This is a genomic window from Pseudorhodoferax sp. Leaf274, from assembly GCF_001422445.1.
Lineage (GTDB): Bacteria > Pseudomonadota > Gammaproteobacteria > Burkholderiales > Burkholderiaceae_C > Pseudorhodoferax.
Window position 1 is genome coordinate 390750 of sequence record NZ_LMNA01000001.1, and the last position, 444842, is coordinate 835591.

General features: G+C 70.3%; 424 protein-coding genes, 1 tRNA gene, 1 pseudogene and 2 riboswitches (2 of these 428 cut by a window edge). Of the genes and pseudogenes, 236 read left to right on the top strand and 190 right to left on the bottom strand.

What is annotated here, in order from left to right; all coding sequences use genetic code 11:
• Positions 1-24, top strand: the final stretch of a protein-coding gene (locus tag ASF44_RS01720; protein ID WP_056897436.1) for a nitrate/nitrite transporter. The gene continues 1218 nt to the left of window position 1, outside the view; 24 of the gene's 1242 nt are visible here — the last part of the coding sequence; the start codon falls outside the window, past its left edge; its stop codon occupies positions 22-24.
• A gap of 11 nt (positions 25-35) precedes the next feature.
• Here the strand turns inward: ASF44_RS01720 and ASF44_RS01725 are convergent, their stop codons facing one another.
• Positions 36-692 (bottom strand): response regulator transcription factor, encoded by a 657-nt coding sequence (locus tag ASF44_RS01725; RefSeq protein WP_056897437.1) that lies wholly within the window; start codon positions 690-692, stop codon positions 36-38.
• The gene (locus ASF44_RS01730) at positions 689-2116 is read right to left on the bottom strand and encodes a cache domain-containing protein (RefSeq protein WP_056897438.1); all 1428 of its coding nucleotides are present in this window, start codon (positions 2114-2116) and stop codon (positions 689-691) included. The genes ASF44_RS01725 and ASF44_RS01730 overlap by 4 nt, the downstream gene beginning before the upstream one ends.
• A 344-nt stretch (positions 2117-2460) precedes the next feature.
• On the opposite strand from ASF44_RS01730, the gene ASF44_RS01735 reads away from it, so the two are divergent.
• A complete protein-coding gene (locus tag ASF44_RS01735) occupies positions 2461-2934 on the top strand; it encodes a Rid family detoxifying hydrolase (RefSeq protein WP_056897439.1) in 474 nt (157 codons plus the stop codon).
• A 23-nt stretch (positions 2935-2957) separates the two neighbouring features.
• A complete protein-coding gene (locus ASF44_RS01740; protein WP_056897440.1) occupies positions 2958-4427 on the top strand; it encodes an aminotransferase class V-fold PLP-dependent enzyme in 1470 nt (489 codons plus the stop codon).
• Between the two features lie 4 nt (positions 4428-4431).
• On the opposite strand, the gene ASF44_RS01745 is transcribed toward ASF44_RS01740, so the two are convergent.
• The 4 genes from ASF44_RS01745 to ASF44_RS01760 all read right to left on the bottom strand — a co-directional run bounded on the left by ASF44_RS01745 (position 4432) and on the right by ASF44_RS01760 (position 8914).
• A complete protein-coding gene (locus ASF44_RS01745; RefSeq protein ID WP_056897441.1) occupies positions 4432-5346 on the bottom strand; it encodes a DUF3883 domain-containing protein in 915 nt (304 codons plus the stop codon).
• Between the two features lie 88 nt (positions 5347-5434).
• On the bottom strand, positions 5435-5716 hold the full coding sequence (locus tag ASF44_RS01750; RefSeq protein ID WP_056897442.1) for a hypothetical protein: 282 nt from the start codon (positions 5714-5716) through the stop codon (positions 5435-5437).
• 87 nt (positions 5717-5803) lie between these two features.
• Entirely contained in the window at positions 5804-6802 is a 999-nt protein-coding gene (gene gap / locus ASF44_RS01755) for a type I glyceraldehyde-3-phosphate dehydrogenase (RefSeq protein ID WP_056897443.1), read from the bottom strand.
• Between the two features lie 24 nt (positions 6803-6826).
• The gene (locus tag ASF44_RS01760) at positions 6827-8914 is read right to left on the bottom strand and encodes a transketolase (RefSeq protein ID WP_056898152.1); all 2088 of its coding nucleotides are present in this window, start codon (positions 8912-8914) and stop codon (positions 6827-6829) included.
• A gap of 196 nt (positions 8915-9110) precedes the next feature.
• Between ASF44_RS01760 and ASF44_RS01765 the strand changes: the two genes are divergently transcribed.
• A complete protein-coding gene (locus ASF44_RS01765) occupies positions 9111-10037 on the top strand; it encodes an MBL fold metallo-hydrolase (RefSeq protein ID WP_056897444.1) in 927 nt (308 codons plus the stop codon).
• A gap of 28 nt (positions 10038-10065) precedes the next feature.
• Here ASF44_RS01765 and ASF44_RS01770 read toward each other — a convergent pair whose 3' ends face one another.
• On the bottom strand, positions 10066-10794 hold the full coding sequence (locus tag ASF44_RS01770) for an SDR family oxidoreductase (protein ID WP_056897445.1): 729 nt from the start codon (positions 10792-10794) through the stop codon (positions 10066-10068).
• Positions 10795-10897: 103 nt separating this feature from the next.
• Between ASF44_RS01770 and ASF44_RS01775 the strand changes: the two genes are divergently transcribed.
• The 6 genes from ASF44_RS01775 to ASF44_RS01800 all read left to right on the top strand — a co-directional run bounded on the left by ASF44_RS01775 (position 10898) and on the right by ASF44_RS01800 (position 16745).
• Complete coding sequence (locus ASF44_RS01775) at positions 10898-12259, top strand: esterase-like activity of phytase family protein (RefSeq protein ID WP_056897446.1); 1362 nt, start codon at positions 10898-10900, stop codon at positions 12257-12259.
• 189 nt (positions 12260-12448) lie between these two features.
• The gene (gene wrbA / locus ASF44_RS01780) at positions 12449-13048 is read left to right on the top strand and encodes an NAD(P)H:quinone oxidoreductase (protein WP_056898153.1); all 600 of its coding nucleotides are present in this window, start codon (positions 12449-12451) and stop codon (positions 13046-13048) included.
• A gap of 27 nt (positions 13049-13075) precedes the next feature.
• A complete protein-coding gene (locus ASF44_RS01785) occupies positions 13076-13807 on the top strand; it encodes a nucleotidyltransferase family protein (protein WP_056897447.1) in 732 nt (243 codons plus the stop codon).
• A complete protein-coding gene (locus ASF44_RS01790; RefSeq protein WP_056897448.1) occupies positions 13804-14445 on the top strand; it encodes an NAD(P)H-binding protein in 642 nt (213 codons plus the stop codon). Before ASF44_RS01785 ends, ASF44_RS01790 begins: the two co-directional genes overlap by 4 nt.
• Positions 14446-14483: 38 nt before the next feature.
• Positions 14484-15863: an aminopeptidase P N-terminal domain-containing protein gene (locus tag ASF44_RS01795; RefSeq protein WP_056897449.1), complete on the top strand. Its 1380-nt coding sequence runs from the start codon at positions 14484-14486 to the stop codon at positions 15861-15863.
• Between the two features lie 63 nt (positions 15864-15926).
• Complete coding sequence (locus ASF44_RS01800) at positions 15927-16745, top strand: SGNH/GDSL hydrolase family protein (RefSeq protein ID WP_056897450.1); 819 nt, start codon at positions 15927-15929, stop codon at positions 16743-16745.
• Here the strand turns inward: ASF44_RS01800 and opgC are convergent.
• The 4 genes from opgC to ASF44_RS01815 all read right to left on the bottom strand — a co-directional run bounded on the left by opgC (position 16684) and on the right by ASF44_RS01815 (position 19901).
• A complete protein-coding gene (opgC, locus tag ASF44_RS01805; protein WP_082524459.1) occupies positions 16684-17937 on the bottom strand; it encodes an OpgC domain-containing protein in 1254 nt (417 codons plus the stop codon). The two genes, ASF44_RS01800 and opgC, sit on opposite strands and share 62 nt — an antisense overlap.
• Entirely contained in the window at positions 17934-18878 is a 945-nt protein-coding gene (locus tag ASF44_RS01810; RefSeq protein WP_056897451.1) for a YihY/virulence factor BrkB family protein, read from the bottom strand. Before ASF44_RS01810 ends, opgC begins: the two co-directional genes overlap by 4 nt.
• Before the next feature lie 26 nt (positions 18879-18904).
• Entirely contained in the window at positions 18905-19054 is a 150-nt protein-coding gene (locus ASF44_RS31465) for a hypothetical protein (protein ID WP_156374321.1), read from the bottom strand.
• Positions 19055-19172: 118 nt separating this feature from the next.
• Positions 19173-19901, bottom strand: a complete 729-nt coding sequence (locus ASF44_RS01815; protein WP_056897452.1) for a GntR family transcriptional regulator — start codon at positions 19899-19901, stop codon at positions 19173-19175.
• 279 nt (positions 19902-20180) lie between these two features.
• Here ASF44_RS01815 and ASF44_RS01820 point away from each other — a divergent pair, with 279 nt between their 5' ends.
• The 13 genes from ASF44_RS01820 to ASF44_RS01880 all read left to right on the top strand — a co-directional run bounded on the left by ASF44_RS01820 (position 20181) and on the right by ASF44_RS01880 (position 34092).
• Positions 20181-21506, top strand: coding sequence for an aromatic ring-hydroxylating dioxygenase subunit alpha (locus ASF44_RS01820; protein WP_056897453.1), 1326 nt, complete (start codon positions 20181-20183; stop codon positions 21504-21506).
• Between the two features lie 11 nt (positions 21507-21517).
• Positions 21518-22957 (top strand): glutamine synthetase family protein, encoded by a 1440-nt coding sequence (locus ASF44_RS01825; protein WP_056897454.1) that lies wholly within the window; start codon positions 21518-21520, stop codon positions 22955-22957.
• A gap of 10 nt (positions 22958-22967) precedes the next feature.
• Positions 22968-23291 (top strand): 2Fe-2S iron-sulfur cluster-binding protein, encoded by a 324-nt coding sequence (locus tag ASF44_RS01830; RefSeq protein ID WP_056897455.1) that lies wholly within the window; start codon positions 22968-22970, stop codon positions 23289-23291.
• Entirely contained in the window at positions 23291-24520 is a 1230-nt protein-coding gene (locus tag ASF44_RS01835) for an NAD(P)/FAD-dependent oxidoreductase (protein ID WP_056897456.1), read from the top strand. Before ASF44_RS01830 ends, ASF44_RS01835 begins: the two co-directional genes overlap by 1 nt.
• Before the next feature lie 24 nt (positions 24521-24544).
• A complete protein-coding gene (locus ASF44_RS01840; RefSeq protein WP_056897457.1) occupies positions 24545-25723 on the top strand; it encodes an ABC transporter substrate-binding protein in 1179 nt (392 codons plus the stop codon).
• Positions 25724-25798: 75 nt separating this feature from the next.
• Positions 25799-26659: a branched-chain amino acid ABC transporter permease gene (locus ASF44_RS01845; protein ID WP_056897458.1), complete on the top strand. Its 861-nt coding sequence runs from the start codon at positions 25799-25801 to the stop codon at positions 26657-26659.
• A complete protein-coding gene (locus ASF44_RS01850; protein ID WP_056897459.1) occupies positions 26656-27621 on the top strand; it encodes a branched-chain amino acid ABC transporter permease in 966 nt (321 codons plus the stop codon). The genes ASF44_RS01845 and ASF44_RS01850 overlap by 4 nt, the downstream gene beginning before the upstream one ends.
• The gene (locus ASF44_RS01855) at positions 27618-28391 is read left to right on the top strand and encodes an ABC transporter ATP-binding protein (protein ID WP_056897460.1); all 774 of its coding nucleotides are present in this window, start codon (positions 27618-27620) and stop codon (positions 28389-28391) included. The genes ASF44_RS01850 and ASF44_RS01855 overlap by 4 nt, the downstream gene beginning before the upstream one ends.
• Positions 28384-29103: an ABC transporter ATP-binding protein gene (locus ASF44_RS01860; RefSeq protein WP_056897461.1), complete on the top strand. Its 720-nt coding sequence runs from the start codon at positions 28384-28386 to the stop codon at positions 29101-29103. The genes ASF44_RS01855 and ASF44_RS01860 overlap by 8 nt, the downstream gene beginning before the upstream one ends.
• 34 nt (positions 29104-29137) lie before the next feature.
• Positions 29138-30298: an ABC transporter substrate-binding protein gene (locus ASF44_RS01865; RefSeq protein WP_056897462.1), complete on the top strand. Its 1161-nt coding sequence runs from the start codon at positions 29138-29140 to the stop codon at positions 30296-30298.
• Complete coding sequence (locus ASF44_RS01870; protein WP_056897463.1) at positions 30295-31650, top strand: amidase family protein; 1356 nt, start codon at positions 30295-30297, stop codon at positions 31648-31650. The genes ASF44_RS01865 and ASF44_RS01870 overlap by 4 nt, the downstream gene beginning before the upstream one ends.
• Positions 31651-31688: 38 nt before the next feature.
• Positions 31689-32780, top strand: coding sequence for a YhcG family protein (locus ASF44_RS01875; RefSeq protein WP_056897464.1), 1092 nt, complete (start codon positions 31689-31691; stop codon positions 32778-32780).
• Between the two features lie 103 nt (positions 32781-32883).
• Positions 32884-34092, top strand: a complete 1209-nt coding sequence (locus tag ASF44_RS01880) for an MFS transporter (protein WP_056897465.1) — start codon at positions 32884-32886, stop codon at positions 34090-34092.
• A 3-nt stretch (positions 34093-34095) separates the two neighbouring features.
• Here the strand turns inward: ASF44_RS01880 and ASF44_RS01885 are convergent, their stop codons facing one another.
• Positions 34096-34998 carry a LysR family transcriptional regulator gene (locus ASF44_RS01885; protein WP_056897466.1) on the bottom strand — a complete coding sequence of 301 codons (903 nt, stop codon included), beginning with the start codon at positions 34996-34998 and terminating at the stop codon, positions 34096-34098.
• Positions 34999-35112: 114 nt separating this feature from the next.
• On the opposite strand from ASF44_RS01885, the gene ASF44_RS01890 reads away from it, so the two are divergent.
• The gene (locus tag ASF44_RS01890) at positions 35113-35946 is read left to right on the top strand and encodes an NAD(P)H-binding protein (RefSeq protein WP_056897467.1); all 834 of its coding nucleotides are present in this window, start codon (positions 35113-35115) and stop codon (positions 35944-35946) included.
• On the opposite strand, the gene ASF44_RS01895 is transcribed toward ASF44_RS01890, so the two are convergent.
• Both ASF44_RS01895 and ASF44_RS01900 read right to left on the bottom strand, forming a co-directional pair.
• The gene (locus ASF44_RS01895) at positions 35943-36533 is read right to left on the bottom strand and encodes a HutD family protein (RefSeq protein WP_056897468.1); all 591 of its coding nucleotides are present in this window, start codon (positions 36531-36533) and stop codon (positions 35943-35945) included. The genes ASF44_RS01890 and ASF44_RS01895 overlap by 4 nt on opposite strands.
• Positions 36534-36535: 2 nt before the next feature.
• Entirely contained in the window at positions 36536-37720 is a 1185-nt protein-coding gene (locus ASF44_RS01900; protein WP_056897469.1) for an FAD-binding oxidoreductase, read from the bottom strand.
• A gap of 173 nt (positions 37721-37893) precedes the next feature.
• Between ASF44_RS01900 and hutG the strand changes: the two genes are divergently transcribed.
• The 4 genes from hutG to ASF44_RS01920 all read left to right on the top strand — a co-directional run bounded on the left by hutG (position 37894) and on the right by ASF44_RS01920 (position 41672).
• The gene (hutG, locus tag ASF44_RS01905) at positions 37894-38715 is read left to right on the top strand and encodes an N-formylglutamate deformylase (RefSeq protein WP_056897470.1); all 822 of its coding nucleotides are present in this window, start codon (positions 37894-37896) and stop codon (positions 38713-38715) included.
• A 109-nt stretch (positions 38716-38824) separates the two neighbouring features.
• A complete protein-coding gene (locus tag ASF44_RS01910) occupies positions 38825-39826 on the top strand; it encodes a LysR family transcriptional regulator (RefSeq protein WP_056897471.1) in 1002 nt (333 codons plus the stop codon).
• A 146-nt stretch (positions 39827-39972) separates the two neighbouring features.
• Positions 39973-40731, top strand: coding sequence for an electron transfer flavoprotein subunit beta/FixA family protein (locus ASF44_RS01915; protein ID WP_056897472.1), 759 nt, complete (start codon positions 39973-39975; stop codon positions 40729-40731).
• Between the two features lie 8 nt (positions 40732-40739).
• Positions 40740-41672: an electron transfer flavoprotein subunit alpha/FixB family protein gene (locus tag ASF44_RS01920; RefSeq protein ID WP_056897473.1), complete on the top strand. Its 933-nt coding sequence runs from the start codon at positions 40740-40742 to the stop codon at positions 41670-41672.
• 33 nt (positions 41673-41705) lie between these two features.
• Here the strand turns inward: ASF44_RS01920 and yddG are convergent, their stop codons facing one another.
• The 5 genes from yddG to ASF44_RS01945 all read right to left on the bottom strand — a co-directional run bounded on the left by yddG (position 41706) and on the right by ASF44_RS01945 (position 46274).
• On the bottom strand, positions 41706-42605 hold the full coding sequence (yddG, locus tag ASF44_RS01925) for an aromatic amino acid DMT transporter YddG (protein ID WP_056897474.1): 900 nt from the start codon (positions 42603-42605) through the stop codon (positions 41706-41708).
• A gap of 10 nt (positions 42606-42615) precedes the next feature.
• Positions 42616-43383, bottom strand: a complete 768-nt coding sequence (locus ASF44_RS01930) for an ABC transporter ATP-binding protein (protein WP_056898154.1) — start codon at positions 43381-43383, stop codon at positions 42616-42618.
• Between the two features lie 8 nt (positions 43384-43391).
• Complete coding sequence (locus tag ASF44_RS01935) at positions 43392-44171, bottom strand: ABC transporter permease (RefSeq protein WP_056897475.1); 780 nt, start codon at positions 44169-44171, stop codon at positions 43392-43394.
• A gap of 1 nt (position 44172) precedes the next feature.
• Complete coding sequence (locus tag ASF44_RS01940) at positions 44173-45168, bottom strand: ABC transporter substrate-binding protein (RefSeq protein WP_056897476.1); 996 nt, start codon at positions 45166-45168, stop codon at positions 44173-44175.
• A gap of 212 nt (positions 45169-45380) precedes the next feature.
• Positions 45381-46274 carry a LysR family transcriptional regulator gene (locus ASF44_RS01945; RefSeq protein WP_056897477.1) on the bottom strand — a complete coding sequence of 298 codons (894 nt, stop codon included), beginning with the start codon at positions 46272-46274 and terminating at the stop codon, positions 45381-45383.
• A gap of 108 nt (positions 46275-46382) precedes the next feature.
• Here ASF44_RS01945 and ASF44_RS01950 point away from each other — a divergent pair, with 108 nt between their 5' ends.
• The 4 genes from ASF44_RS01950 to ASF44_RS01965 all read left to right on the top strand — a co-directional run bounded on the left by ASF44_RS01950 (position 46383) and on the right by ASF44_RS01965 (position 51091).
• Positions 46383-47618: an FAD-binding oxidoreductase gene (locus ASF44_RS01950; protein WP_056897478.1), complete on the top strand. Its 1236-nt coding sequence runs from the start codon at positions 46383-46385 to the stop codon at positions 47616-47618.
• A gap of 1 nt (position 47619) precedes the next feature.
• A complete protein-coding gene (locus tag ASF44_RS01955) occupies positions 47620-49623 on the top strand; it encodes a hydantoinase B/oxoprolinase family protein (RefSeq protein WP_162243774.1) in 2004 nt (667 codons plus the stop codon).
• A 65-nt stretch (positions 49624-49688) separates the two neighbouring features.
• Positions 49689-50696: a tripartite tricarboxylate transporter substrate binding protein gene (locus ASF44_RS01960; RefSeq protein WP_235579099.1), complete on the top strand. Its 1008-nt coding sequence runs from the start codon at positions 49689-49691 to the stop codon at positions 50694-50696.
• Complete coding sequence (locus ASF44_RS01965) at positions 50696-51091, top strand: RidA family protein (RefSeq protein WP_056897480.1); 396 nt, start codon at positions 50696-50698, stop codon at positions 51089-51091. The genes ASF44_RS01960 and ASF44_RS01965 overlap by 1 nt, the downstream gene beginning before the upstream one ends.
• Positions 51092-51093: 2 nt before the next feature.
• Here ASF44_RS01965 and ASF44_RS01970 read toward each other — a convergent pair whose 3' ends face one another.
• From ASF44_RS01970 to ASF44_RS01985, 4 genes are read right to left on the bottom strand one after another with little or no spacing between them, the layout of a single operon-like run.
• Positions 51094-52449: a glutamate carboxypeptidase gene (locus ASF44_RS01970; protein ID WP_056897481.1), complete on the bottom strand. Its 1356-nt coding sequence runs from the start codon at positions 52447-52449 to the stop codon at positions 51094-51096.
• A 41-nt stretch (positions 52450-52490) separates the two neighbouring features.
• A complete protein-coding gene (locus ASF44_RS01975; protein ID WP_056897482.1) occupies positions 52491-53738 on the bottom strand; it encodes an MFS transporter in 1248 nt (415 codons plus the stop codon).
• 54 nt (positions 53739-53792) lie between these two features.
• A complete protein-coding gene (locus ASF44_RS01980) occupies positions 53793-54653 on the bottom strand; it encodes an alpha/beta hydrolase (protein ID WP_056897483.1) in 861 nt (286 codons plus the stop codon).
• Positions 54654-54658: 5 nt separating this feature from the next.
• Entirely contained in the window at positions 54659-55327 is a 669-nt protein-coding gene (locus ASF44_RS01985; protein WP_056897484.1) for a TetR/AcrR family transcriptional regulator, read from the bottom strand.
• A 162-nt stretch (positions 55328-55489) separates the two neighbouring features.
• On the opposite strand from ASF44_RS01985, the gene ASF44_RS01990 reads away from it, so the two are divergent.
• The 19 genes and pseudogenes from ASF44_RS01990 (at position 55490) to ASF44_RS02075 (ending at position 76794) form a co-directional block, all read left to right on the top strand.
• Complete coding sequence (locus tag ASF44_RS01990; protein WP_056897485.1) at positions 55490-56356, top strand: fumarylacetoacetate hydrolase family protein; 867 nt, start codon at positions 55490-55492, stop codon at positions 56354-56356.
• Between the two features lie 10 nt (positions 56357-56366).
• A complete protein-coding gene (locus ASF44_RS01995) occupies positions 56367-57152 on the top strand; it encodes an alpha/beta fold hydrolase (protein WP_056897486.1) in 786 nt (261 codons plus the stop codon).
• 1 nt (position 57153) lies between these two features.
• The gene (locus ASF44_RS02000) at positions 57154-58470 is read left to right on the top strand and encodes an amidohydrolase family protein (protein WP_056897487.1); all 1317 of its coding nucleotides are present in this window, start codon (positions 57154-57156) and stop codon (positions 58468-58470) included.
• 10 nt (positions 58471-58480) lie between these two features.
• Positions 58481-59770 carry an amidohydrolase family protein gene (locus tag ASF44_RS02005; protein ID WP_056897488.1) on the top strand — a complete coding sequence of 430 codons (1290 nt, stop codon included), beginning with the start codon at positions 58481-58483 and terminating at the stop codon, positions 59768-59770.
• Complete coding sequence (locus ASF44_RS02010) at positions 59767-60714, top strand: branched-chain amino acid ABC transporter permease (protein WP_082524462.1); 948 nt, start codon at positions 59767-59769, stop codon at positions 60712-60714. The genes ASF44_RS02005 and ASF44_RS02010 overlap by 4 nt, the downstream gene beginning before the upstream one ends.
• A gap of 459 nt (positions 60715-61173) precedes the next feature.
• Entirely contained in the window at positions 61174-62289 is a 1116-nt protein-coding gene (locus ASF44_RS02015) for a branched-chain amino acid ABC transporter permease (RefSeq protein ID WP_200930542.1), read from the top strand.
• Entirely contained in the window at positions 62286-63521 is a 1236-nt protein-coding gene (locus tag ASF44_RS02020; protein WP_056897490.1) for an ABC transporter substrate-binding protein, read from the top strand. The genes ASF44_RS02015 and ASF44_RS02020 overlap by 4 nt, the downstream gene beginning before the upstream one ends.
• A gap of 14 nt (positions 63522-63535) precedes the next feature.
• The gene (locus ASF44_RS02025; protein WP_200930543.1) at positions 63536-64342 is read left to right on the top strand and encodes an ABC transporter ATP-binding protein; all 807 of its coding nucleotides are present in this window, start codon (positions 63536-63538) and stop codon (positions 64340-64342) included.
• Positions 64342-64812 (top strand): annotated as a pseudogene (locus ASF44_RS33055) (ABC transporter ATP-binding protein); the annotation flags it as partial. The gene ASF44_RS02025 and the pseudogene ASF44_RS33055, both read left to right, overlap by 1 nt.
• A gap of 483 nt (positions 64813-65295) precedes the next feature.
• Positions 65296-66555, top strand: coding sequence for a Tm-1-like ATP-binding domain-containing protein (locus ASF44_RS32710; RefSeq protein WP_235579133.1), 1260 nt, complete (start codon positions 65296-65298; stop codon positions 66553-66555).
• Positions 66533-67363 (top strand): phosphoenolpyruvate hydrolase family protein, encoded by an 831-nt coding sequence (locus tag ASF44_RS02035; protein ID WP_056897492.1) that lies wholly within the window; start codon positions 66533-66535, stop codon positions 67361-67363. Before ASF44_RS32710 ends, ASF44_RS02035 begins: the two co-directional genes overlap by 23 nt.
• Positions 67360-69051: a flotillin family protein gene (locus ASF44_RS02040; RefSeq protein WP_056897493.1), complete on the top strand. Its 1692-nt coding sequence runs from the start codon at positions 67360-67362 to the stop codon at positions 69049-69051. Before ASF44_RS02035 ends, ASF44_RS02040 begins: the two co-directional genes overlap by 4 nt.
• Complete coding sequence (locus ASF44_RS02045) at positions 69051-69485, top strand: SRPBCC family protein (RefSeq protein WP_056897494.1); 435 nt, start codon at positions 69051-69053, stop codon at positions 69483-69485. The genes ASF44_RS02040 and ASF44_RS02045 overlap by 1 nt, the downstream gene beginning before the upstream one ends.
• An 82-nt stretch (positions 69486-69567) precedes the next feature.
• The gene (locus ASF44_RS02050; protein WP_156374322.1) at positions 69568-71028 is read left to right on the top strand and encodes an SRPBCC family protein; all 1461 of its coding nucleotides are present in this window, start codon (positions 69568-69570) and stop codon (positions 71026-71028) included.
• 11 nt (positions 71029-71039) lie between these two features.
• Positions 71040-71417, top strand: coding sequence for a VOC family protein (locus ASF44_RS02055; protein WP_056897496.1), 378 nt, complete (start codon positions 71040-71042; stop codon positions 71415-71417).
• A 68-nt stretch (positions 71418-71485) separates the two neighbouring features.
• The gene (locus ASF44_RS02060) at positions 71486-72652 is read left to right on the top strand and encodes a Fic family protein (RefSeq protein ID WP_235579100.1); all 1167 of its coding nucleotides are present in this window, start codon (positions 71486-71488) and stop codon (positions 72650-72652) included.
• Positions 72653-72779: 127 nt separating this feature from the next.
• Positions 72780-73295 carry an RNA polymerase sigma factor gene (locus ASF44_RS02065; RefSeq protein WP_235579101.1) on the top strand — a complete coding sequence of 172 codons (516 nt, stop codon included), beginning with the start codon at positions 72780-72782 and terminating at the stop codon, positions 73293-73295.
• Positions 73285-74292, top strand: a complete 1008-nt coding sequence (locus ASF44_RS02070; RefSeq protein ID WP_235579102.1) for a FecR family protein — start codon at positions 73285-73287, stop codon at positions 74290-74292. The genes ASF44_RS02065 and ASF44_RS02070 overlap by 11 nt, the downstream gene beginning before the upstream one ends.
• Before the next feature lie 63 nt (positions 74293-74355).
• Positions 74356-76794 carry a TonB-dependent siderophore receptor gene (locus ASF44_RS02075; protein WP_056897497.1) on the top strand — a complete coding sequence of 813 codons (2439 nt, stop codon included), beginning with the start codon at positions 74356-74358 and terminating at the stop codon, positions 76792-76794.
• A 41-nt stretch (positions 76795-76835) separates the two neighbouring features.
• Here the strand turns inward: ASF44_RS02075 and katG are convergent, their stop codons facing one another.
• Positions 76836-79082 carry a catalase/peroxidase HPI gene (katG, locus tag ASF44_RS02080; RefSeq protein WP_056897498.1) on the bottom strand — a complete coding sequence of 749 codons (2247 nt, stop codon included), beginning with the start codon at positions 79080-79082 and terminating at the stop codon, positions 76836-76838.
• A 213-nt stretch (positions 79083-79295) separates the two neighbouring features.
• On the opposite strand from katG, the gene ASF44_RS02085 reads away from it, so the two are divergent.
• The 3 genes from ASF44_RS02085 (at position 79296) to ASF44_RS02095 (ending at position 83071) form a co-directional block, all read left to right on the top strand.
• A complete protein-coding gene (locus ASF44_RS02085) occupies positions 79296-80099 on the top strand; it encodes an alpha/beta fold hydrolase (RefSeq protein WP_056897499.1) in 804 nt (267 codons plus the stop codon).
• Between the two features lie 2 nt (positions 80100-80101).
• Positions 80102-81829, top strand: coding sequence for an ATP-binding protein (locus ASF44_RS33145; RefSeq protein ID WP_156374323.1), 1728 nt, complete (start codon positions 80102-80104; stop codon positions 81827-81829).
• A gap of 240 nt (positions 81830-82069) precedes the next feature.
• Positions 82070-83071: an SGNH/GDSL hydrolase family protein gene (locus ASF44_RS02095; protein WP_056897500.1), complete on the top strand. Its 1002-nt coding sequence runs from the start codon at positions 82070-82072 to the stop codon at positions 83069-83071.
• Between the two features lie 19 nt (positions 83072-83090).
• Here the strand turns inward: ASF44_RS02095 and ASF44_RS02100 are convergent, their stop codons facing one another.
• A complete protein-coding gene (locus tag ASF44_RS02100; RefSeq protein WP_056897501.1) occupies positions 83091-84737 on the bottom strand; it encodes a GMC family oxidoreductase in 1647 nt (548 codons plus the stop codon).
• Between the two features lie 174 nt (positions 84738-84911).
• On the opposite strand from ASF44_RS02100, the gene ASF44_RS02105 reads away from it, so the two are divergent.
• Entirely contained in the window at positions 84912-85625 is a 714-nt protein-coding gene (locus ASF44_RS02105; protein WP_056897502.1) for an alpha/beta fold hydrolase, read from the top strand.
• A 7-nt stretch (positions 85626-85632) separates the two neighbouring features.
• On the opposite strand, the gene ASF44_RS02110 is transcribed toward ASF44_RS02105, so the two are convergent.
• Positions 85633-86556, bottom strand: a complete 924-nt coding sequence (locus ASF44_RS02110) for a LysR family transcriptional regulator (RefSeq protein WP_056897503.1) — start codon at positions 86554-86556, stop codon at positions 85633-85635.
• A gap of 111 nt (positions 86557-86667) precedes the next feature.
• On the opposite strand from ASF44_RS02110, the gene ASF44_RS02115 reads away from it, so the two are divergent.
• Complete coding sequence (locus ASF44_RS02115) at positions 86668-88200, top strand: CoA-acylating methylmalonate-semialdehyde dehydrogenase (protein ID WP_056897504.1); 1533 nt, start codon at positions 86668-86670, stop codon at positions 88198-88200.
• A 7-nt stretch (positions 88201-88207) separates the two neighbouring features.
• Here ASF44_RS02115 and ASF44_RS02120 read toward each other — a convergent pair whose 3' ends face one another.
• Complete coding sequence (locus ASF44_RS02120; RefSeq protein ID WP_056897505.1) at positions 88208-88834, bottom strand: LysE family transporter; 627 nt, start codon at positions 88832-88834, stop codon at positions 88208-88210.
• A gap of 59 nt (positions 88835-88893) precedes the next feature.
• Between ASF44_RS02120 and ASF44_RS02125 the strand changes: the two genes are divergently transcribed.
• Positions 88894-89817, top strand: coding sequence for a LysR family transcriptional regulator (locus ASF44_RS02125; RefSeq protein WP_056897506.1), 924 nt, complete (start codon positions 88894-88896; stop codon positions 89815-89817).
• 163 nt (positions 89818-89980) lie between these two features.
• Entirely contained in the window at positions 89981-90973 is a 993-nt protein-coding gene (locus ASF44_RS02130) for a tripartite tricarboxylate transporter substrate binding protein (protein WP_082524464.1), read from the top strand.
• A gap of 2 nt (positions 90974-90975) precedes the next feature.
• Here the strand turns inward: ASF44_RS02130 and ASF44_RS02135 are convergent, their stop codons facing one another.
• The 8 genes from ASF44_RS02135 to ASF44_RS02165 all read right to left on the bottom strand — a co-directional run bounded on the left by ASF44_RS02135 (position 90976) and on the right by ASF44_RS02165 (position 98895).
• The gene (locus ASF44_RS02135; RefSeq protein ID WP_056897507.1) at positions 90976-92010 is read right to left on the bottom strand and encodes an AraC family transcriptional regulator; all 1035 of its coding nucleotides are present in this window, start codon (positions 92008-92010) and stop codon (positions 90976-90978) included.
• A 78-nt stretch (positions 92011-92088) separates the two neighbouring features.
• On the bottom strand, positions 92089-93258 hold the full coding sequence (locus ASF44_RS02140; protein ID WP_056897508.1) for a CaiB/BaiF CoA-transferase family protein: 1170 nt from the start codon (positions 93256-93258) through the stop codon (positions 92089-92091).
• Between the two features lie 71 nt (positions 93259-93329).
• Complete coding sequence (locus tag ASF44_RS02145; RefSeq protein ID WP_056898162.1) at positions 93330-94535, bottom strand: CaiB/BaiF CoA-transferase family protein; 1206 nt, start codon at positions 94533-94535, stop codon at positions 93330-93332.
• Positions 94535-95134 (bottom strand): 2-hydroxychromene-2-carboxylate isomerase, encoded by a 600-nt coding sequence (locus tag ASF44_RS02150; RefSeq protein WP_056897509.1) that lies wholly within the window; start codon positions 95132-95134, stop codon positions 94535-94537. Before ASF44_RS02150 ends, ASF44_RS02145 begins: the two co-directional genes overlap by 1 nt.
• Before the next feature lie 112 nt (positions 95135-95246).
• Complete coding sequence (locus ASF44_RS31470) at positions 95247-95768, bottom strand: hypothetical protein (protein ID WP_156374324.1); 522 nt, start codon at positions 95766-95768, stop codon at positions 95247-95249.
• 105 nt (positions 95769-95873) lie between these two features.
• Positions 95874-96905, bottom strand: a complete 1032-nt coding sequence (locus ASF44_RS02155; RefSeq protein ID WP_056897510.1) for an AraC family transcriptional regulator — start codon at positions 96903-96905, stop codon at positions 95874-95876.
• A 227-nt stretch (positions 96906-97132) separates the two neighbouring features.
• Positions 97133-97879, bottom strand: a complete 747-nt coding sequence (locus ASF44_RS02160; RefSeq protein ID WP_056897511.1) for an enoyl-CoA hydratase/isomerase family protein — start codon at positions 97877-97879, stop codon at positions 97133-97135.
• Between the two features lie 29 nt (positions 97880-97908).
• Positions 97909-98895 (bottom strand): tripartite tricarboxylate transporter substrate binding protein, encoded by a 987-nt coding sequence (locus ASF44_RS02165; protein WP_056898163.1) that lies wholly within the window; start codon positions 98893-98895, stop codon positions 97909-97911.
• Positions 98896-99029: 134 nt separating this feature from the next.
• On the opposite strand from ASF44_RS02165, the gene ASF44_RS02170 reads away from it, so the two are divergent.
• A complete protein-coding gene (locus ASF44_RS02170) occupies positions 99030-99320 on the top strand; it encodes a nucleotidyltransferase family protein (protein ID WP_056897512.1) in 291 nt (96 codons plus the stop codon).
• A complete protein-coding gene (locus tag ASF44_RS02175; RefSeq protein ID WP_056897513.1) occupies positions 99317-99679 on the top strand; it encodes a DUF86 domain-containing protein in 363 nt (120 codons plus the stop codon). The genes ASF44_RS02170 and ASF44_RS02175 overlap by 4 nt, the downstream gene beginning before the upstream one ends.
• Positions 99680-99770: 91 nt before the next feature.
• Here ASF44_RS02175 and ASF44_RS02180 read toward each other — a convergent pair whose 3' ends face one another.
• The 7 genes from ASF44_RS02180 to ASF44_RS02210 form a co-directional block, all read right to left on the bottom strand.
• On the bottom strand, positions 99771-101366 hold the full coding sequence (locus ASF44_RS02180) for a class I adenylate-forming enzyme family protein (protein ID WP_056897514.1): 1596 nt from the start codon (positions 101364-101366) through the stop codon (positions 99771-99773).
• The gene (locus ASF44_RS02185) at positions 101363-102022 is read right to left on the bottom strand and encodes an ABC transporter ATP-binding protein (protein WP_056897515.1); all 660 of its coding nucleotides are present in this window, start codon (positions 102020-102022) and stop codon (positions 101363-101365) included. The genes ASF44_RS02180 and ASF44_RS02185 overlap by 4 nt, the downstream gene beginning before the upstream one ends.
• A gap of 189 nt (positions 102023-102211) precedes the next feature.
• Positions 102212-102964 carry an ABC transporter ATP-binding protein gene (locus ASF44_RS02190; protein ID WP_056897516.1) on the bottom strand — a complete coding sequence of 251 codons (753 nt, stop codon included), beginning with the start codon at positions 102962-102964 and terminating at the stop codon, positions 102212-102214.
• Positions 102961-103941 carry a branched-chain amino acid ABC transporter permease gene (locus tag ASF44_RS02195; RefSeq protein WP_082524466.1) on the bottom strand — a complete coding sequence of 327 codons (981 nt, stop codon included), beginning with the start codon at positions 103939-103941 and terminating at the stop codon, positions 102961-102963. Before ASF44_RS02195 ends, ASF44_RS02190 begins: the two co-directional genes overlap by 4 nt.
• Positions 103941-104837 (bottom strand): branched-chain amino acid ABC transporter permease, encoded by an 897-nt coding sequence (locus ASF44_RS02200; RefSeq protein ID WP_056897517.1) that lies wholly within the window; start codon positions 104835-104837, stop codon positions 103941-103943. Before ASF44_RS02200 ends, ASF44_RS02195 begins: the two co-directional genes overlap by 1 nt.
• A gap of 94 nt (positions 104838-104931) precedes the next feature.
• Complete coding sequence (locus tag ASF44_RS02205) at positions 104932-106221, bottom strand: ABC transporter substrate-binding protein (protein ID WP_235579103.1); 1290 nt, start codon at positions 106219-106221, stop codon at positions 104932-104934.
• Between the two features lie 62 nt (positions 106222-106283).
• Positions 106284-107123 carry a FadR/GntR family transcriptional regulator gene (locus ASF44_RS02210; protein WP_056897519.1) on the bottom strand — a complete coding sequence of 280 codons (840 nt, stop codon included), beginning with the start codon at positions 107121-107123 and terminating at the stop codon, positions 106284-106286.
• 256 nt (positions 107124-107379) lie between these two features.
• On the opposite strand from ASF44_RS02210, the gene ASF44_RS02215 reads away from it, so the two are divergent.
• The 3 genes from ASF44_RS02215 (at position 107380) to ASF44_RS02225 (ending at position 110762) form a co-directional block, all read left to right on the top strand.
• Positions 107380-109716 carry an NADP-dependent malic enzyme gene (locus ASF44_RS02215; protein ID WP_056897520.1) on the top strand — a complete coding sequence of 779 codons (2337 nt, stop codon included), beginning with the start codon at positions 107380-107382 and terminating at the stop codon, positions 109714-109716.
• A gap of 234 nt (positions 109717-109950) precedes the next feature.
• The gene (locus ASF44_RS02220) at positions 109951-110298 is read left to right on the top strand and encodes a ribonuclease domain-containing protein (RefSeq protein WP_082524468.1); all 348 of its coding nucleotides are present in this window, start codon (positions 109951-109953) and stop codon (positions 110296-110298) included.
• A 41-nt stretch (positions 110299-110339) separates the two neighbouring features.
• On the top strand, positions 110340-110762 hold the full coding sequence (locus tag ASF44_RS02225) for a barstar family protein (protein ID WP_369802150.1): 423 nt from the start codon (positions 110340-110342) through the stop codon (positions 110760-110762).
• 263 nt (positions 110763-111025) lie between these two features.
• Here ASF44_RS02225 and rsmA read toward each other — a convergent pair whose 3' ends face one another.
• Genes rsmA through ASF44_RS02240 form a run of 3 tightly spaced genes read right to left on the bottom strand, consistent with a single transcriptional unit; the run spans position 111026 to position 115552 of the window.
• Positions 111026-111790, bottom strand: coding sequence for a 16S rRNA (adenine(1518)-N(6)/adenine(1519)-N(6))-dimethyltransferase RsmA (gene rsmA, locus ASF44_RS02230; protein WP_056897521.1), 765 nt, complete (start codon positions 111788-111790; stop codon positions 111026-111028).
• Between the two features lie 16 nt (positions 111791-111806).
• A complete protein-coding gene (locus ASF44_RS02235; RefSeq protein ID WP_056897522.1) occupies positions 111807-113144 on the bottom strand; it encodes a peptidylprolyl isomerase in 1338 nt (445 codons plus the stop codon).
• A complete protein-coding gene (locus ASF44_RS02240; protein WP_156374325.1) occupies positions 113144-115552 on the bottom strand; it encodes an LPS-assembly protein LptD in 2409 nt (802 codons plus the stop codon). Before ASF44_RS02240 ends, ASF44_RS02235 begins: the two co-directional genes overlap by 1 nt.
• Positions 115553-115672: 120 nt before the next feature.
• Here ASF44_RS02240 and ASF44_RS02245 point away from each other — a divergent pair, with 120 nt between their 5' ends.
• The 4 genes from ASF44_RS02245 to ASF44_RS02260 all read left to right on the top strand — a co-directional run bounded on the left by ASF44_RS02245 (position 115673) and on the right by ASF44_RS02260 (position 119301).
• On the top strand, positions 115673-116794 hold the full coding sequence (locus ASF44_RS02245) for an aminoglycoside phosphotransferase family protein (protein ID WP_056897523.1): 1122 nt from the start codon (positions 115673-115675) through the stop codon (positions 116792-116794).
• A gap of 6 nt (positions 116795-116800) precedes the next feature.
• Positions 116801-117514 carry a 16S rRNA (uracil(1498)-N(3))-methyltransferase gene (locus tag ASF44_RS02250; protein WP_056897524.1) on the top strand — a complete coding sequence of 238 codons (714 nt, stop codon included), beginning with the start codon at positions 116801-116803 and terminating at the stop codon, positions 117512-117514.
• A 13-nt stretch (positions 117515-117527) separates the two neighbouring features.
• Positions 117528-118694 (top strand): MFS transporter, encoded by a 1167-nt coding sequence (locus tag ASF44_RS02255; RefSeq protein WP_056897525.1) that lies wholly within the window; start codon positions 117528-117530, stop codon positions 118692-118694.
• 103 nt (positions 118695-118797) lie between these two features.
• Positions 118798-119301 (top strand): YidB family protein, encoded by a 504-nt coding sequence (locus tag ASF44_RS02260; RefSeq protein ID WP_056898167.1) that lies wholly within the window; start codon positions 118798-118800, stop codon positions 119299-119301.
• 7 nt (positions 119302-119308) lie between these two features.
• Here the strand turns inward: ASF44_RS02260 and ASF44_RS02265 are convergent, their stop codons facing one another.
• The 3 genes from ASF44_RS02265 to ASF44_RS02275 all read right to left on the bottom strand — a co-directional run bounded on the left by ASF44_RS02265 (position 119309) and on the right by ASF44_RS02275 (position 122759).
• Positions 119309-120775 carry a M20 family metallopeptidase gene (locus tag ASF44_RS02265; protein ID WP_056897526.1) on the bottom strand — a complete coding sequence of 489 codons (1467 nt, stop codon included), beginning with the start codon at positions 120773-120775 and terminating at the stop codon, positions 119309-119311.
• 66 nt (positions 120776-120841) lie between these two features.
• Positions 120842-121660, bottom strand: coding sequence for an amidohydrolase (locus ASF44_RS02270; RefSeq protein WP_056897527.1), 819 nt, complete (start codon positions 121658-121660; stop codon positions 120842-120844).
• An 82-nt stretch (positions 121661-121742) separates the two neighbouring features.
• Positions 121743-122759: an aldo/keto reductase gene (locus tag ASF44_RS02275; protein ID WP_056897528.1), complete on the bottom strand. Its 1017-nt coding sequence runs from the start codon at positions 122757-122759 to the stop codon at positions 121743-121745.
• Between the two features lie 115 nt (positions 122760-122874).
• Between ASF44_RS02275 and ASF44_RS02280 the strand changes: the two genes are divergently transcribed.
• The 8 genes from ASF44_RS02280 to ASF44_RS02315 all read left to right on the top strand — a co-directional run bounded on the left by ASF44_RS02280 (position 122875) and on the right by ASF44_RS02315 (position 130037).
• Complete coding sequence (locus ASF44_RS02280; RefSeq protein ID WP_056897529.1) at positions 122875-123297, top strand: RbsD/FucU family protein; 423 nt, start codon at positions 122875-122877, stop codon at positions 123295-123297.
• A gap of 88 nt (positions 123298-123385) precedes the next feature.
• Complete coding sequence (locus ASF44_RS02285) at positions 123386-124117, top strand: GntR family transcriptional regulator (RefSeq protein WP_056897530.1); 732 nt, start codon at positions 123386-123388, stop codon at positions 124115-124117.
• Positions 124117-125031 carry a dihydrodipicolinate synthase family protein gene (locus tag ASF44_RS02290; RefSeq protein WP_056897531.1) on the top strand — a complete coding sequence of 305 codons (915 nt, stop codon included), beginning with the start codon at positions 124117-124119 and terminating at the stop codon, positions 125029-125031. Before ASF44_RS02285 ends, ASF44_RS02290 begins: the two co-directional genes overlap by 1 nt.
• Positions 125032-125061: 30 nt before the next feature.
• Positions 125062-126381 (top strand): sugar ABC transporter substrate-binding protein, encoded by a 1320-nt coding sequence (locus ASF44_RS02295; RefSeq protein ID WP_056897532.1) that lies wholly within the window; start codon positions 125062-125064, stop codon positions 126379-126381.
• 10 nt (positions 126382-126391) lie between these two features.
• The gene (locus ASF44_RS02300) at positions 126392-127261 is read left to right on the top strand and encodes a carbohydrate ABC transporter permease (RefSeq protein ID WP_056897533.1); all 870 of its coding nucleotides are present in this window, start codon (positions 126392-126394) and stop codon (positions 127259-127261) included.
• Positions 127251-128072 carry a carbohydrate ABC transporter permease gene (locus tag ASF44_RS02305; protein ID WP_056897534.1) on the top strand — a complete coding sequence of 274 codons (822 nt, stop codon included), beginning with the start codon at positions 127251-127253 and terminating at the stop codon, positions 128070-128072. The genes ASF44_RS02300 and ASF44_RS02305 overlap by 11 nt, the downstream gene beginning before the upstream one ends.
• Positions 128073-128077: 5 nt before the next feature.
• Positions 128078-129139: an ABC transporter ATP-binding protein gene (locus tag ASF44_RS02310; protein WP_056897535.1), complete on the top strand. Its 1062-nt coding sequence runs from the start codon at positions 128078-128080 to the stop codon at positions 129137-129139.
• Between the two features lie 16 nt (positions 129140-129155).
• Complete coding sequence (locus tag ASF44_RS02315) at positions 129156-130037, top strand: DMT family transporter (protein ID WP_056897536.1); 882 nt, start codon at positions 129156-129158, stop codon at positions 130035-130037.
• Position 130038: 1 nt separating this feature from the next.
• Here the strand turns inward: ASF44_RS02315 and ASF44_RS02320 are convergent, their stop codons facing one another.
• From ASF44_RS02320 to ASF44_RS02345, 6 genes are all read right to left on the bottom strand, one after another.
• Positions 130039-131418, bottom strand: coding sequence for a heavy metal sensor histidine kinase (locus ASF44_RS02320; RefSeq protein ID WP_056897537.1), 1380 nt, complete (start codon positions 131416-131418; stop codon positions 130039-130041).
• Complete coding sequence (locus ASF44_RS02325; RefSeq protein ID WP_056898168.1) at positions 131415-132098, bottom strand: heavy metal response regulator transcription factor; 684 nt, start codon at positions 132096-132098, stop codon at positions 131415-131417. The genes ASF44_RS02320 and ASF44_RS02325 overlap by 4 nt, the downstream gene beginning before the upstream one ends.
• Positions 132099-132137: 39 nt before the next feature.
• Positions 132138-135299, bottom strand: a complete 3162-nt coding sequence (locus ASF44_RS02330; RefSeq protein ID WP_056897538.1) for an efflux RND transporter permease subunit — start codon at positions 135297-135299, stop codon at positions 132138-132140.
• Positions 135296-136471, bottom strand: a complete 1176-nt coding sequence (locus ASF44_RS02335) for an efflux RND transporter periplasmic adaptor subunit (protein WP_056897539.1) — start codon at positions 136469-136471, stop codon at positions 135296-135298. The genes ASF44_RS02330 and ASF44_RS02335 overlap by 4 nt, the downstream gene beginning before the upstream one ends.
• Positions 136468-137922, bottom strand: coding sequence for an efflux transporter outer membrane subunit (locus ASF44_RS02340; RefSeq protein WP_056897540.1), 1455 nt, complete (start codon positions 137920-137922; stop codon positions 136468-136470). Before ASF44_RS02340 ends, ASF44_RS02335 begins: the two co-directional genes overlap by 4 nt.
• A gap of 71 nt (positions 137923-137993) precedes the next feature.
• A complete protein-coding gene (locus ASF44_RS02345) occupies positions 137994-138209 on the bottom strand; it encodes a hypothetical protein (RefSeq protein ID WP_235579104.1) in 216 nt (71 codons plus the stop codon).
• Between the two features lie 205 nt (positions 138210-138414).
• On the opposite strand from ASF44_RS02345, the gene ASF44_RS02350 reads away from it, so the two are divergent.
• Positions 138415-139455: a PHB depolymerase family esterase gene (locus ASF44_RS02350; protein WP_056898170.1), complete on the top strand. Its 1041-nt coding sequence runs from the start codon at positions 138415-138417 to the stop codon at positions 139453-139455.
• Between the two features lie 9 nt (positions 139456-139464).
• On the opposite strand, the gene ASF44_RS02355 is transcribed toward ASF44_RS02350, so the two are convergent.
• The 7 genes from ASF44_RS02355 to ASF44_RS02385 form a co-directional block, all read right to left on the bottom strand.
• Complete coding sequence (locus tag ASF44_RS02355) at positions 139465-139863, bottom strand: response regulator (protein ID WP_082524470.1); 399 nt, start codon at positions 139861-139863, stop codon at positions 139465-139467.
• A 77-nt stretch (positions 139864-139940) separates the two neighbouring features.
• Complete coding sequence (locus ASF44_RS02360) at positions 139941-141878, bottom strand: PAS domain-containing sensor histidine kinase (RefSeq protein ID WP_056897541.1); 1938 nt, start codon at positions 141876-141878, stop codon at positions 139941-139943.
• 351 nt (positions 141879-142229) lie between these two features.
• On the bottom strand, positions 142230-143174 hold the full coding sequence (locus ASF44_RS02365; protein WP_056897542.1) for a glyoxylate/hydroxypyruvate reductase A: 945 nt from the start codon (positions 143172-143174) through the stop codon (positions 142230-142232).
• A gap of 2 nt (positions 143175-143176) precedes the next feature.
• Positions 143177-143650: a type II 3-dehydroquinate dehydratase gene (locus ASF44_RS02370; protein WP_056897543.1), complete on the bottom strand. Its 474-nt coding sequence runs from the start codon at positions 143648-143650 to the stop codon at positions 143177-143179.
• 8 nt (positions 143651-143658) lie between these two features.
• The gene (locus tag ASF44_RS02375) at positions 143659-144285 is read right to left on the bottom strand and encodes a glutathione S-transferase (RefSeq protein ID WP_056897544.1); all 627 of its coding nucleotides are present in this window, start codon (positions 144283-144285) and stop codon (positions 143659-143661) included.
• Between the two features lie 2 nt (positions 144286-144287).
• On the bottom strand, positions 144288-145265 hold the full coding sequence (locus ASF44_RS02380) for an NAD(P)H-quinone oxidoreductase (RefSeq protein WP_056898172.1): 978 nt from the start codon (positions 145263-145265) through the stop codon (positions 144288-144290).
• Between the two features lie 29 nt (positions 145266-145294).
• Positions 145295-146425: an ABC transporter ATP-binding protein gene (locus ASF44_RS02385; RefSeq protein WP_056897545.1), complete on the bottom strand. Its 1131-nt coding sequence runs from the start codon at positions 146423-146425 to the stop codon at positions 145295-145297.
• A gap of 266 nt (positions 146426-146691) precedes the next feature.
• Between ASF44_RS02385 and ASF44_RS02390 the strand changes: the two genes are divergently transcribed.
• Together ASF44_RS02390 and ASF44_RS02395 are read left to right on the top strand one after the other, a co-directional pair.
• Positions 146692-147942, top strand: coding sequence for an NAD(P)/FAD-dependent oxidoreductase (locus ASF44_RS02390; RefSeq protein WP_056897546.1), 1251 nt, complete (start codon positions 146692-146694; stop codon positions 147940-147942).
• Between the two features lie 80 nt (positions 147943-148022).
• Positions 148023-149165, top strand: a complete 1143-nt coding sequence (locus ASF44_RS02395) for an alpha-hydroxy acid oxidase (RefSeq protein ID WP_056897547.1) — start codon at positions 148023-148025, stop codon at positions 149163-149165.
• Here ASF44_RS02395 and argE read toward each other — a convergent pair whose 3' ends face one another.
• The 4 genes from argE to ASF44_RS02415 all read right to left on the bottom strand — a co-directional run bounded on the left by argE (position 149166) and on the right by ASF44_RS02415 (position 152463).
• Positions 149166-150338, bottom strand: coding sequence for an acetylornithine deacetylase (gene argE, locus ASF44_RS02400; RefSeq protein ID WP_056897548.1), 1173 nt, complete (start codon positions 150336-150338; stop codon positions 149166-149168).
• Entirely contained in the window at positions 150335-151309 is a 975-nt protein-coding gene (locus ASF44_RS02405; protein WP_056897549.1) for a LysR substrate-binding domain-containing protein, read from the bottom strand. The genes argE and ASF44_RS02405 overlap by 4 nt, the downstream gene beginning before the upstream one ends.
• 65 nt (positions 151310-151374) lie before the next feature.
• Complete coding sequence (locus tag ASF44_RS02410) at positions 151375-152046, bottom strand: DUF1028 domain-containing protein (protein WP_056897550.1); 672 nt, start codon at positions 152044-152046, stop codon at positions 151375-151377.
• Positions 152047-152049: 3 nt separating this feature from the next.
• Entirely contained in the window at positions 152050-152463 is a 414-nt protein-coding gene (locus tag ASF44_RS02415) for a RidA family protein (protein ID WP_056897551.1), read from the bottom strand.
• Positions 152464-152748: 285 nt separating this feature from the next.
• On the opposite strand from ASF44_RS02415, the gene ASF44_RS02420 reads away from it, so the two are divergent.
• From ASF44_RS02420 to ASF44_RS02440, 5 genes are all read left to right on the top strand, one after another.
• Positions 152749-153777, top strand: coding sequence for a PotD/PotF family extracellular solute-binding protein (locus ASF44_RS02420; RefSeq protein WP_056897552.1), 1029 nt, complete (start codon positions 152749-152751; stop codon positions 153775-153777).
• Between the two features lie 99 nt (positions 153778-153876).
• Positions 153877-154725, top strand: coding sequence for an ABC transporter permease (locus ASF44_RS02425; RefSeq protein ID WP_056897553.1), 849 nt, complete (start codon positions 153877-153879; stop codon positions 154723-154725).
• Between the two features lie 4 nt (positions 154726-154729).
• A complete protein-coding gene (locus tag ASF44_RS02430; protein ID WP_056897554.1) occupies positions 154730-155551 on the top strand; it encodes an ABC transporter permease in 822 nt (273 codons plus the stop codon).
• Positions 155552-155581: 30 nt separating this feature from the next.
• Complete coding sequence (locus tag ASF44_RS02435; RefSeq protein ID WP_235579106.1) at positions 155582-156424, top strand: Asp/Glu racemase; 843 nt, start codon at positions 155582-155584, stop codon at positions 156422-156424.
• Positions 156425-156467: 43 nt separating this feature from the next.
• Complete coding sequence (locus ASF44_RS02440; protein WP_056897555.1) at positions 156468-157253, top strand: transporter substrate-binding domain-containing protein; 786 nt, start codon at positions 156468-156470, stop codon at positions 157251-157253.
• 13 nt (positions 157254-157266) lie between these two features.
• On the opposite strand, the gene ASF44_RS02445 is transcribed toward ASF44_RS02440, so the two are convergent.
• The 3 genes from ASF44_RS02445 to ASF44_RS02455 form a co-directional block, all read right to left on the bottom strand.
• Positions 157267-157683 carry a hypothetical protein gene (locus ASF44_RS02445; protein ID WP_156374326.1) on the bottom strand — a complete coding sequence of 139 codons (417 nt, stop codon included), beginning with the start codon at positions 157681-157683 and terminating at the stop codon, positions 157267-157269.
• A gap of 5 nt (positions 157684-157688) precedes the next feature.
• The gene (locus tag ASF44_RS02450; RefSeq protein WP_056897557.1) at positions 157689-158705 is read right to left on the bottom strand and encodes a 1-aminocyclopropane-1-carboxylate deaminase; all 1017 of its coding nucleotides are present in this window, start codon (positions 158703-158705) and stop codon (positions 157689-157691) included.
• Between the two features lie 177 nt (positions 158706-158882).
• On the bottom strand, positions 158883-159848 hold the full coding sequence (locus tag ASF44_RS02455) for a LysR family transcriptional regulator (protein ID WP_056897558.1): 966 nt from the start codon (positions 159846-159848) through the stop codon (positions 158883-158885).
• A gap of 154 nt (positions 159849-160002) precedes the next feature.
• On the opposite strand from ASF44_RS02455, the gene ASF44_RS02460 reads away from it, so the two are divergent.
• The 4 genes from ASF44_RS02460 to ASF44_RS02475 all read left to right on the top strand — a co-directional run bounded on the left by ASF44_RS02460 (position 160003) and on the right by ASF44_RS02475 (position 164123).
• A complete protein-coding gene (locus tag ASF44_RS02460; RefSeq protein ID WP_056897559.1) occupies positions 160003-161436 on the top strand; it encodes a M20 family metallopeptidase in 1434 nt (477 codons plus the stop codon).
• Positions 161433-161945, top strand: a complete 513-nt coding sequence (locus ASF44_RS02465) for an Lrp/AsnC family transcriptional regulator (RefSeq protein WP_056897560.1) — start codon at positions 161433-161435, stop codon at positions 161943-161945. Before ASF44_RS02460 ends, ASF44_RS02465 begins: the two co-directional genes overlap by 4 nt.
• A 202-nt stretch (positions 161946-162147) precedes the next feature.
• Positions 162148-163122 carry a tripartite tricarboxylate transporter substrate binding protein gene (locus ASF44_RS02470; RefSeq protein WP_056897561.1) on the top strand — a complete coding sequence of 325 codons (975 nt, stop codon included), beginning with the start codon at positions 162148-162150 and terminating at the stop codon, positions 163120-163122.
• 206 nt (positions 163123-163328) lie between these two features.
• Positions 163329-164123, top strand: coding sequence for a THxN family PEP-CTERM protein (locus ASF44_RS02475; RefSeq protein WP_082524471.1), 795 nt, complete (start codon positions 163329-163331; stop codon positions 164121-164123).
• 63 nt (positions 164124-164186) lie between these two features.
• Here ASF44_RS02475 and ASF44_RS31475 read toward each other — a convergent pair whose 3' ends face one another.
• Positions 164187-164747 carry a hypothetical protein gene (locus ASF44_RS31475; RefSeq protein WP_156374327.1) on the bottom strand — a complete coding sequence of 187 codons (561 nt, stop codon included), beginning with the start codon at positions 164745-164747 and terminating at the stop codon, positions 164187-164189.
• A gap of 263 nt (positions 164748-165010) precedes the next feature.
• A tRNA-Ala gene (locus tag ASF44_RS02485) sits at positions 165011-165086 on the bottom strand.
• Positions 165087-165148: 62 nt separating this feature from the next.
• On the opposite strand from ASF44_RS02485, the gene ASF44_RS02490 reads away from it, so the two are divergent.
• A complete protein-coding gene (locus ASF44_RS02490; protein ID WP_056897564.1) occupies positions 165149-165367 on the top strand; it encodes a SlyX family protein in 219 nt (72 codons plus the stop codon).
• On the opposite strand, the gene ASF44_RS02495 is transcribed toward ASF44_RS02490, so the two are convergent.
• Complete coding sequence (locus tag ASF44_RS02495; protein ID WP_156374360.1) at positions 165361-166251, bottom strand: LysR family transcriptional regulator; 891 nt, start codon at positions 166249-166251, stop codon at positions 165361-165363. The two genes, ASF44_RS02490 and ASF44_RS02495, sit on opposite strands and share 7 nt — an antisense overlap.
• Before the next feature lie 134 nt (positions 166252-166385).
• Between ASF44_RS02495 and ASF44_RS02500 the strand changes: the two genes are divergently transcribed.
• Positions 166386-167735, top strand: a complete 1350-nt coding sequence (locus ASF44_RS02500) for an aspartate aminotransferase family protein (RefSeq protein ID WP_056897566.1) — start codon at positions 166386-166388, stop codon at positions 167733-167735.
• Between the two features lie 52 nt (positions 167736-167787).
• On the opposite strand, the gene metW is transcribed toward ASF44_RS02500, so the two are convergent.
• The 3 genes from metW to ASF44_RS02515 all read right to left on the bottom strand — a co-directional run bounded on the left by metW (position 167788) and on the right by ASF44_RS02515 (position 170254).
• Positions 167788-168372 carry a methionine biosynthesis protein MetW gene (gene metW, locus ASF44_RS02505; RefSeq protein WP_056897567.1) on the bottom strand — a complete coding sequence of 195 codons (585 nt, stop codon included), beginning with the start codon at positions 168370-168372 and terminating at the stop codon, positions 167788-167790.
• Positions 168369-169556 (bottom strand): homoserine O-acetyltransferase, encoded by a 1188-nt coding sequence (locus tag ASF44_RS02510; protein ID WP_056897568.1) that lies wholly within the window; start codon positions 169554-169556, stop codon positions 168369-168371. Before ASF44_RS02510 ends, metW begins: the two co-directional genes overlap by 4 nt.
• A gap of 134 nt (positions 169557-169690) precedes the next feature.
• Positions 169691-170254, bottom strand: coding sequence for a TMEM165/GDT1 family protein (locus ASF44_RS02515; protein ID WP_056897569.1), 564 nt, complete (start codon positions 170252-170254; stop codon positions 169691-169693).
• Positions 170255-170297: 43 nt separating this feature from the next.
• A riboswitch (yybP-ykoY riboswitch) is annotated at positions 170298-170492 on the bottom strand.
• A 204-nt stretch (positions 170493-170696) separates the two neighbouring features.
• Between ASF44_RS02515 and ASF44_RS02520 the strand changes: the two genes are divergently transcribed.
• Together ASF44_RS02520 and ASF44_RS02525 are read left to right on the top strand one after the other, a co-directional pair.
• Positions 170697-170996, top strand: a complete 300-nt coding sequence (locus tag ASF44_RS02520; RefSeq protein ID WP_056897570.1) for an RNA-binding protein — start codon at positions 170697-170699, stop codon at positions 170994-170996.
• 215 nt (positions 170997-171211) lie between these two features.
• Positions 171212-171724, top strand: coding sequence for an RNA-binding protein (locus tag ASF44_RS02525; protein ID WP_056897571.1), 513 nt, complete (start codon positions 171212-171214; stop codon positions 171722-171724).
• A 66-nt stretch (positions 171725-171790) separates the two neighbouring features.
• Here ASF44_RS02525 and ASF44_RS02530 read toward each other — a convergent pair whose 3' ends face one another.
• The 4 genes from ASF44_RS02530 to ASF44_RS02545 are packed head-to-tail and all read right to left on the bottom strand — an operon-like array spanning position 171791 to position 174766.
• The gene (locus tag ASF44_RS02530; RefSeq protein WP_056897572.1) at positions 171791-172573 is read right to left on the bottom strand and encodes an SDR family oxidoreductase; all 783 of its coding nucleotides are present in this window, start codon (positions 172571-172573) and stop codon (positions 171791-171793) included.
• A gap of 2 nt (positions 172574-172575) precedes the next feature.
• Positions 172576-173190: an LPS export ABC transporter periplasmic protein LptC gene (lptC, locus tag ASF44_RS02535; protein WP_056897573.1), complete on the bottom strand. Its 615-nt coding sequence runs from the start codon at positions 173188-173190 to the stop codon at positions 172576-172578.
• 2 nt (positions 173191-173192) lie between these two features.
• The gene (locus tag ASF44_RS02540; protein ID WP_056897574.1) at positions 173193-173768 is read right to left on the bottom strand and encodes an HAD family hydrolase; all 576 of its coding nucleotides are present in this window, start codon (positions 173766-173768) and stop codon (positions 173193-173195) included.
• The gene (locus tag ASF44_RS02545) at positions 173768-174766 is read right to left on the bottom strand and encodes an SIS domain-containing protein (RefSeq protein WP_056897575.1); all 999 of its coding nucleotides are present in this window, start codon (positions 174764-174766) and stop codon (positions 173768-173770) included. Before ASF44_RS02545 ends, ASF44_RS02540 begins: the two co-directional genes overlap by 1 nt.
• 85 nt (positions 174767-174851) lie before the next feature.
• Between ASF44_RS02545 and ASF44_RS02550 the strand changes: the two genes are divergently transcribed.
• Positions 174852-176837 carry a monovalent cation:proton antiporter family protein gene (locus tag ASF44_RS02550; protein ID WP_056897576.1) on the top strand — a complete coding sequence of 662 codons (1986 nt, stop codon included), beginning with the start codon at positions 174852-174854 and terminating at the stop codon, positions 176835-176837.
• Here the strand turns inward: ASF44_RS02550 and ASF44_RS02555 are convergent, their stop codons facing one another.
• The 7 genes from ASF44_RS02555 to rpmH form a co-directional block, all read right to left on the bottom strand.
• Positions 176838-177200: a hypothetical protein gene (locus ASF44_RS02555; protein ID WP_162243777.1), complete on the bottom strand. Its 363-nt coding sequence runs from the start codon at positions 177198-177200 to the stop codon at positions 176838-176840. It lies immediately after the preceding gene.
• A 7-nt stretch (positions 177201-177207) separates the two neighbouring features.
• The gene (locus ASF44_RS02560; protein WP_056897578.1) at positions 177208-177696 is read right to left on the bottom strand and encodes a Crp/Fnr family transcriptional regulator; all 489 of its coding nucleotides are present in this window, start codon (positions 177694-177696) and stop codon (positions 177208-177210) included.
• Between the two features lie 23 nt (positions 177697-177719).
• Positions 177720-179081, bottom strand: a complete 1362-nt coding sequence (gene mnmE, locus ASF44_RS02565) for a tRNA uridine-5-carboxymethylaminomethyl(34) synthesis GTPase MnmE (RefSeq protein WP_056897579.1) — start codon at positions 179079-179081, stop codon at positions 177720-177722.
• A 65-nt stretch (positions 179082-179146) separates the two neighbouring features.
• The gene (yidC, locus tag ASF44_RS02570) at positions 179147-180877 is read right to left on the bottom strand and encodes a membrane protein insertase YidC (protein WP_056897580.1); all 1731 of its coding nucleotides are present in this window, start codon (positions 180875-180877) and stop codon (positions 179147-179149) included.
• Between the two features lie 6 nt (positions 180878-180883).
• Positions 180884-181144 (bottom strand): membrane protein insertion efficiency factor YidD, encoded by a 261-nt coding sequence (gene yidD, locus ASF44_RS02575; RefSeq protein ID WP_369820888.1) that lies wholly within the window; start codon positions 181142-181144, stop codon positions 180884-180886.
• Positions 181144-181536, bottom strand: a complete 393-nt coding sequence (locus tag ASF44_RS02580) for a ribonuclease P protein component (RefSeq protein ID WP_056897582.1) — start codon at positions 181534-181536, stop codon at positions 181144-181146. Before ASF44_RS02580 ends, yidD begins: the two co-directional genes overlap by 1 nt.
• Before the next feature lie 67 nt (positions 181537-181603).
• Positions 181604-181738, bottom strand: a complete 135-nt coding sequence (gene rpmH, locus ASF44_RS02585; protein ID WP_056665202.1) for a 50S ribosomal protein L34 — start codon at positions 181736-181738, stop codon at positions 181604-181606.
• A gap of 353 nt (positions 181739-182091) precedes the next feature.
• Between rpmH and dnaA the strand changes: the two genes are divergently transcribed.
• The 3 genes from dnaA (at position 182092) to gyrB (ending at position 187388) form a co-directional block, all read left to right on the top strand.
• Positions 182092-183486, top strand: a complete 1395-nt coding sequence (gene dnaA / locus ASF44_RS02590) for a chromosomal replication initiator protein DnaA (RefSeq protein ID WP_056897583.1) — start codon at positions 182092-182094, stop codon at positions 183484-183486.
• Between the two features lie 123 nt (positions 183487-183609).
• Entirely contained in the window at positions 183610-184728 is a 1119-nt protein-coding gene (gene dnaN, locus ASF44_RS02595) for a DNA polymerase III subunit beta (RefSeq protein WP_056897584.1), read from the top strand.
• A gap of 71 nt (positions 184729-184799) precedes the next feature.
• Positions 184800-187388, top strand: coding sequence for a DNA topoisomerase (ATP-hydrolyzing) subunit B (gene gyrB / locus ASF44_RS02600; protein ID WP_056897585.1), 2589 nt, complete (start codon positions 184800-184802; stop codon positions 187386-187388).
• Between the two features lie 148 nt (positions 187389-187536).
• On the opposite strand, the gene ASF44_RS32720 is transcribed toward gyrB, so the two are convergent.
• Positions 187537-188694, bottom strand: coding sequence for a diguanylate cyclase (locus ASF44_RS32720; RefSeq protein WP_056897586.1), 1158 nt, complete (start codon positions 188692-188694; stop codon positions 187537-187539).
• Between the two features lie 182 nt (positions 188695-188876).
• On the opposite strand from ASF44_RS32720, the gene ASF44_RS02610 reads away from it, so the two are divergent.
• Both ASF44_RS02610 and ASF44_RS02615 read left to right on the top strand, forming a co-directional pair.
• Positions 188877-189167, top strand: coding sequence for a DUF1330 domain-containing protein (locus ASF44_RS02610; RefSeq protein WP_056897587.1), 291 nt, complete (start codon positions 188877-188879; stop codon positions 189165-189167).
• Positions 189168-189268: 101 nt separating this feature from the next.
• Entirely contained in the window at positions 189269-190735 is a 1467-nt protein-coding gene (locus ASF44_RS02615) for a sensor domain-containing diguanylate cyclase (protein WP_056897588.1), read from the top strand.
• Positions 190736-190772: 37 nt separating this feature from the next.
• On the opposite strand, the gene ASF44_RS02620 is transcribed toward ASF44_RS02615, so the two are convergent.
• Complete coding sequence (locus ASF44_RS02620) at positions 190773-192875, bottom strand: NAD(+) synthase (protein WP_235579107.1); 2103 nt, start codon at positions 192873-192875, stop codon at positions 190773-190775.
• 54 nt (positions 192876-192929) lie between these two features.
• Positions 192930-193238 carry a putative signal transducing protein gene (locus ASF44_RS02625; RefSeq protein WP_056898175.1) on the bottom strand — a complete coding sequence of 103 codons (309 nt, stop codon included), beginning with the start codon at positions 193236-193238 and terminating at the stop codon, positions 192930-192932.
• 778 nt (positions 193239-194016) lie between these two features.
• On the opposite strand from ASF44_RS02625, the gene ASF44_RS02630 reads away from it, so the two are divergent.
• On the top strand, positions 194017-194559 hold the full coding sequence (locus ASF44_RS02630) for an acyloxyacyl hydrolase (protein WP_056897589.1): 543 nt from the start codon (positions 194017-194019) through the stop codon (positions 194557-194559).
• A gap of 131 nt (positions 194560-194690) precedes the next feature.
• Positions 194691-195050 (top strand): hypothetical protein, encoded by a 360-nt coding sequence (locus ASF44_RS02635; RefSeq protein ID WP_056897590.1) that lies wholly within the window; start codon positions 194691-194693, stop codon positions 195048-195050.
• A 75-nt stretch (positions 195051-195125) separates the two neighbouring features.
• On the opposite strand, the gene ASF44_RS02640 is transcribed toward ASF44_RS02635, so the two are convergent.
• Both ASF44_RS02640 and ASF44_RS02645 read right to left on the bottom strand, forming a co-directional pair.
• Positions 195126-195899: an endonuclease/exonuclease/phosphatase family protein gene (locus ASF44_RS02640; RefSeq protein WP_056897591.1), complete on the bottom strand. Its 774-nt coding sequence runs from the start codon at positions 195897-195899 to the stop codon at positions 195126-195128.
• A 136-nt stretch (positions 195900-196035) separates the two neighbouring features.
• Positions 196036-196557: a Spy/CpxP family protein refolding chaperone gene (locus tag ASF44_RS02645; protein WP_056897592.1), complete on the bottom strand. Its 522-nt coding sequence runs from the start codon at positions 196555-196557 to the stop codon at positions 196036-196038.
• Positions 196558-196749: 192 nt separating this feature from the next.
• Between ASF44_RS02645 and ASF44_RS02650 the strand changes: the two genes are divergently transcribed.
• A complete protein-coding gene (locus ASF44_RS02650; RefSeq protein WP_056897593.1) occupies positions 196750-197718 on the top strand; it encodes a recombination-associated protein RdgC in 969 nt (322 codons plus the stop codon).
• 3 nt (positions 197719-197721) lie between these two features.
• On the opposite strand, the gene ASF44_RS02655 is transcribed toward ASF44_RS02650, so the two are convergent.
• The 7 genes from ASF44_RS02655 to ASF44_RS02685 all read right to left on the bottom strand — a co-directional run bounded on the left by ASF44_RS02655 (position 197722) and on the right by ASF44_RS02685 (position 204340).
• Positions 197722-198576, bottom strand: a complete 855-nt coding sequence (locus ASF44_RS02655; RefSeq protein ID WP_056897594.1) for an aldo/keto reductase — start codon at positions 198574-198576, stop codon at positions 197722-197724.
• A gap of 45 nt (positions 198577-198621) precedes the next feature.
• Positions 198622-199356 (bottom strand): aspartate/glutamate racemase family protein, encoded by a 735-nt coding sequence (locus tag ASF44_RS02660; protein WP_056897595.1) that lies wholly within the window; start codon positions 199354-199356, stop codon positions 198622-198624.
• 92 nt (positions 199357-199448) lie between these two features.
• On the bottom strand, positions 199449-200168 hold the full coding sequence (locus ASF44_RS02665; RefSeq protein ID WP_056897596.1) for a GntR family transcriptional regulator: 720 nt from the start codon (positions 200166-200168) through the stop codon (positions 199449-199451).
• Positions 200169-200177: 9 nt separating this feature from the next.
• A complete protein-coding gene (locus tag ASF44_RS02670) occupies positions 200178-201062 on the bottom strand; it encodes an ABC transporter permease (RefSeq protein WP_056897597.1) in 885 nt (294 codons plus the stop codon).
• Entirely contained in the window at positions 201062-201988 is a 927-nt protein-coding gene (locus ASF44_RS02675; RefSeq protein ID WP_056897598.1) for an ABC transporter permease, read from the bottom strand. The genes ASF44_RS02670 and ASF44_RS02675 overlap by 1 nt, the downstream gene beginning before the upstream one ends.
• Positions 201989-202003: 15 nt before the next feature.
• Positions 202004-203269, bottom strand: coding sequence for a PotD/PotF family extracellular solute-binding protein (locus ASF44_RS02680; RefSeq protein ID WP_056897599.1), 1266 nt, complete (start codon positions 203267-203269; stop codon positions 202004-202006).
• 42 nt (positions 203270-203311) lie between these two features.
• A complete protein-coding gene (locus ASF44_RS02685) occupies positions 203312-204340 on the bottom strand; it encodes an ABC transporter ATP-binding protein (protein ID WP_056897600.1) in 1029 nt (342 codons plus the stop codon).
• 232 nt (positions 204341-204572) lie between these two features.
• Between ASF44_RS02685 and ASF44_RS02690 the strand changes: the two genes are divergently transcribed.
• A complete protein-coding gene (locus tag ASF44_RS02690; protein ID WP_056897601.1) occupies positions 204573-205127 on the top strand; it encodes a polymer-forming cytoskeletal protein in 555 nt (184 codons plus the stop codon).
• A gap of 90 nt (positions 205128-205217) precedes the next feature.
• On the opposite strand, the gene ASF44_RS02695 is transcribed toward ASF44_RS02690, so the two are convergent.
• Both ASF44_RS02695 and gstA read right to left on the bottom strand, forming a co-directional pair.
• A complete protein-coding gene (locus ASF44_RS02695) occupies positions 205218-206321 on the bottom strand; it encodes an alkene reductase (RefSeq protein ID WP_056897602.1) in 1104 nt (367 codons plus the stop codon).
• A 112-nt stretch (positions 206322-206433) separates the two neighbouring features.
• A complete protein-coding gene (gstA, locus tag ASF44_RS02700) occupies positions 206434-207042 on the bottom strand; it encodes a glutathione transferase GstA (RefSeq protein WP_056897603.1) in 609 nt (202 codons plus the stop codon).
• 182 nt (positions 207043-207224) lie between these two features.
• Between gstA and ASF44_RS02705 the strand changes: the two genes are divergently transcribed.
• The 3 genes from ASF44_RS02705 to ASF44_RS02715 are packed head-to-tail and all read left to right on the top strand — an operon-like array spanning position 207225 to position 208489.
• Positions 207225-207410 (top strand): DUF1328 family protein, encoded by a 186-nt coding sequence (locus ASF44_RS02705; RefSeq protein ID WP_056897604.1) that lies wholly within the window; start codon positions 207225-207227, stop codon positions 207408-207410.
• Between the two features lie 3 nt (positions 207411-207413).
• Positions 207414-207635, top strand: coding sequence for a hypothetical protein (locus tag ASF44_RS02710; protein WP_056897605.1), 222 nt, complete (start codon positions 207414-207416; stop codon positions 207633-207635).
• A gap of 8 nt (positions 207636-207643) precedes the next feature.
• A complete protein-coding gene (locus ASF44_RS02715; RefSeq protein WP_056897606.1) occupies positions 207644-208489 on the top strand; it encodes a transglutaminase family protein in 846 nt (281 codons plus the stop codon).
• Here ASF44_RS02715 and ASF44_RS02720 read toward each other — a convergent pair whose 3' ends face one another.
• Complete coding sequence (locus ASF44_RS02720) at positions 208490-209452, bottom strand: helix-turn-helix domain-containing protein (RefSeq protein WP_056897607.1); 963 nt, start codon at positions 209450-209452, stop codon at positions 208490-208492.
• Between the two features lie 169 nt (positions 209453-209621).
• On the opposite strand from ASF44_RS02720, the gene acpA reads away from it, so the two are divergent.
• From acpA to ASF44_RS02760, 8 genes are all read left to right on the top strand, one after another.
• On the top strand, positions 209622-211319 hold the full coding sequence (gene acpA, locus ASF44_RS02725; protein ID WP_056897608.1) for an acid phosphatase: 1698 nt from the start codon (positions 209622-209624) through the stop codon (positions 211317-211319).
• Positions 211320-211480: 161 nt separating this feature from the next.
• Positions 211481-212680 (top strand): amino acid ABC transporter substrate-binding protein, encoded by a 1200-nt coding sequence (locus tag ASF44_RS02730; RefSeq protein WP_056897609.1) that lies wholly within the window; start codon positions 211481-211483, stop codon positions 212678-212680.
• Positions 212680-213558: a branched-chain amino acid ABC transporter permease gene (locus ASF44_RS02735; protein ID WP_056897610.1), complete on the top strand. Its 879-nt coding sequence runs from the start codon at positions 212680-212682 to the stop codon at positions 213556-213558. The genes ASF44_RS02730 and ASF44_RS02735 overlap by 1 nt, the downstream gene beginning before the upstream one ends.
• On the top strand, positions 213555-214481 hold the full coding sequence (locus tag ASF44_RS02740; RefSeq protein WP_056897611.1) for a branched-chain amino acid ABC transporter permease: 927 nt from the start codon (positions 213555-213557) through the stop codon (positions 214479-214481). The genes ASF44_RS02735 and ASF44_RS02740 overlap by 4 nt, the downstream gene beginning before the upstream one ends.
• Positions 214474-215211 (top strand): ABC transporter ATP-binding protein, encoded by a 738-nt coding sequence (locus ASF44_RS02745; RefSeq protein ID WP_056897612.1) that lies wholly within the window; start codon positions 214474-214476, stop codon positions 215209-215211. Before ASF44_RS02740 ends, ASF44_RS02745 begins: the two co-directional genes overlap by 8 nt.
• 313 nt (positions 215212-215524) lie before the next feature.
• A complete protein-coding gene (locus ASF44_RS02750; protein ID WP_056897613.1) occupies positions 215525-216238 on the top strand; it encodes an ABC transporter ATP-binding protein in 714 nt (237 codons plus the stop codon).
• Between the two features lie 12 nt (positions 216239-216250).
• Positions 216251-217705: an aldehyde dehydrogenase family protein gene (locus ASF44_RS02755; RefSeq protein ID WP_056897614.1), complete on the top strand. Its 1455-nt coding sequence runs from the start codon at positions 216251-216253 to the stop codon at positions 217703-217705.
• A gap of 93 nt (positions 217706-217798) precedes the next feature.
• On the top strand, positions 217799-220117 hold the full coding sequence (locus ASF44_RS02760) for an EAL domain-containing protein (protein WP_056897615.1): 2319 nt from the start codon (positions 217799-217801) through the stop codon (positions 220115-220117).
• Positions 220118-220161: 44 nt separating this feature from the next.
• On the opposite strand, the gene ASF44_RS02765 is transcribed toward ASF44_RS02760, so the two are convergent.
• Entirely contained in the window at positions 220162-220461 is a 300-nt protein-coding gene (locus ASF44_RS02765; RefSeq protein WP_056897616.1) for a YkgJ family cysteine cluster protein, read from the bottom strand.
• Between the two features lie 75 nt (positions 220462-220536).
• Between ASF44_RS02765 and ASF44_RS02770 the strand changes: the two genes are divergently transcribed.
• The 9 genes from ASF44_RS02770 (at position 220537) to ASF44_RS02810 (ending at position 227480) form a co-directional block, all read left to right on the top strand.
• Positions 220537-220785: a type II toxin-antitoxin system Phd/YefM family antitoxin gene (locus ASF44_RS02770; RefSeq protein ID WP_156374329.1), complete on the top strand. Its 249-nt coding sequence runs from the start codon at positions 220537-220539 to the stop codon at positions 220783-220785.
• Between the two features lie 91 nt (positions 220786-220876).
• Positions 220877-221296 (top strand): type II toxin-antitoxin system VapC family toxin, encoded by a 420-nt coding sequence (locus ASF44_RS02775; protein WP_056897618.1) that lies wholly within the window; start codon positions 220877-220879, stop codon positions 221294-221296.
• Entirely contained in the window at positions 221293-223221 is a 1929-nt protein-coding gene (mnmG, locus tag ASF44_RS02780; RefSeq protein WP_056897619.1) for a tRNA uridine-5-carboxymethylaminomethyl(34) synthesis enzyme MnmG, read from the top strand. The genes ASF44_RS02775 and mnmG overlap by 4 nt, the downstream gene beginning before the upstream one ends.
• The gene (rsmG, locus tag ASF44_RS02785) at positions 223218-223862 is read left to right on the top strand and encodes a 16S rRNA (guanine(527)-N(7))-methyltransferase RsmG (protein WP_056897620.1); all 645 of its coding nucleotides are present in this window, start codon (positions 223218-223220) and stop codon (positions 223860-223862) included. The genes mnmG and rsmG overlap by 4 nt, the downstream gene beginning before the upstream one ends.
• Positions 223863-223893: 31 nt before the next feature.
• The gene (locus tag ASF44_RS02790; protein ID WP_056897621.1) at positions 223894-224505 is read left to right on the top strand and encodes a LysE family translocator; all 612 of its coding nucleotides are present in this window, start codon (positions 223894-223896) and stop codon (positions 224503-224505) included.
• On the top strand, positions 224505-225269 hold the full coding sequence (locus ASF44_RS02795; protein ID WP_056897622.1) for a ParA family protein: 765 nt from the start codon (positions 224505-224507) through the stop codon (positions 225267-225269). Before ASF44_RS02790 ends, ASF44_RS02795 begins: the two co-directional genes overlap by 1 nt.
• Positions 225266-225808: an alpha/beta hydrolase gene (locus ASF44_RS02800; RefSeq protein WP_056897623.1), complete on the top strand. Its 543-nt coding sequence runs from the start codon at positions 225266-225268 to the stop codon at positions 225806-225808. Before ASF44_RS02795 ends, ASF44_RS02800 begins: the two co-directional genes overlap by 4 nt.
• Positions 225809-225813: 5 nt before the next feature.
• On the top strand, positions 225814-226746 hold the full coding sequence (locus ASF44_RS02805) for a ParB/RepB/Spo0J family partition protein (protein WP_056897624.1): 933 nt from the start codon (positions 225814-225816) through the stop codon (positions 226744-226746).
• On the top strand, positions 226746-227480 hold the full coding sequence (locus ASF44_RS02810) for a trans-aconitate 2-methyltransferase (protein ID WP_056897625.1): 735 nt from the start codon (positions 226746-226748) through the stop codon (positions 227478-227480). The genes ASF44_RS02805 and ASF44_RS02810 overlap by 1 nt, the downstream gene beginning before the upstream one ends.
• A gap of 41 nt (positions 227481-227521) precedes the next feature.
• Here the strand turns inward: ASF44_RS02810 and ASF44_RS02815 are convergent, their stop codons facing one another.
• From ASF44_RS02815 to ASF44_RS02825, 3 genes are all read right to left on the bottom strand, one after another.
• Entirely contained in the window at positions 227522-228352 is an 831-nt protein-coding gene (locus tag ASF44_RS02815; RefSeq protein WP_056897626.1) for a hypothetical protein, read from the bottom strand.
• 56 nt (positions 228353-228408) lie between these two features.
• The gene (locus ASF44_RS02820) at positions 228409-229014 is read right to left on the bottom strand and encodes a tetratricopeptide repeat protein (protein WP_056897627.1); all 606 of its coding nucleotides are present in this window, start codon (positions 229012-229014) and stop codon (positions 228409-228411) included.
• 152 nt (positions 229015-229166) lie between these two features.
• Entirely contained in the window at positions 229167-230591 is a 1425-nt protein-coding gene (locus tag ASF44_RS02825; RefSeq protein ID WP_056897628.1) for an FAD-binding oxidoreductase, read from the bottom strand.
• Between the two features lie 131 nt (positions 230592-230722).
• On the opposite strand from ASF44_RS02825, the gene ASF44_RS02830 reads away from it, so the two are divergent.
• Genes ASF44_RS02830 through ASF44_RS02850 form a run of 5 tightly spaced genes read left to right on the top strand, consistent with a single transcriptional unit; the run spans position 230723 to position 235798 of the window.
• Positions 230723-231121 (top strand): Zn-ribbon domain-containing OB-fold protein, encoded by a 399-nt coding sequence (locus ASF44_RS02830; RefSeq protein ID WP_056897629.1) that lies wholly within the window; start codon positions 230723-230725, stop codon positions 231119-231121.
• A 4-nt stretch (positions 231122-231125) separates the two neighbouring features.
• Positions 231126-232301, top strand: coding sequence for a thiolase (locus ASF44_RS02835; RefSeq protein ID WP_056897630.1), 1176 nt, complete (start codon positions 231126-231128; stop codon positions 232299-232301).
• A 19-nt stretch (positions 232302-232320) separates the two neighbouring features.
• Entirely contained in the window at positions 232321-233481 is a 1161-nt protein-coding gene (locus tag ASF44_RS02840) for an acyl-CoA dehydrogenase family protein (protein ID WP_056897631.1), read from the top strand.
• 10 nt (positions 233482-233491) lie between these two features.
• On the top strand, positions 233492-234844 hold the full coding sequence (locus ASF44_RS02845) for an MmgE/PrpD family protein (protein ID WP_056897632.1): 1353 nt from the start codon (positions 233492-233494) through the stop codon (positions 234842-234844).
• Between the two features lie 33 nt (positions 234845-234877).
• The gene (locus tag ASF44_RS02850) at positions 234878-235798 is read left to right on the top strand and encodes an SDR family NAD(P)-dependent oxidoreductase (protein WP_056897633.1); all 921 of its coding nucleotides are present in this window, start codon (positions 234878-234880) and stop codon (positions 235796-235798) included.
• 30 nt (positions 235799-235828) lie between these two features.
• On the opposite strand, the gene ASF44_RS02855 is transcribed toward ASF44_RS02850, so the two are convergent.
• Entirely contained in the window at positions 235829-236734 is a 906-nt protein-coding gene (locus tag ASF44_RS02855; protein ID WP_235579108.1) for a LysR family transcriptional regulator, read from the bottom strand.
• 141 nt (positions 236735-236875) lie between these two features.
• On the opposite strand from ASF44_RS02855, the gene ASF44_RS02860 reads away from it, so the two are divergent.
• From ASF44_RS02860 to ASF44_RS02870, 3 genes are all read left to right on the top strand, one after another.
• Positions 236876-238183, top strand: coding sequence for a gallate dioxygenase (locus tag ASF44_RS02860; RefSeq protein ID WP_056897634.1), 1308 nt, complete (start codon positions 236876-236878; stop codon positions 238181-238183).
• An 81-nt stretch (positions 238184-238264) separates the two neighbouring features.
• Entirely contained in the window at positions 238265-239614 is a 1350-nt protein-coding gene (locus ASF44_RS02865) for an MFS transporter (protein ID WP_056897635.1), read from the top strand.
• Between the two features lie 68 nt (positions 239615-239682).
• Complete coding sequence (locus tag ASF44_RS02870; protein ID WP_056897636.1) at positions 239683-241545, top strand: subtype B tannase; 1863 nt, start codon at positions 239683-239685, stop codon at positions 241543-241545.
• Between the two features lie 22 nt (positions 241546-241567).
• Here the strand turns inward: ASF44_RS02870 and ASF44_RS02875 are convergent, their stop codons facing one another.
• Positions 241568-242782: an ABC transporter substrate-binding protein gene (locus tag ASF44_RS02875; RefSeq protein ID WP_056897637.1), complete on the bottom strand. Its 1215-nt coding sequence runs from the start codon at positions 242780-242782 to the stop codon at positions 241568-241570.
• Between the two features lie 142 nt (positions 242783-242924).
• Positions 242925-243839: a LysR family transcriptional regulator gene (locus ASF44_RS02880; protein WP_056897638.1), complete on the bottom strand. Its 915-nt coding sequence runs from the start codon at positions 243837-243839 to the stop codon at positions 242925-242927.
• Positions 243840-243932: 93 nt separating this feature from the next.
• Between ASF44_RS02880 and ASF44_RS02885 the strand changes: the two genes are divergently transcribed.
• The 4 genes from ASF44_RS02885 to ASF44_RS02900 all read left to right on the top strand — a co-directional run bounded on the left by ASF44_RS02885 (position 243933) and on the right by ASF44_RS02900 (position 245977).
• On the top strand, positions 243933-244949 hold the full coding sequence (locus ASF44_RS02885; protein WP_056897639.1) for a bile acid:sodium symporter family protein: 1017 nt from the start codon (positions 243933-243935) through the stop codon (positions 244947-244949).
• A gap of 99 nt (positions 244950-245048) precedes the next feature.
• On the top strand, positions 245049-245303 hold the full coding sequence (locus ASF44_RS02890) for an N-acetyltransferase (RefSeq protein WP_056897640.1): 255 nt from the start codon (positions 245049-245051) through the stop codon (positions 245301-245303).
• Entirely contained in the window at positions 245300-245509 is a 210-nt protein-coding gene (locus tag ASF44_RS02895) for a hypothetical protein (protein ID WP_156374330.1), read from the top strand. The genes ASF44_RS02890 and ASF44_RS02895 overlap by 4 nt, the downstream gene beginning before the upstream one ends.
• Before the next feature lie 12 nt (positions 245510-245521).
• Positions 245522-245977, top strand: a complete 456-nt coding sequence (locus tag ASF44_RS02900) for a hypothetical protein (RefSeq protein ID WP_056897642.1) — start codon at positions 245522-245524, stop codon at positions 245975-245977.
• Between the two features lie 9 nt (positions 245978-245986).
• Here the strand turns inward: ASF44_RS02900 and ASF44_RS02905 are convergent, their stop codons facing one another.
• On the bottom strand, positions 245987-246892 hold the full coding sequence (locus ASF44_RS02905; protein WP_056897643.1) for a LysR family transcriptional regulator: 906 nt from the start codon (positions 246890-246892) through the stop codon (positions 245987-245989).
• Positions 246893-247021: 129 nt separating this feature from the next.
• Here ASF44_RS02905 and ASF44_RS02910 point away from each other — a divergent pair, with 129 nt between their 5' ends.
• From ASF44_RS02910 to ASF44_RS02945, 8 genes are all read left to right on the top strand, one after another.
• Positions 247022-247999: a tripartite tricarboxylate transporter substrate binding protein gene (locus ASF44_RS02910; RefSeq protein WP_056897644.1), complete on the top strand. Its 978-nt coding sequence runs from the start codon at positions 247022-247024 to the stop codon at positions 247997-247999.
• 8 nt (positions 248000-248007) lie between these two features.
• Positions 248008-248982, top strand: a complete 975-nt coding sequence (locus ASF44_RS02915; protein WP_056897645.1) for a tripartite tricarboxylate transporter substrate binding protein — start codon at positions 248008-248010, stop codon at positions 248980-248982.
• 28 nt (positions 248983-249010) lie between these two features.
• Entirely contained in the window at positions 249011-250174 is a 1164-nt protein-coding gene (locus ASF44_RS02920) for an acyl-CoA dehydrogenase family protein (protein WP_056897646.1), read from the top strand.
• 38 nt (positions 250175-250212) lie between these two features.
• Entirely contained in the window at positions 250213-251181 is a 969-nt protein-coding gene (locus ASF44_RS02925; RefSeq protein WP_056897647.1) for a nitronate monooxygenase family protein, read from the top strand.
• On the top strand, positions 251178-252734 hold the full coding sequence (locus tag ASF44_RS02930; RefSeq protein WP_056897648.1) for an AMP-binding protein: 1557 nt from the start codon (positions 251178-251180) through the stop codon (positions 252732-252734). The genes ASF44_RS02925 and ASF44_RS02930 overlap by 4 nt, the downstream gene beginning before the upstream one ends.
• 196 nt (positions 252735-252930) lie before the next feature.
• Positions 252931-253320: a RidA family protein gene (locus tag ASF44_RS02935; RefSeq protein ID WP_056898177.1), complete on the top strand. Its 390-nt coding sequence runs from the start codon at positions 252931-252933 to the stop codon at positions 253318-253320.
• A gap of 52 nt (positions 253321-253372) precedes the next feature.
• Positions 253373-254785 (top strand): S8 family serine peptidase, encoded by a 1413-nt coding sequence (locus ASF44_RS02940; protein ID WP_056897649.1) that lies wholly within the window; start codon positions 253373-253375, stop codon positions 254783-254785.
• Between the two features lie 41 nt (positions 254786-254826).
• The gene (locus tag ASF44_RS02945; RefSeq protein ID WP_056897650.1) at positions 254827-255318 is read left to right on the top strand and encodes a hypothetical protein; all 492 of its coding nucleotides are present in this window, start codon (positions 254827-254829) and stop codon (positions 255316-255318) included.
• A 64-nt stretch (positions 255319-255382) separates the two neighbouring features.
• Here ASF44_RS02945 and ASF44_RS02950 read toward each other — a convergent pair whose 3' ends face one another.
• Entirely contained in the window at positions 255383-255715 is a 333-nt protein-coding gene (locus ASF44_RS02950; protein ID WP_056897651.1) for an EF-hand domain-containing protein, read from the bottom strand.
• Positions 255716-255937: 222 nt separating this feature from the next.
• On the opposite strand from ASF44_RS02950, the gene ASF44_RS02955 reads away from it, so the two are divergent.
• Positions 255938-256498: a cob(I)yrinic acid a,c-diamide adenosyltransferase gene (locus tag ASF44_RS02955; protein WP_056897652.1), complete on the top strand. Its 561-nt coding sequence runs from the start codon at positions 255938-255940 to the stop codon at positions 256496-256498.
• 3 nt (positions 256499-256501) lie between these two features.
• Here ASF44_RS02955 and ASF44_RS02960 read toward each other — a convergent pair whose 3' ends face one another.
• Positions 256502-256924 (bottom strand): hotdog fold thioesterase, encoded by a 423-nt coding sequence (locus tag ASF44_RS02960; RefSeq protein ID WP_056897653.1) that lies wholly within the window; start codon positions 256922-256924, stop codon positions 256502-256504.
• Between the two features lie 143 nt (positions 256925-257067).
• On the opposite strand from ASF44_RS02960, the gene ASF44_RS02965 reads away from it, so the two are divergent.
• From ASF44_RS02965 to ASF44_RS02975, 3 genes are read left to right on the top strand one after another with little or no spacing between them, the layout of a single operon-like run.
• Entirely contained in the window at positions 257068-258339 is a 1272-nt protein-coding gene (locus ASF44_RS02965; protein WP_056897654.1) for an AsmA-like C-terminal region-containing protein, read from the top strand.
• Between the two features lie 57 nt (positions 258340-258396).
• Entirely contained in the window at positions 258397-260421 is a 2025-nt protein-coding gene (locus ASF44_RS02970; RefSeq protein ID WP_056897655.1) for an acetoacetate--CoA ligase, read from the top strand.
• Positions 260422-260424: 3 nt separating this feature from the next.
• Positions 260425-261504 carry a DUF72 domain-containing protein gene (locus ASF44_RS02975; RefSeq protein WP_056897656.1) on the top strand — a complete coding sequence of 360 codons (1080 nt, stop codon included), beginning with the start codon at positions 260425-260427 and terminating at the stop codon, positions 261502-261504.
• Here the strand turns inward: ASF44_RS02975 and ASF44_RS02980 are convergent, their stop codons facing one another.
• The 3 genes from ASF44_RS02980 to ASF44_RS02990 are packed head-to-tail and all read right to left on the bottom strand — an operon-like array spanning position 261505 to position 263536.
• Entirely contained in the window at positions 261505-262083 is a 579-nt protein-coding gene (locus ASF44_RS02980; protein ID WP_056897657.1) for an amino acid synthesis family protein, read from the bottom strand. It lies immediately after the preceding gene.
• Positions 262084-262114: 31 nt separating this feature from the next.
• Positions 262115-263014, bottom strand: coding sequence for a DMT family transporter (locus tag ASF44_RS02985; RefSeq protein ID WP_056897658.1), 900 nt, complete (start codon positions 263012-263014; stop codon positions 262115-262117).
• 3 nt (positions 263015-263017) lie between these two features.
• Entirely contained in the window at positions 263018-263536 is a 519-nt protein-coding gene (locus ASF44_RS02990; protein ID WP_056897659.1) for a flavin reductase family protein, read from the bottom strand.
• 211 nt (positions 263537-263747) lie between these two features.
• Between ASF44_RS02990 and ASF44_RS02995 the strand changes: the two genes are divergently transcribed.
• The 4 genes from ASF44_RS02995 (at position 263748) to map (ending at position 267632) form a co-directional block, all read left to right on the top strand.
• On the top strand, positions 263748-263999 hold the full coding sequence (locus tag ASF44_RS02995) for a hypothetical protein (protein ID WP_056897660.1): 252 nt from the start codon (positions 263748-263750) through the stop codon (positions 263997-263999).
• A 155-nt stretch (positions 264000-264154) separates the two neighbouring features.
• A complete protein-coding gene (locus ASF44_RS03000) occupies positions 264155-266488 on the top strand; it encodes a xanthine dehydrogenase family protein molybdopterin-binding subunit (RefSeq protein WP_056897661.1) in 2334 nt (777 codons plus the stop codon).
• 84 nt (positions 266489-266572) lie between these two features.
• Positions 266573-266830, top strand: a complete 258-nt coding sequence (locus tag ASF44_RS03005; protein WP_056897662.1) for a ParD-like family protein — start codon at positions 266573-266575, stop codon at positions 266828-266830.
• A 10-nt stretch (positions 266831-266840) separates the two neighbouring features.
• Positions 266841-267632, top strand: coding sequence for a type I methionyl aminopeptidase (map, locus tag ASF44_RS03010; RefSeq protein WP_056898178.1), 792 nt, complete (start codon positions 266841-266843; stop codon positions 267630-267632).
• A 3-nt stretch (positions 267633-267635) separates the two neighbouring features.
• Here the strand turns inward: map and ASF44_RS03015 are convergent, their stop codons facing one another.
• The 3 genes from ASF44_RS03015 to ASF44_RS03025 form a co-directional block, all read right to left on the bottom strand.
• Positions 267636-268286: a DsbA family oxidoreductase gene (locus ASF44_RS03015; RefSeq protein WP_056897663.1), complete on the bottom strand. Its 651-nt coding sequence runs from the start codon at positions 268284-268286 to the stop codon at positions 267636-267638.
• A 1-nt stretch (position 268287) separates the two neighbouring features.
• Complete coding sequence (locus ASF44_RS03020) at positions 268288-268863, bottom strand: DUF2889 domain-containing protein (protein ID WP_056897664.1); 576 nt, start codon at positions 268861-268863, stop codon at positions 268288-268290.
• Positions 268864-268954: 91 nt separating this feature from the next.
• Positions 268955-270184 (bottom strand): MFS transporter, encoded by a 1230-nt coding sequence (locus ASF44_RS03025; RefSeq protein WP_056897665.1) that lies wholly within the window; start codon positions 270182-270184, stop codon positions 268955-268957.
• A gap of 102 nt (positions 270185-270286) precedes the next feature.
• On the opposite strand from ASF44_RS03025, the gene ASF44_RS03030 reads away from it, so the two are divergent.
• Positions 270287-271192 (top strand): LysR family transcriptional regulator ArgP, encoded by a 906-nt coding sequence (locus tag ASF44_RS03030; protein WP_056897666.1) that lies wholly within the window; start codon positions 270287-270289, stop codon positions 271190-271192.
• 1 nt (position 271193) lies between these two features.
• Here the strand turns inward: ASF44_RS03030 and ASF44_RS03035 are convergent, their stop codons facing one another.
• Positions 271194-271730, bottom strand: coding sequence for a hypothetical protein (locus ASF44_RS03035; RefSeq protein WP_056897667.1), 537 nt, complete (start codon positions 271728-271730; stop codon positions 271194-271196).
• A gap of 121 nt (positions 271731-271851) precedes the next feature.
• Positions 271852-272679 carry a metallophosphoesterase gene (locus ASF44_RS03040; protein WP_056897668.1) on the bottom strand — a complete coding sequence of 276 codons (828 nt, stop codon included), beginning with the start codon at positions 272677-272679 and terminating at the stop codon, positions 271852-271854.
• A gap of 128 nt (positions 272680-272807) precedes the next feature.
• Here ASF44_RS03040 and ASF44_RS03045 point away from each other — a divergent pair, with 128 nt between their 5' ends.
• Positions 272808-273014, top strand: a complete 207-nt coding sequence (locus tag ASF44_RS03045) for a hypothetical protein (RefSeq protein WP_056897669.1) — start codon at positions 272808-272810, stop codon at positions 273012-273014.
• Positions 273015-273024: 10 nt separating this feature from the next.
• Here the strand turns inward: ASF44_RS03045 and ASF44_RS03050 are convergent, their stop codons facing one another.
• Complete coding sequence (locus ASF44_RS03050; protein ID WP_056897670.1) at positions 273025-273981, bottom strand: LysR family transcriptional regulator; 957 nt, start codon at positions 273979-273981, stop codon at positions 273025-273027.
• 155 nt (positions 273982-274136) lie between these two features.
• On the opposite strand from ASF44_RS03050, the gene ASF44_RS33215 reads away from it, so the two are divergent.
• Positions 274137-274844, top strand: coding sequence for a hypothetical protein (locus tag ASF44_RS33215; RefSeq protein WP_369820889.1), 708 nt, complete (start codon positions 274137-274139; stop codon positions 274842-274844).
• A gap of 142 nt (positions 274845-274986) precedes the next feature.
• Entirely contained in the window at positions 274987-276213 is a 1227-nt protein-coding gene (locus ASF44_RS03060; RefSeq protein ID WP_082524477.1) for an MFS transporter, read from the top strand.
• Between the two features lie 55 nt (positions 276214-276268).
• Here the strand turns inward: ASF44_RS03060 and ASF44_RS03065 are convergent, their stop codons facing one another.
• From ASF44_RS03065 to ASF44_RS03070, 3 genes are all read right to left on the bottom strand, one after another.
• Positions 276269-278152, bottom strand: a complete 1884-nt coding sequence (locus tag ASF44_RS03065) for a phosphoenolpyruvate carboxykinase (GTP) (protein ID WP_056897672.1) — start codon at positions 278150-278152, stop codon at positions 276269-276271.
• Between the two features lie 367 nt (positions 278153-278519).
• Entirely contained in the window at positions 278520-278675 is a 156-nt protein-coding gene (locus ASF44_RS32500; protein WP_200930544.1) for a hypothetical protein, read from the bottom strand.
• 45 nt (positions 278676-278720) lie between these two features.
• Complete coding sequence (locus ASF44_RS03070; protein ID WP_056897673.1) at positions 278721-279926, bottom strand: threonine ammonia-lyase; 1206 nt, start codon at positions 279924-279926, stop codon at positions 278721-278723.
• A 117-nt stretch (positions 279927-280043) separates the two neighbouring features.
• Here ASF44_RS03070 and ASF44_RS03075 point away from each other — a divergent pair, with 117 nt between their 5' ends.
• Complete coding sequence (locus tag ASF44_RS03075; protein WP_056897674.1) at positions 280044-282356, top strand: ATP-binding protein; 2313 nt, start codon at positions 280044-280046, stop codon at positions 282354-282356.
• Positions 282357-282382: 26 nt separating this feature from the next.
• On the opposite strand, the gene ASF44_RS03080 is transcribed toward ASF44_RS03075, so the two are convergent.
• The 8 genes from ASF44_RS03080 to recC form a co-directional block, all read right to left on the bottom strand.
• Complete coding sequence (locus ASF44_RS03080) at positions 282383-282799, bottom strand: DUF1810 domain-containing protein (RefSeq protein WP_056897675.1); 417 nt, start codon at positions 282797-282799, stop codon at positions 282383-282385.
• 14 nt (positions 282800-282813) lie between these two features.
• Positions 282814-284670, bottom strand: a complete 1857-nt coding sequence (recQ, locus tag ASF44_RS03085) for a DNA helicase RecQ (RefSeq protein WP_056897676.1) — start codon at positions 284668-284670, stop codon at positions 282814-282816.
• A 14-nt stretch (positions 284671-284684) separates the two neighbouring features.
• On the bottom strand, positions 284685-285104 hold the full coding sequence (locus ASF44_RS03090; RefSeq protein WP_056897677.1) for a rhodanese-like domain-containing protein: 420 nt from the start codon (positions 285102-285104) through the stop codon (positions 284685-284687).
• Positions 285105-285264: 160 nt separating this feature from the next.
• Positions 285265-285861 carry a DUF4276 family protein gene (locus ASF44_RS30785; protein WP_082524478.1) on the bottom strand — a complete coding sequence of 199 codons (597 nt, stop codon included), beginning with the start codon at positions 285859-285861 and terminating at the stop codon, positions 285265-285267.
• On the bottom strand, positions 285858-287060 hold the full coding sequence (locus tag ASF44_RS03100; RefSeq protein WP_056897679.1) for an AAA family ATPase: 1203 nt from the start codon (positions 287058-287060) through the stop codon (positions 285858-285860). Before ASF44_RS03100 ends, ASF44_RS30785 begins: the two co-directional genes overlap by 4 nt.
• Before the next feature lie 85 nt (positions 287061-287145).
• Positions 287146-289188: an exodeoxyribonuclease V subunit alpha gene (gene recD, locus ASF44_RS03105; RefSeq protein WP_082524479.1), complete on the bottom strand. Its 2043-nt coding sequence runs from the start codon at positions 289186-289188 to the stop codon at positions 287146-287148.
• Entirely contained in the window at positions 289175-292882 is a 3708-nt protein-coding gene (gene recB / locus ASF44_RS03110) for an exodeoxyribonuclease V subunit beta (protein ID WP_056897680.1), read from the bottom strand. Before recB ends, recD begins: the two co-directional genes overlap by 14 nt.
• 85 nt (positions 292883-292967) lie before the next feature.
• Positions 292968-296510: an exodeoxyribonuclease V subunit gamma gene (gene recC / locus ASF44_RS03115; protein ID WP_200930545.1), complete on the bottom strand. Its 3543-nt coding sequence runs from the start codon at positions 296508-296510 to the stop codon at positions 292968-292970.
• A gap of 57 nt (positions 296511-296567) precedes the next feature.
• On the opposite strand from recC, the gene ASF44_RS03120 reads away from it, so the two are divergent.
• From ASF44_RS03120 to ASF44_RS03210, 19 genes are all read left to right on the top strand, one after another.
• On the top strand, positions 296568-297617 hold the full coding sequence (locus tag ASF44_RS03120) for a homocysteine S-methyltransferase family protein (RefSeq protein WP_056897682.1): 1050 nt from the start codon (positions 296568-296570) through the stop codon (positions 297615-297617).
• A gap of 10 nt (positions 297618-297627) precedes the next feature.
• A complete protein-coding gene (locus ASF44_RS03125) occupies positions 297628-298548 on the top strand; it encodes a LysR family transcriptional regulator (RefSeq protein ID WP_056897683.1) in 921 nt (306 codons plus the stop codon).
• A 168-nt stretch (positions 298549-298716) separates the two neighbouring features.
• A complete protein-coding gene (locus ASF44_RS03130; RefSeq protein ID WP_056897684.1) occupies positions 298717-300915 on the top strand; it encodes an alpha/beta hydrolase domain-containing protein in 2199 nt (732 codons plus the stop codon).
• A gap of 175 nt (positions 300916-301090) precedes the next feature.
• Positions 301091-302485: an SLC13 family permease gene (locus ASF44_RS03135; protein WP_056897685.1), complete on the top strand. Its 1395-nt coding sequence runs from the start codon at positions 301091-301093 to the stop codon at positions 302483-302485.
• A 16-nt stretch (positions 302486-302501) separates the two neighbouring features.
• Positions 302502-304184, top strand: coding sequence for a malonate decarboxylase subunit alpha (mdcA, locus tag ASF44_RS03140; RefSeq protein WP_056897686.1), 1683 nt, complete (start codon positions 302502-302504; stop codon positions 304182-304184).
• A gap of 13 nt (positions 304185-304197) precedes the next feature.
• Positions 304198-304530, top strand: a complete 333-nt coding sequence (mdcC, locus tag ASF44_RS03145) for a malonate decarboxylase acyl carrier protein (RefSeq protein ID WP_056897687.1) — start codon at positions 304198-304200, stop codon at positions 304528-304530.
• On the top strand, positions 304527-305435 hold the full coding sequence (locus tag ASF44_RS03150) for a biotin-independent malonate decarboxylase subunit beta (protein WP_056897688.1): 909 nt from the start codon (positions 304527-304529) through the stop codon (positions 305433-305435). The genes mdcC and ASF44_RS03150 overlap by 4 nt, the downstream gene beginning before the upstream one ends.
• 47 nt (positions 305436-305482) lie before the next feature.
• The gene (locus ASF44_RS03155) at positions 305483-306469 is read left to right on the top strand and encodes a tripartite tricarboxylate transporter substrate binding protein (protein WP_056897689.1); all 987 of its coding nucleotides are present in this window, start codon (positions 305483-305485) and stop codon (positions 306467-306469) included.
• 25 nt (positions 306470-306494) lie between these two features.
• Complete coding sequence (locus ASF44_RS03160) at positions 306495-307202, top strand: biotin-independent malonate decarboxylase subunit gamma (RefSeq protein ID WP_056897690.1); 708 nt, start codon at positions 306495-306497, stop codon at positions 307200-307202.
• Positions 307203-307326: 124 nt separating this feature from the next.
• The gene (gene mdcG, locus ASF44_RS03165) at positions 307327-308052 is read left to right on the top strand and encodes a malonate decarboxylase holo-[acyl-carrier-protein] synthase (RefSeq protein WP_056897691.1); all 726 of its coding nucleotides are present in this window, start codon (positions 307327-307329) and stop codon (positions 308050-308052) included.
• Complete coding sequence (locus ASF44_RS03170) at positions 308052-308909, top strand: triphosphoribosyl-dephospho-CoA synthase (protein ID WP_056897692.1); 858 nt, start codon at positions 308052-308054, stop codon at positions 308907-308909. Before mdcG ends, ASF44_RS03170 begins: the two co-directional genes overlap by 1 nt.
• A 17-nt stretch (positions 308910-308926) precedes the next feature.
• Entirely contained in the window at positions 308927-309841 is a 915-nt protein-coding gene (locus tag ASF44_RS03175) for an acyltransferase domain-containing protein (RefSeq protein ID WP_056897693.1), read from the top strand.
• 60 nt (positions 309842-309901) lie between these two features.
• Positions 309902-310768 carry an alpha/beta hydrolase gene (locus ASF44_RS03180; RefSeq protein ID WP_056897694.1) on the top strand — a complete coding sequence of 289 codons (867 nt, stop codon included), beginning with the start codon at positions 309902-309904 and terminating at the stop codon, positions 310766-310768.
• Positions 310769-310833: 65 nt separating this feature from the next.
• Positions 310834-311541 carry a phosphoribosyltransferase gene (locus ASF44_RS03185; RefSeq protein WP_056897695.1) on the top strand — a complete coding sequence of 236 codons (708 nt, stop codon included), beginning with the start codon at positions 310834-310836 and terminating at the stop codon, positions 311539-311541.
• A gap of 137 nt (positions 311542-311678) precedes the next feature.
• On the top strand, positions 311679-312785 hold the full coding sequence (locus ASF44_RS03190; protein WP_056897696.1) for an ABC transporter substrate-binding protein: 1107 nt from the start codon (positions 311679-311681) through the stop codon (positions 312783-312785).
• Positions 312785-313462, top strand: coding sequence for an isochorismatase family protein (locus tag ASF44_RS03195; RefSeq protein WP_056897697.1), 678 nt, complete (start codon positions 312785-312787; stop codon positions 313460-313462). Before ASF44_RS03190 ends, ASF44_RS03195 begins: the two co-directional genes overlap by 1 nt.
• Positions 313459-314217 (top strand): ABC transporter permease, encoded by a 759-nt coding sequence (locus ASF44_RS03200; RefSeq protein ID WP_056897698.1) that lies wholly within the window; start codon positions 313459-313461, stop codon positions 314215-314217. The genes ASF44_RS03195 and ASF44_RS03200 overlap by 4 nt, the downstream gene beginning before the upstream one ends.
• The gene (locus ASF44_RS03205; RefSeq protein WP_056897699.1) at positions 314217-315047 is read left to right on the top strand and encodes an ABC transporter ATP-binding protein; all 831 of its coding nucleotides are present in this window, start codon (positions 314217-314219) and stop codon (positions 315045-315047) included. The genes ASF44_RS03200 and ASF44_RS03205 overlap by 1 nt, the downstream gene beginning before the upstream one ends.
• Entirely contained in the window at positions 315019-315741 is a 723-nt protein-coding gene (locus tag ASF44_RS03210; RefSeq protein WP_082524482.1) for a GntR family transcriptional regulator, read from the top strand. The genes ASF44_RS03205 and ASF44_RS03210 overlap by 29 nt, the downstream gene beginning before the upstream one ends.
• 96 nt (positions 315742-315837) lie before the next feature.
• Here the strand turns inward: ASF44_RS03210 and ASF44_RS03215 are convergent, their stop codons facing one another.
• The gene (locus ASF44_RS03215; RefSeq protein WP_082524483.1) at positions 315838-316746 is read right to left on the bottom strand and encodes an AraC family transcriptional regulator; all 909 of its coding nucleotides are present in this window, start codon (positions 316744-316746) and stop codon (positions 315838-315840) included.
• A 223-nt stretch (positions 316747-316969) separates the two neighbouring features.
• Here ASF44_RS03215 and ASF44_RS03220 point away from each other — a divergent pair, with 223 nt between their 5' ends.
• Positions 316970-317536, top strand: coding sequence for a hypothetical protein (locus tag ASF44_RS03220; RefSeq protein ID WP_056897701.1), 567 nt, complete (start codon positions 316970-316972; stop codon positions 317534-317536).
• Between the two features lie 344 nt (positions 317537-317880).
• Here the strand turns inward: ASF44_RS03220 and ASF44_RS03225 are convergent, their stop codons facing one another.
• The 4 genes from ASF44_RS03225 to ASF44_RS03240 are packed head-to-tail and all read right to left on the bottom strand — an operon-like array spanning position 317881 to position 322320.
• Positions 317881-318840 (bottom strand): tripartite tricarboxylate transporter substrate binding protein, encoded by a 960-nt coding sequence (locus ASF44_RS03225; protein ID WP_056897702.1) that lies wholly within the window; start codon positions 318838-318840, stop codon positions 317881-317883.
• 27 nt (positions 318841-318867) lie between these two features.
• On the bottom strand, positions 318868-319578 hold the full coding sequence (locus ASF44_RS03230; RefSeq protein ID WP_056897703.1) for a ribonuclease activity regulator RraA: 711 nt from the start codon (positions 319576-319578) through the stop codon (positions 318868-318870).
• Between the two features lie 14 nt (positions 319579-319592).
• Complete coding sequence (gene araD, locus ASF44_RS03235) at positions 319593-321323, bottom strand: L-arabinonate dehydratase (protein WP_056897704.1); 1731 nt, start codon at positions 321321-321323, stop codon at positions 319593-319595.
• A 19-nt stretch (positions 321324-321342) separates the two neighbouring features.
• Positions 321343-322320 carry a tripartite tricarboxylate transporter substrate binding protein gene (locus ASF44_RS03240; protein ID WP_056898181.1) on the bottom strand — a complete coding sequence of 326 codons (978 nt, stop codon included), beginning with the start codon at positions 322318-322320 and terminating at the stop codon, positions 321343-321345.
• Between the two features lie 89 nt (positions 322321-322409).
• Between ASF44_RS03240 and ASF44_RS03245 the strand changes: the two genes are divergently transcribed.
• The 4 genes from ASF44_RS03245 (at position 322410) to ASF44_RS03260 (ending at position 328038) form a co-directional block, all read left to right on the top strand.
• Positions 322410-323102, top strand: a complete 693-nt coding sequence (locus tag ASF44_RS03245; protein ID WP_056897705.1) for a GntR family transcriptional regulator — start codon at positions 322410-322412, stop codon at positions 323100-323102.
• A 128-nt stretch (positions 323103-323230) separates the two neighbouring features.
• Positions 323231-323311: riboswitch (S-adenosyl-L-homocysteine riboswitch) on the top strand.
• A 34-nt stretch (positions 323312-323345) separates the two neighbouring features.
• On the top strand, positions 323346-326120 hold the full coding sequence (metH, locus tag ASF44_RS03250) for a methionine synthase (RefSeq protein WP_255358184.1): 2775 nt from the start codon (positions 323346-323348) through the stop codon (positions 326118-326120).
• A gap of 124 nt (positions 326121-326244) precedes the next feature.
• Positions 326245-326910, top strand: a complete 666-nt coding sequence (locus tag ASF44_RS03255) for a glycine zipper 2TM domain-containing protein (protein WP_056897706.1) — start codon at positions 326245-326247, stop codon at positions 326908-326910.
• 318 nt (positions 326911-327228) lie between these two features.
• Positions 327229-328038, top strand: a complete 810-nt coding sequence (locus ASF44_RS03260; RefSeq protein WP_056897707.1) for a PEP-CTERM/exosortase system-associated acyltransferase — start codon at positions 327229-327231, stop codon at positions 328036-328038.
• 4 nt (positions 328039-328042) lie between these two features.
• Here the strand turns inward: ASF44_RS03260 and ASF44_RS03265 are convergent, their stop codons facing one another.
• Positions 328043-329581, bottom strand: a complete 1539-nt coding sequence (locus ASF44_RS03265) for a YifB family Mg chelatase-like AAA ATPase (RefSeq protein ID WP_056897708.1) — start codon at positions 329579-329581, stop codon at positions 328043-328045.
• Positions 329582-329790: 209 nt separating this feature from the next.
• Here ASF44_RS03265 and ASF44_RS03270 point away from each other — a divergent pair, with 209 nt between their 5' ends.
• The 5 genes from ASF44_RS03270 (at position 329791) to glcF (ending at position 334959) form a co-directional block, all read left to right on the top strand.
• The gene (locus tag ASF44_RS03270) at positions 329791-330537 is read left to right on the top strand and encodes a TorF family putative porin (RefSeq protein ID WP_056897709.1); all 747 of its coding nucleotides are present in this window, start codon (positions 329791-329793) and stop codon (positions 330535-330537) included.
• 24 nt (positions 330538-330561) lie between these two features.
• Positions 330562-330900 carry a P-II family nitrogen regulator gene (gene glnK, locus ASF44_RS03275; protein ID WP_056671108.1) on the top strand — a complete coding sequence of 113 codons (339 nt, stop codon included), beginning with the start codon at positions 330562-330564 and terminating at the stop codon, positions 330898-330900.
• Between the two features lie 31 nt (positions 330901-330931).
• Complete coding sequence (locus ASF44_RS03280) at positions 330932-332347, top strand: ammonium transporter (protein WP_056897710.1); 1416 nt, start codon at positions 330932-330934, stop codon at positions 332345-332347.
• A gap of 160 nt (positions 332348-332507) precedes the next feature.
• Positions 332508-333635 (top strand): glycolate oxidase subunit GlcE, encoded by a 1128-nt coding sequence (gene glcE / locus ASF44_RS03285; RefSeq protein WP_056897711.1) that lies wholly within the window; start codon positions 332508-332510, stop codon positions 333633-333635.
• Positions 333636-333717: 82 nt separating this feature from the next.
• Entirely contained in the window at positions 333718-334959 is a 1242-nt protein-coding gene (glcF, locus tag ASF44_RS03290) for a glycolate oxidase subunit GlcF (RefSeq protein ID WP_056898182.1), read from the top strand.
• A gap of 6 nt (positions 334960-334965) precedes the next feature.
• On the opposite strand, the gene ASF44_RS03295 is transcribed toward glcF, so the two are convergent.
• Both ASF44_RS03295 and lplT read right to left on the bottom strand, forming a co-directional pair.
• Positions 334966-335451, bottom strand: coding sequence for a glutathione peroxidase (locus tag ASF44_RS03295; RefSeq protein ID WP_056897712.1), 486 nt, complete (start codon positions 335449-335451; stop codon positions 334966-334968).
• Positions 335452-335461: 10 nt separating this feature from the next.
• On the bottom strand, positions 335462-336742 hold the full coding sequence (gene lplT, locus ASF44_RS03300) for a lysophospholipid transporter LplT (protein ID WP_056897713.1): 1281 nt from the start codon (positions 336740-336742) through the stop codon (positions 335462-335464).
• Between the two features lie 149 nt (positions 336743-336891).
• Between lplT and alr the strand changes: the two genes are divergently transcribed.
• Positions 336892-337992 carry an alanine racemase gene (gene alr, locus ASF44_RS03305; RefSeq protein WP_056898183.1) on the top strand — a complete coding sequence of 367 codons (1101 nt, stop codon included), beginning with the start codon at positions 336892-336894 and terminating at the stop codon, positions 337990-337992.
• Between the two features lie 7 nt (positions 337993-337999).
• Here alr and ASF44_RS03310 read toward each other — a convergent pair whose 3' ends face one another.
• Positions 338000-338917 (bottom strand): LysR family transcriptional regulator, encoded by a 918-nt coding sequence (locus ASF44_RS03310; protein WP_056897714.1) that lies wholly within the window; start codon positions 338915-338917, stop codon positions 338000-338002.
• A gap of 90 nt (positions 338918-339007) precedes the next feature.
• Here ASF44_RS03310 and ASF44_RS03315 point away from each other — a divergent pair, with 90 nt between their 5' ends.
• The 5 genes from ASF44_RS03315 (at position 339008) to ASF44_RS03335 (ending at position 345622) form a co-directional block, all read left to right on the top strand.
• Entirely contained in the window at positions 339008-340366 is a 1359-nt protein-coding gene (locus ASF44_RS03315; RefSeq protein WP_056897715.1) for an acyclic terpene utilization AtuA family protein, read from the top strand.
• Positions 340363-340734, top strand: coding sequence for a hypothetical protein (locus tag ASF44_RS03320; protein WP_056897716.1), 372 nt, complete (start codon positions 340363-340365; stop codon positions 340732-340734). Before ASF44_RS03315 ends, ASF44_RS03320 begins: the two co-directional genes overlap by 4 nt.
• A 26-nt stretch (positions 340735-340760) precedes the next feature.
• The gene (locus ASF44_RS03325; RefSeq protein WP_056897717.1) at positions 340761-341747 is read left to right on the top strand and encodes a tripartite tricarboxylate transporter substrate binding protein; all 987 of its coding nucleotides are present in this window, start codon (positions 340761-340763) and stop codon (positions 341745-341747) included.
• Positions 341748-341879: 132 nt separating this feature from the next.
• Positions 341880-343487 (top strand): tannase/feruloyl esterase family alpha/beta hydrolase, encoded by a 1608-nt coding sequence (locus ASF44_RS03330; RefSeq protein ID WP_056897718.1) that lies wholly within the window; start codon positions 341880-341882, stop codon positions 343485-343487.
• 23 nt (positions 343488-343510) lie between these two features.
• The gene (locus ASF44_RS03335; RefSeq protein WP_056897719.1) at positions 343511-345622 is read left to right on the top strand and encodes an alpha/beta hydrolase domain-containing protein; all 2112 of its coding nucleotides are present in this window, start codon (positions 343511-343513) and stop codon (positions 345620-345622) included.
• 6 nt (positions 345623-345628) lie between these two features.
• Here the strand turns inward: ASF44_RS03335 and ASF44_RS03340 are convergent, their stop codons facing one another.
• The 3 genes from ASF44_RS03340 to ASF44_RS03350 all read right to left on the bottom strand — a co-directional run bounded on the left by ASF44_RS03340 (position 345629) and on the right by ASF44_RS03350 (position 348151).
• The gene (locus ASF44_RS03340; protein ID WP_056897720.1) at positions 345629-346618 is read right to left on the bottom strand and encodes a 2-dehydropantoate 2-reductase; all 990 of its coding nucleotides are present in this window, start codon (positions 346616-346618) and stop codon (positions 345629-345631) included.
• Positions 346618-347607 carry a Bug family tripartite tricarboxylate transporter substrate binding protein gene (locus ASF44_RS03345; protein ID WP_056897721.1) on the bottom strand — a complete coding sequence of 330 codons (990 nt, stop codon included), beginning with the start codon at positions 347605-347607 and terminating at the stop codon, positions 346618-346620. Before ASF44_RS03345 ends, ASF44_RS03340 begins: the two co-directional genes overlap by 1 nt.
• 136 nt (positions 347608-347743) lie before the next feature.
• Entirely contained in the window at positions 347744-348151 is a 408-nt protein-coding gene (locus ASF44_RS03350; protein ID WP_056897722.1) for a 5-carboxymethyl-2-hydroxymuconate Delta-isomerase, read from the bottom strand.
• A gap of 149 nt (positions 348152-348300) precedes the next feature.
• Here ASF44_RS03350 and ASF44_RS03355 point away from each other — a divergent pair, with 149 nt between their 5' ends.
• From ASF44_RS03355 to ASF44_RS03365, 3 genes are all read left to right on the top strand, one after another.
• On the top strand, positions 348301-348495 hold the full coding sequence (locus ASF44_RS03355; RefSeq protein WP_056897723.1) for a hypothetical protein: 195 nt from the start codon (positions 348301-348303) through the stop codon (positions 348493-348495).
• A 118-nt stretch (positions 348496-348613) separates the two neighbouring features.
• Positions 348614-350050, top strand: coding sequence for an NAD-dependent succinate-semialdehyde dehydrogenase (locus ASF44_RS03360; protein WP_056897724.1), 1437 nt, complete (start codon positions 348614-348616; stop codon positions 350048-350050).
• Between the two features lie 38 nt (positions 350051-350088).
• Positions 350089-351057 carry a tripartite tricarboxylate transporter substrate binding protein gene (locus ASF44_RS03365; protein ID WP_056897725.1) on the top strand — a complete coding sequence of 323 codons (969 nt, stop codon included), beginning with the start codon at positions 350089-350091 and terminating at the stop codon, positions 351055-351057.
• Positions 351058-351066: 9 nt separating this feature from the next.
• Here ASF44_RS03365 and ASF44_RS03370 read toward each other — a convergent pair whose 3' ends face one another.
• Positions 351067-352530, bottom strand: coding sequence for a PLP-dependent aminotransferase family protein (locus tag ASF44_RS03370; RefSeq protein WP_056897726.1), 1464 nt, complete (start codon positions 352528-352530; stop codon positions 351067-351069).
• A gap of 195 nt (positions 352531-352725) precedes the next feature.
• Between ASF44_RS03370 and ASF44_RS03375 the strand changes: the two genes are divergently transcribed.
• Positions 352726-353064 (top strand): hypothetical protein, encoded by a 339-nt coding sequence (locus tag ASF44_RS03375; RefSeq protein WP_056897727.1) that lies wholly within the window; start codon positions 352726-352728, stop codon positions 353062-353064.
• A 51-nt stretch (positions 353065-353115) separates the two neighbouring features.
• On the top strand, positions 353116-354264 hold the full coding sequence (locus ASF44_RS03380; protein ID WP_056897728.1) for a PAS domain-containing sensor histidine kinase: 1149 nt from the start codon (positions 353116-353118) through the stop codon (positions 354262-354264).
• Between the two features lie 19 nt (positions 354265-354283).
• Here the strand turns inward: ASF44_RS03380 and ASF44_RS31480 are convergent, their stop codons facing one another.
• From ASF44_RS31480 to ASF44_RS31490, 4 genes are all read right to left on the bottom strand, one after another.
• Positions 354284-354640, bottom strand: a complete 357-nt coding sequence (locus ASF44_RS31480) for a hypothetical protein (protein ID WP_235579110.1) — start codon at positions 354638-354640, stop codon at positions 354284-354286.
• A gap of 85 nt (positions 354641-354725) precedes the next feature.
• Complete coding sequence (locus tag ASF44_RS03390) at positions 354726-356171, bottom strand: MFS transporter (RefSeq protein ID WP_056898184.1); 1446 nt, start codon at positions 356169-356171, stop codon at positions 354726-354728.
• A gap of 455 nt (positions 356172-356626) precedes the next feature.
• A complete protein-coding gene (locus tag ASF44_RS31485; protein WP_056897730.1) occupies positions 356627-357205 on the bottom strand; it encodes a DUF1566 domain-containing protein in 579 nt (192 codons plus the stop codon).
• A complete protein-coding gene (locus ASF44_RS31490) occupies positions 357202-357774 on the bottom strand; it encodes a PEP-CTERM sorting domain-containing protein (RefSeq protein ID WP_162243778.1) in 573 nt (190 codons plus the stop codon). The genes ASF44_RS31485 and ASF44_RS31490 overlap by 4 nt, the downstream gene beginning before the upstream one ends.
• Positions 357775-358071: 297 nt before the next feature.
• Between ASF44_RS31490 and ASF44_RS30800 the strand changes: the two genes are divergently transcribed.
• Positions 358072-359085 (top strand): asparaginase, encoded by a 1014-nt coding sequence (locus tag ASF44_RS30800; RefSeq protein ID WP_082524547.1) that lies wholly within the window; start codon positions 358072-358074, stop codon positions 359083-359085.
• 143 nt (positions 359086-359228) lie between these two features.
• Here the strand turns inward: ASF44_RS30800 and ASF44_RS03410 are convergent, their stop codons facing one another.
• The 7 genes from ASF44_RS03410 to ASF44_RS03440 all read right to left on the bottom strand — a co-directional run bounded on the left by ASF44_RS03410 (position 359229) and on the right by ASF44_RS03440 (position 366248).
• A complete protein-coding gene (locus ASF44_RS03410) occupies positions 359229-359423 on the bottom strand; it encodes a hypothetical protein (RefSeq protein WP_235579111.1) in 195 nt (64 codons plus the stop codon).
• Between the two features lie 65 nt (positions 359424-359488).
• Complete coding sequence (locus tag ASF44_RS03415; RefSeq protein WP_056897733.1) at positions 359489-361312, bottom strand: long-chain fatty acid--CoA ligase; 1824 nt, start codon at positions 361310-361312, stop codon at positions 359489-359491.
• Positions 361309-362121, bottom strand: coding sequence for an ABC transporter ATP-binding protein (locus ASF44_RS03420; RefSeq protein ID WP_056897734.1), 813 nt, complete (start codon positions 362119-362121; stop codon positions 361309-361311). Before ASF44_RS03420 ends, ASF44_RS03415 begins: the two co-directional genes overlap by 4 nt.
• Before the next feature lie 174 nt (positions 362122-362295).
• Positions 362296-363483 carry an ABC transporter substrate-binding protein gene (locus ASF44_RS03425; protein WP_056897735.1) on the bottom strand — a complete coding sequence of 396 codons (1188 nt, stop codon included), beginning with the start codon at positions 363481-363483 and terminating at the stop codon, positions 362296-362298.
• Positions 363484-363496: 13 nt separating this feature from the next.
• Positions 363497-364534 carry a branched-chain amino acid ABC transporter permease gene (locus tag ASF44_RS03430; RefSeq protein ID WP_056897736.1) on the bottom strand — a complete coding sequence of 346 codons (1038 nt, stop codon included), beginning with the start codon at positions 364532-364534 and terminating at the stop codon, positions 363497-363499.
• Positions 364534-365415: a branched-chain amino acid ABC transporter permease gene (locus ASF44_RS03435; protein WP_056897737.1), complete on the bottom strand. Its 882-nt coding sequence runs from the start codon at positions 365413-365415 to the stop codon at positions 364534-364536. Before ASF44_RS03435 ends, ASF44_RS03430 begins: the two co-directional genes overlap by 1 nt.
• Complete coding sequence (locus ASF44_RS03440; protein WP_056897738.1) at positions 365412-366248, bottom strand: ABC transporter ATP-binding protein; 837 nt, start codon at positions 366246-366248, stop codon at positions 365412-365414. The genes ASF44_RS03435 and ASF44_RS03440 overlap by 4 nt, the downstream gene beginning before the upstream one ends.
• A gap of 157 nt (positions 366249-366405) precedes the next feature.
• On the opposite strand from ASF44_RS03440, the gene ASF44_RS03445 reads away from it, so the two are divergent.
• Both ASF44_RS03445 and ASF44_RS03450 read left to right on the top strand, forming a co-directional pair.
• Entirely contained in the window at positions 366406-367101 is a 696-nt protein-coding gene (locus ASF44_RS03445; protein ID WP_056897739.1) for a TetR/AcrR family transcriptional regulator, read from the top strand.
• On the top strand, positions 367098-367883 hold the full coding sequence (locus ASF44_RS03450) for an enoyl-CoA hydratase/isomerase family protein (RefSeq protein WP_056897740.1): 786 nt from the start codon (positions 367098-367100) through the stop codon (positions 367881-367883). The genes ASF44_RS03445 and ASF44_RS03450 overlap by 4 nt, the downstream gene beginning before the upstream one ends.
• 33 nt (positions 367884-367916) lie before the next feature.
• Here ASF44_RS03450 and ASF44_RS03455 read toward each other — a convergent pair whose 3' ends face one another.
• A complete protein-coding gene (locus ASF44_RS03455) occupies positions 367917-368831 on the bottom strand; it encodes a LysR family transcriptional regulator (protein ID WP_056897741.1) in 915 nt (304 codons plus the stop codon).
• An 82-nt stretch (positions 368832-368913) separates the two neighbouring features.
• On the opposite strand from ASF44_RS03455, the gene ASF44_RS03460 reads away from it, so the two are divergent.
• The 5 genes from ASF44_RS03460 to radA are packed head-to-tail and all read left to right on the top strand — an operon-like array spanning position 368914 to position 373274.
• On the top strand, positions 368914-369237 hold the full coding sequence (locus ASF44_RS03460) for a Dabb family protein (protein ID WP_056897742.1): 324 nt from the start codon (positions 368914-368916) through the stop codon (positions 369235-369237).
• A 59-nt stretch (positions 369238-369296) separates the two neighbouring features.
• Positions 369297-370274, top strand: a complete 978-nt coding sequence (locus tag ASF44_RS03465) for a tripartite tricarboxylate transporter substrate binding protein (RefSeq protein WP_056897743.1) — start codon at positions 369297-369299, stop codon at positions 370272-370274.
• A gap of 26 nt (positions 370275-370300) precedes the next feature.
• Positions 370301-370873 carry an NADPH-dependent FMN reductase gene (locus ASF44_RS03470; RefSeq protein ID WP_156374334.1) on the top strand — a complete coding sequence of 191 codons (573 nt, stop codon included), beginning with the start codon at positions 370301-370303 and terminating at the stop codon, positions 370871-370873.
• 49 nt (positions 370874-370922) lie between these two features.
• Positions 370923-371870, top strand: a complete 948-nt coding sequence (locus ASF44_RS03475) for an intradiol ring-cleavage dioxygenase (RefSeq protein ID WP_056897744.1) — start codon at positions 370923-370925, stop codon at positions 371868-371870.
• A 42-nt stretch (positions 371871-371912) separates the two neighbouring features.
• Positions 371913-373274, top strand: a complete 1362-nt coding sequence (gene radA, locus ASF44_RS03480; protein WP_056897745.1) for a DNA repair protein RadA — start codon at positions 371913-371915, stop codon at positions 373272-373274.
• 19 nt (positions 373275-373293) lie between these two features.
• On the opposite strand, the gene ASF44_RS03485 is transcribed toward radA, so the two are convergent.
• Genes ASF44_RS03485 through ASF44_RS03495 form a run of 3 tightly spaced genes read right to left on the bottom strand, consistent with a single transcriptional unit; the run spans position 373294 to position 375200 of the window.
• Positions 373294-373563 (bottom strand): hypothetical protein, encoded by a 270-nt coding sequence (locus ASF44_RS03485; protein ID WP_156374335.1) that lies wholly within the window; start codon positions 373561-373563, stop codon positions 373294-373296.
• 1 nt (position 373564) lies between these two features.
• Entirely contained in the window at positions 373565-374254 is a 690-nt protein-coding gene (locus ASF44_RS03490) for a glutathione S-transferase family protein (RefSeq protein WP_056897747.1), read from the bottom strand.
• A 10-nt stretch (positions 374255-374264) separates the two neighbouring features.
• A complete protein-coding gene (locus ASF44_RS03495) occupies positions 374265-375200 on the bottom strand; it encodes a LysR family transcriptional regulator (protein ID WP_056897748.1) in 936 nt (311 codons plus the stop codon).
• 122 nt (positions 375201-375322) lie between these two features.
• Between ASF44_RS03495 and ASF44_RS03500 the strand changes: the two genes are divergently transcribed.
• The 12 genes from ASF44_RS03500 to ASF44_RS03555 all read left to right on the top strand — a co-directional run bounded on the left by ASF44_RS03500 (position 375323) and on the right by ASF44_RS03555 (position 383919).
• A complete protein-coding gene (locus ASF44_RS03500) occupies positions 375323-376675 on the top strand; it encodes an MFS transporter (RefSeq protein ID WP_082524485.1) in 1353 nt (450 codons plus the stop codon).
• Between the two features lie 35 nt (positions 376676-376710).
• The gene (gene uraD / locus ASF44_RS03505) at positions 376711-377241 is read left to right on the top strand and encodes a 2-oxo-4-hydroxy-4-carboxy-5-ureidoimidazoline decarboxylase (RefSeq protein ID WP_056897749.1); all 531 of its coding nucleotides are present in this window, start codon (positions 376711-376713) and stop codon (positions 377239-377241) included.
• Positions 377242-377271: 30 nt separating this feature from the next.
• A complete protein-coding gene (locus ASF44_RS03510) occupies positions 377272-377808 on the top strand; it encodes a hydroxyisourate hydrolase (RefSeq protein WP_056897750.1) in 537 nt (178 codons plus the stop codon).
• Between the two features lie 50 nt (positions 377809-377858).
• The gene (gene uraH / locus ASF44_RS03515; RefSeq protein ID WP_056897751.1) at positions 377859-378194 is read left to right on the top strand and encodes a hydroxyisourate hydrolase; all 336 of its coding nucleotides are present in this window, start codon (positions 377859-377861) and stop codon (positions 378192-378194) included.
• Between the two features lie 19 nt (positions 378195-378213).
• Entirely contained in the window at positions 378214-378696 is a 483-nt protein-coding gene (locus ASF44_RS03520; protein WP_056897752.1) for a nucleoside deaminase, read from the top strand.
• Positions 378697-378745: 49 nt separating this feature from the next.
• On the top strand, positions 378746-379174 hold the full coding sequence (locus tag ASF44_RS03525) for a hypothetical protein (RefSeq protein ID WP_056897753.1): 429 nt from the start codon (positions 378746-378748) through the stop codon (positions 379172-379174).
• Between the two features lie 57 nt (positions 379175-379231).
• Positions 379232-380176 carry a branched-chain amino acid transaminase gene (locus ASF44_RS03530; protein ID WP_056897754.1) on the top strand — a complete coding sequence of 315 codons (945 nt, stop codon included), beginning with the start codon at positions 379232-379234 and terminating at the stop codon, positions 380174-380176.
• Between the two features lie 8 nt (positions 380177-380184).
• A complete protein-coding gene (locus ASF44_RS03535) occupies positions 380185-380394 on the top strand; it encodes a zinc-finger domain-containing protein (RefSeq protein WP_056897755.1) in 210 nt (69 codons plus the stop codon).
• On the top strand, positions 380378-381406 hold the full coding sequence (gene waaF / locus ASF44_RS03540; RefSeq protein WP_255358185.1) for a lipopolysaccharide heptosyltransferase II: 1029 nt from the start codon (positions 380378-380380) through the stop codon (positions 381404-381406). The genes ASF44_RS03535 and waaF overlap by 17 nt, the downstream gene beginning before the upstream one ends.
• A 16-nt stretch (positions 381407-381422) precedes the next feature.
• Entirely contained in the window at positions 381423-382454 is a 1032-nt protein-coding gene (locus ASF44_RS03545; RefSeq protein ID WP_056897756.1) for a nitronate monooxygenase family protein, read from the top strand.
• A 16-nt stretch (positions 382455-382470) separates the two neighbouring features.
• Complete coding sequence (locus ASF44_RS03550; RefSeq protein ID WP_056897757.1) at positions 382471-383352, top strand: LysR family transcriptional regulator; 882 nt, start codon at positions 382471-382473, stop codon at positions 383350-383352.
• Positions 383353-383436: 84 nt separating this feature from the next.
• Positions 383437-383919 carry a VOC family protein gene (locus tag ASF44_RS03555; RefSeq protein ID WP_056897758.1) on the top strand — a complete coding sequence of 161 codons (483 nt, stop codon included), beginning with the start codon at positions 383437-383439 and terminating at the stop codon, positions 383917-383919.
• Between the two features lie 24 nt (positions 383920-383943).
• On the opposite strand, the gene ASF44_RS03560 is transcribed toward ASF44_RS03555, so the two are convergent.
• The 3 genes from ASF44_RS03560 to ASF44_RS03570 are packed head-to-tail and all read right to left on the bottom strand — an operon-like array spanning position 383944 to position 386702.
• Positions 383944-384918 (bottom strand): tripartite tricarboxylate transporter substrate binding protein, encoded by a 975-nt coding sequence (locus tag ASF44_RS03560; protein ID WP_056897759.1) that lies wholly within the window; start codon positions 384916-384918, stop codon positions 383944-383946.
• A complete protein-coding gene (locus tag ASF44_RS03565) occupies positions 384908-385726 on the bottom strand; it encodes an amidohydrolase (protein ID WP_056897760.1) in 819 nt (272 codons plus the stop codon). Before ASF44_RS03565 ends, ASF44_RS03560 begins: the two co-directional genes overlap by 11 nt.
• Position 385727: 1 nt before the next feature.
• Positions 385728-386702 carry a tripartite tricarboxylate transporter substrate binding protein gene (locus tag ASF44_RS03570; RefSeq protein ID WP_056897761.1) on the bottom strand — a complete coding sequence of 325 codons (975 nt, stop codon included), beginning with the start codon at positions 386700-386702 and terminating at the stop codon, positions 385728-385730.
• A 160-nt stretch (positions 386703-386862) separates the two neighbouring features.
• On the opposite strand from ASF44_RS03570, the gene ASF44_RS03575 reads away from it, so the two are divergent.
• Positions 386863-387180 carry a hypothetical protein gene (locus ASF44_RS03575; RefSeq protein ID WP_056897762.1) on the top strand — a complete coding sequence of 106 codons (318 nt, stop codon included), beginning with the start codon at positions 386863-386865 and terminating at the stop codon, positions 387178-387180.
• Positions 387181-387195: 15 nt separating this feature from the next.
• On the opposite strand, the gene ASF44_RS03580 is transcribed toward ASF44_RS03575, so the two are convergent.
• The 3 genes from ASF44_RS03580 to ASF44_RS03590 form a co-directional block, all read right to left on the bottom strand.
• On the bottom strand, positions 387196-388362 hold the full coding sequence (locus ASF44_RS03580) for a HAMP domain-containing sensor histidine kinase (RefSeq protein ID WP_235579134.1): 1167 nt from the start codon (positions 388360-388362) through the stop codon (positions 387196-387198).
• Between the two features lie 118 nt (positions 388363-388480).
• A complete protein-coding gene (locus ASF44_RS03585) occupies positions 388481-389191 on the bottom strand; it encodes a response regulator transcription factor (protein ID WP_056897764.1) in 711 nt (236 codons plus the stop codon).
• Between the two features lie 79 nt (positions 389192-389270).
• A complete protein-coding gene (locus tag ASF44_RS03590) occupies positions 389271-390647 on the bottom strand; it encodes an MFS transporter (protein ID WP_056897765.1) in 1377 nt (458 codons plus the stop codon).
• Between the two features lie 50 nt (positions 390648-390697).
• Between ASF44_RS03590 and ASF44_RS03595 the strand changes: the two genes are divergently transcribed.
• From ASF44_RS03595 to ASF44_RS33150, 5 genes are all read left to right on the top strand, one after another.
• Positions 390698-391513: a M48 family metallopeptidase gene (locus tag ASF44_RS03595; RefSeq protein WP_056897766.1), complete on the top strand. Its 816-nt coding sequence runs from the start codon at positions 390698-390700 to the stop codon at positions 391511-391513.
• A 111-nt stretch (positions 391514-391624) separates the two neighbouring features.
• Complete coding sequence (locus tag ASF44_RS03600) at positions 391625-393616, top strand: bifunctional 2',3'-cyclic-nucleotide 2'-phosphodiesterase/3'-nucleotidase (RefSeq protein ID WP_056898188.1); 1992 nt, start codon at positions 391625-391627, stop codon at positions 393614-393616.
• 219 nt (positions 393617-393835) lie between these two features.
• Entirely contained in the window at positions 393836-394237 is a 402-nt protein-coding gene (locus tag ASF44_RS03605) for a PAS domain-containing protein (RefSeq protein WP_056897767.1), read from the top strand.
• Positions 394234-396018: a bifunctional diguanylate cyclase/phosphodiesterase gene (locus ASF44_RS03610; RefSeq protein WP_235579112.1), complete on the top strand. Its 1785-nt coding sequence runs from the start codon at positions 394234-394236 to the stop codon at positions 396016-396018. The genes ASF44_RS03605 and ASF44_RS03610 overlap by 4 nt, the downstream gene beginning before the upstream one ends.
• Before the next feature lie 372 nt (positions 396019-396390).
• Positions 396391-398082 carry a methyl-accepting chemotaxis protein gene (locus tag ASF44_RS33150; RefSeq protein WP_056897768.1) on the top strand — a complete coding sequence of 564 codons (1692 nt, stop codon included), beginning with the start codon at positions 396391-396393 and terminating at the stop codon, positions 398080-398082.
• 53 nt (positions 398083-398135) lie between these two features.
• Here the strand turns inward: ASF44_RS33150 and ASF44_RS03620 are convergent, their stop codons facing one another.
• A complete protein-coding gene (locus tag ASF44_RS03620; RefSeq protein WP_056897769.1) occupies positions 398136-398522 on the bottom strand; it encodes a DUF4440 domain-containing protein in 387 nt (128 codons plus the stop codon).
• A 15-nt stretch (positions 398523-398537) separates the two neighbouring features.
• Positions 398538-399833 (bottom strand): hypothetical protein, encoded by a 1296-nt coding sequence (locus ASF44_RS03625; protein ID WP_056897770.1) that lies wholly within the window; start codon positions 399831-399833, stop codon positions 398538-398540.
• A gap of 107 nt (positions 399834-399940) precedes the next feature.
• Between ASF44_RS03625 and ASF44_RS03630 the strand changes: the two genes are divergently transcribed.
• Entirely contained in the window at positions 399941-401617 is a 1677-nt protein-coding gene (locus tag ASF44_RS03630) for an FMN-binding glutamate synthase family protein (protein ID WP_056897771.1), read from the top strand.
• A 24-nt stretch (positions 401618-401641) separates the two neighbouring features.
• On the opposite strand, the gene ASF44_RS31495 is transcribed toward ASF44_RS03630, so the two are convergent.
• Positions 401642-401815: a hypothetical protein gene (locus ASF44_RS31495; RefSeq protein ID WP_156374336.1), complete on the bottom strand. Its 174-nt coding sequence runs from the start codon at positions 401813-401815 to the stop codon at positions 401642-401644.
• Positions 401816-401974: 159 nt separating this feature from the next.
• On the opposite strand from ASF44_RS31495, the gene ASF44_RS03635 reads away from it, so the two are divergent.
• On the top strand, positions 401975-402460 hold the full coding sequence (locus ASF44_RS03635) for an acyl-CoA thioesterase (RefSeq protein ID WP_056897772.1): 486 nt from the start codon (positions 401975-401977) through the stop codon (positions 402458-402460).
• Between the two features lie 48 nt (positions 402461-402508).
• Here the strand turns inward: ASF44_RS03635 and ASF44_RS03640 are convergent, their stop codons facing one another.
• Positions 402509-403087 carry a hypothetical protein gene (locus ASF44_RS03640; RefSeq protein ID WP_056897773.1) on the bottom strand — a complete coding sequence of 193 codons (579 nt, stop codon included), beginning with the start codon at positions 403085-403087 and terminating at the stop codon, positions 402509-402511.
• A gap of 116 nt (positions 403088-403203) precedes the next feature.
• Positions 403204-404136 (bottom strand): LysR family transcriptional regulator, encoded by a 933-nt coding sequence (locus ASF44_RS03645; RefSeq protein WP_056897774.1) that lies wholly within the window; start codon positions 404134-404136, stop codon positions 403204-403206.
• A gap of 93 nt (positions 404137-404229) precedes the next feature.
• On the opposite strand from ASF44_RS03645, the gene ASF44_RS03650 reads away from it, so the two are divergent.
• The 4 genes from ASF44_RS03650 to ASF44_RS03665 all read left to right on the top strand — a co-directional run bounded on the left by ASF44_RS03650 (position 404230) and on the right by ASF44_RS03665 (position 408625).
• On the top strand, positions 404230-405924 hold the full coding sequence (locus ASF44_RS03650) for an acyl-CoA dehydrogenase family protein (RefSeq protein WP_056897775.1): 1695 nt from the start codon (positions 404230-404232) through the stop codon (positions 405922-405924).
• Between the two features lie 68 nt (positions 405925-405992).
• A complete protein-coding gene (locus tag ASF44_RS03655; protein ID WP_056897776.1) occupies positions 405993-406961 on the top strand; it encodes a tripartite tricarboxylate transporter substrate binding protein in 969 nt (322 codons plus the stop codon).
• 52 nt (positions 406962-407013) lie between these two features.
• Positions 407014-407430: a PaaI family thioesterase gene (locus ASF44_RS03660; RefSeq protein ID WP_056897777.1), complete on the top strand. Its 417-nt coding sequence runs from the start codon at positions 407014-407016 to the stop codon at positions 407428-407430.
• Between the two features lie 64 nt (positions 407431-407494).
• Complete coding sequence (locus ASF44_RS03665; RefSeq protein ID WP_056897778.1) at positions 407495-408625, top strand: CaiB/BaiF CoA-transferase family protein; 1131 nt, start codon at positions 407495-407497, stop codon at positions 408623-408625.
• Between the two features lie 52 nt (positions 408626-408677).
• Here ASF44_RS03665 and ASF44_RS03670 read toward each other — a convergent pair whose 3' ends face one another.
• From ASF44_RS03670 to ASF44_RS03685, 4 genes are all read right to left on the bottom strand, one after another.
• Positions 408678-410807, bottom strand: a complete 2130-nt coding sequence (locus ASF44_RS03670; protein ID WP_056898190.1) for a catalase — start codon at positions 410805-410807, stop codon at positions 408678-408680.
• 429 nt (positions 410808-411236) lie between these two features.
• Entirely contained in the window at positions 411237-411665 is a 429-nt protein-coding gene (locus ASF44_RS03675) for a surface-adhesin E family protein (protein ID WP_056897779.1), read from the bottom strand.
• 94 nt (positions 411666-411759) lie between these two features.
• Positions 411760-413730: a pectate lyase gene (locus ASF44_RS03680; RefSeq protein ID WP_056897780.1), complete on the bottom strand. Its 1971-nt coding sequence runs from the start codon at positions 413728-413730 to the stop codon at positions 411760-411762.
• A gap of 333 nt (positions 413731-414063) precedes the next feature.
• A complete protein-coding gene (locus tag ASF44_RS03685) occupies positions 414064-414624 on the bottom strand; it encodes a pyridoxamine 5'-phosphate oxidase family protein (RefSeq protein WP_056897781.1) in 561 nt (186 codons plus the stop codon).
• Between the two features lie 110 nt (positions 414625-414734).
• Here ASF44_RS03685 and ASF44_RS03690 point away from each other — a divergent pair, with 110 nt between their 5' ends.
• A complete protein-coding gene (locus ASF44_RS03690; protein WP_056897782.1) occupies positions 414735-415658 on the top strand; it encodes a LysR family transcriptional regulator in 924 nt (307 codons plus the stop codon).
• 87 nt (positions 415659-415745) lie between these two features.
• Here ASF44_RS03690 and ASF44_RS03695 read toward each other — a convergent pair whose 3' ends face one another.
• On the bottom strand, positions 415746-416759 hold the full coding sequence (locus ASF44_RS03695) for a GGDEF domain-containing protein (RefSeq protein ID WP_056897783.1): 1014 nt from the start codon (positions 416757-416759) through the stop codon (positions 415746-415748).
• 176 nt (positions 416760-416935) lie between these two features.
• On the opposite strand from ASF44_RS03695, the gene ASF44_RS03700 reads away from it, so the two are divergent.
• Positions 416936-417466, top strand: a complete 531-nt coding sequence (locus ASF44_RS03700; RefSeq protein ID WP_200930547.1) for an MOSC domain-containing protein — start codon at positions 416936-416938, stop codon at positions 417464-417466.
• A gap of 22 nt (positions 417467-417488) precedes the next feature.
• On the opposite strand, the gene ASF44_RS03705 is transcribed toward ASF44_RS03700, so the two are convergent.
• The 7 genes from ASF44_RS03705 to ASF44_RS03735 form a co-directional block, all read right to left on the bottom strand.
• Positions 417489-418790: a biosynthetic peptidoglycan transglycosylase gene (locus tag ASF44_RS03705; protein WP_235579114.1), complete on the bottom strand. Its 1302-nt coding sequence runs from the start codon at positions 418788-418790 to the stop codon at positions 417489-417491.
• Entirely contained in the window at positions 418787-419380 is a 594-nt protein-coding gene (locus tag ASF44_RS03710; protein WP_056897785.1) for a hypothetical protein, read from the bottom strand. The genes ASF44_RS03705 and ASF44_RS03710 overlap by 4 nt, the downstream gene beginning before the upstream one ends.
• The gene (gene xrtQ / locus ASF44_RS03715) at positions 419364-420236 is read right to left on the bottom strand and encodes an exosortase Q (RefSeq protein ID WP_056897786.1); all 873 of its coding nucleotides are present in this window, start codon (positions 420234-420236) and stop codon (positions 419364-419366) included. The genes ASF44_RS03710 and xrtQ overlap by 17 nt, the downstream gene beginning before the upstream one ends.
• Positions 420233-422317, bottom strand: a complete 2085-nt coding sequence (locus ASF44_RS03720) for a VIT domain-containing protein (RefSeq protein WP_200930548.1) — start codon at positions 422315-422317, stop codon at positions 420233-420235. The genes xrtQ and ASF44_RS03720 overlap by 4 nt, the downstream gene beginning before the upstream one ends.
• Before the next feature lie 165 nt (positions 422318-422482).
• Entirely contained in the window at positions 422483-423934 is a 1452-nt protein-coding gene (gene creC, locus ASF44_RS03725; protein WP_056897787.1) for a two-component system sensor histidine kinase CreC, read from the bottom strand.
• Positions 423931-424665, bottom strand: coding sequence for a two-component system response regulator CreB (gene creB / locus ASF44_RS03730; protein ID WP_056897788.1), 735 nt, complete (start codon positions 424663-424665; stop codon positions 423931-423933). The genes creC and creB overlap by 4 nt, the downstream gene beginning before the upstream one ends.
• Before the next feature lie 124 nt (positions 424666-424789).
• On the bottom strand, positions 424790-427696 hold the full coding sequence (locus ASF44_RS03735) for a C1 family peptidase (RefSeq protein ID WP_056897789.1): 2907 nt from the start codon (positions 427694-427696) through the stop codon (positions 424790-424792).
• A 94-nt stretch (positions 427697-427790) separates the two neighbouring features.
• On the opposite strand from ASF44_RS03735, the gene ASF44_RS03740 reads away from it, so the two are divergent.
• On the top strand, positions 427791-428180 hold the full coding sequence (locus ASF44_RS03740; protein ID WP_056897790.1) for a RidA family protein: 390 nt from the start codon (positions 427791-427793) through the stop codon (positions 428178-428180).
• Positions 428181-428216: 36 nt separating this feature from the next.
• On the opposite strand, the gene ASF44_RS03745 is transcribed toward ASF44_RS03740, so the two are convergent.
• Complete coding sequence (locus ASF44_RS03745) at positions 428217-428675, bottom strand: Lrp/AsnC family transcriptional regulator (RefSeq protein ID WP_056898192.1); 459 nt, start codon at positions 428673-428675, stop codon at positions 428217-428219.
• 130 nt (positions 428676-428805) lie between these two features.
• On the opposite strand from ASF44_RS03745, the gene ASF44_RS03750 reads away from it, so the two are divergent.
• The 5 genes from ASF44_RS03750 (at position 428806) to gcvH (ending at position 434627) form a co-directional block, all read left to right on the top strand.
• Complete coding sequence (locus ASF44_RS03750) at positions 428806-430308, top strand: aminotransferase class V-fold PLP-dependent enzyme (protein ID WP_056898193.1); 1503 nt, start codon at positions 428806-428808, stop codon at positions 430306-430308.
• Positions 430309-430575: 267 nt separating this feature from the next.
• Positions 430576-431577 carry a tripartite tricarboxylate transporter substrate binding protein gene (locus ASF44_RS03755; protein WP_056897791.1) on the top strand — a complete coding sequence of 334 codons (1002 nt, stop codon included), beginning with the start codon at positions 430576-430578 and terminating at the stop codon, positions 431575-431577.
• Between the two features lie 17 nt (positions 431578-431594).
• The gene (locus ASF44_RS03760; RefSeq protein WP_056897792.1) at positions 431595-433064 is read left to right on the top strand and encodes an NAD(P)/FAD-dependent oxidoreductase; all 1470 of its coding nucleotides are present in this window, start codon (positions 431595-431597) and stop codon (positions 433062-433064) included.
• A gap of 34 nt (positions 433065-433098) precedes the next feature.
• Entirely contained in the window at positions 433099-434265 is a 1167-nt protein-coding gene (locus ASF44_RS30805; RefSeq protein WP_082524492.1) for a peroxidase-related enzyme, read from the top strand.
• On the top strand, positions 434262-434627 hold the full coding sequence (gene gcvH / locus ASF44_RS03770) for a glycine cleavage system protein GcvH (RefSeq protein ID WP_056897793.1): 366 nt from the start codon (positions 434262-434264) through the stop codon (positions 434625-434627). The genes ASF44_RS30805 and gcvH overlap by 4 nt, the downstream gene beginning before the upstream one ends.
• On the opposite strand, the gene ASF44_RS03775 is transcribed toward gcvH, so the two are convergent.
• The 8 genes from ASF44_RS03775 to ASF44_RS03810 all read right to left on the bottom strand — a co-directional run bounded on the left by ASF44_RS03775 (position 434628) and on the right by ASF44_RS03810 (position 442071).
• Complete coding sequence (locus ASF44_RS03775; RefSeq protein WP_304437990.1) at positions 434628-435962, bottom strand: amidase; 1335 nt, start codon at positions 435960-435962, stop codon at positions 434628-434630.
• Entirely contained in the window at positions 435959-436675 is a 717-nt protein-coding gene (locus tag ASF44_RS03780) for a DUF2848 domain-containing protein (protein ID WP_082524493.1), read from the bottom strand. The genes ASF44_RS03775 and ASF44_RS03780 overlap by 4 nt, the downstream gene beginning before the upstream one ends.
• A gap of 17 nt (positions 436676-436692) precedes the next feature.
• Complete coding sequence (locus ASF44_RS03785; RefSeq protein WP_056897794.1) at positions 436693-438087, bottom strand: TRAP transporter large permease; 1395 nt, start codon at positions 438085-438087, stop codon at positions 436693-436695.
• On the bottom strand, positions 438084-438707 hold the full coding sequence (locus ASF44_RS03790; protein WP_056897795.1) for a TRAP transporter small permease subunit: 624 nt from the start codon (positions 438705-438707) through the stop codon (positions 438084-438086). The genes ASF44_RS03785 and ASF44_RS03790 overlap by 4 nt, the downstream gene beginning before the upstream one ends.
• Before the next feature lie 4 nt (positions 438708-438711).
• Complete coding sequence (locus tag ASF44_RS03795; protein WP_056897796.1) at positions 438712-439770, bottom strand: TRAP transporter substrate-binding protein; 1059 nt, start codon at positions 439768-439770, stop codon at positions 438712-438714.
• A 40-nt stretch (positions 439771-439810) separates the two neighbouring features.
• A complete protein-coding gene (locus tag ASF44_RS03800) occupies positions 439811-440620 on the bottom strand; it encodes a putative hydro-lyase (RefSeq protein ID WP_082524494.1) in 810 nt (269 codons plus the stop codon).
• 1 nt (position 440621) lies between these two features.
• Positions 440622-441002 (bottom strand): hypothetical protein, encoded by a 381-nt coding sequence (locus tag ASF44_RS03805; protein WP_056897797.1) that lies wholly within the window; start codon positions 441000-441002, stop codon positions 440622-440624.
• A 151-nt stretch (positions 441003-441153) separates the two neighbouring features.
• A complete protein-coding gene (locus ASF44_RS03810; RefSeq protein WP_056897798.1) occupies positions 441154-442071 on the bottom strand; it encodes a LysR family transcriptional regulator in 918 nt (305 codons plus the stop codon).
• Between the two features lie 127 nt (positions 442072-442198).
• On the opposite strand from ASF44_RS03810, the gene atzF reads away from it, so the two are divergent.
• Positions 442199-443941 (top strand): allophanate hydrolase, encoded by a 1743-nt coding sequence (gene atzF, locus ASF44_RS03815; protein ID WP_082524495.1) that lies wholly within the window; start codon positions 442199-442201, stop codon positions 443939-443941.
• Between the two features lie 32 nt (positions 443942-443973).
• On the top strand, positions 443974-444842 hold the 5' portion of the coding sequence (locus ASF44_RS03820; protein ID WP_056898199.1) for an ABC transporter substrate-binding protein. The gene runs 139 nt beyond the window's last position; the window shows 869 of its 1008 coding nt (coding positions 1-869); its start codon is at positions 443974-443976; its stop codon lies off the right edge, out of view.

Sequence of the window (444842 nt, forward strand, 5' to 3'; positions counted from 1 at the left end):
CCACAGCCGGCCGGGGCCGCGTGAGGGCCTGACGCTCAGGCGTGGCCGACCTGCAGGTCGGCATAGGAAACGGCGTACTTGACGAGCGCCGCCTGGCCCTCGATGCGCAGCTTGCGGCGCAGGTGCAGGCGGTGCGTCTCCACCGTGCGCACCGAGGCGCCCAGCGCGTCGGCGATCTCCTTGTTGGAGCAGCCATCGGCCAGCAGCGACAGCACGGCCGATTCCTTGGGCGTGAGATGGCCCCAGGCGCGCGTGACGGGCGGCGGCGCCGGCTCGGCCGGCAGCGGCAGGCCGGGGCTGAAGTAGCGCTCGCCCGCATGCACGGCGTCGATGGCCTCGACCAGCTGGTGGCCCGGGCCATCCTTGAGCACATAGCCGCGCACATCCAGCGCCACGGCCCGGCGCACGTACTCGGCGTCCTGGTGCATGGACAGCACCAGCACGCGCAGGCCCGGGAAGCGGTCGCGGAACACGGTGGCCAGCTGGATGCCGCTGGCGTCCGGCATGCGGATGTCGGTGACCACCAGGTCGGGCTGCAGCGCGGCGGCCAGCGCCTCGGCCTCGCGCACGCTGCCGGCCTCGCCGACCACGCGGATGTGCGGCGTGGCGTGCAGGCGCATGCGCACGCCGTCGCGCAGCAGCGGATGGTCGTCGACGAGCAGCACGCGGATCGTGGCGGAGGCTTGGGTCATGGTGCGGGTTGGGCAATGGCGATGGGGTGGAGTTCGCGCGCCGGCGCCGGTGCCAGGCCGGTGGCCTGCGGCAACGGCAGCCAGGCAGCCAGGCGCGTGCCATGGCGGCCAGAATCGATGGACAGCGTGCCGCCCAGGCTCTCGGCGCGTTCGCGCATGTTGCGCAGGCCGATGCCGCGCGTGCCGTCCCCGGACACGCCACGCATGTCGAAGCCCTGGCCGTCGTCGATGACCTGCAGGCCCACGCCCCGGCGCGTGCCGTGCAGCACGAGCTCGACGCGCGAGGCCTGGGCATGGTTGCGGCAGTTCTGCAAGGCTTCCTGCGCGATGCGGAACAGCACGGTGCCGTGCTCGGCCGGCAGCTCGCCGGGCACGCCCTGGCGCACCAGGCCGACGCTGAAGGCGCCGCTCTCCTGCACCTGCTGCGCCAGCAGCGCCAGCGCGGGCTCCAGCCCGAGATCGTCCAGCAGCGCCGGGCGCAGGCCGTGCGACACGCGCCGGATCTCCACCAGCGCACTGCCCAGCCGTGCCAGCCCCTGGTCCAGCGCCTGGCGCGGGGCGGCCGGCGTCGCCGCGACCGGGTCGGCCAGCTGCAGCTGCGCCGTCTCCAGCAGGAACTTGGACGAGGCCAGCACCTGCACCACGCCGTCGTGCAGCTCGCGCGCCACGCGCACCCGTTCGTCTTCCTGCGAGCGCACCACGCGGCGTGCCAGCCGGCGCAGCTTGTCGCTGGAGACACGGTGGTCCTTCAGGTTGAGCACCACGCCGCCCAGGCCGATCAGCACCACGCAGACCGCGGCGATGGCGTACAGCCGCTGGCGCGTGGCCTCGATGTTGGTGCGCGCGCCGGTCTCGATGGCCTGCAGCGCACCCTGCACGTCGTCCAGGTAGATGCCGGTGCCGATGACCCAGTTCCAGCCCGGGACCGTCATCACATAGGCCAGCTTGGGCACCACCGACTGCGAGCTCGGCTTGCTCCAGCTGTAGCGCACCACGCCGCCGCCGCGGCGCGCCGTGGCCAGGATGCGCTGCGCCGAATCGGCGCTGGCCGGATCGTTGGGATCGCAGAAGTCCACGCCCTGCATGGGCAGCATCTTGGGGTCGATCAACAGCTGGCCATGCTGGTCGTAGACGAAGAAGTAGCCGTTGTCGCCGAACTGCATGCGCGTGAGCGTGGCCAGCGCCGCCTCCTTGCGCACGCCGACCTCCCCAGGCCCTTCGGCGATGCGCATCAGCGTGTTGCGCGCAAGCTCGACGTAGTGCTTGAGCTCGGCCTCCTTGCTGTGCAGGAAGGCCTGCTGCACCAGCGCCTGTTCCTCGCGCACGAGCTTGTAGGTCTGCTGCTGCATGGTGGCGCCCATGAGCAGCAGCGCGACCACGATGGGCACGCCCGAGAGCAGCACCAGCTTGAGGCGCAGCTGCATCTCAGCGCCCCACTCCGGGGACGGGATGCACCAAAGTTTCGGCGTGGATCGGCGTGTGCATGGCGAGCGTGAATGTGCAGAGCAAACCCGGTGCCAGCCAGTGCCGTTTCATTTGGAAACACTGCTGCGGCGCAGCGAAAACGGCACCGCACGACCTGGCTGCGTACTACCACGTAGGGGAAATGAAACCGTCACATACCGTGATGCCGTTCCTAGAATTCGGCGCAAGTTAGACCGCATTGCGCTGCAGCAAAAACATCCCGGGAGGGTCTGGCTTCTCGTCCCGTCGCATGGCCTCGATGCCCTGCGTCGTTCTTGATTCCAGAAGAAGGAAAGGTAGCTCCATGCCCAACAACATCCGTGCCGGCCGCTTCACCAAGGTGGTGGCCGGCTGCGCCGCAGCCCTGCTCATGACGGCCTGCGCCATGCCGGCCAAGCGCACCGTGCTGTCGACCACCGGCGTGCCGCCGGCGATCGGCCCGTACTCGCAGATGGTCTCGCACGGCAACACGCTGTACCTCTCGGGCGTGATCCCGCTCAACGAGGCCGGCAACGCCGTCGTCGGCACCACCATCGAGGAGCAGACGCATGCGGTGCTGCGCTACATCGGCACCATGCTCAAGTCGCAGGGGCTGGACTACGCCGACGTGCTGTCGTCCTCGGTCTACATGAAGGACCTCAACGAGTTCGCGGCGATGAACAAGGTCTACGGCGAGTACTTCAAGCCGGGCAACGCGCCGGTGCGCGCCACCGTCGAAGTGGCACGTTTGCCGCGTGACGTGAAGGTCGAGATCGCCGTCATCGTCGGCCGCCGTTGAACCCGTCCAGGAGCACACACACCATGCAAGAACAACACATCGCCGCCGCCCGCACGCCGGACCTGAACGCACTGGCCGCGGCCGACACCACGCGCTGGCCGTCCAAGCGGCGCGACTTCCTGCGCATGCTGGGCTACGGCGCCGGCGCCGCCACGATGGGCCCCATGCTGATGGCCTGCGGCAGCAGCAACTCGGCCACGCCGGCCGCCGAACTGCGCGCGCAGCTGGTGGCCAACGAGGCCTTCTGGACCAACGTGCAGAACATGTTCACGCTGGACCCGGCCCGCACCTTCCTGAACATCGGCACGGCCGGCTCCATGCCCAAGGTGGCGCTGGACCTGTTCGACACCGAGAACCGCAAGAAGGCCAGGGAGTCGGGCAACGGCTACTCGGACCACAACGCGCTGCGCGCGCTGGTGGCGCCCGCCTTCGGCGTGGACACCGACGAGCTGGCCTTCTCGGCCAACACCTCCTCGGGCATGTGCCACGCGATCCTGGGCATCCCCTGGCAGCGCGGCGACGTGGTGGTGACGACCAACCACGAGCATGGCGGCGGCAACACGCCGCTCAACATCGCGGTGGACCGCTACGGCATCGAGGTCTCGCGCATCGAGATGCCGGTGGGCAACAACCAGACCGCCGCGACCTACCAGAACCTGTTCGACGAGCGCATCCGCACGCTCAAGGCGGCCGGCAAGAACGTGCGCGCCGTGATGTGGTCGTCGCCCACCTACGTGACGGGCACGCTGCTGCCGATCGCCGAGATCATGGAAGTGGTCAAGACGCACGGGCTGATCAGCATCGTCGACGGCGCCCACCTGCCGGGCATGATGCACTACGACTACGGCGCGCTCGGCATGGACTTCATGTCCGGCGCCGGCCACAAGTGGCAGTGCGGCCCGGGCTCCACCGGCATCCTGATCATCCGCAACAAGATCCGCGCCTCCAACCCGCTGCCGCTGCCCAAGTGGTACCCGGTGCACACCAGCACCTATTCCACGCGCGAGCGCACGACCAATGGCACGGCGACCTACGACATCGCCGCCAGCGTGACCAGCTGCGGCAGCACGCACACGCCGCTGTTCCAGTCGCTGGTCAGCGCCTGCCAGCTGTGGGACGAGATCGGCCGCAAGAACATCGAGACCTACGACCTCACGCTGTCGGCCTACCTCAAGGAGAAGATCGTCGAGCGCTGGGGCGTGGACGCGCTGTACTCGCCCAAGGACGACCCCAAGCTGGTGTGCGCACTGACCTCGTTCAACGTGTTCCGCAACAAGGACGACGCGATGAACTCGGCCAAGGCCACGCAGTTCGTCTCGCGCCTGCAGGCCGAGTACCCGCAGGGCCTGGTGATCCGCAACGCCAGCTTCCCGGTGATCGGCGCGGCGTCGAACCACTACGCGATGCGCATCTCCACCCACCTGTGGCACGACGCGAACGACATCGATGCGCTGGTCGATGCGATGTGGGACCTGTCGGGCAAGATGGCCTGAGCCGTCAGCCCAGCTCGGGCGCCAGGCCCGGCGCCTTGTCCATGTCGGCCCCGTTGTACAGCTTGTGCTGCGCAGCGGGGCTGCCCACATCGGACACCACGGCCAGACGCCACTGCGGGTCGCGGCGCGCGAAGGCGCGCTGCTCGGCCGTCAGCGCAAAGCCGGTCGCACCCGTGGCCGTGCCCTTCACGACGAGCTTGAGCAGCGTCTTGCCCTTCTTGTCGCGCACTTCCACCTCGTAGCCCGGATGGGGGGTCTCGGTGGCCTCGGTCTTGTAGCCGTAGCCGGCGAAATGGCGCGCCAGGTGGTCGAGCGCGGCCGATTGCAGGTCGCCGCCGCCCACCTCGATGGCCGCGGCATCCGGCGCGGGCTCGGCGATGCCGGCGCGCTGGCGCGCGGCCTGGATCTCGGCCTCGCTGGGCACCCAGCCGCGCGGGCCGCGCACCAGCACCACATGGCGCTGCTCGGGGCTCCAGACGGCCACATGCCATTCCTGCTCGTCGGGCACGCGCACCGACATGCGCGCCGCCTTGTCGGTCTCCAGGTCGGCGATCGCCACGCGGTTGGTCTGCAGCACGGCGCGCAGGCCCTGGCCCGCATCGAGCGCGCGCTTGATCAGCTGGATGCGGTCCTTGGTGCGCTGGATGCGCAGGTCGGTGCGCTCGCCGCCGCCGATGCGGTGCAGCGGGTCGAGCGACTCCAGCAGGAACCAGCGCCCGCCCTCGCCGACGCTGACCAGCTCGGCCCAGACGGTGACGATGATGTTGTCGCCACTGGCCAGCCAGGCCATGTCGGAGGCCTTGTCGCGCGCGTCGAACACGCCCATCTTGGTGATGATCTCGACCGGCGTGCGCTTGTCGCCCGACAGGCGCTTCTCGTTGATGACCGCCAGCACGGCGGGGGCGACTTCTTTGTCCATGGAAAGCAGGCGGGCCGGATCGGAACCGGCCCTGCGTCGTGGTGTGTGGGAAAGAGGGTGGGTGCAGCCTGCGCCGGCTGCCTGCGGATCAGCGGCGCGCGCCCGGTGCCGGCACGCTGTCCAGGACCTCGTTGACCTCGTCCAGCGTCTCTGCGGACTGGGTCAGCGTCTTCTCGACCGCGCCGGTGTGGCCCAGCGCCTGGTCGATCTCGCGCGTGCGCGCTTCCTCGCTCAGGTGGGTGTCGAGCACGGTGTTGGCCACGGCCAGGTCATCGGCGGCCTGGCGGATGTCTGCGGCGACACCCTTGGCCTTCTCGATGGCCTGCTCCAGGGCAGCGGCGGCTTCGGCGTCGTTGGTTGGCTGCGGCATGGCAAATCTCTGGCGGACAAGGTGGACGCACATCGTAGCGCGCCCACCGCAGGCCGGACAACTGCCGGCCCCATTGCCGTCAAAGGATCATTTCGCGATGACGCGGACCATCTCGAGCACCTTGTTCGAGTAGCCCCATTCGTTGTCGTACCAGGAAACGAGCTTGACGAAGGTGCCGTCGAGCGCGATGCCGGCTTCGGCGTCGAAGATCGAGGTGCGTGCGTCGCCGCGGAAGTCGGTGGCGACCACCTTGTCTTCCGTGTAGCCCAGCACGCCCTTGAGCGCGCCCTCGGACTGGGCCTTGAACTCGGCGCAGATCTCCTTGTAGCTGGCTTCCTTGACCAGTTCCACCGTCAGGTCGACCACCGACACGTCGGAGGTCGGCACGCGGAAGGACATGCCGGTCAGCTTCTTGTTCAGCTCGGGGATCACCACGCCCACGGCCTTGGCTGCGCCCGTGCTGGAGGGGATGATGTTCTCCAGGATGCCGCGGCCGCCGCGCCAGTCCTTGTTGGACGGGCCGTCCACGGTCTTCTGCGTGGCGGTGGCGGCGTGCACGGTGGTCATCAGGCCGCGCTTGATGCCCCACTTGTCGTTGAGCACCTTGGCCAGCGGAGCCAGGCAGTTGGTGGTGCACGAGGCGTTGGAGATGATGGCCTCGCCCTTGTAGGTCTTGTCGTTCACGCCGTAGACGAACATGGGCGTGTCGTCCTTGGACGGCGCCGACAGAATGACCTTCTTGGCGCCGGCATCGATGTGCTTCTGCGCGGTTTCCTTGGTCAGGAACAGGCCGGTGGACTCGATGACGATGTCGGCGCCGACTTCGTTCCACTTCAGCGCAGCGGGATCACGCTCCTGCGTCAGGCGGATCTTCTTGCCGTTGACGATCAGCGTGTTGCCGTCCACGGCGATGTCGCCCTTGAAGCGGCCATGCACCGAGTCGTACTGCAGCATGTAGGCCAGGTAGTCCGGCTCGAGCAGGTCGTTGATGCCCACGACTTCGATGTCGGAGAAGTTCTGCACCGCCGAACGCAGCACGTTGCGGCCGATGCGCCCGAAGCCGTTGATACCGATCTTGATCGCCATGGGTTACTCCTGAGGTTGAAAAAATTACTTGGACAAAACCTTGCGCACGGTCGCCGCCACGTTCTCGGGCGTGAAACCGAAGTGCTTGAACAGCACGGGCGCGGGGGCCGACTCGCCATAGGTGTCGATGCCGACCACGGCCGCGCAGCCGTACTTCCACCAGCCGTCGGTCACGCCCATCTCGACCGCGACGCGCGGCAGGTTGGCAGGCAGCACGGCCTTCTTGTAGGCCAGGCTCTGGCGGTCGAAGGTGGTGGTGCTGGGCATGGAGACCACGCGCACGGCGATCTTCGATGCGGCCAGCAGCTTCTGTGCGGCGAGCGCCAGCTGCACTTCGGAGCCGGTGGCGATGATCACGGCCCGGGCCTTGCCCTTCAGGCCCACGTCGGCGGGCTCGCTCAGCACGTAGGCGCCGCTGGCGATGTCGTCCAGCGCGTCTTCGCCCTTGGGCGCGTAGGGCAGGTTCTGGCGCGACAGCAGCAGCGCGGTCGGGCGGTTCTTCTGGGCCAGGGCCACGGCCCACGCGATGGCCGTCTCGGCCGTGTCGGCCGGGCGCCAGACATCCAGGCCGGGGATCAGGCGCAGGCTGGCGGCATGCTCGATGGACTGGTGCGTGGGGCCGTCCTCGCCCAGGCCGATGGAGTCGTGCGTGAACACGTGCACGATGCGCTGCTTCATCAGCGCGGCCATGCGGATGGCATTGCGGCTGTAGTCGCTGAAGGTCAGGAAGGTGCCGCCGTAGGGGATGTAGCCGCCGTGCAGCGCAATGCCGTTCATGATGGCGGCCATGCCGAACTCGCGCACGCCGTAGTTGATGTGGCGGCCGATCACGCCATGCGGCGGTTCGCCGACCGGCGTGCTCTTCTCGTCCTCGGCCCCGGCCTTGCGGTCGGGCGCGGCGCCCAGCACCACGGCGCCGGTCTCGGCGTCGAAGCGCAGCGCCGGCGTGTGGCTGGTGTTGGTCAGGTTGGAGCCGGTCAGGTCGGCCGAGCCGCCCAGCAGCTCGGGCAGGGCGGCCGTGAAGCCCTCCAGCGCCAGCTGGCTGGCCTTGCGGCTGGCCACGGTGGCGGCCTGGTCGTGCGCCTCGGAGGCGATGCGCGCGGCGGTCTCGCCGAAATTGGCGGGCAGCTCGCCCTGCATGCGGCGCGTCAGTTCGGCGGCCAGAGCGGGGTGGGCGGCCTTGTAACCGGCGAACAGCACGTCCCAGTCGGCCTCGGCGGCCAGGCCCTTGGCCTTGGCATCCCAGCCGGCGTAGACGTCTGCAGGGATCTCGAACGGCGCCGCGTCCCAGCCCAGCGCCTCGCGGGTGAGCTTGATTTCCTCGGCGCCCAGTGGCTCGCCGTGGGCCTTGGCGGTGCCGGCGCGGTTGGGCGAACCCTGGCCGATGGCGGTCTTGCAGATGATCAGCGTGGGCTTGCCCTTGCCGGTCGAGGCCTTGGCCTCGGCGATGGCCTTGGAGACCGCCTCGGCGTCCTGGCCGTCGACCGGGCCCAGCACCTGCCAGCCGCTGGCCACGAAGCGCAGGGCGGTGTTGTCGACGAACCAGGGCGCGACCTTGCCGTCGATGGAGATGCCGTTGTCGTCGTACAGCGCAACGAGCTTGTCCAGCTTCCAGGCGCCGGCCAGGGCCACGGCCTCGTGGCTGATGCCCTCCATGAGGCAGCCATCGCCCAGGAACACGTAGGTGCGGTGGTCGACGACGGGGAAGTTCGGGCGGTTGAACTCGGCCGCCAGCAGCTTCTCGGCCAGCGCCATGCCGACCGCGTTGGTGATGCCCTGGCCCAGCGGGCCGGTGGTGGTTTCCACGCCGGGGGTGATGCCGTGCTCGGGGTGGCCGGCCGTCTTGCTGTGCAGCTGGCGGAAGTTCTTGAGTTCGCCGATGGGCAGGTCGTAGCCCGTGAGGTGCAGCAGCGCGTACAGCAGCATGGAGCCGTGGCCGTTGGACAGCACGAAGCGGTCGCGGTCGAACCAGGCCGGGTTGCGCGGGTTGTGCTTGAGGTGCTGCGCCCACAGCGCGACAGCCATGTCGGCCATGCCCATCGGGGCACCAGGGTGGCCGGAATTGGCCTGCTGCACGGCGTCCATGGCCAGGGCGCGGATGGCGTTGGCCATGCGGCTGGCGGGCGCGGTGGCCTCGGGCACCTGAGCGAGGGTGGGGGTGGAAGAGGCCAGCGTGTCAGTGTTCGCCATGGATGGGCAGCTCCGGTCGAAATCGGGGGAAACCCGGGATTTTAGCGAGGCGGCCATTGCACGGCCCTGCGCGCCCCTGCCCTACAGTCGCCCAGGCTCCACCAACCCGCCCCTGAACATGCCCTCCCTTCCTGCCGGCGTCACCCTGTTCGAGCGCGGCTGGCTCTCGTCCAACAACCTGCTGCTGCACGATCCCCTGGGCCGGGGCCCGCGCGCGCTGGTCGATTCGGGCTATTGCACGCACGCCGGGCAGACGCTGGCACTGGTGCAGCAGGCCCTGCAGGACGCGCCGCTCGACCTGTTGCTCAACACCCACCTGCACAGCGACCACTGCGGCGGCAACGCCGCCCTGCAGCGGCAGCACCCGCAGCTGCGCACGGCCATTCCGCCCGGGCAGGCGCAGGCCGTGCGCGACTGGGATGCCGACGCGCTGAGCTACGCGCCCACCGGCCAGCAGTGCCCGCCATTCCGCTTCGATGCGCTGCTGCAACCGGGCCAGGAGATCGCGCTGGGCGCGGGCCGCTGGCAGGTGCACGCGGCCCCGGGCCACGACCCGCATGCGGTGCTGCTGTTCGAGCCATCGTGGCGGCTGCTGGTGGCCGGCGACGCGCTGTGGCAAAACGGGTTCGGCGTGGTGTTTCCCGAGCTCGAGGGCGCGTCGGCCTTCGCCGAGGTGGGCGCCTCGCTGGACCTGATCGAACGGCTGGCCCCGGCCACCGTCGTGCCCGGCCACGGCGGCGCGTTCGACGACGTGGCCCCGGCGCTCGAGCGCGCCCGGCGCCGGCTCGACGGCTTCGTCGCCGCGCCGCGCAAGCACGCGCTGTACGCGGCCAAGGTGCTGCTGAAGTTCAAGCTGCTGGAACTGCAGCGCATCGCCGAGGCCGAACTGCTGGCCTGGGCGCAGCGCACGCCCTACTTCCAGACGCTGCACGCCCGCCATTTCGCCGATGCCGGCCCGATGGACGCCTGGGGCCTGCTGCTGGTGGAAGACCTGCTGCGCTCGGGTGCCGCGGCGCGCGAAGGCCCCGAACTGGTCAACCGCTGACCCGCCGCGCCCCCCCCGGCGGCAGCCGTCAAAGGTCGAACTGCGTCGGCATCAGCACCACGTCGCGGATGGTCATGCCGCGCGGGCGGGTGAGCATGAACAGCACCACCTCGGCGACCTCGGCCGGGTCGAGCAGGCTGCCCGCTGCCTTGGCCTCGGCCAGCTTCTCGGCCGGCCAGTCGGCCAGCAGGGCGCTGGCGACCGGCCCCGGCGAGATCGACCCCACGCGGATGCCGTGCTTGAAGACCTGCCGGCGCACCGTCTGCACGAAGCAGTGGATCGCCCACTTGGACGAGGCATAGACCGGCTCCCACGGCGTGGGGAAGTGCGCGGCCAGCGAGCTCGTGACCAGGATGTCGCCGCTGCCGCGCGCGATCATGTGCGGCAGCACGTCGTGCACGTTCTTCATGACCACGTTGATGTTGAGCTGCAGCATGCGGTCGATCGCCGTGCTGTCGGCATCCACCAGGTCGCCGCCGACATAGCTGCCGGCGTTGGCGTGGAAGATGTCCAGCACGCCCGTCAGCGCCAGCACGCGCGGCACCATGGCCGCGCACTGCGCGGCATCCAGCAGGTCCACCACCAGCGGCAGCGCCGCCGGGCCCAGCCCTGCGCACTGCGCCGCCAGCGCATCGGCGTCGCGGTCGATCAGCACCACCCGCGCACCGGCCGCCAGCAGCGCCTGTGTGCACGCCAAACCGATGCCGGATGCCGCGCCGGTCACGGCCGCCGTCTTTCCTTCCAATGCCAAGGCCATCGTCGTCTCCTGTGATGGCCGCATTGTGGCGCGGCCGGTCACGCCGCTGTCATGCCGCGCGGGCAGTCTCGCGGCCTTGTCTCTTCCACGGATCCACACCCGCATGTTCCGCATGACCCTGGGCGCAGCCTGCGCCGCGCTGGCCTGCTGCGCCGCCTTGTCGACCCCCGCCCACGCACAGCAGGCCTACCCGGCCACCCTGGCCGGCCACGCCGTGCTGCCGGCCCTCTCGCTGATCGCGCCGCCCGCCGATGCGCCGGCCGACCTGCGCATGGCCGGCAAGTTCACGACGGCGCAGCGCACCGACAAGCCGGGCGCCGTGATGGGCCTGTCCGGCGGCCGGCCCACGGGCATCGGCCTGCCGTTCGAGGGCCAGCCCGCGCAAGGCCATTCGGGCATCAAGCGCATGGCCGACGGCAGCTTCTGGATCCTCACGGACAACGGCGCCGGCAGCAAGGCGAACTCGCCGGACTTCATGCTCTACCTGAACCACTATGCGGTGGACTTCAAGAGCGGCCGGTTCGAGCGCAAGAAGACCGTGTTCCTGCACGACCCCGACCGCAAGGTGCCGTTCCGCATCGTCCAGGAAGGCACGGACAAGCGCTACCTGACCGGCTCGGACTTCGACCCCGAGAGCTTCCAGTTCGCGGGCGGCTCCCTGTGGATCGGCGAGGAGTTCGGCCCCTACCTGGTCCAGGCCGACCTGGACGGCAAGGTGCTGGCCGTGTTCGAGACCCAGGTGGACGGCAAGACCGTGCGTTCGCCCGACCACCCCGCCATCCAGATGCCCGGCGCGCCCGACGCCGCATTGCCGGCCTTCGAGGTGCGCCGCTCCAAGGGCTTCGAGGGCATGGCGGCGTCGCCCGACGGCAGCAAGCTCTACGCGCTGCTGGAAGGCCCGCTGTGGAACGCCGCGGCCAAGGCCAACGAGCAGGTGGACGGCAAGACCGCTTTGCGCGTGCTGGAGTTCGACGTGCAGAAGAAGGCCTGGACCGGCCGCCACTGGAAGTACCCGCTGGAAGCCGGCCACCACGCCATCGGCGACTTCAACATGGTCGATGCCACCACCGGCCTCGTCATCGAGCGCGACAACGGCGAAGGCACGCTTGGGAAGGCCTGCCCCGCCGGCGAGAAGCGCAACGACTGCTTCCACGACCTGGCCAAATTCAAGCGCGTCTACAAGATCGAGATGGGCGAGGCCAACGTGGGCCAGGCCGTGCGCAAGGTCGGCTACATCGACCTCATGGCCATCCAGGACCCGAACAAGCTGTCGAAGAAACCTTTGACGAATGGCGTGCTGGCCTTCCCGTTCTTCACCATCGAGAACGTGGACATCGTGGACGCCACGCACATCGTGGTCGGCAACGACAACAACCTGCCGTTCAGCAGCAGCCGCGTGCCCGACCAGGCCGATGACAACGAGCTGGTGCTGCTGGAAGTGGGCGAGCTGCTGCGCGCGAAATGAGTGCCCCCAGGGCCGGGCTGCGCCCGGCCCGCCCCCCAGGGGGGACAAGGAAACTTGGGGCGGCCCGGCGTTTCCTTGACGGCGCGTCCGTTCAAAACGCTTGAACGCTGCCTTCACCCCAGGCGGATGTGCAGCGGCGATGGCCGTGCCAACAATGCAGCCATCCCCTCCATCCACCAGGAAGCAAGCATGGCCAAAGTCCTCGTCCTCTACTACTCCACCTACGGTCACGTCGAGACCATGGCCGGCGCCATCGCCGAGGGCGCGCGCGCGGCCGGCGCCCAGGTGGACATCAAGCGCGTGCCCGAGACGGTGCCCGAAGAGATCGCCAGGAAGGGCCACTTCAAGCTGGACCAGGCCGCGCCCGTGGCCACGGTCGAGGAGCTGGCCAACTACGACGCCATCGTCGTCGGCACCGGCACGCGCTTTGGCCGCATGTCCTCGCAGATGGCGGCCTTCCTGGACCAGGCCGGCGGCCTGTGGGCGCGCGGGGCGCTGAACGGCAAGGTCGGCGCGGCCTTCACGTCCACCGCCACCCAGCACGGCGGCCAGGAGACCACGCTGTTCTCCATCATCACCAACCTGCTGCACTTCGGCCTCGTGATCGTGGGCCTGCCCTACAGCCATGGCGGCCAGATGACCCTGGACGAGATCGTCGGCGGCGCGCCCTATGGCGCCACGACGATCGCCGGCGGCGACGGTTCGCGCCAGCCCAGCGCCATCGAGCTGGCCGGCGCACGCCACCAGGGCGAGCTGGTGGCCAAGACGGCCGCCAAGCTGTTCGGCTGAGGGCGCGCCGGTCCCGATAATCGGGACATGGCCTCCTCCAACCCTTCCGCGCAGCCCGTGCGCTGCGCGATGGTGCTCGCCGCTGGCCGCGGCGAGCGCATGCGTCCGCTGTCCGACCGCACCCCCAAGCCGCTGCTGCCCGTGCACGGCAAGCCCATGATCGTGTGGCACCTGGAGGCGCTGGCGCGCGCGGGCGTGGAGCGCGTCGTCGTCAACACCGCCTGGCTGGAAGAGCAGATCCCGGCCGCGCTGGGCGACGGCAGCCGCTGGGGCCTGGCGCTGCACTACTCCATGGAAGGGCGCGACCACGGCGGCGCGCTGGAGACCGCCGGCGGCATCGCCAAGGCGCTGCCGCTGCTGGACGACTGCTTCTGGCTGGTGTCGGGCGACATCTACGCGCCCGGCTTTGACTACGACGCCGCAAGCGCCGCGGCCTTCGCGGCACAGCCCGGGCTGCTGGCGCAGCTGTGGCTGGTGCCCAACCCCGATTTCCATCCCGCTGGCGACTTCGGCATCGGCGCCGATGGCCTGGCCCTGGCCGACGCCGGCCCGGACGGCCGGCGCTGGACCTACGGCAATTTCGCGCTCATGCGCAGGGCGCTGTGCGCGGGCGTGCCCGTGGGCCACAAGGCCGCGCTGGGGCCCTTGCTCAAGGCCGCCATCGGCGAGCGCCGGATCGGCGCCGAGGTCTACGCCGGCGCCTGGCACAACATCGGCACGCCGGCCCAGCTGGCCGCGCTCGAGCGGAGCGCCGCATGAACGTGCTGCTGGCGGGCGCCACGGGCCTGGTGGGCCGCGAGATCCTCGCGCTGCTGCTGGCCGACCGCGGCGTGGCGGCGGTCCACACGCTGGGCCGGCGCGCGCCGCCCACGCCGCACGCCAAGCTGCACCACCATGCCTGCGACCTGCGCAGCATCCCCGCGCTGCCGAAACTGGACACCGCCTTCATCGCGCTGGGCACCACGATCAAGGTGGCCGGCAGCCAGGAGGCCTTCCGCGCCATCGACCACGACGCGGTGCTGGCCGTGGCCCGCGCCGCGCGCGCGGCGGGCGCACGGCGGCTGGGCCTGGTCAGCGCCATGGGTGCGGACGCCGGCGCGCGGGTGTTCTACAGCCGGGTCAAGGGCGAGGTCGAGCAGGCCATCGCGCAGGTCGGGTTCGAGACCCTCGTGATCGCGCGGCCCTCCCTGCTGGTGGGCGACCGCGGCCCGCTCGGCCAGCCCGAACGCCGCGGCGAAGTCATCGGCGAGGCCCTCAGCCGCTGGCTGCGACCCCTGATCCCGGCCAACTACCGCGCGATCCGCGCGGGCGACGTGGCCCATGCGCTGGTGTCCACCGTGGCGCGCGGCGCGCCGGGCCGCAGCCTGCTGCTGTCGGGCCAGATGCAGCGCGGGTGATGCAGCGCGGGTGATCTGGCCGGCGGTAGGATCGTGGCATGACCACGCCCTACGCCCAACGCCGCGCCGAAGTCGCCCGCCAGATCGGGCGCGACGGCATCGCCATCGTGCCCACCGCACCGGAACGCCAGCGCAACCGCGACAGCGACTTCCTGTACCGGCACGACAGCTACTTCTACTACCTGACCGGTTTCACCGAGCCCAACGCCTGGCTGGTCGTCACCGGCGACGGCAGGAGCACGCTGTTCTGCGCCCCCAAGGACCTGGAGCGCGAGATCTGGGACGGCCTGCGCCTGGGCCCCGAGGCCGCGCCCGAGGCGCTGGGCGTGGACGCCGCACATTCCGTCGCCACGCTGGACGCACAGCTGCCCAGGCTGCTGGAGAACCGCGGCACGGTGTGGTTTCCCTTCGCGATCCACAAGGGGCTGGAGTCGCGCATCGATGGCTGGCTGTCTTCGGTGCGCGCGCGCGTGCGCTACGGCGCGCTGTGCCCCGAATCGCAGCGCGACCTGTGCGGCGTGCTGGACGAGATGCGCCTGGTCAAGGATGCGCACGAGCAGGACACCATGCGCCGCGCCGCGCAGATCAGCGCGCAGGCCCACGTCCGCGCCATGCAGACCAGCGCGCGCATGCTGCGCGCAGGCCAGGAGGTGCGCGAATACCACCTGGACGCCGAACTGCTGCACGCCTTCCGCATGGGCGGTTCGCAGTACCCGGCCTACGGTTCCATCGTCGCAGCGGGCGCCAACGCCTGTGTGCTGCACTACCGCGCCGATGCCGCCCCCGTGCGCGACGGCGAACTCGTGCTGATCGATGCCGGCTGCGAGCTCGACGGCTACGCCAGCGACATCACGCGCACTTTCCCGGCCAACGGCAGGTTCACCGGCCCGCAGCGCGCGCTGTACGACCTGGTGCTGGCCAGCCAGGACGCCGCCGTCGAGGCCACGCGGGCGGGCAAGCGCTTCAACGACCCGCACGAGGCCACCGTCAAGGTGCTGGCCCAGGGCATGCTGGACTTGAAGCTGCTGGACCGCAACAAGGTCGGCGGCCTCGACGACGTGATCGACAAGCGCGCCTATTTCGCCTACTACATGCACCGCACCGGCCACTGGCTGGGCATGGACGTGCACGACTGCGGCAGCTACGTGGAGCCCAGCGAGATCGGCAACGGCAGCGAGCGCAAGGACGCACTGTCGGGCGAAACCATCACCGACCGCCCCAGCCGCATCCTGCGCCCCGGCATGGTGCTGACCATCGAGCCGGGCATCTACGTGCGCGCCGGCTCGGACGCGCCCGCGGCCTTCCACGACATCGGCATCCGCATCGAGGACGACGCCATCGTGACCGCGTCCGGTTGCGAGCTCATCACGCGCGGCGTGCCCGTCAAGGCCGACGAGATCGAGGCGCTGATGCGTTGAGTCCGTCAGGCCGCGTAGGCATGCGCTGACACACACCAGCCCTGCAAGGAGCAAGATGACGCCATGCGTAAAACCAAACGCCGCCTGACCAAGCTCGCCTTCGCGCTGTACAGCCTGGGCCTCGGCGCCTCGGCGGGGGCGCAACTCATGCCATTGCAAGGCGGGCGCGGGGCGCCGCAGCAGCGCCCCACCTCCGCTTCCACGGCCGTGGACACCCGCTGGAAGGAAAGCTTCGACGCCTTCGCCGCGGCCGACCTGAAGCAGTCGCCGCAGACCGGCGGCGTGCTGTTCGTGGGCAGCTCTTCCATCCGGCTCTGGGACGACCTGGAAACCCAGTTTGACAAGATGCCCGTGATCAAGCGCGGCTTCGGCGGCTCGCGCATGCTGGACGTGGCCGCCCATGTGGACCACCTCGTGCTGCCGTACAAGCCACGCCTGATCGTGGTCTACGCGGGCGACAACGACCTGGCCGAGGGCCGCACGCCGCAGCAGGTGCTCGACAGCTTCGTCGAGTTCGTCGAGCGCGTGCGCGAGGAATTGCCCGACACGCGCATCGCCTACCTGTCGATCAAGCCCAGCCCATCGCGCGCCGCGCTGATGCCGCAGGCCATGCAGGCCAATGCGCTGATCGCGGGCTACAGCGCCAGCACGCCCAACCTGGACTTCATCGACGTCTACTCCCGCATGCTCGACGAGGCCGGCAAGCCGCGCACCGACCTCTACTCGGCCGATGCGCTGCACATGAACCCGGCAGGCTACGCGATCTGGAAGAGCACGATCACGCCGCACCTGGTGCCGCAGCAGCCGCAGTCGGCCGCGCTCAGTGCCGCAGCGCTGCAGAAGACCGCGGTGTCGGCGCGCTCGGGACCTTCTGGCCCTTGACGCCGCGCGTTGCGCGTGCCTTGCGCCGCGCAGCAGCCTGCCGGTCCAGCTCCTGGCTCAGCAGCGCCACGCCGTAGAGCACGGCGAACGACACCACCACGATCCCGGCGTCGATCCACAGGCTGCGCGTGGCCACCGGCGCACCGAACAGCGCAAGTGCCAGCAGCGCCAGCACCAGGTGCGTGCAGAACACCGGCAGCGAGGCCGCGCCCATGGTCTCCAGCGCGCGCACGCGCGGCAGGTGCGTGGCCAGCCAGGGCGCGTAGTGCATGGCCAGCACCAGCAGCGCGAACAGGTTGAACAGCCGCAGCGGCGCCAGCTGCCACTTGTCGAACAGCATGTTGAGCCCGGCGTCCTGCGGGATCGGCACCTGCCCCACCACGTGGCGCCAGACGAAGCAGACCGCCGCATAGACGATGGCCGTGTACAGCAGCCAACGCGGGAACACGGTGGGCGGGCGCTGCGCGGTGCGCTCGGCCCCCATCCACAGCCCCATGATCCACAGGAACTGCCAGGCCAGCACCTCGAACGCGCCGGTCTGCACCACCGGCACGCGGATGCCGGCGGCCGGCGCCAGCGCCTCGTACACCCAGATGCCGAGCTTGAACTGCGCGCCCAGCCACAGCGCCACGCTGAGGGCCATGATGCCCACCCAGCCGTGGCGCAGGCCATGGATCAGCACCATGGGACTGATCAGCATGAACAGCACGTACAGCGGCAGGATGTCCAGCAGCGGCGGGCTGTAGATCAACAGCAGGCTGCCCACCAGCGCGTGCAGCGGCTCGTGCAGGTAGTAGCGCATGAGGCCGGTGATGGCGTCCTGCTGCAGCAGCACCGCCACCACCGCCACCACGCTGAACAGGAATGCCAGCAGCGCCGCCTGGCACAGGTAGATCTTGAGCACGCGCCGGTAGAAGGCCGACCGCATCTGCGCCTCGCCCTCGCGCCGCTCGCGCCCGGCGTACACCATGCCGGCCATGAAGCCGGACAGCAGCACGAAGCCCTCGGCCGCCGACACGAAGCCGAACGGCTGGCCCGCGGGCGATGCCACGCGCGTGGGCAGGTGGGTCAGCGTCATCAGCACCAGCATCAGGCCGCGCAAGGCGTCGATCTGCCACAGGCGCCCGCCGGATGCGGCCGGTGCGCCGGCAGGTGCAGCAGCGGGTGCGGCCGCGGTGACGGCTGCATTCATCGCCCGGCGCCCTCCGTCGTGAACGCCTGCACCGGGCAGGGGCCTGTCCCGGCGCCGTTCTCCGAGCAATAGCGTTCGTATTCGGCGATCACCTGGGCGCCCAGCAGCAGCAGGATGGCCGCCACCTCCAGGCTCAGCAGCACGGCGATGGCGGTCGTCAGCGAGCCGTAGACGATGCCGATCTGCGACAGCGTCACGAAATACCACACCAGCAGCCGGCGCGAGATCTCCCACAGCACGGCAGCGGCCACGGCGCCGATCAAGGCATGGCGCAGCAGCGGCCGGCCAACCGGCATGACCAGGTAGATCGACGCCAGCACGAACACCTCGCCCACGAAGCCGAGCAGATACAGCAGCGCGGCCGACACACCGGTCAGGGAGATGTCGAGCCACAGCACATGCAGCTCTTCGTCGCCGAGTGCCTGCAGCATGCCCGCCACCACGGTGACGACCAGCAGGCCCACGCCGAGGAACAGGATGTAGGCATAGGGCAGCACGGCGGACACCAGCGCACGCCGGCGCCGGACCTTCACGCGGTGGTGGAAGATGACCGAGAACGCGTTCTCCAGCACCGTGAACGCCAGCGAGCTGAAGAACAGCATGCTGGCCAACAGCACCCACCCCAGCACCTCGCGGTGCGCCAGGAAGTTGCCCAGTTCCGCCACCACGGCGCGCGACTGGCCGGGCAACAGCCATTCGAGGTAGCGGCGCAGCGTCAGCAGCAGGGCCTGCTGGTCCACGAAGTGCGACAGCGCGATCACCGTGAGGATCAGCAGTGGCACGATGGACAGCAGCGCGTAGTAGGCCACCGCGCCCGCCAGCAGCAAGCCCTGGTTGGCCTTGAATGCGTGGAGCACGCGCCACACGAACTGGGCGGGGTGGCGCAGGATCTGCCCGGCCTGCGGCCCCAACAGCGCCAGACCGCCTTGCACCGACCACATGGCAGCAGCGCTCCCGCCGGCCGCGCTCAGGCCGCAGGCACGGGCGCTTCGCCCGGCTCGGGTTCGTTCGGCACACCGGGCATGGGCAGGCCGTCGGGCTCCACGGGCATGCCGCCGGGCTCGGTCTCCCCTTCGTCTTCGCCGTGGCGGTGCGGGGGTCGATGGGCGGTGTTCATGGTGCGGGCGGCTCGTGAAAAGGCATGCGCGGGACCGCGATGGTCGCGCGTGATGGCCTGCGCGGCCTGCGGCCGATGGCGCTTTCGCCTGTCGGCGCAGGCCGACAGGTGGGCCGCCTCAGCGTCGGCTGGCCACCAGCTTCATGCCCGGCATGAGTTCGGCCGCGAGTTCCGGCCGCTCGAGCGCGTAATCCAGATTCATGCGCGCGATCTCCACATGTTCCTCGCCCAGCGCCTGGGCGCGGTAGCCCTGGCCTTTCTCGATGGCCTGCACCATGGCATGGTGCGTCCGGTGGGCCTGCTGCATCCACTGCTGGCCTTCCTGCATGGACGACTGCATGGGCAGCATGGCGCTCGGCGCGGCAAAGGGCTGGCTGTCCAGCATGTCCATGATGCGCTTGACGGCCGCGTTGCCGCAGCCCTCCACCACCAGCCGGTGGAAGCGGTCGTTCATCTCCACGTAGCCGGCGTAGTCGTCCAGCTCCATGGTGGGCTTGCCCACCACCTTGTCGCCCTCGTCCAGGCAGTCGTGCAGCTCGCGCAGCAGTTGGCGCGGCGCGCCGTCCTCGGCCAGCAGGCGCAGGGCCAGGCCCTCGATCACGCCGCGCACGCGGATCGCGTCGGCGATCTCCTGCGAGGTGAAGCGCCGCATCTGGTAGCCACCGGCCGGCGAGGGCTCGATCAGCCCCTCGTGCTCCAGACTCGCCAGCGCCAGCCGCACGGGCGTGCGAGAGGCGCCCAGCTTCTCGGCCAGCGGGATCTCGGCCAGGCGCTCGCCGGGGCCGAATTCGCCCTTCAGGATCATGTCGCGCAGCTGCACGAGCACGCGGGATTGTTGGGAGTCCATGGAGGGCCTCGTTGCATGCAGGGATTGGGCTGGAATTGTAGGAGCCCCGCCCGATGCACGCACCACTGTCTGCGTTGGCCTGATTTCTGCATGCACATGTATCGAAACGCAATGAAAATACGAGAGTCGCACCGTTTTGATGCAGCGCAACCCTCCGAAACTCGACCTAAACCCGAGCAATCCAGTGTGACAAGGCTTTGACGCAGATCAGATGATGCAGACAATGAATCCCATTGCATGCAACGGCGTGCAGACCCGAACCATCTCTGGAGCTCCTCGATGATCAGCGCCGAACAGAACGACTTCATCACCCTTGTGGGCCGCGGCACGCCGGCCGGCACGCTGCTGCGCAAGTACTGGCAGCCCGTGGCCCTGTCCGAAGAACTGCATGGCCCGCGCCCGCTCAAGCCCGTGCAGCTCATGGGCCAGCATTTCGTGCTGTTCCGCGACGAGAGCGGCCGCATCGGCCTGCTCGACCGCGACTGCCCGCACCGCGGCGCCGACCTGGCCTACGGCCGGCTGGAGAACGGCGGCCTGCGCTGCGCCTTCCACGGCTGGCTGTTCGACGCCAGCGGCCAATGCCTGGAAACGCCCGCCGAGCCCGCGGGCAGCAAGCTGTGCACGCGCATCCGGCAGGGCGCCTACCCGGTGGTGGAAAAGAGCGGCATCGTGTTTGCCTACATCGGCGAGGGCGAGCCCCCTGCCTTCCCCGACTTCGACTGCTTCGTGGCGCCCGACAGCCACACCTTCGCGTTCAAGGGCCTGTGGGAATGCAACTGGCTGCAGGCGCTGGAGGTGGGCATGGACCCGGCCCACGCCTCCTTCCTGCACCGCTTCTACGAGGACGAGGACACCTCGGAGAGCTACGGCAAGCAGTTCCGCGGCGCCTCGGCGGATTCCGACCTGGCCATCACCCAGGTGCTGCGCGAGTACGACCGGCCCGAGATCCGCGCCGAGGCCGCGCCTTACGGCATGCGACTGACCACGCTGCGCACCCTGTCGCCCGAGCAGACCCATGTGCGCGTGACCAACGTGGTGTTCCCGCAGGCCTTCGTGATCCCCATGAGCACCGAGATGACGATCTCGCAGTGGCATGTGCCCATCGACGACCACCGCTGCTACTGGTACGCCATCTTCACGAGCTTCACCGGCCCGGTGGACAAAGAGCAGATGCGCGAGCAGCGCCTGAAGACCATCGACCTGCCCGACTACACCTCGCGCAAGAACAAGCGCAACCAGTACGGCTACAGCGCCGAGGAACAGCGCAACAAGACCTACACCGGCATGGGCGAGGACATCAATGTGCACGACCAATGGGCCTGCGAATCCATGGGCAGCATCCAGGACCGCACGCGCGAGCACCTGGGCACGACGGACAAAGGGATCATGTTGTACCGCCGCCAGCTCGTGAAGGCCATCGAGGCCGCGCAGGCCGGCGAGCCCGTGCCGATGCAGCCCACCAACGAGGAGGCCGGCGCCTTCACCGGCCCGCCTTCCATCGACGGCGTGACCGCTGCGGACAAGACCGACAGCTACTGCCTCGATGCCGACCTGGCGCGCCGCCAGGGATCCGACTGGGCCAGCGCCCGTCTGGCCGCAGCCTGAGGCACCACGCGATGAGCACCTTTGCCGAACGCTTCGACCTCTGGAGCGCCGACCAACAGGCCCAGGCCGCGGACATCGTCGGCCGCATCGACGCGGGCGAGCTCGACGTGCTGCGCTTCGCCTGGCCCGACCAGCACGGGGTGCTGCGCGGCAAGACCCTGGTGGCCGAGGCCGCGCGCGGCGCGCTCGCACGCGGCGTCAACCTCACGAGCACGCTGCTGGCCAAGGACACCTCGCACCGCTCAGTGTTCCCGGTGTTCTCGGCCGGCGGCGGCTTCGCGCTCGAAGGCTTGCAGGGCGGCGCCGACTTCACGGTGCTGCCCGACCCGTCCACCTTCCGCATGCTGCCCTGGGCGCCGCGCACGGGCTGGGTGCTGTGCGATGCCTACATGAAGGACGGCCAGGCCTGCCCGTTCGCCACGCGCCGCATCCTGCAGCGCGCGCTGGACCAGTTGGGCGCGCGCGGCCTGGAGTTCGTGGCCGGCCTCGAGGTCGAGTTCCACGTGTTCAAGCTCGACGAGGCGCACATGGCCCTGGCAGATGCAGGCCAGCCCGGCACGCCGCCGGCCGTCTCGCTGCTCACGCACGGCCACCAGTACCTGACGGAGCTGCGCTACGACCGCGTGGACGGTCTCATGGACCTGCTGCGCACGCAGTTGCAGGCGCTCGGCCTGCCGCTGCATTCGCTGGAGATCGAGTTCGGCCCCAGCCAGTTCGAACTCGTGTTCGGCCCCACGGTCGGCATGGCGCCGGCCGACACCATGGTGCTGCTGCGCAGCGCCATCAAGCAGATCTGCCAGCGCAACGGGTACCACGCCACCTTCATGTGCCGGCCGAAGATCCCCAACGTGATGTCCAGCGGCTGGCACCTGCACCAGTCGCTGCGGCACACCGGCGACGGCCGCAACGCTTTCATGCCCGAGGCCGGCGCAGACGTGCTGAGCCCGCTCGGCATGCAGTACCTGGCCGGCCTCAAGGCCCATGCCTGCGGCGCCGCCGCGCTGGCCAGCCCCACGCTGAACGGCTACCGGCGCTACCGGCCGTTCTCGCTGGCGCCCGACCGCGCCATCTGGGCCCAGGACAACCGCGGCGCCATGCTGCGCGTGCTGGGTGCGCCGGGCGACACGGCCTCGCGCATCGAGAACCGCGTCGGCGAGCCCACGGCCAACCCCTACCTGTACCTGGCCTCGCAGCTGTTCTCTGGCCTGCACGGCATCGCCGGGCGGCTGGACCCGGGGCCCTCGGCCGACGCACCGTACGAGACACCGGCCGAGCAGCTGCCACGCTCGCTCGACGCCGCGCTGGCCGCGCTGCAGGCCGATGCCGTGCTGGTCGAAGGCCTGGGCAAGCCCTTCGTCGACTACTACTGCCACATCAAGCAGGCCGAAATCGCACGCTTCAACCTCGAGGTGACCGAGTGGGAGCACCGCGAATACTTCGACATGTTCTAAGACCTACGCCATGCCCACGATCCACTACATCCTGCAGGACGGCAGCACGCGCAGCGTCCAGGCCAAGCCCGGCGCCAGCGTGATGGAGACCGCCATCCGCCACAACATCCGGGGCATCGACGCCGAATGCGGCGGCAGCTGCTCGTGCGCGACCTGCCATGTCTATGTCGCCGAAGACTTCCTCGGCAAGCTGCCCGCGCCCGACGAGATGGAAGACGAACTGCTGGACGCCACGGCCAGCGAACGGGCGCCGAACAGCCGGCTGAGTTGCCAGATCACGGTGACGGCAGAGCTCGACGGCCTCACGGTGCGCGTGCCCGAGACACACGTCTGATGGCCACCGCCCTCGTCATCGTCGGCGCCTCGTACGCAGGCGTGCAGCTCGCGGCGGCGGCGCGCGAGCAGGGCTTCGACGCGCCCATCGTGCTGCTGGGCGACGAGGCGCACGCGCCCTACCAGCGCCCGCCGCTCTCCAAGGGCCTGCTGAGCGGCAAGACGGCGGTGGACCAGCTCGCGCTGCGCGGGCCCGACTTCTACACCGAGCAGAACATCGACCTGCGCCTGGGCGCGCGCGCCACCGCGCTCGACCTCGCCGCGCAGCGCGTGCAGCTGGCCGACGGCAGCCACCTGGACTACGGCTGGCTGGCGCTCGCCACGGGCGCGCGCTGCAGGCCATTGCCGGTGCCGGGCGCCACGCTGCAGGGCGTGCACCAGTTGCGCACGCTGGACGATGCGCTGGCGGTTCAACAAGCCTTGGGACGCAGCACGCGTGCCTGCGTCGTCGGCGGCGGCTTCATCGGCCTGGAGGTCGCGGCCGCACTCACAGCGGCCGGCGCGCAGGTCACGGTGATCGAGGGCCAGACCCGGCTGCTCGCGCGCAGCTTTCCGGAATCGATGTCCGACTACGTGGCCGCAGCGCACCGCCAGCGCGGCGTCACGCTGGAGCTCGGCCGCGGCGTCGAGGCATTGCTCGGCACCGCGGGCCATGTCGAATCCGTGCTGCTGGACGATGGCCGCCAGCTCGGCTGCGACCTCGTGGTGCTCGGCATCGGCGTTCTACCCAACGTGGCGCTGGCCGAGGCCGCCGGCATCGCCTGCGCGGGCGGCATCCTCGTCGACGCCTGTGGCCGCACCAGCGAGCCGAACGTGCTGGCCGCCGGCGACTGCGCCAACATGGCGCTGCCGCAAGGCCGCCTGCGACTCGAATCCATCCAGGCCGCCAACGACGGCGCGCGCGCCGCGGCCTCCGTGCTGGTGGGCCAGCCGCAGCCGCTCACGGCCGTGCCCTGGTTCTGGAGCGAGCAGCACGACCTCAAGCTGCAGATGGCCGGCCTGCCCGCCCATGGCGACCAGACCGTGCTGCGCGGCGACATGGCCAGCGACCGCTTCACGCTGTTCTACCTGCGCGACGGCGCGGTGGCGGCGGCGCATTCGGTCAACCGGCCGGCCGAGCACATGCTGGCGCGCAAGCTGATCGCGCTGCGCGCGCAGGTCCCCTCCGAGGTGCTGGCCGACCCCGCGGCCGACCTCAAACCGTTTTCCATCCCCCAGCCTCGCGGCTGATCCTTTCCCACGGAGTTCCCCACGATGAAGATGTCCAAACGCTCCCTCCTGGCCGCCGCCGCGCTGGCCGTCCTGGGCACGGCCGCGCACGCCCAGGACGCGCTCAAGATCGGCCTGATCGGCACCTACTCCGGCCCCTACGCCGACTACGGCCGCCAGTTCGACGCGGGCGTGGCGCTCTACCTCAAGGAGCACGGCGGCAAGATCGCGGGCCGCTCGGTGGAAGTCGTCAAGAAGGACACGGGAGGCGCCAACCCCGACGCCTCCAAGCGCATCGCCCAGGAACTGATCGTGCGCGACAAGGTGCAGATCCTCACGGGCCTGGACTTCAGCCCCAACGCCTACGCCGTGGCAGCCGTCGCCACGCAGGCCAAGATCCCCACGGTGGTCATGAACGCCTCGTCCTCGGGCATCACCACCGCCTCGCCCTACGTGGCGCGGCTGTCGTTCACGGTGCAGCAGGTGTCCGACCCGATGGCACGCTGGATGCTCAAGAACGGCACCAAGGAAGCCTATGTGGTGGTGGCCGACTACGCGCCAGGCACCGACGCACTGACCGCGTTCAAGAAGGCCTTCGAGGAAGGCGGCGGCAAGGTCGTGGGCGAGCTGCGCACGCCCATGAACAACCCCGACTTCTCGGCCTACGTGCAGCGCATCAAGGACGCCAAGCCGCAATCGGTGTTCTTCTTCTTCCCCTCGGGCGTGATGCCGCCGGCCTTCCTCAAGGTCTGGAAGGAACGCGGCATGGACGAGGCCGGCATCAAGCTCTACGCCACGGGCGAGGCCACCGACGACAGCTACCTCGATGCGACAGGCGACGTGGCGCTGGGCCTGGTCACCAGCCACCACTATTCCTACGCCCACCCCTCGGCCAAGAACCAGAAGTTCGTGAAGGACTTCGAGGCCCAGTTCGGCACCAGCATGCGGCCGAGCTACTTCGCCGTGACGGCCTACGACGCGATGTCGGCCATCGACCTGGCGCTCAAGAAGACCGGCGGCGACGCCAACGGCGACAAAGTGATGGAAGCGCTCAAGGGCCTGCAGTTCGAAAGCCCGCGCGGCCCCATCGAGATCGACGCCGCCACGCGCGACATCGTGCAGACCGTCTACATCCGCAAGACCGAGAAGGCGGGCGGCAAGCTCGTGAACGCGGAGTTCGACAAGTTCGACCGCGTGAAGGACCCGGCGAAGGAAGCCAAGTAAGCCTGCGTCCGCCAAGGCGCTGACCTCGGCACGCGGCGCCTATCCAGGCGTCGCGTGCCCCGCATCGGGAATCCAATGGGTATCGTCCTCTTCGACGGAGTGGCCTACGGCATGCTCCTGTTCCTCATGGCGGTGGGCCTGTCCATCACCATGGGCTTGATGAACTTCGTCAACCTCGCGCACGGCAGCTTCGCGGTGGTGGGCGGCTACACGGCCGCGGTGCTCATGAACCAGATGGGCCTGCCCTACTGGGGTGCGCTGGCCGCGGCCTTCGTGGCCGCGGCGCTGCTGGGCGCCGTGCTGGAGTTCGCGTTCTACAGACGGCTGTACCGCGCGCACCCGCTGGACCAGGTGCTGCTGTCCATCGGCGTGGTGTTCGTGTCCATCGCGGCGCTGACGTACGCCTTCGGTCCCACGATGCTGCCCTTCCACCTGCCGGCCGCACTGCAAGGCCAGTTCTCGGTGGCGGGCCTGGAACTGAGCCGCTACCGCATGTTCCTGATCGTCTGCGGCGTGGTGGTGCTGGCCCTGCTGCTGCTGGCCATGGGCCGCACGCGCTACGGCGCCATGGTGCGCGCCGCGGTGGACAACCAGCGCGTGGCCGCTGGCACGGGCATCCACGTGCAGCGGCTGTTCTTCCTGACCTTCTCGCTGGGCTGCGGCCTGGCGGGCCTGGGCGGTGCGCTGAGCCTGGGCATGCTGGGCCTGGAGCCCTCGTTCCCGCTCAAGTACATGGTGTACTTCTTGATCGTGGTCTGCGTGGGCGGCGCGGGCACCATCACCGGCCCGTTCATCGCCGCGCTGCTGGTCGGCATCGTCGACGTGGCCGGCAAGTACTACCTGCCCGAGGCCGGCGCCTTCCTGGTCTACGTGTTCATGATCGGCATGCTGCTGCTGCGGCCCAACGGCATCGTGCCCAAGAAGGGGATTGCATGAAACCCATCACCTTGTCGCCGGGCCAATTGCGCGCGGCCGAGATCGCGTTCTGGCTGCTGCTTGCGTCCAGCTTCTTCCTCGCGCCCAACCACCTCACGCTGCTGAGCCAGATCCTGATCTTCGGCCTGTTCGCGGTGGCGCTGGACATGGCGCTGGGCTACGCCGGCATCCTGACCGTGGGCCATGCGGCCTTCTTCGGCGCCGGCGCCTACACCGCGGGCCTGCTGGCCAAGCACGGCTGGGGCGAGCCCTTCAGCGGCCTGCTGGCCGCGCTGCTGGTGGCCGGTGCGCTGGGCTATGCGCTGAGCTACCTGATCGTGCGCGGCGCCGACCTCACGCGGCTCATGATCACCATCGGCGTGTGCATGCTGTTGGCCGAATTGGCCAACCGGCTCTCGGGCATCACGGGCGGCAGCGACGGGCTGCAGGGCATGAACGTGTCGCCCGTGCTCGGCGTGTTCGAGTTCGACCTGTTCGGCAAGACCGCCTTCCTCTACGCCTTCGGCGTGGTGCTGGCCATGTTCCTGTTGGTGCGGCTGATCCTTCGTTCGCCGTTCGGGCTGGCGCTGCGCGGCATCCACGACAACCGCAGGCGCATGCTGGCCATCGGCTCGCCCGTGGAGGCACGGTTGCGCATGGCCTACGGCTTCTCGGCCGCGGTGGCCGGCGTGGCCGGCGCGTTGCTGGCGCAGACCACGCAGTTCGTGGGCATCGAGTCCATCGGCTTCAACCGCTCGGCCGAGATCCTGATCATCCTGGTGCTGGGCGGCACGGGCCGGCTGTATGGCGGCCTGGTCGGCGCCATCGTCTACATGCTGGTGCACGACTGGTTCGCCGACCTGAACCCCGAGTACTGGATGTTCTGGCTCGGCATCTTCCTGATCGCGGCCGTCATGCTGGGCCGCGGCGGCATCATGGGCGCGCTGTCGCGTCGCATCCGGACCAAGGAGCACTCCGCATGAGCGCGCTCGTGACCCAAGGGCTGGGCATCAGCTTCGGCGCCTTCCATGCCGTGGCCGATGTGAACCTCTCGCTGGAGCCCGGCGCGCGCCAGGCGCTGATCGGCCCCAACGGCGCCGGCAAGACCACGCTGATCAACCTGCTGACCGGCATCTACAAGCCGAGCGCCGGCAGCATCCGCGTGAACGGCGAGGACATCACAGCCTGGCCGGCCGACCGGCGCGCGCGCAGCGGGCTGGCGCGCACCTTCCAGATCAACACGCTGTTCCCCAGCCTCACGCCGCTGCTGTCGGTGGTGCTGGCCATCCACGAGCGCGAAGGCCAGGGCGCGACCTGGTGGCGCCCCTTCGGCCGCAGCAAGGCGGCCTTCGACGAGGCCCATGCGCTGCTGGCCCGGCTGCGGCTGGACGCGCTGGCCGACGTGCCGGTGGCCGAACTGGCCTACGGCAAGCAGCGGCTGCTGGAGATCGCGCTGGCGCTGGCCGCGCGGCCGCGCATCCTGCTGCTGGACGAACCGGCCGCCGGCGTGCCAGAGGACGAGAGCGGCGAGCTGTTCGACGTGATCGCCGAGCTGCCCGACGACATCAGCGTGCTGTTCATCGAGCACGACATGAAGCTCGTGTTCCGCTTCGCGCGCCGCATCTCGGTGCTCGTGGCCGGCCGCATCCTGACCGAGGGCACGCCGGCCGAGATCGGCCACGACCCGCGCGTGCGCGAGGTGTATCTGGGCAAGACCCACGTGAACATCCGCAAGGAGTCCACCCATGTCTGAACTGCTGGCCTTCGACGGCGTGACCGCCGGCTACGGCAACGCCGTGGTGCTGGACCGCCTGGGCTTTTCACTGCGTGCCGGAGAGAGCCTGGCCATCCTCGGGCGCAACGGCGTGGGCAAGACCACCACGCTCGAGACGCTGATGGGCAACACCCGCGTGACGGGCGGCGCGATCCGCTGGCGCGGCCAGGACATCACGCGCACGCCTGCCCACCAGCGCGTGCGCGCCGGCCTGGGCTGGGTGCCGCAGGAGCGCGAGGTCTTCCCCTCGTTGACCGTGGAAGAGAACCTGACCGTGGTCTCCCGCCCCGGCGCCTGGAACCTCACGCGCGTCTACGGCCTGTTCCCGCGCCTGCGCGAGCGCTGCGGCAACTACGGCAACCAGCTTTCGGGCGGCGAGCAGCAGATGCTGGCCATCGCCCGCGCGCTGATGACCAACCCCTTGCTGCTGCTGCTCGACGAGCCCATGGAGGGCCTGGCGCCCATCATCGTGGAGGAACTCGCGGAGGCCATCCGCCGGCTGTGCGAGAGCGAAGGCCTGGCCTCCATCGTGGTCGAGCAACACCCGGTGCTGGCGCTGGAAATGACGCACCAGGCCATCGTGCTGGAGCGCGGCACCGTGGTGCACGCCGGACCCAGCAAGGCTCTGGCCGCAGACCAGGCCCTGCTCGACAAGTTCCTCGGCGTCGGCATCGAAGAAGAGCCCGCCTGACCCGCCCCTTTTCAAAGAGTCCAAGGAGTCCTCCATGTTCCACCGTCGCCACCTGCTCGCCGCCAGCGCCCTCGGCCTGGCCCTGCCACGCGCCTTCGCCGCGCAGGACCCCCTCCGCATCGGCCTCATCGCCGAGATGTCGGGCCCCTTCGCCGAGTTCGGCCGCCAGATGCAGGCCGGCATCGCGGTCTACCAGAAGCAGTTCGGCGACAGCGTCGCCGGCCGCAAGGTGGAGGTCGTCGTCAAGGACGTGGCCGGCCCCAACCCCGAACTGGCCAAGCGGCTCGCGCAGGAGCTCATCGTGCGCGACAAGGTCGGCGTGCTGGCCGGCTTCGGCTTCACGCCCAATGCGCTGTCGGTCGCGCCGATTGCCACGCAGGCCAAGGTGCCCATGGTGGTCATGAACGCCGCCGCGGCCAAGTTGACCGAGAAGTCGCCCTTCATGGTGCGCACCTCGTTCGACTACCCCAACACCGTGCCGCCGATTGCGGAGTGGGCCGCGCAGAAGGGCTCGAAGAAGGCCTACGTGATCGTGGCCGACTACGCGCCCGGCCACGACGCCGAGGCCGCGTTCCTGGCTGCCTACAAGGCCACGGGCGGCGAGATCGTGGGCAGCGTGCGCACGCCGCTGGTCACGCTGGACTTTTCGCCCTACATGCAGCGCGTGAAGGATGCGAAGCCCGACCTGCTGTTCGCCTTCGTCAACGGCGGCGACGTGGCGCCGGCCTTCATCCGCGAGTACCGCGAGAAGGGCCTGGAGCAGGCCGGCATCCAGCTGGTCGGCACGGGCGACATCGTGGACGAGGCCATCATCGAGACCATCGGCGAGCGCGCGCTGGGGCTGACCACGGTCTACCCCTATTCCATGCACCACAAGTCGGAGCTGAACGCGCGCTTCGTGCGCGACTTCAAGGCCCAGCGCGACGCCAAGGCCCGGCCCACCATCATGGCCGTGGCCGCCTACGACGGCATGGCCGCCATCTACGCGGCCCTGCACAAGGCGGGCGGCAACGCCGACGGTGCAGCACTGCTGCAGGCCATGCAGGGCCTGCAGCTGGACAGCCCGCGCGGGCGCATCGCCATCGACGCGAAGACGCGCGACATCGTGCAGGACCAGTACATCCGCCGCGTCGAGAAGGTCGGCGAAGTGCTGGCCAACGTGGAGATCGAGACGTACCCCGCGACGAAAGGATGAGCGCGCTGAAGCTGGACATCGGCGCGCTGACCGCCGCCTATGCGCGCGGCGTGCACGATCCGGTCGCCGTGCTGCAGGCCCTGCTGGCCGAGGCCGGCGCCGACACGCCAGGCCTCAACGCCTTGTGCCACCTGGATGCCGAAGGCGCGCTGGCCCAGGCGCAGGCTTCGGCTGCGCGCTGGCAGGCCGGCCGTGCGCTGGGGCCGCTGGACGGCGTGCCGGTCTCCATCAAGGACCTGCTGCCCGTGGCCGGCTGGCCCACGCGGCGCGGCTCGCTGGCCACCGCCGGCGACCCACCCGCCGCGCAGGACGCACCGCTCGTGGCCCAGCTGCGCGCGGCCGGTGCCGTGCTGTTCGGCAAGACCACGACCACCGAGTTCGGCTGGACCATCGACAGCCACAACCCGCATGCCGGCACCACGCGCAACCCGCGCGACGTGACGCGCAGCGCGGGCGGCTCCAGCAGCGGCGCGGCCGCGCAGGTGGCGGCCGGCTGGGGGCCGCTGGCCGTGGGCAGCGACGCAGGCGGCTCGGTGCGCATCCCGGCCGCCTGGTGCGGTGTGGTCGGCTTCAAGCCCACGTACGGCGCGATCCCGGCCGCGCCGCAGAGCGCCTTCGCCGAGTTCGCGCACTTCGGCCCGCTCACGCGCAGCGTGGCCGACTGCGCCCGCGCCATGGCCGTGCTGGGCCAGAGCGACCCGCGCGACCCGGCCTCGCTGTACCCGCGCACGCCCGCACAGCGGCCTGCCCAGCTGCGCATCGGCTGGAGCCTGGCGCTGGGCGCGCCCACCGCACTGGACCCGGCCATCGCGCAGGCCATGCGGGCGCTGCTGGAGCGCCTGGCCGCGGCCGGCCACCAGCTCGTGGCGCTGCCACCGCTGGGCCTGGACGCCGACCAGGCCATGTGGACCGTCTGGCAGTCGCGCGTGCACGAGTCCTTCGTCGACTGGAGCGGGGCCCAGCGCGCTGCGCTGGACCCGGCGCTGCAGCGCCTGTGGGAGCAGGGCGCCGATCTCTCGCCCACGCGCCTGGCGCGCGCCCGCGCCCAGCTGCGCGGCCTGGCCGGCGCGCTGGCCCAGCAGTTCGCAAGCATCGACGTGCTGCTGACGCCGGCCGCGCCGACGGTGGCGCCCCTGCTGCCCGAGGCGCCCGACGCCCAGCCGCGCAACTGGTTCGCCGGCAACGGCTACTGCTACCCGTTCAACCTCACGCAGCAACCGGCGCTGAGCCTGCCGCTGGGCCGCGACGCGCAGGGCCTGCCGTTCGGGCTGCAGGTGGTGGCGCGGCGGTATGCGGACGAGCTGGTGCTGCACGCGGGGCGGGTGGTCGAGGGGATGCTGGCGGCGGGGTGAGGCGGACTGGCGGGAGGCCGGTGGATGACAATCCAGCGATGCGTCCCCGCCAACCGGCCTCCAAGAATCCTGGTGCAGTCACGGCTCCACCGGTGGAGTCGGCCTTCGCCGAAGTGGTGCGGCTGATCGAGCAGGCGCGCCAACGCGCCTACCAGGCTGTCAACACCGAGTTGGTGCGCTTGTATTGGCAGATCGGCGAGTACATCAGCGGCAAGCTGGCGGCAGCCGAATGGGGCGAAGGCGTGGTGGACAAGCTGGCGGCCCACCTGGCACGCACGCTGCCCGGGCAGCGCGGTTTCACGCGCCGCAACCTGTTTCGCATGCGCCAGTTCTTCGAGACCTACCGCGGCGATGAAGTGGTGACACCACTGCTGACACAACTTCCATGGACGCACAACCTCCTCATCCTGAGCCAGGCCAAGCGCGCGGAAGAGCGCACGTTCTACCTGCGCATGGCGATCCAGCAACGCTGGGGCAGCCGCGAGCTGGAGCGGCAGCTGCGCCTGCATGCCTTCGAACAGGTGGTGCTCGCTTCACCAAAAGTGTCAGCAGCGCTGACACAAATGCATGGAGATACCGCAGCCGGTGCCTTCAAGGACACCTATGCCGTCGAATTCCTGAATCTCCCCACCGGCCACACCGAAGCCGACCTGCACCGCGGCCTGCTGGCCGAGTTGCGCAGCTTCCTGATCGAACTGGGCCGCGACTTCTGTTTCGTCGGATCGGAATTTCCCCTGCAGGTGGGTGGGCGCGACTTCGCACTGGACCTGCTGTTCTTCCACCGCGGCCTGAACTGCCTGGTGGCCATCGAGTTGAAGGTCGACCGCTTCGAACCCGAACACCTCGGCAAGCTCAACTTCTACCTCGAAGCGCTGGACCGCGACGTGAAGAAGCCGCACGAGAACCCGGCCATCGGCCTGCTGCTGTGCGCCAGCAAGGACAGCGAGGTGGTCGAGTACGCCCTGAGCCGCACGCTGTCGCCTGCGCTGGTGGCGCAGTACCAGACACAGCTGCCGGACCGGCAGATGCTGGCGGCCAAGCTGCACGAGTTCTATGCGCTGAGCGCGCCCGAGACGGCGCCGCCGGCCGATCCGCCTGCAAAGCGTCCGAGGAAGCGGCGCGCGCCTTGACCGCCGCACCCCGCAGAGCCTGAGCGCAACGCAAGACGATTCGAGCAGCGCCACAATCGCGGCCCGCACCTCGTCCCTGCTGGCCCGCCCAGCCGCCTCCCGCATGTCCGCCCCGCCCGCCGCGCCCGCCCCCTCCCCCGAGTTCTCCTTCCGCCGCATCGCCATCCCCGCCTTCGGCCCCTCGCTGCTGTTCGGCCTGGGCGAGGGTGCGATCCTGCCCATCATCCCGCTCATGGCGCGCGAACTCGGCGGCTCCGTGCCCATGGCCGCGCTGATCGTCACGCTGATCGGCCTGGGCTCGCTGCTCTCCAACATCCCGGCCTCGCTGATCACCATGCGCTGGGGCGAGCGCGGCGCCATCGTCGCCGCGGGCCTGTGGAGCGCGCTGGGCATGGCGATGTGCGTGTTCACGGGCCACCTCGCGCTGTTCGCGCTGGGCTGCTTCATGGTGGGCATGTCGCAGGCGGTCTACAACCTGGCGCGCCAGAGCTACATGACCGAGGCCGTGCCCATGCAGTACCGGGCGCGCGCGCTGTCCACGCTGGGCGGGGTCATGCGCATCGGCATGTTCATCGGGCCCTTCCTCGGTGCGGCGGCCGTGCACGCCTTCGGCCTGTCGGGCGCCTTCGGTGTCGGCATCGCGGGCGTGCTGGCCGCAGCGGCGCTGGGCTCGCGCGTGCCCGACCTGGCCGTGCCTGCGCCCGCGCCCGGCCAGGCGGCACCGGCGGCCACCAGCATCGCCTCCATGCTGCGCGACCACCGCCGCACCTTCCTCACGCTGGGCCTGGGCGTCACGCTGCTGAGCGCCGTGCGCGCCTCGCGCCAGGTCGTGATCCCGCTGTGGGCCGACCACCTGATGCTGGCACCGGCCGTGGCCTCGCTCGTCTACGGCCTGGCCGGCGGCATCGACATGCTGGTGTTCTACCCGGCCGGCAAGCTCATGGACCTCAAGGGCCGGCGCTGGGTGGCCGTGCCGTCCATGGTCATCATGGGCCTTGGCCTGCTGGCGATGCCCTTCACCACGGGCTTCAACACGCTGCTGGTCGCGGCGCTGGCCATCGGTTTTGGCAACGGCATCGGCTCGGGCCTGATCATGACGCTGGGCGCCGACCACTCGCCACGCCACGGCCGCGCGCACTTCCTGGGCGTGTGGCGGCTGATGGCCGACATCGGCTCGTCCAGCGGGCCGGCGCTGCTGTCCTTCCTGGCAGGCGCGCTGTCGCTGGGCTGGGGCATAGCCGCCATCGGCCTGGTGGCCTTCGCGGCGGCCGGCGTGCTGGCGCACTTCATCCCGGCGCGCGTGCCGCACTGACGCTCAGTCGGAGGTGCCGGGAAAGCCGCGCAGATAAGCCTGCAGCGCCGCGATCGCGTGGCGCACCTTGGCCGGCTTGGCATCGCGCTGCGGCGTCACGGCCCACAGCGGCATGGGCGGCACACGCCATTCGGGCAGCACCTGCACGAGCCGCTGCGCCCGCAGGTCCTCGTCGGCCTCGGTGCCGACCACGAAGGCCAGGCCCAGGCCCGACACGCACAGCTGCTGCAGCGAGATCTGGCTGTTGCTCGTGATGCGCGGCGCAACCTCGATGGCCTCGACCGCGCCGTCGGGCCCGGTCATCTGCACGGGCAAGGCGCGGCCACCACGCGGCGGCGCAATCCACTGGTGCGCCGGCAGTTCGCGCGGCGATTGCGGCTGGCCTGTGCGCGCCAGGTAGGCCGGCGCGGCGCACAGCAGCAGCGCGACGCCGCACAGGCGCCTGGCGCTCCAGCCCGAATCCGCCATCTCGCCGACGCGGATGGCCAGGTCGATGCGCGCATCGACGAGATCGATCATGCGGTCGTCGATCTCCAGGTGCAGGCGCAGCGCGGCATGGTCGGCCAGCAGCGGCGCCAGGGCCGGTGCCACGCAGCGCGCGAAACCCACCGGCGCCGACATGCGCAGCTCGCCCTCGGGCGCGTCGCGCGCCAGCGCGAGCTGCTGGCGCGCCCGCGTGGCCGTGGCCGCCAGTGCCGCGCAATGCTCGGCCAGGTTGCGCCCGGCCTCGGTCAGACCGAGCTTGCGCGTGGAGCGGTGCAACAGCGTGACGCCGTGGCGCTGCTCGAGCGCGCGCAGCTGCTGGCTCACGGCCGAGGTGCTGATGCCCAGGTGCCGCGCGGCCGCGCTCAGCGAACCCGCGCGCACCACCTCGGCGAACAGCGCGAACTGCTTGAGGTCGTCCATCGTGAAGCTGAGCTTAACGCAGCTTGTGCGCTGCACCGACTTCCGTGAGGAAGAGGTGCTGCGTACCGTTGGGCCCTCGTTAATTTGCACTTCACCATTGGAAAGGACCATGCCATGCAGAAAGTTCTCGTACTGGGTGCCAGCGGCACCGTGGGCGCCCTGCTCGTGCCGGCGCTGGTTGCGGCCGGCCAGCGCGTGCGCGCCGCGTCGCGCCACGCCACGGCCTTCGCGGGCGCCGAAGCGGTGCGCTTCGACTTCGCCAACCCGGCCACGCTGGGCCCGGCGCTGGACGGCGTCGACCGGCTCTACCTGCTGATGCCGGCCGACAACCCGCAGGTCGCGCAGTTCCTGCTGCCCGTCGTCGCCGCGGCAGCGGCGCGCGGCGTGAAGACCGTGCTGCAGTCCGTCATGGGCGTGGAGCACACGCCGCAGAACCCCTACCGCCAGGTGGAGCTGGCGCTGCAGCGCGCGCAGCCGTCCGCGGTGATCCTGCGCCCCAACTGGTTCGCGGACAACTTCCATGGCATGTGGGCACCCGCCGTGGCGCAAGGCGTGATCGCGCTGCCGGCCGGCACCGGCGCGTCGAGCTTCATCGACGCGCGCGACATCGCGGCCTGCGCGCTGGCCGCGCTGACCAGCACGAACTTTGACGGCCAGGCCTTCACGCTGACCGGGCCGCAGGCCCTGAACTACGGCTCGGCGGCCACGCTGCTGTCGCAAGCCGCCGGCCGGCCCATCGTCTACCGCGCGATCGACGTCGACAGCTTCGTGGCCCAGCTGCAGGCCGCCGGCGTGCCGCAGGACCATGGCCGCATGCTGGCCGGGCTGTTCGCGGCCGTGCGCGCGGGCGATACAGCCCCTGTCAGCGACGCGGTCGAACGCATGACGGGCCGGCCGGCCCGCACGCTGGCGCAGTACGCGGCGGACCACGCCGGCGCGTTCCGCTAAGCCGCGCCGTCGGTCTGCGCCGGAGCGGAAAGCCGCACCTCGACCAGGCAGCCGGTCGGCGTGTCCAGCGTGGCCCGCAGCGCCGGCCGCGCGCCCGCCCACAGCAGGCCGTCCTCCGCCTCCAGCCGTTCGGTGCCGGCAGGCGTCTCGACCGCGAAGCGGCCGTGCAGCACCAGCAGGCCGTGCTGCACATCCTGCGCGGGCGCCAGAACCCCCGATGTGCGGTGCGCCACGACCGTGGCCACCAGGCGCCCGCGCCGGACCATCACGTTGAAGAACCGGGCGCCGCCGCCATCGAGCCGCGCCGTGAACGCCGTCTCGCCGGCGAAGCCATGGGCCTCGCCCGGCGTCGTCCAGGCCTGGGTCTGCGTGGCCGATTCCAGCCGCACCGCGCCGTCCACCAGCGTGGCCACACGGTCGACACCGGAGAAGGTCGAAAACGGGCCGTCGTGCGCGATGCGGGCCACACTCAGCCGCCAGTCCCAGTCCGTCGCACCGTCCAGAGCACCGCGCGCGATCTCCCGCGTCACGCCGCCGCCGTTGCGCCACGGCGCGGGCGCCAGGTCGGCCAGCCGGAAACGCTGCACGCTCAGGAGACCGCGCCCAGGCCGTACTTGCCGGTCAGCAGGCCGCCGGTGCGGAAACGCTCCAGCGCATAGGGCGCGATGTCGACCTCGGTCGCCAGGCCCAGCGCGGACTGCGCCAGCACCAGGCCCACGGCCGGCGACAGCTTGAAGCCGTGGCCCGAGAAGCCGTAGCCGACCACCAGACCCGGCACGTCGGGCAGGCGGCCCAACACCGGGTTCCAGTCCGGCGTCACGTCGTAGACGCCGGTCCAGGACGAGGCCACGCCCGCGGTCTCGAAGCTCGGGAAGCGCTCGGCCACCTGCTCGCCGACCTCGACCATGTAGTCCATGCTGATGTCGCCCTGCTCGTTGTCGGGCAGCGCCAGCGTCTCGCCCACGATGCCTTCGCTGACCAGCATCTGGTTGCCGCCGTAGCTGCGGCAGTACAGCATGCCGGGCGAGCCCAGGTCCTTGTAGACGGGCATCTTGAAGGTGTAGGCCTCGGGGCCCTCCAGCGCCAGCACGGCATGGCGTTCGGCCTTGACGGGCGATGCGATGCCGGTCCAGCGTTCGATGTCGGTGGCCCAGATGTTCTGGGCACTGACCACCACGGGCGCGTGGAAGCGGCCCTCGGAGGTCTCCACGCCTGTGACCTTGCCGTCTTCGCGCAGCAGGCTCAGCACCTCCACGTTCTCCATGATCTTCACGCCGAGCCGGCGCGCGGCGCGGGCGAAGCTGGTGGCCACGAGGTAGGCGTCGGCAAAACCGGCCTCGGGCTCGTAGCCGATCAGCGCCGCGTCGTCGAAGCGCGCGATCGGCAGCAGGGCGCCGGCCTGCTCCGCGTCCAGGTAATCCACCTGGATGCCCTGGGCACGCTGCGCCTCCAGCGCGGCGCGCAACGGCGCGAGCTTGTCGCCCTCGGGCGCGGCGATCAGGTAGCCCGACTTGACCAGGCCGGCCGAGGCCTCGGCGTCGCCCAGGTAGTTGGCGAAGTCGTTGAACACACGCCAGGACGACTGCGCCAGGCGCACGTTCTCGATCACCGAGTAGTGCGTGCGCAGGATGCCGCTGGACTGCGAGGTGGTGCCGGCACCGACCTGGGTGCGGTCCAGCACCAGCACCTTGGTGCAGCCGAGCCGGGCCAGGTGGTAGGCGACCGAGCTGCCGATCACGCCGGCGCCCACAACGATCGCGTCAAAGGTACGCATCTCAGAGTCCTGATGGGAAGTAATGGATGGCGGCGAGCGTAGGGGCCGGGTGTGCAAAGCCGCGCAGCCCCTGCGCCCGCTGATCTTCAGCATCAGCGCCGCTGAAGTTGCGCTGCCGGCAGACGCGCGCATCCACCATGCGCGCTGCCCTGTAGCCACCCGAGCCGACCGCCATGCAAGAACCCGTGTTCCATCTCCAGCAAGGCCGCATTCCGCTGCTGGTCTCCATCCCGCACCTGGGCACGGCGCTGCCGGACGAGGTCGGTGCCAGCCTGGCCCCCGTCGCGGCCAGCCTGCGCGACACCGACTGGCACCTGGACCGGCTCTACGCCTTCGCGCAGGACATGGGCGCCTCCGTGCTCGGCGCGCGCGTGTCGCGCTACGTGATCGACCTGAACCGCCCACCCGGCGGCGAGAGCCTGTATCCGGGCCAGACCACCACCGGCCTGTGCCCGACCGAGACCTTCCGCGGCGAGCCGCTGTATCTGCCGGGCCAGGCGCCCGACGCGGCCGAGATCGCACGCCGCCGCACCACCTACTGGCAGCCCTACCACGACGCGCTGCGCGCCGAGCTCGACCGCCTGCGCGCCCTGCACGGCCAGGTGTTGCTCTGGGAGGCCCACTCCATCGCCACCGTGCTGCCCCGGCTGTTCGAGGGCGTGCTGCCGGACCTCAACTTCGGCACCAACGACGGCCAGACCTGCGCACCCGAGATCGCCGGCGCCGCGCTGGACGCCGTGCGCGATAGCGCCACGCCGTTCAGCCATGTGCTGAACGGCCGCTTCAAGGGCGGCTACATCACGCGCCACTACGGCCAGCCGCAGGCCGGCGTGCACGCCATCCAGCTGGAGATGTGCCAGCACCTCTACATGGACGAGGAGCCGCCCTTCGCCTACCTGCCCGACACCGCGGCACGCGTGCAGCCCGTGCTGGCAGCCATGCTGTCCAACGCGCTCGCGCAGCTGGCCGCCTGCGCGCCGCCGCCGCGCGGCTGAGCGCTGGCAGCGGGGCACCGGGCCGGCGTGCGCTAAGCTGCGCGCCCGGCCCCGCCCCCGCCCTGCTTCTCCTGGGTACGGCATGGCCTTTTCTCTGGGGGCCAACGCCATGAATTCAAGCAGCGCACCGGGCCAGCCGGACTGGGACTTGCTCGTCAGCTGGATCGCCGTGGTCGAGAGCGGCAGCGTCTCGGAAGCCGCCCTGCGCCTTCGGATCTCGCAGGCCGCCGTGTCCCAGCGCATCAAGCAGCTGGAAACCTTCTTCGAGACCCCGCTGCTGGACCGCAGCACCCGGCCCGCGCAGCCGACTGCCGCGGGCCAGCGCCTGTACGAGCAGGCCAAGAACCTGCTGACCCAGGCCGACCAGATGGTGGAGAGCGTGCGCAGCGTGAGCCGCGCCAAGCGCATGACGGTGCGCATCGGCTGCGTGGACTCGTTCGCGGCCACGGTCGGGCCGCTCCTGATCAAGGGGCTGTCGGGCTCCTCGCACCAGATCCGGCTGTGGTCGGGCATCACGCCCACGCTGGACGCGTCCATCGTCGGCCGGCAGCTGGACCTGGCCGTCACGACCAACGGCCAGCCCTCGCCCGGCATCACGCGCACCATGCTGTTCTCGGAGAGCTACTACGTGGTGGTGCCCAGCGACTTCGACCTCTCACAGGGCGGCTCCCTGGGCGACATCGCCCGGCAGCTGCAGTTCATCCGCTACAGCGCGCGCTCGGTGATCGGCCAGCAGGTCGACGACTACCTGCAGCGCTGCGGCGAGGTGCTGGAGCGCACCTACGAGTTCGACACCACCGACCCGCTGCTGAGCCTGGTGGCCAACGGCATGGGCTTTGCGCTCAGCACGCCGCTGTGCATCTGGCAGTCGCGCCACTTCCTGCCCGACATCCGCATCGTGCGGCTGTCCTCGCTGCTGCGCGGGGGCAAGCCCTATGCCGACCTCAGCCGCAGCTTCTACCTGGCCTACCGGCAGGGCGAACTGGGCAACCTTCCCAACGAGGTGCGCGACCTGGTCCGCATCGCGGCCAAGCGGCAGATCGCGCGGGACATCGCCGCCACGCTGCGGCTGGACGGCGACGTGCTGCGCCTGGACGACGACGAGCGCTGAAGCTCAGCATCACGGCCACTGATCCAGGGCCGAAGTCCGCCGCGCGCCACCACACTCGTTCCATCGTCGGCGGTGCGCTGCCGCGATGCCATGCCCGGTGCCGCAGCGCACACGGGTTCCACTGAACACTTTTGGAACTGACAGACATGAAGGTCCTGGTCCCCGTCAAGCGCGTGGTCGACTACAACGTGAAGGTTCGCGTGAAGTCCGACGGCAGCGGCGTCGACATCGCCAACGTCAAGATGAGCATGAACCCGTTCGACGAGATCGCCGTCGAAGAGGCCGTGCGCCTGAAGGAAAAGGGCGTGGTCACCGAGGTGATCGCCGTCTCCTGCGGCGTTGCGCCCTGCCAGGAAACCCTGCGCACCGCCATGGCCATCGGCGCCGACCGCGCCATCCTGGTCCAGACCCCTGCCGATGGTCTCGAACTGCAGCCCCTGGCCGTCGCCAAGCTGCTCAAGGCCCTGGTCGACAAGGAACAGCCCGGCCTCATCATCCTGGGCAAGCAGGCCATCGATGACGATGCCAACCAGACCGGCCAGATGCTGGCGGCCCTGGCCGATTTGCCGCAGGCCACCTTCGCCAGCAAGGTCGAAGTTGCTGGCGACAAGGTCAACGTGACGCGCGAAGTGGACGGCGGCCTGGAAACCCTGAGCCTGTCGATCCCGGCCGTGGTCACCACCGACCTGCGGCTGAACGAGCCGCGCTACGTCACGCTGCCCAACATCATGAAGGCCAAGAAGAAGCAGCTGGACACCGTGACCCCGGCCGACCTGGGCGTGGACGTGACCAGCAAGCTCAAGACCGTGAAGGTCAGCGAGCCGCCCAAGCGCAGCGCCGGCATCAAGGTGCCCGATGTGGCCGCGCTGGTCGCCAAGCTCCAAACCGAAGCCAAAGTGATCTGAGGAACAGCATGCCCATTCTTGTCATTGCCGAACACGACAACGCCTCGCTCAAGAGCGCAACCCTGAACACCGTGACCGCCGCACTCGCCTGCGGTGGCGACGTGCATGTGCTGGTGGCCGGCCACAACGCCGCGGCAGCTACCAAGGCCGCCGCTGAGGTGGCTGGCGTCGCCAAGGTGCTGCACGCCGACGCCGAAGGCCTGGCCCATGGCCTGGCCGAGAACGTGGCCGCCCAGGTGCTGGCCATTGCATCGGGCTACAGCCACATCCTGTTCCCCGCCACCGCCAGCGGCAAGAACGTGGCCCCGCGCGTGGCCGCCAAGCTGGACGTGAGCCAGATCAGCGACATCACCAAGGTCGACAGCGCGGACACCTTCGAGCGCCCGATCTACGCCGGCAACGCGATCGCCACCGTGCAGAGCGGCGACAGCGTGAAGGTCATCACCGTGCGCGGCACCGGCTTCGACGCCGCCGCCGCCACGGGTGGCTCCGCTGCCGTGGAAAGCCTGTCGGCTGTCGCCGCCAGCGACAAGAGCAGCTTCGTCGGTTCGGAGATCGCCAAGAGCGAGCGCCCGGAACTGACGGCCGCCAAGATCATCGTCTCCGGTGGTCGTGCCCTGGGCAGCGCCGAGAAGTTCACCGAAGTCATGACCCCGCTGGCCGACAAGCTGGGCGCGGCCATCGGCGCCAGCCGCGCGGCCGTGGACGCGGGCTACGCCCCGAACGACCTGCAGGTCGGCCAGACCGGCAAGATCGTGGCGCCGCAGCTGTACATCGCGGCCGGCATCTCGGGTGCGATCCAGCATCTGGCCGGCATGAAGGACAGCAAGGTCATCGTGGCCATCAACAAGGACCCCGAGGCGCCGATCTTCTCGGTGGCCGACTACGGTCTGGAGGCGGACCTGTTCACCGCCGTGCCGGAACTGGTCGCGTCCCTGTAAGGCCCGCCTGGCACGGGCGCGCCCCGTGCCAGGCTAGCGCCGCGTGCCCCACCAGCACAGCAGCGAGCCGGCGCAGACCAGCACCACGCCCTGCCAGAACGCCACGGAGGGCACCACGCCCAGCCAGGCGCTGCCCAGCAGCACCGACAGCACGGGCGTGAGGTACGAGGCCGCGGCCAGCAGCGTCATGTTGCCGCGCTGGATGCCGAGGTTCCAGCACGAGAACGAGGCCGCGGCAAAGCAGCCCTGCACCAGCACCTGCGCGATGCTGGCGAACGACAGCAGCATCGGCGGCTGCGGGCTCGTGGCATAGCGCCCCCACAGCAGCACGCCGGTGGCCAGCAGGAACAGCGGCACGGCGCTCTGGCCATTGCCGTACAGCCGCGTGAGCAGCGAGTAGCAGGCCCACAGCACCGCCGCCGACGCGGCCATGGCGTAGGCCAGCGGGTTGCCCAGCACGTTGTGCCAGAGCTGCGCGGCCGACCAATGGCCGTTGCCCATGACCAGCACCACACCGACCAGCGACAGCGCCACGCCCGGCAGCAGCAGCGGCGAGCCGCGCTGCTGGCGGCACAGCACGGCCAGCAGGATGGTCAGGCTGGGCCACAGGTAGTTGAGCATGCCGAGTTCCAGCGCCTGGGCCCGGTCGTGCGCCAGGCCCAGTGACAGCGCGAAGCAGATCTCGTAGACCACGAACAGTGCACCGGCCAGCCACAGGTAGACCGGGTGCAGGGCGCGCAGCGGCGGCACGCCGACCACGCGCCAGGCCAGCAGGCCGCTCAGCGTGAAGACCGCGGCGCCGCCGGCCACGGGCCCCAGGGCCTCGGTGATGCTGCGCATCATGCCGACCGAGGCGCTCCAGACCAGGATGGCCACGAGGCCTGTCCACGTCGCGCGCGGCGACGAGGACGCAGGGGCGACAGCCGCGTGCATGGCGCGGGCCTCAGCCCCGCGACATGGCCAGCGTGCGGCCGACTTCCTGCTGCACCGTCTCCCAGATCGCGCGCTTGAGTTCGATGAAGGCGCTGGACAGCTGCACCTCGGCCGTGCGCGGGTGCGGCAACTCGTTGCGCACGTCCTGCACGATGCGGCCCGGCCGCGCGCCCATGATGGCCATGCGCGTGGACAGCATGAGGGCCTCGTCGATCGAGTGCGTGATGAACACAATGGTCTTGCCGCTCTGCTCGTAGATCGACAGCAGCTGGTCCTGCAGCACCTGGCGCGTCATCGCGTCGAGCGCCGCGAAGGGCTCGTCGAACAGCATCACATCGGGGTCGTTGGCCAGCACGCGCGCGATCGACACGCGCTGCTTCATGCCGCCCGACAGCGCGCCCGGGTACTTGTTCTCGCTGCCCTTGAGGCCCACCATCTCGATGAACCGCATGGCGACTTCCGCGCGCTCCTTCTTGGGCATGCCCTTCATCTTCAGGCCGAACTCGACGTTCTGCTGCACGGTCTGCCAGGGCAGCAGCGCGTACTGCTGGAACACCATGCCGCAGGCCGCCGTGATGTCCTCGATCACCTTGCCGTTGACCGACACGCGGCCCGCGGTCGGTTTCTCGAAGCCCGCGATCAGGTTGAGCAGCGTGGACTTGCCGCAGCCCGAGGCGCCCAGCAGCACCAGGAACTCGCCCTTCTTGACCTCCAGGTCGAGGTTGGTCAGGACATGGTTGTCGCCGAAGCTCTTGGAGACGCCTTGAATGCTGATCATGCTGTCGTTCATTGCTGTTGCCAGTCGAGGAGCCAGCGCTCCATTGCGCGCACCACGAGGTCGGTCGCCAGGACGGTGAAGCTGATCAGCACCATGCCCAGCACCACGGTGTCGGTCTGGAAGAACTCCTTGCCGTTCATGATCATGAAGCCCAGGCCTTCCTTGGCGGCCACGAGTTCGGCCGAGATCACACAGGTCCACGACAGGCCCAGGATGATCTTCATGCCCGAGATGATCTGCGGCAGGCAGCCCGGCAGCAGCACCTCGCGCATGACCTGCCAGCGGTTGGCGCCCAGATTCCGCGCGGCACGCACCAAGATCGGATCGATGCTGCGCGTGGCCTCCATCACGTAGAGCAGGGCCGGCACGAAGGAGCCCATGAACACGATGGAGTACTTCTGCGTCTCGGTGATGCCGAACCACAGCAGCGACAGCGGGATCCAGCTCATCGAGGGCAGCGGCCGCAGGAACGAGACGACCGGGTCGAACACGGCACGCGCGATGCGCGAGGTGCCCAGCCAGATGCCCAGCGGAATCGCCACGACCACGGCGGCCAGGAAGCCGACCATCACGCGCCGCGCCGAAGCGAGCACGTGCCAGGCCAGCGTGCCCTGCTCGGTCATGCTGGCGGCGCGCGCGAACACCTGCGAAGGCGGTGGCAGGAAGATCGGTTCCACGAAGCCGAGCCGGCAGACCAGCTCCCAGATGGCCAGGAAGCCCAGCAGCGACAGCACGCTCAGCCAGGCGAGCGAACCGACCCCCTTGCGGGAATTGCCCACAGCTGCCATGTCAGACGAAGCTCCCGTCCAGCCAGTTGCGCACCGTGGGCGCCTTGTCGATCTGCTTGAGCGCCACCAGCATCTCGGCCAGCTTCTGCATGCCGGTCACGAAGCTGCCCGGCTGCACCAGCAGCTCGCGCTGCTGCGCGGCGTCGTACCAGCCGGTCTGGCGGATGGTGTTGACCTGTTCCTCCTGCGAGAGGCCGGTCAGCTCCAGCAGCAGGCGGGCGGCTTCCTCGGGCTTGTCGCGCAGCATGGCGTTGGCCTCGAAGATGCCCTGCATGAAGGCCTTGATCGCGGCCGGGTCGTTCTTGACCAGGCGTGCGCTGGCCAGCAGCACGTCCGGGCCGGGCGTGATGCTGAAGTCCTTGTACAGCGAGAAGGCCGTGTCGTCGGCCAGCACGCGCGTGCCGGGCAGGGCCTTGATGCGGTCAAAGGCCGGCGTCCAGGCCACGGCGGCGTCGATCTGGTTGCCCTGGTAGGCCGACAGGATGTTGGGCGCGGGCAGGTTGATGAGCGCCACGTCGGCGTCCGGGCGCAGGCCGGCCTGCTTGAGCAGGTCCAGGATCAGCACATGGGCGCTGGACGCGAAGGTCACGCCGATCTTCTTGCCCTTGAGCTGGGCGATGCTGCTCACGTCCTGGCGCACCAGCAGGCCTTCGGCGCGGCCGAAGTTGTTCGGCGTGGCGATCAGCTTGAACTGCGTCGCGCCGGCGGCCATCAGCGCCAGCGAAGAGACCACGCCGGTGCCGGCCAGGTCGATGCTGCCGGCCATCACCGCGCCCATGCGGTCCGACGAGGTCGGGAAGGCCTGCCACTTGACGTCCAGGCCCTTGCTGGCGAACAGCCCGGCCTTGATCGCGATGTAGGCCGAGTAGTGGCCCAGCCAGGCCGAGCCGCCGTAGGTGTAGGACTTCGCGGCCTGCGCGACGAGCGGGAAACCGGCGATGACGGGAGCCGCCACGGCGGCAGCGGAACGGAGAAGGGTGCGTCGATGGAGGGTCATGGCCGGTGCTGGGGTTGAAGGTGCCGCATGTTGTTCGGCCTTCACACACCACGTCCGTTGCATAAGCAACTGCAATGCTTTGTTTCAGCGAATGCGGCTGCTGTCGACCTCACGCCCCAAAACAGGTCGCCGTAAGCACAAATGAAGTGCAATGACCAGAGGGGGAACGCCAATCTACCACCGAAATGGTGCTCCCCCGCGGCTGAGCCTGTTCAGCGCGTGCGGGCCTGGCGCCGCAGCAGGCCCGTGAAGGCCTCGGCCGCGGGCGACAGCGCCAGCCCGCGGCGCTGGTAGACGAAGAACTCGCGGTTCAGGGCCGGCGCGCGCAGCGCGATGAAGCGGATGCCGAAGTTCTGCGCGAAGCCGCGCGCGTAATCGGGCACGGTGGCCACGCCCACGCCGGCACCGACCAGCGCGAGCGCCGTGGTCAGGTAGCCGACCTCGGTGGCGGTCTGCATCGACAGCGAGGCATCGTGCTCGCGCAGGCGCTGCTCCACATAGCGGTTGAAGTCGCCCGAGTAGACGACCCAGCGCTCGTGCCGCAGCTCCTGCCAGGACACGGTCTGGCGCTCGGCCAGCGGGTGCGCGGCGGCGCAGACCAGCCGCATCGGCACGTTCATGAGGAAGCTGCGCGTCACGTCCTCGCCGACCGTGCGCTCGGGGCCGATGCCGAGCTCGGCGTCGCCGCGGCGCACCGTGCCGACGATGTCGTCGGCCGTGGCGTCCACCAGGCGCAGGCCGATCGCCGGGTGCAGCTGCGCGAAGTTCGCCATCGCGCCCGCCACCCAGGTGCAGGCCATGAGCTGCGGCGCCACCACGCGCAGCACGCCGCTCTTGAGGCCGCGCAGGTCGCCCGCACCCTCCTCGATCTGGCGCAGGTCGTCGAGCATGCGGCGCGCCAGCGGCAGCAGCTGCTGGCCGGCCTCGGTCAGCGTGACGGCGTTGCGCGCGCGGTCGAACAGCCTGACGCCGAGTTCTTCCTCCAGCTGCTGCACCAGCATGCTCACCGCCGACTGCGTGAGGTTCAGCTGCCGCGCGGCCAGCGTGAAGCTCGCGCTGCGCGCCACGACCGAGAACGCACGCATCTGGCGAAGGGTGAGGTTCATGTGCGCACCATTGTGGCGCCGCCGTGCGGCATGGATCAGAAAGCCTGATGCGCCGATCAAATGAATGCGTTGGCCTGATGCGCCCGCGCCCCGCACAATCCGCGCCCTATGCATGTCGCCGTCATCGGGACCGGCATCGTCGGAGTCTGCACGGCCGCCTGGCTGCAGCGCGACGGTCACCAGGTCACCTTCTTCGATCCGCTGGAGCCAGGCGAGGCCTGCTCCTTCGGCAACGCGGGCTCGCTCTCGCCCAGCGCCTGCCTGCCCGTGGGCATGCCGGGCATGTGGAAGCGCGTGCCGAACTGGCTGCTCGACCCGCTGGGCCCGCTCACCGTGCGCTGGCGCCATGCGCCCGTGGTGCTGCCCTGGCTGGTGCGCATGCTGCAGCACTCCACGCGCGAGGAGGTCACGCGCATCGCCACGTCGCTGCGCAGCCTGCTGGTGCCGATCTTCGACTGCTACGGCCCGCTGCTGCAGGACGCCCAGGCGGACGCGCTGGTGCGCCGCAGCGGCTGCCTCTACGTCTACTCCTCGCGCGAGAAGGCCGCGCAATGGGCCTGGGGCATGAACCTGCGCCGCTCGCTGGGCGTGCAGATGCGCGACGTGGAGCAGGACGAACTGGAACAGCTGGAGCCCGACCTCAAGGGCCGCTTTCGCTTCGGCATCCTGGCGCCGGAGAACGGCTCGACGACCGACCCCTCGGCCCTGGTCAAGGCGCTGCACGCGCACTGCATGGCAGGCGGCGCGGTGCACCTGCGCAAGCGCGTGGCCGGCTTCGAGCGCGAAGGCCGCCGCGTGACCGGCGTGCGCACCGACGAAGGCGCCAGCCTGCCCGTGGACGGCGTGGTGGTGGCGGCCGGTGCCTGGTCGGCCCCGCTGGCCGCGCAGCTGGGTTCGCGCGTGCCGCTGGAGACGCAGCGCGGCTACCACGTCACGGTGCGCAGTTCCAACCTGCAGCTGCGCCACACCGTGATGGCGGTGGAGAACAACCTCATGGTCAACCCCATGGCCATGGGCCTGCGGCTGGCCGGCACGGTGGAGTTCGCCGGCCTGAAGGCGCCGCCGCGCTACGCGCGCGCGCAAGCCCTGCTGCGCCTGGGCCAGCAGCTGTTTCCACACCTGGACACCAGCGAGACCACGCAGTGGATGGGCCACCGGCCCTGCCTGCCCGACAGCCTGCCCGTGGTGGGCCGCGCGCGCAGCGCCGACAACGCCTGGCTGGCTTTCGGCCATGGCCACATGGGCATGTGCATGGGCGCGAGCACGGGGCGCGAGGTGGCCCACCTGGTGGCCGGCCGGGCCACGCAGGTCGATCTCGCGCCGTTCCGGCCGGACCGCTTCTGACATGCCGGACATCGCGCTCATCTGTACGGAAGGCTTCGCCGACGTGCTGACCCTGGCGCGGCAGAGCCGCGCCGACCCCTACGCACTGCACGTGCCGGCTTCGCCCTGGCCGCAGCTGCTGCCGGCGCCCTGGCGCATCCAGGCGCGCGGCCGCATCGACGCCGCCGGTGCCGAGGTCGCGCCGCTGGACCTGGCCGGCGTGCTCAACGCGCTGGCCGCGCTGCCGCGCCCGCCCGCCGGCATCGCCATCTGCCTGCTGTTCGCGCAGCGCAACCCCGCGCACGAACAGGCGTTGGCGCAGCGCATCGCGCAGCTGTGGCCCGGTCTGCCGGTGGCCTGCTCGCACGCGGTGCTGGCGCAGGACGGCGAATACGAGCGCACGCTGGCAACCGTGCAGGCACTGGGCCTGCAGGCGCCAGCGCCGGCCGCAGAGCCTGCGCGCGGCGACGGCCTGCCGCAGCAGCTGGAGGCCCTGGCCGACCGCATGCAGCAGCGCCTGGTGCGCGACGCCGTCTCCAGCGTGGTGCGCGAGGCCATGGACTGCGCGGCCGCCGTGTTCCTGCCCGACGGCCGGCTCGTGGCCCAGGCGCGCACGCTGCCGCTGCTGCTGGGCAGCCTGTCGCCGGCCGTGGCCGGGCTGCTGGCCCTCTACCCGGCCGACACCATGGCCGAGGGCGACGGCTACCTGCTCAACGACCCCTGGCACGGCGGCACGCACCTGCCCGACCTCACGCTGGTGCGCCCGGTGCGCGTGCACGGCCGCACGGTGGCGCTCGTGGCCTGCGTGCTGCACCACCAGGACGTGGGCGGCATCGCGCCGGGCTCGGTGCCCACGCACGCGTCCAGCATCCAGCAGGAAGGCCTGCGCATCCCGCCCATGCCGCTGTTCCGCGCCGGCCAGCCCGACGCGGCACTGCTGCGCCTGTTGTGTGCCAACAGCCGCATGCCCGACAACCTGCAGGGCGACCTGGCCGCGCAATGGGCCTGCCTCGCGCAGGGCGCGCAGGAACTCGCCGCGCTGTGGCTGCGCACGCCCGACGCGCCGGCGCGCTGCCAGGCCGCGCTGGCGGACTCGGATGCGGCTGCGCGCGCAGCACTGGCGGCCGCACCCGATGGCGACTACGCCTTCGAGGACGCGCTGGACGGCGACGGCATCGGCACCGACCCGGTGCGCGTGGCGGTCTGCATCCGCAAGCGCGGCGACAGCGCCGAACTGGACCTCACCGGCTGTGCCGACCAGACGCCCGGGCCCGTGAACGCCGCGCGCGGCGCAGTGCAGGCGGCCGTGGCCTACTTCGCGCGCATGCTGTCGCCGCAGGCTGCGCCCAACGACGGCAGCCTCGCGCCACTGACGCTGCGCACGCGCCCGGGCAGCATCGTCGACCCGGCCTTCCCCGCCGCGGTGAACGCGCGCACCAACCTCGTCAAGCTGCTGGCCAACGCGCTGCTGGGCGCCTGGGCCCAGGCCCTGCCGGCGCGCATGCCGGCGCCTAATGCGGGCGAGGCCGTGGTGCTCTCGCTGGGCGGCACGCGGCCCGACGGCAGCGCCTGGCTGCTGACCGAGATCATCGCCTCGGCGGCCGGCGGCGCCCCCACCGGGCCGGGCGGCGCGGGCGTGTCCACCGACGTGGGCAACGCGCGCAGCACGCCGGCCGAGGCCATCGAGGCCCAGGCCCCGCTGCGCGTGGAGCGCGTGGCCGTGCGCGCCGGCTCCGGCGGCGCCGGCCGCCACCGCGGTGGCGACGGCGTGGTGCGCGTCTACCGCCTGCTGCATGGCAGTGGCAGCATCTCCTACCGCGGCGAGCGCCACGGCATCGCGCCCCAGGGCGCCGCCGGCGGCCAGCCGGGCGCCTGCGCGTGCGCCCGCATCGAGCGTGCGGACGGCCGCGTCGAGCCCCTGCCCGCCAAGGCACGCGCGCAGTGGCAGGCCGGCGACCGGCTCGTGGTCGAGACCGCGGGCGGCGGCGGCTGGGGAGCACCGGACGCCACGCCGGCAGGCCCATGACCGCGCCCGCCCCGCACGGTTCCTGCATGGCCGCCATGACCCCTTCCCTAGCTCCGGAGTGCCCCATGACCCATCCCATGACCCACCCCACGCCCCATCCCATCTCCCGCCGCCAGTCCCTGCGCCGCCTCGCCGCCGGCACCGCGCTGGCCGCCGCGCCGCTGCTGGCCCAGGCCCAGGGCGGCAAGACCACGCGCATCGTCGTGCCCTTCCCGCCCGGCGGCAGCACCGACCTGCTGGCGCGCCGCATCGGCGAGAAGCTGTCGGTGGCGCTGGGCCAGCCCGTCATCGTCGAGAACCGGGCCGGTGCCGGCGGCACCGTGGGTGCCGACTACGTGGCCAAGTCCACGCCCGACGGCACGACGCTGCTGATGGGCGTGACCGGCAGCAACGCCATCGCGCAGGCGCTCTACCCCAAGCTGCCCTACGACGTGGTGAAGGACTTCGCGCCCGTGTCCATGGTCGTGAGCTCGCCGCTGGTGGTGACCGTGAACCCCTCGGTGAAGGCCGGCACCATCGCCGAGTTCATCGCGCTGGCCAAGGCCAGGCCCGGATCGATCAGCTACGGCTCGGCCGGCAACGGCACCTCGATGCACCTGACGGGCGAGATGTTCAAGCAGGCCACGAAGACCTCGATGGTGCACATCCCCTACCGCGGCAGCGCGGGCATGCTGCAAGACCTCATGGGCGGGCAAATCGAGGCCACCTTCGGCGACCTGCTGGTGGTGATGCCGCAACTGGAAGCCGGCAAGCTGCGCGCGCTGGCCGTCACGTCGCGACAGCGCCACCCCATGCTGCCCAACGTGCCGACCCTGGCCGAGAGCGGCTATCCGGGCTTCGAGGCGCTGTCGTGGCAAGGCCTGTTCGCCCCGGCCGCCACGCCGCCCGATGTGGTCGCCAGGATCAGCGCCGAGGTCAACAAGGCCATCAAGACGCCGGAGATCGCCGACTTCTTCGCCGCGCGCGGCTTCCTGATCGAGGGCACGGCGCCGGCCGCGTTCAAGGGCCTGATCGAGTCCGAGGTGAAGAAGTGGTCGGCCATCGTCAAGGTCTCGGGCGCCAAGGCGGACTGATGGACGCCCCCATCGAACGCATCGGCACCGTGGTGCGGGCCGGCCAGCGCCAGCCGATCTCCGCCGCCGTGGCCTGGGACCGGCTGGTGTTCGTCTCGGGCCAGGTGCCGATGACGCCGGCCGGCCCGGCCGCGCCCGACATCGCGGGCCAGACCCATGCCACGCTGGACCACATCGCCCGCATCCTGCGCAATGCGGGCTGCACCCTGGAAGACGTGGTCAAGACCACCGTGTGGCTGACCGATGCGGCGGACTACCCGGCCTTCAACGCGGCCTATGCCGAGCGCTTCCCGGCCGAACAGGCGCCCGCGCGCTCCACCGTGATCGCGGGGCTCATCGCGCCCGTGAAGGTGGAGATCGAGGCCGTGGCGGTGCGGCCGGCCCGCGCGACCTGACGCTACCAGCCCACCTGGCCGCGGCCGGTGTCCATCACCATGCGTGCGGCCAGGTACAGCCGCGGCCCCACGTTGGACACCAGCACGTACTCGTCGTCGTTGGAGTGGGCGCCGAAACCGCGCAGGCCGAAGCTTTCCAGCACGCCGCCGCGCGGGCGCAGGCCGGCGAAGGCGGCGTCGGTGCCGCCGCCGGTGGCGCGCTCGCGGATCTCCATCGGCATGTCCAGCCCGCCGTACAGGCCGCGGGCATGCTGGGCCAGCGCGCGCGAGGCCGCGTTGGAGACGAAGGCCGGGCGGCTGCGGTAGAAGGTCAGGTCGATCTTCGTGTCCGGGATCAGCTTGTCCTCGATGGACTTCTTCAGCGATGCCTCCATGAGGTCCAGGTCGGCATTGGTCAGCGAGCGCACGTCGGCCACGGCCGTGGCCTCGGCCGGGATCACGTTGCGCGAATTGCCGGCGTTGGCCACGGTCCAGTTGATCTGCAGGCCCTTGGCCGGGTCGCCGAACTGGCGCGACTTGAGCATCTGGTGCGCGAGTTCGTACAGCGCATTGCGGCCCTGCTCGGGCGCCGCGCCCGCATGGCTGGCCTTGCCGGTCACCTTCATCTCGACGATGGCGATGCTGCTCGTGGCCAGGCGCACCATGTCGCCGCCCTGGGCCGTGGCGCTGCCGCCGCCTTCGAACGAGAACACCGCGTCGTAGGCACCGCCCAGCTCGGTGAGGAACGGGCCGGAGCCGGGCGACCCCACCTCCTCGTCGCCGTTGATCAGCACGCCCAGCTCCGCGTAGTCGGTGAAGCCGTTGCGCGCCAGCAGCTCGACCACGTGCAGGATCAGCGCCACGCCCTGCTTGTCGTCGGCGATGCCCAGGCCGTAGGCGCGGTCGCCGTCGATGCGGAAGGGCTGCTTGGCGCCCATGCCGCGCTGGTAGACCGTGTCCATGTGGGCGATCAGCAGCACCTTCTTGACGCCCGTGCCCTTGCGCGTCGCATACACCATGCTGCCCAGTTCCGCGCCCTTGAGCTGCGGATGGAAGCCGGGCGCGCGCGTGGGCTTGACCTCCACCTGCATGCCGGCCTTGCGCAGCCGCTCGGCCACGGTGCCGCTGAGCTGGCGCAGGCCCTCCAGGTCGCGGCTGCCGGACTCGATGCCGACCAGCGTCTCCAGCGTCTTGAGGTAGGGGCCGACCTCGGCCTGCGTCTGCGCGCGCAGGGCGGCGTCCACGGGCAGGGCCGCCTGTGCGGGCGGGGTGGCGGGGACCGTCGCCTTCGGCGCCATCGGCGCACAGGCACCGAGCAGCAGCGCCGAAGCCAGCGCGCCGGCCAGGAGGGAGGGGCGGCGCAGAGATGCGAGAGACATGAAAAACTCCAGAGAACCGGGAAAGGCGCGCAGTGTAGAACTCAGGCCCGCGCGTGCTGCAGCCGCCGCACGCGCCACAGCAGCGTGGCCGCGATGCTGAGGTTGAGCAGGTTGAACGCGATGCCGTTCAGGAAGGCCGCGTGGTAGCTGCCGGTGAGGTCGAACACCTTGCCCGACATCCAGCCGCCCAGCGCCATGCCGAACAGCGTGGCCATGATGACCGTGCCCACGCGCGCGCCGGCCTCCTGCGGCGGGAAGTGCTCGCGCACGATGATGGCGTAGGACGGCACGATGCCGCCCTGGAACAACCCGAACAGCGCCGAGATCACGTACAGCGGCACCAGGCCGTCGAAGGGCAGGAACAGCAGCAGCGCCACGCCCTGCAGCGCCGAGCCCAGCAGCAGCGTGCGCAGGCCGCCGATGCGGTCGCAGACCCAGCCCGAGACGAGTCGGCTGACCACGCCGAAGCCCAGCATCAGCGCCAGCATCTCGGCGCCGCGCGCCGCGCCATAGCCCAGGTCGCCGCAGTAGGCCACGATGTGCACCTGCGGCATGGCCATCGCCACGCAGCAGGCCAGGCCCGCCACGCACAGCAGGCCCTGGGCCGTGCCCAGCGACAGGCCGAAAGGCCGCCCGGCCGCCAGCGCGGCGGCCGAGGCCGCGGCCGCGCCCTGCGGCGCAGCGGCCACGACCGGCGGCCGCTGGCGCATGCACAGCGCCAGCGCGCCCACCGCGAGGCTGCAGAACACCGCCATGCCCAGGTAGGTCTGGCGCCAGCCCACGGTCTCGATGAAATGCTGGGCGACCGGCGGCCACACCGTGCCGGCCAGGTAGTTGCCGCTGGCGCACACGCCCACCGCCATGCCGCGCCGGCGCTCGAACCACAGGGCGGTGTCGGCGATCAAGGGCGCGAAGCTGGCCGAGCAACCCAGCAGGCCGACCAGCAGGCCCTGCGCGAGCGCAAAGCCGAGCAGGCTGTCGGCCGTGGCGCTGGCCCAGTAGCCCAGGCCCAGGCACATCGCGCCGAGCAGCAACGGCCAGCCGATGCCGAAGCGGTCGGCCAGCCTGCCCATGAGCACGCCGCCGGCGCCGAAGCCCAGCATCAGCAGCGTGTAGGGCAGCGAGGCGTCGGAGCGGGCGACACCGAACTCGGCCTGCACCGCGGGCAGCGCCACCGAGACCACGTACATGCCGCCGTTGCCCACCGCCATGAGCAGCAATGCAACGCCGAGCCGGAACATGGCATAGGGGGAATCGACGCCGGGCGCCGGCGGCTGGCTTGTCTCCATGGCTTGTTCTGTGTGTGCGGACGAAGCGCGGACCCTACACCACGCCGGCAGGGATCACAGGCCGAGCAGCCCCAGCGCCAGGCGGTGTGCGCGCGCAGCCGGATCGGCCAGGTCGTGCAGCACGTTCATGTGGTTGCGGCCCGGCACGGTCTCGCAGACCGGCACCGCGGCCTCGCCCCAGCGCGCGCGGATCAGCGCGTTCTGCCGCTGGAACTCGGCACTCTCCTCGCCGCCCACGAGGGCCAGCAGCGGCCCGGCGGGTGCCGGCATCCAGGCCGGGCTCAGCTGCAGGGCCGAGGCCTCGGTCAGCTTCAGGTCGCGCGCGAGGAAGGGCGCGTGGCGCAGCGGCTCCAGCTCGTACAGGCCCGACAGCGCCAGCGCGCCGCGCAGCGGCTGTGCCGGCATGCGCCGCTCGATGTCGCGCCAGTTGCAGGCCATCAGCATGGCCGCCAGGTGGCCCCCCGCGCTGTGGCCGCTCAGCGCGATGCGTTGCCGGTCCACGCCCAGGGTGTCGGCCTCGCGCCAGATCCAGGCGATGGCCTTGACCATCTGTTGCACGATCTGCGCGATGCTGGCGTACGGCGCCAGCGCGTAGTTGGGCAGGATCACCGAGACGCCGGCGGCCACGAAGGGCTCGGCCACGAAGCTGTGGTCGCGCTTGTCCAGCGCGCGCCAGAAGCCGCCATGGATGTGGACCAGCACCGGCGCGCCTGCTGGCGCGTGCGGCTGCGCGGCGGGGAACAGGTCCAGCGTCTCCTTGGTCCCGTCGCCATAGCGCAGGTCGAGCTTGCTGCGCAGCTTGCCGCGCGCGGCCTTGGACGCGTCGGTCCAGTGCTGCAGGATCTGCGGGTGCTCGGGGATGGCGGCGCGGGCGTTGTACTGGGCGTCGTACCAGGCGGGATCGTGTTCGGGCATGGGCCTCATTGTCCTGGCTTCTTCCTGGCCGCGCGCGGCGGGTTGGCCTCGCGCAGTGCGGCGTCGACCATGGCATCGGCCATCCACAGCGCGGTGCGCTCGACCTCGCGGTCGCTCACGCCCCAGATGTCCTTGAGGATCACATAGGGCTCGATGCCGTAGATCACCGACAGCGCGCGGTGCAGCCGGTCGTACACCGCCTTGGGCAGCTGGGGCGCCAGCGGCTCGAGCGCGTGCTCGAGGATGCGCACGCGGTGGCCGCGGCGGAACGGCTCCTCCTCCAGCAGGCCGGCGCGCTCCTGCGCCCATTGCTCCAGCGAGAGCAGGGCGGCGGCGCGCAGCTGCGGCTCGAACTCCTTGAAGCGCGGGAAGGTCTTCTTGAACAGCTCGTGCAGCCGCGCATGCCCGTCCGGCAGGTCGGACGCGTGGCTGCGCACCGGCCCCAGCGAGGCCTCGATCACGGCGGTCAGCAGCGCACTGCGGCTCTTGAAGTAGCGGTAGGCCGTGGCGCGCGACACCTTGGCGCGCACCGCGGTCTCGGCCACGGAAGGAATGTGGCCACCGTCCTGGATGATGGCCATGGCCGTCTCCAGCAGCAGCTTGAAGGTGGCCGCCTTGATGCCGCGCTCGGGCGGCTGCGGAGGGGGGCTGTGCGAGAACTTGGGGCGCGCCATGCGGGTTTGTCCGGGTCTGGGTATGTCGTTTGTGTCTTGCGCGGCGAGACCCGCTCATTATGATGCGCCCATCCCGTTGTGAGACACCCGTCTTAAAACGGACATTCGATCTCACGGCCAGGGCCATGCCCTGCGACACGTGCGGCACCAGGAGACAACACGATGCGGCTTGCCAGCTGGCGTTGGGGTGGTATGGACCACGTGGGGCTGATCTCGCCCGACGGACGCGAGGCCACGCCGCTCGCGTGCAACGACGCCAGCCGTGGCGTGCAGCCGCTGGTCGAGGCGCTGGCCGAAGGCCGGCCGCTGCCGCGCGAGGCCGGCACCAGGCTCCCGGTCTCGGCCATCACCTTGCGCGCGCCGCTGCCGCGCCCGCACCGCAACCTGTTCTGCGTCGGCCGCAACTACCGCGCACACGCGGCGGAACTCGCCGGCACCGTGTTCCGCGACAGCCTGCCCAAGGAGGACGAGTGGCCCATCGTCTTCACCAAGACGCCGCAGACCGTGATCGGCCCCTTCGACACCGTGCGCCTGCCGGGCCGCGCCGTCACCGAGCAGATCGACTACGAGAGCGAGCTGGCCATCGTCATCGGCAAGCAGGGCCGCGACATCCCCAAGGGCCGCGCGATGGAGCATGTGCTGGGCTACACCGTGGTCAACGACGTGAGTGCGCGCGACGTGCAGACGCGCCACCAGCAGTGGGACCTGGGCAAGAGCTTCGACACCTTCTGCCCCATGGGCCCGTGGATCGTGACAGCCGACGAACTGGAAGGGCGCAGCACCCGCGTGCGTGGCTGGGTGAACGGCGAGTTGCGCCAGGACGGGCGGACCGAGGACATGATCTTCGACATCCCCACGCTCATCGAGACCTGCTCGCGCGGCATCACGCTGCTGCCCGGCGACATCATCGCCACGGGCACGCCCTCGGGTGTGGGCATGGGCTTCAAGCCGCCACGCTGGCTCCAGTCCGGCGACGTGTTCAAGGTGGAGATCGATGGCATCGGCGCCATCGAGAACCGCTTCCAGTGAGGCCCGCGCGATGCCGTTGCACCTGATCGAACGCATGGTGGCCGAGGACGAAGGCGAGGGCGACGCCGTCGTCTGCATCCACGGCCTGGGCGGCAGCGCCAACACCTTCGGGCCCTTGCTGCCGGCGCTGCAGCGCTGCCGCGTGCTGCGGCCCGATCTGCCGGGCAGCGGGCGTTCGCAGCGTGCGGAAGGGCCCTTGACCATCCAGCGCTACGTGGACGCGGTTCAAGCGTTCTGCGACCGCGCCGGCATCCCCCGCGCGCATGTCGTCGGCCATTCCATGGGCACCATCGTGGCCCAGCACCTGGCCGTGCAGAACCCGAGGCTCGTGCGCAGCCTCGCGCTGTTCGGCCCGTTGATCACGCCGCCCGACCCGGCCCGCAACGCCATGCGCGCCCGCGCCACCAAGGCCCGTGAAGGCGTGGCCGGCCTGCACGAGATTGTGAACCAGCTGACCCAGGTGGCCGTGTCGTCGGAGACGCGCCAGAACCATCCCCTGGCGGTGGCCTTCGTCCGTGAGAGCCTGATGCGCCAGGAGCCCGAGGCCTACGCGCGCAGCTGCGAGGCGCTGGCCGGCGCCGAGCCGGCGGCCGTGGACCGCATCGCCTGCCCGGTGCTGCTGGTCACCGGTGACGAAGACGGCGTGGCGCCGCCGCAGGCCGTGCGCGCCATGGCCGAGAAGATCGCCGGCGCCCGTGTGCAGGTGCTGTCGCGCTGCGGCCACTGGACGCCGGTGGAGCGGCCCGAGGATTGCCAGCGCGCGCTGCGCGAGTTCCTGTCCAGCGTGAGGGGCTGACATGGCCGACATCCACTTCACCAACGTGCGCATCTTCGACGGCGGCGGCGAGCAGCCCTTCATGGGCGAGCTGCTGGTGTCGGGCAACCGCATCCACCGCGTCGCCAAGACGGCTTTCGGCCAGCGCAGCCAGCCGGTGGCCGGTGCCACGGTCATCGATGGCGGCGGCGCCTTCCTGATGCCGGGCATGGTGGAGGCGCACACGCACTTCAGCTGGAACGACCAGCCCAGCCTGGACGCCATCCAGCGCATGCCGCCCGAGGAGCACATCCTGTGGTGCGCCGAAGTCGCCAAGCGTTACCTGGACATGGGATGGACGAGTTGCGTGGGCGCGGCCGCCGCCAAGCCGCGGCTCGACGTGGTGATCCGCAACGCCATCAACGACGGCACCATCATTGGCCCGCGCTACCTGGCGGCCAGCCAGGAGATCACGGTGCCCGGCGGCCTGGGCGACACCACGCAGCCGCACCTGCCACAGCCGGAATTCGCGTTCGGCGCCGTCGTCAGCGGCGCCGAGGAGATGCGCCGCTGCGTGCGCATGTTCGCCAAGTACGGCGTGGACACGCTGAAGATCAACCTGTCGGGCGAATCCATCACGGGCATGTCGTCCGAGCGCAGCCAGTTCACGTCCGAGGAGGTGCGCGTCTGCGTCGAGGAGGCCAAGGCCTGGGGCAAGCGCGTGGCCGCGCATGCGCGCAGCACCTGGGCCATCAAGCAGTGCGTGCAGCTGGGCATCGAGGTGATCTACCACGCGAGCTTCTGCGACGAGGAGGCGCTGGACCTGCTGGAGGCGCACAAGATGCAGCACTTCGTGGCGCCCGGGCTGGCCTGGCTGATCCGCACCGTGCACAACGCCAGCGAGTACGGGCTGACGCCCGAGGTCACGCGCAAGATGGGCTACCACCGCGAGCTGGAGGCGGCCATCGCGAGCATGCAGGCGCTGCGCCGGCGCGGCGTGCGCATCCTGCCCGGCGGCGACTACGGCTTTGCCTGGACGCCGCACGGCACCAATGCGCGCGACCTGGAGTACTTCGTCAAGGTGGTGGGCATGAGCACCATGGAGGCGCTGCTGTCGGCCACGGCCTGGGGCGGGCCGATGATGAAGCAGGGCAAGGAGATCGGCTACCTGCGCGAGGGCTGCCTGGCCGATGTGCTGCTGATCGACGGCGACCCGCTGGCCGACATCACGATCCTGCAGGACAAGGCGCGCATCCTGGCCGTGATGAAGGATGGCGAATTCCACCGCGCGCCGCCGGTGCGCGAGGGCAGCGGTTCCCCGTATCTGCGCGAGGTGCGCCCCAACCGCTGGGCGGCTTGAGGAGACGACGATGGCCGAAGTCCTGTTCACCAACGTGCGCATCCTCGAAGGCGGCACGCAACAGCCCTACCAGGGCAGCGTGCGCGTGGCGGGCAACCGCATCCGCGAGGTCGGCCGCAGCCTGGCGCCCGTAGGCGGTTTCCACAGCGGCGTGCAGGTCATCGACGCGGCCGGCGCCACGCTGATGCCGGGCATGTGCGAGGCGCACACGCACTTCAGCTGGAACGACGCGGCCACGTTGGCTGCCATCCAGGCGATGCCGCTGGAAGAACACGTGCTGTGGTGCGCCAAGGTGGCAGGCCGCTATCTGCAAGCGGGCTTCACCTCCTGCGTGGGTGCGGCCTGCGCCAAGCCGCGGCTGGACGTGGTCACGCGCAACGCCATCAACAAGGGCCAGATCCCCGGCCCGCGCTACCTGGCCGCCAGCCAGGAGATCACGGTGCCCGGCGGCCTGGGCGACGAGACGCTGCCGCACCTGCCCTTTCCCGAGTTCAGCTTCGGCGTGAACGTGAACGGCGCCGACGACATGCGCAAGGCCGTGCGCCGCTTCCTGGCCTACGGCGTGGACTCGATCAAGCTCAACCTGTCGGGCGACAACTTCACGCCGCAGTCGCCGGCCGGCACCACCTGGATGACCGACGCCGAGGTGGCCGCCGCCATGCAGGAGGTCAAGATGCGCGGCAAGCGGGGTGTGGCCCATGCGCGGTCGGCCGACAGCGTCAAGCAGGCGCTGCGCCACGGCATCGAGCTGATCTACCACGCCAGCTACACCGACACCGAGACGCTGGACCTGCTGGAGGCGGCCAAGGACCAGGTGTTCGTCGCGCCCGGCATCGCCATCCTCTACGCCATGCTGCACGAGGCCGAGCCGTTCGGCATCACGCACCAGATGGCGGTGGACATGGGCTACCAGGACGAATGGGACAACGCCATCGCCTCGCTGCGCGCCATGCACCGGCGCGGCATCCGCGTGCTGCCGGGCGGCGACTATGGCTTCGCGTTCACGCCGCACACGCAGAACGCGCGCGACCTGGAGTTCTTCGTGAAGTACCTGGGCATGACGCCGCTGGAGGCGATCCGCTCCACGGCCGAGTTCGGCGGGCACGTCATGAAGCAGCCGCACGACCTGGGGCTCATCAAGCCTGGGTACCTGGCCGACCTGCTGCTGGTCGATGGCGACCCGCTGGCCAACCTGTCCATCCTGCGCGACCCCAAGCGCATCCTGGCGGTGATGAAGGACGGCGTGTTCGCGAAGCTGCCGCCGGTGGCCAGCGAGCGGCGTTGGGAAAGGGCGGCATGACGCGCACCGCGCGCATCCTGCTCTGGCTGCTCATCGGCGGCCCCATCGGGGTGTTCTCGCTCTGGGCGCTGTTCGACAACGCGCGCCTGTACGTGGTCACCATGCTGAACGGGCTGACGCTGGCTTCGCTGTACTTCATCGTCGCGAGCGGCTTCACGCTGGTGTTCGGCCTCATGCGCAACGTGAACCTGGCGCACGGCTCGCTCTACCTGCTGGGCGGCTACGTGGGCTATGTGGTGGCCGACAAGACCGGCTGGTGGCTGCTGGCGCTGGCGGCGGGCTTCGCGGCGGCGGCCGTGGCGGGCCTGCTGATCCAGGTGCTGATCCTGCGCCGCATGCAGGGCCAGGACCTGCGCCAGACGCTGGTGACCATCGGCCTGTCCATCGTGATCGCCGATGTGCTGCTGTGGATCTTCACGGGCCAGGTGCACCAGATGGAAGCGCCATCGTTCCTGCAGGGCCCCATCCGCGGCCTGCCGCTGATCAATGCCTACGGCGCCTTCCGGCTGAGCCTGCTGGGCTTCGGCCTGGCCATCGGCTTCGGACTGTGGTGGCTGCTGAACAGGACCCGCGTGGGCGCCATGATCCGCGCCGGCGTGGACGACCGCGGCATGCTGGCCGCATCCGGGGTGAACGTGAACCTCGTGTTCGCCATCACCTTCATGCTGGGTGCCGGGCTTGCGGGCTTCGGCGGCGTGATCGGTGCGGTGGAGCTGTCGATGGTGCCGGGCGAGGACATCCGGCTGCTGCTGGCCTCGCTGGTCGTGGTGATCGTGGGCGGCATGGGCAGTGTGGTGGGGGCCGCCATCGGTGCGGTGATCCTGGGGCTGGCGGAGACCTATGGGCTGGCTTATGCGCCGACCTACAGCGTGGTGTTCACGTTCGTGATCCTGATCCTGGTGCTGGCGTTCCGGCCGCGCGGGATCATGGGGAAGGCAGCATGAGCGCACTCGGCGAGGGGCCCCGCGCAGCGGGGATCGACGGCAGCGCGAAGGCTGCAAGCCGCCGACCGGCATGTCCGTTCGGCCCGCACAACGGTTCGGAGGCGGCAGCATGAGATGCAAGCTTGTGCACTCGGTCTTTGCGGTGGCGCCCGACCACGCCGACGGTGTGCTCCACTCCGCGAATGTCCCCCGCCCAGGGCCGCAGGCGGCCCAGGGCTCCTCCTTTATTTCGCTGCGTGGAGCACACCATCGTCGTGGTCCGGAACCGTCGCGTCGCACGAGCCAGCACGACGCGACGTGCCCAGGGTCGAGGGTACCGGGTGGCCTCTGCAGCGAAATAAAGGAGGAGCCTGGGCCGCCTGCGGCCCAGGCGGGGGACATTCGCGGAAGAGGCCACCCGGTGCCCTCGGCCCCCGCGCCACGCCTCCTGCGCAAACCGCAGCGAGGGGAGCTCCTGCGATGAGTGCCTCCCAATGGCGCCGCGCCATGAACCGCCAGCCCACGGCGCCGGTCACCCGACCCCGCCCCAGCGCTGCGCCGACGGCCGCCAACACACCGCAGCCCCGCACAGCCGCCTGGCGGACCCTGCGCCCCCGCCACGGCATCGTGCTGATCGGGGCCCTGCTGTTCCCCTTCGTCGCCACGCCCTTCTTCACCTACCAGGTGGCAGCCCAATCCTTGGTGTTGGGCCTGATCGCCCTGTCGCTGACCTTCCTGGGCGGCTACGGGGGCATGGTCTCGCTGGCGCAGATGACCGTGGCCGGCATCGCGGGCTACGCCATGGCCGTGCTGGGCACCAGCAGCAGCGCGGCCATCAGCCTGGGCTGGCCCTGGTGGGTGGCGGTGCCGTTCGCGCTGCTGATCGCGGTGGCCTGCGCCGCGCTGATCGGCTGGCTGTCGGTGCGCACCGAGGGCATCTACACCATCATGATCACGCTGGCCATCGGCGTGGCGTTCTACTACCTGGTGCTGCAGAACTACAGCATCTTCAACGGCTTCCAGGGCCTGCGCGAACTGCACCCGCCCGATGTGTTCGGCGTGGACTTGCGCAAGCCGGTGCCGTTCTATTTTCTTGCGCTGGTGTGCGCACTCGCGGGCTACGGCCTCGTCAAGTGGATCGTGCGCGCACCCTTCGGCATCGCGCTGCAGGGCGTGCGCGACAACCCGCGCCGCATGGCCGCGCTGGGCTACGACGTGGTGGCGCACCGCGTGGCGGCCTACGCCTTCGCCGGCCTGCTGGCGGCCGTGGGCGGCATCCTGCTGGCCTGGTACAACGGACTGATGACCCCCGGATCGGTCGGCACCAGCTGGCTCATCAACATCCTGGTCGTCGCGGTGCTGGGCGGCATGCGCCACCCCATCGGCGCGTTCGTCGGCGCGGTGCTGTTCGTGCTGCTGCAGACCTTCGCCATCGACCTGGTCGACCGCGAACGCTTCAACCTCGTCATCGGCGGCGTGTTCCTCGCCATCGTGCTGTGTTCCCCCGACGGCCTGCTCGGACTGTGGGCGCGTGCGCGTGCGCGCTTCGCACCCCGGCAGACCATGACAACGCCAACCCCAAGGAGACAAGCGTGAACCTCAAGCAAACCCTGCTGGCCGCTGCGGCCACCTGCGTCGTGACCGGTGCCTGGGCCCAGGGCGGCCCCATCAAGATCGGCCTGCTGGCCACGCTGGAAGGACCGTTCGCGGCCGGTGGCGCCGACGGCATGCGCGGCGCGGAGCTGGCCGTCAAGGAGCGTGGCGGCATGGTGGCGGGGCGCAAGATCGAACTCATCAAGGCCAGCTCGGACGCCAAGCCCGACGTGGCCGTCAACGCCACGCGCAAGCTGGTGGAGCAGGACAAGGTCGACATCATGGTCGGCCCGCTGTCGGGCGGCGAAGGCATCGCGGTGAAGGACTACTCCAAGACCCAGCCGCAGGTGACCTTCATCAACGGTGCCTCGGGCGCGCAGGGCACCACGCTGGACAGCCCCAGCCCCAATTTCTACCGCTTCAACACCGAGGGCGCGCAGTGGATGGTGGGCCTGGGCCAGGCCGCGCTGGACAAGGGCTACAAGCGCGTGATGGTCATCGCCGAGGACTACGCCTTCCCCTATTCGCAGGTGCAGGGCTTCATGGCCGAGTACTGCGCCAAGGGCGGCAAGGTGCCGGTCAAGGCCTGGGTGCCGCTGGGCGGCAAGGACTACAGCTCGGTGATCGCGCGCATCCCCAAGGACGTGGACGCGCTGCTGGTGGTGCTGGGCGGCGCCGACGCGGTGAACTTCCTCACGCAGTACGAGAACGCCGGCGGCGACAAGCCGATGCTGGGCGGCTCCATCACGGTGAGCCAGGACGTGCTGAACTACCGCGGCAAGCGGCGCGATTCGCTGGTGGGCACGCTGTCGGCCGGCCCGGTGGCCGACAGCTACGACGGCGCCGGCTGGAAGTCCTTCGTGGCCGACTACCAGAAGACCTACCCGGTGTCCTCCGGCGCGTTCCCCAGCCCCAGCCTGTTCGCCTACGTGTACTACACCAACATGAAGGCCGCGCTGGACGGGCTCGACGCCGTGAAGGGAGATCTCTCGGGCGGCCAGGCCAAGTACCGCGAGGCACTGCAGAAGCTGGTGCTCAAGACGCCCACGGGCGACGTGCGGCTGGACGGCAACCGCCAGGCCATCGGCACCACCTTCGTGACCGAGGTGGTCAAGGACGCGCAGGGCAACCTCACGACCAAGGTGAGCAAGAAGGTCGACAACATCGACCAGCTGCTGGGCATGAAGAAGGAAGACTTCAAGATGGGCACGCGGGATGTCCCCGCCTGCCCCTGAGCAAGGCTGAACGCGTGGCCACCGTCACTCCGCTGCGCCCCGCCGCCCGTTCCAGCGCCGCCCCGCGCGCGCTGGCCTCGGGCGATGCGCTCGCGCTCGAAGGCGTCACGCGCGCCTTCGGGGCGCTGCGCGCCGTGGACGACGTGAGCTTCTCGGTGGCCGCCGGCCAGCGCTATGCCGTGCTGGGCAGCAACGGCGCGGGCAAGACCACGCTGTTCAACGCCATCACGGGCGACTTTCCGCCGACCAGCGGGCGCATCCGCTTCTTCGGCGAGGACATCACGGCGCTGCCGCCGCACGAACGCATCCGCAAGGGGCTGCGGCGCACCTACCAGTCCTCGTTGCTGTTCCGCGAGCTCAGCGTGCGCGACAACCTGTTCCTGGCCGTGCGCGGCGTGGCCAACGGCCGCTTCAGCCTGCGGCGCGCCGGGCCGGGCCACGGCTCCACGCAGGCGACCGAGGAACTGCTGGAGCGCGCCCGCCTGGCCCACATCGCCGACGAGCTGGTGGCCAACCTCGCGCATGGCCAGCAGCGCCAGCTGGAGATCGGCATGGCGCTGGCCGGCGCGCCGCGGCTGATCCTGTTCGACGAGCCGGCCGCCGGGCTGTCGCCGGCGGAACGGCGCGAGCTGGTGGCGCTGCTGAACGCACTGCCCGCGCACATGGGCTTCGTGATCATCGAGCACGACCTGGACATCGCGCTGCGCGTGACCGAGAAGGTGACCGTGATGCACAACGGCCGCGTGCTCAAGACCGGCACGCCGGCCGAGATGGAGAACGACGGCCAGGTGCAGGCCATCTACATGGGCGGGAGGCATTGATGGACGCACCGCTGCTGGCCATCGACGGCCTGGATGTCTACTACGGCCGTGCCCACGCGCTGCAGGGCATCGGCCTGGTGCTGGACAAGGGCGTGCTCGGCATCGTCGGACGCAACGGCATGGGCAAGACCACGCTGTGCAACGCCATCTGCGGCCTGCTGCCGCCCGTGGGCCGCGCCACCGGCAGCGTGCGGCTGGCCGGCGAGGAGATCCTGGGCCTGCCGCCCGAGCGCCGCACCCGGCGCGGCGTCGCCTACGTGCCGCAGGGCCGGCGCGTGTGGCCCTCGCTGACGGTGGACGAGACGCTGCGCCTGGTCGCGCCCAAGCGGCGCGACGTGGACAAGGTCTACGCCATGTTCCCGCGGCTGGCCGAGCGCAAGGGCAACGGCGGCGCGCAGCTCTCCGGCGGCGAGCAGCAAATGCTGGCCATCGGCCGCGCGCTGCTGCTGGAGCCGCGCCTGTTGGTCATGGACGAACCCACCGAGGGGCTGGCCCCCGTCATCGTCGAGCAGGTCGCCCAGGCACTGCGGGCGCTGGCGGCCGACGGCAAGATCGGCGTGCTGCTGATCGAGCAGAACCTGGGCGTGGCCATCGGGGTGGCCGACCGCATCGGCGTGATGGTGAACGGCCGCATCGCGCAGCTGATGCCCGCGGCGGAACTGGGCGCCGACCGCGCGCTGCAGGAGCGGCTGCTGGGCGTGCGCACCGGGCCGGACGAAGAGGCTGATGCTGTGCCCATGCCGCAGGCCGACAGGCCGGCCACCGTGATCACGGTGGCGCGCATGCATGGCGACGGCGCCCCGTCTCTGGACGCGCTGCTGCCGCGCACGGTGCGCGGCTTCAACCGCTGGAACAGCGGCGACACCGCCGCGCCCGTGACCGACATCCCGCGCATGGCGCCACCGACGCCGGCCGCACCCGCGCCATCCCCCGTGCAGCGCGCGGCCCAGGTGCTGGAGTTCCCCGTCGCGGCCAGCAGCGAGCGTGCCGCCTACGTGGCGGGCACCTTCGACACCAAGGGCCGCGAGCTCGCCTACCTGCGCCAGTGCCTGGAGAAACTGGGCCTGCGCGTGGTGACGGTGGACCTGGCCACCAGCGGCAAGCCCTCCCCCGCCAGCGTGCACCCGCGCGAGGTGGCGCGCCACCATCCGCAGGGCGAGGCGGCCGTGTTCAGCGGCGACCGCGGCAGCGCCGTGACGGCGATGGCGCTGGCCTTCGAGCGCTACGTGCTCACGCGGCGCGACCTCGGCGGCCTGGTCTCGGCCGGCGGCTCGGGCGGCACGGCGCTGGCCACGCCGGCCATGCGCGCGCTGCCGGTCGGCGTGCCCAAGATGATGGTCAGCACGGTGGCCAGCGGCGACGTGCGGCCCTACGTGGGCCCCAGCGACATCTGCATGATGTATTCGGTCACCGACGTGCAGGGCATCAACCGCATCAGCGAGCGTGTGCTGGCCAACGCCGCCCACGCGCTGGCCGGCATGGTGACCCACCCGATGCCGGAGAGCGAGGCACGCAAGCCCGCGCTGGGCCTGACCATGTTCGGCGTGACCACGCCCTGCGTGCAGGCCGTGACCAGGCAGTTGGAGGAGGCCTACGACTGCCTGGTGTTCCACGCCACCGGCACGGGTGGCCAGAGCATGGAGAAGCTGGCGGACTCGGGCCTGTTGGCCGGCTGCATCGACGTCTCCACCACCGAGATCGCCGACGAGATCGTGGGCGGCACCATGTCGGCCGGGCCCACGCGGCTGGACGTGTTCGCGCGCCATTCGCTGCCCTGGGTCGGCTCGGTCGGCGCGCTCGACATGGTGAACTTCGGCGCGCGCGACACGGTGCCCGAGCGCTTCCGCGCGCGGCGCTTCTACCAGCACAACGCCAGCGTGACGCTGATGCGCACCACGGCCGAGGATTGCCGCGCCATCGGCGCCTTCCTGGCCGCCAAGTGCAACGCCATGCGCGGGCCGGTGCGGCTGCTGGTCCCCGAGGGCGGCGTCTCGGCCATCGACCGGCCCGGCCAGCCCTTCCACGATCCGCAGGCCAACCAGGCGCTGTTCGACACGCTGGCCCAGCACTTCCGCAGCAGCAGCGACCACCAGCTGGTCCGCCTGCCGCACCACATCAACGACGAGGCCTTCGCCGACGCGCTGGTTGCCGCCTGGCGCCAGCTGGCGGCCCGCAACGAGGAACGCACCCATGCCACGCATCGCCAGGGATGAACTGCTGCGGCGCTTCCGCGCCAAGATCGCTGCGGGCCGGCCACTGATCGGCGGCGGCGCCGGCACCGGACTGTCGGCCAAGTGCGAGGAGGCCGGCGGCATCGACCTGATCGTCATCTACAACTCGGGCCGCTACCGCATGGCCGGCCGCGGCTCGTTGGCGGGGCTGCTGGCCTACGGCAACGCCAACGAGATCGTCTGCGAGATGGCGCGCGAGGTGCTGCCCGTCGTCAAGCACACCCCGGTGCTGGCCGGCGTGAACGGCACCGACCCCTTCATGATCCCCGAGCAGTTCTTGCGCCGGCTGGTGGACCTCGGCTTCTCGGGCATCCAGAATTTCCCGACGGTGGGCCTGATCGACGGGAGCTTTCGCGCCAACCTGGAGGAGACCGGCATGGGCTATGGGCTGGAGGTGGAGCTGGTGGCCCGCGCGCGCGCCATGGACCTGCTGACCACGCCCTACGTGTTCTGCGAGGCCGATGCGCGCGCCATGGCGAAGGCCGGCGCCGACATCGTCGTCTGCCACCTGGGCCTGACGACGGGCGGCAGCATCGGTGCCGAGACCGCGCTGCAGCTCTCGGACTGCGTGGCACCCATCAAGGCCTGGGCCGCCGCCGCCAAGGCCGTCAACCCCGAGCAGCTGGTGCTGTGCCATGGCGGCCCCATCGCCACGCCGGAGGACGCCCGCTGGATCCTCGGCCAATGCCCTGAACTGCATGGCTTCTATGGCGCCAGCTCGATGGAGCGGCTGCCCACCGAGATCGCATTGACTGAAACCACCCGACGCTTCACGGAGATTGCACTATGACCGGCGCTGAATTCGGCAGCTTCCTTCTCGGCCTGATCGTGGTGGTCATCGCCGTGGCCATCGTGGTCTGGCTGTTCCACTGGCTGTACCTGCGCAGCAGCAAGGAGCGCGCGTTCGTGCGCACCGGCATGGGCGGGCAGAAGGTGGTGCTGGGCGGCGGCGCCTTCGTGCTGCCCATCGTGCACGACGTGATCCCGGTGAACATGAACACGCTGCGGCTGGAGGTCAGCCGCGGCCGCGACAAGGCCTTGATCACCAAGGACCGCATGCGCGTGGACGTGATCGCCGAGTTCTACGTGCGCGTGGCCGCCGAGCCCGAGGCCGTGGCGGCCGCCGCCCAGACCCTGGGCCTGCGCACCATGGAGCCCGAGCAGCTCAAGGAGCTGGTGGAAGGCAAGTTCGTCGACGCGCTGCGCACCGCCGCGGCCGAGATGAGCATGGAGGAACTGCACGAGAAGCGCGGGGCCTACGTCAAGCGCGTGCGCGAGGCCGTGGCCGGCGACCTGACCATGAACGGCCTGGAGCTGGAGGCCGCCTCGCTGACGCAGCTGGACCAGACGGCGATGGAGTACTTCAACCCCAGCAATGCCTTCGACGCCGAGGGTTTGACGCGGCTGACCGAGCAGATCGAACGCCGCAAGAAGCAGCGCAACGACGTGGAGCAGGACACGCTGATCGCCATCCGCAACAAGAACCTGGAGGCCGAGAAGCTGAGCCTGGACATCGACCGCGAGGCCGAGCATGCGCGCCTGCACCAGCAGCGCGAGGTGGAGATCGCGCGGGCCCGCCAGCGCGCCGAGCTGACCAGCGAGCGCGCCCAGAGCGAGCAGAACGCCGAGGGCGCGCAGATCACGGCCAAGCAGGCCATCGACCTGGCCCGCATCCGCAGCGAGCAGAGCCTGGAGCAGGAGCGCATCACCAAGGAACGCACGCTGCAGGCCGCAGAGATCGCGCGCCGCCAGTCGCTGGAACTGGCCGAGCAGCAGCGCGCCATCGCCGTGGCGCGCGAGAGCGAGGCGCTGTCGAACGCGCAGGCCGGTGCCGAGGCTGCCCGCGCGCTGGCCGTTGCGGCCGAAGAAAAGGTGTTCACCGCGCGCGAGGTGGAGATGGCCGAGCGCAAGAAGGCCATCGAGCTGATCGGCGCCGCGCAGGCGGCCGAGCGCGAGGCGCTGCAGCTGACCACCGCGGCCCAGGCAGAGAAGGCCGCCAGCGCCGACCGCGGGGCCGCCATCCGCGCGCAGGCCGAGGCCGATGCCGACGCGGACCGCATCAAGGCCCTGGCCGTGCGCGTGCGCGCCGAGATCGAGGCGGAGGCACAGCGCTGGATGAACGAGGCGCAGAACGTGCTCTCGCCCGAGGCCCGCACCTCGGCGCTGCGCATGCGCCTGGTGGAGAAGGCCGAGGGCATCATCCGCGAATCGGTGCGGCCGATGGAGCGCATCGAGGGCATCAAGATCCTGCACGTGGACGGGCTGGGCGGCGGCGGGGGCGGTGGGGGCGATGGCGGTGGCGGCGGCTTCGCCGATGGCGTCGTCAACTCCGCGCTGCGCTTCCGTGCGCAGGCACCGCTGGTGGACCAGCTGCTGCGCGAGATCGGCCTGGACGCGGGCGACATCCAGCGGCTGGCCGGCGCCAGCTCGGGCGCGAACGCGGCCTTGCCACCGGCCCAGCAGAAGGCTGAAACCTGATGGTCCGCCTGTACGTCTCCACCGTGGTCGAGGCCGGCGCCGACAACGTCTGGGCACGCATCCGCGACTTCAACGGGCTGCCGCAGTGGCATCCGGGCATCGCGGACAGCCGCATCGAGAACGGCGAACCGAGCGACCGCGTGGGCTGCATCCGCCACTTCCACACGCGCGACGGCGGCACCATCCGTGAGCGGCTGCTGGCCCTGTCCGACTTCGACTACGCGCAGACCTACGAGATCCTGGAGAGCCCCATGGGCGTGGAGCACTACGTGGCCACGCTCAAGCTCACGCCCGTGACCGACGGCAACCGCTGCTTCGCCGAATGGAGCGCCGAGTTCGACTGCGACGAGGGGCGCGAGCAGGAGCTGACGCGGACGATTGCCGATGGCGTGTTCCAGACCGGCTTCGACGCGCTCAAGCGTCTGTACAGATGAGCCCCCACGCTCGTCACTTCGTGTACTCGCTGCCCCCCAAGGGGGCGCAGGCCCGCCTTGGGGCGGCCCGGCGGTGGGCCTGATGCTGCAGAAGGTGGTCCGCTCGACGGTGATCGACGCGCCCATCGAGCGCGTCTGGGCCGTGCTGCGCGATTTCAACAGCCACGACCAGTGGCACGACGTGGTGGAACAGAGCCGCATCGAGGGCGGCGAACGCAGCGACCAGGTCGGCTGCGTGCGCAGCTTCTCGCTGAAGGACGGCAACCGCATCCGCGAGCAGCTGCTGACGCTGGACGACCGCCAGTACAAGAGCACCTACTGCATCGTCGAGGCCACGGTGCCGCTGCTGCGCTACGCGGCCACCGTCACGCTCAAGCCCGTGACCGATGGCAACCGCACCTTCTGGCACTGGGAATCGACCTTCGCCACGCCCCCCGGGCGCGAGCGCGAACTGCGCGACATGGTGGCGCAGGGCGTGTACGAGGCCGGCTTCGCCAACCTGCGCCGGCACCTGCAGCGCGCAAACGACCTGCGCGCGCCGGGGCGGGCCGCGATGCCGGTGGCCATCGCGCTGCCCACGCGGCGCGTGCGGCTGCACGCCTATGGCGACGCGGCGCAGCTGCGCGCCGAGGACGCCGAGGCCCCGCCGCCCGCGCCCGGCGAGGTGCGCATCCGCCAGCGGGCCATCGGCCTGAACTACATCGACGTGTACCAGCGCCGCGGGCAGATCCCTTCGATGCTCGCGCCCGGCGGCACGCCCGGCATGGAGGCGGCCGGCAGCGTGCTGGACTGCGGCGAGGGCGTGCACGGATTCCTGGCCGACGAACGCGTGGCCTACCTGTGCCCGCAACCCGGCGCCTACACCGGCGTGCGCAACGTGCCGGCCCAGTGGCTGGTGCGGCTGCCTCCCGCGGTGGACGACGACGTGGCCGCCGCACTGCTGCTCAAGGGCCTGACCGCCGACGCGCTGTTGCACGACGTGGCGCCCGTGAAGCCCGGCGCGCGCTGGCTTGTGCATGCCGCCGCCGGCGCGCTGGGCCAGGTGCTGTGCCAATGGGCCGCCCGCCTGGGCGCGCAGGTCATCGGCACCGTCTCGAACGAGGCCAAGGCCCGCATCGCGCGCGCCCACGGCTGCACGCAGGTGATCGTCACATCCGACTACCGCTTCGCCGATGCGGTGCAGGCCATGGGCGGCGCCGATGTCATCGTCGACGGCCTGGGCCAGCAGGCGCAGCAGCAGAACCTGGCCGCACTGGCCCCGTGCGGCCACTGGATCAGCCTGGGCCAGGCCAGCGGCCCGCTGGCGCCGCTGGACCCGGACGCGCTGCTGATGAAGTCCGCCACGTTCTCGCGCCCCATCGTGTTCGTCTACGTGGCGCAGCCGCAGACCCTGGCGCGCCGCGCAGCCCGCGTGTGGGCGGCGCTGGCCGACGGCAGCATCACGATGCCCACCATCGAGCGCTTCACGCTGGAGAGCGCGGCCCAGGCGCACGAGCGCCTGGAGTCGCGCGAGCGCAGCGGCGCCCTCATCCTGATCCCCTGAGGGAGCGCCCCATGATCCTCGGCATGAACCACTTCACCGTGATCGCGGAGAACCCGCAGGCCACGATGGATTTCTACACCGGCATGCTGGGCCTGAAGGAAGGCTTCCGGCCCGACCTGGGGTTCCCCGGAGCGTGGCTCTACGGCGAAGACACCAGGCACGCCATCCTGCACGTCTACTTCGACCGGCCCGTGCCGGCGCAGCGCGCGGGCGTGATCGACCACATGGCATTCACAGCCAAGGGGCTCCGGGAGGTCAAGGCGCGCTTCGACGCGGCGGGCTGGAAGTACGACCTGCGGCGGCAGGCCGGGGCGCTGTGGCAGCTGTTCTGCCACGACCCGAACGGGGCGAAAGTGGAGCTGGATTTCGACAAGGCGGAGGAGCCGTAAGCCCCGATGCAAGTTTTCTTTCATCAACTTCTCGCAAATTAAAGAATGTTTTAATGTGTGTCGCGGTCATGCAAGACCGCTTTCACACCATGCGCACCACCGGCAGCTACACCACGACAACCACGCTGGGCGAGGCCGTCCGTGCGTTCGTGCCGCATCCGCTGCCACCGGCTGAACCGGCGCTCTCGCCCGATGTCTATGCCGTGGCCACGCAGCGGGCGGAGATGGCGCTGGGGCGCTTGGCTGGCGTCGCTGGGCTCGTCCCCTCGGTTGATTGGCTGCTGTACAGCGCTATCCGCAAGGAAGCTCTGCTGACCTCGCAGATCGAGGGTACGCAGGCGACGCTGACGGACCTGTTCGACGACGAGGCCGGTTTGCCTGTGGCCAACGTGGACGACGTGGAGGAGGTCACCAACTACCTGCGCGCCTTCCGACTGGTGCGCGACAACCTGCGCAGCCCCGATGGCCTGCCGTTGTCCGTGCGCCTGCTGTGCGACGCGCACCGCCTGCTGCTGGATGGTGCGCGCGGCACGGGCAAACAGCCGGGCGAACTGCGACGCTCGCAGAACTGGATCGGCGGCACCCGACCCGGTCGCGCCGTGTTCGTTCCCCCGCCGCCGGACCGCGTTCCGGCCCTGCTGACCGATCTGGAGCGCTTCATCCACGATCCGGAACCGAGCTTGCCACCGCTGGTGCGCGTCGCGCTGGTGCACGTGCAGTTCGAGACCATCCACCCGTTCCTGGATGGCAATGGCCGCATCGGCCGCCTGCTGATCGCGGCCTTGCTGGAGCAGTGGCAGCTGCTGCCCGAGCCGTTGGTCTATCTGAGCGGCTACCTCAAGCAGCACCAGGCTGCGTACTACCAACGCCTGTCGGCGGTCCGGACCGGAGGCGACTGGGAGGGCTGGATCGCGTTCTTCCTCGACGGCGTGGAGGCAGCGGCCGCCGAGGCGGAGCGCGGCATCGTGGCCGTCGCCAGCCTGATCAACACGGACCGGCGCCGGCTGCTGGCAGCTCCCCGCGTGGGCGCCGTGGCGCTGCGGCTGTTCGAGCTGCTGCCGCTGATGCCGCGCTTCACCATCGAGCAGGTGCGCCAGCGGCTGGAAACCACATTTCCCACGGCGACCGCGGCCGTCAAGCTGCTGGAGGAGCAGGGCATCTTGGCGGAATTGACCGGGCAGAAGAAGAACCGCAGCTTCGGCTACGCCGCCTACGTGGCCCTGCTCTCGGCATGACGCGCACCGGCGACACCCCCGTTGCCAGCCCGCCGGGTTCTCCCGGACAATTGCGAGCAATTCCTATTCATCCAGGCCGCCATGTCTTTCCCGCTCCCGCGTCTCCGCCAGCCGACCGGCCTGCACCGTGTCGCCGCCTGAAGCGGGCGCGCTGGCGGTGCCGCTGGCCCGCGCAGCGGCGCGCACCTATGCCGAGCTCGTCAACTTCTTCTCGCGTTCGCTGAACGACCGCGATGCCGCGCGCGACCTGGTGCAGGAGGCCTTCACGCGCCTGCTGGCCATGCAGGCCGGCGGCGCCCCGGTGGCCGACGACCGTGCCCTGCTCTACCGCGTGGGCAAGAACCTGGTGGTCAGCGATGCGCGCCGGCGCGCCGCCGAAGAACGCATGCTGCAGACGCTGGCGCTGGTCGGCCCCGACAGCGCACCGTCGGTCGAGCAACAGGTCGATGCGCGCCAGCGGCTGGAGCGGCTCATGGCGCGCCTGGCCGTCATGCCACGCAAGCGGCGCGAGGCCTTCATCCTGGTGCGCATCTACGGCTACAGCTATGCCGAGGCGGGCCACGCCATGGGCCTGAACGCGAGCGCCGTGGACCGCCACGTGGTGCGCGCCGTGTTCGACTGCATGCGCCACCGTGGCAGCTGAACACCTGGCATCGCCCGGCACGCGCCGGCCGCCGGCACGCCGGCTGGTGGAGCACGCGCTCTCGCTGATCGGCCGGCAGCAGCACGGCACGCCCGAACAGGCCGCCGCCGCGCGCGACGAACTGGCGCGCTGGCGCCAGGCCCACCCCGCGCATGCCGCCGCGGCGGACACGGCCCGCCACTACTGGCAGGCCACCGAAGCCAGCGCGCTGCGCGGCGATGTGGCCCTGCCGCCCGACCGGGCCGCGCACCGCGCCCAGGCCCGGCGCCGCGCACTCACGCTGCTGGGCGTGGGCGGACTGGCCGCAGCGCTGGCGGCCGGCGGCCGCTGGGCCTGGCTGCAGCCCACCGCGCAGTTCGCGCTGCGCGCCGGCCAGGGCCAGCGGCAGGGCCTGGACCTGCCCGACGGCTCGCGCATCGACCTGGCCGCCAACAGCGCGGCCCAGGTGCGCTACCACCGCGACCGGCGCGTCTGCGTGCTGCAGTCCGGCGAGATCCGCGTGGACGTGCGGCACGATCCGGCGCGGCCCTTCGTGGTGGAGACCGCCTTCGGCCGCGTCGAGGTGCTGGGCACGCTGTTCAGCGTGTCGGTGCGGGGCGACCGCCTGCGCGTGGCGGTGGCGCGCGGCCGCGTGGCCGTCGCCCCGGGCCAGGCACCGCCGGCCGTGCTGGAGCCAGGCGAGGCCTTCGAGGTCGACCGCGACGGCCTGGCACAGCGCACGCAGGTGCGCGCCGAGAGCGTGGGCGCCTGGCGCGACGGCTGGCTTGTGTTCCAGGCCACGCCGCTGGCCGAGGTCGTCGCGCGCTGGAACGACTACCTGGCGCAGCCGCTGCGCCTGGCCGACGACGCGGCGCTGCGCAGCCTGCGGCTGACGGGCAGCTTCCCGCTGCGCGACCCGGCGGCCTTCGTCGACAACCTGCCGCAGATGCTGCCGCTGCACGCCGAACGGCAGGCCGGCGGCGTGCTGCTGCGCGCCCGGGCGGCTGTTACAAATTAGTTGTCGGTGATCGGCCGGCGAGAGCGTCTTCCACGGGAAACCACCTTCCCGAGGACGCAAGAGATGCCAACGACAGCCGCCACCCTGAAACCCACCGCGCTCGCGCTGGCCTGCGCCGCCGCCATGGCGATGCCGAGCCCGCCTGCCGCGGCGCAAGCCTCCACCGCGGGCGCCGCCGATCCCTCGCCGGCGGCTGCGGCGCGCGCGCCGTCGGGCGGCCAGCCGGCGCCCATGGCGCGCCCGCTGCAACTGGCGCTGCCGGCACAGCCGCTGGCGCTGACCATCGACGCGCTGGCGCGCCAATCCGGCGTGGGCATCGGCTTCGACGCCGCGCTGGCCGGCCAGCGCAGCGCACCCGCCCTGCAGGGCACGATGACGCTGGGCCAGGCGCTGGAGCGCGCGTTGAGCGGCTCCGGGCTGGCGGCCACCGCCCAGGGCGCGGGCGTGGCCATCCGCCGCCAGGCCGACACCGGCAGCGCGACCACCTTGCCGGCCGTCACCGTGACCGCCGAGGCGGACCGGGAAACCGCCACCGGCCCGGTGAGCGGCTACGTGGCCCGGCGCAGCAGCACCGCCACCAAGACCGACACGCCGCTGCTGGAGGTGCCGCAATCCATCTCGGTGGTCGGCCGCGAGGAAATGCAGGACCGCGGCGTGCAGGACCTGTCGCAGGCCATCGGCACCACGCCCGGCGTGATGACCGGCATCTACGGCCCGGACAACCGCGGCTGGGAATACATCACCGTGCGCGGCTTCAGCGCCCGCAGCAACGGCTACCGCGACGGCCTGGCGCGCACGCCCGCCGGCGTCACCTACTACCAGACCGAGCTGTACGGGCTGGAGCGCGTCGAGGTGCTGCGCGGCCCGTCGTCGATGGTGTTCGGCCAGGGCGATGCGGGCGGCGTGGTCCACCAGGTCAGCAAGCAGCCCACGGGCGAGCGCATCCGCGAGCTCGAGGCGCAGGTGGGCAGCTTCCAGCGCCGGCAGCTGGCCTTCGACCTGGGCGACCGCGTGGCCACGGATTCGCCGCTCAGCTACCGGCTGGTCGGCGTGGGCCTGGACAGCAACGACCAGGACATCTACCCCGACGGCCACAAGCTCAACCGCACGCGCACCTACCTGGCGCCGTCGCTGCGCTGGGAGCCCGATGCCGCCACCTCGCTCACGCTGCAGGCCGAGTACCTGAAGGACCGCTCGGCCGAAGACCCCTACTACATCGCCCCCGCCGACCACGTGCTGACCAACGTGAAGATGGGCGACTACAGCTTCGGCAAGCTTGCGCAGGAGCAGACCTCGGTGGGCTACCGCTTCGCGCACCGTTTGAACAACGACTGGACGCTGCGCCAGAACGTCCGCGTGAGCCACCTGACGCTGGACCGCCGCGTGGTCTGGCTCGACTCCATCGGCGACGACGGCCGCACCGTCTCGCGCATCGCCCGCACCTGGAACGACCCGATGCGCCAGACCGGCGTGGACACGCATCTGCAAGGCAGCCTGCGCGCGGGCGGGCTGGAGCACCAGCTGCTGCTGGGCATCGACTGGAACAACCAGAAGGCCCAGGCGCTGCGCCTGCGGGGCCCGGCACCCGACCTGGACCTGCTCGCCCCCGTCTACGGCCTGCCGATCGCGCAGCCGACCACCCTGCTGGCCAACTACACGCAGACCCTGCGGCAGGTGGGCGTGTATGTGCAGGACCAGGTCCAGCTCGGCGAGCGCTGGCTGGCCACTGTGGGTGGCCGGCAGGACCATGTGAAGTCCGTCACCGACGACCACCGGGCCGCCACCCGCACCGCGCAGAGCGACAGCGCCTTCAGCGGCCGCGCCGGCCTGACCTACCTGGTGGGCAACGGCCTGGCGCCCTACCTCGGCTATGCCGAGTCCTTCCTGCCCAACAGCGGCACCGGTGCCGACGGCCAGCCCTTCCAGCCCAGCCGCGGCCGGCAATGGGAGGCGGGCGTGAAGTACCAGCCCGAGGGCACGCGCACATTGCTGACCGCCGCCGTGTTCGACCTGCGCAAGACCAACGTGGTGACCTACGACAACCTGACGTTCGACGCGCGCCAAGTCGGCCAGCAGCGCTCACGCGGGCTGGAGCTGGAGGCCAAGGCGGAGCCGCTGCCCGGGCTCAAGGCGAGCGCGGCCTACACCTGGCTGGACACCAAGACGGTGCAGAGCGCCGACCGCACCGAGGTCGGCAAGGCGCCGCCCGGTGTGCCCAGACAGTCGGCCTCGCTGTGGCTGGACTACCTGGTGGGCGGCGGCCTGGGCATCGGCGGCGGCATCACGCACGTGGGCCGGCGCCAGAACGACGAGGCCAACACCTCGTCGGAGCCCAGCGTCACGCTGTTCGACGCCGCCCTGCACTACGAGATCGACGCCTGGCGCTTCGCGCTCAACGTGCGCAACCTGTTCGACCGCAGGTACTACGGCATCTGCTACCACGGCGAGTGCTACAACGGGCTGGAGCGGGCCATGACGCTGACGGCGAGGGTCAGGTTCTAAAGGCCGCCGTCCCGGCGCCAGGCGCCGGGACGGTTGCGGGCTCAGGCCAGGTCGAACCGGTCCAGCTCCATCACCTTGGCCCAGGCCTGCACGAAGTCCTCCACGAACTTGGGCTGCGCGTCCGCGCTGGCGTAGACCTCGGCCGTGGCACGCAGCTGCGCGTTCGAGCCGAACACCAGGTCGGCGCGCGTCGCCGTCCACCTGGCCGCGCCCGTCTTGCGGTCCCGGCCTTCGTACAGCGCCTGCGCGTCGCCGCCCACCTCGGTCCACGCCGTGCCCATGTCGAGCAGGTTGACGAAGAAGTCGTTGGTCAGCGTGCCCGGCTTGTCGGTGAACACGCCGTGCTGGGCATCGCCCACGTTCGCGCCCAGCACGCGCAGGCCACCGACCAGCACCGTCAGCTCGGGCGCCGTCAGCGTCAGCAGCTGGGCCCGGTCGACCAGGAACACCTCGGCCGGCACGCTGTAGCGGCCCTTCACGTAGTTGCGGAAGCCATCGGCCACCGGCTCCAGCGGCTCGAAGCTGGCCACGTCGGTCTGCTCCTGCGATGCGTCCGTGCGGCCCGGGGTGAACGGCACCTGCACCGCGTGGCCCGCGTCGCGTGCGGCCTTCTCGACACCGGCCGCGCCGGCCAGCACGATCAGGTCGGCCAGCGAGATCTTCTTGCCGGCGGCCTGGAAGTCGGTGCGGATGCTCTCCAGCTTGGCCAGCACCTGCGCCAGTTGCGCCGGCTGGTTGACGGCCCAGTCCTTCTGCGGGGCCAGGCGGATGCGGGCGCCGTTGGCACCGCCGCGCATGTCCGAGCCGCGGTAGGTGGACGCCGAGGCCCAGGCCGTGGACACCAGCTGCGCCACCGTGAGGCCCGAGGCCAGCAGCTTGGACTTGAGGCCCTCGATGTCCTGTTCGTCCACCAGCGGGTGGTCCACCGCCGGCACCGGGTCTTGCCAGACCAGCACCTCGGCCGGCACTTCCGGGCCGAGGTAGCGTGCACGTGGTCCCATGTCGCGGTGCGTCAGCTTGAACCAGGCGCGGGCGAAGGCATCGGCGAACTGCTCGGGATGGGCCAGGAAGCGGCGCGAGATCGCCTCGTACGCCGGGTCGAAGCGCAGCGACAGGTCGGTCGTCAGCATGGTGGGCCGCTGCTTCCTGGTCTTGTCGAAGGCGTGCGGAATGATCTCGCCGGCGTTCTTGGCCACCCACTGGTGGGCGCCGGCCGGGCTCTTCGTGAGCTCCCATTCGAAGCCGAACAGGTTCTCGAAGAAGTTGTTGCTCCATTGCGTGGGCGTGGTGGTCCAGGTGACTTCCAGGCCGCTGGTGATGGCGTCGGCGCCGGCACCGCTGCCGTGGCTGTTCTTCCAGCCGAAGCCCTGGGACTCGATGCCAGCCGCCTCGGGCTCGTCGGCCACGTTGGAGGCCGCCGCCGCACCGTGGGTCTTGCCGAAGGTGTGGCCACCGGCGATCAGCGCCACGGTCTCCTCGTCGCCCATGGCCATGCGGGCGAAGGTGTCGCGGATGTCGCGCGCGGCGGCCACAGGGTCGGGGTTGCCATCCGGGCCTTCGGGGTTCACGTAGATCAGGCCCATCTGCACGGCGGCCAGCGGGTTCTCCAGGTCGCGGGTGTGCGGCGCCTTGCTGTCGTCGTCCTTCACGAGCACGCCGCGGTCCTTGTCGACGCCGGGCGAGCCCTGTGCGTAGCGCACGTCGCCGCCCAGCCACTTGTCCTCGCGGCCCCAGTACACGTCCTGGTCCGGCTCCCACACGTCGGGCCGGCCGCCGGCGAAGCCAAAGGTCTTGAAGCCCATGGTCTCCAGCGCCACGTTGCCGGTCAGGATCATGAGGTCGGCCCACGAGATCTTGCGGCCGTACTTCTGCTTGATCGGCCACAGCAGGCGGCGCGCCTTGTCCAGGCTCACGTTGTCGGGCCAGCTGTTCAGCGGTGCGAAGCGCTGCTGGCCGCGGCCGGCGCCGCCGCGCCCGTCGCCGATGCGGTAGGTGCCGGCGCTGTGCCAGGCCATGCGGATGAACAGGCCGCCGTAATGGCCGAAGTCGGCCGGCCACCAGTCCTGCGAATCGGTCATCAGGGCGGCCAGGTCGGCCTTGACGGCGGCCAGGTCCAGCGTCTTGAACTCGGCGGCGTAATCGAAACCCGCGCCCATGGGGTCGGACTTGGACGAGTGCTGGTGCAGCAGGTCCACGCGCAGCTGCTTGGGCCACCAGTCACGGTTGGTGCGGCCGGCGCTGCTGGCCTGGCTGAACGGGCACTTGGCGGGAGTTTGTTCGCTGCTCATGGGTGGCTCCTTTTTCTGCTGCAGAGTGGGAATGGCCGGCCATTCTGTCGCTGAAATGCGGGGGCCGCGATATCCGTTTTCGATGGGCGCGATAGGCAGCGCACGGCCACGCGCGCCGGCCCGCACGTACCTTGGAAAAGGCCATCCACGCCGGAACACCCGCCGACTAGAATTCCCGCCGCGCAGCCACCCTGGCCGCGGAAGGTTTTCAACGTGGATGTGATCAAGAGGAACAACGTCCACGTCAGTGGCGACGGGCCGGCGACCCTGGTGTTCGCCCATGGGTTCGGGTGCGACCAGAGCATGTGGCGCCTGATGGCGCCGCATTTCGTCGACCGCTGGCGCATCGTCACCTTCGACCTGGTCGGCAGCGGTGCCTCCGACCTGGCGGCCTACGACAAGGCCAAGTACGCCTCGCTCGGCGGCTATGCGCAGGACGTGCTGGACATCGTGGCGGAAACGGCCACGGGGCCGGTCGTCTTCGTCGGGCATTCCGTCAGCGCCATGATCGGCATGCTGGCCGACCTGCAGGCGCCCGGCACGTTCGCCGCGCAGGTCATGATCGGCCCCTCGCCCTGCTACATCAACGACGGCGACTACGTCGGCGGCTTCGAGCGCGGGGACATCGACGGGCTGCTGGACACGCTGGAATCCAACTACCTGGGCTGGTCGAGCAGCATGGCGCCCGCGATCATGGGTGCGCCCGGCCAGCCGGAGCTGGCCGACGAGCTGACCAACAGCTTCTGCCGGACCGACCCCGAGATCGCCAAGCATTTCGCGCGCGTCACGTTCCTGTCCGACAACCGCGCGGACCTGGCGCGCCTGCACACGCCGACGCTGATCCTGCAGTGCACGGACGACCTGATCGCCCCGCAGGCGGTCGGCGAGTACATGCGCGGCGCGATGCCCAACGCCACGCTGCAGCTGATCGAGAACACCGGCCACTGCCCCCACCTGAGCGCGCCCGGCGCGAGCCGCAGCGCCATGGAGGCATTCCTGCGCCAATGGGTCCGCTGACCATGGCACAGGGCACGGCCGCCGGAGCGCCGTTCGACGCGGCATCCCTGTACGACGACGCGCCCTGCGGGCTGATCGTCACCGCGCCCGACGGCCTGATCCAGCGGGTGAACCGCACGTTCTGCGGCTGGGTGGGGCGCCCCGCCGAAGCGCTGGTCGGCCGCGTGAAGCTGCAGGACCTGCTGACGATGGGCGGGCGCATCTTCCACCACACCCACTGGGGGCCGCTGATGCAGATCCAGGGCTCGGTGGCCGAGATCAAGCTGGAGGTCCTGCACCCGAGCGGGCGCAGGTTGCCGATGGTCTGGCATGCCGTGCGGCGTTCGCACGGGGATGTGACCGTGCACGAGGTGGCCGCGTTCGTCGCCGAAGACCGCAACAAGTACGAGCACGAACTGGTGCTGGCGCGCCGCCGGGCCGAGGAGCTGCTGGCCAAGGAACAGGAGATGCAGCTGGCGCTGCGCGAGGCCCAGGCCGAGCGTGACCGCCAGCAGGCGCTGGCGGTCGACCGCGCACTGTTCGCCGAGCAGATGATGGCCATCGTGAGCCACGACCTGCGCAACCCGCTGTCGGTGATCAAGATGAGCGCCCACATCCTGGGGATGGGCGAGCTGTCGCCCAAGCAGAAGGCGGCGCTGGCCCGCCTGGGCAACTCCAACAACCGCGCGACGCGGCTGATCTCCGACCTGCTGGACTTCAGCCGCGGCCGCATGGGCACGGGCCTGCAGATCAAGGTGGAGAGCCTGGACCTGCATGCCGTGGTGGCCGAGGCGCTGGAAGACCTGCGCATGGCCCATCCCGGCCGTTCGATCGAGCACCGCATCGAGGGCACGGGCACCTGCCTGGCCAGCACCGACCGCCTGCTGCAGCTGATCGGCAACCTGGTGACCAATGCCGCGACCTACGGGGCGCCGGACCGGCCCATCGAGGTGCGCTCGGCCATCGGCCAGCAGACGTTCTCGGTGGCGGTGCACAACGAAGGCACGCCCATCCCCGCGGACCTGGTGCCGCGGCTCTTCGATCCCATGTCGCGCGGCAGCCAGGTGGCCGGCTACGCGAGCAGCGTGGGGCTGGGCCTGTTCATCGTGCGCGAGATCGCGCACGCGCACGGCGGCGAGGTGGGGGTCGTCTCCTCGGAGGCGGACGGCACGACCTTCCTGGCCACGTTTCCGCGCGCCGAGGGCCCCTGCCTGCCGGCCGAGGTGCCCGAACGCGCGGCGCCGACGCCGCAGGCCAGGGAGCACGCACGCCAGGCCGCCCTGGACCGCCTGGCCATCGACACGCTGCAGGAAGCCGCCTACGACGACATCACGCGGCTGGCGGCGGAGACCTGCGACGCGCCCATCGCGCTCATCAGCCTGGTGGACCGCGAGCGCCAGTGGTTCAAGTCGCGCGTGGGGCTGCAGGCCACCGAGACACCGCGCGAGTACGCCTTCTGCGCGCACGCGATCCAGACGCCGGGCGAGGTGTTCGTGGTCCAGGATGCCGCGCTGGACCCGCGCTTCGCCACCAACCCGCTGGTGACGGGCGACCCGTGCATCCGCTTCTACGCGGGTGCGCCGCTGGTCACGAGCACGGGCGAGGCGCTGGGCACGGTGTGCGTGATCGACCGCAAACCGCGCAGCCTCGAACCCACCCAGCTGGAGCTGCTGCGGTTCCTGGCCCAGCAGGTGGTGGAAACGCTGGAGAAGCGCGAGCGCGATCGCAACGGCCCGGCCACGGCCGGTTGAGGCCTGCGGCAGGCCGGCCCTGCCCGCGTCCCGCGCGCCGTGTGGGGTGCCCGCCACAGCGTGGGCGCCTCACCGCGGTGCCCTGCGCACTTCAACCTGCAGCGAAACGCCAGCGATTGGTCGCAATTCGTTTCAAATATCGCGCGCCAGTTGTTACACATTTGCATTGGTTTCGTACCGAATTTGGCATCTCGTTACGTAAGATGCCTTTCTCGATACCACCTTCCCTGGGAGGGAAACATGTTTGCAAACCCCCTGCGCGCGTTCTGGCGCGTTCTCTGCGTCGCGCTGTGCCTGGCCGTGCTGCCGGCGGCCTGGGCCGGCCAGGTCAAGTACCCCGGCCTGTACGTCTTCGGCGACAGCCTGTCGGACACCGGCAACGACTACATCGTCAGCGGCAGCATGGGCATGACGCCCGCGATCCCGCCTTCGGCCACGCCCTACGCCACCTACTGGCAGGGCCGCTTCAGCAACGGCCCGGTGGCGGCCGAGTACCTGTGGCGCCTGATCGCGCGCAAGAACAACGCCGAGTTGTCGCCCTCGGTGACCGACCCCACGCTGGGTACCAAAGCGGCGCTGAGCTTTGCGTTCGGCGGCTCGGCCTCGGGCGTCTCCACCCCCACGCCGATGGGCTTCACGGTGCCGGGCCTGCTGGGCCAGGTCGGCCAGTTCACCACCGCGCTGAACGGCCGCAAGGCGCCCGCCAACGCGCTGTACATGGTCTGGAGCGGCTCCAACGACTACCTGCAGATGATCACGGACAGCCCCTACACCGTGGTGGCCAACGTGACCACAGCGATCCGCGGCCTGTACGTGGCCGGCGCGCGCGACTTCATCGTGCCCAACCTGGCCGACCTGGGCCTCACGCCGTTCGCCGTGTCGCAGAACCTGGGCCCGCAGTTCACGGCGCTCAGCAAGCAGCACAACACGCAGCTCAAGGCGGCACTGGCCAGCCTGGAGCGCGAGCTGCGCGGCGTGCGCATCGTGACGGTGGACGTCTACAAGCTGGGTGCGACGCTGCTGTCCACCGGGCTCATCATCGACGACGTGCCGGCCGCCGAGTTCCTGGCCCCGGGCAAGGGCGCGGCCACATGCCTGTTCACCAACCCGGCCACCTGCGTGGACGTGACGCAGCCGGCCTTCATGCCGCCCTTCCTGTTCTGGGACGCGATGCACCCGACCACGCAGGTGCACGGCGTGATCGGCACGGCCATGTTCGCGGCGCTGCTGACGCAGCGCTGATGCCCCCCGCGGGCGGCGCTCAGCCGCCCGCCTCGCGCACCCAGCCCGCGGCCTTCTCGGCCATCATGAGCGTGGGGCTGTTGGTGTTGCCGCTGGTGATGGTGGGCATGGCGCCGGCGTCCACCACGCGCAGCCCGGCGATGAGGCCGCCGCGCCCGTCGCGCACGCGCATGCGGCTGTCGAGCACGGCACGCGGGTCGCCATCGCGGCCCATGGCCGTGGTGCCCACCGGGTGGAAGATGGTGGTGGCGATGTCGCCGGCCAGGCGCGCCAGGTCTTCGTCGCTCTGGTACTGCGGGCCGGGCTTGTACTCCTCGGGCTTGAAGGGCGCCAGCGCCGGCTGGGCCGCGATGCGGCGCGTCACGCGCAGCGAATCGGCCGCCACCTGGCGGTCGATGTCGGTGCTCAGGTAGTTGGGCGCGATGGCCGGCGCATCGCCGAAGCGCGGGCTCTTGATGCGCACGCTGCCGCGGCTCGTCGGGTTGAGGTTGCACACGCTGGCGGTGAACGCCGGGAAGCTGTGCAGCGGCTCGCCGAAGGCGTCGAGCGAGAGCGGCTGCACGTGGTACTCGAGGTTGGCGTAGGGCTGGCCCGGGTCGCTGCGTGTGAACGCCCCCAGCTGCGACGGCGCCATGCTCATGGGCCCGCTGCGCGACAGCAGGTACTGCAGGCCAATGCGCGCCTTGCCCGCGAGCGAGGAGGCCAGCACGTTGAGCGTGGGCGCACCGCTGATCTTGTAGACGGCGCGGATCTGCAGGTGGTCCTGCAGGTTCTCGCCCACGCCGGGCAGGTCGGCCTGCACGTCGATGCCGTGCTGCTGCAGCAAGCTGCCCGGACCGATGCCCGACAGCTGCAGGATCTGCGGCGAGCCGATGGCGCCGGCGCACAGCAGCACCTCGCCGGTGGCACGCACGGTGACGCGCTCGCCGCCGGTCCAGACCTCGGCGCCGGTGCAGCGCAGGCCGCCGTCGGCCTGGCGCTCCAGCAGCAGCCGCGCCACCTGGCCGCCGGTCCACAACTCGAAGTTGGGGCGGCCGTAGCAGGTGGGCCGCAGGAAGGCCTTGGCCGTGTTCCAGCGCCAGCCGTTCTTCTGGTTGACCTGGAAATAGCCCACGCCCTCGTTGTCGCCGCGGTTGAAGTCGGTGCTGTGCGGCACGCCGGCCTGCTGCGCGGCCTGGGCGAAGGCGTCGAGGATGTCCCAGCGCAGGCGCTGCTTCTCCACGCGCCACTCGCCGCCGGCCCCGTGCATCTCGTCGGCGCCCAGGTAGTGGTCCTCGTGCTGCTTGAAGGCGGGCAGCACGTTCTCCCAGCGCCAGGCGTCGTCGCCCGTGGCCTGCGCCCAGCCGGCGTAGTCGCGCGCCTGGCCGCGCATGTAGATCATGCCGTTGATGGACGAGCAGCCGCCCAGCGTCTTGCCGCGCGGGTAGCGCAGCGTGCGGCCGTTCAGCCCGGCATCGGGCTCGGTCTGGTAGAGCCAGTCGGTGCGCGGGTTGCCGATGCAGTAGAGGTAGCCCACGGGGATGTGGATCCAGTGGTAGTCGTCCCTGCCGCCGGCCTCGATCAGCAGCACGCGCTTGCGCGGGTCTTGGCTGAGCCGGTTGGCCATCAGGCTGCCGGCCGTGCCGGCGCCGATGACGATGTGGTCGAAGGTATTGCTGCCGCTCATGCGTGTGTCTCCCTGGGGGCGCGAGTGTCGCCTGCATGCACCGGCCGGGCCAATGCGTTCTGACCCCTACGGGGCGCCGACGCCGCGCCCAAGCGCTTCGCGGCCTTCGCCGAGGCCACGGCCGAAGAGCCGGACTTCGGCCCCGGTGCCGTGCTGGGCGACCATACTGCGTCCATGAACGCCACCGCACCCCAACCCCTGGTCCTCGTCCCCGGCCTGCTCTGCGACGCCCTGCTCTGGGCGCCGCAGGTCGAGGCGCTTGCCGACATCGCCGATGCCTGGGTGCCCGCGCCCACGCAGCACGACAGCATCGAGGCGCTGGCGCGTGCCGTGCTCGCCGACTGCCCGTTCGAGCGCTTCGCGTTGGCCGGGCTGTCCATGGGCGGCTACATCGCCATGGCCATGCAGCGCCAGGCACCGCAGCGCGTCACGCGCCTGGCCCTGCTGGACACCAACGCCGTGGCCGATACGCCCGCCGCCAGCGCCGCGCGCCGCGAACTCGTGGCGCGCAGCCAGGCCAAAGGCATGGGCGCGGTGGCCGACGCGCTGCTGCCGCGGCTGGTGTGGCCGCAGGCACCGCGCCACGCGGCCTTGCGTGCGGTGGTGCGCAGCATGGCCCGCAACGTGGGTGCCAGGGCGTTCGCGCGGCAGCAGGAGGCCATCATCGGGCGGCCCGACGCACGCGCGGCGCTAGCGGCCGTGGCCTGCCCCACGCTGGTGGCGTGCGGCGCACAGGACCTCTTGACGCCGCCGGCGCTGCACGACGACATCGCCGCGCTGGTGCCGGGCGCGCGGCTCGAGGTCTTTGCCGATTGCGGCCACCTGAGCACGCTGGAACAGCCCGGGCGCGTGAACCGCGCGCTGCGGGACTGGCTGCTGTGGCGCTGAAGCGGCCTCAAGCCCCGAAGCCGCCCGCGAACGCCTGCCGCAGATGCGCCACAAACGCCTCGACCGCGCGCGGCACGTAGGGTGCGTACGGACGGATGGCGTACAGCGTCTCGCTGAACTGGCCCTCCACCTTCCAGTCGGGCAGCACCTGCTGTAGCAGCCCGGCACGCAAGGCGGCCTGGGCGCTGAAGTCGGGCACCAGCGCGATGCCCAGGCCGGCCAGCGCGGCATCGCGCAGCGCCTCGCTGTTGTTGGCGGCGAAGGCGCCGGCCACGGGCACCACCACGCGCTCCTCGCCGCGCAGCAGCGTCCAGCCGGCGACCTGGCCGGCGCGCGGGTAGTGCAGGCAGTCGTGCGTGCGCAGCGCGTCCGGCCCGGCCGGCGCGCCACGCCGGCGCAGGTAGGCGCGGCTGGCCACCAGCAGCGAACGCGTGGGCGCCAGCAGCCAGGCCACGTGCGTTTCGGGCGGCGCCGCGGTGTGGCGCACGGCCAGGTCGAAGCCTTCCACCGCCAGCGGGCGCAGACCGTCGGACAGGTCCAGTTCCAGCCGCACCTGCGGGTGCGCGCGCAGGAACTCGGGCAGGCGCGGCAGGAGCTGCTGGCGCGCGAAGGCCACGGGCGCGGTCACGCGCAGCAGGCCCTGCGGCGCATCGGCCAGGTCGCGCACGGCGGCAAAGCTTTGCTGGATCTGCGCGAAGGCGCTGCGTGTGCCGTCGGCCAGGCGCTGGCCGGCCTCGGTCAGCCGCACGCTGCGCGTGGTGCGTTGCACCAGCGGCACGCCGGCGGCGCGTTCCAGCTCGGCGATGCGCTGGCTCATGGCCGCCTTGCTGATGGAAAGGCGTGCCGCCGCGGCCGTGAAGCTGCCGTGCTCGCCGAGCACGGCCAGCGCGTGCAGCGTGCTCCATAGCGTGTCGGTTTTTTCGGAAGACATGGCTTGCATTGTTCACCATGGCGAACAATCAGTTCAGCGGGCGAGCCTGTACAAGGCCGGCAGCGCTTCCTAGACTTGCGGCCTTCCCCTCTTTCCAGCGAGACATCTGCCATGAAGCGCGACCTGCCCGCCACCCCCGCCTACACCGACAGCGCCGAAGTGGCGCACTTCATCGCCGGCCAGCCCGTCCAGGGCGTGGGCGAGCGCACGCAGGCCGTGTTCAACCCGGCCCTGGGCACCGAGGCACGCCGCCTGCGCCTGGCCGCCAAGCCCGATGTCGATGCGGCCGTCGCCGCCGCGCAGGCCGCCTTCCCGGCCTGGGCCGACACGCCGCCGATCCGCCGCGCGCGCGTGCTGCTGAAGTTCCTGGAACTCGTGAACCAGCGCAAGGACGAGCTGGCCGCCATGATCACGGCCGAGCACGGCAAGGTGTTCACCGATGCGCAGGGCGAGGTCTCGCGCGGCATCGACATCATCGAGTTTGCCTGCGGTGTGCCGCAGCTGCTCAAGGGCGACTTCACCGACCAGGTCTCCACCGGCATCGACAACTGGACGCTGCGCCAGCCGCTGGGCGTGGTGGCCGGCATCACGCCGTTCAACTTCCCGGTGATGGTGCCGATGTGGATGTTCCCGGTCGCCATCGCGGCCGGCAACACCTTCATCCTCAAGCCCAGCGAGCGCGATCCCTCGCCCTCGCTGTTCATCGCCCGGCTGCTCAAGGAAGCCGGGCTGCCGGACGGCGTGTTCAACGTGGTGCAGGGCGACAAGCTGGCCGTCGACGCGCTGCTGGAGCACCCGGATGTGAAGGCCATCAGCTTCGTCGGCTCCACGCCCATCGCGCAGTACATCTACGAGACCGGCGCGCGCCAGGGCAAGCGCGTGCAGGCCCTGGGCGGTGCCAAGAACCACATGGTGGTGATGCCCGACGCCGACATCGACCAGGCCGTGGATGCGCTGGTCGGCGCCGGCTACGGCTCGGCCGGCGAGCGCTGCATGGCGATCTCGGTGGCGGTGCTGGTGGGCGACGCGGCCGACAGGCTGATCCCCCAACTGGCCGAGCGCGCCAAGACCCTGGTGGTCAAGAACGGCATGGAACTCGACGCCGAGATGGGCCCCATCGTCACGAAGCAGGCGCTGGAGCGCATCGAGGGCTACATCGACATCGGCGTGCAGGAAGGCGCCGAGCTGCTGGTGGACGGCCGCAACTTCCAGGTGCCGGGCCACGAGCAGGGCTTCTTCACGGGCGGCACGCTGTTCGACAAGGTGACGCCCGAGATGCGCATCTACAAGGAAGAGATCTTCGGCCCGGTGCTGGCCTGCGTGCGCGTGCCCGACCTGGCCGCCGCGGTGGAGCTGATCAACAAGCACGAGTTCGGCAACGGGACGGCCTGCTTCACGCGCGACGGCAACGTGGCGCGCGAGTTCGCGCGGCGCATCCAGGTCGGCATGGTCGGCATCAACGTGCCGATCCCGGTGCCCATGGCCTGGCACGGCTTCGGCGGCTGGAAGAAGAGCCTGTTCGGCGACATGCACGCCTACGGCGAAGAAGGCGTGCGCTTCTACACCAAGCAGAAGTCGGTGATGCAGCGCTGGCCCGAGAGCATCGGCAAGGGCGCCGAGTTCGTGATGCCGACGGCGAAGTAAAGCCGCCTCAGCGCGTCCCGCGGGCCAAGGCCAGCAGCAGCCCCAGCCCGACCAGCACGCCGCCGAACGCGCGGTCGATCCAGTGCCGCACCGCCAGCAGGCGGCTGCGCACGGCACTGGCCGAGAAGCACATCGCCACCAGCGCGAACCACGCGAGGTGTGCGCCGGCGATGAACAGGCCATAGCCCCACTGCACCGCCGCAGGCGTGCCGGGCTGCACCACCTGCATGAACAGGCTGACGATGAAGACCATGGTCTTGGGGTTCAGCACGTTGGTGAGGAAACCCACGCGCAGTGCGGCGGCGTCCGACAGCGCCGGCATGGCCGCCGCCCCGGTGGCGGCGCTGCCGCCGCCCGCGCGTGCGCGCAGCATGCCCAGGCCCAGCCAGACCAGGTAGGCGGCGCCGGCCAGCTGCAGCGCCCGGTACAGCGCGGGCGACTGCTGCACCAGCAAGGCCACGCCCAGCATGGTGTAGCCCACGTGGACCAGCACGCCGAGCGCGATGCCCAGGGCGGTCAGCACGCCGGCGCGGCGCGACAGCAGCAGGCTGTTGCGCGTGACCATCGCGAAGTCGGGGCCGGGGCTGACCACCGCGAGCACGGTGATGGTGATGACAGCTAACAATTCGGTCATGATGCGTCCTCTCGATCGAAGGCCTGCATGCTAGGCAGGATGGACCGCCATGACGAACGATGATTGCTGACGGTATCGGTGAGCCTGGCTCACCAACAGACAGTGCACGCCTGCCCTCGCTGGTGGCCTTGCGCTGCTTCGAAGCGGCGGCGCGGCTCGAGAACTTCAGCCGCGCGGCCGACGCGCTGCACCTGACGCATGGCGCCGTGAGCCGGGCCGTGCGGCTGCTGGAGGACGACCTGGGCGTGGCGCTGTTCGAGCGCCGCAACCGGCGCGTCCACCTGACCGAGGCGGGCCGCACATTGGCGCATGCGGTGCGGGAGGGGCTGACCCTGATGCGCCAGGCCGCGCACACCTTGCGCCAGCAGGCACGCCAGCCACGCACCCCCGTGCTGTCGTGCGAACCGACCCTGCTGATGCGCTGGCTCATTCCGCGCTGGCCGGACTTCCAGGCGCGCCACCCCGGCATGGACATGCACCTGGTGGCCGGTGGCGGGCCGTTCGCGTTCGAGGCCGGCATCGACCTGGCGATCCGCCGCGACGACTTCGCCTGGCCGGCCGGCGCGCATGCCGACGCCTTGTTCGCCGAGCGCGTCGGCCCCGTCTGCCGCCCCGACCGCGTGGCCAGCTGGTTCGGCAACGCCCGCCAGGGGGCCCGCCTGCGCGCGGCCGCGCCGCGGCTGCACACGCGCACCCGGCCGGACGCCTGGACCGCCTGGAGCGCCGCCGCGGGGCAGGCGCTGCCGGCCGCGCGCGAGCAGACCTTCGAGCACTTCTACTTCAGCCTGCAGGCCGCCGTGGCCGGACTGGGCGTGGCCGTCGGCCCATGGCAACTGGTGCGCGACGACGTGGCCGCCGGGGTGCTTGCGGCACCGGCCGGCTTCGTCGAGGACGGATCGCGCTACTGCCTGCTGTCGCCAGCGGCTCCGGCCGACGGCAGCCCGCAGCGCGCCCTGCTCGACTGGCTGCGCGCCAACGGCTGATACGGCGCCCGGCGCCCGGTGCCACCTCGGTGCTTTCCCTGGCTTTGCCCACGCTGTCACTTTCTGCCAATGCCCGCGCGACATGCGGCCATTGGGCTCTGGCCTCGCCTGGCCCAGACTGCCGGCTCCGGGGCGCCAGCCCCATCGAGAAGGAGACAAGCGCATGGGCCACGGTCCGAAGATTTCCCGCCGCCAGGTTCTGGGCGGCCTTGCCGCCACCGGCTTCGGCCTGACCGCCCCGCAGGCCTTCGCCCAGGGCGCCGGCAGCTACCCCAACCAGATCATCCGCATCGTGGTGCCCTACCCTGCCGGCGGCGCCACCGACACGCTGGCGCGCATGATGGCCAGCCACCTGCAGACGGCCTGGAGCCAGACCGTGATCGTGGAGAACAAGCCCGGCGCATCGGGCGCCATCGGCAACGACATGGTGGCCAAGGCGGCGCCGGACGGCTACACCGTGCTGATGGCGATCACGGCCATCGTGCAGATCCCGCCGCTGATGCCCAACCTGCCCTACGACGTGATGCGCGACCTGCAGCCGCTGGCGCAGGTGGCCAACACCCAGTCGCTGCTGGCCGTGCCCAAGGCGGCGCCGTTCAAGGAACTCAAGGACTTCGTGGCGCAGGTCAAGGCCAATCCGCGCAAGTTCAACTACGGCAGCTACGGCGTGGGCACCTCCTCGCACATCCAGGGCTCGCTGCTGAACATGCAGGCCGGGCTGGACCTCGTGCACGTGCCCTACAAGGGCGCGGCGCCGCTGCTGCAGGACCTGCGCGGCAACCAGCTGACCGCCGCCTTCATCGACATGGCCACGGCGCGCCCGCACCTGGATGCCATGCACGTGCTGGCCGTGACCGGCAGCAAGCGCAACCCCACGCTGCCCGATGTGCCGACGTTCGCCGAGCTGGGCTACCACTCCTTCGAGCCGGTCGGGTGGTTCGGCCTGTTCATGCCGGCCAAGGTGCCGGCCCCGATCGCCGCCAAGTTCGCCGCGGAAAGCAACCGCATCCTGCGCCTGCCCGACGTGGTGCAGCGCATCGAGGCGCTGGGCATGGTGCCGGGCGGCATGCCGACCGCCGAGTTCGCCAAGGTGGTGCGCGACGACGCCGGCATCTACGCCAGGATCATCAAGGACGCGAACATCCGGCTGGAGTGAGTTCAGGCCGCGCGCTGCTGCGCCTGCCGGTAGGCCCCCGGCGCCACGCCGGTCCAGTGCTTGAACGCGCGGTGGAAGGTGCTGGCTTCGGAGAAGCCGAGCAGTCCGGCGATCTCGGGCAGCGCCATCTCGCTGCGCGCGAGGTATTCCACGGCCACGTCGCGGCGCAGGTCGTCCTTGATCGCGCGAAAACCGGCCTGGCCCTCCTCGCGCAGCCGGCGGCGCAGCGTCTGCGGCGTCAGGTCCAGCTGGCGGGCCACCTGCACCAGCGAAGGCAGCTCGGCCGCTAGCTGGTGGCGCAGCAGCCGGCGGATGCGCTCTGTCACGCTGGCGTGGTCGCGGTACTTCACCAGCAGGCTGGCCGGCGCCTGGCGCATGAACGCGGTCAGGCTCTGCGCGTCCTGCACCACGGGCATCTCCAGGCAGCCCGCGCCGAAGGTCCAGGCCATGCGCTCGCCGCCATACTGGATCGGCGCCTGGAACACCAGCGCCGCCTCGCTGACGGGGCCGGGCGTGGAGGCCGGATAGTTCACGCTGAGCAGCGGGATGCGCCGGCCGGCCAGCCACGAGGCCAGGCCGTAGGCAAGGAAACAGAAGACGCGCTGCGCATAGGCCAGCAGCGGGTCGAACGGGTCGCGCGGCGCCACGCTGACGCTGGCCAGCGCGCCCTGGCGCTGCAGCCGCGGCGTGAAGTCGTCGATCAGCAGGCGGTACTGGCGCAGGCCGATGTCCAGCGCCTCGCCCAGCGTGCGGCAGCCCACCAGCAGCCGGCAGGTCTGGCCGAACGCACCCGGTGGCACCGGGCGGCTGCACAGGCCCCAGAGCTCGTCGCGCAGGCGGTGGCGCAGCCGGTGCGTGAGGCGCGCGTACTGCGCCTGCGTGACCCGCGAGAGCGGCGAGGCCAGCAGCGCCGGGGCAATGCCGGCGCTCTCCAGCAGCGCGTCCACATCGATGCCGCGGCGGCGTGCGCCGAGCAGGATGCGCTCGACCTGGCCGATGGCGATGGTGTGTCTGGCACGCGGCGCGGTGGCGGTCAAAGGGGCGGGGCGATCGGCAGTCCGGGAGGGCCGCCTTTTTACCCCAGGGCCCTGCGGCGCCTGCGGCGCTCCTGGCGCTCAGGCGACAACGCCGCTGGCGCGCAGCGCCGCCAGCTGTTCGGCCGTGTAGCCGGCCTCGGCCAGCAGCTCGTCGCTGTGCTCGCCGGGCCGGGGGGCGGGCCGCCGCACCTCGAAAGCGTGGCCGCTCATCTGCACGGGGCTGGCCAGCTGGGCGCCGCCGGGCGCGTCCAGCACCATGCGGCGCGCGCGGAATTGCGGCGTGTCGAGCGATTCGTCCAGGCGCAGCACGGGCGTCACGCAGCAGTCGTTGTCGGCGAAGACCTCCTGCCAGTGCGCCAGCGGCTTGGACGCGATGAGTTCGGCCACGTCGGCGCGCACGGCGTCGGCCTCGGCGGGGCTGGCTGGCAGGTGGCGGGCCTTGAGGTCGGGCCGGGCGATGGTCTCGCAAAAGCCATCCCAGAACTTGCGCTCCAGCGCGCCCACGGCCAGGTGGCGGCCGTCTTGCGTTCGGTACAGCCCGTAGCAGGGCAGCGCGCCCGAGAGCTTGTCGGCCCCGGCCGGCCGGGTCGCGCCGTGGCCGTTCAGCGTGACCATGGCCACGAGGTTGTGGGCCAGCGCGGCATCGGCCATGGCGATGTCCACGTGCCGGCCGCGGCCCGTGCGGCCGGCGTCGAACAGCGCGGCCAACAGGCCCATTGCCGAGGTCAGGGCGCCGCCCATGAGGTCGGCGATCGGCAGGTTGGACAGCGCGGGCTGCCCGCCCTGGCCGATCTGCTCGGTGACGCCGGCCAGCGCGCAGTAGTTGAGGTCGTGTCCCGGCGCGTCGCGCATGGGGCCGTTCTGGCCATAGCCCGTGATGCTGCAGAACACCAGCCTGGGGTTGATCCCGGCCAGCGCGGCATAGCCCGCGCCCAGCCTGTCCATCACGCCGGGGCGAAAGCCCTCCACCAGCACGTCGGCCGTGCGCGCGAGCGCCTTGAGCGCCTCCACGCCCGCGGGCTGCTTGAGGTCCAGCCGCAGCGCGCGCTTGTTGCGGTGGACCAGCGCGCGCAGGGGCGGCGCGGCGTAGTCGCCCGCGCCCGTGTCCTCGATCTTGACGACATCGGCGCCGAGGTCGGCCAGGTGCAGCGTGCAGACCGGGCCCGGCAGCAGCCGCGTGAGGTCGAGCACGCGCACGCCGGCCAGCGGCGCGCGGGAGGGGGCGGGGATGGCGGTGTCGTTCGTCATGGCGGCGCAGTCTAGGCAGCGCCGCGCGCACTGGCGATGGCCGATTGGATGCTTTGGATTGGCCCGAACGATCAACGCACGGCGCCGGCAGCCGCCAGCGCGTCGATGGCCGCGGCGCCGTAGCCCAGTTCGGCCAGCAGCTCGCGCGTGTGCTGGCCGCGGTGCGCGCCGGGGCCGGGCGGCTGCGGCGCGCCACCGCCGAAGCGGGCCGCGCCAGCCGGCAGGCGCACGCGGCCCGCATCGCCATTGGCAACGATGCACAGGCTGGCGTTGTGCACCACCTGCGGGTCGCGCAGCACCTCTGCGCGGCCGTTCACGCGGCCCACCGGCACGCCGTGCGCCATGAGCCGGCGCACGGCCTCGTCCGTGTCCAGGTCGGCCAGCACGGGGCCGAGTTCCTCGCGCAGCGCCTGGCCGTGGCGCTGCAGCGCCGGCACGCTGGAAAAACGCGGGTCGTCGGCCAGCTCGGGCCGGCCCAGCGCCGTGCACAGGCCGACCAGCTCGCTGCGCTGCGGCGTGTTGGTGGTCAGCGCGCCGTCGCGGGTCTTCCACGGCCGGTGGCTGATGCCGAACTCGGGCGCGGGCGGCGGCGCCTCGTCGAGGAACACGTGGTTGTACATGGCGTCGGGCCACTGGAAGGCCACGGCCGCGTCGAGCATGGAGACCTGGACATGCTGGCCGCCGGCACCGCGCTCGCGCGCCAGCAGCGCCGCCGAGATGGCCTGCGCCGCGGTCAGCGCGGTGAGCTTGTCGCACAGTGTGGTGGTGACGAGCAGCGGATCGCCGCCGGCCGGCTGGGCGTGCACCGAACACATGCCCGACAGGGCCTGGATCACGGCGTCGTAGGCCCGGCCTTCGGCATAGGGGCCGTCGGGGCCGAAGCCCGTGATGGAAGCGTGCACCAGCCCCGGGTTCAGTTCCTCGAGCGCCGCGCGGCCGAAGCCCAGCCGGGCCAGCGCCTGCGGCCGCATGTTGTCCACCAGCACGTCCGCGCCGCGCAGCAGCGTGCGCAACACCTCGCGGCCGGCCTCGGCCTTCAGGTCGAGCGTGATGCAGCGCTTGCCGCGGTTGGCCGCGATGAACATGGCCGACAGATCGCCCTTGGCCGGACCGATGCGCCGGCTCGTGTCGCCCTCGGGTGCCTCGACCTTGACCACGTCGGCCCCCTGGTCGGCCAGCATGCTGACGGCCAGCGGGCCGGCCAGCATGGTGGACAGATCCACCACGCGGATGCCGCGCAGCGGCGCCTTCGGATCGGCCTTGCCATTCGCCTCCATCACCATCCTCCTCGTTCGAGCCAGTTGTCGAGCATGGGCATGCGGTCCACGCCCCAGAACACTTCGCCGTCGGCCACGAACGTCGGCGCGCCCCACACGCCGGCCGCCATGGCCGCCTCGGTGGCGGCGCGCAGCCGGTCCTTGCAGGCCTGGCCCTGCAACAGCGTGGGCAGGTCGACCACGTCGGCCTGCGTGGCCACGGCGATGTCCATCAACGCCTGCGCGTCGCGCGGCGAATCGCCCAGCGCATGGTGGCGGCGGAACACCTCCACCGCAAAGCGCTTGGCGGCCTCGGCGTCGACATCGTGGATGAGCCAGAACGCGCGGTCGGCGGCCACATTCGCGAAGGCGGCGGTGTCGCCCGGCGCATAGGGCACGTCCAGCCAGCGCGCGACGCGGCGGATGTCCTTGCGGATGTAGTCCCCCTTGAGCGGCAGCGCCGTGAGCGCCTGCGTCATGCCCAGCACGTCCTTCATGACGCTGCGCATGTGGAAGGCGTGCCAGCGCACCTGGCGGCCGTGGCGCGCGGCCAGCGCCTCGATGCGCGTGGAGCCGAAGTAGCCGTAGGGCGAGAAGAAGTCGAAGTAGAAATCCAGCATGGGGGCCGGAGCATGCGGCGCAGGGGCGGGTGCGCTCAATGGCAGCTTCGGCCAGCGGCGATGGCACGATCGACCAAAGCGAGCACGCCAACGCTACATTCGGCGCAACGGCTTACAGAGGGGCATTGAGAGCGATGGAGAAGACCCCGGCCACAAACCCCAGCAAGGACTTCGCCAGGCCCGTCACTGCTGGTTCGGTTGCGTCCTTCGACTTCCAATAGAAGGCGACTGCGACGAGTAACGAGATGACGTACATCGCGGCGCTGCCAACCTGGAGGTTGCTGACTGTTGGAATGCTTGCAGATACCGCAGAGGCAGCGGCCTGGGCGGCCGAAGCTGCATTGGCGGCAGGTGCAGCCGCCACGGCCGCGCCGGCAATCTTGTTCACGTTGTCCGTGACGGTCTGGATCGAAGGTAGTCCGATCGCATACCCAACATAGGTGGCCAACGACACGCTGATGGTCGTGATCGACAGCGACTGAAACTGCCGAAAACCGGTTGCCGTTTGACCTTGAGGTGTTGGATGAAACCCCATGTCGCACAAACAAATGTAGTACCAGAACAACCCAATTGCACCTGCACTGACGATGAGCCCGCTTCTCAATTCCGAGTTGGTGATCGACGAAAGATCCATGGCTGCTCCTTGCAAGACATGGTCGTTTGTAGTGGTGCTTTGTCGTCGTCACATCCTCAGCCAAGATGAGGCGACGTGCGGGCGCTCCAACTGCCGCGCTGGTCGTCAGGCGCGGGTGATGTGCGCGAGCCGGTACTCGCCGGGCGCCACGCCCGTCCACTGCTTGAAGGCGCGCTGGAAGGTGCTGGACTCCGAGAAGCCCAGGCGCTCGGCGATCTCGGGCAGCGTGAGTTCGGGCCGCGCGAGGTATTCGATGGCGGTGTCGCGCCGCAGTTCTTCCTTGATGCCGCGGTAGCCCTGGCCTTCCTCGCGCAGCCGGCGCCGCAGGGTCTGCGGCGTCATGGCCAGTTCGCGGCCGATGTCTTCCAGCGAAGGCAGCTCGCCGGCCAGGTGGCCGCGCAGGATGCGGCGGATGCGCTCGGTGGTGCTGGACGATTCGCGGTAGCGCACCAGCAGGTTGGCCGGCGCGTGCTGCAGGAATTCCGCGAGGGCTTCCTCGGTCTGCACCACGGGCAGTTCCAGCCAGCGCGCGTCCACATACCAGCCGGCGCCGCCAGGCGTGCCGCGCACGGGCGCGCGCAGCACGGTGCCCGCGTCGGGGAACTCGGCGGCCACCACGGCCGGGTACTCCAGCCCCAGCAGCGGCAGGCGCCGCGCCACCAGCCAGGAGCCCAGGCCGTAGGTGAAGAAGATGAAGGTGCGCTGCGCATAGGCCAGCGCCAGGTCGACCGGCACGCGCGGCGCCACGGAAAGGTGCGCCACGCCGTCCTGCACGGTGAGCCGCGGCACCAGGTCGCGCAGCAGCAGCCGGTAGTGGCGCAACCCCAGCGCCAGCGCGGCCCCCAGCGTGCGGCCACCCAGCATCAAGCGACAACCCTGCGTGAAGCTGCCCAGCGGCAGCGGCGTGGGGCACAGGCCCCAGAGTTCGTCGCGCAGCGTGTGGCGCAGGCCGGCCAGCAGGCGCGCGTACTGGTCGCGTGTCACGCGCGACAGCGGCGAGCCCAGCAATGCGGGCGAGATGCCGGCGCGCGCGAGCAGCCGGTCCACATCGACGGCACGGCGCCGCGCGCCGAGCAGCACGCGGTGCACGTGCACGATGGAGATCGTGTGCTGGGTGAAGCCCGGCTGTGCGGCCATTGCGTCAGAGCTTGTGAAGGAATGGATGGGGCTCACGACGGGGTGCCCGCAGGTGTCGGGCAAGGCGCGTCGCGCAGTCCGTATCGAGATACGGACAAGCGGCGCAACGCCGCCCGGCGCCAGTGGGTGCCCCGGCCCGCAGGGCAAGACCCCGCGAACGGCGGTTGGATGTCGAAACGGTGCACATCGGGGTCTTGCGTGAGTTCAAGCCATTGCTTCACAAGCTCTCAGGCGCCGGTGAACTGCGGCGCGCGCTTGGCGGCCCAGGCGGCGCGGCCTTCCTGCAGGTCGGCCGAGTGCGCGGCGCGCGCGATGTCGTGCTGCAGCGCGTCCATGTCGAGCGCGCCGCGCGCGATGCGGTTCAGGTGCTTCTTCATGCCGAGCAGGGCCAGCGGCGCCATGGCGGCCAGGCGCTTGGCCAGCGCATCGGCCTCGGCGGCCAGGGCTTCGGGCGCGACCAGCTGCGTGAGGAAGCCGATGGCGCGCATCTCGTCGGCCCCGATGCGCTCGGCCGTCAGGAACAGGCGCTTGGCCTGGTCCAGGCCGAGGCGGCTGACGTAACGCTCCAGCCCGCGCGGGTAGAAGTGCAGGCCCAGCCGTGCGGCCGGCATGAACATGTCGATGCCCTGCGCGCCGAGCCGGAAATCGCAGGCCAGCGCGAGGTCGGTGGCACCGCCGTAGACGCCACCCTGCAGCACGGCCAGCGTGACGGGGCGCGCGTCTTCGAGCGCATTGGCCAGTTCTTCGAAGGCCTGGGGCTTCTCCGGGTCCATCTGGCCGATGTCGAAGCCGCTGCAGAAGTAGCGGCCGGTGGAGGCCAGGCGCAGCACCAGCACCTCGGGGCGCGCGTTGACGGCGGCGATGTGCGCGGCCAGCACATCGAGGTCCACAGGCTCCAGCCGGTTGGCCTGTTCGGGGCGGCGCAAGGTGATGGTGGCGCTGGCGCCGGTGATCTCCAGAAGGGGCGTGTCCATGGGGGGCGCATGTTCGCACAGCGTCCCGGCTACGCGCCCTCCGGCTCGATCTGTGCGCGCGCGATCACGGGCTTCCAGCGCGCCTGCTCGGTCTTGATGAAAGCACCGAATTCGGCCGCGCTGCTGCCCACGGCCAGCGCGGTGTCGGCCGAGAGCTTGTCCTTGACGACGCTGCCCTTGGCCGCGCGGATGGCCTCGGCCTCCAGCTTGGCGATGTGGGCACGCGGCCACTTGGCGGGGGCCAGCAGGCCGTACCACTGCGTCATCTCGAAGCCCGGGTAGCCCTGGGCGGCCACGGTGGGCACGTCGGGCAGCTGCGGCAGCCGCTCGGTGGTGCCGGTGGCGATGCAGCGCAGCCGGCCGGCCTTGATGAAGGGCAGCAGCGCCGGCGCGCCGACCGAGGCGGCCTGCAGCCGGCCCGACATCAGGTCGGTCAGCATCGGGCCGGTGCCGCGGTAGGGCACGTGCACCACGAACATGCCGCTGGCCATCTTGAGGTACTCGAAGGCCAGGTGGCCGGCGCTGCCGTTGCCGGCCGAGCCGTAGTTGAGCTGGCCAGGCTTGCTCTTGGCGTAGGCCACGAACTCCTTCAGGTCCTTGACCGGCAGGTCGGGGTGCACCACGTAGAGGCTGGGCACCTTGGACAGCAGCGTGACGGGCACGAAGTCGCGTTCGGCGTCGTAGGGCAGCTTGCTGAAGATGTAGGGGTTCACGGCCAGCGTGCCGATGTGGCCCAGGATCAGCGTGTGGCCGTCGTCCGCGGCGGCCACCTCCTGCATCGCGATGTTGCCGGCCGCGCCGGGCTTGTTGTCGACGAACACGTTCTGGCCGATGGTCTTGGCCATCTCGCCCGCCACGGAGCGGGCCACGATCTCCGAGCTGCCGCCGGGTGCGAACGGCACGACCAGGCGCAGTGGCTTGCTGGGCCAGACGGGCTGCGCGTGCGCGGCCCAGGGCAGGGCGGCGCCGAGCGCGAGGAGTTGGCGGCGGGAGGGGTGTACGGTGATGGAAGGCATGGTGGATGGCATCGGGACGGGGTTGCCATGGTCGTGCGACCGAACGTGCGCCGCCTCAGGGTTTTCCTCGCTCCGTGCGGTGTGGCAACATCTGCCGCTGTTGTCGTCTCCGTTGCACGAAGGCAAGCCAGACCATGAAACCGTCCGATGCGCTGCACACCCACCACTTGGCAATTCGCCGCGTGGTGGAGTCGCATCGCGCCCGCAATGCACGGGTGTTCGGTTCGGTACTCCATGGATCCGACACGGAAGACAGCGACCTGGATCTGCTCGTGGACCCGACGCCAGAAACGACGCTGTTCGACATCGGTGCCATCCGGCTGGAGCTGCGCGCACTTCTCGGTGTGCCGGTCGATGTGCTCACACCCCGGGCCTTGCCGGAGAAGTTCCGCGCGGCGGTGCTCGCAGAGGCACGCCCGGTATGAAGCGTGACCCGCAACGCTTGGTCGATTACCTCGGGCACATCATCGAAGCCATCGAGCGCATCCAGCGGTACACCGGCTCCATGGATGCTCCTGCGTTTCTGTGCGACGAACTGGTCCAGGACGGTGTGATCCGCAACCTCGAAGTCATCGGCGAAGCCAGCCGCAACATCTTGCGGGCACACCCGGAATTCGCGGCGGCCCACCCTGAACTGCCGCTGGCTGTTGCCAATGACATGCGCAATTCCCTGTCGCATGGCTACTTCAAGGTGGATCTGGAGATCGTCTGGGGCACGCTCCAGCGCGATCTGCCGCCGCTGCATGCGTTGACGACGCTGCTGCGCGACGGCATCACCGACTGACGATCTGTGATCGGTATGTCGCGATCGCGGGGCGGATGGCCGCGCTCGTCGATTTGAGGAACCTCCGAGAAGGCCTGGCAGCGCGTGGCACTCAGGCAAGTTGCTCGCGCAGCATCCGCTTGAGCAGCTTGCCGCCGGCATTGCGCGGCAAGGGCGTGTCGGACCAGGTGATGGTCTCGGGCACCTTGTAGTCGGTCAGGCGCGCGCGGCAGTGGGCGCGCACGGCCTCGTCGTCGCGGGCCAGGCCGGGCGCGTACAGGAAGGCGTGCACGCGCTCGCCCAGCACCGGGCAGGGCCGCCCGACGATGGCGGCCTCGACCACGCCGGGCAGCGCCACCAGGCAGTGCTCGACCTCGACCGAATAGATCTTGAAGCCGCCGCGGTTGAGCATGTCCTTCTTGCGGTCGAACAGACGCACGAAGCCTTGCGCATCGATGCTGCCCAGGTCGCCCGAATGCCAGTAGCCCTCGGTGAAGTTGGCGGCCGTGGCCTCGGGGTTGTCCCAGTAGCCGGGCACGACCATGGGGCCGCCGATCCACAGTTCGCCGCTCTCGCCGGGCGGCAGGTCGCGGCCCGCGTCGTCCACCACGCGCACCTGGGCGCAGGGCAGCGCGATGCCCACGCTGTCGGCATGCGCGCGCGTGAGGCCGGGCGGCATCATGGTGGTGGGCGAGGTGGTCTCGGTCGCGCCATAGGCGTTGATGAGCGTGAGGCCGGGCAGGCGCTCGGCCATGGCGTCGATGGCCGACACGGGCATGGGCGCGCCGCCATAGCCGCCGATGCGCCAGCTGGCCAGCCGCGCGGCATCGAAGGCCGGCTGCAGCAGGCACAGCTGGTACATGGCCGGCACCATGAGCGTGTGCGTGACGCGCTCGGTCTCCAGCAGCTGCAGGAAGGCCGGCGCCTTGAACTCGGACAGCATCACCACCGCGCCGCCGATGTGCACCATGGCCGCGATGATGGCGATGAGGCCCGTGACATGGCTGGCCGGCACCGCCAGCGCCGAGCGGTCGCCCGCGCGCAGGCCCATGCACAGTTCGTAGTGGCGCACCGAGTGCGCGACGTTGAGGTGCGTGAGCATGGCGCCCTTGGGGCGGCCCGTGGTGCCCGAGGTGTAGAGGATCAGCGCGGTGTCCTGCTCGCGGACGGGGGCAGCGTCCCGCACGTCTCCGCGCAGGCTGGACAGGGGCAGGGCGCCGGGCGCCTCGCCCACGACCAGGCGCAGCCGCAGCCGCAGGCCGGGCACCTCGTCGGGCGAGGGAATGCGTTCGGCGAGCCCTTCGTCGAACACGATGGCGCAAGCACCGCACTGCTGCAGCATGTAGGCCAGCCCCGGCCGCTGTTCGCGCTCGCCGATGGGCACGGCGATGGCGCCCAGGCGCTGCACCGCGAACAGCACGGCCATGAACTCTGGCCGGTTGCCCATGAACAGCACGACACGCTCGCCGGCCTGCACGCCCAGTGCGGCCAGGCCGCCTGCGATGCGTGCGACTTCGGCGTCGAGCGCGCGGTAGCTCCAGCGCTGGCCGTTGTGGACCACCGCGTCCTGGCCGGGGTACTGGGCCACGGCGCGCTCCAGCAGCGCGTGCATGCTGGGCGGACGCTCGGCGAAGCAGCGCACCACGCGGTCGCCGTAGACGGCCTCTTCGCGCATGGCCGGCAGTTCGGTGGTGTGCCAGCGCGTCATGCTGCGGCCTCCGTGGGAACGGCATTGGCGCCGCGCTCGATCACCACCTCGGCATCGACCAGCTTGCGCGAATGGTTGAGGTCGGATTGCGCGATCAGCACCGACAGCGCGCCGCCGCGCAGCCCGGCGATGACCTCGCCCAGCCGCATCGACAGGGCCGGCGCCACGCCCTCAAAGGGCTCGTCCAGCAGCAGCAGCCGCGTGCCCACGCCCAACGCGCGCGCCAGCGCCACCAGCTTCTGCTGGCCGCCCGAGAGCAGCAGCGCACGGCGGTCGCGCATCGGTGCCAGTTCGGGCAGCACGCCGTAGATGAAGTCGAGCCGCGCGCGCGTGCTGCGCATGCCGGTGGCCCACAGCGGGATCAGGATGTTCTCTTCCACACTGAGTTCGGGCACCAGGCCACGGTCTTCAGGCATGTAGCCGATGCCCAGCGCGGCGCGCGCATGGCGCGGCACGCTGGCCAGGTCCTGGCCCTCGAAGCTGATGCGGCCCTGCGAGGGCGTGAGGTGGCCCATCACGGTGCGCAGCAGCGTGGTCTTGCCCGCGCCGTTGCGGCCGATCAGGCCGACCATGGATTGCGCGGGCACGGCCAGGCGCAGGCCGCGCAGCACCTGCACCGAGCCGATGGCCACGTGGGCGGATTCGACGATCAGCATGTGTTCTCCTGTGCAATGGCTCGCGCGACACGTCGTTGGCACCACCAGCCGCGACCCAGCTCTGAAGGCCGCGGAGCAGGCCATGCCAGCGGACGCCGCGGAACGGGCTCCGCCCGGCCGCTGGCGGCGCCCCTTGAGGGGTATGGAATGTCTACACGAAGTGAGACATTCAAACGGGGTGGTCTCATGTCAGTGCAGGGTGCCGGTGACGTAGCGGCGCACGTCGTCGGCGGCCAGGGCCACGGCCGGCACGTCGTCGGCAATGATGCGGCCGGCGTAGAACGCCACCACGCGGTCGGCGTAGCGGTCGACGATGTCCATGTCGTGCTCGACGAACAGCACGGTCATGGCCTCCTGGCCCAGCGCGGTCATGATGATGTCCATCATGGGGAACTTCTCCTCGGCGGCCACGCCGCTCGTGGGTTCGTCCAGCAGCAAGAGGCGCGGCTGGCCGGTCAGCGCCATCGCGATGTCGAGCAGCTTGCGCACGCCGCCGGGCAGCTCGGCCACGCGGCGGTCGCGGTGCTCGGTCAGCTGGAAGCGCTGCAGCAGCGCGTCGGCGCGGTCCACCGCGTCGCCGCGGCGCGCCGGCTGCCAGAACGACAGCCGCTGGCCGTGGCATGCGTTGGCCACCAGCATGTTCTCGAGCACCGTGAGTTCGGCGAACAGCTGCGGGATCTGGAACGAGCGCGCCACGCCCAGGTGCGTGATGGCGCGCGGCGCAAGCCGCGTGATGTCGCGCCCGCCCAGCTCGATGCTGCCGGTGTCGGGCTTGAGGTAGCCCGTCACCATGTTCACGAAGGTGGTCTTGCCGGCGCCGTTGCTGCCGATCAGGCTCACGCGCTGGCCGGCCAGGATGTCGATGCTGAGGCTGCTGGCCGCGACCACGGCGCCGAAGCGCTTCTCGATGGCGCGGGCGCGCAGCAGGATGTCGTCGCTCATTTTTTCTTCATCCACAGGGAGCCGATGCCGCCCGGCAGGAAGCGGATCATCAGCAGCAGGAACAGGCCCAGCGACAGCTGCCAGGTGTTTGGAAAATACAGGCTGGAGAACGAGCGCACCACCTCCAGCAGCGTGGAGGCCACGAACACCGCCAGCACGCTCTGCGAGCCGGCCAGGATCGCGACGAACACGAACTCGCCCGACGTCGTCCAGTAGCTGAAGTTGGGGTCGATGTGGCCCAGCGACATGACGGTCAGCGCGCCGCCGCAGCCGCCTGCGAACGCCGCCATGCCGAAGTTCAGCGCCACGGCCTGGCGCACCGAGCCGCCCAGGTACTCCACGCGCAACTCGTTCTCGCGCACGGCCTGGGCGATCAGGCCGCGCGTGGAATCGAAATACACGCGCGCCAGCAGCGCCAGCACGCCCGCCACGAAGACGGTGACGCCGTACAGCACGTAGGCCACGCGCTCGTCCGACAGCGTCTGGCCCAGCAGCGTGGCCCGGCCCATGTTGAAGCCGTCGGAGCCGCCCAGGCTGGTGGTCTTGACCAGCACGCCGTAGCAGACCATGGACAGCGCCAGCGTCAGCATGGCGAAGAAGATGCCGCGGTAGCGCGCCAGCAGCGGTGCGAACGGCAGCGCGACCAGCACGGCCGCCAGCCCGCCGACCAGCGTGAGCAGCAGCGCGTCGGTGATGCCGAGCTGGTTGAAGCACAGCGCGCCGGCGTAGCCGCCGATGGCGAACACCAGCCCCTGGCCGAAGGACACGACGCCGCTGCGCATGAGCAGCACGATGCCCAGCGAGACCAGGCCGTGCGAGGCAGCCATGGTCAGCAGAAACACCAGCCAGCGCGGCAGGAACGCGCCGACGGCGATGAGCGCCACCAGCAGGCCGAGGCCGACCCAGAGCACGGTGCGCCCGCGCAGGCCGGTGGCCGGGCGTGTCACCGCAGGAATGGGAAGAGAAGCGGTCTTCATCAGATCTTCCTTGCCTGGATGCGCTGGAACAGGCCTTCGGGCCGGAACACCAGCACCAGCGCCATGACCACGTAGATGGCGAACAGCTCGACCTGCGGCGCCAGGTGCACGGCGCAGGAGCGGGCCAGGCCGACGATCAGCGCGCCGATGGCCGCACCCTCGATGCTGCCCAGGCCGCCGATGATGACGACGGCGAACGAGACGATGATCACGCCCACCGAGATGCCCGGCTGCACCGAGATCAGCGGCGCCGTGAAGGCCCCGCCGATGCAGGCCAGGAAGATGCCCACCGCGAAGGCCAGCATGTACACGCGCGACACGTTGACGCCCATGCTGGAGGCCACCTCCTCGCTGTGGATCACGGCCAGCACGATCTTGCCCTGGCGCGTGCGGTTCAGGCCCCACCAGACCGCCACGCCGACCACGGCCGCCAGCCCCATGAGCATGAAGTCGTAGCCCACGTAGATCTGCTCGCCGATCTCGATGTTCCCGAACATCGCGTAGGGCTCGGACACGTAGTACGGGTTGGCACCCCAGATCAGCTTGGTGATGTCTTCCAGCATCAGGAACAGCGCGTAGGTGACGAGCACCAGCAGCACCTCGTCGCGGCCGTAGAAGAAGCGCAGCAGGCCGCGCTCGGTCAGCGGCGCGACCAGCGCGGCGACCGCCACGGCGGCCAGCAGCATGGCCACCAGCGACCATTCGGGCGCCAGCTTGAGCGTGGCGAACCAGCCCACGAAGCTGGCGGCCGCATAGGCGCCCAGCGCGTAGAAGCTGCCGTGCGCGATGTTGAGGATCTTCAGCACGCCGAACACGAGCGTGAGCCCGAGCGCGACGATGAACAGCCAGGAGGCATAGCTCAGGCCGTCGACGAGGATGGTGATGGCGGTGGTCATGGCCGGATCGGTGAAGGAGGAGCAGGCCCCGGCCGGGCCGGCATGCCGGCCGGCCGGGGATGGCAGCGGCTAGGCGCCGCTGGTCATGCGCACGTCACTCGCACTTGGCACCGGCCATGCCGCCCTTGATCCAGTCCTCGGACTTCATGCCAGCCGGCGGATTCACGCACTCGGCCGGGAAGCGCTGGATGTCGTCCAGCACCACCATCTTCTTGGCCGCATCGAAGCGCGTCTTGCCGATGGCCGTGGGCTGCGTGGCCTGCTGGCCATCGCCCAGCGTCATGCGGATGCGGCCGCCGGGCGCGTCCCACTCGCTGCCCTTGAGCGCGGCGGCCAGCTGCTCGGACGTGGGCTTCTTGCCGCCATTGGCGGCCATGGCCTTCTCGGCCGCGAGCTTCAGGCCCAGCAGTGCCTGCGCCATGCGGTACGGGGCCTGGGCCGGGTAGGTGCTGTAGCCGGTCTCGTAGAGCTTCCACCACCAGTCGTTCAGCGGGCTCTTGGGCGCCAGCAGGCCGTAGGCGCCGCGGGCGCCGAGGATGGTGCCGTCAGGCATCTTGTCGCCCAGCGGCGTCAGCACGTGGTCGGCCGCCGACAGCACGACCTGCGAGCGCTTGAACAGGCCGCGCGGGCCGGACTGCAGCACGAAGGCCTGCAGGTCGCCGCCCCACAGGCTGGAGTGCGTGATGTCGGCACGCTTGGAGGTCAGGGCCGAGATCTCGGTGCCGTACTGGCCGGCGCCGAACTTGGGCAGCAGGTCTTCGCCGACCTTGGCCTGCGGGTAGAGCTGCGCCATCGCGGCCTTGAAGTCGGCGCGCGAGTCGTGGCCCCAGGCGTAGTCCTGGTTGATGAGGTTGTAGCTCTCGGCCTTGATGTTGCGCGCCTTGAGGTAGCGCGCCAGCGCCACGTTGTCCATGGTGCCGTGCGAGGCGGTGCGGAACACGTAGCTGTACTTGGCGTCCTCGAACACGCGCGGCGTGCCGCAGTCGTACAGGATCAGGAACTTCTTGAGCTCCTCGGCCACGGGCGCCACGGCCAGGCAGTCGCCCGAACTCACGTAGCCGACCACGGCGTCGACCTTCTCGCGGTCGTACAGGTTCCGCAGCTCCTGCACCTGCTTGGTGGCGCCGCCGTTCTCGTCGACGTAGACGGCCTCGATCTTCATGCCGCCAAAGCCGGCCTTGTTGTAGGGCGCCGGTGCCTCGCCCTTGTTGAAGGCCTCGACCAGCACCTTGGCGCCGTTGACGGCCGGGATGCCGAAGCTCTCGGCCGCCTGGCCCGAGAGGAAGCTGACGATGCCGATCTTGAACGTCTCCTGCGCCTGCACCGAGGCGGCCAGTGCCGTCAGGACGAAGGCGCCGGCCAGGCGGGCGGTGCGCGAAACCATCTCATGTCTTTGCATTGCTTGTCTCCTGCTTGTGGTGATGGAACGGGAACGGTCGGGAACGGCTAGGGCGGCGGGGCGATGGGCGCGGCCATGTCCAGGCCGGTCATCTCGAAGCCCTTCTTGAAATCGACCATGTGCTTGCGCGTCCACTCGGCGGCGGCGGCACCGTCGCGGCGCTGCAGCGCGTCCAGGATGCCGCGGTGCGCGGCCAGGTTGCGCGCCTTCGACTGCGGCAGGCGCTGGTGGATCTGCAGCAGCGTGGGGTTGTAGAGCAGGCTGATGGGTTCGCGCGCCAGCATCAGCGGGCGGTTGCGGCTGGCCCGGCCGACCAGGGCGTGGAACTCCACGTCCAGCTCCACCAGGCGCTGGTCCTGCGCCAGCGTGCCAGTGCCTTCGGCCTGCAGCGCGGCCGTCAGTTCGGTGTTGCGCGCGAGTTCTTCGAAGTCGGCCGGCTCGGCGTGCTCGGCCGCCAGCTGCGAGGCCAGCGGCTCCAGCGTCACGGCCACCTGCCAGAGTTCGGCAAAGGTGGTCTGCTGCAGCATCAACAGGCGCGCGGTGCGCGGCGCCAGGTCGTACAGGCCGGGCAATGCGACGAACAGCCGGCGGCCTTCGCGGCGCTGCACCAGGCCCTCCTGCTCGACCTGGCGGATCGCCTCGCGCACGGTGGAGCGGTGCACGCCGAAGCGCTCGGCCAGGCTTTGCTCGGTGGGCAGCGGCATGCCGGGGCGCAGCTGGCCCGACAGGATGGAGCGCTCGATCTCGGTCGATACCTGCTTGTAGGCAGGCGCCAGCTGCAGGCGGCTGAACATGGAGGCGTCCTCGCGCGGCCGGGCCGGCGCGCTGCCCTGGATGTCGGACGCTTCGTCGGCCTCGCGGCGCGGCGCACGGGTGCTGCCAGTCAAGCCAGGTCTCCTCGTCCCCGCCAAGGCGGTTTTTGTTTGTCGGACAATCGGATTGTTGGCATTCGCAACGGTGTCAACCAGCGGGTTTTCCCGCGACGCGCCGCACGCGATTCGCTCTCGAAAAGTCACAACTGCGTGACCTTTGCATGCCATTCGGGGGGCCATTTGCGAGGTCTACAATCGCGCTCCCCTTGAACACGTCAGGCGGGTGTGCCGGGCGAAGAGGTCCGCAAGCTCGCCTTGAGGAGACGCCAACATGGCAAGCCCTTCGACCCCGGTGAGCACCGAAGACAAACGCGCCGAGCTGCGCCGCGCAGCGCTCGAATACCACGAGTTCCCGACGCCCGGCAAGATCTCGGTCACGGCGACCAAGCAGCTCGTGAACCAGCGCGACCTGGCGCTGGCCTACTCGCCCGGCGTGGCCGCGCCTTGCGAGGAAATCGTCAAGGACCCGAACGCCGCCTTCAAGTACACCGCCCGCGGCAACCTGGTGGCCGTCATCTCCAACGGCACGGCCGTGCTGGGCCTGGGCGACATCGGCCCGCTGGCCTCCAAGCCGGTCATGGAAGGCAAGGGCGTGCTGTTCAAGAAGTTCGCCGGCGTCGATGTGTTCGACATCGAGATCGACGAGAAGGATCCGCAGAAGCTGGTCGACGTGATCGCCGCGCTGGAGCCCACCTTCGGCGCCATCAACCTGGAAGACATCAAGGCACCGGACTGCTTCTTCGTCGAGCGCGAGCTGCGCAAGCGCATGAAGATCCCGGTGTTCCACGACGACCAGCACGGCACGGCCATCACGGTGGCCGCCGCCATGCTCAACGGCCTGAAGGTGGTGGGCAAGGACATCGCCGAGGTCAAGCTCGTGACCTCGGGCGCCGGCGCCGCAGCACTGGCCTGCCTGAACCTGCTGCTCAAGGTGGGCCTGCAGCGCAAGAACGTCTGGGTGACCGACCTGGCCGGCGTGGTCTACCACGGCCGCACCGAGCTCATGGACGAGGACAAGGCGCAGTACGCACAGCCCACCGAACTGCGCAAGCTGGGCGAGGTGATCGAGGGTGCCGACGTGTTCCTGGGCCTGTCGGCCGGCGGCGTGCTCAAGCCCGCCATGGTTGCCAAGATGGCGCCCCGGCCGGTGATCTTCGCGCTGGCCAACCCGAACCCGGAAATCACGCCGGAAGACGCGCGCTCGGTGCGCGACGACGTGGTCATGGCCACCGGCCGCACGGACTACCCGAACCAGGTCAACAACGTCCTGTGCTTCCCGTACATCTTCCGCGGCGCGCTGGACTGCGGCGCCACCACGATCACCGACGAGATGGAGATCGCGGCGGTGCACGCCATCGCCGACCTGGCGCAGGCCGAGCAGAGCGAAGTGGTGGCCGCCGCCTACGTGGGCGAGAAACTGAGCTTCGGCCCCGAATACCTGATCCCCAAGCCGTTCGACCCGCGGCTCATGATGAAGATCGCCCCGGCCGTGGCCCAGGCCGCGGCCGCCTGCGGCGTGGCGCTGCGCCCGATCCAGGACATGGACGCCTACCGCGACCGGCTGCAGAGCTTCGTCTACGCGTCCGGCAACATCATGAAGCCGATCTTCACGGCCGCGAAGAACGCCAGCAAGAAGCGCGTGGCCTACTCCGAAGGCGAGGAAGAGCGCGTGCTGCGCGCTGCCCAGATCGTGGTGGACGAAGGCATCGCCCGGCCCACGCTGATCGGGCGGCCGAGCATCATCGCCCAGCGCATCGCCAAGTTCGGCCTGCGCCTGCGCGAGGAGCTGGACTACGACATCGTCAACGTCGAGCAGGACCACCGCTACCGCGACTTTTGGCAGACCTACCACCGCATGACGGAGCGCCAGGGCATCACGCAGCAGGTCGCCAAGATCGAGATGCGCCGGCGCCTGACGCTGATCGGCGCCATGCTGCTGCACAAGGGCGAGGTGGACGGCCTGATCTGCGGCACCTGGGGCACCACGCACAACCACCTGCACTACATCGACCAGGTGATCGGCAAGCGCCCCGGCGGCTGTGACAGCACAGCGCAGGACGTGCCGATCTACGCCTGCATGAACGGGCTGATGCTGCCGGGCCGCCAGGTGTTCCTGGTCGACACGCACGTCAACTACGACCCGAGCGCCGAGGAACTCGCCGAGATCACGACCATGGCGGCCGAGGAGATGATGCGCTTCGGCATCAAGCCCAAGGCAGCGCTGTTGTCGCATTCCAACTTCGGCACCAGCAACCACCCCAGCGCGGTCAAGATGCGCCGCACGCTGGACCTGCTGCGCACGCAGGCGCCCTGGCTCGAAGTGGACGGCGAGATGCACGGCGACGTGGCCCTGGATGGCAAGCAGCGCGCGGGCATCATGCCGCACTCCACGCTGGCGGGCGACGCCAACCTGTTGGTCCTGCCCAACATCGACGCGGCCAACATTTCCTACAACCTGCTCAAGACAGCGGCCGGCGGCAACATCGCCATCGGCCCGGTCCTGCTGGGTGCCGCCAAGCCGGTGCACATCCTGACCGCCAGCGCCACCGTGCGCCGCATCGTCAACATGACGGCCCTGACCGTCGCCGACGCCAACGCGCAGCGCTGACCTCCGCCGGCCAAGCAAGCACTAACTTGGTGCGATGCGAAGCCCTTGCGGCCCATGCCTGTTTTTTGGGCATGGGCCTTGCGTTTGCGGAGCCCTTGGGGCACACTAGCGCGCTTCGATCCGGGGGTTAACCCGGAGCCCGCGCACGAAGCCGTGCGGTCTGTGCGCCAGTTCTTCTTTCCCATGTTGTCCACGATTTGCCACCCCTTCAGCCGTCCGCTTTGGCGCGGTTTGATGGCGGTGGTGCTGACGGTTTGCACTGTTTCGGTGCAGGCCCGGACTTCGGCCGATGGCGCCACGGTGGCGTTGGACGCCCTGCCAAGGGAAGGTCAGGCGACCTACCAACGCATCCTGCAAGGCGGGCCGTTCCCGTACGAGAAAGACGGCACCGTGTTCTTCAACCGCGAGCGCCTGCTGCCGGAACACAAGCGGGGCTACTACCGCGAGTACACGGTGGCCGGAGAAGGTGCACGCAGCCGCGGTGCGCGGCGCATCGTCTGCGGCGGCCAGCGGCCGACGGTGCCGGATGGTTGCTACTACACCAGCGACCACTATGCGAGTTTTCGCAAGATCGCGCCGTGAAGGTCGGGCGATTCTTGTTTTTGTGAGACCGAGGTATTTTGATGACCAACGTTAAAGCGGAGCTGGACCAGCCTCTGCGTACCGTGCGAACCAACATCGTCCAGTCGATCCGGGCGTTTCGCGTAGCCGATCTGCAGGAGGCTGCCCAGTCCATGGGCCACCATTTCCTGTACGCCAACCTGGCCAATGCTCAGAGCAAGCAGGACGTGCTCGACCTGATCGCGCAGCAATTCACGTTCCCGACGCACTTCGGCAAGAACTTCGATGCGCTGTACGACTGCATGACCGACCCGCTGCACAAGTCGGGCCCGCAGCCCGGCTTCATCGTCGTGCTGGAGCAGATCCCCGCGAACGCCAAGTTCGACAAGGAAGCGCGCGAGCAGCTGCTGGACATCTTCCGCGACGCTGCAGACTACTGGGGCGACCGCAAGATCCCGTTCCGCTGTTTCTATTCTTTTCTGTAGCCCGTTCCGCACACACCAGCCAAGCGGAACGGGCGAACGAGGCCCAGCAGGACGACGCCGTTGCCGGCATCGCCCTCACCAGCACGACCACGGCAACCAGCACCACGGAATCGGGCGAGAAGATGCCCACCGACAAGCTGGTCGACGTCTCGCCCCTGGCGCTGCGCATGAGCAGCCCCTTCAACGCGGGTTACTGGTTGGCAGCAGCCTGAGGCGGCAGCCACCGGTTCCAGGATCGACGCCCGTCAGCCGACGGGCGTTTGTCATTGCGGGGCCTGCGCCTGTGCCAGGGCCACGTATTGGGCCACGGGCACTTCCTCGGCCCGGCGCTGCAGGTCGAAGCTGCCGCCGAACTGGCGCGCCTCCAGCCACCGGCCCAGGCTGTGGCGCAGCAGCTTGCGGCGCTGGCTGAAAGCCACCTGCACCAGCTCGCTGAGCAGCTTCACGTCGAGCTGCGGCGGCTCCGCCAACGGCTCCATGCGCACCACCGCGCTGTCGACCTTGGGCGGCGGATCGAAGCTCTCGGGCGGCACGAACAGCACGTCTTCCATCGTGTAGCGCCACTGCAGCATCACGCTGAGCCGGCCATAGGCCGCGGTCGCCGGCGTGGCCACCATGCGGTCGATGACCTCCTTTTGCAGCATGAAGTGCTGGTCGCGCACCACGTCCACGTGCTCCAGCAGGTGGAAGAGGATGGGCGTGGAGATGTTGTAGGGCAGGTTGCCCACCACGCGCACCTTCTGGCCTGCGCCAGCGGCCAGGGCGGTGAAGTCCACCTTGAGCACATCCGACTCGACCACCGTGAGCTGGGGATGGCGGCGCAACCGCTCGGCCAGGTCGCGGTCGAGTTCGATGACCGTGAGCCGGCCGACGCGCTCGACCAGCGGCTGGGTCAGCGCCGCCAGGCCCGGGCCGATCTCGACCATGGGATCGCCCGGCTGCGGCGCAATCGCCCGCACGATGGCGTCGATGACGCCCGCATCCGACAGGAAATGCTGGCCGAAGCGCTTGCGCGCGATGTGCTTCACGTCCGGCTCGCTCGGCTCACTGGGGCGCCTGGCGCAACTCGACGTAGGCGCGGCCGCGCAACTCCTGCAGCCAGCTTCGGTAGGCCTCGTCCATCTTGCGTTCGCGCACCAGGTTGCGGGCCACCTCGCGCTGCTCGCGCGGGTTCAGCTGGTACTGGCGCCGCTCCAGCAGCTGGATCAGGTGCACGCCGAAGCGCGAGACGATGGGTTCGGAGATCTCGCCCGGGCGCAGGGCATCGAGCACTTCCTCGAACTCGGGCACGAACTGGCCGGGGTTGGACCAGCCCAGGTCGCCGCCCTGCGCCGCGCTGCCGTCCTGCGAACTGGCTTGGGCCAACGCGGCGAAATCGGCCTGGCCAGCCACGATGCGACGGCGCATGCCGGCCAGGCGCTCGCGCGCGTTGGCCTCGGTCTGCTGGGCATCGACGCGCAGCAGGATGTGGCGGGCATGCTGCTGCGTGATGCTCTGCAGCGCACCGGCCTGGCGCTTGTCGACCACCTTGAGGATGTGGAAGCCCGCGCCGGAACGCACCGGCTCAGTGATCCCGCCGACGGGCAGCTGGGCCGTGGCCTGCAGGAAGAGCTCGGGGTAACGGTCGGGGCTGCGCAGCCCCATCTCGCCGCCGGCCGCCGCGTCCGTTCCGTCGGAGAAGCTGCGCGCCAGGGCCGCGAAGTCCTCGCCGGCACGGGCACGCTTCTCCACGTCCTGTGCACGCGCCTGGCGCTCGGCCACCTGCTGCGGCGTGGCGTTCTCGGGCACGGCCACCAGCACCTGGGCCAGGTTGATCTCGGTCGGCGCTGCGGGCGCGGTGTCCGTCTGCTCGCGCAGGAACTGCTCGACCTCGGCATCGCTCACGCGCACGCGCGCATCGAGCTCGCGGTCGCGCAGGCGCGACATCAGGATCTGGTCGCGCAGGTCGTTGCGGAATTGCGTCGTCGTCATGCCGTCCAGCACGATGCGGCGGCGCAGTTCGGCCACGTCGATCTGGTTCTGCCGCGCGACGTTCTGCTCGGCCAGGTTGATGGCGGCCTCGTCCACCTTCAGGCCCATTTCGCGCGCCTGCTGCAGCTGGGCGCGTTCCACGACCAGGCTCTCCAGCGCCTGCCGCGACAGCTCGGCCTGGGTCGGCATGCGGCCGCCCTGCTGGCGCAGCTGCTGCACCACGCGGGCGGTGCGGCGCTGCACCTCCAGGTTGGTGATGGGCTCGGAATTGACCACCGCCACGATGAAGTCGGACTGGCGCGCCGCGCCCTGTGCCAGGGCCACGGAGGGCACGGCGGTCCAGCAGGCCGCGGCCAACGCCAAGGCCGTCAGGAAGGAGGCGGGCGCCGTGCGGCGCTTGGACTGTTGCATCACTCGTAGGAGCCGAAACGGCTCGATGTGGTCACCTGCTCGCGCAGGAACTGGTAGCGGGGAATGTTGTCGCGCAGCGTCTTGAGCGGGCTGGAGCCCAGGCGCGCCAGGCCGACGAACTCGATCTGGAACATGATCTTGTTGTTGGCAGCGGCATTGGAACGCTGGATGCGCTCGACCACGATGCGGCCGATCCAGCAATCGCCGTCGTACTCCAGCCCCATGATCGAGTCCACGAACTGGCGGTCCTGCAGGCTGTAGGCCAGCCGGCCCACGCTGTACCAGCGGCCCGAGCCCAGGCCACGGCCTGGCCCCATGTCCTGGCCGCGGTCGCCCCACAGGTCGTTGAGCGGCCATTGCCAGCCGACATCGACCTGCTCGCTCTCCGGCAGTCCGCTGCTGGCGCGTTGCATGCGGTAGGCGGTGCTGACCACGCGGTAGTTGCCCGGGCTGTACTTTCCGGTCACGGTGAAGCGTTCCGAACGCCGCGTATCGGGGTTGTATTGCACGGTGGCGTCGGTGGACCACAGCGGGTCCCAGTTCACCGAGGCGCCGGCCAGGAAGTCGCTCACGCGGTCGTCGACCACCGAGCCGCCCGGCAGGAACACGCGCTGGTCCTTGAAGCGCAGGCGCTGCGCGACGCCGAAGCGCGCCACCTGGGCGCCCGTGTCCGGCTGCAGGAAACGCGTGTCCAGGCCCAGCGTGAGCACGTTGCTGTCGGAGATGCGGTCGTTGCCGGTGAAGGCGTTCTCGCTGTAGATGGTGCCGAAGTTGAAGTCGGTGGCGGTGGTGTCGTACACCGGCAGGCTGTTCTGCTCGCGGTACGGCGTGTTCACGTAGAAGGCGCGCGGCTCCAGGGTCTGGCGCCACGCGCGGCCGAAGAAGTTGGCGTCGCGCTCGAACACCAGGCCGCTGTCGATGCTGAAGGTGGGCACGCTGCGGCTGGCGCTGGTCGCGCCGTTGGCCAGCGGCGCGTCGAAGGTGTAGCGCGCGGCATGCAACTGCAGCTTGGGCGTGAAGAACCAGCCCGGCCGTACCCAGGGGTGGCTGATCTGGCCCAGCAGGAAGCTGCGCTTGGCGTCGGGCTGCAGCGTGTAGGTGCGGTCGGCCGAGAACTGGGTGTAGTCGGCATCGACCGAGAAGTCGAAGCCGGCGACGTCGTAGCGGGCATAGCGGCCCGTGACCTGGGGCAGCCGGTCGTAGGGCGGCGTGATGGGCGCGCTGGCGTCCTGCAGCGTCTGGTACTTGAGCGCCCGCAGCCCGGCGGAGAAATCGCCCTGCGCCCAGCGCAGGTTGGCGTCGGTGGTGCGCAGGCGGTCGGTCAGCGAGGTGGTGGTGCTGGGGAAGTCGCGCCAGTAGTCGTTGTCGCTGACGCGGTTGGCATCCAGCGAGAAGGCCAGGTTGCCGATGCCTTTCACGCCGGTCTGGATCACGCCCGTGTGCTTGGCCTCGTAGGACCAGCGCTCGCGGTCGCGCAGCTTGTCGGTGGGCATGTAGTCCAGCCGCAACTGCCCCTGGTAGGTCGGCTCCATGTAGCGGAACTCGCCGCCCATCATCACGCCGCGCTTGCTCATGACCGAGGGGTAGAACGTGGCGTCGCGGTTGGGTGCGATGTTCCAGTAGTAGGGCACCAGCAGCTCGACGCCGTTGAGGTTGTCCAGCGCCACCGTGGGCGGCAGGAAACCGGACTTGCGCGCGTCGCTGAGCGGGAAGGTGAAGGTCGGCAGCGCCAGCACCGGCACATCCATGAAGCGCAGCACGCCGCCCTTGGCCTCGCCCACGTCCTGCTCGGTGTCCAGGTTCATCGTGGTGGCCGTCAGCACCCAGTCGGGCAACCAGCTCGGGCCGGGCTGGCGCCGGCAGGTGGTGTAGGTGGCGTCGTGCAGCACCGAGCGCTTGTCGTCGATGAAATCGGCGCGGCTGGCCTGGCCGTGCGCACCGGCGCGCAGCAGCTGGTAGCGCGGGCTCTGGAAGAAGCCCTCGAAGGCATCGACCTTGAGCTCCAGCGCCGGGCCTTCGTAGACATCGCCCGCGCGGTTGATGCGCACGTGGCCCTGCGCCTTGGCCTGGTCGGTCGCCTGGTCGTATTCGAGCCGGTCGGCCTGGATCATGGTGTCGCCGCGCCGCATCATGGCGTCGCCTTCGATCACGGTCTCCAGGTCGGGCCGGCCCGAACTGCGCTGGCCGGAGAAGAAGGTCGGCAGCTGCCTGCGCAGTTCGGCCGGCACCTGCTCCGTCAGCTGCTCGCTGGGCTTGAGCCGCAGCGGCGCCGCATCCGTGGCAGCCTGCGCACGCGCGCCATCTGTGGCCAGCAGCAGCGCCAGCGCCGCGACCGCACCCGCCGCATGGCACAGGGCGAAACCGCCGACGGGAGAACGCTGTGGCAGGGCGAAGTGGACGGGAGGCATCGAAGAGATCAGGGACGGTCCGGGCATCCGGGGCAGTCTAGTGTTGGACGAAGGGGCGGGCCTGAAGCCGCCACCAGCCCCGGGGCTTGCCGGCAAGCCGGTTTGTAGAATCGATTATCCATGAGCCTGAAGACCGACCCCACCGGCGTGCCCGGCCCGCAAACGCCGCCAGCCGTGGCGTGGTCCGACCCGCAACGTGCGGCGGCGTTCCAGCGCTGGCTGGCCGGCATCGCGCCACGCCACCACCTCGTGCCCGCCACGCTGCAACCGGCCTCGGCCGACGCCAGCTTCCGCCGCTACCTGCGCATCGCCACCATGGATGGCGCCAGCCGCATCGTCATGGACGCGCCGCCCGACAAGGAGAACAGCGAGCCCTTCGTGCGCATCGCCGCGCTCATGCGCGAGGCCGGCCTCACGGTGCCCGAGGTGCTGGAATGGGACCAGGGCGGCGGCTTCCTGCTGCTGTCCGACCTCGGCACCCAGACCATGATGCAGGGCATGGACCGGGCCAGCGCCGCCGCCAACGCGGGCCGCTACCGCCAGGCCATCGATGCGCTGATCGCCTGGCAGCTGGCCTCGCGCCCCGGCGTGCTGCCGGCCTACGACGAGGCCGTGCTGCGGCGCGAACTGGCGCTGTTCCCCGACTGGTACCTCGCAAAGCACCGCGGCGTGGTGCTGGACGACGCCCAGCGCGCCACGCTGGAGCAGGCCTTCGGCGCCATCGTGGCCGAGAACCTGGCCGCGCCCAGCGTCTACGTGCACCGCGACTTCATGCCGCGCAACCTGATGCTGCTGCCCGGCGACGCCACGCGCCTGGGCGTGCTGGACTTCCAGGATGCGCTGTACGGCCCCATCACCTACGACATCGCCAGCCTGCTGCGCGATGCCTTCCTGAGCTGGGACGAGGACTTCGTCCTGGACGTCACGGTCCGCTACTGGCAGGAAGCCCGCAAGGCCGGCCTGCTGGGCGCGAACAGCGCCACGGGCTGGGGCGACGACTTCGGCGCCTTCTACCGCGCCGTCGAATGGATGGGCCTGCAACGCCACCTCAAGGTGGCCGGCATCTTCGCGCGGCTCACGCTGCGCGACGGCAAGCCGCAATACCTGGCCGACACGCCACGCTTCATCGGCTACATCCGCGCCACGGCCGGCCGCTACCGCGAGCTCAAGCCCCTGCTGCACCTGGTCGACCAGATCGAAGGCACCCAGGCTGTCACCGGCTTCGCCTACGGCCGGATCTAGCCTGCCGTGCCGCGCATCCACTGCCCATCGCCGCTGGCCACCGGCGCCGCGCTGGCATTGCCGGCCGGCGCTGCACGCCATGTGCAGGTGCTGCGCCTGCAACCCGGCGACGTGCTGACGCTGTTCAACGGCGCCGGCGGCGAGTTCGAGGCCACCGTGACGCAGATGGGCCGCAGCGATGTGCAGGTCAGCGTCGGCGCCCACCGCGCCATCGAGCGCGAGGCCGCGCAGGCCGTGCACCTGGCCGTGGTGATGCCGGCCAACGACCGCATGGACTGGCTGGTCGAGAAGGCGGCCGAACTCGGCGCGGCCAGCATCCAGCCCCTGGTGTCGGCGCGCAGCGTGCTGCGCCTGCATGGCGAGCGCGCGGCCAAGAAGACGGCCCACTGGCAGGCCGTGGCCGTGGCCGCCTGCGAGCAATGCGGCCGCAACCGCGTGCCGGCCGTGCACCCGGTGGCCGAACTGGCGCCCTGGCTGGCCCGGCCGGCCGCCGCCGATGCCGGCATGCGCCTGCTGCTGTCGCTGCGCGAGGGCGCGCGCACGCTGCGGCAGCTGGCACCGCCTGCCGCCGTCACGCTGCTGAACGGCCCCGAAGGCGGCCTCGCGCCTGATGAAGAAGACCTGGCCATCGCCGCCGGTTTCGCGCCGCTCACGCTCGGTCCGCGCGTGCTGCGCGCCGAGACCGCACCGCTGGCGGCGCTGGCGCTGCTGAACGGCTGAGACGCGGCACGCCATGAACCGCAACCTCTGGCTGCTCGCGCTGTGCCAGGCGCTGTTCCTGGTCAACAACGTGACCTTCATCGCCATCAACGGCCTGGTCGGCTGGTCGCTCGCACCGCTGGGCTGGATGGCGACGCTGCCGGTCATGGGCTATGTGGTCGGCGGTGCGCTGAGCACCGGCCTCGTGGCGCGCACGCAGCGGCGCTGGGGCCGCAAGCGTTCGTTCCTGCTGGGGCTGGCAGTGGCCTGCGGCTCGGCACTGCTGTGCATGGTGGCGGTGCTGGCCAAGGACTTCTGGCTGCTGTGCGGCGCCACCGTGGTCGCCGGCTACTACAACGCCAATGCCAGCCTGTACCGCTTCGCCGCGGCAGAGCTGGCCGCCGCGCCGCAGCGCGAGAAGGCGGTGTCGCTGGTCATGGCCGGCGGCCTGTTGGGCGGCGTCGTGGGGCCCAACCTGGCCAATGCCACGCGCGACTGGTTCGCGGTGCCGTTCGCCGGCGCCTATGTGGCGCTGGCCGTGGCCGCCGTGCTCTCGGCCGCGCTGCTGGCCGGCATCCGCTTTCCGCCCGCACCGGCCGCGCAACGGGGCGGCGGCGGCCGGCCGCTCGGCGCGATCGTGCGCCAGCCCGTGTTCATCGTCGCGGCACTGGCGGGCTCACTGGGCTTCGGCATCATGAACCTGCTGATGGCGGCCACGCCGCTGGCCATGCAGCAGTGCGGGCTGCCGTTCTCCGCCGCCGCGCTGGTGCTGGAGTGGCATGTGATCGGCATGTTCGCGCCGGGCTTCTTCACGGGCCACCTGATCAAGCGCTACGGCACGCTGCCCGTCATGGGCGCGGGCCTGTTGCTGAACCTGGCCTGCATCGCCGTGGCGCTGTCGGGGGTGGAGCTGCACCACTTCCTCGTCGCCCTGTTCGCGCTGGGCGTGGGCTGGAACTTCCTGTTCACGGGCGCGACCACGCTGTCGCTGCAGGCCTATACGCCCGACGAAAAGGACAAGGCCCAGGCCGTGCTGAACTTCTGCATGTTCGCCACGCTGGCGCTGACCTCGTTCGCCTCGGGCGTGCTGGTCACCACGCGCGGCTGGACCCTGCTGAACTACGGCTCGCTGGTGCCGGTGGCACTGACGGCGTCCGGCCTGCTCTGGCTGGCCCTGCGCCACCGCACGCAAGCCGGCTGAAGGCGGCACGGCCCGCGGCGGCGCCGGCCGTCAAATGGTTGCACATGCCCGCAGGCGCGCGCCGCACAATGCCACCCCTTTGTTCTACACACGCGAGGCAACCATGGGCCTTCTCGATTCCGTGCTCGGTTCCGTCCTGAATGGCGGCCAGTCTCCCCAGCAGCCTGGCGCCCACGCCAACGCCGAGGGCGGCCTGGGCGGCATCCTGGGTGCGCTGGCCAGCAACCCGCAGCTGCTGCAGGTGCTGATGGGCCTGCTGGCCGGTGGCCAGGGTCGCCCGGCCCAGGCGGGCGGCGGCCCGCTGGGCGGCTTGGTCGAGCAGTTCCAGCAGGCTGGCCTGGGCGACGTGCTGGGCTCGTGGATCGGCACGGGCCAGAACCGTCCCGTCTCGGCCGACCAGCTGGGCCAGGTGTTCGGCCAGGACAGGCTGTCGGAGCTCGGCGGGCAACTGGGCATCGGCGGCGGCGACCTGGCGAGCCAGCTGTCGCAGATCCTGCCCGGCCTGGTGAACCGGATGACGCCGCAGGGCCAGCTGCCGCAGCCCGGCGAGGGCGGCGGCAACGAGGGCCTGTTCGGAATGCTGGAAGCCTTCGGCCAGCGCCGCTGAAGAGGCCTTACGCAGCCGGGAAGGCCGCGATCACCTGCGCCACGGCGGCCGTGAGCTTCTTGGCGTAGGGCACGTGCAGGAACTCGTTGGGGCCGTGGGCGTTGCTTTTGGGACCCAGCACGCCGCAGACCATCATCTGTGCCGAGGGAAAACCTGCCGACAGCATGTTCATGAGCGGAATCGTGCCGCCCTGGCCGATGTAGCCGCAGGGTGCGCCGAAATGCGCCTGCGAGGCCGCGTTCAGCGCGTTCTCGAACCAGGGCGCCGTGGCGGGCGCATTCCAGCCGGTGGCGCCGCCTTCGCCCTGGAAGGTCACCCGGGCCTGGTAGGGCGCGTTGTCCTCGAGCAGGGCCTTGAGTTCCTGCACCGCCGCGCCCGCCTCGACCAGCGGCGGCAGGCGCAGCGAGAGCTTGAAGGCGGTGTAGGGTCGCAGCACGTTGCCGGCGTTGCGCAGCTCCGGGAAGCCCTCGGCGCCTGTCACCGACAGCGTGGGCAGCCAGGTGCGGTTGAGCAGCGCCTGCACCGGGTCGGTGGTGGTGGGCAGCGCGGTCTGCACGGCGCCACCGCAGTCGTAGTGTGCCCAGGGGAAGCGCTTGTAGATCTCCTCGCCCAGGATGGCAGCCGTGGCCTGGGCCTGGGCCAGCCGCTCGGCGGGCACCTCGCAATGGAAGCTGGCGGGCAGCAGGCGGCCGGTGGCGCTGTCCTCGAGCCGGTCCAGCACCTGGCGCATGATCCGGAAGCTCGACGGCACCAGGCCCGATGCATCGCCCGAGTGCACGCCCTCGGTCAGGATCTCCACCTTGAGCACGCCGCTGGCCATGCCGCGCAGGCTGGTGGTGAGCCAGAGCTGGTCGTAGTTGCCGGCGCCCGAATCCAGGCAGACCACCAGCGCCACGTCGCCCAGGCGCGGGCGCAATGCATCCACATAGGGCAGCAGGTCGTGCGAGCCGCTTTCCTCGCAGGTCTCGATGAGGCCGACGATGCGCGGGTGCGGCGCGTTCTGCGCCTTGAGCGCCTGCACGGCCGCGATGCTGGCGTAGACCGCGTAGCCGTCGTCGGCACCGCCACGGCCGTAGAGCTTGCCGTCCTCGTACTTGGGCGTCCAGGGGCCGAGGCCCGAGCGCCAGCCGTTGAACTCGGGCTGCTTGTCCAGGTGGCCGTACATCAGCACGGTCTGCGCGGTCTGGGTGCCGCTGGCCGCGACCTCGAAGAACAGCACGGGCGTGCGGCCTTCCAGGCGCACGATCTCCAGCTTCAGGCCGGGCACCTTCTGGGCCTCGACCCAGGCCGCGGCGTTGCGCAGCACGGTGTCCAGGTAGCCATGCTGGGCCCAGTCGGGGTCGAACGAAGGCGACTTGGCCGGGATGGCGATGTAGTCGGTCAGCTGGCGGACGATGTCCTCGTCCCAGGCCCGCGTGGCATGGGTCAGCGCGGCGGTGGCATCGAGCACGTTGGCGGGAACACGGGCGTTCATGGCGGGGCACTCCAGGGCGCAAAGAGGGCATTGCACCACAAGGGGCGGGCGCCGTCAGCCGGTGGATCAGAGCCCGTACGCCCGGCGTGCCGTCCCGCCAAAGACGGCGGCCTGGTCGGCTGGCGCCACCCACTGCCGCGCCGCCGCCAGCCACGCGCCGTAGCCGCCCGCCAGTTCCAGCACGGGCCAGTCGCTGCCCCACAGGCAGCGTTGCGGGCCGAAGGACGCCAGCAGCCAGCGCGCATGGCGTTCCAGCGTCTCCACGGGCGCGCCGGCGGTGGCCTCGGTCCACAGGCCGGAGAGCTTGCAGAAGGCCGGGGTCTCGTCCGCGAGCGCCTGCAGTCCGGCGGTCCAGGCGGCCCAGCCCGCGGCGTCGCCCGGGATGGCGGGCTTGGCGCCGTGGTCGATGACGATGCGCAAGTCCGGGTGGCGCTCGGCCAGGCGCAGGATGCGCGGCAGGTGCACGGGCAGCACCAGCGCGTCGAACACCAGGCCGCAGCGCGCCATGGCCGCCAGCGCGGGCCGCAGGGCACCGTCGAGGATCCAGTCCGGGTCGGCAATGTCCTGCAGCATGGGCCGCAGGCCCTTGAGCTTGGGCTGGCGTGCAAGCGCCTCGATGCGCGCGGGCGCGTCCGGCGCCAGCAGGTCGACCCAGCCGACCACGCCCAGCACCTCGGGCACGCGGGCCGCCTCGCGCAGCAGGAATTCCGTCTCGGCCCCGGTCGGCGCCGCCTGCACGAGCACGCCGCCCTGCACGCCGAAGGGTGCGCTCACGGCCTGCCAGTCGGCCAGGCCCATGTCGCGGTGGATCGGCCCCAGCGCCGGCGTGAGCCAGCCGTAATCGCCGCGGTCCAGCCGCCAGATGTGGAAGTGGGCGTCGATCATGCCGTTGGCTCCCCGGCCGGCCGAAGCGGCGGACCCGCCCGTCGGCTTGGCCGCGACACGCGCAGCGATGGGCGTGCGGCCTTCATGGCGTGGGCGCCTGCGCGGGCAGCAGGCCCTGGGCGCGCAGCGCCTGCCAGAACGCCGCCGGGATGGCGTGGGCCAGCATGGCGCGGCTGTCCTGCCACTGCGCCACGTCCTGCGCGCCGGCCACGACGATGTCCACGGCCGGGTGCGCAAGCGGAAACTGCAGCGCCGCCGCGCGCAAGGGCACACCGTGTGCAGCGCAGGTGCGCTCGACGGCGGCCGTGCGTTCGATCCACGCCTGCGGCGCGCGCGCATAGTTGAAGCGCGGCTCGCCGCCCCCCAGCACGCCCGTGGCCAGGATGCCGGAATTGAACACGCCGCCCAGCGCGATGCGCACGCCGCGCGCCACGCACAGCGGCAGCAGCGCGGCCAGCGCACCGTGGTCGATCAGGCTGTAGCGGCCGGCCAGCAGCAGGCAGTCGAGTTCGGCGCCGGCCAGCACGTCCAGGCAGACCTGCACGTCGTTCACGCCCAGGCCGACCGCGCCGACCAGGCCCTCGCGCTGCAGCGTGCGCAGCGTGGGCAGCGTCTCGCCAAGCACCTGGGCCCGCACCTGCGGATAGGCGGCGCCGTGGGTGGCGGCATCGCAGTCGTGCACGTAGGCCACGTCCAGCCGGGCCAGGCCCAGGCGCTGCAGGCTGTCCTCCACGCTGCGGCGCGTGCCGGCGGCCGAATAGTCCCAGCGCTGCGTGAACGGCAGCACGTCCACATAGCCGTTCTGCGCGCGCGCGGCCCGCGCATCCGGCGACAGCACGCGGCCGACCTTGCTGGACAGCACGAAGCCTTCGCGCGGCAGCGCGCGCAGCGCCTGGCCGAAGCGCTGCTCGGACAGCCCATTGCCATAGTGCGGCGCGGTGTCGAAGCTGCGGCAGCCATCGGCCAGCGCCGCGGCCAGCACGGCCTGGGCATGGTCCTCGGGCACGGCGCGGAACAGATTGCCCAGCGGCGCGCCGCCCAGGCCCAGGCGCTGGCCGTCGGCGCAGCCGGGAAAGCGCGTCGCAGGTGCGTGCGGCATCGGCAGGTCTCCTTCCACAGAAAAATGTTGCCGACCCTATGACTAACATGTCAGTTCGTCAACAGGGCATGTGCCGATGGGAGAAGGACGCCGCGCTGGGCACCATGCGCCGCCCATGCTCAAGAACCTCTCGCCCCTGCTCTCGCCCGACCTGCTGCACGCGCTGGCCTCGATGGGCCACGGCGACGAGATCGTGCTGGCCGACGCCTTCTTCCCTGCCGCCACGCACGCCCAGCGCCTGATCCGCCTGCCCGGCATTGCGGCCGACGCGGCGCTGGACGCCGTGCTCTCGCTGCTGCCGCTGGACGACTTCGTGCCGCAGCCGGCCTGCACCATGCAGGTGGTGGGCCGGGCCGACGAGGTGCCCCCGGCCGTCGCGCAGTTCACCGATGTGCTGGCCCGCCACGGCGCGCCCGCGCCCGGCGCCCTGGACCGCTACGCCTTCTACGAGCGCGCGGCCAAGGCCTTCGCCATCGTGGCCACGGGCGACACGCGCACCTACGCCAACATCCTGCTGAAGAAGGGCGTGTTGAAGTGAACAGGCACACCAGGCCCCCACGCTCGGCACTGCGTGTCCTTCGCTGCCCCCCGTGGGGGCGCTTCATGCCTTGGGGCGGCCCGGCGGCATGACCGCCGCTTCGCGTCGCCGCCTGGCCGTGGTCCCGCAAGAGCCGACCAGCCAGCGCGCGCGCGCCTACCAGGGCTTCACGCAGCAGATCCTGGCCGGCAGCATCAAGCCCGGCCAGTTCGTCTCGCAGCGCGAACTCATGACCTTGCTCGACATGCCGCTCGGTGCGGTGCGCGAGATGATCCCGCGGCTGGAGGCCGCCGGCCTGGTCAAGACCGTGCCGCAGCGCGGCCTGCAGATCGCGCACGTGGACCTGAAGCTCGTGCGCAATGCCTTCCAGCTGCGCGCCATGATCGAGCGCGAGGCCGTGCGGCACTTCGTGGCGGTGGTGAACGATGCGGAACTGGCCGCCATCGCCGCCGCGCACGAGGAGGTGCTGGCCCGCGCCCGTGCCGGCGAGGCCGATGCCGCGCTGCTGGACGACGCCCAGTCCGTCGACTGGGGCCTGCACGACCGCATGGTCGATGCGCTGGGCAACGAGATCGTGTCGGAGATCTACCGCGTCAACAGCCTGCGCATCCGCCTGATCCGGCTGGAGCAGGCCGTCATCACGCCGGCCGAACTCGTGCCGGCCATGCAGGAGCACCTGCAGTTCATCGCCGCGCTGCGGCAGCGCGATGCCGACACCGCCTGGCGGCTGCTGGAGGCGCACCTGAGCAGCGCCCGCGCCCGCGCGCTGGCCGGCCCCGGCGCGGCCGCGCTGACCCCCTTCGAGAGGAGACATTCCTGATGACACACGCGATCACCGGCCTGTGGCCGGCCCTGGCCACGGCCTTCACCGCCAGCGGCGCCGTCGACACCGCGCGCACGCTGGCGCAGGCGCGCCGCATGCTGGCGGCCGGCAGCGACGGCATCACGCCGTTCGGCACCACGGGCGAGGGCCCTGCCCTGACCGTGGCCGAACGCCAGGCCCTGCTGGAGGCCTTGCTGGCCGACGGCGTGCGGCCCGACCAGCTCATCGTGTGCACCACGGCCTGCGCGCTGGGCGACGCCATCACGCTGGGCCGCCACGCGCTGGCGCTGGGCTGCACGCGCCAGCTGTACATGCCGGCCTTCTACTTCAACCACCCGCGCGATGCCGGCGTGGTGGACGCCGTCACCCAGATGGTCCACGGCATCGGCAGCGACGCACTGCGCGTGCTGCTGTACCAGTTCCCCTCGCTCAGCAACGTGGGCTTCAGCCACGCCGCCATCGCCACGCTGGCCGACGCGCATCCGGGCGTGGTGGTCGGCATCAAGGACAGCACGGGCGACCGCGCCCACTCGCTGGCGCTGGTCAAGGCCTTCCCGCAGCTCGGCACGTTGGTGGGCGCCGAGCTGGACGTGGCGCCGGTGATGCTGCAAGGCGGCGCCGGCTCGGTCAACGGCCTGGCCAACCTGGCGCCGCACCTGATGCGCCGCGTGGTCTCGCGGCCCGGCGAGGTGGCGGCGGCCGACCAGGCCCTCATGCGGGGCCTGCTGGCCCTGCTCAGCGTGCGGCCCAACATGCCCTTCGTCAGCGCCTACAAGACCGCGCTGGCCGAGCAGCTGGGCGACGACGGCTGGCTGCATGTGCGCGCCCCGCTCTCGCCCCTGGAAAACACCGAGGCACAGGCCGTGCGCGCGGCCTACCGTGCGCTGGGCCAGGATGTCGCCACCCTGTAGCCCCCCACCAGACACCAACGGAGACAAGCCATGACCCATCCCGCCTTCAAGCGCCGTGAACTGCTGCAGGCCGCCGCCGGCGCCACTGCGATCGGCACCCTGCCCAACGTCTTCGCCCAGGGCAACTTCGACTGGAAGCGCTACGCCGGCCAGAGCATCGAGGTGCACCTGATCAAGAGCCCGCGCGGCGAGCTGCTGCAGCGCCACCAGAAGGAGTTCGAGGACCTGACCGGCATCAAGGTCGGCGCCGAGCAGATGCCCGAGCAGCAGTCGCGCCAGAAGACGGTGATCGAGTTCAACTCGGGCCGCACCAGCTTCGACGTGGTGCACCTCTCGTACCACGTGCAAAAGCGCCAGTTCGCCAAGGGCAAGTGGATGGAGGACCTGCGCCCCATGTTCGCCAGCGCCGCACCGCCGGACTTCGACCAGAAGGACTATTCGGCCGGCGGCATGTTCTACGCCACGCAGAGCGACGGCCGCATCGACAGCCTGCCGCTGAACCTGGACCCCTGGATCCTCTACTACAACAAGGAGCTGTTCGCGGCCAAGGGCGTGGCCTACCCCAAGACCTACGCCGAGATCCTGGAGGCTGCGAAGAAACTGCACGACCCGGCCAACGGCGTGGCGGGCTTCGTCGGCCGCGGCCTGAAGAACGCCAACGTGCCGCTGTGGACGGGCTTCTTCCTCGGCTGGGGCGGCCAGTTCTTCGATGCCAACGGCAAGCTCGCGACCGAGACGCCCGAGGCCATCGCCTCGGCCACGCTGTACCGCGACCTGCTCAAGACCACCGGCCCGGCCGGCATCGCGGGCTACAACTGGAACGAATCGCAGAGCCTCTTCCTGCAGGGCAAGGCCGCGATGTGGATCGACGGCTCGGGCTTCGCGCCGCCGCTGGAAGACGCCACCAAGTCCAAGGTGGTCGGCAAGGTCGGCTACGGCGTGATGCCGCCCGGCCCCAAGGCCCAGGTCTCGGCCACCTTCGGCGACGGCATCGGCGTCTCATCGTTCTCCAAGAAGAAGGAAGCGGCCTTCCTCTACATCGTCTGGGCCACCAACAAGGCCATGCAGGCGCGCATGCTGGCCACGGGCTCGGGCGCGCCGGTGCGGCTGTCGGCCTATGGCGACAAGGAGGCCATCGCCAACCTCAAGGTGCCGGCCGCCTGGCTCACGGCCGTGGCCGAGTCGCTGCGCATCGCCAAGCCGGGCCTGCCCATCATCGAGCCCGTGACCGAGTTCCGCGACGTCTACGGCATCGCGCTCAACAACATGCTGACGGGCGGCGACGTGGCGGCCGAACTCAAGAAGGCCACGGCCGAGTTCGCGCCCGTGCTGGCCAAGTCCGAGAGCTGATCGGCGGCCCATGCGCAAGCGCGGCGTCTCGCCCTTCCTGTGGTTCATCCTGCCGGCCGTGCTGGTGGTGGTGGCCGTGATCGTCTTCCCGTGGATGTTCACGCTGTGGATGAGCCTGTTCGACTGGAAGATCGGTTCGGCGTCCAGGTTCGTCGGCCTGGCCAACTATGCCGAGCTGGCCACGAACACGCGCTTCCTGGTGTCCATCCTGCACACGCTGGTGTTCACGGCGCTGGCCGTCATCGCGCCGCTGGTGCTGGGCACGGCGGCGGCGCTGGTGTTCAACCAGAAGTTCGCGGGCCGCGGCTTCTGGCGCGGCGCCTTCGTGCTGCCCATGATGGCCACGCCCGTGGCCATCGCGCTGGTGTGGGTCATGATGTTCCACCCGCAGCAGGGCGTGCTCAACTACCTGCTGTCGCTGGTCGGCATCCCGCCCAGCGAGTGGGTCTACTCGCCCATGCTGGCCATCCCCTGCCTGGTGCTGGTGGACATCTGGCAGTGGACGCCGCTGGTGATGCTGATCGTGCTGGGCGGCCTGGCCTCGCTGCCGACCGACCCGTTCGAGGCCGCGCACATGGAAGGCGCCACGCGCTGGCAGACGCTGCGCTACGTCACCCTGCCCTTGCTGATGCCCTTCATCATGGTGGCCGCCGTGGTGCGGCTCATCGACGCGCTCAAGACCTTCGACACCATCTACGTGATCACGCAGGGCGGGCCCGGCACCTCGTCGGAAACCATCAACCTGTACCTGTACCTGCAGGCGTTTTCGTTCTACCAGATCGGCAAGGCGTCCAGCGTGGTCGTGGTGTTCTTCGTGCTCGTGGTGAGCCTGAGCCTGCTGCTGTTCTGGCTGAAGGAACGGTCCCGCTATGACGCGTAAGCTCATCGACAAGGCGCTGCTGGCGCTGTGCGTGTTCCTGCTCGTCTCCCCGGCCATCGGCTTTTTCCTGTGGATGCTGTCGCTGGCGTTCAAGAACGAGGTCGACAACCTGGCCTATCCGCCGGTGTTCATCCCGAGCCCGCCCACGCTGGACAACTTCCGCAAGGTGTTCGACAGCGGGCCGTTCTTCCAGTACTTCCTGAACAGCATCACGGTCTCGGGCCTGGCCACGCTGGTGGCGCTGTTGATCGGCGTGCCGGCCGGCTACGGCATCGCGCGGCTCAAGGCCAAGAAGCTGCTGCTGACCATCCTGATCGCGCGCATGACGCCGGCCATCAGCTTCCTGATCCCGCTGTTCTCGCTGTTCCAGGCGCTGGGGCTCACGGGCACGCTGGCGCCCGTGGTCATCACGCACCTGGTGATCACCGTGCCCATCATGGTCTACATCGTGGCGGGCTACTTCGAGACGCTGCCGATGGAACTCGACGAGGCCGGCCTCATGGACGGCTGCTCGCCCTGGCAGCGCTTTCGGCACATCGCGCTGCCGCTGGCGCGGCCGGGCATCACGGTGGCGGCCATCCTGGCCTTCATCTTCTCGTGGAACAACTTCATCTTCGGCGCCGTGCTGGCCGGGCGCGAGACGCGCACGCTGCCCGTCGCCATCTACAACGTGCTGACCTTCGAGCAGATCGCCTGGGGGCCGCTGGCCGCCGCGGCACTTCTGGTCACGCTGCCGGTGCTGGTGCTCACGCTGGTGATTCAGAAAGAGATCGTCGGTGGCCTCACGGCCGGTGGCGTGAAAGGCGGATAAAAAGCATGGCATCGGTCACCCTGTCGGGCATCACCAAATCCTTCGCGGAGACGAAGGTCATCAAGGGCGTGGACATCGCCATCGGCGACGGCGAGTTCGCGGTCTTCGTCGGCCCCAGCGGCTGCGGCAAGTCCACGCTGTTGCGCATGATCGCGGGGCTGGACGCGCCCACGGCCGGCGAGATCCGCATCGCCGACACCGTGGTCAACGACCTGCCGCCCAAGCAGCGCGAGGTCTCCATGGTGTTCCAGACCTATGCGCTGTATCCGCACATGACGGTGCAGGACAACATGGGCTTCGGGCTCATGATCGCCGGCACCGCAGCCGACGCCATCCAGTCCAAGGTGGCCGGCGCCGCGCGCATGCTGGGGCTGGACGCCCTGCTCGACCGCTTGCCCAAGCAACTCTCCGGCGGCCAGCGCCAGCGCGTGGCCATGGGCCGCGCGATGGTGCGCGACCCCAAGGTGTTCCTGTTCGACGAGCCGCTGTCCAACCTGGACGCCAAGCTGCGCGTGCAGATGCGCACCGAGATCCGCGCGCTGCACCAGCGCCTGAAGACCACCTCGATCTACGTCACGCACGACCAGGTCGAGGCCATGACGATGGCCGACCGCATCGTGGTGCTGCGCGATGGACTGGTCGAGCAGATCGGCACCCCGGTGGAACTGTACGACCGGCCCGCCAATGCCTTCGTGGCGACCTTCATCGGCTCGCCGTCGATGAACCTGCTGCCGGCCACGGTGCAGGGCGGCAGCGCCGGCACGCCGGGCGGGGCCGTGCCCCTGCCCGCGCCCATGCAGAACCTGGAAGGCCGCAAGGTGCTGCTGGGCCTGCGGCCCGAGCATCTCAAGGTGCAGGCCGCCGGCACGCCCGGCATCGCCTGCGAGGTCAAGGTCGTGGAATTCAGCGGCGCCGACACGCTGCTGGCCTGCGAATCGCACGGCCAGCCTGTGCAGGCCCTCGTGCACGACCGGTTGCTGGTCAAGCCCGGCGACGCGATCAGCCTGGCGATCGCACCGGAGCTGGTGCATGTGTTCGATGCGGGCACGCAGCAGCGCATCGGCTGACCCGGACTGAATCCCCATGGGAGAGTTGTGGGGCGTCGGGGCCGCCATGCTGTCCAGCGCGCTGGGCGGGGCCGCCGTCGGCGCCACGCGCTATGTGGCCGGCGTGCTGGATCCGCTGGCGCTGGGCAGCTTCCGCTTCGGCGTCGGCGTGCTGCTGCTGGCTCCGCTGGCCTGGCGCGGCACGGCGCCCTGGCCGGCGCGGCGCGACTGGCCAGCCACGCTGGCCTTGGGCCTGCTGTTCTTCGCGCTGTTTCCGCTGCTCTTCAATGCGTCGCTGCGCCACACCAGTGCGGCGCGCGGCGCGCTGGCGCTGTCGGCCCTGCCGGTGCTGACCATGGCGGTGGCTGCGGCGCTGGGTGTGGAGCCGCTCACGCGGCGCAAGACGGCCGGCGTGCTGCTGGCCATGGGTGGCGTGGCGCTCGCCCTGTTGGCCGGGCTGGCGCAGGCGCCAGCCGGTGCCTGGCGCGGCGACCTGCTGATGCTGGGCGCGGCCCTGTGCATGGCCTTGTACAGCGTCTGGTCACGCCCGCTGATCCGGCGCTCCGGCGCGCTGACCTTCACCACGCTGGCGATGGCTGCAGGCGCACTGGTGCTGCTGCTGGGCGCCAGCGCCAATGGCAGCTTTGCCCCGGTGGCGCAGTTCGGCCGGCCGCAATGGCTGGCCATCGTCTACCTGGGCGTCTTCGGCGGTGCCATCGGCTTCTTCCTGTGGTCGTTCGCGCTGCAACACACCACACCGACGCTGGTGGCTCTGTCGGTCACGGTCAACCCCGTCACGGCCGGCCTGGTGGGCGCCTGGGTGTTGGACGAGCCGCTGACCTGGAACCTCGTGGCCGGCCTGCTGGCGGTGCTGGCCGGCATTGCGCTGGCCACCACAGGCGCCCGAGGGCGCGGCTGAGTCAGGCGCCCAAGGCCACGCTGAACGCGATCGTCGTGGTCCCGCCCTGGCTGTCGGCCGCCACGCTGCCCCCGTGCATGCGCGCCACTGCCTTGACGATGGCCAGCCCCAGCCCGTGCCCGTGGTGCCCGCCACTGTCGTGGCGCGCCGGGTCCACGCGGTAGAAGCGGTCGAACAGGCGCGGCAGGTGCTCGGGCGCGATCGGGGCGCCGGGGTTGCGCACGGCCACCCACAACGCGCCGTCGCGCGGCGTGATCGCCACCGCCAGCCGCGATCCCGGCGGCGCGTGCTGGATCGCGTTCTGCAGCAGGTTGGACAGTGCGCGCCGGAACAGCGCCGTGTCCAGCGGCGCCCGGGCTTCGCGGTCGCCCTCGGTGTCCACCGTGCCGCCACCCTCGTCGAGCACGAACTCGAAGAACTCGATGGTCTTGGCGACCTCGTCGGCCACGCAGGTGTCGACCAGGCCCGTCGCGGCCTCGCCCTGGTCGGCGCGGGCCAGGAACAGCATGTCGTTGACGATGGAGCGCAGCCGCTCCAGCTCCTCGAGGTTGGACTGCAGCGCCTCCTGGAACTCGGGCGCGCTGCGCTCGCGCGACAGCGCCACCTGGGTGCCGCCGATCAGGTTGGCCAGCGGCGTGCGCAGTTCGTGGGCCACGTCGGCGTTGAAGGCCTCGAGCTGCTGGTAGGCCTCTTCGAGCCGGCCCAGCGCACCGTTGAAGGCCTGCGCCAGGTCGGAGAGTTCGGCCGGCAGGTCTGCGGTCGGCAGCCGCTGCGACAGCAGCCTGGGCCGCAGGCCCTGCGCCTCGTTGGACAGCTGTACCAGCGGGCGCAAGCCCACGCGGGCGACCCAGTAGCCCAGCAGCGTGACCAGCACCGTCGCGCCCAGACCCACGACCACCAACGCGCTCAGGAACTTGCGCAGCGTGTGCGCGAACGGCGCGGTGGCGATGCCAGCGATCAGCCGCACGGCCGGCCGGTCGCCCAGCGGCGCGATGTGTTGCGACAGCGTGCGAAAGCCCTCGTGGTTCTCGGGCAGGACGATGCGACCGGCGCCGTCGCCCTCCTGGCTGAAGCGCTCGAAGGCGTCCAGGCCCTTGCCGTACTGGAAGCGCGGGTCGTCGCTGAGCACCCAGAAGCGCACGCGGCCGTCCGCCGGGGTCATCGCGTCCATGCGGGTCTGCACACGCGCCCAGCGCTCGGCGTCGGCCACGTGCGCGATGGAGTAGGCCGTGTTCTGCAGGTTGGCGCGCAGTTCGTCGTCCTGGTGCGCGGTGAGTTCGCGGTCCAGCACCTGGTAGAGCACGGCGCCGACCAGCGAGTACGCGGCGAGCGCCGCCAGCGCGAACATGCCGGCCAGCCGCCGCGTGATGGCCCGCTTCATGCAGGCCCTTCCTCGCGCACCTCCATCACATAACCCATGCCGCGGATGGTGTGCAGCAGCCGCGGCGCGAAGCCCGTGTCGATCTTGGACCGCAGCCGCTTGATCGCGACCTCGACGATGTTGGTGTTGCTGTCGAAGTGCATGTCCCACACCAGCTCGGCGATCGCGGTCTTGGACAGGATCTCGCCCTGGCGCCGCGCCAGCACCGCGAGCAGCGCGAACTCCTTGGCCGTGAGGTCGATGCGCGCGCCGCCGCGCCAGGCCTTGCGCGCGAGCAGGTCGACCTGCAGGTTGGCGATCTTCAGCTGCATCGGCTCCTGCGTGCGGCCGCGCCGCTGCAGCGCCTGCAGCCGCGCCAGCAGCTCGAGGAACGAGAAGGGCTTGACCAGGTAGTCGTCGGCGCCGTCGTGCAGGCCCTTGACGCGGTCTTCCACGCGGTCGCGCGCGGTCAGCATGATCACCGGCGTCTGCTTGACCTGGCGCAGCGCGCGCAGCAGTGTGAAACCGTCCACGCCCGGCAGCATGGCGTCGAGCACGATCACGTCGTAGTCGTGCACCAGCGCCAGGTGTTGGCCGTCGATGCCGTCGCGCGCCACGTCGACCGCGCAGCCCTGCTCGGTCAGGCCCTTGTACAGGTAGTCTGCCGTCTTGGGTTCGTCGTCGACGATCAGGATCTTCATGGGCTGCCCTTGCGACGTCAGCGAGTTCACGGCGCGCCCTCAGTGTGCGTCGGCTGCCGGCAGCATGGAGGGTGCCTTGCGGGCCCGACGCGCGGCCTTGCGCGCCTCGAACCAATAGTGTGCCCTGTCGAGGTACAGGTAGACCACCGGCGTGGTGAACAGCGTCAGCATCTGCGACAGCACCAGCCCGCCGACCATCGCATAGCCCAGCGGCCGGCGCAGTTCCGAGCCCGAGCCGTGGCCCAGCATCAGCGGCAGGCCCGACAGCAGCGCGCACATGGTCGTCATCATGATCGGGCGGAAGCGCAGCAGGCAGGCCTGGTAGATCGCCTCCTGGGGCGCCATGCCGTGCTGGCGCTCGGCCGTCAGCGCGAAGTCGATCATCATGATGCCGTTCTTCTTGACGATGCCGATGAGCAGGATGATGCCGATCAGCGCGATCACGGTCAGCTCGTAGCCGCCGGCCATCAGGATCAGCAGCGCGCCCACGCCGGCCGAGGGCAGGGTCGAGAGGATGGTCAGCGGGTGGATGTAGCTCTCGTACAAGAGGCCCAGCACGATGTAGACCGCCACCAGCGCAGCCGCGATCAGGTAGGGCTGGCTGGCCAGCGAATCCTGGAAGGCCTGGGCCGTGCCCTGGAACGAGCCGGTCAGCGCCTGCGGCAGGCCCATGTCGGCCTGCGCCTTGTGGATCGCATCGACCGCGTCGCCCAGCGCCGCGCCGCGCGCCAGGTTGAACGACAGCGTCACCGCCGGGAACTGGCCCTGGTGCGCGATCGACAGGTAGGCCGTCTTGTCGGTGTCGAGGCTGACGAAGGTCGACAGCGGCACCTGCTGGCCGGTGACGGGCGAGGTGAGGTAGAGCTTGCTGAACAGGGCCGGGTCCTGCTGCAGCGCGGGCGTGACCTCCAGCACCACGTGGTAGCTGTTGATCTGCGTGTAGTACTGCGCCACCTGGCGCTGGCCGATGGCGTCGTAGATCGTCGCGTCGATCAGCGCGGGCGAGATGCCCATGCTTGAGGCGCGGTCGCGGTCGATGCGCAAGGTGGCGGTGGCCGCCCCGTTCTGCAGGTCGCTGGCCACGTCGCGCAGCTGCGGGATCTGCTGGAAGCGCGCGAGCAGCTTGGGCGCCCAGGCGGTCAGCTCGTCGAGGTTGGCGTCGGTGATGGTGTACTGGTACTGCGTGCGCGAGGCGCGCCCGCCGACGCGGATGTCCTGCCCGGCCTGCAGGAACAGGTTGGCGCCCTCCACCTTGGCCAGCTGGGGCCGCAGCCGCGCGATGATCTCGTCGGCCGTGGCGGTGCGGCCTTCGTCCAGCGGCTTCAGGCTGATGAAGAAGTTGCCGGTGTTGTAGGTGGAGGCACTGCCGTTCATGCCGAAGCCGGTCACGTCCGGGTCCTGCCGCACGATGTCGGCCAGCTGCAGCATGCGGCGGTTCATGGCCGCGAACGACGAGTCCTGCGCCGACTCGGCAAAGCCCGAGATGAAGCCCGTGTCCTGCTGCGGAAAGAAGCCCTTGGGGATCATCACGAACAGCACGCCCGTCAGCACCAGCGTCGCGAAGAACACCATGAGCGTGATGAACTGGTGGTCCAGCACCACGTGCAGGCCGCGCTTGTAGCCGGCCAGCATCTTGTCGAAGCCGCGTTCGAACAGCTGGTACAGCCTGCCATGCCGCGTGGCGTGCTCGTTCTTCAGGAAGCGCGCGCACAGCATGGGCGTGAGCGTGAGCGAGATCACGACCGAGACGAAGATGGTCAGCGTGACCGTCACCGCGAACTCGCGGAACAGCCGGCCGACGATGCCGCCCATCAGCAGCAGCGGGATGAACACCGCCACCAGCGAGACGGAGATCGAGACGATGGTGAAGCCGATCTCGCCCGCGCCCTTGAGCGCGGCCTCCATCGGCGCCATGCCCTCCTCGATGTAGCGGTAGATGTTCTCCAGCATCACGATGGCGTCGTCCACGACGAAGCCGACCGCGATGGTCAGCGCCATCAGCGACAGGTTGTCCAGGCTGAAGCCCGCCAGGTACATCGCGCCCGCCGTGCCGCACAGCGCCAGCGGCACCGTCACGCTGGGGATCAGCGTGGCCGGGATGTTGCGCAGGAACACGAAGATCACCATCACCACCAGCGCGATGGTCAGCACCAGCGTGAACTCCACGTCGTGCACCGACGCGCGGATGGTCTGCGTGCGGTCGACCAGGGTGTTGACCTCCACCGTCGGCGGGATCGAAGCCTTGAGCCGCGGCAGCGCGGCCTTCACGCGGTCCACCGTGTCGATCACGTTGGCGCCGGGCTGCTTGCTGATCGCCAGGATGATGCCGCGGCCGTTCTGCAGCGTGCTGTCCTTCGGCGCGCCGGCGCCGGCGTAGGCCCAGCCGGCGATCTTGCTGTTTTCGGCCGCGTCCACGGCCACGCCGATGTCGCGCACGCGGATGGCCGCGCCGTTCTTGTAGGCCAGGATCACGTCGTTCCAGGGCGCGGCCTTGAGCAGCTGGTCGTTGGTGTAGACGGTGAAGCTCTGGTCGTGCCCGTCCAGCGTGCCCTTGGGCTGGTTCACGGTGGCGCTGGCGACCACGGTGCGCAGGTCTTCCAGGCTCATGCCCAGCGCGGCCATCTTGGCCGGGTCGACCTGGATGCGCACGGCCGGCTTTTGCTGCCCGCCCAGGTTGACCAGGCCCACGCCCGCGATCTGCGAGATCTGCTGCGCCAGGATGTTGTCGGCGTAGTCGTTGACCTCGATCAGCGGCAGCGTCCTGGACTGCACCGACATGATCAGGATGGGCGCATCGGCCGGATTGACCTTGCGGTAGCTCGGCGGGCTCGGCAGGTTGGCCGGCAGCTGGCCGGTGGCGGCGTTGATGGCCGACTGCACGTCGAGCGCGGCCGCGTCGATGCCGCGGTCCAGGTCGAACTGCAGCGTGATCTGCGTCGAGCCCAGACCGCTGACCGAGGTCATCTGCGACAGCCCCGCGATCAGCGAGAACTGGCGCTCCAGCGGCTGCGCCACGTTCGAGGCCATGGTCTCGGGGCTGCCGCCCGGCAGGTTGGCCGAGACCTGGATGGTCGGGAAGTCCACCTGCGGCAGCGGCGCCACCGGCAGCAGCGGGAACACTGCGATGCCGACCAGCAGGATGGCCAGCGCCAGCAGCGTGGTGCCGATGGGGCGCTTGATGAAGCCGGACGACACGCTCATTGGCGCGCTCCTGCCGCTGCCGCCGTGATCACCGCGCCGGGCTTGAGCTTGTACTGGCCATCGACGACGACCTGCTGCCCGGCAGACAGCCCCTGGTCGATCACCGCCACGCCGTCCTGGACATTGGCGACCGTCACCGGCTGCGCCTGCACCGTCTTGCCGTCGGGCTCGACGCGGTAGACGAAGGTGCCGTCCTGGCCGCGCTGCACGGCCTGGGCCGGGATGGTCAGCGCGTCGGGCCGCTGGCCGAGCTGCAGGCGCACGTTCACGTACTGCCCCGGCCACAGCGCGTGCGTGGGGTTGGGGAACCGGGCCTTGAGCTGCACCGTGCCGTTGGCGGTGTCGATCTGGTTGTTCAGCAGCGTGAGGCTGCCGGTGCCCAGCACTCCGGTGCCGGTGCGCGGCGTGGCCTGCACGGCCAGCGGCTGGTGGCTGGCGATGCTGGCGTTCAGCGCGCGGTTCACGTCCTGGAAGGCTTCCTCCGGCAGCGTGAAGACCACCGTGATCGGGTCGACCTGGTTGATCACCACCAGGCCGGTGGTGTCGCTGGCGTGCACGATGTTGCCCACGTCGACCAGGCGCGCGCCGACGCGCCCGCCGATCGGCGCCACGATCGTCGTGTAGCTGAGCTGCACCTGCGCGTAGGCGATCTGCGCGTCGTCGGTCTGCACGGCGGCCTCCAGCTGCGCGACCAGGGCCTTCTGCGTGTCCAGCTGCTGCTGCGTGGCCGCGTCGTCGCGGATCAGCTGGGTGGTGCGCGCGAGGTCGACGCGCGCATTGGCCAGGGTCGCCTGGTCCTTGGCCCGGGTGGCCCGGGCCTGGGCCAGCTGGGCCTGCAGCGCGCGTGCATCGAGGTGCGCGAGGATCTGGCCGGCCTTCACGTCCTGCCCTTCGGTGAAGCCGATCCTGTCGAGCTGGCCGTCGACGCGCGCCTTCACGGTCACGCTCTGCGTGGCCGCGACGGTGCCGATGCCGCTGCGGTAGACGGGCATGGGCTGCTGCTGCACGGTGGCCACCGTCGCCACGACGGGTGGCGCGGCCTTGGCCGCCGGCTGGTCGGCCGCGAGCGCGCGGCGGTCGATGCCGTGCCAGCCGGCCAGCGCCAGCAAGGCCAGCGTGCCGGCGGCGGCCCATGCGGTGCGCGGGCGGGGGATGGAACGGGGCGGGTTCATGGCGAGGTCTTGGGCATGGGTGCCGTCTGCGCGGCGGCGGGGGGAAGGGCTTCGGCGGCGGTCCAGCCGCCACCGGTGGCGGCCACCAGGCCGACGCTGGCGGCCAGCTGCCGGCCGCGCAGCTGCACGGCCGCGCGCTGGTTGGCCAGCGACAGCGTCTGGGCGGTCACCACCGCGAGGTAGTTGGCGGTGCCGCCGCGGTACTGCGCCAGCGCCATGCGCTCGGCCGCCTGGCCGGCGCGCACGGCCTGGTCCTGGTAGGCGGCTTCGCGGTCCAGCACGGCCAGCGTCGCCAGGTTGTCCTCGACCTGCTGGAAGCCGGCCAGCACGGTCTGCTTGTAGGTGGCGGCCGCGGCGTCGTAGGCCGCCACGGCCTGGGCATCGCGGGCGTCGCGCAGGCCGCCGTCGAACAGGGTCTGCGCCAGCGCTGCGCCGAGCGACCAGACACGGCTGGGCGTGTTGAACAGGCTGGCCAGGCCGGCCGCACTGAAACCGCCGCCGGCGCTGAGCACCAGGCTCGGGTAATGCGCGGCGCGCGCCACCCCGATGGCGGCATTGGCGGCGGCCACGCGGCGCTCGGCGGCGGCAATGTCGGGCCGGCGTTCGAGCAGTTGCGAGGGCAGGCCGGCCGGCGTGGCCGGCAGCGCGGCGCTGAACGCCGGCACCGGCGCCAGGCTGAACTGCGCCGGTGCGCGGCCGGTCAGCACCGCGATGGCGTGCTCCAGCAAGGCGCGCGTGGCGTCCAGGTCGGTGGCTGCGGCCTGGGCGCTGGCAAGCTGGCTTTCGGCCAGGGCCACGTCGGAAGCCAGTGCGACGCCAGCGGCGCGCTGCGCGCGCGTGAGCGTCAACGCGCGGGCATAGGCATCGGTGGTGGCGGCGTAGAGCGCACGCAGCCGGTCGGTGGTGCGCAGGCCCAGGTAGTCCTGCACCAGCGCGGCCTGGATGCTGAGGTGCGCGCCGGCCAGGTCGTCGGCACTGGCCTGGACATTGGCGTCGCCCGATGCGATGCCGCTGCGCACGCCGCCCCACAGGTCGGGCACCCAGCTGGCGGACAGGCCCAGCGTGTCGGTGTTGCCGGTGCGGACCGTGCCGCCGGTGTTGCTGCGCGCACGCGCCGCGCCGGCGTTGGCGCCGACCGTGGGATACAGCGCGGCGCGCGCCGCATCGGCGAGCGCCTGCGCCTGGCGGTACTGGGCTTCGGCCACGCGCAGGTTCTGGTTCGCGGCCTCGGCGTCCTGCACGAGGCCATCGAGCGTGGGGTCGCCGTAGGCGGTCCACCAGGGCTGCCGGCTGCCGGCCGGTTGCGGCTCCGCGGCCTTCCAGTCGCCGGCCTCCTTGAAAGCGGCCGGCAGGTCGAGCGTGGGCCGGGTGTAGTCGGGGCCGGCGGCGCAGGCCGCCAGCAGGGCGCAGGCGGCCAGCACAGCGGCGGTGGAGCGGGGCGGGCAGAACATGGTTTCACTCTAGGGCCCGCCCCGGGCCGCCACGCTGTCAGGAAACTGACGGTTCTGTCAGTTTCGCGGGATCAGCGTCCCGTGTTGCCTTGCCGGCTGCGCACCTGGTTGCCCGAGCCGATCTGCGACTCGCGGTCGCTGCGGCTGGCCGGCGAGCGCTGCGACTGGTGGATCTGCGTGGCGCCGCCGGGCGTGGGCTGGTTGCGGTCGTTGGCGACCTTGCCGTGGGCCTGGGCCTGCGGATCGCCGTCCATGTCGCTGCGGGTGGAAGAAGGCTTCTTGGACATCCGAACTCCTGTGTGCCGTTGAACAGGGCTCCATGGTCTGCCCGCCCCCGCGGCCTGCGGTGTAGGCGCAGGCCGATTCGGGGGCAGGGCCGCGGCCCGCACGACGTAGGCAACGCCCTGCGCGGGCCCTGCCACACCGGGCTGGCACACTGGGTGCAAGGCGTGTGTGGCTACCCGCCCTTCCATGGCCGCCATCCCACACACCATGCTCCGACGCAAGACCCTCAAGACCCTCACGCGGCTGTTCACCAGCAGCCTGACCCCGCTGATGTCGCCCAAGCCGCGCCGCCGCAAGGCGGCCCCGGCCAAGGCGGTCCAGCCTGCCAAGCCGCGGACCGTGCGCACGCTGGCCAAGGCGGCCGCCCCGGCCAAGCCCTCGGCCGGGCGTTGGCTGGTGGGTGTGGCCGTGGCGCCGGTGGGCAAGCGGCGCTACCGGCTGTTCCTGCCGGCCGGCCGCAAACCGGGCGAACGCATCCCGGTGGTGGTGATGCTGCACGGCTGCGACCAGAACGCCGCGCGCTTTGCCGACAGCACACGCATGCACCTGCTCGCCGCACGTGCCGGATTCGCCGTGCTCTACCCCGAGCAGGACCGCCTGGCCAATCCCAACGGCTGCTGGAACTGGTATGAAACGCGCACGCAGCGCGCCTATGCCGAGGCCGCCCTGATCCTGCAGGCGGTCGACCAGGTGTGCACGCTGTACGGCGGCGACCGCACGCGCGTGGCCATCGCCGGCCTGTCGGCCGGGGCGGGCATGGCGGCGCTGGTGGCCGCGCGCTACCCTGAGCGCTTCCAGGCCGTGGCCATGCACTCGGGCGTGGCGCCGGGCAGGGCGGACAGCACCGCCTCGGCACTGCGTGCGATGGCCGGCCACGGCGCCACCGACGCGCTGGCCGCGACACCCGAGGACATGCTGGCGCGCTGGCCTGCGCTGCTGGTGATCCAGGGCGGGCGCGACCGTGTGGTGGCGCCGGGCAACGGCGAGGCCGCGGCCCTGGCCTGGGCCCAGGCGGCTCAGGCCCTGCCGCGCGCAGTGCGCGCGGTGCAACGCGGCAAGCGCCACGCCATGCAGGTCACCGACTACCGCGTGCGCCAGCGCACCGTGGCGTCGCTGGTGGAGATTCCGGCCCTGGGCCACGCCTGGAGCGGCGGGGCGGCCGCGCAGTCCTACGGTGATCCGAAGGGGCCGGACGCCTCGCGGCTGGTCTGGGCGTTCGCGCAGCGCCAGTTCGCGCGCCGGCGCTGAGCGCGCGCCTCAGCGTTCGCAGAATTCGAGGAAGGCGTCGAGCTCGGTGGACTTGTCGAACACGGCATCGGCACCCATCGCCAGGCACTGGGCGCGGATGTCGACATCGGCGTAATTGGTCAGCACCACGGCGCGCTGACGGCTCTTGCGCTCGCGGCAGGCCTGCAGCACGCCCAGTCCCGAGCCATCGCGCAGGAACAGGTCGATCACGGCCAGTTGCCAGCCATCGGGATGCTCGCGCAGCCAGTCGGCGGCGGCGCCCTCCGATTCGGCCCAGGCCACGACGCGCATGTCCACGAGTTCTTCCAGCGCCACGATCAGGTTGTCGCGGATCAGGGCGTTGTCTTCGACCAGAAAGACGACCAGGGGAGAAGCAGCACGGTCCATCATCCGGATGTTGCGCGGCATCGTCTGCGCAGGCAGCCGCGCAGGGGCGCAGCTGCGCGTAGGACGTGGCCGGGCGATCGGGTCCCGGCGCGCCGCAGTCAGCCGGCCGCCAGCGCGCGGACGATGGCCTGCGCCAGCTCTGCCTGGTCGAAGGGCTTGGCCAGCCGCACGGCCGAGAACGGCAGGCTGGCCGGCAGCTCGGCGTAGCCCGTGGCCAGCACCACGGGCAACTGCGGCCGCACCTGCTGGGCGGCGGCCACCAGCTGCGCGCCGGTCATGCGCGGCATCACGTGGTCGCTGACCAGCAGGTCGATCCGCGGGTCGTCGCCCAGCATGCGCAGGGCCTCTTCGGCCGAGCCGGCCTGCAGCACGGTGTGGCCCAGCTCCTCGAGCAGGGCAGCGGTGTTGGCCAGCACCAGCGCATCGTCGTCCACGGCCAGCACGCGCAGCGGCCGCGTGGCGGCGGGCGCCGCGGCCTCGTGCGCCGGCCCCTGTGCCACATCGCCTTCGACGGCCACGGGCAGCCACAGCGTGGCCGTGGTGCCCTGGCCCGGCTGGCTTTGCAGCGTGAACCGGCCGCCCGACTGCGCTGCCAGGCCATGCACCATGGCCAGGCCCAGGCCGGTGCCCTTGCCCGCGCCCTTGGTGGTGAAGAAGGGCTCGGTCGCACGCGCCAGCGTGGCCGCGTCCATCCCGCTGCCGCTGTCGACCACCGCCAGGCGCACGTAGCGGCCGGGCGCGAGCAGGCCGTCGATGGCCACGTCCTCCTCGTGCGCCTGCAGCAGCAGCCGGCCGCCATCGGGCATGGCGTCGCGCGCGTTCACGGCCAGGTTCAGCAGCGCCAGCTCGAGCTGGTTGGCGTCCACGCGCACCGCGCGCAGCCCCGGCGGAAGTTCGGTCAGCACCTGCACCCCGCTGCCCAGGCTGCGGGCCAGCAGCTCGGCCATGCCGTCGACCAGCGTGGGCAGGTGCACGGCCGTGGGCTGCAGGTCCTGGCGGCGCGCAAAGGCCAGCATGCGCTGCGTCAGCGCCGCACCGCGCCGTGCGCCGTCGAGGGCGTTGTCGATCATTTGCACCAGCTTGGGATCGTCGGGCAGGCGCCGCTTGGCCAGGCTCAGGCTGGACATCACCACCATCAGCAGGTTGTTGAAGTCGTGCGCCACGCCGCCCGTGAGCTGGCCGATGGCGTCGAGCTTCTGCGACTGGAACAGCGCCTCGCGCGCCTGCTCCAGCGCGCGCTGGGCCGCGCGTTTCTCGGTCACGTCGCGCGTGACCTTGGCAAAGCCGATGGTGCGCCCCGCGTCGTCGCGGATCGGGTCGATCACCACGTGGGCGCGGAACTCGCTGCCATCCTTGCGCACGCGCCAGGCCTCGGCCTCGAAGCGGCCGTCGCGCACGGCCGTGGCCAGCGCGTTGGCCGGCTCGCCGCGCACACGGTCGTCGGGCCGGTAGAAGCGCGAGAAATGCGTGCCCACGACCTCCGCGGCGCTGTAGCCCTTGATGCGCTGCGCACCGGCGTTCCAGCTGGCGATCAGGCCCTCCGTGTCCAGCATGTAGATGGCGTAGTCGGTCACGCCCTGCACCAGCATGCGGAACTGCGCCTCGCTGCGGCGCAGGCTTTCCTCGGCAGCGCGGCGCTCGCTGAGGTCGCGCGTGACCTTGGCATAGCCGATGACCGACCCGTCCTCGCCGCGGATCGGCTCGATCACCACCAGGGCCCAGAAGCGGCTGCCATCCCTGCGCAGGCGCCAGCCCTCGGACTCGAAGCGGCCCTGCGTGGCGGCCGTCACCAGCGCGCGCGCCGGCAGGCCGGCCAGCCGGTCGGCCTCGGTGTAGAAGCGGGAGAAATCCTGGCCCAGCACCTGCGCCGGCGCGTAGCCCTTGAGCCGCTGTGCACCGGCGTTCCAGCTGACGACCCGGCCCTCGGTGTCCAGCATGTAGATCGCGTAGTCGGTGATGGCCTCCACCAGGAGCCGGTAGCGCGCCTCCTCCCCGAGCTGGGCCAGCGGCGTGGAGGGGATGGCCGGAGAAGTCATGGGGCGGGGTTGCGGGGCGACTATAGCCACCGCTCCGCAACAACAGCGTACCGGCACCTCCAAATGCGGCGTTGTCCGACAGACCGCCCCACCCGGGACCTCGTAGCAAACCGCAATGGCGGCCATGGCGCCGCGCTGTTGGGCCACGCCCGGCGCGTGGCTACAGTCCGCTCTACCCTGAAGAACGCCCCGATGCTCGTCACCGCCGCCCTTGTCGTGGCGGGCCTGCGCCACCCGCCCGTGCGCGGCCTGTTCCTGTCGCTGGCGGCCATGGGCACCCTCGTGACACTGCGCACCCGGTGACCGGCCACGCCGCGGGCGCTGGTACCTGCCCGTACCCGCCAGTACCCGCTAGTACCCGCGCGCCGGATCGATCCGGTTGTCCGGCTGCCCGCCAGCTGCGACGCGCAGGATGTTGGCCGCGATCTGCCGGGCCGACGAGGACGGGATGGCGACCGAGGCCAGGTGCGGGGTGATCAGCACGTTGGGCATGCGCCACAACGGGTCGCCGGCGGGCAGGGGTTCGCGTTCGAAAACGTCCAGCGTCGCGGCGCCGATGTGGCCGCTTGCCAGCAGGGCCGTCAGCGCGGCCTGGTCGACCAGCGCGCCCCGGGCCACGTTGACGAAGGCGGCCCCGGGCCGCAGGCGCCGCAGCCGCGCGCGGTCGAACAGGTTCTGCGTCTGCGGCGTGAGCGGCAGCATCAGCACCACGATGTCGGCCTGGCCGAGCACGGTGTCCAGCGTGTCCATGCCCGAGAAGCACTCCACGCCCTCGATCTGGCGCGGGGTGCGCGACCAGCCCAGCGTCCGGAAACCCTGGCGCTGCAGCTCGTGGGCGGCCGTGGCGCCCAGCTGGCCCAGGCCCAGCACCGCGACGCCGATCTCCCCGGGCGCGCGCGGATGGCGGTAGGCCCATTCGCCGCGCCGCTGCGCCTGCTCGAAGTGGGGAATGTCGCGCGCATGCCGCAGCACGGCGAACAGCACGTAGCCGGCCATCATGCGCGACATCTGCGGATCGGCGATCCGCGTGATGGGAATGTGGGATGGCAGGTCGCTGCGCGCGACCAGCGCGTCGACGCCGGCCCCCAGGTTGACGATCAGCCGCAGGTTGGGCATCTGCCGGAAGAAGCCCTCGGGCGGCTTCCAGGCCATCGCGTAATGCACCTCCTCGGGCCGCTCGATGGCGCTGGCGTCGACGACCTTCAACGCCGGCAGCTGCGCCTGCAGCGCGTCCTTCCAGGTGCCGAAGTCGTCGAAGTCGCTGTAGAACGCCAGGGTGCCGAGGCTTGCCGCCATCGTCACGCGCCCTGCCGGCTCTTGCGCACCAGGCGCGCCACGGCCTCGATGGCGAACTCGTAGCCGTCGCCGCCCAGGCCCGCGATCACGCCGTCGGCCGCCTTGGAGATGAAGGAGTGGTGGCGGAAGGGCTCGCGCTTCCAGATGTTGCTCATGTGGGCTTCGATGATCTTGCCCGGGAAGGCGAGCAGCGCGTCGAGGATGGCGATGGAGGTGTAGGTCAGGCCGGCGGCGTTGATGACGATGCCGTCGGCCACGCCGCGCGCTTCCTGCAGCCAGTCGATCAGCTGGCCTTCGTGGTTGGACTGCAGGAAGCGCAGCTGGACGCCGAGCGTGCCGGCCTTGTGCTCGCAGCGCGATTGCAGCACCGGGAAGCTGTCGCTGCCGTAGGTCTTGTTGGCGTCCAGGCCGTAGAGGTTGGCGTTGGGGCCGTTCAGGAACCAGACCGTGATGGGGGGCGTGTCGGTGTCGCGCATGGGTGCTCTCAAGCGTCGTGGGGAAGGGTGGCCTGCATGGCGGGCAGCTGCGCGAAGCCGGCGTACCAGCGCGCGCAGGCGGCGTGGCTGGCGCGCCAGTCCAGGTCGGGAAAGCGGAAGTCCAGGTAGCCCAGGCCGCAGCCGACGGCGATCTCGCCGATCGTCGGGGGGCTCGCGGGCGCGGCCGTGGCCAGTTCCGGCGCGATGGCGTCGATGGCCTCGACGCAGGCCCCCACCTTGGCCAGCAGCGCCTCGCGCCAGACCGGCCATTGCACCTCGGGTGGCCGCGCGGTCAGCTCGTAGCGTGCGAGCAGCGCGGCGTCGAGCAGGCCGTCGCCCAGGGCCTGGCGCGTCAGCGCCGTCCAGCGCGCAGGGCCGGCGGCCGGGAAGAGGCCGGCGCTGCCCAGGCTGTCGATGTACTCGCAGATCACGCGGCTGTCATAGAGCGACTGCCCGTCGCCCAGGACCAGCGTCGGTACCTTGGCCAGCGGGTTGTGCGCCGCGATGCGGGCGTCGCGGCGCACCGGGTGGGCGGCACTGTCCAGCCACTGGATGCGGTCGGCCTGGCCGCTGAGGTGGGCACAGACCATGACCTTGCGCACGAAGGGCGAGGTGGGGGCGTAGAGCAATTGCATGGTCATGGCACCAGGACGAGTTTTCCGAAGACCTGGCCGCTTTCCAGCAGCCCGTGGGCCTGCGCGGCCTGCGCCAGCGGCAGGCTGGCATGCAGGCGCGGGGCGATCCGCCCGCTCTCGAGCAGGGGCAGCACATGGCGCGCCAGCGCCTGGGCCATGCGGGCCTTCTCGAAGTGGGTTTGCGGGCGCATGGTGGACGAGTGCAGGCTCAGCTGGCGCTGCATCAGCGTGAGCAGCTCCACCGTGACGGCCGAGCCCTGCATGAAGGACAGGCTCACGTGGCGGCCGCCGAAGGCCATGGCCTGCAGGTTGCGGCGCACGTAGTCGCCACCGACGATGTCCAGCACCACGTCCACGCCGCGGCCGCCGGTGAAGTCGAGGCAGGCCTGCACGAAGTCGGTGGTGGGCCAGCAGACCGCCAGGTCGGCGCCCAGGGCTTCCAGCGCGGCGAAGCGGGCGGCGTCGCGGGCGGTCACGATGACGGTGCAGCCGGCCGCATGCGCCATCTGCACCGCCAGCGTGCCGATGCCGCCGGCCGCGCCATGGATGAGCACGGTCTCGCCCATGGCCAGGCGGCCCAGCTCGAACAGGTTGTGCCAGACCGTGAACAGCCCCTCGGGCAGGGCGGCGGCCTCGGCGTCGGTGCGCCGGGCCGGCACCGCGAACGAATGCGCGACCGCGGCCACGCACCAGGGCGCATAGCCGCCGCCAGGCACCAGCGCCATGCGCCGCTGGCCCAACAGCGCGCTGTCGACCCCCGGGCCGCAGGCGGCGACTTCGCCGCACACCTCCAGGCCCAGCACGTCGGTCACGCCAGGGGCCGGCCTGGCGATGCCCTGGCGCTGCATGATGTCGGGCCGGTTGATGCCGGCCGCCCGCACGCGCAGCAGCACCTCACCGGCGCCAGGCATGGGCACCGGGCGTTCGGCCAGCGCCAGCACACTGGCATCGCCGGGCTCGCGCGCGACGATGGCCTGCATGGACGCAGGAAAGGAGGCGGGCACGGTGCTCATGGCCGCGGGCTGAAGACGCTGACGCCTTCGCCGGCCAGCGCCAGCCCGGCGACCGCGCCCACGGGCCATTGCTGCAGGGCGCCCAGGCCCGGGCTGCGCACGGTGACGATCTGGCGGGCGGTCATCGGCAGGTCCACATCGACGAAGGTGTTGATGTGGTCGCCCTGGAACACGTGGTTGACCACGGTGCCGCTGAGCACCGAGGCAGGGTGCAGGCTCTCCATCCGCAGGTGCTCGGGCCGCACGTAGACGTCCAGCCGCTCGCCCTCGTGCGAGGCGTTCACGAGCCGGTCCTGCGACAGGCTGATCAGGCCAGAGCCCAGGCGCAGCTGCACGTCGCCCGCGCTCTGGCCGTGGTAGTGCGCCGGCAGGATGTTCACGTCGCCCAGGAACGACGCGACGAACGGGTCCTGTGGGCTCTGGTACAGCTCGGCCGGCGGCGCGATCTGGCGGATCACGCCGCCCGACATCACCGCGATGCGGTCGGACATGGCCAGCGCTTCGCCCTGGTCGTGCGTGACGAACACGGTGGTCAGGCCCAGGCGGCGCTGGATCTCGCGGATCTCCACCTGCATGGAGCCGCGCAGGCTCTTGTCCAGCGCGGAGAAGGGCTCGTCGAGCAGCAGCACCTTGGGCTGGATCACGAGCGCGCGGGCCAGCGCCACGCGCTGCTGCTGGCCGCCGGACAGCTCGCGCGGCTTGCGGTGCCCCAGGCCGTCGAGCTTGACCATGGCCATGGCATCGCGGATGCGCCGGGCCGCCTCGTCCCTGGGCACGCCCTGCATGCGCAGGCCATAGCCGATGTTGCGCTCCACGGTCATGTGCGGGAACAGCGCGTAGTTCTGGAACACCAGGCCGATCTGGCGCCGGTGCGGCGGCTCGCTGGTCACGGGCTGGCCATCGATGAAGACCTCGCCGCGGTCGGCCTCGGCGAAGCCGGCGATCAGGTTCAGCAGCGTGGTCTTGCCACAGCCCGACGGCCCCAGCAGGGTCAGGAATTCACCGCGCCGGATCTTCAGCGACACCGCGTGCAGCACGGTCTGGTCGTGGTACTTCTTGACCACGCCTTCGAGGCTGACGGCCGTGTCGGCCTGCGAAAAGCCGGGCTCGCAAGGAACTGGATTCATGCCTGAACCATAAGCCAATCGGCTGCCGGCAGGCATTTGCAGAAATTGAGGCTGCCCCTCGGAAAAAACGAAACAGGCCCGTCTTCCCAAGGCCGCGGGGTGGCCGGGGCGCCGCCGACAGCGCTTCGCTTTTTCCTAAGCCCTGCGTCTGAAAAACGTGATTCTCAAACGCTGCGCGCTTCATCAGACTCGGCCCCCATCGGTGCCTGGCATCGCCGGCTTGCACGGCCGAAACCACCAGCGGCGATTATCCTGAGGAATATCAAATGTCAGTGGAGAAAATCAATACCCTGGTGGTCGGCGCAGGCCAGGCCGGCATCGCGATGAGCGAGCATCTGGCCGCCATGGGTGTTCCGCACATCGTCCTGGAGCGCAAGCGCATCGCCGAGCGCTGGCGCTCGGAGCGCTGGGATTCGCTGGTGGCCAATGGCCCGGCCTGGCACGACCGCTTTCCGGGCCTGCCATTCGAGGGCGTGTCGCCCGAGGCCTTCCCGCCCAAGGAACGCATGGCCCAGTATTTCGAGGACTATGCGGCGATGCTGAAGGCACCCGTGCGCACGGGCGTGGAGGTGCACCAGGTCGAGCGCCACGCCGGCCGCCCGGGTTTCAAGGTGACGACGTCCGAGGGCGTCATCGAGGCCATGAACGTGGTCGCGGCCACCGGCCCGTTCCAGATTCCGGCCTATCCCGACATCGTTCCAGCCAGCGCGCCCGTGGCGCAGCTGCATTCGTCCGCCTACAAGAACCCGGGCCAGTTGGCCGACGGCGCGGTGCTGGTCGTGGGTGCCGGCGCCTCGGGCTCGCAGATCGCCGAGGAACTGCGCCAGGCCGGCCGCAAGGTGTACCTGTCGGTCGGCGAGCACTACCGCCCGCCGCGCGCGTACCGGGGCCGCGACTACTGCTGGTGGCTGGGCGCGCTGGGCCTGTGGGACGAAGTCCGCATCAAGCCCAAGAAGAAGCACGTGGCGTTCGCGGTGAGCGGCTACGACGGTGGCAGGACGGTGGATTTCCGGCGGCTGGCGCACGCGGGCATCGAGCTGGTGGGGCTGACCGAATCCTGCGAAGACGGCGTGATGCGCTTTGCCGAAGGCTTGGCCAGGAACGTGGCCGAGGGCGACCAGGCCTACTTCGACGTGCTGCGCGATGCCGATGCCTACATCGAACAGAATGGCCTGCCGTTCCCGCCCGAGCCCGAGGCCTGGAACCTGCTGCCCGACCCGCCCTGCCTGACGGCGCCCATCCTGAGCCTGGACCTGCAGCAGGCAGGCATCACCACGGTGCTGTGGGCCACAGGTTTCAAGTTCGATTACAGCTGGCTGAAAGTCAATGCTTTCCATGAGAATGGCGAGCCTTACCACAAGCGCGGTATTTCGGCAGAAAGCGGGATTTACTTCCTGGGCCTGCCCAATCTCGTCAACCGGGCATCCTCGTTTATCTACGGGGTATGGCATGACGCCAAATACATCGCCGACCATATTGTTCTGCAGCAGGGCTATATGTCGTACGAAAAGAGTTGACCGCGCCGCGTGCGCGCAGAAAGGGCTGCCGGATTTTCGCAATCCGGCGGCCTTTTCATTTCCCCGACTGAGAGATTGGCATGCCCGAGATCACCTGCATCGAAGACCTGCGCGTGCTGGCGCAAAAGCGCGTGCCGCGCATGTTCTACGACTATGTGGACACCGGTTCGTGGACGGAGTACACGTACCGCAAGAACGAGACTGACCTGCGCGCCATCGAGTTCCGCCAGCGCGTGGCGTTCGACATCACCGCGCGCAGCACGGCCAGCACCATGGTGGGCCAGCCGGTGCGCATGCCGGTGGCCATCGCGCCGACCGGGCTCACGGGCATGCAGCATGCCGACGGCGAGATCCTGGCCGCGCGCGCGGCGCAGCGATTCGGCATCCCGTTCACGCTGTCGACCATGAGCATCTGCCCGATCGAAGCCGTGGCCGAGGCCACCGGGCACCACCCGTTCTGGTTCCAGCTCTACGTGCTGCGCGACCGCAGCTTCGTCGAGGGCCTGATCGAACGCGCGCGCGCCGCCCACTGTTCGGCGCTGGTCGTGACCATGGACCTGCAGGTCTTCGGCCAGCGGCACAAGGACAAGAAGAACGGCCTGTCGACACCGCCCAAGCCGACGCTGCGCAACCTGGCGGACCTGGCCAGCAAGCCGCGCTGGTGCTGGAACATGCTGGGCACGCGGCACCGCCACTTCGGCAACATCGTCGGCCACGCCAAGGGGGTGGACAACATCGGCTCGCTCGTGGAGTGGACGCGCGAGCAGTTCGACCCGCGCCTGTCCTGGCAGGACGTGGAATGGATCAAGAAGCGCTGGGGCGGCAAGCTCATCGTCAAGGGCATCCAGGAGCCCGAGGACGCGCGGCTGGCCGTGGCCGCCGGTGCCGACGCCATCGTGGTCTCCAACCACGGCGGGCGCCAGCTCGACGGCGCGGCCTCGTCCATCGCGATGCTGCCGCACATCGTCGAGGCCGTCGGCGCGCAGGTGGAGGTGCACATGGACGGCGGCATCCGTTCGGGCCAGGACGTGCTCAAGGCCATCGCGCTCGGTGCGCGCGGCACCTACATCGGCCGCGCCATGCTGTACGGCCTGGGCGCGCTCGGCGAGCCCGGCGTCGCCAAGGCGCTGGAGATCATCCACACCGGGCTCGACCTCTCGATGGCCTTCTGCGGCCGCACCGACATCCGCGCCGTGGACCGCAGCATCCTGCGGCTGGGCTGATCAGCGGCAGAGGTGATCGACGAGGCCGGCCAGCATGCGGTCGCAGGCCTGCAGCTGCGACAGCTCCACGTACTCGTCGGCCTTGTGCGCCACCGTGATGCTGCCGGGGCCGCAGACCAGCACGGCCGTCTGCTGCCAGCTCTGCTGGAAGAGGCCGCCTTCGCTGCCGTAGTCGACCCGGGTGGTGGGCGTGCCCTCGGGCAGCAGCGTGCGCAGCAGGCCCACCGCCGGCGCGTCCTCGGGCGTGGCCAGGCTGGGGTAGCTGTTGCGCAGCGTGACCTCGGGCAGCGGGGCGTCCGCATGCTGGGCCTCGCGCTGCACGCGCGCGGCCAGGCGCTGCAGGATGCGTTCGAGGATCTGCGCGGGCTGGTCCTGCGCAACGTTGCGGATCTCGAAGTTGAGTTCGCACTCGCTGGGCACGATGTTGAGCGCGCGGCCGCCCTGGATGGTGCCGACGTGCACGGTGGAGTAGGGCACGCCGTAGCCCTCTTCGCGCGGGCCGCTCTCGGCCAGCTCGCGCTGCACCTCGCGCGCCGAGGCCACGAGGTCGGCGGCCATGTGGATGGCGTTGAAGAACTGCGGCGCCAGGCCCGAATGGCCGGCCTGGCCGCAGCAGACCGCGCGGTAGGCGGCCTTGCCCTTGTGGCCGGTGCCGATGCGCATCAGCGTGGGCTCGCCGACGATGCACAGGGTGGGCGCGGGCAGATGGCCTTCGAGCCGTCGCAGCAGGTGGCGCACGCCGACGCAGCCGATCTCCTCGTCGAAGGACAGGGCCAGCTGCAGCGGGCGCCGCAGCGGCCGGCCGGCCGCCGCCACCATGGCCGTGACCGCGCAGGCGACGAAGCCCTTCATGTCGGCCGTGCCGCGCCCGTAGATGCGGCCGTCCTTGTGCGTGGCCTCGAAGGGCGGCGAGGTCCAGGGCTGGCCTTCCACGGGCACCACGTCGGTGTGGCCCGACAGCAGCACGCCCGGCACGCCCTCGGGGCCGACCGAGGCGAACAGGTTGGTGCGGCGCGGGTCCTCGGGATCCGGCGCGCGCGTGGAGGCGATGCCGGCCTGCGCCAGGATGTCCTGCACCGTGGCGATGAGCCCGTCGTTGGGCTGCAGCGAGACCGAGGGGAAGGCGATCAGCGTCTCCAGCAGGGAGACGCTGGCGGAGCGGGCAGGGGTCATGGTTGTTGCGCCGGTGGCGCCACAAGATGGGGATCGAAGAAGCTGGCCGCGCTCATGCCCGGGATGTACTGGTCGGAGATGTAGGCGCGGCAGCGCTCCATGAAGGCCTGCGTGAGCCGGGACTGCTTCATGGGCTTGTAGGTCGCCAGGCCCAGCAGCATGGGCCGGTGCTTGCCGGCCAGGCGTACGCGCACCATGCGCTTGCCGTCCAGCGACAGGTTGGACTTGGGCCGCACGTTGAACAGCGCATAGCCGATGCCGTTGGCCGCCATCGAGCGCACCACCTCTTCCGAGCGCGAGCGCGCGACGATGTTGGGTGTCACGCCGGCGCTGGAGAACAGCGAGGTGAAGTACTCCCGGCTCATGGGCAGGTCCAGCAACACGAAGGGCTGGGGTGCGAGTTCCTCGAAGGTGACGGCCTTCTGCTGCGCCAGCGGATGCAGCTCGCTCACGAGCACGTAGGGCGGCAGCGTGGCCAGGCTCTCGAAGGCGATGTCGTCGTCCAGGCGCAGGTCGTAGGTCAGCGCCAGGTCGATCTCGAGCGAACGCAGCTTGTTCATGAGGACTTCCTGGTCGCCCTCCACCATCTGCATCTCCACCTTCTCGAAGGCGCGCGCGAAGCCGTAGATGACCTCCGGCGCGATCATGGCCGTCAGCGACTGGAAGCTGCCCACGCGCAGCGCGCCCTGCATCACGTCGCCGGAGTCCGAGGCGATCTCGTACAGGCGCGAGGAGCGTTCGAGCACGTCCTCGCACTGGTTCAGCACCAGGGTGCCGATGGCCGTCAGTCCCAGCCCCTTGGAGGGATGGCGCACGAACAGCTGCACGTTGAGTTCGCTCTCGATGTGGGCGATGGCCGCGGAGATCGACGGCGAGGAGATGTGGATCTGCGCCGAGGCTGCGGCGATGCTGCCGTGCTTGGCCGTGGCGACGAAGTACTCCATCTGGCGCAGGGAAACACGGTTGAGCATGTCGGTACAGGAAGGCGCGCGGGAGCGGCGATGAACAGCAGCGGGCCAGTGTAGCGACGTGCTTTTCAGAGGTTTCCCGGCACGCCGAAGCTGGGCGCGGCGCGCGGGTCCAGTGCGCGTGTGATGTAGGCCGGCATCTGCGGCTCGTAGAGCTTCCAGGTGGCGTACAGCGCCTGCACCGGGTCGGCCTCGACCCAGTCCAGCCGCAGGTCGACGACGGGCCAGTTCTGCGCGCCGTAGACCAGCAGCCCGGCCGAATGCACCGGGCCTTCCTCGCCGCCGGCGGCCTGGCCGGCCAGCATGGCCTGCATCAGGCGCTCGGCCAATGCACCCTCGGCCTGCTCGAAGGCTGAGAGCATGGCGGCCGGCACCGCGCGGCTGTGCAGCATGTTGCCGGCGCAGGCCGCGTGCGTGCCGACCACGCTTGCCAGCGTGCCGAGCGCATTGGCGCCCGTGAACACCACGGGCGGGTTGTGCGCGTCGATGGCCATGAGCTGGCGGTAGTCGATGAAGGGGCGCTGGCGCAGTTCGGCCACGGCCTGCTCGGGCGTCCTGCCGGCGGCCATCAGGTCGAGCAGCAGCGGGCCCAGGTCGGGGTCGGTGATGTTCTGGCTGGCGGCGGCGCCCACGCCCATGCGGCCGCGCACACAGCGCGCCGCCACGGCGGGCGAGGACGAGGCCACGGCCGCACCGAACTGCCCGGTGGCGGGGCAGCGCGCAACGATGGAGAAGGTCATGGCTCAGTCCGGGATGACGGCGGTGGCGTCGATCTCCACCAGCCACTCGGGCCTGGCCAGGGCCGAGACCACGATGCCGGTGGACACCGGGAACACGCCCTTGAGCCAGCGGCCGACCACAAGGTACACGGCCTCGCGGTAGCGCGGGTCGATGAGGTAGATGGTGATCTTGCAGATGTCCTGCAGCTCGCCGCCGGCCTCCTCGAGCAGCATGGCGATGTTGGCCATGGCCTGTTCGGCCTGCCCGGCGACATCGCCGATGCACACGCTCTCGGAGGTGTCCAGGTTCTGGCCGATCTGCCCGCGCAGGAACACGGTGCGGCCCCGCGCGACGACGGCCTGGCAGAGGTCGTTGTCCAGCTTCTGTTCCGGGTAGGTGACCTTGGTGTTGAAAGGGCGGATGCGGGTGTGCTTCATGGTCGCTGCAGGGCTGGTGGCGGAAGACGCCGGTGGCGTCGGGAGCGCCATGGTCATCTGCGCCGGCCATTGGCGCCATTTGTTTTTTCCGGGCGACCGTTTAGGAATTTCCGAGCGGCGCGCGCGCCGGCCCCCTCGGAAAATTTGAGGCACCTCTACGTAAAAGGCGACTTGGCCGCACCGGCCGGCGTTCCCATGATCCGGTCCGTGATGCGGGGTACCGCCGCGGTACCCGGGCATTTTCGGTATCGGCAGATGTTCAACTTTTTCGATCGAGGTCAATCAATGATTCGCAAGCTTCTGACACTGTGTGCGCTCTCGGCCACGCTGGGCGGCACCACGGCCTGGGCACAGGACAACGCGCTCGTGGTGAGCACCTGGGGCGGCAGCTTCCGCGACCTCATCGACGAGAACATCGGCAAGGAATTCACCAAGCAGACCGGCGTGCCCGTGAAGTACGTGACGGGCGGCACCATCGACCGCCTGAACAAGGCCAAGCTGGCCTCCAGGCCCGAGAGCGACATCACCTTCACGACCTCGCACGTGGGCTGGCTGTACGTGAGCAGCAACCTGTTCGAGCAGATCGACACCGCCAAGATCCCCAACTACACGAACCTGGTGGACCGCGCCAAGATCAGCCCGTACCACATCGGCAGCTGGGCCTACGTCTACTCCATCGGCTACCGACCGGACCTGGTGCCCGCGGGCATCAAGCTGGAGAGCTGGAACGACCTGTGGAACCCGGCACTCAAGGGCAAGATCAGCGCGCCCGACTTCGACCCCAGCCACATCATCGCGGTGTCGGCGATGCTGTCGGGCGGCGATGCCGCGAGCTGGGAGAAGGGCCAGGACAAGCTCAAGGCGCTCAAGCCGAACTTCAAGGCCTTCTACACCAACGACGCCAATGCGCAGCAGCTGATCGCGACGGGCGAGACGCCGGTGGAGGTGATCCTGTCGATGAACGCCTACCACATGGCCAGCCAGGGCGTGCCGATCAAGGTCGTGATGCCCAAGGAAGGCGCCGTGCTGGGCGTGGACACCATGGCCATCATGAAGGGCACGACCAAGGCCGACCTGGCCTACAAGTTCCTGAACATCGCGCTGTCGCCCGACGTGCAGTCCAGGATCGTCGCGTCGAAGAAGGCCAGCCCGGTCGTCAGCAACGCCAAGGTCTCGGCCGAGGACGCCAAGCTGCCCGGCGTGTTCACCACCAAGGAGCAGTGGGACACGCAGACCATCGTGATCGACAACAAGCTGCGCGCCGAGAAGACCGCCGAATGGCGCAAGTGGTTCACTGAAAACATCATGAACTGATCCCCTCGGGGGACCTTGCGGCGGGAAGACCGGTGCGGGCGCAGGGCCCCGCCGCCGCCCCGCGGCGCTAGAGCATCTGGAATCTTGGGAAGGGCAGGAATGCGTTCCGATCTACGGGCCTGGCTGGTGTCGCCGGCCGTCATTGTTGCGGTGGGCATTGCCGTGTCCTTGCTGGCTGTGCTGCAGTTCAGCTTTCGCGCCTTCGTGCCGGGCTCGCTGGACGTGGGCGGCTTCACGCTGGAGAACTTCAGCGGGCTGACCAAGTCGATCTACCTCACCGCGTTCGCCAACACCTTGCTGCTGAGCGTGGAGACGACGGTGTTCTCGCTGCTGGTGGCCTATCCGCTGGCCTACGCGCTGGTGCGCGTGCGCCACCGCGCGCTCAAGTCCTTCATCCTGGTGGTGTCCATCACACCGCTGTTCCTGGGCGAGATCGTGCGCACCTACTCCTGGATCGCGGTGTTGGGCAGCAACGGCTTCATCAACGGCGTGCTGCGCCAGCTCGGCGTGATCGAGTGGCCTTTGGCCCTCATGTTCACCCACCTGGGCGTGCTCGTGGCGCTGGTGCACGTGACCATCCCGGTGGTGGTGCTGATGCTGGCCACGGCCATCTCGCACATCGACCGCGACTACGAGAAGGCCGCGCAGAGCCTGGGCGCCGGCCCGGTCAAGACCTTCCTGACGGTGACGCTGCCGCTGTCCATGCCCGGCATCCTGGCCAGCATCACCACCGCCTTCGCCTGGACCTTCAGTGCCTTCGCCACGCCGCAGATGATCGGCGGCGGCCGGGTGCCCACCGTGTCCACGCTGGTCTACCAGCTGGGTTTCTCGTCCATGAACTTCCCGCTGGCCGCCAGCCTGAGCGTGGTGGGACTGCTGTTGACCGCCGCCGCGCTGCTGGCACTGGGCCAGCTGACCAAGCGCCTCAAGGCGATCGGGGGGCACTGACACCATGAAGATCCGAAGCGCCCTGCCGCTGCCGCTGCGCATCGCCGGTCCCGTGCTGATCGCCATCCTGCTGGCCTTCGTGCTGCTGCCGGTGGTGGTGGTCACCATCGCCGCCTTCAACGAGAAGGCCATCCTCACGTTCCCGCCCGAGTCGTACTCGCTCCAGTGGTTCGCGCGGGTGTTCAGCTACCCGGACTTCCAGCATGGCTTCCGCGCCAGCCTGGTCATCACCGGCTGGTCGTCGTTCCTGGCGCTGGTGATCGGCACCTGCTTGTCGATCGCGGTGAAGCGGCTGGACTTCAAGGGCAAGCAGACCCTGCTGGCGATCCTACATTCGCCGCTGGTCGTGCCCCACTTCACGCTGGGGCTGGGGCTGTTGATCCTGGTCTCGCAGGCCTCGGTGCAGCGCGGCTACGGCATCGCCATCCTGTGCCATGTGATGCTGGTGCTGCCCTTCGTGATGCGCAGCGTCTACGTGTCGATGGAGAACCTGGACGAGCGCCTGGAGCAGGCCGCGGCCAGCCTGGGCGCCTCGCCGCGCAAGGTGCTGCTGACCGTGACGGTGCCGCTGCTGGCGCCCGGGCTGTTCGGCGGCTGGCTGTTCGCGGCCATCATGTCGTTCAGCGAGTTCACGGCCTCGCTGTTCGTGACCACGCAGGACACGCAGACGCTGCCCGTGGCCATGTACAACTACGTGCGCGAGTTCGCCGACCCGACGCTGGCGGCGCTGTCGGTGGTCTATATCGCGGTGACGGCCGCCGTGCTGGCCTTCGCCAACTACTTCCTGGGGCTGGGCCGGATCCTGAACATCGAGGGCGAGCGCTGAGCCGACCGCGCAGCTTCGCCGGCGCGATCCATGCGCACCCATCCCACCGATCCAGAACCCTTCGACCTTCCGGAACCCATGCACCCCGACACCCATCCCCAACCGGTCTTCCGCTACGACGGCTCAGGCCGCCTCTGCAAGCTCGGCCTGATCTACATCGCCTCCAGCATCGTGATGGATGCCGAGTGGTCCGCGATGGCGGCGCCCGGCGTCTCCGTGCACACGACGCGGATCAAGCTGCCCAAGGTCACCGTGGAGGGCATCGAGGAGATGATGAACTCACCGGAGCTGGCCCAGTCGGCACGGCTGGTGGGCTCCGCACCGATCGACCTGATGTGCTTCGGTGGGACGAGTGCGTCGTTCCTGCATGGCACGGCCTACGACCATGCCCTCATCGCGAAGATGCAGCAGTGGGTGCCCGGCGTGCGCGTGAACACCGCGTCCACCGCGACGCTGGCGGCCCTGAAGGAGGTGCGGGCGGGCAAGGTGGCACTGGCCTCGCCCTACGTGGATGCGGTGCACGCCAAGGCCATCCGCTTCCTGGAAGAGAACGGGCACCAAGTCGTCAAGCATGCCAACTTGCGCATCGACGAAGACCGCGCCCTGGCGGAAGTGCCGCTCGAGAAGGTCTACGACCTGGTCCGCTCGGTGGACCACCCCGAGGCCAGCGCGGTCTTCATCAGCTGCACCAACTTCCGCTCGGTGGGCGCCATCGAGGCGCTCGAGCAGGCGTTGGGCAAGCCGGTCATCTCGGCCGTGCAGGCCTCGTTCTGGCACTGCCTGGAGACGCTGCAGGTCGCCGGCGCACGCCCTGGCTATGGCCAGCTGTTCGCCAAGCGCCTGGCACCGTCGGCCGACAGTTCTGGCCGCTGAACGCTTCCGCCTTTCGTTTCACCAACCGCACCGGAGTCCTGCCATGCCCCTTGTTCGCCGCACCATCGTCTGCGCCGCATGCCTTCTGACCAGCATGGGCGCCATCGCCCAGAACGCACTGGACGACATCGTCAAAGCCGGTGTGATCCGCGCCGCGGTGCCGACCGATTACCCGCCCTATGGTTTCGTCGGCGTCGACATGAAGCCCCAGGGCCTCGACGTGGACATGGCCAACTACATCGCCGCCAAGCTGGGGGTGCGCGCAGAGCTCGTGGCGGTGACCAGCACCAACCGCGTGCCCTACCTGCAGACCCGCAAGGTCGACATCGTCGTGTCCACCCTGGCGCGCAATGCAGAGCGCGAGAAGGTTGTGGACTTCACCACTGCGGCGTATTCGCCCTTCGTCAGCGGCATCTACGCGCCCAAGTCCGTCACGATCAAGAGTTTTGCCGACCTGGAGGGCAAGTCGGTCGGCGTGACCCGCGGGACCATCGAGGACCAGGAACTGACCAAGGTGGCGCCCAAGGGCACGAACCTGATGCGGTTCGAGGACCACGCGGCAACCATTGCAGCGCTGGGTTCCGGCCAGGTACCGGCCGTCGGCAGCAGCCAGCCCGCGGTTTCCCGGCTCATGCAGACGCAGCCGCAGCTCGGTCTCGAATACAAGCTCATGCTGAGCCAGAGCCCGAACTTCATCGGGATTCCCAAGGGCGAGGACAAGCTGCGGGCCAGGATCAACGACATCGTGACCGAGGCGCGCAAGTCCGGGGAAGCAGACCGCCTCTCCAACAAATGGCTCGGCCGGCCGACCGGCGACATTCCGCTCTGAAAGACCGACGGGCTCAGTCCACCGCCGGCGCGAGACAGCGCCCGGCGCCGGCCTGCACCAGCTGCCAGGCTGCCAGCGCGATGGCATCGGCTTGCAGCGCCTCCTCGCCCCACAGCCCCAGGTAGCCCCGGCCCGCGGGCACGAAGGCACGCAGCGCTTCGGCCTGCGCGCGCGCGCCTTCGGTGATGCACAGCACGGGGCCGGGCACGCGGGCGATCCAGCACTCCAGCGGGCTGTCCACGCGCGCGCGCAGGCCGCGCCGCCAGTGGGTCTCGCAGGCCACGCTGGCCTCCAGCTGTGCCGCGCCGTCGGCCAGGTCGCGCAACTCCACGGCAAGCCCGTGTTCGCGCTCGAAGGCCGCGGCGGCCGACTGCGCGGCGGCCAGGACGCCGCTTGCGCAGATCCATTGCATGGCGGGCGGGCGCCGCATGGGGCTCAGCCGTTGCGGAAGATGTAGCTGTAGGCGCTCAGCGCCGGCACGCCGCCCAGGTGGGCGTACAGCACGCGCGAGCCGGACGGGAACTCGCGCTGGCGCACCATCTCGACCATGCCGTGCATGGACTTGCCCTCGTACACCGGGTCGGTCAGCATGCCTTCCTGGCGCGCGCACAGGCGGATGGCCTCCAGCGTGCCCTCGCTCGGCAGGCCGTATTCCGGGCCGCCGAAGCGGGTGTCGAGCACGATGTCCTTGTCGGTGATGTCGCGGCCCAGTTCCACGAGCTGCGCCGTGTTCTTGGCGATGCGCAGCACCTGGTCGAAGGTCTGCTGCGGCTTGGCCGAGGCGTCGATGCCGATCACGCGGTCGGCGCGCCCGTCGGCCGCAAAGCCCACCACCATGCCGGCCTGCGTGCTGCCCGTGACCGAGCACACGACGATGTAGTCGAACTGGAAGCCCAGCTCCTTCTCCTGCTGGCGTACCTCTTCGGCGAAGCCGACGAAGCCCAGGCCGCCCTTGGGATGCTCGGAGCAGCCGGCCGGGATCGGGAAGGGCTTGCCACCGGCGCGGCGCACGCTCTCCATCGCCTCTTCCCAGCTCTTGCGGATGCCGATGTCGAAGCCCGAGGCGTCCAGCCGCACGTCAGCGCCCATGATGCGCGACAGCTCGATGTTGCCCACGCGGTCGTACACCGCGTCGGCGTAGTTGACCCAGTTCTCCTGCACCAGCACGCACTTCATGCCCAGGTGCGCGGCCACGGCGGCGACCTGGCGCGTCTGGTTCGACTGGATGCCGCCGATGGACACCAGCGTGTCGTAGCCGCCCTCGATGGCCTCGGGGATCAGGTACTCGAGCTTGCGCGTCTTGTTGCCGCCGAAGGCCAGGCCGCTGTTGCAGTCTTCGCGCTTGGCGTAGAGCTGCACCTCGCCGCCCAGGTGGGCGCTCAGGCGCTTGAGCGGCTGGATGGGCGTGGGGCCGAAGGTCAGCGGATGGCGGGCAAACTTCTGCAGGTTCATGCGGAACTCCTGTGTCTGGCGGGGTGGTCGATGGCCCAAAGCATAGGAGCCATGCCGCGAAACAGGGTTGCAAGTTCAGCGCACTCAAGGGGCCCCGTGTTTCCTGCCTTGCACGATATTCAACGCAGAAATGCGCGATGACGGCATTGGACGCAACGAAATTCCATTTGCAGGATGTCAGCCCTTGGCGGCCTTGCTCCGGGCCGCCGTCGCCCGGCCGGAGCCGCGTGGCGCAGCCAGTTGTGCGATCAGGAAATCGCGGAACACGCGCACGAGTTCCGGGTGGGAACGCTCGGGCCGCATCTGCACCTCGATGTCGCGCCCGCTCAGCGTGCGGTCGCGGATGGGCACGGCGCAAAGGCCTTCCTCGGCGAGCAGGCCGTGCACGGAAATCTCGCTGGCCAGCGTGATGGCATCGCGCAGCCGCACGAAGCGCAGCAGCGCGCCCACGTAGTTGCTCGTGAACACCGTGTCCACCGACACGCGCTGCTTGATGCAGGCGATGTCGAACAGCTGGCGCAGCGTGGTGTCGGTGCCTGGCAGCGCCATCGGGTGGCCCTGCAGCTGGGCCAGCGTCACGTGCGCGAGCCGGGCCAGCGGGTGGGTGTCGCGCATCACCGCCATGCCCGGCGCGGGCTGGCGGTGCGCGACCTTCACGTCGGTGTAGCCCACGCGGCTGTAGCTGAACACGATGCCGATGTCGCACGCCGCCTGCCGCACGCGCTGCGTGACCTCGGCCGGTGCGGCCACGCCCAGGTGCACGGAGACACCGCGGTGCCGGGCCAGGAACGCGTCGATCAGCGTGGGCAGGAACTGCAGCGCAAAGCCCTCCGAACTCGCGATGCGCACATGGCCGCTGCCCAGCCCCTGCAGCGCCTGCATGCTGGCGACGATGCGTTCGGCGTCGGCACCGGACTTGCGCGCGTGCTCGGCCAGCAGCTCGCCGGCCGGGCTCAGCGTCATGCCGCGCGGCCGGCGCTCGAACAGGGTCAGGCCCAGCGCTTCTTCCAGCCCGGCGATCTGCCGGCTCACGGCCGAGCCGGCGACGTTGACGCGCGCGGCGGCCTCGCTGATCGAGCCGCTGTGCACCACCTCCAGGAAGTAGCGCAGGGCGGTGCTCTGCAGTCGGTGGGACAGGGCCACGGCGCGCTCCTGAAAATGTGTCGGTTTGCCATTTTGGCAAATGGGGCATCTGAATTTTCTGCTTCTCGCAAGCCACTGCGGTGCCTACCATGCGAGCGTCCAAGCCCATCGCCCCCACCGCCCCAACACCCCAAACCGCAAGGGAGACATCCGAATGCGCAGAGAACACGCCCTCGCCGCCGCGGCGGCCCACTTCGACCAGGGGCACTTCTTCGACACGCTGGCACGCCGCGTGGCGCTGCGCACCGAGAGCCAGAACCCCGCGGGCGCGCCGGTGCTGCACGCCTATCTCGCGCAGGACATCGCGCCAGAGCTGCAGGCGATGGGTTTTGCATGCCGCATCCTCGACAACCCGGTGGCCGGCGGCGGCCCCTTCCTGATCGCCGAGCGCACCGAGCCTGGCGCCAGCTTCGGCGTGCTGAGCTATGGCCATGCCGACGTGGTGCGCGGCCAGGAGGCGCAGTGGCGCGAAGGGCTGGCGCCCTGGCGCGTGACGGTCGAGGGCGACCGCTGGTACGGCCGCGGCAGCGCCGACAACAAGGGGCAGCACAGCATCAACCTGGCGGCGCTGGCCCAGGTGCTGCAGGCGCGCGGCGGAAAGCTGGGCTACCACGTGAAGCTGGTGATGGAGACGGGCGAGGAGGTCGGCTCGCCCGGCCTGCGCGCGTTCTGCGCGCTGCACCGCGAGGCCCTGGCCGCCGACCTGTTCATCGCATCCGACGGGCCGCGCGTGGCCGCACCGCTGCCCACGCTGTTCCTGGGCTCGCGCGGCTTCTTCAACTTCAGCCTGCGGGTGCGCCTGCGCCCGGGCGGCCACCATTCGGGCAACTGGGGCGGCCTGCTGCGCAACGCCGGCACGCGGCTGGCCCATGCCATCGCCAGCCTGGTCGATGCCCGCGGCCGCGTGCTGGTGCGCAGCATGCTGCCCGATGCGCTGCCGGCCAATGTGCGCCAGGCGCTGGCCACCATCGAGGTCGGCGGCGGGCCGGCAGACCCGGCGATCGACCCCGACTGGGGCGAGCCGGACCTGACGCCCACCGAACGCGTCTACGGCTGGAACACCATCGAGGTGCTGGCCTTCAAGACCGGCAACCCCGAGGCACCCGTCGGTGCGATCCCCGGCGAGGCCTTCGCGCTGTGCCAGGTCCGCTTCGTGGTGGGCACCGACAGCGCCCACTTCATCGAACACCTGCGCACCCACCTGGACCAGCACGGCTTCGACGACGTGGCGGTGGAGCCCGATGGCGAAGCCATGGCCGCCACCCGGCTCGACCCCGACGACCCCTGGGTGCACTGGGCGCTCGACTCCATGCGCCGCAGCAGCGGCAAGGCGCCGGCGCTGCTGCCCAACTTCGGCGGCTCGCTGCCCAACGATGTGTTCGCCGAGTTGCTGGGGCTGCCCACGCTGTGGGTGCCGCACTCCTACCCGGCCTGCAGCCAGCACGCGCCGAACGAGCACCTGCTGGGCAGCGTGGCGCGCGAGGGGCTGCAGATCATGGCCGGTCTGCTGTGGGACCTGGCCGAGCAGGGCCCCGCCATCGCCCGGCAGCGGCGCATGGCCGCGCAGCAAGAGCCGGTGCGCGCATGAAGGCCGATCGGTCCCGCAGCCGCAGCGCAGCGCAGGCCGAGGCACCGCCGGCCGAACTCGACCGCATCGACCGCGCCATCCTGCGGGCCTTGCAGCGCGACGCCTCCGTGTCCAACGTGGCGCTGGCGGCCAAGGTCAACCTGAGCGCGCCGGCCTGCCTGCGCCGCGTGGAACGGCTCAAGGCCGAGGGCCTCATCAAGGGCATCGTGGCGCTGCTGGATCCGCGCCCGCTGAACGCCGGCATGCTGGTCATCATCGGCGTGGTGCTGGACCGCTCGACCCCCGAGTCGTTCACCGATTTCGAGAAGGCGGCGCAGAAGGTCTCGGGCTGCCTGGAATGCCATGTGGTGACCGGCGAGTTCGACTACATGATGATGCTGCGCACCAAGGACAACGACAGCTTCAACCGCCTGCACGCGGAGCAGCTGCTGTACCTGCCCGGGGTGCGCCAGGTGCGCACGTTCATGGTGCTCAAGCAGGTGCTGTCGACCACGCAGCTGCCCATCTGAGCGAGCGCCCCATGCACTGCACCGCCCAGCCCCCGCCGCCCACGCCACCGCCGGCCTAGGCACGCGCCCGCCCGGGCCACACCCACCCACCGTACCCACCCGCAGGCCACGCGCGGCCGGCGCTGGATGCGTGCGCCTGGCGCAAGGCCTGGCCCGCACCGCCACCGAGTTTTCGCCACCCCAAGCCCCCAAAGGAGAAAGCATGAAGAACGTGTTTGCAAGCATCGCCCGCATCGCCCTGGCCACGGCATGCGCGGCCCCAGCGCTCGGCTGGGCGCAGGCCTACCCGGCGCGGCCGATCCAGCTGGTGATTCCGTTCCCGCCCGGTGGCGCCGTGGACGTGGTGGGCCGGCTGGTCGCCAAGAGCCTGGGCGAGCGCCTCGGCCAGCCCGTGGTGGCCGACAACCGCGCCGGCGCCGGCACGGTGGTGGGCGCCGTGGTGGCCGCCAATGCCGCAGCCGACGGCTACACGCTGTTGATCAGCTCGGGCTCCACCTTCACGATCAACCCGGCGCTCAACCCGAAGCTGCCCTACGACGCCATCAAGAGCTTCGAGCCGTTGGGGATGACCGCGCGCGTGCCGCTGATCCTGCTGGCCCATCCCTCGGTGGCCGCCAACGACTTCGGGCAGTTGCTGGGCGCCGTGCGCGCCGCGCCGGACAAGTTCGTCTACGGCTCCTTCGGCAATGGCACCACGGGCCACTTCGCCGGCGAGATGCTGTGGGAGCGTGCAGGCGTCAAGCTCACGCACATCCCCTACAAGGGCAGCGCGCCGGCAATGACCGACCTGGTCGGCGGCCAGATCCCGCTGAGCGTGGACACCGTGGCCGCGGCACTGCCGCAGCTCAAGGCCGGCAAGGTGAAAGCCATCGCCGTGCTGGGCGAGAGCCGTGCCCCGCAGCTACCCCAGGTACCGACCATCGCGGAAAGCGGGTATGCCGGCTTTGCTGCGGACTCCTGGCTGGCCGTGGTGGCGCCACGCGGGCTGCCGGCCGAGGTGCGCACCGCGCTGCAGAAGGCGATCGCGGACACCGCGGCCGCGGCCGAATTGCAAAAGGGGCTCATCCACAACGGCCTGCAGCCGGCCTACGAGCCAGGCGAGGCCGTGGCCGCGCGCATCGAGGAGGAATTGCCGCGCATGCGCGCGACCGTGCGACGCGCGGGGATGCAGAACTGAAAACGAATGTCCGACGTGGGCGGGGAGGAAATTTTTACACGCAGTAACGGCCTCCTCTCCTACGTCGGAAACCCTTTCAAGATTTACGACGAACGGTTCGAATGAATTTGTAAGTCATTGAAAGGAAATGAATATTTCCGCTGGCATCGAAAGTGCATAGTGCTTACAAATGCGACAACGGTCGCAAATCCACATGGAGCAACGCGATGGCTTTTCGATTGGCGAGATTTGGTTTGGCAGCTGCGGCCGCCCTGGCTTTTTCCACGGTTTCTGCCGCACCCATCACGCAGTGGGATTACATCGTCGACAGCACGTTCGACGCCTCGAAGACGACCTTTGCCGCGGGACGCGCCAGCAGCAGCGGCACGGTGGCCCCGTCCAACTTGGAAATCAGCTGGGGGGTCACGGGCGGCACCGTGGGGCAAAACCGCAGTGGCCTGCGGATCTCGAACACGCCGAGTGCGGGCGTTCTGGCAACAGACGGTGCTTCGCAGCTGGCGAACACCTATACCCACATCAACAACGGCAACCTCGGAAACAACAGCGTTTCCCTGCTGAAGACGCAGATCAATGCGCAGCTGCAACTGCGGCCCAAGGATTCGGGCCTGCCATTCGCGTCGTTCGCCTCCGACTACACCATCAACTTTGCCGAGACGCCGAACACGCCTGGCAGTTGCGTGGTGGTCAGCGCGGTCGCCTGCGATGACATCTTCGTCCTGTCCGGCGCGTTGAATGAATCGTTTGTCTACGATGGCTTCGAGTACTTCGTCAGCTTCTTTGCCGCGCCCACCTTGACCAGCCTGGCCCCGGCCGTCTGTGCGGCGGCGGGCGCGGGCCCCAACTGCGTCGGCTTCACGACGGAAGAGTTCCGGAGCACGAGCGTGAACTTCAACCTGGCGATCACCAGCCGCGCAATCGAAATCCCGGAGCCGGGATCGGTCGCATTGCTGGGGCTTGGGTTGATCGGCGTTGCCGCGGTCCGCCGCCGCCCGCGCGGCTGACCGTTCACGCGCCCAAATGACAAACCCGGCCTTGGCCGGGTTTGTCGTTTGTCAGGGGTCTTGTTACTTCGATGGCGCCGGCTTCACGTCGCCCACCAGGCCGCCCTTCGGCGCGCTGCCGGACTTGTTGGCCGCGGCGGCCTCGCTCTTGACCTCGGACCGCGATTCCATGGATGTGGCGCCGGCCTTCGGCGCCGGCTTCACATCACCGACCTGGCCGCCTCGGGTGGCCTTGCCTTCGGCGTTGGCAGCGGCAGCATCGGCCTTGCGCTCGGCGCGCGCCTGGGCCTTGTCTTCCTTCGACATCGTGGATGGCGTCGGTGCCTTCTTCACAGGGCCGACTTCTCCCTGGGCGAACGCGCTGACCGTGGCCGCTTGTGCGAGGACGAGGCTCGCAGCCAATAGCACTTTTTTCATTTTGATCTCCTGGATGTTGGAGCGACGCAATGGCGCGCCGCCCGTGTCGTTGTTCGACCAAGTCAGGTTACGCAGCGCGATGCCCGCCGCCGTAGGACTGCAACCGATGAGGTGGACGGCATTGAGCCAGGGCAGCAGAAAACAGCACTCCTGGGTGGCACCGCTCTCGTCGGGCCTTGACCCGCCATCACGTGTCGAGCGAGCCACCACCGATGGATGCGGAACGGGACGTCGCAGGGGAAGCCATCACACCGCAGCCCATCTGGGCCGCATGCTGGACGGCCTGTTGCGCGGCCAGACGTCGGGAGAGGGAAGGTGCGCAACGGGCCAGCTGCCCTGCGCGGCGAATCTTGACCTGGAAGGTACTGCGCCCGGCTCGTCGGGTGCGCTCGCGGATGGCGGCGATGCGTGTGTATCCCATGTTGGTCCTGCGCTTGGCAGGACATGGATGCACAGGACACCCGATGCGGTGGTGGAGAGGATGAGGATCGAACTCACGACCTCCGCATTGCGAACGCGGCGCTCTCCCAGCTGAGCTACCCCCCCACGGCGGCCGGATTCTAGTACCGACGCGCAGCGCTGTGCAGGCATGGTGTCCAATCGCCGGCATGGATGCCCAAGACCCCCTCCTGCGGCGGCTCGACGCGCTGGAAATCAAGGCCTGCGAGGCCGAAGACCTGCTGGACGAGTTGAACCTGACCGTGTACCGCCAGCAGCGGCAGATCGATGCGCTGGCGCGCCAGCTCGAGGCGCTGCGCCTGCAGCAGCCCGACCCTGCCACCGCAGGCAGCCGCAACCTGCGCGACGAACTGCCGCCGCACTACTGACCGCGCGCATGGGCGGTGTTCAGGCAATCCTGGAACAGCAGCGCCGCCCGCGATGGCTGGGGTGAACGCCGCAGCAGGCTCACGAACTGGCAGGCATAGGAAAAGCGCTCGGGCGCCACGGCCTGCATCTGGCCCTTGGCCACGAAGCCGGCGGCGTAGTGGTCGGGCAGGAAGCCCAGGAAGCAACCGGACAGCACCAGCGTGGCGATGGCTTCCTGGTCGTAGCCGCTGGCGCGGCGCACCAGCCGCTCCTGGTGGCTCAACTCCATGTTGGGCGAGTGGTAGCCCAGGCCTGCGAACGGGTACTGGCGCAGCCGTGCCCAGGTCAGCCCGTTGTGCGCAGCGCCGAAGAGCGCGTGCGCGCGGCCGCAGTACAGCAGCATGGTCTCGCCGAACAGCTCGCTGTAGCGCAGGCTGCGCGAGGCCCGGTGCGCAGGAATGATGCCCAGCGCGAAGCGCCCGTCGATCACGCCGCGCTCGATCTCGTTGATGGAGGCCACGTGCAGGCTGGGCTGTACCTCGGGCGCCTGGGCGCGGAACAGCGCGATGGCCTCGGCGATGCGCGCCTGCGGGTTGGTGGCGGTCTTGTCGAACACCGCCAGTTCGAGCGTGCCGCCCATGCGGCCGTGGATGTCGTCGATGCCGCTGCGGAACGCGTCGACCGAAGCCAGCAGGCGCTGGGTCTCGTCGTAGACGCGCTGGCCTTCCTCGGTCAGCGCGAAGCCGGCCCGCCCGCGCCGGCACAGCACCATGGCAAGCCGCGTCTCCAGGTCCTTGATGTGGCGGCTGATGGTGGAGGTGCCGATGTTGAGCTCCAGCTCGGCCGCCGTCATGCCGCCGCACTGCACCACGCTGCGAAAGACCTTGAGCAGCCGCAGGTCCATGTCGTCGAGCTGGCCCAGCACGGCGCGGTTCTTCACTTTCACAGATCGTCAACTGAAGTTTGATACACCAACATTGTCCAAGAGATGGCGGTGCCGAACAATGCGCTCTTCTCCAACCATCCCCCGGAGCCGCCATGACCGTGCTGTCCGCCCCGCAGACCCAAGCCACCCAACGCGACGCCGCCTGGCTGGACGCGCACTGGATGCCGTTCACCGGCAACCGCAACTTCAAGGCCGACCCGCGCATGATCGTGGGTGCCAAGGGTGCCTACTTCACCGATGCCGACGGACGCAAGATCTTCGACGGCCTGTCGGGCCTGTGGTGCACGGGACTGGGCCATGGCCGGGCCGAGATCAGCGAGGCCGTGGCCCGCCAGATCGCCACGCTGGACTACGCACCGGCGTTCCAGTTCGGCCACCCCGGGTCTTTCGCACTGGCCAACAAGATCAAGGAGCTGACGCCCGCGGGCCTGGACTACGTGTTCTTCACGGGCTCTGGCTCGGAGGCGGCCGACACCTCGCTCAAGATGGCGCGTGCCTACTGGCGCACCAAGGGCCAGGCTGGCAAGACGCGGCTGATCGGCCGCGAGAAGGGTTACCACGGCGTCAACTTCGGCGGCATCTCGGTCGGCGGCATGGTGGGCAACCGCAAGGCCTTCGGCCAGACCATCGAGGCAGACCACCTGCCGCACACGCAGCTGGCAGCGAACGCCTTCACGCGCGGCATGCCCGAGACCGGTGCCGAACTGGCCGACCGGCTGCTGGACATCATCGCGCTGCACGATGCCTCGACCATCGCGGCCGTGATCGTGGAGCCGTTCTCGGGCTCGGCCGGCGTGGTGATCCCGCCCAAGGGCTATCTGCAGCGCCTGCGCGACATCTGCACGGCGAACAACATCCTGCTGATCTTCGACGAGGTGATCACCGGTTTCGGCCGCTGCGGCGCGATGACGGGCGCCGAGGCCTTCGGCGTGACGCCGGACATCATGAACATCGCCAAGCAGGTGACCAACGGCACGCAGCCGCTGGGCGCCGTGGTGGCCAGCAAGGAGATCTACGAGACCTTCATGGCGGCTGGCGGCCCCGAGTACATGGTGGAGTTTCCGCACGGTTACACCTATTCGGCGCACCCGGTGGCCTGCGCCGCCGGCCTGGCGGCGCTGGACCTGCTGCACGCCGAGGACGGCGTGGGCCGCGTGAAGGCGCTGGCGCCGCATTTCGAGCAGGCCGTGCACAGCCTGAAGGGCGCGAGGCACGTGACCGACATCCGCAACTACGGCCTGGCCGCGGGCCTGACGATCGCGCCGGTGCCGGGCGAGCCGGCCAAGCGGCCGTACGAGATCGCCATGGCGTGCTGGAAGAAGGGCTTCTACGTGCGCTATGGCGGCGACACCGTCCAGCTGGCGCCGCCCTTCATCAGCGAGAAGGCGGAGATCGACCGGCTCGTGAATGCGCTGTCGGACGCGCTGGGCGAAACCGCCTGAGCGGCGGGGTCCATCGACGAAGAAAGGGCCTGCGGGCCCTTTTCCTTTTTCCTCAGCCGCGCTCGAAGTGGAACAGCGCGGTGGACGCGCGCGCGTTCGGGAACGCGCGGATCTCCAAGCCGGCCTGCAGCCCGAAGGCGTCCACGATGTTCAGCCCGTTCTTGCGGGCCAGCGCCTCGAAATCCTTGAAGGTGCCGACCCGGATGTTGGGCGTGTCGTACCACTGGTAGGGCAGCCGGCGCGTGACCGGCATGCGCCCGCGCAGCACCGACAGCCGGTTCGGCCAGTGCGCGAAGTTCGGGAACGCCACGATGCCGCGGCGGCCCACGCGCGCGGTCTCGCGCAACATGGTCTCGGCGTTGCGCAGGTGCTGCAGCGTGTCGATCTGCAGCACCACGTCGAAGCTGGCGTCGTCGAACATCGCCAGGCCTTCTTCCAGGTTGAGCTGGATCACATCGACACCGCGCTGCACGCAGGCCAGCACGTTGGCATCGGCGATCTCGATGCCGTAGCCGGTGCATCCACGCGTGGCCTGCAGGTGCGCCAGCAGCGCGCCATCGCCGCAGCCCAGGTCGAGCACGCGGGCGCCCTGCGGCACGAGCCGCGCGATGGTCTCCATGGTGGAACGGTCGCTCATGCGGCGGCCCCTTCGGCGGCGATGCGCTCGAAATAGGCGCGCACCACGTTCAGGTAGCGCGCATCGTCGAGCAGGAAGGCGTCGTGGCCATGCGGCGCGTCGATCTCCGCGTAGCTGACGGCGCGCTTGTTGTCGAGCAGGGCCTGCACGATCTCGCGGCTGCGCGCCGGGGCGAAGCGCCAGTCGGTCGTGAAGCTGACCAGCAGGAACCTGGCCTGTGTCTGCGCCAGTGCCTTCTGCAGGCTGCCGCCATGGGCGCGCGCCGGGTCGAAATAGTCCAGTGCGCGCGTGATCAGCAGGTAGGTGTTGGCGTCGAAGTACTCGCTGAACTTGTCGCCCTGGTAGCGCAGGTAGCTCTCGATCTGGAACTCGATGTCCTGCGTGCTGTATCTGTAGGCCCCCACACTCGGCGCTGGCGTGTGCTCGCTGCCACCGGGCGCGCCCTTCAGGGCGATGCCCTCGCGCAGCTGGCGCCCGAACTTCTCGTTCATGACGTCGTCGCTGAGGTAGGTGATGTGGCCGATCATGCGCGCGATGCGCAGGCCGCGCTTGGGCACCACGCCCTGCGCGTAGAAGTGGCCGCCGTGGAAATCGGGATCGGTCACGATGGCGCGGCGCGCCACCTCATTGAAGGCGATGTTCTCGGCGTTCAGGTTGGGCGCGCTGGCCACCACCACGGCGTGGCGCACGCGCTCGGGGTAGCGCAGGCTCCAGCACAGGGCCTGCATGCCGCCCAGGCTGCCGCCCATGACGGCCGCCAGCTGGCGGATGCCCAGCGCGTCGAGCAGCCGGGCCTGGGCGTCGACCCAATCCTCCACCGTCACGACCGGGAAGTCGGCGCCGTAGACACGGCCGGTGTCCGGGTTGACGTGCATCGGGCCGGTGGAGCCGAAGCACGATCCCAGGTTGTTCACGCCGATCACGAAGAAGCGGTCGGTGTCCACCGGCTTGCCCGGGCCGATCATGTTGTCCCACCAGCCTTCGGACCGGGGCTGGCCTTCGTAGACGCCTGCCACATGGTGCGAGGCGTTCAGCGCGTGGCAGATCAGCACGGCGTTGCTTCTGTCGTCGTTGAGCGTGCCGTAGGTCTCGTAGCTGAGCGCGTAGTCGCGGATGGCCGTGCCGCTCTGCAGCGGCAGCGGCGCTTCGAACGGCATGGACTGGGAATGCGCGATGAGTGGCATGGACGCAAAAACAAAAAACCCGGCGCGCTAACAACGAAGCCGGGTTGGGGGCGTCCGTGTTTAGCAGTACTTCGGAACTCGGTGGTTCCGGCGCCCGCAATCTGGAACAAATCGGCGCAGGGTGGGCAGTATAGCTACGCGCTCACCAGCGCTGCGATGCCCAGCACCGCGAAGATCACCGCCGACACCAGGTGCACCGCGCGCACCGGCACGCGCCGCGTCAGCTTCTCACCCAGCCAGACGGCTGGCGCGTTGGCCAGCATCATGCCCAGCGTCGTGCCCGCGACCACCCAGGCCAGCGCAGCCTCGTAGCGCGCCGCCAGCATCACCGTGGCGATCTGCGTCTTATCGCCGATCTCGGCCAGGAAGAACAGGACCAGCGTGGTGCCGAAGACGCCCAGGCGCGGCGCCTTCTCGCCCGCGTCGTCGTCGATCTTGTCGGGAATCAGCATCCACACCGCCATGGCCAGGAAGGAGACGCCGAGCACGATGCGCAGCGTGCCCGGGCTGACCTGGGTCTGGATCCAGGCGCCCACCGCACCGGCCGCCGCATGGTTGGCCAGCGTGGCGACCAGGATGCCGGCGACGATGGGCCAGGGTTTGCGGAAACGTGCGGCCAGCAACAGGGCCAGCAACTGCGTCTTGTCGCCCATTTCGGCGAGCGCGACGATTCCGGTGGAGATGAGGAAGGCTTCCAAGAAACGAACTCCGGCCGGGATGCGAACACCATTGACTGCAGGCAGCCTTCCCGGCACGAGAAGCTGCGCAGTCAAAGGTCTCGCTTGAACCCCGGCAAGGCATCGCCCGTTGCAGGCTGCTGCTGGTGGTCCGTTTGCGCCATGTCGGACCGCACACCAAGGCACGGCACGAACAAGTCTGTTGACGCAAACCCCTCTCGCACAAAGCGAAGGCTGGCTACTCCCCCAAGACGGGCGGCATTGTAGCCCGGGGCAACCCGCACTCTCGTTTCAGTATCCGCGTTTATCCCTACTTCCACTCGTTCGCAAATCGAACGAGTCCTCGCATAATTGAAAGTTCTTGCGCTTTTGCGGCGCATGAGCTTGCGGTGTTCGGTCGGTTCGGTTTGCGGGCGGCTCCCCCATCGCGTCTATTTCGAGATCTGATTTCAAGGAGTCCTGCGTGGGCAACAGACTGTATGTGGGCAACCTGCCCTATTCCTTCCGCGACGACGACATGCACCAGGCCTTCAGTGCCTACGGCAACATCGCCAGCGCCAAGGTGATGATGGAGCGCGACACCGGCCGCTCCAAGGGTTTCGGCTTCGTCGAGATGTCCAGCGCTGCGGAAGCCCAGGCGGCCATCGAAGGCCTGCATGGCCAGAGCGTGGGCGGCCGTGCATTGGTGGTCAACGAAGCCCGTCCGCTGGAGCCGCGCCCCCCGCGCAGCGGTGGTTTCGGCGGCGAACGCAGCCGTTACTGAGCCCTTTCGGGGTTCTCGCCACGGATTGGTCCTTTTCACGGCGAAAATTTTCACGTGATTTGTGTTTCTTTCCGATCCGACGGCATATGATGTTAGAGCGTGGGCCTAGCGCTCATGTGGCTTGCGGTGTCGGCCAGTTCCGCGTCCTTGAGTTCTGCAGATTGCGTTTTCGGGACTCCATCGCTTTTTCTTTGTGTTTTTGAGGAGTCCCTTCAATGGGCAACAAACTGTACGTCGGCAACCTGCCGTATTCGGTTCGCGACAGCGATCTGGAGCAATCCTTCAGCCAGTTCGGCACCGTGACCAGCGCCAAGGTCATGATGGAGCGCGATACCGGCCGCTCCAAGGGTTTCGGCTTTGTCGAAATGGGTTCTGACGCTGAGGCGCAAGCCGCGATCAACGGCATGAACGGCCAATCGCTCGGCGGCCGCAGCTGCGTCGTCAACGAGGCACGTCCCATGGAAGCCCGTCCCCCGCGTAGCGGCGGCTACGGTGGTGGTGGCGGCGGCGGTTACGGCGGCGGCGGTGGTGGCGGCTACGGCGGTGGTGGTGGCGGCGGTTACGGCGGCGGCGGCGGTGGTGGCCGCAGCGGTGGCGGCGGCTACGGTGGTGGCGGCGGTGGCCGCAGCGGTGGCGGCGGCGGCGACGGCGGTTTCCGCAGCCCGTACGGCTCCGGCCCCCGTGGTGGCGGCGGCGGCGGCGGTGGCCGCGGCGGCAACAACTACTGATCGCTCAACCGCGATTCCAGAGAAAGGCTCCTGCGGGAGCCTTTTTGCTGCGCGGGTGTTTGTGCTTCAGCCGTCCGCGCCCTGGCGCGGCTTGCGGGCGCGACCGACCAGCAGCCGGTCGAACCAGGCGTTGGGCAGGCCCCGCAGGAGCTTGGCCACGATGCCCATCTGCCATGGGATCACGCGGTAGCTCACGCCGGCTTCGATGGCTGCATGGGCCTTGTCGGCAAAGCGCTCCGCCGACATCAGGAATGGCATGCCGTACCGGTTGCGGCGCGTCAGCGGGGTATCGATGTAGCCGGGGGTGATGGTCACCACCTTCACACCGTGAGGGCGCAGCTCGCCGCGCAGGCTCTCGCAGTAGGAAATGACGCCCGCCTTGCTGGCGCAATAGCCACCGTGGCCCGGCAGGCCGCGGATGCCGGCGACGCTGGCGATGCCGACCAGGGAGCCGCTGCGCCGCGCGCGCATGGGCTGCACGAACGGGTGGAAGGTGGCCGCCATGCCGAGGTTGTTGACGGCCAGGATGCGCGCGAACACGGCCAGGTCTTCACGCTCAGCCGTGTCCACGCCGATGCTGATGCCGGCGTTGGCAATCACCACGTCGGGCAGGCCCTGGCGCTCCAGGCAGAGGCGGGCGGCCGCGATGATGCTGTCGGGCTCGGCCACGTCGGCGCCATAGACCACGACGCGGGCCGGATCGAGGCCCTGCGCGGCACGCCAGCGCTCGATCTCGTCCGTGCGGCGCGCCACCAGCGCCAGCGCATGGCCCGCTTGGTGATAGCGCAAGGCCAGGGCCTGGCCAATGCCGCTGGACGCGCCCGTGATGAAGGCCAGCGGTGCCGCCATGGTCAGGGTGCGCGGCCTGCGACGGAACCGCGCACGCGGCCGTCCAACTGCAGCAGGCGGTCCAGGTTGTCGTAGTCCATGCGGTCGGCCGTGAAGCGGTCGCCGTTGCGCAGCAGTTCCACCGGCAGGTGCGAGCGCACGCGCTCCACGTTGGTGTACGCATGCAGGAACTCGCTGCGCAGTTCCAGGCGCGGCAGCATGCGGCCGTCGGCGCCCTTGACGGCCTCGCGCACCACCACGGCATCGCCGAACAGCTGCACCTCCGAGCCGTCGGCGTTGGACAGCGCACGCTTGGCGGTGGACACCGTCACGTGGCCCAACTCGTTCAGCGACCGGATGTGGGCCTGCTGGATCTCCAGCGTGTCGGTGTCCGGGTAGTGCCAGGCCTGTTCGCCACGGATGTCGCTGCGCAGACGGCCGTTGGCGTCGAAGGTCTTGACCGAGAAATTGCGCATGAAGTAATCGGGCTCGTGGTTGACCACGCGCGCCGCGACCGGCTGCGCCAGCGTGGGCGCGTTGCGCACCAGCCAGTACGTGCCCAGCGCCAGCAGGGCCATGAGCAGCAGCGGCAGGTAGATCGACATGCGCTCCCAGCCATCGCGCAGCACAGAGAGCATCTTCATGCCTGGTAGGGCGCCAGCAGCTCGGCGTAACGGCCGCGCGCCATCAGCAGCAGGTCGCAGAACTCGCGCGCCGCGCCCTGGCCGCCGGCCATGCGCGTCACGTAGTGGGCCGCGGCCAGCACCTCGGGATGCGCATGCGGCGGCGCGCAGGCCAGCGCGGCGCGGTTGAGCATGGGCAGGTCGGGCCAGTCGTCGCCGATGGCGGCGGCAGCGCTCCAGCCCAGGCCCAGCTCGGCCAGGATGGCCTCGGCGGCAGGGCGCTTGTCTTCGGTGCCGAAACGGGCATGCAGCACGCCCAGTGCCTTGAGGCGCGCGCGCAGCGGTGCGCCATCGCGCCCGGTCACCACGGCGGGGGTGATGCCGGCAGCCTGCAGCAGCTTGATGCCCATGCCGTCGAGCGTGTGGAAGCGCTTGACGGTCTCGGCCACGCCGCGCCCGTCGCCGGGTGGCAGCTCGGTGAAGTACAGGCTGCCGTCGGTCAGCACGCCGTCGACATCGAAGAAGGCCACGCGCACGTCCTGGCTGCGCAGCAGCAGTTCGGGGGCATGGCTCAGCACAGGGGCGCGCGCCATCAGATCACCTTGGCCCGCATGAGATCGCCGATGTGCACCACGCCGACCAGCGTGCCGGCCGCGTCGACCACGAGCACGGCGGTGATGCGGAACTGCTCCATGAGTTCGACGGCCTCGGCCGCCAGCGCATCGGCGCGGATGGTGCGCGGGCCGGCATGCATGACGTCGCCGGCGCGCACGGCGCGCAGGTCGCTGCCTTTCTCGACCAGGCGGCGCAGGTCGCCGTCGGTGAACACACCCTGCACGCGCAGCGCGCTGTCGACGATGGCAGCCAGGCCGCCCTTGGCGCTCATCTCGCGCATCATCTCGGCCAGCGGCGTGTCCACGGCCACGGTGGGCATCTCGGCGCCGGTGCGCATCACGTCGCTGACATGGGTCAACAGCCGGCGGCCCAGGGCACCGCCCGGGTGCGAGCGCGCGAAGTCTTCGGCCTTGAAGCCGCGCAGCTCCAGCAAGGCCACCGCCAGCGCATCGCCCATCACCAACTGCGCCGTGCTGCTGGCGGTGGGGGCCAGGTTGAGCGGGCAGGCTTCCTTCTCCACGCCGCTGTCGAGCACCTCGTCGGCATGGCGCGCCAATGTGGATTGGGCGCCACCGGTGATGGCCACCAGCGGCACGCCCTGGCGCTTGAGCACGGGCAGGATCAGGTTGAGCTCGGCGCTCTCGCCGCTGTTGGAGATCGCGACCACGAGGTCCTGCGGGGTCACCATGCCCAGGTCGCCGTGGCTGGCCTCGCCCGGGTGAACGAACAGCGCCGGCGTGCCGGTGGATGCGAGCGTGGCGGCGATCTTGCGGCCCACATGGCCGCTCTTGCCCATGCCCATCACGACCACGCGGCCGCTCAGGTGCAGGATGCGCTGAACGGCGCGCACGAAGCTCTCGCCCACGCGGGCCTTGAGCCCCAGCACGGCGGCGGCCTCGATGTCGAAGGTTTGGTGCGCCAGGCCAATGACCTGTGCCGTGTCCAGCGGCTGGACGCGTTCGCGCGGTGGTGTCATGGCGCGAATTCTATCGAGCGCCCCCCGTGCGGCCCCGGCCTGAACCCGGGGCCGGCCACGGGCAACACGCTAGCATGCGTGCACCATGTCCTCGCTCGAACTCACGCTGGTCTACCTGTTGGCGGCAGTGCTGGGCGTGGTGCTGTTCCGCATGCTCAAGCTGCCGCCCATGCTGGGCTACCTGACGGTGGGCGTGCTGATCGGCCCGAACGCGCTGGCATTGGCGCAGAACTCCGAAAGCGTGAAGCACCTGGGCGAGTTCGGCGTGGTGTTCCTGATGTTCGTGATCGGGCTGGAATTCAACCTGCCCAAGCTGCGCGCCATGCGCCGCCACGTGTTCGGGCTGGGCCTGTGGCAGGTGGTGCTGACCATCCTCGTCGCGACGGGCGCGTCGCTCGCGCTGGCGGCCTCGGCGCCGCGCTGGTGGGGCATGCCGTGGCAGACGGCCGTGGCGCTGTCGGGTGCACTGGCCATGAGCAGCACGGCCATCGTGGTCAAGCTCATGGCGGACCGCATCGAGCTGGAGTCCGAACACGGCAAGCGCGTGATGGGCGTGCTGCTGTTCCAGGATCTGGCCGTGGTGCCGCTGCTGGTGCTGATCCCGGCCCTGGGCGCATCGGCCGAGCAGATGCTGTTCGCGCTGGGCCTGGCCATGGTCAAGGCGGTGCTGCTGATCACCTTGCTGCTGACGGGCGGGCAGCGCGTGATGCGCTGGTGGCTCACGCTGGTGGCGCGGCGCAAGAGCGAAGACCTGTTCGTGCTGAACCTGCTGCTCATCACGCTGGGCCTGGCCTGGCTGACCGAGATGGCCGGGCTGTCGCTGGCGCTGGGCGCCTTCATCGCCGGCATGCTGATCTCCGAGACCGAGTTCAAGCACCAGGTGGAGACCGACATACGCCCCTTCCACGACGTGCTGCTGGGCCTGTTCTTCATCACCATCGGCATGATGCTGGACTGGCGCATCGTGCTGGAACGCTGGCCTCTGCTGTTGCTGCTGGTCTCGCTGCCGGTGCTGTTCAAGCTGGCGCTGATCACGGCGCTGGCCAAGGGCTTCGGTGCCTCGGCCGGCGTGTCGCTGCGCACGGGCCTGTACCTCGCGCAGGCGGGCGAGTTCGGCTTCGTGCTGCTGACCCTGGCCAACAACCGTGGCCTGGTGCCGCCCACGCTGCTCAACCCCATCCTGGCCAGCATGGTGCTGTCGATGCTGGCCACGCCCTTCATGGTGATGTACAGCAACACCATCGTCACGCGCTTCGTCAGCAGCGACTGGTTGCAGCAGTCGCTGCAGATGACCAGCATCGCGCGGCGCTCCATCAATGCCAACAAGCACGTGATCATCTGCGGCTACGGCCGCTGCGGCCAGAATCTGGCGCGCATGCTGGAGCGCGAATCCATTCCCTACATGGCGCTGGACCTCGACCCGGACCGGGTGCGCCTGGCCGCCGCGGCCGGCGATTCGGTGGTGTTCGGCGATGCCGCACGGCTGCAGGCGCTGATGGCTGCCGGCCTGGCCCGCGCCAGCGCCGTGGTGCTGACCTACCAGGACGTGCCCGGCGTGCTGAAGGTGCTGGCCCATGTGCGCGCGCACGCCCCGCAGGTGCCGGTGATCGTGCGCACGCAGGACGACCGCGACCTCGAACGCCTGCAGCAGGCCGGCGCCACCGAAGTCGTGCCCGAGGCGATCGAGGGTTCGCTGATGCTGGCCAGCCACGCGCTGGCGCTGGTCGGTGTGCCCATGCGCCGCGTGCTGCGGCTGGTGCAGGACCAGCGTGACGCGCGCTACCACCTGTTGCGCGGCTACTTCCACGGCGCCGACGACGACGGGCAGGACGAGCTCGACCACGAACGGCTGGCCACGGTCTCCCTCACGCTGGCCTCGCGTTCGCTCGGCAAGCCGCTGGGCCATCTGGCGCTGCATGCGCTGGGCGCACGCGTGGTGCAGTTGCGCCGCCTCGGCGGAGCCGCGGTGCCGATCAGCGATGAGGCCGTGCTGCAGGACGGCGACACCGTGGTGCTGTCCGGCCGGGCCGAAGCGCTGGCCCTGGCCGAGGCCCGGTTGCTGCGCGGCTGATCAGGCTGCGGCGTCCGGCGCGGCGGCGCCAGTTTCGGCCGCCGCGGGCCGCCAGTAGACGCCTTCGACGACGAGGTCGGCCCGCATCTTGGCCGCCACCGCCACCAGGCCCTGCACCGGCCCCGGATCGGCCTCGCTGGCCTCCAGAGCGGGTGCGAGATCGACCAGCACCAGGTAGCGCCAGCCATCGGCGTCGAGCGCCACCACCTTGAAGCGGTAGCCCTCGGCCGGAAAGCCGCACTGCGCCATGGCCTCGCGCACCACGGCGAACAGCTGCGCACGGCGGTCCGCGCGTTCCACCTTGCGCACGGCGGCAGGGTCCAGCCCGGCCGGCGCCACGGCGGGCGCATCTTTGTCCAACACGGTCATGTCAAGTCGTTGCGTCGCGGCGTCGGCGGTTCACCATGCGCTTGGAGACGACGGCACCCGCCGCCATGGCCACGGCCAATGCCAGCTCGGGCCGGCGGTGGGTCAGCTCGCCGAAGCGCAGCGGCGACAGGCTCCACAGCCGCGCCGGCATGCCGGCCTGCACCGTGGCGCTGCGCGGCGCGCGCGAGAAGAAGCTGCCTTCGCCCACGGCCGAACCGGCGCTCACGATCGCCAGCCGCACCTCGCCCTGCTCGTCCTCGTAGTGCACGCTGAGGTTGCCGCTCTCAACGAAGTACAGCGTGCGGTCGGCCGCGCCCTGCTTGAAGAGCACCTGCCCGGCCGCCAGCGCCAACGGCTGCAGATAGGGCGTGAGGACCTCCCATTGGGCCGGCGTCAGCTGCAGCAGCAACTGGTCGTCGACCTTCGAGGCGGAAATGGCCTGCACCAGATCCTGGATGTCGAAGCGGGCGGGGGGCGGCATGGCGTTCATGGCGGGGGTTCGGACTCCTGCGGCTACTTGCCGATGCAGAACCGGGAGAAGATGACGCCCAGCAGATCGTCCGATCCGAAGGCGCCGGTGATTTCGTTCAGGGCATTTTGCGCCAGCCGCAGTTCCTCGGCCATGAGGTCCAGCGTCCGCCCATCGGCCAGGTGCATCCCCACGGCGTCGAGGTGTTCCTGCACACGGCCCAGCGCCTGCACGTGACGCGCGCGTGCCAGGTAGACACCCTCCGGCAGCGACTGCCAGCCCGCGACCTGCAGCAGCGCAGCGCGCAGCGCGGCCAGGCCGTCGCCGGTCTTGGCGGACAGGTGCAGTCCCTCGGGCAAGGCGCCTTCGCCGGCGGCGTCGCGCTTGTTCCAGACCTGCAGCACGGGCACGCCGACGGGCAGGCGCCGCGCGATCTCGGCGTCGGCCTGCTGCGCGGCCGGATCATCCCGGCGCAGCAGGTCGTGCAGGAACAGAACGGCATCGGCTTTCTCGATGGCGCTCCAGGCGCGCTCGATGCCGATGCGCTCGACCGGGTCGTCGCTGTCGCGCAGGCCTGCGGTGTCCACCACATGCAGGGGCACGCCCTCGATCTGGATCGCCTGCTCGACCTTGTCGCGCGTGGTGCCGGCGATCGGCGTGACGATGGCCAGCTCGGCACCGGCCAGCGCGTTGAGCAGCGAGGACTTGCCGGCGTTCGGTTGGCCCGCGATCACCACCGTGATGCCCTCGCGCAGCAGCGCGCCCTGTCGCGTGCGCGCCAGCACGGCCTTGAGCTGCTGCTGCAGGCCAGCGAGCTGGCCCTGGGCATCGGCCTTGCGCAGGAAGTCGATGTCTTCCTCGGGAAAGTCCAGCGTCGCCTCGACCAGCATGCGCAGGTGGATCAGGCGCTCGCGCAGCGCGTCGATCTGCCCGGAGAACTCGCCCGCCAGCGAGCGGCTGGCGCTGCGCGCGGCGGCCTCGGTGCTGGCGTCGATGAGGTCGGCCACGGCCTCGGCCTGGGCCAGGTCGAGCTTGTCGTTGAGGAAGGCGCGCTGCGTGAACTCGCCGGGCTCGGCCGCGCGCAAACCGATGCCGGCACCGGCCTGCAGGCAGCGCGCCAGCAGCAGCTGCATGACCACCGGGCCGCCATGGGCCTGCAGTTCCAGTACCTCTTCGCCGGTGTAGCTGTGCGGCGCAGGGAAGTGCAGCGCCAGGCCCTGGTCGATGGCGCGGCCATCGGCGTCGCGGAACGGCAGGTACGTGGCCTCGCGCGCTTTCAGCACCCGGCCGCACACGGCGGCCACCAGCGGCGCCAGGTCGCGGCCCGAGGCACGCACGATGCCGACCGCGCCACGGCCGGGTGCGGTGGCGATGGCAACGATGGGGTCGCGGGGCGAGGCGGTCATGGGGTCTGGAATGTACAAAAGACAAGGGCCGCTTGCGCGGCCCTTGGCGGACTTCATCTGCCGGCTTACCGGAACTTCGGCAGGTTGAACTGCGGCGGCACGCCCATGCGGGTGTTGATGATCCACTGCTGCACGATGGACAGGATGTTGTTCGTGATCCAGTACAGCACCAGGCCGGACGGGAAGAAGAAGAACATCACCGAGAACGCCAGCGGCATGAACCACATCAGCTTGGCCTGCATCGGGTCCGGCGGGGCCGGGTTCAGCGCGGTCTGCAGCATGGTGGTCATGGTCATGATCACGGGCAGCAGGTACCACGGGTCGGGTGCCGAGAGGTCCTTGATCCAGCCCACCCAGGGCGCGCCGCGCATCTCCACGCTGGACAGCAGCACCCAGTACAGCGCGATGAACACGGGGATCTGGATCATGATGGGCAGGCAGCCACCCAGCGGATTGATCTTCTCCTCCTTGTACATCTTCATCATGGCCTGCTGCATTTCCTGCGGCTTGTCCTTCAGGCGCTCGCGCATCTCCTGGATGCGCGGGTTGACCGCCTTCATCTTGGCCATGCTCGCGTAGGCCTTGGCGTTGAGCCAATAGAACATGATCTTCAGCAGCACCACCAGGGCGACGATGGACCAGCCCCAGTTCTGGATCACGCTGTGCAGCTTGTCCAGCAACCAGTACAGCGGCTTGGCCAGGATGGTCAGCCAGCCGTAGTCCTTGACCAGCTCCAGCCCCGGCGCCAGCGCCTCCAGCATCTTCTCTTCCTGCGGGCCGACGAACAGGCGCGACTCGGCCGCTAGGCTGCTGCCCGGCGCCACGGCCGGCAGCGTGCTGATCATGCCCACCGCGTACAGGTTGTTGGAGACCTTGCGCGCGAAGATGTCGCGCTGGATGCCGTCGCCCAGCAGCCAGGCGCTCGCGAAGTAGTGCTGCACCATGGCCACGTAGCCGTTGGTGGCCTGCTTCTCGAACTTGGCGTCGTTCTTCTCGATGTCCTTGAACTCGACCTTCTGGTACTTCTTGGCCTCGGTGTAGACCGCAGGGCCCGTGAAGGTGGAATAGAAGCTCGATTCGCCGGCCAGCTTGTTGCCGTCGCGCACCAGCTGCAGGTACAGCTGCGGCGTGATGGGCGCGCTGCCCGCGTTGACGACCTCGTGCTTGACGCCGATGGCATACGAGCCGCGGGTCAACGTGTAGGTCTTGACCAGCTTCACGCCACCGCTCTCGGGCGACTCGAAGCGCACTTCCAGCGTGTTGCTGCCGTCGGCCAGCTGGCGCGGGCCGGGCACGGCCGTCATCACCGTGGTGTGGTTGGGCAGGCCGGCCGCGCCGATCAGGCCGGTCTGGGCCAGGTAGACACGCTCGGCACTCTCGTCCAGCAGCACGAAGTGGCGGCTGGGGTCGTGCAGGTCGACGTTCTTGAGCAACTCCGCGCGCACCAGCGAGCCGCCGGCCGTGTCGAAGCTGAGCTTGAGCACGTCGGTGCTGACCTCCACGCGTTCACGCGCGGCGGCCGGCGCGGCGGGCGTACCGGGCGTGGCCGGCACCTGGCCGGCGCCCGCCGGTGCCGCGGTGGCGACGGCCGTGGGCACCGCGCTGGCGGTTGCGGTCTCGGACGCAGCCGCCGTGGCCGAGGCCGCGCCGCCGGGTGCTGAGGCGGCCGGTGCGGTGGCCGTGGGCGTGGGGAAGAATGTGGCCTGGCGACCGTTGTGGATCTGCCACTTGTCCCACAGCATCACCAGGGAGAAACCAAGGATCACCCACAGGATGGTTCGGCGGATATCGTTCATGGAAGGCTAGTCGGAGGAAGACGGGAACAGCCGCCGGCCGAAAAGGCGGGGCCGCTGCGCGGGCACCGGGTCATGTCCGCCATCGCACCAGGGATGGCAGCGCGCGAGCCGGCGCAGTGTAAGGTAGCTGCCCATTCCCGCACCGTGCTGCTCCAGCGCGCCGATGGCGTACGTGGAGCAGGTGGGCTCGAACCGGCAGGACGAGCCCAGCCAGGGGCTCAGCAGCAGCTTGTAGCCGCGCACCAGCGCGATGAGCGCGCCGCGCATCACACGGCAGCCCTGCGCACTAGCTGCTCGAGCTCGCTGCGCACCGCCTGCTTGAGCTGCACGGAGGTGGCGCTGATGAACTGCTTGCGGTCGAAACCGCTGCGCAGCCGCACCACGTGCACGGCAGCGGGCAGGGCATCCGCATGCTCGCCGCAGACCGCATAGATCTGGCGGCGGATGGCGTTGCGCGTGACGGCGCGGCGCGCCCAGCGCTTGGGCAGCACGGCGCCGATCCAGCAGTCGTCGACGGGGAACAGCGGACGCGCGACAGCCTGCTCGTCCACGAGGGGAGCAGGCAGCGCGATGCGGTGCAGGGCGAAGTGGGCTGTCCGCGAGACGGTGGTGCCGGCCATCACGGCCTGGAACTGCGCGCGCGTCTTGAGTCGCTGCACAGAGGCACCGAGAAAGTGGAGACAGCCATGGGGCGGGCCGACGCGAGGAAGGCCGCCCGCAAGGAACTCAGACAGCCAGGCGCTTGCGGCCCTTGGCGCGGCGCGCGTTGATGACGGCGCGGCCACCGCGGGTCTTCATGCGGGCCAGGAAACCGTGGACGCGGGCGCGGCGGATCTTGGAGGGTTGGTAGGTGCGTTTCATGTCACTTCCTTGGAAATCAGTTTCGGCGGGCAACACCTCTGCATTGCCCGCATGCGGACCACAGGTTCGGTGCCGAAACCAGGCTGCCACCGACGCACACACGGCGATGACCGGCCCATCCGCACCCGCGGCACCATGCAGTTGGCGAAAATCGCCAGGCAGGGCCAAACCTCGGGGAACCCGCGATTATCGCCAAAATTCGCGCGGGGACAAGCTTTTCCGCATCCGGCGCTTGCCGGCGCCGTTCCGTCTCGGCCACGCGACATGCCCCCTCCAGCTTGTGGACAACTACCCGCACACCTAGAATGCCGGGTGCTTCAAAAAAACATTTATCCACAGGAGCTGGGCGGCGCATGATCGAGGGGAACCACGCCAGCGGTGCCGCCGGCGACAGCCTGTGGCAGGCCTGCATCGACCAGCTTGCCCAGGAACTTCCAGAGCAGCAGTTCAACACCTGGATCAAGCCCTTGACGGCCCAGGTGACGGGTGATTTCAGCAAGGTCACGGTGTTCGTGGCCAACCGCTTCAAGCTCGACTGGATCCGTGCGCAATACAGTGGCCGCATCACGCAGATGCTGGAGAACCTGTACGGCCAGCCCATCCAGCTCGAGTTAGCTCTCACTCCGCGGGAAGCCGTTGCCAGGCTTACGCCTTTGCAGTTGGCGCGCGAGATCAGCGCGCAGTCCGAACCGGTCGACCTGGGCGAGGAAATCTCGCCCGGCCCGCCCAAGAACCGCCTCAATTCGGCCCTCACGTTCTCCACCCTGGTGGAGGGCACGGCCAACCGCATGGCGCGCGCCGCAGCCATGCATGTGGCCGGCTCGCCGGGGCAGCTCTACAACCCGTTGTTCATCTACGGCGGCGTCGGCCTGGGCAAGACCCACCTGATGCACGCCGTGGGCAACCGGCTGCTCGAAGAAAAGCCCGGCGCCAAAGTTCTCTACATCCATGCGGAGCAATTCGTCTCGGATGTGGTCAAGTCCTACCAGCGCAAGACCTTCGACGAGTTCAAAGAGCGCTACCACTCGCTCGACCTGCTGCTGATCGACGACGTCCAGTTCTTCGCCAACAAGGACCGCACGCAGGAGGAGTTCTTCAACGCCTTCGAGGCCCTGTTGGCCAAGAAGAGCCACATCGTGATGACGTCCGACACCTACCCCAAGGGTCTGCCGGACATCCACGAGCGCCTGGTCTCGCGCTTCGACTCCGGCCTCACGGTGGCCATCGAGCCGCCCGAGCTGGAGATGCGCGTCGCCATCCTGATCAACAAGTCGATCTCCGAAGGCACCGAGATGCCCGAGGAAGTGGCCTTCTTCGTCGCCAAGAACGTGCGCTCCAACGTGCGCGAGCTCGAAGGCGCACTGCGCAAGATCCTGGCGTACTCGCGTTTCAACCAGAAGGAGATCTCGATCCAGCTGGCGCGCGAGGCGCTGCGCGACCTGCTGTCGATCCAGAACCGTCAGATCAGCGTCGAGAACATCCAGAAGACGGTGGCCGACTACTACAAGATCAAGGTCGCCGACATGTACAGCAAGAAGCGCCCGGCCAGCATCGCGCGGCCGCGGCAGATCGCGATGTACCTGGCCAAGGAACTCACGCAGAAGAGCCTGCCCGAGATCGGCGAGTTGTTCGGTGGCCGCGACCACACCACCGTGCTGCACGCCGTGCGCAAGATCGGCGGTGAACGCCAGCAACTGGCCGAGCTGAACCAGCAACTGCACGTGCTGGAACAGACGCTGAAGGGATGAGGCGGGCCCGCCCGTCCGCGGGGCCCGCATGCGTTACGGCCCGCGCGCAGATGTCACTGCGGATTCGGGCGAAAATGCGAAGCTTTTGCGCCAGCTCCACAAGAAATTCATCGAGAGGTTGACATGATCGTTCTGAAGACAGCCCAAAGCACCTTGCTTGCGGTGCTGCAATCGGTGTCGGGCATCGTGGAGCGGCGCCACACGCTGCCCATCCTGGCCAACGTGATGCTGCGCAAGAACGGCAACCAGGTCCAGCTGACCACCAGCGACCTGGAGATCCAGATCCGCACCACGGCCGAACTGGGTGGCGACGAAGGCGGCTTCACCACCACGGTGGGCGCCCGCAAGCTGATCGACATCCTGCGCACCATGCCGGCCGACCAGACCGTGTCGCTGGAATCCAGCCAGAGCAAGCTGCTGCTCAAGGGCGGCAAGAGCCGCTTCACGCTGCAGACGCTGCCGGCCGAAGACTTTCCGCTGGTGCAGGAATCGGCCGAATTCGGCCCTGCTTTCAGCGTGCCGCAGAAGACCCTCAAGGAGCTGCTGGGCCAGGTCGCTTTCGCGATGGCCGTGCACGACATCCGCTACTACCTCAACGGCATCCTGTTCGTGGCCGAAGGCAAGCAGCTGAGCCTGGTGGCCACCGACGGCCACCGTCTGGCCTTCGCCTCCGCCACGCTCGAGGTGGAAGTGCCCAAGCAGGAGGTGATCCTGCCGCGCAAGACCGTGCTGGAGCTGCAGCGCCTGCTGTCCGACGCGGGCGGCGACGAGGCCCCGCAGATCGAGCTGCAGTTCGCCAACAACCAGGCGCGCTTCCGCTTCGGCGGCATGGAGTTCGTCACCAAGCTGGTCGAGGGCAAGTTCCCCGACTACAACCGCGTGATCCCCAAGAACCACAAGAACGCGATCACGCTGGGCCGCCAGGCGCTGCTGGCCAGCCTGCAGCGCACCGCCATCCTGACCAGCGAGAAGTTCAAGGGCGTGCGCCTGAACCTGGACCCCGGCACGCTGCGCGTGGCCTCCAGCAACGCCGAGCAGGAAGAAGCCCAGGACGAGCTGGACATCGATTACGGCGGCGACAGCATCGAGATCGGCTTCAACGTCACCTACCTGATCGACGCGCTGGCCAACATGCAGCAGGACATGGTCAAGATCGAACTGTCCGACGGCAACAGCTCCGCGCTGCTCACCATCCCCGAGAACACCAGCTTCAAGTACGTCGTGATGCCGATGCGCATCTAGCAGCACCTGTTGCTGCCGCGGCCCGCGTCGTGACGCGGGTTCGCTTTTTCCGAGTTTGTAGAAAGTACGCCATGACCGACGAAAGCCTGCCCGTTCCGCCGCAATCCAACGCTCCGGAGCCGCAACGCATCGACGCCCACCAGGCCGGTGCCAGCGAGGGCTACGGCGAAGGTGCCATCCAGATCCTCGAAGGCCTGGAGGCCGTGCGCAAGCGCCCCGGCATGTACATCGGCGACACGTCCGATGGCACCGGCCTGCACCACCTGGTGTTCGAGGTGGTCGACAACTCCATCGACGAAGCCCTGGCTGGCCATTGCGACGAGATCCTCGTCACCATCCACAGCGACAACTCCATCAGCGTCGTCGACAACGGCCGCGGCATCCCCACGGGCGTGAAGATGGACGACAAGCACGAGCCCAAGCGCTCGGCCGCCGAGATCGCGCTGACCGAGCTGCACGCTGGCGGCAAGTTCAACCAGAACAGCTACAAGGTATCGGGTGGCCTGCACGGCGTGGGCGTCTCGTGCGTCAACGCGCTCAGCAAGATGCTGCGCCTCACGGTGCGCCGCGAAGGCAAGGTGCACGTGATGGAGTTCAGCAAGGGCTTCGTGCAGAACCGCATCGTCGAGACCGTGAACGGCGTCGAGATCTCGCCCATGCAGGTGCTGGGCGAGACCGAGAAGCGCGGCACCGAGGTGCACTTCCTGCCCGACACCGAGATCTTCAAGGAGAACAACGACTTCCACTACGAGATCCTCTCGAAGCGGCTGCGCGAGCTCTCCTTCCTGAACAACGGCGTCAACATCAAGCTCAAGGACGAGCGCAGCGGCAAGGAAGACGACTTCTCCGGCGCCGGCGGCGTGCGCGGCTTCGTCGACTTCATCAACAAGGGCAAGACTGTCCTGAACCCCAACGTGTTCCACGCCGAGGGCGAGCGCCCGGCCGAGACCTATGGCGGCATCCCTGGCACGCACATCGGCGTGGAAGTGGCCATGCAGTGGAACAGCGGCTACAACGAGCAGGTGCTCTGCTTCACCAACAACATCCCGCAGCGCGACGGCGGCACCCACCTGACCGGCCTGCGCGCCGCGATGACGCGCGTCATCAACAAGTACATCGAAGAGAACGAGCTGGCCAAGAAGGCCAAGGTCGAAGTCACCGGCGACGACATGCGCGAAGGCTTGTGCTGCGTGCTGAGTGTGAAGGTGCCCGAGCCCAAGTTCTCCAGCCAGACCAAGGACAAGCTCGTCAGCAGCGAAGTGCGTGCGCCGGTGGAAGACATCGTCGGCCGCCTGCTGACCGACTACCTGCAGGAACGCCCCAACGACGCCAAGATCATCTGCGGCAAGATCGTCGAGGCGGCCCGTGCGCGCGAGGCTGCCCGCAAGGCCCGCGAGATGACGCGCCGCAAGGGCGTGCTGGACGGCATGGGCCTGCCCGGCAAGCTGGCCGACTGCCAGGAGAAAGACCCCGCGCTGTGCGAGATCTACATCGTCGAGGGTGACTCCGCCGGCGGCTCCGCCAAGCAGGGCCGTGACCGCAAGTTCCAGGCGATCCTGCCGCTGCGCGGCAAGATCCTGAACGTGGAGAAGGCGCGCTACGAGAAGCTGCTGACCAGCAACGAAATCCTCACGCTGATCACCGCGCTGGGCACCGGCATCGGCAAGGCCGGCGGCACGACGGGCAACGACGACTTCAACGTCGCCAAGCTGCGCTACCACCGCATCATCATCATGACCGACGCCGACGTCGACGGCGCCCACATCCGCACCCTGCTGCTGACCTTCTTCTACCGCCAGATGCCCGAGCTGGTGGAGCGCGGCCACATCTACATCGCGCAGCCACCGCTGTACAAGGTCAAGGCCGGCAAGGAAGAGCTGTACCTGCAGGGCCAGACCGACCTGGACAGCTTCCTGCTGCGCATCGCGCTGGTCAACGCATCGGTGTTCACCGGCGGCGACGCCGGCACCACGCTGGCCGGCGACACGCTGAGCGAGCTGGCCCGCAAGCACCAGGTGGCCGAGGCCGTGATCGCGCGGCTGCGCAACTTCATGGACGCCGAGGCGCTGCGTTCCATCGCCGACGGCGTCGCGCTGAACCTGGACACCGTGGCCGATGCCGAGGCTTCGGCCATCGCGCTGCAGGCCAGCCTGCGCGCGCTGGGCAGCGGCGCCGAAGTGGCCGGCGAATTCGACGTGCGCACCGACAAGCCGGTGCTGCGCATCAGCCGCCGCCACCACGGCAACACCAAGAGCAGCGTGATCACGCAGGACTTCGTGCACGGCGCCGACTACGCCGCCCTGGCCGAAGCCGCCAACACCTTCCGCGGCCTGCTCAGCGAAGGCGCCAAGGTCATGCGCGGCGAAGGCGAACGGCAGAAGGAAGAAAAGGTCGGCGACTTCCGCCAGGCCATGCGCTGGCTGATCGGCGAGGCCGAGCGCGCCACCAGTCGCCAGCGCTACAAGGGTCTCGGCGAGATGAACCCCGAACAGCTGTGGGAGACCACGATGGACCCCGAAGTGCGGCGCCTGCTGAAGGTGCAGATCGACGATGCGATCGAGGCGGACCGGGTGTTCACGATGCTGATGGGCGATGAGGTGGAGCCGCGCAGGGATTTCATCGAAACGAATGCGCTGAGGGCGGGGAATATCGATGTTTAGATTTGTGCGGTCTCACGGCAGTCGCAGCGCTCGGGGGGTTACAAGACGCGACATCCATCCCCCGGTCGATCAGGCAGTCGACGAGTAATCCGAAAGCCACCATTCGGCAAACACGTGACGCCGTGGCCCGCGGGCAGCAGCCGCGCCCTCACGCGCGCCCCGTCTTGCCCCGCTTCTTCTCCTCATAAGACATCGCATCCGCGGCCGCAGCCAGCTGCTCGAACTGCAGCCCCCCTTCCGAACACGCGAACCCCACGGAGGCCCCGACTTTCAACGCCACGCCGTGGAAGTCGATCGGTTCGCCCACAGTGCTGCGCACGCGCGCCGCGATGCCCTCGAGCACCTTGGCGTCGGCCAGGCCGGGCAGCAGGATCACGAACTCGTCGCCACCTGTGCGTGCCACCACGTCACCGTGCCGGGACTGCTGCTGCAGCCGCGCGGCCACGGTGCGCAGCACCTGGTCGCCGGCTGCATGGCCATGGCGGTCGTTCACGGGCTTGAAGTCGTCGAGGTCGAAGCTGATCACCGCCATGGGCCGGCCCACCAGGGCGTGCGCCGCACGGTCCACGGTGCGGCGGTTGGCCAGGCCCGTGAGCGGATCTTTCTCGGCGTCGTCGTGCAGGGCCTTGAGCCGCGATTCGCCCAGGCCCACGAGCCGGCCGGCGTGCACGATGGCACCGACCGTGAACAGCACGAACACCAGGCCGATGGCCGCGCTCCAGCGCTTGACGGACTGGAAGCCCGCCTCCCTGGCCTCGCGCCGGGCGTCGAGCAGGGTGCGCTCTTCGGCGTCCATCGCATCGAGCAGCTTGCGCAGGCGCTGGCTCGCATCGATGTTCACGCGCGCGGCCAGCGAGGCCTGCAGCGCGGCGGCGCCGTCGCGCTGCGCGATCACGCCGGAACTGCGGTACCAGCCCACGATCTCGCGGGCTTCGGCGTGGACCTCGTGCGCGCGGGCGGCCTGGCCGGGGTTGTCTTCGACCAGGCCTTGCAGGCGCTCGGTGGCGTCCTGCGATTCGAACGACGACCAGGCCAGGCTTTCGAGGAACTCGGGCCGGGGCGAGATGGCGTAGTTGCGCAGCGCCAGCCCGCCCAGCATGACGGTGGTGCGCACGCGGTCGATCTCGCCCTGCACCTCGTGCGTGTGGTCCACCCAGGCATCGGCGTTGCGGAAGTCGGCGATGTTGTGCCACAGCAGCGCGCCCAGCCCGAGCAGCAGGGCCAGGGCCGCGGCCTGCGACACCTGCAGCACGCGGGCGATGCGGTGCAGGGTTCCGAAGTGCGGGGTGCCGGTGGCTGCGGTCATGGGTGGCGCTGTCTCCTTTCCTGGCCTGCACGCTCGGGGCGGCAGGGTGCCTGCTGTTTGTTGTCGGCCGCATGCTAAGCCACTGCGCGGGGCCGGGGCAACGAGGGCATGCCACGGGTCGCGCGCGGGCGGGTAGAGTAGCCGCGCTGCAGACATCCCCTCATCCACTTCAGGAGCCTTCCATGCCCAAAGCCTATTGGATCTCGACCTACCGTTCGGTCAACAACCCCGACAAGCTGGCCGCCTACGCCCAGTTGGCCGGCCCTGCCATCACCGCCGGCGGCGGGCGCTTTCTGGCGCGTGGCCTGCCCGCCAAGGTGTACGAGGCCGGCCTCGAGCAGCGCACGGTGCTGATCGAGTTCGACAGCGTGGCCCAGGCGGTTGCCACGCACGACAGCGCGGCCTACGGCGCGGCGCTGGATGCACTGGGCGACGGCGCCGAGCGCGAGATCCGCATCGTCGAAGGCGCTTGACGCGCACCTGACCTGCGTGGGCCTGGCCGGCCCGCGCACAGGGGGCCTGCACGGGCGGCGCTGACTGCCGCACAACACGCAAGTCCCCGACAATCCAGGGCATGACACCGACCGCCTCTGCCGACTTCGAACAGATGTTCGAGTGGGCCCCGATCTCGCTCTGGCTCGAAGACTTCAGCGCGCTCAAGGACTTGTTCGCCAGCTGGCGCGCCGAGGGTGTGACCGACCTGGAAGCGCACCTGCGCGCCGACCCCGCGCGCATGCAGCAGTGCGCGGCCGGCCTGCGCATCCTGCAGGTCAACCGGCAGACGCTGATGCTGTTCGGCGCGGCCAGCCTGGAGGAACTGCAGCAGCGCCTGCCCGACGTGTTCCGCGGCGACATGCTCACGACCATGCTGCCCGAGATGCTGTCGCTGTGGAACGGACGGCTCGACTACACGAACCAGACCGTCAACTACGCGCTGGACGGCCGGCGCATCGACGTGGCGATCCGCGTGCGCGTGCTGCAGGGCCACGAAGACCGCTGGGACCGCGTGCTGGTCTCGCTGGAAGACACCACGCAGGCCGTGCAGACGCGCCAGCAGCTGGCGGCCAGCGAAAGCCATGCGCGCGGCCTGTTCCACTACTCGCCCGTGTCGCTGTGGGTGGAAGACTTCAGCGGCGTGAAGCGGCTCATCGACGAGGTGCGCGCGCAGGGCATCCAGGACTTCCGCGTGTTCCTCTCCGTGCACCCGGAGTTCGTGAGCCGCTGCATGGAGGAGATCCGCGTGCTGGAGGTCAACCGCCAGACGCTGACCATGTTCGGCGCGGCCACGCAGGACGAGCTGCTGGGCAACCTGGGCGCGGTGTTCCGCGACGAGATGCACGACACCTTCGCCGAGCAGCTGATCGACCTGTGGAGCGGCAAGACCGAGCAGACGCGCGAGGTCATCAACTACGGCCTGGGTGGCGCGCTGATCAACATCCACATGCAGTTTGCGGTGCTGCCTGGCCATGAGGCCGACTGGAGCCTGGTGCTGGTCTCGCTGGTGGACATCACGGCGCGCAAGAAGGCCGAGGCCTACCTCGAGTACCTGGGCAAGCACGACTCGCTGACCCGGCTGCGCAACCGCGCCTTCTACGTCGAGGAGCTCAACCGCATCTCGCGCAAGGGGCCGTGGCCCCTGGGCATCCTGGCCATGGACCTGAACGGGCTCAAGCGCATCAACGACAGCGATGGCCATGTAGCCGGCGATGCCTTGCTGCGCCGCGCGGGCGAGGTACTGTCCAGCGCCACGGCGGGGCAGCCCTGGTGCATGGCGCGCATCGGCGGTGACGAGTTCGTGGCGCTGATGCCGGGCGCGGACGAGCGCGTGGCGCTGGAGCTCAAGGGCCGCATCGAATCGATGACCGAGCTGAACAACCAGTTCTACCCGGGCCATGCGCTGAGCCTGTCGATCGGCGTGTCCAGCGCGCAGCGGGCCTCGGAGGTCGAGGACGCGCTGCACACGGCCGACCAGGCCATGTTCGACGCCAAGGAGCGCTACTACAAGGAAGGCCGCCACGAGCGGCGCCGCACGGCGGGCTGAGCCGCGTACCACAGGGCCGGCCGATCGGCCCTGCGTCTCAGGCGCCTGCGTCGCCCAGATGGCCCGCGTCGTCCGGGATGGCCGCCACCTCGTCGATCCACACCCGCGCTTCCGAATCGCTGGGCGCGCGCCAGTCGCCGCGCGGCGACAGCGACCCGCCCGAACCGACCTTTGGGCCGTTGGGCACGCAGCTGCGCTTGAACTGGCTGGTCTGGAAGAAGCGCCAGACGAAGGTGCGCAGGTGCTTCTTGATGTCGGCCAGCGTGTACTGGTTGTGCGCGCCCTGCAGGGCGTCGGGCCAGGGCCCCTGTTCGCGGTCGTGCCAGGCCGCGTGCGCGAGGAAGGCCACCTTGGCCGGGCCGAAGCCGTGGCGCACGATGTGGTACAGGTGGAAGTCCTGCAACTCGTAGGGGCCCACGGTGTCCTCGGTGCGCTGGCCGGGCTGGTCCTTGCCATCGGCGTCGGCGCCGGCCGGCACGAGTTCGGGGCTGACCTCGGTGGCCAGGATCTCGCGCAGCACGCCGCTGCCTTCTTCGCCCAACAGGTTCTGCTCGGCCACCCAGTGGACCATGTGCTTGATCAGCGTCTTGGGCACGCTGGCGTTCACGTTGTAGTGCGACATGTGGTCGCCCACGCCGTAGGTGCACCAGCCCAGCGCCAGTTCGGAGAGGTCGCCGGTGCCCGCCACGATGCCGCCGTGGTGGTTGGCCAGGCGGAACAGGTGGCTGGTGCGCTCGCCGGCCTGCACGTTCTCGAAGGTGATGTCGTAGACCGGCTCGCCCTTGGCGAACGGGTGGTCCAGATCGGCCAGCATCTGGCGGCAGCTGGGCCGGATGTCGATCTCCCTGGCCGTGCAGCCCACGGTGGCCATGAGCCGGTGCGCCTGGTCCAGCGTGCGCGTGCTGGTGGCGAAGCCAGGCATGGTGTAGGCCAGGATGTGGCTGCGCGGGCGGTTGAGCCGGTCCATGGCCTGGGCCAGCACCAGCAGCGCGTGCGTGGAGTCCAGCCCGCCGGAGACGCCGATCACCACCTTCTCGATGCGGGCGGCCTCCAGCCGCTGCACCAGCGATTGCACCTGGATGTTGAACACTTCGCGGCAGCGCTCGTCGCGCGTGACCGCATCGGCCGGCACGTAGGGAAAGCGCTCCACCACGCGGCGCAGCGCGCCCGGGGCCTTGGGCGGCGCCAGGTCGAATTCCACCGTGCGCCAAGCGGCCAGCTGGGCCTTGTGCTGGGCGGCCGAGGTGCCGAAGCTGTTCTGCCGCATGCGTTCGTGCACCAGGCGCTCCAGGTCCACGTCCGCAAAGATGGTGTTCGAGACGTTCGAGAAGCGCTCGCTCTCGGCCTGCAGCTCGCCGCCCTCGTAGATCAGGGCCTGGCCGTCCCAGGCCAGGTCGGTGGTCGATTCGCCGATGCCGGCAGACGAATACAGGTAGGCCGCCAGGCAGCGGCCCGACTGCAGGCCGGCCAGCCGATGCCGGTAGGACGCCTTGCCGATGGTGATGTTGGAGGCCGAGAGGTTGACCAGCACGGTGGCGCCGGCCAGCGCCGCATAGCTCGAAGGCGGGATCGGCACCCACAGGTCCTCGCAGATCTCCGCGTGAAGGGCCAGCAGAGGCTGCTGGCGGGCCCGGAACACGAGGTCTGACCCGAAGGGCACGTCCTGGCCGAAAAGGCGCACAGAGGTCGACAGCGCGGCTTCGGCCGCCGCGAACTGCCGGCCTTCGTAGAACTCGGCGTAGTTCGGCAGGTAGGTCTTGGGCTGCACGCCCAGCACCACGCCGCCGGCGACGATGGCCGCGCAGTTGAACAGCCGGTGGTCCACGCGCAGCGGCAGGCCGACGATGGCCACGGCATCGCGCCCGCGCGTGGCCTGGACGACGGCGTGCAGCGCGTCCAGGCAGCGGTCGAGCAGGGTGGCCTGGTGGAACAGGTCGTCGCAGGTGTAGGCCGACAGGCCCAGTTCCGGGAAGGCCACGACCGAGGCGCCCTGGTCTGCCGCTTCCTCGTACAGACGCACGGTCTCTGCAGCGTTGAACACCGGATCGGCCACGCGGTTGCGCGGCACGGCCACGGCCAGGCGCACGAAACCATGGCGCCAGGGGTGCAGAAAGGGCAGGTGGCTCAGTCGGTTCGGCACGGCGCAGGGGTCCTTTGTTGACGACGCGGATCGCCCGCGATGCTAACTGGCTGGCTACCCGGCCTCGCGCAGCGTGCCGCAGTTCCAGCACTGCTCGAAGGGCCCCTCCAGGACCTCGGCACAGCCCGGGCAGCCCCAGCGCCGCTCCGGTGGGTGCTGCAGCTGCTCGAGCATGGCCAGGGCCCGGGCGAGGTGGCTGTCGTCCTCCACCCAGATCTCGGGCAACGCCTGGTCTGGCGGTATCTGGCCAGCGATGCCACTGGCGTAGGCCCGCTGCACCGTGGCGGAGATGCCGTCGCGCCGCAGCATGTCGGCCCACAGCGTGGCGACCATGAGGTTGGGGGCGGATGCGACGCGTTGCATGGTGGCAGCCATCCTATGCGGGGTGGGCGGGCCCGCTTGTCCTATCTCCTCTTCTATCTTGTCTATCTTTCAATAGTCGTAGTAGTAGAGGGCGGCCCATTCTGTGGACAACCGCGATTTGTCCAACCGGGCCACGGACTTGCATCTCGGCCACGGCTGTGGGCGCGTGCGCTTTCCTGCTGTCGCGCCGCAATGAACAACCCGCGCCAAAGGCGCGCCGCTGTGGACAAGTGCCAGCTTGTGCCGGAACTATCCACATGCTTGTTCGCCTGGGCGCTGAGAACGTGCAAAGGGTGGGCATCCCCGCTCCGACTCCAAGGCACGATCAATGGCACGCGACAAGCACCAGCCACCGCCCCGGCGAGCCCGGGTCGGCACTGCAGAAAACCGCGCTAGACCCTCTGCCTGGCACGGTTGCGCCAAGGCCTGTGTTGCCGGCGCAACAGGTGCAGCAGCAGAAAACGCGTGCCACTATCTTCTTTCTATCTTTCAATGAATCTAAATAGTCGTAGTAGTAGAGGTGGCCGTTTTTTGTGGGTAACCCGCTTTTCACCAGCGCACTCAAGGGCTTGCGCGATTCACAGCCATGTGGGCGGGCGCACTGCGATGGATTGCGCCAGAGCGAACAACTCCGGCATGACGCGCGCCGCTGTGGATAAGTGGGGACTTGTGCCGGAACTACCCACAGGCTTGTCCCGCGCACGAGATTCTTTCCTACAGCCAGGCTTGTGACGGCTTCGTAGCATCTGCAACAAATCTCACAACACCGTTGAACGTGATGAACGCAACCGCCAAAACCGCCCTGGCCGCCTTGTGCCTGGCGACCAGCGCCGCAGCCTCGGCGCAACAGGGCCAAGGCCCCGGCCTGTACCTGGAGGCCGGACAGGCCGACCACCATGGCGCCACCACCGAAGCCCTGACCCTGGGCGTGCGCATGCCGACCGGTGTGCGCTTCTTCAACGGCGGCCTGGCCCTGTCGGTCGATGGCTACGCCAGCCTCTGGCATGCCGATCCCGTCCCTGGCGGACGCGACCGCTTCACGCAACTGGGCCTGGTGCCCATGCTGCGCTGGCGCTTCGACGAGGGGCGGTCGCCCTGGTTCGTGGAGGGCGGCATCGGCGCGTCGTACCTGGTGGACGGCTACCGCACGCGCACCAAGACGTTCGGTTCGCGCTGGAACTTCAGCGACCACCTGGGCGTGGGCTACAGCTTCGGCCGGCACGAGATCGGGCTGTACGTCAAGCACGTCTCCAACGCCGGGCTGGACAAGCCGAACCCGGGCGAGACCTTTTATCTGCTGCGCTACGGCTACGCGCTTTGACCGGCAGGTCGGCGCCGCGGCTTCCTACAAAGGGGTCTGGGCGCCGACTACACCGCGGTGAAGGGCGGACTTCTACATTGGTGGCCAGGGACTCGCAAGAGCCCGCCCACCACCATTGAAGGAGTTTTCCGATGAACATGCACAAGACCCTGCGCACCGCCGCTTTGCTGGCAGCCGCCACTTTCGCCGGCGGTGCCGCCATGGCCCAGCAACAGCCACCCACCGTGATCGAGGGCGTGCCGAGCAAGCCCGCACCGTCGCGCCACATCAGCACCGAGCACACGCGTGCCGAAGTCCGCCAGGACGCACGCCGCGCCAACGCCGCCGGCGAAGCCGACAAGGGCGGCCTGGTGGGCGCCGATGTGGGCAAGCAGAACGACGCCTTGGGTGCCTACATGGCCAGCAACCTCACGCGTGCTGAAGTGCAGGCGCAGGTGCGCGGCCAGACCGACCGCATCGGCGGCGAAGCCGACGACCTGGGCCGCATGTAAGGCCATCGCGCGGCGATGGCCGCACGACAGGAAAGGGCCACAAGGCCCTTTTTTCATGGCCGCTTTGCGGCCCTTCTACAGATCGATCACCGCCGCGAGCGGCGCATGGTCGGACAGCTTGTTCCAGGGCGCGCCCGGCAGCACGATGGGCGAATGCGCGCTGGCATTGCGCACGTAGATGCGGTCCAGCGACAGCATCGGGAATTTCGCCGGGAAGGTCTTGGCCGACTGGCCCGTGGCATGCACGAACACCTCGCGCAGCCCGGCCAGTTCTTCCAAGATGTCGTGCGCCCGGCGGCGCCAGTCGTTGAAGTCGCCGGCCACCACCACGGGCGCGCCGGCAGGCACTTCCTTGTTGATCATCTCGGACAACAGGCGCAGCTGTTCGCGCCGGTGCGATTCGCGCAGGCCCAGGTGCACGCAGAACACATGCAGCTGGTGCTTCTGGCCCGGTATGGCCAGGGCGCAATGCAGCAGGCCGCGCCGCTCGGGGCCGGGCAGGGAGACGTCGCGGTTCTCCTGGTGCACGATGGGGAACTTGGACAGCACGGCGTTGCCATGGTGGCCGTGCGGGTAGGCCGCGTTCTTGCCGTAGGCAAATTGCGGCCAGATCGAATCGGCCAGGAATTCGTAGTGCGGCGCCTCGGGGTAATCGGCATGGCGCGCCGCGTGGCGCGCGTGCGTGCCCAACACCTCCTGCAGGAACACCACGTCGGCATGCACATGGCGCACGGCCTCGCGTAGTTCGTGCAGCATGAAGCGGCGGTTGAACGAGGTGAAGCCCTTGTGGATGTTGACCGTCAGGACCTTGAGCTTGGTGACGGTGCCGTCGGCGGTGTTGTTCGACATGGCTGCAGGGTTGGCGCGGATGCGGGTGTTGGTTGTACCGCAGCAGCCAGCGCGGGCGCTGTAGGACGCCTGCCGGATACCGGGTCTGCGAGACCCGATAGAGCCGGCCGGCACGCCCAGGTTCCTCAGCCCCGGTTCAACCCTTCTGCTCGGGCCGCGGCGGCGCGCCGCGGTGCTGCGGACCATGGCCAGGCCCGTGGCGCGGGCCCATGGCCATGCGCTGGTCGAACACCTGCTGCTGTTCGGGCGTCAGCGCCGCGTACAGGCGCAGCGTGGCTTCGGCGCGGCGTTCCATGTCGGCCGAGCGCGCCGCGTGCATGGCGCGCATGTGTTCGATGCGCTGGGGCGTCGTCATCTTGCGCAAGGCCTCGCGATCGGGGCGGTCGCCCTGGGGCGGGCCTGGCGGCAGCATGCTGGCCGTGAACACGTTCCAGGCGGGCTCCTGCTCGGCCGTGATCTTGAGATCCTGCTTGAGCCGGGACTCGCGGCGCTCCATGCGCTTGGCGGGGTCGGGACGGGCGTGTTCGCGGGCGTGCTGGGCAGGCGCGTCGGCAGCCGGCGGTGGCGCGGGCGGGGTTTGCGCCATGGCGGTGGCGCCCAGGACAGCCAGGCTGCTGGCCAGCACGATGCGTTGCAGGGAGAAGAGGGAGCGGGTCATGAAGACATCCTTTCTGTCGGAAAACCGCAGCAGGCGTATTGCCTTGCTGCAGGTCCAGTGTCTGGCGCGCATGTATCGGCGCCATGCAGCTTTGCCGCCTGTTTGTAAAGATCTCGCAAGGAAGTTTGCCTTGCCGTGCGGCCTGCGGGCTGCAACGACAATACGCGGCTTTCCGTGCAACGAGAGCGAACAGTGTTCAAGAACGTGATGGTTTACAAGCTCGGCGGCGCCTGGACGGCGACGTGGGAGCAGATCGAGGAGGCGCTCGGGACGCAGCGCTTCGCCGAATGCGGCGCAACGCAGGAACGTTCGGCCGGCTGGGTGCCGCCGCGTGGCGAGGAGCATGGTCCGCTGGTCGAGTCCGTGGGCGGCCAGTACCTGTTGCGCCTGATGGTCGAGAGCAAGGCCGTGCCGGCCTCCGTGGTCAAGCGCAAGGCCGACGAGCGCGCCCAGCAGATCGAGGCCACCACCGGCCGCAAGCCCGGCAAGAAGGAGATCCGCGACCTGCGCGAAGAGGCCAAGCAGGCCCTGCTGCCGGTGGCGTTCACCAAGCGCGGCGCCACCTGGGTGTGGATCGACCTGCAGGCCCGCCGCTTCGTGGTGGACGCCGGCAGCCAGAACCGTGTCGACGAGATCATCAGCCTGCTGGTGAAGGTGCTGGACGGCTTCATGGTGCAGGAAGTGCACACGGCCACCTCGGCCACGGCGGCGATGTCCGAATGGCTCAGCAGCCAGGAGCCGCCGGCCGGCTTCTCGATCGACCGCGAGTGCGAGCTCAAGGCCACCGACGCGTCCAAGGCCGCGATCCGCTACGCCCACCATCCGCTGGACATCGAGGAGATCCGCCAGCACATCGCCGAAGGCAAGCTGCCCACCAAGCTGGCCATGACCTGGGACGAGCGCGTCTCCTTCGTGCTGACCGAGAGCATGCAACTGCGCAAGCTGCAATTCCAGGACGGCGTGTTCGAGAAGACCTCGCAGGAGAAGGAAGACAGCTTCGACGCCGACGCGGCCATCTCCACCGGCGAGATCAGCCGCCTGCTGCCGGGCCTGCTGGAGGCGCTGGGCGGCGAGATCGAGCTGGTGGCCGCGGTGGAGACGCCGCTGCCCGCTTCGGCGGCGCCGGCCGCGCAGCCCGATACCGAAGACGCGCCGTTCTGAACGCTAGACCATCGCCAGCGGCGGCTTGCGCGCCGGTGGCGGGTAGCGCCGGGCCAGCTCGGCCCGCACGTCCTGCTGGAGCACGAGTGCGGCCGCTGCCAGGTTCTCACGCAGGTGCGTGTGGTTCACGGCCTTGGGCAGTGCGTTGACGCCCGGTTGCGCGAGCAGCCAGGCCAGCGCCAGTTGCGCGGGTGTGCAGCCCTGCCGTTCGGCCAGCGCCTGCAGCGCGGCATCGTCGGCCAGGGCGCCCTGGTCCAGCGGGCTGTAGGCCATCAGCGCCACGCCGTGCCCGCGCAGCCAGGGCAGCAGGCTGTGGGCCGGGCCGCGTTCGGTGATCGAGTAATAGACCTGGTTGGCCGCGCAGGCCGTGCCGCCGTCGACGGACCACAGCTCGGCCATGTCGTCCACGTCGAAGTTGCTGACGCCCCAGCGCGCGATGCGGCCGGCCGCAACCAGCGCTTCCATGGCCTGCACCGTCTCGGCCAGCGGCACGCTGCCGCGCCAGTGCAGCAGGTACAGGTCGAGCCGGTCCACGCCCAGGCGGCGCAGGCTGCGCTCGCAGGCGGCCACGGTGCCCTGGCGGCTGGCGTTGTGGGGATAGACCTTGCTGACGAGGAACAGCTCGTCGCGCCCCAGGCCCGCGCGCTGGGCCTCGGCCAGGGCCTGGCCGATGGCTTCTTCGGAGCCGCCGTCGCCATACATCTCGGCCGTGTCGATGAGGCGCCAGCCCATGTCGAGCGCGCTGCGCAAGGCCTGCACTTCCGCGCCGCGGCGTGCCTTGGATTCGCCGATGCGCCAGGTGCCCAGGCCCAGGGCGGGCAGGGCCGGGCCGGTGCCGGGCAGGGGGATGCTGTGCATGGAAGGCTCCTTTCGCCCGCATTGTGCGGGCGCGGGCGCGAGGCGCTACCGACCCAGCGCGGCGAGCTCGGCGCCCACCTGCTGCCAGGCCACGTCGAAGCCGGGCCGCGCACGTGCACCGGGGGCCGGCTGCAGCCGCAGCGCCATGCGCGTGCCTGCGCCCACGCTGTCGATGAGCGGCACGCCCACCCGCCCCTGGATGGCCGCCGCGACGCCGGCCAGGCCGGCACCGCCGACGATCACGGCCTGCGCATCCCAGCGCGCGGCCGCCTCCTGGCAGGCCCGGGCCAGCAGCGCGCGGGAGCCCTCGGGGTCGGCCATGAGTTGCGCGCCCGTGGGTGCCACCGTGTGGATGCCGGCCAGCGCCTGGTGGCCCAGCGCCAGGGCCAGCCGCTCGAGCATCGGCACCCAGCGCGCGCCGCCTGTCACGACGGCGAAGCGGCCATGCTGCGCCGCCTCGGCGAAGGCGGCTTCGGCCAGGCCGGTGACGGGCGCGGGGCTGGCCTCGCGCAGTGCGAACAGGCCGGGGTCGCCGAAGCAGCCGATCAGCACCGCGTCGGGCGTGGGCCTGCCGGGCTCGGCCAGTGCCGCGGCCCAGGCGTCGAGCGCGGCATGGGCCGCCACGGCGTAGCTGGCCTCGCAGGCGATGTAGGGGGCGCCCAGGCGCGCGGTGATGCTGTGCACCTGCACGCCGGCACCGGCTTCGCGCTGCACATGCTGCTGCAGCAGCGCAGTGACGGTGGCCGAGGTGTTGGGATTGACGACCAGCAGCTGGCGCATGTCAGTGCCGCCCGGCTGCCCGAAGGCATGGATGCATCTGTTGGGGGTACAGCGGGCCGTGCGCGGCCGGGGAGCTTGGGGGCAGCGTCATGTCAAGCCAGCAGCACGGCCGTCAGGTCGAGCACCTGGTCGGGCGGCGGCGTGAACTCCAGCCGTGCCTCCAGCAGGTCCAGGTGCTCGCGCATGCAGCGGCTGGCCTCGCGTGCATCGCGTAGGCGGATGGCATCGAGCAGCACCGCGTGCTCGCGGCAACCGCAGGCCGTGGCCTCCTCGCGCTCCTGCGCGTGGTTGCTGCTGAAGGTCATGAGCACGAGCGAGGTGCGCGAGATCAGTTCGCGCAGGATGCGGCCCAGCGTCTGGTGGCCGGCCGACTGCGCGATGTGCAGGTGGAAGTCGCCGGCCTGGCGGATCGCGCGGCGCATGTCGCCGGCCTGGCGCGCGGCTTCCTCGGCAGCGATGCAGTCGGCCAGGCGCGCGATGTCGGTCGGCTGCGCCACCTGGATGAAGCGCTGCACCAGCGTGGGTTCGATCAACCGGCGCACCTCGAACACCTCGCGCGCCTCCTGCTCGGTGGGCTGCGCCACCGAGGCGCCGCGGTTCGGCGTGAGCGTGACGATCTGCTCGTTGGCCAGCCGCACCAGCACCGGCCGCACGCGTGTGCGCGAGACGCCAAAGGCACTGGCGATCTTGTCCTCCACGAGCTTGGTGCCGGGCAGCAGCTTGTGGTCGAGGATGGCGGAGACCATGCGTTCGTAGATCTCGCTGTCCGAGACCGTGGGGGAGACCGTGGGCGCGGCATCGGGAGAAGGCATGGTGCGACTCTATCCCTTGCGCCGGCGCGCCAGCAGCATGGCCAGTCCGATGGCCAGGCCCATGACCAGGAAGGACACGACCGTGGTCACCGTGCCCAGCGCGTAGATGGAAGGCGTGGTGACCGTGGACGTCAGGCCCTGCAGCTCCAGCGGCAGCGTGTTGACGTCGCCGATCGCCTGCGAGGTGCGCGCGATCTCGTCCCACGACAGCGTGAAGCCGAACATGCCGATGCCCACCACCGATGGCGCCACCAGCGGCAGCACCACGTGGCTGAAGCCTTGCCAGGGCGTGGCGCCGAGGTCGCGCGCGGCCTCCTCGTAGCTCGGGTCGAAGCGGTTGAACACGGCGAACATGATGAGCAGGCCGAAGGGCAGCGTCCACGTGAGGTGCGCGCCCAGCGCCGAGGTGAACAGGCCCAGGGCCGTGCCGTAGTTCTCCAGCGCACTGTCCATGCCGAGCGTGCCCAGCAGCCACTTGATGCCGTTGTCCAGCAGCCGGAACTCCAGGCCGATGCCCAGCGACACGATGATGGACGGCATGATGAGGCTGGCCACGACGATGTAGAACAGCGCGTTGCCGCCTCGGAGCTTCTTGCGGAAGGCCAGGCCCGCCAGCACCGACAGGACCACGGTGAACACCATCACCGCCGCGCCCAGGCCCAGCGAGCGGCGCAGCGCGGCGCCGATGTCCACCACGCCCAGGCCTTCGGCCAGCTGGCGGAACCAGTGCAGCGAGAAGCCGCGCATCGGGAACGTGAGCCCCCCTTCGGGGCCCTGGAAGCTCAGCACCACGATGACGAGCATCGGGCCGTACATGAAGGCCACGAATAGCGCGAACACCAGGGCCAGCAGCCAGAAGCCGGCGGGGCGCGCGTCGGTCATGCGGGCGTGCATCAGAGCTCTTTCCGGATGTCGACAAGGCGCGTCAGCGCCCAGATGATCATGAGCACCACCGCCAGCAGGATCACCGCGTTGGCCGCGGCCAGCGGGAACTGCAGGTACGAGGTCTGCACCTGGATGATCTTGCCGATGGAGGCGATCTGCTGGCCGCCCATGACGCCGATGGTCACGAAGTCGCCCATCACGATGGTGATGACGAAGATCGAGCCGATGATGATGCCCGTCTTGCACAGCGGCACGATCACGTTCCACAGCGTCTGCCAGGCGCTGGCGCCGCTGTCGCTGGCGGCTTCCAGCAGGCTGCGGTCGATGCGCATCATGCTGTTGAAGATGGGCACGATCATGAACATCGTGTAGAGGTGCACGAAGGCCAGCGTGACCGAGAAGTCGGAGAACAGCAGCCACTCGATGGGCTGGTCCACCAGGCCCATGCCCTGCAGCGTCTGGTTCACGAGGCCGTTGCGGCCCAGGAGCGGCACCCACGAGATCATGCGGATCACGTTGCTGGTCCAGAACGGGATCGTGCACAGCACGAACAGCGCCGTCTGCATGCCCGCGCTGCGCACGTGGAAGGCCAGGAAGTACGAGACCGCGAAACCCAGCACCAGCGTGATGGCCCAGACCAGGAACGAGAACTTGAGCGTGGAGAGATAGGTCTTCAGCGTCACGCACAAATCATCGCCACCGGCCAGGCCCGCCGAGCAGCCCTCGAAGATCGAGACGTAGTTCTTGAACGTGAAGCCGGGCAGCAGCTCGTACTCGTTGAAGTCCCAGAAGCTGACCATCAGGACCAGCGCCAGGGGAATCAGGAAGAACAGCGCGAAGACCAGCGTGAACGGCGCGGCCTGCCACCAGGCCGCGATGCTGCGGCCCGGCGCCGCGGACGGGGCACCGTGGGAGGTGGTGGCAGGTGCGCTCATGGCTGGCTCACTGCGTCAGGCCGCCACGAACTGGTTCCACTTCTGGACCATGTAGTTGTTCTCGTCCATCAGCGCATTCCAGCAGGCGATGCCGCCCATGCGCTGCTCGTACGAGCCACCGTCGCGCACGGAACCGGCCTTGGCCAGCACGTCGCCGTTGGGGCTCTTGATGTCCTGCGCGGCGGGCTTGCCTTCCATCCAGTAGGCCCACTCGTAGGCTTCCATCTTCGACTTGGCGGTCTCGAGCACGGCGCTGTAGTAGCCCTGGCGGTTGAGGTAGGCGCCGGCCCAGCCATCGAGGAACCAGTTGATGAACTCGTAGGCGCCGTCGAGCTTCCTGCCCGACAGCGTGGCCGGCAGGCCGAAGCCGGCCGCCCAGGCGCGGTAGCCTTCCTTCAGCGGCTGGAAGTTGCAGGCGATGCCCTTGGTGCGCACGGCCGTGACGGCGGGCGACCACATCGACTGGATCACCACTTCGCCCGAGGACATCAGGTTCACCGACTCGTTGAAGTCCTTCCACAGCGCGCGGAACTGGCCAGCCTTCTTGGCCTCGATCAGGGTCTTGATCGTGAGGTCGATCTCGGCCTTGGTCATGTTGCCCTTGTCGGGGTACTTGTACAGGCCCTTGGCCTCCACCACCATGGCCGCGTCCATGATGCCGATGGAGGGGATGTTCAGGATGGCGGCCTTGCCCTTGAACTCGGGGTTCAGCAGCTCGGCCCAGGAGTCGATGGGGCGCTTGATCAGGTCGGGGCGGATGCCCAGCGTGTCGGCGTTGTAGACGGTCGGGATCAGCGACATGAACTGCGTCGGGCTCTTGGCGAACACCTTGCTCTTCTCGCCCTCCAGGAAGATCACCTTCTTGGGCGCCGTGCCCTGGTCGCCCACGGCCTTGCCGCCCACCTGGCCGGTGGTGAACAGCGTGGTGATCTTGTCGGCGTTCTTGATCTTCTTGGTGTCGATGCCCTTGAGGTTGCCCGTGGGCACGATCTTCTTGAGCGAGAAGTACTCGGTGTCGATCAGGTCGAAGCTGTTGGGCGCGGTGACGGCGCGCTTGGTCACGTCGTCGGTGGTGACGGCCACGTACTGGATGGTGATGCCCGTGTCGGCCTTGAACTTCTCGGCGATCGCCTTGTCCTGGTTCACGGCCGTGCCCAGGTAGCGCAGCACGATGGGTTCCTGCGCATGCACGAAGGGCGCGGTGCCCGTGGCCAGGATGCCGGCCGTGCCCTTGAGCAGCGTGCGGCGTTGCAGGCCGCTGGGAGTGGTGTTGTCGGTCATGCTTGTCTCTCCAATGGATGGCAGGGGTTGAAGGAAAGGGGTTCAGGCGGCCAGTGCGTGCGCGTGCGGCGCGGCCCAGGACAGGCGCACGTCCTCGCCCAGGGTGTAGGGTCGGTCGGCGAACGCCGCCTCGGGCAGCATCACGGACACGCCGGTGCGGCCATCCGCGTTCTCGGCGTCCAGGCCCAGCAGCACGTAGGTGCCCTGGTACTCGACATCGGTGACCTTGGCGCCGATGCCGGCGCTGCCGGTGGACGCCGGCGCAATCTGCATGTGGTCGTTGCGCACCGCGATCTTGCCGGCCGGTGTCTGCAGCACGTTGTGCCCGCCCATGAAGCGCGCGATGAATTCGGTGGCCGGCCGGTTGTAGACCTCGTGCGGCGGGCCGACCTGCTCGATCAGGCCGTGGTTCATCACGACCATGGTGTCGGCCAGCGCCATCGCTTCTTCCTGCGAGTGCGTGACGTGCACGAAGGTCAGCCCCAGCTCCTTCTGCCAGCGGCGCAGCTCGGCGCGCATCTGGATGCGCAGGAACGGGTCCAGCGCCGAGAGCGGTTCGTCGAGCAGCAGCACGCGCGGCTCGGTGATGAGTGCGCGTGCCAGCGCCACGCGCTGCTGCTGGCCGCCGGACAGCTCGCCGGGCTTGCGCTGCGCGAGGTGGCCCATGGCCACGCGCGCGAGCAGGTCCTGCGCCTTGGCATGGCGCTCGGCCTTGGCCACGCCCTTCATCTTCAGGCTGAAGGCCACGTTGTCGAGCGCCGAGAGATGCGGGAACAGCGCGAAGCTCTGGAACATCATCGCCGTGCCGCGCGCCGCGGCCGGCAGGTCGGTGATGTTGCGGCCCTCCAGCAGCACGTCGCCGCTGCTCACGGTCTCGTGGCCCGCGATCATGCGCAGCGTGGTGCTCTTGCCGCAGCCCGAAGGCCCCAGCAGGCAGCAGTAGCTGCCGCTGGCGATGCGCAGGTCGATCGCATCCACGGCGGGCTGCCCCTGCGCATAGCGCTTGGTCAGGGCCACGAGTTCCACGGCCACGGGCCGCGGGGCGCTGGGAGAGGGTGCGGCAGGGCTCATGGGCCACGTCGTACGCAAAGCCCATGCCATGTTTGTACGCAACCGCGCGGACGGAATGCGTACAAAGGGCACCAAGGACGTGCGTGTGGCGGCGCGGCCGCGGCCATCCTTGGTGCGCACGGCGCCGTGCTGGTGCCCAGCCACCGTTCTTAGGGTTACAGAAGTTGCATCCGACTTTTCGGCTTTTGCGGGGTGCTTCCCCTAGGATGGAGTTTTGATCGGAGAACGACCTGTGGCCCTGCAATCCCCCTTTTTCGGCAAGCGTGAGAACGAACCTCTGAACACCCGTCCGAGCACGTTCAACAACACCTCGTCCCCGCTGCAGCCAACCGTTTCCTCCAGCGCCATGTCCTCTTCTTCCTCGGCGTCCTCCGCCGCACCGACCAGCTCCGCCGCCGTTGCGCCGACCGCCAGCGCCGCCACCCAGGAACCCGGCAGCAAGCTCATCGTCGGCCCGAACATCAAGCTCAAGGGCGTGGAGATCACCGACTGCGACACGCTGGTGGTCGAGGGCACTGTGGAAGCCACGATGGATTCGCGCATGATGCAGATCGCCGAGCAGGGCGCCTTCAAGGGCTCGGCCGAGGTCGACCTGGCCGAGATCCGCGGCGCCTTCGACGGCGACCTCGTGGTGCGCGAGAAGCTCGTGGTCTACGCCACCGGCAAGGTCAGCGGCAAGATCCGCTATGGCAAGGTGGTGATCGAGGAGGGCGGCCAGATCTCGGGCGAGATCAGCTTCGGCGCAGCGCCCGCCAAGAGCGCCAAGCCCGCGCTGGCCGCGGCCTGACGGGTCCGGCCCACTTCGACCTTCACCCTTCTCCAACGGCAAACGCCGACCCTCGGGTCGGCGTTTTGCATGGGTTGGCGCGGCCGCGGATCAGGCAGGCAGTGCGGGGTAGTCGGTGTAGCCCTCGGCGCCGCCGCCGTACATGGTGGCGCGCTCGGGCTGCTGCAGCGGCGCATGCTCGCGCAGGCGGCGCACCAGGTCGGGGTTGGCGATGAAGGGGCGGCCGAAGGCGACGAGGTCGGCACCGTCGGCCACGGCCTGGTCGGCCAGCTGGCGGTCGTAGCCGTTGTTGACCATCCACGCGGCCTCGCCACCGGCAGCGCGGTAGGCCGCCTTGAGCTTGCGGTAGTCGAAGGGGCGGTCGTCGATCTCGCGCGGGCCGCCCGTGGCGCCCTCGATCACGTGGATGTAGGCCAGGCCCAGCGGCGCCAGTTCGGCCAGCAGGGCTTCGAACAGTGGCTGCGGGTCGGGATCGGAGATGCCGTTGGCCGGCGTGACCGGCGAGATGCGCAGGCCCACGCGGCCAGCGCCGATCTCGGCGGCCACGGCGCGCACCACCTCCAGCGAGAAGCGGATGCGGTTGGCGATGCTGCCGCCGTAGTGGTCGGTGCGGTGGTTGGCGCCGAGCTTGAGGAACTGGTCGAGCAGGTAGCCATTGGCGCCGTGGATCTCCACGCCGTCGAAGCCGCTGTCGAGCGCGGCACGGGCGGCCTTGCGGAAGTCGTCGACGACGCCGGCGATCTCTTCGGCGGCCAGCGCGCGCGGCGTGGAGGTCTGGTCGAAACCGCCCTTGCCATCGCGGATCAGGTAGGTCTTGGTCGCCGCCTGGATGGCGGAGGGCGCCACCGGCGCCTGGCCGCCGGCCTGCAGGTCGGTGTGCGAGACGCGGCCCACATGCCACAGCTGGGTGACGATCTTGCCGCCGGCCGCATGCACGGCCGCGGTGACCTTGCGCCAGCCCTCCAGCTGCTCGGGCGCGTACAGGCCCGGCACGTCGGCATAGCCCTGGCCCTGCTGGCTGATGGCCGTGCCTTCGCTGACGATCAGTCCGGCGCTGGCGCGCTGGCGGTAGTACTCCACGGCCAGCGGGCCGGGCACGGCGCGCGGCGAACGGTTGCGCGTGAGCGGGGCCATGACGATGCGGTTGGCCAGCGCCAGGCTTCCCGCATGGGTGGGCTCGAACAAGGAAGACATGCACTCTCCGTTGGAATTGTTCTTGGCCGCCCCGGAGCGCCGGGGCGGACGAAGCGTGCATTTATGGGCGGCCCGGCCATCTGCAAGACGGAGCCGCCCTTGTTACATCGGCTTACTTTGCCAGGCCTTCGGCCTTGAGCGCTTCCTGCACGGCCGGGCGGGCGGCCACGCGGGCCATGAAGGCGGCCACGTTGGCATAGGCCGACAGGTCCACGCCGGTGGGCTTGGCCCAGTTGGTCACGGTGAACAGGTAGGCGTCGACGACGCTGAAGTTCTCGCCCGCCAGGTAGTCCTTGCCGGCCAGTTGTTCGTCGACCCACTTGTAGCGGGCCACCAGCTTCTCGCGCACGGCGGTCTTGTACTCCTCGGGCGTGGCCGGGTTGAACAGCGGGCTGAAGCCCTTGTGCAGCTCGGTGCCGACGAAGTTCAGCAGCGACTGCAGCCGGTAGCGCGCCAGCGTGCCATTGGCCGGGGCCAGGTTCTTCAGCGGCGCCTGGTCGGCGAGGTACTGCACGATGGCCGGGCCTTCGGTCAGGCGGGTGCCGTCGTCCAGCTCCAGCAGCGGCACGTAGCCCAGCGGGTTGACGGTGTAGTAGTCGGTGCCGTCGTCAAGCTTGTGCGTCTTGGTCGGTGCCTTCAGGGCCTCGAACGCGAGGCCGGCCTCGCGCAGCACGATGTGCGGGGACAGCGAGCAGGCACCAGGGGAGTAATACAGCTTCATGGCGTGTTTCCGAAAGGGTTGGAATCGTTGTGCCGCCGGGTACTGAGCCCCGCATGGCGACGCCCGAAAAGGGCCGCGCGATTGTCCTACACCCCCCAGTGCCGGCGGCTGATGCCTGCCGAAAGCCCGCCTCCCTATAGTGCATGCAAGCGCGGCGCCGCCGCACGACAAGGAGAGTCGACATGTTGAAGTGGGCCATCATTTTTGCCTTGATTGCACTGGTTGCAGGGGGCCTGGGTTTCGGTGGTGTGGCTGCAGGCGCGGCTGGCATTGCCAAGGTGTTGTTCGGCCTGTTCCTGATCCTGGCCGTGGTGTTCATCGTGCTCGCCGCACTGGGTGTGGGCGCAGCCAAGAAGATCCTGGACTGAGCCGTGCAATCTGTTCTCCAAGGCCTGGGCAACCAGCGTTATGCGCAGCTGCGCGAATGGCTCGACCGCCCGGCACAGCGCGTGCAGCGCATCCTGCAGGTGACGGCCGCCGACTGGTGGCCCGATGGCGAGGTGCCGCAGACGCGCAAGGCCGCTGGCCGCGTGGCGCGCGCGCACCGCGAGCGCGAGCACGCACAGGCGGCGCGCGGCCGCCGCCACGCATGAGGCCCGCCATGCTGTCTTCCATCGACGTCAAGCTCGTGTACGGCGTGGCCGAGCCCACGCACTTCTGCCTGCACCTGCAGGTGGCGGACCATGCCGACCAGCATGTGCGCGAAGAGCGCCTGCAGGTGCAACCCCCGCTTCCGCTGCACGACTACCGTGACGCGGTGAAGGGCAACCGCTTCGTGCGCTTCGACGCGCCCAAGGGCCTGGTGCACGTGCAATACCAGGCCGAGGTCGAGGTGCATTACGAGATCCCGGCCCCGGGCCTGGGCGAAGCACCCGTGAACCAGATCCCGGACGAGGTGCTGCACTTCCTCTCGCCCACGCGCTACTGCGAATCCGACCTGCTGGGCAATGCCGCGCAGCAGCTGTTCTGCAAGGCTGCGCCGGGTCTGGAACGGGTGCAGGCCGTGTCGGACTGGATCCACGACAACATCGCCTACACGCCGGGTTCGAGCGACGCGACGACCACCGCGCAGCAGATCTTCGTGCAGCGCCAGGGCGTGTGCCGCGACTTTGCCCACCTGGGCGTGACCTTCTGCCGCGCGCTGAACATCCCGGCGCGGCTCGTGGCGGGCTATGTGTTCTTCGACGAGCCGCCGCAGGATTTCCATGCGGTGTTCGAGGCCTGGCTGGACGGGCGCTGGGTGCTGTTCGACCCGACCCGCATGGCGCCCGTGGAGCGCCTGGTGCGCGTGGGTACCGGCCGCGATGCCAAGGACGTGGCCTTCGCCACGCTGTTCGGCAAGGCCAGTCTGGTGAGCAAGGACATCACGGTGCGCGAGAGCGTCGGCCAGCCGGCCGCAGCTGCACAAGGCGCAGCCCGGCAACCCCAGCTGCGCGCCGTCGGCTGATCAGCCTGCGCCGTCGCGCGCGGCCTGGCGGAACTCGCTCGGGCTCATGCCCGTGTGCTCGCGGAACACGCGCGCGAAATGCGACATGTTCGAGAAGCCCCAGGCCAGCGCGATGTCGGTGATCGAGCGGCCCGCCAGCGGCGGTTGCCGCAATTCCTGGATGCAGGCCTGCAGCCGCTGCTGCTGGATGTAGCTGGCCAGCGTCTGGTCGCCCTGCGCGAACGCGTTGTGCAGGTGGCGCTTGCTGCAGTTCAGCGCGGTTGCAATCTGTTCGATGGAGAGCGCGGGGTCGCGCAGGTGCCTGGCCACGTGGTCGCGGATGCGGTCGTGCAGGGCTTCCTTGAGTGTCATGGCCGTGCCCTGGCCGGCCAGTTCGAGCAGCGACAGCTGCACCAGCTGCATGATCAGCTCGCCCGCGCCGCGCGCGGCCGTCTCGCTCATCGCCGGCAACTCGAGGTAGGTGTTGCGCATGGTCTCCAACGCCACGCGCGAGATGCCATTGGCGCCGCCCACGTGGCGGGCCATCAGCGGGTCGAGCCGCACGCCGCGCTCGGCCATCCGCGTCTTCGGCAGCATCACGATCAGGTGGTCGTTGTGCCGCGGGTTGTCGATCTCGTAGCCCTCGGTGGTGTCGTAGATGATCCATCCGCCGGCCTGCGCGCTGGCCGCGCGGCCGCGCTGCTGCACGGTGGCGCCGCCCTGCCAGGGTGCGACGATCTTCAGGTAGGCGGCCGCATCGCGCCGCGCCATGTCTGCGGAACGCAGCACGCGGTGGCGGCCGCTTTCGAGCCGTGTGAGCACCACGTCGCCCGCCTGCGAGGCCCACAGCCGGCCGTCGAAGCTGGTGTCGCCGTACAGGTCGGTCTCCAGGCCGCCGAACTGGCGCCAGATCCATTCGCGCCACTGCGGCGCCCGGTCGCGCGGGGCGACCGCATCGGTGTTCAGCGCCACGGACGGGGTCATCGGCTCTCCGGCAGGAAGGAACGGCGGCGATTATGGGTGGTGGCCCGTCCGCCGTGCGGCGCCTGCGGGTAAACCCGCGTGCCGGTGCGCAGGGGCCACCGCGGCGCTTGCGGCGCCTGTCGGACGGCGTAGGATGCCCGGGCCTTCCGCGACGACGAAGCGAGTGCCCATGACAGACGACCATCCTGCACCACGGCCCGACCAACCAGAACACGCCGGCGAGGCTGGCGCGCCTGCCCTGAACCGCCGCCGTTTCCTCGGCGGCATCGCCATGGTCGGTGCGGGTGCCGGCCTGGCCGGCTGCGCCACGGATGGCCCGCGTGCCGGCGCGGCCATGGCCTCGGGCCCGCTGGACGCGGCGCTGCGCAGGAACGTGAAGACCGTGGTGGTCATCTACGGCGAGAACCGCAGCTTCAACAACCTGTTCGCCGACTTCCCCGGCCTGCAGAGGCCGCTGTCGGCGCTCCAGCCCGGCGACTTCGCCCAGCGGGACCGCGACGGCACGCTGCTGGCGCAGTTGCCCCCCACCTGGGGCGGCGTGGTCCAGGTCGGCAACCAGAGCGTGGAAGGCGTGGCCTACGAGACCGGCAAGCAATACCAGGCCAACCTGCCCAACGCCCCCTACGCCCTGAAAGGCCCGCAGGGCGAGAACCTGCCGCTGGGCCTGGTGACGCGCGATCTGGTGCACGCCTTCTTCCACAACCAGATGCAGATCAACGGCGGCCGCAACGACGGCTTCTGCGCCTGGACGGACGCCGGCGGCATCGCCATGGGCCACTACGCCGACACGCGGTTCAACCTGCGGCTGTGGGACATCGCGCGCGAGTTCGTGCTGTGCGACAACTTCTTCCAGGGCGCGTTCGGCGGGTCCTTCCTGAACCACCAGTACCTCGTGACGGGCACGGTGCCCTTCTATCCCGACGTGATGCATTCGCCCGCCCGCACCCAGGTGGCCAAACTGCAGAGCGCCGATCCGACCGACTTCCGGCTGGCACCCGCCGAAGGCAGCCCCGCCAGCTGCATGGACGGCCCGCCCAAGTTCGCGCCCAATGCGCTCACGCCCGACGGCTACGCCGTCAACACCATGGCGCCGCCCTACTGGCCCACCTGGTCGCGCGACCCGGCCCGGCCGGACTACGCAGCGCCCAACCAGCCCCAGGTGCTGGTGCCGCAGGTGCACCACCACATCGGCGACAAGCTCGACCAGAAGGGGGTGGACTGGGCCTGGTACGGCGGCGCCTGGCAGGCCACGCTGGACCAGTTCAAGGACTCGGCCGGCATCCCCAAGATCCCCAATTTCCAGTACCACCACCAGCCTTTCAACTACTTCAGGAACCTCGGCCCGGAGAACCCTGCCGTGCGCGCCCGGCGCCTGCGCGACGGCGGCCTGGGCGACGAGAGCCGCACCAACCGCTTCTTCGCCCACGTCGAGGCCGGCCGGCTGCCGCCGGTGACCTTCTACAAGCCCCAGGGCAACCTGAACATGCACGCAGGCTATGCCGACGTGGCCTCGGGCGACCGCCACATCGCCCACGCGATCAAGCTGCTGCGCGCCAGCCCGCAGTGGGACAACATGGTGGTGGTCGTGACCGTGGACGAGAACGGCGGCTGGTGGGACCACGTGGCCCCGCCCCAGGGCGACCGCTGGGGACCGGGCACGCGCCTGCCGGCGCTGGTGGTCTCGCCGTTCGCGCGCAAGGGCACGGTGGACCACACGGTCTACGACACCGGGTCGATCCTGCGCCTGATCACGCGCGTGTTCGGCCTGGAAACGCTCGACGGGCTGAAGGCCCGCGACGACGCGATGCAGGCGCGCGGCCAGCAGCCGATGGGCGACCTCACGAACGCGCTGCAGTTCGCGGCATGAGGTAGGCGGCCACCGGGCCGGGCTGGCCGGTCCGGCCCCCCTCATCAGGGAAAACCCAGGGCCGCGTGCACGCGCAGGCCAGCACGGCGTGCACGCAGCGCACAGCACGCGTGCGGCCGTCTTCCTACGATCCGGGGCACCGACATCGAGGAGACATCGCCATGGTTCCATCCACCCGCCGCCGCGTGCTGCAGGGCGCCGCTGCCGCGCTCGGCAGCGCGGCCATCGCACCCGCCCTGCGCGCCCAATCCACGCCCGTGCGCATCGGCTATGCCATGGCCCGCACGGGCCCCTGGGCGCCCGGCGCGCAGGTCAGCCAGGAGCCCAACTACATCCTGTGGGCCGACCAGGTGAACGCCGCGGGCGGCCTGGACGTGAAGGGCACGAAGCGGCCCGTCGAACTCGTGAGCGTGGACGACCGCAGCGACATCGAGACCTGCGTGCGCAGCTACCAGAAGCTCATGGGCAGCGACAAGGTCGACCTGATCCTGCCGCCCTGGGGCAGCAACGCCAACTTCGCGATCGCGCCGCTGGCGCAGCGCTTCGGCTACCCCATGCTGGCGCCCACCGCGCTGTCGCGCAAGCTGATCGACATGAACCTGTCGTTCTTCTTCTCCATCCTGCAGCAGCCCGACCGCATGATGGGCGCGCTGGTGGACATGCTGGTGGCGAACAACGTGAAGACGATCGCCATCGTCTACATGGACGACCTGTTCGGGCTGGAGAATTTCGCGGCGATCAACAACGCGCTCAAGAAGACCTCCATCCAGGTGGTGGAGCGCAAGAGCTACCCGCTGGGCGTGAAGGATCTTTCGCCCGTGTTGCGCAGCATCAAGGAGCAGAACCCCGACGCCTTCATCGGCATCACCTACCCGCCCGACACCATCCTCGCGAGCAAGCAGGCCAAGGAGGTGGGCTTCAACCCGAAGTTCTTCTATGCCTCGGTGGGCACGGCCTTCCAGCTGTACCGCAACGTGATCACGGCGCCGGGCGCCGAGGGCGTGCTGGGCATGGGCTCGTGGAACAGCAAGACCAGCGCGGGCGCGAAGGCCTATTTCGACGCGCACACGCAGAAGTTCAGCGGCAAGGAGCCGGACCGCTGGGCCAGCGGCCATTGCTGGGCGGCGCTGGAGATCCTGCAGGCCGGCGTGGCCAAGGCCGGGCTGGACCGCAAGGCGCTGCGCGAGTACATCGCGGGCACCGCGCACAAGACCATCATCGGCGAGGTGAAGTTCACAGGCAGCGAGAACACCGCGACGCCGGGCAGCGTGGGCCAGTGGCAGAACGGCGAGTTCGAGGTGGTGTGGCCGGCGTCGATGGCGACCGCCAAGCTGAACCCCAGCAAGCCCGCCTGGAAGTGATGTCTGCAACGGCCTGGTTCGAACTGCTGGCCAGCGGCCTCATCACGGGCGGCATCTACGCGCTCGTGGGCCTGGGGCTGAACCTGCAGTACGGCCTCATGCGCATCCTGAACATCGCGCACGGCGAGTTCCTGATGCTGGGCGCCTACGCCACCTGGATGGCGCACACGCTGCTGGGGTGGTCGCCGCTGGCGGTGCTGCCGCTGGCCTTCGCGGGGCTCATGCTGATCGGCCTGGCGGTGCATGCGCTGACCTTCCGCAAGCTGGCGGCGCGGGCGCCCAGCGTGGACGTGTTCGAGGCGCGCGGCCTCATGGTGGCCTTCGGCCTGATGTTCCTGGTGCAGAACTTCGCGAGCTGGGCCTGGGGCGGCGACCTGCGCGGCTACGACTACCTGACGACACCCGTGGCGATCGGTGGCGCGCAGTTCGCGGCCAACAAGCTCGTGGTGTTCGGCCTGGCGCTGGTGTTCTCGCTCGCGCTGATGGCGCTGCTGCGCCTCACCATGCTGGGCAAGGGCGTTCGCGCGCTGATGCAGTCGCCCACGGGCGCGCAGCTGGTCGGCATCGACACGAAGCGGCTGCACCCGCTGATGTTCGGCGTGGGGCTGGGGCTGTCGGGCGTGGCGGGTTGCCTGCTGTCCATGGCCTACACGATCACGCCGTCCATGGGCGAGCCCTACACGGTGACGGCGCTGATCGTCATCACGCTGGGCGGCTTCGGCAGCATGGGCGGTGCGCTCGCGGGCGGGCTGCTGCTGGGCGTGATCGAGGCGCTGGGCATGCACTTCACCAACCCATCGCTCAAGTCGCTGCTGTCGTACGGCGTGTTCATCGCCGTGCTGCTCTGGAAACCCAACGGACTGTTTGCCAAAAGATGAAGCGCGACTGGATTGTTCTGGCGGTCCTCACCGCCTGCGCGGCGCTGCTGCCCGGCATCGCGAGCGAGTTCCTGCTCTCGCTGGCGCTGACCTGCCTCATGTACGTGGCGCTGGCGTCCAGCTGGAGCCTGTTCTGCGGCAGCACGCGCTACCTCTCGCTCGCGACGGCGGCGTTCTTCGGCATCGGTGCCTACACGGGTGCGCTGGTGCTGGAGAGCCTGCCCTGGCTGGCGGCCGTGGGGCTGGGGGCCCTCATCGCCGCGGCCATCGCGCTGGTGATGGGCCTGGCGGTGCTGCACCTGCGCGGCACCTACTTCGCGGTGCTGACCTTCGGCATGACCGAGTTGATCCGCCATGCCGTGACCTACTTCGAGAAGCAGGTCACGGGCACCGTGGGCCGCGTGCTGGTGGTGGTGCCCGAGGAGAGCACGGTCTACTACACGGTGCTGGGCATCGCCGCCACCGCGGTGGCCACGGCCATCGTGGTGCGGCGGCGGCGCTTCGGCCTGGCGCTGGTGGGCATCGGCTTCGACGAGCAGCGCGCGCAGACGCTGGGCGTGAACACGCGGCTGGTGAAGACGCTGGGCTTCGCGCTGACCGCGGCCTTCGCCGGTGCCATCGGCGCGGCCATGGCCGTGCGCTGGACCTACATCGACCCCGTCACGGTGTTCAACCCCTTCATCGGTTTCCAGACCGTCCTGATCGCGCTGATCGGCGGCGCGGCCACGCTGTGGGGCCCCCTGGTGGCGGCCGTGGTGTTCAGCGTGCTGGCCGAGACGCTGCGGCTCCAGCTGCCGCAGGCCTACATGGTGGCGCTGGGGTTGCTGCTGATCCTGTCGGTGATGTATTTGCCGGACGGCCTCGGAAGCCTGCGCTGGGCGCAGGTGCGCGGCTGGTTCCAACGGGAGCGTCTGAATGGCTGAACGGTTGCTGGAGGCCCGCGCGGTGACGGTGCGCTTCGGCGGCCTGACGGCCGTCGATGCGGTGGACGCGCAGTTCGATGCGGGCGAGCTGGTCGGCATCATCGGGCCGAACGGCGCGGGCAAGACCACCTTCTTCAACGCGATCTCGGGCGTGCAGGCGCCGACCAGCGGCGCGCTGCTGCTCGGTGGGCGCGACCTGGCGGGGCAGGGGCCGCACCGCTTCGCGGCCCAGGGCGTGGCGCGCACCTTCCAGACGCCGCGCGTGTTCGGCGGCCTGCGGGTGGTCGACAACGTGGACTTCGGCCTGCAGTTCGCGGGCAGGGGCCGCAGCGCCGGCCCCGCGCTGGCCGATGCGCAGGCGATCCTGGCGTTGATCGGCCTGTCGGCGCAAGCCGAGCTGCCGGCGTCTGCAGTCACGCCGGCCCAGCAGCGCCTGCTGGAGATCGGCATGGCGCTGGCGACGCGGCCACGCCTGCTGCTGCTCGACGAGGTGGCGGCCGGGCTGACCGAGGCCGAGGTGGAAGCCATGGCCCGCTTAATCGGCCGGCTGCGCGGCGAACTGGGCCTGGCTGTCGTCTGGATCGAGCACGCGGTGACCACCTTGCTGCGCCATGTGGAGCGCGTGCTGGTGCTGCACCAGGGGCGCAAGATCGCGGACGGCTCGCCGGCCGAGGTCACGCGCAACGCGGAGGTCATCGAGGCGTATTTGGGTGACGAGGTGGTGCAATGAAAGCGTGTGCATTTGCCGTGGTGCCAGACCACGCCGACGGTGTGCTCTCCTCCGCGAATGTCCCCCGGCCCGGGCCGCAAGCGGCCCGGGCCTCCTCCTTTATTTCGCTGCGAAGAACACACCATCGACGCGGTCCGCCAACGTCGCGTTGCACAACCGGGCACGACACGACGTGTCCAAGGTCGAGGACATCGGGTGGCCTTTGCAGCGAAATAAAGGAGGAGCCAGGGCCGCCTGCGGCCCTGGCGGGGGACATTCGCGGAAGAGGCTACCCGGTGGCCTCGACCCACGCGCCACGCCAAGGAACCTGGACATGACGGCGCACCTCAAGATCCAAGGCCTGGGCGCCGGCTACGGCGGCTTCAACGTCATCCGCTCCATCGACCTCGCCGTCGGCCCCGGCCTCACGGTGATCCTGGGCCCCAACGGCGCCGGCAAGACCACGCTGCTCAAGGCCCTGGCCGGCTTGATCCCGCGCACCGGCACCGTGCTGCTGGACGACACGCTCCTGCCCGTGCACCAGAGCGGCGTGGCCGTGCGCCGCGGCATGGCGCTGGTGGCCGAGGGTCGCCAGCTGTTCCCGCAGATGACGGTGACCGAGAACCTGGAACTGGGCGGCTGGCTCAGCACCAAGACACAACGCGCCCAGCGCCTGCGCCAGGCCTTCGCCGACTTTCCGCGGCTGGCCGAACGCGCGCAGCAGCTGGCCGGCACCATGAGCGGGGGCGAGCAGCAGATGGTGGCGGTGGCGCGCGCCATGATGAGTGCGCCGCGCCTGCTGATGCTGGACGAGCCCTCGCTGGGTCTGGCGCCGCGCATGGTGGACGAACTGCTGGGCATCGCGCGGCGCATCGCCGACGCCGGCACCACCGTGCTTTTGGTCGAGCAGAACGTGAAGAAGGCGCTGGCCGTGGCCGACCGCGCCCATGTGCTGGAGCGCGGCGCGCTCGTGGCCAGCGGCCCGGCCGCCGAGATCGCGCAATCCGACATCGTCCGCCACGCCTACCTGGGCGTCGCCACCACCTGAAAGGAGAAACCCATGTCCGACCTGTCCATGCTCATCAACGGCCTGGCCGCCACCGCCGAAGCCGGAGCCACCTTCGAGCGCCGCAACCCCCTGGATGGCAGCCTGGCCACGCGCGCGCCGGCCGCCACCCCGGCCGATGCGGTGCGTGCCGTCGAGGCCGCTGCCGTGGCCTTCCCCGCCTGGAGCCAGACCGGCCCCAACACGCGCCGTGCGCTGCTGCTCAAAGCCGCCGACGCGCTGGAGGCCAAGACCCCGGCATTCGTGGCCGCGCTGCCGCGCGAGACCGGCGCCACGGCCATGTGGGCCGGCTTCAACGTGATGCTCGCTGCCGGCATGCTGCGCGAGGCCGCCGCCCTGACCACGCAGATCGCGGGCGAGGTGATTCCCTCCGACGTGCCGGGCAGCCTGGCGCTGGCCCTGCGCCAGCCGGCCGGCGTGGTGCTGGGCATCGCACCCTGGAACGCGCCCGTGATCCTGGGCGTGCGTTCCATCGCCACGCCGCTGGCCTGCGGCAACACGGTGGTGTTCAAGGGCTCGGAGCTGTGTCCGCACACGCACCAGCTGATCGCCCAGGCCTTCGTGGACGCGGGCTTCCCGGCCGGGGTGGTGAACTACATCACCAACGCGCCGGCCGATGCCGCCGCCGTGGTCGACGCGATGGTCGCCCACCCGGCCGTGCGCCGCGTGAACTTCACCGGCTCCACGCGCGTGGGCAAGCTGATCGCCGTGCAGTGCGCGCAGCACTTGAAGCCCGTGGTGCTGGAGCTGGGCGGCAAGGCGCCCCTGGTGGTGCTGGACGATGCCGACCTCGATGCGGCGGTGGACGCCGCCGCCTTCGGCAGCTTTGCCAACTCGGGCCAGATCTGCATGAGCACCGAGCGCATCGTGGTCGATGCGTCCATCGCCGACGCCTTCGTTGCGAAGTTCGCCGCCAAGGCCAGCGCGCTGCCCCTGGGCGACCCGCGCGGGCCCGACCCCGTCGTACTGGGCAGCGTGGTGGGCATGAACACGGTGGAGCACTGCAACGCCCTGATCGACGATGCACTGGCCAAGGGGGCCAAGCTCCTGTGCGGCGGCAAGGCCGACAGCACGCTGATGCCGGCCACGTTGCTGGACCACGTGACGCCTGCCATGCGCATCTATGGCGAGGAGACCTTCGGCCCGGTCAAGGCCATCGTGCGCGTGGGCGGCGTGGAGGAGGCCGTCCGCGTGGCCAACGACAACGCCTACGGGCTGTCGTCTGCCGTGTTCGGCCGCGACACGGCGCGCGCGATCGCGGTGGCGCAGCGCATCGAGTCCGGCATCTGCCATGTGAACGGCCCCACGGTGCACGACGAGGCGCAGATGCCCTTCGGCGGCGTCAAGGGCAGTGGCTCGGGCCGTTTCGGTGGCAAGGCCGGCATTGCGGAGTTCACCGACCTGCGCTGGGTGACGGTGCAGACCGGGGAGCGGCACTACCCGTTCTGACCGCATCTACACCGATCGGCTGAAAACACGCCTTGCGCGTGGGCCCCATGCACGCCATGCTCCGCGCCCAGGACATGGCGAGGAGGGTGGGCGATGCCTTTTGGCTCCGACGGTGCGGGTCTGGTCTTGGTGACGGTGGCGGTGGTCGTCGCCGGGTTGGGGCTTGGCTGCGCGCTGGCGCTGCTGTGGTTGTACCGGCGCCTGGGCCTGCAGCGCGGGCAGTTGCGCCATGCGCTGAGCCAGCTGGCGCACTCCGAGCAGCAGACGCGCGACGCGAATGAGCTGCTGCTGGCCAAGCAGGGGGTGGAGCAGGCGTTTGCCGCGCTGTCCACCTACATGCAGGGCATCGACCAGCACGCGATGGTCTCGGTGACCGACACCGCGGGCCGCATCCTGCAGGTCAACGACAAGTTCGTGCAGATCAGCGGCCACAGCCGCGAGGCACTGGTGGGGCAGGACCACCGCTTGCTGAATTCGGGCTACCACGACCCCTCCTTCTTCGGCCGCATGTGGACCGCCATCAGCCATGGAGACATCTGGCGCGACGTGGTATGCAACCGCAACGAGGCAGGTGGTTTGTATTGGGTCGACATGGCCATCGTGCCGCAGAAGGACGCCGCGGGGCAGGTGGGGCGCTACATCGCCGTCTGCGTGGACATCACCGAGCAGCGCCGCCACGAGGAGGCGCTGCACTACCGAGCCACCCACGACATGCTGACCGAGCTGCCCAACCGCGTGCTGCTGCTCGAGCGCATGGCCCGCGCGATCGCGCGGGCACGCGGCCGCCAGCGGCTGGTGGCGGTGTACTTCGTCAACCTCAACCGCTTCAAGCAGATCAACGACAGCCTGGGGCGCGGCGCGGGCGACCAGGTGCTCTACGACATGGCGCGGCGGCTACAGGACGAGGCGCGCGGGGGCGACACCGTGGCGCGGCTGGCGGGCGACGAGTTCGTGGTGGTGTGCGAGGGCCTGGCCCGCAGCATGGTGGAGCCGTTCGGCGCGCGCATCCATACCGCGCTGCAGGCGCCTGTCCTTCTGTCCGGCGAGCCGCACGTGCTGGGCGGCAGCGTGGGGGTGGCGCTGTTTCCCGACCATGGCGACGACCCGGAGACGCTGGTCAAGCGGGCCGATCTCGCGATGGTGCAGTCCAAGGGCCAGGGCGACCGGGGCGTGTGCATCTTCTCCAGCGAGATGCAGGACGCTATCGACGTGCGGGTGCAGAAGGAGGCGCGCCTGCGCGATGCCATCGACCGCCGCGAACTGGTGCTGCACTACCAGCCGCAGGTGGACTTCGAGACCGGCGCGCTGGTGAGCCTGGAAGCGCTGGTGCGCTGGGACTCGCCCGACTATGGCTTCCTGATGCCGGGCAAGTTCATCGGCCTGGCCGAGGAGTCGGGCCTGATCGGACAGATCGACACCTACGTGGTGGATGCCGCCTGCCGCCAGATGCAGCGCTGGCACCAGCAGGGGCACGGCTGGATCCGCACGGCCGTGAACCTGGCGGCGACGAAGTTCTCCGACCCGCACTTCAAGACCGAGCTGCACGATGCCATGGTGCGCTACGGCATCCCGCCCGGTGTGCTGGAGCTGGAGGTGACCGAGAGCCTGGCCATGCGCGACCCGGATGCGGCGCTGGTGCTGATGCACGAGCTCAAGGAGCAGGGCATCCTGCTCTCGGTGGACGACTTCGGCACCGGCTATTCCAACCTGGGCTACCTCAAGCGCTTTCCGGCCGACCGGCTCAAGGTGGACCAGTCGTTCGTGCGCGGCCTGCTCAAGAGCCCGCAGGACCGGGCCATCGTCGCGGCCGTGGTGCGGCTCGCGCACAACCTGAACATGCGTGCCATCGCCGAGGGGGTGGAGACCGAGGACGAGGCCATCCTGCTGTACGCGCTGGACGTGGACGAGATCCAGGGCTACTGGATGGCGCGTCCGCAGCCGGCCGAGGCGGTCGAAAAGATGTTCGACCGGCCGATGCTGCTGGACCCGGCGGCCTTCCTGCAGCGCGAGGCCATGCCGGTGGTGCTGCTGGTGGAGGACGAGGAGATCACGCGCCAGCTGCTGGAGCATCTGCTGCAGTCCTTCGGCGTGCGGGTGGCCAGCGCGGCGAGCGCCGAGCAGGCCCTGCAGATGTTCCACCAGCACGACTACGCCGTCGCCATCGTCGACCACTGGCTGCCGGGCAGCAGCGGCATCGAGCTGCTGAGCCAGATCCGCAAGCGCATGCCGCACACCGCGCGGGTGCTGATGACGGTGAGCAACGATCCGCAGGTGCTGCGCGACGCCATCAACATCGGCGGGGTTGCGCACTTCCTGGCCAAGCCCGTCGATCCGGCGGTGCTGCGCAACGTGGTGCACGATGCCAGCTGGAACACGGTGGCGCAGCGGCGGCATGCACGCCCGCCGGGCTGAGCCGGTCAGGACGCTCTGCCGCCGTCCCCTGGCGCCGCCGGGGATCAGGGCGTTGGTGAAAACCTGGACGAGGGCGCCGTCGCGGCTTCGAGCCGCGTGAGCCAGGCCATCGCCGTGCCGGTGTCGTCGCCGCACATCTCGTGCGAAGGCTGCAGGCCGGCGCAGACCGCGGGCCGCTCGGGCGCGCCGAAGATGCGGCAGCGCCGGTCGGCGCCGAGCTGTACGCAGGGCACACCGGCCGGCTTGCCGCCGGGCATGCCCGGGATGGGCGAACTGATCGACGGCGCGGTGCAGCAGGCGCCGCAGCCGCTGCGGCAGGAGGGCGGGGAATCCGGGGGCGGCATGCGGGGGATTGTCGGCCACGGGGTGCAGGCGAGAGTTGGCCCGGTAAAATGTACAGATCTCTGGAAGTTGTACAAATGCAGATGCTGCCCCTCAGTGAATTCCGCGCCAACGCGTCGGCCATGCTCGATTTGGTCGAGCAGGGCGAGACCGTGCGCATCCTGCGCCATGGCAAGCCCGTGGCCGACCTGGTGCCGGTGCGCGAGAGCGCGGTCGAACGCGTGCCGAGCTGGAAGCGCAAGATCGAGCCCCTGCAGATCGCACGCCCCGATGGCAAGACGGGCGCGCAGCTGATCGTCGAAGAGCGCGAGAAGGCGCGGTACTGAGTGAAGCGGGCTCCACGCTCCCCCGCTGCGCGCGGTCCGTTGCCCCCCAAGGGTGTGCGTCAATGCCTTCAAGCGGCCGGGCGCCACTGACATGCGCCTGCTGCTCGACACATCCGCGCTCTACAAGCGCTATGCGGCGGAAGCCGGCACCGACGAAGTCGCCGCGCTGGGCGAGGCCGCACGGGAGATCTGCGTGGCGGCGCACTGCCTGACCGAAGTGGCCTCGGCCCTGAACCGGCAACGCCATGACGGCCTGGTCACCACGGATGCCTATGCGCGCATCATGGCCGACGTGCACCGCGACTTCGAGGACTTCTCTCTGGTACCGCTGGACCCGCGCGTCCAGGCCCTGGCCATCTCTGCCATGGAGCGCGCGCGGTTGCGCGCCATGGATGCCTTGCACATCGGCTCGGCGCAGCACGCCGCAGTTGACCTTTTCGTCACAGCCGACCGCCGCCAGGCGGACGCCGCCGAGGCCGCCGGCCTCAAGACCCGATTGATCACCGCATGAGCACCCCCTACACCCACCCCCAGGAATTCGACGTCATCGTCGTCGGCGGCGGCCATGCCGGCACCGAGGCCGCGTTGGCCGCGGCCCGCATGGGCTGCAAGACGCTGCTGCTCACCCACAACATCGAAACGCTGGGGCAGATGAGCTGCAACCCGTCCATCGGCGGCATCGGCAAAGGCCACCTCGTCAAGGAGGTGGACGCGCTGGGCGGCGCCATGGCCTTGGCCACCGACGAGGGCGGCATCCAGTTCCGCATCCTCAATTCGAGCAAGGGCCCGGCCGTGCGCGCCACGCGCGCCCAGGCCGACCGCGTGCTCTACAAGGCCGCGATCCGCCGCATGCTGGAGAACCAGCCCAATCTGTGGCTGTTCCAGCAGGCCGTGGACGACCTCATGGTGCAGGGTGACCGCGTGGTGGGCGCCGTGACCCAGGTCGGCATCGCCTTCCGCGGCCGCACCGTGGTGCTGACCGCAGGCACCTTCCTGGACGGCAAGATCCATGTGGGCCTGAACAACTACGCGGCCGGCCGCGCGGGTGATCCCCCGGCGCAGTCGCTGAGCGCGCGGCTCAAGGAGCTGCAGCTGCCGCAGGGGCGGCTCAAGACCGGCACGCCGCCACGGCTGGACGGGCGCAGCATCGACTTTTCCAAATGCGCCGAGCAGCCGGGCGACGGCATGCCCGGGGGCGAGCGTGAGACCGTGCCCGTGTTCAGCTTCATGGGCCGGGCCGACATGCACCCGCGCCAGATGCCATGCTGGGTGACGCACACCAACGCGCGCACGCACGACATCATCCGGTCGGGCTTCGACCGCAGCCCCATGTTCACCGGCAAGATCGAGGGGGTGGGGCCGCGCTACTGCCCCAGCGTGGAAGACAAGATCAACCGCTTTGCCGACAAGGACAGTCACCAGATCTTCCTGGAGCCGGAGGGGCTGACGACCCACGAGTTCTATCCCAACGGCATCTCGACCAGCCTGCCGTTCGACATCCAGTACGCGCTCGTGCGCTCGATGCCGGGCCTGGAGAACGCCCACATCCTGCGGCCGGGCTATGCCATCGAGTACGACTACTTCGACCCGCGCGCGCTCAAGAGCAGCTTCGAGACGCGTGCGATCCAGGGCCTGTTCTTTGCTGGCCAGATCAACGGCACGACGGGCTACGAGGAGGCGGCTGCCCAGGGCCTGTTCGCCGGCGCCAACGCCGCTCTGCAGTGCCTGGGCCGTGAGCCCTGGATGCCGGCGCGCGACCAGGCTTACCTGGGCGTGCTGGTGGACGACCTCATCACCAAGGGGGTGAGCGAGCCCTACCGCATGTTCACGAGCCGGGCCGAGTTCCGGCTGCAGCTGCGCGAGGACAACGCCGACATGCGGCTGACCGAGGTCGGTCGCCAGATGGGCCTGGTGGACGACGCGCGCTGGGATGCCTTCAGCCGCAAGCGCGATGCTGTTTCACGTGAAACAGAGCGGCTGCGTTCGCTGTGGGTGAGTCCGCGCAACCTGGCAGCGGCCGAATCCGAACGTGTGCTGGGCAAGGCCATCGAGCACGAATACAACCTGGCCGACCTGCTGCGCCGGCCGGGCGTGGACTATGCGGGACTGATGTCGCTGGATGGTGGGCGCTTCGTGCCCGAGAAGGCCCTGGACGAGCAGGAGGTCGAACAGATCGAGATTGCCGCCAAGTACGCCGGCTACATCGGCAAGCAGAAGGAGGAGGTCGAGCGCGCGGCACACCTGGAGACGCTGCGCGTGCCGGAAGACTTCGACTACATGGCGGTGCCCGCGCTGTCGATCGAGGTGCGGCAGAAGCTGCAGAAGCAGCGCCCCGAGACGCTGGGCCAGGCGTCGCGCGTTTCCGGCGTCACGCCGGCCGCGATCTCCTTGCTGCTGGTGCATCTGAAGAAGCGCGGCCGCGCCGTCAGCGCGTGAAGAGCCGCCTGCTGGATGCGGCGCATGCCTTGGGCCTGGCATTGTCAGACCAAGAGGCCGATGCATTGCTGGCTTACCAGGGCTTGATCGCCAAATGGAACAAGGTCTACAACCTGACGGCCGTGCGCGACCCCGGGCAGATGCTCACGCAGCACCTGGTGGATTGCCTGGCGGCCGTGCCGCCGCTGCGGCGCGCGCTGGCGGAGCAGGGCGGTGATGCGCCGGCGCTGCTGGATGTCGGCGCCGGCGCGGGCCTGCCCGGCGTGGTGTTCGCCATCCTGCATCCGCAGCTGCAGGTGCATTGCGTGGACACGGTTGCGAAGAAGGCGGCCTTCGTGCAGCAGGTGGCAGCGGAACTGAAGCTGCCCAACCTGCGCGGGCTGCATGCCCGTGTCGAGAGCCTCGGGCAGGGCTATGACGTGGTTTCCAGCCGGGCCTTCGCCTCGCTGGTCGACTTCACGGCCTGGTCGCGCGAAGCGCTCAAGCCGGGCGCAGTATGGCTGGCCATGAAGGGCAAGGAACCGCACGACGAGATCGCTGCACTGCCGGCCGATGTGCAGGTGTTTCACGTGGAACATCTGCAGGTTCCGGGGCTGGAGGCCGAGCGCTGCATCGTCTGGATGCGGCCCGCTGCCGCTTAAACTCGCGGCCTGCTTCCCCTAGGAGATCCCCGTGTTCGGCATTGCTGACTACGGCGCATTTGTCGCCGCCATCGTCGTCTTCTTGATGATTCCCGGACCGGGCAACCTCGCACTGATCACCTCGACCAGCAAGGGCGGCCTGCGTGGCGGCCTGGCCTGCGCCGCCGGCATCATCCTCGGAGACCAGATCCTGCTATGGCTGGCCCTGGCCGGCGTGGCGGCCGTGCTGGCCGCCTATCCCGCGGCGTTCCACGCCGTGCAATGGCTGGGTGCCGCCTACCTCGCCTGGATGGGCGTGCGCATGTTGCGCGCCAAGCCGGGCGACGCGCCGGTGCTGCAGATGCAGCCGCGCCATTACCTGCGCCAGGCGCTCATGATCACGCTGTTGAATCCCAAGGCCATCGTGTTCTACATGGCCTTCTTTCCGTTGTTCATTGCGCCCGCACAACACCAGGGCATGGTGACCTTCGGCGTGATGGCCGCCACCATCGCCGCGCTGGGCTTCACCTACAGCCTCATCGCCGTGCTGCTCACCCATACGCTGGCCGAGCGCCTGCGTGCCAACCGCCGGATCTCCGGCGCGCTGGAGAAGATCGCCGGGCTGTTCCTGGTCGGCTTCGGCATCAAGCTGGCGGTGCAGTGATGGCGCGTGTTTTCTGCATTGCCAACCAGAAGGGCGGCGTCGGCAAGACCACGACGACTGTCAACCTGGCGGCCGGATTGGTCCGTGCCGAGCAGCGTGTGCTGCTGATCGACCTGGACCCGCAGGGCAACGCCACCATGGGCTCGGGCGTCGACAAGCGGGCGCTGGAGCTGTCGGTGTACGACGTGCTGCTGGAGTCCGCCAGCATCGCCGAGGCACGCGTGAAGTCCGAGAAGTGCGGCTACGACGTGCTGGGCGCCAGCCGTGAATTGGCCGGTGCCGAGGTCGAGATGGTCAGCGTCGAACGGCGCGAGCGCCGCCTCAAGCAGGCGCTGGAGGCGGTGCAGGGCGACTACGACTTCGTGCTGATCGACTGCCCGCCGTCGCTCTCGATGCTGACCTTGAATGGCTTGTGCGCAGCGCACGGCGTGATCGTTCCCATGCAGTGCGAATATTTTGCGCTCGAAGGGCTGACGGACCTGGTCAACACCATCAAGCAGGTCCACGCCAATCTCAACAAGGAACTCAAGATCATCGGCCTGCTGCGTGTGATGTTCGACCCGCGCATCACGCTGCAGCAACAGGTCAGCGACCAGCTCAAGGGCCATTTCGGCGACAAGGTGTTCGACACCGTGATCCCGCGCAACGTGCGCCTGGCCGAGGCACCGAGCTATGGCCTGCCGGGCGTGGTGTTCGACCCCTCGGCGCGCGGCAGCCAGGCCTACCTGAGCTTCGCGCGCGAGATGGTGGTGCGCGCACGATGAGCGTCGGCGTGCTCACGCTGCCGGGGTGGCAGGGCTCTGGCCCCGGCCATTGGCAGACCTTGTGGGAGCAGCGCCACGGCGACCGCCGCGTCGAGCAGCACGACTGGACGCGGCCGCTGCGCGGCGACTGGCTCGCGCGGCTGGACGAGGTGCTGCTGGGCCTGCCGCAAGAGCAGGGCGTGGTGCTGGCCGCCCACAGCCTGGGCTGCATCCAGGTGGCCGCCTGGGCCGACCACAGCCGGCTGACGGCGCGCGTGCGCGGTGCCCTGCTGGTCGCGCCCGGCGATGTCGAGCGCGAAGACCTGCGCGTGCTGCTGCCGGGTTGGGCGCCCATCGTGCGCCGGCGCTTGCCATTCCGAAGCCTGCTCCTGGGCAGCCGCAACGACCCCTACTGCACCCAGGAGCGCGCCCAGGCCATGGCGCGGGACTGGGGTGCGACTTACCACGACATGGGCGCCGGCGGGCATCTGAACGCCGCATCGGGACTGGGCGACTGGCCCGCCGCGCGCGCCTTGCTTGAAGAACTCCGGAAAGAATAGATCCTATGGTCACCAAACGCCCCAAGGGCCTGGGCCGCGGGCTGGAAGCCCTGCTGGGCCCCACCGTCGCCGACACGCCGGTTGGCGAGGCCAGCGCCGCTGCCGACGGCAAGCCCAGCACGCTGAGCCTGGAGGCCATGGTGCCGGGCCAATACCAGCCGCGCACGCGCATGGACGAAGGCGCGCTCTACGAGTTGGCCGAGAGCATCAAGGCCCAGGGCATCATGCAGCCCATCCTCGTGCGCCAGCTGACGGCAGGCGAGCACGCGGGCAAGTACGAAATCATTGCCGGCGAGCGCCGCTTCCGCGCTGCGCGCCTGGCCGGCCTGGACCAGGTGCCGGTGCTGGTGCGCGACGTGCCCGACGAGTCCGCGGCCGCGATGTCGCTGATCGAGAACATCCAGCGCGAGGACCTGAACCCGCTGGAAGAGGCACAGGGCCTGCAGCGCCTGGTCAAGGAATTCGGCATGACGCACGAGCAGGCGGCCCAGGCCGTCGGCCGCTCGCGCAGCGCGGCCAGCAACCTGCTGCGCCTGCTGCAACTGGCCGATCCGGTGCAGACCATGCTCATGGCCGGCGACCTGGACATGGGCCATGCGCGCGCGCTGCTGTCGCTGGACCGGGCCACGCAGATCACGGCCGGCAACCAGATTTCGGCCAAGAAGCTGTCGGTGCGCGAGGCGGAGAGCCTGGCCAAGAAGCTGTCGGCCGAGTTCACGCTGACCTCGCCCAAGCCGAAGAAGGAGAAGTCGCGCGACTTGAAGCGGGTGGAGGAGGAGCTCTCCGACCTGTTCGCCGCCGACGTCGAGATCCGCATCAAGAAGCGCGTCAAGCGCGGCGGCCGCATGCAGGAGGCGGGCGAGCTGAGCATCCAGTTCGGTTCGCTCGAAGAGCTCAACGGGCTGATCGAGAAGCTGTCGCCCACGGTCGCGCGCTGATGCCGCGCCTGCCCTGGCCGCTGCCCGCCGTGCTGGCCTGGGCGCTGGCCTGGGGCTTGTTCAGGGTTCTGCTGGGTGTTGGCGCAACCCCGTGGCTGGCGTTGCTGCTGGCCAGCGCCGCGGGTGCCTTGGCCAGTGTGCTGGGCAGCACGCTGTGGCGCCGCCTGCTGATCGCGCTGGGCTTTCCGCTGGCCCTGCTGCTCAGCGGCGCGGCCCAGTGGCCGGCCTGGGCCTGGCTGCTGCCAATGGCCTTGCTGGCACTGGTCTATCCGCTCAATGCCTGGCGCGATGCGCCGCTATTCCCGACACCGGCCGGTGCACTGCAGGGCCTGGCTGCGCAGGCGCCGCTGCCGCCCGGCGCCCGGGTGCTGGATGCCGGCTGCGGCCTGGGCCACGGATTGCAAGCATTGCGCTGGACATATCCACAGGCCGAACTGCATGGGGTGGAATGGAGCTGGCCTTTGCGGCTCGCCTGCGCACTGCGCTGCCCCTGGGCCCGCGTGCGCCAGGGCAACATGTGGCGCGCCGACTGGCGTCCCTTTGCCATGGTCTACCTGTTCCAGCGGCCCGAGAGCATGGCGCGCGCCGTGGCCAAGGCCCAGGCGGAGCTGGCACCCGGCGCGTGGCTGGTCAGCCTGGAGTTCGAGGCCACCGCGCTGCGGCCCACGGCCCGCCTGCAAGGCGCCGATGGCCGCCCGGTCTGGCTGTACCAGGCTCCCTTCACGAAGGCATGAAAAAACCGCCCGAAGGCGGTTTTGATCGCAGCAGGGTCAGCTTATTGGCCGACCTTCAGCACGCCACCGCGGCCCAGGCCGCCCTTGACTTCCTGCGCCTTGTAGTTGCGCAGCGAGATGACCATGGAGTTCCAGGCGTCGACGAAGGCCGACACCGTGGCCTTGCCCTCGGGCGTGCGCGAGAAGCCGCCCAGGCCCGCCGCTGCACCGCCGCCGAAGGCGCCCAGCGCCGCACCGAAGTTGGTGGCCGTGGCGTTGCCTTCGGAGATGCCGATCTGCACGCCCGAACGGATGTCGAACAGCGTCATGGTCACGACCGAAGCCTTGCTTTCCATCGAGCCGGCCAGTGCGCCGAAGCCGCGCGGAAGGAAACCGCCCAGGCCGGCCGCCACTTTGCCGGTGGAGTCGTTGTCGATGATGATGGCCGGCTCCAGGAAGTAGTCGGCCGCCACGCGCTGGCCCTTCTCCTGCTTGGAGCCCGCGCGGAACTCGCCCGAGTTGCGCTGCTTGTCGGTGATGGCGGACAGCTTGCTCTCGGTGCGGTTGTTGCCGATGGAGGTGATCACGAAGCAGTTGGACTGCTGCACGGCCAGGCGCAGCAGCGGCTCGATCGAGGTCACCTTGGTGGCCGCGCCGAAGCTGGCGTACCAGTCCTTGCCGCGGCCGTCATCCACCGCCAGGGTGCCCATCGGTGCGTCGCAGCGCTCCAGCGCCGGATTGGCGCCCACGCTCGAACCCCCGGCTGCGCCGCCCGTCACGGCCGTGGGCGCGGTGCCGGTCGTGACCTTGCCGCCGCCAGGCGTTTCGCAGCCGGCCAGGGCCAGGACGGAGGCGACCAGCACGGCAGGACGCAGGAAGGAGGAGGTGTTCATGGCTTGGCTTTCAGCAAGAGGATGGGTGAAGGAAAGTGGTGCGGGCGGGGCGGCGGTCAGTAGCGGTAGTACCAGCCGGTCGGGCGCCAGGCCCAGTAATACGTGTAGCCGGTCTGCCAGTAGCCGTACCAGGCGGTGCGGTTCAGGTTGACCCAGGCCTTGTATTCGTCCTGGTTCTTCTTCTTGGCGGCGGAGGCCTCGGCCAGAAGCTTGCTGGCTTCCCTGTCGCCACGGGCGGCGGCCAGCGACAACCATTTCTCGGCTTCGGCCGGATCGGAGCCCATTTCTTCCAGGCCCATCAGATAGAAGCGGCCGAGTGCCAGCTGGGCCTGCGGATGGCCGCGCTCGCCGGCGCTGCGCATCCACTGCAGTGCCTGGTAGCTGTTCTGCGGCACGCCGTCGCCGCGGAAGTAGCGCAGGCCCAGGTCGTAGGCGGCGCGCGGGTCTTTCTTGCCCAGGTCGGACAGCGCGGCGATGCGGCGTGTCTGCTCGGGGTTGTCGTCGCGCGTGGCGTCGAAGGTAGCGCTGTTGCGCGGACGGTCAGAGCAGCCCCTGTCGTCGCAGATGCGGACCATGGCCGGCTGGTCCGGTGCGGCGGCCGGCGGCGCCTGCACGCAGGCCGCCAGGGCCAGTGCGGCGAGGGGCAGAAGCGGGCGGATCATGGAAATCCCATCAGAAAAGGGGCAACTGTATGTCTTGACTTGCAAAAGTTCCATGCATGTCAAGTCGGAGAGTAACCAATTTTGACGAAATCTCCGGGGCGGTGGCCGGGAATTTTGTGTGAACCATGCACGCCATCGGGCGCGCCAGCCACTCACATCACGAAAATCTTGCCCGGATTCATGATGTTCAGCGGGTCCAGCGCGCGCTTGATCGTGCGCATCATCTCGACCGCGCCGGCGCCGGTCTCGTCCACCAGGAACCCCATCTTGTGCAGGCCCACGCCGTGCTCGCCCGTGCAGGTGCCCTCCAGCCGCAGCGCGCGCGCCACCAGGTCGTGGTTGAGCTGCTCGGCCTTGGTGCGCTCCTCGGGCAGGTTCGGGTCCAGCAAGTAGCCGAAGTGGAAGTTGCCGTCGCCCACGTGGCCGACGAGGAAGTAGGGGATGCCGCTGGCATCGGCCTCGGCCACGGAATCGAGCAGGCAGTCCGCCAGCCGCGAGATCGGCACGCAGGTGTCCGTGGAGATCACCTTGCAGCCCGGGCGCGATTGCACGGCCGCGAAGTAGGCGTTGTGCCGCGCCGTCCACAGCCGCGTGCGCTCCTCGGGCGTGCTGGCCCATTCGAAGGCGTTGCCGCCGAATTCGGCCGCGATCTCCTGCACCGTCTCGGCCTGCTCCTGCACGCCGGCCGGCGAGCCGTGGAACTCCATGAGCAGCATGGGCTCCTCGCGCAGGGCGAGCTTGGCATAGGCGTTGACCATGCGCACGGTGTTCGCGTCGATCAGTTCGACACGCGCGATCGGCACGCCCAGCTGCACCGTCTGGATCACGGTGCGCACGGCCGCCTCGATGCTCGGGAACGAGCAGATCGCGGCCGAGACGGCCTCGGGCAGCGGGTAGATGCGCAGCGTGACCTCGGTGATCACGCCCAGCGTGCCCTCGCTGCCCACGAACAGCCGCGTGAGGTCGTAGCCGGCCGACGACTTCTTGGCCCGCGTGCCGGTGCGGATGGCCTCGCCCTGGGCCGTGACCACCTCGAGCGCCAGCACGTTCTCGCGCATGGTGCCGTAGCGCACGGCGTTGGTGCCGCTGGCGCGCGTGGCGGCCATGCCGCCGATGGACGCATCGGCGCCGGGGTCGATCGGGAAGAACAGGCCGGTGCTCTTGATCTCCTCGTTGAGCTGCTTGCGCGTGACGCCGGGCTGCACCGTCACCGTCAGGTCTTCGGCGTTCACGGCCAGCACCTTGTTCATGCGCGACACATCGATGCTGATGCCGCCCTGCACGGCCAGCAGATGGCCTTCGAGCGAAGAGCCCACGCCGAAAGGGATCACCGGCACCGCATGCGCGGCGGCCAGGCGCACGGCGTGTGCCACATCGTCGGTGCTCTCGGCGAACACCACGGCGGCCGGCGGCGGCACGGTGAATGAGGATTCGTCGCGCCCATGCTGCTCGCGCACCACGAGCGCGGTGGAACAACGCTCGCCGAAGTGGGCCTTGAGCGCCTCGACCAGCGCTGCGGGCACCTCGCGCGGATGGAATTCGGGGATCAACTGGGCGGTGCTGGCAGGAGCGTTCATGGCTTGTCTCCGGAAGGGAGCGCCATTCTAGAAGTCGCCTGAACACCCCGTTCACCAAATACGGATGGCGCCTGCCGGCCCCGGGCGGCATGCTTGCGTCCATTCGAAACCCGAAGAGACACGCTTCTCCCATGACCACCATCCTCCCACCCGATGCGGCGGGCGGCGTCCAGGCGCGCCACCAGGCCGCGCTGAAGGAAGGCCGCTTCCTGATCCAACGCTGCGGCGACTGCAGCCAGCACGTCTACTACCCACGCGCGCTGTGCCCGCACTGCGGCAGCGAAGCGCTCGAACTGGTCGCGCCCGCCGGCACCGGCACCGTCTACTCCGTGACCACGATGCGCCGCAAGCCCGAGGCCGGTGGCGACCTCAATGTGTCGCTGATCGACCTGGACGAAGGCGTGCGCCTGATGAGCCGCGTCGAAGGCGTGCCGGCCAGCGATGTGCGCATCGGCCTGCGCGTCGAGGCGCGCGTGCTGCAGCGCGAGGGCGCGGACGCGCTCGTGGTGTTCGATCCGGTGCAGGGGTGACGCGATGAGCGATTGGAAACAACTGCGCGGCCGTGCCGCGATTGCCGGCGTGGCCACCTTCGGCTGCGGCGAAGCCCCGGGCTACACCGACATGGAACTGCTGGCCATCTCGGCCCGCCAGGCCGTGGCCGATGCGGGCCTCAAGATGAGCGACATCGACGGCCTGTGCACCGCCAGTGCCGCCGCCACCATGTGGGCCATGCCCGTCGTCGAGCACCTGGGCATCCGCCCGGCGTACATCGACTCCACGATGATCGGCGGCTCTAGCTTCATCGCCCACCTGCTGCCGGCCATGCACGCGCTGGAGTCGGGCCAGTGCAATGCGGTGCTGGTCTGCTACGGCAGCACGCAGCGCACCGCCACCTTCGGCCGCAAGGAAGTCGTGGCCAGCCGCAAGTTCCTGGACCCGCAGCCCTACGAGACGCCCTACGAGCCCATGATGCCGCTGTCGGCCTACGCGCTCGCTGCCGCACGCCACATGCACCAGTACGGCACCACGCGGCGCCAACTGGCCGAGGTGGCCGTGGCCGCGCGCCAGTGGGCGCAGAAGAACCCCGAGGCCTTCATGCGCGACCCGCTCACGATCGAGGACGTGCTCAAGGCCCGCATGGTCAGCGACCCGCTGTCGGTGCGCGACTCTTGCCTGGTCACCGATGGCGGCGGCGCCTACGTGCTGGTGCGCGCCGACCGCGCGAAGGACCTGCCGAACAAGCCCGTCTACGTGCTGGGCAACGGCACGGCCTGCTGGAACCGCCAGATATCGTCCATGCACGACGTGACCGTGACGGCCGCCAAGGACTCCGGCGCCGCCGCGTTCGCGATGGCGGGCCTGGCGCCCAAGGACATCGACGTGCTCGCGCTGTACGACGCCTTCACCATCAACGTGCTGCTGTTCCTGGAAGACCTGGGCTTTTGCAAGAAGGGCGAGGGCGGCCCGTTCGTCGAGAACGGCGCCATCGCACCGGGCGGGCGCCTGGCCGTCAACACCAACGGCGGCGGCCTCTCCTGCGTGCACCCCGGCATGTACGGCATCTTCGCGCTGATCGAAGGCGTGCGGCAGCTGCGCGGCAACTGCGGCGAACGCCAGATCCTTGGCGCCAAGACCGCGCTGGCGCATGGCAACGGCGGCACGCTGTCCAGCCAGGCCACCGCCATCCTCGGCCTGGCCGAAACCCTTTGAGAACCTGAAGGACCTGACCATGGCCCACACCCAAGACAAGTACGAAGAAATCCGCGACGCCGTGCGCTCGCTGTGCGCCGAGTACCCCGACGAGTACTTCCGCAAGATCGACGAGCAGCGCATCTATCCCGAGGCCTTCGTCGACGCCCTGACCAAGGCCGGCTGGATGGCCGCGCTGATCCCGCAGGAGTACGGCGGCTCCGGCCTGGGCCTGACCGAGGCCTCCGTGATCATGGAAGAGGTCAACCGCGCCGGTGGCAACTCCGGCGCCTGCCACGGGCAGATGTACAACATGAACACGCTGCTGCGCCACGGCTCCAAGGCGCAGAAGGAGTTCTACCTGCCCAAGATCGCCACGGGCGAATGGCGGCTGCAGTCCATGGGCGTGACCGAGCCCACCACGGGCACCGACACCACCAAGATCAAGACCACGGCCGTGAAGAAGGGCGACCGTTACGTCATCAACGGCCAGAAGGTCTGGATCAGCCGCATCCAGCACTCCGACTTCATGATCCTGCTGGCGCGCACCACGCCACTCGCGGACGTGAAGAAGAAGAGCGAAGGCCTCTCGATCTTCATGGTCGACCTGCGCCAGGCCGAGAAGAGCGGCATGACCGTGCGGCCCATCCTGAACATGGTCAACCACGAGACCAACGAGCTGTTCTTCGAGAACCTGGAGATCCCGGCCGAGAACCTGATCGGCGAGGAAGGGCAGGGCTTCAAGTACATCCTCGATGGCCTGAACGCCGAGCGCACGCTGATCGCCGCCGAATGCATCGGCGACGGCTACTGGTTCATCGACCGCGTCTCCAAGTACGTGAAGGACCGCATCGTGTTCGGCCGCCCCATCGGCCAGAACCAGGGCGTGCAGTTCCCCATCGCCGAGGCCTACATCGAGGTTGAGGCCGCCAGCCTCATGCGCTGGAAGGCCTGCGAGCTGTTCGACGCGCACCAGCCCTGCGGCGCCCAGGCCAACATGGCCAAGTACCTCGCGGCCAAGGCCAGCTGGGAGGCGGCCAACGCCTGCATCCAGTTCCACGGCGGCTTCGGCTTCGCCTGCGAATACGACGTGGAACGCAAGTTCCGCGAGACGCGGCTGTACCAGGTCGCGCCGATCTCCACCAACCTGATCCTGAGCTTCGTGGCCGAGCACATCCTCGGGCTGCCGCGCTCGTTCTGAGGAGCTGGACATGAGTGAGCATCCCAGCCGAGACCTGGCCGCCTTTGCCGCCGGCCTGCGTTTCGAGGACATTCCCGCGCCCGTGCTGCGCCGCACCGAGGACCTGTTCCTCGACTGGTACGGCTCGGTGCTGGCCGGCAAGGGTTCGCGCGCGGTCGAGTCCATCGCCAGCTTGGCCCGCGCCATGGGTCCGGCCGATGGCGCGAGCGAGGTGCTGATCTCGCGCACACGCAGCAGCCCACTGTTCGCCGCCATGGTCAACGCCGCGGCCTCGCACGTGGCCGAGCAGGACGACGTGCACAACGGCTCGGTGTTCCACCCTGCGGCCGTGGTGTTCCCGCCCGCGCTGGCCGTGGCCCAGGCCATCGGCGCTTCGGGCAAGGATCTGCTCGTGGCCTCGGTGGTCGGCTACGAGGTTGGCATCCGCGTCGGCGAGTTCCTGGGCCGTTCGCACTACCGCATCTTCCACACCACGGCCACGGCCGGCACCGTGGCGGCCGCGGCCGCCGTGGGCCGCCTGCTGGGCCTGGACGCCGGCCAGATGCTGCACGCCTTCGGTTCCGCCGGCACCCAGGCGGCCGGCCTGTGGGAGTTCCTGCGCGACGCGGCCGACAGCAAGCAGCTGCACACGGCCAAGGCCGCCAGCGACGGCCTGCTGGCCGCCTACCTGGCCAAGGACGGTTTCACGGGCGCGCAGCGCATCCTGGAAGGCAAGCAGGGCATGGGCGCCGGCATGTCGACCGACGCCAACCCCGCCAAGCTGACCGACGGCCTGGGCACGCGCTGGACGCTGGCCGAGACCTCGTTCAAGTACCACGCCTCGTGCCGCCACACGCACCCGGCCGCCGACGCGCTGCAGCAGGTCGTGCGTACGCACGGCCTCAAGCTCGCCGACATCGCCCAGGTCACGACCCACGTGCACCAGGGCGCCATCGACGTGCTGGGCCCGGTGACAGACCCCAGCACGGTGCACCAGAGCAAGTTCTCCATGGGCACGGTGCTGGGCCTGATCGGCGCGTTCGACCGCGCGGGCCTGGCGGAATTCGACGCGCACTTCCGCAGCCCCGAGGTGGTCGCGCTGCGCGACAAAGTCACCATGGTGCTCGATGCCGAGGTCGATGGCGCCTATCCTCAGCGCTGGATCGGCAAGGTCACGGTGCTCACCACCGACGGCCGCACGCTGCATGGGCGCGTGGACGAACCCAAGGGCGACCCCGGCAACACGCTGAGTCGCGCCGAGATCGAAACCAAGGCGCTGCAACTGTCCGCGTATGCGAACGGCGCAACCCCCGACGAGACGCGCGGCGTGGCCGAACGCGTCTGGCGCATGGCCGAGTGGCCGCGCGTCACCAACCTGCTGTAAACACCCAATTCCCAAGACGAAGGAGCACACAACATGAGCGAACAAACATTGATGGCCGGCAAGGTCATCGTCGTCACCGGTGCCGGTGGCGGCATCGGCCGCGACATCGCGCTGGCGCTGGCCAAGTCCGGCGCGCGCGTGGTGGTCAACGACATCGGCGCGTCCGTCAGCGGCGAAGGCAATGACGCCGGCCCCGCGCAGAAGGTGGTCGACGAGATCAAGGCTCTGGGCGGCGAGGCCGTGGCCAACACCGACAGCGTGTCCGATGCGCGCAGCGGCGCCCGCATCGTCACCTCGGCGCTCGACACCTTCGGCCGCATCGACGGCGTGGTGAACAACGCCGGCATCCTGCGCGACCGCTTCTTCCACAAGATGAGCGACGACGAGTTCGACGCCGTCATCAAGGTCCACCTGTACGGCAGCTACTACGTGAGCCGCGCGGCCGCCACGCACTTCAAGGAGCAGAACTCCGGCGTGTTCGTGCACATGACCAGCACCTCGGGCCTGATCGGCAACTTCGGCCAGGCCAACTACTCGGCCGCCAAGCTGGGGCTGGCCGCGCTGTCCAAGTCCATCGCGCTGGACATGCAGAAGTTCAATGTGCGGAGCAACTGCATCGCGCCGTTCGCCTGGAGCCGCATGATCGGCTCGATCCCCACCGAGACCGACGCCGAGAAGGCCCGCGTGGAACGCATCAAGCAGATGACGCCGGCCAAGATCGCGCCGCTGGCCGTGGCGCTGTGCAGCGATGCGTCGCAGGACACCAACGGCCAGATCTTCGCCGTGCGCAACAACGAGATCTTCCTGATCAGCCAGCCGCGCCCGGTGCGCTCGGTGCACCGCTCCGAAGGCTGGACGCCCGAGTCCGTGCTGAGCCACGCGCTGCCGGCCATGAAGGCCAGCTACTTCGGCCTGGACCGCTCGGGCGACGTGTTCACCTGGGATCCGGTCTGAAGCGCCGGGCGCGCACCGCGCCCTGTCCCATCAGCGCTTGCCCACCTGCAGCGCCGCCCGGTGCAGGTGCGCCACGAAATGCCGCAGGGCGGGCTTGAGCAGCGCACCGCGCCGCACGATGGCGCCCAGCGTCAGCGGCAGGTGGCCTTCCTTGATCGGCACCACCGCCATGTACTGCGCGGCCAGCGGGTGCGTGGCGATGGGCATCGGCATCAGGCCCACGTAGTCGCCCTGTGTCAGCAGTGCCAGCAGCGCCAGCGTGCTGTTCACCACCGCCGCCGGCATGGGCGGCGTGAGGCCATGCAGGTCGAACAGCTGGCGCGCATAGCCTGACTTGCCCGTGAGGCTCGTGAACACCCAGCGTGCCGCGACCAGCTGGCCCAGCGAGCGCGCACGGGCCAGCGGGTTGCCCTTGCCCACCACCACGGCCATCTCGATCGGCATCAACGCCTCCACCTCGAACTCGCCGGGCGGCAGGTTGTCCGGGATGGGGCCGACCACCACGTCGACCTCGCCCTCGCGCAGCAGCGTGAGCTGGGCCATGTAGAGCTCTTCGCGCACACGCAGCTGGATGTCGGGGTAGTCGCGGCCGAAGGTGCGCATGGTCTCGGGGATCAGCAGCATCACCGCCAGCGGCACCGCGCCCACGCCCAGCTCGCCGACCATGCGGCCACCGAGCTGGTCGATCTGCTCCTGCGCATCGTCCAGCTCGCGCATCGCGCGCCGGCCGTGCTCGAGCAGCACCTTGCCCTGCGCCGTGGGGAACACGCCGGCCGTGGAGCGCTGCAGCACCGGCGCGCCCACCGCGCGCTCCAGCTCGCGCATGGCCTTGGTCACGGCCGGCTGCGACACCCCCAGGCGCCGCGCCGCGCCGCGCAGGCTGCCTTCCTCCACGGCAGCGATCAGCGTCTGCAGGGCGGTGAGCTTGATCCCCATGCGAACCATGATAACCATGGGCTATCGCGCCCCCCAACGCGGCATCTTCCGGCGCCCGCGACGCCTGCCTAAAGTCCACCCGTTCGTCGTTGATCCATCGCAAACCTGCGGATCGGCAACGCCTGGAGGAGACACCCACACATGGCCACGATCGTCGGCGGCATCGCCGCCTCGCACACCCCCACCATCGGCTTCGCGTTCGACCGCGACAAGCAGGACGACCCGGTGTGGAAGCCCATCTTCGACGCGTTCCGCCCGGTGCAGGAATGGATCGCAGCCAAGCGGCCCGACGTGCTGCTGATGGTCTACAACGACCATGCCACGTCGTTCTTCTTCGACCACTACTCGGCCTTCACGCTGGGCGTGGGCGCGCAGTGGCAGGTGGCCGACGAGGGCGGCGGCGCGCGCGACCTGCCGCCCATCGCCGGCCACCCGGCCCTGGCCGCCCACATCGGCCAGAGCCTGATGATGGAAGAGTTCGACATGTCCTTCTTCCAGGACCGGCCGCTGGACCACGGCATCTTCTCGCCGCTGTCGGTGATGTGCCCGCACGAGCCGGGTTGGCCGGTCAGGCTGCTGCCGCTGCAGATGGGCGTGCTGCAGTTCCCCGTGCCCAGCGCGCGCCGCTGCTGGAAGCTGGGCCAGGCACTGCGCCGCGCCGTCGAAAGCTACCCCGAAGACCTCAAGGTGGCCATCGTCGCGACGGGCGGCCTGTCGCACCAGGTGCATGGCGAACGCGCGGGCTTCAACAACCCGCAATGGGATGCGCAGTTCCTCGACCTGTTCGAGCGCGACCCCGAGGCGTTGACGGGCATCACGCAGGCCGAATACGCCGCGCTGGGCGGCATGGAGGGCGCCGAGGTCATCATGTGGCTGGTCATGCGCGGCGCGCTGGCCGCGCAGGTGGAGTGCAGGCACCGCGCCTACTACCTGCCTTCGATGACCGGCATCGCGACCGCCATCTACGAGCCCGTGCAGCAGGCGTCCATGCCAGGCGTGGTGGCGCGCCACCGCGAGCGCATCGCCACGCAGCTGGCCGGTGCCGAGGCCTTGCCGGGCACCTACCCTTACACGATCGCGCGCAGCGTCCAGGGCTACCGGCTCAACAAGTTCCTGCACGCGCTGATCGAGCCCGCGCAGCGGGCCCGCTTCCTGGCCGACGAGGCCGCCACCCTGCGCGATGCGGGACTGACCGACGAGGAGTGCCGCCTCGTGCGCGCGCGCGACTGGCGCGGGCTGATCCACCACGGCGTGATCTTCTTCATGCTGGAAAAGCTCGGCGCCGTGGTCGGCGTGTCCAACCTGCACATCTATGCCGCCATGCGTGGCGAGAGCCTGGAAGACTTCCAGAAGACGCGCAACACCCAGGCCGTGTACTCCGTGGCCAGCGGCGCCGCGCCCCGGCACGCCTGGGACGCACCCGCCGCGCCCGCCGCGGCCGCCAGCTGATCCCGCGGCCTCGCGTCCGCCACCCATCCCCCACCAACCCGAACAAGGCCGGCCCGCAGGGGCACGGCCCGGAGACAAGCCATGCCTGCAACAGCGCCCATCGACGTCAAGGCCTTCATCGACGACCGGCCCGTTTCCCGCTACCAGTGGCTGCTGGTGCTGCTGTGCTTCCTCGTCGTCGCGGCCGACGGCATGGACGTGGCCATCATGGGCTTCGTCGCGCCGACCATCCTGCAGGAATGGAACATCTCGCGGCCGGCCTTCGGCCTGGTCATGAGCGCGGCGCCGATCGGCCTCGTGGTCGGCGCGCTGGTGGCCGGCCCCTCGTCCGACCGCTTCGGCCGCAAGCCCGTGCTGATCCTGTCGGTGCTGCTGTTCGGCCTGTTGACGGTGGCCACCGCCTACACCCATTCGCCGACCGAGATGGCGCTGCTGCGCCTGCTGACCGGCATCGGCCTGGGCGCGGCCATGCCCAACACGACCACGCTGCTGTCCGAATACGCACCGGCCCGCCAGCGCGCGCTCATGGTCACCATCATGTTCACGGGCTTCAACCTGGGCTCGGCCCTGATCGGCTTCGCCGCAGGCTGGCTGATCCCGCTGCATGGCTGGCGCACGGTGCTGGTGTTCGGCGGCGTGCTGCCGCTGCTGGTGGTGCCCTTGCTGCTGTGGCTGCTGCCCGAATCGGCCCGCCTGATGGTGGTGCAGGGCAAGCCGGCCGAGCGCATCGCGGCCACGCTGGGCCGCGTGTGCGCGTTCCGCTTCGCACCTGGCACGCGCTTCATGTCGCCCGAGCCCGCGCTGGCCGGCCGCAGCTCCATCGGCGTGCTGTTCTCGCAGGGCTTCGGCGCGCTGACCATCGCACTGTGGGTCACCTACTTCATGGGCCTGCTCGTCATCTACCTGCTGACCGGCTGGCTGCCCACGCTCATGAAGGACGCCGGCCTGACCATCGCCACCGCCGCCAACGTGACGGCCATGTTCCAGATCGGCGGCACCATCGGCGCCGTGGTCGTGGGCTGGGCCATGGACCGCGTGCGGCCGGCCCGCGTGATCGGTGCGGCCTACCTGGCCGGCGGCCTGTGCGTGCTGGCGGTCGGTGCCATCGGCGTGCTGTCGCCGATGCTGACGCTGATGGTGTTCAGCACGGGCTTCTTCATGAGCGGCGCGCAGACCGGGCTCAACGCGTTCGCCCCCAACTGCTACCCCACCGCCGCACGCGCTACCGGCGTGAGCTGGATGCTGGGCATGGGCCGCTTCGGCAGCATCCTGGGCTCGGGCTTCGGCGGCGCCTTGCTCGGCATGGGCCTGGGCTTCGGCGCCATCCTGTCCTTGCTGGCCGTGCCGGCGGCCTGCGCGGCGGTCGCGATCCTCAGCACGCTGCGCCAGCGCGCCGCGCTGGGCGCCGTGGCCGCCGGGCCGGCCCACTGACCGTTCACCCGCCCCGACGGGGCCTTCATTTCCCACCACGATGCCCGCTGGGCCCAAGGAGACTGTGCATGCAACACCCTTTCAAACGCCGCGCGCTCGCGGCAGCCATTGCCGCGGTCTCGGCCGCCGGCCTGCTGGCGGCCTGCGGCGGCGGTGACGATGCGTCCGACGCCGGCCCCGGCGTCTACGACAGCGCGCTGGCCTTCGACAAGGCCAGGTACACGACGATCACCGTCACGCTCGACGGCGTGCGCACGCCGGTCCGCTGGTACCGGGAAGTCTGCTACGTCGGCAAGCCGATGGCGCTGGCGCCGACGCAATCCGCCGGCGCGGTGGACAACCAGGCCTGCGGCTACCAGAACATGAACATCTTCGTGCGCGAGGCCGACGCGGCCAGGCAGGACAACGCCATCCTGCTCAACGTCAACAACGCGGGCTGGCTGGCCAGCTACCAGGGCGGCAAGGGCGGCTGGAACGGCACGGACCCCATCACCAACGCCAACTACGCCGGCGCCGACATCGTCAACGGCGGCACCTACGTCAGCAACAGCGACACCGACAAGCGGGGCGCCGCGCTCGCCCGCGGCTTCGTCTACATCAACATGGCCTCGCGCAGCCGCGGCGCGACAGCGCCCGCCGGCGTCTTCGAGGACGGCATCTACCAGGGCAAGGCGCCCGCCGCCATCGTCGACGCCAAGGCCGCCGTGCGCTACCTGCGCCTGAACGACGGCGCCATGCCCGGCAACGCCAGCCGCATCGTGGTGAACGGCACCAGCGGCGGCGGTGCGCAGAGCACGCAGCTCGGCGCCACGGGCGACAGCGCCGACTACCTGCCCTACCTGAAAGCCGTGGGTGCCGCCGGCATCGACACCAACGGCAAGAGCGCGATCAGCGACAGCGTCTACGCCATCGTGGCCTACTGCCCGATCCAGGACATGGGCAGCGCCGACCTGGCCTACGAGTGGATGTTCAACGTGCTGGACACGCGCGCGCTGGTCTCCGCCGACCAGAAGGCCGGGCTGATCGTCGATGCGAGCGGCAACGAGCTCGTGCGCGCCTCCAACCCCGATCCTGCGGGCAGCACCGCATTGAAGACCAGGTTCGTGGCGTACCAGGCGGGGCTGGGCCTGAAGAACGAGGCCGGCGCGGCGCTGACCGCCGACAACATGCTGCCTGCACTGGAGGCCGAGATCAAGAAAGCGGCCAGCGCGTACGTCAAGGCCGGCAAGGCCTTCGTCGCCTACAACGCCTTCGGCAGCGCGGCCGCCAACGGCGTGGCCGGTGGCAGCGGCACGCTGTACTACAAGAACGACTTCATCGACGTGGACGCCAGCGGCACGGTGACGGACTTCAACATGTCCAACTACCTGAAGTTCGTCGCCAAGCAGGCGCGGCTCAAGGCCGTGCCGGCGTTCGACCAGGCCGGCCAGACCCCGGCACTCGCCGCGACCCCGACCGCCGACACCACCAAGGCCGGCGCTGCCATCAACGGCAACTACAGCGGCGGCGAGTCCAACCTGTTCGGCACGGCGGCGCAGGTCTATTCCAACTTCACCGAATACGCCTGGAACAACAACAACGGCGGCGACGCCGTCAATGCCCGGCAGGCCGATGTCGGTTTCAAGAACACCGGCATCGCCTGGGCGGCCAACCCGCAGCAGGCCTTCCTGCTGAACCAGTACAAGATGATCAACGCGCTGGCCTACATCGGCAGGACCGACGGCATCACCACGCACTGGCGCATCCGCGTCGGCGCGCGGGACCGCGACACGTCGTTCACCGTGGCCTACAACCTCAGCCGCGCGCTGAAGGGCGACGCCAAGGTCAAGGACGTCGACTACGCCCTGCACTGGGACCAGGGGCACGCCGGCAACTACGACGTGCAGGCCGCCTTCGCCTGGATCGACCAGCGGCTGGCCGCCGGCAACTGAGGGTGCCGCGCAGGGGAGGGCCCTACTTCAGGCTCTCCACCTTGCCGAACGGCTCCATGTCCACGCCGTTGTAGCGCACCGGCTGCATCGCGGCCACGGCGTGGAGATCGTCCGCGCTGTTGGCGATCGTCACGCCCGGCAGCAGCAGCTCGACCTTGGGGTTCTTGAGGTTGCTGGCGATGCGTCGGATGTTCTCGCGCGTGAGGTTGTCGCCGCACTCGCGCAGCACATGGGCCATCAGCTGCGCGGCCACGTAGCCCGTCACGCCCGAGCTGTTCAGCGGGTCCACGCCGGGCGCGTAGGTCTTGAGCAGCTCCTTGTAGGCCTTCATCTCCGGGTCGTTGTCCCATGCCTTGGAGCCCGGGTCCTTGTAGTAGGCCAGGGAGATCGCGCCCTTGGCCTTGTCGGCACCGGCCGGCTCCAGCGCCATCTTGACCGAGGCCCCGGCGATGTTCACGTAGCGCTCGGGCGTCCAGCCCAGCTCGGCCACCTTGCGCAGGGCCTGCGCCGTGGTGCGCGCGGTGGAGGCCAGCACCAGCACATCCGCCCCGGAGGCCTTGAGCTGCACGATCTGCGAATCGACGGTGGGGTCCGTCACCTCGAAGGTGGCCTGCGCCACCAGGCTGGCGTTCTTGCCGGCCAGGCCTTCCTGCAGGCCCTTGAGGATCTCGCGGCCCAGGTCGTCGTTCTGCATCAGGATCGCCACCTTGGCGCCGGGCTTGTTGGCCGCGATGTGGTGGGCGAACACCTTGCCCTCGCCGCGGTAGCTGCCGAGCATGGGCGTGGTCCAGGGGTACTGCCTGGCGTTGTCGAACTGGCTGGCGCCGCTTTGCAGGAACAGCTGCGGCACCTTCTTGGCGTTCATGTAGCGCTGGATGGCGGTGTTGCTGGCCGTGCCCAGGCTGCTGAACCAGGCCAGGATCTGGTCCTGCTCGACCATGCGGCGCGCCACCTCCACCGTCTTCGGCGGCGAGTACTGGTCGTCGTAGACCAGCAGCTTGACCTTGCGGCCGTTGATGCCGCCTTGCTCGTTGAGCTTCTTGAAGTAGGCCTCGGCCACCTTGCCGATGATGGCGTAGCCCGACACCGGGCCCGACAGCGGCATCGGCATGCCCAGCAGGATCTCTGTGTCGCTGGCGCCGGGGTCGTATTGCTTCTGGGCAAAGGCGGCGGGGGCCAGCAGGCTGGCGGCCAGGGCCGTGCTGGCGAGCGCGAGCGTGCGACGGGTGATGGGCATGGAGTCTCCGGTTGGCATGGTTTTGTGCGCCCACTTGTCGGCGCGAGTGGGCGGTGACTATGGCGCCGGCCTTGCCGCGGCACCATGGCCGAAGCGATCACGCGCATTGGCGCAATCGATCTGTGAGGCGCCCATGCGTCGCCTATGCGTCGCCTGTGCGCGCCGCGTCGCGCTCGCCCGCCACCTGGCGCACCAGATCCCACGTGAGCTGCGCCACGGGCGCCAATGCGCGGTGCTTGCGCCGCACGAGCACGACGCGGCGGTCCATGCGTGGCGCCAGCGGCCGCGCGACCAGGCCGGGCAGCCCGCCCGGCGGCAGCGCCAGCGTGGGCACGACCGAGATGCCCAGCCCGGCGTCGAGCATGCGGAAGATCGTCGTCGGGTGCCCCACCTCCTGCGCCACGGGCGCCTGCACGCCGTGCGTGCGCAGCGCCTCGTCGATCAGGCGGCGGCTGCCCGAGGCGTGGTCCAGCAGCACCAGCGGTTCGCCGGCCAGCGCGGTCCAGCGCACGCTGCGCTTGCGCGCCAGCGGGTGTGCGGCCGGGCAGACCAGGCAGAAGGGTTCGGTCAGGATGGTCTCGGCATGCAGGTCGGCGCTTTGCACGGGGTCGATCACCACGCCGAAGTCCACCTCGCCCGCGAGCACGCTGGCCAGCGCGTCGTGCTGGATGCGGTCCAGCAGCACCAGCTCCAGGCCCGGATGCGCCAGCCGGCAGCGCGCGATGCAGGCCGGCAGCAGATTGGCCGACAGCGTGGGGCTGCTGGCCACGCGCACGCGGCCCTGGCGCTGCGTGGCCAGGCCGCGCACGTCCAGCAGCATGGTGTCCAGCTCGTCCAGCACACGGTCCAGCCGCGCGGCCAGGCTGCGGCCGGCCTCGGTCAGCACCACCTCGCGCGTGGTGCGGTCCAGCAGCTTCAGGCCCAGCTGCTGCTCCAGCTCGGTCATGCAGCGGCTCACGGCCGGCTGCGTCAGGCCGATCTGGTCGCCAGCCCGCGTGAAGCTGGCGTGCGCAGCCACGGCCTGGAAGACACGCAATTGGCGCAGGCTCACATTCATGCGGCCGAATCATAAATTCATCAGATCAATCCATTTCTCTTTGGGCGCGCGGCGCGGTCCAATGGCGGCATTCCCGTTTCCTGGTTGCACCCCATGGCCCGTTCCCGCCTGCTGCCCGACAACTTCACGCTGTACCTCGTCACCACCGTCGTGCTGGCCAGCCTGCTGCCGGCCTCCGGCCGCTTGGCCCAGGTGCTGGAGGTGGCCACCACGGTGGCCGTGAGCCTGCTGTTCTTCCTGCACGGCGCCAAGCTGTCGCGCCAGGCCATCCTGGCCGGCATCGGCCACTGGCGGCTGCACCTGGTGGTGGTGGCCAGCACCTTCGTGCTGTTCCCGCTGCTGGGCTGGGCGCTCAAGCCGCTGCTGCAGCCGCTGGTCACGCGCGACCTGTACACCGGCATCCTTTACCTGTGCGCGCTGCCGGCCACGGTGCAGTCGGCCATCGCCTTCGTGTCGATGGCGCGCGGCAACATCCCGGCGGCGGTCTGCAGCGCCTCGGCCTCCACGCTGCTGGGCGTGGCGTTCACGCCGCTGGTGGTGGGCCTGCTGCTGACGCAGAACGCGGCCATGGGCGACCCGCTGGACGCGATCGGCCGCATCGGCATGCAGCTGCTGCTGCCCTTCATCGCCGGCCACCTGCTGCGGCCTTGGCTCGCCGGCTTCCTGCAGCGCCGCGCATCGGTCATGAAGGTGGTGGACCAGGGCTCCATCCTGCTGGTGGTCTACGCGGCCTTCAGCCACGCCGTGATCGACGGCCTGTGGTCGCAGGTGCCGCTCTCCGCGCTGGCCGGCCTGCTGGTGGTCTGCGCCGTGCTGCTCGGCCTGGTGCTGGTCATCACCACCTGGAGCGCGCGCCGCATGGGTTTCTCGAAGGAAGACGAGATCACCATCGTGTTCTGCGGCTCCAAGAAGAGCCTGGTCAGCGGCGTGCCCATGGCCAAGGTGCTGTTCGCCGCCAACGTGGCCGGTGCCATCGTGCTGCCGCTGATGCTGTTCCACCAGATGCAGCTGATGGTGTGCGGGGTGCTGGCGCAGCGCTATGCGCGGCGGGCGGCGGCGGAGCAGGTGGTGTCGGCGACGGCACCAACGGCATCTGAGGTGCCTCGCTGATGCCACGGAGGCGGCGACAGCAATGTGCCGCGATCTTCATGCAGGAAATGCGGCTCCCTCCAGCAGACCGCTTGAGCCAGCCGACCCGCTCGCAGCGCTTTGCCGTCGTACCGCGGCCACGGCATCGGGCGCGGCCTGGTCGACGCCGCGATCCAGCACGCGCGTGCACGCGACGGCCTGCGCACGCTGACGCTGACGATCACGGCCCGCAACGTGGCCGCCATCGCGCTGTACCGGGCGGCCGGCTTTGCGGCCTTTGGCAGCGAGCCCTTGGCAGTGAAGAAGGCGCTTGCCGGCGAGCACGGTGGACCGTGCCCCTTGCGCGCGCCTGGACTGCTACGATGGCCAGCATGACCCGCACCGTCGGCCGCCAGGACCGTTCCGAGCTGATCCTCGATCCCTCCGAGGCCTGGCGACGTGGCCGTCTGCTGGATGCGATGCTGGCGGGCCTGCGCGCGCCGCGGCCGCATGGCGTCACGCGTGCCACGCACCGCGAGATGAACCGGGCTGACGACGCACGCCAGCTCGAAATGGCGCGCCGGCTCAACGGGCCGCGCTGAGGCGCGACGCGCATGGACACGGACAGCCTGCTCAACCTGCTGCGGCGCTTTCAGCACGAGGGTGTGCAATACATCCTCGTGGGTGGGCATGCCGTGCGCATGAACGGCTTCCTGCGGGCCACCGAAGACATCGACATCCTGCTGCCTTCGTCCATCGACAACGGCCACCGTGTGATACGCGCACTGTCGTTCCTGCCATCGAGCCAGGACCTCGATCCAGAATGGTTCGCCGTGCCGGCGGACGAGCCCGAGAACATCCGCGTGGCCGACGCCCTGCTGATCGACCTGTTGTTCGCGGCCAACGGCCAGACTTACGGCAGCCTGCAGCCCCACGTGCGCACCGTGACGGTGGAGGGCGTGGACATCCGGACGCTGGACATCGAAGGTCTGCTCAAGACCAAGACCGACTACCGCGACAAGGACCGCATCGACCGGGACGTGCTGCAGCGGCTCAAGTCCCAGCTGTAGGTCTCCGGGCTACAGCAACCGATCCGCGAAGCTGAAATTCGCCAAATGCCGCACCAGCTCCGCCGCCAACCTGGGCAGCGGCTGGCCGGCGCGGTTGACGATCTTGGTCTCGCGCTGGGCCCAGGCGTCGGTGAGCGGCACCAGGGCCAGCTTCATGGTCCGCGCGTGGCGCGCCGCCGACGAGCGCGGCAGGATGCCGATGCCCACGCCGGCTTCCACCAGCAGGCAGATCGACTCGAAGCTGGAGACCTGGATGCGGAACTCCAGGTTGCGGCCGATCTGGCGCGCCAGCGGCGGCAGGAAGTTGGCCAGCGCGCTGCCTTCGGCCAGCGAGATGTGCGGCTCGTCCAGCGTCTGCACGAAGTCCATGCGCGGCAGCGCCGCCATGGCATGCCGTGCCGGCACCACCACCACCAGTTCATCGGCGACGAAATCGCGCACCTCCAGGCCCTGCGTGTCCACGTTGCCGGCCACCAGGCCGATGTCGGCATGCGCCTCGTGGATCGCCATCACGATCTCCTGGCTCAGCCGCTCGCGCAGGTCGATGCTCACGTCCTTGTGCTGCGCCAGGAAGCTGGCCAGCGCCGAGGGCAGGGCGCTGGTGATCGAGGTGGTGTTGGCCAGCACGCGCACATGGCCCTTGGCGCCCTGGGCGTAGTCGCGCAGGTCGATCTTCAGGTGGTCCACCTGCTGCAGCACCTTGCGCGCGTGGTGCAGCAGCGCCTCGCCGGCCGGATTCAGTTCCACGCCCTGGGGCTTGCGGTAGAACAGCTTGGCGCCGATGTTGTCTTCCAGCTGCTTGATGCGCGTGCTGGCCGCGGCCAGCGAGATGCAGGCGCGCTCGGCCCCGCGCCGCAGGTTGGATTCCTCGGCGACGAAGACGAACAGGCGGAGGTCGAACAGGTCGAAGTGCATGGCGTGGGGCCGCGAGCGTACCCCAGCTGAACACCCCCTTCGCCAAAAACTGATGGCCGCGGCTGCGGCGCGGTGCCATCCTCGCCGCTCGGGCACACGACCCGCGACAGGCCACCAGGAGACACCACCATGCCGTCAAACCTTCCCCGTTCCGCCCGCCGCACTGCGCTGGCGGGCTTGCTGTGCGCCGGTGCGCTGGCCGCCGCGCCTGCGTGGGCACAGCAGCAGCCCGTGCGCCTCATCGTCGGCTACGCGGCCGGCGGCCCGGTCGACACGGCCGCGCGCCAGTTCGCCCAGGTGTTCGGCCGCGAGCTGGGGCGCACGGTGATCGTGGAGAACAAGGCCGGCGTGGCCGGCGCGCTGGGCGGCGAGACCGTGGCCCGCGCGGCGCCCGACGGCAGCGTGCTGTACTTCGGCGCCAGCCCCACGCTGACGATCAGCCCGCACGTGCTCAAGAGCATGCCCTTCGATCCGGTGAAGGACCTGACGCCGCTGGCGCCGGTGCTGAGCTACGCCAATGCGCTGGTCATCAACAAGGACCTGCCGATCAAGAACCTCAAGGAGCTGATCGCGTATGCCAAGGCCAACCCCGGCAAGTTGTCCTACGGCTCGGCCGGCATGGGGGCATCGAACCACCTCTCCGGCGAACTGTTCGCCAAGCAGAGCGGCCTCTCGATGACGCACGTGCCCTACAAGGGCAACGCGCCGGCCATGACCGATGTGATCGGTGGCCAGCTGACGATGATGTTCGACATCGTCAGCACCGCGCGCAACTACATCCAGACAGGCCGCGTGCACCCGCTGGCCGTGACCTCGCGCGAGCGCAACGCCTCGCTGCCCGACGTGCCCACCATGCGCGAGGCCGGCCTGCCGGGCTACGAGGTGATCGGCTGGTATGGCGTCTACGGCCCGGCGCAGATGAAGACCGAGCAGGTGGCGCAGGTCAACACCGCCGTGAACCGCACGCTGGCCGACGAGGGCCTGCGCAAGATCTGGGCCGAGCAGGGCTACGACATGTGGAAGGGCGCGCCCGCGGTGCTGGCCGAGCAGCAGCGCAAGGACCTGGAGATGTGGCGCGGCGTGACCCAGGGCATCAAGTTCGAATGAGGACCGCCATGTTCAAGCACACCGCTCCCTGGATCGCTGCACTGGCCGTCACCACGTCGGCCGCACCCGCCCTGGCGCAGGACGCCTGGCCCACCAAGCCCGTCACCCTCATCGTGCCGGCCGCGCCCGGCGGCACCACCGACATCGTCGCGCGGCTGCTGGCCGATGGCCTGTCGCGCGCCTGGGGCCAGAGCGTGGTGGTCGACAACAAGGCTGGCGCGGCCGGCATCATCGGCTCGCAGCAGCTGGTGCGCTCCGCGCCCGATGGCTACACGCTGATCATGGGCAACATCGGCCCCAACGCGATCAACTACAGCCTGTACAAGAAGCTGCCGTACAAGGCCACGGACTTCGCGCCGGTGACGCTGGCCGTCTCGGTGCCCAACGTGCTCGTGGTCAACGCCGGCTCGGGCATCACGAGTGCCAAGGACCTCATCGCCAAGCTCAAGGCCGAGCCGGCCAAGCACGCGTTCGGCTCCTCCGGCAAGGGCCAGTCGCCGCACCTGTCGGGCGAGATGTTCCTGCAGCGCACCGGTACCAAGGCAGAGCACGTGGCCTACAAGGGCGCCGGCCCGGCCGTGGCGGCGCTGCTGGCCAACCAGTACACCTTCATGGTGGACAACCTGCCCAGCTCGATCGCGCAGATCCAGGGCGGCAAGTTCCGCGCGCTGGCGCTGACCGGCGCCACGCGCAGCCCGCAGCTGCCCGACGTGCCCACCATGGCCGAGGCCGGCGTGCCCGACATGGTGGTCACCGCCTGGTTCGGCCTGATGGCGCCGGCCGGCACGCCGCCGGCCATCGTCCACAAGATCCAGCAGAGCGCCCGCCAGGTGCTGCAGGCGCCCGAGAACGTGCAGCGCCTGCGCGGCATGGGCGCCGAACCCGGCGGCAACACGCCGGAGGAGTTCGCCCGCTTCATCGACGCCGAACGCGCGCGCTGGCACAAGACCGTCGAGGCCGCCGGGCTCTCGATGGACGAATGACCTTTTCTTGACCTTTGATGGACCCGACATGATCCGCGACCCCGAAATCACCCAGGCCTTCCTGGACAGCGTGCGCACCTTCGTCAACGAGCGGCTGGTGCCGGCCGAGCACACCGTCGCCGAGACCGACCAGATCCCCGAAGACATCGTCAACGAGATGAAGGCCATGGGCCTGTTCGGCCTGACCGTGCCCGAGGAGTACGGCGGCCTGGGCGTGACGATGGAAGAAGAGTCGCTGATCATGTTCGAGATGGGCCGCACCTCGCCGGCCTTCCGCTCGCTGTTCGGCACCACGGTGGGCATCGGCTCGCAGGGCATCCTGATCGACGGCACGCAGGCGCAGAAGGACCACTGGCTGCCCAAGCTTGCCAGCGGCGAGCTGACGGCCAGCTTCGCGCTGACCGAGCCCGAGGCCGGTTCCGACGCGGCCTCGCTGCGCACCACGGCGCGCAAGGCAACGGACGCGCAGGGCGAGCACTACATCGTCAACGGCAGCAAGCGCTTCATCACCAACGCGCCCACGGCCGGCATCTTCACGCTGATGGCGCGCACCGACCCCAACAACAAGGGCGCGGGCGGTGTCTCGTCCTTCATCGTCGACGCCAGGACGCCCGGCATCACGGTCGGCAAGCCCGACAAGAAGATGGGCCAGCGCGGCGCGCACACGGCCGATGTGACCTTCGACAACGTGCGCGTGCCGGCCGAGAACATCATCGGCGGCAAGGAAGGCCAGGGCTTCAAGACCGCGATGAAGGTGCTGGAGAAGGGCCGCATCCACATCGCCGCGATCTGCGTGGGCGCGGCCGAGCGCATGCTCGACGACGCGCTCAAGTACGCGATCGAGCGCCGCCAGTTCGGCCAGCCCATCGCCGAGTTCCAGCTCGTGCAGGCCATGCTGGCCGACAGCAAGATGGAGGCCTATGCCGCGCGCTGCATGGTGATCGACGCCGCGCGCCGGCGCGACAACGGCGAGAACGTCTCGACCGAGGCCTCGTGCTGCAAGCTGTTCGCCTCCGAGATCTGCGGCAAGGTGGCCGACCGCGCCGTGCAGATCTTCGGCGGCTCGGGCTACGTGGCCGACCACGGCATCGAGCGCTTCTACCGCGACGTGCGCCTGTTCCGCCTGTACGAGGGCACGAGCCAGATCCAGCAACTCGTGATCGCGCGCAACATGATCAAGGCCGCGAGCTGATTCCAGCTGCCGTACCACGACAACCACGGAGACAAGACATGCACCAGCCGCTGCGCGCGCTGTTCGCGGAGCGGCTGCGCCTGCCGCTGATCGCCGCCCCCATGTTCCGCGTGTCGGGGCTCGACCTCACGCTCGCGGCCTGCCGCGCCGGCGTGGTCGGCTCCTTCCCCACGGTCAACTGCCGCAGCGTGGCCGAACTGGACGACTGGCTCACACGCCTGGCGGCCGAACTCGGCCCGCAGGACGCACCGTTCTGCCCCAACCTGATCATGCGGCGCGAGAACCTGCGCGAGGAGTTGGCCTGCCTGCTGCGCCACCGCGTGGAACTGGTCATCACCAGCGTGGGCGCGCCCGATGCCGCCGTGGCGCCGCTGCACGACATCGGCTGCCGCGTGCTGGCCGACGTGGCCTCTGTGCGCCATGCCGAGAAGGCCATCGCCGCGGGCGTGGACGGCCTGGTGCTGCTGACGGCCGGCGCGGGCGGGCAGACCGGCTGGGCCAACGGCCTGGCCTTCGTGCGTGCCGTGCGGGCCTTCTACGATGGTCCCATCGTGCTGGCTGGCGGCGTGTCCGACGGCGCGGCGCTGCTGGCCGCGCAGGTGGCGGGTTGCGACCTGGGCTACATGGGCACCAAGTTCATCGCCACCGACGAGAGCATGGCCGAGGACGGCCACAAGCAGATGCTGGTGGACAGCCGGCTCGACGACGTGCTGCTCTCGCGCGCGTTCACGGGCCTGGAGACCAACACGCTGGTGCCGTCCATCGTGGCCGCGGGCCTGGACCCCAAGGCGCTGCCGACCGACATGAGCGAGGAACGCGCGGCCGCGCTGTACGGCAGCGGTGGCGAGACCAGCATCCGGCGCTGGCGCGACATCTGGAGCGCGGGCCACAGCGTCTCGGGCGTGGACCGGCGCGGCAGCGTGGCCGCGCTCGTGGCGCAGACAGCCGGCGAATACCGCGCCGCTGCGCAGGCGGCGATGGCGTGGTTGCCGGGCGTGGCGCGATGAGCGCCGCCCACCAGCACCCGACCTACTGCGGCCTCGTGCTGCGCGCGCTGGCACGCTACCCCGACCGCGTGGCCTTCCAGACCGCCGAACGCCAGGTGCGCTATGCCGAGGCCTTCGACTTCATCGGCCGCGCGCAGGCGGTGCTGCAGGCCGCCGGCCTGCAACGCGGCCAGCGCGTCGCGCTGCTCAGCGCCAACCGCTGGGACAGCTGGTGCGCCGGCGTGGCCGCCCAGGCCCTGGGTGCCATCGTCACCTCGCTGCACCCGCTCGGCGCGCTCGACGCCCACCTCTACCAGCTGGCCGATGCCGAGGTCAGCCTGCTCATCGTCGACGCCCAGGGCTTCGGCGAGCGCGGCGGCGAACTGGCCGCACGCTGCCCCGGCCTGCAGGTGCTCACGCTGGGTCCGGCCGGCTATGGCCAGGACCTGCTGCGCCTGGCCGATGCACACGGCACGGCCAACGCCTTGGACCTCTCGCTGCCCGGCGGCATCGCCACGCTGAACTACACGGGTGGCACCACCGGCCAGCCCAAGGGCGTGGTCAAGACCTCGGCCGCCAACGCGCTGATGTCGCTGACGGTGATGGCCGAGTTCGAGCTGCCGCGCCGCCCCAGCTTCCTGGCCGTGGCGCCCATCAGCCACGTGACCGGCACCAACGTGCTGCCCGTGCTGTGCAAGGGCGGCACCGTGCACCTGCTCGAGCGCTTCGACCCCGAGCGGCTGCTGGCCACCATCGCACGCGAACGCATCAACTTCGCGCTGATGGTGCCCACCATGGTCTACGTGCTGCTGGACCACCCGGGCCTCGGCCAGCACGACCTGTCGTCGCTGGAACTCGTGCTGTACGGCGCCTCGCCGATGTCGCCCGCGCGCCTGGGCGAGGCCTTGGAGCGCATCGGCCCGGTGTTCTCGCAGCTGTACGGCCAGTCCGAGTGCTACCCCATCGCCACGCTGCCCAAGGCCGACCATGACGTGGCCCGCCCGCACCTGCTGGCCGCCTGCGGCTTCGCCAGCGCGGCCTGCGAGGTCGCGCTGCTGGACGACCAGCTGCAGCCCGTGCCGCCCGGCGAGGCCGGCGAGATCTGCGTGCGCGGCGGCATGGTGATGAGCGAGTACTGGCGCCAGCCAGTAGCCACGGCCGAGGCCCTGGCCGGCGGCTGGCTGCACACCGGCGACGTGGCGCGCCGCGACGCCGAAGGGCGGCTGTACATCGTCGACCGCAAGAAGGACATGGTGGTCTCGGGCGGCTTCAACGTCTATCCGCGCGAGGTAGAGGACGTGCTGAGCAGCCACCCGGCCGTGGCCCAGGCGGCCGTGATCGGCGTGCCCGACGCCAAGTGGGGCGAATCGGTCAAGGCCGTGGTCGTGTTGCGGCCGGGCCAGCAGGTCGAGGCCGAGACGCTGATGGCGCTGGTGCGCGAGCGCAAGGGCGCGCTGCACGCGCCCAAGCAACTCGTGTTCGCCGACGCGCTGCCGCAGACCGCGCTGGGCAAGATCGACAAGAAGGCGCTGCGCGCGCAGGAGTGGTCGGGCAGCGGCCGCAACGTCGCCTGAAGCGGCGCACCACGACTGGAGACACGACAGGGCCGGGATGGGCCTGGTGCCTGCCGGCGATCCGTCCGGCAGGTTCGTCGCCGTGTGCGCAGCGATACGCCCGTCCGGGGCAAGGCGATCAAGGACGGCGGCATCACGCGCGGCCGGGCTGCGTGCGAACATGGCCGGCCTGTCCACGCCACTCCAGGGAGCCGCCATGTCCAGCACGATCGACCACTTCGCCCCGGCCCGCGCCAAGACGCCGCCGCTGTCCTCGGCCGCCCGCGTGGGCGAGCTGGTCTTCGTCTCCGGCACGCCGGGCTACCACGACGACGGCCGCATCGACGAGGACGACTTCGCCGCCCAGTTCGACCAGGCCCTGGTGAACCTGCGCGCCATCCTGGCCGAGGCCGGCAGCAGCCTGCGCGGCATCGCCAAGGCCAACGTGCTGCTCACGCGCGCGCAGGACGTGGCCGAGATGAACGTGCGCTACGCGCTGGCCTTCGGGCCGGCGCCGTTCCCCGCCCGCACCACCTGCGTGGTGGCGGCGCTGCCCGATCCGCGCATGCTGGTCGAGATCGAGTGCGTGGCGGTGGTGCAGCAGTAGACTGCCCGCCGCTGCGGCGCCGCCGGTGCCGGCACGCCGGGGGGATGCACCCATGCAGGACCAGGACGCGATGCAGGCCCCCGCCGACTGGGGCCAGGACGGCGGCGCCGACGCCGCGGCCTCGCTGCTGCAGCGCTACGACGCCGCGACGGGCCTCTGGAACCTGCCGCGCACGGGCGAGTTCTGGGATGCCGTGGCGCTGGCGCGCCAGCTGGGCCGTTTCGGCGCGGGCTGCACCATCGCCATCGTCGACGACGGCTTCGACATGGCCGTGCCGGCGCTCGCGCCCCACACGCTGGTGCCCCACATCGCCGACCCGCAGCCGTTCGCGCACGGCACCGCCGTCGCGCTGCTGATCCTGGCCGTGGCGCCACAGGCGCGGCTGCGGCTGTACCCCACGCGCACGGCCGCCGGCTGGGACGCGCAGGCCATCGCGCACGCGCTGCAGGCCATCGCACGGACCGATGCCGCCATCGTCAACCTGAGCCTGGGCCAGGCGCACGCGCACGCCACGCTGAACCGCTTCGGCGAGTTCCTGGCCGCCATGGCGCCCTGGCCCGGCATGGCCGAGGCCGAGGCGCCGTACTGGCTCAACAGCTGCCTGGGCGGGCTGGCCGCGCACGGCGGCTGGCGCAGCCTGCTGCGTGCGCCCGACAGCCCGCTGGCCGACCCCGTGGCCGCGCTGGTGCGCGGTGGCCGCACCGTGGTGGCCGCCACGGGCAACGCGCGCGGGCATGTCTACGACCCTGCGCTGCGTCCCGGCGTGCTGGCCGTGGGCTTTCAGCGCGTGGCCCGCGGCGGCGATGCCGGCATGGAGCGCGCCGCGCTCAAGGCGCCCACCTACAGCCAGTCGGAGTTCAACGACATCGGGCTGCCGCAGCCGCCCGGCGTGATCGGTTCGAGCTTCGCCGCGCCGCTGGCCGCGGGTTTCGTGGCGCTGATGGCCGAACGGGCCACGCTGCCGGCCTACGCCGAGCTGGCCTGGAGCGCGGGCCTGGCGGAGCAGCTCATGGCGCAGCTCGGGGCCGATGGCAGCGCGCCGTTGCCCCGGCAGGCGCAGGCCGTCGCCCTGTTGTTCGCGAACGCGGTGCAGGCCGCGCCCCATGCGCATGGCCGTGGCGATGGTCCCTGCCCGGAATGCGCGCTGTTCGGCACCAGCGCTTTCGTCAACGGCGGCCTGTATGCGTTGACCTGGGGCGACCTCGACCGGGCTGCTGCGTTGCTGGCGCCGGCCGTGGCCTTCGCCCCGAACAACCCGCATGCGGCCGCCAACCTGGCGATGGTCCACGCCCGGCGTGCCGAGGCCGCGGGCGAGGTGCAGGCCAGGGCGCGCGAACTCGCCGAGGCGGCGCGCCTCATGGGCCAGGCCTGCGCGCTGCGCCCGGAACACCAGCCCTACCGCAGGCGGCTGGAGCAATTCACCCACGCCGCGCAAGACTCCCGGGGTTGGACGCTGGACCCGTAAACTGGGTGCACCGCAACATCGACTCCCGAAAGGACAGTGCCATGGCGCAAGCGCAAGTGCAGCTGCGGCTGCGGACGGTGGACACCGCCGACCTGGACGCCGCGTACGGCCTCGCGGACGAGCGGCCCGAGGTCGACCTCGAAGCCAGTGCGGGCGAGCCGGGCGGCGGCATCGAGGGCCAGGTGGAGCCCATCACGGCCGTGCTGGTCGGTGCCGGCGTGGTGGCGGCGGCCAAGTTCGTGCTGGACTGGTGGGACAAGCGCCGTGGCGGCCTCGTGATCGACCAGCGCCCGGCGGCCCGGGACCAGCTCTACCGCGACGCGGACGTGCCCTACGGCGTGGTGGTCGTCTTTGCCGCCAAGGGCGGCCAGGTCAAGGTGCAGACGCACGACATGCCCAAGGACGGCATGCAGCAGCTGCTGGAAGCCGTGGTCAGCGGCGCCTACAAGAGCGTGGCCGACCTGGCCAAGCTGGCCAAGGACACGCTGCCCCAGGCTCAGGTCGAGCAGCAGCCGGACATCCGCTCGGCGTGACCTGCGTGTCGGCGGGCAGGCGCTTCAGTCCCGGCGCATTGGGGCCGGCGCTCCAGTGGCCCCTTCAGTCGGCCACGCCGCGCTGGAATTCCTCGCGCGACAGCATGCGGTCGCCGTTCGTGTCCATCTGCTCGAAGCGTTCGGCCACGGCGGGCAGCCGCTGCGCTTCGTCGTGGCTGAGTCGGCCGTCGCCATTGGCGTCGGCGCGGTCGAATGCGGCATTGGCGCGCTGGTAGGCGGCGTCCCGCATGGCGCGCGGAGCCGTTTGCAGCTGGGCCTGCAGCAGGCTGCCTTGCTCGCGCGCCTGGGCCACCGTGCCCGTGCTGCCCATGAGCAGGGCGGCGAACAGGGCCAGGCTGTGTTCTTCGAAGCGGGCGAGGGGGCGGGACTTGCGCATGCGGGAGAAGCGTCGCTGGAGTGGTCGGGCGCCCATTGCAGCAAACACGCGTGCGCCGCGCCAGCACTCTTGCGCCCTGTTGCCGGCCTCACATCCGCCCGCGGGACTTCACATTTGGAAGCGGCACAATGCCCGGCTTTGCACCGAGCCTGGACTGGCACACCGACCACGGTGCCCTCGGGCACATCCAACCACCGAATCCAGGCTGACGAGGACCACCGCATGGGCAAACGCCTCACACAGATCGCCACGCGCACCGGCGACGACGGCACCACCGGGCTGGGCGACAACACGCGCGTCGCCAAGGACAGCCTGCGCATCACCGCCATCGGCGAGGTCGACGAACTCAACTCGCACCTGGGCCTGCTGCTGTGCGAGCCGCTGCCGGCTGCGGTGCGCGAGCTGCTCGTCGATGTGCAGCACCAGCTGTTCAACCTGGGGGGCGAGCTGTCGATCCCCGGCTACGAGCTGCTCAAGCCCGACGCGCTGCTGCAGCTGGACCAGGCCCTGGCCGACCACAACGCGCAGCTGCCGCGCCTGGCCGAGTTCATCCTGCCGGCCGGCACGCGCGCCGCTGCGCAGGCCCACGTCTGCCGCACGGTGGCGCGCCGGGCCGAGCGCGCCGTGGTCGCGCTGGGCCGGGCCGAGGCCGTGCGCGACGCGCCGCGCCATTACCTGAACCGGCTGTCGGATCTGCTGTTCGTGCTGGCGCGCGTGGTCAACCGCATGGACGGCGGCGACGACGTGTACTGGAAGAGCGAGCGCCTGGCGCGCGAAGGCTGAGCCTCACCTCGGCGCGAGGATGGCCATGGTGATGCGCGACACGCAGGTCAGTTCGCCCGCCTCGTTGGCCAGGTCGATCTGCCAGACATGGGTGCTGCGTCCCATGTGCACCGGCCGCGCGGTGCCGATGACCCAGCCGCTGGTGGCGCCGCGCAAGTGGTTGGCGTTGATGTCCAGGCCCACGGCGCGCCAGTCCTGCGGCACGGCGAAGGCCGCACCGCACGAGCCCAGCGTTTCGGCCAGCACCACGCTCACGCCGCCGTGCAGCAGGCCGTAGGGCTGGCGCGTGCGCGCGTCCACCGGCACGCGGCCACGGATGAAATCGTCGCCAACCTCCAGGAACTCGATGCCCAGGTGCTCGACGGCGGTGCCAAGGCTGCCCGTGGTCAGCAGTTCGACGGAGATCGGTTTTTTCCAGATGGACATGGCGTGGCGCAGGCGGTGGACGGCGAGGGCGCCACTATAGGGGCCGCTGCCGGGGCCCCACTGTTCTGCTGGCGACATGGGCCTACGCGCACGCGCGGCGCGCGCGCTTGGCGCGTCCCTGGCCGCCCGCCACACTACCGGCGATGCGCGCCCTGAAAACCACCCTTGCCGCCGTGGCGGCCTTGCTTGTCGTTGGCGCCGCGCTGCTGTGGTGGTGGTTGCCTTCGGACGCCGCGCTGGCGCAGCGCGTGGCCGAGCAGGCCAGTCGCGCGCTGGGTGTGCAGGTGCGCGTCGGCGCGCTCGAGTGGCAGCTGCTGCCGCACGCGCAGGTCACCGTGCACGACGTAGCCACGGCGCAGGAGCAGCCCATCGTGCTGCGCCGCCTGCTGGTGCAGCCCCGGCTGTGGCCGCTGCTGCTCGGGCGGGTGGAGCTGCAGCGCGTGGCGCTCGACGGCGCCACCGTGGTGCAGCAGTCCCTGCGGGCCTTGGGCGGCGGCGGCGCGAAAGCCGGCGCCCCGGCCGTCGAGCTGGCGCGGCTGGAGTTCAGCGACGTGACCTGGGTGTCGTACAGCGGCGTGGCCGTGGCGTATTCGGGCGAGGCCGACATCGACCCCGGCCTGCGGCTGCGCGAGGCCCGGCTGTGGCGCCCGGGCCAGGAGCCGCCGGCCGACCTGCACATCGTGCGCGACACGGCCGACGCGCAGGACGCGACGCAGCGCTTCAGCCTGCAGGCGCGCGTCGGTGGCGGCGCCGCCCAGGGCCAGGCGCGCGTGCTGGTGCAGGACGGGGGGCGGCTGCGGCTGGAGGGCGAGCTCACGCCGCGCGGCGTGGAGGTGCAGGCCGCGCTGGCCGCCTTCCACCGCGACGCGCCCGTGGGCGGCCGCGCCGATGGCGAGACCCGTTTTGCCGCCGAGGGCGACAACCCGCTGGCCTTGGCGCAGACCCTGCGCACCGAGACGCGCTTCACCATGCAGCCCGCCACCGTGCTGCGTTTCGACCTGGACCGCGCCATCGAGACGCTGGGCCGCGAACACGCGGGGCAAACCCGGCTGGACCGGCTGACCGGCGGCGTGGAAACCCAGAACACGCCCGCGCAGGGCATGGTCATTCGCTTCATCGACATCAAGGCCGAGGCAGGGCGCCTGAGCGCCAGCGGCTCGGCCGTGCTGCAGCGGCGCCAGCTGCAAGCCACGGCGGCCATCGACCTGGTCGACGGCGTGGTCGGCGTGCCGATGCGCATCGAAGGGCCGCTGGGCCAGCTCAAGGTCACGGTGTCCAAGGCGCCGCTGGTCGGCGCGGCCGCCGGCACCGCCGTGCTGCCGGGCATCGGCACCGCCATCGGCGCGGCCATCGGGCGCCTGTTCGGCGGCGACGAGGCGCCCCCGCCCAAGGCAGCGCCGGCCCCACGCCACTGATTGCCGCGGGGCGCCGCGCCTATCATGCGCGGCACCCGGAAGACAGGAGACTCCGCCATGGCGCCGACAACGCCGACACCGCTCAAGCCGACCGCGCAGCACACTCCGCACATCGCGCGCTACCTGGACTGGCTCCAGTCCTCGCGCGGCCTGGCCTTTGCCGACTACGACGCGCTGTGGCGCTGGTCCACCTCCGACCTGGAGGGCTTCTGGCGGAGCATCTGGGACTACTTCGCCCTGCAGTCGCCGACGCCGCACCGGACCGTGCTGGCGAACGACGCGATGCCGGGCGCCGCATGGTTCCCCGGCGCGCAGACCAACTACGCGCGCCAGGTGCTGCGCCATGTGGGCGCCGCGCATGCGGCGGGCTGCCCGGCCATCGTCAGCGACAACGAGCGCGGCCAGCGCCGCGAACTGTCCTGGCCCAACCTGCAGCGCCAGGTGGCCGCGCTGGCCCTGCACCTGCGCGCGCAGGGCGTGCAGCGTGGCGACCGCGTGGCCGCCTACCTGCCCAACGTGCCCGAGACCATGGTCGCCTTCCTGGCCGTGGCCAGCATCGGCGCGGTGTGGAGCGTCTGCGCGCCCGACATGGGCCAGGCCGCCGTGCTCGACCGCTTCCGCCAGATCGAACCCGTGGTGCTGATCGCCTGCGACGGCGTGACCTACGGCGGCCGCGACCTGGACCGCACGCAGGCCGTGGCCGAGCTGCACGCGGCCCTGCCCAGCGTGCGCCACCTGCTGGTGCTGGAGAACCTGGGCGGCCTGCCCGGCGTGGCCGGCAGCCACCCGCTGGCGGCGGTGCTGGCGCGCGAGGATGCCGAGACGGCCGCGTTCGAGCCCGACTGGCTGCCGTTCGACCATCCGCTGTGGATCGTCTATTCCAGCGGCACCACCGGCCTGCCCAAGCCCATCGTGCACGGGCACGGCGGCATCGTCGTGGTGGCGCTGGCGCTGTCCACGCTGCACAACGACATCGGCAGCAGCTACCAGGGCCAGAGCGAGCGCTTCCTCTGGTACAGCACCACCGGCTGGATCATGTGGAACTGCCAGGTTGCCGGCCTCCTGGCCGGCACCACCTGCTGCATCTTCGACGGCAGCCCCGGCGGCAGCCGCGAGCAGCCCGACTGGGAGGTGCTGTGGCGCTTTGCGGAAAGCACGGGCGTGACCTTCTTCGGCGCCGGCGCCGCCTACTTCGCCAACTGCATGAAGGCCGGCGTGGACCTGTCGCGCTACCCGGGCCTGGCGCGCCTGCGCGCGCTGGGCACCACCGGTTCGCCGCTGGCCGAAGACGTGCAGCGCTGGGGCACGGCGCAGTTCCAGCGCATCGGCGTGCCCGACATCTGGTGGTGCAACGTCTCCGGCGGCACCGACTTCGCCGGAGGCTTCATCGGCGGCTTGCGCACGCTGCCGCTGGTGCCCGGCAAGATGCAGTGCCGCATGCTGGGCGCGGCCGTCGAGGCCTGGAGCGACGACGGCAGGCCGCTCGTCGGCGAGGTGGGTGAGCTGGTCTGCACGCGGCCCATCCCCTCGATGCCGCTGTACTTCTGGAACGACGCCGGCAACGCGCGCTACCTGGCCAGCTACTTCGACACCTTCCCCAGCGTCTGGCGCCACGGCGACTGGCTGCGCGTGGACGCCGACGGCAGCTGCGTGATCTTCGGCCGCAGCGACGCCACCATCAACCGCCACGGCCTGCGCATGGGCACGAGCGAGATCTACAGCGCCATCGAGTCGCTGCCCGAGGTGCTGGACGCGATGGTGGTCGACCTGGAGTACCTGGGCCGCCCGAGCTGGATGCCGCTGTTCGTGGTGCTGCGCGAAGGCGTGCTGCTGGACGATGCGCTGCGGGGCCGCCTGAACGACGCGGTGCGGCACGCGCTGTCGCCGCGCTTCGTGCCCGACGCCATCTTCCAGGTGCCCGAGATCCCGCGCACGCTGTCGGGCAAGAAGCAGGAGCTGCCGATCAAGAAGCTGCTGCTGGGCCAAAGCGCCGACAAGGTGCTCAACCGCGGCACCATGGCCAACCCGGCCTGCCTGGCCTGGTACGAGCAGTTCGCGCGCGAGCGCGCGGCACAGGGCTGAGACTTGCAGGACCGGTTGTTCCCCGAGGAAGCGCCGCCAGCAGCCGCGCCGCCTCCGCGGCCCGCGGCGCCGCCGGCCGCACCGCCCGTGCCCCCTGTGCCCACCGGGGCGCGCTCACGCCTGCGCCAGGTGGCGCCCGCGTCCTGGCCGGAGGACTTCAGCACGCTGGCCGCGCGCCTGCCCGAGCGGCTGCACCTGGGCACCTCGTCCTGGTCGTTCCCGGGCTGGGACGGGCTGGTCTGGGACGGCCAGTACACCGAATCCATGCTGGCCCGCCGCGGCCTGGCCACCTACGCCCGGCACCCGCTGATGCGCGCGGTCTCGCTCGACCGCGCCTTCTACCAGCCGCTGACCGTGGCGCAGTACGCGGCCTATGCCGAGCAGGTGCCGCCGGACTTCCGCTTCGTGGTCAAGGCGCCTGCGCTGGTGGCCGATGCGCTGGTGCGGCGCGAGGACGGGCAGGGCATGCGCACCAACGATGCCTTCCTCGACCCCGGCCTGGCCTGGTCGGCCTTCGTCGAGCCCGCGCTGCAAGGCCTGGGTGCCAAGGCCGGCGCGCTGGTGTTCCAGCTCAGCCCGCTGGCGCAGCCCATGCTGGCGCGCATGCCGCACTGCATCGCGCGGCTCGGCGCCATGCTGGCCGCGCTGCCGCCTGTGGCGCAGCTGCGGGCGCAGGCGCCGGACCTCGTGATCGCGGTCGAGGTGCGCAACGCCGAATGGCTGGTGCCGGCCTTTGCCGACGCCCTGCGCGCCAGCGGCGCCACCTACTGCCTGGGCGGCCACGCCAAGTTGCCGCCGATCACGGAGCAGCTGCCCGTGCTGCGCGCGCTGTGGCCGGGCCCGCTGGTGTGCCGCTGGAACCTGCACCGCGCCCATGGCGCCTACGGCTACGAGGACGCGAAGGCGCTGTATCTGCCGTTCGACAAGCTGGTCGATCCCGACCCCGAGACGCGCACGGCCCTGGCCCGCGTGGCACGCGCGACGACGGCCGCGGGCCACCACGCCTACCTCACCATCGGCAACAAGGCCGAAGGCTCGGCACCGCTGACGGTGGAGGCGATGGCGCGGCTGCTGGCAGGCTGATCAGCGCTGCCCGTCGTGGACGGACACGTTCTCCTTGAGCAGCCCGCCCAGCCGCGAATGCACGCGCCCGCCCGTGCCCATCACCAGCGCGAACAGGATCTCCTTGGGCCGCGGTGCGTCCTGGATGCCGACCTCGATGCTGTTGAAATGGCTGCGCACGTAGCAGGCATGGATGTAGTGCACCGGCACCATGAGTCGGTAGCCCGCGCCGGCCACGGCCTTGGCGGCCGGCACGATGGCCTTGGGCTCGCCGAGCACCGTGCGCATGGCCCAGCCGCCGGCCTCGTGCCAGACGGCGCCGTGCTCCATCTCGCCGTCCACGCCCACGATGGCGGCCTTGCTGTAGACCTCCACCTGGTCGCGGCCCAGCGTATCGACGAGTTCCTGCGCCAGCAGCGTTCCGAGGCTGCGCAGCTCGGCCATGAAGGGCATCAGGTCGGGCTCGTAGCGGCCGGCGTAGGGGTTGCGGATGACGGCACAGGACGCAGCCATCCGCAGAGGCACGTCCACGGGCGGGCCACCCTCGTGGTAGATGGTCTCGACGGTCAGGCTGCGCTTGCGGATCTCGATCAGGGACATGGGGCTTCCTTGCAAGGGAGGAGGAGGGCGATCATCGCCGAAGCGGCGCGCGGTTGACCAGCCAGATGCCGGCGGCCACCAGTGCCATCGCACCGAGCAGGCTGGGCGTCAGCGGCTCGTGCAGCGCGAGCGCGCCGAACCCCAGCGCGCACAGCGGCGTCAGGAAGATGAAGGCCGACAGCCGCGTGGCCGGGTAACGGCCCAGCAGCCACATCCAGGCCAGGTAGCTGACGAAGGCGCCGACCACGGTCTGCAGCGCGAGCGATCCCACGACGAAGGGCGTGAACTGCACGGCCCAGCGCTCGCCCAGCGCCAGCGACAGCGGCGGGAACAGCAGCGCGCACACACCCAGTTGGTAGAAGAGCAGCTTCTCGGGTGCCAGCCGCGTGAGCCCGGCGGCGCGGATCAGCACCGTGGTCAGCCCCCACAGCAGCGCCGCCAGCAGCGACAGCAGGTCGCCGCGCCAGGTGCCCAGGCCGGCACCGAAGCCCTCGCGCAGCGCGAAGGCCACCGCCACGAAGGCGCAGGCCAGGCCGGCCCATTGCGCCGGCCGCAGCCGCTCGCTGGGCACCCACCAGGGCAGCAGCAGCGCGACCCAGAACGGCGAGGTGTACAAGAACACCGTGGCGCGCGAGGCCGTGGTGTGCACCAGCCCCAGGTACAGACAGACGAACTCGCCGAAGAACAGCAGCCCCGCCGCCAGCCCGGCCGCGAGCGAGCCGTCGCGCCCGAACAGCGCGATGCCGCGCCAGCGGCACCACGCCATCAGCAGCAGCGTGGCCGCGACGAAGCGCAACGCCCCCTGGAGCACCGGCGGCATGTGCGCGATGGTGGCCTTGACCAGCACCTGCTGTGCCCCCCACACCAGGCAGCACGCCAGCAGGATGCCGACGGCCAGGCCGTCCAACTGGTCCTTGCGCAGGGCCTGCATGGCTCAGAGCGGATGCTCGGTGTATAACCGCCCGCCGTGGAACAGCAGCGGCGAGGCGCCGGCGCGGTGCGCGCAGTGCTCGACCTCGCCGACGAAGATCACATGGTCGCCTTCCTCGTAGCGGCTGCGGTTGAAGCACTCGAACACCGCGGCCGCGCCTTCCAGCAGCGGCGCCCCGGCCACGCCCTCGCGCCAGGCCACGCCGCTCCAGCGGTCGGCACCGCGCGCCGCGAAGCGCTCGGCCAGCGCCTTCTGGTCCGAGGCCAGGATGTTGATGGCGTAGTGCGAGCCGGCGCTCAGCGCGGCCATGGACGAGGCCGCCTGCGCCAGGCTCCACAGCACGAGCGGCGGATTGAGCGAGACGGAGTTGAAGGAGTTGGCGGTCAGGCCGACCAGCTGGCCGTCGGCGCGGCGAGCGGTCACGATGGTCACGCCGGTGGCGAACATCGACAGGCCCTGGCGGAATTCGGCGGCGGAGAAACTCGGTGCGCGCGCTTGCGGCGGCACGGCGGGAACAGGCATGGAGCGGGAATCTACCCGAACTGCCGCACCGCCCCGTCCGGCGGCCGAATTGGCGGGCCTTGCGCGAGGGTCAACGGCGGCGCGCGCGTCCTACGGTGGCTCTGCCTGCTCTCCGACAACACCCGCGTGCCAGCGGCAACAAAGTCGGCAACTTGCCCACACTTGCCTATTTGCTGCCCGGTATTGCCTGGCGGCCAGGAGAACAACCCCCATGGCCAACGACAAGTCCCCCGGCTCCTCCAAGCCCCGCGTCAACTACCTGCGCCGCCGTCCCCGGCCGGGCGCGTTGGTGCGCCAGCCCGATCTGGCCCTGCCGCACGAGCGCGACCAGACCGAAGAGGGCATGACCGACGGCAAGGTGACCCCCGAGGGCCGGCAGGCCCATGGCGACCTCGAGCGTGGGGTGCAGGACACCAGCAAGTCGACCGAGATGGATTCGACCTACCGCCGGCAGAAGCACTAGGGCGCATCAGGGGGTAGGGCCAGGGATGCAGTGGGGCGCCAGTCGCTTACGCGCCGCACCGGGGCGCGATTTCTGGTAATTTCCGCCGCTGCTTCGCTTCGCGGCCAAACCGGCGGCGGAGCGCCCGATGGACATGCATCCCGAAAGGCGCAGCTTTGGACACCCTCGCTTCCCCCACCCGTTTCGGCAGCGGCCAGGCCGTGCGCCGTCTTGAAGACGATGCCCTGCTGGCCGGTCGCGGCAAGTTCACCGACGACGTGGCGCCGCAGGCGCCCCACGCACAGCTGCGCGCCGTGTTCGTGCGTTCGCCCTATCCGCATGCCGGCATCTCCGCGGTGGATGCCGAGGCCGCACGCGGCATGGCCGGTGTGGTGGCCGTCTACACCGGTGCCGACCTGGTGGCCGCGGGCGTCAAGCCGCTGCCGCACACGGCCGGCTTCAAGCGGGCCGATGGCAGCCCGGGCGTGAGCCCGGCCATGCATGCGTTGGCGCACGAGCGCGTGCGCTTCGTCGGCGAGCCGGTGGCCCTCGTGGTGGCCGAGACGCTGCAGCAGGCGCGCGACGCGGCCGAGGCCGTGTTCGTGGACTACGCCGAACTGCCCGCCATCACCACGCTGGCACAAGCCCTCTCCGAGGGTGCGCCGGTGCTGACCGAGGCGGCGCCCGACAACATCGCCGCCGAGATGCGCCATGGCAGCATCCAGGCCACGGCCGAGGCCTTCGGCCGCGCACGCCACCATGTCACGCTGGATCTCACGCACCAGCGGCTGGCCGCGTTCACGCTGGAGCCGCGCAGCGTGCTGGCCGGGGTCGACGCCGACGACGGCCGGCTGACCATCCGCATGTCCACCCAGATGCCTTCAGGCGTGCGCAACACCGTGGCCGACGCGCTGGGCATCGGCCGCGACCAGGCCCGTGTGGTGGTGGGCGACGTGGGCGGCGGCTTCGGCATGAAGACCGGCGCCTACCTGGAGGACGTGGCTCTGGCGCATGCTGCGCACCAGCTGCGCCGCAGCGTGAAATGGGTGGCCGACCGCAGCGAGGAGTTCCTCTCCACGTACCACGGCCGCGACGTGCGCACGCGGGCCGAGCTGGCGCTGGACGAGAACGGACGCATCCTCGCGCTGCGCATCGCCTCGCAGGCCAACGTGGGCGCCTACGCCACAGGCACCGGCGTGGCCATCCAGCTGTTGATCGGCCCCTGGGTGCAGACCAGCGTCTACGACATCCAGACCATCGACTTCCACTTCCAGGCCGTGCTGACCAACCAGGCGCCCACCGGTGCCTACCGCGGCGCCGGCCGGCCCGAGGCCATCTTCAACATCGAGCGCCTGATGGACGAGGCCGCGCGCCAGACCGGCATCGACCGCATCGCCCTGCGCCGCGCCAACTTCATCCGTCCCGAGCAGATGCCCTACAAGAACCCGATGGCGCAGACCTACGACACGGGCGCCTTCGAGCAGCAGATGAACCAGGCGCTGGAACTGGCCGACTGGGGCGGCTTCGCTGCGCGCGCCCAGGCATCGGCCGCGAACGGGAAGTGGCGCGGCCAGGGCATCGCGACCTTCCTCGAATGGACCGGCGGCAACGTGTTCGAGGAGCGCGTGACCGTGGAGGTGCAGGCCGACGGCATGATCGAGGTGTTCTCGGCCGTCAACGCCATGGGCCAGGGCATCGCCACCTCGCTCGCGCAACTGGTGGTCGACGCCTTCGGCGTGCCGGCCGAGAAGGTGCGCGTGGTGCTGGGCGACACCGACCGTGGCGACGGCTTCGGCAGCGCGGGCTCGCGCTCCATCTTCACGGGCGGCTCGGCCGTGCGCATCGGCAGCGAGCGCACCATCGACAAGGCGCGCGAACTCGCGGCCAAGGAGCTCGAGGCCGCGGCCGAGGACATCCGCTACGAAGGCGGCGCCTTCACGGTGGCCGGCACCGACCTCTCGATCGGCCTGTTCGAGCTGGCCGCGCGCCAGCCCGATCGGCGCATCTTCATGGACTCCACGAGCAGCGTGGCCGGCCCGACCTGGCCCAACGGCTGCCACATCAGCGAGATCGAGCTGGACCCGCAGACCGGCGCCGTGGAGGTCGTGGCCTATGCCTCGATGAACGACGTGGGCCGCGTGATCAACCCGCTGATCGTCACCGGCCAGCTCGACGGCGGCGCCGTGCAGGGCATCGGCCAGGCGCTGTGCGAAGAGGTGGTCTACGACCGCGAGACCGGCCAGCCCGTGGCCGGCAGCCTGATGGACTACGCCGTGCCGCGCGCCAACATCCTGCAGGCCGACTTCGTCACGCGCATGGACCAGAGCGTGCCCTGCAAGAACAACCCGCTGGGCGTGAAGGGCGTGGGCGAGCTCGGCACCATCGGCGCCACGCCGACCATCGTCAACGCCGTGGCCGATGCGCTGGCGCGCAACGGTCTGGCGGGCAAGACGACGCAGCTGCAGATGCCGGTGACGGCGGCGCGGCTGTGGACCGTGATGCACGGCTGACAAGTGGAAGGGGTGCTGCCTGCGCGCGCAGGCAGCGTTGGCCAGGAATATATGGTTCATATACGTTCCATATAGAATCCGTGCATGGGCATCGTCAAGATTTCAGACCTCATGCACGAGAACCTGCGCGTGGCAGGCAACGCGCTCAGCCGCTCCATCAACGCGCAGGCCGAGCACTGGATGCGCATCGGCATGCTGAGCGAGATGTACCCCGAACTCGACCACCGCGACATCTGCCAGATGCTGGTGCGGGCCGAGCTGGCGGGTGGCTTCGACATCACGGCGGCCGTGGCGCCGCCGCCCAGCGGGAAGCCCCGGGTGGCAGCGAAGGCCAGGCACTGAACCGATGCTGATGCCGCGCACCATCGCCATCAAGTCGCCCGAGGAGATCGCCAAGGTGCGCCAGGCCGGCCGCCTGGCCGCCGAGGTGCTCAGCGTCGTCGCGCCGCATGTGGTGCCGGGCGTGAGCACCGAGGCGCTCGACCGCATCTGCCACGAACACATCGTGCAGGTGCAGCGCGTCACGCCCGCCAACATCGGCTACCAGGGCTATCCCAAGACCGTGCTGACCTCGGTGAACCAGGTCGTGTGCCACGGCATTCCATCGCCCGACAAGATCCTGAAGAAGGGCGACATCGTCAACATCGACGTGGCCATCGTCCACGACGGCTGGTTCGGCGACACCAGCCGCATGTTCTGCGTCGGCAGCCCGAGTGTGCTGGCGCGCCGCCTGGTCGACACCACCTACGAGGCCATGCGCGCTGGCATCCAGCAGGTGCGCCCCGGCGCCACGCTGGGCGACATCGGCCACGCCATCCAGACCGTCGCGCACCGCGCGCATTTCAGCGTGGTGCGTGAGTACTGCGGCCATGGCATCGGGCGCAACTACCACGAGGCGCCCGACGTGTTGCACTACGGCCATCGCGGCGAAGGGCTCCGGCTGGAAGCAGGCATGGTGTTCACGGTCGAGCCCATGCTCAACGCCGGCAGGGCCGGGACGCGGGAACTGGCCGATGGCTGGACCGTGGTGACCCAGGACCGTTCGCTGTCGGCCCAGTGGGAGCACATGGTGGCCGTTACGCCGGACGGCTACGAGGTGCTGACGGTGTGGCCGGATGGCACCGGCGACTACCCGCCGGTCTGAAGATCAGGCCTGCGCCAACGCCTGGCGCATCGCGCCGACCAGCGTGGCCGGCTCCTGCGCGCCCGACACCGCCACCTTGCGGTTGAAGATGAAGAAGGGGACGCCGCTGATGCCCATCTGGCGGGCTTCCTGGTCGGCCTGGTCGATGGCGGCCAGGGCCTGTGGGTCGTCGAGGTAGGCGCGCGCGGCCGTGGTGTCCAGGCCGGCCTCGGCGGCGATGGCGGCCAGCACCTCGGCATCGCCGATGAAGCGGTTCTCGATGAAGTAGGCGCGCAGCAGGCGCTCCTTCACGTCGGTGGCGTCGCCGCCATGGCGCTGCGCGAAATCGATCAGCGCATGCGCCAGGCGCGTGTTGGGCTGGCGGGTGATGCCGTCGATGTTGAGCTCCAGCCCGGCCGTGCGGCCGGCGGCGCGCACGCGCTCGTAGATGGTGGCGGCGCGCTCGGGCCCGCCGAACTTCTCCTCGAGGTAGGCCTTGCGGTCGATGCCTTCGGGCGGCAGCTCGGGGTTGAGCTGGAACGGGTGCCAGGCGATGCGCACGGGCGGCAGGCCGGCCGCCTCGGGGCTGGCCAGCGCGGCCTCCAACCGGCGCTTGCCGATGTAGCACCAGGGGCAGACGACGTCGGAGACGATGTCGATGCTGAGCGATTCCATGTCACTGTCCTTGCCGGCGGTGCCAGCCGATGAATTGGGGGGCGATGCGCGCGACCACGGGACCGTCGAAGTCCCAGGACATGCAGCCGCCCATGAAGAAGGGCGGCGTGGTGCGCTCGGGCTCGGGTTCGCCACGTTGCACGCGCAGGTGGTCGCGGTACGCGCCCAGGGTCTGGAAGGCGGCCGTGGCGGTGCCGAACAGCAGCTCGCGCAGGTGCGTGCATCCGCGCGTGCTGCCGATGGCTTCGTCCAGTGCACGGCGCCAGCCGCGGCCCAGGGTGGCGCCGATCAGCTGGCGCACGGGCGGCTCGGCGCGCGGGCATTCCTCGAACGGCGTGGTCAGCATGGCGGCGTGGATGTCGACGATGGTCATGGCATCGTCGATGGTCACGCGCACCTCCATGTCGTGCACGGCCGCGCCGGCAGGGCGCTCGCGCCCGCGCACGGTCTTGTCGTAGGGCTTGGTGTCGCGCAAATGGCCTTCGATGTCCCACAGCCCGTCCTCGCGGTGGTAGCCGCGGTAGGCGATGTGGCGCTCGTGCGCGTGGGCGCGGGGGGCAGGTGGGGGCAGGGGCATGGCGCGCTCGGTCGGGCAAAGCGAAATTCTAGGAGTCTGGCCAAGACCGCGTGCGCGCCGGCGCCATGCACCGGACGCCTGCGGGACAAGCTTAGGCGGGCTTGCGCGCGAACAGGAACAGCAACGAGCCGCTGGCCGCCAGCAGCGCCAGCACCGTGAACCCGGCGCGGTAGTTGCCCGTCAGGTCGACCAGCACGCCGGCCACCAGCGGCCCGGCCACCTGGCCGATGGCGATGATCAGCGTCGACAGGCCCAGGATCATGCCGATGGCGTTGCGGCCGAAGTAGTCGGCGCGGATGGCCTGCATCAGCGGCCCGCGCAGGCCCCAGGCCATGCCGTGCAGCACCGCGAAGGCGGCCACCATGGCGGTGGCGTGGTGGCCGTAGGTCAGCAGCAGCAGCGCCACGCCGTGCGCCAGCATGCAGCCGGCCGAGAGGTAGCGCTTGTCGTAGCGGTCGCCGATCAGCCAGCCCAGCAGCACCCCGCCGATCTGCGCGCCGGTCAGCAGCGTGATGACCAGCGCAGCCTGCGCCACGCTGTAGCCCAGGCCCTCCTTCATGTGGCTGATGGCGTGGACGTTGACGGCCGTGACCACCAGCAGTGCGAAACCGTGGCCCAGCCCCAGCAGCCAGAACGCGCGCGTGCGCAGCGCCTCGCGCGCGGTGAACTCGCGCTGCGGCGCAACGGCGGGCGCGGCGGCGGTGCCGGCGACGGGCGGTGGCGGGGCCGGATCGCCATCGACGGTGGCGCCATGGTCCTCGGGCCGGCTGCGGAACATCGAGGCCAGCGGCCAGCCGACCACGATGGACACCACGCCCGAGGCGAAGGCCGTGGCGCGCCAGCCGTAGGTCAGCATCGACCAGGCCACGATGGGCACGAACAGCCCGCCCATGGCCATGCCCAGGTTCATGGCCGACAGCGCGCGTGCGCGCTTGCGCGAGAACCAGCGGATCACCGCCACGTTGATCGGGAAGTAGCCCGACAGGCTGGTGCCCACGGCGATGACGGCCACCGCCATGTAGAAGCCGGCCACGCTGTCGATGCGGCTGAGCAGCATGAAGCCGATGCCGAAGGCCACCACGCCGGCGCGGATCATCGCGCGCGGGCCGATGCGGTCGACCAGCCAGCCCAGCACCGGGCCCAGCAGCGCCGATTCGGCCGATTGCATGGCGGCGGCGCCCGACAGCGTGGTCTTGCTCCAGCCGCGCTCCTCGGCCAGCACGGCCACGTAGGCGCCGAAGGCCTGTTGCAGCAGCATGGCCTGCAGGAACTGCAGGCCACCGCCCGCGCCAACCATGCGCCAGCCGTAGAAGATCTTCATGGGTGGCAGGCGCGGCAGGGCAGGTGCATGGCTGGTGAAGGCGCTGCCATGGGGCGCAGCGCCGGTCTCCTCTGGTGGTGGCGCTGACCATACCATCGCCCCATGCACATGTTCGATCCCGATGCGCTGGAATGCCTGGCCGCCATCGTCGAGGAGGGCGGCTTCGAGCGCGCCGCGCAGCGCCTGCACATCACGCAGTCGGCGGTGTCGCAGCGGTTGCAGGCGCTGGAGGCGCAGGCCGGCACCGTGCTGCTGGTGCGCAGGCCGCTGAAGGCCACGCCGGCCGGGCAGCTGCTGCTCAAGCACACGCGGCAGCTGCGCCTGCTGCGCGCCGACCTGGACCGCGACATGCGCGCGTTCGCGCCGCAGGCCGCTGGCCGGCTGCGCGAGCAGGAGCGCGTGGCCGTGGCGGTGAATGCCGACAGCATCGCCACCTGGGTACTGCCCGCGCTGCAGGAGCCCGTGGCGCAGGGCCTGCCGCTGGAGATCATCGCGGACGACCAGGACTTCACGCAGGAGTGGCTGCGCGAGGGCCAGGTGCTGGGCTGCGTGACGACGCTCGACCAGGCCCTGCGCGGCTGCCGCATGGTGCCGCTGGGCGCGATGCGCTATGTGGCCGTGGCGGCGCCGGGTTTCGCGCAGCAGCGCCTGGGCGGGGCGCTGACGCCGCACAACTTCCACCAGGTGCCGTTCGTGGCCTTCAACCGCAAGGACGACATGCAGCGCGAGTTCGTCTCCAGCCGGCTGGGGCTGCCGCGGCTGGCGCTGAACCAGCTGTTCGTGCCGAGTTCCGAAGGCCAGGTGCGGGCGGTTCTGGCCGGCTGGGGCGCAAGCGTGGTGCCCGAGCTGCTGGTGCGCGGGCTGCTGGCCGCCGGGCAGCTGGTGGACATCGCGCCCGGACACGCCGAGCGCGTGGCGCTGTACTGGCACTGCTGGAACCTGGAGTCCGAGGTGCTCGACGGACTCAGCGCGGCGCTGACGCAGGCCGCGCGCGCTGCGCTGCAATGAGCTATTCGTCCAGCGTGGCGCGCAGCGTGCGGGCCTTGTCGGGATTGAACGGGCCCTGGACGCGGGCCAGCACCTCGCCGCGGCGGTTCAGCACCACCACGTGCGGCTGCTCCACGCCCGACAGGCCGGTCGAGCGCGCGAATGCGGCACGGTCCGTGAACACCGGTACCACGGCGGCCTTCTCCTGGGCATAGCGCTCGCGCAGCCGGGTCTCGATCTCGCTGCGTCCGGCGTCGTCGCCCGGATCGTTGACGACCAGCATGCGCAGCCAGCGCACCGAGGCGTCGTGGCCCAGCTGCAGGCCCTGGATCCAGCTGTCGACGGCGGGGCGCTGGTCGCGGTGGAAACTGATCAGTGCCAGCGTGCGGTCGCCGGACAGGCCTTCGGGCAAGGCCAGCGGCTGCTGGTCCAGCTGCCGCGCATGCAGCTGCGGCAATCGCCCCATCACGCTCGATTCCGTGGGCGCGGCCACGGCGAGCAGTACCGCTGCCACGACGGCAAGAAACCATGCCAGGGTAGGTGACCAGACGCGTTTCATACGGTGGCTCCTGTGGGCGACGACGGGAAGGTGTGGGCCACAAGATAACGCGCGCTCGACAACCCTGGCGCCCCCGGGTGATTTCCAAACGTAAGAAGTGGCAACGGAATGCAGGCCGTGCTCAGATCTCGATCAGCAATCGGGATCGGAAACCCTGTTGTTCGCCGTTCTTGGCATAGCCCAGCGGGTTGGCCACCACGCGGCAGCCGCGGTGCACGTAGTCGCTGGGCGCATGCAGGTGGCCGTGCATCCAGAGCTTGGCGCAGGCAAGCAGATCGTCCAGCGCATTGCAGAAGCCGGCCGTGCCCGGCGTGAGGCCGTAGCGCGGGTCGGCGCTGTGCAGGCTGGGCGCGAAATGCGTGACGACCACCGTCGTGCCGTCGAAAGGTGTGGCCAGCGCCGAACGCAGCCATTGCTGGCAGGCCAGGCCTTCCTCGCGCATCTCGGCCGCCAGCCAGGGGGCGCCGTGGCGCGTGGTGCCGGTGCGGCGCAGGTAGTGGTCGGCCGCGCGGAAGGCCTTGTGCCGGGCCTTCAGCTGGTCGGCCAGGGAAAAGGCACCGCCACGCGCGGCCGGGCCGATGGCGTCGTAGTCGGTCCACAGCGTGGTGCCGACCAGGCGCAGCGCGCCGCCATCGGCGGCCGCGCCGGGCAGTTCGACGATGGCGCGGTCCAGCCAGCGCAGGCCCAGGCGTTCGCAGGTCTCGCGCAGGCGCACGGCCGCGGCATCCACGTCCAGCATGTCGTACTCGTGGTTGCCGGGCACGTAGTAGACCGGCACCGGCCAGTCGGCGAACAGGCGCAAGCCGAAGTCGGCATCGGCCATGCGCGAACCGGTCTGGTAGGAGCCGACATCGCCGGCCAGGATCAGCGCGTCCGCACCGGGCACGGGTTCGGGCACGAAGTCGGTGTGCACTTCCAGGTGCAGGTCGGAAAGGAGCTGAAATTTCATGGAATCGTGGCCTGCGGGCTGACATGCAGGGGTTATGCGTCAACTGCATGGGTCTGCACTTGCAACCCTAGGGATAACCCTTATTCTTCAATCACTCTGAACTTTGGACCGCCACAAGCGGTGTTTGTATGTTGATCGTTTCCTGGTTTGCCCGCGTTCACCAAGGGTGGACCGCTTCCGCCGCAGCTTCTGCCCACAAGGGCGCCCGCGATGGCGCCACCAGCGAAGTCGCCTTCGCGCTGCTGGAGAGTGCGGACAACCACGCCGGCCACGACCCGCACGAGGCGCGCCGCCTGCGCAGCGCCGCGCAGGCCTGGCTCAGCGTGGTGCGCTGACGCACCACCCTCACTGCGCGAACGCCTGTTCGGCTGCGCGCACGACGGCCTGGCGCAGCCACTGGTGGTGGCTCTGCAGATCCATCCGGCGATGCCACAGCGCGGCCACGTGCACGGCCGCCACGTCGAACGGCAGCTCCTGGTGCACCAACTGCTCGGCGATGCCCGTGGCCTCGACGAAATGGCGCGGCAGCACCGTCAGCAGGTTGGAATTGGCCACCACGCGGCCGGCCGTGAAGAACTGGTTGACCGTCAGCACCACGCGGCGCTCGCGCTTGAGCAGCGCCAGCGATTCGTCGATGAAGCCATAGGGCCGGCCGGAGAAGCTGACCAACAGGTGGCGCGCGTCGCAGAACTGGTTCAACGTCAGCGGGCCCCCGGCCAGCGGATGGTCGCGCCGCATCACGCACACGTATTCGCTGTCGTACAGCCGCTCGTGCTCGAAGGGCACGGCCTTGCCGACCTGCGCCCGCGCGGTCAGGTCGGCCAGCACGGCCGGGAAGAAGCCCACCGCCAGGTCGGCGGTCTCGTCGTCCAGCAGCCGGCGCGGGTCGCGCGTGGTCAGCGGCACCACGCGCAGCGAGATGCCGGGCGCCTCTTCTTCCAGGATGTCGACCAACCCCGGCACCAGCATGGCGGCGGTTGCGTCGGCCATGGCCAACACAAAAGTGTTGTCAGCCGACAACGGATCGAAATTGCTGGGTGCCAACGAAGCCTGCAGTTGCCGCAGGGCCTCGCGCACGGCCGGCCACAACGCCGTGGCACGCGGCGTGGGCTCGATGCCTTGCCCGCTGCGCTGCACCAGTTCGTCGCCCAGCGCATCGCGCAGGCGCTGGATGGCGTTGCTCACGGCGGGCTGCGTCAGGGACAGGTTGCGCGCCGCACGCGTGAGGCTGCGCTCGGCGAGCACCTCGTCGAAAACACGCAACAGGTTGAGGTCCAGTGTGCGGAAGTTCGGTGCTGCCATGGGCGGCCTTGGCGTGAAGAAGTGGGCAAACCACTTTATTCATCACCAAGGTGAATGTCCAGCATCATCAATATAAATTTGAATAGATATAGGGCAAACCCTAATATTCGTTCCATGCCGCTGCCAAGCCAGGTGGCGAAGAAAAGGAAAACACCATGACCAGCTTTGTTCACGTCGACTATCCCCAACAACACCCCGGCGTTGCCCGCGTCGAGGCGGCGATCGACGCCGCCGGCCGCCTGCGCCAGGGTTTCGACGGCACCCGTGGCATCGCCGCGCTGCTGCTGGCCGCGGTGGTCTCCGCGCTGCTGGTCCTCGCCGACCGCGTGGTCGACGGCTGGGCCGATGGCCGCCTGATGGCCGCCTGGGTCGTGCTGTGGCTCGTGGCCTTCGCTGCCCTGGCGGTGTTCGCCACCCCGGCCCGCCGCGTGGCCACGGCGCTGGTGCAGCGCCTGGACGGCTGGTCGCAACGCGTTGCCCGTGACCGCGCCGACGAACGCCTGTGGGCCACCGCCCAGACCGACGCCCGCGTGATGGCCGACTTGAAGGCCGCCATGTCGCGCAGCGAACTGGCTGCCCCGCGCATCGCGGCTGCCCTGGAAGCTGCCGAAGACTCGGCCCGCATCAGCCTGCGTGAAGTGGTGCAAGGCTGGTACCGCGACGTGCAGAAGGCCCGCGCCGACGTGGCCTACCTGGCTGCCGTGCAGCACGACCCGCGCATGCTGGCCGACCTGCAAGCTGCCGCGACCCGCGCCGAATCGGTGCCGGCCCAGACGCAGACCCTGCTGCGCGGCGACAGCGCCAGCCACGCACTGCGTGACGCCGCCCACGCCATGGGCGCACGCCGCAGCTACTACTTCTGAGCCCAGTGCTCTGCCCCGGCCGCGCCGGGAACCCTTCAAAGCCACCCTTCGCGGTGGCTTTTTTCATGGCGGTGTCTGCCGGGGGTGCTCGCGGGGTGCCGTCGACAATGCGGTTCCGCCACCAACCCGCGCTCTTGACCGCATGGAATCCACAACGCCGACGACACCAGCCGATGGCCCGGCCCCACCCCGCGGCGCGCGCGCCGTGCCCCGCAGCGTCTGGGCGCTGGGCTTCGTGTCCATGTTCATGGACATCTCGTCCGAGATGGTCCACGCGCTGCTGCCCATCTACATGGTCGCGGTGCTGGGCACCTCGGTGCTGGCGGTCGGGTTGATCGAGGGCATCGCCGAGGCGACGGCGTCCATCGTCAAGGTGTTCTCTGGCGCCATCAGCGACCGCTTCGGCAAGCGCAAGCTGCTGGCGGTTGTGGGCTATGGGCTGGGCGCGCTGACCAAGCCGGTGTTCCCTCTGGCCGGCACGCTGGACTGGCTGGTAGGCGCGCGCTTCGTCGACCGCATCGGCAAGGGCATCCGCGGCGCGCCGCGCGATGCGCTGGTGGCCGATGTGACGCCCCCTGCATTGCGCGGCACGGCCTACGGCCTGCGCCAGACGCTGGACACCATCGGCGCCTTCACCGGCCCGCTGCTGGCCATGGGCCTGATGTGGTGGACGGCCAACAACTACCGGCTGGTGTTCTGGCTGGCCGTCATCCCCGCCTTCATCGCCGTGGCCGTGCTGGTGGCCTTCGTGCGCGAACCCAGGCTGCCGGCCGCCACGCGGCCGCGCAAGCTGCCGCTGCGCAAGAGCGAACTCGTGCGGCTGGGCGCGCCGTATTGGTGGGTGGTCGGCATCGGCCTGGTCTTCACGCTGGCCCGCTTCAGCGAAGCCTTCCTGATCCTGCGTGCCCAGGCGGTCGGCCTGGCACCGATGTGGGCGCCGGCCGTGCTGGTGGTCATGGGCGTGGCGTATTCGCTCTCGGCCTACCCGGCGGGCGTGCTGTCCGACCGCCGGCCGCGCCAGGACGTGTTGCTCGCCGGGCTGGCGTTGCTCATCGCCGCCGACCTCGTGCTGGCCTTCGTTCCGGGACTCTGGGGGCTCGGGCTGGGCGTGGCGCTATGGGGCCTGCACATGGGATTCACGCAGGGCCTGTTCAACGCGCTGATCGCCGACAGCGCGCCGGACGACCTGCGCGGCACGGCCTTCGGCATGTTCAACCTGCTGACGGGCGTGGCCCTGCTGCTGGCCAGCGTGATCGCAGGCGCGCTGTGGGACCTGGTGGGCTTTCAGGGCACGTTTGCCTGCGGCGCCCTGTTCGCCGCGCTGACGGCGGCCGGCCTGTTGCTGCGGCGCCGACGGGCGGCGGCATAGCGCCCATTGAAAAAGCCACCTCGCGGTGGCTTCCTCTTCGGGGCGCGGCGCGGGCTCAGGCCGCCAGGCGCTTCTCGATCTGCTGCTTGATCTCGCCCATTTCCTTGGGCAGGTGGTAGGCCAGTTGCGTGAACAGGTCGTCGTGCAGCTTGAGTTCGGCCTGCCAGGCGGCCTGGTCGATGCTGGTCACGGTCTTGAACTGCTCGGCGCTGAAGTCCAGGCCGGTCCAGTTCAGCTGCTCGTAGGCCGGGCTCACGCCGAACACGTGTTCCTGGCCACCGTTGGCCTGGCCTTCCAGGCGGTCGATCATCCACTTCAGCACGCGCATGTTCTCACCGTAGCCGGGCCAGACGAACTTGCCGTCAGCGCCCTTGCGGAACCAGTTGGTGGTGTAGATGCGCGGCAGCGTGGCGCCGGACTGCTCCAGCTTGGCGCCCAGGTTCAGCCAGTGCTGGAAGTAGTCGCTCATGTTGTAGCCCATGAACGGCAGCATCGCGAACGGGTCGCGGCGCACCACGCCCTGCTGGCCGGCGGCCGCGGCGGTGGTTTCCGAGCCCATGGTGGCGGCCATGTAGACGCCTTCCTTCCAGTTGCGCGCCTCGGTCACCAGCGGCACCGTGGTCGAGCGGCGGCCGCCGAAGATGAAGGCGTCGATCTTCACGCCCTTGGGGTCGTCCCAGGCCTCGTCCAGCGCCGGGTTGTTGATGGCGGCCACCGTGAAACGCGCGTTGGGGTGGGCGGCCTTGGCGCCGGTTTCCTTGGCGATCTGCGGCGTCCAGTCCTTGCCCTGCCAGTCGATCAGGTGGGCAGGCAGCGCCTTGCCGGCCACGTCGTCTTCCATGCCTTCCCACCAGACGTCACCATCGTCGGTGAGCGCCACGTTCGTGAAGATCACGTTCTTGTCCAGGCTGCGCATGCAGTTGGGGTTGGTCCTGTAGTTCGTGCCCGGGGCCACGCCGAAGTAGCCGGCTTCCGGGTTGATCGCGCGCAGCGAGCCATCGGCCTGCGGCTTGATCCAGGCGATGTCGTCGCCGATGGTGGTCACCTTCCAGCCTTCGAAGCCGGTGGGCGGCACCAGCATCGAGAAGTTGGTCTTGCCGCAGGCGCTCGGGAAGGCCGCGGCAACGTGGTACTTCTTGCCGTCGGGCTTGGTCACGCCCAGGATCAGCATGTGTTCGGCCAGCCAGCCCTGGTCGCGGCCCATGGTGGAGGCGATGCGCAGCGCAAAGCACTTCTTGCCCAGCAACGCGTTGCCGCCGTAGCCCGAGCCGTACGACCAGATCTCACGCGTCTCGGGGTAGTGGACGATGTACTTGGTCTTGTTGCAGGGCCACTTCACGTCGGCCTGGCCGGCTTCGAGCGGCGCGCCCACGGTGTGCACGCAGGGCACGAAGTCGCCGTCCACACCCAGCACGTCGTACACGGCCTTGCCCATGCGCGTCATGGTCTTCATGTTCACGGCCACGTAGGGGCTGTCGGACAGCTCGATGCCGATGTGCGCGATCGGCGAGCCCAGCGGGCCCATGCTGAACGGCACCACGTACATGGTGCGGCCCTTCATGCTGCCCTTGAACAGTGCGTTGTCGCCGGTCTGCAGCAACTGGCGCATCTCGGCCGGGGCCGTCCAGTTGTTGGTCGGGCCCGCGTCTTCCTTCTTGGCCGAGCAGATGAAGGTGCGGTCTTCCACGCGGGCCACGTCCGACGGATCGGACAGCGCCAGGAACGAGTTCGGGCGCTTGGCCGGGTTCAGCTTCTGGAAGGTGCCTGCATCGACCAGTTGCTGGCACAGGCGCTGGTATTCCTCGTCGCTGCCGTCGCACCAGTAGATGTCGGCCGGCTGGGTCAGCGCGGCGATGTCGGAGATCCAGGCGATCAGCTTGGCGTTCTTCACGTGCGCCGGGGGATTGATGTTCAGTCCCTGCATCGTGGGTGCGTTCATGGGCTAGCTCCTAAGTTGAAAAATCGTCTTTCACAAAGCCGCTTGCAATGCAAGCGGGCCTCGGGCCTGGTGGAAGACGACAGGTGCAGCCCGGCGCAGGGGTCCGGCGCCGGTCGGGAGGCCAATTCTAGGGATGGGGCCTGCGCGCGGAGCCGCATTGGAGACAAAACCCATGCAAAACAAGCATAGGGTTATGTCTCACTGATGACGGCGATGACAAAGTTGTCGTGGCATGCACGCAACGGTTTCATGGCGTATCGTGTACACGGCGCCAAGGCGAGAAAGAGAAAGGGGGAGGGCGTCGGTCAGGTGGCCGACGCAAGAAGAAACCACAGGCCGCGTTGCACGGCCTGGAGAGCCGCGGGGCTCAGGCCATCGAGACGGCGATGAAGGCCAGCAGGAACATCATCACGCCGCCGACGATGGGCAGCACGATGGGAATCATGGGCAGCACGGCCTCGACCGGGTCCACGTCGTGCGCGGCGACTTCGTGCGGGTTGGGGCTGGCGTGGGAGTCGGACATGTCTCTATTCCTTCGCTCGAAAACGCGGCATTGTAGCGACGGGGCTCAGCGCAGCTCCTTGGTCTCGAAGCCGGCCTGGCCGAGTGCCTGCACCAGTTCGTCCAGGTGGCTGCGCCCGCGTGTCTGCACCACCAGTTCGATGTCCACGTTTTGCGCCGACAGCGCCGTGAACGCACGCTGGTGCTCCACCTGGTCGATGTTGGCGCCGGTGTCGGCGACCACGGTGGCGATGTGCGCCAGCGAACCCGGGTGGTCGGCGGCACTCACGCGCAACCGGCCCAGCCGGCCCGAGCGCACCATGCCGCGCTCGATGATGGCCGCCAGCAGCATGGGGTTGATGTTGCCGCCCGACAGCACCAGGCCCACCTTCTTGCCGCGGAAGCGCGCCGGCTCGCGCAGCAGCGCCGCCAGGCCCGCCGCACCCGCGCCTTCGACCACGGTCTTCTCGATCTCCAGCAGCATCAGGATGGCCTGCTCGATGTCGCCTTCCTGCACCAGCATCAGTGCGTCCACGCTCTCGCGCACGATGGCCTGCGTGATCTGCCCCGGCGAGCCCACGGCGATGCCCTCGGCGATGGTGCTGCTGCCCTGGGCATGCGCGGTGCCCTGCACGGCATTGACCATGGCCGGAAAGCGCGCCGTCTGCACGCCGACGATCTCGATGCCGGGCTTGAGCGCGCGTGCCGCCGTCGCGATGCCGGCGATCAGGCCACCGCCGCCGACCGACACCACCAGCGTGTCGAGCGTGGGCACCTGGGCCAGCATCTCCAGGCCCACCGTGCCTTGCCCGGTGACGATGTCCTCGTCGTCGTAGGGGTGCACGAATGCCAGGCCCTGGGCCTGGGCCAGTTCCTGCGCATGCGCGCGCGCCGCGTCCAGCGAATCGCCGTGCAGCACGATCTCGGCGCCGAAGCCGCGCGTGCGCTCCACCTTCACGGCCGGGGTGAAGCGCGGCATCACGATCACCGCGCGCAGCCCCAGCCGCTGCGCGTGGTAGGCCACGCCCTGGGCATGGTTGCCCGCGCTCATGGCGATCACGCCGTTCCGCGCGCCGCCGGACTCCACCAGCCGCACGAGCTTGTTGCAGGCGCCGCGCTCCTTGAACGACGCCGTGAACTGCAGGTTCTCGAACTTCAGGAACACCTGCGCGCCGGTGATGTCCGACAGGGTGCGCGATTCCACGCAGGGCGTTTCCAGCACCTGGCCTTGCAGCCGGATGGCGGCCTGGCGGATGTCGTCGAGTGTCGGCATGGCCGCATTGTCAGCCGCAAAGCCAGGCCCGGCGCGCGTTTTTGCGGCACTGTCTTCCAAAGGCCAGGAGCCTGCGTTATCGTGGCCCATCCCCCTTGCTCGAGTGGAGACCCGTCCATGGTGAAGCGCTTGGTCCGTGACCCCGCAGCCGCCCAGGTGATCGCCTCGCCGGGGCTGGAGGCTGCGCCGGTCCTGGACTTGATGTGTTCGCACTTCGTGCTGACGCTGGTCGCACGCCAAGGCCCCAAGTTCAACGTGCGACGCGACCTGAACAGCCTGCTGGCCATGGCAGGGCGCCATCTCGTGTGGCCGCAGCCCGTGCTGCTGCGCCTGCGCGAATTCCTGGCGCGGCGCTGCAAGGACAACGAGTTCTGGCGCGGCCACACCACGCTGTCCACCGCCGAGTTCATGGAGCGGCACGGCCTTTGGCGCGGCCCCTACGAGGAAGGCACGCTGTTCTTCTACCTCGACGAATACGCCAAGGACCAGCCCAAGGACCTGCTCGCCGCGCTCAAGGTCACCTGCGACTGGCTGACGCGCGCGCTCAAGAAGCAGTCCACGCTGGTCGAGAAGAACATCGATGCGTTGTCGGGCCTGCTGCAGCTCAACCGCGCCGAGCGCGCGCTGCTGCTGTACGGCACGCTGGCCCGCTACCAGCGCGACCTGCGCACCATCCTCGTGGAGGTCAAGGTCAACAACGCGCCCGAGGCCTACGCCGCCATCGCCGAGGTCGCCGGCGTGAGCGCCACCGAGGTCGGCGAGGCGCTGCGCGCGGGCTCGCGGCTGGAGCGCATCGGCCTCGTGGAGAACCTGATCTCCGAGCACAACATCACCGACCTGGCCGACCTCATGAAGGTCAGCGAGAAGCTGCCGCCCGTGCTCATGCGCGAGTACCGCGACCAGAGCGAGCTCATGGCCGTGTTCACGCGGCCGGCCACCAAGAGCGCGCTGGCCATGGGCGATTTCGGCTTCGTGTCGGACGATGCCGAGGTGCTGGTGGCGCTGCTGCGCAACGCGGTGGCGCGCAAGGAGCCTGGCGTCAACATCCTGCTGTACGGCCCGCCCGGCACCGGCAAGACCGAACTGGCGCGTGTGGTCGCGCAGGCCGCCGGACTCGATCTGTTCGAAGTGGAGTATGCCGACCGCGATGGCAATTCGCTGTCGGGCCGCGACCGCTACCGCTCGCTGCAGATCGCGCAGGTCTTCCTCAAGGGCAGCGTGCAGGCCGCCTTGCTGTTCGACGAGGTCGAAGACGTGTTCCCGCCCATCAGCACCGAGGCCGCGCAGCTCATGGCCCGCGCCGAGCAGGTGGCGGCGCCGCCCAGCGGCTCGGTCAGCGGCAAGGCCTGGGTCAACCAGATCCTGGAGAGCAACACCGTGCCCACGCTGTGGGTCACCAACCGGATCGAGCAGATCGACCCGGCATTCCGCCGCCGCTTCGCCTACCACCTGGAACTCAAGTCGCCGCCCCCGGGGGCGCGCGAAGGCCTGGTGCGCAAGACGCTGGAGGGCGTGGCCGTGTCCGACGCCTTCGTCGCCAAGCTGACCGAGCGCAAGGGCCTCACGCCCGCGCAGATCCGCACGGCGGTGCGCTTCGCCGGCCTGGCGCGTTCCGACGAAGCCGGCATGGAGCAGCTCATCGAGCGCCAGCTGCGCAACGCCGACAAGGCGCTGGGCCGGCACAGCGAGGAGCGCGCCAACATCCCCGCGGCCACCACCTACGACCTGGAGATGCTCAACGTCGAGAGCCGCTTCGAACTCGGCCGCATCGTGCAGGCCTTGCAGGCGCGCGGCCATGGCAGCCTGTGCTTCTACGGCGCACCCGGCACCGGCAAGACCGCGCTGGCCGAGCACATCGCGCGCGCGCTCGACAAGCCGCTCATCGTCAAGCGCGCCAGCGACCTCATGAGCAAGTTCGTCGGTGAGACCGAGCAGCAGATGGCGGCCATGTTCCGCGAGGCCGAGGCCGAAAAGGCCGTGCTGCTGCTCGACGAGGCCGACAGCTTCCTGCAGGACCGCCGCGGCGCCCAGCGCACCTATGAGGTCACCGAGGTCAACGAGATGCTGCAGGGCATGGAACGCCACCGCGGCGTGTTCATCTGCACCACCAACCTCATGGACCGCATCGACCAGGCGGCGCTGCGCCGCTTCACCTTCAAGATCCGCTTCAAGCCCCTGCTGCCGGCGCAGCGCGAGCGCATGTTCGTGGTCGAGGCGCTGGGCGGCGATGCCGGACAGCTCGACGACGGCCTGCGTTCCCGCCTGCAGCGGCTCGAGCACCTGTGCCCCGGCGACTTCGCGGCCGTGCGCCGCCAGGTCGACATCCTGGCCGCGGAGATGGCGCCGGCCGAGTTCCTCGAACAGCTCGAAGCCGAGCACCGCATCAAGCCCGAGGTGCGCGAGGCGCGCGGCATCGGCTTCGTGCAGTAGCCGCCCGCGTCGTCCAGCTGCCGAATCTAGGTGCGGAGCAGCGCCTGGGTCTGCGCGTCGGGCTCGCCGCCGTAGTAGCGCGCCAGCACCTCGCCGAATTCCGGCTGCTGCGGCACTGCCGCCTGGAACAGCGTCATGCACGAACGCAGCTTGAGGTCGTCGGGCGCGCCGAAGATGGCATTGGCGCTGCGGCCCTGCACCGCGAGCACGAGCCGGGTCGCTTGCAGCAGCCGCGGCCCCAGCACGGGATGCGCGGCATAGCCCACCGCCTCTGCCAGCGAGGCCAGGCCGAAGCGCCGCGCCATGCCGCTTCTGCCCAGCGCCACGTGCTGCGGAAACACGAACCACATCCAGTGGCTGGTCTTGCGCCCGGCCTGCAACTCGGCGCAGACCTGCGGCCAGACCGGTTCCTGGGCCGCGATGAAGTGGTCGAACTGCGGCATGGCTGGGTGCGGCTTCAGCCCTGCTGGCAGACGCGCAGCACGTCCTCGCCGTACTTCTCCAGCTTGGTCGCACCCATGCCGCTGATGCCCTGCAGGTCGTCCAGCGTGGCGGGCGCGCGCTGCGCGATGGCGGCCAGCGTGGCGTCGTGGAAGATCACGTAGGCCGGCAGGTTGTGGCTCTTGGCCACCTCGGCACGCCAGCCCTTGAGCGCCGCGAACAGCGCCTGGCCCGGTGCGTCCAGCGGTGCGGCGGCCGGGGCCACGCGGTCGCTGCGGGCCTTCGAGGTGCGCGGCCTGCGGCCGGCCGGCGCCGACGTCGATTCGCGCAGCCGCACCGGCACCTCGCCCTTGAGCACGGCGCGCGAGCCGTCGGTCAGCTGCAGCGTGTTGAACTTCTCGGCGTTGACGGCGATGGCACCGGTCGCCACCAGCTGGCGCAGCACGCTGCGCAGCTGCGGTTCCGACAGCTCCGCGCCAAGGCCGAAGGTGCTGATCTGCTCGTGGTTGAACTGCTTGACCTTCTCGGTCACCTTGCCGCGCAGGATGTCCATGATGTGGCCCGCGCCGAAGCCGATGCCGCTTTGCTGCTGCACGCGGTAGACCGTGGACAGCAGCTTGCGCGCGGCGTCCGTGCCGTCCCACACCTCGGGCGGCGTCAAACAGTTGTCGCAGTTGCCGCAGGCGCCGCTGGCCTCGCCGAAGTAGCGCAGCAGCCGCACGCGCCGGCAGTCGGTGGCTTCGGCCAGCGCCAGCAGCGCGTCGAGCTTGCCGCGCATGACCTGCTTGAACTCCTCGCCGGCGGGGCTCTCGTCGATCATGCGGCGCTGGTTCACCACATCCTGCAGGCCGTAGGCCATCCAGGCATCGGCCGCCTCGCCGTCGCGGCCGGCGCGGCCGGTTTCCTGGTAGTAGCCCTCGATGTTCTTGGGCATGTCCAGGTGCGCGACGAAGCGCACGTCGGGCTTGTCGATGCCCATGCCGAAGGCGATGGTGGCCACCACCACGATGCCGTCCTCGCGCAGGAAGCGGTCCTGGTGGTTCTGGCGCATGGCCGCGTCCAGTCCGGCGTGGTAGGGCAGGGCGTTGACGCCCGCGCCCTGCAGCGAGGCCGCGACCTCCTCGACGCGCTTGCGCGACTGGCAATAGACCACCCCCGCCTCGCCCGCATGCTCGCCCTCGATGAAGCGCAGCAGCTGCGCCATGGGGTCCTTCTTCTCGGCGATGGCGTAGCGGATGTTGGGCCGGTCGAAGCTGCTGACGAACTGGCGCGCGTCCTCCAGCTGCAGCCGCTCGACGATGTCGGCCCGCGTCAGTGCGTCGGCCGTGGCCGTCAGCGCGATGCGCGGCACACCCGGGTAGCGCTCGTGCAACAGCGTCAGCTGGCGGTACTCGGGCCGGAAGTCGTGGCCCCACTGGCTCACGCAGTGCGCCTCGTCGATGGCGAACAGCGCCAGCTTGCCGCGCGCGGCCAGGCCGTCCATGAGTTCGAGGAAGCGCGGCGTGGTCAGGCGTTCCGGCGCCGCATACAGCAGCGTCACCTCGGCGCGTGCCAGCCGGCGCTCCAGGTCCTGGGTCGCGGCCCAGTCCAGCGTGGAATTGAGGTAGGCCGCGGAGACGCCGGCTTCCAGCAGCGCGCCGACCTGGTCGTGCATCAGCGCGATCAGCGGCGAGACCACCACCGTCACGCCCTGGCCGGCGTTCTGCCGCGCGATCGCAGGGATCTGGTAGCACAGGGATTTGCCGCCGCCGGTGGGCATCAGCACCAGCGCGTCGCCGCCGCCGACCACATGGTCGACGATGGACTGCTGGGCACCGCGGAACTGCGCGTAGCCGAAGGTCTCGCGCAGGATGGAACTGGTCACTTCACTCATCGCACCACACCTGTCTACATCTGCTCCCAGGGCAGCCCGTCGAAGCGCCAGCCGTTGACGTGCGAGCGCTGGAGGTTCTCGTCGAGGTCGCCCTCGAAGCCATGGACGATGGCCACCACGTCGGCGAAGCCCGCGTCGTGCAGCGCCTGGCCGGCGTCGCGGGCGCGCTTGCCGCTGCGGCAGATCAGCACCACCGTGCGGTGCCGGCTGCCGGCCGCGCGTTCGACGGCCGCGACGAACGCCGCCGGGTCGGGTGTCATGGCGGGGTATTCGTACCAGGGGATGTTCTGTGCGCCGGGCGGATGGCCGACGGCGATGAACTCGATCTCCATGCGCACGTCGACGAACAGCGGCGGATCGCCGGCGCCTTCGGCGGCGTCCTGCGTGCGTTCCAGCAGCAGGTCCCAGGCCTGCTTGGGAAGGAGTTCTTGCATGCCTGCGATTGTCACTCCGCCATCAGGCCGCTGGCGCGCAATACGCAACTTTGGATGTCCGCTACAGGCCCGGCCTCTGGGCGCGATCACTGGTTCTCGTGAACGGCATCAATAGCGTGCGGCCGTCGCGATGGTCTGCCGGGACTGCTTGCAAACAGCGTCACTGTACTCTCTGCGAAACATGCACCTGCCATTCCTTGCATAGCTTTCGGAATGAACGGCTGTTGTCGTGCGCCTGTTGCAGATCAAACGTGGACGCGAAAGCCGGCTGGTCCACGAGCTCACGGTATGTGCCGCTTCGCATGTGCTCTCTCATCCAGCCTTTGGCGTCCCGTGGGCGCTCTGCCTCTATATGTGCGTCGGCAGCGATATTGAAGCCCCGCATTCCTTGTAGCGAGTGGGCTGCTGCGATAAACCAGGCCTCAAACTCGCGATTGGCCAGAACCACGGAAAGTCGCCGATGCGGTATGACCTGCTGAGCCCGTTGGTAGATATCCGCGCCGAGATCCTTTGGGCAGTCGTCGTCGGCATCCAGAACGACCAGAATCCAGCCCTGGTCTTCACACTTGGCAGCGGCCAGCAGCAATTGCCGGCGGAATTCATCCTCTTTGTTCAGAAACCGGTCCCGCCGGACCCGGATCGGCGGGAGTGCCGACACGGAAGCGGCAGGGACGCACTCGGAGGCGAGGCGTCTCAACAGGATCGGCAACGCAGCGACTTCTCCATCGCCCTCCACGATTGATGCGACCTTGATCATGAACGTGGTTCGCCGAACAGGTCTGCCTGACTTTCGCTTTGCCGTTCCAGTACGGCCCGGTCGGGTGCCAGCTGGTTCATGCGCAGCAGCTCACCGGCAGAAAACAGGTGCTGACGCAGCATGGCGCGGGATGCGTCGTCCAGCGGCGCGATCTTGGTGTCGCCGCCTTCTGAGACGACCGCCAGAATGGCGTCGGGATCGATGTCGGGGTCATCCAGCAGGTCGGGGCTGTGGCTGGTGGTCAGTACTTGCGTGTGCTGGCTGGCTTGCACCAAGACTTCGCGCAGCGCCGCGCTGGCGGCAGGATGCAAAGCGGTTTCGGGCTCCTCGATACCAATCAGCGTGGGTGCGTAGTCGATGTTGCTTTGCAACAGCGCCGTCAGCACACCCAGGGCGCGCAAGGTGCCATCCGACATGTTTTGCGCCAAGAACTTCCAAGGATTCTTGGCGCCGGCCACCTCTTGGCGAAACTCCAGGGTCTCCATGGGGCCAATGGCTTTACGCTCCATCCCGTGCACCATCGGGGCGACGGTTCGCAGGTACTCCTGGATGGCCCGAACGCGCTCTGGTGCAACGCGCTCGAGATGGCCGATCACGCTGGCAATGTTCTCTCCGACGGGCTTGAGCAGGCGGCCATCCTGCGGCTTTTGCAACTCGCGCATCAGCTTCGGATTCAGGTTGTAGAAACCCATCGCAGTCAGCGCATCGAATACCGGACGAAATGCAGCAAAGCCCGAGGCTGCGACCAGGGCCAGCCGGTCTGCTGTGATCGCGGGAAAGGTCTCACTGCTTTCTGCGACACGTCCCTTCTCGATGCGGAAGTACGGGCCTTTGCCCTTGCCATCGATCGTGCAGTGCTCGTGTTGGACCTCATAGCCGCCACTGGCCAGCGCACCGATGTCGAAGGCGTACCAACCGACCCGTCCGTCCTTGAGTTGAAATTCCAGACGGATTCCAAAGTGGGTGGGATGGCCACTGGAGCGTCGGCGTACTTCGTGAAGTCCGCCGCGTTCGTTGATGGCGTTGTCCAGCGAGCCGGACAGCGCGTCGCGCACAAAGTGCAACGCATCGAGAAAGTTGCTCTTGCCGGCGCCGTTCTGCCCGACCAGGTAGGTCAAGGGCTGCAAGCGAACATCGCACTGGCCGATGCTCTTGTAGTTGCGCAGCACGACGCGGCGGATGAAGGCGCTATGCGACATGGTGTTCCTGACTGGGGGCGAATGGCGAGTGCATCGGTCCGGATTGTGTCCTTTCCTCGCCTGCCCGCGCAGCAAGCGCGCCTGATCAGCTTTCTTCCATCAACCCGCTGGCGCGCAGGACGCGCCGGCCGATGGCCTCGGCCAGTACCGGGCCGTGCGCGCGCGCGCTGCCGACCAGCGTGAACCAGCGCTTGGCCCGCGTGATGCCGGTGTAGACCAGCTCGCGCGTGAGCACCGGGTTGCCCTGGTCGGGCAGCACCAGCGCGGCGTGCTCGAACTCCGAGCCCTGCGACTTGTGCACCGTCATCGCGAACACCGTCTCCACGGCCTGCAGCCGGGCCGGCAGCACCCAGCGCACGGCCCCGCTGCCGTCGCCGGCCGGGAAGGCCACGCGGCGCACGGGCGGCGCGCCGGGTTCGGGCGCGGGCAGGTCCAGCGTGAGGCCCACGTCGCCGTTCATCAACGACAGGCCGTAGTCGTTGCGCGTGACCAGCACCGGCCGGCCCGCGAACCAGCCCTGCGTGCCCTGCAGCAGGCCGGCCTGGCGCAGCAGCTCGGCCACCGTGGCGTTGAGCCCTGTCACGCCCCAGGGGCCTTCGCGCAGCGCGCAGAGCAGCTGGAAGCGGCCCAGGGCCTGCAGCAGGTCCGCGGCCCAGGCGTCCCAGGCCGCGGGCGCGGCGTCGGCCGGCGGGCGCGTGGCCTGCATGCGGCGCAGGTAGTGGGCGTGGCCGAAGGGTGCCGCCCGCTCGGCCAGCACCAGGGCACGCAGCCTGGCGTCCTGCGCCAGCAGCGCGGGCGGCTGGGCCAGGCGGCAGCTGCGCAGGTCGTCCAGGCCGGCGCGCCACAGGGCCTGGGCGGCGCGGGCATCGCCGGTGTTGACGGCTTGCGCCAGCCGGCCGATGCCGCTGTCGGCCGTGAACCTGTGGCTCACGCGCAGCATGGCGATCGCCTGGTCCAGCGGCTGGCCCTGGACGTCCTGCAGCGGGGGCGGCGGCTGCTGGCCGGCGCAGTCCTGCAGCCATTGCACGGTGGCGGCGTCGTAGTGGCCCTCCTGTGCGCGGCTGCACAGCTCGCCGAGCACGGCACCGGCCTCGACCGAGGCCAGCTGGTCCTTGTCGCCCAGCAGCACCAGGCGGGCACGGGGCGGCAGCGCCTGCAGCAGCCGGGCCATCATCTCCAGGTCGACCATGGAGGCCTCGTCGACCACCAGCACGTCCAGCGCCAGCGGGTTGCCCGCATGGTGGCGGAAATGCCGGCTCTCGGGCTGGCTGCCCAGCAGCCGGTGCAGCGTGGTGGCGGCGCTGGGCACGTGCGGGCGCAGCGCCTCGCCGTGCGGCAGCGCGTCCCAGGGCAGGCGGTCGAGTGCGCCGCGGATGGATTCGGCCAGCCGCGCCGCGGCCTTGCCCGTGGGCGCGGCCAGGCGGATGCGCAAGGGCTCGCCGCCGTCCTGCAGGGCCATGGACTGCAGCAGTGCGAGCAGGCGCACGACCGTGGTGGTCTTGCCCGTGCCGGGGCCGCCCGTGACGATGGCGAAGCGCTGGCGCAGGGCCAGCGCGCAGGCCAGCTTCTGCCAGTCCGGGGCGGGCGCGGTGAACAGCGCATCGAGCACGGGGCGGACCTGCGCGGCCGGCGCCACCGGCTCGGGCGCCAGCCGCGCACCGACCAGCGCACGCACCTCGCGCTCGTGCTGCCAGTAGCGGCGCAGGTACAGGAGCGGGCCCTGCAGCACGAGCGGCGCATGGCCGGGGCCGGGCTCGCAGAGCCGGCTGGCGCGCAGCGCGGCGCACCAGGCGTCCAGCCGCAGGGCCTGCAGCCACTGGCTGGGCGTGCGTGCGATCGGCGCGTCCGGCGCATGGGCCGGCGGCAGCGAGAGGCTGGCCGGGCTGTCGGCCAGCGCGGCCTGCAGGTCCAGGCAGACATGGCCGCGCCCCAGCTGGTGGCTGGCCAGCGCGGCGGCCAGCAGCAGCGGGGCGCTGGCAGCGGGATCGAGATCGCGCAGGAACAGCGCGAAGCTGCGGTCCAGCTCGCGCAGCCAGCCGTGCTCCACCCATTCGCCGAGGTCGGCCAGCAGCGTGGCGCAGTCGTCCAGCGGCGGGGCGGGGGCGTCGAACAGGTCAGGCTGCGTCATGGCGGAACAGGGTGTCGAGCGCCTCGATCAGTGCGCGCGGCGGCTTCGTCGCGAACACGCCCCGCGTGTCGGCCTCGGCCCCGCGCAGGAACAGGTACAGCGCGCCGCCCACGTGGCGGTCGTAGTCGTAGTCGGGCAGCCGCGCGCCCAGCAGCCGGTGCAGCGCGAACACGTAGAGCAGGTACTGCACGTCGTAGCGGTGCGCCAGCAGCGCCTGCTGCATGGCGGCGGCGTCGTACGCGCGCGCGTCGGCGCCGAGCCAGTTGGATTTGTAGTCGGCCACCCAGTAGCGGCCCTCGTGCTCGAACACCAGGTCCATGAAGCCCTTGAGCATGCCGGCCAGCCGCGTGTTGGCCAGGGCCGGGCGCGGCGCGGCATCGAAGGTGTGGGCCGTGACGAGCGCATCGATGGCCCGTGTGTCGGCGCGGTGGATGGGGAACCAGAACTCCAGTTCGGTCTGGTACTGGGCCAGGCCGTCCAGCGCGACGGGGCTTGCGTGGCCGGGCAGGGCGAGCGGCAGCTGCAGCCAGCGCGGCACCCAGTCGCACAGCGGATCGATCCAGGCCTCCCAGCCGCGCACGGCGCAGCGGCGCGCGACGAGGTCGCGCAGCGCCTGCGGCTGCGCCACCACGTGGGCGAAGCCCTGCAGCGCGCACCACTCCAGCAGGCCGTGCAGGAAGCTGCCGGGCTCGGCACCGCGCGGGAACGCGTGCCAGCTGCCGGCTGCGGGTGCGCGCGGGCTTTCGGGCGCGTCTGCGGGGTCGGCGAGTTCGGCTTCTTCCAGGGCCTGGTCCTGCCGCGCATCCTCGGGTTCGGCGGCCGCGGCGCCCAGCTGCTGCACCAGTGCCGAATAGCTCGCGATCCACCAGGGTGCGTGCCCCGCGCGTTGCGGCTGGCGCGCCGGCCCCACGGGCGGTGGCGGGGCGGCCTGCCAGGTGGCGTCGTCGGGTTCCGGCGCCGGCACCAGCGCGATGTCGTCGCAGCCCGCGGCCAGGGCGGCCAGGCGCGCGCGGTAGCCGGCCAGGTCGTCGATGGGCTCGCCGCCCGCGAGCACATGGCCCAGCGCGCTGCGGTGCAGCTGCGGCTTGCCTGCATTGCCCGGTGCCAGCGGTGCCAGGCCCAGCCACAGGCCGTGGCGTGCGCGCGTGAGCGCCACATACAGCAGGCGCAGGTCCTCGGCCAGCCGCTCTTCCTCGGCCAGGGCGCGGGCCTGCGTGTGCTGGCCGTCCAGCTCCAGCACGCGCTGGTCGGCGGCGTCGTCGTGGAAGCCCAGCGTCTCCTGCTTGCCGCTGCGGACCTCGCGCCAGGCGCTGATGAAGGGCAGCACCACCAACGGGTACTCCAGGCCCTTGGACTTGTGGATGGTGACGACCTTGATGAGCGCGGCATCGCTCTCCAGCCGCAGGATGTCCTCCTCGCCCTCGGGGTGGGCCAGGCGCTCGGCCAGCGCGCGCAGCAGCGCGTGCTCGCCGTCGAGCTCCACGGCGCGGCGCTGCAGCCATTCGGCCAGGTGCAGCACGTTGGTCAGCCGGCGTTCGCCGCCAGGCTCGGCGAGCCAGCGCGCGGGCAGGTCGAAGTCGTGCAGCAGCTGGTGCAGCATGGGCAGCACGCCGTGGCGCTGCCACAGTTCGCGCAGCGCGCGAAAGCGCAGCGCCAGGGCCTCCCAGGCCAGCTCGTCCTCGCGCAGCCGGGCCAGCTCGGCCAGCGGCACGCAGAGAAGGCGCGTGGCCAGCGCGCTGCGCAGCAGGGCTTCGTCGGCGGGCGCGGCGCAGGCACGCAGCCAGTGCAGCAGGTCCTGCGCCTCGGGCGTGGCGAACACCGAGGCGCGGTCGGACAGGTAGACGCTGCGCAGGCCGCGCGCGTTGAGCGCGGTGCGCACCGCATCGGCCTCGCTGCCGCTGCGCACCAGCACCGCGATGTCGGCCGGGCGCAGCGGCTGCAGGCTGTCGCCGTGGACGAAGCCGGTGCGTCCCGCGTCGGCGCCGCGCAGCCAGTGCACGACCGCGCTGGCGCTGGCCTCGGCCATGCGGCTGCGGTACTCGGCGCTGCCCACGCGCGGCTTGTCGGCGCCCGCGGGCGGCTCCAGCGACCACAGCGTCAGGGCGTTGGCGGGTTGGCCGTCGATCTGCAGCCATTCGGCCCGGCCCCGGGCCTGCACGGGCACGAAGGGCACGGGGTTGCCGGTGTCCAGCGCGAAGCGGAAGGCCGCGCGCGGCTGCGCCTCGGCATGCAGGAACACGTGGTTGACCGCGCGCACCACGGCGCCGGTGGAGCGGTGGTTGGTGTCCAGCGCATAGAGGGCGTCGCCGACATCACGGCGCGCCCGCAGGTAGGTGCGGATGTCGGCACCGCGAAAACCGTAGATGGCCTGCTTGGGGTCGCCGATCATGACCAAGCCCCTGTCGCGGTCAGCGCGTTCGCCGCCGTCCACGGCATAGATGCGCCGGAAGATGCGGTACTGCACCGGGTCCGTGTCCTGGAACTCGTCGATCAGCGCCAGCGGGAACTGCGCGCGGATGCGCGCGGCCAGCGCCGCGCCGCCTTCGCCGTGCAGTGCGCGGTCGAGTTGCTGCAGCAGGTCGTCGAAGCCGAGCTCGGCCCGGCGCAGCTTCTCGGCGGCCAGCCCTTCGCGCAGGGCCTGGGCAGCCTGCGCGGCCAGGCGTGCGCGCAGTGCGTCGATGTCGATGCCTTCGCCGGCCTCCAGCCAGGCGTCGATGGCCTGCAGCGCGGGATGCGCGGGCGGCGCCTGGTTCTTCTTGAGCCTGGCGCCGGCCAGGCCGAACAGCGCGATGTTCTTGGGTGCCGGCGCGCCCGCGCTCCAGTCGGCCAGGGCCTGCAGCCAGCCGGCGAAGACGGCGTCGTCGTCCTTGTTGCGGTAGCTGGTGCCGCTCAGGTGCGGGCGTGCCGCATGCCACAGGCGCTCGAGGTCCGCGCGCGCGGCGGCCCAGGCGGCGCGCGCGGCCTGCTCCAGCGCATCGGCGCGCTGGCGCGCCGCGCCGGCGGCGTGCAGCGCGGCCAGCGCGTCGTCGTCGCCAGCCAGTGCGTTGCCCTGCAGCTGCAGCAGCGCGTCCTCGCGGCGCAGCAGCGGCTCCACGGCTTTCCACAGCGCCTCGGGGTGGGCGAAGCACTGCAGCAGCATCTGCGCGGCCGGCGCCGCCAGCGGGTAGTAGTGGCGCCGCCAATGGTCCTGCAGCACGCGCTGCTGCAGCTCGGCCAGGTCGGTCTGCAGGGTCTGGCGGAACAGGCTGCCGCTGTCGAAGGCGTGCTCGCGCAGCATGCGCCAGGCCCAGCCGTGGATGGTGGCCACGGCCGCCTCGTCCATCCACTGCGCGGCCACGCGCAGGCGGTGCGCGCAGGCGGGCCAACGGTCCGGCGCGAAGTCCGCGCGCAATGCGGCCAGCACATCGCCGGGCGCCGCTTCGGCTTCGCCGGCGAACACACGCGCGGCCTCGTCCAGCCGCGCGCGGATGCGCTCGCGCAACTCCTGCGTGGCGGCCTCGGTGAAGGTCACGACCAGGATCTCGGGCGGCGTCAGCGCGCGTGCGAAAGCGGTGCCGGCTTCGCCATGGCCCAGCACCAGGCGCAGGTACAGCAGCGCGATCGTGTAGGTCTTGCCGGTGCCGGCGCTGGCCTCGATCAGGCGCTGGCCGTGCAGCGGAAAGCGCAGGGGGTCGAGCGCCTGGACCCGGCTCATGCCGCCGCCCCACGCTGCAGGCACGCCGCCGCCCGGGCGCCCGCTGCAGCGCGCTCCACGCTGCCAGAGGCCACGGCGCGGGCCTTCATTCCTCGGCCTCCGCGGCGCTGGGCTGGCCACGCTGCGCCCCGCCAAGCGCGCGCCAGAGCGGCCCGTACAGCACCTCGCTCCAGTCGTGCAGGCCGCGGCCATCGGCGGTCTGCGCTTCCTGCAGCGCCGAGAAACCGTCGAACACGCGGGCCAATGCGGGGCGCTGGCCCTCGCCGTTCGCGTGCTGGCCGCCTTCGTAGAGCGCCTGCGCAGCGCGCCAGTCGCCGGCCAGCACCGCGAATGCGGTCTTGCAGGCCACGGGCAGCGGTTCGGAAAGGCCCGCGGCCCAGGCCTGGACCAGCGCCGACAGCGTGGCCGCGGCCGTGCCGGCATCGAGCGCGGGCAGGCGCAGCAGGCCCGATTCGCTGGCCAGCAGCGTGAGCGTGGGGCCGGCCGCGACCTGCAGCGCCAGGTGCGTGGGCCAGTGCCGCACGATGTGGTGCCAGGACAGGCTGGGGCCCTTGTGCAGCCGGCCGTTGGCCAGCACCAGGCAGGCGGGCAACTGCTCGGCATCGGCCGGCAGGCGGCGCTGGGGCAACGGGTCGTCGAGCGCGACGCCGGTGGCGGGATCGGTCCAGCGCAGCGCGTGGCGCGCGTCCTCCAGCGTGGGCCAGGTGTCCAGCGCATCCAGGTAGTGGCCGAGCGTGCGTGTGAGCGGCTGGGCCAGCGCGCTCTCGGCGATCTGGCCGAAGGCCTGCAGCGGCAGCTGGCCGGCGCGCGCGAGCGCGGCGGTCTGCCCGGCCAGCGCCTCGGCCAGGCCAGCCCGCGCGGCAGTGGGGCTGGGCTGGGCGTCGCACCAGGGCTGCAGCGCGGCGCGCAGATCGCGCTCCAGCGTCCATTGCTGCAGGCTGTCCAGGCCGAAGGCCTCGTCGTCCAGCGTGTCCTCGGCGTGCAGCGCCAGGCCGGTCTGCAGGCGCTGGCGGAAGAAGGCCTCGACCGGCTGGGCCAGGAAGTCGGCCAGCGGGCGCAGGGGCACGGCGCCCTCGGGCTGCCACGGCGCCAGCGGCGCCCCGGGGCCGCGCGCGGTGGTGGCCGGCGCATGCGCGGCTTGCCATTCGCGGCCGTAGCTGTAGAGGCCGTCGATGGCCGGCGCGGCCGGCGCATCGGGCGCGAAGTAACGCGGGCTGAAGGGCTGCAGCGGATGTTCGGTCGTCAAGACGTGGAGCAGGTCGGCGCCGTCGGCCGCGCGCCAGCCGGCCGCGAGGTGGTCGCGCAGCTGGCCGATCAGCACGCTGGGCGCGCGTGCGCTGTGGTCGCGCACGTTGCGGCCCACCCAGCTGATGTAGAGCTGCTCGCGCGCCGACAGCAGGGCTTCGAGCAGCAGGTAGCGGTCGTCGTCGCGGCGCGAACGGTCGCCCGGCCGCCAGTCGCCCTGCATGAGGTCGAAGTCGGCGCGCACCATGGGCCGCGGGAAGTCGCCGTCGTTCATGCCCAGCAGGCAGACCACGCGGAAGGGGATGGCGCGCATGGGCATCAGCGTGCAGAAGCTCACCCCGCCCGTCATGAAGCGCTGCTGCAGGCCCTGCTGCTCCAGCACGGCGAGCCAGCGCTCGCGCACCACGGCCAGCGGCAAGGGCTCGGCGAAGCCGGCGTCCGTGCATTCGTCCAGCCACTGGTCCAGGCCCTGCAACAGCTGCTGCACCCGCAACTGCTCGCGCGCGTCCACCGGCGCGAAGAAGCCCTGCAGCAGCGCCCGCAGGCGCTCGGCCCAGCGCAGCGGCGGCGCCGGCTCGGCCAAGGTGGCCAGCGTCTCGCCGAGTGCGCGCAGCAGCGCCGCCAGCGGGCCGAGCGCGGCGGCGTCGAGCCCGCCGATCTCGTCGTAGGGCGCGATGCCCTCGAACGCACCGCCTTCGCCGACCGCGAAGCCCAGCAGCATGCGTTGCAGGCCGAAGCGCCAGCTGTTGACCTCGCCGGCCGCGCCCAGCGCCTGCTGCGCACGCTGGGCGGCGTCCAGCCCCCAGCGCACGCCGGCGCCCTCGATCCAGCGCTTGAGCTGGGGCAGCGCCTCGTCCGCCAGGCCGAAGCGCGCGCGCAGCGCACCGACCTCCAGCAGGTCCAGCACGTCGCTGGCGGCGAAGCGGCTGTCGGGCAGCTGCAGCAGCAGCTCCAGCGCCACCAGCAGCGGCTCCTGGCCGCGCCGGCCCTGGTCGGCCACGGTGTAGGGGATGTACCGCGGCTCCAGGCGCGGCAGCCGGCCGAACACCGCCTCGATGTGCGGCGCGTAGGCGTCCACGTCGGGCAGCATCACGATCACGTCGCGCGGCTGCAGCGTCGGGTCGGCGTCGAAACGGGCCAGCAGCTGGTCGTGCAGCACCTCGATCTCGCGCTGTGCCGAGTGCGTGCTGTGGAAGCGCAGCGAGCGGTCCTGTGCCGGGTCGACCGCCGGCCAGCGTGCGCGCGTCTCGGCCAGCGGGCGCAGGTCGAGGATGTCGTCCTGCAGCTGCTGCAGCAGGCCGGTGGGCGCGGCGTCGTCGCTGAACAGGTCGATGCGGCCACTGCCGATGCCAGCCCAGGCCGCGCGGTACTGGTCGGGTGTGTCGAAGCTGTCGATCAGGTGCAGGTAGTCGCGCCCCTGCTTGCCCCAGGCCGCCAGCAGCGGATGGGCGTGTTGGTGCAGCGCGGCCTCGTCCAGCACGGCGGGCATGCCGGCGCGGCGGGCCTGGCGCCGGTAGGGGCCGCGCAGCAGGTCCTGGTCGGCCACGATGTCGGTCCAGTGGTGGCGGCAGGGGTTGTGCACGAACAGCATGACCTGCGCCACGCCGGCGATCGCGGCCAGCGCCTGCAGCGTCTGCGCGGGCAGGGCCGAGATGCCGAACACCACCAGCCGGCGCGGCAGGCCGGCCGGTGCCGGGCCGCTGTGCCGGGCCAGCGCGGCGATGAAGCGCTGGTGCACGCCGGCGCGGCTGCCGGCCTGGCCGGCGGCGCCGGCGTCGTCGATCAGCGCGCGCCAGAGCAGGGCCTGCCAGCGCTGGTCTTCGGGCAGCGGGTGTTCGCCGCTGCGCAGGTGCCGCACCACGTCGCGTCCGTCCGCCCAGTCGGCCAGCCAGTCGGCGCGGTAGACCTGGTACTGGTCGAACAGGTCGGCCAGGCGCTGGGCCAGCTGGTGGCGCTTGCGCAGGTCGGCGTCGTCGGCCAGGAAGCGGGCCAGCGGCGCGAAGCCGGCCTGGCCCAGCAGCCCGGGCAGCAGCCGCATGAGGCGCCAGGTCAGCGGCGCCTCGTCCAGCGGCGAGCGCTCGGGCACCGCGTCGGCGCCCAGCACGGCCCGGTAGGCGCGCCACAGGAACTGCGCGGGCAGCTGCAGCTGCGTGGCGGCCGTGATGCCCAGCCCGCCGCCGGCGGGGTCGTCGCGGTCGGCCGCCAGCGCCAGCTTGAGCCACTGCGCGATGCCGTTGCTCTGCACCAGCACGACCTCGTTCTCCAGCGGCGCCAGCGGGTGGCGCCGCAGCCAGGCCACCAGCAGCTGGCGCAGGTCTTCCGGCCGGTTGCCGTGCAGGACCATGAGGCCGGGTTGGAGGGGGAGGGCAGGCGTGCTGGTCATGCGGTCAAGCCGGCGATGCTAGCGCGCCGCGTGGCAGCGGTTTCTACAATCGGGCGCATGCCGCACCCCGCCTACACCCGCGCCCAGCAACTGCCCGCCATCCTGGCCAAGCGCATCGCCATCCTCGACGGCGCCATGGGCACCATGATCCAGCGCTTCAAACTCACCGAGGCGCAGTACCGCGGCGAGCGCTTCAAGGACTTCCACAAGGACGTCAAGGGCAACAACGAGCTGCTCTCGCTGACCCGGCCCGACGTGATCTCCGACATCCACGAGGGCTACCTCGCGGCCGGCGCCGACCTCATCGAGACCAACACCTTCGGCGCCATCACCATCGCCCAGGACGACTACGAGATGGGCCACCTGGCGCGCGAGATGAACCTCGCCAGCGCCCGGCTGGCCCGTGCGGCCTGCGACAAGTTCAGCACGCCCGACAAGCCGCGCTTCGTGGCGGGCGCGCTCGGCCCCACGCCCAAGACCGCCAGCATCAGCCCCGACGTGAACGACCCCGGCGCCCGCAACGTCGACTTCGAGGCGCTGCGCGCGGCCTACTATGAGCAGACCGAGGCGCTGGTCGAGGGCGGGGCCGACGTGATCCTGGTGGAGACCATCTTCGACACGCTCAACGCCAAGGCTGCGCTGTTCGCCGTGGACGAGTTCTTCGAGGCCAGCGGCGAGCGCCTGCCCATCCTGATCAGCGGCACCGTGACGGATGCGTCGGGCCGCATCCTGTCGGGCCAGACCGTCACCGCGTTCTGGCACAGCGTGCGGCACGCGCAGCCGCTGGCCATCGGCCTGAACTGCGCACTGGGCGCCGCGCTGATGCGGCCCTACATCCAGGAGCTCAACCGCGTCGCGCCGGACACCTTCATCAGCTGCTACCCGAACGCCGGCCTGCCCAACCCCATGAGCGACACCGGCTTCGACGAGACGCCGGCCGACACCTCCAAGCTGCTGCACGAGTTCGCGGCGGAGGGGCTGGTCAACATCGTCGGCGGCTGCTGCGGCACCACGCCCGAACACATCGCCGCCATCGGCCAGGCCGTGGCCCCCGTGAAGACGCGCGCCGTGCCGGCACGCGCGGCCTTCTATCCCGAGGCCGCCTGACGCCGCTGCCATGTCCCAGCGCGAAGACGACGGCATCACGCTGCGCCAGCTGCAGATGCTGCTGGCGTTCATGGAGGCAGGCAACCTCGCGCGCGCGGCCGAGCGGCTGCAGACCAGCGCGGTCAGCGTGCACCGCGCGCTGCATGCACTGGAGGAGGCGCTGCGCTGCGTGCTGTTCCGCCAGGAAGGGCGCAACCTCGTGCCCACGGCGGCGGCTCAGCGCCTGGCCGAGATGGCGCGCGGCATGGACCGCCTGCTCGTCGATGGCGTGCGCGCCACGCGCGAGATCGCCGGCTACGCGGCCGACCGCATCCGCATCGGGTCGATGTACTCGCTGACCAGCCGCGCCGTGCCGGCGCTGGTGCTGGGCATGAAGCAGCGCAAGCCCGAGGTGCAGACCGAGCTCATGCTGGGCTCCAACGCCGACCTGCTGGCCAAGCTGCGCGACGGTGCCATCGATGCCGCGCTGATGGCCGTGCCGGCCGATGCCGCCGATGTCGAGACCGAGCCGCTGTTCGAGGACGAGACCTTCTTCGCCGCGCCCGCCCAATCGGCCTATGCCGCCCAGGCCGAGGTGGACCTGGGCGCCTGCGCCGGCGAGCGCTTCGTCAGCCTGGGCGAAGGCTTCGCCACGCACGACAGCTTCGGCCAGGCCTTCCGCATGGCCGGGTTCGCGCCCCAGATCGCCATGCACACGGGCGACATCTACACGCTCATGAACCTGGTGGCCGGCGGCGTGGGCTGCACGCTGCTGCCCGGCCGCGTGCGCAACGTGCTGCCGCCCAACGTGGTGCTGGTGCCGCTGCAGTCGCGCTACCGCGTGCGCCAGACCATCGGGCTGAACTTCCTGCGCTCGCGCGAGCGCGACCCCAACCTGCTCGCCGTGCTGGCGGTCTGCCGCAGCCTGAAGGCGTCGCTGCACCAGGGTTAGCCCGCGATCCTTCCGCTTGCCGTAAGCATTGAGCGCGCCGCGTCATTGATGCGGCGGCAGGGCTTGCTTATGGTGGGCGCGCGACCGGCTGCCGCGCCCAACCATGGTGTGCCGATGGCGTGCCCATGGCGTGCACGCACCAGGTCGCTACAACCAAGGAGACAAGGCATGAAACGATGGATCGTGCTCGCGGCGGCCCCCTGGCTGCTGCTGGGCTGCGGCAGCAACCCGCAGCCTCACCAGGTCTGGCGCGCGGGCCAGGTGGACCGGTTCGAGGTGGTGTCCACCGCCGATGCCTACAACGGCGCCACGCCGGCCGGCGCTGCCGGCCCCTACACCGTGGTCACCGGCATCGTCCACGGCAAGCTCGACCCCCGGCATCCGGACAACGCGGGCATCGTCGACCTGGACAAGGCCCCGATGGATGCGGACGGCAAGGTGCGCTACACGACGGACGTCGTGATCCTGCGGCCCAAGAGCGCCACCCATGCCAGGCGCGTGCTGTTCTACGACGTGGTGAACCGCGGCAACAAGCTGGCGCAGAACCGCTTCATCGGCGGCGGCGCGCTGAAGGACGGCGCTGCCCCGGCGGCCAACTTCGCGTCGATCCTGCAGCGCGGCTACACCGTGGTGTGGAGCGGCTGGCAGGGCGACGTGGCGCAGTCCGGCAACGGCGCGGCGGCCGCGCTCGGCACGGTGTTCCCGCTGGCCAGGAATGCCGACGGCAGCGCCATCACCGGCCTGAGCCGCGAGGAGTTCATCGCCGATGCCGCCGGCACGCCCGACATCCCGCTGAACTACCCGCCGGCCTCGCTGACCGACCGCTCCGAGGTGATCTTCACGGCCCGGCCGTCCTACTACAACGCGGCGGGGCAGCAGACCTATGCGTCTCCTTCCGCCGCCGTGACCACCTGGGACTACGTGACCCATGCCAACGGCTCGGTCTCGGTACGGTTCACGGCGCCCGCCACGGTGCCCGACGCCCAGGGCGGCAGCGTGCCGACGGACGCCGGCACGGTCTACAACTTCACCTACCGGGCCAAGGACCCGAAGGTGATGGGCATCGGCTTCGCCGCGGTGCGCGACCTCGTGGGCTTCCTCAAGAACGACGCGACCGACGCGCAGGGCAACGCCAATCCCGTGGCCGACCTCAAGTCCGCCGCCTGCGCCAGCGGCGTCAACTGCCCGGCCAACCCGGCGACCCACTTCGACGTGGCGCTGGGCGAGGGGGTGTCGCAGTCCGGCCGCTTCCTGCGCGACTTTTTGTACCAGGGCTTCAACAAGGACTCGGCGGGCAAGCCCGTGTTCGACGGGATGCTGTCGCTGATCCCGGCGGCACGCCGCACCTGGATCAACGCGCGCTTCGCCCAGCCGGGCCGCTGGTCCAAGCAGCACGAAGACCACTTCATGCTGGGCGACCAGTTCCCGTTCGCCTACAACGTCACCACCGACCCCGTGAGCGGCGCCACCGACGGGCTGCTGCGCAGCTGCCTGCAGACCAGCACCTGCCCCAAGATCATGCAGGCGGACGGCAGCTACGAGTGGTGGGGCGGCCGGGCATCGCTGGTCGTCACCGATGGCAGGGCGCGCGACCTGGCCTTGCCCGACAACGTGCGCTACTACCTGGTGCTGGGCACCGGCCACGGCGGTGGCGCGGGCGTGACGACGGGCGTCGTCACGCAGCCTGCGGCGGGCAGCACCTGCACCTTCGCCAACAGCCCCGTCGCCATGGCGCCGGTGGAGCGAGCACTGGTCAAGGCACTGGAAGACTGGACCGTGCAGAACACGCCCCCGCCGGCCTCCAGCCACCCCACGGTGGCGGCCGGCACCGCCGTGCTGCCCACGGCGGCGGCCACGGGGTTCCCCAACCTGGCGGCCATCAGCGTGCCCAACGGCGCTGCGGCGACGCCGCTGGCACTGCGCGTGGCGCTGGGCAAGATCAGCCAGGTCTTCGTCACCGACTACAGCACGGCCGCGCCCGCCGTCGACGTGGCCAAGGCCTACACCCTGCTCGTGCCCCGCGTCGACGCCAACGGCAACGAACTCGGCGGCCTGCGCATGCCCGAAGTGGCGGTGCCACTGGCCACGTACACGGGCTGGAACGTGCGCTCGGCCGGACACGCGGCCGGCGAGAACTGCCCGTCCAGCGGCAGTGCCATCCCGCTGGCGGTCGGTGCGTCGACGAAGGCGGCTGGCGATCCACGCAGCACGCTGGCCGGGCTCTACGGCGGGCGGGCCGACTACCTGGCCAGGTTCGGCGCCGCGGCGGATGCGCTGGTGGCCGGCGGCTACTTCGGCAGCGTCGATGCGGCCAACGCCAAGGCCGGTGCGGCCAGCGTGTCCACGCTGCTGATCCCGGCGCCCTGAGCCGCATCGCCGCAAGGGTTAACCCGCGACCGTTTCACTGGTCGTAAGGGTTGCCGCCGGAGCTTGATTGATGGTGGGCAGTGGGCTGCGTATCTTCGGCCTCCAGAAACAGGGGCTCGCCGCCACCCGGCGGCAAGGGCCACCTGTGCGGTACGCCGGCAAGGCAGGAGACAAGATGACAGCCCACTGGATCTCGATCTACACACTTGGAGGAATGTTCGTGCTGGCCACGGTGTTGCCCATCAACATGGGCGTGATCGCCTTTGTCGGGGCCTTCCTGGTCGGCACGCTGGTGGCCGGCATGAACGCCAAGGCCATCATGGCCGGCTTTCCGGCCGACCTGTTCCTCACGCTGGTGGGCATCACCTACCTGTTCGCCCTGGCGCAGAACAACGGCACCATCGACTGGATGGTCAGGGGCGCCGTGCGGGCGGTGCGCGGGCGCATCGCGGCGATCCCGTGGATCATGTTCTTCATCGCGGCCCTGCTGACCGGCGTGGGCGCGGTCAGCCCCGCGGCGGTGGCCATCATCGCGCCCATCGCGCTCGGCTTCGCGGCCAAGTACGGCATCAACCCGCTGATGATGGGCCTGATGGTGATCCACGGCGCGCAGGGCGGCGGCTTCTCGCCCATCAGCATCTACGGCGGCATCACCAACAAGATCGTGGCCGCCGCCGGCCTGCCGCTGAACCCCATCGTCACCATGACCGCCAGCCTGGCCGTCAACCTCGCGGTGGCTGCCATGCTGTTCGTCCTGATGGGCGGCATGAAGCTCACCCGCCAGCGCAGCGGTGCACGCCACACCGGCTTCGACGTGCCGCAGGTGGCGCATGGCCAGGGCGGTGCGCAGGTCTATGGCGACGCCGAGGGCGAGTCGCTCGGCGAAGAGCGCCGCACCGCCGCCCAGGCCGACGATTCGCTGATGGACGCCGGCCCCGGCGCGCAGGACCCGCAGGACGCGCAGGGCGAACGCTGGTACCAGGTGGCCACCGTCGTCGGCCTGCTGGCGCTGGCCGTGCTCACGCTGTTCTTCAAGCAGGACATCGGCTTCGTCTCCATCACCATCGGCCTGCTGCTCACGCTGATGGCGCCCAACCTGCAAAAGCGCGCACTGGGCCAGGTGTCGTGGCCCGAGATCATGCTGATCGTGGGCGTCAGCACCTTCGTCGGCGTGATGGACAAGATGGGCACCATCGACTTCGTGGGCCACAGCGTCGCGGCGCTGACATCGCCGCTGGTCGCGGCCCTGTTGCTGTGCTTCGTCGGCGCGGTGATCTCGGCCTTCGCCTCGTCCACCGCCGTGCTGGGCTCGCTGATCCCGCTGGCCGTGCCCTTCCTGCAGGGCGGTGGCTCGGGCGATGCGGGCGTCAGCGCCATCGGCTTCATCGCGGCCATGGCCGTGTCGTCCACCATCGTCGACGTCAGCCCCTTCTCGACCAACGGCGCGCTGGTGCTGGCAAATGCCCGCGGCGTGAACCGCGAGGCCTTCTTCCGCCAGCTGATGGTGTACGGTGCGGCGGTGACGCTGATCGCGCCGGTCGTCGTCTGGCTGCTGTTCGTGGTCCTTTGAACAACCTGCACATCCCATGACAACCAGAGACTGGAACACCCGCTCCGCCAACCGCACCGCCCGCCTGGCCCGCGCCGCGCAGGCGCTCGGCCCGCGGCTGGTGGGCAAGCAGCTGCCGGCCGAGGCCATCGGCGCGCTGCTGGAGGCGGTGCTCGAACCGGGCGACCGCGTCTGCCTGGAAGGCAACAACCAGAAGCAGGCCGACTTCCTGGCCAAGGCGCTGGTGCAGGTGGACCCCGCGCGCGTGCACGGCCTGCACATGGTGCAGTCGGTGCTGGCGCTGCCCGAGCACCTGGACAGCTTCGAGAACGGCATCGCCGCGCGGCTGGACTTCAGCTTCTCGGGCCCGCAGGGCGCGCGGCTGGCCAAGCTGGTCTCTGCCGGGCGCATCGCCGTCGGCGCGATCCACACCTACCTGGAGCTGTTCGCGCGCTACTTCGTCGACCTCACGCCGCAGGTGGCGCTGGTGGCCGCGCATGCGGCGGACGCGCAGGGCAACCTCTACACCGGGCCCAACACCGAGGACACGCCGGCCATCGTGGAGGCCACGGCGTTCTCGGGCGGCATCGTCATCGCGCAGGTCAACGAGCTGGTGGACGGCACCACCACCAGGCTGCCGCGCATCGACATCCCGGCCGACTGGGTCGGCTTCGTCGTGAAGGCGCCCACGCCCAACTTCATCGAGCCGCTGTTCACGCGCGATCCGGCGCAGATCAGCGAGATCCAGGTGCTGATGGCCATGATGGCGATCAAGGGCATCTACGGCGCATACGGCGTCCAGCGGCTGAACCACGGCATCGGCTTCGACACGGCGGCCATCGAGCTGCTGCTGCCGACCTATGGCGAGCAGCTGGGCCTGAAGGGGAAGATCGCCAAGCACTGGGCGCTGAACCCGCATCCGGCACTGATCCCCGCCATCGAGGCCGGCTGGGTCCAGTCGGTGCACTCCTTCGGCTCCGAGCTGGGCATGGAGGACTACATCCGCGCGCGCTCCGACGTGTTCTTCACCGGGCCCGACGGCAGCCTGCGCAGCAACCGCGCCTTCTGCCAGGCGGCCGGCCACTACGCCTGCGACCTGTTCATCGGCTCCACGCTGCAGATGGACCTGGACGGCAACAGCTCCACCGCCACGCTGGGCCGCATCGCCGGCTTCGGCGGCGCGCCCAACATGGGGGCCGATGCGCGCGGCCGGCGCCACGCCAGCGATGCCTGGCTCAAGGCCGGCGCCGAGGCCCGCGCAGGCCGCAGCGGCGCCGCCGGCACGCCGCGCGGGCAGAAGCTGGTGGTGCAGATGGTGGAGACCTTCCGCGAGCACATGCAGCCGGCCTTCGTCGAGCGGCTCGATGCCTGGACGCTGCAGGAGCAGGCCGGCATGGCGCTGCCGCCCATCATGGTCTACGGCGACGACGTGACGCATGTGCTGACCGAAGAGGGCATCGCCAACCTGCTGCTGTGCCGCAGCGACGAGGAGCGCGAGCAGGCGATCCGCGGCGTGGCCGGCTACACGGCCGTGGGCCTGGGCCGCGACCGGCGCATGGTGGAGAACCTGCGCGACCGCAAGATCATCCAGCGTCCGCAGGACCTGGGCATCGACCCGCGCGACGCCACGCGCAACCTGCTGGCCGCGCGCAGCATGCGCGACCTGGTGCGCGCGTCGGGCGGCCTGTACCAGCCGCCCAAGCGTTTCCGCAACTGGTAAGAAGGAGCACCCCATGACCGACATCCCCGCAGGGCTCGAAACCCTGGACTTCTCCTACGCCGGCGGCCGCGCCGCCGGCCGGTTCTCGCCCGTGCTGGTGGGCGTGGTGGGCTCCGGCAACCTGGAGGTGATGCTGGAATCCACGCCCAACGACGACTGCACCGTGCGCGTGCAGACCTCGGCCCGCGGCTTCGGCCCGATCTGGCAGGCCGTGGTGGACGACTTCCAGGCCCGCCACGGCCTGGCCGGCCTGCGCGTGTCCATCAACGACATGGGCGCCACGCCGGCCGTGGTCAGCCTGCGGCTCGACCAGGCCGTGGCCGAGCTGCCGAAGGAGCCCGCATGATCAGCTATGCCGAATGCTCGGCGCGCGAGCGCCTGGCCCTGCTGCTGGACGCCGGCAGCTTCCACGAATGGCTGCCGCCGGCCGAGCGGCTGACCAGCCCGCACCTGGCGCAGCTGGGCGTGCCCTCGGCCTTCGACGATGGCGTGGCCATCGGCCGCGCGCTGCTGGGCGGCCAGGCCGTGTTCGTCGCCGCGCAGGAGGGTGCGTTCATGGGCGGTGGCGTCGGCGAGGTGCACGGCGCCAAGCTCGTGGGCCTGCTGCAGCGCGCGCTGCGCGACAGGCCGGCCGGCGTGCTGCTGCTGGCCGAGTCGGGCGGCGTGCGGCTGCACGAGGCCAACGCCGGCCTGATCGCCGTGTCCGAGGTCATGCGCGCCGTGCTCGACGTGCGCGCGGCCGGCATCCCCGTGGTGGTGCTGATCGGCGGCGCCAACGGTTGCTTCGGCGGCATGGGCATCGTGGCGCGCTGCGCCGACCAGGTCGTCATGAGCGACGTGGGCCGGCTGGCGATGTCGGGCCCCGAGGTCATCGAGGCCTCGCACGGCGTGGACGAGTACGATGCGCGCGACCGTGCGCTGGTCTGGCGCACCAGCGGCGGCAAGCACCGCTGGCTGACGGGCGACTGCGATGCGCTGGTGGAGGACGACGTGGCGGCCTTCCGCGCGGCGGCCATCGCGGCGCTGGCCCGGCCGCGGCCCGTGGGCCTGGCCGCGCTGGAGGCCGAGCATGCGCTGCTGGCCGCCCGCCTGGCCGCCGTGCCCGAGGCGGACTGGAACGACGGCGTGCACGACGACGCCACGCGGCTGTGGGAACGCCTGGGCGTGGCCGACGCGCAGCGGGTGCCCGCGCTGGACGTGGCCGCCCTGCACGCGCTGCGCACGCCGGCCCAGCCGCACGGCGGCACCTGAGCCGCGGCACGGATCCGAGCTTTCAACAACGACAGGAGACACGACACATGCACAGCCTCTTCCACCGCCGCAGCCTGCTGCGCGCCGGCGCCGCCGGCATCGCCCTCACGGCCGTGGGCGCACGCGCCCAGACCGGCTGGCCCACCAAGCCCGTCACGCTGGTCGTGCCGTTCCCGGCCGGCGGCGGCACCGACGCGTTCGCGCGGCCGCTGTCGGCCCAGTTCGCCAAGCAGACCGGCAAGCAGCTCATCGTGGACAACCGGGGCGGCGCCGGCGGCACGCTGGGCGCCACCATCGCCGCGCGCGCGCAGCCCGACGGCTACACGCTGTTCATGGGCGCCATCCACCACGCCATCGCGCCCTCGGTCTACCCCAAGCTGGACTACGACCTGCAGCGCGATTTCGTGCCGCTGGCGCTGCTGGCCGAAGTGCCGCAGGTGCTGGTGGTCAACCCCAAGCGCGTGACCGCGCCGGACTTCAAGACCTTCCTGGCCGAGCTGAAGAAGAACCCCGGAAAGCTCAACTACGCATCGGCCGGCGGCGGCACCTCGCACCACCTGGCGGGCGAGCTGTTCAAGCTGCAGACCGGCACCTTCATCACCCACATCCCCTACCGCGGCGCCGGCCCGGCGCTGCAGGACCTGATCTCGGGCAACGTGGACATGATGTTCGACGGCCTGGGCTCCTCGGCCGCGCACATCAAGGGCGGCCGCATCAAGGCCCTGATGGTGGCCGGCGCCCAGCGCAACCCCTCGCTGCCCGACGTGCCCTGCGCCGCCGAGGTCGGCCTGGCCGACTACAAGGTCACGACCTGGTACGGCCTGTGGGCCCCCAAGGGCACGCCGGCCGAGGCGCAGGCCCGCATGGTCGAGGAGGTGAAGAAGGCCGGCGCGGCCGACGAGATCCGTGCCGTCTGGGCCAGCAACGGCGCGCAGTTCGGCACGCTGGCGCCGGCGCAGTTCGGCGACTACGTGCAGGCCGAGATCACGCGCTGGGCCGGCGTGGTCAAGGCCGCCAACATCAAGCTCGACTAACTTCTCTCATTCCTGGAACCTCGCCATGCCGCTCGACTGGAACCTCCTTGCCACCCGACTGTTCGGCCCCGACCACGGCATCCATGCCGAGGGCGACTTCCTGCACGGCACGGCGACGCTGGACGGCGCGGACATCGCGGTGGTGGGCACCACGGGCCATGCGCCCATCGGCGTGGCGCTGGCGCTGGCGCAGGCCCGCGTGGTGCTCGATACCATCGCGCGCCACCCGGGCCGGCCGATCGTGCTGCTGATCGACACCCAGGGCCAGCAACTGCGCCGGCGCGACGAGCTGCTGGGCATCAACCGCGCCATGGCGCACCTGGGCATGGCCATCGACCTGGCGCGGCGCAGCGGCCACCGTGTGCTGGGCCTGGTGTACGACCAGGCGCTGTCGGGCGGCTTCATCACCTCGGGCCTCATCGCCGACGCCTGCTACGCGCTGCCCGAGGCCGAGATCCGTGTGATGCGCATCCCGGCCATGGCGCGCGTGACCAAGCTGCCCGAGGCCATGCTGACCGAACTGTCCAAGGCCAACCCGGTGTTCGCACCCGGCGTGGACAACTACGTGGCCATGGGCGGCGTGCGCGCGCTGTGGCAGGGCGACCTGCAGGCCGCGCTGCGCGAGGCACTGGCGCACACGCCCGTGGACGACGTGCGCGCCCGCGATGGCGCAGCGCGCGGCGGCCGCCGGCTGGCCGCGGCCGTGGCGCAACGGGTGCTGGAAGCGGCATGAGCCCCCGCCCGGCCGCTCCGAAGGGGGCTCGCACCGCAGGCGAAGCCGGAGGTGTTCCGGTGACCCCGCGCCCGGCCGTCCCGAAGGGGACGCGCACCGCAGCGCGCAGCGCGAAGGTACGTCGGTGACCGCATGGCACCGGCACCAGCTCGTGCGGCTGACCGACGCCGGTTGGCAACGCGTGCGCGCCGGTGCGTGGGATGCGCAGGCGCACAGCTGCCTGGCGCACTGGGCGCAGCACCGGCTGCCGCTGGTGGTCACGCGCCAGCGGCCGCAGGCCGATGACGCTTCAGGCCTGCAGCGGCCGCAGGCCCAGGACGCTTCAGGCCTGCAGCGGCCGCAGGAGGGCGGCGCCGTCAGCCTGGGCCTGCCCGCGCCGGGCCGCTGGGAGCGCCGGCGCATCGCGCTGGCCGTGCCACGGGCCGACATCGCCCAGGTCGATGCCTTCCCGCCGGCCAGCGCCCTGGCACCGCTGCTGCCGGCCCCGCAGCGCCGGCCCTGGCGCGCGCTGTGCGGCGGCCTGTCGGCCTGCGGCGTGGTGGCGCGCGTTTACGGCAGCCACGGCTGGCAGCTGCTGACCGGGCTGGACCACCTGCGCCCGGGCTCCGACATCGACCTGCACATCGCCGTGGACGGTCCGGCGCAGGCCGATGCCGTGGCCGTGCTGCTGCAGTCCTGGTCGGACGGGCTGCGGCTGGATGGCGAGCTGGTCTTCGCGGGCGACCGTGCCGTGGCCTGGCGCGAATGGCTGGCCTGGCGCGCCGGGCGCGCGGCCCGGCTGCTGGTCAAGCGTCTGGACGGCGTGGCCCTGGCCGATGCGCCGTTCTGGCAGGTGCCGGAGGCGGCCTGATGCAGGCGCACCGGCCGCGGCCTGCCGCGCAGTGCATTGCCACGCCGCAGGCCATCGGCCGCGCGGCCACGCTGGCGCTCTACGACGAGCTGGCCCTGAGCCCCAAGCCTGGCCTCGTGACGCTGGAAGACGCCGGCAGCCATGCCGACATGGACGCCAGCACCTTCGTGCGCAGCCTGTTCGCGCTGCGCAGCTACTTTCCGCGCATCGCCGCATTGGGCGAGGGCGGCGCCGACTTCGCGGCGCTGGAGCGCTGCGGCATGGCGGCCGAGGCGCGCATGCTGGCGGCCACGGGCGGCATCAACACCCACCGCGGCGCGGTGTTCCAGCTGGGCCTGCTGTGCGCTGCCGCAGGTGCGCTGGCGCAGGCCGGCCAGCCGCTGCAGCCGCAGGCCGTGCGCGGCATGCTGCGCGCGCGCTGGGGTGCCGCACTGGCCGCCCGCGCGCAGCGCGCCCCCATGCTGCCGGGCGGCCTGGTGGCGCGCCGGCTGGGGCTGCGCGGCGCCTCGCACGAGGCCGCGCTGGGCTTTCCGGCGCTGTTCGAGACCGCCGTGCCTGCGCTGGCCAGCGCACGCGCGCGCGGCCTCGCGCCGCGCCTGGCCCGGCTCGACACGCTGTTCCACGTCATCGCCGTGCTCGACGACAGCAACCTGGCGCTGCGTGGCGGCCTGCAGGGCCTGCGCGACGCGCAGGCCGCCGCGCGCGGCTTCCTGGCGGCTGGCGGCGCGGCGCAGCCTGGCGCGCTGCAGGCGGCAGCCGCCATCGGCCGCGACTTCGTGGCGCGCCGCCTGTCGCCCGGCGGCGCGGCCGACACCGTGGCCGCGGCCTGCTGGCTGCAGCGCGTGGGCGCGTTCTGAGACCGGGCGCCGACCCCGTGGCCTACGCGCTCGTGTTCTCTGGCCAGGGCGGCCAGCACGCCGGCATGCTGCCCTGGCTGGCCGAGGACGCGTTGGTGCGCAGTGTCCAGGCGCGCCTGGGTGTCGCCGACTGGCGCGCCGCGCTCGCCACCCCGGGCTGGGCCGAGCGCAATGCGCCGGCCCAATGCCTGCTGACCGGGCTGGCGCTGGCCGCCTGGGCGCAGCTGGCGCCGCACCTGCCGCCGCCCGCGGCCATCGCTGGCTACAGCGTGGGCGAGCTGGCGGCCTTCAGCGCGGCCGGCGTGTTCGATGCCGGCACGGCGCTCGACCTGGCCCAGGCCCGCGCCGCCGAAATGGACCGGTGCGCCGCCGGCGCGCCGGGCGGGCTGCTCGGCCTGAGCCAGATCGCGCCGGCCGTGCTCGACCGCCTGCTGGCCGCCGAGGCCGGCGTGGCGCTGGCGATCCGCAATGCCATCGACAGCGTCGTGCTGGGCGGCCCGCATCCCGCGCTCGAACGCGTGGAGGCGGCCGCCGTGGCCGAGGGCGCGCATGCCACGCGGCTCCGCGTGGCCGTGCCATCCCACACGCCCGGCATGCGGCCGGCGGCGCAAGCCTTCGCCGCGGTGCTGGCCGGCGTGCCGCTGGCAAGGCCGCGCACGCCCTTGTTCAGCAACGCGGCCGACCGCGTGGCCGATGCCGCGCAGGCCGCCAGCGCGCTGGCGGCCCAGATCGCCACCACGGTGCGTTGGGACGAATGCATGGAGAACCTGCACGCGCGCGGCGTGGACTGCGTGCTGGAGATCGGTGCGGGGCAGGCACTGGCACGCATGTGGAACCAGCGCTTTGCGGCGGTGCCGGCGCGGGCGGTGGACGAGTTCCGCAGCATGCGGGCCGTCGTGCAGTGGGTGGAGCGGGCCGCCGCAGCCGGCTGATCCGCGCCGCGCGCGCCGCGGCCACAATGGCCGGCACGCCATGCCTGCAGGAGACCCGCCATGTCCTTCACGTTCCCCCACGGCTTCACGGGCCAGCAGGAGATCGACGAGGCCTACGACCCGTTCCGCCGCGCGCACGATGCCGCGGCCTCCAACCGCCATTTCGCCGAGCGCAGCGCGCAGGCGCTGCACACGCTGGCGCACCGGCTGAAGATCCCCTACGGCCCCACGCTGGCCGAGACGCTGGACATCTTTCCGGCCGCGCAGAGCGGCGCGCCCGTGTTCTTCTTCATCCACGGCGGCTACTGGCGCGCCCGCGCCGCACGCGACTTCCACTGCGTGGCGCTCGGCCCGCAGGCCATGGGCTTCACCACCGTGGTGGTCGACTACGCGCTGTGCCCCACGGTCACGCTCGACGAGATCGTTCGCCAGGTGCGCGCGGCGGCCGCGTGGACGGTGCGCCACATCGCGGAGTTCAACGGCGACCCCGGCCGCATCGTGGTGGGCGGCAGCTCGGCCGGCGGCCACCTGGGCGCCATGCTGCTGACCACGCCCTGGCGCGCCGACTACGGCCTGCCCGACGATCCGTTCAAAGGTGCGCTGCTGCTCTCGGGCCTGTACGACATCGCGCCGCTGCGCTACAGCTACCTGCAGCCGCTGATCCAGCTCGACGAAGGCAGCGTGCGCCGCAACTCGCCCCTGCACCTGGTGCGCCCCAGCGCCACGCCGCTGCTGCTGGCCTGGGGTGGGGCCGAGCAGCCGGCCTTCGCGCAGCAGTCGCAGGGCCTGCACGCTGCCTGGCAGCGCGCGGGCAACCGCGGCGAACTGCTGGTCCTGCCGCAGGCCGACCACTTCCAGGCCCTGGAGCCGCTGGAGCAGCCGGACAGCCCGCTGTGCCGTGCCCTACGCGGCTTTGCCGGCGCATAGCGCCTGGCGGGCACGCGGCCTGCTAGGCCATGCCGCGCTTGTCCTGCAATCCTGACTGCCCGCCCATGACCACCCCCACGCCGCATTTCACCGAGCCCACCACCGGCTACTGGCAGCAGCTCCTGCCCGCCACCGCCGCCGCCGGGCCGGACGACGGCCCCTGGCAGTACGGCTACCCGGCGCGCCTGCCCGATGGCCGGGTGCTGTTGCTGCCGATCCGCCAGATGGCGGGCCAGCCCGAACACGCCGTGGCCTCGCTGATCTGCAACCAGGCCGCGCTGGACGTCATCGACGCGCTGGGCGAGTTGCTGGCCGCGCGCCTCGCGCCGCTGGCGCCCGAGGCGGTGGTGGGCGTGCCCACGCTGGGCCTGTCCTTCGCGCCCATCGTGGCGCGCCGGCTCGGCCTGTCGCGCATGGTGCCGCTGGGCTACTCGCGCAAGTTCTGGTACGACGAGGCGCTCTCTGGCGCCGTGCAGTCGATCACCACGCCGACCGCCGGCAAGCGCGTCTACCTCGACCCCAACCTGCTGCCGCTGGTGCGCGGCAAGCGCGTGGTGCTGGTGGACGATGCGGTCAGCAGCGGCAGCACCATCGCCGCGCCCTGGAACCTGCTGGAGGCCGCGGGCGCCACCGTGCTGGGCGTGGGTGTGGCCATGTGCCAGGGCCGGCGCTGGGCCGGGGTGCTGGGGCCGCAGCGTGCGGCCCAGGTGTTCGGCGTGTTCGACAGCCCGCTGCTGCAGGCCGTGCCCGGGGGCTGGATCCGGCGCAGCTGAAGGCCGGGGCGGGGCGTTTGGTACGCAACTTGCGTTTACCCGCGCAGCCCGCAACGTATCGCAAATCGTATACGTCCTGGTGCATGGTCCGCCCCGGGCCGGTGCACCGCATCCGCCATCCCCGCTCCGGAGTCGCCATGCCATCTTCGCCCGCCGTTGCCAGTTCCCTCTCGCGCCGCCGCCTGCTGCAGGCCGCCGGTGCCGCCTGCGCCAGCGTGGCCGCGCCCACGTTCGCGCAGACCCGTGCCATCAGCATCACGCTGCCCTGGGTCGTGAACGGCTCCAACTACTGGCCCATGGTCGGCAAGGAGCTGGGCTACTTCAAGAAGCGTGGCATCGACCTCACCGTGTCGCGCGGCAACGGCTCGGTGGCCGCGGCGCAGGCCGTGGCCAACAAGCAGTTCGACCTGGGCGTGGTGTTCTTCGGCGGCACGCTGGTGAACATGGCGCGCGGCCTGCCGCTGCAGGCCCTGGCCACCGTGGGCTACGACGCGCTGATGGGCAACCTGGTGCTGGAGGATTCGCCGATCCGTGCGCCCAAGGACTTCGAAGGCAAGCGCGTGGGCACGGTGGCCACCTCGGCCGAATCGCCGTACTGGACGGCCTACGCGGCCAAGACCGGCATCGACCTCGCCAAGGTCACGCGCCAGCAGCTCGACGCGCGCCTGATCGAGCGCGCGCTGATGGACAGGCAGGTCGACGCCATCACCGCCATCGGCTCGTCCAGCATCCCGGTGCTCGATTCGCTGGGCGTGAAGACGCGCTTCATCCCCTGGGCCAAGACCGGCGTGCAGCTGTACGCGGCGCAGGTCATCGCGCGCCGCGAGACCATCGAGGCCGACCCCGGCCTGTGCCAGGCCATGGTCGACGGCATCCTCGAATCGGTGGTCTACACGCTCAAGAATCCCAGGGAGTCGCTGCAGATCCTCTACAAGGCCCAGCCCGAGATCGGCATGGCCAAGGGCGGCAAGGAGAACGCCACCATCTCGCAGGGTCTGGCCCAGGCCACCATGGTCGCGCCCGAGGCCATCGAGCACGGCATGGGCTGGAGCAGCATCCCCACGCTGGCCGGCATGATCTCGCTGGCCGCGCGCGCCGGCGCGCTGACGGCCGACGCCAAGCCGCTGGTGCCCGAAGACCTGGCGACGAACCGCTTCGTCGGCAAGATCAAGCTCAGCAGCGCCGAGTGGGACCAGATCCGCAAGAACGTGGCGCCCTACAACAAGATGCTGGGCCTGGCCTGATGCCGTTCATGCTGCCGACGCGGCCCGAGCCGCTGGCGGCCGAGCGCGCGCAGACCGCGCTGGTCGTCATCGACATGCAGAACGGCTATCTCTCGCCCGGCGGCTACCTGGACCTGGCCGGCTTCGACATCGCGGGCAGCCCGCCCGTGGTCGCGCGTGCGGCGCGTGTGCTGGCCGCCGCGCGCGCGGCCGGCCTCATGGTCGTGCACGTGCGCAACGGCTGGACCGAAAGCCTGGCCGAAGCCGGCCCGGCCACCTCGCCGATGTGGCACAAGTCCAACCCGCTCAAGTACATGCGCAGCCACCCCGGCGCGCAGCTGCTGATCCGCGGCAGCTGGGACCATGCCTTCGTGGAGCCCATGCAGCCGCTGCCGGGCGAGCCCGTGGTCGACAAGCCGCGCTACAGCGCCTTCGCCGGCACCAACCTGGAGATGATGCTGCGCGCCCACGGCATCACCACGCTGGTGTTCGTGGGCGTCAACACCAATGTCTGTGTGGAGACCGCGGTGCGCGATGCCTTCCACCGCGAGTTCTTCGCCGTGATGGTGGCAGACGCCACGCTGCAGGCCGGCTCGCAGGCCGTGTTCGACGCCAGTGTGTTCAACATCGAGAAGTTCTTCGGTTGGACGGTGTCGACCGACGATGCGGTGGCTTGTTTCGAAAGGCTGCCCGCGTGAACGAGGGACTGACGCCGCGGCGCATCGTGCTTCCGCTGCTGTTCGCGCTGGCCACGCTGGCGCTGTGGGAGGCCGTGGTGCGCGGCTTCGCGATCCGCGAGGTGCTGCTGCCCGCGCCCAGCGCCATCGCGCAGCGCCTGGTGGAGACCTTCCCCTTGCTCATGCAGCACGCCTGGCCCACGGTCTGGGAAAGCCTGGCGGGCTTTGCCATCGCCTCGCTGCTGGGCGTGGCGCTGGCTGCACTGCTGAGCACCTCGGCCCTCATGCGCGACATGCTGTACCCCAACGTCGTGCTGTTCCAGCTGATTCCCAAGATCGCGCTGGCGCCGCTGTTCATCGTCTGGCTGGGCATCGGCTTCCAGTCGCGGCTGACCTTCTCGGTCTTCATCAGCTTCTTTCCGGTGGTGATCGCCACGCTGGCAGGGCTGGACCATGTCGACAAGTCGCTGCTGCGCCTGTGCCGCGCGCTGACCGCCACGCCCTGGCAGGTGTTCGCGGCGGTGCGGCTGCCGCACGCGCTGCCCTACGTGTTCAGCGGCATGAAGATCGCCACCACCTTCGCCATCATCGGCGTGATCGTGGGCGAGTTCATCACCTCGCAGGCGGGCCTCGGTTACCTGATCCTGTTCGCCTCGGCCCAGGCCGACACGGCGCTGATCCTGGCGGCCATCCTCGTGCTGTGCGTGTTCGGCCTGGCGTTCTACGGGCTCGTCGCGGGCCTGGAGCGCTGGATGCAACAGAAGTTTGGCGCCTGATGTCTTCCGCTCCCCCTTCCTGGCTGCAGCCGCTCGCGACCCCGGCCGACCGTGGCCAGGCCTATGTGTCCGTGCAGGACGTGCACAAGACCTACGCCACCCGCAACGGCGAGGTCCACGCCGTGCAGCATGCAGACTTCGACGTGGCCGAGGGCGACTTCCTGAGCCTGGTCGGCCCCAGCGGCTGCGGCAAGAGCACGCTGATGTCCATGGTCGGCGGGCTGGAGAACCCCAGCGCGGGCCGCATCCTGGTCGGCGGCGAGCCCATCACCGCGCCGCGCCGCGACTTCGGCTACGTGTTCCAGGACGCCACGCTGCTGCCCTGGAAGAGCGTGCTCGACAACGTGCTGTTTCCGATCCGCACGCAGAAGCGCGATGTGGCCGCGTACCGGGCCGAGGCCGAGCGGCTGCTGCGTGCGACGGGCCTGTGGGACTTCCGGGACAAGCGCCCGGCCGAGCTCTCGGGCGGCATGCGCCAGCGCGTGGCGATCTGCCGGGGCCTCATCAACGACCCGCGCCTGCTCATGATGGACGAGCCCTTCTCGGCGCTCGACGCGATCACGCGCGACGACATGAACCTCATGCTGGCCCAGCTCTGGGACCAGGTGCACAAGACGGCCGTGTTCATCACGCACAGCATCCGCGAGGCGGTCTACCTGTCGGACCGCGTGCTCGTGATGAACGCGCGGCCCTCGCGCATCGTGGCCGACATCCGCGTGCCGTTCGCGCGGCCGCGCCGGCCCGAGATGCAGGAAGACCCGGTGTTCAACAGCATCTGCAGCTTCGTGCGCGAGACCATCCATGCCGGGCATGAGAGCCGCAGCGCCTGAGGCGGCCACGCCGCTGCAGCGCCTGGTGGCCGAGCAGCGCGCGGCGCTGGGCGGGCGCTTCAGCACCGACGACATCGTGGCCGTGCTGCACCAGGCCATCGTGCGCGGCATCTTCCACCCGGGCCAGGCGCTGCGCCAGGACGAGCTGGCGGCCGAGTTCCAGGTCAGCAAGATCCCGCTGCGCGAGGCCCTGCGCACGCTGCAGGCCCAGGGCTTCGTCGAGCTGCCGCTGAACCGCGGCGCGCTGGTGCAGGCGCCGACGCTGGACCAACTCAAGGACGCCTTCGAACTGCGCCTGTTGGTCGAGCCCAGCCTCATGCGCACGGCCGCGCCGCTGCTCACGCGGGCCGACCTCGACGAGGCCGAGCGCCTGGTGCGCGGCATGGACAAGGCCGGCACGGCCTGGGCCTTCAGCGAGCTCAACGTGCGCTTCCACGACCTGCTCTACGGCCCGGCCCAGCGCCCGCTGTCCAAGCAGATCCTGGCCATGCTGCAGGGGCACATCCAGCGCATGTCCTTCATGCAGCTCTCGCTCGCGGGCTTCAACCGCAGTTCCAATGAGGACCACCGCGTGATCCTGGCGGCCTGCCGCCAGGGCGATGCGGACGCCGCGGCGCGGGCGGTGGCGGGGCATGTGAAGGGGGTGCGCAGGATCGTGCTGGGGCTGGTGGCGCAGCAGGGCGGGCTGGGGTGATGCAGGGGTTGCGTCGGCCGTGCATCCGGACCGCGGCGTGGCGGGCGAGAGACGGCGCGCGCGCTCTGCGCCATGGGCAGGCCGGCGCAAGCGGTGTCACGCGCGCGCGGCGCGGTGCTGGGCCCGGTAGTGCGCGGGCGCCATGCCGCGTGCGCGCCGGAAAGCGCGGCTGAACGCGGGTTCGGAGTTGTAGCCCGTGCGCCAGGCCAGTTCGGCCATGCGCAGGTCGGTGCTTTCCAGCAGCCGCGCCGCCAGGCCGATGCGCCAGCGTGTCAGGTAGGCCAGTGGCGGTTCGCCGACCGAGCGCGTGAAATGGCGCACGAAGGCCGCGCGCGACTGGCCGGCTTCGCGCGCCAGGGCGTCCACGGTCCAGCCATGCTCGGGCCGCGCGTGCATGCAGGCCAGTGCCTTGGCGGTGGCGGGCGAGCGCAAGGCGCCGAACCAGTTGGCGGCGCCGGTGGCGCCATGTGCGGCCGCCCACTGCCGCATGAGGTAGGCGAACAGCAGCGCCAGCAGGCTGCGCACCACCAGCGGACTGCCGAAGCCAGTTGCCTCGACTTCCTGGCGCAGCAGGCGCAGGGTGTCGGCGAGCGGCGATGCCTCGTCGGCCCGCAACACCACGGCCGCGGGCAAGGCCTGCAGCGCCGGCAATGCCAGGGCCCGGTCGACTGCGAATTCACCGCACAGCAGTGTGCTGGCCGCGGCCGCCCCGTCGGCCACGCCGTCGTGCAGCGCCAGGAAGCGTGGCAGGGGCATGGCCCTTGCGCGTGGCGTGGCCGCCAGGTCGTGCGCGCCGCCCTGGGCCAGCAGGACCAGTTCACCGGCCTGCAGCGCCAGCGGGTCCGCCCCGGCGCGGCGCAGCACCGCCCGGCCTTCGGCGACGAAATGGAACATGGCCGCTGGCCGCTCGGGAACGGCCACGCCCCAGGCGCCGGCCACGCGCGTGCGCAGCAGCACCAGCCCCTCGGCGCGCACCTCGCGCAGCCAGTCGTCCAGCAGTTGCATGGCGGCGAGCTTAGCCGCAATGAGACGAATGGTTAAGAAATGGCGCCGATGGCGCATGCAACGGCCCAAGGCCGATGGTGCAATGCCGGTCTCCCCACTGCACCGCACACGCATGTTCGCGTCCTTGTTTTCCCGCCTGGCGATGGGCCTGGCTGCGCTGGCCTTGGTCGGCTGCGCCGGCACCGGCGCCGTTTCTCCATCCCCATCCCCATCCCGTCCTGCCATGACCCTCGAACAGACCAAGGCCGCCCTGCTGGGCGACTGGAACAGCATCGCCACCGAAGTGCGGCCCAGCACCGCCCGCAATCCGGACGGCTCGCCCAAGCCCTTCTACCTGCAGCGCCAGTTCCGCTACCTGGACGGCGACCGGTGCGAGCTGGCCATCGTCAATGCCGCCGATGCCAACGGTAAGGTGCCGCTGGCGCGCATCCTGATCCGCGGCCACATGGCCTGGCGGGGCGCGCATCCGGTGGCGCCCGGGGCGCAGAAGGTGGATTTCGTGGCGGACGAGACCTATGAGGTCACGCCGCTGGCGCAGGGCTTTGCCGATGTGCTGAACAAGGTGGCCGCGCAGGGCTACGCGCCCTGGACGGTCGGCACGGCGCAGAGCGTGTTCGGCAAGGACTTCGCGCCGTTCGGCCTGGTGGCGGGCCGCCATTTCATGGAGTACGACCTGGTGCTGCTCTCGCACGGCATGCTGTTCTGGGGCGCCCGCCATGTGGACGGCCGCGGGTTCGACACGGAGCAGAACCGGCCGACGAACCTGCAGATCCCGATGGCGCGCCCCTAGCGGTTGGCCCTACGCCGGGCCGGCATCGGTCTTGCGTGCTTGCGCGACGTCTTCCAAGCGGAGGTGTCGCGATGAGAACAGGCAGACCGAAGGCTGCAGTGCCGCCACTGGATGGCGAGCGCCAGGGCGCCGAACCGCTGCAGCGCAGCGGTGCAGGGGCCGGAGGACGTGTGCGGGACCTGGGCACCCGCGCGGTGGCCGATGCACCCCCATCCGCCATCGCCGAGCGCTGGGACGTTCTGTGCTCCCACCTTCACAAGTGCCGCTGCTGCGTGGCCCGCGGCTGACGCCGCCGCGGTGGGCCATTGCGGTGCGCCGCTGCCGGGGCCGCACCGCTTCGGCGCTCATTCCGGCTCGATGCCCGCCGCCTTCGCCACCTTGCCCCACTTCACCATCTCGCTCGCGATGAAGGCCGTGAACTGCTCGGGCGTGCCGCCCACGGGTTCCACACCGGCGGCCAGCATGCGTTCGCGCACATCGGGCAGGGCGAGGATGCGCGTGGTCTCGGCCGCCAGCTTGGCGACCACGGCCTTGGGTGTGCCGGCCGGGGCCAGCAGACCGCCCCAGGTGCTGGTCTCGTAGCCGGCCAGGCCGGCTTCGGCCACGGTGGGCACGTCGGGCAGGGCCGGCAGGCGCTTGGGCGTGGTCACGGCCAGTGCGCGCAGCTTGCCGCCCTTGATCTGGGCGCTGGTCGCGGCCAGCGTGTCGAACATGATGGACACGCGGCCGCTCATGAGGTCCGGGTGCGCCAGCGTGCTGCCCTTGTAGGGGATGTGCTGCATCTGCAGGCCGGCCATGCTCTGGAACAGTTCGCCCGAGAAATGCGGTGCGCCGCCGTTGCCGCTGGACGCGAAGCTGAGCTGCCCCGGGTTCTTCTTGCCGAAGGCGATCACGTCCTGCAGGGTCTTGAACGGCGAGTCGGGCGCCACCACGAGCACCAGCGGCACCGTGTGCGTCTGCACCACCGGCTCGAAGCTCTTGACCGTGTCGAACGGCAGCTTCTTGAACATGCTGGGGTTGATGGCGTGGCTGCTGGCCACCAGCGCCAGCACGTGGCCGTCGGGCGCAGCCTTGGCCACGAAGTCGGTGCCGATCACGCCGGTGGCGCCGGTCTTGTTGTCGATGACGACGGGCTGGCCCCAGGCCTCGGTGAACTTCTGGCCGATCAGGCGCGCGGCCAGATCGATCGCACCGCCCGGGGAGGCGGGCACGACGATGGTCATGGGCTTGGTCGGGAAGGTCTGGGCGAAGCCGGGGGCGGCCAGCACCAGCGTGGCGGCCAGGGCGAATGTTCTGCGTTGCATGTGTCTCCTCCAGGTGGTTGACGACGCTCAGCGGCCCTTGGCCTTGCGCCATTCGGCGAAGTCCGTGCGGCTCTTTTCTTCGGTCGGCGGATACAGGCCCAGGATGCTGCGGCCTTCCATGACCTTCTCCTGCACGAAGTCCTCGAAGACCGTCATCTCGGTGGCCTCCACGGCGATTTCGTCGGCCAGATGCGCGGGGATCACCAGCACGCCCTCGGCGTCGCCGACGATGACGTCGCCCGGGAACACCGGCGCGTCGCCGCAGCCGATGGGGCCGTTGATCTCGATGGCCTCGTGCAGCGTCAGGTTGGTCGGGGCGCTGGGCTGGACGTGGTAGGCCGGCATGGCGTATTTGGCGATGTCGGGGCTGTCCCGAAAGCCGCCATCCGTCACCACGCCGGCCACGCCGCGCTGCATCAGCCGCGCCACCAGGATGCCGCCGGCCGAGGCGGCGCGCGCATCCTTGCGGCTGTCGATGACCATCACGGCGCCGGGCGGGCATTGCTCCACGGCCGCGCGCTGCGGGTGGTCGCGGTTCTGGAACACGGCGATGCCGTTGCGGTCCTCGCGCGCCGGCATGTAGCGCAGCGTGAAGGCCTCGCCGACCATGTTGGGGCCGTTGGGGTTCAGCGGGCGCACGTTCTGGATCATCTGGTTGCGCAGGCCGCGTTTGAACAGCGCGGTGCACAGGGTGGCGGTGCTGACCTTCATCAGCTGGTCGCGGGTCTCTTGCTTCATGGATGGGTTCCTGGTCAGAAGATGTCGGGTTCGGGCACGGGCTTGCCGAAGGTGGTTTCGAGGAAGTCGAAGTCACAGCCCTCGTTGGCCTGCTTGATGTGCCGGCCGAACATCCAGCCGTAGCCGCGTTCGTAGCGCGGGGGCGGCGGGGTCCACGCAGCCTTGCGTTGCGCCATCTCCTCGTCGCTGATCTCCAGGTGGATGCTGCGCGCGGGCACATCGACCGTGATGCGGTCGCCGGTCTTCACCAGCGCCAGCGGGCCGCCGATGGCCGCCTCGGGCGAGCAGTGCAGCAGGCAGCCGCCGTAGCTCGTGCCGCTCATGCGCGCGTCGGACAGGCGCAGCATGTCCTTCACGCCCAGCTTGAGCAGCTTGGTCGGGATCGGCAGCATGCCCCATTCGGGCATGCCGGCGCCCAGCGGGCCGGCGTTGCGCAGCACCAGGATGTCGTCGCCCGTCACGTCCAGGTCCGGGTCGTCCACAGCCTTCTTGAGGCTGGGGTAGTCGTCGAAGACCAATGCACGGCCGGTGTGGCGCAGCAGGTACGGCGCGACCGCGCTGGGCTTGATGACCACGCCGTCGGGCGCCAGGTTGCCGCGCAGCACGGCCAGCGCGCCTTCGGCGTAGATCGGCTTGTCGAGCGGGCGGATCACGTCGTCGTGGTAGACCTCGCTGCCTGCGATGTTCTCGCCGAGGGTCTTGCCGTTGACGGTCAGCGCCTCGGTCTTGAGGTGCGGGCGGATGCGTTCCAGCATCGCGCGCAGGCCGCCGGCGTAGAAGAAGTCTTCCATCAGGTAGGCGTCGCCGCTGGGCCGGATGTTGGCGATGACCTGCACGCGGCGGCTGAAGGCGTCGAAGTCGTCCAGCGTGACCGGGTGGCCGGCGCGCCGCGACATGGCGATCAGGTGGATGATGGCGTTGGTCGAGCAGCCCATGGCCATGGCGCAGGCAATGCCGTTCTCGAAGTTGGCGCGCGTGAGCATCTTGGCCGGCGTCAGGTCGTCCCAGACCATGTCGACGATGCGGCGGCCGCACTCCGCGCTCATGCGCACATGGTTGGCATCGGCCGCGGGGATGCTGGAGGCGCCCGGCAAGGTCAGGCCGATGGATTCGGCGATGCCCATCATGGTGGCGGCCGTGCCCATGGTCATGCAGGTGCCGTGGCTGCGCGCGATGCCGGCTTCCATCTCGTTCCACGACTGGTCCGACAGGCGGCCCGCGCGGCGCTCGTCCCAGTACTTGAAGGCGTCCGAGCCCGAGCCCAGGACCTTGCCCCTCCAGTTGCCGCGCAGCATGGGGCCGGCCGGCAGGTAGAGGAAGGGGATGCCCATGGACAGCGCACCCATGGTCAGGCCCGGCGTGGTCTTGTCGCAGCCGCCCATCAGCACGGCACCGTCCACCGGGTGGCTGCGCAGCAGTTCCTCCGTCTCCATCGCGAGGAAGTTGCGGTACAGCATGGTGGTGGGCTTGACCATGCTCTCCGACAGGCTGATGGCGGGCAGCTCCAGCGGAAATCCGCCGGCCTGCAGCACGCCGCGCTTGACGTCTTCCACACGCTGCTTGAAGTGCGTGTGGCACTGGTTGGCATCGCTCCAGGTGTTGACGATGGCGATGATGGGCTTGCCCTTCCAGTCCTCGTAGCCATAGCCCATCTGCAGCACGCGCGAGCGGTGGCCGAAAGAGCGGAAGTCGTCGGGGGCGAACCAGCGCGCGCTGCGCAGGCTGTCGTAGGTGCGTCGTGTCATCGGGGGATTCCGTGGGGGCTCATTCAGCCTTGATGCCGGCGGCCTTGATCACCTTGGCCCATTTCTCGACCTCGCTCTTCTGGTACTCGCCGAGCTGGGCCGGCGTCATGTCGGACGGCAGCATGCCGAAGCCCCTGAGCCGGGCCTGCACCTCGGGCGTGGCAACGATCTTCATGATCTCGGCGTGCAGCCGGTCGACGATGGGCTTGGGCGTGCCGGCGGGTGCGAACACCGCCTGCCACGAGCCCATGTCGAAGCCCTTCTGGCCGGCTTCGGCGATGGTGGGCACGTCGGGCAGCGACTCGAGCCGCTTGGCGCTGCTGACCGCGATGGGCCGCAGCTTGCCGGACTGGATGTGCGGGCCCACGATCAGCGTGGTGTCGAACATCATGTCCACTTGGCCGCCGACGACATCCTGCACGGCCGGGCCGCTGCCCTTGTAGGGCACGTGCGTGAACGCCACGCCGGACTGGTAGCTCAGCAAGGCCAGCGCCATGTGCGGCGAGGTGCCGTTGCCGGGCGAGGCCGAGGACAGGCCGCCTTGCTTGGCGCGGCTGGCGGCCAGCACGTCGTTCAGGGTCTTGTAGGGGCTGCTCGCGTTGACCACGAGCACCAGCGGCCCGGAACCCAGCATCGCGACGGGCGCGAAAGACTTGACCGGGTCGTAGTCCAGCTTGGCGTACAGGCTGCCGTTGATGGAGTGCGAGCTGATGGTGCCACCCAGGATGGTGTAGCCGTCCGGCGCGGCGCGCGCCGCGATGGTCGAACCCACGCTGCCGCCTGCACCGCCCTTGTTGTCGATGACCACGGGCGTGCCCAATGCGGTCGACAGTGCCGGCGCGATCACGCGGGCCAGCGTGTCGGTGTTGCCGCCGGGCGGGAACGGGACGATATAGGTGATCGCCTTGCCGGTGGGCCAGCTGCCCTGGGCCAGTGCGGGCAGTGCCACGGTGGCCATGGTGGACAGCGCGCCCTGGATCATCGTGCGACGGTGCATGTGCATCTCCTGTGTCTCGGTTTGGTGGGACTTGTTGGCGCGGGATTGAAACACTAATATATTAGTACGTCAATGCAGAATCGCCCGACATGAATGCCCTCCCGAAGATCCGCCTGGACCGTCAGCGCCTGGCCGCGCCGCAGGTGCTGGAGCGGCTGCGCGAGGCCATCCTGGACCTGGAATTGGTGCCGGGCACCGTGCTGGCGCGCCAGGCGCTGGCCGAGCAGTTCGGGGTGAGCCAGACGCCCGTGCGCGAGGCGCTGCTGCGGCTCAGCGAGGAGGGGCTGGTGGACGTGTTCCCGCAGCACGCCACGCTGGTCAGCCGGATCGACCTGACCGCCGCACGGCAGGCGCATTTCCTGCGGCGCGCGATCGAACTGGAGCTGGTGCGCGAACTGGCCGAGCAGCCGCCCGCGGGCCTAGTGGCCGCGTTGGAACGGCAGGTGGCCTTGCAGCAGGCACTGGCCGAGGCCCAGCAGTACAACGAGTTCGTCGCGGCCGACCGTGCGTTCCACCGCCTGATGTACGCGGCGGCCGGCATGGAACCGCTGTGGGATCTGGTCGGCCGCAGTTCAGGCCATGTGGACAGGCTGCGCCGGCTGCATCTGCCCACGGCGGGCAAGACCGCGTCCATCCTGCGCGACCACCGCGCGATCACGGCCGGCATCGCGGCAGGCGATGCGTTGGCGGCGCAGGAGGCTGTGCGCGTCCACCTGTCGGGCACGCTGTCGGCGGTAGAAGAGATCCGGCAGCACTTTCCGGATTACGTGGTCGAGCCCTGAGCCTTGTCGAGCAGTTCCAGGCCGCGCACCTGACGACCGGCGCCGCGCGCAACTGTCACCGCGTCTGCGCATTTGATTCGTCCAGCATCGGCATCTTCGGGGGCCAAGCCACGGCCTACAATCGCTGCCTTCCCAAGGAGCGTTGCAGCGGGCCGATCGACAGATGCCCGTCAGGCTTGGGACCGCATCCGCAACGACGCTCACCGGCCCCTTGATCGCCCGATCGGATGCCCAGGTGAGACCATGACCCACGACCCCGCTGCCCTTTCGACCACGCCCGACGCCGCCGGCGCACCGCCGCCCATGCGCCTGTCGGGCCTGGAGCCCGTTTCCATTGGCGCCGGCACGCTGTTCGTCAACATCGGCGAGCGCACCAACGTCACCGGCTCCAAGGCCTTCGCCCGCATGATCCTGAACGGGGAGTTCGACCAGGCCCTGTCGGTCGCGCGCCAGCAGGTGGAGAACGGCGCCCAGGTCATCGACATCAACATGGACGAGGCCATGCTGGACAGCAAGGCGGCCATGGTGCGCTTCCTGAACCTGATCGCCAGCGAGCCCGACATCGCGCGCGTGCCCATCATGGTGGACAGCTCCAAGTGGGAGGTGATCGAGGCCGGCCTGCGCTGCATCCAGGGCAAGGGGATCGTCAACTCGATCTCCATGAAGGAGGGCGTCGAGAAGTTCAAGCACGAGGCGCGGCTCGTGCGGCGCTACGGCGCGGCGGCCGTGGTCATGGCCTTCGACGAGGTGGGCCAGGCCGACACCTTCGCGCGCAAGACCGAGATTTGCGAGCGTGCCTACCGCATCCTGGTCGACGAAGTCGGCTTCCCGCCCGAGGACATCATCTTCGACCCCAACATCTTCGCGGTGGCCACCGGCATCGAGGAGCACAACAACTACGCGGTCGACTTCATCGAGGCGGTGCGCTGGATCAAGCAGAACCTGCCGGGCGCCAAGGTGTCGGGCGGCGTGTCGAACGTGAGCTTCAGCTTCCGCGGCAACGACCCGGTGCGCGAGGCGATCCACACCGTGTTCCTGTACCACGCGATCGCCGCCGGCATGGACATGGGCATCGTCAACGCCGGCATGGTCGGCGTCTACGACGACCTGGAACCCCAGCTGCGCGAACGCGTGGAAGACGTGGTGCTGAACCGGCGGCCCGACGCCGGCGAGCGCCTGGTCGAGATCGCCGAGAGCGCCAAGAGCGGCGCCAAGGACGAGAGCAAGAAGCTCGAATGGCGCGGCACGCCCGAGGCGCCGGCCACCGTGGAGCAGCGCCTGGCCCACGCCATGGTGCACGGCATCACCGACTTCATCGTGCCCGACACCGAAGAGGCCTACCAAGCCATCCTGGCCAAGGGCGGCCGCCCGCTGCACGTGATCGAAGGCCCGCTGATGGCCGGCATGAACATCGTGGGCGACCTGTTCGGCGCCGGCAAGATGTTCCTGCCGCAGGTGGTGAAGTCGGCGCGCGTGATGAAGTCGGCCGTGGCCCACCTGATTCCCTACATCGAGGAAGAGAAGCTGCGCGACGAGGCGGCCGGCCGCGACGTGCGCAGCAAGGGCAAGATCGTCATCGCCACCGTGAAGGGGGATGTGCACGACATCGGCAAGAACATCGTGACCGTCGTGCTCCAGTGCAACAACTTCGAGGTGGTGAACATGGGCGTGATGGTCCCGTGCCACGAGATCCTGGCCAAGGCCAAGGTCGAGGGCGCGGACATCGTCGGCCTGTCGGGCCTGATCACGCCCAGCCTTGAAGAGATGCAGTACGTGGCCGGCGAGATGCAGAAGGACGAGCACTTCCGCATCAAGAAGATCCCGCTCTTGATCGGCGGCGCCACCACCAGCCGCGTGCACACGGCCGTGAAGATCGCGCCGCACTACGAAGGCCCCGTGGTGTATGTGCCGGACGCCTCGCGCAGCGTGGGCGTGGCGCAGAGCCTGTTGTCGGACCAGGCCAGTGCCTACATCGCCGAGCTCAACGCCGACTACGACAAGGTGCGCCACCAGCACGCCAACAAGAAGCAGGTGCCGCTGTGGCCGCTGGCCAAGGCGCGTGCCAACAAGACGGCCATCGACTGGGCCGCCTACCGGCCGACGGCGCCCAAGTTCATCGGCCGCCGCGTGTTCAGGAACTTCGACCTCGCGGAACTGGCCAGGTACATCGACTGGGGCCCGTTCTTCCAGACCTGGGATCTGGCGGGCCCGTTCCCGGCCATCCTGAAGGACGAGGTCGTCGGCACCGAGGCCCAGCGCGTGTTCAGCGACGGCAAGCGCATGCTGCAGCGGATCATCGAAGGCCGCTGGCTCACGGCCAACGGCATCGTGGCGCTGTACCCGGCCGCCAGCGTGGCCGACGACGACATCGCGTTCTACACCGACGAGACGCGCAACCAGACCGCGCTGACCTGGCACGGCCTGCGCCAGCAGACCGAGAAGCAGGTCATCGACGGCGTGCCGCGGCCCAGCCGCTGCCTGGCCGACTTCGTCGCGCCAGCCAGCAGCGGCGTGGCCGACTACGCCGGCATGTTCGCGGTCACGGCCGGCATCGGCGCCGAGGCGCGCGAGAAGCGCTTCGTCGACGACCTGGACGACTACTCGGCCATCATGTTCAAGGCCCTGGCCGACCGCCTGGCCGAAGCCTTCGCCGAATGCCTGCACCACCGCGTGCGAACCGACCTGTGGGGCTACGCGGCCGGCGAGCAGCTGGACAACGACCAGCTGGTGCGCGAGCAGTACCGCGGCATCCGCCCGGCGCCGGGCTACCCGGCCTGCCCCGAGCACAGCGTGAAGAAGGACATGTTCGCGCTGCTGCACTGCGAGGACATCGGCATGGGCCTGACCGACAGCTGGGCCATGACGCCCGCGGCCAGTGTGAGCGGCTTCTATCTGGGCCACCCGGACAGCACCTACTTCAACGTTGGCAAGATCGGCCAGGACCAGGTCGAAGACCTGGCGCGCCGGCGCGGCGTGGCGGTCAACGAACTCGAGCGGGCGCTGGCACCGCAACTCTGAAAACTGCGGTGCAGCCGTTGCGACAGTTTTACGGTGTCTTACAAAAGAGACACCGGGCGGCGACGCCGCTTGCATAGCCTTGGCATCCACGGGGCGCGTTGGCGCCCGTTTCGAGGATTGCCAAATGCAAGAACACCAGACTTCTCCTTCGATCCCCGCCCGCTCGGGCAACCGGCCTCTGTGGCTGGCGGTCGGCGCGCTCGCCGTGGCTGTCGCCGGCCTGGGTGGCACCCTGTTGGGCACGCACCTGCCCCGCAGCGCGGCTGAGCCATCGGCCAGCACGGCAGCGGGCCTGGTGCCCTTCGATGGTGCGCCGACGACGGCCACCGCCAAGCCGGCGCCCCAGAACGCGCCGGCCACGCCAGTGGTGCCCCGCGTCGCGCCGGCAGTGGTCCGGGCGCCTGCCGCCGCTGTACCGCCGGTGGCGCAGGTGGCGCGCTGCGACAGCTGTGGCACGGTCGTCTCCGTGACTGCCGTGCAGCGCGCTGGCCAGGGCAGCGGCGTGGGTGCGGTGGCCGGTGGCGTGGTGGGCGGCGTCCTGGGCAACCAGGTCGGCGGCGGCAGTGGCCGCGCGGTGGCCACCGTGCTGGGTGCCGTGGGCGGCGGCTGGGCCGGCAACGAGGTCGAAAAGCGCGTGCGCCAGAGCACGCGTTATGCCGTGCGCGTCCGCATGGACGACGGCAGCGTGCGCACCGTGGAGCAAAACGAGGCCGTGGCCGTGGGCAGCCCCGTGCTGGTGCAAGGCGGCACCGCCAGGGCGCGCAGCCATTCCACGGCCTGGAGCGGCTGACCCGGCACCCTGTCGACCGCCCCAGCGCGACCATCCACAAGCCAGGCCCGAAAGGCGCCTGGCTTTTTTGCGTTGTTCATCGACAGCGCGTGGTCGTCGTGCGCCGCTTTTGCTCTTCGCCTTGCGCAAATTGCCCGCAGCAATGTTGCAAAAGCCGATGCGTAACAAAAGTGGAACAAAAAAAAGCTCCACTTCGCGTCGTGTCAAGGGAACTATTCACGCTTACTGACATTTTGTAGCGGTGTTGGCCTACAAAAAACACTAGCATCGTCCTACACACGTTGGGCATATCGCGCAACTGCAGAACACTTAAAAGTCATGAAAACATTCGCGACCTTGTCAGCCAGTGAGCGATTTGGCCAATATTTCCGCATTGCACCAGCTTTGGACGCTGCTGCGCGGGAAGAGGTGTATTTTGTGCGCCACGATGTGTATGCGCGGGAGCTCGGCTTCGAGCCCGTCCGCGAGGACCAGCGCGAGGTGGATGGCTACGACCGGCACGCGCTGCACTGCATTGTCCGCACCAATGACGACAATGTCCGCCCCGTCGGTTGCGCCCGCGTGGTCCTGACCGACCCGCAGGACCGGCAACGCCTGCTGCCCTTCGAGCATTCCTGCCGTGACACGCTGGACCGCAGCATCATCGATCCGGCGGCGCTGCCGCGCGAGCGCATCGCCGAGGTGTCGCGGCTGGCCGTCATGGGGGAGTTCCGCCGCCGTCGCGGGGAGCTGCACCGCCCGGTGGCGCTGTCCGCCCGCGACAGTTCCAGCCACCCCGTGGCCCGCTTTCCCAACATTCCCGTGAGCCTGTATTTCGGCGCCGTGGCGCTGGCACAGCGCGCCGGTGTCGAGTACCTGTTCACGCTGACCGAGCCGCGCCTGGCCAAGCACTTCGCACGCGGCGGCGTGCAGATCGAGGCCATCGGCGCGCCGATCGAACACCGCGGCATGCGCATTCCTTCACTGATGCGCGTCTCGCAGGTCTACAGCAGCCTGCGCGCCATGGTGCGGCCGATCTGGCATGAGGTGCATGCGCAGATGGACACCTGCTACCTGTTGCACGACGCCATGGCCCAGCAGGAACTGGCCGATGCGCCGGTCACCCAGGGTGCGCCGCTGAGCGCCTGAGCGTTCAGGCCGGTCCGGGGCTGCGCAGCGCGCGGCGGTATTGCACCGCTTCGGCGATGTGGCTGCTCTGCAGCGTGTCGCTGCCTTCCAGGTCGGCAATCGTGCGCGCCACGCGCAGCGCCCGGTGGATGCCGCGTGCCGACCAGCCCAGTCGCGCCGCGGCGTGGTTCAGGAAACGGCTGGCCTCTTCGGTGCGCTGTGCGTGGCGCTCCAGTTCCTGGCCCGCGAGGGCCTGGTTGCACTGGCCTTGACGCTGCAGTGCCAGTGCGCGCGCCGCGGTGCAGCGCGCGCGCACCGTGTCCGTGCTCTCGGCCGGCGGGGTGTCCAGCAACTCATGCGGCGACAGCGCGGCCACTTCCAGGTGCAGGTCGATCCGGTCCAGCAGCGGGCCGCTGAGCTTGGACTGGTAGCGCGTGACCTGGTCCGGGCTGCAGCGGCAGGCCCGGTGCGTGGCGCCGAAGTAGCCGCAGGGGCAAGGGTTCATCGCGGCGATGAGCAGGAAGCGCGCAGGGAATTCGGCCCGCTGGGTCGCGCGTGCGATGGCGATGCGGCCGGTTTCCAGGGGTTCGCGCAGCGCCTCCAGCGCAGCCCTCGGGAATTCGACCAGTTCGTCCAGGAAGAGAACTCCGTGGTGGGCCAGCGAAATTTCGCCCGGGCGGGGTGGCGACCCTCCGCCCACCAGCGCCACGGCGCTGGCCGTGTGGTGGGGTGTCCGCGTTGGCCTGCGCATCCATTGCGCCAGCGAGAAGTGGCCGGCCAGGCTGGCGACCGCTGCGCTTTGCAGCGCCTCCTCGGTGCGCATCGGAGGCAGCAGGTCGGCGAAGCGCTGCGCCAGCATGGACTTGCCACTGCCCGGCGATCCGACCAGCAGCACGCTGTGGCCGCCTGCGGCGGCGATCTCCAGCGCCCGCTTGGCCGCGGCCTGGCCTTTGACATCGGCCAGGTCCAGGCCGTTGGCGGCGGCCTGAGGAAGACCGGGCGCCAGCCGGGCCCAGCCTTCGCCGGGCTCCGCTGCCGGGCCGTTCTCCGGCTGCAAGGCGGCCACCACATCCAGCAGATGCCTGGCGCGCACCACGCGCATGTCCGGCACCAAAGCGGCTTCCTCGGCGCTGCCGGGCGGCAGGACCAGCGTCACGGGCGTTGCCTGGTCGTGCAGCGCCAGGCTCAATGCCAGCGCGCCGTGCACGGGCCGCAGCTCGCCCGACAGCGACAGCTCCCCTGCGAACTCGTAACCGGCCAGCCGTCCGGCATCGACCTGCCCGCTGGCTGCCAGGATGCCCAGCGCGATCGGCAGGTCGAACCGGCCGGAATCCTTGGGCAGATCGGCTGGCGCGAGGTTGACCGTGATCCTCTTGTTGTGCGGGAACGCCAGCCCCGCGTTCTGGATGGCCGAGCGCACGCGCTCGCGCGCTTCCTTCACCTCCGTGTGCGCAAGCCCCACGAGCGTGAAGCTGGGCAGGCCGTTGGCCAGATGCACCTCGACGGTGACCGCTGGTGCTTGCAGGCCGACCAGCACACGGCTTTGCACCAAAGACAGGCCCATTGTTGAAGTTCTCCCTATTTCGGTGCTTGTCTAACCATGATGGCGCGAACCGCGGCCGAATGCACCAAATTCGTGCGGCCACCAGAACTTGCGTGTGCTGCCAAACGTTCCAAACCCTTGCGCAGCTGGCGGGAAAGCCTGGTTCCGATTGGCACGCTCCGTGCATTGAGGAACTGCGCCACCATTTTTTACATCCCGGAGAACGACCCATGAACGTGAGCATCCCCAAGAGCCTGATCCTTGCCGGCCTCGCCCTGTCCGGCGCCGCATTCGCACAGACCGCCGCCCCTGCTGCGCCCGCCCCGGATTACACGCTGAGCTACAACGCTGGTGTCGTGACCGATTACCGCTACCGCGGCCTGACGCAGTCGCGCCAGCAGGCTGCCGTGCAGGGCGGCATCGATTTCGTGCACTCCAGCGGCTTCTACGTGGGCACCTGGGCCACCACGATCAAGTGGATCAAGGACGGCGGTGGCGATGCGCCGGTCGAGATCGACTTCTACGGCGGCTACAAGGGCACGGCTGGCGCCATCGGCTACGACGTGGGCGTGCTGCGCTACCAGTACCCCGGCCACGACCTGGTCAACAGCCCCAACACCACCGAGCTGTACGGCGCCGTGACCTACAGCATGTTCACGTTGAAGTACTCGCATGCCATCAGCGACCTGTTCGGCTTCGACGACAGCAAGAACAGCTACTACGTGGACCTGTCGGCCGCCTTCGACCTCGGCAACGGCTGGTCGCTGACGCCGCACATCGGCTACCAGAAGGTCAAGGTCGATGGCGACTATTCCTACACCGACTACTCGCTGACGCTGGGCAAGGACCTGGGCAGCGGCTGGTCTGCATCGGCTGCGCTGATCGGCACCGATGCCAACAAGGCCAACTACCGCACCATCAACGACAAGTTCGCCGGCAAGACGACGGTGGTGGTCGGCATCAAGTACGCATTCTGATTTTTTGTTCCTGAGGAGCCAGCCATGAAACTCGTAACGGCGGTCATCAAACCGTTCAAGCTCGACGAGGTCCGCGAGGCCTTGTCCGGCATCGGTGTGCAAGGCATCACCGTGACCGAAGTCAAGGGCTTCGGGCGCCAGAAGGGCCACACCGAGCTGTACCGCGGCGCGGAATACGTGGTCGACTTCCTGCCCAAGGTCAAGATCGAAGCGGCCGTGTCCGACGACCTCGTCGACCGCGTGATCGAAGCGGTCGAGAGCGCCGCGCGCACCGGCAAGATCGGCGACGGCAAGATCTTCGTGTACGACGTCGAGCAGGTCGTGCGCATCCGCACCGGCGAAACCGGCAAGGAGGCGCTGTAACAGCGCGCTCCCTTCAGAAAGAACATCGGCAATGAAAAAACTATTTGCTTCTCTCCTTCTTGGCATGGGCGTGTGGATCGGGGGATCCATGGCGCTGGCCCAGGCGCCGGCCGCTGAGCCGGCATCTGCCGCAGCACCTGCGGCCGAAGCCCCAGCTGCTGCCGCTGCGCCAGCTGCGGCACCCGCTGCGGCCGAGGCCGCACCGGCCGCGGCACCGGTTCCCAAAGTCGATTCCGGCGACACCGCCTGGATGCTGACCTCCACGCTGCTGGTCATCCTGATGACGTTGCCCGGCCTGGCCCTGTTCTACGGCGGCCTGGCGCGTTCCAAGAACATGCTGTCCGTGCTGATGCAGATCTTCGTGATCTTCTCGCTCATCAGCATCCTGTGGGCGATCTACGGCTACAGCCTGGCGTTCTCGGGCGACGGCAACTTCTATGGCGGATTCGACAAGATCTTCCTGAAGGGCGTCACCACCGAGACCTTCGGCGCGCTGACGACCATCCCGGAATACGTGTTCGTCGCCTTCCAGGGCACGTTCGCGGCCATCACGGTGGCGCTGATCGTCGGCTCGTTCGCCGAACGCATCAAGTTCGCCGGCGTGCTGGTGTTCGCCGTGCTGTGGTTCACCTTCAGCTACGTGCCGATGGCCCACATCGTGTGGGGCGGCGGCCTGCTGGGCAAGGATGGCGCGCTGGACTTCGCCGGCGGCACCGTGGTGCACATCAACGCCGGTGTCGCCGGCCTGGTGGGTGCCTACGTGCTGGGCAAGCGCATCGGCTACGGCCGCGAAGCCTTCACGCCGCACTCGCTGACGCTGACCATGGTCGGTGCCTCGCTGCTGTGGGTGGGCTGGTTCGGCTTCAACGCCGGCTCCGCCGGTGCCGCCAACGGCGCAGCCGGCCTGGCCTTCGTCAACACCGTGCTGGCCACGGCTGCCGCCACGCTGTCCTGGATCCTGGGCGAGAGCCTGCACAAGGGCAAGGCCTCGATGCTGGGCGCTGCGTCCGGTGCCGTTGCCGGCCTGGTCGCCGTGACGCCCGCCGCTGGCTTCGTCGGCCCGATGGGCTCCATCGTGCTGGGCCTGATCGCCGGCCTGGTCTGCCTGTGGGGCGTGGGTGGCTTGAAGCGCATGCTGGGTGCCGACGACTCGTTCGACGTGTTCGGCGTGCACGGCGTGGGCGGCATCGTGGGTGCCATCCTGACCGGCGTGTTCGCGGCCCAGAGCCTGGGTGGCACCGGCGGCCTGACGCCCGACACCTTCGCCATGGGCGCCCAGGTCTGGATCCAGATCAAGAGCGTGCTGTTCACCATCGTGTGGTCGGGTGTGGTCTCTTTCATCGCCTACAAGATCGCCGACATGACGGTGGGCCTGCGGGTCACGGAAGAGGAAGAACGCGAAGGCCTGGACATCTCGTCGCACGGCGAGACGGCCTACAACCGCTGAGGGGAATGGCGCGGCGGACCACCCGCCGCGCCCGACACGAGCGAGGTCTCCTGAAGAGGTTGGGCCCGCGGAGCGCAAGCTCTGCGGGCCTTTTTTTGTTCATGGCCGCCTTGAAAAAAGCTCAAGGCCACGCCCGGCGGTGCGCCTTACCATCGCCCGCATGACGACAACGACCCCACTGGAGGAGACCGTCGCGCGCGTGCGCGCCGCTGCCGCGAGCGGCCAGGCGCTGCGCATCGTCGGCGGTGGCAGCAAGGACGGCTACGGCCAGTCGCTGGTGGGCGAGCCGCTGGACGTGCGCGGCGTGGCGGGCATCGTCAGCTACGAGCCCAGCGAACTGGTGGTGACCGTGCGTGCCGGCACGCCGCTGGCGGAACTCGAGGCCGTGCTGGCCGAACGCGGCCAGTGCCTGCCGTTCGAACCCCCGCACCACCTGCCTGGCAGCGATGCGGCCGCGCCCAGCCGCGCCACCTGCGGCGGCATGCTGGCCGCAGGCTTGTCGGGTCCGGCGCGTGCCAGCAGCGGCGCAGTGCGCGACTTCGTGCTGGGACTGGAGCTGCTCAACGGCCGCGGCGAGTTGCTGCGCTTCGGCGGCCAGGTCATGAAGAACGTGGCCGGCTATGACGTGTCGCGGCTCATGGCCGGCGCACTGGGCACGCTGGGCGTGGTCACGGAGATGAGCCTCAAGGTGCTGCCCGTGGCGCCGGCCGAAGCCACGCTGCGCTTCGACCTGCCGCAGCACGAAGCGCTGCGCCAGCTGCATGCCTGGGGCGGCCAGCCCTTGCCGCTCAATGCCAGCTGCTGGCAGGCCGGCGAGGGCCTCACGCTGCGCCTGCGTGGTGCCGTGGCGGCCGTGGAAGCCGCCTGCGGCCGCCTCGGCGGCACAGCGCTGGCGCCCGGCGAAGCCGCGCACTTCTGGCAGGCCCGGCGCGACCTGCGCATGCCCTGGCCCGACGCCGGCAGCACGCGCGACCTGTGGCGCCTCTCTGTGCCGCAGACGGCACCGGTGCTCGACCTGCCCGGCGATCCGCTCATCGAATGGCATGGCGGCCAGCGCTGGCTGGCCGCCCCGCCCGCGCAGGCCGGGGCCGTGCGCGCGGCGGCACGCGCCGCTGGCGGCAGTGCCACGCTGTTCCTGGCCGCGGCCGGCGAGCGCAGCGGCGCACGCGCCGCGTTCTTCGATCCGTTGCCGCCGGCACTCGAGCGCATCCACCGTGCGCTCAAGGCCTCGTTCGATCCGGCCGGCATCTTCAACCGCGGCCGCCTGCACCCGGATTTCCAAACATGACACCCCCACGCTCACCGCTTCGTGTATCGCTGCCCCCCGAGGGGGCGCATCGGTGGTTGCTGGCGGCCGGGTGCCACTGATCATGCAAACCAATCTGTCCCCCGAGTACCAGGGCACGCCCGACGGCATCGCGGCCGAGGCCATCCTGCGCAAGTGCGTGCACTGCGGCTTCTGCACCGCCACCTGCCCCACCTACCAGCTGCTGGGCGACGAGCTGGACGGCCCGCGCGGCCGCATCTACCTCATGAAGCAGGTGCTCGAAGGCGCCGAGCCCACGCGGGCCACGCAGCTGCACCTGGACCGCTGCCTGACCTGCCGCAACTGCGAAAGCACCTGCCCTTCCGGCGTGGACTACGGCCACCTGGTCGACATCGGCCGCAAGCTCGTCGATGCCAAGGTGCCGCGCCCGGCCGGCGAACGCGCCGTGCGCTGGGCGCTCAAGGAGGGGCTGCCCTCGGCCGGTTTCGCGCCGGCCATGCGCGTGGGCCAGGCCGTGCGCGGCCTGTTGCCCGGCAAGCTGCGCGCCAAGGTGCCCGAGCGCCGCCCGCCGGGCGCGTGGCCGCAGCGCCGCCATGCGCGCAAGGTGTTGCTGCCCGAGGGCTGCGTGCAGCCGTCCATGGCGCCCGGCATCGACCGGGCCACGGCGCGTGTGCTCGACGCGGTCGGCATCACGGCCGTGCGCGTGCCGGCCGGCGGCTGCTGCGGCGCCGTCAAGTTCCACCTGAACGACCAGGACGCCGCCAAGGTCCAGATGCGCGCCAACATCGACGCCTGGTGGCCCTATGTGCGCGGCGAGGGCGACACCGCAGTCGAGGCCATCGTCGTCAACGCCTCTGGCTGCAGCGTGATGGTCAAGGACTACGGCCATGTGCTGCAGGGCGATCCGGCCTATGCCGAGAAGGCCCGCCGCGTGAGCAGCCTGGCGCGCGACCTGACGGAGTTGCTGCCGCAGATCGCCGAAGGATTGGCCCCGCGCTTCGCGGGGAAGAAGCCGTCCGGCGTGCTGGCCTTCCACCCCCCCTGCACCTTGCAGCACGGCCAGCAGCTGCGCGGCCTGGTCGAGCGCCACATGGGCGCGCTGGGCTTCGACGTGCAGGTCGCCGCCAGCGAATCGCACCTGTGCTGCGGCTCGGCCGGCACCTATTCGGTGTTGCAGCCCGAGATCGCGCAGCAGTTGCGCGACCGCAAGCTCGGCCACCTGCAGGCGCTGGCGCCCGAGACCATCGTGTCGGCCAACATCGGCTGCATCACCCACCTGCAGGGCGGTTGCAGCACGCCCGTGCGGCACTGGGTGGAAGTGCTGGACGAGGCCTTGCCCGCCTGAGCGCGGTCAGGCGGCGAGCGCGGCCGCGATGTCCTGGCCCAGGCTCTCGGGCTTGTCGGTCGGGGCATAGCGCTTGAGCACCTGGCCATCCTTGCCGACCAGGAACTTGGTGAAGTTCCACTTGATGGCCTTGGTGCCCAGCAGGCCTGGCGCCTCGCGCGTGAGCCACTGGTACAGCGGATGGGCGTCGTCGCCGTTGACGTCGATCTTGCCCATCATCTGGAAGCTCACGCCGTAGTTCTTCTGGCAGAACGCGCCGATCTCGTCGTTGCTGCCCGGGTCCTGGCGGCCGAACTGGTTGCACGGAAAGCCCAGCACCACCAGGCCCTGGCCGCCATAGGTCTTGTGCAGTTGCTCCAGCCCCGCGAACTGCGGCGTGAAGCCGCAGGCGCTGGCGGTGTTGACGATCAGCAGCGGCTTGCCCTTGAACTGCGCCAGCGCAACCGGCCGGCCGGCGATGTCCAGGGCTTCGAAGTCGTAGACGGCGGTCATGTCCGGTGCCTCAGTGCGTGTGGTCGTTGCGGGCGATTTCCAGCAGGTGCTCGACCTCGTCGGTGTGCACGCGGCAGTTGTACTGGTGCCAGCGCTGGATCACGAACATGAAGCCCGCCACCACGATGCCGAAGGCCGTGATGGCGCCGAACGCCGACAGGCCCAGCCCGGTCGACAGGCTGTAGAACGCGCCCAGGCCCAGGATGCAGGCCTGCTCGTTGAAATTCTGCACCGCGATCGAACGGCCGGCGCCCATGAGGTTGTGGCCGCGGTGCTGCAGCAGCGCGTTCATCGGCACCACCAGGAAGCCGCCCAGCCCGCCCAGCAGGATCAGGAAGGGCGCGGCCACCCAGACGTTGTCGATGAAGTTCATGCCGATCACCAGCAGGCCCATGGCGATGCCCAGCGGCATCACGCGCGTGGCCATGTCCAGCTTCATGCGCATCGAGGCGATCACCGCGCCGGCGGCCGTGCCGATGGCCACCACGCCCACCAGCGAGGAGGCCTGCGTGGTGCTGTAGCCCAGCGCCGCTGCGGCCCAGGCCAGCACGATATAGCGCAGGTTGCCCGACACGCCCCAGAACAGCGTGGTGGTGGACAGCGAGATCTGGCCCAGCCGGTCGTTCCACAGCCGCGAGTTGCAGCGCCAGAAATCGGGCAGCAGCGCCATCGTGTTCTTGGGCATGGGCCGCATGGGCACGCCGGTGGCGGGAATGCGCGTGTTGATCCAAGCCGCGATGGCGTAGATGAACACCAGCACGGCGATGGCGCCTTCGGCCGGTGTGTCGATGCCGGTGTCCACGAACGGCAGGTCGATCGCCAGCAGGCGGCTGGACACCGCATGGCCCACCAGCTGGCCGCCCAGCAGCACGCCCAGGATGATGGAGCCGATGGTCAGGCCCTCGATCCAGCCATTGGCCTTGACGAGCTGCGAGGGCGGCAGCAGCTCGGTGAGGATGCCGTACTTGGCGGGCGAGTAGGCCGCGGCCCCCAGGCCGACGATGGCGTAGGCCATGAGCGGGTGGCTGCCGAACAGCATCATGAGGCAGCCGACCACCTTGATCGCATTGCTCAGGAACATCACCTTGCCCTTGGGCATGGCGTCGGCGAAGGCACCCACGAAGGGCGCGAGGATCACGTAGAACAGCGCGAACATCGGCACCAGCGCGGCGCGCTGCCAGTCCGGTGCACCGCTGGCGCGCAGCAGCTCGATCGCGGCAATGAAGATCGCGTTGTCGGCCAGCGACGAAAAGAACTGGGCCGACATGATGGTGAAAAAACCGCGCTTCATCGCATGTCGTGGGGGCGATCAGTGGAGCTGATGCAAAGTGATAAGAGCTTGTCTGGTCAAGTGGCCGGCGGTTATATCACGGGGCCAATGCGAGAATTCTTCAAGTCCTTGCCACCGTTGCGCGGTTGCACAACGCCGCACTTCCTGCCATGCCCCGTCCCATCCAAGCCACGATCCACCATGCTGCACTGCGCAACAACCTGCAGCGTGCGCGCCGTTCGGCTGGCGATTCCAGGGTCTGGGCGGTGGTCAAGGCCAACGCCTACGGCCACGGCATCGAGCGCGTGTTCGAAGCATTGCGCGGGGCCGACGGCTTTGCGCTGCTCGACCTGGCCGAGGCCGAACGCGTGCGTGCATTGGGCTGGCGCGGCCCCATCCTGCTGCTCGAAGGCGTGTTCGAACCGCGCGACCTGGAGCTGTGCTCGCGCCTGTCGCTCTGGCATGCCGTGCACTGCGAGGCGCAGATCGACTGGCTGGCCGCGCACAAGACGCAGCAGGGCCACCGCGTGTTTCTCAAGCTCAACTCGGGCATGAACCGGCTGGGCTTTGCGCCGGCGAGCTTTCGCACCGCCTGGATGCGGCTGGATGCGCTGCCCCAGGTCGAGGAGATCTCGCTGATGACGCACTTCAGCGATGCCGATGGCGCCAAGGGCATCGCCGCGCAGATGGCCGCCTTCGACGAGGCCACGCGCGACCTGCCCGGCGAGCGCAGCGTGGCCAACAGCGCCGCCACGCTGCGCCATGCCGACAGCCCCGGCGTGCGCGGAGACTGGGTGCGGCCCGGCATCGCCGTCTACGGCGGCGCGCCCGACCATCCGGGCTTCGATGCCGCGCACTGGGGGCTGCAGCCCGCCATGACGCTGGCCTCCAAGGTCATCGGCGTGCAGGAGCTGCTGCCCGGCGACAGCGTGGGCTATGGCTCCAGCTTCGTCGCCGACACCGCCATGCGCATCGGCGTCGTCGCCTGCGGCTATGCCGACGGCTATCCGCGCCACTGCGGCACCGGCACGCCGGTGCTGGTGGACGGCGTGCGCACGCGGCTGGTCGGCCGCGTCAGCATGGACATGGTGACGGTCGACCTCACGCCCGTGCCGCAGGCGGCGCTGGGCAGCGCGGTCACGCTCTGGGGCCAGGCCGGCAACGGTGCCGTGCTGCCCGTCGACGAGGTCGCCCACGCGGGAGGCACCGTGGGCTACGAGCTCATGTGCGCACTGGCGCCGCGCGTGCCGGTGGTCGTGGCCACCGACTGACCGGCCCTCAGGCCGCCGCCGCCAGGCTGGGCGGGCTGGCCTTCACGCGTTCGTACAGGCTCTGTGCCGCCAGCGAGAGGCTGCGCTCGCGCCGGCGCACGAGGTAGATGCGGCGCTTGAGCCCACTCCAGGCCAGCGGCCGCGTCACCAGGCCCGGCTGCGCGAAGTGGAACAGCGTCAGCGCCGGCATCATGCTCACGCCCAGGCCGGCGCGCACCATGCCCATGGCGGTGGCGAGCTGGTCCACCTCCATGAGCGTCTGCATCTGCAGCGGATGCAGGGCCGCATCCAGGTACTGGCGCACGCTGGAGTTGCGCGCCATGTGCACGAACGGATAGGCCGCCACGTCGCGCGGGCGGATCTCGCGCAGCCGTGCCAGCGGGTGGCCGGCCGGGCACACCAGATGGAAGTCGTCGCTGCAGAAAGGCTCGGCGCGCAGCTCCTGCGTGTCGGCGCGCACGGCGGCCAGCGCGAAATCGGCCTGGCCCTGGCGCACCAGTTCCACGCAGGGTTCGGACAGCACATCGGACACGGCGATCTCCACACCGGGATGGGCGGCGCGGTAGTCGCGCAGGATGCCCGGCAGCCAGCCTGCCGCCAGCGAAGGCAGCAGGGCGATCGACACCCGGCCGCGCCGCAGGGCCAGCTGGTCCGACACGCCGGCCAGCGCCGCGTCGAACTCGGCCAGCACGCGCCGCGCCGAAAGCTCGAATTCCAACCCCTCGGGCGTGGGCGCCACATGGCGCGTGCTGCGGTCGAACAGGCGCAGGCCCAGCGCGGCCTCCAGCTGGCCGATCAAGGCGCTGAAGGCCGGTTGCGACAGATGGCACTGCGCAGCCGCGCGTGTGAAGCTGCGCTGTTCGGCCAGCGCCACGAAGGCCTGCAGCTGGCGCATGGAGACGTTGGAGCGGGCCGGCTGATTCATTTGCAATGCCGATGAATTGATCCGAACTTTCGAATTCACAGATGAAGGGGCGGACTCTACATTGCGGCGGGAACACATCTGAGGAGACACGTGGACCAGACCATCCTGCGCATCGGCTGCGCGGCCGGCTTCTCGGGCGACCGCACCGACGCGGCCGCGCCCGTGGTGCGCTCGCTCATCGCCGCCGGCGGCCCTGCGTTCCTGATCTTCGAAACGCTGGCCGAGCGCACGCTGGCGCTGGCCCAGCTGGCGCGCCGTGCCGATCCCGAAGCCGGCTACGAGCCGCTGCTGCCCGACCTGCTGCGCCCGGTGCTGGCCGACTGCCTGGCCCATGGCGTGCGCATCGTCAGCAACTTCGGCGCGGCCCATCCGGCCAGCGCGGCCCGCCGCATCCATGCCCTGGCCCGCGAACTGGGCCTGCCGGCCCCGCGCATCGCCGTCGTGCTGGGCGACGACGTGTCCGGCGCCGCGCAGCGCCCGCTGCTGCAGGCTGCGCTGGGCCCGGCGCTGGACGCGCTGGACCTGGTCTCGGCCAACGCCTACCAGGGCGCCGAGGCGATTGCCGACGCGCTGTTGGCCGGCGCCGACATCGTGGTCTGCGGCCGCGTGGCCGACCCCTCGCTGGCGGTGGGGCCGGCACTGGCGCATTTCGGCTGGGCCCGCGACGACTGGACCCGCCTGGCGCGCGCCACCATGGCCGGCCACCTGCTCGAATGCGGCACCCAGGTCACGGGCGGCTACTACGCCGACCCGGGCTACAAGGACATCCCCGGCATGGCCGCGCTGGGCTACCCGATCGCCGAGATCGATGCCGATGGCCACTGCACCATCACCAAGCCGGCCGGCACCGGCGGGCGCATCGACGCGCACACCGTCAAGGAACAGCTGCTCTACGAGGTGCACGACCCGGCCGCCTACCTGACGCCCGACGTGGTGGCCGACATCACCGAGGCCGAGGTGGAAGAACTGGGCCCCGACCGCGTGCGCCTGAAGGGCGTGCGCGGCCATGCGCGGCCCGCCACGCTCAAGGTCAATGTCTGCCATGCCACGGGCTGGCTGGCGGAGGGCGAGATCTCGTATGCCGGCGCGCGCGCCGAGGGCCGCGCCCGTCTCGCCGCGCAGATCCTGCGCGAGCGCCTGGCCGGCCTGGGCCCGCTGCGCGCCGACCTGATCGGCGTGGCCAGCGTGTTCGCCGACGACGGCGGCGCCTGGCTGGACCGCCTGCCCGACAGCGGTGCCCGCGACGTGCGCCTGCGCGTGGCCATGAACCACCGCGACCGGGCCAGCGCCGAGCGCCTGGCGCGCGAGGTCACCGCGCTGTACACCTGCGGCCCGGCCGGCGGCGGCGGTGTGCGCACGGCGCTGCGCCAGCGCCTGGGCACCGTCTCCTGCGTACTGCCGCGCGAGCAGGCGCCCACGTCGTTCCGTTTCATCGAGGCAGGCGCATGACGTCCATCACCGTCCCCCTCTACCGCGCCGCCCACGGCCGCACCGGCGACAAGGGCAACCGCTCCAACATCAGCGTGATCGCCTGGCACCCGGACCTGTGGCCCTTGCTGCTGGAGCAGGTGACCGAGGCGGCGGTGGCCGCGCAGTTCGCGCACCGCCAGCCGGCCCGCGTCACGCGCCACGTGCTGCCGCGCCTGCAGGCCATGAACTTCGTGCTCGACGAGGTGCTGGACGGCGGCGTCAACGACGCGCTGAACCTGGACAGCCATGGCAAGGCGCTGTCCTTCCTGCTGCTGGACCTGCCCATCCTGGTGCCGCCCGCGCTGCTGCCGCTGCTGGCCGGCCCGCCACCCGAACCGCCCCACTGACTTTCAATCCACAGGAGACAAGACCGATGCAACAACGTTTCAACCCCCGCCGCACCTGGCTGGCCGCCGCGCTGGCGCTGGCCGCCGGCAGCCTGGCACCGCAGCTCGCGGCCGCCCAGTCCTTCCCGGCCAAGCCCATCACCTTCGTCGTGCCGTTCGCGGCCGGCAGCGCCACCGACCAGATCGCGCGCGCGCTGGGCCAGTCCATCACCGACCAGACCAAACAGCCCGTGGTCGTCGACAACAAGGGCGGCGCCAGCGGCCAGATCGCCGCCAGCCAGGTCGCGCGCGCGCCGGCCGACGGCTACACCGTGCTGATCACCACCAACACCACGCACGCGGCCAACGAGCACCTGTACAGGAAGCTCAGCTACGACCCGGTCAAGGACTTCGCGCCCATCACCGGCCTGGGCAAGGGCGGTCAGGTGCTCGTGGTGCGGCCGGACGCACCGTACAAGAACGTCATGGACCTCGTGGCCGCGGCCAAGAAGACACCGGGCAAGCTCAGCTTCGGCAGCGGCAGCTCCTCCAGCCGCATGGCCGGCGAGATGTTCAAGCAGCTCTCGGGCACCGACATCCTGCACGTGCCCTACAAGAGCAACCCCAACGCGATCACCGACCTCATGGGCGGGCAGATCGACTTCATGATCACCGACACCTCCACAGGCGTGCCCCAGGTCAAGGGCGGCAAGCTCAAGGCGCTGGGCATCTCCACGGTCGAGCGCAACCCGCTGCTGCCCGAGGTGCCCACCATCGCCGAGGCCGGCGTGAAGGGCTACGACATGGGCTACTGGTTCGCCGCGTACGCGCCGGCCGGCACGCCGCCCGCGGTGGTCGCCAGGCTGCAGGAGCTGCTGGCGGCCGGTGCCAGGAGCGCCGCGGCCAAGAGCTTCTTCGAAGGCAGCGGCTCGGTGGCCTGGACCACCAGCCCGGATGAACTCGCCAGGTTCCAGGCGGCCGAGACGGCCAAGTGGGGCAAGGTGATCAAGGCGGCGGGCATCGAGCCCGAGTGAGCCCGCGGCCGGGTGAGCCGGCCTGCCCGGGACACAAGAACCATCACCGTCCCGCGATCCGTCAGCCAGGGCCATGCACGGCTGCGCAGTGCAGGGCGCAGCCATGCCCGGACAACCACAGAGGAGACAACGATGCGACTTCATTTCATCCGCGGCCTGGCCGGCTGCGCCACGCTGGTCGCGCTCGGCGCCTGCGGCGGTTCCGGTGACGACGGCACGCCCGTCGCCACCGCCAAGGCCTGCGATGCCGGCGCGCTGGCCACGGTGCAGCTCAGCGGCGCCGCCATCACGGGCGCCACGCCGGTCGCGGCCGGCAGCTACACGCCGCCCGGCGGCGGCACGGCGATCGCCAACCTGCCAGCGTTCTGCCGGATCACGGGCCGGGCCACGCCGACGGGCGACTCGCTGATCAACTTCGAGGTCTGGGTGCCCGATGGCGCCGCCTGGAACGGCAAGATGGTCGTCACCGGCAACGGTGGCTACAGCCCCGCGCTCAGCACGAACGACATGGCCTACGCCATGCGCCAGGGCTATGCGGTGGTCGGCGGCGACACGGGCCACCAGTCGACCGACCCCAACGAGATGTTGTGGGGCGTGGGCCATCCCGAGAAGATCCGCGACTGGGGCACGCGCTCCATCCACGCCATCACGGCGCCCTCGCGCGCGCTGATCGCGGGCCTGGCGGCCAAGGAGCCCAGCCGCGCCCACTACTACGGCTGCTCCACCGGTGGCCACCAGGGCTACGCCGAGATGCAACGCTATCCCGACGACTTCGACGGCGTGATCGCCGGCGCGCCCGGCAACAACCGCACGCGGCTCAACGTGGAGTTCCTGCACCGCTACCTGTCCAACCGCGCCGCCGGCACCAGCGGCCCCGTGATCCTGACCGCGGCCAAGGCCAGCCTGATCACGCAGCGCGCCATCGCCGCCTGCGACGCGCTGGACGGCGTGGCCGACGGCGTGATGGAGAACCCGCTGGCCTGCACGTCCGACAAGTTCGATGTGGCCAGCCTGCAGTGCACGGGTGCCGACGCGGCCGACTGCCTGACCGCCGAGCAGGTGGCCGTGGCGCAGAAGATCTACGCCGGTCCGAAGAACGCGCGCACCGGCGCCCAGATCTACCCGGGCCTGCCCGTCGGCAGCGAAGCGGGCTGGTCGGGCTACTGGGGCGGCGCCGAGCCCGTGCGTGCCGATTACTGGCGGCTGTGGGTGTTCGCCAACCCGCAGTGGAGCTGGTGGACCTTCGACTACGACCGCGACCTCGCGTACGCCGACGCGACGGTCAGCCCGCTGGCGGACCAGACCAGCGCCAACCTGTCGGCCTTCCAGGCCTCGGGCGGCAAGGCCATCGTGTTCCAGGGCTGGCAGGACGCGGTGGTCAACCCGGTCGACACCATCGCCTACGCTGAGCGCGTGAAGGCGGCCCAGGGCTCGCAGGCCGCGCTCGACAGCTTCTACCGCCTGTTCCTGGTGCCCGGCATGGGCCATTGCGGTGGCGGCAGCGGCGCCACCACCTTCGGCAACAGCGGCAGCCAGGCCCCCAACGCCAGCGCATCCAACGACCTGCTCATGGCGCTGGACCGCTGGGTGGAGCAGGGCACTGCGCCGGACAGCATCGTGGCCACGCGCGTGGCCGGCGGTGCCGTGGTGCGCACGCGGCCGCTTTGCGCCTGGCCCAAGACCGCCGTCTACCAGGGCAGCGGCATCACCGACGAGGCCGCGAATTTCCGCTGTCAGTGAACGTTGAACCGAGGAGACCCACCATGCACACCATCTTCAAGACCACAGGACTGCTCGTTGCCGGGCTGCTGGCCGCCTGCGGCGGCAGCGGCGACGACACGCCCGCTGCCGCGGCACCGCAGCTCAGGCTCAGCATCACCGCCACCGAGGACTTCCCCGGCAGCTACGGCAGCGTGGGCGCGTACGAGAAGCTGACCGGCAGCATCAGCGGCGAGGTCGATCCCAAGGACCCGAAGAACGCCGTGATCCAGGACCTGGCGCTGGCACCCGTCAACGCGCGCGGCATGGTCGAGTACAGCGCCGAATTCGTGCTGCTCAAGCCCAAGGACATGTCCAAGGCCGGCGGCGTGCTGCGCTACGACGCGCCCAACCGCGGCAACATCCTGACGATGCTCAACCCTGCGGCCACGCCCAGCGATGCCGTGTACCTGGAGCGCGGCTACGTGCTGCTCTACTCGGCCTGGCAGGGCGACGTGCCCAAGAGCAGCGCGGCACGGCTGACGGCCACGGTGCCCGTGGCGAAGAATGCCGACGGCAGCAGCATCACCGGCACCTACCGCAGCGAGCTCGTGCCCTCGGCCGCCACACCCGTCATGGCGCTGCCCGGCGGCGTGTTCAACGGCACCATGATCCCCTACGCGCCCGCCAGCCTGGACAACACGCTGCCCGGCTACTCGCTCACGCGCCGCGTCAACGAGACCGATGCGCGCCAGCTGGTCCCGGCCAGCGACTGGAAGTTCGCCGACTGCAGCGCGGCCAACGCCTTCCCGGGCACGGCAGACGGCAGCAAGGTCTGCCTCAAGGGCGGCTTCGACCCGAAGTACCTGTACGAACTGGTCTACGTGGCCAAGGACCCCAAGGTCATGGGCGTGGGCCTGGCCGCGCTGCGCGACACGGTGACCTTCTTCCGCAAGGCCACGGCCGACAGCGCAGGCACCGCCAACCCGCTGGCCGGCCGCATCACGCACGCCATCGGCCAGGGCACCTCGCAGTCGGGCAACGCCATGAAGACCTTCCTGCACCTGGGCTTCAACCAGGCGCTGGACGGCGGCAAGGTGTTCGACGGCATGTACGCCCACGTGGCCGCGCGCCAGACCAACATCAACACGCGCTTCGCCGTGCCGGGCGGCGGTGGCGGCCTGCGCACCGACCACACCGCGTTCGGCCAGACCGCACCGCGCGGGCTGGCGGCCGACTACGTGGACGACGTGAGCGGCCGCCAGGGCGGCGTGATGAAGCGCTGCACGGCCAGCAACACCTGCCCGCGGTTCTTCCTGGGGCTGTCGGGCACCGAGTTCTGGCAGCTGCAGGGCTCGCCGGTGCTGACCGACGCCTTCGGCCTGCGCGACCTGGCCCAGCCCGACAACGCGCGCATCTACTACTACGCCAGCACCCAGCACGGCGGCACCGGCGGCACGGCCAGCATCGGCTACGCCCCCACGCGCAACGTCTACCCGGCCGGCACCGTGGTGCACTTCACCGACACCTTCCGCGCGCTGTTCATCGCGCTGGAGGACTGGGTGGTGCGCGGCACCGAGCCGCCGGCCAGCCAGGTGCCCAAGTTGGCCGACGGCACGCTGGCGCGGCCGGACCAGCTGGTCTTCCCGACGATGAAGGGGCTGACCTGGCCGGTGTCCGGCACGGCCACCGCGATCCCGGACTTCAACTACCTCGCGCGCTACAACGGCTTCCCGCTGTTCGACTTCGGCCCGCAGTACATCCCGCAGGACGAATCGGGCATCGCCACGCTGCTGCCGCCTTACTACACGGGCCGCGACTACGCGATCCTGGTGCCGCAGGTGGACCCGGCCACGGGACTGACCCGCGCCGGCATCAAGAGCGTGGAGGCGCGCGCGCCGCTGGGCACCAGCATCGAGTTCAACTACGTGGCCACGCCGGGCATCGTCGACCTGTCGAACCTGACCGGCAGCTTCATCCCGTTCCACACCACCGAGGCAGCGCGCCTGGCGGCCGGCGACACCCGGCCCTCGCTGCAATCGCTGTACGGCACGCAGGCGGGCTACGTGGCGGCGGTCACGGCGGCGGCCAACCAGCTGGTGGCCGAACGCTTGCTGCTGCAGCGCGACGCGGACCTGCGGATCCAGCAGGCCACGGGCACCACGGTGCTGCCGTGAAGGTGTTCAGTACAGCCCGCGCCCGCGGGCGTGCAGCCGCGCCAGGCCGAACAAGGCGTCGGTGAACGGCGTCGGCGCCTGCGTGATCTGCCCCAGCTCGCGCACGGCGCCGACCAGTGCGTCGAGCTCCACGGGCCGGCCGGCCTCCACGTCCTGCAGCATCGAGGTCTTGAACGCGCCCAGCTTGCGCGTCACCGCGTGGCGGTCTTCGGGCTGCTGCGCGATCGGGATGCCGATGCGCGCGCCGATCTCCTTGGCTTCCAGCATCACCTGGGTGACCAGGCCGCGCACCAGGTCGTCGTCCATGATGCGGTCGGTGGTCGCGCCCGTGATGGCACTGATCGGGTTCACCGTCATGTTGCCCCAGAGCTTGTACCAGCAGTCCTTCTGGATCTGGTCGGCCACCTGGGTCTCGATGCCGGCGCGTGCCAGCAGCGCGGCCAGCGCCTGCACGCGTTCGCTGGCGCCGCCCGCCGGCTCGCCCAGGATCAGCTGGTTGCCGAAATGGTGCTTGACGAAGCCCGGCCCGTGCAGCGCGCAGCTCGCGTGCACGATGCAGCCCAGCACGGTCTCAGCCGGGATGGCGGCGGCGATCCGCCGGCCCGGGTCCACGCTCTCCAGGGTGCGGCCTGCATAGGCGCCGCCGAAGCCCTGGAAGAACCACCATGGCACCCCGTTCATGGCCGTCAGCACCACCGTCTCGGGCCCCAGCAGCGGCGCGATGCGCTGCGCCACCTGGGCCATGGCCGGCGCCTTGACGGCCACCAGCACGAGGTCCTGCACGCCCAGGTCGGCCGGGTCGGCGCTGGCGCGGACCGGCGCCGCCAGCGTCTGGCCGCCCTGGTCCAGCCGCAGGCCGTGGGCCTGCAGCGCGGCCAGTGTCTCGCCGCGGGCCACCGCACTGAGGTCGCAGCCGGCCTGGGCCAGCCGCGCGCCGATCCAGCCACCGATGGCGCCCGCGCCGAACACGCAGACGCGGTCGAACCGCACCGGCATCAGCCCTCCGCCGTGAAGCCCACGGCCTTCACGATCGGGCCCCACTTGGCCGTGTCGCGCGCCACCAGGTCGGCCAGCTCCGCCGGCGAGGACGACATGGCTTCCAGCCCGAAGGTGGCCAGGCCGTCCACCACGTCCTTGTTCGCCAGCGCGGCCTTCATCGCGGCGTTGAGGTGGGTGACGGTGTCCGCCGGCGTCTTGGCCGGCAGGAAGAAGGCGAACCACTCGCTGTGCGTGCCTTCCTTGATGCCCTGCTCCTCGTAGGTCGGCACGTCGGGCGCGAAGCGGTTGCGCTTGCTGCCCGACACGCCCAGGATGCGCACCTTGCCGCTGGCCAGGTGCTGGGTCAGGTCGCCGACCGGGCCCGACACCGCCGAGACGTTGCCGCCCAGCAGGTCCAGCATGGCCGGCTGGGTGCCGCGGTAGGCCGCGTGCTTCAAGTCCACGCCCGCGCTCTTGCCCAGCAGCGCACCGATGAAGTGCGGCGTGGAGCCGGCGGCCGGCGAGCCGAAGTTGGCGCCGGCCGGGTTGGCCTTGGCCCAGGCCAGGAACTCGGGCACGCTCTTCACGCTGGCCGGCACAGCCGGGCCCACGGCCAGGCCGAAGTCGAACACGCAGCCCAGCGAGACGGGCGCCAGGTCGGTCTTGGGGTCGTATGCCAGCTTCTTGTAGATGTGCGGGTAGATCGTCAGCATCGACGTGGGCGTCTGCAGCATGGTGGCGCCGTCCGCTGCGGCCGACTTGACGAACTGGATCGCGATCTGCCCGCCCGCGCCGGTGCGGTTCTCCACCACGGCGGTCTTGGCGTAGCTGGGCGCCAGCTGGGTGGCCACGCGCCGGCAGATGGTGTCCGACGTGCCGCCGGCCGCGAAGCCGGTGACGATGCGCAGCAGCTCGGGATGGGCCTGGGCCAGGGCCTGCTGGCCAATGGCCGACAGCAGGGCGCCGGCGCTGGCGGATTGCAGCAGTTGGCGGCGGTTCATGGACATGTTTGTTCTCCTCGGGTGGACAAGTTTTGCGCGGCATTGGACCGCTGGGCGCGCCATTGTGGGCGCGCGCCGACGCCGCCGATACCCGTGTTTTCTAGTATGTTGCAGTGCGCCATGGGCCGGCGCCGGGCGTTCCTCAGGCCGGCGGACCGAACAGCGGGTGCAGGTTGCTGTGCTTGGCGTCGAACACCTCGTGGCCTTCGTCGATCTGCAGCGTCACGCCGATGTGCCGCTCGTGGAAGATCGGCGCCAGGTGCTCGCGGACCGCGGCGATCAGGGCCTCGCCGATGCGCTGCTGCAAGGCCGCAGGACGGCCCTTGGCCATGCGCAGGTTCAGGTAGATGAAGGCGTAGTCCTGCTGGTGGTCGGCCACGGCGTGGTGCGCGGCCGCGAAGGCCAGCACGCGCGTGCCGCCGGTCGGGAACACCTGTTTGCCGCCGTCGTCGCGCTGGGCGAGCATGGTGTCGGACAGCTGCCGGCACAGCGCGCCCATGTCGGTGGCCGGTTCGATGTTGGGGCTGTAGAGCAGCACGAGATGGGGCATGGTCGGTCCTGGGGGGCGGATGTCGGCGCATTCTCGCGCGGTGCCTGTCGGACGCGGCCCTACATGGCCAGCGCCTGCGGGCCGACGGCGCGCCGCCCGCGGCGTTCCGAGAATCGGCTCTGGCGTCCAGGCGCCACCGCCCACGCACCATGCTCGACACCACCAGCCCCGCCACGGTCCGCATCACGGCCAGCCTGAGCCAGGCACGTCTGATCCGGCGCCTGCGCGAGACGCTGTTCGAGCTGCAGTGCGAGCCCGACCCCGATCCGGCCGCCATCGACCGGCTGATGCGCCGGCTGGCGCGCGTGCGCAGCCGCGACGCCCATTCCCCCGCCCACGGCTGAGGGCGCGGACACCATTTCTCCCTGCGGGAAGTGGGCCTGCCCGCGCCTACGGCCGTCTTCGAAACCATGGACAATCGCCCGCTTTCGACTGCCTTGTCCGACTTTCCAGGAGATCGCCATGACCTATCCCAGCACCCAACTCTTCATCGCCGGTGAGTGGCAGGACGCCGCCGACGGCCGCACGCTGGCCGTGTTCAACCCGTCCACGGGCAAGGAGATCGGCCGCGTGGCGCATGCCGGTATCCCCGACCTGGACCGCGCCCTGGCCGCCGCGCAGAAGGGCTTCGAAGTCTGGCGTGACATCCCGGCCATCGAGCGCGCCAAGACCATGCGCCGCGCCGCCGCGCTGATGCGCGAGCGCGCCGGCGAGATCGCCGCCGTCCTGACCCAGGAAAACGGCAAGCCGCTGGCCGAGGCCAAGGGCGAGGCCATGGCCGCGGCCGACATCATCGAGTGGTTCGCCGACGAAGGCATGCGCGTGTACGGCCGCATCGTCCCTTCGCGCAGCCTGGCCGTGCGCCAGCTGGTCGTGAAGGACCCGGTCGGCCCCGTCGCCGCGTTCACGCCCTGGAACTTCCCGATCAACCAGGTGGTGCGCAAGCTGGCCGCCGCGCTGGCCAGCGGCTGCTCCATGTTGGTCAAGGCGCCTGAAGAAACGCCGGCCGCCCCGGCCGCGCTGATCCGCGCCTTCGCCGATGCCGGCCTGCCCGCCGGCGTGGTCGGCCTGGTCTACGGCAACCCGGCCGAGATCTCCAGCTACCTGATCCCGCACCCCGTCATCCGCAAGGTGACGTTCACGGGCTCCACGCCCGTGGGCAAGCAGCTCGCCGGCCTGGCGGGCCAGCACATGAAGCGCGTGACCATGGAACTGGGCGGCCATGCCCCCGTGATCGTCTGCGACGACGCCGACATCCAGCTGGCCGTCAAGGCCGCCGGAGCCGCCAAGTTCCGCAACGCCGGCCAGGTGTGCATCTCGCCCACGCGCTTTCTGGTGCACAGCAGCGTGCAGAAGGAATTCGCCGAGACGCTGGCCACCTACGCGCGCGGCCTGAAGGTGGGCGACGGCAGCGCCGAAGGCACGCAGATGGGCCCGCTGGCCAACCCGCGCCGCCTGACCGCCATGGCCGAGTTCACGCAGGACGCGGTCAAGCAGGGCGCCAAGCTGCTGGTCGGCGGCGAGCGCATCGGCGACGCCGGCAACTTCTGGCAGCCCACCATCCTGGACGACGTGCCGCTGTCCGCCAAGGTCTTCAACGACGAGCCCTTCGGCCCAATGGCCGCGATCCGCCCGTTCGACAAGATCGAGGACGCCATCGCCGAGGCCAACCGCCTGTCCTTCGGCCTGGCGGGCTACGCCTTCACGAGCTCGTTGAAGAACGCGCACATCCTGTCGCAGCGCGTGGAGGTCGGCATGCTGTGGGTCAACCAGCCCGCCACGCCCTCGGCCGAGCTGCCGTTCGGCGGCATCAAGGATTCGGGCTACGGCTCCGAAGGCGGCCCGGAGGCCATGGAGGCCTACCTGAACACGCGCGCGGTGTCGATCACCAACGTCTGAGCGTTCGCCCGGTGCCCGATACCAACATGGAGACTTCGATGTTCCGCCGTACCTTCTGCAGCGCGCTGGCCGCCGGCGCGCTGGCGCCGGGCCTGTCGTTCGCGCAGGCCTACCCGAGCAAGCCCATCCGCCTGATCGTGCCGTTCCCGCCCGGTGGGGGCACCGACATCCTGTCGCGCCTGGTGGCGGCCAAGCTGACCGAGGTCACCAAGTGGACCGTGGTGGCCGAGAACCGCGCCGGTGCCGGCGGCACGGTGGGCATCGGCGAGGCCGTGCGCGCCGCGCCCACGGGCTACGACATGGTCATGGGCCAGAAGGACAACCTGGTCGTCGGCCCCTGGCTGTACAAGAACCTGCCCTGGGACCCCACGCGCGACCTGGTCGCGGTCTCACACATCGCCTACACGCCGGTGGTCATCGTCACGTCCAGCACCTCGCGCTTCAAGACGCTGGGCGACGTGGTGGCCGCGGCGAAGAACGCGCCCGATACCATCACCTACGGCTCGCCCGGCAACGGCACCACCATCCACCTGGCCGGCGAGATCTTCAAGACCGCGGCCGGCATCAACATCCGCCACGTGCCGTACAAGGGTTCCAACCCGGCCATGATGGACGTGCTGGCCGGCAACGTGGACCTGATGGTGTCCTCGCTGCCCTCGGCCATCGGCCAGCTCAAGTCCGGCAAGCTACGCGCCCTGGCCGTGACCTCGGCCAAGCGCAGCTCCACCGCGCCCGAGATCCCGACCGTGGCCGAGCTGGGCTACAAGGACTTCGACGTCAGCACCTGGTATGGCCTGTTCCTGCCGGCGGGCACGCCCAAGGAGATCGTCGCCACCGTGCACAACGAGGTCGACAAGCTGCTGGCCATGCCCGAGATGGTGGCCGCGGTCCAGGCCCAGGGCGCCGAGATCCAGCGCATGACGGCGGACCAGTTCGCCACGCTGGTCAAGACCGACTACCAGAAGTGGAAGGGCATCGTCGAGGCTTCGGGCGCGAAGATCGAATAGGCCAGCGGCCTACGCCGCGGCACGCGCCGGCCCGGCCGCGTGCTGGCTGCACACGATCTCGCCCAGCCGGCGCAGCCCGGCTTCCAGCGCCGGCGTCCACGGCAGGCCGCAGTTGATGCGCACGTAGTGGTCGCAGCGCGTGGTGTTGGAGAACAGCGTGCCCGGCGCCACCAGGATGTGCTCGCGCAGCGCCGCGTCGAACACCGCCGCAGACGACAGCTGCCCCGGCAGCTCCACCCACAGCTGCAGCCCGCCCGGCGGCAGGTTCAGCCGCGTGCCGGGCGGAAAGTGCTGCGCCACCGCCTCGGCCGTGCGCTCGCGCTGCGTGCGCAAGCTGGCACGCAACTGCTTCAGGTGCCGGTCGTAGGCGCCCGAGGCCATGAAGCCGCCCGCCGCCCACTGCGCCAGGGCCTCGTTGCTGCGCGACTGCGCGTACTTGAGCATCTCCACGCGCGCGTGCCAGCGGCCGGCGTGGATCCAGCCCAGCCGCAGCCCCGGCGCCAGCACCTTGTGCAGCGAGGCGCAATGGATCACGTTGCCGCTGCGGTCGAAGGACTTGAGCGCGCGCGCCGGGGCGGGCGCGTCCAGCAGTTCGCTGTAGGTGTCGTCCTCGATCAGCGCGATGCCGTGCTGTTCGCACAGCGCCGCCAGCCGGGCCTTGTGCGCGTCCGGCATCACGCTGCCGAGCGGGTTCTGCAGGTGCGGCACGACCACCACGGCCTTGATGTCGCGGTAGGCGCCGATGGCCAGCTCCAGCGCGTCGATCGACAGGCCGGTCTGCGGGCTGGTGGGAATCTCCAGCGCGCGCATGCCCAGTGTCTCCAGCACCTGCAGCAGGCCGTAGAAGGTGGGCGACTCCACCGCCACCGTGTCGCCGGGCTGGGCCACGGCGCGCAGCGCCAGGTTCAGCGCCTCGATGCAGCCGTGCGTGGGCAGCACCTCTTCGGGTGACAGCGCCATGCCCACGCGCACGGCGCGCTGGGCCACGGCCTCGCGGAACGGCGTGCGCTCGCGCGAGGGCGTGGCCTGGGTCAGCAGCTCGGGGTGTTGGCGCAGCGCACGCGTGACGGCGTTGCGCATGGCCTCGGCCGGGTACAGCGCGGGCGCGCCGCGCGCCGTCGACAGGTTCAGGTGCACCGCGTGCGCGCGCCGCTGGGTGACGAAGCTGGAGACCTTCTCGTGGATGCCGACGAACTGCGCCGGGTCGGGCGCGCGGTCGGTCGCCGGCTCGTCCATCGGCACGATCTTCAGGCGGCGCGGCCGCGTCACGAAGTAGCCCGAGCGCTCGCGCGCCTCGGCCCAGCCGTCGCTCTCCAGCAGGCGGCAGACCTGCAGCGCGGTGGACAGGCTCACGCCGTGCAGCTGCATCAGCTCGCGCAGCGAGGGCAGGCGGTCGCCTGGCTGCAGCGCTTCGGCGCGGATGGCCTGCAGGTAGTGCTCGGCGATCTGGCGGTAGCGGGGGACGTTGGGCATGGCGCGCAAGGATGTTGCGGCGATCTTGCGCCGGGCCTGGGTGGCTGGACAGATGCAGATCGCGGGCTGGCAGACCATAACAGAAGGCTTTTCGAATCCGCTGTTCCGGTGCACATCGCCAGTGCCTGTGCCTGTTCCGCCGCGGGGCGGCTGCCTACGATCTGGCCATGCCGTAACCCCTTGCGAAAGAGCACCATGGACACCGCCACCCTTCTTGCTTCCACCCCGCTGGCCGCTGGCCAGACCCTGCACCTGGCCGTGGAGGCCGGCACCGTGCTCGTGGCCGTGCAGGGCGACCTGCGCATCGACGAAGCGCCGCACTGGCTGGCCGACACGCTGCTGCCGGTGGGATGCCGGATCGGCGAAGGCCAGACCCATGTGGTGACGCGGGCCGGCTGGGTGCGCGTGGCGGCGCTGCGCGAGGCGCGGCTGGAGCAGGTCGTGCCCGTGGGGCCGTGGCCCCGGCTGGTGGCCAGGTTGGCGGGCTGGGCGCGCACGCTGCGGCTTCGGGGCGCCCATCCAGCCAAGGTGTAACAGGGCTGGCCGCCTACCCTGCTGCGCGCCGCGGAGCCGCAGAATGCGGCGATGCACTCCAGCGGCGCCCTGACGCCCTTTGCCAGCGCACTGCTGGCCTCCTACCACGCCAGCCCGTCCGGTGACGCCTTCATCGTGCTGGACGCGGCGGGCATCGTGCGCGGCTGGTCGCGCGGGAGCGAAGTCCTGCTGGGCTGGTCGGCCGAGCAGGCTGTCGGCCAGTCGATCTCGGTGATCTTCACGTCCGAAGACCGCGACCGCAAGATCGACCTCTTCGAACTCGACGTGGCGCGCACCCAGGGCCACGCCGAAGACGACCGCTGGCACATGCGGCAGGACCAGAGCCGCGTGTGGGTCACCGGCACGATGACGGCCGTGCGCGACGACGATGGTGCGCTGCTTGGCTTCGTGAAGGTGATGCGCGACCGGACCGACCTGCGCACGAAGATCGAGCGCCTCGAACAGGAACGCGACACCCTGCAGGAGCAACTGCAGCGCGCGCAGCTGTTCCTGCACACGCTGGGCCACGAGTTGCGCAATCCGCTGGCGCCGCTGTCGATGGCCGTGCACCTGATGGGCACGCGCGACACCACGCCCGCGTCGACGCAGGCGATCCAGGTCATCCAGCGGCAGATCGCCGTGCTCAAAGGCCTGGCCGACGACCTGATGGACCTGGCGCGCGCGCACCACGACGGGTTCGAGCTGGTGCTGGAGCCCGTGCACGTGCAACAGCTGCTGTCCGATGCGCTGCACGACTTGCAGCCGAACGCGCTGGCCAAGGGCATCGAGTTGCTGGCCGTGTTCCAGGAGGCACCGATCACGCTGCAGGCCGACCGGCGCCGGCTGACCCAGGTGGTGCTGAACCTGCTGGGCAACGCGCTGAAGTACACGCCCTCGGGCGGCACCGTGTTCCTGAGAGCCGGCGAAGAGGTCAACGAAGTCGTGATCCGCGTGGAAGACAGCGGCATCGGCATCGGGGCCGACATGCTGCCGCGCATCTTCGAGTTCTTCACGCAGGACGTCGGTGCCAGGAAGATGGCGCCCGGCGGGCTGGGCGTGGGGCTGGGCCTGGTGCGCCAGATCGTCGAGCTGCACGGCGGCACCGCGGCCGCGCGCAGCCCGGGGCAGGGCAAGGGTTCCGAATTCACGGTGCGCCTGCCCTTGCAGCGGCCCGCGCCGCTGCCACCCGCGCCGGTCTGAGCCCGGCCGGACGCGCGCGTCAGCCGAGCTTGCGCAGGCTCGAAAGTGCGACCTCGCCCTGCGCGGTCGAGAACACAGGGTTGGCGCCTGGTCCTTGGCCGCTTTGGCTTTGCGCAACGCCCGAAATCGACAGCTCGCCCGTGTCGTATTGCTGTACCGACCCGCCCTGGCGGATGGCCAGGCGCCGCTGCTGCGGAAAGAACGCGTACTGCAGGTCGTTCTGCGCGCCGGTGGACGAGGGGTTGGAAAGGCCCTCTGGCCACCAGCCGTCGTCCGCCTGCATGGGCTGCATCGGTGCCATGGGCTGCATCGGTTGCATGGGCTTCATGGGTTCCATCGGCTTCATCGGTTCCATCGCGCGCTCCGGCTTGTGCAAAGCCAGCAGTGTGCGGCGCGCCTGGCGCGCGCGCGTCAGGGCGCCGCCGCTTCCCGCGTAGGCCCAGCGCGCGGCCGTTGGCCGATCACCGCGCGCGCGGCGGCTGCGGCGCGCTGCCCAGTGGTGGCGCGATGTCTTCCAGCGAACGGCCCTCGGCATCGACGCCCCAGCGCCATGCGATGCCGGCGGCGACCACCACCAGCGCCGCGCCGACCGCGTAGCCCATGAAAACGTTGGCCCGGCTGCCGGTCTCGATCAGCGCGCCGAACAGCGCCGGCGCCGCAAAGCCACCCACGCCCGCACCCACGGCGAAGAAGATCGCGATCGCCATCGCGCGCATCTCCAGCGGAAACACCTCGCTGACGGTCAGGTAGGCCGAGCTGGCCGCGGCCGAGGCCAGGAAGAACACGGCAGACCAGGCCAGCGTCTGCGTCGTCGCGTCCAGCACGCCGTACAGGAAGCCCAGCCCCGTCAGCAGCAGCCCCAGGCCCGACAGGCCGTACGTGAGCGCGATCATGAAGCGGCGCCCGATGCGGTCGAACAGCGGCCCCAGCAGCAGCGGCCCCAACACATTGCCCGCGGCGAACGGCAGGATGTACAGGCCCACGCTGGCCGGCTCCACCGCATAGAAGCGCGTGAGCACCAATGCGTAGGTGAAGAAGATCGCGTTGTAGAAAAAGGCCTGCGACACCATCAGCGCCAGCACCACCGCGCTGCGCTGGCGGTAATGGTGCAGCAGCACCCAGGCCACCTGGCGGAACCCCGGCAGCGCCGTGCGGTCGGCATGCGGGCCTGCGTCGGCAGCCGCGGCGGGCTGCCAACCGGGCCGTGCGGCGCGCACCTCGGCCTCGATGGCCGAAACGATGGCCTCGGCCTCCGGTGCGCGGCCATGGGCCATCAGCCAGCGCGGGCTCTCGGGCACGTGGCGCCGCACCACCAGCACCGCCACCGACAGCACGGCCCCGAGCAAAAAGCCCAGCCGCCAGCCCAGGTCCACGGCCAGCCATCGGGTGTCCAGCAGCACCAGGCTCAGCGCCGCGCCCAGGCCTGCGCCGATCCAGAAGCTGCCGTTGATGGCCAGGCTCACACGGCCGCGCACGCGCGCCGGCACGAGTTCGTCGATGGCCGAGTTGATGGCCGCGTACTCGCCGCCGATGCCCACGCCTGTCATGAAGCGGCACACCGCGAACACCGCGAACCCGGGCGAGAACGCCGTGGCCATGGTGGCCAGCATGTACACCGCCAGCGTGATCAGGAACAGCTTCTTGCGCCCCAGCCGGTCGGCCATGCGGCCGAACACCAGCGCGCCCACCACCGTGCCGCCCACATACAGGGAGCCGGCCCAGCCCACCTGCGTGGCCGTCAACGCCAGCGTGTCGGGACGCTCCAGCATGCTGCCGAAGGAGCCGACGATGGTCACCTCCAGCCCATCGAGCACCCAGGCGATGCCCAGCGCCAGCACCACCCGCCAATGCCAGCGCGACCAGGGCAGGGCGTCCAGGCGGTGGGGGATGGTGCTCGCGGGGTGCATGGGGTGGAGGTGTAGCGCAGCCAGCCGGCGCTGTCTGTCGGTCGATGCCGCCGGCCGGGCGATGGCCTGGCGGCGCGTGGCCATGGCTGGTGCTCCGTTGGCCGTCGCAGAAGCTCAGCGGCCGGCCCATGGCGATGCTGCGGACACCACATCCCGCGCGGCTCTTGCCAGCCCGTTTCCCATGAAGCTCTTCCTCAGCCTGCCGTGGCCCCACGACAACGCCAGCAGGTTCTGGTGCGGACCGCGGGCCGGCACGGGCTGGGCGTCGCGCCCCAGCAAGTCGACCAGCTCTGGATGGCGCAATGCCGGGCCTGGGCCAGCAGGCTGATCACGGTCTTGGGACGGCCATCGGCACGCATCCGCGGCAGCTTGCCCATGACGGTGCGCGGCGCCAAGGTCCAAACGAGTTCGTACCGGCCTCTGGCAGGCCCGAAAGCGCGCCCGTGCGAACGGTTTCAGTCCACTGCCGCGACGGAGCCCCCGCGCACGCACCAGACCGGATACTTGAACATGCCGCCATCGCTGGCACCGAGGCTGCCCGTGATGCTCACGGAGCGGTAGGCCAAGGGGTAGCGATCCGCGTAATAGCGCGTCGATGTCCAGAAGGTTTCCGAGAAACCGAGTTCGAACGGGTGGCCGGCCGGCAGCGCGGGCGGAACCCCGGGCGATGCTGAAGGCACGATCAGGCTCATCATCTCGGCCACGCTGGGCTGGCGCCAACCCATCCGCCCCCCGGTGGTCGCCGACAGGCAGCGCTCGCTCGCATAGATGCCGCCGAAGACGCCGGGCGCCAGCGTCGGCGCGTAGCCGACGGGACTGGGCGTCCGCTCCCAAACCAGGCCGGTCTCGCGGTCCAGCACCGCCTCGCTCCTGAAGTTCGATAGCACGATGAAGCGTGTGGCGGCCGGCAGTGTCTGATCCCATGCTGGCGTGGCGTAGTAAGGGCCGTTCGCTGTGGTCTGGGCAGTGGCCGGCGTGGCCCATGCGCAGAGCGCCGCCAGCGCGGCCAGGACGAGTTGCGTCTTGCGTTTCATGTCGCCTCCTTCACCGGTTGATGGGTTGGCCCGCGCCGGCCGGCCAGCAGCGCCAGGCCGACGGCCATCAGCGCGACAGTGCCGGGCTCGGGAATGGGTTGGGGCACGTTGCCCACCTCGAAGCCTGGGTCCTGGCCCGGCGCGAGGAATTCGAAGGCGATGTAGGCCAGCAGCCCGTCGCCGCTGATGCCGCCCGAAAAGCCGGCCACGCCGACCAGTTTGCCGTCCAGCAGCAAGCCGCTGCTGACGATCGAGGACAGCTCGGGCTGCGCCGTACTGAACTGCGCCGCATACACGCCGTAGTAGAAGCCGCCCAGATCGACCTGTTGCACGACAGCCGGATCGAACGCAAGGTCGAAACTCCATTCCTGCAGGTTCGCCGCCTCGCGCACCTCGATCGGCAGCAGGAACTGCTCCGCGCCCAACACCGCTGGAACATAGGCCGGCACCGTGGTGACCGGGCTGCCCGCTGTGATGACCAGCGCTTGGGCGTTCGCCATGGGCAGTAACCCCGCCGCGACCAGGACCATGCCGCCCAGCCATCGCCGTGCATCGGTGCGCAATGACATCCCAACCCCTTTCGTTCGACGTTGCGCAGTTTCAGCAACGCCTCCACTTGCAGTCAATGACGCGAACACGGGATGGTCTCCATCAGCGCGGATGGGCAGCCTCGTCGAATGGAACTCCATTTGCACGACGCAATGGTGAGCAGCCTGCCAACCATTCGCTGACCTGGAAACCGGTGATGAGAACGCGTTGAAAGCGAGGTGCAGCAGGCGGCAATGCGCCCTGAGCGGAAATTCGAGCAGCACAGGCTTGACGTGACAACGTTGATGATCAAATCATCCGTATCTGCAGAGCGTTCCATGGCCGAACTTGTCCCTCTCGTTGATCAGTTGCGCGGTGGCTTCGTTGAGTGCCGTCATTTCGGTGCGATTGCCGTCGTCGACACGGCCGGCTGCGTACTGGCACATGCCGGCGATCCGTACTGGGTCACCTTCACACGCTCAACCATCAAGGCATTTCAAGCGCTGCCGCTGCTCGAATCAGGCACCGCAAACCGTCTCAACCTGGAACCAGAGCACTTGGCCCTTGTGTGTGCCAGTCACAACGGGGAGCCCAAGCACGTCAACGTTGTCCAGAGCCTGTTGGACCGGGCGGGCCAGCACCGCGACACCATGCAGTGCGGTTGCCATCCACCAATCTTCACTGAGCTTGGAATCGCCGCTCCTGAAGGATTCGTCGCCGATGTGCGACACAACAACTGCAGCGGCAAGCACGCCGGCTTTCTCGCGTACTGTGCCGATCACGGCTTGTCCACGACCGATTATCTTGAGCCGGGCCATCCGCTACAGATCGCCATCCGTCGCCACGTCGCTCGTGCAGTAGGCTTGCGCGAGGACCAGCTGAAATTCGGCATCGACGGCTGCTCTGCACCGAACTACGCAATGCCGCTTGCTCACCTTGCAAGGGGCATTGCGCGCCTTTCCAGCGGCATCCGCGACATCGAGTTCGGTGCCAGCTTTGCGCGACTGGCAGAAGCCATGGTCACGCATCCTGATCTGATCGGGGGCGAGCGGCGCAATGATGTGGCGTTCATGCGTGCAGGCCGCGGCGACTGGGTTTCCAAGATCGGCGTGGACGGTCTGCAGGTCGTGGGCAGCCGCAGCCGTGGCCTGGCGGTAGCACTCAAACTCGCTGATGGGAACATGGTCGCGCAGCACGCGGCGACCGTAGAAGTGCTGGATCAACTCGGGTGGCTGGACGATGCGCAGCGCATTGAACTTGAGCCCTGGCGAGCCAGCGAAGTGCTGAACGTGCGCGGTCACCTGGTGGGAACGCGACGTGCGACATTTGCATTGCAGTTCTCTGCGCCCTGAGGCGGGTGTGAACAGGCGGAGCAAGTTACCGCGCGCAGCCTCAACTATGTGTCGGCGGCATCCCTGCACTGGCTGACCCGGCGCACGGGGCCGCCGGCTCGCTGGGCGCAGACAACTTTATTTCTCATCTGCACCGACTGCGTTCAGCGGCCCAGCAGCCGATGCAAGCTTCGCAGCCCACCGAGCAATCGGCCGTTTTCGTCCCTAGCGTTGAGCCGGATGTGCCGTTGCTCTGGATATTCTCCGACGAAGCCGTAGTTGTAGCGGCGCAGCTTGCCGCCGAGTTCGCCGGAGCGGAGTTCTTCGGGCGTGGCGGCGGTGATGGTGATGTTTTCCATTGAGAGAAGGGTAGCCGAGCCGCGCCGCGGAGGTCCGCTATTGGCCGATGGCCGCCACTCAGCCCTCACCCCCCGAACATCCCCTCGATCTCCCCCGCATACGCCTTGTAAACACTCGCCCGCCGCACCTTCATCGTCGCCGTCACCTCCCCATCGTCGTGGTCCAGCTCCTTGGTGAGCAGGTGGAAGCGCCGGATCTGCGCCACCTGTGCCAGCCTGGCGTTGCCACGGTCGATCTCGGCCTGCACCAGGTCCCTGACCTGCGGCAGCTCCACCAGCGAACGGAAGTGCGTGAAGGCCAGGCGCTGGGCTTCGGCCCACTTGCCCACGGTCTCGTAGTCGATCTGCACCAGCGCGGCCACGAACTTGCGGCCGTCGGCCACCACGATGCATTCCTTGATGAAGGGGCTGCCCTTCATCTGGTTCTCGATCTCCGACGGGGTGAGGTTCTTGCCGCCGGCCGTGATCATGATGTCCTTGAGCCGGTCGACGATGCGGATGTGGCCGTCGGCATCCTGCTGCACCACGTCGCCCGTGTGCAGCCAGCCGTCCTGCACCGCGGCAGACGTGGCCTCGGGGCTCTTGTAGTAGCCCGCGAAGACCATGTCGCCGCGGATCTGCAACTCGCCCTGTTCGCCGATGCGCGCTTGCACGCCCAGCGTGGGCGGCCCCACGGTGCCGGCGCGCAGCTGGTCCACGGTCTGGCCCGTCACCATGCCGCTGGATTCGGTGAGGCCGTAGACCTCCACCAGCGGCAGGCCCAGCGTGCGGAAGAAGCGCACCACGTCGGGCGGGATGGGCGCCGCGCCCGTCAGCGCCACCTTGGCGGCGCGCAGGCCGATGAAGTTCTGCAGCGCACGCAGCACCGTCCAGTAGGCCAGCGCAAAGCGCAGCCGCTCGGCCAGCGTCCACTGGCTGCGCGGTCTCTCGGCCAGCGGCGCGCCGGCGGCCAGGGCGCGTGCGACCAGCGCACGCTGCAGCGGGCCGGCTTCCTGCACCTTGATGCTGATGGCCGCGTGTAGCTTCTCCCAGATGCGCGGCACGCCCAGGAACATGCTGGGCGCCACCTCGCGCAGGTCTTCCTGCACGGTGCGGATGGATTCGCCGAAGTGCACCTGCGAGCCCAGGTACAGCGGCACGAAGCAGGTCAGCATCTGCTCGGCCACGTGGCACAGCGGCAGGTACGACAGATGGGTGGTGGCGCCGGTGAGGCCCAGGCGGTGCTCGATGCCGGGCACCACGCCGCGGATGTTGCGCCACGACAGCATGGCGCCCTTGGGCGCGCCGGTGGAGCCGGATGTGTAGATCATCAGGCCGATGTCGTCCATCGTCTGCGCAGCCAGCGCCGCGTCGATGCGGCCCAGGCCCTCGCGCGCCTGCACTTCGGCGCCCAGGCGTTCCAGCTCGGCGAACGGGACGATGCGTTCGCGCACGGCGGGCGGGTAACTGGCCAGGCCCTTGGTCTCCACCACCACGATGCGCTGCAGGCGCGGCAGCTGCGCCTGCGCGTCGAGCACCTTGTCCAGCTGCTCCTGGTCTTCGCAGACCACCACCTCCACGTCGGCATGGCCCACCACGTAGGCCACCTCGTTGCTGGGGCTGGTGGGGTACACGCCCACCGTCACCGCGCCCACCAGGCCCGCGCCCATCTGCGCCAGCACCCATTCCACGCGGTTCTCGGAGATCACGCCCAGGTGGCCGCCCGCGGGCAGGCCCAAGGCCGCCAGGCCCAGGCCCACGTGGCCGGCGCGGCGCAGGTAGTCGGCCCAGGTGATGGGTTGCCAGATGCCGAAGTCCTTCTGGCGGATGGCGACGCGCGCGCCCTGGCGCTGCGCCTGTTCGCGCAGCATCTGGGGCAGGGTCTTGTGCGGCAGTTCAGGCGTGGTCATGACAACCAGCGCTTGCGGCGCTTGTAGTGCTTGAGCTCCTTGAAGCTGCGGCTCTCGCCGCTGCCGCCCACGCCCAGGTAGAACTCGCGCACATCGGGGTCGGCTGCCAGCCGCTCGGCGCTGCCGTCGATCACGATGCGTCCGCTTTCCATGATGTAGCCGAAGTCCGCCACCGCCAGCGCGATGCTGGCGTTCTGCTCCACCAGCAGCATGGAGACGCCACGCTCGGCGTTGATGCGCGCGATGATGGTGAAGATCTCCTCCACCAGCATGGGCGACAGGCCCAGCGAAGGTTCGTCCAGCAGGATCAGCTGCGGATCGGCGATCAGCGCGCGGCCGATGGCCAGCATCTGCTGTTCGCCGCCCGACAGGTAACCGGCCAGGCCCTTGCGGCGCTCGTGCAGCCGCGGGAAGTAGGCATACACCGCGTCGAAGTCCTTGGGCGCGGCCCTGCGGCCGGTCAGCGCGTAGGTGGCGGCCACCAGGTTCTCTTCCACCGTGAGGTCTTCGAACACGCGGCGGCCCTCCATCACATGGGCCAGGCCGCGGCGCACCAGCTGGTGCGGCGGCACCTGCGCCGTGGGCGCACCGTCGAACGCGATCTGCCCGGCCTGCAGCTCGCCGTCCTCCAGCGGCAGCAAACCGCAGATGGCCTTGAGCGTGGTCGACTTGCCGGCTCCGTTGCTGCCCAGCAGCGCCACGATCTGCCCGTGCGGCACGGCCAGCGACAGGCCGCGCAGCACCTGCACGACCTTGTTGTAGACCACCTCGATGTTGTTGACTTCGAGGATCGAAGAGTTCGTTTGCATGGCAGTGCCGTGAACTTGGTTTCAGCGGTCCCTCGCATGCCGCGGTGCAAAAGGCCGCGGAGCAGGCCATGCCAGCAGACGCCGCGGAACGGGCTCTGCCCGGCCGCTGGCGGCGCCCCTTGAGGGGGATGGGCTGGCTACACGAAGTGAGCCAGCCAAACGGGGTGGTCTCATCTAGAGTTTGATCCAGTCGGAGGCGGCCACCATCTTCTGCGCCTTCATGTCGGCCCGGTACACGCGGCCCACCGGGATCGAGTTGCCGCTGATCGTGATCGGCGTGCCGATCAGTCCGCCGGTGTCGAAGTCCTTGATCGTGTTCAGCGCGGCCTTCAGGTTCTTGCCGTCCAGCGGCTTGCCCGCGTCCAGCGTGCGCCTGGCCGCCTCGGTGAACAGCATGGCCGTCAGGAAGCCCTGGATGTAGGCCGTGCTCTGGTACTCGGGCCGCAGCGCGCGGATCTTTTCCAGCATCGGCGCCTTCTCGGTGTCGTAGTAGTAGCGGAACGGCATCACGCCCATGAAGCCGTCGCCGGCCTCGCCCATCTTCATGACGGTGGAGCTGTCCATGGTCCAGAAGGTGCCCATCCACTTGCTGGCCATGCCCTGCTGCTTGCCCTGCTGGATGAACTCGGGGATGGGCGCCAGCACGTAGCCGTGGAAGATGGTGTAGTCGGGCGCGGCGCGGCGCAGCTTGATCACCTCGGTCGACACGTCCACGCTGCCGGCCGGCGTCATGATCTTGACGGGCACCGACAAGCCCAGCTTCTTGGCGGTGGCCTCGCTCGCCTCGATCGGGTCGCGGCCGAATTCGGAGTCGGAGTACACGAACGCCACCTTGGCACCCGGCTTCTCCTTGGCGATGTGGTTGAGCAGGATGCCGAACATCTCGGTGTAGTCCGGCCCCACGAGGAACTGGTGCGGGTACTTGGCCGGGTTGTTCAGCTCGCTGGCAAACGAGGCGCCGGCCATCAGGATCTGGCCGCTGCGGTCGAGCTCGCCGTTGATGGTCTTGGCAAAACCCGTGGAGTCGCCGTAGTACAGGTTCACCTTGTTCTGGCTGGTGATCTTCTTGAAGGCGGCCACCGACACGTCGACCTTGTAGCCCGTGTCTTCCGGCACGTAGCGCAGCTTGCGGCCCTTGATGCCGCCCGCGTCGTTGACGATTTTCACGTAGTCGGCAATGCCGGCGTTGATGCCGATGCCGGCGAACGCGAACACGCCCGTCATGGGGATGGATCCGCCGATCACGATGTCCTCGCCCTGGGCACGCGCCGCGCGTGGCAGGGTGCCGGCCACCAGGGCCGCGCCGCCCGTCAGCACCAGTGCGCGACGGCGGGAGGAGGTCAGGGTCTGTGCTGCACGCATGGCATGTCTCCAATCAGTTTCTAAAGGGCCAGAGATGGAAGAAGCGGCGGATCCGCCGCCACATTTCGGCGAGCCCGTGCGGCTCGAACACCAGGAAACCGACGATCAGCAGGCCGAACACCACCGTGCGCACCGGCGAGAGGAACACCGCCATCTCGGTGCCACCGGGCAGCAGGTCGAACACCAGCTTCAGCAGCTCGGGCACCATGGTCATGAACACCGCGCCCAGGATGCCGCCCAGGATGGAGCCCATGCCTCCGACAATGATGGCCGCCAGGAAGAAGATCGACATCAGGAGCGGAAAGCTCTCGGGCGTGACCACGCGGAAGAAGTAGGCCCACAGCCCGCCCGCCACGCCCGCGTAGAACGACGACAGCCCGAACGACAGCAGCTTGGTGCGCAGCAGCGGGATGCCCAGCACCTCGGCCGAGATGTCGCGGTCGCGCACGGCGATGAAGGCCCGGCCCACACGTGTGCGGAACAGGTTGGCCGCGCCCAGCACCATGAGCAGCATGACGGGCACGATCAGCCAGTAGATGCGGAACGAGGTGTCCAGCGGCAGGCCGAACACCGTGGCCGGCTGCAGCGACAGGCCGGTGGTGCCGCCGGTCAGCTTGAGGTTGGCGAACAGGAAGTGCGCGATGAACGAGGCCGCGATGGTGGCGATCGCCAGGTACAGGCCCTTCACGCGCAGCGAGGGAATGCCGACCACGATGCCGCCGACCATGGCCACCAGGCCGCCGGCCAGGATGTTGAGCCCGAACGGCGTGCCCCAGCGTGCCTGCAGGATGGCCACGGTGTAGGCGCCCAGGCCCATGAAGGCCGCCTGGCCCAGGCTCACAAGGCCGGTGTAGCCGGTCAGGATGTTGAGGCCCGTGGCGCTGGCGACGTTGATGGCGACCAGGCAGGCCAGGTAGAGCCAGTAATCGCTCGCCACGAACGGGAACAGCACGAGCAGCGCGGCGCCGATGGCGAGCCACACCTTCTGCGTGCGCGAGTCGAACAGCGCGGCGTCGGCAACGTAGGTCTGCTTGAGGGTTCCGATCCGCATCAGAGTCTTTCGATCTCGCGCGTGCCGAACAGGCCGTACGGCCGGATCATGAGCACGACCACCAGCACGATGAAGGTCGCCAGCAGCTTGTACTCGCCGCCCAGGAAGGCCCCGGCCAGTGCCTCGATGAGCCCGATCAACAGCCCGCCGACCAACGCACCCAGCACGCTGTCGAGCCCGCCCACGATCACCACCACCAGCACCGACAACCCGAACACGCCCATCGACGACGAGATGCCGCCGATGGCGCCGACGACGATGCCGGCCACCGCGGCGATCATGGCCGACGCCACCCAGGCCAGCGAGAACACACGCGGCACGTTGATGCCCATCATGGTGGCCGCGCCCTGGTCGGACGCGGTGGCGCGCAGCGCCACGCCACCGCGCCAGAAGCGGAACAGCAGCAGCACCAGCGCGATCAGCACCAGCGCGGCCAGCGCGCCGTAGGCCACCTTGGGCGCGAGGAAGGCCTCGCCCACCATCACGGGCGCGGTCGGAAAGAACTCGGGCAGCCGGCGCTGGTCGGCCGTCCAGATGATCTCCACCAGCCCCACCAGGATGGACGCCAGCCCCACCGTGACCATGAACACCGAGATCGGCGGCTCGCCCAGCAGCGGGCGGATCATGGTGCGCTCGACCACCGCGCCCAGCAGCCCCGTGCCCAGCACCGCGCCCAGCACGGCCAGCCAGACCGGCAGCGCCATGGTCGTGGCAAAAGCGAAGAACAGGTAGGCGCCCACCATCAGCATCTCGCCGATGGCGATGTTGACCACGCGCGTGGCCTTGTAGACCAGCACAAAGGCCAGCGCTGCGAGCGCGTAGAGCCCGCCGCCGGCGATGCCGGTCAGCGCGATCTCGAACAGGTAGGCCCAGTCCATCATGCCGTGGCACCGCGCAGCTTGGCGCGCAGAGTGCTGACGTCGCCGGCGCCGAGGTACGCACGCACCACCTCGGGATTGGCCTGCACCTCTTGCGGCTTGCCCTGCGCGATCACCTGCCCGAAGTTCAGCACCACCACGTGGTCCGACAGGTCCATCACCATGGCCATGTCGTGCTCCACCATCAGCACGGTGATGCCCCATTCGCGCCGCACGTCGAGGATGAAGCGCGCCATGTCTTCCGTTTCCTCGCGGTTCATGCCGGCCACGGGTTCGTCGAGCATCAGCACCTTGGGCTGCATGGCGAGTGCCCGCGCCATCTCCACGCGCTTTTGCAGGCCGTAGGGCAGGGCGGCCACGCTGGCGTGGCGGATGTGGTCGATCTCCAGGAAGTCGATGATGCGTTCCTCGACATCGCGGCGCAGCTCGGCTTCTTCTCGGCGCGCGCGGCCCAGGTAGAACAGCGCGTCCAGCACATGGGTCTTCAGGTGCGCGTGGCGGCCCAGCTTGATGTTGTCCAGCACCGTCATGCCGCGGAACAGCGCGATGTTCTGGAAGCTGCGCGCCAGGCCCATCGCGGCGCGCCGGGGTGCCGCAACGCGCGTGATGTCGGTGCCGTCGAACTGCACGCTGCCAGCGGTGGGCCGGTAGAAGCCCGAGATGGTGTTGAACAGCGAGGTCTTGCCGGCGCCGTTGGGGCCGATCACCGCCGTGATGCTGCCGGGCTGCACGTCGAAGCCCACGCCGTTGAGTGCCTTGACCCCGCCGAACGCCAGCGTCAGCGCCTCGACGCGCAACACGGGCGCGGCAGGGCGGGGCGGGGAGGCGGTGTGCATGGCGGCAATGGGGCAGCGACAGGGCGAACGGGCTACGGGTTTGTTCCTGCATGCCGGCGGGGCTACTGGTTCGTAGAATTCCTACCCGCCGGTAACGCGCGATCTTCGTGACAACGCGTAACCCACGGCATCGGGAAATACCCTGCGACTTCAAGCCATGAGCACCACGCCACGCCGCCGCGCCGCCCGGGCCATCGCATCGCCCTGGCTGGCCGGCGGCGCGCGCGTGGACCAGCGCGAGAAGAAGCGCCAGGCCGTGCTGCAGACGGCGGCGCGGCTGTTCAACGAACGCGGTTTCCACGCCACCTCGCTCGACGACATTGCAGACCGGCTGCACGTGAGCAAGCCCACGCTGTACTACTACGTCAAGAGCAAGGACGACATCCTGCTCGAATGCGTGCGCACCGCGCTGGCGCTGATGCAGCAGGGCATCGCCGCCGTGCGCCAGCGCGGCGGCCGGGCGCTCGACCAGCTGCAGGCCTGCATGCGCAGCTACGCCGCCATCGTCATGGACGACTTCGGCCAGTGCGTGATCCGCATCGGCGAAGACCCGCTGCCGCCGCCGCTGCGCAAGGAGCTGCGGCGCCTGAAGGCCGGCATCGACCACGAGTTCCGCCGCCTGATCGAGGAAGGCGTGGCCGAGGGGTCGCTCGTGCCGTGCGATCCCAAGCTGGCGGCCTTCATGCTGGCCGGCGCGCTGAGCTGGGTCGGCCGCTGGTACCGGCCCGACGGCGCGATGACGCCCGACCAGATCGCCGACCAGGGCATCGCGCTGCTGCTGGGCGGCGTGCTGGCCCCGGTTCCCTCTGTGCCCCCCGCGCGCAAGCGCGCACCACGAAAGACATCCACATGACCCAGGACAACGCCCCCCTGCAAACCGGCCGCGAAGGCGCCGTCGCCACGCTGCGCTTCAACCGCCCGGCCGCGCTGAACGCGCTCGACGTGCCCATGGCCGAGGCCTTCCTGGCAGCGGCGCGGGCCATCGCCGCAGACAAGAGCGTGCGCGCCGTGCTGATGTCGGGCGCCGGCAAGGGCTTCATGGCCGGCGGCGACCTGTCGGTGCTGCAGGCCGACCCGCAGGGCGGTGCCAAGGCCTTGATCGGCCCGTTGCACGAGGCCCTGGTGGTGCTGGCCGGCATCGATGCGCCCATCGTGGCGCAGGTGCATGGCGTGGCGGCCGGCGCTGGCCTGTCGCTCATGCTGCAGGCCGACTTCGTGCTCGCGGCCGAAGGCACGCGCTTCAACCTGGCCTACGTGAACATCGGCGCCAGCTGCGACGTGGGCGCCTCCTGGGCGCTGCCGCGCTGGGTCGGCCTGCGCCGCGCGCTGGAGATCGCGATGCTGGGCGACATGCTGGACGCGGCGGCGGCCGAGCGCATGGGCCTGGTCAACCAGGTGCTGCCGGCCGATGCGCTGCCCGAGGCCGCGATGGTGCTGGCGCAGCGGCTTGCCCATGGCCCCACGGTGGCGCTGGGGCAGTTGCGCCGGCTCATGCGCGGCAGCTTCGACCGCACGCTGCCCGAGCAGCTCGACGCCGAATCGGCTGCGTTCCAGGTCTGCGCGGCCACGCAGGACTTCCGCACCGGCGTGGACGCCTTCTTCGCGCGCGGCAAGGCGCAGTTCCAGGGAAGCTGAACGGCGGCCCGGACAGGGCTGGCCGGCCGCGGCTCAGGCGGTCCAGAGCCGTTCGTAGCCATGGCGCTCGAACCGCTCGATCATGGCGTCCATGAACAGCCGCACCTTGGCCGGCAGATGCCGCCGGCTCTGGAACGCGAAGTTGATCGTGAGGCGCGGCAGATCCCAATCGTCCAGTACCGGCACCAGCCGCCCCGCCGCCAGGTGCGCGTGCACGATGTACTTGGGTTGCACGAGGATGCCCAGGCCGGACAGCGCGGCCTGCACCACGATCTGGCCATCGCTGGCTTCCAGCAGCGGCTTGACCGCCACATCCTGCCTGTCGTCCCCTCGGCGAAAGCTCAGGCGGTGGGGGTCGATGGCATGCGTGTAGACCAGCATCCTGTGCTGCGCGAGGTCGCCGGGCGTCCGGGGCAAGCCGTGCTGCTCCAGGTAGGCGGGCGCCGCCGCCAGCACGCGCCGCGTGGCGGCCAGCCTGCGGATCGTGATGTTCGAATCGGCCTCGAACTGGCGGGTGCGGATGGCCAGGTCGATGTTGTTGTCGATGATGTCGTAGTACCGGTTGGCCGAGACGATGTCCACCGAGATGTCCGGGTACCTGCGCGTGAACTCGGGCAGCAGGGGCTCGATGTGCAGCAGGCAGAACGACAGCGATGCCGTGATCCGCAACACGCCGGTCGGCCTGGCGGTCGAATCGGTGACGGCTTCCTCCGCCTCGCGCAGGTCTGACATCAGCGACCGGGTCCGCCGGTAGAACTCGATGCCCGCATCGGTCAGGTAGAGCTGCCGGGTCGTTCGGTGCACCAGCCTGACGCCCAGGTGCTCCTCGAGCGCGACCAGGTGGCGGCTGGCGGCCGATGTCGAGATGTCCAGCGCCTCGGAGGCCTTGGTCAGGCTCCCGGTCTCCGCCACCTGGACGAACAGGCTCACCGCCGCAAAACGATCCATGGTCTTAGTTTCCCGATACGCGGGAAAGAATTTCCCAAATGCGCGCTTTTCTGCCGGCTATCGTGAATCTACCATCTGCCCAATGATCAAGCACATCGTCATGTGGAAGCTTCGCGGCGACACCCCTGCCGACCGGCAGGCTGCAGCGCTGTTCCTCAAGAGCCGCTTCGAAAGCCTGGTCGGGCAGATCCCGGGCATGGCGCACCTCGAAGTCGGCCTGGACTGCAGCCAGGTGGACTACGCCTGCGATGTCGTCCTGTACTCGGAGTTCGAGTCGCAGCAGGCGCTGCAGGCGTACGCGGTGCACCCGGCGCACCTGCGCGTGCGCGACGAGCTGGGCGGCATGCGCATCGCACGCCACCAGGTCGACTATGCCGGCGGTGCGGCGCGGGCCGCGGGCAGCTGACCCGCATTCGCTTGGCTTCACAAGGCCGGTGTTCGGCCCATACAACAGGAGAGACAACCATGGCATTCGCATCCCTTCGCCCCCTGAAAGATTCGACAGCCGTTCTGGCCTTGCTCGCCGCGGGCCTGTGCGCCGCGCACGCGCAGGACCGCTATCCCAGCAAGCCCATCCGCGTCATCGTGCCGTTTCCGGCGGGCACGGCGCCGGACGTCATGGCGCGCTACTGGGGCGACCGCGTTTCCAAGCAGCTGCAACAGCCCGTGGTGGTGGAGAACAAGGCCGGTGCGTCGACCATCGTCGGCACGCAGGCGGCAGTCGCCGCGCCGGCCGATGGCTACACGCTGCTCTACACGGCCAGCGGCACGGTCACCATCAATCCCTTCGTCTACAAGAAGATGCCCTACCAGGCACACGACCTCGTGCCCGTGACGCGGATGCTGTCGATCCCGCTGGTGGTCTCCGTGTCCAGCCAATCGCCCTACAGGACGGCGGCAGACCTGATCAAGGACGCCAAGGCCCGGCCCGGCAGCGTGAGCTATGCGTCCTACGGTGTCGGCACCGTGCCGCACATGTCGATGGCGTACTTCGCGAACAGCGCGGGCCTCAAGCTCAACCACGTGCCCTACCGCGACGGCGGCGTGACCGACCTGATCGGCGGGCGGGTCGACACGGCCTTCTCTCCCATCGCCGACGTGCTGCAGCACATCAAGTCGGGCAGGATCCGGCCGCTGGCGGTGTCCAGCCCCGGCCGGCTCGAATCCCTGCCGCAGGTGCCGACCGTGGCGGAAGCCTTCCCCGGCTTCGAGGGCGACTCGTGGCACGGCGTGTTCGCGCTCAAGGGCACGCCGCAGGCGGTGGTCGATGTGATTGCCGGCGTGTCGCGCCAGATCGCCGAATCGGCCGAATACCGCCGCTACTTGGCCGAGCTGGGCCTGGTGCCGGTCGGCGGTTCGTCGGCAGACTTCGTGCAGGTCATCGAGGCCGAATCGAAGCGCTGGGCCAAGGTCGTCAAGGACAACGACATCACGCTTGAATGAACCCTCCACCCGGAAAGAAGAACAGCATGCAGAACATCGACGTCGTCGCCCTGTGCGGCAGCTTGCGCAGCGCCTCCCTCAACCGCCGCGTCATCCGGCTCGCGCAGGAGGTCATGCCCGCGCACATGGCCATCGAGGAACTCGACTGGCGCGCCGTGCCGGTCCTGGATGCCGACGACCTGGCGCGCGGTTTTCCGGCGCCGGTGGCTGCGTTGCGCGAACGCATCCGCGCGGCAGATGCGGTGCTGATCGCCACGCCGGAGTACAACTTCAGCATCCCGGGCGGCCTCAAGAACCTGATCGACTGGCTGAGCCGCGGAGACGACCAGCCGTTCAACGAGAAGCCCGTGGCCATCGTGACGGCGTCCCCCGGCCCCGTCGGTGGCGCCCGTGTGCAGTACGACCTGCGCAAGGTGCTGCTGTTCATGAACGCCATGCCGCTGGCCAAGCCCGAGGTGTTCATCGGCGGGGCGGCCGCCAAGTTCGATGCGGACACCGGTGCCTGCACCGACGCCGCGACGCGCGACTTCGTGGCCAAGCAGATGGCCGCCTTGGCGCGCTGGGTGCAGGTCGTGCAGAGAATGCACGGCGCCGCCTGAGCCACCGGGCGGCAGCATCCGCTGCCACGCGACGAACACAGGAGCCTCCATGCCGATGCACCCACCCGACACGAACCACAACGGCCTGCCGTACTTCAGCGAGGAGAACTCGCAGGCGGTCGTCAATGCGCGCATGGGGGAAGACATCAACCCGCGCCTGCGGCAGGTGATGGCCACCCTGGTCAAGCACCTGCACGCGGCCGTCAAGGAGATCGAGCCCACGCACGAGGAATGGCTGGCCGCCATCAAGTTCCTGACGGAGACCGGCCAGATGTGCAACGCATGGCGCCAGGAGTTCATCCTGCTGTCGGACGTGCTGGGCGTCTCGATGCTGGTGGATTCCATCAACAACCGGCGGCCCAGCGGCGCCACGCCCAACACCATCCTCGGCCCCTTCTTCGTGGACGGCGCGCCGCGCTACCTGCTCGGCGGCAACATCTGCCTCGATGGCAAGGGCGAGCCCCTGGTGGTGCGCGGCCGGGTCGTGGACACGCAGGGCCGGCCAGTGGCCGGCGCCATGCTGGACGTGTGGCAGACCAACGACGACGGCTTCTACGACGTGCAGCAGCACGGCATCCAGCCCGAAGGCAACCTGCGCGGCGTGTTCGAGGCCGACGCCGACGGGTGCTACTGGTTCAAGTCGGTCAAGCCACGCCACTACCCCATCCCTGCGGACGGGCCGGTCGGCCAGCTGCTCGGCCACTTGGGGCGCCACCCGAACCGGGCGGCGCACCTGCACTTCATCGTCACGGCGGCCGGGCACCAGCCGGTGATCACGCACATCTTCACGCCCGACTGCCCCTACCTGCAGCAGGACGCGGTGTTCGGCGTCAAGCAGGACCTCGTCGCCGACTTCCAGCAGGTCACCGACCCGGAGCAGGCTGCACGCTTCGGCATGGCAGCGCCGTTCTGGCGCGTGGACTGGGACTTCGTGCTGGCACCGGCGGCGGGCACGGCGTCGCGCGAGGAGCTGATCGGCCGCATCACCACCGGCTGAGGCGCGGCCCGGCCGCCGCAGGCGGCTGGCTATAGTCGCCCGATGGCCAAAGACAAGTCGATCTACACCTGCAGCGAATGCGGCGGCACCAGCCCCAAGTGGCTGGGCAAGTGCCCGCATTGCGAAGCCTGGAACACGCTGGTGGAGACGGTGGCGCAGCCGGCCGCCAGCGGCAAGAACCGCTTCGCCTCGCTGGCGCCGACGGCCGAGCTGCAGGTGCTGGCCGACATCGAGGCCAGCGAGGTCGCGCGCACGCCCACCGGCCAGGAGGAACTCGACCGCGTGCTGGGCGGTGGCATCGTCGACGGCGGCGTGGTGCTGATCGGCGGCGACCCCGGCATCGGCAAGTCCACGCTGCTGCTGCAGGCGCTGGACGCCTTGCAGCGCAGCGGCATGCCCACGCTGTACGTGACGGGCGAGGAGAGCGGTGCCCAGGTCGCGCTGCGCTCGCGCCGGCTCGGGCTGGACAACAGCCAGGTGCCGGTTCTGGCCGAGACGCAGCTGGAGAAGATCCTCGCCACGCTGGACGCGCGCAGGCCGGGCATCGCCGTGATCGACTCCATCCAGACCGTCTACAGCGAGCAGCTCACGTCCGCGCCCGGCTCGGTGGCCCAGGTGCGCGAATGCGCGGCCCACCTCACGCGGGCGGCCAAGTCGTCCGGCACGGCCATCGTGCTGGTGGGCCACGTGACCAAGGAAGGCGCGCTGGCCGGCCCGCGCGTGCTGGAGCACATGGTCGACACGGTGCTGTACTTCGAAGGCGACACGCACAGCAGCTTCCGCCTGGTGCGGGCCATCAAGAACCGCTTCGGCGCCGTCAACGAGATCGGTGTATTCGCGATGACCGAGCGCGGCCTGAAGGGCGTCAGCAATCCCAGCGCCATCTTCCTGTCGCAGCACAGCGAGCCCGTGCCGGGCAGCTGCGTGCTGGTCACGCTGGAGGGCACGCGGCCCATGCTGGTGGAGATCCAGGCCCTGGTGGACGACGGCGGCCCCAGCCCGCGGCGCCTGTCGGTGGGCCTGGACCGCGACCGCCTGGCCATGTTGCTGGCCGTGCTGCACCGCCATGCCGGCGTGGCCTGCCTGGACCAGGACGTGTTCGTCAACGCGGTAGGCGGCGTGCGCATCGCCGAGCCGGCGGCCGACCTGGCCGTGCTGCTGGCCATCACCAGCAGTCTGCGCGGCAAGCCGCTGCCCAAGGGCTTCGTGGCTTTTGGCGAGGTCGGGCTGGCCGGTGAAGTGCGGCCCGCGCCGCGCGGGCAGGAGCGGCTGCGCGAGGCGGCCAAGCTCGGCTTCTCGGTGGCCGTGGTGCCCAAGGCCAATGCGCCGAAGAAGCCGATCGAGGGGCTGGAGATCCACGCGGTGGACCGGGTGGACGAGGCGGTCGCCGTGCTGCGGGGGTAGGCGCGCAGTCCGCGCCGCGTCATGCGGTGGCGGATTCGACGAGGCGGAATGTCAGCCCACCCGTCGCACGCCGTGACAGCACGACGCCATCGGCTTCGTCTGCCCCGAGGAGGCCGCGGCTGTGGAGGGCGCGGGCGTCGTCCATGCGGACCACCACGTGGTCGATGCCTCGGTGGGCGCGCTGGGTCATCTGGCGGGCGGTCGACGCGAAGACATGCATCGGCTTCCAGGAGCATGATGTGTTGCCCAGCAGCTCCACGGCGTTGCAGCGTGCGGCGATCGGGTGCACCTCAGGCGTGGCCGGCGGCCAGAAACCGTGCCGGCATCGCCTCCACGAACGGAAAGTAGCGGAACCACGGCTGTGCCTCGCGCAGCACGCGCTGCACGGACGTCCGTTGCAGCAGCCGCTCGAAATACGCCTGCAGCAGTGCATGTTCGGTTGGCAGCGGCTCCAGGATGCTGGCGTAGAACAAGGCCGGCAACGCGGCGCAGTCGGCCAGGCTGAAGTCTTCGCCGGCCAGCCAGGCGTGGCCAGGCAGCTGCTGCTCCAGCAGGGCATAGCCCAGGTGCAGGGCCGCGCGGGCGTCGGCCACGCCCTTGGGGTCACGGTCGGCCTCGGCGCGCAGGCGGTCGCCGACGATCTTTTGCAGCGGGTCCTGCAGGTGGTCGTCGCACACCCGGTCCCACAGGCGTGCCGAGAGCCGGGCATCGGCATCGGCCGGCAGGAGGGGCGCCGCGCCGGGCACCTGCTGTGCGAGGTATTCGATGGCGATGCTGGACTCCGGCAGCACGCGCCCTCGCGCGGTGTCCTGCAGCACGGGGAACTTGCATGCCGGCCACAGCGCCCGGAGGGTGTCGCGGTCTTCGGCCCGGCCCAGGTCGATCAGGCGCGGCACGAACGGCGCACCGGATTCGTACAGCGCGATCAGCACCTTCCAGCAATAGGAGGCCAGCGGGTGGTAGTACAGGGTCAGTGCCATGGTGTGTTCCTCAAGAGGTCGGAGTGGCCAGGCCCGCCGCCACCGAGGCCAGCAGGCCGCGCAGCCAGCGGTGCCCGGCCTGGTGCTGCGAACGTTCGTGCCACAGCTGGTAGAAGCGCATGCGCGGAAAGCCCGGCGGTGCCGGCACGGCCACCAGCGGCAGCGTGCGCACGAACTGCTCGGCGAAGTGCCGGGCGGTGGTGAACACGAGGTCGGTGCCGACCAGCAGGTGCGGCGCCAGCGCGAAGTACGGCACGGTCATGCGCGCGTCGCGCGTGCGCCGCAGCGTGGCCAGGTGGGTCTCGACCACGCCGCGCTGCGCCTGCGTCAAGGGCGTGGGCACGAGGTGCTGGGCCTGCAGGTAGCACTCCAGCGTCAGCGGGCCGTCGGCGGCCAGCGGGTTGCGCGCGCTCATGAGGCACACGAGCGCGTCTTCCAGCAGCAGCGACAGGTGCAGCCGCTCGGGCGGCTGCGGCCAGTTGCCGATCACGATGTCCAGCTCGCCCTGGGCCAGCGCGCGCTCGTAGTCGTAGGTGCTGCTCAGCGCGTGCACCACCAGCCGCGCCTGTGGCGCCTCGGTGCGAAAGCGCGCGGTCGCGTCGACCAGGAACTGCGCGGCCAGGTAGTCGGGCAGCGCGATGTGGAAGCTGGAGGTGCTGGCGTACGGATCGAAGCGCTCGGGCCCCGACAGCATGCGGTCGATCTCGGCCAGCGCGTCGCGGGCGCGGTCGCGCAGCTGCAGCGCGCGCTCGGTCGGGACCATGCCGCTGCGCTCGCGCACGAGGATCGGGTCGCCGAACAGCTCGCGCAGGCGGCGCAGCGCCGTGCTGATGGCGGGCTGGGTCTGGTTCATGCGCGCCGCGGTCCGCGACACGCTGCGTTCCGCCACCAGGGCCACGAGCACGCGCAGCAAGTAGGTGTCGATCGGGTCGGTGGAGCGTGACATCGGGCGGATGGACTATCGCGAAACCGTGATGGCGCACATTCTAGAAAGCGCGCGCCGGAGCGCGCCATGCTCCCTACAGTCGCCTGGCAGTCCCACTACACCACTGAACACCAGGAGACAACATGGCCATGGATGCCGCGATCGCACCGATTCTGGACAAGCCCGCCGCGACGGAACTCGACGGCGTCTACCGCAAGATCATCCTGCGGCTGATTCCCTTCCTCATGGTGCTGTGGGTGCTGGCCTGGATCGACCGGGTCAACATCGGCTTCATCAAGCTGACCATGCTCGACGAGCTGAAGTGGAGCGAGGCCGTCTACGGCCTGGGCGCCGGCATCTTCTTCCTCGGCTACTTCTTCTTCGAGGTGCCCAGCAACCTGCTGCTGCAGAAGATCGGCGCCAAGAAGACCATCATGCGCATCACGATCGGCTGGGGCCTGACCTCGATCGCGACCATGTTCGTGACCACGCCGACGATGTTCTACGGCCTGCGCTTCCTGCTGGGCGTGTTCGAAGCCGGCTTCTACCCCGGCATCATCCTGTACCTGACCTACTGGTTCCCGAACGACCGCCGGGCCAAGGCCTTCGGCATGTTCATGTCGGCCTCGGCCTTCGCGGGCGTCATCGGCGGGCCGCTGGCCGGCGCCATCATGAACAACCTGCACGGCGTCAACGGCTGGTCGGGCTGGCAGTGGGTGCTGCTGCTGGAGGGCGTTCCTTCCGTGCTGGCCGGCATCGTCACGTACTTCTACCTGACCGACAGGCCCGAGCAGGCCCACTGGCTCACGGCACGCGAACGCCAGCTGGTGCAGCACGACCTGGAGCGCGACCGCCAGGCCCTGGGCGACCGCGAGCACAGCCTGCTGGCCTCGCTCAAGGACGGCAAGATCTGGCTGCTGATCCTGATCTTCTTCTGCATCATCGCGGCCAATTCGTCGCTGACCTTCTACGGTCCCACGCTGGTCAAGGAAATCGGCTTCACCAACCCGCTGACGGTCGGCTGGATCATGTCCGGCGCCTACCTGTGCGGCGCGGCCGGCATGATCTGGAACGGCTTCCACTCCGACCGCCACGAGGAGGCGCGCTGGCACTGCGGCCTGGCCGCGGCGCTGGGTTCGGCCTCGCTGCTGGCGATCGCGCTGTTCCTGCCGCACAGCCCGGCCATCGTGCTGACGGCGCTGACGCTGGCCATCGTCGGCACCATGAGCGCCATCCCGGTGTTCTGGCAGATGCCCAACCGCTTCCTGGCCGGCACCGCCGCCGCCGGCGGCGTGGCGCTGATCAACTCCATCGCCAACCTGGCCGGCTTCGGCGCGCCCTGGATGCTGGGCCTGATCAAGACCTCGACCGGCAGCCTGGCGCCCGGCCTGTACGTGGTGGCCGCCGTCGAGATCTGCGCCACGCTGCTGATCCTGGCCTGCGTGCCGGTGTTCCGCAAGCAGGCCACCGCCGCCAAGGGCCGGCACGCGCGCTGACCGCCCCGCCTTCCAACCGTCGACCCACTCCCGCCATGACCACCGACACGCTCACCCGCCTCGACCTGGCCGCGCTCAATGCGATGGACCGCGACCGCTTCGTCGCCACGCTCGGCCCGACCTTCGAGAACGCCCCCTGGATCGCGCAGGCCGCCTGGGCCCGGCGCCCCTTCGCCAGCCTGGACGCACTGCACACCGCCATGCTCGACGTGGTGCGCCAGGCGCCCGACGACCGGCAACTGGCCTTCCTGCGCGGCCACCCGGAACTGGCCGGGCGCGAAGCGCAGGCCGGCACCATGACGGCGGAGTCGGTCGGCGAACAGGGCAGCGCCGGCCTGCATGCGCTGGGTCGGGAGGAGATGGCCGAGATGCAACGGCTCAACCGCGCCTACCGCGAGCGGCACGGCTTCCCGTTCATCATCGCGGTGCGGCGCAGCACCAAGCAGCAGATCTTCGAGGCCATGCGCATGCGCACCGCCCGCGACACCGCCGCCGAACGCCGCGAAGCGCTGGCGCTGATCGGGCTCATCACGCGCGACCGCATCGACGCGCTGGTGCAGGGCTGAGCGCCCTGCGTCACCGAAGGAGCATCCTCCATGGCCCATTCCATCCCCACCCGCCTTGCACGCCGCCAGTTCGCACTCACGGGCCTGGCGCTCGGCGGTGCGGCGCTGATGCCGCGCGCCGCCGAGGCCCAGGGCGCCCCGGCCGTAGATTCCGCGGCGCAGGCCCCGGCCCGCCCTGCGCAAGCCAGCGGCCCCATCGTGCTGCACGGCGTGAGCCCGCGCCTCACGGTGCACGCGCTCGACACCTTCCACGGCGCGGCCGCCACGGGCTTGCGCGTCGACTTCTCGCGCCTGTCCGACGGGCAGGTGCAGCCGCTGCGCAGCATCGTCATCAACGCCAACGGGCGCTCGGACGAGCCGCTGCTCATCGGCGACAGCTACCAGAGCGGCGACTACGAACTGCTGCTGCACGTGGGCGACTACTTCGCGGGCCGGCAGGCCCGGTTGCCCGCGCCGGCATTCCTCACGCAGGTGCCCGTGCGCATCCGCGTGGTCAACGTGGCCGAGCGCATCCACCTGCCGATCCAGTTCGGTCCGTGGAGCTACACCTACTCGCGCGGCAGCTGAAGGCCGTCGCCGCGCGCCACACCCGACATTCCCATCGACAGGACACCACGATGACCGGCATCACCACGCACGTGCTCGACATCACCAACGGCCGGCCGCTGGCCGACCTGCGGGTCGAGCTGTTCGACATGGCCACCACGCCCCCAACGCGCCTCCACAGCACGCGCACCAACGCCGATGGCCGCACCGCGGCGCCCATGCTGGCGCCGCAGTCCGCGCGCACCGGCCACTTCGAGCTGCGCTTTCACGTGGGCGAGCACTTCAAGGCCAGCGACGGCCTGTCCGACGTGGTGCCGGTGCGCTTTTCCATCGCCGACGCCGCGCAGCACTACCACGTGCCCATGCTGTGCGCGCCCTGGTTCTTTTCCACCTACCGCGGCAGCTGACCGCAGAAAACCTCCTCCCATGAGCGCCCTGAACCCCACCGACGAAAAGTACATGCTCGATGCCATCCGCGCCGCGATGGGCAATGTCCGCGAGCGCAAGACATGGCCCTTCGGCGCCGTGATCGTGCGCGACGGCAAGGCCATCGCCACGGCGGTCAACGAGGTCGATGCGCTGTGCGACCCCAGTGCCCATGCCGAGATGCAGGCCGTGCGCCAGGCCGCCAAGGCACTGGGCAGCACCGACCTGTCGGGCTGCACCGTCTATGCCAGCGGCTACCCGTGCCCCATGTGCCTGACGGCGATGTACCTCGCGGGCGTGCGCGAGGTGTTCTACGCCTATTCGAACGAGGACGGCGCAGAGTACGACCTGTCGGCCGAGCGCGGCTACCTGGAGATCGCCCGGCCCCTGGCGCAGCGGCAGATGCCGCTGCGCGCGCTGCGCGTGCGCGACGAGGGCGAAGACCTGTACGCCGCCTGGGCCCGGGTCGAGCAACCGGGCTGACGCGCCGGGCCACTGGCAGGCACCTGCGGCGTCGGGCGACAATCGCCGCATGAACTTCCAGAGGATCCTGATTCCGGCCCTTGGCCTCGTCGCATTGTTCTTCGCCTGGCGCAACTACGGCATCGGCGGCATCGCGCTCGTCGCCGGCGCCCTGGTCATGTGGGGCATGCTGCACGTCACCCGCATGATGCAGGTCATGAAGCGCGCGGCCGAGCGGCCCATCGGCTTCGTGGGCAGCGCCGTCATGCTCAACGCCAAGCTCAAGCCCGGGCACAACCTGCTGCACGTGGTGGCCATGACGCGCGCGCTGGGCCAGCTGCGCACCCCCAAGGACGAGCAGCCCGAGGTCTACCGCTGGACCGATGCCGGCGGCTCCTATGTCGATTGCACCTTCCAGGACGGCAAGCTCGTGCAGTGGCAGATGACCCGGCCCGAGGTGCCGGCCGAGCCGGCCGATGCGCCGCCGGCCGCGCCGTAAAATCCGCCGTTTTTTCCGCCACCCCACAGAGCTTCCGAGCAAAGGACTTCGCGCACCATGAGCCTCATCCCCCCCGCGCCCTCCATGGCCGACCGCGACGGCAAGATCTGGATGGATGGCCAGATGGTCGACTGGCGCGACGCGAAGATCCACGTGCTCACGCACACGCTGCACTACGGCTGCGGCGCCTTCGAGGGCGTGCGCGCCTACAACACGGTCGATGGCACGGCCATCTTCCGGCTGCAGGAGCACACGCAGCGCCTGTTCAACAGCGCCAAGATCCTGCGCATGCAGATCCCGTTCAGCCAGGACGAGTTCAACCAGGCCCAGCGCGATGTCGTGCGCGAGAACGGGCTGGAAAGCTGCTACCTGCGCCCGCTGGTCTGGATCGGCTCGCAGAAGCTGGGCGTGAGCCCCAAGGGCAACACCATCCACGCCATGGTCGCGGCCTGGGCCTGGGGCGCCTACCTGGGCGAAGAGGGCATGAAGCGCGGCATCCGCGTGAAGACCTCCAGCTACACGCGCCACCACGTCAACATCACGATGACGCAGGCCAAGGCCGTCAGCAACTACAGCAACTCCATCCTCGCGAACATGGAGGCCCTGGACGATGGCTACGACGAGGCGCTGCTGCTGGACGCCTCGGGCTTCGTCAGCGAAGGCGCGGGCGAGAACGTGTTCGTGGTCAAGGACGGCGTGGTCTACACGCCCGACCTGTCGGCCGGCGCGCTGAACGGCATCACGCGCAACACCGTGCTGCACATCTGCAAGGACCTCGGCATCGAGCTCGTGCAAAAGCGCATCACGCGCGACGAGATCTACATCGCCGACGAAGCCTTCTTCACCGGCACGGCCGCCGAAGTCACGCCGATCCGCGAGCTCGACCGCGTGGAACTGGGCAAGGGCTCGCGCGGCCCGATCACCGAGAAGATCCAGAGCGCGTTCTTCGACATCGTGAACGGCCGCAATCCCAAGTACGCCCACTGGCTCACCAAAATCTGAATCCCTCCATGAGCACCACCGCGACCATCGAACTGCTGGCCAAGGACCTGAATTCCCAGGGCGGCGTCTTCTGCCCTGCGCCCAAGGCCGGCATGCAGTTGTGGAACACCCACCCCAAGGTCTACCTGGACGTCGCCACGACCGGCGCGGCCAAATGCCCGTATTGCGGCACCACGTACCAGCTCAAGGCCGGCGAACACTTTGGAGCCGGGCACTAAGACCCGCGCGCTCGTCGTCGCGCCGCAATGGATCGGCGACGCGGTGATGACCGAGCCGCTCATGCGCCGCCTGGCGGCGCGCGGCGAGCGGCTCACCGTCGGCGCGCTGCCCTGGGTGGCGCCGGTCTACCGGGCCATGCCGCATGTGGCCGAGGTGATCGACTTCCCGTTCCAGCATGGCGGCCTGCAGTTCAAGGCGCGCCGCGCCATGGCGCGCCAGCTGCGCGGGCAGTTCGACATTGCCTACGTGCTGCCGAATTCGGCCAAGAGCGCGTTGCTGCCGTTCCTGGCCGGCATCCGCCGCCGCGTCGGCTACATGGGCGAGATGCGCCTGGGGCTGCTCACGCAGCGGCTGCGCAATCCACCCCGGGACGAGCGCCCGCCCATGGTGGGCTTCTATTCGGCCCTTTCAGGCGAGCGCGGCATCGAGACGGACCGGCCGCAGCTGCAACTGCCTGCCGCGCAGATCGAGGCCGTGCTGCTGGCGCAGGGCCTGGCGCACCGCGGCTTCCATGTGTTCGCGCCGGGCGCGGAGTTCGGCCCGTCCAAGCGCTGGCCGCCGGAGCACTATGCCCAGCTGGCGTCCGGCCTGGCCTTGCCCGTGCTGCTGCTGGGTTCGGGCAAGGAGCACGCGTTGTGCGAGCAGATCGCCGCCGCGGCCAACGCCCGGTCGCCCGGCCGCTGCATCAACCTGGCCGGGCAGACCGCGCTGGCCGATGCGTTCTGCCTGATCGCCGCGGCCCACAGTGTGGTGTCCAACGACTCGGGCCTGATGCACGTGGCCGCCGCGTTCGGCACGCCGCAGGTGGCGGTCTACGGCTCCACGAGCCCCGAGCACACGCCGCCGCTCAGCGATGCCGCCACCGTGCTCTGGCTCAAGCGCGACGCCGCCTACCAGCCCCCGCTGGACTGCGCGCCCTGCTTCCAGCGCACGTGCCCGCTGGGCCACAACCGCTGCATGGTCGACATCCCGCCGGCGCGCGTCGCGGCAGTGCTGGCGACCATCGCCTGATCCGCAGGAGACCACCATGCGCCACGCGTTCCTGGGCACCGAACTGCCCGTCATCCAGGCCCCCATGGCCGGCGTGCAGCGCAGCCGGCTCGCCGCCACCGTGTGTGCCGCCGGCGGCGTGGGCTCGCTGCCCGGCGCGATGTTCGATGCCGCGGGCCTGCGCACCGAACTGCAGGCCCTTGCCGCCCAGGCGCGCGGCCCCTGGAACGTCAACTTCTTCGTGCACCAGCCGCCGGCGCCCGATGCCGCGGCCGAAGCGCGTTGGCGCGCGCGGCTGGCGCCGTACCACGCCGAACACGGCATCGACGCGGCCCAGGTGCCGGCCGGCGCCGGCCGCCAGCCCTTCAGTGCCGCCATCGCCGAAGTGCTGGAAGAGTTCAGCCCGCCCATCGTGAGCTTCCATTTCGGCCTGCCGGGCGCCGCGCTGCTGGCGCGCGTGAAGGCCCGTGGCGCGCAGGTCTGGTCGTCTGCCACCACCGTGGCCGAGGCGCTGTGGCTGCAGCAGCACGGGGCCGATGCGGTGATCGCCCAGGGGCTGGAGGCCGGCGGCCACCGCGGGCATTTCCTGTCGGACGACCTGGCGCTGCAGAGCGGCACCATGGCGCTGCTGCCGCAGATCGTCGATGCGGTCTCGGTGCCCGTGGTCGCGGCCGGCGGCATCGCCGACGCGCGCGGCGTGCAGGCCGCGCTGGCGCTGGGCGCATCGGCCGTTCAGGTGGGCACGGCCTACCTGTGCTGCGACGAGGCCGAGACCAGCGCCGTGCACCGCGCGGCCCTGCGCGATCCGGCCGCTGGCGCCGCCGTGCTGACGCGGCTGTTCACCGGCAGGCCCGCGCGCGGCATCGAGAACCGCCTGATGCGCGAACTGGGCGCCCTGGCCGCCGATGCGCCCGCCTTCCCCACGGCCACGGCCGCGCTGGCGCCGCTGCGCGCCAGAGCCGAGGCGCTGGGCCTGGCCGACTTCACCCCACTGTGGTCTGGCCAGAACCGCAGCGGGTGCGGCGAGTCCAGCGCAGCCCGGCTGACCCGTTCGCTGGCCGGACTCTGACCCGCAGGCCACGGGCATGGACACCCGGCAGATGCGCTGCGTGGTCGCGATCGCCGAGACCGGCAGCCTGACGCGCGCGGCCGAGCGCCTGGGCCAGGCCCAACCCGCGCTGACGCAGACGCTGAACCGGCTGGAGGCCGAGATCGGCGCCAGGCTGTTCGAGCGCAACCGCCGCGGCGCCGCGCTGACCGAGGCCGGCCAGGCCATCCTCGACGACCTGCGCGCCAGCCTGGCGCACGGCGATGCCGCCACCGAGCGAGCGCGCGCCATCGGCGCCGGCCGGGCCGGCCGCCTGACCATCGGTTTCGTCACGCACGCCGTCTACGAAGTGCTGCCGCGCGCGCTGCGCCGGCTGCGCGCCGCGCACCCGCAGCTGGACGTGGTGCTGCGCGAGATGAGCAACGCCGAACAGGTCGCGGCGCTGGAGGGCGGGCGCATCGACGTGGCGCTGCTGCACCCGCCGGTGTCGGTCAACGCGCGCGTGCACGAGTTGCTGCTGGGCGGCGAGACCTTCGTGGCCGCGCTGCCGGTGGCCGACGCACCGGCCGACGGCGGGCCGGTGTCGCTGGCCGACATCGCCCGGCACGGCCTGGTGTGGTTTCCCGAGCAGCAGATCCCGGCCTTGCGCGCCCGGCTGCTCAGCGCGTTCCGCAGCGCCGGCCATGACGTGCGCGTGGTGCAGGATGCCAACCGCACGCTCACCGTGCTGGCCTGCGTGGCGGCGGGTCTGGGCTGGTCGCTGCTGCCCAGCTCGGTGCGCGCGCTGCAGCACGAGGGCGTTCGCTTCGCCGAGGTGCGCGAGGTCGCGGCGCTGCCCCGGTTCGAGCTGTCCGCGCTGTGGCGCATGCGCTCGCGGCCGGGATTTGCCGACCTGTTCGCAGAGATGCTGGCGGCGTAGGATCCGTGCGCCGCGGCCCCGCGGCGGCGGCCGACAGCCGGGCACGGCGACCGTGCCACGATGACTGTTTTCGAGGAGACCGACATGGTGAGCAAGAACACCCTGTGCCTGTGGTTCGACGGCGGCGCCGTGGACGCGGCGAACTTCTATGCCCAGACCTTCCCCGACAGCGCGGTCGGTGCCATCCACCGCGCGCCGGGCGACTTTCCCTCCGGCAAGCAGGGCGACGTGCTGACGGTGGAGTTCACCGTGTGCGGCCTCCCCTGCCTGGGCCTGAACGGCGGCCCGGCCTTCCAGCACAGCGAGGCGTTCTCGTTCCAGATCGCCACCGACGACCAGGCCGAGACCGACCGCCTGTGGAACGCGATCGTCGGCAACGGCGGCCAGGAGAGCGCCTGCGGCTGGTGCAAGGACCGCTGGGGCCTGTCGTGGCAGATCACGCCGCGTGTGCTGACCGCGGGGGTCACCGACCCCGATCCGGCCGTCGCCAAGCGCGTGTTCGACGCGATGATGACGATGAAGAAGATCGACGTCGCCGCGATCGAGGCCGCGCGGCGCGGGGGCTGACGCCGCCGTCCCGCGGGCGGCCGCTCAATCCAGCTGGATCTTGTTGTCCTTGGCCAGCTTGCTCCACTTGGCGAGTTCGGCACGGCGGAACGCGTCGAGCTCGGCCGGCGTGGAGCCGATGACCTCGGCGCCCGTGGCCTGCAGCCGCTGGCGGACCTCCGGGTCTTTCAGCACGGCGGCCAGTTCCTTCGACAGCCGCTCGGTCACGGCGGCCGGCGTGCCGGCCGGCACGAACACCGCATTCCATTCGTAGACCTCGTAGCCCGGCAGGCCGGCCTCGGCCACCGTGGGCAGCTGCGGCAGCACCGCCGCGCGCGCCTTTCCGGTGACGGCCACGGCGCGCAGCTTGCCGGCCTGGATGTAGGCCAGGCTGGACGCCAGGCTGCCGAAGAACACCGGCACCTGGCCGGCCATCACGTCGGTCAGCGCCGGGCCGCCGCCCTTGTACGCCACGTGGGTCATGTGCACGCCGGCCATGGCGCTGAACTGCTCGGCCGCCAGGTGCTGGGCCGAGCCGTTGCCCGACGACGCGAAGTTGATCTCGCCCGGCCTGGCCTTGGCCTGGGCGATCAGGTCCTGCACCGTCTTGATGGAGGTGGCCGGGTTCACCACCAGCACGTTGGGCACCTTGACCAGCAGCGACACCGGCGCCAGGTCGCGCAGCGTGTCGAACGGCATCTTGCTGCGCAGGGCCGGGTTCTGCGCGTGGTTGGACGCGTCCAGCAGCACGGTGTAGCCATCGGGCGCGCTCTTGGCCACGAGGTCGCCACCGATGGCGCCGCCCGCGCCGGCGCGGTTGTCCACCACCACCGGCTGGCCCAGGCGCTGCGACAGCGGCGTGGCGACGATGCGCGCCACGGCGTCTAGCGTGCCGCCCGGCGGGTAGCTCACGACCAGCTTGATGGGCTTGGCGGGCCAGGCCTGGGCCTGTGCGGCCACGCTGGCCAGCGCGAAGCCCGCGCTGAGCAGGGCGTGGCGCCAATGGGTTCTATGCGGCATGTTCGTCTCCAGGATCGAGTTGAAAGAGTTCGGCCGGTGTGTCGGCCAGGATGCGTTGGCGCATGGCGGCATCGGGCACCCAGTCGGCCAGCGCGGCATGGGCGCGGCGGTAGTCCACGCGCTCGCGGTGCTGCGTGTGCGGCCAGTCGCTGCCCCACAGCAGCCGCCCGGGGCCGAAGGCCTGCAGCAGCGCGGCGGCCGCTGCGCGCGCAGGGGCCGCGTCGGCCCAGCTGCGGTAGGCGGCCGACAGCTTGACCCAGGTGCGCCCGCCGGCGGCGGCGCGCAGCAGCCAGTTGCTGACGCCCCCCGCATCCGGCAGCCCGAAGTGGTCGACCACCAGCCTGCAGCCGGCGTCCAGCACCGGCTGCGCGGCCCCGGCCAGGTCGTGCGCAGGCCGGTGCACTTCCACGTGCCAGTCCAGCCCGCGCACGCGGGCCAGCAGGTGCTGCCAGGCGGGTTGGGCCAGGTCGGGCAGCGGCAGGCCGACCAGGTTCAGGCGGATGCCCCGGATGCCGGCCTGGTGCAGCGCCTGCAGCTCGGGCTCGCCGATGCCGGGATCGACCACCGCCACCCCGCGCAGGCGCCGCGGCGCGGTGTGCAGCGCCGCGAGCAGGAAGCGGTTGTCGGTGCCGAGGAAGCTGGGCTGCACCAGCACGGCGTGCGAGATGCCATGCGCGTCCAGCAGCGCCAGGTAGTCGGCCAGCAGCGCGTCGTAGTCGGGCGCGTGGCGGCGCTGCGCCGCCAGCGGCAGGCCGCGCACGAAGACGTGGGCATGGCTGTCGACGGCGCGGATGCCGGTGCCCGCCACCTCACTCGTCCTTCATGCCGGTGGCCTTGACCACCGCGCCCAGGCGCGCGCGTTCCTCGTCGACGAACTGCACGAAGGCCGCGCGCGTGCCGCCGATGGGCTCGATGCCCATGCCCTTCAGGCGGCTGGCGATCTCGGGCGTCTTCATGGCCGCATCGATGGCGGCGGCCATCTTGTCCAGGATGGCCGGCGGCGTGTTGCGCGGCGCGTGCACGCCGGCCCAGTGGGCGATGCGCAGATCGCCGTAGCCCTGCTCGGTGGCCGTGGCCAGGTCGGGGTAGGCCGAGATGCGCGCCGTCCAGGTGTCGGCCAGCGCCTTGAGCTTGCCGCTCCTGAGGTAGGGGATGGCCACGATGCTGGCCTCCGACGTGGCCTCGACCTGCTTGCCCAGCACGGCGGTGATGGATTCCGAGCCGCTCTTGTACGGCACGATGTCCAGCTTGGTCTCGTACTTCGTCTGCAGCACGCCGGCCACGAAATGCGGCGTGCTGCCAGTGCCGGCCGTGGCCCAGTGGAAGCCGTCGCTCTTGCGCGAGGCGGCGATGAATTCCTTCAGCGTGTTGTAGGGCGCATCGGCCGGCACCAGGATCACCGAGGGCGCCAGGCCGATCATGGCCACGGGCGTCAGGTCGGCGTCCTTGTACGGCATGCTCTTCTTGATCATGCTGTTGGAGATCACGCCGGCCGCGCTGACGAGGAAGGTGTAGCCGTCCGGCGCCGCCTTGGACACCAGGTCCGCGCCCAGCGTGGTGCCGCCGCCCGGCTTGTTCTCCACGATGATGGGCTGGCCCAGCGTCTTGCTGGCGCCCTCGGCCGCGGCGCGGGCCATCAGGTCGTTGGCGCCGCCGGCCGAGAACGGCACGACGAGGCGGATGGGCTTGGTCGGCCAGGCCGCCGGGGCCTGGGCCAGGGCGGCCGTGCAGGCCAGGGCAGTGGTCAGGGCCGCGGCCAGGCTGCGGCGAAAGAGGGGGTGCATGCTGTCTCCGGTGTGGGCCGCGGTGCGCGGTCGCCGCAGTATCGGCAGCCAGTCATGCGCTGGGAACGCAGTGCGGCGTTGCTTTTACATACGCTGCGCTTATGGAAAAGCGGCCCGGCCCGGTGCTGCAGGCGCGGCCCTGGCGCATACTCGCCGCCCCATGGAAGACCCGAACCAGACCATCATCCCGGCCGCCTTCATGGCGCTCTACAGCGCCAACGGCCGGCCCACGGCCACGCGCGCGCACGTGGAAGCGCGCCACGACCTGTGCGAAGACATGGCGGCGCAGATGACCACGCTGTGCGACAGCCTGGAGCACCGGCACGACCTGTCCAAGGAAGAGGTGCTGCGCCGCTGCTGGATGGGTCTGCTGCAGGACGGCAGCGGCGTCGAGCCACCCGAGGCGAACTGGGTGGTGGCGCGCACCGCCGAGCTGCTGGAGTGGCCGCAGCCAGCGTTCCTGCAGCCGGCGGCCTGAAAGACGCGCTCTGGGCTACGCCGCGTCCGGCAGCGCGATCACGAAGCAGGCCCCGCCGCCCTCGCGCCCCTCGCAGCGCACCGAGCCGCCGTGGCGCTCGGCGATCGATTTGACCAGCGCCAGCCCCAGCCCCACGCCGCCATTGCTCTCGCTGGCGCCCGGCAGGCGGTAGAAGGGCTCGAAGATGCGCTCGCGCAGGGCCGGCGGCACGCCCGGGCCGCGGTCGAACACGCGCAGCAGGGCCTGGTGGCCATCGTGCTGCAGGCTGGCGCTGACCTCGCCGCGGCCATAGCGGCGCGCGTTCTCCAGCAGGTTGCGCACGGCCCGGCGCAGCAGCTTGGGCACGCCGCGCACCTGCACGGGGGCGCTGTCGCTGCCGTCCTCGGCGCCGGCCTCGAAGGCCACGTCCAGCCGCGCGCATTCCTCGGCGGTGAGCCCGGTCCAGTCCACGTCCTCGACCGTGCCCATGTCGGCCTCGCGCGCATCGAGCCGGCTGGCCAGCAGGATCTCGTCGATGAGCTGGTCCAGCTCGCCGATGTTGCGGCTGATCTCGTCGCGGATCGCGGGCGTGGGCGCCGTGCCCATGAGCTCCAGTCCCATGCGGATGCGCGCCAGCGGCGACCGCAGTTCGTGCGATGCATTGGCCAGCAGCGACTTCTGCGCGCGCATGAGCTGGTCGATGCGCTCGGCCGCATGGTTGAAGCGCTGCGCCAGGAAGCCGACCTCGTCGTCCCCGCCCACCGCCACGCGCGCCGACAGGTCACCCGCGCCCCAGCGCTCGACGCCGCTCTGCAGCCGTTCGAGCCGGCGCGTGAGCCGGCGCGCCACCGGGTACATGACCAGCGCGCAGCCGATGCCCACCATGCCCAGCACCCAGAAGAAGCCGTCCGGCGGGCGGCCCCACATGGAACGCGGCGGGCGCGGCATGTGCAGCACCAGCTCCTGCCCGTCCTGCATGCGCACCAGGAATTCCGGGCCGCTCTTGAACTCGGCGTACTTGGCCACCGTGGCCGGGTCCGGCGGCTGGTTGTCGCCCTCGAAGTGCGATGGCACGTTGCCGTCCAGGTCGCGCCAGCCGCGCCAGTTGCCCTGGCCGATCACCTCGCCGGCCATGTTCTGCACGACCACCGTGCGTGCCGGCGGGTCGGTCGTGATGCGCCAGACCCAGCCGAGCAGCAGCATCAGCACGGCCACGGCCGCCAGCACCGACAGCCAGATGCGCACGTACAGGCGCTGCAGCACACCCGGCGCAGGGCGGCGCGGCTCCGCGTCCGGGCTCGGGCGATGTCCTGCCGGGCCCTCAGTCCTGCTGCTTGGCGAAGACATAGCCGGCACCGCGCACCGTGACGATGCGCTTGGGGTTCTTGGGGTCGGCCTCGATGGCCGCGCGGATGCGGCCCATGTGCACGTCGATGGAACGGTCGAAGGCCTCCAGCTCGCGGCCGCGCACGGCCTCCATGATCTGGTCGCGCGTCAGCACGCGGCCGGCCCGCTCTGCCAGCGTGACCAGCAGGTCGAACTGGTAGGCCGTGAGTTCGCAGGCCTGGCCGGCCACGGTCACGCTGCGCGCGTCGCGGTCGATCTCCAGCGAGCCGAAGCGCAGCACCTGGTTGGCCACGGGCGCGCCCTCGCTGCGCCGGCGCAGCACGGCACGGATGCGCGCCAGCAGCTCGCGCGGCTCGAAGGGCTTGGGCAGGTAGTCGTCGGCGCCCAGCTCCAGGCCGATGATGCGGTCCAGCGGGTCGCCCTTGGCCGTCAGCATGAGCACGGGCACGCGGGCCATCTCGCCCTGCGCCGCGCGGATGCGGCGGCAGACCTCCAGGCCGTCCATGTCGGGCAGCATGAGGTCCAGGATCACGAGCTCGGGCAGGCCGCCGGGCTGCTGCAGCCGCGCCAGGCCCTCGGTGGCCGTGGCCTGGTGCTCCACCGCGAAGCCGGACTGGCCCAGGTAGGCGCCCACCATCTGGGCCAGCCGGGTGTCGTCCTCGATCATCAGCAAAGGGGTGCTCATCGGTGTCTTCTGTGCAGGCTGGGCCTGGAAACGCGATGGTGCGGCGGTCACGCCGACCTGCGTTGTCACGGCCGTAAAGTTAAGTAAAAGGGCGTGTGCGCGGGTTGGCCGGAAGGCGCCGGCCCACCAGCCAGACCAGCCCCAGCACCGGCACGCCCAGCAGCGCCGTGCCCGTGAAGAAGCTGGCGTAGCCGAAGGCGTCGACATACTGGCCCGAGAAGCCCGCGATGAACTTGGGCAGCAGCAGCATCAGCGAGCTGAACAGCGCGTACTGCGTGGCCGAGTACTGCACGTTGGTCAGGCTGGACAGGTAGGCGATGAAGGCCGCCGAGGCGATGCCGCCGGCCAGGTTGTCGGCCGAGACCACCAGCGTGAGCGCCACGATGTCGTGGCCGCGGCCGGCCATCCAGGCAAACAGCAGGTTGCTGGCCGCGCTGAGCACCGCGCCCAGCATCAGCACGCGCAGCACGCCCAGGCGCATGGCCAGCGCGCCGCCGACGAAGGCGCCCACCAGCGTCATCACGACCCCGTAGACCTTGCTGACCGTGGCCACCTCGCCTTCGCTGAAGCCCATGTCCACGTAGAACGGGTTGGCCATGATGCCCATCACCACGTCGCTGATGCGGTAGACCGCGATCAGCGCGAGGATCTGCGCGGCCTGCCAGCCGTAGCGGCGGAAGAAGTCGGCGAACGGCTCCACCAGCGTCTGCTGCAGCCACTCGCCCGGGCCGCGCGCGGGGGCGAAGGCGCGCGGCACCGGTTCGCGCGACAGCAGCACCGTCAGCACGCCGACGGCCATGGACGCGGCCATGGCCAGGTAGGCCGCGGTCCAGGCCGGGTTCTCGTAGCCCTGGGCCTGCACGCGCGCGCCGGCCACGATCCACAGCACGCCGGCGCCGGCCCAGATCATGGCCAGCCGGTAGCCGGTCTGGTAGGCGGCGGCCAGCGCGGCCTGCTTGTCGGTGGCGGCCGATTCGATGCGGAAAGCGTCCAGCGCGATGTCCTGCGTGGCCGAGCCGAACGCCACCAGCAGCGCGCACCAGACCAGCGGCTGCAGCCCGCCGCGCGGGTCGGCCAGCGCCATGCCCACCAGGCCGGCGACGATCAGCGCCTGCGACAGCAGCAGCCAGCTGCGCCGCCGGCCCAGCCAGCGCGTGAGCAGCGGCAGCGGCAGCCGGTCCACCAGCGGCGCCCAGACCCACTTGAACCCGTAGGCCAGGCCGACCCAGCTGAGGTAGCCGATGGTGGTGCGGTCGATGCCCGCGCCGCGCAGCCGGAAGCTCAGCGTGCCCAGCACCAGCAGCAGCGGCAGCCCGGCCGAAAAGCCCAGCGCCAGCATGCGCAGCGTGGCCGGCTCCAGGTACACGCGCAGGGTCTGCGCCCAGGATGGTTTGGGCGATGCACTGGCGGCCGCACCGGCCTCAACTTCTACGGGCTTTGCCGGGCTGGACGTCATCTGGGAATAATACGTTGCGGCTTTCGTCCACCAGCCGCACGAAGCACCCGATGAAGCCCTTGAAGACCCTCGTCGCGCTCGGCCTGGCCGGCGCCCTGCTGAGCACCCCGGCGCTGGCGCAGCGCGAGGGCGTGAACGTCGGCCAGAACTCCGTGTTCACCGGCCTGGTCTCGGCCGAAGACATCGAGGCCACGGCTTTGCAGCAGTACCGCCAGGTGCTGCGCGAGGCGGCCCAGCAGAACGCGCTGGCGCCGGCCAACAACGAGCAGCTGCAGCGCCTGCGCGCGATCGCCAACCGCATCATTCCGCACGCGCTGGCCTGGAATCCGCGCGCCCGGGACTGGAAGTGGGAGGTCAACCTGATCGGCAGCAAGCAGATCAACGCCTGGTGCATGCCGGGCGGCAAGATCGCCTTCTACACGGGCATCCTGAACCAGCTCAAGCTCACCGACGACGAGGTCGCCGCCGTGATGGGCCACGAGATCGCGCACGCGCTGCGCGAGCATGCGCGCGAACGCGCCGGCAAGAGCGCGGCCACCAACCTGGGCGCCAACGTGTTCTCCGAGCTGCTGGGCCTGGGCGCGCTGGGGCGCACGGTGGTGGGCGGCGGCGTGCAGCTGATCGGCCTGTCGTTCTCGCGCGAGAACGAGACCGACGCCGACCTCGTGGGCCTGGAGCTGGCCGCGCGCGCCGGCTACGACCCGCGCGCGGCCGTCACCCTGTGGCAGAAGATGAACACCGCCGCCAAGGGCGCGCCGCCGCAGTGGCTCAGCACCCACCCCTCGGGCAACGCGCGCATCGCCGGCATCGAGCGCAACCTGCCCAGGGTCATGCCGCTGTACGAGCGCGCCCGCAGCGGCGGGTGAGGCTGTAACGCCCCGTCACATCACGTCATCGCGCTGTCAACGCGGCCCCCAAGAATCCGGGGCGTGACCACGCTCCATCCCACCCTCTTCCCGCGCCCCGCCCGCTCCACCATGGCCTTGTGCACTGTCGGCCTGCTGTCCGTGCTCGCTGCCTGCGGCGGCGGCGACGACCCGCAGCCGGCCCAGGCCACGCTGGCGGTGCTGGCCACCACGGACCTGCACGACAACATCCGCAGCTACGACTACTTCAAGCTCGCGGCCGATCCGTCCTACGGCTTCGAGCGCACGGCCACGCTGGTGCGGCAGGCGCGCAGCGAGTTCGCCAACACGCTGCTGGTGGACAACGGCGACACCATCCAGGGCACGGCGCTGGCCGACTACGAGGCCGTCGTCGCCCCCATCGCCTGCACGCAACAGCACGCGATGTACAAGGCCATGGGCGCGCTGCGCTACGACGCCGGCACGCTCGGGAACCACGAGTTCAACTACGGCCTGCCGTTCCTGAACCAGGTGCTGGGCGGCGGCATGGTCGTGGACGGTGTGGACGCGTCGCGCCAGTGCGCCGGCCCCGGCTTTCCCATGGTGCTGTCCAACGTGAGGAGCAACAAGTCCGGCCAGCCGCTGGTGCAGCCCTATGCTGTGCTGGAGCGCACGGTGCAGGCCCGGCGCGCGGATGGCAGCACCGTGGCGCTGCCGATCAAGATCGGCGTGATCGGCTTCACCACGCCCGGCATCCTGAACTGGGACAAGCGCTTCCTCGAAGGCAAGGTCGGCGTCGAGGGCGCCGTGGAGGCCGCCACGCGCTACGTGCCCGAGGTGCGCGCCAAGGGCGCCGACGTCGTGGTCGCTCTGCTGCACGGCGGCCTGGACGGCTCGGCCTACTCGCCCAGCATGGAGAACCCCGGCCTGCACCTGGCCAAGGTGGCCGGCATCGACGCGTTGGTCATGGGCCACCAGCACGGCGTGTTCCCCGACCGTGGCGCGCGCCCGGCCTACACCCAGGCCGGCGTGGACAACGCCGCGGGCACCGTGCAGGGCGTGCCGGCGGTGATGCCCAGTTCCTGGGGCAAGGCGCTGGGCCTGATCCAGCTGGCGCTGCGCTGGGACGGCAAGCGCTGGAGCGTCGACAAGTCCGCTGGCAGCAGCGAGCTGCGCAACATCGTGGTGCAGGCCGGCACGGCCCAGTACGTCGAGCCGGACGCCAGCATCGCGCCGCTGGTCGAGACGCAGCACCAGGCCACCATCGCCTACGTGAAGCAGCCCATCGGCAGCACCGACTTCCGCATGAGCACGCTGTTCGCCGACGTGGGCGACCCGGGCGCCATCCAGATCGTGAACCAGGCCCAGCAGGGCTACGTGGCGGCGTACATCCAGGCCAACCTGCCGCAGTACGCGAGCCTGCCGGTGCTGTCGGTCAGCGCGCCGTTCAAGTCCGGCTTCCAGGGCGCGGGCGACTACACCGACGTGGCGGCCGGCCCGCTGGCCATCTTCAACGCAGCCGACCTGTACCTCTACCCCAACACGGTCTACGCGGTGAAGGTCAACGGCGCCGACATCCAGCAGTGGCTGGAGGCCGCGGCGCGCCGCTTCAACCGCATCGATCCGGCCCGCACCGCCGAGCAGGCGCTGGTCGGCACCTTCCCCGGCTACAACTTCGACATGTTCACCACGCCGGACATCCAGTACGAGATCGACGTGACGCAGGCCCAGGGCAGCCGCATCAAGAACCTGCGCTACCTGGGCCAGCCCATCGTCGCCACGCAGGAGTTCGTGGTCGCGACCAACAACTACCGCGCGACCAGCGGCGCCAGCTTCAGCGCCAAGCTGGACGGCTCGGGCACGATCTGGGCCTCGCCGGACGCCAACCGCGACGTGCTGATCGCCTACATCCGCGCCAACCCCGCCGTCACGCGCACCGGCAACGGCGCGGCGCGCAGCTGGCGCTTCACCAAGGTGGCCACGGCCGGCCCGGTGGTGTTCAGCGCGGCGCCGAATGCGCTGCCGGTCGCCCAGGCGGCGGGCCTGGCCAACGTCTCGCTGGTGGCGGCGGACGACGGCTCGGGCAAGGGCCTGTCCAAGTACGCCATCGACCTGTCGCGTTGAACGCGCGCCGCCTGGGCCGGCATGGCCTGGGGCGGCACCTGCCTGCGTCCTACACGAGAAACCCGGGGCTTCCGGCGCCGGCATCCGTGCCAGCCGGTAAGCTTCGGGCATTTCACGGAGGTGCAGCATGCTCGAACTTCTGGTGGGCAGGGGCCTGGCGTCCCGGGTTGCCAAGGATGCGGTGGGGGCGTCGCGGAGGGCTCCCGCACGCAGCGGGCGATGAGCTTGCCGGCCGGACACCCCGGGGCGCTGCAGGACCGCGCCATGGACGCGCCGGACCTGGCCGCGGTGCTGGAGCGCACGGATGTCGACCAGCTCGGGTTCGGCGTGATCGGCTTCGACGCCGACTGCATCGTGCGCGTCTACAACAAGCACGAATCGGCCGCCGCCGGGCTGCTGCCCGAGCGTGTGCTCGGCCACCACCTGTTCGAGTCGGTCGCGCCGTGCATGAACAATTTCCTCGTCGCGCAGCGGTTCGAGGATGCCGCGGCCGCGTCCAGTGCGCTGGACGACACCATCGCCTACGTGCTGACGCTGCGCATGCGTCCGACCCCGGTCAGGCTGCGCCTGCTGGCCGATCCGGCATTGCGCTGGCGCTACGTGCTGGTGCAACGCGGGTGACCGACCCCGCATCGCCCCAGGTGCCGGAGGACAGCGATGCATTCCAGTCGCTGATTCAGTTCCTGTACCAGACCCCGGTGGGCCTCATCGACGCCAATGCCGATGGGCGGATCCGCATGATGAACCCCATGGCCGCGCAGCTGCTGATGCCGCTGGCGCGCGACGCGGTGCTGGACAACCTGTTCGACGTGCTGCAGGAAGCCGTGCCGCAGGTGCGGCGGCTGGCCGCGCAGCCGGCCGGCGTGCGGGGGGTGCTGTGCGAGGGCCTGCGCTTCGAGGGCGGCGGGCCCACCGCGGTGGCCCATCCGGCGCGCCAGCGCACCCTGGCGTTGAGCCTGTTCAGCACCGACGGCAAGCGCCTGACCGCCGTGGTGCACGACGCGACGCAGGAGGAGCGGCGGCAGCGGCGGCGTGTCGATGCCGCGGCCCAGACCGATAGGCTCACCGGCCTGGCCAACCGCCAGGCGCTGCACGCCTACCTGGCGGCGCGGCTGGAGCAAGGCGCCTGGCAGGCGCGCCCGCTGGCCTTGCTGTTCATCAACAGCGACCGTTTCCAGCACATCAACGACACCGTGGGCCAGAGCGCGGGCGACGCCGTGCTGGCGCAGCTCGGCGGGCGGCTCCAGGCCCTGGTCGATGCGGTGCCGCCCGAACCGCTGGAGACCTTGCCCGCGCCGCTGGAGATGGCGATCACGCAGAAAGGCCTGGTGGCCCGCATCGGCGGCGACGAATTCGCGCTGGTCTTCGAGCCCGAGCCTGGGCCAGGCACCGGCGCTGCGCCGGCACGCGCCTTGGCGGCCGAGGTGCTGCGCGTGCTCGACCAGCCCTACGTGCTGGATGGCCAGGCGCTGCACTGCCCGGCCAGCATCGGCATCGCCTACGCATCGGAGCGTTCGCAGACCGCGGGCGATCTGCTCTACCACGCCCGCCTGGCCATGGTGGCCGCCAAGCGCGCCGGCGGCAACCGCGCGATGGAGTTCGCGCACGCCCTGCAGCAGCAGGCGCAACACCGCAGTGCGACCGAGAACGACCTGCGCCGCGCAGTGCAGGCCGGCGAGCTGTTTGTCGTCTACCAGCCCGTCGTGTCGCTGCACAGCGGCCGCATCGAGGCCGTCGAGGCGCTCGTGCGCTGGCAGCATCCCGTGCGCGGCCTGGTGTCGCCGGTGGAGTTCATCGGGATCGCGGAGGAAACCGGGCTCATCGTGGAAGTGGGCGCCTTCGTGCTGCGCGAGGCTTGCCGGCAGTTCATGCGGTGGCAGCGCCAGCACGGCGCCCGCGCGCCCGGCCTGATGGCGGTGAACCTGTCGCGCGCGCAGCTGCCGCATCCTGCGCTGGTGGACGACGTGGCCGCCATCCTGCAGGAGACCGGCATGCGTCCGGCGCAGCTGCAGCTGGAGGTGACGGAGAGCATGGCCGCGCAGGACGCCGCGGTGCAGATGCGCCTGCGCGACCTCAAGCGCCTGGGGCTCACGCTCGCGTTGGACGACTTCGGCACCGGCTATTCGTCGCTGGCCAGCCTGCACCAGCTGCCCATCGACGTGCTCAAGATCGACCGCTCGTTCGTGAGCCAGCTGGAGACCAGCCGGCACCACCGGGTGCTGGTCGAGGCCACGGTGCGCGTGGCGCAGAGCCTGGCCCTGCGCACGGTGGCCGAGGGCATCGAGACCGAAGCGCAGGCCGGCCTGCTGGCCGCCATGCACTGCGACAAGGGCCAGGGTTACCACTTCGCGCGCCCGCTGCGCGTCGCCGAATTCGAGGCCTGGCTGCCCACGCACTCCTAGCGCCTGCAAACCGCGGCGTGCCAGGTGCGCAAGAATGTTGCGAATTCTTCTGCGTTGGCATCGATCTGGTTTCTTATTGTTGCGCATAGTGCCTCAAGCACATGCTTGAGGAAAATATGCTGCGTACAATGACTAAATTCCAAAGAAAGCGATACCATTTGAGACCGTCCAGTTCAGCACTCTCTGTGGTTTGCAGATGTCGCCGCGCCAGTACTTTGCGCACGCCCGCCGGCCATGCCGCGGCGGGTGGCCATTCCTGAGCGCAGGCCACCGGGAGCATCCATCCGCCCCAGGCCTGCATGGGCCGGGGCGCGCGACCGGTGCGACACCCGGTTGCGCACAGTTCGGTGCAAGTGCCGGGAGGCCATCGCGATGAAGCTCTTTGCCAACATGCGGGTCGCGGCCAAGCTGGCGACCGGCTTCCTGTGCATCGTCGGGTTGACGGTCCTGGTGGGCCTGTTCTCCCTGGTTCGCCTGGGCGAACTCAATGAGCAGACCAGCTTCATGGTCAACGCGCGCATGGCCAGCGTGCGCGATTCGCTGCACCTGGTGGGCCTGAGTTCGCGCCTGCGCAACCTGCAGTTCCAGATGGCGACCGTGCCGGCCGACCAGGTCGAGGGCCTGCGCCAGAACCTGGGCGAGACCCAGCGCAGCTTCGACGAACTGCTCCAGGCCTATGCCTCGTCGGTCGGCGATCCGCAGGAGCAGCAGCTCTACGACCAGGCGCTGGACAAGGCCGGGCCCTGGCGCGACGCGGCCGCGCGTTTCGGCGTCTTGCTCGGCGCCGGGCAGCGCGATGAGGCACTGGCCTGGCTGCAGGGCGCCGCGCTGGCGGCCTACACCGGACTGCAGGAGCCGCTCTACGCGCTGGCCAAACACAACGAGACCTCGGCCGATGCCGAAGTGCGGCAGACCAACGCCACCTACAGCACGGGCCGGGCGGTCATCGTCGGTGCCCTCGTGGTGGCGCTGGCGCTCAGCATGCTGCTGTGCTGGCTGATCGCACGCGCCATCACCACGCCGCTGGCCAGCGCGCTGTCGCTGGCCGATGCCATCGGCAAGGGCGACCTGACGCAGCGCCTGGACATCCACAGCCGCGACGAGCTGGCGCAGCTGCTGCGCGGCCTGGCGCAGATGCGCGAAAACCTGGCGCGCATCGTGGTGGAGATGCGCAGCAGCAGCGATTGCGTGGCCTCGGCCAGCCAGCAGATCGCCAGCGGCAACGCCGACCTGTCCATCCGCACCGAGCAGACCGCCAGCAGCCTGCAGCAGACGGCGGCCTCGGTCGAGCAGCTGACGGGCTCGGTGCGCCAGTCGGCCGATGCGGCGCGCACGGCGAACCAGCTGGCCTCCACGGCCGCCCAGGTGGCCGCGCGCGGTGGCGAGGTCGTGACCCAGGTGGTCGCCACCATGCAGGAGATCGACTCCTCCTCGCGCAGGATCGGCGACATCATCGGCACCATCGACGGCATCGCGTTCCAGACCAACATCCTCGCGCTCAACGCCGCGGTGGAGGCGGCGCGCGCAGGTGAGCAGGGCCGCGGCTTCGCCGTCGTGGCCGGCGAGGTGCGCACGTTGGCGCAGCGCTCTGCCGGGGCGGCCAAGGAGATCAAGGCGCTGATCGGCACCTCGGTGGACAAGGTGGCCTCGGGCAGCAAGCTGGTCGGCGATGCCGGCACGACCATGGCCGAGATCGTCGCCTCGGTGCGCCGCGTGACCGACGTGATCGGCGAGATCAGCGCCGCGGCGACCGAGCAGTCCGACGGCATCGGCCAGGTCAACACGGCGATCGCCGGCCTGGACCAGATGACGCAGCAGAACGCGGCCCTGGTCGAGGAATCCGCGGCGGCAGCCCGCTCGCTCGGCGAGCAGGCCGTGAGCCTGGCGCAGGCCGTGGCCGGATTCCGGACCGACGCGGCTGCGGCGGTGTCCGTCGCCCCGGTGCACGCTCTGGCTGCGGCGCCGGCGGCACTGCCGCAGAGGAAGGCGGCCGCGGGGGGCGGGCCGGCACCTGCGCGCCAGGTGGCATGGGCCACCGCCGACGAAAGCCGGGACGCGTTCTGAACCCTGGGCGCGGCAGCGCTACGGCTGGCCGTGGTGCGCGTGCAGGCGTGTCGTCATGGATGGGGCGCGGGCGCTGGTGCGGCCGGCGTGCCCTGGTGGTAGCGCAGCTGCCAGCCGGCCGCGGTCTCGACCCAGAGCGACATGCGCAGCGTGTGCTCCGCAGGCCCGCCCTGGCCGTCCTGCCGCACGGAGCGGTAGTGCAGCAGCGCGGTGCCCGGGGCCAGGTATTCCAGGCGAAAACTGTGCGAGACCGTGGCCGGCGGCACGGCCTGGCTGGCGAGCCAGTCCAGCACGGTCGCGCGGTCGTAGGGCCGGCCCGAGCGGCCGACCTCGTGGAAGTCGGCGTGCAGCAGCTGCTCCAGCCGCCCGCGCGCGTGGGGGCGGCCGGGATGGTGCAGCTCGGTTTCGAGCGCCTGCAGTTCGGCGAGCAGGGTGGGCATGCGGGGCCGCGCCGTTCAGCGGTACAGGGCCAGCGCGCCGATGCGCCGCTCGATGTCGGCCTGCATGCGCTTGAAGGCCGCGCTGCCCGGCTCGCCGTAGCGCTTCTGGAACGCGGCCTGCGGCAGGAATTCGGGCAGGTCGCGCACGCTGGGCAGCAGGTCCTGCTCGGTCAGTCCGGCGGCCACGCGGCGCTGCAGCCGGGCCTGGGCCGCGGCCGGGCCCACCGCCAGCGCACCCAGGCGCGTGCCGGCGCGGTCGGCCGCGAGGTCCACGAACGAGAAGCCGCTGCCGCCGGCGCCCGCATCGTCCAGTTCCTTGTAGAGCCCCACGGCGTCGGCCAGCGGCGTGCCGGCCACGGCGGCCAGCGCGGCCGACACGCTGAAGTGCTGGGCCAGGTCGCCCCGGCCGGCCAGGTGCACGCGCTGGGGCCGTGGTGCCGGGCCCTCGGCCGCGGCGGGCGCGATGGCGGCCAGGCCCTTGCCGTTGACGTAGAAGGCCAGCACCAGCAGCGCGGCGCGCTGCTCCAGCGCGCGGGCCTCGGGCGGGGCGTTGTTGCCGCCGGCGCGCTCGCCGGCGAACGCCAGCAGCGGCTGCAGCAGCTCGTGCAGCGCCATTCCCTGCGGCTGCGGCGCCTGCGCCAGTTGCGCCAGCCGCTGCTGGTGGGCGCGCAGCCGCTGCACCTCGTCAGGCGCCAGCACGGCGGCCTGCAGCTGCCCGGACAGGCCGTCGTGCCAGGCGTAGACCACGCTGAGCGCCTGGGGCGTGATCTGCACGCGCTGGACCGCATCGGCCGCGGGGCCGAGCCCGGGGTGCTGCTGCAGCCAGGCCAGCCCGCGCGCGAGCAGCCAGTCGGCCACGGGCTGCGGCAGCTCCAGCCGGCCCAGGCGCAGCGACCGCACCCGCGGCAGACCCTCGGCCTGCACCAGCTCGCCCTGCACGTTGAGCCAGGAGCCGAACGGGCTGCTGGGCAGCGGCAGGCTCAGTTGCACGCGCGCGCGGCCGTCCTGCAGCTCGGCCACGGCCTGGCCACGGCCGGCATGCGCGGCCAGGTGCGGCAGCAGCAGGTCCAGTTCCTCCTGCGTCAGCGTGATGGTGCGCAGCAGGCCAGGCGGGGCCTTGCGCGGGTCGTTGCGCTCGGCCAGCCGCAGCGCGCGCGCCACGTCGGCGGGTGTGCTTGCGGCCAGGCGCACCACGCTGGGCTGGTGGTCGGTGCAGTACCAGGCCAGCACCAGCAGCCCGACCACGCCCAGCGGCAGGATGACGGCAGCAGACAGCAGCAGCGCGGCGAGGCTCTTGGCAAGAAAACGCATCGGTCGATGCTACGGCATGGGGCGGTGTCATCCCGGCTTGCCGTGCGGCTGCGATGATGGTCCACCGCGGCCGCTGCCGGCCCCCAGGAACCCGACGACACAACCCCATGCGCTCCAATTCCCCCACTCTTCCACCGCTGCGCTACAGCAGCTTTGCGTTGTGCCTGGCCGGGCTGGCCGCCAGCGTGCTGGCCGTGCTGCTGGCGCCGGCCGCGTGGCTGGCGTGGCTGCTGCTGGCGGTGTTCGCGGCGCTGAGCGCCACCGGCGTGCACGACCTGCGCCAGACGCGCCACGCCATCCTGCGCAACTACCCGGTGATCGGCCACCTGCGCTTCCTGCTGGAGTTCATCCGGCCGGAGATCCGCCAGTACTTCATCGAGAGCGACGCCGAGGCCGCGCCGTTCTCGCGCGCCCAGCGCTCGCTGGTCTACCAGCGTTCCAAGGGCGAGCCGGACAATCGGCCCTTCGGCACCCACCTGGACGTGAGCCTGCTGGGCTACGAGTGGATCAACCACTCGATGCGGCCGACGCAGCTGGCCGGGCACGACTTCCGCGTGGTGATCGGCGAGACCGGCGGCCCGGCCCACACCCATCCCTGCACGCAGCCCTACAGCGCCAGCGTGTTCAACATCTCGGCCATGAGCTTCGGCGCGCTGTCGGCCAATGCCATCCTGGCGCTGAACCGCGGGGCCGGGCTGGGCCGCTTCGCGCACGACACCGGCGAAGGCTCCATCTCGCAGCACCACCGCGTGCACGGCGGCGACCTGATCTGGGAGATCGGGTCGGGCTACTTCGGCTGCCGCAACGACGACGGCACGTTCAGCCCCGAGCGCTTCGCCGCCAATGCGACCGATCCGCAGGTCAAGATGGTCGAGATCAAGCTGAGCCAGGGCGCCAAGCCCGGCCATGGCGGCGTGCTGCCCGGCCCCAAGGTGACGGCCGAGATCGCCGCGGCCCGCGGCGTGCCCGTGGGGCTGGACTGCATCTCGCCCTCGGCGCACAGCGCTTTCGGCACACCAGTGGAGATGATGCGTTTCGTGGCCGAGCTGCGGCGCCTGTCGGGCGGCAAGCCGGTGGGTTTCAAGTTCTGCCTGGGCCATCCGTGGGAGTGGTTCGCCATCGTCAAGGCGATGCTGCAGACCGGCATCACGCCGGACTTCATCGTCGTCGACGGGGCCGAGGGCGGCACCGGCGCGGCGCCGGTGGAGTTCAGCGACCACGTCGGCGCGCCGCTGCAAGAGGGGCTGCTCATGGTGCACAACACGCTGGTCGGCGTGAACCTGCGGCACCGCGTGAAGATCGGCTGCGCGGGCAAGGTGATCACCGCCTTCGACCTGGCGCGCATGATGGCGCTGGGGGCCGACTGGTGCAACGCCGGGCGCGGCTTCATGATGGCGCTGGGCTGCATCCAGGCCCAGGCCTGCCACACCGGCCACTGCCCCACGGGCGTCACCACGCAGGACCCGCTGCGCCAGCAGGCCCTGGTGGTGCCGGCCAAGGCCGAGCGCGTGCACAACTTCCACCGCAGCACGCTGCATGCACTGCAGGAACTCGTGCAGGCCGCGGGCCTGGAGCATCCGCAGCAGATCACCGCGCACCACATCGTGCGGCGCATCTCCGACACCGAGGTGCGGCTGCTCTCCAACCTGATCATGCGGGTGGCACCCGGCGCGCTGCTGGGGCCGGTGGACCAGCTGCACAACGTGTTCCGCTACTACTGGCCGATCGCCAGCGCCGAGAGCTTCCAGCCGCTCAAGGAAGGGCTGCACGCCGAGGCGGCTTGACCGGCTCCCGGGCGTGACCGGCGCCTACGTGCCCGCCGCGTCGGGTGCGAGCGGCTTGCCGGGCTTGTCGCGGCCCAGTTCCTCCATCATCTTCTCGCCCTTGGTGTCCTTGCCATCGTTGGGCACGGCTTCCTCCTGGCGCAGCTCGGGTTCCTCGTGCGGGGTGGCTTGCGGCTTGGCGGGGCGTGGATCGGTCATGCGGGTCTCCGGCAGATGGTCATGCCCACAGCATGGCCGTGCCGCGGGCCCATGGCGCCCGGCGGTGGGCGCGAGCCCCTGTAGTCGCCGGCCGACGCGGGCCCCGGCCTGGCATGGCTTTCGCGTGACAATCGTCGCCCCACCGACCGGAGAACCGCCTTGGACATGCCCGCCCACCAGCTCACGATGACCGTGCTCATGACGCCCGACACCGCCAACTTCTCGGGCAACGTGCACGGCGGCACCATCCTCAAGCTGCTGGACCAGGTGGCCTACGCCTGCGCGGCGCGCTACTCGGGGTGCTACGTGGTCACGCTGTCGGTGGACCAGGTGATGTTCCGCGAGCCCATCCTGGTGGGCGAGCTCGTCACGTTCCTGGCCTCGGTCAACTACACCGGCACCTCGTCGATGGAGATCGGCATCAAGGTCATCGCCGAGAACATCCGCACCCAGGCTTCGCGGCACGTCAACAGCTGCTTCTTCACGATGGTGGCGGTGGACGAAGACCGCAAGCCGGTGGCGGTGGCGCCGCTGCGGCCGTTCTCGCCGGACGAGCGCCGCCGCCATGCGCAGGCGCAGGAGCGCAAGCAGCTGCGGCACGACCTGGCCCGGCGTTCGGACGCGATCCGCGCACAGGAGGCCTGACGTCCCGGCGCCCAGGCGGGGCGAGGGGGCCGGGCAGCAGGGTGACGCCTACGGGCAGCCCGGCGGCACGCCGATCCGGTGCTGGCGCGCCATCTCGCGCGCGCGTTCCAGCACGGCCGGCTGCGTGAACTTCGGGCCGAGGACCAGCGCCACGAATTCGTGGTCGACCTTGGCCGTCGCGCCTTCGGCGGCCTGGAACAGCGCCACCACCATGACCGGGCTCTTGCACGACACGCGGATCACGTCGCGGTAGTACACGCGCCACAGCCGGCCGAACACCAGCGGGTTCAGCTTGCGCGTGATGAACCATTCGTCGAACACGTACTGCCAGTACTTGACCAGGTAGGCGAACTGCGCGGCATCCGGCATGTCCTGCAGCGTCCAGAACCGTGGCGGCAGGGACGTGCGCAACGCGTTGAAGCCCACGCGCAGGTTGCGGAAGGTGTCGGCCCGCGAAGCCAGCAGCGTGAACGTCAACCCCACGAAGGCCACTGTGGCCGAACACGCCAGGATGATCGCCGTCAGCAGGGGCAGGCTCAGCCAGCCGAAAAGCAAGGGCACGGCCGCACCTGCCGGCATGGCGCTGGCTGCGATCTGGGCGATGGCGGGAACGGCGGCCGTCGACATGGTGGTTGTGGGGGGGGTGGCCGGGCCATATTAGCTGGGTTTTTAGCCAGTGTCTCGCGGCTGCACATCCCGTTACCGTTGGCGCGGACGCGCGCCTGGCGGGGTGCGCGCCGGCCTCATGTGCGGCGTGCGCTCGCGCCGTTCCGGGCCTCGGCGGCGGGGGCATGGGCGGCGCCCGAGGGTCCCATGGCGTCCAGCAAGGCGGCCACCAGCACGTTGTCGGTCGCCGCGCGCCACACGCCGTAGGCCTCCGATTGCGCCGCCACGCCCTGCAGCGGCCGGAACACCACGCCCGGCATTTCGCAACGCTGCATCGCCTGCGGCACCAGCCCCACGCCCAGGCCCTGCGCCACCATCGACACCACCGCCAGCCAGTGCCGCACCTCGTGCCGCACCTCGGGCAGGAAGCCGGCCTGCGCGCAGATGGCGAGGATGCGCTCGTGGTAATCCGGCGAGGCGGCGCGCGAGAACAGCACGAAGGTCTCGTCGCGCAGCGCCGCCGGCGCCAGCCGCCCCGCGCGCGCCAGCACATGGCCTGCCGGCACGCAGGCGACGAACGGCTCGGCCAGCAGCAGCCGCGATTGCAGCTCGGCCGGCAGCCGCGCCGTGTGCATGAAACCCAGGTCCAGCCGGTCGTGCAGCAGGTCGGTGATCTGCTCGGCCGAATTCAACTCCACCAGGCTGGTGCGCACGGCCGGATGGCTGGCCTGGAACGCGCGCAGTGCCTGCGGCAGCCCGCGGTACAGCATGGCGCCGACGAAGCCGATGCGCAGACGCCCGGCCGAGCCGGCCGCCACCTCGCGCGCCTCCAGCGCGGCCTCCTCGGCCTGGCGCAGCAGCTTGCGCGCCGACGCGCGCAGCGCCTGCCCCGCCGGCGTCAGCCGCACCTGCTTGCTGTTGCGCTCGAACAGGCGCGCGCCCACGGCATCTTCCAACTGGCGGATCGCCACCGACAGCGGCGGCTGCGAGATCGCCAGCCGCTCGGCCGCGCGGCCGAAGTGCAGCTCGTCGGCCAGCACGGCGAAGTAGCGCAGGTGGCGCAGTTCCATGAATACGCATCTCCTATGGGTCGAGTCGGCAACGATATTGGACACGCATGGATCAGCGCCGCACCATCGCGCTTCCACGCAGGAGACAAGCGAATGCCCGACACCGCCGCCCACCCCATCCCCGACCGCCACGGCCAGAACCTGTTCACCACCGACACGGAGCTGCACCAACTGCTGCAGCTCTACCTGCCCGACGCACTGCGCCGCCACATGCTGCCGCACTTCGAGCGTCTGGGCGGCCTGGCCGGCGGCGAGCTGGACACGCTGGCCGGCACGGCCGACCACAACCCGCCCGTTCTGGAGCACCGCACGCGCACGGGGCTGGATATGCAGCGCATCGCCAAGCACCCGGCCTACGTGGAGATGGAGCGGCTGGCGCTGTCCGAGTTCGCCATGGGCGCCATCTCGCACCGCGACGAGAGCTTCGGCTGGCAAGGCAAGATGCCGCCGGCCGTCAAGTACGTGCTGTTCTACCTGTTCGTGCAGGCCGAGTTCGGCCTGTGCTGCCCGGTCTCGATGACGGACTCGCTCACGCGCACGCTCAAGAAGTTCGGCGACCCCGAACTGGTGGCGCGCTGCCTGCCGCGCCTGACCTCGCTGGACTTCGACGAACTGGCCCAGGGCGCCATGTTCATGACCGAGCAGGCGGCCGGCTCCGACATCGCCGCCACGCTCACGCGGGCCAGCGCCCAGGGCGATGGCAGCTGGCGCCTGACGGGCGACAAGTGGTTCTGCTCCAACCCCGACGCCGACTTCGCCATGGTGCTGGCCCGGCCCGATGGCGCACCGCCCGGCATCAAGGGCGTCTCGCTGTTCCTGTTGCCGCGCGTGCTGGAGGATGGCAGCCGGAACCGCTACCGCATCGTGCGCCTCAAGCACAAGCTGGGCACCCGCTCCATGGCCTCGGGCGAGATCACGCTCGACGGCGCGCAGGCCTGGCTCGTGGGCGAGCGCGGCCGCGGCTTCGTGCAGATGGCCGACATGGTCAACAACTCGCGCCTGTCCAACGGCGTGCGCTCGGCCGGCATGATGCGCCGCGCCTGCGCCGAGGCCGAGTTCATCGCCAGCCAGCGCATGGCCTTCGGCAAGCGGCTGGCCGACATGCCGCTGATGCAGCGCCAGCTCGACAAGCTGCGCCTGCCGGCCGAGCAGGCGCGCTCCATGGTGTTCCAGACCGCGCAGGCGCTGCAGCGTTCGGACGCGGGCGAGGAGGGCGCCTATGCGCTGCTGCGCATCCTCACGCCGATGATCAAGTTCCGCGCCTGCCGCGATGCGCGCAAGGTGGCCGGCGACGCGATGGAGGTGCGCGGCGGCTGCGGCTACATCGAGGAGTGGTCCGACGCGCGGCTGGTGCGCGATGCGCACCTGGGCTCGATCTGGGAAGGCACCAGCAACATCGTGGCGCTCGACGTGGTCCGCGCCATCCAGCGCGAGAACGCGCTGCCCGTGCTGCAGGCGCACCTGCATGCGCTGCTGGATGCCGCGGCCCTGGCGCCGGCCTTCGGGCAGGCCCTGCGGGGCGCCCTCGCTCGCGCCGCCGCGCTGGCCCAGACGGCGGCGGCGCAGGGCGGCGAGGTGCTGGCGCGCCAGGCCGCCAGCGGCCTGTACCACTGCACCAGCGCCATCGCCATGGCCTGGGAGGCCAGCCGCACGGGCTCGGCCGCACGGCTGCGCTGGGCGCAGCTGGTGCTGCTGCACCGCGTGTTGCCGCGCGATCCGCTGGCCATCGCCGACATCCCGGCCGACTGGCAGGCCGGCGCCACGCGCCCCGCGGCGGTCGCGGCCTGAGTTCGAACGCCTTGCCCACCCGCCACCCGTTGGCGGGCAGCCCTTTCCTTGCCCTTCCGGAGACCACCATGCGCATCCTCGCCACCCTGCTGTCCGCCGTGCTGCTGGCCCTCGCGCCCACGGCGCAGGCCGACACCTTCCCCGACAAACCCGTCATGCTGGTCGTGCCCTTCCCGCCCGGCGGGCCGACCGACGCCATGGCCCGCCTGCTTGCTGCCGAGATGAAGGACAAGCTCGGCCAGCCCGTGATCGTGGAGAACCGCGCCGGCGCGGGCGGCAACATCGGCGCCGAATACGTGGCGCGCGCCGCGGCCGACGGGCAGACGCTGCTGTTCGGCACCTCCGGCCCGCTGGCCATCAACGTGAGCCTGTACCGCAAGAGCGGCTACGACCCGGTCAAGAGCTTCGCGCCCGTCGTCCAGATCGGCCACCTGCCCAACATCCTGGTCGTGCACCCCGGCGTGCCGGCGCAGAACGTGCGCGAGCTGATCGCCTACGCCAAGGCCAACCCGGGCAAGCTCAGCTACGCGTCCTCGGGCAACGGTGCGTCCTCGCACCTGGCCGGCGTGCTGTTCAACGAGAAGGCCGGCACCGACATCCAGCACATCCCGTACAAGGGCACGGGCCCGGCGCTCAACGACCTGCTGGGCGGCCAGGTCGCGATGAGCTTCACCGACGTGCTGACCGCGCTGCCCTACGTCAAGGCCGGCAAGCTGCGCGCGCTGGGCATCGCCACTGCACAGAGATCGCAGGCGCTGCCCGACCTGCCCAGCATCGCCGAGCAGGGCGTGCCCGGCTACGACGTGAGCGTGTTCTTCGGCATCGTGGCGCCTGCCGGCACGCCGGCCGACCGCATCGCCAGGCTGAACAAGGCCTTCGTGGAGGTGCTGGCCAGCCCCAAGGTGAAGGAGCTGTTCGCCGCGCAGGGGCTGGAGAGCGCGCCCGACCACTCGCCCGCGCAACTGGCGAAGTTCATCGCCGCGCAGAAGGCCGCCTGGGCGGCGGTGGTCCGGCAGTCCGGTGCGCAACTCGATTGACGGGGGCCGTCCGGTAACCTCCGGCTTCCTTCCGCTCCGCCCCGACGCACCCATGCCCTCCTTCGAGAACGAAGCCCCCGACACCCTGTTCAGCCTGCGCATGCCCATGGTCCAGGCCTTCGGCCTGCGTGGCCTGCACATCGAAGGCGACGAAGCGCGCGTGCTGATGCCCGCCAACCCGCAGCACACCAACAGCCGCGGCGACGTGCACGGCGGCGCCTATGCGGTGCTGATGGACTGCGTGCTGTCCTGCGCCGCGCGCGCCCACGATCCCGCACGCTACGGCGTCATCACGGTCGACATGGCGCTGCACTACGTGGCCGGCACGCGTGGCAACGTCACCGCCACGGCCCGCTGCGAGCGGCGTGGCAAGTCGCTGTGCTTCGTGCGCGGCGAGGCGCACGACGCCGACGGCAACCTGCTCACGCTCGCGACCGGCACCTTCAAGCTGGTCGAGCGCATGACATGACCCACCTCCTGCTCCGCGGCCCTGCGCGCCGCATTGCGGCGAGTTCTACCGATTGGAGATTCCCATGACGATCGCTCCCGGCGCACTGGCCGGCATCCGCGTGCTCGACCTCTCGCGCATCCTCGGCGGCCCCTACTGCGGCCAGATCCTCGGCGACCACGGCGCCGACGTGCTCAAGGTCGAGCCGCCTGGCGGTGACGACACGCGCACCTGGGGGCCGCCCTTCAAGGATGGCGTGGCCTCCTACTACCACGGCCTGAACCGCAACAAGCGCGTGCAACACCTGGATCTCTCCGATCCGGCCGAGCGCGACAAGCTGCTGGCCCTGGTGGGCGAGGCCGACGTGCTGGTGGAGAACTTCAAGACCGGCACCATGGAGCGCTGGGGCATCGGCTACGAACAACTGTCGCAGCGCTTCCCGCGCCTGATCTGGTGCCGCGTCTCGGGCTTCGGCGCCGACGGCCCGCTGGGCGCGCTGCCCGGCTACGACGCCGCCGTGCAGGCCATGACCGGCCTCATGAGCGTGAACGGCGAGGCCGGTGGCGAGCCGCTGCGCGTGGGCCTGCCCGTGGTCGACATGGTCACGGGCCTGAACGCCGTGATCGGCGTGCTGCTGGCGCTGCAGGAGCGCCACAGGAGCGGCCAGGGCCAGTTCGTCGAGGCCGCGCTGTACGACGCCGGCATCTCGCTGCTGCACCCGCACGCGGCCAATTGGTTCATGGACGGCCGCGTGCCGGGCCGCACGGGCAACGCCCACCCCAACATCTACCCCTACGACACCGTGCGCACCGCCACCGACCCGGTGTTCCTGGCCGTGGGCAACGACCGCCAGTTCGCGGCGCTGTGCCGCGTGATCGGCGTGCCCGAGCTGGCGCAGCACGCCGACTACCGCGAGGCCGGCGGCCGCTCGGTGCACCGCGCAGCGCTCAAGCCGCTGCTGGAGGCGGCGCTGGAGAAGTTCGACGGCCGCCAGCTCGTCGACGACCTCATGGCCGCCGGCGTGCCGGCCGCGCCCGTGCTGCCGGTGGACGCGGCGCTGACGCACCCGCACACGGCGCACCGCGGCATGGTGGTGGCGCTGGAAGGCGGCTACCGCGGTGTCGGCGCGCCGGTGAAGCTGAGCCGCACGCCGGCCAGCTACCGGCATGCGCCGCTGACGGCGGGAGAGCGGTTCCTCGACGAGCGGGAAGGCTGAAGAGGCCACCCGCTCCGCAGCGGCGCCATGGGCGCGCTGCGGTCCATCCGCATCAGGCCGCCATGGCCTGCTGGGCCGCGCGATCCCACCGTCGGTGGGCGCCCATGTCGGCGATGAAGCGGGCCGTGAGGGCGGGCAGGTCGGTCCCGGTCGAGACGCCGGCCGGTGGGGTCGCGCCCGGCAGCACCCCGGCCGTCTTCAGGAAATCGGCGGCTTCGGACATGGCCGCCACCGGCTTGGCATGCTTGAACGCCTCGCGCACGAAGTGCACGGCGTCGCCGCTGGCCTGCAGTTGCGCCACGCTGCCCGCGCCGCCGAACACGCACACGGCGTCGAACACGACCGAGGGCATGGTGACGATCAGGTGGTCCACCGGCACGCTGCCGCCCGCCGCGCCGGCCAGCGTGCCCAGCCGCGTCGACAGCACCTTCACCCCCGCGCCGGCCTTCACCAACGCGGCCTTCATCGCCTGCAGGCTGGCGATGTCCACGCCATCGGCCGCCAGGAACGCCACCTGCCGGCTGGCGATGCCCGTGGGGTTGCCGCGCGCGATCATGCTGAGCTTGGGCGACGGCGGATAGCGCTTGTCGCCCACGCGCGCGCTGGCGGCCGGCACCGGGATGCCGAGCACCTGCGCCACGCGGGCGGCCAGCTCGCGGTCCACGTTGACCAGGTTGGACAGCATGCGCACGCGCACCGCGGGCACGGCGACCTTGGCCAGCTCGAACTGCAGCGCCTCCACGATGTGCTGCTGCTCCACCGGCGTCTGGCTCTGCCAGAACAGTGTGGCCTGCGAATAGTGGTCGGCGAAGGTCTCGGAGCGGTGGCGCACCTTGGGCCCGTTCACGGCCTCGGGGAAGCTCGCGAAGCCGCCCTGCGACGCCGGCACCTCGCGGATCGGTGGCCCGTCGATGGAGCTCGGCTCGTAGTTGATGCGGCCCTTGGCAATCGTCTGGCGATGAAAGCCGTCGCGGTTCATGTTGTGCATGGGGCAGACCGGCCGGTTGATCGGGATCTCGTGGAAGTTGGGCCCGCCCAGCCGCGTGAGCTGGGTGTCCAGGTACGAGAACATCCGGCCCTGCAGCAGCGGGTCGTCGGACACGTCGATGCCGGGCACCAGGTTGCCGGTGTGGAAGGCCACCTGCTCGGTCTCGGCGAAGTAGTTGTCGGGGTTGCGGTTGAGCTGCATCTTGCCGATGGGGCGCACCGGCACCAGTTCCTCCGGGATCAGCTTGGTCGCGTCCAGCAGGTCGAAGCCGAAACGGGTCGCGTCGGCCTCCTCCACCACCTGCACGCCCAGCTCCCATTCGGGGAAATGTCCGGCGTCGATCGCATCGGCCAGGTCGCGGCGGTGGAAGTCCGGGTCCTTGCCGGCCAGCTTCTGCGCCTCGTCCCAGGCCAGGCCGTGCACACCGGCGAGCGGCTTCCAGTGGAACTTGACGAAGCGGCTCACGCCTTGCGCATTGACCATGCGGAAGCTGTGCACGCCGAAGCCCTCCATCATGCGGTAGGAGCGCGGGATGGCGCGGTCCGACATGATCCACATCACCATGTGCGTGGACTCGGGCACCAGCGAGATGAAGTCCCAGAAGGTGTCGTGCGCGGTCGAGGCCTGGGGAATCTCGCGGTCGGCCTCCGGCTTGGCAGCGTGCACCAGGTCGGGGAACTTGATGGCGTCCTGGATGAAGAACACCGGGATGTTGTTGCCCACCAGGTCGTAGTTGCCTTCCTGCGTGTAGAACTTGGTGGCGAAGCCCCGCACGTCGCGCGCCGTATCGGCCGACCCGCGCGAGCCCGAGACGGTGGAGAAGCGCACGAACACCGGCGTGGTGAGGGCCGGGTCATTCAGGAACCTGGCCTTGGTCAGGCTGTCCTGCGGCGCGTAGACGCGGAACACGCCGTGGGCTGCCGCGCCGCGCGCATGCACCACGCGCTCGGGGATGCGCTCGTGGTCGAACGCCATGATCTTCTCGCGCAGCAACTGGTCTTCGAGCAAGGTCGGGCCGCGGCGGCCGGCCTTGAGCGAATTCTGGTTGTCGGAGATCTTCAGGCCCTGGTTGCTCGTCAACAGCTGGCCGGCGTCCACGGAAGTCTCCGTTGCCAGGTCGGCGGCCTTGTCCACGGCCTTGGCGGCTGCGGGCGTATTGGGCGCGTTGGGAGCGCCCTGCGCGGCGGCGCCCATCAGCATGGGCGCCACGGCGGCTCCGGCGGTGGTGATGCCCGCGGTGCCGAGGAACCTGCGCCGGGACGGCTCGACCGTGCCCGCAGGGCTCTGCTTGTCATCGTTCATGGAATCTTTCAGTGAGGAAGGGTGGCCCGCCGTGTCCGTGGCGGGGCGGCCCCGTGCGGGGCGTTGCATCAGCGCGCGGTTGACGCGATGGCCACGTGCAAGGTGGCGGCGGCGAAGATGTCGGACAGGCCATGGTCCGCCCGCGCAGGACGCGCCGGCGTAAGACATCGCGCAGACAAAGGCAGATGCCTGTCCCACGCCGGCCGCATGCGCGGCGCCGTCTGCAGGCATCCCGGCCGCACCCGCCGGGCGGCGAAACCTGGTGGTGCGGTGGGCGACCGGGGTGGGCGCCGCGCCCCCGGCCTCACCGCCCCGGCGGCGTCAGCGGACCTGGCAGGCCGCGCGCAGGATGGTGTCCTTCGGATTGGGCACCAGCCCGCCGAAGGCCATCGGGCGTATTTCGGGGAAGTTCTGGAAACTGGAGGCGCCACGCCAACCGGCCTGCTCGAAGCGTGTCTGGTGCACGTGCACGATCGCCGATGCGAGGCAGTCGATCTCGATCAGGGAGACGTAGGACTGGTACTTCTCGCCCGATGCCATGGTGCGCTGGGCCGCCAGGTTGACGCGCAGGTCCATGGCCTTCTTCTCTCCGCGGAACGACAGTTCCCCGACATTGAGTTCGACGGTATCTGCCGTCGGCTCTGTCAGGTCGCCCATGACGGTGAACCACAAGGGCGCCGCCGTGGCCACCGGTGCGCACGAGAAGGCCAGCACCGTGAGGCCGTAGGTCAGGGCGGACATCTTGTGCATGGCCGAGTTTAGGGCGCAAGTGGCCGGCCCCCTGTGCAACCAGGCGGTGTCTTGAACCTACAGCCCCGGCAGCCTGGCCGGGGCCTGCGCCGGCTCAGGCCTTGTAGGCCGGATCGGTCACCCCGGCGACGGGCGCGATGAAGCTCACGAGGTTGCCCAGGTTGCCCACGAAGGTGCTGCTGTTGATGACCTGCTCGACCGCGGGCGGGTTGGAGACATAGGGCTCCCTGGCGGGCATCTGGTTGCTGCCGAAGGGCGAGGTGTCGAACTGGTCGCCCACGTGCGTGCTCATGTACTCCTTGCCCAGGTAGGGCGTGTCCGGCCCGTTCCGGGTGTAGGCGTTGGTGAAGACCGACTGGTCTTCGCTCCAGTAGTTCTTCTCGCCCAGGCTGTCGATCAGCGTCTGGGTCTGCGCTGCGGTGCGCGTCGCCGTGCCTTTCACGGAATTGGCCCACAGGTGCTGGAAGTCCACCTCGCCGTTGACCGTGAAGTACATGGGCAGCACACGCTCGCCCGGCACGTTGAGCGGCGAGTTGGCCACCATCGCGGCGATCTCGGCGTTGGACAGCGCCAGCATCCTGGCCAGCGTCGCGCGCGGGGCCGCGGTGCTGGCGTTCTGCGAGGCGCCGTAGTGGCCCGGCGTGCGGCGCCAGTCGTGGTCGATGAAGTAGGCGCCGTTCCAGATGTTGCTGCCGTAGCGGTGCGGAAAGCGCGGGCGGTTCGATTCCAGCTCCACCACGCGTGCGTGCGTGCCCGTCAGGATGCTCTCCGGGTCACCGGTCGGGCGCGCCGTGGTGCGTGCGCGCTGGTCCTCGCGCAGCGCGCAGGTGTCGATCCAGTCGAACACCTTGGAGAGCTTGGACAGGTACTTCTTGTCGCCGGTCAGCCGGAAGTAGTGGAACAGCTGCGTGGCGTTGGTGATCGAGACCGAGGGGCTCAGGCCGCGCGGCTCGTAGCTGCGTGCCGCGGCCGGCAGCCCGGCCTTGCGCAGCACGCCGTAGGCGTCCACCGTGTCGGCCGACAGATGCTGCAGGCCCCAGCCGGCCTGCGGCGTCGCCGTCGCGTTCGGGTTGCTGGCCTTGGCGGTGTCGCCGTCGTACTCGTACATGATGTTGTACATGCAGTCCATGGCGGCCACGGCCGGGGCTTTCAGGCCCATGTCGCCCAGGCCGAAGGAGGCGAGCATCAGGAACTTGATGTTCTCGCCCATCACGTCGTCGTTGAAGGTCACGAAGTTCGTGTAGTCGCCGTCTTCCATGCCGCTGAAGATGCCGGTGTAGCCCGGCTGGCCCGGTACTCCGCCGGGGCCCTGGCCGATGTAGTCGCCGTTCCGGTTGCCGGGCACCAGCTGCTCCCAGCCCGGGCCGGTCGGCGGCCAGTTCGGCGCCGGCATGGCCCGGGTGGCGTTGTAGGCCCGCGGGAAGCGCTGCGGCCAGCCGCCGGCGGCGACGCCGGACTTGAACTGCGCGTCGAGGATGAAGGCGATGGCCTTGTCGACCGCGGTCTTGAAGCGCGGGTCCTTCTTCTCCAGGTACATGCGCAGCATGAACTGCGCCGACACGGCCGTGGTGGCGTCGTCGAAGGTGGCGTTGCCGTAGTAGTGCTGGAACTCCTCCAGCCGCCAGCCGTTGGCGCCGACCGTCTCGTACCAGCGCTTGAGCGAGGACTCGCCGGCCAGGTCGTAGATGTAGTTCCAGCCGCCCGAGGGATGCTGGGCCTCGACCATGACCAGCGCCGTGCGCTCGGCGGCCTTGTAGAAGGTCTCGTCCTTGGTGGCGTGGTAGGCGTCGATCAGGGCATGGCCTACCGAGGGTGTGCCGGTCGGCTGCATCCAGACCATGGACGAGGTGGCCTCCATCTCGCCCCAGCACTTGTTGCGGTTCGACGCCAGATAAGACCAGACGTAGGCGCCGCTGGAAGAGACGCTCTGGTCCATGTAGCGCGCGGCGCGGCGCATGGCCAGCTTGGTCGATTGGCGGAACGGATCGGGATCGACGGGCAACTCGGGCTCGGCCGGCGTCGCCGGCTCGCCGCCGTCGTCGCCGCCGCCGCAAGCGGTCGTCACAAGGGCTCCGGCAACGGAACCGAGGAAAAGTCTGCGCTCCATGGTGTCTCCTGGTTTGGAATGAAAAGAAGCTGTGCCTGGGCCGGCGTCAGGGCAATGCAACCTAACTTGTACGATGTCTGGCCAGCTGAATGGCTAGATAGGGCCGGATTCACTGTAAGTAAACGTTTAACTTTTGCGTCAGACGGCGCCAGTCGTCGTATGACTGACTGTATGCCCGCGCGAAGCGGGAAGTCAATGCGGTGCGGGGCTGGGTATTCCCTGGGGCGGCCGTGCGCGCGCTAGCCGCCGGCGCCCCGTACCGCTGGCCTGCGGGGCCCCTTGGCGGCGCCCTCAGTCGCCGGCCGCCTGCAGCGCGGCGATCTCGGCCTCGCTCCAGCGCGGCGTGATGTGCTGTGCGCAGTTCCAGTCGAAGGCCTCCAGCCGCAGCCGCACGATGCGCTCTGGCCGGCCGCGGTAGCCGGGCACCACCGCCTGCGCGGTCAGCGCGGGGTCGGCATCGAGCGCCAGCACTTCGGTATGCGCATAGACCTTGAGCCGCGCACGGCGGCGGTAGTCCATCAGGAACAGGCACACGCGGTCGTTCGCGCGCAGGTTGCCGGCGCTGATGTACTGCCGGTTGCCGCGGAAATCGGCGAACGCCAGCGTGCGCTCGTCCACCACCTTCAGGAAGCCGCGCGGCCCGCCGCGGTGCTGCATGTAGGGCCAGCCGGTCTCCGACACGGTGGCCATGTAGAAGCTGTCGCGCTCGGCGATGAAGGCGGCCTCGGCCTCGGTGAAGCGGTCGAAGTCGCGGTGGCCGGCGAAGTCGGTCCACAGGCTGTCGGCGCCCATGGCCGCCTGGGCGGCACGCACGCTCGGGGTGATGGCGATGTCGAGGAATCCGTAGGCCATGGCGTTCTCCTTGTGGGGTGTGCCAATGGTCCACCTTTCCAGTCCGATTGATAATCCAGGGATCCGGAGAATGAGTCTCCCGAAAAATGGAAAGGCGAACGCGCAGGCACATGGACCGTCTCGACGCCATGGCGATGCTGGTCAAGGTCACCGAGACCGGCAGCCTGTCGGCCGCCGGCCGCGCGCTGCAGGTGCCGCTGGCCACGCTGAGCCGGCGGATCTCCGACCTGGAGGCGCAACTGGGCACGCGCCTGCTGGTCCGCACCACGCGCAAGCTCACGCTCACCGACGCCGGCCAAGCCTACGTGGCGGCCGCGCGCCGCATCCTGGACCTGGTGCAGGCGGCCGAGCAGGAGGCAGCCGGCGAGTACACGGCGCCCCGCGGCGAACTCGTCGTCACCGCGCCGGTGCTGTTCGGCCGGCTGCACGTGCTGCCCATCGTGGCCGACTTCCTGGCCGCCTTCCCGCAGATCGACATCCGGCTGGTGCTGGCCGACCGCAACATCGACCTGGTCGACGACCACGTGGACATGGCCGTGCGCATCGGCCGCCTGCCCGACAGCAGCATGGTGGCCACGCAGGTGGGCCTGCTGCGCACGGTGGCCTGCGCCAGCCCGGCGCTGCTGGCCGCGCAGGGCACGCCGCAGGTGCCCGAGGACCTGGCCCGGCTGCCCTGCATCGCCGTGGACACGCCCATGCCCGCGCCCTCCTGGCGCTTCCGCGCGCCGGGCTCGGGCGCGCCGCGCGATGTCGCGGTGCGGCCGCGCCTGACCGTCACCCATCCGCAGGCCGCGGCCGATGCGGCCGTGCGCGGCATCGGCGTCGTGCGGCTGCTGCACTACCAGGTGGTGGATGCGCTGTGCAGCGGCGCGCTGCGGCCGGTGCTGGAGCCCTACGAGCCCGCGTCCGTGCCGGTGCACCTGGTGCATGCCGCGCGCGGGCAGATGCCGCTCAAGATGCGCCGGTTCATCGACGCTGCCGCGCCGCGGCTGCGGCAGGTGCTGGCGCAGGTTGCCGCGGGCGCACCGGCCTAGGTTCTGGCGGTGGCCACCTGGCCTGCATGGTCGGTGCCCGCCAGGGCCACGGCCGGCGGACTGCCGCTGCGGCGGGGGCGGCGTCGCTCACGCACCCTCGGCGCGGTTGCGGCCCTGGCGCTTGGCGGCATAGAGCGCCTCGTCGGCGCGCTGCACCAGCGACCCGCTGCTGTCGCTCGTCTGCGCAGTCGCCACGCCGCAGCTCACGCTGACGGCGTGATCGCCGGCCAGCGGCCGCGCGGCGATGTGGGCGCACAGCGCGCGGGCCTTGTCCAGTGTCTGCGCGAAGCCGGTCTCGGGCAGCACGGCGATGAACTCCTCGCCGCCCCAGCGGCCCAGCATGTCCACATCGCGCAGCACCTCCTTCGCGCGCGCGGCCAGGTCCACCAGCACCGCATCGCCGACGCCGTGGCCATGGCGGTCGTTGATCCGCTTGAAGTGGTCGATGTCGATCAGGATCACCGAGAAGGCGTGGCCGTAGCGCCTGGCGCGCACCAGTTCGGCGGCGACCTCTTCGCCCACGCGGCGCCGGTTCGCCAGGCCGGTCAGGGCGTCCGTGTTCGCCAGGCGCGCGAGCTCGTCCACCGTCAGCTGTGCCGCCTGCAGGCGGTGCTGGTAGCTGGAGAAGAAGTACAGCGCCGCGACCAGGATGGCCGAGACCATGTGCAGCTGGAACGTGAAGTTGGCATGCGGCGCCACGGGCCGCTGCAGCAGGTACGGCAGGCTGATGGCGACGAACAGCGCCAGGATGGCCAGCGACAGCCGCAGGCTGGACCGGTGCCCGGTCAGCGTGAAGGCGAACACGTAGATGACCGGGATCCACAGGTACAGCGGCTGGATGTCGATCTTCGCGCCCAGGGCGGGCACATACAGCCGCAGCGCCATGCAGGCGGCGCACAGGCCGGCCGCGAACAGCAGGCAGGCCATGTCGACCACGCGCATCGGCAGCAGCCGGCGCCAGAGCACGAAGAACGCCGCCGGATGGAACACGCCGTTCAGGCCGAACACCGCACGCAGCACGGCCGACGATTCGCCGCGCGCCTCGATGAGGCCCCAGGCCGTGACGGAGCCGATCCAGGCCAAGGCCAGGATGGCCAGCATGACACGGCGCTTGAGTGGGTCTGCAGCGGAGGGCAAGGGGTGGCGTGGGCGGAGTTCCGGGCGGCGAGAGTATCGCCAACACGTGTCAGGGCCCGGGCGACACCAGCTCCTGCAGCGCCTGCACCGGCAGCGGCGCATCGGCGGGGCGGGCGCAGCCCTGTGCGAGCATGCGGGCCATGTCTGATTTGCGCCACCTGTCCCGCCAGTTCCCGCACGCCGGCCGCGTGCAGGCCATCGTGCTGCGCCCCGCGCGCGATGCGCCCGCGCTGTCGGTGGAGCGCGCGCTGGCGCTGCCCGAGCGCGGCCTGCAGGGCGACCGCAGTGCCGCGCGGCCGGCCAGCCGGCCGGGCGGCGGCAAGCGCCAGGTCACGCTGCTGCAGGCCGAGCACCTGCCGCTGGTCGCGGCCTGGAGCGGCCTGGCACAGATCGACGCCACGCAGCTGCGCCGCAACCTCGTGGTCGAGGGGCTGAACCTGGTGGCGGCGCGCACCCTGTTCGCCGACCAGCCGCTCGTGCTGTGCATCGGCACGGCGGTGGTGCTGCAGTTGACCGGGCCCTGCGATCCCTGCTCGAAGATGGAGGCCACGCTGGGGCCGGGCGGCTACAACGCGCTGCGCGGGCACGGTGGCATGACGGCGCGCGTGCTGCAGGGCGGGGAGGTCGCGGTGGGCGATGCGGTGCGGGTGGAGGTGGCGTCGCCTGGGTAGCTGCGCCGGGCCGAAGAGCCATTCATCCCGAGGAAGAAAGCAGCCGGCCGGGGGCCGATGGCGGCGGCCCCATGTCCCGCAGCGCCCCCTGCACAGCCCGCCGCTCGCGCTCCCGCGTGCCGCCGCGCAGGTTGCCGGCGACCCATCCGGCCCGCTCCAGCGCGATGCCGCCGCTGCGCATCCAGGCGCGCGCCTCGGCATCGGGCTGGTGCAGCATGGCCGCCAGCCACACGGCCTGGGCCGGGGCCAGCTCCCGCGCACTGCGCCCGAAGTAGCCGCGCGCCGCCGCCTCGGCACCGCACAGGCCCGCGCCCCAGGGCGCGTTGTCCAGGTACAGCTGCAGGATGCGCGCCTTGCCCAGCGTCTGCTCCATCTCCACGGCGTAGAGCAGTTCGCGCAGCTTGCGCGTGGCGCTGCGTTCGTCGCCCGTCACGAGGCGCTTGGCCAACTGCTGGCCCAGCGTGCTGGCGCCGCGGCGCACGCCGCCTTCGGCCTGGTTGGCCTGCAGCGCGGCCTGCAATTCGCGGATGTCGTAGCCGGGGTGCTCGAAGAAGCGCTGGTCTTCGGCCGCCAGCACGGCGCGCACCAGCCAGTCCCTGGACTGCAGCCGGCTCGGCGCGCCGCAGCTGGTGCTGGCGCGGGCCCAGGCCTCGGTGCCCAGGCCCTGCACCGTGAAGCCTTCGAGTTGCGGCTGCATGCGCAGCGGGCCGGCCGGCAGCTGCCAGCTGGCCTGCACCTTGAGCCGGCCGCCGATGCGGGCCTGCCGCAGCTCGGGCAGGTCCGGCGCCAGCACGGCGTAGGCGTCGGCGATGGGGGTGTCGGGCACGCGCAGCTGCAGCGCCAGGCCGTCGTCCTGCAGCCGGCCCGTGAACCAGGCCTGCAGCGCGGGGCCGTCGTCCACGCCGGTGTCGGCGCGGACCAGGCCCTGCACGCTTTCGAAGTCGCGGAACACCGCGATCTGCAGCCTTTGCAGCTGCAGCGGTGTGCTGCCCAGTGCGGACGCCGGCAGGCGGCACGGCGCGCACTGCAGGTGCAGGCTGCGGTCGGCGGGTTGCCATTGCAGCTGCACCGGCCCCCAGCGCGTGCGCAGCCGGCGGCCATCCAGCCAGCGCGCGAATGGCGCTGCCGTGGCCACGCGCAGCACCGCCGGCACGCTGACGGCCGTCTGCCAGGTGCCGATGCGCAGCGGCGCCGCCCATTCGCCGGGCCGCGGCGCCAGCAGCCGCAGTGCCACGGCGCCCCCCAGCAGCAGGGCCACCAGCAGGGCCAGCAATACGGCGGCCAGCGTGCGCAACACCGGCCGCAACGCCTTGGCCGGATTCACAGCAGCCTCGCTGGCGCGGCGGAGGGGAGCGGTGTGGCCGTCGTCACGGCCAGCCAGGGGCCGGCGGACTGGCCGCGCAGGGCGGCCCAGTACCAGGCCGAGGTGTCGGTGAAGGCCTGGCCCCGGGCGTCGGTCGTGCGTTCGCACACGCGCAGCGGCTGGCCGCCGTGGCGCGTGGCGACGAAGCAGCGCCACAGCTGTGCATGCGCGTCGTGCTCCAGCCGCGCGCTCGCGATGCTGTAGCCCAGCGCGCGGTAGCAGTCCTCGGCCGGGTGCAGCATGCGCGTGGGCGCCGTCACATGGCGCAGCACCAGCACGCGTTCGCCGTCCGTCATGCGCGCGATGGCGCCCGGGAACTGCCGTGCGAAGCGCTGCTCCACAGGCCCCAGGGCCAAGGGGCGCAGCGCGGCGCCCTCCCATTGGCTGGGCCATTCCCAGGCCGTGGCCTCGGCGGGCGCCGCGGCGCCGGGCCGGACGGCTTCGGCCGCGCCCCAGAGCATGCACAGCGCCAGGCCCGTGGCGAAGGCAGTCTTGTGCAGCACGCGCTGCACGAAGCGGTTGGCGAACAGGGTTTCAAGCCGCGTGGGCATGGCGCACTCCGAAGGACAGGGGTGGGGCAGCGGGCCGCTGCATCTGCCAGGCGATCGCGGCGCAGACCGTGCCGAGCACGGCCAGGCCCAGCAGCTCGTGGCCCCAGGCCGGCAGCGGCCAGCCCGCGCCCTCGGCCGCCACGAGCAGCGTGTTGCGCAGCACGTTGCCGGCCAGCACCGTGAGGCCGACGATGGGCAGCCGGGCCAGCACGGTGCGGTCTGCCAGGCGCGCCCACAGCGCCGTGGCGCTGGCCGTGAAGTAGCCCAGCCAGGCCATCTGCACGCCCGAGCAGGGCGCGTCCACGATCACGAGGCGCCCGTCCACGAGCAGCGTGCTGCCTTCGCGCCAGACCGTGAAGAACGGCGCCAGCAGCCAGTGCGAGGCCTCGGCCGTGAGCACGCGCAGCGGGTAGCCGGCATAGAACTGCAGCGAGGACAGCAGCGGCAGCGCCAGCACCGCGAGCAGCAGCACGGGCACGGCCGCCACCTGGCGCGGCAGGAAGGCCAGCAGCGTGGCGGCCCCGGCCAGCACGGCCAGCAGGCTGGCCAGCAGCGGCGGCAGCGTGCCGTGCGCGAGCGTGGCGGCCAGCGTCAGCCCTGTGCCGGCGGCCAGCCAGACCAGCGCGGGCGAGGCGCGCAAGGCCTTGCGGTGCAGGCACGCCAGCGCGGTGAGCGCGGCCAGCGCCAACAGGCCCAGCGGGTCGTCCGCGCCGTCGGCCAGGCGCCGTGCCATCCAGGTCCAGGCGGGCAGCAGGGCCAGCGCCTGCAGCGCGATCCAGGCCCCGGCCGGCAGACGGTCGACGGCGATGCCCCAGCGCACGAACGCCGGCTTGCGGATCAGGTCGTGGCTGGTCATTGCGTGAAGCTCCCGCTGCGGGTGCGCCGGGCACGGCGCTGCAACATGGCCAGCACCGAGAGCACCAGCAGCACGGCGCCCAGCGTCTCGGGTTCGGGCGTGCTGGGCACCTCGGCGCCGGCGATCACGGTGGCGCTCTCACCCAGCGCGCGCTCGCCCACGCCCTGGGGCAGGGGCTGCGGCTGCTGCACGCGCTGGCTGTCGTGCGGGGCCAGGTTGCGCACCACCTGGTCGATGGCGATGAAGCTCGTGTAGGGCGTCAGCAGCGCGTAGTCCAGGCCCAGCCGCGTGATGGCGGCGCGCTGGGCGTCGCCGCCTTCCAGCGCTTCCTGGTCGGTCAGTTGGGCGATGCGGTGGCGCGCCCACAGCGCCGGCAGGGCGCTGGCCTGGCCGGCCGCGGCAGGCTGCACCTCCACCGCCTGCTGCCAAGGGCCGGCGGCCGTGTGGCCCAGCACCCGCATGCGGCCCTGCGGCTGGCCACGCCACTTGCCGAACACCACGACGGGCCGCTCGCCCAGCACATCGGGCTGCACGGCGGGTTCGAGGTCGTACACATCCAGGCCTTCGAACTGCAGGCGCACGCCGGTCAGCACGGGCGACTCCACCATGCGCCGAAAGCGTGCGGCCTGCCCGGGGGCCTGCACGGGGTCGGTGATGATGAAGGGCTCCCCGCCGCCGGCGCGGGCCAGGCCCTCGAGCAGCGCGCGGTTGACCGACGAGCCGATGCCGAAGGCGAACAGGTTGGCCTGGTTCAGGTGCTGGCGCACGAGCGCGAAGGCTTCCTGCTCCACGCTCACGTAGCCATCGGTGACGACAACGATGGTGCGCGCCACGTCGGGCGTCTTGGGCTCTGCGTAGACACGGCGCAGGGCGGGGATCAGCTCGGTGCCGCCGGCGCCCTGCGTCTGGCCCAGCGCGGCCAGCGCGCGGTCGATGTTGGCCTGCGTGGCAGGCACCGACCGGGGCGCCAGCATGCGGCTGCTGCCCGAGAACAGCAGCACGTTGAAGCGGTCGCCGGCCCGCAGGCCACCGATCAGGCGCTGCAGCATGGCCTTGGCGGTGTCCAGCGGAAAGCCGTGCATGGAGCCCGAGATGTCGACCACGAAGATGTATTCGCGCGGCGCGATCTGCGTGGCGGCCACGGCCTGGGGCGGCGCGACCAGCGCGAGGAAGAAGTTCTCGGCGCCTGGCCCCTGGCCTTCGGACAGCATCAGGCCCGCGGCCAGCTGGTCGCCGGCCAGGCTGTAGTCCAGCACGAAGTCGCGGTCGTTGGCCGGGCCGCTGCCTTCGGCCAGGCGCACGCTGGCGTGGCGGGGCTGGTCCTGCGGCTGCTCGACGGCGATGGCGTGCGTGCGCGAGCGGATGGCGCGCAGCGGCAGCGGTGCGTCCAGCTGCATCTGCAGCGTGAAGCGGCTGGCCGGTGGCTCGCCGGCGCGCAGCGTGGGTTGGGCAGCCCAGGTGTCCTGGCCCTGGCTGGCCGCGTGGGCGTAGCGCGGGCCGACGACGGTCGGGAACACGAATGCGTAGCGCCCGTCCTGCGGCAGCAGCAGTTCGGTGTAGCGCAGTTCCACGCGCACGTCGTCGCCGGGCAGGATGTTGGCGACACGCATCTGGAACACGTTGGGCCGCTGCTGCTCCAGCAGCGCCGCGGTCTTGCCTTCCTGTTTGGCGGTGGCGTACTCGATGCGCGCCTGCTGCTTCTCGCGGATCTGCGCCGTGACGAGCCGCTCGCCCAGGCGCACCTGCAGTCCGCCCACAGCGGCGCGCGTGGAGCCCGGGAACACGTAGTCGGCCTCGATGGCTTGCTGGCCCTCGTTGCGGTAGTGCTGCACCACGCGCACCTCGGCGATCACGCCGGAGACCTGCACCGAGACCTCGGTGCCCTTGAGCGGCAACGCGTCCGTGCCGGGCGCGCCGCCACGCACGACGAAGTAGGGGCTCTCGGTCTGCTGGCGCGGGCCGTCGGCGTCGCGCGGCTGCGCATAGGCGGGGCGGTGCAGCAGCGCTGCGCACAGCGCCAGCGCGGCTGCGGCAAGCCAGCGGCCGGTGGCGCTCTGGGGAAGAAGGAGGAAGGCGATCACGGGATGTCCGCTGGTGGCCGTGCGACGGTGCACGGGTGGGACTTTCAGTGGCGCGTGCGAAGGCAGTTCGAAGGATTCGACGCCTGTGTGAAGCCTGTGTGAAGTAGGCGCGGCCCTGGTGGCCACATGGGCACCGCCGTGCCTGGCCGGGACCAGCCGCTTGGCCTAGGCCCGCCGCACCGGCAGCACCAGCGTCGCCAGCGCCCCGCCGCCCGCGGCGTTGTGCAGCGTCGCCTGGCCGCCATGCTGCTGCGCGATCTCGCGCACGAAGGCCAGGCCGAGCCCGGTGCTCTTCTTGCCGCTGTCCGGCCTGGCCAACGAATAGAACTTCTCGAAGACCTTGTTGCGCGCGTATTCCGGAATGCCGGGGCCGTGGTCGCGCACCGTCACATGCGCATGGCGTGCATCGGCGCGCAGGGCGAGGTCGATGCGGCTGCCGGCCGGCGCGAAATCGAGCGCGTTGGCCAGCAGGTTGCTGACGGCGCGCCGCAGCAGGAAGGGGTCGCCCCAGACGCTGGCCGCGGCCTCGACCGCCAGCACGAGCTCCAGCCCGCGCGCGGCGGCGGCGGCCTGGTGGCTGCCGGCCAGTTCCTCCAGCAGCGGCGCCAGCGCCACGGCGCCGGCATGCTCCAGCACGCGCCGGCTTTCCAGCGCGGTGAGCTCCATCATGCGGTCCACGATCTCCTGGATGCGCTGCGTCTCGCGCGTGATGTTGTCCAGGAAATGCGCGCGCGTGCCGGCCGGCATGGCCGGGTCGTCCAGCAGTTCGGCGGCGCCGCGGATGGCCGACAGCGGGCTCTTGATCTCGTGCGTGAGCGTGGCCACATGGTCGGCCATGGTGTTGCGGCCGGTCAGCGCGTCGCGCGTTTCGTGCACGCCGGCGCGCAGCAGGGCCGCGGCATGGCGCAGCATCGGCCGCGGGCGCAGCCGGGGCTGCGTGCGGGCCCAGGCCATGTAGTCGCGCACCAGGCCGAAGGGGCGCACCAGCCAGATGGAGACGATGAGCGCGCCCACCAGCAGCGCCAGGGCCGAGCCCACGCCGACCCAGATCGTGCGCCAGCGCGCGTCCTGCACGAACTTGCCGAAGCTCTGCACGGGCTTGCCCACGCTGACCACGCCGATGGTCACGCGGTCGCGGTTGCGCACCGGCGCCGCCACGTACATGACCGACGTGCTGGCGTCGCTGGTCACGTCGCGCGAAGTGCGCGCGCCGTACAGGCCGTCCAGCGTGTAGCGCACGTCGCGCCAGTCCAGGAAGTTCTCGCCCCGGTGCCGGTTGATGCCGCCACGGTCGGCGTCGAACAGCACGCGGCCTTCGGCATCGGTCACGTACAGGCGCAGGTCCACGCGCGTCTTGCGCAGGCCGTAGATCTCGGCGTCGAACTGGCGCGCGTGGAGCGTGCGCAGCAGCGGCTCCAGCCGTGCCGGGTCGATGCGCCCGCCCTGCAGGTCCTGCTCGACCAGGCTGGCCACGAGGTTGGCGGTGTCGACCAGCGATTCCTCGGCCGATTCGCGGTAGCGTGGGTCGATGTCGCCGACCACGCGGTACAGCAGCAGCGCAATGCCGGCCACGTAGATCGCCAGGATGCCGACGAAGATGCGCGTGCGGCGGCTCACGGCGCGGCGGCGCGGGAGGCGGGCAGGTTCTCGTGCAGCGCGTAGCCGGTGCCGCGCAGCGTGCGGATCGGCTCCACCTCGGGCGCCACCGCCTTGAGCTTGGCGCGCAGCGTCTTCACGTGCGCGTCCACCGTGCGGTCCAGGCTCTGGGCGGCATCGTCCCAGACCATGTCGAGCAGCTCGTCGCGCGTGTAGACGCGGCCGGGCCGCTGCACCAGCAGGGCCAGCAGGCCGTACTCGTAGCGCGAGAGTTCGAGCGGCTGGCCGTAGTAGCGGATCTGCCGGCGCTCGCCGTCGATCTGGAACACGGGTGCCAGCGCAGGCGACGGCGCCGGGGCGCTTGCGCCGCGCGCGCTGCGGCGCAGGATGGTGCGCACGCGCGCCACCAGCTCACGCGGCGAGAAGGGCTTGGCGATGTAGTCGTCCGCACCGAGTTCCAGGCCCACCACGCGGTCGATCTCGTCGCTGCGCGCCGTCAGGAACAGCATGGGCACGGCATCCGCGCCGGGCAGCTCGTGCAGGCGGCGGAACAGCTCGAAGCCGTTCATGTCGGGCAGGCCCACGTCCAGGATGGCCAGGTCCGGCCTGTGCGCGCGGTACTGTGCCAGCGCCTGGCCGGCGGTGGCGCACCAGATGGGCTCGTAGCCGTCGGCGCGCAGCACGTAGGCGAGCGTGTCCGCGATGCCGGATTCGTCCTCGGCGATCAGGATGCGGGGGCGGGCTGCAGACATGGCGGCATGGTAATTGCCGCGAGCCCGTGTCTCCTCTGTTGTCCCTGGCCCGGCCGCTGGCGGCGCCCCCCTGGAGGAAAGAGAGGACTTCTGCACGAAGTGAGAAGTCCAAACGGGGGGCTCGTCAATACCCGCGCAGGTCGTCCACCGCCATCGGCAGCTTCCTGCTCCCGCGGATGCGCTGCAGCGTGCGCGTGACCACCTCCACGTCGTTGTCGAAGCTGCCGTGCGCGGGCGCCTGCGTGGCGATGGGCTGGCCGTCGGCGTCCACGGCCGTGCTGATGCGCTCGGTGTCGAGCACCGTGGTGCGCTTGGCCAGCTCCACCTGCGCGGCGGCGGCGCGCCACGCGGCCAGCGCTTCGCCGGTGTCGGAAGTGCCGTCCCAGCCGCTGTAGCCGGTGTCGTGGATGCGGTCCATCCCCAGGATGGGCAGGCGCATGTCGGTCTCCAGCGCGTTGGAGACGAAGTACAGCAGTGACTTGCGGTACACGGCCGCCACGCTGTCCTTGCGCTCCACGCGGTCGGACAGCACATCGATGTACAGGCGCTCCATCACGTGCGCGTTGCGGGCATAGCGCGCGTTGGCGAAAGGCACGCTGCAGGCCGGCGCATACAGGTGGGCCGAGGCCAGCTTGTCGTGCAGGCCGCCGTCGCGGCCCTCGGCCTTGCGCTGCGCCAGCGCGGCGATCAGGTGGCCCAGCGCGATGGAGCCGGCCGAGTGGCCGACCACGTGCAGCTCGAAGGCATCGCCCCAGGTGCTGGCCAGGGCCTGCAGCGCGTCCAGCAGCAGGTCGCCGCCGCGGCGCGGCGAGAAGGCCAGCTCGGCGTTCTCCTTCATCTCGCTCCAGATGGGCCGCGCCAGCGGGCGCCCGACCGTCTTCTCGAGCAGCAGGTCGGTCTTCTCGCTGATCCACTCGCCGATGCCCGCGCCGGCCAGGCCGCGGTCCTTCTGGCGGCCGTCCTCCAGGATGTTGCCCAGCGTCTCGAACAGGCCCGTCTTCCAGACCAGGAACAGCGGATAGCAGCCGTTGGCCACGAAGTAGCGGCCCATGGCGCTGGCGCGCTTGATGGCCGCGCCCTCGTCGTTGAGGCCGCCGTGCACGTACAGCACGAGCCGCTTGGTCTTGTCCTTCTGCGCGCGGAACCACTCGTCGGGCAGCGTGGTGCACTGGTACTGCAGCTTGCGCGGCTGCTCGTCCTGCGTGAGGTAGCGGCTCACGCGGCCGTCGTTGCCCAGCACCACGCTGTGCTGGTAGGCCAGGCCCTGGTCCCACCACTTGCTGCGGTCGGTGCCGGCCAGCGCGCCGGCCTGGCCGTTGGAGACGGCGAGCCGGCCCGCCACCACGCCCGGCACGCCCAGCGCGACGACCCAGGCGTCCATGCCATTGGCCAGCCAGTCCAGGTAGGTGAGCACGCCGAAGCCGCCCGCGCCCCAGTTGTCGCCCCAGGAGTTCTGCACGATGAAGCCGACGGAATTGAAGCCCACCAGCGCGAAGGCGTGGCCGCCGTCCTGCGAGGGCCGGCCGTCGAACGGGATCGCGGGCAGGTCGGCATGGTCCTGCGGCACGGCGCGGCGCGTGCGCACCTGGTTCCAGCCGTCGTGCGTGAATCCGGAGACGAACACCGCGAAGTGCTGGTGGATGGCGGCCTGCATGTCGGTGATCGACTTGGTGTCGATGCGGTAGTACACGCCCAGCGTGTTCTGCACCGCGCGGTCGGCGAAGCCGTAGCGCGCCGGGTTGGCCTTGTCGGGCGCGTAGGGCCAGTCGCTCTCCAGGCATACGCCGTTGTTGAACCAGCCCTTGAGCGCGCCGCGGCAGCTGGAGCCGTCGTAGTTCTCGCCCTCGTACTCGTCGTGCCGGCGCGCCAGCGTGTAGAGCATGCGCGGGCTGACCGACTCCATCTGCACCGGGTTGCCGGCCTTGACCCAGCGCAGGTAGTTAACCACGCAGGCCAGGCCGAAGCCGGTGCAGGCGCCCTCCTGGCCCTGGTCCAGGATCAGGCCAGCGCCCGTGTAGCCGGGCATGAAGCGGCTGATGTCCTGCGGCGTGGGCACCTGGTCGGGCAGCGTGATGGCGGCGGGCTGGAACATGCGGTCGCGCAGGTCGGCCGCGTCCTTGCGGGTGTGCAGGTTGCGGGGCTTCTTGGGAACGGGCTTGACCGCGGCCAGCGCCGCGGACTTGCCGCCTGCGCGCTTGCCGGCGGCCGTGCGGGGCGGGGCCGGCGGCCAGACCGCCGCAGCGCGCTTGAACACGTCGGAGAAGCTTTCCAGGCCGTGCGATCCACCGTTGACCAGGCGGCGCGCTGCGCGCAGGTCGCCGGCCGCCACGGCGGCGCGGAACTTGGTGGCCTTGTCGGCCAGGAACTGCGCGAGGATGACGGCGGCCACCTCAGGGGCGTTGGCGCGGTCGGGGAAGGCCACTAGGTCGATGCCGATGCGCTTGCCGTAGGTGGCGTAGTTGGCCTTGCCCGTCAGCTGCACGAAGCCGCGGCCGCGGTAGCGCTCGCCGTCGCCGCGCGCGCCGTTGCCGATGTCCTTGCGGGTGTCGTACAGCGAAAACGGGGCGCCGCCGGGCGGGGTGTTGTACTTGGAGGGCATCTCGGCGATCGGCACGAAGCCTTCGGTCTCGGCGCGGATGGTGCCCAGCGCGCCGACGACCATGGCGGTGTCGTCCAGGCCCGCCGCGCCCAGCGCCGCGTCCACATAGGGCAGGTAGCGCGCGATGTTGGCCGGCCGCGTGGCCGGGAACAGGCGGCAGGTGTCGCCGACGTTCAGCGCAGGCTGCAGTGGCACGGGCTGCGCGAGCTCCAGCAGCACCTGGCAGCGCGGGCCGACGATGCCGTCGGCGATCAGGCCCACGCCGGATTGCCAGCGCCGGATGGCGGCGTCGAAGTCGTCGTCGATGGGGCTGCCGGGCGGCGCCGACAGCGAGGGGAAGGCGTTGCCGTCGGCGGCCAGCAGGGTGGCCAGCGTGGCCCGCAGGAGATCGACGTCGCTGCCGGCGTCGCCCTTGGTCAGAAGATGCTTCATGGCTTGTCTCGCTCCGATGGTGGATGGCGGTGCCTATGATCGCGCGCTTGTCCCACTCCTGCGCGTGCCTGTGGTCACCGCATCGGCGAAAGTGATGAGCAACCGTATCCGCATCAGTTCCGGCTCCACCTTCGAGGAGCAGATGGCCTATTCGCGCGCCGTGGTCGATGGCGAATGGGTCTTCGTGTCCGGCACCACGGGCTTCGACTACGGCACGATGGCCATCGAGGACGGCATCGTGGCCCAGGCCGACCAGTGCTTTCGCAACATCGCCGCCGCGTTGGCCCAGGCCGGCAGCAGCCTGGCCGACGTGGTGCGCGTGACCTACGTGCTGCCCGACGCCAGCCTGTTCCCGCAGTGCTGGCCCGTGATGCGCGAGCACCTGGGCGAGGTGAAGCCGGCCGCCATGATGATCAGCGCCGGGCTGGCCGATCCGCGCATGAAGATCGAGATCGAGGTGACGGCACGCAAGCGTGTCCCCTGATGCGTGATCCGGGGCGCGACCCGACAGGCCGCCCGGTCAGGCGTAATCCAGCGGCAGCGCCGTCGTGAACTTGATCTGCTCCATCGCGAAGCTGGAGCTCACGTCGGACAACTCCACCTCGCGGATCAGCCGCTGGTAGACCGCGTCGTAGCCCTTGATGTCGGGCACGACCACGCGCAGCAGGTAGTCGATCTCGCCGCTCATGCGGTAGAACTCGACGATCTCGGGAATGGCCTTCACCACCTCGGTGAAGCGCCTGGCCCATTTCTCGTTGTGCTGGTTGGTGCGCACCGAGACGAACACCGTCACGCCCACGTTGAGCTTGGCCGGGTTCAGCAGTGCCACGCGCTGCTGGATGTAGCCCTCGCGCTCGAGCCGCTGGATGCGGCGCCAGCACGGCGTGGCCGACAGGTGCACCAGCGCGCTGACTTCCTGCAGCGAGGCCGTGGCGTTGGTCTGCAGCGCATCGAGGATGGCCTTGTCGATCTTGTCCAAGGCGGGGCGCGGTTCCATGGGTAGAAATTTCCAGGGTTCAGACGGTTAGGAGAATGGATTTCCACTGATGAGGTGTTATGCGCTGGATTTTGAACCCATGTTGCGCAGCACGGCCTGCAAAATTTTGGCCATGGAAATCTACCTCGACGCCAACGCGACCACGCCGGTGCTCGCGCAGGCCCGCAGCGCGGCGCTGGCCGCCATGTCCGACCTGTTCGGCAATCCCAGCAGTACCCACGCCGCCGGCCTGAAGGCGCGGGCGCTGCTCGACGGCGTACGTGCCAGCGCACGCCGGGTGCTCGGCGTGCCGGGCGGGCGGCTGCTGTTCACGAGCGGCGCCACCGAAGGCATCCAGACCGCCGTGCTGTCCGCGCTGCAGGCGCTGCGCCAACAGCGCGACGCGGGCCAGTCCGTCGCGCCGCTGCTGCTCTATGGCGCGACCGAGCACAAGGCCGTGCCCGAGGCGATCCGGCACTGGAATGCGCTGCTGGGCCTGGACCTGCGCGTGCAGGCGATCCCCGTGGGCCGGGATGGCCGGCACGACCTGGCCTGGCTGCGCAGCCACGCCGCCCAGGCCGGCCTGGTCTGCACCATGGCGGCCAACAACGAGACCGGCGCCATCAGCGACCTGGACGGCATCGCCGCCGCGCTGGCCGGCAGCCCCGCGCTGTGGCTGGTCGATGGCGTGCAGGCCCTCGGCAAGCTGGACTTGCGGCTGGCCGAGCGCCGCATCGATTACGCGCCGTTCTCGGGCCACAAGCTCTACGCGCCCAAGGGCATCGGCATGCTCTACGTGCGCGAGGGCGCGCCGTTCACGCCGCTGCAGGCCGGCGGCGGCCAGGAGGGCGGCCAGCGCGCCGGCACCGAGAACATGGCCGGCATCGCCGCGCTGGGCGCGGTGCTGCAGGCGCTGGAGGCGGGCGACGTGTTCGCCTCCCACGGCACGCTGCAGGCGCACCGCGCGCAACTGGCCGCCGCGCTGCGCGAGGCCTTTCCCGGCGTGGTGTTCAACGCGCCGTTCGAGACCAGCCTGCCGACCACGCTGAACCTCGCGGTGCCGGGCGTCGCGGCGCATGCCCTCATCGCGCTGTTCGACGCGGCCGGCGTGCGCGTGAGCGGTGGCTCGGCCTGCGGGGCCGCGCGTGCCGAGCCCAGCTACGTGCTGCAGGCCATGGGCCTGCCGCACTGGCAGGCCGCGTCGGCCGTGCGCCTGTCTTTCGGTGCCGCCGACGGCGCGGCCTTCGTGCAGGAGGCCTGCGCCCGGCTGCGTGCCTGCGGAGAGGCGCTGCGCGCGGGCCAGGTGCTGGACGACGCCGCGCGTGCCGCGCTGGAGATGGACGCACCGGCCGTGCGCCAGGCGCTGCGGGCGCCCGCCCGGCCGCTGGTGGTCGATGTGCGCGAGGCGGCCGAGCAAAGCCTGCAGCCCGCCACGGATCTCGCCGCCGAGCCGGTGCCGCTGTCGGCGCTGGCCGATGCGCTGGCGCGCTGGCGCAACCTGCCGGCCACCACGCAGGTCATCTTCGTGTGCCGCAGCGGCCGGCGCAGCGCCGAGGCCGCCGATGCGCTGCGGCGCCAGGGCCATGCGAATGCCTGGAGCCTGGCCGGCGGGCTGGCGCAATGGGCCGCGGCGTGACGGCGGCGCGAACGCCCCGGCCCCGGTGCACCGCGATGGCCCCAGGCCTGGGCAGGTTGACGGCCATGCCCGCCATGCACGGCTTGCCGCGCGGGGAAAATTCTTTCCCCTTGGCGCGCGCGCACCGCATGGGTTGGAAAAAATTCTTCTGAGATTCGCCATCCAGTGAAAGAAAAAACCAACGCAATGGGTTGCCATCAGCATGGCTTGCTCAATGGCATGGTGATTGCGTCAATCCGGTTTTTTCAATCTCACCGAGGAATCTTCATGCTGGATCTGTTCAAGAACATGCGCGGCGCCGCGCCCGCCCTGGCCGCCTGCCTGGCGCTGGCCGCCACGGGTGCCCAGGCCGAGGCCAACTGGCCGACCAAGCCCGTCACGCTGATCATGGGTTTCCCGGCCGGTTCGGGCGTGGACGTGGTGGCGCGTGCGATCCAGGATCCGCTCAGCAAGTCGCTGGGCCAGCCGGTCATCATCGACTACAAGTCCGGCGCGGCCGGCAACATCGCCTCCGAGTACGTGGCGCGCGCCAAGGCCGACGGCTACACGCTGTCCTTCGGCACGGCCGCCACGCACGGCAGCAATGCCGCGCTGTACAAGAAGCTGCCCTTCGACGTGGAGGCCGACTTCGTGCCCGTGGCGCCCGTGCTCGACGTTTCCAACGTGCTGACCATCAACCCCAGCGTGATGCCGGTCAAGACGCTCAAGGAGTTCGTCGACCTGGTCAAGGCCAACCCGGGCAAGTACAACTACGCCTCCACCGGCAACGGCGCCGGCACCCACATGGCGTTCGCCGAACTCAATTCACGCCTGGGACTGGACATGGTGCACGTGCCCTACAAGGGCGGCCCCGAGGCGCTGACGGCCGTGGTGCGCGGCGAGACCTGCTGCATCATGAATCAGGTGCAGACCGTGCTGCCGCAGTACAAGGCCGGCACCGTGCGCCTGCTGGCCGTGACCACCGCCAAGCCCGTGGCGGCCGTCTCCGAGGTGCCCACCATTGCGGCCAGCGGCCTGCCCGGCACCAAGGGCTTCGACAGCTCGATCTGGTTCGGCGTGTTCGCGCCCAAGGGCACCGACCCGGCCATCGTCGACAAGCTCAACGCCGCCATCAGCGCCGCCGTGCAGCAGCCGGATGTGCGTGCGCGCTTCGAGAGCCAGGGCAACAGCCTGCGCGTCGAGACACCCGCGCAATTCAAGCAGACCGTGCACGACAACCGCACCAAGTGGGCCGAGGTCGTGAAGGCCGCCAACATCGAACTGAACTGATCCACCGACCACCGTCCATGCCCATTGAAGCCTCCACCACCACCGATCCGAACGCCGGCCTGGCCGCGCTGGAGCAGCGCCTGGTCCAGGACCTGCAGTACCTGGGCCTGCCGCCGCGCGCCTGGGTGCCGCCGCGCACCGTGGACGGGCAGCCGGTGCTGGACGTGGTCGTCATCGGTGGCGGCCAGGCCGGCCTGGCCGCGGCCATTGGCCTGGCGCACCAGGGCATTGCCGCCGTGGTGCTGGACAGGGCCGCGGAGGGCTTCGAAGGCCCCTGGGCGACCACGGCGCGCATGGAGACGCTGCGTTCGCCCAAGGAGCTCGTGGGCCCGGCCATGGGCCTGCCGGCACTGACCTTCCGCGCCTGGTTGGTGGCGCAGTTCGGCGCAGCCGACTGGGAGGCGCTGGACAAGATCCCGCGCCTGCAGTGGATGGACTACCTGCGCTGGGTGCGCCGCGTGATGCGGGTGGACGTGCGCAACGGCACCACCGTCACCGACATCGCGCCGCGCGCCGATGGCGTGGTGCGCCTGGCGCTGCGCACGGCCCAGGGCGCGGGCAGCCTGCTGGCGCGCCGCGTGGTCGTGGCCACCGGGCGCGACGGCCTGGGCGGCCCGGCGCTGCCGGGCTTTCTGCAGGGCGTGCCGCATGCGCTGTGGGCGCATTCGTCCGACCCCAACGACTACGCGGCCCTGCGCGGCAAGCGCGTGGCCGTGGTCGGCGCCGGCTCCTCGGCCATGGACAGCGCGGCCACTGCGCTGGAGAGGGGCGCGGCCAGCGTGGACCTCTTGATCCGCCGCGCCGACCTGCCGCGCGTCAACAAGAGCAAGGGCTCCATCGTGGCCGGCCTTACGCACGGCCACCACGACCTGCCGGACGCCGACAAGTGGCGGCTGCGCCAGTACATCAACGCCACACAGGTGCCGCCGCCGCGCGGCAGCACGCTGCGCGTGTCGCGCAACCCCAACGTGCGCTTCCTGCTGGGCTGCCCGGTGCAGGCCGTGCAGGCCCAGGGCGACGGCCTGGTCGTGCGCACGCCCAAGGGTGCGTTCGACTACGACTTTTTGATCGTCTCCACGGGCTTCCAGATCGACTGGGCGCGCCGGCCCGAGTTCGCACACATCGCGCCGCACATCCGCATCTGGTCCGAGCGCTACCAGCCGCCCGCCGCGCTGCACGACCAGGAGCTGGCCGATTCGCCCGTGCTGGGCCCGGCCTTCGAGTTCCAGGAGAAGACGCCCGGCAGCTGCCCGGGCCTCTCGCACGTGCACTGTTTCTGCTATCCGGCCACGCTGTCGCACGGCGCGCTGGCCGGCGACATTCCCAACATCAGCGACGGTGCGCGCCGGCTGGCGGCCGGCATCGCCAGCCACTTCTACCGCGAAGACTTCGAACAGCACTTCGCCAACCTGCAGGCCTACGCCGAGCCCGAGCTGCTGGGCGACGAGTGGGTGCCCGCCGAGCTGCCGGCCGCCGTGCCGGTGTGATCCCTTCCGCCTTCCCTAGAAAGACAAGACCGACATGACCTCTTCCGAGACTGTGCCCGTGGACGTGATCGACCAGGCCGTGCCGCTGGCCGCAGGCGACGCGCTGTACGCGCTGCGCCGCCAGCGCCCCAAGATCGTCGACGCCACGCAGGGCAGCTATGCCGGCATGTTCGCGCCCACGGTGGCCGGCGTGTCCGTGGTCGAGCGCCTGCTGATCGCCTTGCATGCCTGCCACCTGAGCGGCGCCGCGACGCTGGCCGACCACTACCGCGCACGGCTGCAGGCCGAGGGCGCCGACGCGGCGCTGGTGGCCGCGGCCGAGGGCAACGGGACCGCAGCCGACGCCCGCGTGGCCACGCTGCTGGCCTTCACGGCCAAGCTCATCGTGCGTCCCATCGAGGGCGACCGCCGCGCCGTGCAGTCGCTGACCGGTGCCGGCCTGGCGCCGGCCGCCGTCGTGGCCGTGGGCCAGCTGATCGCCTTCCTGTCCTACCAGATCCGCGTGGTGGCGGGCCTGCAGGCGCTGGCCGCGGCCGGCGGCGAAGGCCCTGCGACGGCGCAGCCGCCCGAGGCGCGCGGGGGCAGCACCGTGGCCAGCCCGATCCGCATCCGCGGCTTCACCAACGAGGTGCTGGACTGGACGCCCTGGGCCGAACCCGTGCGCCTGGAAGACGCCACGCCCGAGCAAATGGCGGCTCTGCACGAGATGAGCCCCACGGCCAAGGACCAGGCCTACTTCCGCCTGCTGGCGCACCAGCCGGAGATGCTGCTGCAGCGCTCCATCGCCTTCAACGCCATCATGTTCGCGCCCGGCGGCATGCCGCGTGCCGAGCGCGAACTGGGCGCCACGGTGGAGTCGCGCCTCAACGGCTGCGTCTACTGCGCCTCGGTGCACGCCCAGCGCTTCGAGCAGCTGGCCAAGCGCAACGATGTGATCGTGCAGCTGTTCGAGGACCCGGCCACGGCCGGCACCAGCGCGCGCGAGAAGGCCATCGTGCAGTTCTCGGCCAAGCATGGCCTGGCGCCGGCAGACATCGGCGCGGCCGATGTGCAGGCGCTGCGCGCAGCCGGCCTCACCGACGGCGAGACGCTGGACCTGGTGCACGCCGTGGCGCTGTTCGCCTGGGCCAACCGGCTCATGCTGAACCTGGGCGAACCCATCCACAAGGACGGCACGCTGGCCGAGAAGGCACGCCTGTGATCCGCTACACCGCAGAGCATTTCTGGGTCCGCCTGGAAGAAGGCGGCACGGCCGTGGCCGGCATCACGCGCCATGCGCAGGACACGCTGGGCGACATCGTCGTGGTCGACGTGACGGCCAGTGGCCGTCAGGCCGAGAACACCGTCATCGGCATGGTCGAGTCGGTCAAGACCGCCTCGGACTTGCACATGCCGCTGGACGCCGAGATCGCCGAGGTCAACGCGGCGCTGGCCGACAACCCGGCCCTGGTCAACGAAGACCCCATGGGCGCGGGCTGGATGCTGCGCCTGGCCCACGTGGACGAGGCCCGCTTCGCCACGCTGCTCGACGAAGCGGCCTACGACGCCCTCACGGGCAACTGATCAGCCCAGCGCGGCCTCGACGGCCAGCGCCACGGCCGCCAGCCGCGCATCGTCGCCGCGCACCGACGACAGCATCAGCCCGGCCGGCAGCTCGCCTGCTTCATGGCAGGGCAGGCTGAACGCGCAGCCGTCCAGGAAGTTGATCGCGAAGGTGTTGCGCAACAGCATGCCGTTGGCCTGGAAGAAGGCCTCGTCCGTGGCCAGCGATTCGATCGAAGGCGCGGCGATCGGCACCGTGGGACACAGCAGCGCGTCGAAGCCCTGCAGCGCGCCCTCCATGCGCGCGATCCAGTCGGCGCGGCGGTGCTGCATGGTGATGTAGTCGGCCGCGCTGACCGTCATGCCCAGGTCGATGCGGGCGGCCACGCGGCTGTCGTAGTCGGCACGGTGTTCGCCGATGGTCGCCCGGTGCACGGCCGCGGCCTCGATCGGCGAGAAGCCGCCCGGCGCGTTGATCTGGGCCACCTCGGCCAGCTCCGCGAGCGTGATGTCCACGACCTGCGCGCCGGCCGCCGACAGCTTGGACACGGCGCGCTGGAAGGCGCGCGCTGTGGGCCGGTCGATGCCGTCGAACATCAGCGTGCTGGGCACGGCGAGGCGCAGGCCCTGCAGTGGGCGGCGGCGCACCTGCAGCGGCGTATCGGCCAGCGCGGCATCGGCCACCAGGCAGTCTTCCACCGAGCGGGCCATGGCGCAGACCGTGTCCAGCGTCTGCGACAGCGGGAAGGCGCCCGTGCGCGGCGTGCGCGATTGCGTGCTCTTGAAGCCCACGATGCCGCACAGTGCGGCCGGGATGCGGATCGAGCCGCCCGTGTCCGAGCCCAGGCCGACGACGGCCAGGCCCAGCGCCACCGACACGGCTGCGCCCGAGGAGGAGCCGCCCGGGATGCGCGCGATGTCCGGATCGGCCGGGTTGCGCGGCGTGCCGTGGTGCGGGTTGATGCCCACGCCCGAGAACGCGAACTCCGTCATGTTGGTCTTGCCGACGATGGCGGCTCCCTGGGCGCGCAGGCGCTGCACGGCCACGCTGTCCTGCGCAGCGGGTGCGGCCCCGCGGCGAACGATGGAGCCGGCCATCGTGGTCTCGCCGGCCACGTCGTAGAGGTCCTTGATGGACACCGGCAGGCCGGCCAACGGCGGCAGTTGTACGCCGGCCTTGCGCGCGGCATCGGCATGGCGGGCGGCGGCCAGCGCGGCGTCGGTGTAGAGCCGGGTGAAGACATGTTCGGCCGATGGCAGCTTCGCGCCCTCCAGTGCCTGCGTGACGAGGGCCTCGTGCGAGGCGTTGCCCGCGTCGAGCCGCGCGCGCATGGCGGCGATGACCGGCCGCGTCACGCAACGACCTCCAGCACGGAGACCGCATACCGGTGCACGATGCTGCGGTTCAGCCGCGGGTCGTGCAGCGTGATCTCCATCTCGGCGGCCGGGCGGATCGCCTCGCCCTTGGCATTGGGCAGCGCGCCCAGGGTTCCACAGGTCATGATGCTTCCTTCTTCGGGAGCTGCATCGTAAATGCCGTCGCGCAGCCCTGCGAGGGGGCGGATCGTCGCCAGCGTTCCCCTCTGGTAGTCGACCCAGCCCCCGTCCTCCAGGATGCGCGAGGACAGTTGCAGTTCGTCCTGGTAGGCCGCCACGTCGGACCAGCGCCAGGCGGCCGTGGCCACGGGCTTGGCACACAGTTGCTTGGAGACGGCGACCGAGTAGGTCTCCACATGCCGGTCGGTGTGGTCCGAGCCCACCGTCAGCCACCAGTCGCCATCGGCGAAGAACAACGTGGGCTCGGCCTCGCCCGAGCTTTGCGCGCCCAGGGCCTCGATCTGCGCGGCCTGGGTCAGCAGCGCTGCGCCCATGCGGTAGTACAGCGGCACGCTCGAGGGCGGGGGCACGCCCAGGGCCTGCAGCTCTTCGATGTGGTGCTGGATGGCGGCGGCGTTGCGGCCGGTCCAGCCCGCGACGATGAGGCGGCGCGGCACGAAGGGCAGCACGCGGGTGGAGCGCACGCCGTCGGCGGCCACGGATTCGCAGGCGAAATGGAGGGTGTTGGTCATGGTGAGGAACGCAGGGTTTACATGGCCACGCTGGGCAGCCAGAGCGCGATGGCCGGGAACACCATCAGCACGACGATGGCCAGCATGTAGACGAGCATGAAGGGCATGACGCCGGAGAACACGTCGGTGATGGGCCCGGGCTGGCGCCGCATGCCCTGCAGCACGTAGAGCACGGTGCCGTCGGGCGGGCTGATCATGGCGATCTCCACCAGCATGGTGATGACCACGCCGAACCAGATCGGGTCGTAGCCCAGCGCCGTGACGACCGGGAACACCAGCGGGATCGTGGTGATGACCATGGCCATGCCTTCCATGAAGGTGCCCATGGCGATGTAGAAGCCGATGATCACCAGCATCACCACCCAGCCCGGGAATGGCAGCTCGGTCAGGAACTTGGCCAGCATCTGCGGGATGCCCAGGGACGACAGGATGTAGTTCAGGAAGTAGGCCCCGAACAGGATCAGCGCGATCATCGAGGTGGTGCGCGCCGTGGCGTGCATGGACTCGGCCAGCATCTTCCACTGGAGCTTGCGGTCCACCAGGGCCAGCACCAGGCTGCCGGCCACGCCGAGCGCCGCTGACTCCGTGGGCGTGGCCCAGCCCGCGTAGATGGTGCCCAGCACCAGCGCGATCAACAGCGCGGTCGGCACCAGGTCCGACAGGCTGGCCAGGCGCTGGGCGGCAGTCGGCTTGGCACCGCCGGCATCCCCATGCAGCTTGAGCTTCCAGCTGTAGTACAGGATCACGGCCAGGAACAGCACGATCACGAGGATGCTCGGCCCCACCGCCGCCAGGTACAGCGCGCCGACCGAGGTCTCGGTCAACAGGCCATAGATGATGAAGGTGATGCCGGGCGGGATCAGGTTGCCGAGGGCACCGCCGGCCGCCAGCGAGCCCAGCACCAGCTTCGGCGGATAGTGGCTCTTCTCGAAGTAGGGCAGCGCCACCGAGCCCATGGTCGCGGCCGTGGCCACGCTGGAGCCGGCCACGGCCGAGAACACGCCGCAGGACACGATGTTGGTGTGCAGCAGCCCGCCGGGCAGCCGGCCCATCCAGACGTTCATGGCGCGGTACAGGCGCTCGGAGAGCCCTGCGCGCAGCATGATCTCGCCCATCAGCAGGAACAGCGGCACCGAGACCAGCACGAAGTTGGTCGAGGGGTTCCAGATCATCTCGCCGATGAAGTTCCAGAACGGCCGGTCCGACAGGCCGAAGCCGGCCAAGAGCGACAGCAGCGCGAGCGCAGCGCCCACGTAGATGCCACCGGCGAAGAAGCCGACGAAGGCCGCCAGCACGCTGGCCAGCGCCCACCAGGGCACGGCGGCCGCGGTCGAGGCCGGCACCTGCACGCCGAACAGCGAGGCGCCGCCGATGAGCAGGCCGATGGCGACGATGAAGACGATGGCGATCATGCGGGCACCTTGGCGGTGTTGGTTGTCGTGGGGGAGGGGCCTCCCATGCCCTGCTGCGCGTCGGCCACGGCCTCCAGGGTCTCGGCCGCCTCGTCGATGTAGGTGCGTGCCATCAGCATGCGGTCCATGCCATCGGCATCACCCGTGGCCAGCTGGCGCACGGCGCGCGCGGCCATGGCCAGCACCGCCAGCAGCAGCAGGCTCAGTCCTGCGGCCCACAGGCCTTGCGGGATCGCCAGCGGCGTGTGCATGGCCGACAGGTCGGTCGAGCCGAAGTCGTACGAGTCCTTGGCCAGCGAGAACGCGCCGTAGACGAAGAAGCATGTCGCCACCAGCAGCGCGGCCAGCGAGGCGAGGTGCAGCCACACGCGCACCTGGAGCGGCAGCTTCTGCACCAGCACGTCGATGCGTACGTGGCCGCGCTCGAACAGCGTGCCGGCCAGGCCCCAACTCATGCCGACCGCCATCAGGTAGCCGGTCAGCTCGGCCGTGGCCTCGGTCGAGAAGCCCAGCAGCCGCCGGGCCAGGATGTCGAAGCAGATCAGGGCGGTGATCAGCAGGTAGCACCAGCCGGCGACGGTCATCGCGCGGCGGCTCAGCCATTCGAGCGCGCGGAACATGGTCTTACTTCACCGCGCTGTACTTGATGCCCGTGATGGGCGCGATCACGTCGTTGTAGACGCCTTCGCAGCGGCCACCGCAGCGCTTGATCCAGCCCGGCAGCACCTCGCCGGCCAGGTGCTGCTGCAGCGAGGCGGCGACGTTGGCGGCGGGCTTCACCTCGGCCATGGGCTTCTTCATCAGCGTGTGCATCTTGCAGCCGTCGGCGCGGCCGACATTGCAGGCGATGCCGTCGTCGGTGGCTTCGACGCCCAGCGTCCACTGCGCTTCCTGCACTTCGGCGAAGGTCTTCTCGAACTGCGCGCGGATGGCCGGGTCGAGCTTGTTCCACCAGCCCAGGTTGACGAAGTAGCCGGCCGTGGACCAGGACACCGGCATGGTGTAGAGGTGCGTGGTGACCTCGGGCCACTTGACGCCGTTGCCCGAGCCCGCGCCCGTGATGCCGCAGTCCACCGTGCCGCGCTCCAGCGCCGTGTAGACCTCGCCGAAGGCCAGCGAGACGGGCTGGCCGCCGTAGGACTTGATCAGGTCGGAGGCCGACGGGCCGTTGGTGCGCACCTTCAGGCCCTTGAGGTCCTCCAGGCCCGTGATGGGCTTGCGGCAGAACAGCATCTGGCCCGAGAACGGATAGGTGGCAACGAGCTTGATGCCCAGGCGCTCGAGCTCCTTGTTGGCCACCGGCACCATGGCGTCAGCCACCTTGCGGGCCTGCTTGATGTCGATGTTCATGCCGGCCAGGTCCACGCCGTCCAGCATGGGCACGTCGCCCGAGACCGTGGTCAGCGGGCCGGCCGCGATGTCGACCTGGCCCGAGCGCACCAGGCGCAGCACCTCGGGGCCGTTGACGTTGCGCTCGGGCCAGGACGACAGCGTGATCTCCACGCGGCCGTTCGTGGCCTTGGCCATGCCGTCGCGCAGCAGCGGCTGGTCGACCTTGGTGTACTGCGGCAGGTTGGGGGCTACCTGCGTGATGGCCTGCACGGCAATCTTGGGTTGGGCTGCGGCGAGCGTGGCGGCCAGGGTCAGCGTGGCGGCGGCGAGAAGTTTGAACGGGGCTTGCATGGGCGCTCCTTGGAGGGGATGGGGACGGGGCAGGGAGGGGTCAAAAACTGGCGATGCGGTGGTTCAGCAGATCGGTCACGAGCATGCAGCCGGGCGCGTGCGTGATGCAGAAAGCGGGCCGTGCCGCCATCACCACGGCCTGCGGCGTCACGCCGCAGGCCCAGAACACGGGCAGCTCATCGCCGGCCACGGCCAAGGCGTCGCCGAAGTCGGGGCGGGCCAGATCGGCGATGCCGATCAGCGTGGGGTCGCCGATGTGCACGGGCGCACCATGTACCTGCGGAAAGCGCGAGGTGACCTGCACGGCGCGGATCGCATCGGCGGCCTTCATCGGCCGCATCGAGACCACCAGCGGACCGTGGAACACGCCGGCGGCCGCTGTCGGTACGTTGGTGCGGTACATGGCCACGTTGCGGCCCTCGGCCACGTGGCGCAGCGGCACGCCGGCCTCCAGCAGCGCCTCCTCGAACGAGAACGAGCAGCCGATCGCGAAGCCGACCAGGTCGCCACGCCACAACGCCGTGATGTCGTCGATCTCGTCCACGAGAACGCCGTCGCGCCAGATGCGGTAGCGCGGCAGGTCGCTGCGCAGGTCCAGGCCCTCGCCCAGCGTGGGCAGCAGCGGGTCGCCGGGCTCGGTCACGGCCAGCAACGGGCAGGGCTTGGGGTTGCGCTGGCAGAACCGCAGGAAGTCGTCGGCCTGCGCCCGCGGCAGGATGGCCAGGTTGGCCTGCACGTGCCCGGGCGCCATGCCGGCGGTGTGGCCGTTGTAGGCGCCCGTGCGCATGAGGTGGCGCGCGGCGCGGCCGTCGGGCGCGCTGTGGGCGAGGGCGGAGCGTGGGATGGCCATGTCAGTAGTAGCTGATCTCGAACAGCACGCAGCCGCCGCGCGTGGTGAACGGGCCGTGCAGCGCGCCGGGCGGGCGGCAGGCGAAGGTGTAGGCGCCGAAGCGCTCGCCGCCCTGGCCCTCGGCATCGCAGCCGACCACGAAGTCGCCCTCGACGATGAAGACCTCCTCGTGGAAGTCGTGCACGACCGGGCGGTCGATGAGCGCGCCGGCTGACCAGCGGGCCAGCCGCGTGCGCGAGCCGGTGCCGCTGTCGGGGTCGAAGTTGTCGGCCAGCACGATCTCTTCGATGCGGCCGGCGCTGGAGGGCACGGGTGTCCAGGCCGCGTCGCTGCGGTCGATGGCGAAGAACTCGCGGTGGATTCTGAAGCGGGGTGTCGGCATGGGGGCGCAGTGTTGTCGCGCCCCCTACCCCGGTCAAACGGGAAATTCTTGTGCCGGTCCAACAGATTTGGTGATGGCACAAGGCTGGCGCATGCCGCGCCCCAGGCTGGGGCCGAAGGTGCACCCGCGGGGTGCGGGAAAACCCCTGTGACTACGGCGCCAGGATGTCCGGCCGGCTCGCCGCGACGAAGTCGTCGCTGGCCGATTGCGCCATGGCCACCAGCGCCTCGGCCATGGGCGAGGCCGGCTCCATGCGGAAGCTGGCCACCAGCGGCAGCGGCGCGGGCAGCGGGGTCACGTCCAGCAACACGAGCCGTCCCTGCTCCAGGTCCTGCTGGATCGCGCCGATGGGCAGCAGCGCGGCGCCGAAGCCCGAGCGCGCCATGTCCACCATGGCGCCCAGCGAAGAGAAGTAGCTCACGCGCAGGTTGCTGCAGCCGGCCGTGTTCTGCGCGATGTTGCGGTAGACACTGGACTCGCGGTGGAACGAGATGATGGGGTGCTGCGCGATGTCGGCGAACGAGAGCTGCGTGCGCGTGGGAAAGCTCAGCGCGCGCGCCGGGCTGGCCACCCAGCCCATCGCGAAGTTGGCCAGCCGCCGGTTGTCGATGAAGCCCTGGGTGATCTCTTCGGACAGCACGGCGCAGTCCAGCGTGCCGCGCAGCAGTTCGTCGCGCAGGCGCGGCGTGGTGTCCGAGATCAGCTCCAGCGTGGCATTGGGATAGCGCTCGGCGAAGCGCGACAGCAGCGCGGGCAGCCAGGTGTGGGCGATGGTCTCGATCACGCCGATGCGCAGCATGCCCGCGAAGGCCTCGGGCTGGCCCATGGCGGCCATCATGCGGGCCTGCAGCTCGATCATGCGCTCGGCATGCGGCATGAGCTCGGTGCCGTGCCGGTTCAGCATCACGCCGCGGTGCTCGCGCTCGAACAGGCGCACGCCGAACTGCTCCTCCAGCGTGGCGATGCGGCTGGAGATGCCGGCCTGCGTGGTGTGCAGCTTCTCGGCCGCGGCCTTGAAGCTGCCCAGCTTGGCCACCCAGACGAAGGCTTCGAGGAAACGCACGTTCATGGCAGCGGCGTGGGGAGGGACGGGAGGGGGCGCCAAGCTTAGCGGATGCGCCGTGCTGGGCGCGGCTCTTGGCGCTGCGCGCTGCGGCAGCAACCATGGCACGCCGCTTGCATCTCATCATGTACACATGATTGGATGCGTCAAAGTGGTGCAAATCGAATCTTCCCCCCCAAGCGCGGCCACCGCGGCCACCGCCCCGCTCGCCAAGCCCGAGAACGCCTGGATCTCCCGCGCGTCCTCTCCCGTGCAGACGGCCACCAGCGGCCCGCTGGCTGGTTTGGCGTTCGCGGCCAAGGACAACATCGACGCGGCCGGCTTCGCCACCACCGCGGCCTGCCCGGCCTTCGCCTACCAGCCCGCGCAACACGCCAGCGTGGTGCAGCGCCTGCTCGATGCCGGTGCGGCGCTGCTGGGCAAGACCAACCTCGACCAGTTCGCCTGCGGCCTGAACGGCACGCGCTCGCCCTACGGGCCGGTGCCCAATGCCATCGATCCGGCCTATGTGTCGGGTGGCTCCAGCTCGGGCTCGGCCTATGTGGTGGCCACGGGCGAGGCCGATTTCGCGCTGGGCACCGACACGGCCGGCTCGGGCCGCGTGCCGGCGGGGCTCAACAACATCGTGGGCATCAAGCCCAGCAAGGGCCTCGTCAGCACGTGCGGCGTGGTGCCGGCCGCGCAGAGCGTGGACTGCGTCTCCATCTTCGCGCGCACGGTCGATGTGGCCGCCCGCGTGCTGGCCGTGGCCCAGGGCTACGACGCGCACGACCCGTACGCGCGCCGGCTGCCCCTGGCCACCACGCCGCTGCCGGCCGCGTTCCGCTTCGGCGTGCCGGCGCCGCTGGAGTTCCATGGCGACGCGCTGGCCGAACAGGCCTTCGCCCAGGCCATCGAAGGCCTGCGCGCGCTGGGCGGCACGCCCGTGCAGATCGACTACGCGCCGCTGGCCGGCGCTGCTGCGCTGCTGTACGAGAGCGCACTGGTGGCCGAACGCTACGCGGCCGTGCGCGGCTTCGTCGATGCGCACGACGACCGGATCGTCGAGCCCGTGCGCGGAATCCTGCTGGCCGGCAAGGGCTACGGCGCGGCCGACCTCGTGGACGCCCAGGCCCGGCTGCGCGCCTTCGGCCAGCAGGCCGCCGCCATGTGGGAGGGCATCGACGTGCTGCTGGTGCCCACGGCGCCGACCCACTACACGGTGGCGCAGATGCTGGCCGACCCGGTGGTGCTGAACCGCAACCTGGGCGCCTACACCAACTTCGTCAACCTGCTGGACTACGCCGCCATCTCCGTGCCCAGTAGCCTGCGGCCCGACGGCCTGCCCTTCGGCATCACGCTGATCGGCCCGGCCGGCAGCGACTGGCAACTGGCCGACCTGGGCCAGCGCTACCACCACGCCACGGGGTTGACGCAGGGCGCCACCGGCGCGCCGCTGCCGGCGCCCAGGCCCATCGCGGCGCTGCAACCCGCCGCGACGGTGGACGTGGTCGTCGTCGGCGCCCACCTGTCGGGCCTGCCGTTGAACGGCCAGCTGACCGAACGCGGCGCCGTGCTGCTGCGCACTGCGCACACGGTGCCCGACTACCGCCTGTTCGCGCTGCCCGGCACCGTGCCGCCCAAGCCCGGCCTGCTGCGCGTGGCGCCGGGGCAGGGCACGTGCATCGCGGTGGAGGTCTGGCGCATGCCGGCCAGCACCTACGGCAGCTTCGTCGCGCTGATCCCGCCGCCGCTGGGCATCGGCACCCTGCTGCTGGCCGACGGCAGCGCGCTGCAGGGATTCGTGTGCGAACCCATCGGCCTGGAGGGCGCCCAGGACATCAGCCATTTCGGCGGATGGCGCGCGTTCCTGCAATCGCGCGCCGCCGCTTCCTGATCCTTCACCGACCGTCCTTGCTGGAGAACGCCATGCTGACCCGACCCGCTTCCCCGTCCCCGGCGCGCCGCCGCCTGCTCAAGACCGCGGGCGCTTCGGCCGCGCTGGCCACGCTCGGCGCGCCGCTGGCGCTGCATGCCCAGGCCGGCCCCAAGCTCCGCATCGGCTACTGGCCCATCGCGGCCGGCCTGCCGTTCTATGCCGCCGTGGAGCTGGGCTACTTCAAGGAGGCCGGCCTGAACGTGGAGCCGCTCAAGTTCGCCGGCGCCCAGCAGATCATGGAGGGCATGCTGTCCGACCGCTGCGATGGCAGCGCCAACGGCACGGGCTCGGCCAACATCGCCATCGGCGAGATCGCCGCGCCCGGCAGCTTCAAGATCTTCTGCTCCAACCCCAGCAACGCCAAGCACGTGCTGGACGAAGTCATCGTGCCGGCGGGCAGCACGGCCAAGACCATGGCCGACCTGAAGGGCAAGCGCGTGGGCTCGGGCCCCGGCATCCAGAACGTGACGCTGGCCAAGACCGTGCTCGAGCGCGGCGGCGCCACGGGCGCCACGGTGGTCGAGCTGCCCATCGGCCAGCACGTCGCGGCGCTCGCGGCAGGCCAGCTCGACGGCTGCTACACGCTGGAGCCCACCGGCACCATCGGCCGCATGAACGGCACCACCCGGGTGCTGGAGGCCGGCGTGATCGCCCGGTACGTGCTGGGCGACCCGATGGCGCCGTGGTTCGGCGGCTCGGCCTCGCTCACGTCGGCCTTGATCAAGAAGAACCCGGCCGAGGCGAAGAAGTTCATCGCCGCCTACGCCAAGGGCGTGGCCTACGTGCGCAGCAAGCCCGACGAGGCACGCCAGTACATGAAGGGCTACACCGCCATCGAAGGCCCGCTCACCGGCGAGGT

Excerpts from the sequence above, each read along its gene's own strand:
- ASF44_RS01725 (WP_056897437.1), bottom strand. The coding sequence starts at position 692 with ATGACCCAAGCCTCCGCCACGATCCGCGTGCTGCTCGTCGACGACCAT.
- ASF44_RS01730 (WP_056897438.1), bottom strand. The coding sequence starts at position 2,116 with ATGCAGCTGCGCCTCAAGCTGGTGCTGCTCTCGGGCGTGCCCATCGTG.
- ASF44_RS01735 (WP_056897439.1), top strand. The coding sequence starts at position 2,461 with ATGCCCAACAACATCCGTGCCGGCCGCTTCACCAAGGTGGTGGCCGGC.
- ASF44_RS01740 (WP_056897440.1), top strand. The coding sequence starts at position 2,958 with ATGCAAGAACAACACATCGCCGCCGCCCGCACGCCGGACCTGAACGCA.
- ASF44_RS01745 (WP_056897441.1), bottom strand. The coding sequence starts at position 5,346 with ATGGACAAAGAAGTCGCCCCCGCCGTGCTGGCGGTCATCAACGAGAAG.
- ASF44_RS01750 (WP_056897442.1), bottom strand. The coding sequence starts at position 5,716 with ATGCCGCAGCCAACCAACGACGCCGAAGCCGCCGCTGCCCTGGAGCAG.
- gap (WP_056897443.1), bottom strand. The coding sequence starts at position 6,802 with ATGGCGATCAAGATCGGTATCAACGGCTTCGGGCGCATCGGCCGCAAC.
- ASF44_RS01760 (WP_056898152.1), bottom strand. The coding sequence starts at position 8,914 with ATGGCCAACGCCATCCGCGCCCTGGCCATGGACGCCGTGCAGCAGGCC.
- ASF44_RS01765 (WP_056897444.1), top strand. The coding sequence starts at position 9,111 with ATGCCCTCCCTTCCTGCCGGCGTCACCCTGTTCGAGCGCGGCTGGCTC.
- ASF44_RS01770 (WP_056897445.1), bottom strand. The coding sequence starts at position 10,794 with ATGGCCTTGGCATTGGAAGGAAAGACGGCGGCCGTGACCGGCGCGGCA.
- ASF44_RS01775 (WP_056897446.1), top strand. The coding sequence starts at position 10,898 with ATGTTCCGCATGACCCTGGGCGCAGCCTGCGCCGCGCTGGCCTGCTGC.
- wrbA (WP_056898153.1), top strand. The coding sequence starts at position 12,449 with ATGGCCAAAGTCCTCGTCCTCTACTACTCCACCTACGGTCACGTCGAG.
- ASF44_RS01785 (WP_056897447.1), top strand. The coding sequence starts at position 13,076 with ATGGCCTCCTCCAACCCTTCCGCGCAGCCCGTGCGCTGCGCGATGGTG.
- ASF44_RS01790 (WP_056897448.1), top strand. The coding sequence starts at position 13,804 with ATGAACGTGCTGCTGGCGGGCGCCACGGGCCTGGTGGGCCGCGAGATC.
- ASF44_RS01795 (WP_056897449.1), top strand. The coding sequence starts at position 14,484 with ATGACCACGCCCTACGCCCAACGCCGCGCCGAAGTCGCCCGCCAGATC.
- ASF44_RS01800 (WP_056897450.1), top strand. The coding sequence starts at position 15,927 with ATGCGTAAAACCAAACGCCGCCTGACCAAGCTCGCCTTCGCGCTGTAC.
- opgC (WP_082524459.1), bottom strand. The coding sequence starts at position 17,937 with ATGAATGCAGCCGTCACCGCGGCCGCACCCGCTGCTGCACCTGCCGGC.
- ASF44_RS01810 (WP_056897451.1), bottom strand. The coding sequence starts at position 18,878 with ATGTGGTCGGTGCAAGGCGGTCTGGCGCTGTTGGGGCCGCAGGCCGGG.
- ASF44_RS31465 (WP_156374321.1), bottom strand. The coding sequence starts at position 19,054 with ATGAACACCGCCCATCGACCCCCGCACCGCCACGGCGAAGACGAAGGG.
- ASF44_RS01815 (WP_056897452.1), bottom strand. The coding sequence starts at position 19,901 with ATGGACTCCCAACAATCCCGCGTGCTCGTGCAGCTGCGCGACATGATC.
- ASF44_RS01820 (WP_056897453.1), top strand. The coding sequence starts at position 20,181 with ATGATCAGCGCCGAACAGAACGACTTCATCACCCTTGTGGGCCGCGGC.
- ASF44_RS01825 (WP_056897454.1), top strand. The coding sequence starts at position 21,518 with ATGAGCACCTTTGCCGAACGCTTCGACCTCTGGAGCGCCGACCAACAG.
- ASF44_RS01830 (WP_056897455.1), top strand. The coding sequence starts at position 22,968 with ATGCCCACGATCCACTACATCCTGCAGGACGGCAGCACGCGCAGCGTC.
- ASF44_RS01835 (WP_056897456.1), top strand. The coding sequence starts at position 23,291 with ATGGCCACCGCCCTCGTCATCGTCGGCGCCTCGTACGCAGGCGTGCAG.
- ASF44_RS01840 (WP_056897457.1), top strand. The coding sequence starts at position 24,545 with ATGAAGATGTCCAAACGCTCCCTCCTGGCCGCCGCCGCGCTGGCCGTC.
- ASF44_RS01845 (WP_056897458.1), top strand. The coding sequence starts at position 25,799 with ATGGGTATCGTCCTCTTCGACGGAGTGGCCTACGGCATGCTCCTGTTC.
- ASF44_RS01850 (WP_056897459.1), top strand. The coding sequence starts at position 26,656 with ATGAAACCCATCACCTTGTCGCCGGGCCAATTGCGCGCGGCCGAGATC.
- ASF44_RS01855 (WP_056897460.1), top strand. The coding sequence starts at position 27,618 with ATGAGCGCGCTCGTGACCCAAGGGCTGGGCATCAGCTTCGGCGCCTTC.
- ASF44_RS01860 (WP_056897461.1), top strand. The coding sequence starts at position 28,384 with ATGTCTGAACTGCTGGCCTTCGACGGCGTGACCGCCGGCTACGGCAAC.
- ASF44_RS01865 (WP_056897462.1), top strand. The coding sequence starts at position 29,138 with ATGTTCCACCGTCGCCACCTGCTCGCCGCCAGCGCCCTCGGCCTGGCC.
- ASF44_RS01870 (WP_056897463.1), top strand. The coding sequence starts at position 30,295 with ATGAGCGCGCTGAAGCTGGACATCGGCGCGCTGACCGCCGCCTATGCG.
- ASF44_RS01875 (WP_056897464.1), top strand. The coding sequence starts at position 31,689 with ATGCGTCCCCGCCAACCGGCCTCCAAGAATCCTGGTGCAGTCACGGCT.
- ASF44_RS01880 (WP_056897465.1), top strand. The coding sequence starts at position 32,884 with ATGTCCGCCCCGCCCGCCGCGCCCGCCCCCTCCCCCGAGTTCTCCTTC.
- ASF44_RS01885 (WP_056897466.1), bottom strand. The coding sequence starts at position 34,998 with ATGGACGACCTCAAGCAGTTCGCGCTGTTCGCCGAGGTGGTGCGCGCG.
- ASF44_RS01890 (WP_056897467.1), top strand. The coding sequence starts at position 35,113 with ATGCAGAAAGTTCTCGTACTGGGTGCCAGCGGCACCGTGGGCGCCCTG.
- ASF44_RS01900 (WP_056897469.1), bottom strand. The coding sequence starts at position 37,720 with ATGCGTACCTTTGACGCGATCGTTGTGGGCGCCGGCGTGATCGGCAGC.
- hutG (WP_056897470.1), top strand. The coding sequence starts at position 37,894 with ATGCAAGAACCCGTGTTCCATCTCCAGCAAGGCCGCATTCCGCTGCTG.
- ASF44_RS01910 (WP_056897471.1), top strand. The coding sequence starts at position 38,825 with ATGAATTCAAGCAGCGCACCGGGCCAGCCGGACTGGGACTTGCTCGTC.
- ASF44_RS01915 (WP_056897472.1), top strand. The coding sequence starts at position 39,973 with ATGAAGGTCCTGGTCCCCGTCAAGCGCGTGGTCGACTACAACGTGAAG.
- ASF44_RS01920 (WP_056897473.1), top strand. The coding sequence starts at position 40,740 with ATGCCCATTCTTGTCATTGCCGAACACGACAACGCCTCGCTCAAGAGC.
- yddG (WP_056897474.1), bottom strand. The coding sequence starts at position 42,605 with ATGCACGCGGCTGTCGCCCCTGCGTCCTCGTCGCCGCGCGCGACGTGG.
- ASF44_RS01930 (WP_056898154.1), bottom strand. The coding sequence starts at position 43,383 with ATGATCAGCATTCAAGGCGTCTCCAAGAGCTTCGGCGACAACCATGTC.
- ASF44_RS01935 (WP_056897475.1), bottom strand. The coding sequence starts at position 44,171 with ATGGCAGCTGTGGGCAATTCCCGCAAGGGGGTCGGTTCGCTCGCCTGG.
- ASF44_RS01940 (WP_056897476.1), bottom strand. The coding sequence starts at position 45,168 with ATGACCCTCCATCGACGCACCCTTCTCCGTTCCGCTGCCGCCGTGGCG.
- ASF44_RS01945 (WP_056897477.1), bottom strand. The coding sequence starts at position 46,274 with ATGAACCTCACCCTTCGCCAGATGCGTGCGTTCTCGGTCGTGGCGCGC.
- ASF44_RS01950 (WP_056897478.1), top strand. The coding sequence starts at position 46,383 with ATGCATGTCGCCGTCATCGGGACCGGCATCGTCGGAGTCTGCACGGCC.
- ASF44_RS01955 (WP_162243774.1), top strand. The coding sequence starts at position 47,620 with ATGCCGGACATCGCGCTCATCTGTACGGAAGGCTTCGCCGACGTGCTG.
- ASF44_RS01960 (WP_235579099.1), top strand. The coding sequence starts at position 49,689 with ATGACCCATCCCATGACCCACCCCACGCCCCATCCCATCTCCCGCCGC.
- ASF44_RS01965 (WP_056897480.1), top strand. The coding sequence starts at position 50,696 with ATGGACGCCCCCATCGAACGCATCGGCACCGTGGTGCGGGCCGGCCAG.
- ASF44_RS01970 (WP_056897481.1), bottom strand. The coding sequence starts at position 52,449 with ATGTCTCTCGCATCTCTGCGCCGCCCCTCCCTCCTGGCCGGCGCGCTG.
- ASF44_RS01975 (WP_056897482.1), bottom strand. The coding sequence starts at position 53,738 with ATGGAGACAAGCCAGCCGCCGGCGCCCGGCGTCGATTCCCCCTATGCC.
- ASF44_RS01980 (WP_056897483.1), bottom strand. The coding sequence starts at position 54,653 with ATGCCCGAACACGATCCCGCCTGGTACGACGCCCAGTACAACGCCCGC.
- ASF44_RS01985 (WP_056897484.1), bottom strand. The coding sequence starts at position 55,327 with ATGGCGCGCCCCAAGTTCTCGCACAGCCCCCCTCCGCAGCCGCCCGAG.
- ASF44_RS01990 (WP_056897485.1), top strand. The coding sequence starts at position 55,490 with ATGCGGCTTGCCAGCTGGCGTTGGGGTGGTATGGACCACGTGGGGCTG.
- ASF44_RS01995 (WP_056897486.1), top strand. The coding sequence starts at position 56,367 with ATGCCGTTGCACCTGATCGAACGCATGGTGGCCGAGGACGAAGGCGAG.
- ASF44_RS02000 (WP_056897487.1), top strand. The coding sequence starts at position 57,154 with ATGGCCGACATCCACTTCACCAACGTGCGCATCTTCGACGGCGGCGGC.
- ASF44_RS02005 (WP_056897488.1), top strand. The coding sequence starts at position 58,481 with ATGGCCGAAGTCCTGTTCACCAACGTGCGCATCCTCGAAGGCGGCACG.
- ASF44_RS02010 (WP_082524462.1), top strand. The coding sequence starts at position 59,767 with ATGACGCGCACCGCGCGCATCCTGCTCTGGCTGCTCATCGGCGGCCCC.
- ASF44_RS02015 (WP_200930542.1), top strand. The coding sequence starts at position 61,174 with ATGAGTGCCTCCCAATGGCGCCGCGCCATGAACCGCCAGCCCACGGCG.
- ASF44_RS02035 (WP_056897492.1), top strand. The coding sequence starts at position 66,533 with ATGCCACGCATCGCCAGGGATGAACTGCTGCGGCGCTTCCGCGCCAAG.
- ASF44_RS02040 (WP_056897493.1), top strand. The coding sequence starts at position 67,360 with ATGACCGGCGCTGAATTCGGCAGCTTCCTTCTCGGCCTGATCGTGGTG.
- ASF44_RS02045 (WP_056897494.1), top strand. The coding sequence starts at position 69,051 with ATGGTCCGCCTGTACGTCTCCACCGTGGTCGAGGCCGGCGCCGACAAC.
- ASF44_RS02050 (WP_156374322.1), top strand. The coding sequence starts at position 69,568 with ATGCTGCAGAAGGTGGTCCGCTCGACGGTGATCGACGCGCCCATCGAG.
- ASF44_RS02055 (WP_056897496.1), top strand. The coding sequence starts at position 71,040 with ATGATCCTCGGCATGAACCACTTCACCGTGATCGCGGAGAACCCGCAG.
- ASF44_RS02060 (WP_235579100.1), top strand. The coding sequence starts at position 71,486 with ATGCAAGACCGCTTTCACACCATGCGCACCACCGGCAGCTACACCACG.
- ASF44_RS02075 (WP_056897497.1), top strand. The coding sequence starts at position 74,356 with ATGCCAACGACAGCCGCCACCCTGAAACCCACCGCGCTCGCGCTGGCC.
- katG (WP_056897498.1), bottom strand. The coding sequence starts at position 79,082 with ATGAGCAGCGAACAAACTCCCGCCAAGTGCCCGTTCAGCCAGGCCAGC.
- ASF44_RS33145 (WP_156374323.1), top strand. The coding sequence starts at position 80,102 with ATGGCACAGGGCACGGCCGCCGGAGCGCCGTTCGACGCGGCATCCCTG.
- ASF44_RS02095 (WP_056897500.1), top strand. The coding sequence starts at position 82,070 with ATGTTTGCAAACCCCCTGCGCGCGTTCTGGCGCGTTCTCTGCGTCGCG.
- ASF44_RS02100 (WP_056897501.1), bottom strand. The coding sequence starts at position 84,737 with ATGAGCGGCAGCAATACCTTCGACCACATCGTCATCGGCGCCGGCACG.
- ASF44_RS02105 (WP_056897502.1), top strand. The coding sequence starts at position 84,912 with ATGAACGCCACCGCACCCCAACCCCTGGTCCTCGTCCCCGGCCTGCTC.
- ASF44_RS02110 (WP_056897503.1), bottom strand. The coding sequence starts at position 86,556 with ATGTCTTCCGAAAAAACCGACACGCTATGGAGCACGCTGCACGCGCTG.
- ASF44_RS02115 (WP_056897504.1), top strand. The coding sequence starts at position 86,668 with ATGAAGCGCGACCTGCCCGCCACCCCCGCCTACACCGACAGCGCCGAA.
- ASF44_RS02120 (WP_056897505.1), bottom strand. The coding sequence starts at position 88,834 with ATGACCGAATTGTTAGCTGTCATCACCATCACCGTGCTCGCGGTGGTC.
- ASF44_RS02125 (WP_056897506.1), top strand. The coding sequence starts at position 88,894 with ATGATTGCTGACGGTATCGGTGAGCCTGGCTCACCAACAGACAGTGCA.
- ASF44_RS02130 (WP_082524464.1), top strand. The coding sequence starts at position 89,981 with ATGGGCCACGGTCCGAAGATTTCCCGCCGCCAGGTTCTGGGCGGCCTT.
- ASF44_RS02140 (WP_056897508.1), bottom strand. The coding sequence starts at position 93,258 with ATGACGAACGACACCGCCATCCCCGCCCCCTCCCGCGCGCCGCTGGCC.
- ASF44_RS02145 (WP_056898162.1), bottom strand. The coding sequence starts at position 94,535 with ATGGAGGCGAATGGCAAGGCCGATCCGAAGGCGCCGCTGCGCGGCATC.
- ASF44_RS02150 (WP_056897509.1), bottom strand. The coding sequence starts at position 95,134 with ATGCTGGATTTCTACTTCGACTTCTTCTCGCCCTACGGCTACTTCGGC.
- ASF44_RS31470 (WP_156374324.1), bottom strand. The coding sequence starts at position 95,768 with ATGGATCTTTCGTCGATCACCAACTCGGAATTGAGAAGCGGGCTCATC.
- ASF44_RS02155 (WP_056897510.1), bottom strand. The coding sequence starts at position 96,905 with ATGGCCGCACAGCCGGGCTTCACCCAGCACACGATCTCCATCGTGCAC.
- ASF44_RS02160 (WP_056897511.1), bottom strand. The coding sequence starts at position 97,879 with ATGGACACGCCCCTTCTGGAGATCACCGGCGCCAGCGCCACCATCACC.
- ASF44_RS02165 (WP_056898163.1), bottom strand. The coding sequence starts at position 98,895 with ATGCCTTCCATCACCGTACACCCCTCCCGCCGCCAACTCCTCGCGCTC.
- ASF44_RS02170 (WP_056897512.1), top strand. The coding sequence starts at position 99,030 with ATGAAACCGTCCGATGCGCTGCACACCCACCACTTGGCAATTCGCCGC.
- ASF44_RS02175 (WP_056897513.1), top strand. The coding sequence starts at position 99,317 with ATGAAGCGTGACCCGCAACGCTTGGTCGATTACCTCGGGCACATCATC.
- ASF44_RS02180 (WP_056897514.1), bottom strand. The coding sequence starts at position 101,366 with ATGACGCGCTGGCACACCACCGAACTGCCGGCCATGCGCGAAGAGGCC.
- ASF44_RS02185 (WP_056897515.1), bottom strand. The coding sequence starts at position 102,022 with ATGCTGATCGTCGAATCCGCCCACGTGGCCATCGGCTCGGTGCAGGTG.
- ASF44_RS02190 (WP_056897516.1), bottom strand. The coding sequence starts at position 102,964 with ATGAGCGACGACATCCTGCTGCGCGCCCGCGCCATCGAGAAGCGCTTC.
- ASF44_RS02195 (WP_082524466.1), bottom strand. The coding sequence starts at position 103,941 with ATGAAGACCGCTTCTCTTCCCATTCCTGCGGTGACACGCCCGGCCACC.
- ASF44_RS02200 (WP_056897517.1), bottom strand. The coding sequence starts at position 104,837 with ATGACCACCGCCATCACCATCCTCGTCGACGGCCTGAGCTATGCCTCC.
- ASF44_RS02205 (WP_235579103.1), bottom strand. The coding sequence starts at position 106,221 with ATGGTTTCGCGCACCGCCCGCCTGGCCGGCGCCTTCGTCCTGACGGCA.
- ASF44_RS02215 (WP_056897520.1), top strand. The coding sequence starts at position 107,380 with ATGGCAAGCCCTTCGACCCCGGTGAGCACCGAAGACAAACGCGCCGAG.
- ASF44_RS02220 (WP_082524468.1), top strand. The coding sequence starts at position 109,951 with ATGGCGGTGGTGCTGACGGTTTGCACTGTTTCGGTGCAGGCCCGGACT.
- ASF44_RS02225 (WP_369802150.1), top strand. The coding sequence starts at position 110,340 with ATGACCAACGTTAAAGCGGAGCTGGACCAGCCTCTGCGTACCGTGCGA.
- ASF44_RS02235 (WP_056897522.1), bottom strand. The coding sequence starts at position 113,144 with ATGCAACAGTCCAAGCGCCGCACGGCGCCCGCCTCCTTCCTGACGGCC.
- ASF44_RS02240 (WP_156374325.1), bottom strand. The coding sequence starts at position 115,552 with ATGCCTCCCGTCCACTTCGCCCTGCCACAGCGTTCTCCCGTCGGCGGT.
- ASF44_RS02245 (WP_056897523.1), top strand. The coding sequence starts at position 115,673 with ATGAGCCTGAAGACCGACCCCACCGGCGTGCCCGGCCCGCAAACGCCG.
- ASF44_RS02255 (WP_056897525.1), top strand. The coding sequence starts at position 117,528 with ATGAACCGCAACCTCTGGCTGCTCGCGCTGTGCCAGGCGCTGTTCCTG.
- ASF44_RS02260 (WP_056898167.1), top strand. The coding sequence starts at position 118,798 with ATGGGCCTTCTCGATTCCGTGCTCGGTTCCGTCCTGAATGGCGGCCAG.
- ASF44_RS02265 (WP_056897526.1), bottom strand. The coding sequence starts at position 120,775 with ATGAACGCCCGTGTTCCCGCCAACGTGCTCGATGCCACCGCCGCGCTG.
- ASF44_RS02270 (WP_056897527.1), bottom strand. The coding sequence starts at position 121,660 with ATGATCGACGCCCACTTCCACATCTGGCGGCTGGACCGCGGCGATTAC.
- ASF44_RS02275 (WP_056897528.1), bottom strand. The coding sequence starts at position 122,759 with ATGCCGCACGCACCTGCGACGCGCTTTCCCGGCTGCGCCGACGGCCAG.
- ASF44_RS02280 (WP_056897529.1), top strand. The coding sequence starts at position 122,875 with ATGCTCAAGAACCTCTCGCCCCTGCTCTCGCCCGACCTGCTGCACGCG.
- ASF44_RS02285 (WP_056897530.1), top strand. The coding sequence starts at position 123,386 with ATGACCGCCGCTTCGCGTCGCCGCCTGGCCGTGGTCCCGCAAGAGCCG.
- ASF44_RS02290 (WP_056897531.1), top strand. The coding sequence starts at position 124,117 with ATGACACACGCGATCACCGGCCTGTGGCCGGCCCTGGCCACGGCCTTC.
- ASF44_RS02295 (WP_056897532.1), top strand. The coding sequence starts at position 125,062 with ATGACCCATCCCGCCTTCAAGCGCCGTGAACTGCTGCAGGCCGCCGCC.
- ASF44_RS02300 (WP_056897533.1), top strand. The coding sequence starts at position 126,392 with ATGCGCAAGCGCGGCGTCTCGCCCTTCCTGTGGTTCATCCTGCCGGCC.
- ASF44_RS02305 (WP_056897534.1), top strand. The coding sequence starts at position 127,251 with ATGACGCGTAAGCTCATCGACAAGGCGCTGCTGGCGCTGTGCGTGTTC.
- ASF44_RS02310 (WP_056897535.1), top strand. The coding sequence starts at position 128,078 with ATGGCATCGGTCACCCTGTCGGGCATCACCAAATCCTTCGCGGAGACG.
- ASF44_RS02315 (WP_056897536.1), top strand. The coding sequence starts at position 129,156 with ATGGGAGAGTTGTGGGGCGTCGGGGCCGCCATGCTGTCCAGCGCGCTG.
- ASF44_RS02320 (WP_056897537.1), bottom strand. The coding sequence starts at position 131,418 with ATGAAGCGGGCCATCACGCGGCGGCTGGCCGGCATGTTCGCGCTGGCG.
- ASF44_RS02325 (WP_056898168.1), bottom strand. The coding sequence starts at position 132,098 with ATGAAGATCCTGATCGTCGACGACGAACCCAAGACGGCAGACTACCTG.
- ASF44_RS02330 (WP_056897538.1), bottom strand. The coding sequence starts at position 135,299 with ATGAGCGTGTCGTCCGGCTTCATCAAGCGCCCCATCGGCACCACGCTG.
- ASF44_RS02335 (WP_056897539.1), bottom strand. The coding sequence starts at position 136,471 with ATGAACCCGCCCCGTTCCATCCCCCGCCCGCGCACCGCATGGGCCGCC.
- ASF44_RS02340 (WP_056897540.1), bottom strand. The coding sequence starts at position 137,922 with ATGTTCTGCCCGCCCCGCTCCACCGCCGCTGTGCTGGCCGCCTGCGCC.
- ASF44_RS02345 (WP_235579104.1), bottom strand. The coding sequence starts at position 138,209 with ATGTCCAAGAAGCCTTCTTCCACCCGCAGCGACATGGACGGCGATCCG.
- ASF44_RS02350 (WP_056898170.1), top strand. The coding sequence starts at position 138,415 with ATGCTCCGACGCAAGACCCTCAAGACCCTCACGCGGCTGTTCACCAGC.
- ASF44_RS02355 (WP_082524470.1), bottom strand. The coding sequence starts at position 139,863 with ATGCCGCGCAACATCCGGATGATGGACCGTGCTGCTTCTCCCCTGGTC.
- ASF44_RS02360 (WP_056897541.1), bottom strand. The coding sequence starts at position 141,878 with ATGACTTCTCCGGCCATCCCCTCCACGCCGCTGGCCCAGCTCGGGGAG.
- ASF44_RS02365 (WP_056897542.1), bottom strand. The coding sequence starts at position 143,174 with ATGGCGGCAAGCCTCGGCACCCTGGCGTTCTACAGCGACTTCGACGAC.
- ASF44_RS02370 (WP_056897543.1), bottom strand. The coding sequence starts at position 143,650 with ATGCGCGACACCGACACGCCCCCCATCACGGTCTGGTTCCTGAACGGC.
- ASF44_RS02375 (WP_056897544.1), bottom strand. The coding sequence starts at position 144,285 with ATGCAATTGCTCTACGCCCCCACCTCGCCCTTCGTGCGCAAGGTCATG.
- ASF44_RS02380 (WP_056898172.1), bottom strand. The coding sequence starts at position 145,265 with ATGCAGGCCATCGTCGCGCGCGAGCCCGGCGATGCCAGTGTGCTGGCG.
- ASF44_RS02385 (WP_056897545.1), bottom strand. The coding sequence starts at position 146,425 with ATGAATCCAGTTCCTTGCGAGCCCGGCTTTTCGCAGGCCGACACGGCC.
- ASF44_RS02390 (WP_056897546.1), top strand. The coding sequence starts at position 146,692 with ATGTCAGTGGAGAAAATCAATACCCTGGTGGTCGGCGCAGGCCAGGCC.
- ASF44_RS02395 (WP_056897547.1), top strand. The coding sequence starts at position 148,023 with ATGCCCGAGATCACCTGCATCGAAGACCTGCGCGTGCTGGCGCAAAAG.
- argE (WP_056897548.1), bottom strand. The coding sequence starts at position 150,338 with ATGACCCCTGCCCGCTCCGCCAGCGTCTCCCTGCTGGAGACGCTGATC.
- ASF44_RS02405 (WP_056897549.1), bottom strand. The coding sequence starts at position 151,309 with ATGCTCAACCGTGTTTCCCTGCGCCAGATGGAGTACTTCGTCGCCACG.
- ASF44_RS02410 (WP_056897550.1), bottom strand. The coding sequence starts at position 152,046 with ATGACCTTCTCCATCGTTGCGCGCTGCCCCGCCACCGGGCAGTTCGGT.
- ASF44_RS02415 (WP_056897551.1), bottom strand. The coding sequence starts at position 152,463 with ATGAAGCACACCCGCATCCGCCCTTTCAACACCAAGGTCACCTACCCG.
- ASF44_RS02420 (WP_056897552.1), top strand. The coding sequence starts at position 152,749 with ATGATTCGCAAGCTTCTGACACTGTGTGCGCTCTCGGCCACGCTGGGC.
- ASF44_RS02425 (WP_056897553.1), top strand. The coding sequence starts at position 153,877 with ATGCGTTCCGATCTACGGGCCTGGCTGGTGTCGCCGGCCGTCATTGTT.
- ASF44_RS02430 (WP_056897554.1), top strand. The coding sequence starts at position 154,730 with ATGAAGATCCGAAGCGCCCTGCCGCTGCCGCTGCGCATCGCCGGTCCC.
- ASF44_RS02435 (WP_235579106.1), top strand. The coding sequence starts at position 155,582 with ATGCGCACCCATCCCACCGATCCAGAACCCTTCGACCTTCCGGAACCC.
- ASF44_RS02440 (WP_056897555.1), top strand. The coding sequence starts at position 156,468 with ATGCCCCTTGTTCGCCGCACCATCGTCTGCGCCGCATGCCTTCTGACC.
- ASF44_RS02445 (WP_156374326.1), bottom strand. The coding sequence starts at position 157,683 with ATGCGGCGCCCGCCCGCCATGCAATGGATCTGCGCAAGCGGCGTCCTG.
- ASF44_RS02450 (WP_056897557.1), bottom strand. The coding sequence starts at position 158,705 with ATGAACCTGCAGAAGTTTGCCCGCCATCCGCTGACCTTCGGCCCCACG.
- ASF44_RS02460 (WP_056897559.1), top strand. The coding sequence starts at position 160,003 with ATGCGCAGAGAACACGCCCTCGCCGCCGCGGCGGCCCACTTCGACCAG.
- ASF44_RS02465 (WP_056897560.1), top strand. The coding sequence starts at position 161,433 with ATGAAGGCCGATCGGTCCCGCAGCCGCAGCGCAGCGCAGGCCGAGGCA.
- ASF44_RS02470 (WP_056897561.1), top strand. The coding sequence starts at position 162,148 with ATGAAGAACGTGTTTGCAAGCATCGCCCGCATCGCCCTGGCCACGGCA.
- ASF44_RS02475 (WP_082524471.1), top strand. The coding sequence starts at position 163,329 with ATGGCTTTTCGATTGGCGAGATTTGGTTTGGCAGCTGCGGCCGCCCTG.
- ASF44_RS02490 (WP_056897564.1), top strand. The coding sequence starts at position 165,149 with ATGGATGCCCAAGACCCCCTCCTGCGGCGGCTCGACGCGCTGGAAATC.
- ASF44_RS02495 (WP_156374360.1), bottom strand. The coding sequence starts at position 166,251 with ATGGACCTGCGGCTGCTCAAGGTCTTTCGCAGCGTGGTGCAGTGCGGC.
- ASF44_RS02500 (WP_056897566.1), top strand. The coding sequence starts at position 166,386 with ATGACCGTGCTGTCCGCCCCGCAGACCCAAGCCACCCAACGCGACGCC.
- metW (WP_056897567.1), bottom strand. The coding sequence starts at position 168,372 with ATGAGCGACCGTTCCACCATGGAGACCATCGCGCGGCTCGTGCCGCAG.
- ASF44_RS02510 (WP_056897568.1), bottom strand. The coding sequence starts at position 169,556 with ATGCCACTCATCGCGCATTCCCAGTCCATGCCGTTCGAAGCGCCGCTG.
- ASF44_RS02525 (WP_056897571.1), top strand. The coding sequence starts at position 171,212 with ATGGGCAACAAACTGTACGTCGGCAACCTGCCGTATTCGGTTCGCGAC.
- ASF44_RS02530 (WP_056897572.1), bottom strand. The coding sequence starts at position 172,573 with ATGGCGGCACCGCTGGCCTTCATCACGGGCGCGTCCAGCGGCATTGGC.
- lptC (WP_056897573.1), bottom strand. The coding sequence starts at position 173,190 with ATGCTCTCTGTGCTGCGCGATGGCTGGGAGCGCATGTCGATCTACCTG.
- ASF44_RS02540 (WP_056897574.1), bottom strand. The coding sequence starts at position 173,768 with ATGGCGCGCGCCCCTGTGCTGAGCCATGCCCCCGAACTGCTGCTGCGC.
- ASF44_RS02545 (WP_056897575.1), bottom strand. The coding sequence starts at position 174,766 with ATGACACCACCGCGCGAACGCGTCCAGCCGCTGGACACGGCACAGGTC.
- ASF44_RS02550 (WP_056897576.1), top strand. The coding sequence starts at position 174,852 with ATGTCCTCGCTCGAACTCACGCTGGTCTACCTGTTGGCGGCAGTGCTG.
- ASF44_RS02560 (WP_056897578.1), bottom strand. The coding sequence starts at position 177,696 with ATGAACGCCATGCCGCCCCCCGCCCGCTTCGACATCCAGGATCTGGTG.
- mnmE (WP_056897579.1), bottom strand. The coding sequence starts at position 179,081 with ATGACCGCCTCGCCCCGCGACCCCATCGTTGCCATCGCCACCGCACCC.
- yidC (WP_056897580.1), bottom strand. The coding sequence starts at position 180,877 with ATGAACGATATCCGCCGAACCATCCTGTGGGTGATCCTTGGTTTCTCC.
- yidD (WP_369820888.1), bottom strand. The coding sequence starts at position 181,144 with ATGCGCGGCGCGCTCATCGCGCTGGTGCGCGGCTACAAGCTGCTGCTG.
- rpmH (WP_056665202.1), bottom strand. The coding sequence starts at position 181,738 with ATGAAACGCACCTACCAACCCTCCAAGATCCGCCGCGCCCGCGTCCAC.
- dnaA (WP_056897583.1), top strand. The coding sequence starts at position 182,092 with ATGATCGAGGGGAACCACGCCAGCGGTGCCGCCGGCGACAGCCTGTGG.
- dnaN (WP_056897584.1), top strand. The coding sequence starts at position 183,610 with ATGATCGTTCTGAAGACAGCCCAAAGCACCTTGCTTGCGGTGCTGCAA.
- gyrB (WP_056897585.1), top strand. The coding sequence starts at position 184,800 with ATGACCGACGAAAGCCTGCCCGTTCCGCCGCAATCCAACGCTCCGGAG.
- ASF44_RS32720 (WP_056897586.1), bottom strand. The coding sequence starts at position 188,694 with ATGACCGCAGCCACCGGCACCCCGCACTTCGGAACCCTGCACCGCATC.
- ASF44_RS02610 (WP_056897587.1), top strand. The coding sequence starts at position 188,877 with ATGCCCAAAGCCTATTGGATCTCGACCTACCGTTCGGTCAACAACCCC.
- ASF44_RS02615 (WP_056897588.1), top strand. The coding sequence starts at position 189,269 with ATGACACCGACCGCCTCTGCCGACTTCGAACAGATGTTCGAGTGGGCC.
- ASF44_RS02625 (WP_056898175.1), bottom strand. The coding sequence starts at position 193,238 with ATGCAACGCGTCGCATCCGCCCCCAACCTCATGGTCGCCACGCTGTGG.
- ASF44_RS02630 (WP_056897589.1), top strand. The coding sequence starts at position 194,017 with ATGAACGCAACCGCCAAAACCGCCCTGGCCGCCTTGTGCCTGGCGACC.
- ASF44_RS02635 (WP_056897590.1), top strand. The coding sequence starts at position 194,691 with ATGAACATGCACAAGACCCTGCGCACCGCCGCTTTGCTGGCAGCCGCC.
- ASF44_RS02640 (WP_056897591.1), bottom strand. The coding sequence starts at position 195,899 with ATGTCGAACAACACCGCCGACGGCACCGTCACCAAGCTCAAGGTCCTG.
- ASF44_RS02645 (WP_056897592.1), bottom strand. The coding sequence starts at position 196,557 with ATGACCCGCTCCCTCTTCTCCCTGCAACGCATCGTGCTGGCCAGCAGC.
- ASF44_RS02655 (WP_056897594.1), bottom strand. The coding sequence starts at position 198,576 with ATGCACAGCATCCCCCTGCCCGGCACCGGCCCGGCCCTGCCCGCCCTG.
- ASF44_RS02660 (WP_056897595.1), bottom strand. The coding sequence starts at position 199,356 with ATGCGCCAGCTGCTGGTCGTCAATCCCAACACCTCGGCCACCGTCACT.
- ASF44_RS02665 (WP_056897596.1), bottom strand. The coding sequence starts at position 200,168 with ATGCCTTCTCCCGATGCCGCGCCCACGGTCTCCCCCACGGTCTCGGAC.
- ASF44_RS02670 (WP_056897597.1), bottom strand. The coding sequence starts at position 201,062 with ATGCACGCCCGCATGACCGACGCGCGCCCCGCCGGCTTCTGGCTGCTG.
- ASF44_RS02675 (WP_056897598.1), bottom strand. The coding sequence starts at position 201,988 with ATGAGCGCACCTGCCACCACCTCCCACGGTGCCCCGTCCGCGGCGCCG.
- ASF44_RS02680 (WP_056897599.1), bottom strand. The coding sequence starts at position 203,269 with ATGACCGACAACACCACTCCCAGCGGCCTGCAACGCCGCACGCTGCTC.
- ASF44_RS02685 (WP_056897600.1), bottom strand. The coding sequence starts at position 204,340 with ATGAGCCCTGCCGCACCCTCTCCCAGCGCCCCGCGGCCCGTGGCCGTG.
- ASF44_RS02695 (WP_056897602.1), bottom strand. The coding sequence starts at position 206,321 with ATGTCTTCCTTGTTCGAGCCCACCCATGCGGGAAGCCTGGCGCTGGCC.
- gstA (WP_056897603.1), bottom strand. The coding sequence starts at position 207,042 with ATGAAGCTGTATTACTCCCCTGGTGCCTGCTCGCTGTCCCCGCACATC.
- ASF44_RS02705 (WP_056897604.1), top strand. The coding sequence starts at position 207,225 with ATGTTGAAGTGGGCCATCATTTTTGCCTTGATTGCACTGGTTGCAGGG.
- ASF44_RS02715 (WP_056897606.1), top strand. The coding sequence starts at position 207,644 with ATGCTGTCTTCCATCGACGTCAAGCTCGTGTACGGCGTGGCCGAGCCC.
- ASF44_RS02720 (WP_056897607.1), bottom strand. The coding sequence starts at position 209,452 with ATGACCCCGTCCGTGGCGCTGAACACCGATGCGGTCGCCCCGCGCGAC.
- acpA (WP_056897608.1), top strand. The coding sequence starts at position 209,622 with ATGACAGACGACCATCCTGCACCACGGCCCGACCAACCAGAACACGCC.
- ASF44_RS02730 (WP_056897609.1), top strand. The coding sequence starts at position 211,481 with ATGGTTCCATCCACCCGCCGCCGCGTGCTGCAGGGCGCCGCTGCCGCG.
- ASF44_RS02735 (WP_056897610.1), top strand. The coding sequence starts at position 212,680 with ATGTCTGCAACGGCCTGGTTCGAACTGCTGGCCAGCGGCCTCATCACG.
- ASF44_RS02740 (WP_056897611.1), top strand. The coding sequence starts at position 213,555 with ATGAAGCGCGACTGGATTGTTCTGGCGGTCCTCACCGCCTGCGCGGCG.
- ASF44_RS02745 (WP_056897612.1), top strand. The coding sequence starts at position 214,474 with ATGGCTGAACGGTTGCTGGAGGCCCGCGCGGTGACGGTGCGCTTCGGC.
- ASF44_RS02750 (WP_056897613.1), top strand. The coding sequence starts at position 215,525 with ATGACGGCGCACCTCAAGATCCAAGGCCTGGGCGCCGGCTACGGCGGC.
- ASF44_RS02755 (WP_056897614.1), top strand. The coding sequence starts at position 216,251 with ATGTCCGACCTGTCCATGCTCATCAACGGCCTGGCCGCCACCGCCGAA.
- ASF44_RS02760 (WP_056897615.1), top strand. The coding sequence starts at position 217,799 with ATGCCTTTTGGCTCCGACGGTGCGGGTCTGGTCTTGGTGACGGTGGCG.
- ASF44_RS02765 (WP_056897616.1), bottom strand. The coding sequence starts at position 220,461 with ATGCCGCCCCCGGATTCCCCGCCCTCCTGCCGCAGCGGCTGCGGCGCC.
- ASF44_RS02770 (WP_156374329.1), top strand. The coding sequence starts at position 220,537 with ATGCAGATGCTGCCCCTCAGTGAATTCCGCGCCAACGCGTCGGCCATG.
- ASF44_RS02775 (WP_056897618.1), top strand. The coding sequence starts at position 220,877 with ATGCGCCTGCTGCTCGACACATCCGCGCTCTACAAGCGCTATGCGGCG.
- mnmG (WP_056897619.1), top strand. The coding sequence starts at position 221,293 with ATGAGCACCCCCTACACCCACCCCCAGGAATTCGACGTCATCGTCGTC.
- ASF44_RS02795 (WP_056897622.1), top strand. The coding sequence starts at position 224,505 with ATGGCGCGTGTTTTCTGCATTGCCAACCAGAAGGGCGGCGTCGGCAAG.
- ASF44_RS02800 (WP_056897623.1), top strand. The coding sequence starts at position 225,266 with ATGAGCGTCGGCGTGCTCACGCTGCCGGGGTGGCAGGGCTCTGGCCCC.
- ASF44_RS02805 (WP_056897624.1), top strand. The coding sequence starts at position 225,814 with ATGGTCACCAAACGCCCCAAGGGCCTGGGCCGCGGGCTGGAAGCCCTG.
- ASF44_RS02810 (WP_056897625.1), top strand. The coding sequence starts at position 226,746 with ATGCCGCGCCTGCCCTGGCCGCTGCCCGCCGTGCTGGCCTGGGCGCTG.
- ASF44_RS02815 (WP_056897626.1), bottom strand. The coding sequence starts at position 228,352 with ATGAACACCTCCTCCTTCCTGCGTCCTGCCGTGCTGGTCGCCTCCGTC.
- ASF44_RS02820 (WP_056897627.1), bottom strand. The coding sequence starts at position 229,014 with ATGATCCGCCCGCTTCTGCCCCTCGCCGCACTGGCCCTGGCGGCCTGC.
- ASF44_RS02825 (WP_056897628.1), bottom strand. The coding sequence starts at position 230,591 with ATGAACGCTCCTGCCAGCACCGCCCAGTTGATCCCCGAATTCCATCCG.
- ASF44_RS02830 (WP_056897629.1), top strand. The coding sequence starts at position 230,723 with ATGACCACCATCCTCCCACCCGATGCGGCGGGCGGCGTCCAGGCGCGC.
- ASF44_RS02835 (WP_056897630.1), top strand. The coding sequence starts at position 231,126 with ATGAGCGATTGGAAACAACTGCGCGGCCGTGCCGCGATTGCCGGCGTG.
- ASF44_RS02840 (WP_056897631.1), top strand. The coding sequence starts at position 232,321 with ATGGCCCACACCCAAGACAAGTACGAAGAAATCCGCGACGCCGTGCGC.
- ASF44_RS02845 (WP_056897632.1), top strand. The coding sequence starts at position 233,492 with ATGAGTGAGCATCCCAGCCGAGACCTGGCCGCCTTTGCCGCCGGCCTG.
- ASF44_RS02850 (WP_056897633.1), top strand. The coding sequence starts at position 234,878 with ATGAGCGAACAAACATTGATGGCCGGCAAGGTCATCGTCGTCACCGGT.
- ASF44_RS02855 (WP_235579108.1), bottom strand. The coding sequence starts at position 236,734 with ATGGGGATCAAGCTCACCGCCCTGCAGACGCTGATCGCTGCCGTGGAG.
- ASF44_RS02860 (WP_056897634.1), top strand. The coding sequence starts at position 236,876 with ATGGCCACGATCGTCGGCGGCATCGCCGCCTCGCACACCCCCACCATC.
- ASF44_RS02865 (WP_056897635.1), top strand. The coding sequence starts at position 238,265 with ATGCCTGCAACAGCGCCCATCGACGTCAAGGCCTTCATCGACGACCGG.
- ASF44_RS02870 (WP_056897636.1), top strand. The coding sequence starts at position 239,683 with ATGCAACACCCTTTCAAACGCCGCGCGCTCGCGGCAGCCATTGCCGCG.
- ASF44_RS02875 (WP_056897637.1), bottom strand. The coding sequence starts at position 242,782 with ATGCCCATCACCCGTCGCACGCTCGCGCTCGCCAGCACGGCCCTGGCC.
- ASF44_RS02880 (WP_056897638.1), bottom strand. The coding sequence starts at position 243,839 with ATGAATGTGAGCCTGCGCCAATTGCGTGTCTTCCAGGCCGTGGCTGCG.
- ASF44_RS02885 (WP_056897639.1), top strand. The coding sequence starts at position 243,933 with ATGGCCCGTTCCCGCCTGCTGCCCGACAACTTCACGCTGTACCTCGTC.
- ASF44_RS02895 (WP_156374330.1), top strand. The coding sequence starts at position 245,300 with ATGACCCGCACCGTCGGCCGCCAGGACCGTTCCGAGCTGATCCTCGAT.
- ASF44_RS02900 (WP_056897642.1), top strand. The coding sequence starts at position 245,522 with ATGGACACGGACAGCCTGCTCAACCTGCTGCGGCGCTTTCAGCACGAG.
- ASF44_RS02905 (WP_056897643.1), bottom strand. The coding sequence starts at position 246,892 with ATGCACTTCGACCTGTTCGACCTCCGCCTGTTCGTCTTCGTCGCCGAG.
- ASF44_RS02910 (WP_056897644.1), top strand. The coding sequence starts at position 247,022 with ATGCCGTCAAACCTTCCCCGTTCCGCCCGCCGCACTGCGCTGGCGGGC.
- ASF44_RS02915 (WP_056897645.1), top strand. The coding sequence starts at position 248,008 with ATGTTCAAGCACACCGCTCCCTGGATCGCTGCACTGGCCGTCACCACG.
- ASF44_RS02920 (WP_056897646.1), top strand. The coding sequence starts at position 249,011 with ATGATCCGCGACCCCGAAATCACCCAGGCCTTCCTGGACAGCGTGCGC.
- ASF44_RS02925 (WP_056897647.1), top strand. The coding sequence starts at position 250,213 with ATGCACCAGCCGCTGCGCGCGCTGTTCGCGGAGCGGCTGCGCCTGCCG.
- ASF44_RS02930 (WP_056897648.1), top strand. The coding sequence starts at position 251,178 with ATGAGCGCCGCCCACCAGCACCCGACCTACTGCGGCCTCGTGCTGCGC.
- ASF44_RS02935 (WP_056898177.1), top strand. The coding sequence starts at position 252,931 with ATGTCCAGCACGATCGACCACTTCGCCCCGGCCCGCGCCAAGACGCCG.
- ASF44_RS02940 (WP_056897649.1), top strand. The coding sequence starts at position 253,373 with ATGCAGGACCAGGACGCGATGCAGGCCCCCGCCGACTGGGGCCAGGAC.
- ASF44_RS02945 (WP_056897650.1), top strand. The coding sequence starts at position 254,827 with ATGGCGCAAGCGCAAGTGCAGCTGCGGCTGCGGACGGTGGACACCGCC.
- ASF44_RS02950 (WP_056897651.1), bottom strand. The coding sequence starts at position 255,715 with ATGCGCAAGTCCCGCCCCCTCGCCCGCTTCGAAGAACACAGCCTGGCC.
- ASF44_RS02955 (WP_056897652.1), top strand. The coding sequence starts at position 255,938 with ATGGGCAAACGCCTCACACAGATCGCCACGCGCACCGGCGACGACGGC.
- ASF44_RS02960 (WP_056897653.1), bottom strand. The coding sequence starts at position 256,924 with ATGTCCATCTGGAAAAAACCGATCTCCGTCGAACTGCTGACCACGGGC.
- ASF44_RS02965 (WP_056897654.1), top strand. The coding sequence starts at position 257,068 with ATGCGCGCCCTGAAAACCACCCTTGCCGCCGTGGCGGCCTTGCTTGTC.
- ASF44_RS02970 (WP_056897655.1), top strand. The coding sequence starts at position 258,397 with ATGGCGCCGACAACGCCGACACCGCTCAAGCCGACCGCGCAGCACACT.
- ASF44_RS02980 (WP_056897657.1), bottom strand. The coding sequence starts at position 262,083 with ATGTCCCTGATCGAGATCCGCAAGCGCAGCCTGACCGTCGAGACCATC.
- ASF44_RS02985 (WP_056897658.1), bottom strand. The coding sequence starts at position 263,014 with ATGCAGGCCCTGCGCAAGGACCAGTTGGACGGCCTGGCCGTCGGCATC.
- ASF44_RS02990 (WP_056897659.1), bottom strand. The coding sequence starts at position 263,536 with ATGCCTGTTCCCGCCGTGCCGCCGCAAGCGCGCGCACCGAGTTTCTCC.
- ASF44_RS02995 (WP_056897660.1), top strand. The coding sequence starts at position 263,748 with ATGGCCAACGACAAGTCCCCCGGCTCCTCCAAGCCCCGCGTCAACTAC.
- ASF44_RS03005 (WP_056897662.1), top strand. The coding sequence starts at position 266,573 with ATGGGCATCGTCAAGATTTCAGACCTCATGCACGAGAACCTGCGCGTG.
- map (WP_056898178.1), top strand. The coding sequence starts at position 266,841 with ATGCCGCGCACCATCGCCATCAAGTCGCCCGAGGAGATCGCCAAGGTG.
- ASF44_RS03015 (WP_056897663.1), bottom strand. The coding sequence starts at position 268,286 with ATGGAATCGCTCAGCATCGACATCGTCTCCGACGTCGTCTGCCCCTGG.
- ASF44_RS03020 (WP_056897664.1), bottom strand. The coding sequence starts at position 268,863 with ATGCCCCTGCCCCCACCTGCCCCCCGCGCCCACGCGCACGAGCGCCAC.
- ASF44_RS03025 (WP_056897665.1), bottom strand. The coding sequence starts at position 270,184 with ATGAAGATCTTCTACGGCTGGCGCATGGTTGGCGCGGGCGGTGGCCTG.
- ASF44_RS03030 (WP_056897666.1), top strand. The coding sequence starts at position 270,287 with ATGCACATGTTCGATCCCGATGCGCTGGAATGCCTGGCCGCCATCGTC.
- ASF44_RS03035 (WP_056897667.1), bottom strand. The coding sequence starts at position 271,730 with ATGAAACGCGTCTGGTCACCTACCCTGGCATGGTTTCTTGCCGTCGTG.
- ASF44_RS03040 (WP_056897668.1), bottom strand. The coding sequence starts at position 272,679 with ATGAAATTTCAGCTCCTTTCCGACCTGCACCTGGAAGTGCACACCGAC.
- ASF44_RS03045 (WP_056897669.1), top strand. The coding sequence starts at position 272,808 with ATGTTGATCGTTTCCTGGTTTGCCCGCGTTCACCAAGGGTGGACCGCT.
- ASF44_RS03050 (WP_056897670.1), bottom strand. The coding sequence starts at position 273,981 with ATGGCAGCACCGAACTTCCGCACACTGGACCTCAACCTGTTGCGTGTT.
- ASF44_RS33215 (WP_369820889.1), top strand. The coding sequence starts at position 274,137 with ATGACCAGCTTTGTTCACGTCGACTATCCCCAACAACACCCCGGCGTT.
- ASF44_RS03060 (WP_082524477.1), top strand. The coding sequence starts at position 274,987 with ATGGAATCCACAACGCCGACGACACCAGCCGATGGCCCGGCCCCACCC.
- ASF44_RS03065 (WP_056897672.1), bottom strand. The coding sequence starts at position 278,152 with ATGAACGCACCCACGATGCAGGGACTGAACATCAATCCCCCGGCGCAC.
- ASF44_RS32500 (WP_200930544.1), bottom strand. The coding sequence starts at position 278,675 with ATGTCCGACTCCCACGCCAGCCCCAACCCGCACGAAGTCGCCGCGCAC.
- ASF44_RS03070 (WP_056897673.1), bottom strand. The coding sequence starts at position 279,926 with ATGCCGACACTCGACGACATCCGCCAGGCCGCCATCCGGCTGCAAGGC.
- ASF44_RS03075 (WP_056897674.1), top strand. The coding sequence starts at position 280,044 with ATGGTGAAGCGCTTGGTCCGTGACCCCGCAGCCGCCCAGGTGATCGCC.
- ASF44_RS03080 (WP_056897675.1), bottom strand. The coding sequence starts at position 282,799 with ATGCCGCAGTTCGACCACTTCATCGCGGCCCAGGAACCGGTCTGGCCG.
- recQ (WP_056897676.1), bottom strand. The coding sequence starts at position 284,670 with ATGAGTGAAGTGACCAGTTCCATCCTGCGCGAGACCTTCGGCTACGCG.
- ASF44_RS03090 (WP_056897677.1), bottom strand. The coding sequence starts at position 285,104 with ATGCAAGAACTCCTTCCCAAGCAGGCCTGGGACCTGCTGCTGGAACGC.
- ASF44_RS30785 (WP_082524478.1), bottom strand. The coding sequence starts at position 285,861 with ATGATCAAGGTCGCATCAATCGTGGAGGGCGATGGAGAAGTCGCTGCG.
- ASF44_RS03100 (WP_056897679.1), bottom strand. The coding sequence starts at position 287,060 with ATGTCGCATAGCGCCTTCATCCGCCGCGTCGTGCTGCGCAACTACAAG.
- recD (WP_082524479.1), bottom strand. The coding sequence starts at position 289,188 with ATGACGCAGCCTGACCTGTTCGACGCCCCCGCCCCGCCGCTGGACGAC.
- recB (WP_056897680.1), bottom strand. The coding sequence starts at position 292,882 with ATGAGCCGGGTCCAGGCGCTCGACCCCCTGCGCTTTCCGCTGCACGGC.
- recC (WP_200930545.1), bottom strand. The coding sequence starts at position 296,510 with ATGACCAGCACGCCTGCCCTCCCCCTCCAACCCGGCCTCATGGTCCTG.
- ASF44_RS03120 (WP_056897682.1), top strand. The coding sequence starts at position 296,568 with ATGCCGCACCCCGCCTACACCCGCGCCCAGCAACTGCCCGCCATCCTG.
- ASF44_RS03125 (WP_056897683.1), top strand. The coding sequence starts at position 297,628 with ATGTCCCAGCGCGAAGACGACGGCATCACGCTGCGCCAGCTGCAGATG.
- ASF44_RS03130 (WP_056897684.1), top strand. The coding sequence starts at position 298,717 with ATGAAACGATGGATCGTGCTCGCGGCGGCCCCCTGGCTGCTGCTGGGC.
- ASF44_RS03135 (WP_056897685.1), top strand. The coding sequence starts at position 301,091 with ATGACAGCCCACTGGATCTCGATCTACACACTTGGAGGAATGTTCGTG.
- mdcA (WP_056897686.1), top strand. The coding sequence starts at position 302,502 with ATGACAACCAGAGACTGGAACACCCGCTCCGCCAACCGCACCGCCCGC.
- mdcC (WP_056897687.1), top strand. The coding sequence starts at position 304,198 with ATGACCGACATCCCCGCAGGGCTCGAAACCCTGGACTTCTCCTACGCC.
- ASF44_RS03150 (WP_056897688.1), top strand. The coding sequence starts at position 304,527 with ATGATCAGCTATGCCGAATGCTCGGCGCGCGAGCGCCTGGCCCTGCTG.
- ASF44_RS03155 (WP_056897689.1), top strand. The coding sequence starts at position 305,483 with ATGCACAGCCTCTTCCACCGCCGCAGCCTGCTGCGCGCCGGCGCCGCC.
- ASF44_RS03160 (WP_056897690.1), top strand. The coding sequence starts at position 306,495 with ATGCCGCTCGACTGGAACCTCCTTGCCACCCGACTGTTCGGCCCCGAC.
- ASF44_RS03170 (WP_056897692.1), top strand. The coding sequence starts at position 308,052 with ATGCAGGCGCACCGGCCGCGGCCTGCCGCGCAGTGCATTGCCACGCCG.
- ASF44_RS03180 (WP_056897694.1), top strand. The coding sequence starts at position 309,902 with ATGTCCTTCACGTTCCCCCACGGCTTCACGGGCCAGCAGGAGATCGAC.
- ASF44_RS03185 (WP_056897695.1), top strand. The coding sequence starts at position 310,834 with ATGACCACCCCCACGCCGCATTTCACCGAGCCCACCACCGGCTACTGG.
- ASF44_RS03190 (WP_056897696.1), top strand. The coding sequence starts at position 311,679 with ATGCCATCTTCGCCCGCCGTTGCCAGTTCCCTCTCGCGCCGCCGCCTG.
- ASF44_RS03195 (WP_056897697.1), top strand. The coding sequence starts at position 312,785 with ATGCCGTTCATGCTGCCGACGCGGCCCGAGCCGCTGGCGGCCGAGCGC.
- ASF44_RS03205 (WP_056897699.1), top strand. The coding sequence starts at position 314,217 with ATGTCTTCCGCTCCCCCTTCCTGGCTGCAGCCGCTCGCGACCCCGGCC.
- ASF44_RS03210 (WP_082524482.1), top strand. The coding sequence starts at position 315,019 with ATGCCGGGCATGAGAGCCGCAGCGCCTGAGGCGGCCACGCCGCTGCAG.
- ASF44_RS03215 (WP_082524483.1), bottom strand. The coding sequence starts at position 316,746 with ATGCAACTGCTGGACGACTGGCTGCGCGAGGTGCGCGCCGAGGGGCTG.
- ASF44_RS03220 (WP_056897701.1), top strand. The coding sequence starts at position 316,970 with ATGACCCTCGAACAGACCAAGGCCGCCCTGCTGGGCGACTGGAACAGC.
- ASF44_RS03225 (WP_056897702.1), bottom strand. The coding sequence starts at position 318,840 with ATGCAACGCAGAACATTCGCCCTGGCCGCCACGCTGGTGCTGGCCGCC.
- ASF44_RS03230 (WP_056897703.1), bottom strand. The coding sequence starts at position 319,578 with ATGAAGCAAGAGACCCGCGACCAGCTGATGAAGGTCAGCACCGCCACC.
- araD (WP_056897704.1), bottom strand. The coding sequence starts at position 321,323 with ATGACACGACGCACCTACGACAGCCTGCGCAGCGCGCGCTGGTTCGCC.
- ASF44_RS03240 (WP_056898181.1), bottom strand. The coding sequence starts at position 322,320 with ATGCACCGTCGCACGATGATCCAGGGCGCGCTGTCCACCATGGCCACC.
- ASF44_RS03245 (WP_056897705.1), top strand. The coding sequence starts at position 322,410 with ATGAATGCCCTCCCGAAGATCCGCCTGGACCGTCAGCGCCTGGCCGCG.
- metH (WP_255358184.1), top strand. The coding sequence starts at position 323,346 with ATGACCCACGACCCCGCTGCCCTTTCGACCACGCCCGACGCCGCCGGC.
- ASF44_RS03255 (WP_056897706.1), top strand. The coding sequence starts at position 326,245 with ATGCAAGAACACCAGACTTCTCCTTCGATCCCCGCCCGCTCGGGCAAC.
- ASF44_RS03260 (WP_056897707.1), top strand. The coding sequence starts at position 327,229 with ATGAAAACATTCGCGACCTTGTCAGCCAGTGAGCGATTTGGCCAATAT.
- ASF44_RS03265 (WP_056897708.1), bottom strand. The coding sequence starts at position 329,581 with ATGGGCCTGTCTTTGGTGCAAAGCCGTGTGCTGGTCGGCCTGCAAGCA.
- ASF44_RS03270 (WP_056897709.1), top strand. The coding sequence starts at position 329,791 with ATGAACGTGAGCATCCCCAAGAGCCTGATCCTTGCCGGCCTCGCCCTG.
- glnK (WP_056671108.1), top strand. The coding sequence starts at position 330,562 with ATGAAACTCGTAACGGCGGTCATCAAACCGTTCAAGCTCGACGAGGTC.
- ASF44_RS03280 (WP_056897710.1), top strand. The coding sequence starts at position 330,932 with ATGAAAAAACTATTTGCTTCTCTCCTTCTTGGCATGGGCGTGTGGATC.
- glcE (WP_056897711.1), top strand. The coding sequence starts at position 332,508 with ATGACGACAACGACCCCACTGGAGGAGACCGTCGCGCGCGTGCGCGCC.
- glcF (WP_056898182.1), top strand. The coding sequence starts at position 333,718 with ATGCAAACCAATCTGTCCCCCGAGTACCAGGGCACGCCCGACGGCATC.
- ASF44_RS03295 (WP_056897712.1), bottom strand. The coding sequence starts at position 335,451 with ATGACCGCCGTCTACGACTTCGAAGCCCTGGACATCGCCGGCCGGCCG.
- lplT (WP_056897713.1), bottom strand. The coding sequence starts at position 336,742 with ATGAAGCGCGGTTTTTTCACCATCATGTCGGCCCAGTTCTTTTCGTCG.
- alr (WP_056898183.1), top strand. The coding sequence starts at position 336,892 with ATGCCCCGTCCCATCCAAGCCACGATCCACCATGCTGCACTGCGCAAC.
- ASF44_RS03310 (WP_056897714.1), bottom strand. The coding sequence starts at position 338,917 with ATGAATCAGCCGGCCCGCTCCAACGTCTCCATGCGCCAGCTGCAGGCC.
- ASF44_RS03320 (WP_056897716.1), top strand. The coding sequence starts at position 340,363 with ATGACGTCCATCACCGTCCCCCTCTACCGCGCCGCCCACGGCCGCACC.
- ASF44_RS03325 (WP_056897717.1), top strand. The coding sequence starts at position 340,761 with ATGCAACAACGTTTCAACCCCCGCCGCACCTGGCTGGCCGCCGCGCTG.
- ASF44_RS03330 (WP_056897718.1), top strand. The coding sequence starts at position 341,880 with ATGCGACTTCATTTCATCCGCGGCCTGGCCGGCTGCGCCACGCTGGTC.
- ASF44_RS03335 (WP_056897719.1), top strand. The coding sequence starts at position 343,511 with ATGCACACCATCTTCAAGACCACAGGACTGCTCGTTGCCGGGCTGCTG.
- ASF44_RS03340 (WP_056897720.1), bottom strand. The coding sequence starts at position 346,618 with ATGCCGGTGCGGTTCGACCGCGTCTGCGTGTTCGGCGCGGGCGCCATC.
- ASF44_RS03345 (WP_056897721.1), bottom strand. The coding sequence starts at position 347,607 with ATGTCCATGAACCGCCGCCAACTGCTGCAATCCGCCAGCGCCGGCGCC.
- ASF44_RS03350 (WP_056897722.1), bottom strand. The coding sequence starts at position 348,151 with ATGCCCCATCTCGTGCTGCTCTACAGCCCCAACATCGAACCGGCCACC.
- ASF44_RS03355 (WP_056897723.1), top strand. The coding sequence starts at position 348,301 with ATGCTCGACACCACCAGCCCCGCCACGGTCCGCATCACGGCCAGCCTG.
- ASF44_RS03360 (WP_056897724.1), top strand. The coding sequence starts at position 348,614 with ATGACCTATCCCAGCACCCAACTCTTCATCGCCGGTGAGTGGCAGGAC.
- ASF44_RS03365 (WP_056897725.1), top strand. The coding sequence starts at position 350,089 with ATGTTCCGCCGTACCTTCTGCAGCGCGCTGGCCGCCGGCGCGCTGGCG.
- ASF44_RS03370 (WP_056897726.1), bottom strand. The coding sequence starts at position 352,530 with ATGCCCAACGTCCCCCGCTACCGCCAGATCGCCGAGCACTACCTGCAG.
- ASF44_RS03375 (WP_056897727.1), top strand. The coding sequence starts at position 352,726 with ATGGACACCGCCACCCTTCTTGCTTCCACCCCGCTGGCCGCTGGCCAG.
- ASF44_RS03380 (WP_056897728.1), top strand. The coding sequence starts at position 353,116 with ATGCACTCCAGCGGCGCCCTGACGCCCTTTGCCAGCGCACTGCTGGCC.
- ASF44_RS03390 (WP_056898184.1), bottom strand. The coding sequence starts at position 356,171 with ATGCACCCCGCGAGCACCATCCCCCACCGCCTGGACGCCCTGCCCTGG.
- ASF44_RS31485 (WP_056897730.1), bottom strand. The coding sequence starts at position 357,205 with ATGAAACGCAAGACGCAACTCGTCCTGGCCGCGCTGGCGGCGCTCTGC.
- ASF44_RS31490 (WP_162243778.1), bottom strand. The coding sequence starts at position 357,774 with ATGTCATTGCGCACCGATGCACGGCGATGGCTGGGCGGCATGGTCCTG.
- ASF44_RS30800 (WP_082524547.1), top strand. The coding sequence starts at position 358,072 with ATGGCCGAACTTGTCCCTCTCGTTGATCAGTTGCGCGGTGGCTTCGTT.
- ASF44_RS03410 (WP_235579111.1), bottom strand. The coding sequence starts at position 359,423 with ATGGAAAACATCACCATCACCGCCGCCACGCCCGAAGAACTCCGCTCC.
- ASF44_RS03415 (WP_056897733.1), bottom strand. The coding sequence starts at position 361,312 with ATGACCACGCCTGAACTGCCGCACAAGACCCTGCCCCAGATGCTGCGC.
- ASF44_RS03420 (WP_056897734.1), bottom strand. The coding sequence starts at position 362,121 with ATGCAAACGAACTCTTCGATCCTCGAAGTCAACAACATCGAGGTGGTC.
- ASF44_RS03425 (WP_056897735.1), bottom strand. The coding sequence starts at position 363,483 with ATGCGTGCAGCACAGACCCTGACCTCCTCCCGCCGTCGCGCACTGGTG.
- ASF44_RS03430 (WP_056897736.1), bottom strand. The coding sequence starts at position 364,534 with ATGCGGATCGGAACCCTCAAGCAGACCTACGTTGCCGACGCCGCGCTG.
- ASF44_RS03435 (WP_056897737.1), bottom strand. The coding sequence starts at position 365,415 with ATGATGGACTGGGCCTACCTGTTCGAGATCGCGCTGACCGGCATCGCC.
- ASF44_RS03440 (WP_056897738.1), bottom strand. The coding sequence starts at position 366,248 with ATGCACACCGCCTCCCCGCCCCGCCCTGCCGCGCCCGTGTTGCGCGTC.
- ASF44_RS03445 (WP_056897739.1), top strand. The coding sequence starts at position 366,406 with ATGAGCACCACGCCACGCCGCCGCGCCGCCCGGGCCATCGCATCGCCC.
- ASF44_RS03450 (WP_056897740.1), top strand. The coding sequence starts at position 367,098 with ATGACCCAGGACAACGCCCCCCTGCAAACCGGCCGCGAAGGCGCCGTC.
- ASF44_RS03455 (WP_056897741.1), bottom strand. The coding sequence starts at position 368,831 with ATGGATCGTTTTGCGGCGGTGAGCCTGTTCGTCCAGGTGGCGGAGACC.
- ASF44_RS03460 (WP_056897742.1), top strand. The coding sequence starts at position 368,914 with ATGATCAAGCACATCGTCATGTGGAAGCTTCGCGGCGACACCCCTGCC.
- ASF44_RS03465 (WP_056897743.1), top strand. The coding sequence starts at position 369,297 with ATGGCATTCGCATCCCTTCGCCCCCTGAAAGATTCGACAGCCGTTCTG.
- ASF44_RS03470 (WP_156374334.1), top strand. The coding sequence starts at position 370,301 with ATGCAGAACATCGACGTCGTCGCCCTGTGCGGCAGCTTGCGCAGCGCC.
- ASF44_RS03475 (WP_056897744.1), top strand. The coding sequence starts at position 370,923 with ATGCCGATGCACCCACCCGACACGAACCACAACGGCCTGCCGTACTTC.
- radA (WP_056897745.1), top strand. The coding sequence starts at position 371,913 with ATGGCCAAAGACAAGTCGATCTACACCTGCAGCGAATGCGGCGGCACC.
- ASF44_RS03490 (WP_056897747.1), bottom strand. The coding sequence starts at position 374,254 with ATGGCACTGACCCTGTACTACCACCCGCTGGCCTCCTATTGCTGGAAG.
- ASF44_RS03495 (WP_056897748.1), bottom strand. The coding sequence starts at position 375,200 with ATGTCACGCTCCACCGACCCGATCGACACCTACTTGCTGCGCGTGCTC.
- ASF44_RS03500 (WP_082524485.1), top strand. The coding sequence starts at position 375,323 with ATGGCCATGGATGCCGCGATCGCACCGATTCTGGACAAGCCCGCCGCG.
- uraD (WP_056897749.1), top strand. The coding sequence starts at position 376,711 with ATGACCACCGACACGCTCACCCGCCTCGACCTGGCCGCGCTCAATGCG.
- ASF44_RS03510 (WP_056897750.1), top strand. The coding sequence starts at position 377,272 with ATGGCCCATTCCATCCCCACCCGCCTTGCACGCCGCCAGTTCGCACTC.
- uraH (WP_056897751.1), top strand. The coding sequence starts at position 377,859 with ATGACCGGCATCACCACGCACGTGCTCGACATCACCAACGGCCGGCCG.
- ASF44_RS03520 (WP_056897752.1), top strand. The coding sequence starts at position 378,214 with ATGAGCGCCCTGAACCCCACCGACGAAAAGTACATGCTCGATGCCATC.
- ASF44_RS03525 (WP_056897753.1), top strand. The coding sequence starts at position 378,746 with ATGAACTTCCAGAGGATCCTGATTCCGGCCCTTGGCCTCGTCGCATTG.
- ASF44_RS03530 (WP_056897754.1), top strand. The coding sequence starts at position 379,232 with ATGAGCCTCATCCCCCCCGCGCCCTCCATGGCCGACCGCGACGGCAAG.
- ASF44_RS03535 (WP_056897755.1), top strand. The coding sequence starts at position 380,185 with ATGAGCACCACCGCGACCATCGAACTGCTGGCCAAGGACCTGAATTCC.
- ASF44_RS03545 (WP_056897756.1), top strand. The coding sequence starts at position 381,423 with ATGCGCCACGCGTTCCTGGGCACCGAACTGCCCGTCATCCAGGCCCCC.
- ASF44_RS03550 (WP_056897757.1), top strand. The coding sequence starts at position 382,471 with ATGGACACCCGGCAGATGCGCTGCGTGGTCGCGATCGCCGAGACCGGC.
- ASF44_RS03555 (WP_056897758.1), top strand. The coding sequence starts at position 383,437 with ATGGTGAGCAAGAACACCCTGTGCCTGTGGTTCGACGGCGGCGCCGTG.
- ASF44_RS03560 (WP_056897759.1), bottom strand. The coding sequence starts at position 384,918 with ATGCCGCATAGAACCCATTGGCGCCACGCCCTGCTCAGCGCGGGCTTC.
- ASF44_RS03570 (WP_056897761.1), bottom strand. The coding sequence starts at position 386,702 with ATGCACCCCCTCTTTCGCCGCAGCCTGGCCGCGGCCCTGACCACTGCC.
- ASF44_RS03575 (WP_056897762.1), top strand. The coding sequence starts at position 386,863 with ATGGAAGACCCGAACCAGACCATCATCCCGGCCGCCTTCATGGCGCTC.
- ASF44_RS03580 (WP_235579134.1), bottom strand. The coding sequence starts at position 388,362 with ATGCTGCTGCTCGGCTGGGTCTGGCGCATCACGACCGACCCGCCGGCA.
- ASF44_RS03585 (WP_056897764.1), bottom strand. The coding sequence starts at position 389,191 with ATGAGCACCCCTTTGCTGATGATCGAGGACGACACCCGGCTGGCCCAG.
- ASF44_RS03590 (WP_056897765.1), bottom strand. The coding sequence starts at position 390,647 with ATGACGTCCAGCCCGGCAAAGCCCGTAGAAGTTGAGGCCGGTGCGGCC.
- ASF44_RS03595 (WP_056897766.1), top strand. The coding sequence starts at position 390,698 with ATGAAGCCCTTGAAGACCCTCGTCGCGCTCGGCCTGGCCGGCGCCCTG.
- ASF44_RS03600 (WP_056898188.1), top strand. The coding sequence starts at position 391,625 with ATGGCCTTGTGCACTGTCGGCCTGCTGTCCGTGCTCGCTGCCTGCGGC.
- ASF44_RS03605 (WP_056897767.1), top strand. The coding sequence starts at position 393,836 with ATGAGCTTGCCGGCCGGACACCCCGGGGCGCTGCAGGACCGCGCCATG.
- ASF44_RS33150 (WP_056897768.1), top strand. The coding sequence starts at position 396,391 with ATGAAGCTCTTTGCCAACATGCGGGTCGCGGCCAAGCTGGCGACCGGC.
- ASF44_RS03620 (WP_056897769.1), bottom strand. The coding sequence starts at position 398,522 with ATGCCCACCCTGCTCGCCGAACTGCAGGCGCTCGAAACCGAGCTGCAC.
- ASF44_RS03625 (WP_056897770.1), bottom strand. The coding sequence starts at position 399,833 with ATGCGTTTTCTTGCCAAGAGCCTCGCCGCGCTGCTGCTGTCTGCTGCC.
- ASF44_RS03630 (WP_056897771.1), top strand. The coding sequence starts at position 399,941 with ATGCGCTCCAATTCCCCCACTCTTCCACCGCTGCGCTACAGCAGCTTT.
- ASF44_RS31495 (WP_156374336.1), bottom strand. The coding sequence starts at position 401,815 with ATGACCGATCCACGCCCCGCCAAGCCGCAAGCCACCCCGCACGAGGAA.
- ASF44_RS03640 (WP_056897773.1), bottom strand. The coding sequence starts at position 403,087 with ATGTCGACGGCCGCCGTTCCCGCCATCGCCCAGATCGCAGCCAGCGCC.
- ASF44_RS03645 (WP_056897774.1), bottom strand. The coding sequence starts at position 404,136 with ATGGAACTGCGCCACCTGCGCTACTTCGCCGTGCTGGCCGACGAGCTG.
- ASF44_RS03650 (WP_056897775.1), top strand. The coding sequence starts at position 404,230 with ATGCCCGACACCGCCGCCCACCCCATCCCCGACCGCCACGGCCAGAAC.
- ASF44_RS03655 (WP_056897776.1), top strand. The coding sequence starts at position 405,993 with ATGCGCATCCTCGCCACCCTGCTGTCCGCCGTGCTGCTGGCCCTCGCG.
- ASF44_RS03660 (WP_056897777.1), top strand. The coding sequence starts at position 407,014 with ATGCCCTCCTTCGAGAACGAAGCCCCCGACACCCTGTTCAGCCTGCGC.
- ASF44_RS03665 (WP_056897778.1), top strand. The coding sequence starts at position 407,495 with ATGACGATCGCTCCCGGCGCACTGGCCGGCATCCGCGTGCTCGACCTC.
- ASF44_RS03670 (WP_056898190.1), bottom strand. The coding sequence starts at position 410,807 with ATGGGCGCCGCCGCGCAGGGCGCTCCCAACGCGCCCAATACGCCCGCA.
- ASF44_RS03675 (WP_056897779.1), bottom strand. The coding sequence starts at position 411,665 with ATGCACAAGATGTCCGCCCTGACCTACGGCCTCACGGTGCTGGCCTTC.
- ASF44_RS03685 (WP_056897781.1), bottom strand. The coding sequence starts at position 414,624 with ATGGCCTACGGATTCCTCGACATCGCCATCACCCCGAGCGTGCGTGCC.
- ASF44_RS03690 (WP_056897782.1), top strand. The coding sequence starts at position 414,735 with ATGGACCGTCTCGACGCCATGGCGATGCTGGTCAAGGTCACCGAGACC.
- ASF44_RS03695 (WP_056897783.1), bottom strand. The coding sequence starts at position 416,759 with ATGCTGGCCATCCTGGCCTTGGCCTGGATCGGCTCCGTCACGGCCTGG.
- ASF44_RS03700 (WP_200930547.1), top strand. The coding sequence starts at position 416,936 with ATGTCTGATTTGCGCCACCTGTCCCGCCAGTTCCCGCACGCCGGCCGC.
- ASF44_RS03710 (WP_056897785.1), bottom strand. The coding sequence starts at position 419,380 with ATGCCCACGCGGCTTGAAACCCTGTTCGCCAACCGCTTCGTGCAGCGC.
- xrtQ (WP_056897786.1), bottom strand. The coding sequence starts at position 420,236 with ATGACCAGCCACGACCTGATCCGCAAGCCGGCGTTCGTGCGCTGGGGC.
- creB (WP_056897788.1), bottom strand. The coding sequence starts at position 424,665 with ATGTCTGCAGCCCGCCCCCGCATCCTGATCGCCGAGGACGAATCCGGC.
- ASF44_RS03735 (WP_056897789.1), bottom strand. The coding sequence starts at position 427,696 with ATGAAGCATCTTCTGACCAAGGGCGACGCCGGCAGCGACGTCGATCTC.
- ASF44_RS03740 (WP_056897790.1), top strand. The coding sequence starts at position 427,791 with ATGAGCAACCGTATCCGCATCAGTTCCGGCTCCACCTTCGAGGAGCAG.
- ASF44_RS03750 (WP_056898193.1), top strand. The coding sequence starts at position 428,806 with ATGGAAATCTACCTCGACGCCAACGCGACCACGCCGGTGCTCGCGCAG.
- ASF44_RS03755 (WP_056897791.1), top strand. The coding sequence starts at position 430,576 with ATGCTGGATCTGTTCAAGAACATGCGCGGCGCCGCGCCCGCCCTGGCC.
- ASF44_RS03760 (WP_056897792.1), top strand. The coding sequence starts at position 431,595 with ATGCCCATTGAAGCCTCCACCACCACCGATCCGAACGCCGGCCTGGCC.
- ASF44_RS30805 (WP_082524492.1), top strand. The coding sequence starts at position 433,099 with ATGACCTCTTCCGAGACTGTGCCCGTGGACGTGATCGACCAGGCCGTG.
- ASF44_RS03780 (WP_082524493.1), bottom strand. The coding sequence starts at position 436,675 with ATGACCAACACCCTCCATTTCGCCTGCGAATCCGTGGCCGCCGACGGC.
- ASF44_RS03785 (WP_056897794.1), bottom strand. The coding sequence starts at position 438,087 with ATGATCGCCATCGTCTTCATCGTCGCCATCGGCCTGCTCATCGGCGGC.
- ASF44_RS03790 (WP_056897795.1), bottom strand. The coding sequence starts at position 438,707 with ATGTTCCGCGCGCTCGAATGGCTGAGCCGCCGCGCGATGACCGTCGCC.
- ASF44_RS03795 (WP_056897796.1), bottom strand. The coding sequence starts at position 439,770 with ATGCAAGCCCCGTTCAAACTTCTCGCCGCCGCCACGCTGACCCTGGCC.
- ASF44_RS03800 (WP_082524494.1), bottom strand. The coding sequence starts at position 440,620 with ATGGCCATCCCACGCTCCGCCCTCGCCCACAGCGCGCCCGACGGCCGC.
- ASF44_RS03805 (WP_056897797.1), bottom strand. The coding sequence starts at position 441,002 with ATGCCGACACCCCGCTTCAGAATCCACCGCGAGTTCTTCGCCATCGAC.
- ASF44_RS03810 (WP_056897798.1), bottom strand. The coding sequence starts at position 442,071 with ATGAACGTGCGTTTCCTCGAAGCCTTCGTCTGGGTGGCCAAGCTGGGC.
- atzF (WP_082524495.1), top strand. The coding sequence starts at position 442,199 with ATGATTGGATGCGTCAAAGTGGTGCAAATCGAATCTTCCCCCCCAAGC.